Origin of the sequence: Xanthobacter pollutisoli, assembly GCF_040044995.1 — a bacterium.
In the GTDB taxonomy this organism is placed as follows: Bacteria; Pseudomonadota; Alphaproteobacteria; order Rhizobiales; family Xanthobacteraceae; genus Xanthobacter.
The window spans coordinates 1-428,133 of the sequence record NZ_JBDZDP010000003.1 but is presented as its reverse complement, the minus strand read 5'-3'; the positions used below and the strand labels follow the sequence as shown (position 1 = coordinate 428,133).

Annotated in this window: 394 protein-coding genes, 6 tRNA genes, 1 other RNA gene, 6 pseudogenes and 1 riboswitch; of the genes and pseudogenes, 201 read left to right on the top strand and 206 right to left on the bottom strand. The window is 68.8% G+C overall.

Features of this window, described 5'->3' with window-relative positions:
• On the top strand, positions 1 to 638 hold a 638-nt coding region (locus ABLE93_RS10790; protein WP_348839787.1), incomplete at its 5' end, for a prepilin peptidase.
• 70 nt (positions 639 to 708) lie between these two features.
• The gene (locus tag ABLE93_RS10785) at positions 709 to 1,236 is read left to right on the top strand and encodes a tetratricopeptide repeat protein (protein ID WP_348839786.1); all 528 of its coding nucleotides are present in this window, start codon (positions 709 to 711) and stop codon (positions 1,234 to 1,236) included.
• 178 nt (positions 1,237 to 1,414) lie between these two features.
• Here the strand turns inward: ABLE93_RS10785 and ABLE93_RS10780 are convergent, their stop codons facing one another.
• Together ABLE93_RS10780 and ABLE93_RS10775 are read right to left on the bottom strand one after the other, a co-directional pair.
• A complete protein-coding gene (locus tag ABLE93_RS10780; RefSeq protein WP_348839785.1) occupies positions 1,415 to 3,508 on the bottom strand; it encodes a hypothetical protein in 2,094 nt (697 codons plus the stop codon).
• A gap of 546 nt (positions 3,509 to 4,054) precedes the next feature.
• A complete protein-coding gene (locus ABLE93_RS10775; protein ID WP_348839784.1) occupies positions 4,055 to 4,831 on the bottom strand; it encodes a helix-turn-helix transcriptional regulator in 777 nt (258 codons plus the stop codon).
• A gap of 157 nt (positions 4,832 to 4,988) precedes the next feature.
• On the opposite strand from ABLE93_RS10775, the gene budA reads away from it, so the two are divergent.
• Positions 4,989 to 5,819, top strand: coding sequence for an acetolactate decarboxylase (gene budA / locus ABLE93_RS10770; RefSeq protein ID WP_348839783.1), 831 nt, complete (start codon positions 4,989 to 4,991; stop codon positions 5,817 to 5,819).
• A gap of 21 nt (positions 5,820 to 5,840) precedes the next feature.
• Here the strand turns inward: budA and ABLE93_RS10765 are convergent, their stop codons facing one another.
• Entirely contained in the window at positions 5,841 to 6,155 is a 315-nt protein-coding gene (locus ABLE93_RS10765; protein WP_348839782.1) for a hypothetical protein, read from the bottom strand.
• A gap of 163 nt (positions 6,156 to 6,318) precedes the next feature.
• A tRNA-Thr gene (locus ABLE93_RS10760) sits at positions 6,319 to 6,393 on the bottom strand.
• Between the two features lie 230 nt (positions 6,394 to 6,623).
• On the opposite strand from ABLE93_RS10760, the gene ABLE93_RS10755 reads away from it, so the two are divergent.
• The 3 genes from ABLE93_RS10755 to ABLE93_RS10745 are packed head-to-tail and all read left to right on the top strand — an operon-like array spanning position 6,624 to position 9,532.
• Entirely contained in the window at positions 6,624 to 7,790 is a 1,167-nt protein-coding gene (locus tag ABLE93_RS10755; RefSeq protein WP_348839781.1) for an ABC transporter ATP-binding protein, read from the top strand.
• Positions 7,791 to 7,799: 9 nt separating this feature from the next.
• A complete protein-coding gene (locus tag ABLE93_RS10750) occupies positions 7,800 to 8,717 on the top strand; it encodes an ABC transporter permease (protein WP_348839780.1) in 918 nt (305 codons plus the stop codon).
• A complete protein-coding gene (locus ABLE93_RS10745; protein WP_348839779.1) occupies positions 8,714 to 9,532 on the top strand; it encodes an ABC transporter permease in 819 nt (272 codons plus the stop codon). The genes ABLE93_RS10750 and ABLE93_RS10745 overlap by 4 nt, the downstream gene beginning before the upstream one ends.
• A 15-nt stretch (positions 9,533 to 9,547) precedes the next feature.
• On the opposite strand, the gene ABLE93_RS10740 is transcribed toward ABLE93_RS10745, so the two are convergent.
• The 5 genes from ABLE93_RS10740 to ABLE93_RS10720 all read right to left on the bottom strand — a co-directional run bounded on the left by ABLE93_RS10740 (position 9,548) and on the right by ABLE93_RS10720 (position 16,811).
• Positions 9,548 to 9,721, bottom strand: a complete 174-nt coding sequence (locus ABLE93_RS10740; protein WP_348839778.1) for a hypothetical protein — start codon at positions 9,719 to 9,721, stop codon at positions 9,548 to 9,550.
• A gap of 173 nt (positions 9,722 to 9,894) precedes the next feature.
• On the bottom strand, positions 9,895 to 11,961 hold the full coding sequence (locus ABLE93_RS10735; RefSeq protein WP_348839777.1) for a hypothetical protein: 2,067 nt from the start codon (positions 11,959 to 11,961) through the stop codon (positions 9,895 to 9,897).
• A gap of 16 nt (positions 11,962 to 11,977) precedes the next feature.
• The gene (locus ABLE93_RS10730) at positions 11,978 to 14,839 is read right to left on the bottom strand and encodes a DUF4159 domain-containing protein (protein ID WP_348839776.1); all 2,862 of its coding nucleotides are present in this window, start codon (positions 14,837 to 14,839) and stop codon (positions 11,978 to 11,980) included.
• The gene (locus ABLE93_RS10725) at positions 14,839 to 15,789 is read right to left on the bottom strand and encodes a DUF58 domain-containing protein (RefSeq protein ID WP_348839775.1); all 951 of its coding nucleotides are present in this window, start codon (positions 15,787 to 15,789) and stop codon (positions 14,839 to 14,841) included. Before ABLE93_RS10725 ends, ABLE93_RS10730 begins: the two co-directional genes overlap by 1 nt.
• Before the next feature lie 20 nt (positions 15,790 to 15,809).
• A complete protein-coding gene (locus ABLE93_RS10720; RefSeq protein WP_348839774.1) occupies positions 15,810 to 16,811 on the bottom strand; it encodes an AAA family ATPase in 1,002 nt (333 codons plus the stop codon).
• 377 nt (positions 16,812 to 17,188) lie between these two features.
• On the opposite strand from ABLE93_RS10720, the gene ABLE93_RS10715 reads away from it, so the two are divergent.
• The 4 genes from ABLE93_RS10715 to ABLE93_RS10700 are packed head-to-tail and all read left to right on the top strand — an operon-like array spanning position 17,189 to position 20,063.
• A complete protein-coding gene (locus ABLE93_RS10715; protein ID WP_348839773.1) occupies positions 17,189 to 17,830 on the top strand; it encodes a DUF1285 domain-containing protein in 642 nt (213 codons plus the stop codon).
• A gap of 30 nt (positions 17,831 to 17,860) precedes the next feature.
• Positions 17,861 to 18,538 (top strand): CoA pyrophosphatase, encoded by a 678-nt coding sequence (locus tag ABLE93_RS10710; protein ID WP_348839772.1) that lies wholly within the window; start codon positions 17,861 to 17,863, stop codon positions 18,536 to 18,538.
• Positions 18,538 to 18,798 carry a DUF6111 family protein gene (locus ABLE93_RS10705; protein ID WP_348839771.1) on the top strand — a complete coding sequence of 87 codons (261 nt, stop codon included), beginning with the start codon at positions 18,538 to 18,540 and terminating at the stop codon, positions 18,796 to 18,798. Before ABLE93_RS10710 ends, ABLE93_RS10705 begins: the two co-directional genes overlap by 1 nt.
• Complete coding sequence (locus ABLE93_RS10700; RefSeq protein ID WP_348839770.1) at positions 18,795 to 20,063, top strand: CCA tRNA nucleotidyltransferase; 1,269 nt, start codon at positions 18,795 to 18,797, stop codon at positions 20,061 to 20,063. Before ABLE93_RS10705 ends, ABLE93_RS10700 begins: the two co-directional genes overlap by 4 nt.
• 27 nt (positions 20,064 to 20,090) lie before the next feature.
• Here ABLE93_RS10700 and ABLE93_RS10695 read toward each other — a convergent pair whose 3' ends face one another.
• The 4 genes from ABLE93_RS10695 to ABLE93_RS10680 all read right to left on the bottom strand — a co-directional run bounded on the left by ABLE93_RS10695 (position 20,091) and on the right by ABLE93_RS10680 (position 23,180).
• Positions 20,091 to 20,303: a DUF2158 domain-containing protein gene (locus tag ABLE93_RS10695; protein WP_348839769.1), complete on the bottom strand. Its 213-nt coding sequence runs from the start codon at positions 20,301 to 20,303 to the stop codon at positions 20,091 to 20,093.
• A gap of 71 nt (positions 20,304 to 20,374) precedes the next feature.
• The gene (hemF, locus tag ABLE93_RS10690; protein WP_348839768.1) at positions 20,375 to 21,301 is read right to left on the bottom strand and encodes an oxygen-dependent coproporphyrinogen oxidase; all 927 of its coding nucleotides are present in this window, start codon (positions 21,299 to 21,301) and stop codon (positions 20,375 to 20,377) included.
• A 63-nt stretch (positions 21,302 to 21,364) separates the two neighbouring features.
• The gene (locus tag ABLE93_RS10685; protein WP_348839767.1) at positions 21,365 to 21,829 is read right to left on the bottom strand and encodes a tRNA (cytidine(34)-2'-O)-methyltransferase; all 465 of its coding nucleotides are present in this window, start codon (positions 21,827 to 21,829) and stop codon (positions 21,365 to 21,367) included.
• 37 nt (positions 21,830 to 21,866) lie between these two features.
• On the bottom strand, positions 21,867 to 23,180 hold the full coding sequence (locus tag ABLE93_RS10680; protein WP_348839766.1) for a beta-1,3-glucanase family protein: 1,314 nt from the start codon (positions 23,178 to 23,180) through the stop codon (positions 21,867 to 21,869).
• A gap of 353 nt (positions 23,181 to 23,533) precedes the next feature.
• Between ABLE93_RS10680 and petA the strand changes: the two genes are divergently transcribed.
• From petA to ABLE93_RS10665, 3 genes are read left to right on the top strand one after another with little or no spacing between them, the layout of a single operon-like run.
• Complete coding sequence (gene petA / locus ABLE93_RS10675; protein WP_348839765.1) at positions 23,534 to 24,061, top strand: ubiquinol-cytochrome c reductase iron-sulfur subunit; 528 nt, start codon at positions 23,534 to 23,536, stop codon at positions 24,059 to 24,061.
• 37 nt (positions 24,062 to 24,098) lie between these two features.
• Entirely contained in the window at positions 24,099 to 25,373 is a 1,275-nt protein-coding gene (locus ABLE93_RS10670) for a cytochrome b (protein ID WP_348839764.1), read from the top strand.
• A gap of 20 nt (positions 25,374 to 25,393) precedes the next feature.
• Positions 25,394 to 26,239 carry a cytochrome c1 gene (locus ABLE93_RS10665; RefSeq protein ID WP_348839763.1) on the top strand — a complete coding sequence of 282 codons (846 nt, stop codon included), beginning with the start codon at positions 25,394 to 25,396 and terminating at the stop codon, positions 26,237 to 26,239.
• A gap of 108 nt (positions 26,240 to 26,347) precedes the next feature.
• Here the strand turns inward: ABLE93_RS10665 and ABLE93_RS10660 are convergent, their stop codons facing one another.
• On the bottom strand, positions 26,348 to 26,749 hold the full coding sequence (locus ABLE93_RS10660) for a VOC family protein (RefSeq protein WP_348839762.1): 402 nt from the start codon (positions 26,747 to 26,749) through the stop codon (positions 26,348 to 26,350).
• Positions 26,750 to 26,857: 108 nt separating this feature from the next.
• On the opposite strand from ABLE93_RS10660, the gene ABLE93_RS10655 reads away from it, so the two are divergent.
• Positions 26,858 to 27,394 (top strand): adenine phosphoribosyltransferase, encoded by a 537-nt coding sequence (locus ABLE93_RS10655; protein WP_348839761.1) that lies wholly within the window; start codon positions 26,858 to 26,860, stop codon positions 27,392 to 27,394.
• Between the two features lie 9 nt (positions 27,395 to 27,403).
• On the opposite strand, the gene radC is transcribed toward ABLE93_RS10655, so the two are convergent.
• Both radC and map read right to left on the bottom strand, forming a co-directional pair.
• Positions 27,404 to 28,108 carry a RadC family protein gene (radC, locus tag ABLE93_RS10650; RefSeq protein WP_348839760.1) on the bottom strand — a complete coding sequence of 235 codons (705 nt, stop codon included), beginning with the start codon at positions 28,106 to 28,108 and terminating at the stop codon, positions 27,404 to 27,406.
• Positions 28,109 to 28,117: 9 nt separating this feature from the next.
• Entirely contained in the window at positions 28,118 to 28,945 is an 828-nt protein-coding gene (map, locus tag ABLE93_RS10645; RefSeq protein ID WP_348839759.1) for a type I methionyl aminopeptidase, read from the bottom strand.
• Between the two features lie 195 nt (positions 28,946 to 29,140).
• Here map and mutL point away from each other — a divergent pair, with 195 nt between their 5' ends.
• Complete coding sequence (gene mutL, locus ABLE93_RS10640) at positions 29,141 to 30,976, top strand: DNA mismatch repair endonuclease MutL (RefSeq protein ID WP_348839758.1); 1,836 nt, start codon at positions 29,141 to 29,143, stop codon at positions 30,974 to 30,976.
• A gap of 15 nt (positions 30,977 to 30,991) precedes the next feature.
• Here the strand turns inward: mutL and ABLE93_RS10635 are convergent, their stop codons facing one another.
• From ABLE93_RS10635 to ABLE93_RS10575, 13 genes are all read right to left on the bottom strand, one after another.
• Positions 30,992 to 31,780, bottom strand: a complete 789-nt coding sequence (locus tag ABLE93_RS10635) for an inositol monophosphatase family protein (RefSeq protein WP_348839757.1) — start codon at positions 31,778 to 31,780, stop codon at positions 30,992 to 30,994.
• A 136-nt stretch (positions 31,781 to 31,916) separates the two neighbouring features.
• The gene (gene tolB, locus ABLE93_RS10630; RefSeq protein ID WP_348839756.1) at positions 31,917 to 33,227 is read right to left on the bottom strand and encodes a Tol-Pal system beta propeller repeat protein TolB; all 1,311 of its coding nucleotides are present in this window, start codon (positions 33,225 to 33,227) and stop codon (positions 31,917 to 31,919) included.
• Between the two features lie 169 nt (positions 33,228 to 33,396).
• Positions 33,397 to 34,341: a cell envelope integrity protein TolA gene (gene tolA, locus ABLE93_RS10625; protein WP_348839755.1), complete on the bottom strand. Its 945-nt coding sequence runs from the start codon at positions 34,339 to 34,341 to the stop codon at positions 33,397 to 33,399.
• A gap of 12 nt (positions 34,342 to 34,353) precedes the next feature.
• Entirely contained in the window at positions 34,354 to 34,812 is a 459-nt protein-coding gene (tolR, locus tag ABLE93_RS10620) for a protein TolR (RefSeq protein WP_348839754.1), read from the bottom strand.
• A 3-nt stretch (positions 34,813 to 34,815) separates the two neighbouring features.
• Positions 34,816 to 35,427 carry a protein TolQ gene (tolQ, locus tag ABLE93_RS10615; protein WP_510183009.1) on the bottom strand — a complete coding sequence of 204 codons (612 nt, stop codon included), beginning with the start codon at positions 35,425 to 35,427 and terminating at the stop codon, positions 34,816 to 34,818.
• A gap of 496 nt (positions 35,428 to 35,923) precedes the next feature.
• The gene (ybgC, locus tag ABLE93_RS10610) at positions 35,924 to 36,433 is read right to left on the bottom strand and encodes a tol-pal system-associated acyl-CoA thioesterase (RefSeq protein WP_348839752.1); all 510 of its coding nucleotides are present in this window, start codon (positions 36,431 to 36,433) and stop codon (positions 35,924 to 35,926) included.
• Positions 36,434 to 36,539: 106 nt separating this feature from the next.
• Positions 36,540 to 36,950: a DUF2852 domain-containing protein gene (locus ABLE93_RS10605; protein ID WP_348839751.1), complete on the bottom strand. Its 411-nt coding sequence runs from the start codon at positions 36,948 to 36,950 to the stop codon at positions 36,540 to 36,542.
• Between the two features lie 82 nt (positions 36,951 to 37,032).
• Positions 37,033 to 37,665, bottom strand: coding sequence for a TetR/AcrR family transcriptional regulator (locus ABLE93_RS10600; RefSeq protein WP_348839750.1), 633 nt, complete (start codon positions 37,663 to 37,665; stop codon positions 37,033 to 37,035).
• Positions 37,666 to 37,713: 48 nt separating this feature from the next.
• On the bottom strand, positions 37,714 to 38,742 hold the full coding sequence (gene ruvB, locus ABLE93_RS10595) for a Holliday junction branch migration DNA helicase RuvB (protein ID WP_348839749.1): 1,029 nt from the start codon (positions 38,740 to 38,742) through the stop codon (positions 37,714 to 37,716).
• Between the two features lie 278 nt (positions 38,743 to 39,020).
• The gene (ruvA, locus tag ABLE93_RS10590; protein WP_348839748.1) at positions 39,021 to 39,632 is read right to left on the bottom strand and encodes a Holliday junction branch migration protein RuvA; all 612 of its coding nucleotides are present in this window, start codon (positions 39,630 to 39,632) and stop codon (positions 39,021 to 39,023) included.
• Between the two features lie 10 nt (positions 39,633 to 39,642).
• On the bottom strand, positions 39,643 to 40,074 hold the full coding sequence (locus ABLE93_RS10585) for an anthrone oxygenase family protein (protein ID WP_348839747.1): 432 nt from the start codon (positions 40,072 to 40,074) through the stop codon (positions 39,643 to 39,645).
• 31 nt (positions 40,075 to 40,105) lie between these two features.
• Positions 40,106 to 40,615: a crossover junction endodeoxyribonuclease RuvC gene (ruvC, locus tag ABLE93_RS10580; RefSeq protein ID WP_348839746.1), complete on the bottom strand. Its 510-nt coding sequence runs from the start codon at positions 40,613 to 40,615 to the stop codon at positions 40,106 to 40,108.
• A 97-nt stretch (positions 40,616 to 40,712) separates the two neighbouring features.
• Entirely contained in the window at positions 40,713 to 43,046 is a 2,334-nt protein-coding gene (locus tag ABLE93_RS10575) for a tetratricopeptide repeat protein (RefSeq protein WP_348839745.1), read from the bottom strand.
• A gap of 487 nt (positions 43,047 to 43,533) precedes the next feature.
• On the opposite strand from ABLE93_RS10575, the gene ABLE93_RS10570 reads away from it, so the two are divergent.
• Complete coding sequence (locus ABLE93_RS10570; protein WP_348839744.1) at positions 43,534 to 43,962, top strand: MerR family transcriptional regulator; 429 nt, start codon at positions 43,534 to 43,536, stop codon at positions 43,960 to 43,962.
• A 65-nt stretch (positions 43,963 to 44,027) separates the two neighbouring features.
• Here ABLE93_RS10570 and ABLE93_RS10565 read toward each other — a convergent pair whose 3' ends face one another.
• From ABLE93_RS10565 to ABLE93_RS10540, 6 genes are all read right to left on the bottom strand, one after another.
• Positions 44,028 to 44,774, bottom strand: a complete 747-nt coding sequence (locus ABLE93_RS10565) for a YebC/PmpR family DNA-binding transcriptional regulator (protein WP_348839743.1) — start codon at positions 44,772 to 44,774, stop codon at positions 44,028 to 44,030.
• 148 nt (positions 44,775 to 44,922) lie between these two features.
• The gene (locus ABLE93_RS10560; RefSeq protein ID WP_348839742.1) at positions 44,923 to 45,744 is read right to left on the bottom strand and encodes a TIGR00282 family metallophosphoesterase; all 822 of its coding nucleotides are present in this window, start codon (positions 45,742 to 45,744) and stop codon (positions 44,923 to 44,925) included.
• 33 nt (positions 45,745 to 45,777) lie between these two features.
• Positions 45,778 to 46,386 (bottom strand): 5-formyltetrahydrofolate cyclo-ligase, encoded by a 609-nt coding sequence (locus ABLE93_RS10555; protein WP_348839741.1) that lies wholly within the window; start codon positions 46,384 to 46,386, stop codon positions 45,778 to 45,780.
• A 43-nt stretch (positions 46,387 to 46,429) separates the two neighbouring features.
• Positions 46,430 to 46,584: non-coding RNA, 6S RNA (ssrS, locus tag ABLE93_RS10550), on the bottom strand.
• A 571-nt stretch (positions 46,585 to 47,155) separates the two neighbouring features.
• Positions 47,156 to 47,539 carry a cell division protein ZapA gene (locus ABLE93_RS10545; protein ID WP_348839740.1) on the bottom strand — a complete coding sequence of 128 codons (384 nt, stop codon included), beginning with the start codon at positions 47,537 to 47,539 and terminating at the stop codon, positions 47,156 to 47,158.
• 5 nt (positions 47,540 to 47,544) lie between these two features.
• On the bottom strand, positions 47,545 to 47,850 hold the full coding sequence (locus ABLE93_RS10540; protein WP_348839739.1) for a DUF4164 domain-containing protein: 306 nt from the start codon (positions 47,848 to 47,850) through the stop codon (positions 47,545 to 47,547).
• 345 nt (positions 47,851 to 48,195) lie between these two features.
• On the opposite strand from ABLE93_RS10540, the gene tkt reads away from it, so the two are divergent.
• The 13 genes from tkt to ubiG all read left to right on the top strand — a co-directional run bounded on the left by tkt (position 48,196) and on the right by ubiG (position 64,740).
• Positions 48,196 to 50,187, top strand: coding sequence for a transketolase (tkt, locus tag ABLE93_RS10535; protein ID WP_348839738.1), 1,992 nt, complete (start codon positions 48,196 to 48,198; stop codon positions 50,185 to 50,187).
• 106 nt (positions 50,188 to 50,293) lie between these two features.
• On the top strand, positions 50,294 to 51,301 hold the full coding sequence (gene gap / locus ABLE93_RS10530) for a type I glyceraldehyde-3-phosphate dehydrogenase (RefSeq protein ID WP_348839737.1): 1,008 nt from the start codon (positions 50,294 to 50,296) through the stop codon (positions 51,299 to 51,301).
• Positions 51,302 to 51,322: 21 nt separating this feature from the next.
• The gene (locus ABLE93_RS10525; protein WP_348839736.1) at positions 51,323 to 52,513 is read left to right on the top strand and encodes a phosphoglycerate kinase; all 1,191 of its coding nucleotides are present in this window, start codon (positions 51,323 to 51,325) and stop codon (positions 52,511 to 52,513) included.
• 164 nt (positions 52,514 to 52,677) lie between these two features.
• Positions 52,678 to 53,697 (top strand): class I fructose-bisphosphate aldolase, encoded by a 1,020-nt coding sequence (locus tag ABLE93_RS10520; RefSeq protein ID WP_348839735.1) that lies wholly within the window; start codon positions 52,678 to 52,680, stop codon positions 53,695 to 53,697.
• Positions 53,698 to 53,820: 123 nt separating this feature from the next.
• Positions 53,821 to 54,453 carry a thiamine phosphate synthase gene (locus ABLE93_RS10515; protein WP_348839734.1) on the top strand — a complete coding sequence of 211 codons (633 nt, stop codon included), beginning with the start codon at positions 53,821 to 53,823 and terminating at the stop codon, positions 54,451 to 54,453.
• Positions 54,450 to 55,619: a tetratricopeptide repeat protein gene (locus tag ABLE93_RS10510; RefSeq protein WP_348839733.1), complete on the top strand. Its 1,170-nt coding sequence runs from the start codon at positions 54,450 to 54,452 to the stop codon at positions 55,617 to 55,619. The genes ABLE93_RS10515 and ABLE93_RS10510 overlap by 4 nt, the downstream gene beginning before the upstream one ends.
• 371 nt (positions 55,620 to 55,990) lie before the next feature.
• Positions 55,991 to 56,479 carry a peptidoglycan-associated lipoprotein Pal gene (gene pal / locus ABLE93_RS10505; protein WP_348839732.1) on the top strand — a complete coding sequence of 163 codons (489 nt, stop codon included), beginning with the start codon at positions 55,991 to 55,993 and terminating at the stop codon, positions 56,477 to 56,479.
• Positions 56,480 to 56,661: 182 nt separating this feature from the next.
• A complete protein-coding gene (gene ybgF, locus ABLE93_RS10500; RefSeq protein ID WP_348839731.1) occupies positions 56,662 to 57,594 on the top strand; it encodes a tol-pal system protein YbgF in 933 nt (310 codons plus the stop codon).
• A gap of 6 nt (positions 57,595 to 57,600) precedes the next feature.
• Complete coding sequence (tilS, locus tag ABLE93_RS10495; protein WP_510183007.1) at positions 57,601 to 58,761, top strand: tRNA lysidine(34) synthetase TilS; 1,161 nt, start codon at positions 57,601 to 57,603, stop codon at positions 58,759 to 58,761.
• A 114-nt stretch (positions 58,762 to 58,875) separates the two neighbouring features.
• Positions 58,876 to 60,798 carry an ATP-dependent zinc metalloprotease FtsH gene (gene ftsH, locus ABLE93_RS10490; RefSeq protein WP_348839730.1) on the top strand — a complete coding sequence of 641 codons (1,923 nt, stop codon included), beginning with the start codon at positions 58,876 to 58,878 and terminating at the stop codon, positions 60,796 to 60,798.
• A gap of 164 nt (positions 60,799 to 60,962) precedes the next feature.
• On the top strand, positions 60,963 to 62,510 hold the full coding sequence (gene murJ, locus ABLE93_RS10485) for a murein biosynthesis integral membrane protein MurJ (protein ID WP_348839729.1): 1,548 nt from the start codon (positions 60,963 to 60,965) through the stop codon (positions 62,508 to 62,510).
• A gap of 193 nt (positions 62,511 to 62,703) precedes the next feature.
• Positions 62,704 to 63,741 carry a tryptophan--tRNA ligase gene (gene trpS, locus ABLE93_RS10480; RefSeq protein ID WP_348839728.1) on the top strand — a complete coding sequence of 346 codons (1,038 nt, stop codon included), beginning with the start codon at positions 62,704 to 62,706 and terminating at the stop codon, positions 63,739 to 63,741.
• 255 nt (positions 63,742 to 63,996) lie between these two features.
• On the top strand, positions 63,997 to 64,740 hold the full coding sequence (gene ubiG / locus ABLE93_RS10475; RefSeq protein WP_348839727.1) for a bifunctional 2-polyprenyl-6-hydroxyphenol methylase/3-demethylubiquinol 3-O-methyltransferase UbiG: 744 nt from the start codon (positions 63,997 to 63,999) through the stop codon (positions 64,738 to 64,740).
• Positions 64,741 to 64,751: 11 nt separating this feature from the next.
• On the opposite strand, the gene ABLE93_RS10470 is transcribed toward ubiG, so the two are convergent.
• The 5 genes from ABLE93_RS10470 to ABLE93_RS10450 all read right to left on the bottom strand — a co-directional run bounded on the left by ABLE93_RS10470 (position 64,752) and on the right by ABLE93_RS10450 (position 70,091).
• Entirely contained in the window at positions 64,752 to 65,237 is a 486-nt protein-coding gene (locus tag ABLE93_RS10470) for a DUF1178 family protein (RefSeq protein ID WP_348839726.1), read from the bottom strand.
• A complete protein-coding gene (locus tag ABLE93_RS10465; protein ID WP_348839725.1) occupies positions 65,234 to 66,172 on the bottom strand; it encodes a carbon-nitrogen hydrolase family protein in 939 nt (312 codons plus the stop codon). Before ABLE93_RS10465 ends, ABLE93_RS10470 begins: the two co-directional genes overlap by 4 nt.
• Before the next feature lie 180 nt (positions 66,173 to 66,352).
• Complete coding sequence (gene grxC / locus ABLE93_RS10460) at positions 66,353 to 66,607, bottom strand: glutaredoxin 3 (RefSeq protein WP_348839724.1); 255 nt, start codon at positions 66,605 to 66,607, stop codon at positions 66,353 to 66,355.
• A gap of 63 nt (positions 66,608 to 66,670) precedes the next feature.
• Positions 66,671 to 67,438, bottom strand: a complete 768-nt coding sequence (locus tag ABLE93_RS10455; protein ID WP_510183006.1) for a ComF family protein — start codon at positions 67,436 to 67,438, stop codon at positions 66,671 to 66,673.
• Between the two features lie 82 nt (positions 67,439 to 67,520).
• Positions 67,521 to 70,091: a heavy metal translocating P-type ATPase gene (locus ABLE93_RS10450; RefSeq protein ID WP_348839722.1), complete on the bottom strand. Its 2,571-nt coding sequence runs from the start codon at positions 70,089 to 70,091 to the stop codon at positions 67,521 to 67,523.
• 139 nt (positions 70,092 to 70,230) lie between these two features.
• Between ABLE93_RS10450 and ABLE93_RS10445 the strand changes: the two genes are divergently transcribed.
• Positions 70,231 to 70,506: a metal-sensitive transcriptional regulator gene (locus tag ABLE93_RS10445; protein WP_348839721.1), complete on the top strand. Its 276-nt coding sequence runs from the start codon at positions 70,231 to 70,233 to the stop codon at positions 70,504 to 70,506.
• Between the two features lie 6 nt (positions 70,507 to 70,512).
• Here ABLE93_RS10445 and rsmD read toward each other — a convergent pair whose 3' ends face one another.
• Both rsmD and ABLE93_RS10435 read right to left on the bottom strand, forming a co-directional pair.
• Positions 70,513 to 71,064, bottom strand: a complete 552-nt coding sequence (gene rsmD / locus ABLE93_RS10440; RefSeq protein WP_348839720.1) for a 16S rRNA (guanine(966)-N(2))-methyltransferase RsmD — start codon at positions 71,062 to 71,064, stop codon at positions 70,513 to 70,515.
• Between the two features lie 18 nt (positions 71,065 to 71,082).
• Positions 71,083 to 73,104, bottom strand: coding sequence for a pseudouridine synthase (locus ABLE93_RS10435; protein ID WP_348839719.1), 2,022 nt, complete (start codon positions 73,102 to 73,104; stop codon positions 71,083 to 71,085).
• A 65-nt stretch (positions 73,105 to 73,169) separates the two neighbouring features.
• Between ABLE93_RS10435 and ABLE93_RS10430 the strand changes: the two genes are divergently transcribed.
• Positions 73,170 to 73,613: a nucleoside deaminase gene (locus tag ABLE93_RS10430; RefSeq protein ID WP_348839718.1), complete on the top strand. Its 444-nt coding sequence runs from the start codon at positions 73,170 to 73,172 to the stop codon at positions 73,611 to 73,613.
• A gap of 20 nt (positions 73,614 to 73,633) precedes the next feature.
• Here ABLE93_RS10430 and ABLE93_RS10425 read toward each other — a convergent pair whose 3' ends face one another.
• The 4 genes from ABLE93_RS10425 to ABLE93_RS10410 all read right to left on the bottom strand — a co-directional run bounded on the left by ABLE93_RS10425 (position 73,634) and on the right by ABLE93_RS10410 (position 77,478).
• On the bottom strand, positions 73,634 to 74,653 hold the full coding sequence (locus tag ABLE93_RS10425) for a glycoside hydrolase family 88/105 protein (RefSeq protein ID WP_348839717.1): 1,020 nt from the start codon (positions 74,651 to 74,653) through the stop codon (positions 73,634 to 73,636).
• Positions 74,654 to 75,192: 539 nt separating this feature from the next.
• Complete coding sequence (locus tag ABLE93_RS10420; RefSeq protein WP_348839716.1) at positions 75,193 to 75,939, bottom strand: carbonic anhydrase; 747 nt, start codon at positions 75,937 to 75,939, stop codon at positions 75,193 to 75,195.
• A gap of 165 nt (positions 75,940 to 76,104) precedes the next feature.
• On the bottom strand, positions 76,105 to 76,704 hold the full coding sequence (locus ABLE93_RS10415) for an NADPH-dependent F420 reductase (protein ID WP_348839715.1): 600 nt from the start codon (positions 76,702 to 76,704) through the stop codon (positions 76,105 to 76,107).
• Between the two features lie 39 nt (positions 76,705 to 76,743).
• Positions 76,744 to 77,478, bottom strand: a complete 735-nt coding sequence (locus tag ABLE93_RS10410) for an SDR family NAD(P)-dependent oxidoreductase (protein WP_348839714.1) — start codon at positions 77,476 to 77,478, stop codon at positions 76,744 to 76,746.
• 274 nt (positions 77,479 to 77,752) lie between these two features.
• Between ABLE93_RS10410 and ABLE93_RS10405 the strand changes: the two genes are divergently transcribed.
• The 3 genes from ABLE93_RS10405 to mdoH all read left to right on the top strand — a co-directional run bounded on the left by ABLE93_RS10405 (position 77,753) and on the right by mdoH (position 82,488).
• Positions 77,753 to 78,649, top strand: a complete 897-nt coding sequence (locus tag ABLE93_RS10405) for a LysR family transcriptional regulator (RefSeq protein ID WP_348839713.1) — start codon at positions 77,753 to 77,755, stop codon at positions 78,647 to 78,649.
• Between the two features lie 195 nt (positions 78,650 to 78,844).
• Entirely contained in the window at positions 78,845 to 80,356 is a 1,512-nt protein-coding gene (locus ABLE93_RS10400) for an OpgD/OpgG family glucan biosynthesis protein (RefSeq protein ID WP_348839712.1), read from the top strand.
• Positions 80,344 to 82,488, top strand: coding sequence for a glucans biosynthesis glucosyltransferase MdoH (gene mdoH, locus ABLE93_RS10395; protein ID WP_348839711.1), 2,145 nt, complete (start codon positions 80,344 to 80,346; stop codon positions 82,486 to 82,488). The genes ABLE93_RS10400 and mdoH overlap by 13 nt, the downstream gene beginning before the upstream one ends.
• 7 nt (positions 82,489 to 82,495) lie before the next feature.
• Here the strand turns inward: mdoH and chrA are convergent, their stop codons facing one another.
• From chrA to ABLE93_RS10305, 18 genes are all read right to left on the bottom strand, one after another.
• Positions 82,496 to 83,884: a chromate efflux transporter gene (chrA, locus tag ABLE93_RS10390; protein WP_348839710.1), complete on the bottom strand. Its 1,389-nt coding sequence runs from the start codon at positions 83,882 to 83,884 to the stop codon at positions 82,496 to 82,498.
• 10 nt (positions 83,885 to 83,894) lie between these two features.
• Positions 83,895 to 84,716, bottom strand: coding sequence for a chromate resistance protein ChrB domain-containing protein (locus ABLE93_RS10385; RefSeq protein WP_348839709.1), 822 nt, complete (start codon positions 84,714 to 84,716; stop codon positions 83,895 to 83,897).
• A 188-nt stretch (positions 84,717 to 84,904) separates the two neighbouring features.
• Positions 84,905 to 85,309 (bottom strand): carboxymuconolactone decarboxylase family protein, encoded by a 405-nt coding sequence (locus tag ABLE93_RS10380; RefSeq protein WP_348839708.1) that lies wholly within the window; start codon positions 85,307 to 85,309, stop codon positions 84,905 to 84,907.
• 48 nt (positions 85,310 to 85,357) lie between these two features.
• Positions 85,358 to 86,119: an ABC transporter permease gene (locus ABLE93_RS10375; RefSeq protein ID WP_348839707.1), complete on the bottom strand. Its 762-nt coding sequence runs from the start codon at positions 86,117 to 86,119 to the stop codon at positions 85,358 to 85,360.
• 73 nt (positions 86,120 to 86,192) lie between these two features.
• On the bottom strand, positions 86,193 to 87,026 hold the full coding sequence (locus ABLE93_RS10370; RefSeq protein ID WP_510183008.1) for an ABC transporter ATP-binding protein: 834 nt from the start codon (positions 87,024 to 87,026) through the stop codon (positions 86,193 to 86,195).
• Between the two features lie 97 nt (positions 87,027 to 87,123).
• Positions 87,124 to 88,170, bottom strand: coding sequence for an ABC transporter substrate-binding protein (locus tag ABLE93_RS10365; protein ID WP_348839705.1), 1,047 nt, complete (start codon positions 88,168 to 88,170; stop codon positions 87,124 to 87,126).
• Positions 88,171 to 88,340: 170 nt separating this feature from the next.
• On the bottom strand, positions 88,341 to 89,270 hold the full coding sequence (locus ABLE93_RS10360; RefSeq protein WP_348839704.1) for an NAD(P)-dependent oxidoreductase: 930 nt from the start codon (positions 89,268 to 89,270) through the stop codon (positions 88,341 to 88,343).
• 23 nt (positions 89,271 to 89,293) lie between these two features.
• The gene (locus ABLE93_RS10355) at positions 89,294 to 90,106 is read right to left on the bottom strand and encodes an alpha/beta fold hydrolase (RefSeq protein WP_348839703.1); all 813 of its coding nucleotides are present in this window, start codon (positions 90,104 to 90,106) and stop codon (positions 89,294 to 89,296) included.
• 112 nt (positions 90,107 to 90,218) lie between these two features.
• Positions 90,219 to 90,998: a GntR family transcriptional regulator gene (locus ABLE93_RS10350; protein WP_348839702.1), complete on the bottom strand. Its 780-nt coding sequence runs from the start codon at positions 90,996 to 90,998 to the stop codon at positions 90,219 to 90,221.
• Between the two features lie 70 nt (positions 90,999 to 91,068).
• A complete protein-coding gene (locus ABLE93_RS10345; RefSeq protein WP_348839701.1) occupies positions 91,069 to 91,875 on the bottom strand; it encodes an N-acyl homoserine lactonase family protein in 807 nt (268 codons plus the stop codon).
• Positions 91,872 to 92,882, bottom strand: coding sequence for an NAD-dependent epimerase/dehydratase family protein (locus ABLE93_RS10340; RefSeq protein ID WP_348839700.1), 1,011 nt, complete (start codon positions 92,880 to 92,882; stop codon positions 91,872 to 91,874). The genes ABLE93_RS10345 and ABLE93_RS10340 overlap by 4 nt, the downstream gene beginning before the upstream one ends.
• Positions 92,883 to 92,903: 21 nt before the next feature.
• Positions 92,904 to 93,629: an enoyl-CoA hydratase/isomerase family protein gene (locus ABLE93_RS10335; protein ID WP_348839699.1), complete on the bottom strand. Its 726-nt coding sequence runs from the start codon at positions 93,627 to 93,629 to the stop codon at positions 92,904 to 92,906.
• Between the two features lie 234 nt (positions 93,630 to 93,863).
• Positions 93,864 to 95,090, bottom strand: coding sequence for an ABC transporter substrate-binding protein (locus tag ABLE93_RS10330; protein WP_348839698.1), 1,227 nt, complete (start codon positions 95,088 to 95,090; stop codon positions 93,864 to 93,866).
• A gap of 5 nt (positions 95,091 to 95,095) precedes the next feature.
• Positions 95,096 to 96,025: a branched-chain amino acid ABC transporter permease gene (locus tag ABLE93_RS10325; protein WP_348839697.1), complete on the bottom strand. Its 930-nt coding sequence runs from the start codon at positions 96,023 to 96,025 to the stop codon at positions 95,096 to 95,098.
• Positions 96,026 to 96,030: 5 nt separating this feature from the next.
• Entirely contained in the window at positions 96,031 to 96,888 is an 858-nt protein-coding gene (locus ABLE93_RS10320) for a branched-chain amino acid ABC transporter permease (RefSeq protein WP_348839696.1), read from the bottom strand.
• Complete coding sequence (locus ABLE93_RS10315) at positions 96,888 to 97,598, bottom strand: ABC transporter ATP-binding protein (RefSeq protein ID WP_348839695.1); 711 nt, start codon at positions 97,596 to 97,598, stop codon at positions 96,888 to 96,890. Before ABLE93_RS10315 ends, ABLE93_RS10320 begins: the two co-directional genes overlap by 1 nt.
• The gene (locus ABLE93_RS10310) at positions 97,595 to 98,380 is read right to left on the bottom strand and encodes an ABC transporter ATP-binding protein (RefSeq protein ID WP_348839694.1); all 786 of its coding nucleotides are present in this window, start codon (positions 98,378 to 98,380) and stop codon (positions 97,595 to 97,597) included. The genes ABLE93_RS10315 and ABLE93_RS10310 overlap by 4 nt, the downstream gene beginning before the upstream one ends.
• Positions 98,377 to 99,054, bottom strand: a complete 678-nt coding sequence (locus ABLE93_RS10305; RefSeq protein ID WP_348839693.1) for a TetR family transcriptional regulator — start codon at positions 99,052 to 99,054, stop codon at positions 98,377 to 98,379. The genes ABLE93_RS10310 and ABLE93_RS10305 overlap by 4 nt, the downstream gene beginning before the upstream one ends.
• Positions 99,055 to 99,458: 404 nt before the next feature.
• Here ABLE93_RS10305 and hutI point away from each other — a divergent pair, with 404 nt between their 5' ends.
• Positions 99,459 to 100,757 (top strand): imidazolonepropionase, encoded by a 1,299-nt coding sequence (hutI, locus tag ABLE93_RS10300; RefSeq protein WP_348839692.1) that lies wholly within the window; start codon positions 99,459 to 99,461, stop codon positions 100,755 to 100,757.
• Positions 100,754 to 101,650 (top strand): MBL fold metallo-hydrolase, encoded by an 897-nt coding sequence (locus ABLE93_RS10295; RefSeq protein ID WP_348839691.1) that lies wholly within the window; start codon positions 100,754 to 100,756, stop codon positions 101,648 to 101,650. The genes hutI and ABLE93_RS10295 overlap by 4 nt, the downstream gene beginning before the upstream one ends.
• Before the next feature lie 12 nt (positions 101,651 to 101,662).
• Here the strand turns inward: ABLE93_RS10295 and ABLE93_RS10290 are convergent, their stop codons facing one another.
• Complete coding sequence (locus tag ABLE93_RS10290; RefSeq protein WP_348839690.1) at positions 101,663 to 102,550, bottom strand: LysR family transcriptional regulator; 888 nt, start codon at positions 102,548 to 102,550, stop codon at positions 101,663 to 101,665.
• Positions 102,551 to 102,646: 96 nt separating this feature from the next.
• Between ABLE93_RS10290 and ABLE93_RS10285 the strand changes: the two genes are divergently transcribed.
• Together ABLE93_RS10285 and ABLE93_RS10280 are read left to right on the top strand one after the other, a co-directional pair.
• Positions 102,647 to 103,816: an aminotransferase-like domain-containing protein gene (locus ABLE93_RS10285; RefSeq protein ID WP_348839689.1), complete on the top strand. Its 1,170-nt coding sequence runs from the start codon at positions 102,647 to 102,649 to the stop codon at positions 103,814 to 103,816.
• A gap of 3 nt (positions 103,817 to 103,819) precedes the next feature.
• On the top strand, positions 103,820 to 104,725 hold the full coding sequence (locus tag ABLE93_RS10280) for an AEC family transporter (protein ID WP_348839688.1): 906 nt from the start codon (positions 103,820 to 103,822) through the stop codon (positions 104,723 to 104,725).
• A 28-nt stretch (positions 104,726 to 104,753) separates the two neighbouring features.
• Here ABLE93_RS10280 and ABLE93_RS10275 read toward each other — a convergent pair.
• A pseudogene (locus ABLE93_RS10275) lies at positions 104,754 to 105,559 on the bottom strand (lipoprotein N-acyltransferase Lnb domain-containing protein).
• Positions 105,560 to 105,854: 295 nt separating this feature from the next.
• Here ABLE93_RS10275 and ABLE93_RS10270 point away from each other — a divergent pair.
• The 3 genes and pseudogenes from ABLE93_RS10270 (at position 105,855) to ABLE93_RS10260 (ending at position 106,826) form a co-directional block, all read left to right on the top strand.
• Positions 105,855 to 106,334 (top strand): HAMP domain-containing protein, encoded by a 480-nt coding sequence (locus tag ABLE93_RS10270; protein ID WP_348839687.1) that lies wholly within the window; start codon positions 105,855 to 105,857, stop codon positions 106,332 to 106,334.
• A gap of 32 nt (positions 106,335 to 106,366) precedes the next feature.
• A pseudogene (locus ABLE93_RS10265) lies at positions 106,367 to 106,570 on the top strand (ATP-binding protein); the annotation flags it as partial.
• Positions 106,571 to 106,643: 73 nt separating this feature from the next.
• Positions 106,644 to 106,826 carry a hypothetical protein gene (locus ABLE93_RS10260; RefSeq protein ID WP_348839804.1) on the top strand — a complete coding sequence of 61 codons (183 nt, stop codon included), beginning with the start codon at positions 106,644 to 106,646 and terminating at the stop codon, positions 106,824 to 106,826.
• 170 nt (positions 106,827 to 106,996) lie between these two features.
• On the opposite strand, the gene ABLE93_RS10255 is transcribed toward ABLE93_RS10260, so the two are convergent.
• Positions 106,997 to 107,971 (bottom strand): Bug family tripartite tricarboxylate transporter substrate binding protein, encoded by a 975-nt coding sequence (locus ABLE93_RS10255; protein ID WP_348839686.1) that lies wholly within the window; start codon positions 107,969 to 107,971, stop codon positions 106,997 to 106,999.
• Positions 107,972 to 108,546: 575 nt separating this feature from the next.
• Between ABLE93_RS10255 and ABLE93_RS10250 the strand changes: the two genes are divergently transcribed.
• Genes ABLE93_RS10250 through ABLE93_RS10230 form a run of 5 tightly spaced genes read left to right on the top strand, consistent with a single transcriptional unit; the run spans position 108,547 to position 114,477 of the window.
• On the top strand, positions 108,547 to 109,866 hold the full coding sequence (locus ABLE93_RS10250; protein ID WP_348839685.1) for a CaiB/BaiF CoA transferase family protein: 1,320 nt from the start codon (positions 108,547 to 108,549) through the stop codon (positions 109,864 to 109,866).
• Between the two features lie 33 nt (positions 109,867 to 109,899).
• Positions 109,900 to 111,537 carry a thiamine pyrophosphate-binding protein gene (locus ABLE93_RS10245; RefSeq protein ID WP_348839684.1) on the top strand — a complete coding sequence of 546 codons (1,638 nt, stop codon included), beginning with the start codon at positions 109,900 to 109,902 and terminating at the stop codon, positions 111,535 to 111,537.
• Positions 111,538 to 111,544: 7 nt separating this feature from the next.
• Entirely contained in the window at positions 111,545 to 112,756 is a 1,212-nt protein-coding gene (locus ABLE93_RS10240; RefSeq protein WP_348839683.1) for a CaiB/BaiF CoA transferase family protein, read from the top strand.
• Positions 112,757 to 112,766: 10 nt separating this feature from the next.
• On the top strand, positions 112,767 to 113,909 hold the full coding sequence (locus ABLE93_RS10235) for a CaiB/BaiF CoA transferase family protein (RefSeq protein ID WP_348839682.1): 1,143 nt from the start codon (positions 112,767 to 112,769) through the stop codon (positions 113,907 to 113,909).
• Between the two features lie 19 nt (positions 113,910 to 113,928).
• Entirely contained in the window at positions 113,929 to 114,477 is a 549-nt protein-coding gene (locus ABLE93_RS10230; RefSeq protein ID WP_348839681.1) for a hydrolase, read from the top strand.
• 19 nt (positions 114,478 to 114,496) lie between these two features.
• Here the strand turns inward: ABLE93_RS10230 and ABLE93_RS10225 are convergent, their stop codons facing one another.
• The 8 genes from ABLE93_RS10225 to ABLE93_RS10190 form a co-directional block, all read right to left on the bottom strand.
• A complete protein-coding gene (locus ABLE93_RS10225; protein WP_348839680.1) occupies positions 114,497 to 115,444 on the bottom strand; it encodes a LysR substrate-binding domain-containing protein in 948 nt (315 codons plus the stop codon).
• Positions 115,445 to 115,683: 239 nt separating this feature from the next.
• Positions 115,684 to 116,688 (bottom strand): Bug family tripartite tricarboxylate transporter substrate binding protein, encoded by a 1,005-nt coding sequence (locus ABLE93_RS10220; protein ID WP_348839679.1) that lies wholly within the window; start codon positions 116,686 to 116,688, stop codon positions 115,684 to 115,686.
• Between the two features lie 172 nt (positions 116,689 to 116,860).
• On the bottom strand, positions 116,861 to 117,118 hold the full coding sequence (locus ABLE93_RS10215) for a 4Fe-4S dicluster domain-containing protein (RefSeq protein ID WP_348839678.1): 258 nt from the start codon (positions 117,116 to 117,118) through the stop codon (positions 116,861 to 116,863).
• Positions 117,115 to 118,257, bottom strand: a complete 1,143-nt coding sequence (locus ABLE93_RS10210) for an NAD(P)/FAD-dependent oxidoreductase (protein WP_348839677.1) — start codon at positions 118,255 to 118,257, stop codon at positions 117,115 to 117,117. Before ABLE93_RS10210 ends, ABLE93_RS10215 begins: the two co-directional genes overlap by 4 nt.
• A gap of 11 nt (positions 118,258 to 118,268) precedes the next feature.
• The gene (locus tag ABLE93_RS10205) at positions 118,269 to 118,736 is read right to left on the bottom strand and encodes a Rieske (2Fe-2S) protein (protein WP_348839676.1); all 468 of its coding nucleotides are present in this window, start codon (positions 118,734 to 118,736) and stop codon (positions 118,269 to 118,271) included.
• Positions 118,737 to 118,739: 3 nt separating this feature from the next.
• Positions 118,740 to 119,864: an amidohydrolase family protein gene (locus tag ABLE93_RS10200; RefSeq protein ID WP_348839675.1), complete on the bottom strand. Its 1,125-nt coding sequence runs from the start codon at positions 119,862 to 119,864 to the stop codon at positions 118,740 to 118,742.
• Entirely contained in the window at positions 119,857 to 120,933 is a 1,077-nt protein-coding gene (locus ABLE93_RS10195; RefSeq protein WP_348839674.1) for an amidohydrolase family protein, read from the bottom strand. Before ABLE93_RS10195 ends, ABLE93_RS10200 begins: the two co-directional genes overlap by 8 nt.
• A gap of 93 nt (positions 120,934 to 121,026) precedes the next feature.
• Positions 121,027 to 121,836 (bottom strand): HpcH/HpaI aldolase family protein, encoded by an 810-nt coding sequence (locus ABLE93_RS10190; RefSeq protein WP_348839673.1) that lies wholly within the window; start codon positions 121,834 to 121,836, stop codon positions 121,027 to 121,029.
• A 521-nt stretch (positions 121,837 to 122,357) separates the two neighbouring features.
• On the opposite strand from ABLE93_RS10190, the pseudogene ABLE93_RS10185 reads away from it, so the two are divergent.
• Positions 122,358 to 123,273: pseudogene (locus tag ABLE93_RS10185) on the top strand (IS256 family transposase); the annotation flags it as partial.
• 1,309 nt (positions 123,274 to 124,582) lie between these two features.
• Here the strand turns inward: ABLE93_RS10185 and ABLE93_RS10180 are convergent.
• The 3 genes from ABLE93_RS10180 to ABLE93_RS10170 all read right to left on the bottom strand — a co-directional run bounded on the left by ABLE93_RS10180 (position 124,583) and on the right by ABLE93_RS10170 (position 125,645).
• A tRNA-Thr gene (locus tag ABLE93_RS10180) sits at positions 124,583 to 124,658 on the bottom strand.
• Between the two features lie 106 nt (positions 124,659 to 124,764).
• Positions 124,765 to 125,172: a DUF4332 domain-containing protein gene (locus tag ABLE93_RS10175; RefSeq protein WP_348839672.1), complete on the bottom strand. Its 408-nt coding sequence runs from the start codon at positions 125,170 to 125,172 to the stop codon at positions 124,765 to 124,767.
• A gap of 92 nt (positions 125,173 to 125,264) precedes the next feature.
• On the bottom strand, positions 125,265 to 125,645 hold the full coding sequence (locus ABLE93_RS10170) for a hypothetical protein (protein WP_348839671.1): 381 nt from the start codon (positions 125,643 to 125,645) through the stop codon (positions 125,265 to 125,267).
• A 202-nt stretch (positions 125,646 to 125,847) separates the two neighbouring features.
• Here ABLE93_RS10170 and ABLE93_RS10165 point away from each other — a divergent pair, with 202 nt between their 5' ends.
• From ABLE93_RS10165 to ABLE93_RS10145, 5 genes are all read left to right on the top strand, one after another.
• Positions 125,848 to 127,581: a helicase HerA-like domain-containing protein gene (locus ABLE93_RS10165; protein WP_348839670.1), complete on the top strand. Its 1,734-nt coding sequence runs from the start codon at positions 125,848 to 125,850 to the stop codon at positions 127,579 to 127,581.
• 262 nt (positions 127,582 to 127,843) lie between these two features.
• The gene (locus ABLE93_RS10160) at positions 127,844 to 128,230 is read left to right on the top strand and encodes an ANTAR domain-containing protein (protein WP_348839669.1); all 387 of its coding nucleotides are present in this window, start codon (positions 127,844 to 127,846) and stop codon (positions 128,228 to 128,230) included.
• 173 nt (positions 128,231 to 128,403) lie between these two features.
• A complete protein-coding gene (locus ABLE93_RS10155; protein WP_348839668.1) occupies positions 128,404 to 129,798 on the top strand; it encodes a M20/M25/M40 family metallo-hydrolase in 1,395 nt (464 codons plus the stop codon).
• A gap of 84 nt (positions 129,799 to 129,882) precedes the next feature.
• Positions 129,883 to 130,878, top strand: a complete 996-nt coding sequence (locus ABLE93_RS10150) for a zinc transporter ZntB (protein WP_348839667.1) — start codon at positions 129,883 to 129,885, stop codon at positions 130,876 to 130,878.
• A gap of 116 nt (positions 130,879 to 130,994) precedes the next feature.
• On the top strand, positions 130,995 to 132,428 hold the full coding sequence (locus ABLE93_RS10145; RefSeq protein ID WP_348839666.1) for an esterase-like activity of phytase family protein: 1,434 nt from the start codon (positions 130,995 to 130,997) through the stop codon (positions 132,426 to 132,428).
• A gap of 106 nt (positions 132,429 to 132,534) precedes the next feature.
• On the opposite strand, the gene ABLE93_RS10140 is transcribed toward ABLE93_RS10145, so the two are convergent.
• A complete protein-coding gene (locus tag ABLE93_RS10140) occupies positions 132,535 to 134,109 on the bottom strand; it encodes an ArnT family glycosyltransferase (RefSeq protein WP_348839665.1) in 1,575 nt (524 codons plus the stop codon).
• A gap of 394 nt (positions 134,110 to 134,503) precedes the next feature.
• Positions 134,504 to 135,100: a superoxide dismutase gene (locus tag ABLE93_RS10135; protein ID WP_348839664.1), complete on the bottom strand. Its 597-nt coding sequence runs from the start codon at positions 135,098 to 135,100 to the stop codon at positions 134,504 to 134,506.
• A 202-nt stretch (positions 135,101 to 135,302) separates the two neighbouring features.
• Between ABLE93_RS10135 and ABLE93_RS10130 the strand changes: the two genes are divergently transcribed.
• Both ABLE93_RS10130 and cobT read left to right on the top strand, forming a co-directional pair.
• The gene (locus tag ABLE93_RS10130) at positions 135,303 to 136,091 is read left to right on the top strand and encodes a hypothetical protein (protein ID WP_348839663.1); all 789 of its coding nucleotides are present in this window, start codon (positions 135,303 to 135,305) and stop codon (positions 136,089 to 136,091) included.
• A gap of 110 nt (positions 136,092 to 136,201) precedes the next feature.
• Positions 136,202 to 137,224 carry a nicotinate-nucleotide--dimethylbenzimidazole phosphoribosyltransferase gene (gene cobT, locus ABLE93_RS10125; RefSeq protein ID WP_348839662.1) on the top strand — a complete coding sequence of 341 codons (1,023 nt, stop codon included), beginning with the start codon at positions 136,202 to 136,204 and terminating at the stop codon, positions 137,222 to 137,224.
• A gap of 7 nt (positions 137,225 to 137,231) precedes the next feature.
• On the opposite strand, the gene ABLE93_RS10120 is transcribed toward cobT, so the two are convergent.
• Positions 137,232 to 138,248, bottom strand: a complete 1,017-nt coding sequence (locus tag ABLE93_RS10120; RefSeq protein ID WP_348839661.1) for a sensor histidine kinase — start codon at positions 138,246 to 138,248, stop codon at positions 137,232 to 137,234.
• Between the two features lie 156 nt (positions 138,249 to 138,404).
• On the opposite strand from ABLE93_RS10120, the pseudogene ABLE93_RS26975 reads away from it, so the two are divergent.
• From ABLE93_RS26975 to ABLE93_RS10090, 7 genes and pseudogenes are all read left to right on the top strand, one after another.
• Positions 138,405 to 138,680, top strand: a pseudogene (locus tag ABLE93_RS26975) (thermonuclease family protein); the annotation flags it as partial.
• Between the two features lie 65 nt (positions 138,681 to 138,745).
• Positions 138,746 to 138,910, top strand: a complete 165-nt coding sequence (locus tag ABLE93_RS10115; protein WP_348839660.1) for a hypothetical protein — start codon at positions 138,746 to 138,748, stop codon at positions 138,908 to 138,910.
• An 81-nt stretch (positions 138,911 to 138,991) separates the two neighbouring features.
• Complete coding sequence (locus tag ABLE93_RS10110; protein ID WP_348839802.1) at positions 138,992 to 139,603, top strand: glutathione S-transferase family protein; 612 nt, start codon at positions 138,992 to 138,994, stop codon at positions 139,601 to 139,603.
• Positions 139,604 to 139,607: 4 nt separating this feature from the next.
• Positions 139,608 to 140,351: an MBL fold metallo-hydrolase gene (locus ABLE93_RS10105; RefSeq protein ID WP_348839659.1), complete on the top strand. Its 744-nt coding sequence runs from the start codon at positions 139,608 to 139,610 to the stop codon at positions 140,349 to 140,351.
• On the top strand, positions 140,335 to 141,030 hold the full coding sequence (locus tag ABLE93_RS10100; RefSeq protein ID WP_348839658.1) for a uracil-DNA glycosylase family protein: 696 nt from the start codon (positions 140,335 to 140,337) through the stop codon (positions 141,028 to 141,030). Before ABLE93_RS10105 ends, ABLE93_RS10100 begins: the two co-directional genes overlap by 17 nt.
• A gap of 172 nt (positions 141,031 to 141,202) precedes the next feature.
• Positions 141,203 to 142,363, top strand: a complete 1,161-nt coding sequence (locus tag ABLE93_RS10095) for an Mrp/NBP35 family ATP-binding protein (protein ID WP_348839657.1) — start codon at positions 141,203 to 141,205, stop codon at positions 142,361 to 142,363.
• A 177-nt stretch (positions 142,364 to 142,540) separates the two neighbouring features.
• On the top strand, positions 142,541 to 143,632 hold the full coding sequence (locus tag ABLE93_RS10090; RefSeq protein ID WP_348839656.1) for a TRAP transporter substrate-binding protein: 1,092 nt from the start codon (positions 142,541 to 142,543) through the stop codon (positions 143,630 to 143,632).
• A gap of 109 nt (positions 143,633 to 143,741) precedes the next feature.
• Here ABLE93_RS10090 and ABLE93_RS10085 read toward each other — a convergent pair whose 3' ends face one another.
• Positions 143,742 to 144,164 (bottom strand): hypothetical protein, encoded by a 423-nt coding sequence (locus ABLE93_RS10085; protein ID WP_348839655.1) that lies wholly within the window; start codon positions 144,162 to 144,164, stop codon positions 143,742 to 143,744.
• Between the two features lie 320 nt (positions 144,165 to 144,484).
• On the opposite strand from ABLE93_RS10085, the gene ABLE93_RS10080 reads away from it, so the two are divergent.
• The 5 genes from ABLE93_RS10080 (at position 144,485) to sciP (ending at position 153,852) form a co-directional block, all read left to right on the top strand.
• Positions 144,485 to 145,411, top strand: coding sequence for a glycine--tRNA ligase subunit alpha (locus tag ABLE93_RS10080; protein WP_348839801.1), 927 nt, complete (start codon positions 144,485 to 144,487; stop codon positions 145,409 to 145,411).
• Positions 145,412 to 145,444: 33 nt separating this feature from the next.
• On the top strand, positions 145,445 to 146,740 hold the full coding sequence (locus ABLE93_RS10075) for an MFS transporter (protein WP_348839654.1): 1,296 nt from the start codon (positions 145,445 to 145,447) through the stop codon (positions 146,738 to 146,740).
• A 104-nt stretch (positions 146,741 to 146,844) separates the two neighbouring features.
• Entirely contained in the window at positions 146,845 to 148,980 is a 2,136-nt protein-coding gene (gene glyS, locus ABLE93_RS10070) for a glycine--tRNA ligase subunit beta (RefSeq protein ID WP_348839653.1), read from the top strand.
• A 1,231-nt stretch (positions 148,981 to 150,211) separates the two neighbouring features.
• Complete coding sequence (locus tag ABLE93_RS10065) at positions 150,212 to 153,355, top strand: autotransporter domain-containing protein (RefSeq protein ID WP_348839652.1); 3,144 nt, start codon at positions 150,212 to 150,214, stop codon at positions 153,353 to 153,355.
• A 221-nt stretch (positions 153,356 to 153,576) separates the two neighbouring features.
• Positions 153,577 to 153,852, top strand: a complete 276-nt coding sequence (sciP, locus tag ABLE93_RS10060; protein WP_012113328.1) for a CtrA inhibitor SciP — start codon at positions 153,577 to 153,579, stop codon at positions 153,850 to 153,852.
• Positions 153,853 to 153,882: 30 nt separating this feature from the next.
• Here sciP and phnN read toward each other — a convergent pair whose 3' ends face one another.
• From phnN to phnG, 8 genes are all read right to left on the bottom strand, one after another.
• A complete protein-coding gene (gene phnN, locus ABLE93_RS10055) occupies positions 153,883 to 154,464 on the bottom strand; it encodes a phosphonate metabolism protein/1,5-bisphosphokinase (PRPP-forming) PhnN (RefSeq protein WP_348839651.1) in 582 nt (193 codons plus the stop codon).
• Positions 154,461 to 155,600: an alpha-D-ribose 1-methylphosphonate 5-triphosphate diphosphatase gene (locus ABLE93_RS10050; protein ID WP_348839650.1), complete on the bottom strand. Its 1,140-nt coding sequence runs from the start codon at positions 155,598 to 155,600 to the stop codon at positions 154,461 to 154,463. The genes phnN and ABLE93_RS10050 overlap by 4 nt, the downstream gene beginning before the upstream one ends.
• A gap of 14 nt (positions 155,601 to 155,614) precedes the next feature.
• On the bottom strand, positions 155,615 to 156,403 hold the full coding sequence (gene phnL, locus ABLE93_RS10045; protein WP_348839649.1) for a phosphonate C-P lyase system protein PhnL: 789 nt from the start codon (positions 156,401 to 156,403) through the stop codon (positions 155,615 to 155,617).
• 101 nt (positions 156,404 to 156,504) lie between these two features.
• Positions 156,505 to 157,287: a phosphonate C-P lyase system protein PhnK gene (phnK, locus tag ABLE93_RS10040; RefSeq protein WP_348839648.1), complete on the bottom strand. Its 783-nt coding sequence runs from the start codon at positions 157,285 to 157,287 to the stop codon at positions 156,505 to 156,507.
• Positions 157,284 to 158,216, bottom strand: coding sequence for an alpha-D-ribose 1-methylphosphonate 5-phosphate C-P-lyase PhnJ (locus ABLE93_RS10035; protein ID WP_348839800.1), 933 nt, complete (start codon positions 158,214 to 158,216; stop codon positions 157,284 to 157,286). The genes phnK and ABLE93_RS10035 overlap by 4 nt, the downstream gene beginning before the upstream one ends.
• Positions 158,217 to 158,236: 20 nt before the next feature.
• Entirely contained in the window at positions 158,237 to 159,430 is a 1,194-nt protein-coding gene (locus ABLE93_RS10030; protein WP_348839647.1) for a carbon-phosphorus lyase complex subunit, read from the bottom strand.
• Between the two features lie 3 nt (positions 159,431 to 159,433).
• Complete coding sequence (gene phnH / locus ABLE93_RS10025) at positions 159,434 to 160,087, bottom strand: phosphonate C-P lyase system protein PhnH (RefSeq protein WP_348839646.1); 654 nt, start codon at positions 160,085 to 160,087, stop codon at positions 159,434 to 159,436.
• A gap of 4 nt (positions 160,088 to 160,091) precedes the next feature.
• A complete protein-coding gene (phnG, locus tag ABLE93_RS10020; RefSeq protein WP_348839645.1) occupies positions 160,092 to 160,589 on the bottom strand; it encodes a phosphonate C-P lyase system protein PhnG in 498 nt (165 codons plus the stop codon).
• A gap of 209 nt (positions 160,590 to 160,798) precedes the next feature.
• Between phnG and phnF the strand changes: the two genes are divergently transcribed.
• Both phnF and ABLE93_RS10010 read left to right on the top strand, forming a co-directional pair.
• Positions 160,799 to 161,590 (top strand): phosphonate metabolism transcriptional regulator PhnF, encoded by a 792-nt coding sequence (gene phnF, locus ABLE93_RS10015; RefSeq protein WP_510183005.1) that lies wholly within the window; start codon positions 160,799 to 160,801, stop codon positions 161,588 to 161,590.
• Positions 161,591 to 161,647: 57 nt separating this feature from the next.
• Complete coding sequence (locus ABLE93_RS10010; protein ID WP_348839644.1) at positions 161,648 to 162,292, top strand: pyridoxamine 5'-phosphate oxidase family protein; 645 nt, start codon at positions 161,648 to 161,650, stop codon at positions 162,290 to 162,292.
• Between the two features lie 62 nt (positions 162,293 to 162,354).
• Here ABLE93_RS10010 and phnE (ABLE93_RS10005) read toward each other — a convergent pair whose 3' ends face one another.
• The 6 genes from phnE (ABLE93_RS10005) to ABLE93_RS09980 form a co-directional block, all read right to left on the bottom strand.
• Positions 162,355 to 163,215, bottom strand: coding sequence for a phosphonate ABC transporter, permease protein PhnE (gene phnE, locus ABLE93_RS10005; RefSeq protein ID WP_348839643.1), 861 nt, complete (start codon positions 163,213 to 163,215; stop codon positions 162,355 to 162,357).
• Positions 163,212 to 164,096: a phosphonate ABC transporter, permease protein PhnE gene (gene phnE, locus ABLE93_RS10000; RefSeq protein ID WP_348839642.1), complete on the bottom strand. Its 885-nt coding sequence runs from the start codon at positions 164,094 to 164,096 to the stop codon at positions 163,212 to 163,214. The genes phnE (ABLE93_RS10005) and phnE (ABLE93_RS10000) overlap by 4 nt, the downstream gene beginning before the upstream one ends.
• A gap of 395 nt (positions 164,097 to 164,491) precedes the next feature.
• Positions 164,492 to 165,400, bottom strand: a complete 909-nt coding sequence (phnD, locus tag ABLE93_RS09995; protein WP_348839641.1) for a phosphonate ABC transporter substrate-binding protein — start codon at positions 165,398 to 165,400, stop codon at positions 164,492 to 164,494.
• Positions 165,401 to 165,485: 85 nt separating this feature from the next.
• A complete protein-coding gene (gene phnC, locus ABLE93_RS09990) occupies positions 165,486 to 166,298 on the bottom strand; it encodes a phosphonate ABC transporter ATP-binding protein (protein ID WP_510183004.1) in 813 nt (270 codons plus the stop codon).
• 574 nt (positions 166,299 to 166,872) lie between these two features.
• On the bottom strand, positions 166,873 to 168,138 hold the full coding sequence (locus ABLE93_RS09985; protein ID WP_348839640.1) for an amidase: 1,266 nt from the start codon (positions 168,136 to 168,138) through the stop codon (positions 166,873 to 166,875).
• Between the two features lie 94 nt (positions 168,139 to 168,232).
• Positions 168,233 to 169,228: a polysaccharide deacetylase family protein gene (locus tag ABLE93_RS09980; protein WP_348839639.1), complete on the bottom strand. Its 996-nt coding sequence runs from the start codon at positions 169,226 to 169,228 to the stop codon at positions 168,233 to 168,235.
• 232 nt (positions 169,229 to 169,460) lie between these two features.
• Between ABLE93_RS09980 and pdxY the strand changes: the two genes are divergently transcribed.
• The 5 genes from pdxY to ABLE93_RS09955 all read left to right on the top strand — a co-directional run bounded on the left by pdxY (position 169,461) and on the right by ABLE93_RS09955 (position 175,927).
• Positions 169,461 to 170,309, top strand: a complete 849-nt coding sequence (gene pdxY / locus ABLE93_RS09975) for a pyridoxal kinase PdxY (RefSeq protein ID WP_348839638.1) — start codon at positions 169,461 to 169,463, stop codon at positions 170,307 to 170,309.
• An 82-nt stretch (positions 170,310 to 170,391) separates the two neighbouring features.
• Positions 170,392 to 171,288, top strand: coding sequence for a PhzF family protein (locus ABLE93_RS09970; RefSeq protein ID WP_348839637.1), 897 nt, complete (start codon positions 170,392 to 170,394; stop codon positions 171,286 to 171,288).
• Positions 171,289 to 171,436: 148 nt separating this feature from the next.
• Positions 171,437 to 172,537, top strand: coding sequence for an alkene reductase (locus ABLE93_RS09965; RefSeq protein ID WP_348839636.1), 1,101 nt, complete (start codon positions 171,437 to 171,439; stop codon positions 172,535 to 172,537).
• On the top strand, positions 172,534 to 173,268 hold the full coding sequence (locus ABLE93_RS09960) for an NUDIX hydrolase (protein ID WP_348839635.1): 735 nt from the start codon (positions 172,534 to 172,536) through the stop codon (positions 173,266 to 173,268). The genes ABLE93_RS09965 and ABLE93_RS09960 overlap by 4 nt, the downstream gene beginning before the upstream one ends.
• Positions 173,269 to 174,355: 1,087 nt before the next feature.
• Positions 174,356 to 175,927, top strand: a complete 1,572-nt coding sequence (locus ABLE93_RS09955; RefSeq protein ID WP_348839634.1) for a 2-isopropylmalate synthase — start codon at positions 174,356 to 174,358, stop codon at positions 175,925 to 175,927.
• A 93-nt stretch (positions 175,928 to 176,020) separates the two neighbouring features.
• On the opposite strand, the gene ABLE93_RS09950 is transcribed toward ABLE93_RS09955, so the two are convergent.
• A complete protein-coding gene (locus ABLE93_RS09950; RefSeq protein WP_348839633.1) occupies positions 176,021 to 178,030 on the bottom strand; it encodes a DUF6600 domain-containing protein in 2,010 nt (669 codons plus the stop codon).
• A gap of 256 nt (positions 178,031 to 178,286) precedes the next feature.
• Here ABLE93_RS09950 and ABLE93_RS09945 point away from each other — a divergent pair, with 256 nt between their 5' ends.
• The 4 genes from ABLE93_RS09945 (at position 178,287) to ABLE93_RS09930 (ending at position 181,581) form a co-directional block, all read left to right on the top strand.
• The gene (locus ABLE93_RS09945; protein ID WP_348839632.1) at positions 178,287 to 179,261 is read left to right on the top strand and encodes a tripartite tricarboxylate transporter substrate-binding protein; all 975 of its coding nucleotides are present in this window, start codon (positions 178,287 to 178,289) and stop codon (positions 179,259 to 179,261) included.
• Positions 179,262 to 179,422: 161 nt separating this feature from the next.
• Positions 179,423 to 179,884 (top strand): tripartite tricarboxylate transporter TctB family protein, encoded by a 462-nt coding sequence (locus ABLE93_RS09940; RefSeq protein WP_348839631.1) that lies wholly within the window; start codon positions 179,423 to 179,425, stop codon positions 179,882 to 179,884.
• A 10-nt stretch (positions 179,885 to 179,894) separates the two neighbouring features.
• Complete coding sequence (locus ABLE93_RS09935; protein WP_348839630.1) at positions 179,895 to 181,394, top strand: tripartite tricarboxylate transporter permease; 1,500 nt, start codon at positions 179,895 to 179,897, stop codon at positions 181,392 to 181,394.
• Between the two features lie 111 nt (positions 181,395 to 181,505).
• Positions 181,506 to 181,581: transfer RNA gene (locus ABLE93_RS09930), tRNA-Lys, on the top strand.
• A 326-nt stretch (positions 181,582 to 181,907) separates the two neighbouring features.
• On the opposite strand, the pseudogene ABLE93_RS09925 reads toward ABLE93_RS09930, so the two are convergent.
• From ABLE93_RS09925 to ABLE93_RS09915, 3 genes and pseudogenes are all read right to left on the bottom strand, one after another.
• A pseudogene (locus ABLE93_RS09925) lies at positions 181,908 to 182,450 on the bottom strand (sulfatase-like hydrolase/transferase); the annotation flags it as partial.
• A 373-nt stretch (positions 182,451 to 182,823) separates the two neighbouring features.
• Positions 182,824 to 184,101, bottom strand: coding sequence for an HD domain-containing phosphohydrolase (locus ABLE93_RS09920; protein WP_348839629.1), 1,278 nt, complete (start codon positions 184,099 to 184,101; stop codon positions 182,824 to 182,826).
• Entirely contained in the window at positions 184,008 to 185,765 is a 1,758-nt protein-coding gene (locus ABLE93_RS09915; RefSeq protein WP_348839628.1) for a hypothetical protein, read from the bottom strand. Before ABLE93_RS09915 ends, ABLE93_RS09920 begins: the two co-directional genes overlap by 94 nt.
• 446 nt (positions 185,766 to 186,211) lie before the next feature.
• On the opposite strand from ABLE93_RS09915, the gene ABLE93_RS09910 reads away from it, so the two are divergent.
• Positions 186,212 to 187,432 (top strand): MFS transporter, encoded by a 1,221-nt coding sequence (locus ABLE93_RS09910; RefSeq protein WP_348839627.1) that lies wholly within the window; start codon positions 186,212 to 186,214, stop codon positions 187,430 to 187,432.
• An 18-nt stretch (positions 187,433 to 187,450) separates the two neighbouring features.
• Here ABLE93_RS09910 and ABLE93_RS09905 read toward each other — a convergent pair whose 3' ends face one another.
• The 5 genes from ABLE93_RS09905 to ABLE93_RS09885 all read right to left on the bottom strand — a co-directional run bounded on the left by ABLE93_RS09905 (position 187,451) and on the right by ABLE93_RS09885 (position 192,192).
• A complete protein-coding gene (locus tag ABLE93_RS09905; RefSeq protein WP_348839626.1) occupies positions 187,451 to 188,770 on the bottom strand; it encodes an FAD-dependent oxidoreductase in 1,320 nt (439 codons plus the stop codon).
• A gap of 26 nt (positions 188,771 to 188,796) precedes the next feature.
• On the bottom strand, positions 188,797 to 189,618 hold the full coding sequence (locus ABLE93_RS09900; RefSeq protein ID WP_348839625.1) for a creatininase family protein: 822 nt from the start codon (positions 189,616 to 189,618) through the stop codon (positions 188,797 to 188,799).
• A 27-nt stretch (positions 189,619 to 189,645) separates the two neighbouring features.
• The gene (fdxA, locus tag ABLE93_RS09895) at positions 189,646 to 189,981 is read right to left on the bottom strand and encodes a ferredoxin FdxA (RefSeq protein WP_348839624.1); all 336 of its coding nucleotides are present in this window, start codon (positions 189,979 to 189,981) and stop codon (positions 189,646 to 189,648) included.
• Between the two features lie 127 nt (positions 189,982 to 190,108).
• Positions 190,109 to 190,462, bottom strand: coding sequence for a 2Fe-2S iron-sulfur cluster-binding protein (locus ABLE93_RS09890; RefSeq protein WP_348839623.1), 354 nt, complete (start codon positions 190,460 to 190,462; stop codon positions 190,109 to 190,111).
• On the bottom strand, positions 190,459 to 192,192 hold the full coding sequence (locus tag ABLE93_RS09885) for an FAD-binding protein (protein WP_348839622.1): 1,734 nt from the start codon (positions 192,190 to 192,192) through the stop codon (positions 190,459 to 190,461). Before ABLE93_RS09885 ends, ABLE93_RS09890 begins: the two co-directional genes overlap by 4 nt.
• Before the next feature lie 313 nt (positions 192,193 to 192,505).
• Between ABLE93_RS09885 and ABLE93_RS09880 the strand changes: the two genes are divergently transcribed.
• From ABLE93_RS09880 to ABLE93_RS09840, 9 genes are all read left to right on the top strand, one after another.
• A complete protein-coding gene (locus tag ABLE93_RS09880; protein WP_348839621.1) occupies positions 192,506 to 193,204 on the top strand; it encodes a GntR family transcriptional regulator in 699 nt (232 codons plus the stop codon).
• A 66-nt stretch (positions 193,205 to 193,270) separates the two neighbouring features.
• Positions 193,271 to 193,723: an SRPBCC family protein gene (locus tag ABLE93_RS09875; RefSeq protein ID WP_348839620.1), complete on the top strand. Its 453-nt coding sequence runs from the start codon at positions 193,271 to 193,273 to the stop codon at positions 193,721 to 193,723.
• Between the two features lie 212 nt (positions 193,724 to 193,935).
• Entirely contained in the window at positions 193,936 to 196,302 is a 2,367-nt protein-coding gene (locus ABLE93_RS09870) for a xanthine dehydrogenase family protein molybdopterin-binding subunit (RefSeq protein WP_348839619.1), read from the top strand.
• Complete coding sequence (locus ABLE93_RS09865; protein ID WP_348839618.1) at positions 196,299 to 197,168, top strand: FAD binding domain-containing protein; 870 nt, start codon at positions 196,299 to 196,301, stop codon at positions 197,166 to 197,168. Before ABLE93_RS09870 ends, ABLE93_RS09865 begins: the two co-directional genes overlap by 4 nt.
• On the top strand, positions 197,161 to 197,706 hold the full coding sequence (locus ABLE93_RS09860; RefSeq protein ID WP_348839617.1) for a (2Fe-2S)-binding protein: 546 nt from the start codon (positions 197,161 to 197,163) through the stop codon (positions 197,704 to 197,706). Before ABLE93_RS09865 ends, ABLE93_RS09860 begins: the two co-directional genes overlap by 8 nt.
• Positions 197,703 to 198,620, top strand: a complete 918-nt coding sequence (locus ABLE93_RS09855) for an ABC transporter substrate-binding protein (RefSeq protein WP_348839616.1) — start codon at positions 197,703 to 197,705, stop codon at positions 198,618 to 198,620. Before ABLE93_RS09860 ends, ABLE93_RS09855 begins: the two co-directional genes overlap by 4 nt.
• Positions 198,621 to 198,757: 137 nt before the next feature.
• Positions 198,758 to 199,564 (top strand): ABC transporter permease, encoded by an 807-nt coding sequence (locus ABLE93_RS09850; RefSeq protein ID WP_348839615.1) that lies wholly within the window; start codon positions 198,758 to 198,760, stop codon positions 199,562 to 199,564.
• A gap of 44 nt (positions 199,565 to 199,608) precedes the next feature.
• The gene (locus ABLE93_RS09845; RefSeq protein WP_348839614.1) at positions 199,609 to 200,562 is read left to right on the top strand and encodes an ABC transporter substrate-binding protein; all 954 of its coding nucleotides are present in this window, start codon (positions 199,609 to 199,611) and stop codon (positions 200,560 to 200,562) included.
• Positions 200,563 to 200,613: 51 nt separating this feature from the next.
• Entirely contained in the window at positions 200,614 to 201,402 is a 789-nt protein-coding gene (locus tag ABLE93_RS09840; protein WP_348839613.1) for an ABC transporter ATP-binding protein, read from the top strand.
• Positions 201,403 to 201,454: 52 nt separating this feature from the next.
• On the opposite strand, the gene ABLE93_RS09835 is transcribed toward ABLE93_RS09840, so the two are convergent.
• On the bottom strand, positions 201,455 to 202,561 hold the full coding sequence (locus tag ABLE93_RS09835) for a PLP-dependent cysteine synthase family protein (RefSeq protein ID WP_348839798.1): 1,107 nt from the start codon (positions 202,559 to 202,561) through the stop codon (positions 201,455 to 201,457).
• 194 nt (positions 202,562 to 202,755) lie between these two features.
• On the opposite strand from ABLE93_RS09835, the gene ABLE93_RS09830 reads away from it, so the two are divergent.
• The 3 genes from ABLE93_RS09830 to ABLE93_RS09820 all read left to right on the top strand — a co-directional run bounded on the left by ABLE93_RS09830 (position 202,756) and on the right by ABLE93_RS09820 (position 205,181).
• Positions 202,756 to 203,220, top strand: coding sequence for an Lrp/AsnC family transcriptional regulator (locus ABLE93_RS09830; RefSeq protein WP_348839612.1), 465 nt, complete (start codon positions 202,756 to 202,758; stop codon positions 203,218 to 203,220).
• 228 nt (positions 203,221 to 203,448) lie between these two features.
• Positions 203,449 to 203,781, top strand: a complete 333-nt coding sequence (locus ABLE93_RS09825; RefSeq protein ID WP_348839611.1) for a hypothetical protein — start codon at positions 203,449 to 203,451, stop codon at positions 203,779 to 203,781.
• Complete coding sequence (locus ABLE93_RS09820) at positions 203,778 to 205,181, top strand: SGNH/GDSL hydrolase family protein (protein WP_348839610.1); 1,404 nt, start codon at positions 203,778 to 203,780, stop codon at positions 205,179 to 205,181. Before ABLE93_RS09825 ends, ABLE93_RS09820 begins: the two co-directional genes overlap by 4 nt.
• An 18-nt stretch (positions 205,182 to 205,199) precedes the next feature.
• Here the strand turns inward: ABLE93_RS09820 and xth are convergent, their stop codons facing one another.
• Together xth and ABLE93_RS09810 are read right to left on the bottom strand one after the other, a co-directional pair.
• Positions 205,200 to 205,982: an exodeoxyribonuclease III gene (gene xth, locus ABLE93_RS09815; RefSeq protein WP_348839609.1), complete on the bottom strand. Its 783-nt coding sequence runs from the start codon at positions 205,980 to 205,982 to the stop codon at positions 205,200 to 205,202.
• 4 nt (positions 205,983 to 205,986) lie between these two features.
• Positions 205,987 to 206,163 carry a hypothetical protein gene (locus tag ABLE93_RS09810; RefSeq protein WP_348839608.1) on the bottom strand — a complete coding sequence of 59 codons (177 nt, stop codon included), beginning with the start codon at positions 206,161 to 206,163 and terminating at the stop codon, positions 205,987 to 205,989.
• Here ABLE93_RS09810 and ABLE93_RS09805 point away from each other — a divergent pair.
• The 3 genes from ABLE93_RS09805 to ABLE93_RS09795 all read left to right on the top strand — a co-directional run bounded on the left by ABLE93_RS09805 (position 206,162) and on the right by ABLE93_RS09795 (position 208,264).
• Entirely contained in the window at positions 206,162 to 206,494 is a 333-nt protein-coding gene (locus ABLE93_RS09805) for a hypothetical protein (RefSeq protein ID WP_348839607.1), read from the top strand. The genes ABLE93_RS09810 and ABLE93_RS09805 overlap by 2 nt on opposite strands.
• A gap of 73 nt (positions 206,495 to 206,567) precedes the next feature.
• Complete coding sequence (locus tag ABLE93_RS09800; protein ID WP_348839606.1) at positions 206,568 to 207,785, top strand: tyrosine-type recombinase/integrase; 1,218 nt, start codon at positions 206,568 to 206,570, stop codon at positions 207,783 to 207,785.
• Complete coding sequence (locus ABLE93_RS09795; RefSeq protein ID WP_348839605.1) at positions 207,782 to 208,264, top strand: DUF6998 domain-containing protein; 483 nt, start codon at positions 207,782 to 207,784, stop codon at positions 208,262 to 208,264. Before ABLE93_RS09800 ends, ABLE93_RS09795 begins: the two co-directional genes overlap by 4 nt.
• A gap of 184 nt (positions 208,265 to 208,448) precedes the next feature.
• Here the strand turns inward: ABLE93_RS09795 and ABLE93_RS09790 are convergent, their stop codons facing one another.
• The 5 genes from ABLE93_RS09790 to ABLE93_RS09770 all read right to left on the bottom strand — a co-directional run bounded on the left by ABLE93_RS09790 (position 208,449) and on the right by ABLE93_RS09770 (position 213,947).
• Complete coding sequence (locus tag ABLE93_RS09790) at positions 208,449 to 209,039, bottom strand: hypothetical protein (RefSeq protein ID WP_348839604.1); 591 nt, start codon at positions 209,037 to 209,039, stop codon at positions 208,449 to 208,451.
• Between the two features lie 133 nt (positions 209,040 to 209,172).
• The gene (locus ABLE93_RS09785) at positions 209,173 to 209,547 is read right to left on the bottom strand and encodes a GcrA family cell cycle regulator (protein WP_348839797.1); all 375 of its coding nucleotides are present in this window, start codon (positions 209,545 to 209,547) and stop codon (positions 209,173 to 209,175) included.
• The gene (locus ABLE93_RS09780) at positions 209,466 to 209,738 is read right to left on the bottom strand and encodes a helix-turn-helix transcriptional regulator (protein ID WP_348839603.1); all 273 of its coding nucleotides are present in this window, start codon (positions 209,736 to 209,738) and stop codon (positions 209,466 to 209,468) included. The genes ABLE93_RS09785 and ABLE93_RS09780 overlap by 82 nt, the downstream gene beginning before the upstream one ends.
• Positions 209,739 to 210,611: 873 nt before the next feature.
• Complete coding sequence (locus ABLE93_RS09775; RefSeq protein ID WP_348839602.1) at positions 210,612 to 212,978, bottom strand: DUF3987 domain-containing protein; 2,367 nt, start codon at positions 212,976 to 212,978, stop codon at positions 210,612 to 210,614.
• A gap of 378 nt (positions 212,979 to 213,356) precedes the next feature.
• Complete coding sequence (locus tag ABLE93_RS09770; RefSeq protein ID WP_348839601.1) at positions 213,357 to 213,947, bottom strand: helix-turn-helix domain-containing protein; 591 nt, start codon at positions 213,945 to 213,947, stop codon at positions 213,357 to 213,359.
• A 160-nt stretch (positions 213,948 to 214,107) separates the two neighbouring features.
• On the opposite strand from ABLE93_RS09770, the gene ABLE93_RS09765 reads away from it, so the two are divergent.
• The 5 genes from ABLE93_RS09765 (at position 214,108) to ABLE93_RS09745 (ending at position 217,676) form a co-directional block, all read left to right on the top strand.
• Positions 214,108 to 214,446 carry a hypothetical protein gene (locus ABLE93_RS09765; RefSeq protein ID WP_348839600.1) on the top strand — a complete coding sequence of 113 codons (339 nt, stop codon included), beginning with the start codon at positions 214,108 to 214,110 and terminating at the stop codon, positions 214,444 to 214,446.
• A 14-nt stretch (positions 214,447 to 214,460) separates the two neighbouring features.
• A complete protein-coding gene (locus ABLE93_RS09760; protein WP_348839599.1) occupies positions 214,461 to 214,838 on the top strand; it encodes a hypothetical protein in 378 nt (125 codons plus the stop codon).
• A gap of 1 nt (position 214,839) precedes the next feature.
• Positions 214,840 to 215,733 (top strand): hypothetical protein, encoded by an 894-nt coding sequence (locus ABLE93_RS09755; protein ID WP_348839598.1) that lies wholly within the window; start codon positions 214,840 to 214,842, stop codon positions 215,731 to 215,733.
• A gap of 304 nt (positions 215,734 to 216,037) precedes the next feature.
• Positions 216,038 to 216,427: a hypothetical protein gene (locus tag ABLE93_RS09750; protein ID WP_348839597.1), complete on the top strand. Its 390-nt coding sequence runs from the start codon at positions 216,038 to 216,040 to the stop codon at positions 216,425 to 216,427.
• Positions 216,428 to 216,623: 196 nt separating this feature from the next.
• Positions 216,624 to 217,676: a hypothetical protein gene (locus ABLE93_RS09745; protein WP_348839596.1), complete on the top strand. Its 1,053-nt coding sequence runs from the start codon at positions 216,624 to 216,626 to the stop codon at positions 217,674 to 217,676.
• 214 nt (positions 217,677 to 217,890) lie between these two features.
• Here the strand turns inward: ABLE93_RS09745 and ABLE93_RS09740 are convergent, their stop codons facing one another.
• The 3 genes from ABLE93_RS09740 to gph form a co-directional block, all read right to left on the bottom strand.
• Positions 217,891 to 218,361 carry a hypothetical protein gene (locus tag ABLE93_RS09740; RefSeq protein WP_348839595.1) on the bottom strand — a complete coding sequence of 157 codons (471 nt, stop codon included), beginning with the start codon at positions 218,359 to 218,361 and terminating at the stop codon, positions 217,891 to 217,893.
• A gap of 187 nt (positions 218,362 to 218,548) precedes the next feature.
• Positions 218,549 to 218,623: transfer RNA gene (locus ABLE93_RS09735), tRNA-Val, on the bottom strand.
• A gap of 89 nt (positions 218,624 to 218,712) precedes the next feature.
• Positions 218,713 to 219,411 carry a phosphoglycolate phosphatase gene (gene gph, locus ABLE93_RS09730; protein WP_348839594.1) on the bottom strand — a complete coding sequence of 233 codons (699 nt, stop codon included), beginning with the start codon at positions 219,409 to 219,411 and terminating at the stop codon, positions 218,713 to 218,715.
• Positions 219,412 to 219,627: 216 nt separating this feature from the next.
• Between gph and ABLE93_RS09725 the strand changes: the two genes are divergently transcribed.
• The 3 genes from ABLE93_RS09725 (at position 219,628) to ABLE93_RS09715 (ending at position 221,507) form a co-directional block, all read left to right on the top strand.
• Positions 219,628 to 220,092 (top strand): hypothetical protein, encoded by a 465-nt coding sequence (locus ABLE93_RS09725; protein ID WP_348839593.1) that lies wholly within the window; start codon positions 219,628 to 219,630, stop codon positions 220,090 to 220,092.
• Between the two features lie 135 nt (positions 220,093 to 220,227).
• Positions 220,228 to 220,935, top strand: a complete 708-nt coding sequence (gene rpiA, locus ABLE93_RS09720; RefSeq protein ID WP_348839592.1) for a ribose-5-phosphate isomerase RpiA — start codon at positions 220,228 to 220,230, stop codon at positions 220,933 to 220,935.
• Positions 220,936 to 220,958: 23 nt separating this feature from the next.
• The gene (locus tag ABLE93_RS09715) at positions 220,959 to 221,507 is read left to right on the top strand and encodes a DUF2059 domain-containing protein (protein WP_348839591.1); all 549 of its coding nucleotides are present in this window, start codon (positions 220,959 to 220,961) and stop codon (positions 221,505 to 221,507) included.
• 30 nt (positions 221,508 to 221,537) lie between these two features.
• Here the strand turns inward: ABLE93_RS09715 and ABLE93_RS09710 are convergent, their stop codons facing one another.
• Positions 221,538 to 223,658, bottom strand: a complete 2,121-nt coding sequence (locus ABLE93_RS09710; protein ID WP_348839590.1) for a glycosyltransferase family 2 protein — start codon at positions 223,656 to 223,658, stop codon at positions 221,538 to 221,540.
• A 144-nt stretch (positions 223,659 to 223,802) separates the two neighbouring features.
• On the opposite strand from ABLE93_RS09710, the gene gor reads away from it, so the two are divergent.
• Positions 223,803 to 225,170 carry a glutathione-disulfide reductase gene (gene gor, locus ABLE93_RS09705; protein ID WP_348839589.1) on the top strand — a complete coding sequence of 456 codons (1,368 nt, stop codon included), beginning with the start codon at positions 223,803 to 223,805 and terminating at the stop codon, positions 225,168 to 225,170.
• A gap of 36 nt (positions 225,171 to 225,206) precedes the next feature.
• Here the strand turns inward: gor and ABLE93_RS09700 are convergent, their stop codons facing one another.
• The 4 genes from ABLE93_RS09700 to ABLE93_RS09685 all read right to left on the bottom strand — a co-directional run bounded on the left by ABLE93_RS09700 (position 225,207) and on the right by ABLE93_RS09685 (position 228,500).
• Positions 225,207 to 226,034 (bottom strand): SHOCT domain-containing protein, encoded by an 828-nt coding sequence (locus ABLE93_RS09700; protein WP_348839588.1) that lies wholly within the window; start codon positions 226,032 to 226,034, stop codon positions 225,207 to 225,209.
• A gap of 185 nt (positions 226,035 to 226,219) precedes the next feature.
• Positions 226,220 to 227,524, bottom strand: coding sequence for a multidrug effflux MFS transporter (locus ABLE93_RS09695; RefSeq protein WP_348839587.1), 1,305 nt, complete (start codon positions 227,522 to 227,524; stop codon positions 226,220 to 226,222).
• 101 nt (positions 227,525 to 227,625) lie between these two features.
• The gene (locus tag ABLE93_RS09690) at positions 227,626 to 228,093 is read right to left on the bottom strand and encodes a hypothetical protein (RefSeq protein WP_348839586.1); all 468 of its coding nucleotides are present in this window, start codon (positions 228,091 to 228,093) and stop codon (positions 227,626 to 227,628) included.
• Between the two features lie 2 nt (positions 228,094 to 228,095).
• Positions 228,096 to 228,500, bottom strand: a complete 405-nt coding sequence (locus ABLE93_RS09685) for a DUF6152 family protein (protein ID WP_348839585.1) — start codon at positions 228,498 to 228,500, stop codon at positions 228,096 to 228,098.
• Between the two features lie 286 nt (positions 228,501 to 228,786).
• Here ABLE93_RS09685 and ABLE93_RS09680 point away from each other — a divergent pair, with 286 nt between their 5' ends.
• The gene (locus ABLE93_RS09680) at positions 228,787 to 230,223 is read left to right on the top strand and encodes a class II 3-deoxy-7-phosphoheptulonate synthase (RefSeq protein WP_348839584.1); all 1,437 of its coding nucleotides are present in this window, start codon (positions 228,787 to 228,789) and stop codon (positions 230,221 to 230,223) included.
• A 161-nt stretch (positions 230,224 to 230,384) separates the two neighbouring features.
• Here the strand turns inward: ABLE93_RS09680 and ABLE93_RS09675 are convergent, their stop codons facing one another.
• The 4 genes from ABLE93_RS09675 to ABLE93_RS09660 all read right to left on the bottom strand — a co-directional run bounded on the left by ABLE93_RS09675 (position 230,385) and on the right by ABLE93_RS09660 (position 234,017).
• Positions 230,385 to 231,605, bottom strand: coding sequence for an ABC transporter substrate-binding protein (locus ABLE93_RS09675; RefSeq protein WP_510183003.1), 1,221 nt, complete (start codon positions 231,603 to 231,605; stop codon positions 230,385 to 230,387).
• Between the two features lie 179 nt (positions 231,606 to 231,784).
• Positions 231,785 to 232,285, bottom strand: a complete 501-nt coding sequence (locus tag ABLE93_RS09670; RefSeq protein WP_348839583.1) for a GNAT family N-acetyltransferase — start codon at positions 232,283 to 232,285, stop codon at positions 231,785 to 231,787.
• 213 nt (positions 232,286 to 232,498) lie between these two features.
• Positions 232,499 to 233,686, bottom strand: coding sequence for an FAD-dependent monooxygenase (locus tag ABLE93_RS09665; RefSeq protein WP_348839582.1), 1,188 nt, complete (start codon positions 233,684 to 233,686; stop codon positions 232,499 to 232,501).
• A 73-nt stretch (positions 233,687 to 233,759) separates the two neighbouring features.
• The gene (locus ABLE93_RS09660; protein ID WP_348839581.1) at positions 233,760 to 234,017 is read right to left on the bottom strand and encodes a zinc-finger domain-containing protein; all 258 of its coding nucleotides are present in this window, start codon (positions 234,015 to 234,017) and stop codon (positions 233,760 to 233,762) included.
• A 443-nt stretch (positions 234,018 to 234,460) separates the two neighbouring features.
• Between ABLE93_RS09660 and ABLE93_RS09655 the strand changes: the two genes are divergently transcribed.
• Complete coding sequence (locus tag ABLE93_RS09655; RefSeq protein ID WP_348839580.1) at positions 234,461 to 236,260, top strand: ABC transporter ATP-binding protein; 1,800 nt, start codon at positions 234,461 to 234,463, stop codon at positions 236,258 to 236,260.
• 46 nt (positions 236,261 to 236,306) lie between these two features.
• Here the strand turns inward: ABLE93_RS09655 and ABLE93_RS09650 are convergent, their stop codons facing one another.
• The 4 genes from ABLE93_RS09650 to ABLE93_RS09635 all read right to left on the bottom strand — a co-directional run bounded on the left by ABLE93_RS09650 (position 236,307) and on the right by ABLE93_RS09635 (position 239,645).
• Positions 236,307 to 236,516 (bottom strand): DUF3126 family protein, encoded by a 210-nt coding sequence (locus ABLE93_RS09650; protein WP_348839579.1) that lies wholly within the window; start codon positions 236,514 to 236,516, stop codon positions 236,307 to 236,309.
• Positions 236,517 to 236,595: 79 nt separating this feature from the next.
• Complete coding sequence (cysE, locus tag ABLE93_RS09645) at positions 236,596 to 237,480, bottom strand: serine O-acetyltransferase (protein WP_348839578.1); 885 nt, start codon at positions 237,478 to 237,480, stop codon at positions 236,596 to 236,598.
• A 75-nt stretch (positions 237,481 to 237,555) separates the two neighbouring features.
• Positions 237,556 to 238,308: an alpha/beta fold hydrolase gene (locus ABLE93_RS09640; protein ID WP_348839577.1), complete on the bottom strand. Its 753-nt coding sequence runs from the start codon at positions 238,306 to 238,308 to the stop codon at positions 237,556 to 237,558.
• Between the two features lie 8 nt (positions 238,309 to 238,316).
• Positions 238,317 to 239,645 (bottom strand): hypothetical protein, encoded by a 1,329-nt coding sequence (locus tag ABLE93_RS09635; protein ID WP_348839576.1) that lies wholly within the window; start codon positions 239,643 to 239,645, stop codon positions 238,317 to 238,319.
• Positions 239,646 to 239,774: 129 nt separating this feature from the next.
• Here ABLE93_RS09635 and pcaD point away from each other — a divergent pair, with 129 nt between their 5' ends.
• Both pcaD and ABLE93_RS09625 read left to right on the top strand, forming a co-directional pair.
• On the top strand, positions 239,775 to 240,551 hold the full coding sequence (gene pcaD / locus ABLE93_RS09630) for a 3-oxoadipate enol-lactonase (protein WP_348839575.1): 777 nt from the start codon (positions 239,775 to 239,777) through the stop codon (positions 240,549 to 240,551).
• 90 nt (positions 240,552 to 240,641) lie between these two features.
• Complete coding sequence (locus tag ABLE93_RS09625) at positions 240,642 to 241,697, top strand: cation diffusion facilitator family transporter (protein ID WP_348839574.1); 1,056 nt, start codon at positions 240,642 to 240,644, stop codon at positions 241,695 to 241,697.
• A gap of 53 nt (positions 241,698 to 241,750) precedes the next feature.
• Here ABLE93_RS09625 and ABLE93_RS09620 read toward each other — a convergent pair whose 3' ends face one another.
• From ABLE93_RS09620 to ABLE93_RS09595, 6 genes are all read right to left on the bottom strand, one after another.
• Positions 241,751 to 241,981: a formate dehydrogenase subunit delta gene (locus tag ABLE93_RS09620; protein WP_348839573.1), complete on the bottom strand. Its 231-nt coding sequence runs from the start codon at positions 241,979 to 241,981 to the stop codon at positions 241,751 to 241,753.
• On the bottom strand, positions 241,971 to 242,840 hold the full coding sequence (gene fdhD / locus ABLE93_RS09615) for a formate dehydrogenase accessory sulfurtransferase FdhD (protein WP_348839572.1): 870 nt from the start codon (positions 242,838 to 242,840) through the stop codon (positions 241,971 to 241,973). The genes ABLE93_RS09620 and fdhD overlap by 11 nt, the downstream gene beginning before the upstream one ends.
• 112 nt (positions 242,841 to 242,952) lie before the next feature.
• Positions 242,953 to 245,784, bottom strand: a complete 2,832-nt coding sequence (fdhF, locus tag ABLE93_RS09610) for a formate dehydrogenase subunit alpha (RefSeq protein WP_348839571.1) — start codon at positions 245,782 to 245,784, stop codon at positions 242,953 to 242,955.
• 168 nt (positions 245,785 to 245,952) lie between these two features.
• A complete protein-coding gene (locus tag ABLE93_RS09605; RefSeq protein ID WP_348839570.1) occupies positions 245,953 to 247,515 on the bottom strand; it encodes a formate dehydrogenase beta subunit in 1,563 nt (520 codons plus the stop codon).
• Positions 247,515 to 248,009, bottom strand: coding sequence for a formate dehydrogenase subunit gamma (locus tag ABLE93_RS09600; RefSeq protein WP_348839569.1), 495 nt, complete (start codon positions 248,007 to 248,009; stop codon positions 247,515 to 247,517). The genes ABLE93_RS09605 and ABLE93_RS09600 overlap by 1 nt, the downstream gene beginning before the upstream one ends.
• Positions 248,010 to 248,280: 271 nt before the next feature.
• Positions 248,281 to 249,210, bottom strand: coding sequence for a LysR family transcriptional regulator (locus ABLE93_RS09595; protein WP_348839568.1), 930 nt, complete (start codon positions 249,208 to 249,210; stop codon positions 248,281 to 248,283).
• Between the two features lie 286 nt (positions 249,211 to 249,496).
• Here ABLE93_RS09595 and ABLE93_RS09590 point away from each other — a divergent pair, with 286 nt between their 5' ends.
• Together ABLE93_RS09590 and ABLE93_RS09585 are read left to right on the top strand one after the other, a co-directional pair.
• Positions 249,497 to 249,655, top strand: a complete 159-nt coding sequence (locus ABLE93_RS09590; protein WP_348839567.1) for a hypothetical protein — start codon at positions 249,497 to 249,499, stop codon at positions 249,653 to 249,655.
• 202 nt (positions 249,656 to 249,857) lie between these two features.
• Positions 249,858 to 250,568 (top strand): DUF2865 domain-containing protein, encoded by a 711-nt coding sequence (locus tag ABLE93_RS09585; protein WP_348839566.1) that lies wholly within the window; start codon positions 249,858 to 249,860, stop codon positions 250,566 to 250,568.
• Positions 250,569 to 250,572: 4 nt separating this feature from the next.
• On the opposite strand, the gene ABLE93_RS09580 is transcribed toward ABLE93_RS09585, so the two are convergent.
• From ABLE93_RS09580 to cysQ, 3 genes are all read right to left on the bottom strand, one after another.
• The gene (locus tag ABLE93_RS09580) at positions 250,573 to 251,934 is read right to left on the bottom strand and encodes a coiled-coil domain-containing protein (RefSeq protein WP_348839565.1); all 1,362 of its coding nucleotides are present in this window, start codon (positions 251,932 to 251,934) and stop codon (positions 250,573 to 250,575) included.
• A gap of 224 nt (positions 251,935 to 252,158) precedes the next feature.
• Positions 252,159 to 252,782, bottom strand: a complete 624-nt coding sequence (locus tag ABLE93_RS09575) for a DUF1134 domain-containing protein (protein ID WP_348839564.1) — start codon at positions 252,780 to 252,782, stop codon at positions 252,159 to 252,161.
• Between the two features lie 156 nt (positions 252,783 to 252,938).
• Positions 252,939 to 253,775 carry a 3'(2'),5'-bisphosphate nucleotidase CysQ gene (cysQ, locus tag ABLE93_RS09570; RefSeq protein ID WP_348839563.1) on the bottom strand — a complete coding sequence of 279 codons (837 nt, stop codon included), beginning with the start codon at positions 253,773 to 253,775 and terminating at the stop codon, positions 252,939 to 252,941.
• Between the two features lie 179 nt (positions 253,776 to 253,954).
• On the opposite strand from cysQ, the gene chpT reads away from it, so the two are divergent.
• On the top strand, positions 253,955 to 254,620 hold the full coding sequence (chpT, locus tag ABLE93_RS09565; protein WP_348839562.1) for a histidine phosphotransferase ChpT: 666 nt from the start codon (positions 253,955 to 253,957) through the stop codon (positions 254,618 to 254,620).
• A gap of 75 nt (positions 254,621 to 254,695) precedes the next feature.
• Here chpT and ctrA read toward each other — a convergent pair whose 3' ends face one another.
• Positions 254,696 to 255,397 (bottom strand): response regulator transcription factor CtrA, encoded by a 702-nt coding sequence (gene ctrA / locus ABLE93_RS09560; RefSeq protein WP_348839561.1) that lies wholly within the window; start codon positions 255,395 to 255,397, stop codon positions 254,696 to 254,698.
• Positions 255,398 to 255,863: 466 nt separating this feature from the next.
• On the opposite strand from ctrA, the gene ABLE93_RS09555 reads away from it, so the two are divergent.
• From ABLE93_RS09555 to ABLE93_RS09545, 3 genes are all read left to right on the top strand, one after another.
• Positions 255,864 to 256,259, top strand: a complete 396-nt coding sequence (locus tag ABLE93_RS09555; RefSeq protein ID WP_348839560.1) for a flagellar export protein FliJ — start codon at positions 255,864 to 255,866, stop codon at positions 256,257 to 256,259.
• A 161-nt stretch (positions 256,260 to 256,420) separates the two neighbouring features.
• Complete coding sequence (locus ABLE93_RS09550; protein ID WP_348839559.1) at positions 256,421 to 256,960, top strand: sigma factor-like helix-turn-helix DNA-binding protein; 540 nt, start codon at positions 256,421 to 256,423, stop codon at positions 256,958 to 256,960.
• A complete protein-coding gene (locus ABLE93_RS09545; RefSeq protein ID WP_348839558.1) occupies positions 256,957 to 258,798 on the top strand; it encodes a hypothetical protein in 1,842 nt (613 codons plus the stop codon). The genes ABLE93_RS09550 and ABLE93_RS09545 overlap by 4 nt, the downstream gene beginning before the upstream one ends.
• A gap of 42 nt (positions 258,799 to 258,840) precedes the next feature.
• Here the strand turns inward: ABLE93_RS09545 and ABLE93_RS09540 are convergent, their stop codons facing one another.
• On the bottom strand, positions 258,841 to 260,037 hold the full coding sequence (locus ABLE93_RS09540; RefSeq protein WP_348839557.1) for a GGDEF domain-containing protein: 1,197 nt from the start codon (positions 260,035 to 260,037) through the stop codon (positions 258,841 to 258,843).
• Positions 260,038 to 260,297: 260 nt separating this feature from the next.
• Here ABLE93_RS09540 and speB point away from each other — a divergent pair, with 260 nt between their 5' ends.
• The 4 genes from speB to ABLE93_RS26970 all read left to right on the top strand — a co-directional run bounded on the left by speB (position 260,298) and on the right by ABLE93_RS26970 (position 263,730).
• The gene (speB, locus tag ABLE93_RS09535) at positions 260,298 to 261,278 is read left to right on the top strand and encodes an agmatinase (RefSeq protein ID WP_348839556.1); all 981 of its coding nucleotides are present in this window, start codon (positions 260,298 to 260,300) and stop codon (positions 261,276 to 261,278) included.
• A 105-nt stretch (positions 261,279 to 261,383) separates the two neighbouring features.
• On the top strand, positions 261,384 to 262,481 hold the full coding sequence (locus tag ABLE93_RS09530; RefSeq protein ID WP_348839555.1) for a calcium:cation antiporter: 1,098 nt from the start codon (positions 261,384 to 261,386) through the stop codon (positions 262,479 to 262,481).
• An 88-nt stretch (positions 262,482 to 262,569) separates the two neighbouring features.
• Complete coding sequence (locus ABLE93_RS09525; protein WP_348839554.1) at positions 262,570 to 262,980, top strand: NADH:ubiquinone oxidoreductase subunit NDUFA12; 411 nt, start codon at positions 262,570 to 262,572, stop codon at positions 262,978 to 262,980.
• 120 nt (positions 262,981 to 263,100) lie between these two features.
• A complete protein-coding gene (locus ABLE93_RS26970; RefSeq protein WP_510183002.1) occupies positions 263,101 to 263,730 on the top strand; it encodes a DUF2155 domain-containing protein in 630 nt (209 codons plus the stop codon).
• Here ABLE93_RS26970 and aat read toward each other — a convergent pair.
• Together aat and ABLE93_RS09510 are read right to left on the bottom strand one after the other, a co-directional pair.
• Positions 263,667 to 264,338 (bottom strand): leucyl/phenylalanyl-tRNA--protein transferase, encoded by a 672-nt coding sequence (gene aat / locus ABLE93_RS09515; protein WP_348839553.1) that lies wholly within the window; start codon positions 264,336 to 264,338, stop codon positions 263,667 to 263,669. The two genes, ABLE93_RS26970 and aat, sit on opposite strands and share 64 nt — an antisense overlap.
• A gap of 144 nt (positions 264,339 to 264,482) precedes the next feature.
• Positions 264,483 to 265,664, bottom strand: coding sequence for a pyridoxal phosphate-dependent aminotransferase (locus tag ABLE93_RS09510; protein ID WP_348839552.1), 1,182 nt, complete (start codon positions 265,662 to 265,664; stop codon positions 264,483 to 264,485).
• 300 nt (positions 265,665 to 265,964) lie between these two features.
• Here ABLE93_RS09510 and ABLE93_RS09505 point away from each other — a divergent pair, with 300 nt between their 5' ends.
• The 5 genes from ABLE93_RS09505 (at position 265,965) to accC (ending at position 270,778) form a co-directional block, all read left to right on the top strand.
• The gene (locus tag ABLE93_RS09505) at positions 265,965 to 267,446 is read left to right on the top strand and encodes a M48 family metalloprotease (protein WP_348839551.1); all 1,482 of its coding nucleotides are present in this window, start codon (positions 265,965 to 265,967) and stop codon (positions 267,444 to 267,446) included.
• A 34-nt stretch (positions 267,447 to 267,480) separates the two neighbouring features.
• Positions 267,481 to 268,278: a DsbA family protein gene (locus tag ABLE93_RS09500; RefSeq protein WP_348839550.1), complete on the top strand. Its 798-nt coding sequence runs from the start codon at positions 267,481 to 267,483 to the stop codon at positions 268,276 to 268,278.
• A gap of 140 nt (positions 268,279 to 268,418) precedes the next feature.
• On the top strand, positions 268,419 to 268,859 hold the full coding sequence (gene aroQ, locus ABLE93_RS09495) for a type II 3-dehydroquinate dehydratase (protein WP_348839549.1): 441 nt from the start codon (positions 268,419 to 268,421) through the stop codon (positions 268,857 to 268,859).
• 53 nt (positions 268,860 to 268,912) lie between these two features.
• A complete protein-coding gene (gene accB / locus ABLE93_RS09490) occupies positions 268,913 to 269,392 on the top strand; it encodes an acetyl-CoA carboxylase biotin carboxyl carrier protein (RefSeq protein ID WP_348839548.1) in 480 nt (159 codons plus the stop codon).
• A 27-nt stretch (positions 269,393 to 269,419) separates the two neighbouring features.
• A complete protein-coding gene (gene accC, locus ABLE93_RS09485; protein ID WP_348839547.1) occupies positions 269,420 to 270,778 on the top strand; it encodes an acetyl-CoA carboxylase biotin carboxylase subunit in 1,359 nt (452 codons plus the stop codon).
• Positions 270,779 to 270,802: 24 nt separating this feature from the next.
• Here the strand turns inward: accC and eda are convergent, their stop codons facing one another.
• Both eda and amaB read right to left on the bottom strand, forming a co-directional pair.
• Entirely contained in the window at positions 270,803 to 271,450 is a 648-nt protein-coding gene (gene eda / locus ABLE93_RS09480) for a bifunctional 4-hydroxy-2-oxoglutarate aldolase/2-dehydro-3-deoxy-phosphogluconate aldolase (protein WP_348839546.1), read from the bottom strand.
• An 81-nt stretch (positions 271,451 to 271,531) separates the two neighbouring features.
• Positions 271,532 to 273,064 (bottom strand): L-piperidine-6-carboxylate dehydrogenase, encoded by a 1,533-nt coding sequence (gene amaB / locus ABLE93_RS09475; protein WP_348839545.1) that lies wholly within the window; start codon positions 273,062 to 273,064, stop codon positions 271,532 to 271,534.
• Positions 273,065 to 273,172: 108 nt separating this feature from the next.
• Between amaB and ABLE93_RS09470 the strand changes: the two genes are divergently transcribed.
• Together ABLE93_RS09470 and ku (ABLE93_RS09465) are read left to right on the top strand one after the other, a co-directional pair.
• On the top strand, positions 273,173 to 273,361 hold the full coding sequence (locus ABLE93_RS09470) for a DUF3008 family protein (RefSeq protein ID WP_348839544.1): 189 nt from the start codon (positions 273,173 to 273,175) through the stop codon (positions 273,359 to 273,361).
• A 16-nt stretch (positions 273,362 to 273,377) separates the two neighbouring features.
• The gene (ku, locus tag ABLE93_RS09465) at positions 273,378 to 274,184 is read left to right on the top strand and encodes a non-homologous end joining protein Ku (RefSeq protein ID WP_348839543.1); all 807 of its coding nucleotides are present in this window, start codon (positions 273,378 to 273,380) and stop codon (positions 274,182 to 274,184) included.
• Between the two features lie 27 nt (positions 274,185 to 274,211).
• Here the strand turns inward: ku (ABLE93_RS09465) and ligD are convergent, their stop codons facing one another.
• The 3 genes from ligD to ABLE93_RS09450 all read right to left on the bottom strand — a co-directional run bounded on the left by ligD (position 274,212) and on the right by ABLE93_RS09450 (position 278,240).
• Positions 274,212 to 276,923, bottom strand: coding sequence for a DNA ligase D (ligD, locus tag ABLE93_RS09460; RefSeq protein ID WP_348839542.1), 2,712 nt, complete (start codon positions 276,921 to 276,923; stop codon positions 274,212 to 274,214).
• 3 nt (positions 276,924 to 276,926) lie between these two features.
• Entirely contained in the window at positions 276,927 to 277,883 is a 957-nt protein-coding gene (gene ku / locus ABLE93_RS09455) for a non-homologous end joining protein Ku (RefSeq protein WP_348839541.1), read from the bottom strand.
• A 72-nt stretch (positions 277,884 to 277,955) separates the two neighbouring features.
• Positions 277,956 to 278,240: a hypothetical protein gene (locus tag ABLE93_RS09450; RefSeq protein ID WP_348839540.1), complete on the bottom strand. Its 285-nt coding sequence runs from the start codon at positions 278,238 to 278,240 to the stop codon at positions 277,956 to 277,958.
• Between the two features lie 106 nt (positions 278,241 to 278,346).
• On the opposite strand from ABLE93_RS09450, the gene lhpI reads away from it, so the two are divergent.
• A complete protein-coding gene (gene lhpI, locus ABLE93_RS09445) occupies positions 278,347 to 279,306 on the top strand; it encodes a bifunctional Delta(1)-pyrroline-2-carboxylate/Delta(1)-piperideine-2-carboxylate reductase (protein ID WP_348839539.1) in 960 nt (319 codons plus the stop codon).
• 13 nt (positions 279,307 to 279,319) lie between these two features.
• Here the strand turns inward: lhpI and msrQ are convergent, their stop codons facing one another.
• The 3 genes from msrQ to ABLE93_RS09430 all read right to left on the bottom strand — a co-directional run bounded on the left by msrQ (position 279,320) and on the right by ABLE93_RS09430 (position 282,262).
• The gene (gene msrQ, locus ABLE93_RS09440; protein ID WP_348839538.1) at positions 279,320 to 280,180 is read right to left on the bottom strand and encodes a protein-methionine-sulfoxide reductase heme-binding subunit MsrQ; all 861 of its coding nucleotides are present in this window, start codon (positions 280,178 to 280,180) and stop codon (positions 279,320 to 279,322) included.
• A gap of 162 nt (positions 280,181 to 280,342) precedes the next feature.
• Positions 280,343 to 281,410 (bottom strand): tellurite resistance TerB family protein, encoded by a 1,068-nt coding sequence (locus tag ABLE93_RS09435; protein WP_348839537.1) that lies wholly within the window; start codon positions 281,408 to 281,410, stop codon positions 280,343 to 280,345.
• A gap of 57 nt (positions 281,411 to 281,467) precedes the next feature.
• Entirely contained in the window at positions 281,468 to 282,262 is a 795-nt protein-coding gene (locus ABLE93_RS09430; protein WP_348839536.1) for a thymidylate synthase, read from the bottom strand.
• A gap of 258 nt (positions 282,263 to 282,520) precedes the next feature.
• On the opposite strand from ABLE93_RS09430, the gene ABLE93_RS09425 reads away from it, so the two are divergent.
• Complete coding sequence (locus tag ABLE93_RS09425) at positions 282,521 to 282,739, top strand: hypothetical protein (protein WP_348839535.1); 219 nt, start codon at positions 282,521 to 282,523, stop codon at positions 282,737 to 282,739.
• 76 nt (positions 282,740 to 282,815) lie between these two features.
• A riboswitch (TPP riboswitch) is annotated at positions 282,816 to 282,947 on the top strand.
• Positions 282,948 to 283,026: 79 nt separating this feature from the next.
• Positions 283,027 to 284,901: a phosphomethylpyrimidine synthase ThiC gene (gene thiC / locus ABLE93_RS09420; RefSeq protein ID WP_348839534.1), complete on the top strand. Its 1,875-nt coding sequence runs from the start codon at positions 283,027 to 283,029 to the stop codon at positions 284,899 to 284,901.
• 153 nt (positions 284,902 to 285,054) lie between these two features.
• On the opposite strand, the gene miaA is transcribed toward thiC, so the two are convergent.
• Positions 285,055 to 285,999, bottom strand: coding sequence for a tRNA (adenosine(37)-N6)-dimethylallyltransferase MiaA (miaA, locus tag ABLE93_RS09415; RefSeq protein ID WP_348839533.1), 945 nt, complete (start codon positions 285,997 to 285,999; stop codon positions 285,055 to 285,057).
• Between miaA and serB the strand changes: the two genes are divergently transcribed.
• Complete coding sequence (gene serB, locus ABLE93_RS09410; protein ID WP_348839795.1) at positions 285,998 to 286,897, top strand: phosphoserine phosphatase SerB; 900 nt, start codon at positions 285,998 to 286,000, stop codon at positions 286,895 to 286,897. The genes miaA and serB overlap by 2 nt on opposite strands.
• Positions 286,898 to 286,904: 7 nt before the next feature.
• Here the strand turns inward: serB and ABLE93_RS09405 are convergent, their stop codons facing one another.
• Both ABLE93_RS09405 and ABLE93_RS09400 read right to left on the bottom strand, forming a co-directional pair.
• Positions 286,905 to 288,101, bottom strand: a complete 1,197-nt coding sequence (locus ABLE93_RS09405) for a DUF2865 domain-containing protein (RefSeq protein ID WP_348839532.1) — start codon at positions 288,099 to 288,101, stop codon at positions 286,905 to 286,907.
• A 152-nt stretch (positions 288,102 to 288,253) separates the two neighbouring features.
• Positions 288,254 to 289,342: a TRAP transporter substrate-binding protein gene (locus ABLE93_RS09400; protein ID WP_348839794.1), complete on the bottom strand. Its 1,089-nt coding sequence runs from the start codon at positions 289,340 to 289,342 to the stop codon at positions 288,254 to 288,256.
• 203 nt (positions 289,343 to 289,545) lie between these two features.
• Here ABLE93_RS09400 and ABLE93_RS09395 point away from each other — a divergent pair, with 203 nt between their 5' ends.
• Complete coding sequence (locus tag ABLE93_RS09395; RefSeq protein ID WP_348839531.1) at positions 289,546 to 290,100, top strand: CreA family protein; 555 nt, start codon at positions 289,546 to 289,548, stop codon at positions 290,098 to 290,100.
• Between the two features lie 9 nt (positions 290,101 to 290,109).
• Here ABLE93_RS09395 and ABLE93_RS09390 read toward each other — a convergent pair whose 3' ends face one another.
• Positions 290,110 to 290,436 carry a hypothetical protein gene (locus ABLE93_RS09390; RefSeq protein WP_348839530.1) on the bottom strand — a complete coding sequence of 109 codons (327 nt, stop codon included), beginning with the start codon at positions 290,434 to 290,436 and terminating at the stop codon, positions 290,110 to 290,112.
• A 436-nt stretch (positions 290,437 to 290,872) separates the two neighbouring features.
• Here ABLE93_RS09390 and cysS point away from each other — a divergent pair, with 436 nt between their 5' ends.
• The 3 genes from cysS to cimA are packed head-to-tail and all read left to right on the top strand — an operon-like array spanning position 290,873 to position 294,359.
• The gene (gene cysS, locus ABLE93_RS09385) at positions 290,873 to 292,261 is read left to right on the top strand and encodes a cysteine--tRNA ligase (protein ID WP_348839529.1); all 1,389 of its coding nucleotides are present in this window, start codon (positions 290,873 to 290,875) and stop codon (positions 292,259 to 292,261) included.
• On the top strand, positions 292,258 to 292,749 hold the full coding sequence (locus tag ABLE93_RS09380) for a GNAT family N-acetyltransferase (RefSeq protein WP_348839528.1): 492 nt from the start codon (positions 292,258 to 292,260) through the stop codon (positions 292,747 to 292,749). The genes cysS and ABLE93_RS09380 overlap by 4 nt, the downstream gene beginning before the upstream one ends.
• Positions 292,746 to 294,359 (top strand): citramalate synthase, encoded by a 1,614-nt coding sequence (cimA, locus tag ABLE93_RS09375; protein WP_348839527.1) that lies wholly within the window; start codon positions 292,746 to 292,748, stop codon positions 294,357 to 294,359. Before ABLE93_RS09380 ends, cimA begins: the two co-directional genes overlap by 4 nt.
• 192 nt (positions 294,360 to 294,551) lie before the next feature.
• Here the strand turns inward: cimA and ABLE93_RS09370 are convergent, their stop codons facing one another.
• A complete protein-coding gene (locus ABLE93_RS09370; protein WP_348839526.1) occupies positions 294,552 to 295,739 on the bottom strand; it encodes a CaiB/BaiF CoA transferase family protein in 1,188 nt (395 codons plus the stop codon).
• Positions 295,740 to 295,803: 64 nt separating this feature from the next.
• The gene (locus ABLE93_RS09365; protein WP_348839525.1) at positions 295,804 to 296,997 is read right to left on the bottom strand and encodes an acyl-CoA dehydrogenase; all 1,194 of its coding nucleotides are present in this window, start codon (positions 296,995 to 296,997) and stop codon (positions 295,804 to 295,806) included.
• Between the two features lie 113 nt (positions 296,998 to 297,110).
• Here ABLE93_RS09365 and ABLE93_RS09360 point away from each other — a divergent pair, with 113 nt between their 5' ends.
• Positions 297,111 to 297,797 (top strand): TetR/AcrR family transcriptional regulator, encoded by a 687-nt coding sequence (locus ABLE93_RS09360; protein WP_348839524.1) that lies wholly within the window; start codon positions 297,111 to 297,113, stop codon positions 297,795 to 297,797.
• A gap of 151 nt (positions 297,798 to 297,948) precedes the next feature.
• Here the strand turns inward: ABLE93_RS09360 and ABLE93_RS09355 are convergent, their stop codons facing one another.
• The 11 genes from ABLE93_RS09355 to ABLE93_RS09305 form a co-directional block, all read right to left on the bottom strand.
• Positions 297,949 to 299,037 (bottom strand): CobW family GTP-binding protein, encoded by a 1,089-nt coding sequence (locus ABLE93_RS09355; protein WP_348839523.1) that lies wholly within the window; start codon positions 299,035 to 299,037, stop codon positions 297,949 to 297,951.
• A gap of 62 nt (positions 299,038 to 299,099) precedes the next feature.
• Positions 299,100 to 300,047 carry a metal ABC transporter solute-binding protein, Zn/Mn family gene (locus ABLE93_RS09350; protein WP_348839522.1) on the bottom strand — a complete coding sequence of 316 codons (948 nt, stop codon included), beginning with the start codon at positions 300,045 to 300,047 and terminating at the stop codon, positions 299,100 to 299,102.
• Positions 300,048 to 300,059: 12 nt separating this feature from the next.
• Positions 300,060 to 300,932 carry a metal ABC transporter permease gene (locus ABLE93_RS09345; RefSeq protein ID WP_348839521.1) on the bottom strand — a complete coding sequence of 291 codons (873 nt, stop codon included), beginning with the start codon at positions 300,930 to 300,932 and terminating at the stop codon, positions 300,060 to 300,062.
• Between the two features lie 184 nt (positions 300,933 to 301,116).
• Positions 301,117 to 301,857, bottom strand: a complete 741-nt coding sequence (gene aztA / locus ABLE93_RS09340) for a zinc ABC transporter ATP-binding protein AztA (protein ID WP_348839520.1) — start codon at positions 301,855 to 301,857, stop codon at positions 301,117 to 301,119.
• Entirely contained in the window at positions 301,854 to 302,204 is a 351-nt protein-coding gene (locus ABLE93_RS09335; protein WP_348839519.1) for a hypothetical protein, read from the bottom strand. The genes aztA and ABLE93_RS09335 overlap by 4 nt, the downstream gene beginning before the upstream one ends.
• A 130-nt stretch (positions 302,205 to 302,334) precedes the next feature.
• Complete coding sequence (gene atzF / locus ABLE93_RS09330; protein ID WP_348839518.1) at positions 302,335 to 304,125, bottom strand: allophanate hydrolase; 1,791 nt, start codon at positions 304,123 to 304,125, stop codon at positions 302,335 to 302,337.
• Positions 304,126 to 304,600: 475 nt separating this feature from the next.
• Positions 304,601 to 305,470 carry a formyltetrahydrofolate deformylase gene (gene purU, locus ABLE93_RS09325; RefSeq protein WP_348839517.1) on the bottom strand — a complete coding sequence of 290 codons (870 nt, stop codon included), beginning with the start codon at positions 305,468 to 305,470 and terminating at the stop codon, positions 304,601 to 304,603.
• A gap of 94 nt (positions 305,471 to 305,564) precedes the next feature.
• A complete protein-coding gene (locus ABLE93_RS09320; RefSeq protein ID WP_348839516.1) occupies positions 305,565 to 306,173 on the bottom strand; it encodes a sarcosine oxidase subunit gamma in 609 nt (202 codons plus the stop codon).
• Positions 306,166 to 309,120, bottom strand: a complete 2,955-nt coding sequence (locus ABLE93_RS09315) for a sarcosine oxidase subunit alpha family protein (RefSeq protein WP_348839515.1) — start codon at positions 309,118 to 309,120, stop codon at positions 306,166 to 306,168. Before ABLE93_RS09315 ends, ABLE93_RS09320 begins: the two co-directional genes overlap by 8 nt.
• The gene (locus ABLE93_RS09310; RefSeq protein ID WP_348839514.1) at positions 309,117 to 309,386 is read right to left on the bottom strand and encodes a sarcosine oxidase subunit delta; all 270 of its coding nucleotides are present in this window, start codon (positions 309,384 to 309,386) and stop codon (positions 309,117 to 309,119) included. Before ABLE93_RS09310 ends, ABLE93_RS09315 begins: the two co-directional genes overlap by 4 nt.
• 335 nt (positions 309,387 to 309,721) lie before the next feature.
• Complete coding sequence (locus tag ABLE93_RS09305) at positions 309,722 to 310,975, bottom strand: sarcosine oxidase subunit beta family protein (protein ID WP_348839513.1); 1,254 nt, start codon at positions 310,973 to 310,975, stop codon at positions 309,722 to 309,724.
• A gap of 83 nt (positions 310,976 to 311,058) precedes the next feature.
• Between ABLE93_RS09305 and ABLE93_RS09300 the strand changes: the two genes are divergently transcribed.
• The 4 genes from ABLE93_RS09300 (at position 311,059) to ABLE93_RS09285 (ending at position 313,840) form a co-directional block, all read left to right on the top strand.
• Complete coding sequence (locus ABLE93_RS09300; RefSeq protein WP_348839512.1) at positions 311,059 to 312,054, top strand: LysR family transcriptional regulator; 996 nt, start codon at positions 311,059 to 311,061, stop codon at positions 312,052 to 312,054.
• Positions 312,055 to 312,202: 148 nt separating this feature from the next.
• A complete protein-coding gene (locus ABLE93_RS09295; RefSeq protein WP_348839511.1) occupies positions 312,203 to 312,622 on the top strand; it encodes a hypothetical protein in 420 nt (139 codons plus the stop codon).
• Between the two features lie 35 nt (positions 312,623 to 312,657).
• Positions 312,658 to 313,260, top strand: a complete 603-nt coding sequence (locus ABLE93_RS09290) for an OmpA family protein (protein ID WP_348839510.1) — start codon at positions 312,658 to 312,660, stop codon at positions 313,258 to 313,260.
• A 160-nt stretch (positions 313,261 to 313,420) separates the two neighbouring features.
• Complete coding sequence (locus ABLE93_RS09285) at positions 313,421 to 313,840, top strand: cupin domain-containing protein (protein WP_348839509.1); 420 nt, start codon at positions 313,421 to 313,423, stop codon at positions 313,838 to 313,840.
• An 88-nt stretch (positions 313,841 to 313,928) separates the two neighbouring features.
• Here ABLE93_RS09285 and glnT read toward each other — a convergent pair whose 3' ends face one another.
• The 5 genes from glnT to ABLE93_RS09260 all read right to left on the bottom strand — a co-directional run bounded on the left by glnT (position 313,929) and on the right by ABLE93_RS09260 (position 319,270).
• Positions 313,929 to 315,284, bottom strand: coding sequence for a type III glutamate--ammonia ligase (gene glnT, locus ABLE93_RS09280; RefSeq protein WP_348839508.1), 1,356 nt, complete (start codon positions 315,282 to 315,284; stop codon positions 313,929 to 313,931).
• A 78-nt stretch (positions 315,285 to 315,362) separates the two neighbouring features.
• The gene (locus ABLE93_RS09275; RefSeq protein WP_348839507.1) at positions 315,363 to 316,700 is read right to left on the bottom strand and encodes an FMN-binding glutamate synthase family protein; all 1,338 of its coding nucleotides are present in this window, start codon (positions 316,698 to 316,700) and stop codon (positions 315,363 to 315,365) included.
• A 148-nt stretch (positions 316,701 to 316,848) separates the two neighbouring features.
• Positions 316,849 to 317,550, bottom strand: coding sequence for a protein glxC (locus ABLE93_RS09270; protein ID WP_348839793.1), 702 nt, complete (start codon positions 317,548 to 317,550; stop codon positions 316,849 to 316,851).
• Between the two features lie 9 nt (positions 317,551 to 317,559).
• A complete protein-coding gene (locus tag ABLE93_RS09265; RefSeq protein ID WP_348839506.1) occupies positions 317,560 to 318,456 on the bottom strand; it encodes a class II glutamine amidotransferase in 897 nt (298 codons plus the stop codon).
• Between the two features lie 139 nt (positions 318,457 to 318,595).
• On the bottom strand, positions 318,596 to 319,270 hold the full coding sequence (locus ABLE93_RS09260; protein ID WP_348839505.1) for a helix-turn-helix domain-containing protein: 675 nt from the start codon (positions 319,268 to 319,270) through the stop codon (positions 318,596 to 318,598).
• A 536-nt stretch (positions 319,271 to 319,806) separates the two neighbouring features.
• Here ABLE93_RS09260 and ABLE93_RS09255 point away from each other — a divergent pair.
• A tRNA-Phe gene (locus ABLE93_RS09255) sits at positions 319,807 to 319,882 on the top strand.
• Positions 319,883 to 319,943: 61 nt separating this feature from the next.
• On the opposite strand, the gene ABLE93_RS09250 is transcribed toward ABLE93_RS09255, so the two are convergent.
• The 5 genes from ABLE93_RS09250 to ABLE93_RS09230 form a co-directional block, all read right to left on the bottom strand.
• Positions 319,944 to 320,342, bottom strand: coding sequence for a hypothetical protein (locus ABLE93_RS09250; RefSeq protein ID WP_348839504.1), 399 nt, complete (start codon positions 320,340 to 320,342; stop codon positions 319,944 to 319,946).
• A gap of 174 nt (positions 320,343 to 320,516) precedes the next feature.
• Positions 320,517 to 321,218, bottom strand: coding sequence for a response regulator transcription factor (locus ABLE93_RS09245; RefSeq protein WP_348839503.1), 702 nt, complete (start codon positions 321,216 to 321,218; stop codon positions 320,517 to 320,519).
• The gene (locus tag ABLE93_RS09240; protein ID WP_348839502.1) at positions 321,215 to 323,320 is read right to left on the bottom strand and encodes an ATP-binding protein; all 2,106 of its coding nucleotides are present in this window, start codon (positions 323,318 to 323,320) and stop codon (positions 321,215 to 321,217) included. Before ABLE93_RS09240 ends, ABLE93_RS09245 begins: the two co-directional genes overlap by 4 nt.
• 167 nt (positions 323,321 to 323,487) lie before the next feature.
• A complete protein-coding gene (locus tag ABLE93_RS09235) occupies positions 323,488 to 324,960 on the bottom strand; it encodes a basic amino acid/polyamine antiporter (protein ID WP_348839501.1) in 1,473 nt (490 codons plus the stop codon).
• A 39-nt stretch (positions 324,961 to 324,999) separates the two neighbouring features.
• Entirely contained in the window at positions 325,000 to 328,995 is a 3,996-nt protein-coding gene (locus tag ABLE93_RS09230; protein WP_348839500.1) for a Pls/PosA family non-ribosomal peptide synthetase, read from the bottom strand.
• Between the two features lie 550 nt (positions 328,996 to 329,545).
• Between ABLE93_RS09230 and ABLE93_RS09225 the strand changes: the two genes are divergently transcribed.
• From ABLE93_RS09225 to ABLE93_RS09215, 3 genes are read left to right on the top strand one after another with little or no spacing between them, the layout of a single operon-like run.
• Complete coding sequence (locus ABLE93_RS09225) at positions 329,546 to 330,454, top strand: glycosyltransferase family 25 protein (RefSeq protein WP_348839499.1); 909 nt, start codon at positions 329,546 to 329,548, stop codon at positions 330,452 to 330,454.
• Positions 330,455 to 330,500: 46 nt separating this feature from the next.
• A complete protein-coding gene (locus tag ABLE93_RS09220; RefSeq protein WP_348839498.1) occupies positions 330,501 to 331,376 on the top strand; it encodes a glycosyltransferase family 25 protein in 876 nt (291 codons plus the stop codon).
• Positions 331,267 to 332,466, top strand: a complete 1,200-nt coding sequence (locus ABLE93_RS09215; protein ID WP_348839497.1) for a radical SAM protein — start codon at positions 331,267 to 331,269, stop codon at positions 332,464 to 332,466. The genes ABLE93_RS09220 and ABLE93_RS09215 overlap by 110 nt, the downstream gene beginning before the upstream one ends.
• A gap of 15 nt (positions 332,467 to 332,481) precedes the next feature.
• Here ABLE93_RS09215 and ABLE93_RS09210 read toward each other — a convergent pair whose 3' ends face one another.
• A complete protein-coding gene (locus ABLE93_RS09210) occupies positions 332,482 to 333,024 on the bottom strand; it encodes a 2,4'-dihydroxyacetophenone dioxygenase family protein (protein WP_348839496.1) in 543 nt (180 codons plus the stop codon).
• A gap of 346 nt (positions 333,025 to 333,370) precedes the next feature.
• Positions 333,371 to 334,075, bottom strand: a complete 705-nt coding sequence (locus ABLE93_RS09205) for an SDR family NAD(P)-dependent oxidoreductase (RefSeq protein WP_348839495.1) — start codon at positions 334,073 to 334,075, stop codon at positions 333,371 to 333,373.
• A 304-nt stretch (positions 334,076 to 334,379) separates the two neighbouring features.
• Between ABLE93_RS09205 and ABLE93_RS09200 the strand changes: the two genes are divergently transcribed.
• On the top strand, positions 334,380 to 336,428 hold the full coding sequence (locus ABLE93_RS09200; RefSeq protein WP_348839494.1) for a YgiQ family radical SAM protein: 2,049 nt from the start codon (positions 334,380 to 334,382) through the stop codon (positions 336,426 to 336,428).
• A gap of 9 nt (positions 336,429 to 336,437) precedes the next feature.
• Here the strand turns inward: ABLE93_RS09200 and ABLE93_RS09195 are convergent, their stop codons facing one another.
• The 7 genes from ABLE93_RS09195 to ABLE93_RS09165 all read right to left on the bottom strand — a co-directional run bounded on the left by ABLE93_RS09195 (position 336,438) and on the right by ABLE93_RS09165 (position 346,025).
• Positions 336,438 to 337,766, bottom strand: coding sequence for an RsmB/NOP family class I SAM-dependent RNA methyltransferase (locus ABLE93_RS09195; RefSeq protein WP_348839493.1), 1,329 nt, complete (start codon positions 337,764 to 337,766; stop codon positions 336,438 to 336,440).
• Positions 337,767 to 337,847: 81 nt separating this feature from the next.
• On the bottom strand, positions 337,848 to 341,033 hold the full coding sequence (locus ABLE93_RS09190; protein WP_348839492.1) for a hypothetical protein: 3,186 nt from the start codon (positions 341,031 to 341,033) through the stop codon (positions 337,848 to 337,850).
• Positions 341,020 to 342,141, bottom strand: coding sequence for a cyclophane-forming radical SAM/SPASM peptide maturase GrrM/OscB (gene grrM, locus ABLE93_RS09185; RefSeq protein WP_348839491.1), 1,122 nt, complete (start codon positions 342,139 to 342,141; stop codon positions 341,020 to 341,022). Before grrM ends, ABLE93_RS09190 begins: the two co-directional genes overlap by 14 nt.
• A 4-nt stretch (positions 342,142 to 342,145) precedes the next feature.
• Positions 342,146 to 342,409, bottom strand: a complete 264-nt coding sequence (locus ABLE93_RS09180) for a hypothetical protein (protein WP_348839490.1) — start codon at positions 342,407 to 342,409, stop codon at positions 342,146 to 342,148.
• Positions 342,410 to 342,804: 395 nt separating this feature from the next.
• Positions 342,805 to 343,809 (bottom strand): Bug family tripartite tricarboxylate transporter substrate binding protein, encoded by a 1,005-nt coding sequence (locus ABLE93_RS09175; protein WP_348839489.1) that lies wholly within the window; start codon positions 343,807 to 343,809, stop codon positions 342,805 to 342,807.
• 91 nt (positions 343,810 to 343,900) lie between these two features.
• Positions 343,901 to 344,983 carry a DUF2778 domain-containing protein gene (locus ABLE93_RS09170; RefSeq protein WP_348839488.1) on the bottom strand — a complete coding sequence of 361 codons (1,083 nt, stop codon included), beginning with the start codon at positions 344,981 to 344,983 and terminating at the stop codon, positions 343,901 to 343,903.
• A 415-nt stretch (positions 344,984 to 345,398) separates the two neighbouring features.
• Positions 345,399 to 346,025: a TetR/AcrR family transcriptional regulator gene (locus ABLE93_RS09165; RefSeq protein ID WP_348839792.1), complete on the bottom strand. Its 627-nt coding sequence runs from the start codon at positions 346,023 to 346,025 to the stop codon at positions 345,399 to 345,401.
• Positions 346,026 to 346,433: 408 nt separating this feature from the next.
• Here ABLE93_RS09165 and ABLE93_RS09160 point away from each other — a divergent pair, with 408 nt between their 5' ends.
• From ABLE93_RS09160 to ABLE93_RS09120, 9 genes are all read left to right on the top strand, one after another.
• Positions 346,434 to 347,294: an FAD binding domain-containing protein gene (locus tag ABLE93_RS09160; protein ID WP_348839487.1), complete on the top strand. Its 861-nt coding sequence runs from the start codon at positions 346,434 to 346,436 to the stop codon at positions 347,292 to 347,294.
• Positions 347,291 to 347,788, top strand: a complete 498-nt coding sequence (locus ABLE93_RS09155; protein ID WP_510183001.1) for a (2Fe-2S)-binding protein — start codon at positions 347,291 to 347,293, stop codon at positions 347,786 to 347,788. Before ABLE93_RS09160 ends, ABLE93_RS09155 begins: the two co-directional genes overlap by 4 nt.
• Positions 347,785 to 350,178, top strand: coding sequence for a xanthine dehydrogenase family protein molybdopterin-binding subunit (locus tag ABLE93_RS09150; RefSeq protein WP_348839486.1), 2,394 nt, complete (start codon positions 347,785 to 347,787; stop codon positions 350,176 to 350,178). Before ABLE93_RS09155 ends, ABLE93_RS09150 begins: the two co-directional genes overlap by 4 nt.
• 43 nt (positions 350,179 to 350,221) lie before the next feature.
• Positions 350,222 to 351,469: an ABC transporter substrate-binding protein gene (locus ABLE93_RS09145; RefSeq protein WP_348839485.1), complete on the top strand. Its 1,248-nt coding sequence runs from the start codon at positions 350,222 to 350,224 to the stop codon at positions 351,467 to 351,469.
• Positions 351,470 to 351,848: 379 nt separating this feature from the next.
• Positions 351,849 to 352,718: a branched-chain amino acid ABC transporter permease gene (locus tag ABLE93_RS09140; protein WP_348839484.1), complete on the top strand. Its 870-nt coding sequence runs from the start codon at positions 351,849 to 351,851 to the stop codon at positions 352,716 to 352,718.
• Between the two features lie 24 nt (positions 352,719 to 352,742).
• A complete protein-coding gene (locus ABLE93_RS09135; protein WP_348839483.1) occupies positions 352,743 to 353,768 on the top strand; it encodes a branched-chain amino acid ABC transporter permease in 1,026 nt (341 codons plus the stop codon).
• Positions 353,765 to 354,517, top strand: coding sequence for an ABC transporter ATP-binding protein (locus ABLE93_RS09130; protein WP_348839482.1), 753 nt, complete (start codon positions 353,765 to 353,767; stop codon positions 354,515 to 354,517). Before ABLE93_RS09135 ends, ABLE93_RS09130 begins: the two co-directional genes overlap by 4 nt.
• Positions 354,510 to 355,211: an ABC transporter ATP-binding protein gene (locus tag ABLE93_RS09125; RefSeq protein ID WP_348839481.1), complete on the top strand. Its 702-nt coding sequence runs from the start codon at positions 354,510 to 354,512 to the stop codon at positions 355,209 to 355,211. The genes ABLE93_RS09130 and ABLE93_RS09125 overlap by 8 nt, the downstream gene beginning before the upstream one ends.
• Before the next feature lie 104 nt (positions 355,212 to 355,315).
• Positions 355,316 to 355,783, top strand: coding sequence for an SRPBCC family protein (locus ABLE93_RS09120; protein WP_348839480.1), 468 nt, complete (start codon positions 355,316 to 355,318; stop codon positions 355,781 to 355,783).
• A 191-nt stretch (positions 355,784 to 355,974) separates the two neighbouring features.
• Here the strand turns inward: ABLE93_RS09120 and ABLE93_RS09115 are convergent, their stop codons facing one another.
• Positions 355,975 to 356,322, bottom strand: coding sequence for an ArsC family reductase (locus tag ABLE93_RS09115; protein WP_348839479.1), 348 nt, complete (start codon positions 356,320 to 356,322; stop codon positions 355,975 to 355,977).
• 177 nt (positions 356,323 to 356,499) lie between these two features.
• On the opposite strand from ABLE93_RS09115, the gene ABLE93_RS09110 reads away from it, so the two are divergent.
• Positions 356,500 to 356,796, top strand: a complete 297-nt coding sequence (locus ABLE93_RS09110) for a DUF6166 domain-containing protein (protein ID WP_348839478.1) — start codon at positions 356,500 to 356,502, stop codon at positions 356,794 to 356,796.
• Positions 356,797 to 356,863: 67 nt separating this feature from the next.
• The gene (locus ABLE93_RS09105; RefSeq protein WP_348839477.1) at positions 356,864 to 357,700 is read left to right on the top strand and encodes a GntR family transcriptional regulator; all 837 of its coding nucleotides are present in this window, start codon (positions 356,864 to 356,866) and stop codon (positions 357,698 to 357,700) included.
• Between the two features lie 169 nt (positions 357,701 to 357,869).
• Here ABLE93_RS09105 and ABLE93_RS09100 read toward each other — a convergent pair whose 3' ends face one another.
• From ABLE93_RS09100 to ABLE93_RS09070, 7 genes and pseudogenes are all read right to left on the bottom strand, one after another.
• Entirely contained in the window at positions 357,870 to 358,979 is a 1,110-nt protein-coding gene (locus tag ABLE93_RS09100) for a Zn-dependent alcohol dehydrogenase (protein WP_348839476.1), read from the bottom strand.
• A 3-nt stretch (positions 358,980 to 358,982) separates the two neighbouring features.
• On the bottom strand, positions 358,983 to 359,705 hold the full coding sequence (locus tag ABLE93_RS09095; protein ID WP_348839475.1) for an ABC transporter ATP-binding protein: 723 nt from the start codon (positions 359,703 to 359,705) through the stop codon (positions 358,983 to 358,985).
• Positions 359,699 to 360,520, bottom strand: coding sequence for an ABC transporter ATP-binding protein (locus tag ABLE93_RS09090; RefSeq protein ID WP_348839474.1), 822 nt, complete (start codon positions 360,518 to 360,520; stop codon positions 359,699 to 359,701). The genes ABLE93_RS09095 and ABLE93_RS09090 overlap by 7 nt, the downstream gene beginning before the upstream one ends.
• A 3-nt stretch (positions 360,521 to 360,523) precedes the next feature.
• A complete protein-coding gene (locus tag ABLE93_RS09085; protein WP_348839473.1) occupies positions 360,524 to 361,555 on the bottom strand; it encodes a branched-chain amino acid ABC transporter permease in 1,032 nt (343 codons plus the stop codon).
• Positions 361,552 to 362,433, bottom strand: a complete 882-nt coding sequence (locus ABLE93_RS09080; protein ID WP_348839472.1) for a branched-chain amino acid ABC transporter permease — start codon at positions 362,431 to 362,433, stop codon at positions 361,552 to 361,554. Before ABLE93_RS09080 ends, ABLE93_RS09085 begins: the two co-directional genes overlap by 4 nt.
• Before the next feature lie 13 nt (positions 362,434 to 362,446).
• Complete coding sequence (locus ABLE93_RS09075) at positions 362,447 to 362,887, bottom strand: ABC transporter substrate-binding protein (protein ID WP_348839471.1); 441 nt, start codon at positions 362,885 to 362,887, stop codon at positions 362,447 to 362,449.
• Positions 362,888 to 363,014: 127 nt separating this feature from the next.
• Positions 363,015 to 363,584, bottom strand: a pseudogene (locus ABLE93_RS09070) (ABC transporter substrate-binding protein); the annotation flags it as partial.
• Between the two features lie 484 nt (positions 363,585 to 364,068).
• Between ABLE93_RS09070 and ABLE93_RS09065 the strand changes: the two are divergent.
• From ABLE93_RS09065 to ABLE93_RS09050, 4 genes are read left to right on the top strand one after another with little or no spacing between them, the layout of a single operon-like run.
• A complete protein-coding gene (locus tag ABLE93_RS09065) occupies positions 364,069 to 364,866 on the top strand; it encodes a sterol desaturase family protein (RefSeq protein ID WP_348839470.1) in 798 nt (265 codons plus the stop codon).
• A gap of 8 nt (positions 364,867 to 364,874) precedes the next feature.
• Positions 364,875 to 365,267: a hypothetical protein gene (locus tag ABLE93_RS09060; protein WP_348839469.1), complete on the top strand. Its 393-nt coding sequence runs from the start codon at positions 364,875 to 364,877 to the stop codon at positions 365,265 to 365,267.
• A 39-nt stretch (positions 365,268 to 365,306) separates the two neighbouring features.
• Complete coding sequence (locus ABLE93_RS09055; protein WP_348839467.1) at positions 365,307 to 365,492, top strand: hypothetical protein; 186 nt, start codon at positions 365,307 to 365,309, stop codon at positions 365,490 to 365,492.
• A gap of 29 nt (positions 365,493 to 365,521) precedes the next feature.
• Positions 365,522 to 365,896, top strand: a complete 375-nt coding sequence (locus ABLE93_RS09050; RefSeq protein ID WP_348839465.1) for an antibiotic biosynthesis monooxygenase family protein — start codon at positions 365,522 to 365,524, stop codon at positions 365,894 to 365,896.
• 3 nt (positions 365,897 to 365,899) lie between these two features.
• Here the strand turns inward: ABLE93_RS09050 and ABLE93_RS09045 are convergent, their stop codons facing one another.
• From ABLE93_RS09045 to ABLE93_RS09030, 4 genes are all read right to left on the bottom strand, one after another.
• Positions 365,900 to 367,057 carry a CaiB/BaiF CoA transferase family protein gene (locus ABLE93_RS09045; protein ID WP_348839463.1) on the bottom strand — a complete coding sequence of 386 codons (1,158 nt, stop codon included), beginning with the start codon at positions 367,055 to 367,057 and terminating at the stop codon, positions 365,900 to 365,902.
• Entirely contained in the window at positions 367,057 to 368,184 is a 1,128-nt protein-coding gene (locus ABLE93_RS09040; protein WP_348839461.1) for an acyl-CoA dehydrogenase family protein, read from the bottom strand. The genes ABLE93_RS09045 and ABLE93_RS09040 overlap by 1 nt, the downstream gene beginning before the upstream one ends.
• 124 nt (positions 368,185 to 368,308) lie before the next feature.
• On the bottom strand, positions 368,309 to 369,499 hold the full coding sequence (locus ABLE93_RS09035) for an acetyl-CoA C-acyltransferase (protein WP_348839459.1): 1,191 nt from the start codon (positions 369,497 to 369,499) through the stop codon (positions 368,309 to 368,311).
• Positions 369,500 to 369,542: 43 nt separating this feature from the next.
• Entirely contained in the window at positions 369,543 to 370,310 is a 768-nt protein-coding gene (locus ABLE93_RS09030; RefSeq protein WP_348839457.1) for a 3-hydroxyacyl-CoA dehydrogenase, read from the bottom strand.
• A gap of 136 nt (positions 370,311 to 370,446) precedes the next feature.
• On the opposite strand from ABLE93_RS09030, the gene ABLE93_RS09025 reads away from it, so the two are divergent.
• From ABLE93_RS09025 to ABLE93_RS08975, 11 genes are all read left to right on the top strand, one after another.
• Positions 370,447 to 371,430: an AraC family transcriptional regulator gene (locus ABLE93_RS09025; protein ID WP_348839455.1), complete on the top strand. Its 984-nt coding sequence runs from the start codon at positions 370,447 to 370,449 to the stop codon at positions 371,428 to 371,430.
• A 215-nt stretch (positions 371,431 to 371,645) separates the two neighbouring features.
• On the top strand, positions 371,646 to 372,347 hold the full coding sequence (locus tag ABLE93_RS09020) for a phosphatidylserine decarboxylase (RefSeq protein WP_348839453.1): 702 nt from the start codon (positions 371,646 to 371,648) through the stop codon (positions 372,345 to 372,347).
• A complete protein-coding gene (pssA, locus tag ABLE93_RS09015) occupies positions 372,347 to 373,177 on the top strand; it encodes a CDP-diacylglycerol--serine O-phosphatidyltransferase (RefSeq protein ID WP_348839451.1) in 831 nt (276 codons plus the stop codon). Before ABLE93_RS09020 ends, pssA begins: the two co-directional genes overlap by 1 nt.
• Before the next feature lie 233 nt (positions 373,178 to 373,410).
• Positions 373,411 to 375,033 (top strand): ABC transporter substrate-binding protein, encoded by a 1,623-nt coding sequence (locus ABLE93_RS09010; RefSeq protein ID WP_348839449.1) that lies wholly within the window; start codon positions 373,411 to 373,413, stop codon positions 375,031 to 375,033.
• Between the two features lie 188 nt (positions 375,034 to 375,221).
• Positions 375,222 to 376,235 (top strand): ABC transporter permease, encoded by a 1,014-nt coding sequence (locus ABLE93_RS09005; protein WP_348839447.1) that lies wholly within the window; start codon positions 375,222 to 375,224, stop codon positions 376,233 to 376,235.
• On the top strand, positions 376,232 to 377,119 hold the full coding sequence (locus tag ABLE93_RS09000) for an ABC transporter permease (RefSeq protein WP_348839445.1): 888 nt from the start codon (positions 376,232 to 376,234) through the stop codon (positions 377,117 to 377,119). The genes ABLE93_RS09005 and ABLE93_RS09000 overlap by 4 nt, the downstream gene beginning before the upstream one ends.
• A gap of 11 nt (positions 377,120 to 377,130) precedes the next feature.
• Positions 377,131 to 378,882, top strand: coding sequence for a dipeptide ABC transporter ATP-binding protein (locus ABLE93_RS08995; protein WP_348839443.1), 1,752 nt, complete (start codon positions 377,131 to 377,133; stop codon positions 378,880 to 378,882).
• A gap of 8 nt (positions 378,883 to 378,890) precedes the next feature.
• Positions 378,891 to 379,100, top strand: coding sequence for an AtzG-like protein (locus tag ABLE93_RS08990; protein WP_348839441.1), 210 nt, complete (start codon positions 378,891 to 378,893; stop codon positions 379,098 to 379,100).
• Between the two features lie 7 nt (positions 379,101 to 379,107).
• Entirely contained in the window at positions 379,108 to 380,541 is a 1,434-nt protein-coding gene (locus tag ABLE93_RS08985) for an AtzE family amidohydrolase (RefSeq protein ID WP_348839439.1), read from the top strand.
• Between the two features lie 11 nt (positions 380,542 to 380,552).
• Positions 380,553 to 380,948: an oxalurate catabolism protein HpxZ gene (gene hpxZ, locus ABLE93_RS08980; RefSeq protein WP_348839437.1), complete on the top strand. Its 396-nt coding sequence runs from the start codon at positions 380,553 to 380,555 to the stop codon at positions 380,946 to 380,948.
• 82 nt (positions 380,949 to 381,030) lie between these two features.
• Positions 381,031 to 381,744 carry a GntR family transcriptional regulator gene (locus ABLE93_RS08975; RefSeq protein ID WP_348839435.1) on the top strand — a complete coding sequence of 238 codons (714 nt, stop codon included), beginning with the start codon at positions 381,031 to 381,033 and terminating at the stop codon, positions 381,742 to 381,744.
• 35 nt (positions 381,745 to 381,779) lie between these two features.
• Here the strand turns inward: ABLE93_RS08975 and ABLE93_RS08970 are convergent, their stop codons facing one another.
• A complete protein-coding gene (locus tag ABLE93_RS08970; RefSeq protein ID WP_348839433.1) occupies positions 381,780 to 382,661 on the bottom strand; it encodes a LysR substrate-binding domain-containing protein in 882 nt (293 codons plus the stop codon).
• Positions 382,662 to 382,924: 263 nt separating this feature from the next.
• Between ABLE93_RS08970 and ABLE93_RS08965 the strand changes: the two genes are divergently transcribed.
• Positions 382,925 to 383,251 (top strand): DUF1127 domain-containing protein, encoded by a 327-nt coding sequence (locus ABLE93_RS08965; protein ID WP_348839432.1) that lies wholly within the window; start codon positions 382,925 to 382,927, stop codon positions 383,249 to 383,251.
• Positions 383,252 to 383,373: 122 nt separating this feature from the next.
• Here the strand turns inward: ABLE93_RS08965 and ABLE93_RS08960 are convergent, their stop codons facing one another.
• The 3 genes from ABLE93_RS08960 to ABLE93_RS08950 form a co-directional block, all read right to left on the bottom strand.
• Complete coding sequence (locus ABLE93_RS08960) at positions 383,374 to 384,408, bottom strand: DUF937 domain-containing protein (protein WP_348839430.1); 1,035 nt, start codon at positions 384,406 to 384,408, stop codon at positions 383,374 to 383,376.
• A 176-nt stretch (positions 384,409 to 384,584) separates the two neighbouring features.
• Complete coding sequence (locus ABLE93_RS08955; protein ID WP_348839428.1) at positions 384,585 to 386,432, bottom strand: monovalent cation:proton antiporter-2 (CPA2) family protein; 1,848 nt, start codon at positions 386,430 to 386,432, stop codon at positions 384,585 to 384,587.
• A 208-nt stretch (positions 386,433 to 386,640) separates the two neighbouring features.
• The gene (locus tag ABLE93_RS08950) at positions 386,641 to 387,210 is read right to left on the bottom strand and encodes an invasion associated locus B family protein (RefSeq protein WP_348839426.1); all 570 of its coding nucleotides are present in this window, start codon (positions 387,208 to 387,210) and stop codon (positions 386,641 to 386,643) included.
• 550 nt (positions 387,211 to 387,760) lie between these two features.
• Here ABLE93_RS08950 and coxB point away from each other — a divergent pair.
• The 9 genes from coxB to ABLE93_RS08905 all read left to right on the top strand — a co-directional run bounded on the left by coxB (position 387,761) and on the right by ABLE93_RS08905 (position 395,697).
• Positions 387,761 to 388,606 carry a cytochrome c oxidase subunit II gene (gene coxB, locus ABLE93_RS08945; RefSeq protein ID WP_510183000.1) on the top strand — a complete coding sequence of 282 codons (846 nt, stop codon included), beginning with the start codon at positions 387,761 to 387,763 and terminating at the stop codon, positions 388,604 to 388,606.
• 121 nt (positions 388,607 to 388,727) lie between these two features.
• Positions 388,728 to 390,368, top strand: coding sequence for a cytochrome c oxidase subunit I (ctaD, locus tag ABLE93_RS08940; RefSeq protein ID WP_348839424.1), 1,641 nt, complete (start codon positions 388,728 to 388,730; stop codon positions 390,366 to 390,368).
• Positions 390,369 to 390,558: 190 nt separating this feature from the next.
• Positions 390,559 to 391,506 carry a heme o synthase gene (cyoE, locus tag ABLE93_RS08935; RefSeq protein WP_348839422.1) on the top strand — a complete coding sequence of 316 codons (948 nt, stop codon included), beginning with the start codon at positions 390,559 to 390,561 and terminating at the stop codon, positions 391,504 to 391,506.
• A complete protein-coding gene (locus ABLE93_RS08930; protein ID WP_348839420.1) occupies positions 391,503 to 391,688 on the top strand; it encodes a cytochrome c oxidase system small membrane protein in 186 nt (61 codons plus the stop codon). The genes cyoE and ABLE93_RS08930 overlap by 4 nt, the downstream gene beginning before the upstream one ends.
• Positions 391,689 to 391,741: 53 nt before the next feature.
• Positions 391,742 to 392,371, top strand: coding sequence for a cytochrome c oxidase assembly protein (locus ABLE93_RS08925; protein ID WP_348839418.1), 630 nt, complete (start codon positions 391,742 to 391,744; stop codon positions 392,369 to 392,371).
• Positions 392,372 to 392,498: 127 nt separating this feature from the next.
• Positions 392,499 to 393,332, top strand: coding sequence for a cytochrome c oxidase subunit 3 (locus ABLE93_RS08920; protein WP_348839416.1), 834 nt, complete (start codon positions 392,499 to 392,501; stop codon positions 393,330 to 393,332).
• 141 nt (positions 393,333 to 393,473) lie between these two features.
• Positions 393,474 to 393,854, top strand: coding sequence for a DUF983 domain-containing protein (locus ABLE93_RS08915; RefSeq protein WP_348839789.1), 381 nt, complete (start codon positions 393,474 to 393,476; stop codon positions 393,852 to 393,854).
• Positions 393,855 to 393,877: 23 nt separating this feature from the next.
• Positions 393,878 to 394,648 carry an SURF1 family protein gene (locus tag ABLE93_RS08910; protein WP_348839414.1) on the top strand — a complete coding sequence of 257 codons (771 nt, stop codon included), beginning with the start codon at positions 393,878 to 393,880 and terminating at the stop codon, positions 394,646 to 394,648.
• Positions 394,649 to 394,845: 197 nt separating this feature from the next.
• Positions 394,846 to 395,697, top strand: coding sequence for a MipA/OmpV family protein (locus ABLE93_RS08905; RefSeq protein WP_348839413.1), 852 nt, complete (start codon positions 394,846 to 394,848; stop codon positions 395,695 to 395,697).
• Between the two features lie 45 nt (positions 395,698 to 395,742).
• Here the strand turns inward: ABLE93_RS08905 and ABLE93_RS08900 are convergent, their stop codons facing one another.
• Together ABLE93_RS08900 and ABLE93_RS08895 are read right to left on the bottom strand one after the other, a co-directional pair.
• Positions 395,743 to 396,162, bottom strand: a complete 420-nt coding sequence (locus tag ABLE93_RS08900) for a hypothetical protein (RefSeq protein ID WP_348839411.1) — start codon at positions 396,160 to 396,162, stop codon at positions 395,743 to 395,745.
• Between the two features lie 3 nt (positions 396,163 to 396,165).
• Entirely contained in the window at positions 396,166 to 397,011 is an 846-nt protein-coding gene (locus ABLE93_RS08895; protein ID WP_348839409.1) for an AAA family ATPase, read from the bottom strand.
• 304 nt (positions 397,012 to 397,315) lie between these two features.
• Between ABLE93_RS08895 and dksA the strand changes: the two genes are divergently transcribed.
• Positions 397,316 to 397,732, top strand: a complete 417-nt coding sequence (gene dksA / locus ABLE93_RS08890; protein ID WP_348839407.1) for an RNA polymerase-binding protein DksA — start codon at positions 397,316 to 397,318, stop codon at positions 397,730 to 397,732.
• 185 nt (positions 397,733 to 397,917) lie between these two features.
• On the opposite strand, the gene ABLE93_RS08885 is transcribed toward dksA, so the two are convergent.
• Positions 397,918 to 399,468, bottom strand: coding sequence for a flagellar biosynthetic protein FliO (locus tag ABLE93_RS08885; protein WP_348839405.1), 1,551 nt, complete (start codon positions 399,466 to 399,468; stop codon positions 397,918 to 397,920).
• Between the two features lie 294 nt (positions 399,469 to 399,762).
• Here ABLE93_RS08885 and ABLE93_RS08880 point away from each other — a divergent pair, with 294 nt between their 5' ends.
• From ABLE93_RS08880 to ABLE93_RS08785, 20 genes are all read left to right on the top strand, one after another.
• A complete protein-coding gene (locus ABLE93_RS08880) occupies positions 399,763 to 402,315 on the top strand; it encodes a response regulator (RefSeq protein ID WP_348839403.1) in 2,553 nt (850 codons plus the stop codon).
• Positions 402,316 to 402,439: 124 nt separating this feature from the next.
• Entirely contained in the window at positions 402,440 to 403,984 is a 1,545-nt protein-coding gene (locus ABLE93_RS08875; protein ID WP_348839402.1) for a DUF3300 domain-containing protein, read from the top strand.
• 488 nt (positions 403,985 to 404,472) lie between these two features.
• A complete protein-coding gene (locus ABLE93_RS08870; protein WP_348839400.1) occupies positions 404,473 to 404,838 on the top strand; it encodes an NADH-quinone oxidoreductase subunit A in 366 nt (121 codons plus the stop codon).
• On the top strand, positions 404,829 to 405,413 hold the full coding sequence (locus ABLE93_RS08865; RefSeq protein WP_348839398.1) for a NuoB/complex I 20 kDa subunit family protein: 585 nt from the start codon (positions 404,829 to 404,831) through the stop codon (positions 405,411 to 405,413). The genes ABLE93_RS08870 and ABLE93_RS08865 overlap by 10 nt, the downstream gene beginning before the upstream one ends.
• A gap of 15 nt (positions 405,414 to 405,428) precedes the next feature.
• On the top strand, positions 405,429 to 406,058 hold the full coding sequence (locus ABLE93_RS08860) for an NADH-quinone oxidoreductase subunit C (RefSeq protein ID WP_348839396.1): 630 nt from the start codon (positions 405,429 to 405,431) through the stop codon (positions 406,056 to 406,058).
• A gap of 32 nt (positions 406,059 to 406,090) precedes the next feature.
• Positions 406,091 to 407,278: an NADH-quinone oxidoreductase subunit D gene (locus tag ABLE93_RS08855; RefSeq protein ID WP_348839788.1), complete on the top strand. Its 1,188-nt coding sequence runs from the start codon at positions 406,091 to 406,093 to the stop codon at positions 407,276 to 407,278.
• A 75-nt stretch (positions 407,279 to 407,353) separates the two neighbouring features.
• Positions 407,354 to 408,235: an NADH-quinone oxidoreductase subunit NuoE gene (nuoE, locus tag ABLE93_RS08850; RefSeq protein WP_348839395.1), complete on the top strand. Its 882-nt coding sequence runs from the start codon at positions 407,354 to 407,356 to the stop codon at positions 408,233 to 408,235.
• A 5-nt stretch (positions 408,236 to 408,240) separates the two neighbouring features.
• Entirely contained in the window at positions 408,241 to 409,542 is a 1,302-nt protein-coding gene (nuoF, locus tag ABLE93_RS08845) for an NADH-quinone oxidoreductase subunit NuoF (protein ID WP_348839394.1), read from the top strand.
• Between the two features lie 118 nt (positions 409,543 to 409,660).
• Entirely contained in the window at positions 409,661 to 411,739 is a 2,079-nt protein-coding gene (gene nuoG / locus ABLE93_RS08840) for an NADH-quinone oxidoreductase subunit NuoG (RefSeq protein WP_348839392.1), read from the top strand.
• A 63-nt stretch (positions 411,740 to 411,802) separates the two neighbouring features.
• A complete protein-coding gene (gene nuoH / locus ABLE93_RS08835) occupies positions 411,803 to 412,822 on the top strand; it encodes an NADH-quinone oxidoreductase subunit NuoH (RefSeq protein WP_348839390.1) in 1,020 nt (339 codons plus the stop codon).
• Positions 412,823 to 412,865: 43 nt separating this feature from the next.
• Complete coding sequence (gene nuoI / locus ABLE93_RS08830; RefSeq protein WP_024278573.1) at positions 412,866 to 413,354, top strand: NADH-quinone oxidoreductase subunit NuoI; 489 nt, start codon at positions 412,866 to 412,868, stop codon at positions 413,352 to 413,354.
• Between the two features lie 266 nt (positions 413,355 to 413,620).
• On the top strand, positions 413,621 to 414,235 hold the full coding sequence (locus tag ABLE93_RS08825) for an NADH-quinone oxidoreductase subunit J (protein WP_348839389.1): 615 nt from the start codon (positions 413,621 to 413,623) through the stop codon (positions 414,233 to 414,235).
• Between the two features lie 11 nt (positions 414,236 to 414,246).
• Positions 414,247 to 414,555, top strand: a complete 309-nt coding sequence (gene nuoK / locus ABLE93_RS08820) for an NADH-quinone oxidoreductase subunit NuoK (RefSeq protein ID WP_024278575.1) — start codon at positions 414,247 to 414,249, stop codon at positions 414,553 to 414,555.
• Between the two features lie 4 nt (positions 414,556 to 414,559).
• Positions 414,560 to 416,485, top strand: a complete 1,926-nt coding sequence (nuoL, locus tag ABLE93_RS08815; RefSeq protein WP_348839387.1) for an NADH-quinone oxidoreductase subunit L — start codon at positions 414,560 to 414,562, stop codon at positions 416,483 to 416,485.
• A 2-nt stretch (positions 416,486 to 416,487) separates the two neighbouring features.
• Positions 416,488 to 417,999: an NADH-quinone oxidoreductase subunit M gene (locus ABLE93_RS08810; protein WP_348839386.1), complete on the top strand. Its 1,512-nt coding sequence runs from the start codon at positions 416,488 to 416,490 to the stop codon at positions 417,997 to 417,999.
• 14 nt (positions 418,000 to 418,013) lie between these two features.
• On the top strand, positions 418,014 to 419,444 hold the full coding sequence (nuoN, locus tag ABLE93_RS08805) for an NADH-quinone oxidoreductase subunit NuoN (protein WP_348839384.1): 1,431 nt from the start codon (positions 418,014 to 418,016) through the stop codon (positions 419,442 to 419,444).
• 3 nt (positions 419,445 to 419,447) lie between these two features.
• The gene (locus ABLE93_RS08800) at positions 419,448 to 420,215 is read left to right on the top strand and encodes a biotin--[acetyl-CoA-carboxylase] ligase (RefSeq protein ID WP_348839382.1); all 768 of its coding nucleotides are present in this window, start codon (positions 419,448 to 419,450) and stop codon (positions 420,213 to 420,215) included.
• 177 nt (positions 420,216 to 420,392) lie between these two features.
• Positions 420,393 to 422,063: a ribonuclease J gene (locus ABLE93_RS08795; RefSeq protein WP_348839380.1), complete on the top strand. Its 1,671-nt coding sequence runs from the start codon at positions 420,393 to 420,395 to the stop codon at positions 422,061 to 422,063.
• 135 nt (positions 422,064 to 422,198) lie between these two features.
• Positions 422,199 to 422,603 (top strand): methylmalonyl-CoA epimerase, encoded by a 405-nt coding sequence (gene mce, locus ABLE93_RS08790; RefSeq protein WP_348839379.1) that lies wholly within the window; start codon positions 422,199 to 422,201, stop codon positions 422,601 to 422,603.
• A gap of 63 nt (positions 422,604 to 422,666) precedes the next feature.
• On the top strand, positions 422,667 to 422,936 hold the full coding sequence (locus tag ABLE93_RS08785; protein ID WP_348839377.1) for a DUF1467 family protein: 270 nt from the start codon (positions 422,667 to 422,669) through the stop codon (positions 422,934 to 422,936).
• Positions 422,937 to 423,011: 75 nt separating this feature from the next.
• Here the strand turns inward: ABLE93_RS08785 and ABLE93_RS08780 are convergent, their stop codons facing one another.
• On the bottom strand, positions 423,012 to 426,731 hold the full coding sequence (locus tag ABLE93_RS08780) for a sensor domain-containing protein (RefSeq protein WP_348839375.1): 3,720 nt from the start codon (positions 426,729 to 426,731) through the stop codon (positions 423,012 to 423,014).
• Positions 426,732 to 426,968: 237 nt separating this feature from the next.
• Between ABLE93_RS08780 and ABLE93_RS08775 the strand changes: the two genes are divergently transcribed.
• The 3 genes from ABLE93_RS08775 (at position 426,969) to ABLE93_RS08765 (ending at position 428,109) form a co-directional block, all read left to right on the top strand.
• On the top strand, positions 426,969 to 427,376 hold the full coding sequence (locus tag ABLE93_RS08775) for a HesB/IscA family protein (protein ID WP_348839374.1): 408 nt from the start codon (positions 426,969 to 426,971) through the stop codon (positions 427,374 to 427,376).
• 113 nt (positions 427,377 to 427,489) lie between these two features.
• Complete coding sequence (locus tag ABLE93_RS08770; RefSeq protein ID WP_348839372.1) at positions 427,490 to 427,912, top strand: DoxX family protein; 423 nt, start codon at positions 427,490 to 427,492, stop codon at positions 427,910 to 427,912.
• A 112-nt stretch (positions 427,913 to 428,024) separates the two neighbouring features.
• A tRNA-Leu gene (locus tag ABLE93_RS08765) sits at positions 428,025 to 428,109 on the top strand.
• Positions 428,110 to 428,133 lie beyond the last annotated feature (24 nt).

Here is a 428,133-nt window from a genome sequence, read left to right as displayed (position 1 = left end):
CGCCCATGGCCGGCCCGCCTGCGCCCACTCTGGCCTTTCCCCCGGCTCGCCAGCTGCCCCGCATCCTTGCCGTCGCGGCCCTGTGCGCGGCGGCAATGGCGGCGAGCTTCGTGGCCGGCGCGGGCGCTGTGGACGCGGTGGCCGCCGCGGCACTGGTTCCGGTGGTGTCGGTCATCGCGCTCATCGACGCGCGCTGGTATCTCATCCCCGACAGCCTGAATGTGGCGGCGCTGCTGCTCGGCCTGGTGCATGCCATGGCGGCGGCGGACGAGCCCGTCGCCGGCGCGCTCGCGGCACTGGCGCGCGGGGCCGTGCTGGCGCTGCTCTTCCTCGCCCTGCGCCAGGGCTACAGGGCGCTGCGGGGGCGCGAGGGGCTCGGCCTCGGGGACGTGAAGCTTGCCGGGGTCGCCGGGGTGTGGCTGGGGGTGGAGGCGATCCCCATCGCCATCGAGATCGCGGCGCTGTCGGCTCTCCTCGCCATCGGTATCCGCCATTGTTTCTGGCGGAGAACGGTGCAGGGGCTTGGACTTGGGCGAGGTGGAGATCTGCGGCGGATGCGTCTGCCGTTCGGGCTGTTCCTGGCCCCCTCCATCTGGATTGCGTGGCTCATCGAGCGCTGGCTCATCGCGGCATGGTGACTTTCGCCGCCATTCGCGGCAGGAAGCTCACCGGGACGCTCATCCATCGGGACGCGAAGGGGAGGGGGACATGAAGCCAGCGAACGGTCGCACCCTTCTTGGGGCCTGCGGAGCAGCGCTGCTCGCGGCGACGCTCGCGGTCGCTCCGGCCGCGCAAGCGGGTACGCGCGGCGACGCTTATGCCCTCTATGCCCGCGGCGATTACGAACAGGCGGCCGCATTGCTGATGCCGCTCGCCTTCGCCGGCGACGCGCGAGCCCAGGGGCTGCTCGGCTACCTTTTCGAGCAGGGCAGGGGCGTGCCGCAGGACTTCACCGCCGCCGCGACCTGGTACAATTGCGCCGCCGAGCAGGGCGAGGCGACCGCCCAATATCTCCTCGGCCTGCTCTACGACAAGGGCCGGGGCGTGCCCCGCGACGTGGTGCTGTCGCAGAAGTGGCTGATCCTCGCCGCCTCGCGGGCCAGCAAGCGCGAGCGCGATCTCTACACCCGCATCCGCGACGCGGTGGCCACCACCATGAGCATCGCCCAGCGCACCCGCGCCCAGGAGCTGGCCATGGCCTGGATCCCCGCCCCGCGCATCGCGCCGCCCTACTGAGGCGCCGAGCAACGGGCGGTAAGCCGCGCGCAGCCCGTCCGCCGCGCCTTTTTCGAGACACCGTGGGGAACACGAAAAAGGCGGGAGGCTTGGCCTCCCGCCTTGATGGTGCGTGCCGCAGCCGCGGCGCATTTATCGCGTTTGCCGCCGGCCCGCCGAGACGGACCGGCGACACGCCTCAGTTGGGCTTGCGGGCGCTCAACGAGAAGGTCGGCCGGCCGCCCTTTTCCGGGTCCGAGATGCGCGCCCGCTCGTTGGTGTACTTGCACCAATCGTCGTTGGGGTTCGGGCAGCTCATGACGGTGGGGTCGAACGGCTTCTGGGGGGTGTCCTCGAACTGCGGCCAGATCTGGTAAGGCAGCGAGCCGGTGGCGTTGAACTTCAGGATCTTCAGCTTGAAGAGCTTGCCGGTGGTGTCCTCGAACGTGACGGTGCAGGGCGCCGGCGTGGTCCGCGGATTGAGGCCGATGACGCCGCCCACATCGTTGGGGAACTCCCGGTTGGCGGTCTCGCTGCACAGGCCATAAGCCTTCCAGCCGGTGGTGCCCTGCTGATAGCCGGGCGTGACCGAGGCGGTGTACCAGTCGTAGGCCGGCGGCAGCGCCGGGGGCACCCTCTTGTTCAGCGGCAGGCCGTTGGGGCCGCCCACGGCGAACACGAGGCCGGTGCCCTCGAACTTCTGGAAGCTCTCGTGGTCGTCGATGGAGAAGGCGTAGGACGACGCATTGAGATAGCCGGCATCGGTCGAGCCGTGGATCAGCTGGGTGTAGGGATTGAAGCGACGGGCGCCGCTCATCCCGAGCTGCTCGAAATCATACTGCAGCTTCATGTAGTTGACCGGCGCGACACCGAGCTTGGCCGGTGAATCCGTGGTCTGCGGCAGGTCCGGCACGTCGACGTTCGAGCAGCCGGCATTCGGGCCGACGAAATTGTCGACGCGGAACGGCACCCAGCCGTGCAGAAAGCGCAGGTAGGTCTCGATCTTGGGCAGGTTGTTGCTCTCCGGCTTCATGTAGGCCGGGCTCTTGTTGGGCTTGTAGCAATTCTTGAGGTAGGAGGCGTAGCTGGCGTCGAAGGCCTGCTTGATGGGCGCGTACCAGTCCTTCAGCGGACAATTGGTGTAAGGCGCCGTCGTGCAGTTCTGCCAGTTGGTGAAGATGTTGTAGAAGTCCGTCGGTAGCTTGGTGCGGTCGTAGGGCTTCGGCAGGGGCAGCATCTCCGGCAACGCCGTATTGCCATCAACATAGGACGGGGACATGTAGTAGTTGAAGGCGAGCAGCGCCGAGGGCACGCGGATGCCGGCGTTGGGATACTTGCGCAGGTTCGTCTTCTTGTTGATCGGGTTGTTGTAGATCGGCCACTTGGTGGCGTTGGTCTGGTCCGCGTTGGCGCCGGTGAACTGGATGAGACGCGTGCGGAAATCGCCCACGCTCATGGTCGTTCCCATGTAGCCGACGGGGTTGCCCGGGCGGATCGCCGCCACCGCCACCGGCAGATAGAGCTGGTCGACGTTGGAGACGTTGTAATTGACCATCAGCGTCTGGAGCTGGCCGCCATCACCGAGGGGGGCCACATCGGCGAAGGTCCACTCATTCAGCTGATAGGGGGTCTGCCCCTGGATGGCGCTGCCCGGGATGAGTGGGCGAACCATGTACACACCGAGTTCCGCCGCCACGCACTTGTTGGCGATGGTCTGCTGCGGCGTGCACTTGGGCTTGGGACCGTTGCCGGCGACGTAGACGACCTTCTGGCCGTAGGCGCCGGTGTTGATCTTGTAGCTCTCCTCGAGCGCGGTCTTGTCGTCGAAGAGGTAGATGCGGCCGCCCCGCCACCAGTCCACATAGGCGTCGCCGCCCAGGGTCTTCTTCACGTCGATGTTGGACCACCAGGGCAGCATCACCGAGACGGTCTCGCCCTTGGGAATGCCGGTCTTGGGATTGACGTAGATGTAATAGTCGTTGTCCACCTTGTAGCACTTGGTGGTGTCGTTGAGCGCGCGCTGCAGCCACACGTCGCCTTCGGTGCAGTTGTTCAGCGCGGGATTGGTCTGCCGCGAACCCTGGATCACCGCGTAGAGCGTCGCGTCCGTATTGTTGACGATGCGGATTTCCTTGTAGCACTGGCTGTCATTGGGCGCTGTGCAGTTGGGCGGGGGGATGCTCTGGGCATCCGCCGCCCCGGCTCCGAGCACGCCCATCGGCGCGCCCGCCAGGGCGCAGACGGACAAGGCGCGCAGCACCCTCCCCAGGAGGCTAGGTGTTCCGGCTTTCATTGCGTTGACTCCCCGTTGTCGTCTGGTTTCAGACCGCCGTCGTTCACCCCACGGCGGGTTTCTGTGCCTTGAACCGCTTTCGACCCCGGGGCGCATGTCGCGGCGCCGCAGATATCGAACGGGCTCGACCCGCCCGCCGTGCCGGAAGCGATCGGAGACGCGCGCGCGCCGCGGCGTGCAGATGCCACGGCCAATCAGACCAGTTGCGGCAGGGGAAGAGCGCCAAGGCTTGAGACGGGAAAGAGGCGCGCTTTAACGGGCACGCCGCGCCATCTCGCTCTTGAGGTAGAGCTCGCATGAGCCCGCCAAGAGCACCAAGGTACCACCGTCGCCCTACCGGCTACCGCCCAACAGAATCGCGCGCCAGCTTCACAGCGCGAGCAAGTTTTTATTCAATATCTCAAGAAGTTGCCGCCCCCAAGCAGGATTCCTTCGCGGCGGTGTGCGAAACCCACGGAAGTGCTGCGAGGATAGGGGCCCGCTTACCGGCGTGCCATCCTCTAATTAGTGGAGCGCGGCGTCTGAGGCCGCAGGGAGGCGGATCTGTCAGGCCGGCGCGTTCAGCCACAGGCTCATCAATCCCGCCCGGCTGCGCACGCCGAACTTGCGGAAGAGGGTGGTGACGTGCTGATGCGCCGTGGAGGTGGCCATATCCATCTGCCGCGCGATCTCCTTCTCCGACGCCTTGGTGAGGAGCAGCTGAAGCACGCGGTTCTCGGTGGGGGTGAGCGCGGCGCTGGCGATCACTAGGCCGCTGCCGAGCATCAGGTTGCGGTGGAACCACTTGATGCCGCGCAGGGCGAAGGTGAGGAGCGCGATCTCGGCATCGGTGAAGGTCCGGCCGGCGTAGAAGCCGAAATGGGATTCGCTGTCCTCGTTGAGGGGAAATGCCACGAACACCGCATCCTGCGTTCCCACCGAGCCATAGAAGCGGTGGAAGAATGCGCTCTCGAACCAGGCGGGGGGCAGGTCGCGGCGCAGGGAATAGGCCCGGAACGTACCTACCCCGCGCAGCGGCAACAGGAAGGACGGGTCGATCTCCCGCCGGTCCCACAGCCGCAGGATCTCTGTGAAGTGGCCCTCGTCCGGCAGCGGCTCCACCGCCTTCAGCGCCCGCACGGCACCGACCCGCCAGCCTTGCAGCACGTCGTCCGCGCTCGCCGCTTTCACCCGGACTGCGCCGGCCCAGGTCGCGTTCCACGCGCCCACCATGTCGGCGAGGGCCTGCATCAATTGGATCGCCGCGTCGCTCGGCCGGCCGGCCTCCCAATCGGAGAGCTCGTCCCACAGGCGATAAATGGCGTCGTGAGAGTCGGGGCCCATGCGGCTTTGTCGATCGCTGTGGTCAAGCTTGCGAGGATTGGCCCAAACCGGTGCGGCTTTCAAGGCTGGCGCCGGCGGGCGAAGCGGTGCGATTGTATGCCGGCCTCAAATCTGCTCTTGGATGCGACATCGCCTTCAGGTCCGGGAGACAGGACGCATGCCGCGCATCGAGATCGATCTTCCGCTATCGCTCCAGAGCGCCCTCGAGGCCGAGGCGGCGCGGGCCGGCAGGGACGTCAACGAGCTGGTCCGCTCCATCCTCGCGGAGCATCTCGACACCAAGCTGCACACGGTGTTCCAGATCTCCACCTCCGGCGCGCTGGTGGCCGGCGTCTCCGATCGCGAGGTCAGCGTGGGCACGCTGCTGGAGCATGGCGACTTCGGCCTCGGCACCTTCGCCGGCCTCGACGGCGAGATGATCGTGCTGGACGGGGCGGCCTACCAGGCGCGGGAGGGCGGCGCGGTGACCCAGGCCCCGCCCGAGGCCGGCTCGCCGTTCGCGGTTGTCACCAAATTCGCCCCCGACACCACGGGCGAAACCGATGCCATCTCCGGCTTCGCCGGCCTCGGCGCGGCCTGCGACTGCTTCCGCTCCTCCGACAACATCTTCCATGCGGTGCGGCTCTCCGGCCGCTTCCGGAAGGTGGCGGCGCGCGCGGTATGTCCGCAGAAGCCCGGCACGCCCCTCGTGGACGCCGCCAGGACCCAGAGCGAATTCACCTTCGAGGATGTGGAGGGCACGCTGGTGGGCATCTGGTCGCCCGCCTTCTCCGCCGAGTTCAGCGTGGAGGGCTATCACTTCCACTTCCTCTCCGACGACCGCACCAAGGGCGGCCACGTTCTGGAGGTGGAGGCAGGCCCGCTGCAGATCGCGGTGGAGACGCTGAACGACTTCCACCTGATCCTGCCCGAGACCGAAAGCTTCCTCAAAGCCAACCTCGATCAGGACGTGGCGGGCGCGCTGAACACCGTGGAGCGCTCGCACTGAGGCCGGCGCGGCGCCTTGCCGCTATTCGGGCGGGGCCGAGCCGACCGGGGCGGGCGGCTGGCCCGGCCGGTGCAGAAGGGTTAGCGACAGGAAGGCACCGATCCAGGAGCCCACCGCCGCGAACACCACATAGACCCAGTTCTCCGTATAGCTGATGACGGCGAACGAGGAGAGCATGTACCAGACGCTGGACCAGTTGGCGGCCGAGAGCCGCCGGCGCGCCACCACCGCCGAGGTGAAGGCCACGTAGCACGCATCCGTCGCCGCCGTGGCGACGAAGACGCCGAGGGCGACGAGCGGGTCGAGGGCCAGGACGGCGGAGAAAATCGGTTGCATGGGCGGCCGCGCAGGTGACGGGGGAACCGATCCCCATCATGGCCCAGTCAGAGCTTCCCCACCCCACGAATTCGCGGCGGACTTAGGCGATTCTGGCGCTGCAGGTGCAGTGGCTCGACGTGCAGTCGCAGTCCGGCGCGCGTTCGATGTGTCTGGGGATGACTGGTGCTGCGAGAGAGGATTGAACTCTCGACCTCTCCCTTACCAAGGGAGTGCTCTACCACTGAGCTACCGCAGCGTACCGAATGGGCACCCGATCAAGGTGGGGTGCCCGGAGGCGACGGTGGTGCCGTCGTCAGGCGGCCTCCTCTATTACAAGCAGGGCACAGGTGCAAGGGGCGCGGATGACGCGGGAGTGGATGGCGCGCCGGCTCTGGCGGAAAGGCGCAATTTTGCGCGTGCTCGCGGCTTGAGCGTTTCCGTTTCCACGGCTAGCCTCATTCCGGTAGGGCCACGCTGGGGGACATGATGGCAGCGGAGAAGGCGCGCAAGGAAACCATCGGCGCCGTCCGGCGCACGTTCGCCCCCTGGGACGATCCCACCAAGACGCCCCTCATCCGGTTCGAGAACGTGGTGAAGCGCTTCGGCGACTTCACCGCCGTCGACCATGTGAGCCTCGACATCTACGAGCGGGAGTTCTTCGCCTTGCTCGGCCCCTCGGGCTGCGGCAAGACCACGCTCATGCGCATGCTCGCCGGCTTCGAGGAGCCCACCGAGGGCCGCGTCGTCCTCGCCGGGCAGGATCTCGCCGGCGTGCCGCCCTACCGGCGGCCGGTGAACATGATGTTCCAGTCCTACGCCTTGTTCCCGCACATGAACGTGGCCGACAACATCGCCTTCGGCCTCAAGCAGGACAAGATGCCCAAGGGTGAGATCGACGCCCGCGTCGAGGAGATGCTCAAGCTCGTCAAGCTGGAGAAATTCGCCAAGCGCAAGCCGCACCAGCTCTCCGGCGGCCAGCGCCAGCGCGTCGCCCTTGCCCGCTCCCTTGCCAAGCGCCCCAAGCTGCTGCTGCTGGACGAACCGCTGGGCGCCCTCGACAAGAAGCTGCGCGAGGAGACCCAGTTCGAGCTGATGGACCTGCAGATGGACCTCGGCATGACCTTCCTGATCGTGACCCACGACCAGGAAGAGGCCATGACGGTGGCCGACCGCATCGCCGTGATGAACCACGGCGTGCTGGTACAGGTGGCGCCCCCCGCCAGCATCTACGAGCAGCCGGCGACGCGCTACGTGGCCGACTTCATCGGCGAGGTGAACCTCATCGAGGCAACCGTCACCGAGGGCGATGCGGATTTCACCCGCCTCACCTCGCCCATCACCCCGTTTCCGCTGGTGGTGGCCCAGGGCTGCGACGCCAAGCCGGGCGGCAGCGCCTGCATCGCCATCCGGCCGGAGAAGCTGCGCATCTCCCTCGACCCCCCGGCGGAGGCGAACGAGAACTGCTTCGAGGGCGAGATCTGGGATATCGGCTACCTCGGCGACCTCTCCATCTACCATGTGGAGCTCGCCTGCGGGCAGCGCATCAAGGTGTCCCAGCCCAATCTGTCGCGCGTGGTGGCGCGGCCCATTTCCTGGGACGACAAGGTGTGGGTGACGTTCGCGCCCCACGCCGGCGTCCTTCTGACCCGCTAGGAGGCGCCGATGCCCATGGCCGGGGAGAAGGGACGGGGCCGCTGGCTCGTCATCGCGGTGCCCTATCTGTGGCTGCTGGCGCTGTTCCTCGCGCCCTTCCTCATCGTCTTCAAGATCTCGCTGTCGCAGGATGTGGTGGCCCAGCCGCCCTATGCGCCGCAGCTTGACCTGTCCCAGGGCCTGGCCGGGGTCACGGACTTCCTGTCCCAGCTGTCGTTTGACAACTACGCCTATGTGGTGGATTTCTCGAACGAATTCGTACAGGCCTACGGCTCGAGCCTGGTCATCGCCTCCATCTCCACCATCCTTCTTCTGCTGGTGGGCTACCCCATCGCCTATGGCATGGCCCGGGCGCCGCGCTCCATCCAGCCGACGCTGCTGATGCTGGTGATCCTGCCGTTCTGGACCTCGTTTCTGATCCGCGTCTATGCGTGGATCGGCATTCTCTCGCCGGAGGGCCTGCTGAACCAGGCGCTGATGGCGATCGGGGTGATCGACACGCCGCTGGAGATCCTCAACACCGACACGGCGGTCTATATCGGCATCGTCTATTCCTATCTGCCCTTCATGGTGCTGCCGCTCTATTCGGCACTGGAAAAGCTGGACCTCACCTTGCTGGAGGCAGCGGCCGATCTCGGCTGCCCGCCCACCAAGGCGTTCTGGACCATCACATTCCCGCTCTCGCTGCCGGGCGTCGCGGCGGGGGCGCTGCTGTGCTTCATCCCTGCGGTGGGCGAGTTCGTGATCCCCGACCTTCTGGGCGGCTCCGACACGCTGATGATCGGCAAGTCGCTCTGGACGGAATTCACCGTGAACCGGTCGTGGACGGTCTCCTCCGCGGTGGCGGTACTGCTGCTGCTGGTGCTGGTGATCCCCATCGTGATCTACCAGAACATCCAGCAGCGCGAGCTGGAGGCGGGCAGATGAAGAAGGGCCTCACCTGGTTCAACGTCACGTCCATCGTGCTGGGCTTCGCCTTCCTCTACATCCCCATCCTGCTGCTGGTGATCTATTCGTTCAACGCCTCCCGCCTCGTCACGGTGTGGGCGGGCTTTTCCACGCAGTGGTACTGGTCCCTGCTGGAGAACGAGCAGCTCATCGACGCCGCGTGGGTGACGCTGCGCATCGCCTTCTTCTCCTCCCTCGTCGCCACCGTGCTCGGCACCATGGCGGCGCTGGCGCTGACGCGCTACGGGCGGTTCGGCGGCCGCACGCTGTTCTCGGGCATGATCTACGCGCCGCTCGTCATGCCGGAGGTCATCACCGGCCTGTCGCTGCTGCTGCTGTTCGTGGCGGTGAATTTCGACCGGGGCTTCTGGACCGTGCTGCTGGCCCACATCACCTTCACCATGTGCTTCGTGGCGGTGGTGGTGCAGTCGCGCCTCGTCACCTTCGACCGCACGCTGGAGGAGGCGGCCCTCGATCTCGGCTGCCCGCCGTTCCAGACCTTCATGCGCATCACCCTGCCGCTCATCCTGCCGGCGGTGGTCTCCGGCTTCATGCTCGCCTTCACCCTGTCGCTGGACGATCTGGTGATTGCGAGCTTCACCACGGGCCCGGGTGCCACCACGCTGCCCATGCGCATCTATTCGCAGGTCCGCCTCGGCGTGACGCCGGAGATCAACGCGGTCTGCACCATCCTCATCGCCATCGTCACGGTGGTGGTCATCATCGCCTCCATCATGACCAAGCGCGCGGAGAGCCAGCGCGAGGCTGAGGAACGCGCGGCGATGATGCAATAGGCCGAGGAGCCGGCCTCAGAGCGCGAAGGTCGGCAGGCCGGCGAGGATCTCCACCAGCACGAGGATGCCGCTGGTGAGGAAGCCGCCGGCGGACATGAGGGCCACGGCGCGGGCGGGATCGGCGGGCGGCACGGCCAAGGCCTGCGTTGGCATCGGCGTCACAAATGCGGTGCGAATCATGGTGGCCACGCGAAAGAGAAGTCCGCGCGAAGCGTCGCAGGAAATCATTAACCAAGATCTTAAGAGGGGCGCGGCACTCCCTTTACGGGGCGCGCGCTTCGTGCCGCGCCCGCGCGGAGGGACGCCGTCAGTGCAACGGGTTCCGATCCAGGCGGTCCGCGAGTAGCAGCGAAGCGCGCGCCTCAGCGCCCCTCGCGCACCCAGGCGGCGGTGATGGCGCCGAGCAGGAGCAGGAGGCCCGACAGGCCCGCGAACAGCGGGAACAGGCCGATGCCACGCACCACCGAGACGTCCCGCGTCTTCAGCCCCATCCAGTCCTCGCCGGCGAGGCGGTCGGTGGAGGAGACCTGCACCACGCGCGGGACCGTGCCGTTGAGATCGGCAAGGCGCCAGACGCCGCCGCCCGTGGCGGCCGCGATGGGTGCCACCACGTCGCGGGTGCTGGTGACCTCGGCAAATTCCTTCGGGTTCAGCGGCCCGATGTTGGCGAGGGCGTTCAGAGTGCCGTTGGCTGCGCGCCACAGGCCGAGTTCGTCGGCGGGCGTCGAGGCGCGCCACAGGCCAGGCTCCGCCTGGGTGAGGGTGAGGGTGCGCAGCGCGCCCGAAGGGGTGGTGACGGTGGCCTGGGGCACGGCGTCCGCCATGGTCTGGCGCTCCACCACCAGCTCGCGGCCCGAGACTGTGAGCTTCAAGCGCTCCTCCTCCAGGTCCGGCTCCTTCATCAGCCAGTGGGAGAGGCGGCGCAGCAGGTCGATGTGCGGGCCGCCGCCCTCGTAGCCGCGGGCCCACAGCCAGATGTGGTCGGAGAGGAGCAGGGCCACCCGGCCCTCGCCCACGCGGTCCACCAGCAGAACCGGCTTTTCGCCGGGGGCGGACATGAGGCTGGTGCCGGAGCGGGCCTGCGCGTCGATCACGCGGAAGAAGCGGCTCCAGTGGGGCGGATCGCTCTCCGAGCCGGGGAGGGCGCGGGTGACCGGGTGGCGCTTGCCGGGATCGGTGAGGCGGGCGTGATAGGGCGCGTCGGTGGCCTCGCCGCGCGGGATGCCGGGCAGGATTTCCTCCAGCGGCGTGTTGTAGAGCGAGCCGGTGTCGATGAAGTCGGTGCCCGCCGCCACCAGAACCGCGCCGCCGCCGCGCACGTAGCGCACGATGTTGTCGAAATAGACCTGCGGCAGCACGCCCTGCTGGGCGTAGCGGTCGAAGATGATGAGGTCGAAATCCTTGATCTTGGTCTGGAACAGCTCGCGGGTCGGGAAGGCGATGAGCGAGAGCTCGTTGATGGGCGTGCCGTCCTGCTTCTCCGGCGGGCGCAGGATGGTGAAGTGGACGAGGTCCACGTTGGCGTCGCTCTTCAGCAGGTTGCGCCAGGTGCGCTCGCCCACGTTGGGTTCGCCTGACACGAGGAGCACGCGCAGCTTGTCGCGCACGCCGTCGATGGCGATGGCAGTGCGGTTGTTCACCTGCGTCAGCTCGCCCTCGAGCGGGGGCACCTCGAACTCGACGATGTTGGGTCCGGCGTGGGTGATGTCCACGTCGACGCTGGCGCTGCGGCCGGCGGTCACCACCGGGCGGCCGACGACCTCGCCGTCGCGGCGGATGGTGACGGTGACGCGGGCGCCCTGGGGGGCGCCTTCGTCGGTGACGCGGAAGGTCACGCTCTGCTTCTGGCCGACGATGCCGAAGCGGGGCGTCTTCTCCAGCGCCACCCGTCGGTCGCGCTCGCCGGTGCGGCCGGTGACAAGGGCGTGGACGGGCGCGGAGAAGCCGAGGGCCTGCGGATTCTCCGGCGTGTCGTGCACCCGGCCGTCGGTGATCATGATGGCGCCCGCCACCCGCTCCGGCGGCACGTCCGCAAGCCCGGCGGAAAGGGCGGAGAACAGGCGGGTGCCGTCCGCCGCGCCATCGCCGGCATCAGCCTCGATGGTGCGCACCTCGACGCCGGAGAGCCGGCCGAGCCGCTCCGCCAGCGCCGCGCGGGCGGCCTCGGCCTGCTGGGTGCGCTCGCCGAAGGTCTGGCTCGCGCTCTTGTCCACCACCACCGCCACCACCGAGGTCAGCGGCTCGCGCTCCTCGCGGGTGAAAGAGGGGTTGGCGAGGGCCAATAGCCCCACCGCCAGCGCCAGCGCGCGGAAGACGGCGCCACGGGTGCGCGAATAGAGCAGCAGGCCCGCCAGCAGCAGCGCCGCCACGGCGATCACTGCCAGCATTGGGAGCGCGACGAAGGGGGAGAAGGTGAGGCCGTAATTCATCCGGTGATGCTCTTCCTCACTGCCCCAGCCGTTCCAGCAGCGCCGGCACGTGCACCTGGTCCGCCTTGTAGTTCCCGGTCAGCACGTACATCACCATGTTGGCGCCGGCGCGGAAGGCGATCTCCCGCTGGCGCGGCTCGCCCGGGGTGAGCGGCAGCATCGGCTCGCCGCTGCGCGAGACCGCCCAGGCGCCCGCAAGGTCGTTGGAGGTGATGATGACCGGTGAGACGCCGTCGCCGGCGCGGGCCGGGCGGTCGGCATCGTCGCGGGCGGCCGGCAGCGCCTCCACCCAGGTCGTGCCGCCGGTGAAGCGGCCGGGGAAGTCCTTCAGCAGATAGAAGGCCTTGGTGAGCACGTGGTCGCGCGGCACCGGTTCCAGCTCGGGAATGTCGAGGCGGGAGAGGATCTCCTTCAGCCGCGCGCCGGCCGGCGACAGGGGCGCGCCGGGGGCGCCGGTGGATTCGATGGCGTCGCGGGTGTCGAAGATGACCGTGCCGCCCTGCTTCATGTAGGCGTCAATACGCGCCAGCACCGGCTGGGGCGGCACCGCGGTGTCGGCCAGGATCGGCCAGTAGAGCACGGGGAAGAAGGCGAGCTCGTCCTTGGCGATGTCCACGCCCATAGCCTCGCCGGCCTGAAGCGCGGTGCGCTGGGACAGGAAGGTGGCAAGGCCGTCGAGGCCGGCGCGGGAAATGTCGTCCACCTCGCTGTCGCCGGTCACCACATAGGCAAACCGCGTCTGGATGGTGGCCTTCAGCGCGAAGCTGTCGTCGGCCCAGGCCGGGCCGGGCGGCAGGAGGCCGACGGCGCCGCCGAGGGCGATGGCGGCCAGCAGCACCGCTGCCGCGCCCCGCCGGGCGCGGGGCGTGCGCACCGGTCCCTTGCGGCCCTCGCCGCCGCGCATGCGGGCAAGGCCACCGGCGAGGAACAGCACCGCAAGCGCGTCCAGCAGCAGCATGCCCATGGCGGCGAGGAGGATGGTGCCCCTCAGGTCGCGCGGCGCGCTCTCCTGCAACGGCTCCACCCGTCCGCCGAGGCTCATGAGGTCGAGCGCCTTCGGCCGGTCGGCGGGGAGCAGGGTGTTGACCGCGACCAGACCGTCCGGCGGTCCGTAGAAGCCGGGCGGATGGTCGGCGCTGGAGCGGCCGCGATAATCGGCGGGAAGCGCACGGGCGGTGGGACCGGCGGGGCGGAAGGCGCCGAAGCCATCGAGCACGCGGGCCGGCGGCAAGGCCGCCACATCAGGCCGGGCGGAGGCCTGCACCACCGCATCGGCGGGCGCGGACTCCGGCGGGGGCGGCGCATCGGACAAAGCGACGAGGTGGCGCAGCATCTCCACGAAGGTGCCCGAGAGCGGCAGATTCGACCAGGAGGTGTCGCCGGTTACATGGAACAGCACCAGCGCGCCCTTGCCGCGGCGCATGCCGGTGACGAGGGGCGTGCCGTCTGCCAGCGTCGCCCAGGTGCGGTCGCCCAGCGCGCCGTCCGGCTCGGCCAGCACCTGGCGCGTCACCGTCACGTCGTCGGCCGGGCGGATGTCGCGGAACGGGCCTTCCGGCGTCAGCGCGCCCAGTTTCTGCGGCGTCTCCCACGAGAGGGAGCCGCCCAGAACGCGCCCGCCGCGCCGCAGCTTCACCGGCAGCAGGTCGTCCTGTGCGTTGGCGAGGCGCGGCCCGGCGAAGCGGATGAGCACGCCGCCATCCTCGACGAAGCGCGAGAGGCGGTTGCGGGTGGCGGGCGGGATGGTGCCGACGTCGGTCAGAACCAGGACCGGCAGGCGCTGGTCAAGGAAGCGGTTGATGTTGTCGGTGGCGGATCCGGTCTCCGCCACGCGCAGGTCGGCGAAGGGGCCGAGGGCACGGGAGAGATAATAGGTCGGCGCCAGGAGGGGCTGGCCGGTATCGGTGGATGTGCCGGAGACCACGCCGACGGACCGCCGCCGCCAGCGCTTGTCCAGCAATTGAACGGCGCCGGCCGAGCGCTCGCCGGCGATCTCCAGCCGCGCCACCTCGTTGCGCAGCTCCACCGGCAAGTCGAAGCGCGCGTCGGTCTCGCTCACCCCCTCGGGCAGGGTGAACGGCGCCTCGCCGAGCACCAGCCCGCGCATGTCGCGGGCGGTGACCGTGCCGGCGCGGGGCGGCCCGCCTTCAGGGCGCAGCACCTTCACGCTCAGGGCGTCGGCGGCATTTTCCGCCGCCGCCAAAGCGAGCGGACGGGCGACTCCGCCGCCCACAACCAGCAGGTTCGCGCCGGCGCCGAGGTCGGTGAAGGCGCGGGCGAGGTCCGGATCGGCGCCGAGATCGACGCCGTCGCTGACGAAGACCACGCCGGCATTGGGCTCGGCGGCGCGCAGCTTCTGGGCGAGCGCCAGCGCGTCCCGCCGTGCCGGAGCGAAGGGCACCGGCTCCAGGGAGCGCAGGCGGTCGCGCGCGGCGGCGGGGGTGGAGAGGGTCGCCTCGCGCGGCACGTCGCCGGTGGGGATGAGGGCGACGCCGCGCCCGTCGGTCTCCGCTTCGTCGATTAGGGCGGCGGCGGCGCCGCGGCGGCCCTCCCAGCTCGCGGCGGCGGGCCAGCCCTGGTCGATAACGAGAACGAGCGGGCCGGACCCGGCCGGCGCGGCGGCCGGCGGATTCCAGATGGGGCCGGCGGCAGCGAGGATCACCAGGGCGGCCAGCAGCAGGCGCAAGGCGGTGAGCCACCAGGGCGTGCGCGCCGCGCTCTCCTCCTTGGGCGCGATGCCCAGCAGCAGGCGGAGCGGGGGAAACGACACCTCGCGCGGCTTCGGCGGCACCACCCGCAGCAGGAACCACAGCAGCGGCAGGGCGAGGAAGGCGGTGAGCAGCAGCGGGGCGGAAAAGGCGAGGGGAAGGCCGAACATCAGGCGGGCCCTCCCGCGACGAAGGCATGGCCGCCGCCCTTGGGCACGGTGGAGGCCGCCCCGCCCGCGCCCATGCGCGCATGGATGGCGAGCAGCAGCTCGCTGGCCGGCCGGTCGGTGCGGTGCACGGCGAAGCTCCAGCCCAGCTGTTCGGCGGCGAGGCGGATGCGGGCGCGGTGCTCCACCAGCTTCAGTTCATAATCGGTGCGCCAGCTCTCTGCGCGGCCCACGGTGAGGCGGGTATTACCCTCGGGCTCGTGGAACTCGATGCGGCCGGAAAACGGAAAGGTCTCCTCGGCCGGGTCGACGACCTGCACCACATGGCCGTGCGCGCCGGAGGCAGCCAGCGCATGCAGGCGCGCCGCCACCTCCTCCGCCGGGCTCCAGAAATCGCCCAGCAAAACGATCTCCGAGAGGGGGGAGGGCGCGAAGGCCGGGGGCAGGCTGTCGGGCAGGCGCGGCGCCAGCACCACGGCCTCGGCCATGCGCTCGACGATGCGGCGATTGGCGGAGGGGCGCATCAGCTCGGGAATGCCCACGCGCTCGCCCCCCTTCACCAGCAACTCCGCCAGGGCGAAGGCAATGACGAGGGCACGCTCGCGCTTGGGGGCCTGGCCGCGGGAGGCGAAATCCATTGAGGCGGACAGGTCCGGCCAGATCCACACGGTGTGGCTCGCCTCCCACTCGCGCTCGCGCACATACAGATGGTCGTCGCGGGCGGAGCGGCGCCAGTCCACGCGGTTGGCCGGCTCGCCGTCGACGAAGCGGCGGTACTGCCAGAAATTCTCGCCCGAACCGGAGCGGCGGCGCCCGTGCAGGCCGTGCTGCACGCTCATGGCGATGCGGCGGGCCTCCAGCACGAGGCGCGGCATGGCCGCGGCCAGGCCCGCGGCAGCGAGGGCTGCGGTCTCGACGGACCGGTGCGCGTCGTCGGCCGGGGTCGTGGCCATGGCGGCCGCCCGTCCGGCGCTCAACCGAGCCGCTCGGTGAGGCGGCGGATGATGTGGGTGACGCTCTCGCCCTCGGCGCGGGCGGCGAAGGTCAGCGCCATGCGGTGCTTCAGCACCGGCTCGGCGAGGGCGACCACGTCGTCGAGGGAGGGGGCGTACCGGCCGTCCAGCAGGGCGCGGGCGCGCACCGCCAGCATGAGCGCCTGGCTGGCGCGCGGGCCGGGACCCCAGGCGATGTAGCGCTGTTCAGGCCCTTCGGCGCCGGGACGGGCCGAGCGCACGAGGGTGAGGATCGCCTCCACCACCGAATCGCCCACCGGCAGGCGGCGCACCAGGCGCTGGGCCGAGACAAGGTCGTCCACGGCCATGGCGGCGCGGGGCTTCTGCTCCTCGGCGGAGGTGGTCTCGAACAGGATCTTCCGCTCCGCGTCGCGGTCGGGATAATCCACGTCGATCTCCATGAGGAAGCGGTCGAGCTGCGCCTCGGGGAGGGGATAGGTGCCTTCCTGCTCCAGCGGATTCTGGGTCGCGAGCACGTGGAAGGGCTTGGGCAGGTCGTGCCGCTCGCCGGCGACGGTAACGTGATATTCCTGCATGGCCTGCAGCAGCGCTGACTGGGTGCGCGGCGAGGCGCGGTTGATCTCGTCCGCCATCAGAAGCTGGGCGAAGATCGGGCCCTTGATGAAGCGGAAGGCGCGGCGGCCGCCGGCGGTCTCCTCCAGCACCTCGGCGCCGAGGATATCGGAGGGCATCAGGTCCGGCGTGAACTGCACGCGGCGGGCGTCGAGCCCGAGCACGGTGCCCATGGTGTCCACGAGCTTGGTCTTGGCGAGGCCGGGCACACCCACCAGCAGCGCGTGGCCGCCGGCGAGGATGGTGATGAGCGCCCGCTCCACCACCGTCTCCTGGCCGAAGATGACGGCAGAGATGGCGGTTCGCGCGGCCTTCACATGGGCGGCGGCGGCTTCGGCATTGCGGATGATCATCTGGTCGAGGTCGAAGGTCTCGCCGGCAGCCGACATCTCAACGTCTCCTTCTACGCCACGCGCCCGGGCCACGGGCGTTTACGCTGCGCGCTCTCGAGACAGGCTTGCCGCGAAAAGCGGCAACATGAAGCCCCGACTGCACGCTCCGGTTCATGCTCCCGGTTTTCGCCAGTGGCGGATGCTCCGATCCCGGCGGGCGGGGTGCGGCCGATCCGTCCCTCGACTTCAGGCGAGAGCACACGCTGTCCGACGACCTGCGACGCCGGCCGTCGACGCGAACTCTGGCAAACGTCGCGCCACCCGGACACAGAGCTTACGATAAGATCGAGCCCCGTCGAGCCCCGTCCCGGACGGCCCACTCACGTCATCGCGAGCGCCCCGATGCCGGCGCCGCGCGTGCCGAAGGAGATGAAATGCCGGCCTCCGCCCCCGACGCGCCCGAGCCCGCTGCCTCCCCGATCCAGGCCGATTCCTCAGCGGCCGGGCGGCTTGATGCCCTGCTGGAGGCGGCCCGGGCCGCCGGCGGCCGCGGTCCCGCCCCGGTCGAACGCTGGAACCCGCCGGATTGCGGCGAGATGGACATTCTTATCCGCGCCGACGGCAGCTGGCTCTATATGGGCACGCCCATCGGCCGGCCGGCGCTGGTGCGCCTGTTCGCGTCGGTACTCGCGCGGGAGGGCGAGCGCTTCGTGCTGAAGACGCCGGTGGAGAAGGTGGGCATCAAGGTGGAGGACGCCCCCTTCCTCGCGGTCGACATGGCGGTGGAGGATGCGGCCGAGGGCCGCACCCTGGTGTTTCGAACCAATCTGGATGACCTCGTCCGCTGCGGGCCTGACCATGGCCTGCGCTTCGCCGCTGGCGCCGAGCCGGGGGAGGTGGTGCCCTATGTGCATGTGCGCCGGGGACTGGAGGCGCGGCTCTCCCGGCCCGTCCATCTTGATCTCATGGAGATGGGGGAGGTGCGGGAGGAGGGCGGCGTCCCCATGTTCGGGGTCGCGTCCGGGGGGCTCTTCTTCCCCATCCTGCCGGCGGCCGATCTGGGGATGGCGGAATGACGGGACGTTTGCGATGACGGGGTTCGCCCAATGACCCATTCGACCGAGGGCGCCGGGACGTCAGACGCCCGCGCCGACGGCCTTGCCGATTTCCTCACCCGCGCCCAAACGCGTCTGCTGCCGGCGCCTCCGCCCTTCTATTCGCCGGCGACCTATCTCTCCCTCAACGGCGATCATGCGCTCCAGCCGGAGAAGGAGGCGCTCATTCCCGACGTGCCCCCCCGCCACGCCGCCGTTCTGGTGCCCGTGGTGGCGCGGCCCGATCCCACCATCCTCCTCACCCTGCGCTCGGCCCATCTGTCCCAGCACGCAGGGCAGGTGGCATTTCCCGGCGGGCGGGTCGATCCCGGCGACAGGGACGAACTGGCCGCCGCGCTTCGCGAGGCACAGGAGGAAGTGGGGCTGGAGGCGCGCTTCGTGCGCCCGCTCGGCTATCTCGACGGCTATCTCTCCGGCACCGGCTTCTGGATCGTCCCGGTGGTGGGGCTAGTGGAGCCGGGCTATGACCTAAGGCTCAATCCCGCCGAGGTGGACGAGGCCTTCGAGGTGCCGCTCGGCTTCCTCATGAGCCCGCGCAATCACGAGCGCCAATCGCGCGAGTGGAAGGGCACCCTGCGCCATTACTATGTGATGCCCTACGAGGGCCGGAACATCTGGGGCGCCACCGCCGGCATGCTGCGCAATCTCTACGACCGGGTCTATGCCTGATGGCGCGCAGCATCCTCATCGAGCTGGCGCTGTTCCTCACGCCGTTTGTGCTCTACGGCGCCCTGCTTCTCGCCACCAAGGGCTCGGTAGTGCCGGCCCACTGGTCGCCCCGCGCCCTCGCGCTCGTCGCTGCCTCCGCGGTGGTGCTGGTGGTGCTCGGCCTGTTCGTGTTCGAGCACGGCCGCGTGGCGCCGCCCGGCAGCCATTACGTGCCGGCGCAGACCAAGGACGGGGTGTTCGTGCCCGGGCATTTCGAATGAGTGCGCCGGCCTCCGTGGCCGACGCGGCCTTCTGGTCGACACCCGGCCTCGGGGCGGTGTTGGCCGCCCTCAACGCGCAGGGCGAGGAGGCGCGGGTGGTGGGCGGCGCGGTCCGCAACACGCTGCTGGGCCTTCCCGTCACCGACGTCGATATCGCCACCACCGCCCTGCCCGAGGTGGTGGTGGAGCGGGTGCGCGCCGCCGGCCTGAAGGCGGTGCCCACGGGCATCGCGCATGGCACGGTGACGGTGGTCGCCGCCCACCACGGCTTCGAGGTCACCACCCTGCGCGAGGACATGGAGACCGACGGGCGCCGCGCCGTGGTGCGATTCGGCCGCAGCTGGGCGCACGATGCCGAACGGCGCGATTTCACCCTCAACGCTCTCTATGCCACCGCCGACGGCACGGTGGTGGACCTCGTGGGCGGCCTCGCCGACCTCGCGGCGCGCCGGGTGCGCTTCATCGGCGACGCCGAGGCCCGCATCCGCGAGGACTATCTGCGCATCCTGCGGCTGTTCCGCTTCCACGCCGCCTATGGTGCGGGCGCCGTGGACGAGGCGGCCTTCTCGGCGGTGGTCGGGCTGCGCGCGGGGCTTCTGAGCCTGTCGCGGGAGCGGGTGCGCGCCGAACTCCTCAAGCTGCTCATGGCGCCCGGCGCCGCCGCGACGCTCTCAGTCATGAGCGACGCCGGCCTCATCCAGCCCTTGCTTGCCGGCCTTGCCGACGTGCGGGTCTTCCGCCGGCTGGAAACGCTGGAAGGCGAGTGGCGCGCCAAGGGGTGGCCGGCACCGCCGGACCCCATCCGCCGGCTCGCGGCGCTTGCCGTGCGGGTGGCCGACGATGCCGAGCGGCTGCGGGACAAGCTGCGCCTCTCCAATGCCGAAGGGCGCCGCCTGGCGTCCATGGCGCTCCCCCTCGCGGATCCCGCCGACGACCGCGCGGCGCGGGCCTTGATCTACCGGCAGGGCGCGGATGCAGCGTGCGACGCGGCGCTGCTCGCTTTGGCGCGCGGGCGGGCGGGAGCGGAGAATGAGCCGCTTGAAGCCGTCGGGCGCGTCGCAGCGGCGTGGAGCGCGCCGCGGCCGCCGTTCGCGGCGGCGGACCTGATGCAACTCGGCCTGCCTGCCGGGCGCCAGCTCGGGGCGGCGCTGGCGCTCGCGGAGACGGCCTGGATCGCGGCGGATTTTCCGCTGGACGAGACCGTCATCGACGGCCTCCTGCGGGAGGCGATGGCGCGGGCCACCGCCGCGGGCGGCCCGGCCTGAGCAGAGCGTAACGGGAGCGGGAGGCGCTCAGTCCTCGTCTTCTTCCTCGTCCTCGTCTTCCTCGTCGAAATCGGCGACGTCGAGCTTTTCCACCGCCACCGAGGGGAGGGTGTCCTTACGGAACTCGCTCACGTCCTCGGCGTACCACACCACCGAGATCTCGGTCTCCGAGGCGGTGACGACGGTGAGGGCGGGGCTGCCGGACTTGAGCTGAACGATGTCTCCGGGCGCGAGCGCCATGGCTGTGTCTCCGTGTTCGGCGTTGCGCGCCGCCGCGGGACCAGCCTTAGCCAGCGATCATGACGGGCGGATCACGGCCACTTCACCACCGGTGGCATGGAGGAGAGGATGGAGTCCACATTGCCCCCGGTCTTCAGCCCGAAGATGGTGCCGCGGTCGTAGAGCAGGTTGAACTCCACGTAGCGGCCACGCCGGATGAGCTGCTCCTCGCGGTCCGCCTCGCTCCAGGGTGTCGCCATGTTGGCGCGCACGAGACCGGGATAGACATCGAGGAAGGCGAGGCCCACCTCGCGGGTGAAGGCGAGATCATCCTCCCAGCGGCCGGTGCCGGCGCAGGCGCTGTCGAGATAATCGTAGAAGATGCCGCCGATGCCGCGCATCTCGCCGCGGTGTTTCAGAAAGAAATACTCGTCGCACCACGCCTTGTAGCGCTCGTAGTCGGCGACCTTGTGGGCGGCGCAGGCGGATTGAAAGGCGCGGTGGAAGGCGAGGGTGTCGGCATCCTCCTGCGTCCGCCGCCGTTCGAGCACGGGGGTGAGGTCTGCCCCGCCGCCGAACCACGCCTTGGTGGTGACCACGAAGCGCGTGTTCATGTGCACCGCTGGCACATGCGGATTGGTCATATGGGCGATGAGCGAGATGCCCGAGGCCCAGAAGCGCGGGTCCTCGGCGGCGCCGGGGATCTGGTTGCGGAACTCAGGAGCGAACTCGCCGAAGACGGTGGAGGTGTGCACGCCCACCTTCTCGAACAACCGTCCGCGCATGAGTGCCATGGTGCCGCCACCGCCCGGCGCGCCGGTGTGGTCGGTGCGCGTCCAGGGCGTGCGCGCAAACCGGCCGGCAGCGCCATCGTAGAGCGCCGGATCGGCCTCGTCCTCGAGCGCCTCGAAGGCGGCGATGATGCGGCCCTGCAGGTCCTCGAACCAGGCTCGGGCCGTCGCGCGGCGGGCGTCGAGGACCGCGTCGTCGGGACGGTCCGCTTGGAGGGGCTCGGACATGATGCGCTCCGCTGGCGGCTCTTGGCAGAGCGTTCTAGCCCCAGCAGGCGGCGAGGAGAAGGCTCAGCCAGGAAGGCCGCCGGTTTGCCGCAAGGCCTCGGCAAGGGCGATGCCGGCACTGACCGCCACGTTCAGCGAGCGCACGCCTCGCCGCATGGGTATGGCGATCCTCGCATCGGCGGCGGCATGCACCTCCGCCGGCACGCCCGCCGATTCCCGGCCGAACAGCAGCATGTCGTCCGGCTGGAAGCGGAAGTCGAAGAGCGGCGTGCTGCCCCGGGTCGTCATCAGCACAAGGCGTTGCCCCGCGTCCCGCCGGACGGCGTCGAAGGCCAAGAAGGAGGCGTGGCGGTGCCAGCGCACCTGGTCGATATAGTCCATGCCGGCGCGGCGGAAGCCGGCGTCGCCCACCGGGAAGCCCGCCGGCTCGATGATGTGGACCTCAGCGCCGAGGCAGGCGCCGGTGCGCAGGATGGTGCCGGCGTTCTGCGCGATGTCGGGGCAATAGAGCGCGACGTGCAAACCCATGGCGATGCAGGCCGCGCTCCCTTTCATACGCCGCGGGTCACTTGCAACTCATGGTCGCCATGCTGGCGCTCAGGGGCAGGAGGGTCAAGGTGACCGAGGTGGGGTCGGTCAGGGAGATGTTGCTGCTGCGGGCGCACACGTCGTCATAGGGAAACGTGTAGGCGCCCTGGTTGATGGAGAGGGCGTGGATGGTGCTGGAATAGAGGTTCTGGGGCGGCAGCGCATAGGGGACGACGCCCTGGCAGGTGGAGAGCGAGCTCGTCGTCGTGTTGAGGAAGGTGGAGCGCAGGAACGCCGCCTGGATGTATTTCTGCAGGCCGGGGACCGCAGCGGCCGGTCCGCCCGCAGGCGGCGCGCCATTTTGCCAGACGTAGAGCGTGCTCGGCTTGTTGAAGAGATTGGGCGGGTTCGAGGTGTTAGGCGTCAGCACCATCTGGCCGTTCTGCACCTTGCCGGTATAGAGCGTGCCGTCGTCTGCCTTGATGCTGAAGGTCTTTCCCGGCTTCGCGAAGGTTGTGAACACCTTGTCGATATAGCTGTCGAGCTGGTTGTTGGGAAAATAATTGGCCTGCGATGGAGCGAGGGCCATCGCGTGTTCGGGCGCGATGATTCGGATGGGCCGCTTCTTGGCGTCGTAGACGACGAGGTTGTTCCACGGCTTCGTCGCCAGGCCCGGCACGACCAGGACGCTGGTCGCCTTGTTCTTGAAGCCGGAGACCAGGGTCGTCGCCTTGCCGCCGGGCTTGCCGCTCAGCGAGAGCGTCATGGGAATGCTCAGGCTGTCCACCTGGGTGGTGTCGATGTCCATGGACGAGCCGGTGCCGGCGGGGACCCAGTCGAACTCGGCGAAGTCCAGCACGGTCTGGAAGTTCTTGTCGGTGGGCACCCACGGGGCCGGAGTGTTCGGCGCGATCTGCGGCGGCACGTCGCCGGTCTTGCTCGCCGTGGTCCAGGCCGGTGCGCAGAAGGACACGTAGATCCGCGCCGAGCTCATCTGCGGGATATGGAAGGTGTAGGTCTGCGCGCTGGTGGAAAAGCCGTAGTTGGTGGGCGTCGGGTTGACCGTGAACGGCTTAACGTTGCCGTTGGCGTCGCTGTAGATATGGACGCTAGTGTCCGACGGCTTGCGCCCGAGGACCGTGATGTACATCGGGCCCTTGATGCCGGTGTCGTTGACCACCGTGACGGGGAGCGTCTGGGCCCGGGCGGCCGGCGCCAGCGCCGCGGTGACGAGTGTCGCGGAGGCAAGTGTCGCGGTGCCAAGTCTCGCGGTGGCGAGCGCCGCGGTGGCGAGCCTGGCGCGGGCGCGCGCCCTGACGCGCGTGCTGGCTTCGATGGGCCGTGTCGTCATGCTTCCCCCCACCCGTTCGTCATGAGCGCGCATCCGCGCGCCGCGCAGCGTAGTCAAGCCCCGGCGAGACAGGCAATCTTAAACTGTACCGTTGGCCGACCGACCGCCGGCGCCCGATTTTGCGTCACGGTCCGGTCGCAGAGGCGCCTGAGCGGCAGCGGGGAAGGGACGCGGAGCAGGACCGCGTGCCGCATCGCCACGATCTGGACAAGATGAGGCGGGGGTGCAATTAGAGGCGCTTGAAAGTGGCGGCTCGCGGGTCCACGCGGCCGCCGCACACGCGTGTGCCGGGTGCTTTGTCAGGAAGCACCGCCCGGTTCGCGCCGCGAAGACAACAGATCGGGGACTGCGCCGTGGCACATACGGAGACGTCGGACACGACGACGCGTCGGGACTTCCTCTATATCGCGACGGGCGCCGTGGGCGCCGTCGGGGCGGCCGCGATGGTCTGGCCGTTCGTTTCCCAGATGCAGCCCGACGCCTCCGTGCTCGCGCTCTCCACCACCGAGGTGGACCTCTCCCCCATCGCCGAGGGCCAGATCGTCACCGTGCAGTGGCGCGGCAAGCCGATCTTCATCTCCCACCGCACCCCGGCGGAGATCAAGTCGGCGCAGGACGTGCCGCTCTCCGCCCTTCCCGATCCCCAGCCCGACCAGGACCGCGTCAAGGCGGGCAAGGACCAGTGGCTGGTGGTGATCGGCATCTGCACCCACCTCGGCTGCGTGCCGCTGGGCCACCAGGGCCAGTACAACGGATGGTTCTGCCCCTGCCACGGCTCGGTCTATGACACCTCGGGCCGTATCCGCCAGGGACCCGCCCCGCTGAACCTCGCGCTCCCGCCCTACGCTTTCACCACCGACACCAAGATCGTGATCGGCTGACGCGCGCTTCGTCGCCGCTTTCAAAAAGGTTGGACCCATGGAAGGACATTCCACCTACCAGCCCAAGGGGAAGGTCGCGCAGTGGTTCGAAAGCCGCTTGCCGATCGTCGGGCTGATCCATTCCTCGGCCATCGCCTATCCGGTGCCGAAGAATCTGAACTACATGTGGACCTTCGGTGCGATCCTGACCTTCATGCTGGTCTGCCAGATCGTCTCCGGCGTGGTGCTGGCCATGCATTACGTGGCCTACGGCCCGGTCGCCTTCGCCCGCGTCGAGCACATCATGCGCGACGTGAGCTACGGCTGGCTCATCCGCTACATCCACGCCAACGGCGCCTCGATGTTCTTCATCGCGGTCTACATCCACATCTTCCGCGGCATGTACTACGGCTCCTACAAGGCGCCCCGCGAGGTGCTGTGGATCCTCGGCGTCATCATCTACCTGCTGATGATGGCCACCGGCTTCATGGGTTACGTTCTGCCCTGGGGCCAGATGTCGTTCTGGGGCGCCACCGTCATCACCAACCTGTTCTCGGCCATCCCGTGGGTCGGCGAGACCATCGTGCAGTGGCTGTGGGGCGGCTACTCGGTCGGCGACCCGACCCTCAACCGCTTCTTCTCCCTGCACTATCTGCTGCCGTTCATGATCTTCGGCGTGGTCATCCTGCACATCTGGGCGCTGCACCACGTGGGGCAGAACAATCCTGACGGCATCGACATCAAGAACATCCAGAAGGACTCGGTGCCCTTCACCCCCTACGCGACCCTCAAGGACGCGTTCGCGATGGTGGTGTTCCTGATCTTCTTCTCCTGGTTCATCTTCTACATCCCGAACTATCTCGGCCATTCGGACAACTACATTCCGGCCAACCCGCTCTCCACCCCCGCGCACATCGTGCCTGAATGGTACTACCTGCCGTTCTACGCCATCCTGCGCTCCATCCCGGACAAGCTCGGCGGCGTGGTGGCCATGTTCGGCGCCATCGTGGTGCTGGCCTTCCTGCCCTGGCTCGACACCTCCAAGGTGCGCTCGGCCAAGTATCGCCCCCTGTTCCGCCAGTTCTTCTGGGTGTTCGTGGTGGTGGCGGTGGGCCTCGGCTATCTGGGCTCGCAGCCGGCCGAGGGCGGCTACGTCATCGCCTCGCGCATCCTGACGGCCTATTACTTCATCCACTTCCTCATCATCCTGCCGCTGCTCGGCCTGTTCGAGCGCCCCAAGCCCCTGCCGGCCTCCATCGCGGATGCGGTGCTGGCCAAGACCAAGGGCGGAGCGGTGGTGGTCGCCGGGGCGGCTGGCCCCGAGACCAAGTGACCGGCGCGGAGAGAACAGCAATGACCATCCGTAGCAGTCTCTTCGGTGCCGTCGCGGCGGCGCTGGTGCTCGTGTCGGGCGCCGCGGGCGCCCGGGCCGAGGATGCCCACGCCCAGCCGCGGCCGGAACGCATGTCCTGGTCCTTCGCCGGTCCCTTCGGCCTCTACGACCAGGGCCAGCTCCAGCGCGGGTTCAAGGTGTTCAAGGAAGTGTGCGCGGCGTGCCACGCGGCGGACTACCTCTACTTCCGCAACCTCGCGCAGGAAGGCGGCCCGGGATTCTCCGAGGCCCAGGCCAAGCAGGTGGCGAGCGAGTACCAGATCACCGACGGCCCCAATGACGCCGGCGACATGTTCCAGCGTCCCGGCCGCCTGTCGGACCACTGGCCGGCGCCGTTCCCCAATGCCAACGCCGCCCGCGCGGCGAACGGCGGCGCCCTGCCGCCCGACCTGTCGGTGATCGCCAAGGCCCGCTCCTACCACGTGGGCTTCCCCGGCTTCATCACAGACGCCTTCATCCAGTACCAGGAGCACGGCGTGGACTATATCCACGCGCTGCTGACCGGCTACGTGGATGCGCCGGCCGACGCCCATGTTCAGCCGGGCCTGCACTACAACACCTATTTCCCCGGCCACCAGATCGCCATGCCGAAGCCGCTCAGCGACGGCCAGGTGGAATATTCCGACGGCGCGCCGCAGACCGTGGACCAGTATGCGCAGGACGTGTCCGCCTTCCTCATGTGGGTGGCGGAGCCGCATCTCGAGGCGCGCAAGCGCATCGGCTTCCAGGTGATGATCTTCCTCATCATCTTCGCCGGCCTGCTCTACTTCACCAAGAAGAAGGTGTGGTCGCACGTCTCGCATTGAGTGCGGCGCACTGGGCGCCCGCGCCGATGCGATCGGAAGGGCCCCGCGCGGGGCCCTTTTTCGTTGGTGCCGGCCGCTGTCCGGTGGCCCGGCCCCAGGCCGTTCGCCTCAGCCCTGCGCCCAGGGATCGTAGGTGCCGAAGCTCCACAGATGGCCCTCGCTGTCGCGGGCGGAATATTCCCGAGCCCCATAGGAGGTGTCCGCCGGCGGGCGGACGATCTCGGCGCCCGCGGCCACCGCCCGGGCGTAATGGGCGTCCACGTCGGCGACCCGCACATAGAGGCCCACCGGCGTGGTGCTCCACGGGTTGGACGGGTCGGGCACACCCGAGCCGAGCATGACCATGCCGGTTCCGAACGAAAGCTCCGCATGGGCAATGTCGCCCTCCGCCCCCGTATGAACGGCCCGCCGGGTGAGGCCGAATGCCTGCTCCAGGAAGGAGATGGCGGCCTGCCCGTCGCGATAGCGCAAGGCGGGGAAGATGGGACTTCTGTCGCTGCCGTCGGTCATCGCTGCCTCCCGTCGCGTCCGGACGCCTGCCCGCCGCAGCCGCATCAACGCGCTTTCCTCGGGACCGGTCCAGCCCTATTGAAGCCACGTCCTCTGCCGGAGCCCGCCATGACGCCCGACGATTTCGCCGCCTCGATCCGCACCATCGCGGACTATCCCAAGCCCGGCATTCTGTTCCGCGACATCACCACGCTGCTCGGCGACGCCCGGGCCTTCCGACGGGCGGTGGACGAACTGGTGCAGCCCTGGGCCGGGGCGAAGATCGACAAGGTGGCGGGCATCGAGGCGCGCGGCTTCATTCTCGGCGGCGCGGTGGCGCACCAGCTCTCCGCCGGCTTCGTGCCCATCCGAAAGAAGGGCAAGCTGCCCCACCAGACCGTGCGAATGGCTTACGCCCTCGAGTATGGCGAGGACGAGATCGAGATGCATGTGGACGCCATCACCCCCGGCCAGCGGGTGCTTCTGGTGGACGATCTGGTCGCCACCGGCGGTACCGCCACCGGCGCGGTGAAGCTGCTCCAGACCTGCGGCGCCGTGGTGGAGGCCGCCTGCTTCATCGTCGATCTGCCGGACCTCGGCGGCGCCGACAAGCTGCGTGCCATGGGCGTCGCCGTGCGCACGCTGGTGGCCTTTCCCGGCCACTGAGGCCGCCGCTCAGATCAGCCGCAGGCCCTTGAGGCTGGCGTGTCCGTCCTTGCCGACGATGATGTGGTCGTGCACCTCGATGCCGAGGGGCTTGGCCACCTCGATGATCCGCCGCGTCATGTCGATGTCGGCGCGGGACGGCGTCGGGTCGCCCGAGGGGTGGTTGTGGCACAGGATGAGGGCGGAGGCCGAGACCTCCAGCGCCCGCTTCACCACCTCGCGGGGGTAGACCGGGGCATGGTCGACCGTGCCGGTCTGCAGCACCTCGTCGGCGATCAGCTGGTTGCGCTTGTCGAGGAACAGCACCCGCACCTGCTCGCGCTCGGCATAGGCCATGGCGGTTCGGCAATAGTCGATCACCGCGCTCCAGGAAGACAGCGCCGGCCGCCGCTTCACCTGCCCCTTGGCGAGTCGCTGGGCGGCGGCCTCGACGATCTTGAGCTCGGTGATGATGGCGTCCTTCACGCCGGGGATCTCGGCCAGCAGCGGCACTGGGGCAGCCACCACCTCGGCGAAGGAGCCGAAGCGGTCCACCAGCGCCTTGGCGAGCGGCTTCACGTCCCGCCGCGGCACGGCGCGGAACAGTACCAGCTCCAGCAGTTCATAGTCGGCGAGGGCTTGCGGGCCCGCCTCGCGGAAGCGGGTGCGTAGACGGTCGCGGTGCCCATGGAAATGGGGCGCCTCGTTCAGGCCGTCTTCCGGCGCTTCGGCCATCCGGCTCCCTCAGGCGGTGACGTAAGGCGGCTTGTGATAGCCCTTGGGGCTCAGGGTGAAGATCTCGACGCCGGTCTCCGTCACGCCCACCGCGTGCTCGAACTGGGCCGAGAGGGAGCGGTCGCGGGTCACCGCGGTCCAGCCGTCCGACAGCACCTTCACATGGGGTCGGCCGAGGTTGATCATGGGTTCCACGGTGAAGATCATGCCGGGCATCAGCTTCGGGCCCTCGCCGCGGCGGCCCACATGCACGATGTTGGGCTCGTCGTGGAACACCTGCCCCACGCCGTGGCCGCAGAAGTCGCGCACCACGCTCATGTGCTGCGGCTCGACGAAATCCTGGATCGCAGCGCCGATATCGCCCACGTGGCCACCCGGCCGGATGGCGCGAATGCCGCGCATCATCGCCTCATAGGTCACGTCGAGCAGCCGCTCGGCCCGGCGCGGAACGGCGCCCACGGGGTACATGCGGCTCGAATCGCCGTACCAGCCGTCGAGCACCAGCGTCACGTCCACGTTCACGATGTCGCCGTCGCGCAGCGGGCGGGCGTTGGGCATGCCGTGGCACACCACATGGTTCACCGAGGTGCAGACCGAGTAGCGATAGCCGCGGTACATGAGCGTCGCGGGAAAGGCGCCGTGGTCGAGGGCGAACTCGAAGATCAGCTTGTCGATCGCGGCCGTGGTCACGCCCGGCGCCACCAGCTCGGCCACGGCATCGAGCGCTTGGGCGGTGAGGGCGCCGGCGCGGCGCATGCCCTCGAACCCTTCGGGTCCATAGAGCTTGATGTGACCGGTCTTGCGCAGCGGCGCATTGGCCGCCTCGACATAATTCATCGTAATGCCTCGGGGCGGTGCCTGTGCGCCGCCCGGTGTCTTGATCTCTTCCGACAGAATTAGGCGAAGCCGTCGGCAAAGCAAGCTTTGCAGTGGCGGCTCCCGGGGCAGAGCCTTGCCACGGGCGGATTTGCGGCGTTTCGCCCGGCCCGCGGGCGGCCTTAAGATCGGCCCAGCCGAATCGTATGGATCGCCATGCCCATCCGCCGCCTTCCGCCCGTCCTCATCGACCGCATCGCCGCCGGCGAGGTGGTGGAGCGGCCGGCCGCGGTGGTGAAGGAGCTCACCGAGAACGCCATCGACGCCGGAGCGCAGTCGGTGGAGGTGGTGATCCAGGGCGGCGGGCGGCGCCTCGTGCGTGTTACCGACAATGGCGCGGGCATGGGCCCGGACGATCTCGCCCTCTGCATCGAGCGCCACGCCACCTCCAAGCTCTCGGGCGAGGACCTGCTCGCCATCGCGACCCTGGGCTTCCGCGGCGAGGCCCTGCCGTCCATCGGCGCCGTGGCGCACCTTGCCATCACCAGCCGCCCGCCCGGCACCGCGCATGCGTTCGAGATCAGGGTGGACGGCGGGGTGGTGACGCCGCCGCGTCCGGCGGCGCTGGGTGGCGGCACCCGGGTGGAGGTACGCGACCTGTTCTATGCGACTCCCGCGCGGCTCAAATTCCTGAAGTCGGATCGGGCGGAGGGCGCCGCGGCGGCGGACGTGGTGCGCCGCCTCGCCCTCGCCCGGCCGGACGTCGCCTTCACCCTGGTCACGGACGAGCGGGCGCCCATCACCTTTCCCGTCCGGACCGCCGATGCCGAAGGACGCGCCGCGCGGCTTGCCGACGTGCTGGGCGCGGAGGCGGGGCGCAATCTTGTGGCGGTGGAGGGGGAGCGCGAAGGCGTGCGCCTGGAGGGTCTCGCGGGCCTTCCGACCTTCTCCAAGGCCAATTCGCTCAGCCAGTTCCTCTTCGTGAACGGCCGTCCGGTGCGCGACAAGCTGCTCATGGGGGCGGTGCGCGCCGCTTATTCCGACCTGCTACCGTCCGATCGCCATCCGGTGCTGGCGCTGTTCTTCACCCTTGATCCGCGCGACGTGGACGTGAACGTGCATCCGGCGAAGACCGAGGTGCGCTTCCGTGACGGCGGCAACGTGCGCGCCCTGCTGGTGCGTACCCTCACGCAGGCCCTGGGCGCGCGGGCGCCGTCCACCTCCGCCACCATCGCCGACCGGCTGGCGGCGCTGGCCCGCCCGGCCGAGAGCGCCGCGCCTTATCCGGCACCGGGCTATCGCGGCGGAGCGTTCGCGGGCTTCCGGCCGCCGCTGCCGGCGGACCACGACTGGCGCGCCTCGCCGGCGCGGCCACTGGCCTTCGGCGAGACGGAGCAGGCGCAGCTCGACATCGCCGAGCCCTTCGCTGACGCCCGGCCCGACGCCGCGCTCCCTGCGGCCGCGGACCTTGACCGGCCCCTTGGGGCGGCGCGGGCGCAATTGCACGAGACCTATATCGTCGCCCAGACCCGGGATGGCCTGGTGCTGGTGGACCAGCACGCCGCCCACGAGCGGCTCGTCTACGAGAAGCTCAAGGCGGCGCTGGTGCGCGACGGCGTCGCCAGGCAGGGATTGCTCATTCCGGCCGTGGTGGATCTCGACCCTGCCGACGCCGACCGCCTCGCCGAGCGTGCCGCCGACCTTGCCACCCTCGGTCTGGTGCTCGAGCCGTTCGGGCATGGGGCGGTGCTGGTGCGCGAGGTGCCGGCGCTGCTGAAGGAGGCGGACGTCGCCCGCCTCGTCGCCGACGTCGCCGAGCACGCCGCGGAATGGGACGACGCGCTGCCGCTGGAGCGGCGCCTGTTGCATGTGGCCGCAACCATGGCCTGCCACGGATCGGTCCGGGCGGGGCGGCGGCTCAGGGTGGAGGAGATGAACGCCCTGCTGCGCGAGATGGAGGCCACCCCCAATGCGGGGGAGTGCAACCATGGCCGGCCCACCTTCGTGAGCCTATCGCTCAAGGACGTGGAAAAGCTGTTCGCCCGGCGGTGAGCCCGCGGGCGGCGCTCAGGCCTTCTTCAGCAGCTTCTGCAGGTCGCGGTGGATGAGCTCGTTGCCGGCGACGATGTGGCCGGCGTCCAGCATCTTGTCGCCATTGTCCATGTCGGAGACGAAGCCGCCGGCTTCGCGCACCAGCACGATCCCGGCCGCCATGTCCCAGGACGAGAGGTTGCGCTCCCAGAAGGCGTCGAACCGGCCTGCGGCGACCCAGGCGAGATCGATGGCCGCCGAACCGGTGCGGCGCAGGCCGGAGACCTGGCCCTGCACCGCTTCCATCTCGCGGTTGAACTGGGCGTGGTCGCCCCGGCCCATGTGGGGCAGACCGCAGCACACCACGCAATCGGCGAGCTTGCGCCGGGCGGCGACGCGAATGCGCCGCTCGTTGAGGAAGGCGCCCTGGCCGCTCTCCGCCACATAGAGCTCGTCGCTCACCGGATTGAAGATCACCCCCGCCACCGGCGTGCCGTTGCGCACCAGGGCGATGGAGATGCAGAAAATCGGGATGCCGTGGAGAAAGTTGGTGGTGCCGTCGAGGGGGTCGACCACCCAGGTGTTGGCGGGATCGCTGCCCTCTACGGTACCTCGCTCCTCCATGATGAAGCCGTAGTTGGGCCGGGCGCGGGACAATTCGGCGTAGAGCGTGTCCTCCGCCTTGCGGTCGGCGGCGGAGACGAAATCCCCCGGACCCTTCATGGAGACCTGAAGCTGCTCCACTTCGCCGAAGTCGCGGGTGAGCGACCGGCCGGCCTTTCGGGCGGCCTGGACCATGACGGTGATGAGCGGCGAGCGGATCATGGGGCAACCTGAGGCAGGAGCATGGGGCAACGCGCCCGTGAACGCCGGGCCGGTTCGGCCAGCGTAAGCCGGGGTGTGCCCGCCTTGGGCACGGCCGTCAAGGCGGGAGCGCTTTTGGGGGGCGGGGAGGGGTCGCCTACGAGCGCAGCGGTGACCAGGCTGGATCGGAGCCGTAGCTCGGCGTGGGCAGCCGCTGCTCGTTATAGCCGGTCACGTCCACCGTGTAGAGCGACGGGCCGGAGGCGCCGCCGGGATCGCGGAAGAACATCAGCACGCGGCCGTTGGGGCAGAAGGTCGGCCCCTCGTTGTGATAGCCCTCGGTCAGCACGCGCTCGCCGGAACCGTCGGTGCGCATGACGCCGATGGCGAAGCGGCCTTCCGCCTGCCGGGTGAAGGCGATCCAGTCGCCCTTCGGCGACCAGACCGGCGTCGAATAGCGTGCATTGCCGAAGGAGATGCGCTTGGCGCCCGAGCCGTCGGCATTCATCACATAGATCTGCGAGGTGCCGCCGCGGTCGCTCTCGAAGCAGATCTGCCGGCCGTCCGGCGAATAGCAGGGCGCGGTGTCGATGGCGGCGGTGTCGGTGAGGCGGGTGGTGGCGCGCGAGCGCAGGTCCATCACGAAGATATTGGAATTGCCGCCCTGCTGCAGGGAGAGGATCACCTTCTGCCCGTCCGGCGCGAAGCGCGGCGCGAAGCTCATGCCGGGGAAGTTGCCGACGATCTCACGCTGTCCGGTTTCGATGTTGAGCAGATAGACCCTCGGGTCGCCCTGCCCATAGGACATGTAGGTGATTTCCTGGCTGGTGGGCGAGAAGCGGGGGGTGAGCACCAGGCTGTCGCCGCGGGTGAGATAGCTCACGTTGGCGCCGTCCTGGTCCATGATGGCCAGGCGCTTGACCCGCCGCTCCTTCTGCCCGCTTTCGTCGACGAAGACGATGCGGGTATCGAAATAGCCCTTCTCGCCGGTCATCTTCTCATAGACCGCGTCGGCGATGATGTGGGCGATGCGGCGCCAGTTGTCGGGCTGGGCGACGAACTGCTGGGCGGCGAGCTGCTGGCCGGCGAACACGTCCCACAGGCGGAACACCACCTGGAAGCGCCCGTCCTGCTGGCGCGTCACGCGGCCGGTGACGAGGGCCTGGGCATTGATGACCCGCCAGTCCTGAAAGCGCGGCGTATCGGGATTGGTGATCTGCTCGACGAAGGCCTTCGGGTCGATGGGCGCGAACAGGCCGCAGCGGCGCAGGTCCGCGGTGATGACGCCGGAAATCTGCCGGCCCATCTCCACCTCGCCGACGAGGTCGGTGACGGCGATAGGGATGGGCTTGAAGGCGCCGGGGGTGATCTCGATGCGGCCCTGGGCGAGGGCCAGGCCGGAGCCGGCGATGCTCGCACCCATCAGCGAGGCGGCCGCGCCGCCCGCGAGGAAGGCGCGGCGGCCCATCGCGACGGCGTTCCTGCCTGTCCCGGCTCCGCCCGCCCATGGGTCGTTGTCGGTCTGCCCGAAAGGTGCCGGCCGTCCACACCGCGTCATGCTCGTCCTCGTTGTTCTGGGGTCACACCGCGCCCGCCGTCGCAGCCGCAGGGGCCGTCGACGGGGCGCCGGCGCGCCGTCATTGGCTGAACATCTTGTCGCTGAGGGTGATGCCGAGGGTCTTCCACTCGGCATATTTCTCTTGCCGGAACATCTTGTAGGGCTGGCACTGCATGATGGCCCGCACGCCGATGCTGGCCACCGCCTGGAAGGTGGGATTGGCGGAGCCGGACTGGCCTGGGACCACCCGGGGCTGGGCCGAGAGCGTGCCGTCCTGGTTGAAATAGATGTCCACGTCCACCAGCGTCGGCGCGTTCAGATTGCCGGGGATCTCGGTCCAGCAGTCGCGCAGACGCCGCTTGAAGGCGTCGATCTCGCTTACGGACAACGCCACCGCCTGTCCGCTCGGCGCGCCGATGGACGAGGTGGTGGACACCTGATCCGCGCTCGCCACCTGGCGGCTGGGGGTGCGCTTGTCGATCAGCTGCTTGATCTGGTCGGTGTTGAACTCGCGCGGGGTCGCGTTGGCCTCGATCGGCTTGGGCTGCTCGCGGGGTGGGGCAGGCTTGCGCGGCGGCAGGGGCGGGGCGGCCTCGGCCTTTGCCTGTTCCTGCGGCTGCTCCTGCTTCTTCGGCTCATTCTTCAGCGCCACTTCCGCCGTTTCCTTGGGCGGCGGGGCAGGCTCGGCCTTGGCCTGGGTCGGCTGCTCGGCCTTCTGCGGCGGTGGGGGAGGCGGGGGCGGCGGCGGGGTGGTGGCCTCCACCGGCGGCTTCTCGCTGGCCTTGAGCTTGGGATCTTCGATGGGGGTGGGGGCGGCGACCTTCTCGGCCACCTGCTTCGGCTTCTCGGTCTTCTGGCCGGTCAGCGCGCCCTTGGTGAGCTTTGTGAACTCGGCGGAGGTGATGACGTCCACCGGAATGTCCTGCGTCATCGGCTCAAACGTCTTCGCCCCGGCGAACGACACCAGGGTGAGGACAAGGACGCCCAGATGGAGCGCCGTCGAGGCCGCGAGGCTCTTGCGCATGGGTCCTTCCGGTCAGCCTCCCTGCTCGATCTCGGTGACCAGCGCCACCTTCTTGAACCCGGCCCCCGACAGGCGGCCCATCACGCGCATGATCTGCCCGTAATTGGCATTCTTGTCGCCGCGGACGAAGATACGCTCCTCGAACCCGCCGCGGGCCTGCGTCACCGCTTGCAACTTCGAGACCAGATCCTCGTACTTGATCTCGCTGTCGCCGAGATAGATCTGGCCGTTGGGCCGCACCGAGAGGGTGATCGGCTCCTTGTTGTCCTGGTTCACCGCGCTCGCCTGCGTCTGCGGCAGGTCGATGGGCACGCCCACCGTGAGCAGCGGCGCCGCCACCATGAAGATGATGAGCAGCACCAGCATGACGTCCACCATGGGCGTCACGTTGATTTCGGCCATGACCGGCGGCGCGCGACGGCGCGAGCGCCGGCTCTGCCAACCTCCCGCTCCGCCCGAGGACATGCCCATGATTCAGCCCCGCTCGTCGATCTGGCGCGAGAGGATGGCGGAAAATTCGTCCGCGAACCCCTCCAGCCGCTGCGCCTGCCGCCCCATCTGCGAAATGAACTTGTTGTAGAAAATCGTCGCAGGAATGGCGGCAATGAGGCCCATCGCGGTCGCAAACAGCGCTTCCGCAATGCCCGGCGCCACCACCGCCAGGGAGGTGTTCTTGGACGCGGCGATGGACTGGAAGCTCGTCATGATGCCCCAGACCGTGCCGAAGAGGCCGATGAACGGACCGGCCGAGCCGACGGTCGCCAGCACCAGCAGGCCGGCCTCGAGCCGCTCCACCTCCCGGGCGATGGTGACGTTCATCACCTTGTCCAGGCGTTGGTTGAGGCCGGCGAGGGAGCGGGCGCCGCCCTCGTAGGTGCGTTTCCATTCGCGCATGGCGGCGACGAAGATGGCGGCCATGCCGTGGTTCGAGCGTCCGGCAAGGGTGCGGTAGAGGTCTTCCAGGCTCTGGCCGGACCAGAACACCTGCTCGAAGCGGTCCATCTCGCGCTTATTGCGGGTGTAGAGGGTCCATTTGTGGATGATGATGGCCCATACCCAAACCGACGCGACGATCAGGCCGATCATCACCAGCTTGACGACGAAATGGGCCTGGAGGAACAAGCCGAGGAAGGAGAAGTCGCCCGGCGGCGGGGCGACTGGCGCAGCCGCCACGTCCTGCGCGAGAGCGGGCAGGGCGCCGAGCAGCAGGAGCGCGGCGGCAATGGCCAAGGCCGGCGCCAGCTGCAAGCGCGACACGATGCCGGTTCGGCTCGTCTTCTCTGTCATACTCGGCTCCGCTGCCTGTCCGGCGGGACAGGCGCAACTGTGCTCGCAACGGCCATAGGGCCGCCGGAGCATCCGGCTCCCGCGCCGGCGACGCCGTGCGGGCATTTTTGCCCCGGATGCCCGTGTCAAGGTTCGGCGGCCCTTTGAACGGGCGAAACTGTCCAAACTTTGGCGGTCATGCCGGTTGTCGTTGCGGTGCGAAGGCGCAGCCGCGTGCGGAAGCTGTGCACGAACACGCTTAATAGGGCGTTAGCGCGGCCGTTCGCGGCGCAGGAAAGCCGGGCGGGGGGCGATTTCAGCGCCGGGCGACGCCCAGGCTCTCGGTCTCGCGGGCGTCGGCAAGGGTCGCCTGCCGCAGCGCATCGGGAATGCGCTTGGCACGGCCTTCCGAGACGAAGGCGACGCGCACATTGGCCGAAACGAGCAGCTCGCCGTCCCGTTTCACCTGCTGGAGCAAGGTGATGGAGGCGCCGGCGACCTCCTTCGACAGGGTCACCACCTCGAGCACGTCGTCGATGCGGGCGGGCTTCAGGAAGTCGATCTGCATGGAGCGGACGACGAAATGGAAGCCGGGGGCCTCTTCCGCCGCCTGGGCAAACAATTCGCCCTGCACCACGCCGAGGAGCCGCATGTAGTCCGAGCGGCCGCGCTCCATGAATCGCAGGTAATTGGCGTGGTAGACGATGCCGGAAAAATCCGTGTCCTCATAATAGACGCGCACATTGAGCGCGTGACCGCCGGGGACGAGGCGGCCGGCGAGCTGGAGATTGGGATCGGACGGGGAGGGAGTGGGGCGCTCGATCATGGCGCCCTCATAAACGAGACCGCGCCCCTTGTGAACAAAGGGCGCGGTACGGCCAGCACGGACCATCGGGGGGCGTTAGGCGCCGCGCCGGCATGCAACCCGCCGGTCAGGTGCCGGCAGGAGCCTCCGGCTCGGGCTCGGCGGACCTGCGCCGGCGCTCAGCCATGAACTCGTCGAACTCGGCCTTGTCCTTGGCCTGACGCAGGCGGTCGAGAAAGTCGCGGAATTCCTTCTGCTCCTCCTCGAGGCGCCGCAGGGTATCCTGGCGATATTCGTCAAAGGCGCGGTTGCCGCTGGTGGACTGCGCGCGATTCCAGCAGCCGAATCCATTCTTCATGGCGTCTGCTCCCTGTTCCTGCCAGCGGGAAAAGCCGCGCTTGCCGCAGGCGAAGCGCCCGCTCCCGATGGAGAAGGCGAGGATCGCGAGCCCCAGCGGCCACCAGGCCATGAAGCCCAGAACCGTGAGCGCGATCCACGCCGGTTTACCGTAGCTGTCGAGCTTGTGTGCGAGCTCCATGGCGACTGTCCCGGTTAATGTTAATTACATTCACATAGATATGGCGCCGCCCCTGCTTTGTCAATGGCCGCCCGCGCGCGGCTCAGTCGGATGGGGCGCCGAGACCCTTCAGATAGACAAGGAATGCGGCTTCCAGAAGGTCTTCCGGTGGCATGGGCAGGCGGCGTCGGCCGCCGTCGGCACGGCCAAAGAGCGAGGCGACGCCATGGGCGAGGGACCAGGTGTGCAGCGCCACCATCAGGGCCGGCGGCCGGCCGGGGCCGGGAATGTGGGAGACCAGAACTTCCGCCGCCTCGCGCAGCACGCTGAACGCCCGTTCCCCCGCCTGTTTGAGCGCCTCGTGGGCGTCGGACGAGAGTCCGGATTCGAACATGGCGGCGTATTCGGCGGCGCTGGTGCGGGCAAAGCCGAGATAGGCCCGCCCCACCCGCTCGTAGGCGGCAGCAGGGGTGGGCTTGCCGTTTTGCCAGGCGGCGGTGAGAGCGGCGGACAGGCGCTCAAACCCTGCCGTGGCCACGGCTGCCAGGAGTTCGTCGCGGTCGCGGAAATGCCGGTAGGGCGCGGCCGCGCTCACGCCGGCGCGGCGGGCTGCCTCGGCGAAGGTCACGCCAGCGATGCCCTTCTCGGCGATGAGGTCGAGCGTCGCCTGCATCAGGGCCTCGCGGAGGTTGCCGTGATGGTAGGAGCGCGTCTCGCCGTTTCGGGTCCAGCTCATGTCAATGTGCTTTACATGCCGCGGGCGGTTCCGTCGACTGGTACGGGATCACTCTCCATCGTCGAACAGAGGCAGCGACCGCGCGGCCGTGGGCTCGGGCAGGCCGAGATGGCGGAAGGCGGCAGCTGTCAAAAGCCGACCCCGCGGCGTGCGCTGGATGAAGCCCTGCTGCACCAGGAAGGGCTCCACGATCTCCTCGATGGCGTCGCGCGGCTCCGAGAGGGCCGCCGCCAGCGTGTCCACCCCCACCGGACCGCCGCCGTAGAACTCGGCGATCACCGTGAGGTAGCGCCGGTCCATGGCGTCGAGACCGGCCGCGTCCACCTCCAGCGCCAGCAAGGCGCGGTCGGCGATCCGGCGATCGATGCGGTCGGCCTCGGCGACGAGGGCGAAGTCGCGCACCCGCCGCAGCAGCCGGCCGGCGATGCGGGGCGTGCCGCGGGCGCGGCGGGCAATCTCGGTGGCGCCGTCGGGGGCGATGGCGATGTCGAGCACGCGCGCCCCGCGCACGACGATCTTCTCCAACTCCTCCACCGTGTAGAACTGGAGGCGCACGGGAATGCCGAAGCGGTCGCGCAGCGGCGTGGTAAGGAGGCCGGAGCGTGTCGTGGCGCCCACAAGCGTGAACTTCGGCAGCGAGATCTTCACCGAGCGCGCCGCCGGGCCCTCGCCGATGACGAGGTCCAACTCGTAATCCTCCATGGCCGGATAGAGGATTTCCTCCACCGCGGGGGACAGCCGGTGGATCTCGTCGATGAAGAGCACGTCGCGCTCTTCCAGATTGGTGAGGATGGCCGCGAGGTCGCCGGCCTTGGCGATCACCGGGCCGGAGGTTGAGCGGAAGCCCACCCCCATCTCCCGCGCCATGATCTGGGCCAAGGTGGTCTTGCCAAGTCCGGGCGGGCCGACGAAGAGCACATGGTCCAGCGCCTCGCCACGGGCGCGGGCCGCCTTGATGAACACCTCCAGATTGGCGCGCGCCTGCGCCTGCCCCACGAACTCCGCAAGGAGCTGGGGCCGAAGCGTGGTGTCGACGTCCTCGCTGCGCTTCTCGCCCGAGAGGAGGCGGGTGGACATGAGGCGGCCTTGCTCCCGGAAAACTGCGAATCCCGCGCGGACGATAGCGCGCTTGCGCCGAATGCGGCATCGCCGACTTTAAAGCGCGCCGCCCCGGTACGGAAGGGGAACGCCGGTGATCCCCGCCGCCAACCGGCCGGGGCAGGCCGGGCCCTCTCGGGCGGTATCATCAAGGTTGAGCCGGGCCTGCCGACGCGCACCGGGGGGGCGGCCAGGAAGGCCAGGCGCGATCCCGCGCAGTTTTACAAACCGCAAAAGCGCCGGCCCATCCCCGACGGCTACTTCGCCAGTTCCTTCAGGCCGAGGCGGATCAGCTTCTCGGTAGGAGCGTCGGCACCCGCGCCGCGCAAGGCGGCAGCCACGGCCGCGTTGGCCTGCGGCGCGCCGTAGCCGAGATTGACCAGCGCCGAAACCGCATCCGCCGCCGCGCCGCCCTTGGCGGGGGGTGCCCCCGCCACCTGCGCCGCCAGCGGCTCGGAGGCCGAGAAGCCGGGCATCTTGTCCTTCAGTTCCGTGATGATGCGGGTGGCCACGCGCGGGCCGACGCCCGGCGCCCGCGCCACCATCGCCTTGTCTCCGAGGGCGATGGCCTGCGTCAACTCCTGCGCGCTCAGGGTGGAAAGCACGGCGAGAGCGGTCTTGGTGCCGATGCCCTGCACGCCCTGGAGCAGGCGAAACCAGTCGCGCTCGGCGGCGGAGGAAAAGCCGAACAGGCGGATCTGGTCCTCTCGCACGTAGGTCTCGATGAACAGGGCGGCCGCTTCCCCGGCCCCGGGCAGAGCGGAGAGCGTGCGTCCCGAGCAGTGGACGAGATAGCCGACGCCGTGAACGTCGAGGATCACGTGATCCTCGTTCACCTCGTCCACCGTGCCTTTCAGCTTTCCGATCATGTCCGGTCTTTCACGCCGCCGCGGCCCAGAGGAAAACGAGTGTGGAAAGGGCGCCGAGGCCGGTGCGCACCATGTGCAGCTGACCCCAATTGGCGATAAGCCGCCTTGTGGACGGCCCGGCCTCCGCCTGTGGGGTGGCCATCAAGGTGCGATTGGTGGGCATGATGCCGATGAGGGTATAGGGCCAGTTGGCGAGCATCATCACTGCGCCGGCGAGCCAGTGCCAATCGCGGTTGCCGGCAAAGGCGATGGCTCCGAGCAGGGCGCCCACGATCGCCAGCGTGCCCTGCATGACGATGCCCCGGCCATAGGATGTCTTCCATTGCTCAAGCGCTGCGTCGTCGCGCAGCGCGAGCCGGGCCGGCTGCTCCACCGCATTGATGTAGAAAGCCGCGCCGGTGAAGACGGCGGACGTCACAAGCGCCAGATGCCCCACGATCATCGCCCGCTCCCCCGCGGCAGTCCGGCGAATTCTACAGCGCGGCGCGGGCGCGCGCAGCCGCCCCGCGATGGTGCGCGTGGGTGACGGCGATCGCGAGCGCGTCGGCGGCGTCGTCCGTCTGCGGCGCCGACTTGGGCAGGAGGATGCCGATCATCATGCGCACCTGGCTCTTTTCCGCCCGGCCGGCGCCCACCACGCTCTTTTTCACCAGCAGCGCGGCGTATTCCGCCACGTCCAGCCCCATCAGCGCCGGTGCCAGCATCACAACCCCGCGCGCCTGCCCGAGCTTGAGGGTGGAGGCGGGGTTCATGTTGACGAAGGTTTCCTCCACCGCCGCCTCATGGGGGGTGTAGCGGGTCAGCACGTCCATCAGCCCCGCATGCAGGGCGGCGAGGCGCGCGCCCATTGGGGCGGTCTCGGGGGGCAGGATGGTGCCGCAGGCGACATAGGTCAGGCGCGAGCCGACGGCGTCGATGACCCCCCAGCCGGTGCGGCGGAGACCGGGATCAAGGCCAAGGATGCGAATCGCGTGCGGGTCCATCAGCGGAAGGTGCGCCAGGCGGCCGGCCAAGGAAAGCCGTCGGGCGGGCGTGGGCCCGCCGGCAGCGCCGGGCGGCGCACCCTTGTCCCTGCGAGGCTCACCGGCCGGGGGCAGCGGCGCTCGCCACCTGTGTCGGAGCGGTGGCGGCGGCGCCCGCGGTGCTGGCGGCCTCCTGCCATTCGGGCCTTACCTCCACCGTATTGGCCACGGCCACGGGCGTTCCGGCGACGAAGCTGGCTGAGGCCTGCTGCGCCCGCATGAGGGTGGCGGCATCGGCGTCGCGGCTGAGCATGTCGCGTTTGCGACCGCTGTCCTGGTCACCCTGGGCGGCGGCGAGGTTGAGCCACTTCCAGGCCTCGGCGAGGTCGGCCTTCACTCCAAGGCCGCGGGCATAGATGACGCCCAGATTGTATTGGCTGTCGCGGTGGCCAAGCTCGGCCGCGGCGCGGAACCACTTCATGGCGCCGGCCCAGTCGGGCTTGCCGGAAAGCCCCGGCAGGCTGCCTTCGGACAGCAGCATGGCAAGGGCGTGCATGGCACGCACGTTGCCCTGCTCGGCGGCCCAGGTGTAAAGGCGCCGCGCCTCGGACATGTCCTTGCCGGCGGATTCATAAAGCGCGCCGAGGCGCAGGGCCGCCGGAGCCGAGCCTCGCTGTACCGCGTAGGAGAGCCATTTCACCGCAGCGTCGAGATCGACCTCGGTGCCGCGGCCCTCCGCATAGCGGCTCGCCACCAGGAAGGCGGCGGCGGGATCGCCGTTGGAAGCGGCGGCCTGCAAGGCAGGCGAGCCCAACGGGGCCGGCAGCTCGGCGGGAGAAACCCCGGCGATGGCCGGCGCGGCCAGGCGCCGCAGGGTGGCCGTCATGCCGGCAGTGATCTCGGGGCCGTTGCGCCATGCGAGATCCAGCGCAAGGCCGGTGAACAAAGTGGCGGCACCGGCCACCAGAGCGACCATGGCGGTCTGGCGCTTCCGGCCGAAGAGGCTGGCGAACAGGCTCGCCCCCGGGCGATTGACGCGCGGCTTGCGCGGCGCCTTTGTCGGCGGCTCGGCGTGCTGGCGGTTATCCGTAGTGGGCGCCTCGGTGAGGGCCCAGTGGACGGCGCGTCCGGGGCGGGGCCAGGGCGCCTGGGCGGCGGCCCGCAGCAGGCTTTCCAGCGCGTCGGGCTCCAGCGCGGGCTGCGGCCCGGGATGACGCGCCTCAGGCTCGGGCTCGGGCGCCGGCTCGGACGGGGTGAAGGCGTCCGGGGCGGGGGCGCGGGGGGCATAGGTGCCGTCGCCATCGCGGTCGAGGGCCACGGCGATGTCGTTCAGCTCCTGCTCCACGTCGCCGGCATAGAGCTCACCGGCGCGCCGCTCGATCTCGTTCTGCCGCGCCTCTAGCGCCGCGAGGCCGCGCTTCAGGCCCACCACGGCAGCACCTTCGGGATCGGAAGAGACCTTGGTCGCCACCGCGGCCGCGGCTTCGGCAGCGACGGTTCGGGTCGCCTCGCGCACATGGCGCATCTCGTCGGCCAGCCGGTTGAGGCCAGCCTCGATGTCGTCCAGGCGTCCAAGGCGGGTCTGGGTGTCGCGGAACTGCTCGGTCAGCACGGACAGATGATGGTCCATGACGCCGGCGAGGGGGGCGACCGCCGCGCGGCCCGCTTCCTCGGCCGCCGCGATGCGGGCGGCGAGGGCGCCGAACCGCTGGGCCATCTCGGCGCCGGCGGCGGGGGAAAGCGTGGCGAGCTGGGCTGTCATATGGCTCGACATTTGGTCGAGCCGGCGGTGCATGCCGTCCATGGCGCCCAGAAGCCGCCGGCTGAGATCCTCCGCAGCACGGGCGTCTCCGGCCCTGGCCCGGGCCTCGGTTTCGGCGACCCGGCGCAGCAGCGTGTCGGCGTTGCGCTCGAAGGCGCTGGCGGCTTCAGCCAGATGATGCGCCGTCTCCTCGCCCACGCGGGCGACGTCCTCGGCGCAAGAGGCGAGGCGGGCCGAGAGCTTCTGCAGCATCTCCATGCTCTGCGGCGATGCGGACGCGCGCAGAACGAGATTGTGCATCTCGTCGATCTGGCCCTGCAGGCGGGCGACTTCCACCGGATCGACGGCACGCGCGCTCATCAAGTCGATCTTGCGGGCGAGGGCCTCGAGGCCCGCTTCCAGAGCCACGAAGCGGTCGGACTTGCCGAGATGGGCGAGTCCAGCACGAATCTCGGCGAGCTCCGCGACGACGACGTCGTCCCGGCCATTCGAAGCCGCGCCGGCCTCCCGAATGTCGTCCACCCGGCGGCACAGCAGCGTGATGGCGCGGTCCATCTCCACGACCGCGCGCTTGGGCGCGGCATTGGCGAGCCGCTCACGCAGTGCGCCGATCTCGCCGCGCAGGGATTCGAGGGTCGATGCGGGTACGTCAAGGACGTCCCACGCCGGCACGTCTTCGGACTCAGCCAACATAAAGGCTTCAAGTCCCGACGGGTGCTTCCGGGCCGTGCGTTCCATCCGGTCCATTCCGGCCTCCCCGGGAAAAGGTGGGCGCCGGTGGGTGCCCAAATACCGTAGCCCGATGTGGTGATTCACTGAACAGAGAGTTTCCGATCTTGGTAAATCCCCGGTTAATACCGCCGCGGTCACGCCTCGCCGCGGCCCTCGGTTGGACTGCTTCGGTTCGATCGACGCCGGCGAAGCGGGAAATCACGTGCCACCTGGGCGCGGACAATGCTCCGGCTCATCTTGGGCGTGACAATGCAAGTGTCTGAAAGATAACGCGCGTAACTGTTACTTTCCCCTACGGTAGCCCGCAAAGCCTCCCAAACCCAGTGATGCGAGGTTAGGCATGGGTTGCGCAGCGGCATCCGGTGCCGCCGGTCATCGACCGATTGCAACCACTGAGCCGTTCTGCGGCGCCTTGCGCGGCAGACGTGCCATGAGGGATATCAGAATGGACGCGACCATCTTCGAGCCGTCGATCGAGTCTTCGGCCCGTCAGCCCATCGTGGCTGCCCCAGAGGCCCTGCGCGACGGCGCCGTCTTCACCATCGGCGATCTGTCCCGCGAGTTCGGGATCACGCTTCGCGCCCTGCGCTTCTATGAGGACAAGGGCCTGATCGCCCCGCGCCGCGACGGCATGACCCGCCTCTATTCCGAAGCCGACCGCAAGCGCCTCGCCGTGATTCTCAAGGGCAAGCACCTCGGCTTCACCCTCTCAGAGATCCGCGCTCTGGTGGCCGCCCATGAGGGCGAGGGGGCGGGCCTGTCCCTGTCGCGCGACCGCTGCCTCGCCCAGATCGCCCAGCTGGAGCGCCAGCGTGTCGAGATCGACACCGCCCTCGACGAGCTGAAGGCCATTGCCACCGCGCTCGCCGCCTGAGGTTTACCCCGGCGACGTTGACCCGGGAGGCGCCCGCCTCCCGGCCATCCCCGATGCCCGATAGCTCAGGCACTCATCTTGGCGAGCAGGGCGTCCGAAAGTTCGAAATTGGCGGTGACGTTCTGCACGTCGTCATTGTCCTCCAGCGTCTCCACGAGGCGCAGGAGCTTCTCGCCAGTTTCGTCGTCCACCGCGATGGTATTCTGCGGCCGCCATACCAGGGCCGCCTTCCGCGGATCGCCGAACTTGGCTTCCAGCGCGCGCTGTACCTCGGCGAGGCTGTCGGCGGCGCAGACCACTTCATGGCCGTGCTCGGACGAGCTGACATCCTCTGCGCCCGCCTCGATGGCGGCTTCCATCATGGTGTCGGCGTCGGTCTTGGCGGCGTCGTACTCGATCACCCCCACCCGGTCGAACATGAAGGACACCGCGCCGGTCTCGGCGAGGTTGCCGCCCGATTTGGTGAAATAGGACCGCACTTCGGAGGCGGTGCGATTGCGGTTGTCGGTGAGCGCCTCGACGATGACGGCGACGCCGCCCGGGCCGTAGCCCTCGTAGCGGATCTCATCGTAATTCTCGCCATCGGCGCCGGCCGCCTTCTTGATGGCGCGCTCGATATTGTCCTTCGGCATGTTCTCGGCCCGCGCGGCGAGAATGGCCGCGCGCAGACGGGCGTTCATGGCGGGGTCCGGCAGGCCCATCTTGGCCGACACGGTGATTTCGCGCGCCAGCTTGGAGAACAGCTTGGAGCGCATGGCGTCCTGCCGTCCCTTGCGGTGCATGATGTTCTTGAATTGCGAATGCCCGGCCATGGCCGCCACCATTCCTTGAAGCTCGGCCCCGCGCCCGCTGCCGCGGGCCGCCCGGACCGATTATTGTTGCCTGATGCCGGCCTTATAGGTCGTCGGGCGGCCAAAGAGCAAGGAAGCGGGTGCAGCATGGACCCGCTTCCGGCCGGCGCTATTCCCAGAATGCCGGCCGCGCCGGCTCCAGTCCCGCCCCGAGCCGCACCGCCGCCACCTTCACCGCGAGGCCGGTGCGGTCGTCCGTCTCGACCGCGACGCCGGAGAGCGCGGCCGGGCCCGACGCCGGTTCGAAGCGGCCTGAGGCAAGCTTGCGGGTGAAGCGGCGCAGCGGCTCGTCCTTGTCCATGCCGATCACCCCGTCATAGGCGCCGCACATGCCCGCGTCGGTCATGTAGGCGGTGCCGCCGGCGAGGATGCGGTGGTCGGCCGTGGGTACGTGGGTGTGGGTACCGACCACGAGGGAGGCGCGGCCGTCGCAATGGTGGCCGATGGCCTGCTTCTCGCTGGTGGTCTCTGCGTGGACGTCCACGATCACCGCATCCACCATTTCCCCAAGCGTCGCCCCGTCGAGCGCCCGGTCGAGCGCGGCGAACGGATCGTCGAGGGGGTCCATGAACACCCGGCCCATCACGTTGAGCACCAGCACCCGCGCGCCGTTCTTCGCCTCGACCAGCACCGCGCCGCGGCCGGGGGTGCCGGGGGGATAGTTGATGGGCCGCACCAAAGCGGGCGCGCGCTCGATGAAGACGAGGGCCTCGCGCTGGTCGAAGGCATGGTTGCCGAGGGTGACGGCGTCAGCGCCGGCGGCCCTGAGGTCTTCGTAGATCGCCTCGGTGATGCCGAAGCCGCCGGCGGCGTTCTCGCCGTTGATGATCACCAGATCCAGCGACCATTGGGTGACGAGGCCCGGAAGAAGGGAAACGACGCATTCGCGGCCGGGCCGGCCCACCACGTCACCAAGAAACAGGATGCGCATTGAGACTTCCGAGACAACACCGGCCCCTCCGGCTCAAGGCGAAGGGGCCACCAGGACAGCTTCTGTCTCCGTTACCATCATGTCCACCGGCTCGTCATGGGGCGCGACGGGTACGGCCTCCACTTCCTGGCAGGCGAAAGCGAAGCCGAGCGCCACGACCCGACCCCTTGCGCGCAGGCCGGCAAGGGTGCGGTCATAGAAGCCGGCACCATAGCCGATGCGGTAGCCACGACGGTCGAAGGCGGCGAGTGGCACCAGCACCGCCTCGGGTACCACCTCCGGCGCGATCTCCGGCGGCTCGGAAATGCGGAAGGCGCCGGCGGGGACGAGACTGTCGTCCGCGCGCCAGCGGCGGAAGATCAGGGGCCGGTCGCGGCCGAGGATCACCGGAAGGGCAAGCTCGGCCCCTGCGGCGCGCAACAGCTCGGCCAGGGGGAGGGTATCGATCTCGTCGCGGAATGGGACGAACAGCGCGACGGTTCGGCCCGCGACAGGGCCAACCGCGTGATCGAGGGCGGTCACGGCATTGGCGGCGGCGGCGCGGGAGGCAAGGCGGCGGGCATCCTCGCCCATGGCCGCCCGGCGCCCGAGGGCAAGCGCCCGCAGGCGCTTCTTGTCGGTGGCGAGAGTCGCGTCGGCCATCGAGGGATCATGCCCATCGGGCGTTCGGCGAGGAGGGAAAGCGTGCGGAGCCACAGTAGCCGTTGGAGGTCGATCCCGGGAACCTACAACGTAGGTGGGCGCCGTGTGTCCAGGCCCAGGGGCGAGGTCAGGGACAGCTCCCTTAAGGATCGATAAGGCCCCGGGGAATATGTCTCCTGACGTACTCCGCAGCCCCGCCTTCCCAATGTAGGGATGAACCGCCTCGAGCGCCAGCCCTTTGGCGGGAGGTGTGCGGGGGGCGTAGTCGGGAGGTCCGCGGTGTTTCCAGGCGGCGCGGCCCGCCACGCCGTCGCCCTCCGGCTTGACCGGAGGGCGCATCTTTCCGCCGATGCTATGTCGAAGGGTGTTCCTGGCGGCGCCATGGGTCGTCCGGCCAAGCCGGAGGATGACGGCGGGGGGCGGAGGGAGAACCGCCCAGCGTCAGCCCTTTGGCGAGAGGGAGAGCGTGCGCTCGGGGTGGGTGGTCCAGGCGGCGCGAAAACGCCCGCCACGCCGTCGCCCTCCGGCTTGACCGGAGGGCCCATCTTTCCGCCGGTGCCATGTCGAACGGTGTTCCCGGCGGCGCCATGGATCCTCCGGTCAAGCCGGAGGATGATGGGGTTAGGCCGGGAGGACCGTGCTGAGAGCTGCATCGCGGGAAGACGGAAGGCCATCGGCCACGTGGAGAGGCGCACCGGTGAAGAAGGAAAGAGGAACGCCTGGCCGGATTCGGGCGAGCCAACCCGGCCCCAACGCTCAAAAACTTTCCTCAGCCCATGCCGATGGAGCCGCGTTCCTTGGGGGCGAGTTCGGCCACGAGGCGCTCGATGCGCTCGGCGACGGCGTCGATGGTGCGCGCCACTTCCTCTTCGCTGGCCTCGATGCGGGCCATGGCGGAGGCGCGGGCGTCGCGCTGGCTCTCGATATCGCTCTCCAGCGCCCGGATGCGGTTGCGGGCCTCGGCCAGCTCGTCGGCGATGGTGATGGCGGTCATCACCACCAGGCGCTGGTCCCCGATCTCGCCGAAGGCGCCGCGCAGCTGGGTGATGCGGCTGTCGATGTCGTGGGCGAGCCGGATGAGGTGGTCTTCCTGCCCCTCGTCGCAGGCCATCCGGTATTGGCGCCCCGCGATGGTGACGGAGACATGCGGCATCGCGATCAGCCGCCGTGGGTCGCGAGCACGTCGCGGATGGTGACCATGGCCACGTCCAGCCGGCGGATGATCTCGCGGCCCGCCTCCTCCACCTCGCCGGCCTCCGCCTGGGCCATGTCCAGCTCGGCGGCAAGGCGTGCCCGGTCGTTGCCGAGGGCGTGGAGCTGAGCGAGCAGGGCTTCCTGGTGGCGGTCCGCCTCGCGGCGCCGGTCGATGGCGTCGGTGAGCGCGTCGAGGGCCGCGTGGAGGCGCCGGGTCGCCGCCTCGATGGGGGCGTCCTGCAGCGGCGGGCGTTGCTTCAGCGCATACATTGCGAAAGTCTAGCCGAGTCGGGCGGCAATACGCCACTCGTTCCACAGCCCCCACCATGACGGCAGCCGCTTCCGCAGGCAACCCGCGGCCCGGCAAGGCGCGGCCGGGTGCATTCGGGCGCTCCAGACCGCGCCGCGACGATGCAACGCGCCCGCTCAGCGCCCCCGCGCCTTGACGCCGGGGGATGCCGCAGGTTTGACAGCCGGACGGGCCTTGATACAAGGCGGCCACCACTGGCCGGAGGAATGCCGAGGCCCGGAGCGACCGGGCGCGGGTCCGTCACGGCCCGACGCTGCCTCTGGCCCGCCGGCACGCAACGAAGCCGGCGCGGGAGAAACTGGAATATGTCGAGCCGCACGAGCCACGACCGCTTGGCCAATGCCATCCGGTTCCTCGCGATGGATGCCGTGGAGGCCGCCAACAGCGGTCATCCGGGCCTGCCCATGGGGGCGGCGGACATCGCGACCGTGCTGTTCACCAAGGTTCTGAAGTTCGACCCGTCCCGTCCGTTCTGGCCCGACCGCGACCGTTTCGTGCTCTCCGCCGGCCACGGCTCCATGCTGCTCTATTCGGTGATGCACCTCACCGGATATGAGAAGGTGACCATCGACGAGATCAAGCGCTTCCGCCAGCTCGGCTCGCTCACCCCTGGCCACCCCGAGAATTTCGTCACCGAAGGCATCGAGACCACCACCGGTCCGCTCGGGCAGGGCATCTCCACCGCCGTCGGCATGGCCATGGCGGAGCGCGCCCTCGCCAGCCGCTTCGGCGCGGACGTGGTAGATCATCACACCTTCGTGCTTGCCTCCGACGGCGACCTCATGGAGGGCGTGAGCCAGGAGGCGGCGGATCTCGCCGGCCACCTGAAGCTCAACAAGCTCATCGTGATGTGGGACGACAACCACATCTCCATCGACGGCCCCACCTCCATCTCCGGCTCCACCGACCAGCTGGCGCGTTTCGCCGCGTCGGGCTGGGCGACGACGCGCATCGACGGGCACGATCCCGAGGCCATTCTCGCCGCGCTCGAGGCCGCCAAGAGCTCGGATCGTCCGACGCTGATCGCGTGCCGCACCACCATCGGCTTCGGTTCGCCGAAGAAGGCTGGGTCCGAGAAGGCCCACGGCTCGCCCCTGGGCGCCGAGGAGATCGCCGCCACCCGCGCTGCGCTGGGCTGGGAGGCTCCGGCCTTCGTGGTGCCCGAGGACGTACTCTCCGGCTGGCGCGCCGCCGCCGCTGCGGGCCGTGCGGCCCGCGAGGCCTGGGAAGCGCGGCTCGCGGCCCAGCCCGCCGAGGCCCGCGCCGAATTCGAGCGCCGCGTCGCCGGCACCTTGCCGGAGGCTCTGGAGGGCGCCATCGTCGCCGCCAAGGCGAAGGCCGTGCAGGACGGCGGCGCCGTCGCCACCCGCAAGTCGTCCGAGATGGTGCTGGATTTCATCACCCCGGTGGCGCCCGAGATGATAGGCGGCTCGGCCGATCTCACCGGCTCCAACAACACCAAGGCCAAGGGCGCGAAGTCCATCACGCCGGACGACTTCTCCGGCAGCTTCGTGCATTACGGCGTGCGCGAGCACGGCATGGCGGCGGCGCTCAACGGCATGGCGCTGCACAAGGGGCTGATCCCTTTCTCCGGCGGCTTCATGGTGTTCTCGGACTATTGCCGCCCCGCCATCCGCCTCGCGGCGCTCATGGGCGAGCGGGTGATCCATGTGCTCACCCACGATTCCATCGGCCTCGGCGAGGACGGACCCACCCACCAGCCGGTGGAGCACCTCGCCGCCCTGCGCGCCATTCCCAACCTGCTCGTGATGCGCCCCGCCGACACGGTGGAGACGGCCGAGTGCTGGCAGATCGCGCTGCAGTCCGAGGGCCGCCCCTCGGCGCTGATCCTGTCGCGCCAGAACCTGCCCATCCTGCGCACCGATGCCACCCCGCAGAACCGCTCGGCGGAAGGCGCCTACGAGATCCTCGCCGCCTCCGGCCCGGTGCAGGCGAGCCTGTTCGCCACCGGCTCTGAGGTCTCGACCGCGGTGGAAGCCGCGATGATACTGGAGACGCAAGGGGTCCCGACCCGCGTCGTCTCCATCCCCTCGTTCGAACTGTTCCTCGAAAGGCCCGCCGCAGAGCGGGCCAAGGTGATCGGGGACGCTCCGGCCAAGGTTGCGGTTGAAGCCGCGATCCGCATGGGGTGGGACGCCATCGTCGGTTCGGATGCCGCCTTCGTGGGAATGACCTCGTTCGGCGCCAGCGCGCCGGGAAAGGACCTTTACGCCCATTTCGGCATTACTGCCCAGGCGGTCGCGGCGCGCGCGCTCGACCAGCTTCGGCAGGCGTGAGCAGCGGCGCTCGGCGGGCGCGAGAGGACCGCGCGGCGGAAGAGCCGCGGGCGCGGATCGCAATTCAGGGAGGCCGGGCTTCAAGCCGGCTCATGGAGGACCCATTATGAGCGTCAAGGTGGCCATCAACGGTTTCGGTCGCATCGGTCGCAATGTGCTGCGCGCCATCATCGAATCGGGCCGCACCGACATCGAGGTGGTGGCGATCAACGACCTCGGCCCGGTGGAGACGAACGCCCACCTCTTCCGCTTCGACAGCGTGCACGGCCGCTTCCCCGGCGAGGTCAAGGTCGCCGGAGATACCATCGACGTGGGCCGCGGCCCCATCAAGGTCACCGCCGTGCGCAACCCGGCCGAGCTGCCCCACAAGGAGCTGGGCGTGGACATCGCGCTGGAATGCACCGGCATCTTCACCTCGCGTGACAAGGCTGCGGCGCACCTCACCGCCGGCGCCAAGCGCGTGCTGGTCTCCGCACCGGCCGACGGCGCGGACCTCACGGTGGTCTACGGCGTGAACCACGAGAAGCTCACCAATGAGCATCTGGTGGTCTCCAACGCCTCCTGCACCACCAACTGCCTCGCCCCGGTGGCCAAGGTCCTCAACGATGCTGTCGGCATCGAGAAGGGCTTCATGACCACCATCCACTCCTACACCGGCGACCAGCCGACGCTGGATACCATGCACAAGGACCTTTACCGCGCCCGCGCGGCGGCCATGTCCATGATCCCGACCTCCACCGGCGCCGCCAAGGCGGTGGGCCTCGTGCTCCCCGAGCTCAACGGCAAGCTGGACGGAACGTCCATCCGCGTGCCCACGCCGAACGTTTCGGTGATCGACCTGAAGTTCGTCGCCAAGCGCCCGACCACCAAGGAAGAGATCAACGAGGCGATCATCGCCGCGGCGGCGCAGCAGCTGAAGGGCATCCTCGGCTTCACCGACCAGCCCAACGTCTCCATCGACTTCAACCACAACCCCAACAGCTCCACCTTCCACCTCGACCAGACCAAGGTGATGGACGGAACGCTGGTGCGGGTGCTGTCGTGGTACGACAACGAGTGGGGCTTTTCGAACCGCATGGCCGACACTGCCGTCGCCATGGGCAAGTTGAGCTGACCGGGTAGAGGGGGCGCCATCATGATCGCCTTCCGCACCCTCGACGACGCCGATCTCGCCGACAAGCGGGTCCTCGTCCGCGTCGACCTCAACGTTCCCATGGAGAGCGGGCGCGTCACCGACGACACCCGCCTCAAGGCCATCCTGCCCACCATCCGCACCATCACGGACAAGGGCGGCAAGGCCGTTCTCCTCTCTCATTTCGGGCGGCCCAAGGGCCGCGACGAGAGCCAGTCGCTGGCGCCCCTCGCCAAGGCGCTGGAGGCTCAGCTCGGGCGCACCGTGGCGTTCGCCGCCGACTGCGTCGGCGATGCCGCCGAGGACGCCGTCGCCCGCCTCGCCGCCGGCGAGGTGATCGTGCTCGAGAACACCCGCTTCCATGCCGGCGAGGAAAAGAACGCGCCGGACTTCGTCGATGCCCTCGCAAGCCTCGGCGACATCTACGTCAACGACGCCTTCTCCACCGCCCATCGAGCCCACGCCTCCACCGAGGGCCTCGCCCACAAGCTGCCGGCCTATGCCGGCCGCTCCATGGAAGGCGAGATCGAGGCGCTGACCCGCGCCCTCGAAGCGCCCGCCCGTCCCGTGCTGGCGGTGGTGGGCGGCTCCAAGGTCTCCACCAAGCTCGAGCTGCTCGGCAATCTCGTGCGGAAGGTGGACATCCTGGTGATCGGCGGCGGCATGGCCAACACCTTCCTTGCCGCCCAGGGCAAGGCGGTGGGCAAGTCGCTGTGCGAGCACGACCTCGCCGACACCGCCCGGGACATCCTGAAGAAGGCCGAGGCGGCCGGATGCGAGATCGTCCTGCCGGTGGACGCGGTGCTCGCCACCGAGTTCAAGGCCAATGCCCCGCACCGCGTCGCCTCGGTCGACGACGTGGGCGCGGCCGAGATGATGCTGGATGCGGGTCCGGAGACGGTCGCCCTCGTCGAACGCAAGATCGAGGCGGCGAAGACGGTGGTGTGGAACGGGCCATTCGGCGCGTTCGAGATGGCGCCGTTCGATGCCGCGACGGTGGCGGTGGCCCGCTTCGTGGGCAAGCTGACCCGAGAGGGGCGCGTGCTGTCGGTCGCCGGGGGCGGCGACACCGTGGCCGCGCTCAACCACGCGGGCGCGGCGGGAGATTTCTCCTACGTCTCCACGGCGGGCGGCGCCTTCCTCGAATGGCTCGAAGGCAAGGCCCTGCCGGGCGTCGAGGCCCTGCGACGGTAAGGGAATGAGCATGCGGGCGCGGCGTGCTGCGCTGCGCCGCATGATATAGTGAGGCTAGCCCCGCGCCCGCCCGGTCCGCCGCGGCGGGCGCGCTTTCGATCCGGCCGGGGTGCCACGCCCCGGCTATCACTCCCGCCGAGGGCGGCAAAAAGGCAGGTGAAGGCATGACGGCTGAGCTCGACGCGATCGCGCAGAAAATGGTGGCCGACGGCAAAGGCATCCTGGCGGCAGACGAGAGCAGCGGCACCATCAAGAAGCGGTTCGACGCCATCGGCGTCGAATCCACCGAGGAGAACCGCCGCGACTATCGCGAGCTGCTGTTCCGTTCGGAGGGCATGCAGAAGTACATCTCCGGCGTCATCCTCTATGACGAGACCATCCGCCAGAAGGCGGCGGACGGCACACCCCTCGTCTCGCTCATCGAGAAGGCCGGCGCCATTCCCGGCATCAAGGTGGACGCGGGCGCCAAGCCCATGCCCCTGTGCCCCGGCGAAACCATCACCGAGGGCCTCGACGGCCTCGCCGGCCGCCTCAAGGACTACTACGACCTCGGCGCCCGCTTCGCGAAGTGGCGCGCGGTGATCGACATCGGCGCCGGCATCCCCTCCTATCCGGCGGTGCGGGCCAACGCCCACGCCCTCGCGCGCTATGCGGCGCTGTGCCAGGAGGCGAAGATCGTCCCCATCGTGGAGCCGGAAGTGCTGATGGACGGCGACCACGACATCGACACCTGCTACCGGGTGACCGAGTGGGTGCTGAAGACCACCTTCGAGGAGCTGTATTACCAGCGCATCCGCCACGAGGGCATGGTGCTGAAGCCCAACATGGTGGTTCCGGGCAAGAAGTCGCCCAAGCAGGCCTCCGTGGAAGAGGTGGCGGAAAAGACCGTGCGCCTGCTGAAGACCTGCGTGCCGTCCGCCGTTCCGGGCATCGCCTTCCTTTCGGGTGGCCAGTCGGACGAGGAGGCCACCGCCCATCTCGACGCCATGGTGAAGCTCGGCGGCCTGCCGTGGAAGCTCACCTATTCCTACGGCCGCGCCCTCCAGGCGGCGCCGCAGAAGGCGTGGTCGGGCAAGACGGAGAACGTGGCCAAGGCCCAGGCCGCCTTCACCCACCGCGCGCAGATGAATTCGCTCGCGGCCCTCGGCCAGTGGTCGGCCGACGAAGAGCGCAAGGCCGCCTGAGGCGCGCCTGCCGCAGCAGTCGAGACGAGGGCCGGCTTGCGCCGGCCCTTTTCTTATGGTCTGCCGGCACCCTCCCGGGCACCACGCCCCCAATTTGCCGATTTCTTGGCGGACCGATCAGTCATGGCCCAGACCCAGCCGCCTGCCGGCGCCCGCCTCATGCTCGTGCTCACTGTGACCCCGGCTCTCGATGCCCGGAGCGTTGAGGCCGCGGTGCGCGCCGGCGACGTCGCCTGCCTGGTGCTGCGCCTTCCCGAGGGGTCGGGCGCCCGCCCCGACGCCGCGCATCTTCGGGAAATCGCGGAGGCGGCGCAGCGGCGTGAGGCGGCGGTTCTGCTGGCCGGTCCCGAGGGCCTTGTGGCCTCCGCAGCCCTCGACGGGGTCCACGTCGCCGATGGGCGGGGGCTTGAGGCGGTGCTGCGCCTGCTGAAGCCCGCCTCCATCGTGGGGGCCGGAGGCCTCGCCACCCGCCACGATGCCATGGTGGCCGGAGAGAGCGGCGCGGACTACGTGTTCTTCGGCGCGCTGGCGCCCGACGCGGGGGACTTCCCGCGCGTGCTGGATCTCGTGAGCTGGTGGTCCGATCTGTTCGAGGTGCCCTGCGTAGGGATCGCGACCTCCCTCGACGAAGTCGGCGCCCTCGCGCAGGCCGGCGCGGATTTCGTCGCGCTGGCCGAGAGCCTGCTCGCAGGCAATCCGGCGGCCGCCGTTGCAGCGGCGCAGGCGCGGATCGTCTCGCCCGAAGGCAGCCGATGACGCGCGGTCCCGTCGGTTTCTCCGCCCTCATGCGGCTTTTCGCCGGCGGCTGCCTGCTCGTGCTCGCTTTGTCGCCCGCCGCCGCTCAGACGCAGCCTGCACCACAGCCCACGCCCAGGCCGGCACCCCCCGCCCCAAAACCGGATGCAAAGCCCGCCGCCGGTGCGAAACCTGCTCCCGCCAAGCCTGCTCCCGCCAAGCCGGCGCCCGGCAAGCCCGACGCCAAGCCCGGCGCAGGCCCGAACGCGGCGGGCGGGCGGCCGCTCGGTCCCGCGCCCATGCCCCTGCTCGGCGCGCAGATCGCCTATCCCAGCCTCGATACGCCGGGGGGCAGCGGCGATCTTGCCTATGGCGCCTACCAGCGTGGCTACTATCTGACCGCCTATAACGAGGCGCTGAAGCGCGCCCGCAACAACGATGCCGCCGCCATGACCCTGCTCGGCGAGCTCTATTCCGGCGGCTACGGCGTTCCCCTCGATGTGGGCAAGGCCTTGGAGTGGTACAGAAAGGGAGCGGCGGGAGGTTCCGCGGGCGCGCTCTTCGCCCTCGGCAACCTTACGCTGGCGGGGCGCACGGGGCCGGTGGACGAGCTGGCTGCGGCGAAGCTTTTCCGCGAGGCAGCGGAGAAAGGCAGCGGGGCGGCGGCCTACAATCTCGGCCTGCTCTATCTCCAGGGCCGCAAGCTGCCGAAGGATCCCGCGGAGGCCGCGCGCTGGTTCGAGATGGCCGCCGCGCAGGATGTGGAAGACGCGCAATATGCCCTCGGCGTGCTGCTGAAGGAGGGCAACGGCGTGGAGCGCGATGTTGCCGCCGCGGCCCGGATGATCGGCTCGGCCGCGCGGCTCGGCCACAACACGGCGCAGGTGGAATTCGCCATCATGCAGTTCAATGGCTCCGGTGTGCCGAAAGACGAGGCAGCCGCCGCCGCCATGTTCCGCAAGGCTGCTCTGGGCGGCAATGCCATCGCCCAGAATCGCTATGCGCGCCTGCTCGCCACCGGGCGGGGCGTGCCGGTGGACCGCGAGCAGGCCGCCGCCTGGCATCTCCTGGCCAAGAAGCGCGGGCTCGGCGACCCCATGCTCGACGACGTGGTGGCCAAGCTGCCGGAGGCCGAGCGCAAGAAAGCTGAAGCCCAGGCCGCCCGCTGGGAAGCCGGCCGAGCCTGAGCTTGCGGGCGAGTGTGACCCTTTTACAACGCGGGCCCGCCGCCGCGCGCTGCCCCGAACCCTGCACCTGCTCGCCATGATGACGCCACGACGCGGCATCAGTGAAGACCGTGCCGATGGGGCGGGCGCTGCCGGCCCCGAGGCCCTCTAAAGCGAACACTTGCCCCTCGCGGGCGGCCGCCGCCGGAGCTGCTCCGGCGCACGCCCCCAAGGACGATAACGGGTTGGAAACCATGGCGCGCGGGATTTGCCCCTGCCGCCGGGTTTTGGGCCTCTCCATGCAGCCGGTCGGCTGTGCGCGGAACGTTCGCTTAACCGGACGGCTGATAGACCGGAGCCTCCGGTTGAGCGTTAAGAAGGGAGTTACCGGAATGCGTTTCGTCAACCTTGCTCGCGGCTTCCGGTTCGCGGCCCTGTTCGGCTTTGCGCTCGCGCTCGCCGCCTGCGCCAACCAGCCGAACCCCAATGCCGCCGGCGGCGCGGGTGGCCCCCCCGGCTCGCCGCAGGAATTCGTGGTGGCGGTGGGCGATCGCGTGTTCTTCGAGAGCGACCAGACCGACCTCACGCCCCAGGCCCGCGCGACCCTGGACCGCCAGGCCCAGTGGCTGCAGCAGTACAACCGCTACACCTTCACCATCGAAGGTCATGCGGACGAGCGCGGCACCCGCGAATACAACATCGCCCTCGGCGCCAAGCGCGCCCAGAGCGTGCGCGACTATCTATCCGCCCGCGGCATCGACCCGGCGCGGATGCGCACCATCTCCTACGGCAAGGAACGCCCGGTGGCGGTGTGCAACGACATCTCGTGCTGGTCGCAGAACCGCCGCGCGGTGACCGTGCTGAACGCCGGCGGCGCCTGATCCCCGGTCTTTCAACGGCGAAAAGGGCCGGCGTCCAAGCGGCGTCGGCCCTTTCGTATTCAAGCCATCCGGTGTGGCGACAAACCTTTGGCGAGTCACACTTTGGACGCGATCCGCAGGGTAAAGTCGAGGCCTCGCGGAGCATGCTCCCGGCCTCCACTTTGAGCCACAAGCCACACGTCATGAAGATGCGCCTGCCCCTGGTCGGTGTCCTGGCCCTTTCGCTGAGCATCGCCGCGCTTCCGGCCGCGGCGCAGACCGACGGCGGGCTGTTCGGCAACCTTTTCAAGCCGCCCCAGGCCGCGCAGCAGGACGGCGCGCGGGAGGACACCGAGCTCGTGGCGCGCATGGAGCGGCTCGAATCGACTTTGCGTCAGCTCACCGGGCAGGTGGAGCAGCTGCAGTACCGCAATCAGCAGCTGGAGGCGCAGATGCGCCGGCTGGAAGAGGCCGGCGGCGTGCGCCCGCCCGTGGCTCCCCCGGCCGCGGGGCCTGCTGCGGCGCCGGCGGCCCTGCCGTCTGGCCGTCCGGCCACGGTGCCCGCGGCGCCCGTGCGCCGCTCCGATGCTTTCGATCCCAACATGGACCCGAGCGCCCCCGGCGCCCCCCAGCCCCTCGGCTCGCCAGCCTCGGCGGCACCGTCGCGGGTGGTCGAGGTCACGCCCGCAGGGCGGGCTCCAGTCCCCGGGGCGCAGGTGGCGGCTTTGCCCGGCGCAGGCGGCGGCGTCGCCAGCTCGCCCCGTGACCTTTACGAGGCGGGCCAGGCCCAGCTGCAGCGCCAGGATCTGGCCGGCGCCGAGCAGACCTTCCGCCAGATCATCCAGACAGCGCCGGGCGACCGCATCATCCCCGACGCCACCTTCATGCTCGGCGAGAGCCTGTTCCTGCGCCAGAACTACGGCGACGCCGCCGCTTCCTTCCTCGAGGTCTCCACCAAATATCCCTCCTCGACCCGCGCGCCCGAGGCGCTGCTGCGGCTGGGCCAGTCCCTCGCCGGGCTGGGCGAAAAGGAGACCGCCTGCGCCACGCTGCAGGAAGTGGACAAGAAATATCCCCGCACCGCCTCGTCCATCCGGCAGGCCGTGGAGCGCGAGCAGAAGCGCATCGGGTGCTGACCGGCGATGGCACGCGGCCGTGACACGGGTGGGACGGCGACATCGCGCGGCAGTGCCGGCCCTGCTCAAACCTCCTCCCAAACCCATTCCGCCGCTGCGGACCTTAACCCGATCCTCGACGGCGAGCTTGATGCGCTCTTTGCTCCGTTCACGCGCCAGCCGCGGATCCTCGTGGCCGTATCGGGCGGCCCGGATTCGTCTGCTCTGCTCTTTCTCGCCGCCCGCTGGCGGGCGCGTCGGAGCGAAGGGCCGGAGCTGTTCGCGGCCACCGTCGACCACGGCCTGAGGCCCGAGTCGGGCATGGAAGCGACGGCAGTGGCGGCGCTGGCGGCGCAGCTCGGCATTCCCCACGCCGTCCTCCTCTGGACCGGCCGCAAGCCCGAGCGGGGAATTCAGGAGGCGGCGCGCGAGGCACGCTACGCGCTGCTCGGGGCGCAGGCGCGGAGCCTCGGTGCGCCGGCCCTGGCGCTGGCCCACACGCTCGACGATCAAGCGGAAACGGTGCTGTTCCGCATGGCCCGCGGCTCTGGCCTGTCCGGGTTGCGCGGCATGCAGGCCGAGCGCGCGCGCGAGGGTCTCACGCTCTTGCGCCCGCTGCTCGATGTGCCGAAATCGCGCCTGGTTGCGACCCTGGAGGCCGCCGGCATCGCCTATGCGCGCGATCCGTCCAATCTCGACACCCGTTTCGCCAGGCCGCGCCTTCGCGCCATGGCACCGGGTCTGACGCGGGAGGGGCTGGATGCGCGCCGCCTCGCCCGTCTCGCCACCCGTCTCGCCCGCGCCGACGCGGCGCTGGAGGCGGCAACCGACACGGCGGCGGGTGACCTGAGCCTTGGGACGAGAGGCACGGTGACACTGGATCTCCCGGGCTTCGCGGCGCTCCCCGACGAGATCGCCCTGCGCCTTCTCGGACGTGTCATCGGCGCGGTTGGAACAGAAGGACCGGTGGAGCTCGCCAAGCTCGAGGCCTTCCTGGAGGTATTGAGGGCCGCCATGGCGCCGCCGGCTGCTCCCTTTCGCCGCACCCTTGCTGGTGCCGTGGTGAGCCTTGCGGGTTTCCAACTGCACGTATCGCCCGCGCCGCCCCGCGGTATGGGCGGGCGGATCGCGTCGAATTCAAGCGACAAGAAGGCCGCCATCCTTGGCAAGTGGGGACCTCGCTCCTAGATTAGGCAGCGGACGGTGCGGGAGGTCCCCCCGGCGGCACTTCGGTGCGGAGGTATCCCTTCCGTATGGTGAGGCGTCGATCGGACTGGCCCTGTCTGTCCCCACGAGGGTTCAATGAACGCCAATCTACGCAATTTCGCCCTTTGGGTGATCATCGTCCTGCTGCTGCTGGCCCTGTTCTCGCTGTTCAACAGCCCGGGCCAGCGCACCAATGCGAACGAGATCTCCTTCTCGCAGCTCCTCAACGACGTGGACGCCGGCAAGGTGCGCGAGGTCGTGATCGAGGGGCCGAACATCACCGGCACCTATTCCGACCGCTCGGGCACGTTCCAGACCTACGCGCCGAACGATCCCTCCCTCGTGCAGCGGCTGTACGGCAAGGGCGTGCAGATCACTGCTCGCGCGCCGTCGGACAACGTGCCGTGGTTCGTGAGCCTTCTTGTGTCGTGGCTGCCGTTCCTGGCGCTGATCGGCGTGTGGATCTTCCTGTCGCGCCAGATGCAGGGCGCCGGCGGCAAGGCCATGGGCTTCGGCAAGAGCCGCGCCAAGCTCCTCACTGAGGCGCACGGCCGCGTGACCTTCGACGACGTGGCCGGCATCGACGAGGCCAAGAGCGACCTGACCGAGATCGTGGACTTCCTGCGCGACCCGCAGAAGTTCCAGCGCCTCGGTGGGCGCATCCCGCGCGGCGTGCTGCTGGTTGGCCCGCCCGGCACCGGCAAGACGCTGCTCGCCCGCGCCATCGCGGGTGAGGCCAACGTGCCGTTCTTCACCATCTCGGGCTCCGACTTCGTCGAGATGTTCGTGGGCGTCGGCGCGAGCCGCGTGCGCGACATGTTCGAGCAGGCGAAGAAGAATGCGCCGTGCATCATCTTCATCGACGAGATCGACGCGGTGGGCCGCCACCGCGGCGCCGGTCTCGGCGGCGGTAACGACGAGCGCGAGCAGACCCTGAACCAGCTGCTTGTGGAGATGGACGGCTTCGAGGCGAACGAGGGCATCATCCTCATCGCCGCCACCAACCGTCCCGACGTGCTCGACCCCGCGCTGCTGCGTCCCGGCCGTTTCGACCGTCAGGTCATCGTGCCGAACCCGGACGTGGTGGGCCGCGAGCAGATCCTGAAGGTTCACGCCCGCAAGATTCCGGTCGCGCCGGATGTGAATCTCAAGACCATCGCCCGCGGCACACCCGGCTTCTCCGGCGCGGACCTCGCCAACCTCTGCAACGAGGCGGCTCTCATGGCGGCCCGGCGCGGAAAGCGCATGGTCACCATGGCCGAGTTCGAGGACGCCAAGGACAAGGTGATGATGGGCGCGGAACGCCGCTCGCTCGTCATGACCGAGGAAGAGAAGATGCTGACCGCCTACCACGAAGGCGGGCATGCCATCGTCGCCCTCAACGTCCCGGCCACCGACCCGGTGCACAAGGCCACCATCATCCCGCGCGGTCGTGCTCTGGGCATGGTCATGCAGCTCCCCGAGCGGGACAAGCTGAGCATGTCCTACGAGCAGATGACCTCGCGCCTTGCCATCATGATGGGCGGGCGCGTGGCCGAGGAACTGGTGTTCGGCCACGACAAGGTGACCTCCGGCGCCGCGTCCGACATCGAGCAGGCGACCCGCCTCGCCAAGATGATGGTGACGCGCTGGGGCTTCTCGGACCTGCTGGGCCAGGTGGCCTATGGCGAGAACCAGGATGAGGTCTTCCTGGGGATGTCCATGCAGCGGCACCAGAACATCTCCGAATCCACCGCCCAGACCATCGACAAGGAGGTCCGGCGGCTGGTGGACGAGGGCTATGCCGAGGCGAAGCGCATCCTCACCGAGAAGTACGAGGGCCTGGAAACGCTGGCCCGCGGACTTCTGGAATACGAGACGCTCTCGGGCGACGAGATCGTGGATCTCCTCAACGGCAAGACGCCGAACCGGGAGAGCGTGATCGAGCCGACCAATCCGCGCGGCTCGGCCATTCCCACGACAAAGCGCCCGCGTCCCGGCGGCGCCGGCGGCTCCATCGAGCCCCAGCCCCAGGCCTGACGGCAGGACGAAGCGAAAGCGAAAACGCCCGCGCGAGCGGGCGTTTTCTTTTTGCAGCGCCTGCTGAGGCTTTCCGCAACCTCGCGCCCGACGGGCTGTGCCTTGCGCGCGTCACGCATCCGCCCATCGACAGGGCGGCCGGGGCAAGGCATAGGGCTCGGCTTATGTCGCTTCTCCGGCGCACCTCCATCGTCTCGGCGGCGACGCTCGCGTCCCGCGTGCTCGGCTTCGTGCGCGACGCGGCCACCGCAGCCGTCCTGGGTGCGGGACCGGTGGCGGACGCGCTGGTGGCCGCGCTCGCCTTGCCGCTGCTGGCCCGCCGGCTGCTGGCGGAAGGCGCCTTCAACCTCGCCTTCATCCCGGCGCTCTCCCGCGCTGAATCCGCCGAGGCGGAGAGTGCGACTGCGGGCGGGCCGCGCCGGCTGGCGGCCGCAACCCTGGTGCTACTTGCCGGCCTCCTCTTCGCCTTCGCTCTCGTGGCGGCGCTCGCCATGCCGCAGCTCATCGCTCTCCTTGCCCCGGGCTTCGAGCCCGGCGGCCAACGGGCGGACGTCGCGATCCTGTGCGGACGCGTGGCAGTGCTCTATCTCCCCCTCGCGGGCCTTGCCGCGATCTACGGCGGCGTCGCCAATGCTGCCCACCGGGTGCTGCTGCCGGCGCTGGCGCCGGTGGCGGCCAACCTCACCGTGCTGGCGGTGATCGCAGCCCTCGTCGCCGACGGCCTCATGGAGAGCGATGCGGCCGCCTTTGCCATTGCCGCGGCCACCCTCGCGGCGGGCTGCGCCCAACTCGCCTTGATGCTGGCCGCCGCGCGCGGCTGCCCGGACCGGCCCGCCTTCGCGTCCCTGGCCCGCAGCGGGGCCGGGGTGATGCGGCCGGCGCTCGGGGTGCTTCGGGCGGCCGCGCCGGCGCTGCTGTTCGCCGGCCTCAGCCAATTCCGCCTCATCATCGTCGCCGCTGCGGTCTCGGCCAGCCCCGGCGCGGTGGCGGCGCTCAATTATGCCCAGCGCCTCATGGACTTGCCCCTCGGCCTCGTCGGCGCCAGCGCCGGTGCCGTGCTGGTGCCCGCTTTGCTCCGGCGCAGCGGGCAGGGGGAGGCGGCCGAGGAAGCGGGACGCGCCGTGCTGGCCGCCCTCGCTTTCGCCCTGCCGGCTGCGGCGGGACTGGCGGTGCTCGCCGACCCCATCGTGGTGATGCTGTTCCAGCGCGGCAGCTTCGATGCCGACGATGCGGCCCTCACCGCCGGGCTGCTGGCGGTTCTGGCCCTGTCCCTGCCCGCGCAGGGGCTGGAGCGCGTGCTGTCCGCTGCGGCGTCGACGGCGGGGCTGGTGAAGGCCGCCGAGCGGGTCGCCCTCGGCTCCCTGCTGCTGTGCCTCGCCGCCGCGCTGGTTGTCGCCCCCGCCTTCGGGCCGCGTGCGGCGGCGGGTGCGGTGGCAGCATCGTCCCTGTGCTCGGTGCTTGCCCTCGGCGCCGTGCTGGTGCGCCATGACGCGCTGCGCTTCACGCCCGCGATGCTGCTGTCCGGCACCGGCCTCCTCGGCGCGAGCGTGCTCATGGGCGCCTGCGTCGCGGCTCTGGCGCAGGCTTGGCCCGCCGGGGAGGGGTGGACGGGCATCGTCCGCCTCGCCAGCCTCGTCGCGACGGGAATGGTGCTTTACGGAGCGGCGGCCCTTGCGGTGAAGGCGCTGGCGGGACGGGGCGCAGCCGGCTGACGCCGCAGCGGCGTCCCCTTGCGCCGCATTCCTCGCGGTGGCATGACGCGGCGCATCGTCTTTGCCCCGCCTGGCCCGCCTTGGCCGCGGGGCGCACTCCTTGCGGCGCATGTCGTTCGCCGGGCGCCCGCCCGGAGCCGGCGTGCATCGCAGGGTCCCATCGGGCGGCGCGCCGCCCATCAGGAGTTCCGCCATGGCGGCGTTCGCAGAACGCGTGTTTTCCGGCGTGCAGCCCACGGGCAACCTGCACCTCGGCAATTATCTCGGCGCCATCAAGCGCTTCGTCGAGCTGCAGAAGAGCCACGAGTGCATCTATTGCGTGGTCGACCTCCACGCCATCACCGTCTGGCAGGACCCCGAGGAATTGAAGCGCCACACCCGGGAGGTGACGGCCGCCTTCATCGCCTGCGGCATCGATCCGAAGGCGCACATCGTGTTCAACCAGAGCCAGGTCTCCGGCCATGCGGAACTGGCGTGGATCTTCAATTGCGTCGCCCGCATGGGGTGGCTCAATCGCATGACCCAGTTCAAGGAGAAGGCCGGCAAGGACCGCGAGAACGCATCGGTGGGCCTCTTCGCCTATCCGAGCCTCATGGCGGCCGACATCCTGCTCTATCGCGCCACCCACGTGCCGGTGGGCGACGACCAAAAGCAGCATCTGGAGCTGACGCGCGACATCGCGCAGAAGTTCAATACCGACTTCGGTCCATCCATCGCCGCCACCGGTCACGGGGACGCCTATTTTCCCCTCACCGAGCCGCTGATCGCGGGGCCCGCTACGCGGGTGATGAGCCTGCGCGACGGGGCGAAGAAGATGTCGAAGTCGGACGCCTCCGACTTCTCCCGCATCAACCTCACTGACGATGCCGAAGCCATCGCAGGCAAGGTGCGCAAAGCCAAGACCGATCCAGAGCCGCTGCCGTCCGAGGAGGAGGGCCTGAAGGGCCGTCCGGAGGCGGACAATCTCGTGGGCATCTTCGCCGCGCTCGCCGACCGCACCAAGGCCGACGTGCTGAAGGACTACGGCGGCGGGCAATTCTCCGCCTTCAAGGGAGCGCTGGTGGAGCTCGCGGTGGAAAAGCTCGGCCCCATCGGGGGGGAGATGCAGCGCCTGATGGCGGACCCCGCGGCCATCGACGCCATCCTGATCGACGGTGCCGCCCGCGCCCGCGTCATCGCCGACCAGACCATCCGCGACGTGAAGGATATCGTCGGCATGGTGCGCGGCTGAGTGGCGGGATCGGTACCGGGCGGCGATGCAAGGTCCGCCGCCCGGCCGTCCTGCTCGGTCAGGGCATTGAGCAAGCCTTCAGACACTCCCCTAGGTTGCACGGTCCTCCTAGAGCCAGTTCGCATTCAAAACTGTGATCCAGTTGGAGGCCTGTGCGGTCTTAAACGGCGGGCTCGGCGCCTCTCCCGTGCGACGCCGCCAGCCTTGCCGGCTCCCCAGGGCTCGCCTAATGCTGGGCACGCAGAGGAGGCCGCCATGCCGCAGAGCCACGCCACCATCGACCCGGATGAGGTCGCCCGCTTCGATGCGCTGGGCGCGCAATGGTGGGACCCCAAGGGCAAGATGGCGCCGCTCCACGCCATGAATCCTGCCCGGCTCTCCTTCCTGCGCGATGCGCTGGTGCGCCATTTCCACCGTGACGCCAGCAGCCTGCGCCCGCTCAAGGGGCTGAGCCTTCTCGATATCGGCTGCGGCGGCGGGCTGCTCAGTGAGCCCCTCGCCCGTATGGGCGCGCAGGTGACGGGCATTGATCCGGCGCCGGGCAATGTGGAGATCGCCCGCGCCCATGCGGCCCAATCGGGCCTCGCCATCGACTATGAGGCGGTGGCAGCCGAGGCGCTGGCCGATCGCGGAGCGCGCTTCGACGTGGTGGTGGCGCTGGAGGTGGTGGAGCACGTGGCAGATGTGGGCCTGTTCGTGCGCACCGCCAGCGAACTGGTGGCGGAAGGCGGCGTTCTCGTGCTTTCCACCCTCAACCGCACCCCGAAGAGCTTCGCCCTCGCCATCGTCGGCGCGGAATACGTCCTGCGCTGGCTGCCGCGCGGGACGCACCATTGGGAGAAGTTCATAACCCCCGACGAGCTTGAGGCGACCCTTGCGCCCACCGGCTTCTGCGTGTGCGAGAAGGTGGGCATGGCCTACAACCCCCTCTCGGGGGAATTCCGCCTCAGCTCGGACCTGTCGGTGAACTACTTCATGGTCGCTGCGCGCGGCGGATAAGCCGTCGCGGCTCAGTTCCGCTCTTCGGGCAGCACCGGCACGGGGAAGACCTCCACCTCATCCTCCCGCAGCGCCTTCACCTCCTCGGGGGTGGCCTCGCCGTGGATGGGGCGGTGCTCCACCTCGCCGTCGTGCATCTTGCGCGCGAGATCGGCGAAGTCGTCGCCCACATAATCGGAATTGCGCAACATGTGCTCGCGCAGCTGGCGCATGAGGGCGCGCAGCTCCCCGTCAGGCCGGGCCATCATGGGAACCGGCGCGGGCTCCGCTGCACCGTCCGTCACGGCGGGTGCGTCGCCGGCCGGGGAAGAGGGCGGGGCGGGCGCACGATCGGTCCGGGCGACGGAGGGCGCCATCACGGCCTTCTCCACGCGGGTCGAGCCGCAGGCGGGACAGGTGACGAGGCCGCGCGCCTGCTGGGCATCGAAGCTCGCGGAAGAGGGAAACCAGCTCTCGAAGCCGTGGCCGGTCTCGCACTTGAGCGTGTAGCGGATCATGACGACGCCTTGACAACGTGGAGATGGCCGATCTGCCCCGGCTCGGCGATCTCGAAGCGTCGCCCGTTGGCGAGGGAGGGCACCCGCGCGCGGGCCGCCGCCACGTCCTTCATGTCGATTTCGGCGAGGATGACGCCGCGGTCGGTGCCACCCTCGGCGATGACGCGGCCCCAGGGGTCCACGACCAGAGAATGACCATAGGTCTCACGGCCGTTCTCGTGACGGCCCGCCTGGGCGGCCGCCAGCACGAAGGCGCCGTTCTCGATGGCACGGGCACGCAGCAGGATATGCCAGTGCGCCTCGCCGGTGGGGCGGGTGAAGGCCGACGGCACGGTGAGCACCTGCGCGCCGCCCTCCGCCAGGGCCCGGTAGAGGGAAGGAAAACGCAGGTCGTAGCAGATGGACATGCCGAGGCGGATGCCCTCCACATCCGCCAGCACCGCCCGCTCGCCGGCGCGGTAGGCGTTGGATTCGCGATAGCTCTCGCCGTTGCCGAGATCGACGTCGAACATGTGGATCTTGTCGTAGCGCGCGGTGATCTCGCCATCCGGCGCGATCAGGAAGCCGCGATTGACGGCGCGGGAGTCGGAAACCTTGAGGGCGAGGGAGCCGATGTGCAGCGTGATGCCGAGCTCGCGCGTCAGCTGCTGCAAGGCGGCAAGCGTGTTGTCGTCCGCCTCCTCCCGCAGCTGGCCGAACAGGACCTGCCGGTCCAGCTCCATGATGTTGGTGACTTCCGGCGTCTGGACATAGCGCGCGCCTTCACGGGCGGCCTCGCGCACCAGCGCGGCGGTGGCGTCGAGATTGGCCGTCGGGTCGCGGCCGCTGCGCAGCTGCACCAGGCCGACGCGCAGAATGCCAGTCGTGTTCGCCGCCGCGTCATCCTCGGGCTTGGCGGCCGAAGGCGGTCCTGCGGGAGAGGCTGCACGGGTCATGGGGCTCGTTCTTTCGCTGGCGCCGGAGCCGTCGCATCGCCGGGTCCCTGGAGGAGCACCCGGAACGGCAGCGCCCGGGACGGGAGCGCGTCCCGGGACATATGGGGGCTCGTCTCCAGTTTTGCACGCCTTCCAGGCGCGCGGCGAGGAATTGATGACGGGTCCGGCCGAAATCGCCCGTCAGGCCGCGAGCGAATCCAGGCGGCCAGCGTCTTCAAGAGCATAGAGGTCGTCGCACCCGCCCACATGGGTGTCGCCGATGAAGATCTGCGGCACGCTGGTGCGCCCGCCGGCGCGGCGGGTCATTTCCAGCTGGCCTTCCTTGTCCGTGGTCACGTCGATCTCGGTGAACGTCCAGCCTTTGCGCCGCAGCAATTCCTTGGCGGAATGGCAGTAAGGGCACCAGCTCTTGGTGTAGATTTCGATGGGCTTCATGATGTCACAATGGGAGTGGCGCGACGGCGGGGCACCGTCACGAAAGGGTCGCATCATAGGCAATCAGCGGAATTCGACAACCCGGGCAAACGTGAGCGCGTCGACCCCGGCGGCCCCTGCACGCCGCAGCGCTTGGGCGCAGGCGTCGAGCGTCGCACCCGTCGTGTAGACGTCATCCACCAGCAGGATGCGCCGGCCTTCAACCGCCAATGCTGCGCTGCGGGACACCTCGAAGGCTCCCGCCACATTGGCCCGCCGCTCCGCCTTGCCGAGCGCGGTCTGGGACGAGGTGCGGCGTCGGCGCAGCAGCAGGTCCGGCCGGTGCGGCCGGCCGGCGGCGCGCGCCACATGCCCACCCAGGAGTGCGGCCTGGTTGAACCGCCGGCGCCACAGCCGCACCGGATGGAGCGGAACCGGCACCACCACGCCGGCCGACGCCAGGATATCGCCACCCGCCTGCGCCATCAGCCGCGCCATGGGGGCGGCGAGATCGAGCCGGTCGGCGTATTTCAGCTTGTGGACAAGGTCACGCGCCACGGCCTCGAAGCACACCGCGGCACGGGCCCTGTCGAAGGCGGGCGGATCGTCCAGCGCCTCGGGCGAAACGCGCGGCCCATCCGACAGGCCGAGCGGGTCATGGGCGAAGGGCGCGCCGGTACGGTCGCAGAACGGCCGGCTGATGAAGGCGAGCTGGCCCCAGCACGGGCCGCACAGGCCGCCCGCGGCGCCGGTTATGCCGCCGCAGGCGATGCAGGTGGGCGGCAGGGCGAGGGAGAGCAGCGCTTCGCCCAGCGCCCGCACCCGCCCGAAGTGAAAGGCCATTCCCGCCATCGTCCGCCCCCCTGGGGGATGATCGGCGGCGCGCGCCAGCCTGTAAAGCCGCTGCGCGCCGCGATCCCGCTGCCGGGTCGCCTCAGCGCGGGTTGAAGGTGCGCAGCAGCAGGGCGTTGGCGATGACGCTCACGGAGGAGAGGGCCATCGCGGCCGCCGCCACCATGGGCGACAGCAGCAGGCCGAGGCTTGGATAGAGCACGCCGGCCGCAATGGGCACGCCCGCCGCATTGTAGAGGAAGGCGAATACGAGGTTCCGCCGGATGTTGGACATGGTAGCGCGCGACAGGGCACGGGCATGGGCGATGCCGGAGAGGTCGCCCTTCAGCAGGGTGATGCCGGCGCTTTCCATGGCGATGTCGGTGCCGGTGCCCATGGCGATGCCCACGTCCGCCACGGCGAGGGCCGGGGCATCGTTGACCCCGTCACCTGCCATGGCGACCACATGGCCTTCCTTGCGCAGGCGCTGCACCACCTCAGCCTTGTGGGCCGGCAGCACCTCGGCCTCCACCTCGGTGATGCCGAGGCGCTTGGCGACGGCGAGGGCGGTGGTGCGGTTGTCGCCGGTGAGCATCACCACGCGCACGCCGTCCCGTGCCAGGGACTTCAGCGCCGCCTCGGTGCTGTCCTTCACCGGATCGGCAACGGCGATGAGGCCCGCAGGAGCGCCATCCACCGCAACGAAGACGGCGGTCGCGCCATCCCGCCGGTAGCCTTCGGCGGCGGCGGTGTGATGGTCGGTGGGGATGCCGATCTCGCTCAGGAAGGCCGCATGGCCCACCGCGACGCGGCGGCCGTCAACGCGTCCGGTGATGCCCTTGCCCGCCGGGCTTTCCACTTCGCCCGGCTCAGCGAGGGCAAGGTCGCGGGCGGCGGCTTCCTTCACGATGGCGGAGGCGAGGGGATGCTCGCTGGCGCGCTCCAGGCTGGCGGCGAGGCGCAGGATCTCGTCGCGGTCGCGGCCGCCGAACGCCTCCACCGCGGTCACCTTGGGCTTGCCCACGGTGAGGGTGCCGGTCTTGTCGACCACCACCGCATCCACCTTTTCCATGCGCTCCAGCGCCTCGGCATTCTTCACCAGCACGCCGAGCTGGGCGCCGCGGCCCACTCCCACCATCACCGACATGGGCGTGGCGAGGCCGAGGGCGCAGGGACAGGCGATGATGAGCACGCTCACCGCCGCCATCAGCGCGAAGGTGAGGCGCGGCTCCGGACCCACCGCCATCCACACGGCGAACGCGATGAGCGCGCAGGCGAACACCAGCGGCACGAACCAGCCGGAGACCTTGTCCGCGAGGCGCTGGATGGGCGCGCGCGAGCGCTGGGCCTGCGCCACCATCTGCACGATCTGGGACAGCAGGGTGTCGCGCCCCACCTTTTCGGCTCGCAGGGTGAAGGCACCCGAGGAATTGACGGTGCCGCCGATGACGTTCTCACCCTTTTCCTTGCTCACCGGCAGCGACTCGCCGGTGACGAGGCTCTCATCCACCACGGCGCGGCCCTCGGCGACCGTGCCATCCACCGGCACTTTCTCGCCGGGGCGGACGCGCAACAGGTCGCCGGGGGCGACCAGCATGAGGTCGATCTCTTCGTCCGTGCCATCGGCGCGGATGCGCAACGCGGTCTTGGGCGCGAGCGAGAGCAGCGCCTTGATGGCGCCCGAGGTCTGGTCGCGGGCGCGCAGCTCCAGCACCTGACCGAGGGCCACCAGCACCGTGATGACGGCCGCCGCCTCGAAATAGACCGGCACGCCGCCCTCATGGGCGTGGAAGCCCTGCGGGAACAGGCCGGGCGCGAAGGTGCCGACGAGGGAGTAGAGATAGGCGACACCGGTGCCCAGCGCGATCAGCGTGAACATGTTGAGGTTGCGCGTCTTGAGCGAAAGCCAGCCGCGCTCGAAGAAGGGCTTGCCCACCCACAGCACCACCGGCGTCGCCAGGGCGAATTGAACGTAGTTCGAGATCTGCTGGGGCAAAAGGTGCAGGCCGAGAAGATGCTGGCCCATCTCCAGCACGAACACCGGGATGGTGAGCGCGAGGCCGATCCAGAATCGGCGGCTCATGTCCACCAGCTCTTCGTTGGGGCCGTCGTCGAGGGTGACGATCTCCGGCTCCAGCGCCATGCCGCAAATGGGGCAGATCCCCGGACCGATCTGGCGGATCTGCGGATCCATGGGGCAGGTGTAGATGGTGCCTTTCGGCACGTCCTGCGGCGGAGGCGGCGGCGCGGCGCCGCCCACATATCGCACCGGATCGGCCTTGAACTTGGTCTCGCAGGAGGAGGAGCAGAAAAAATAGGGCTTCTTCTCGTGCCGGGCGGAATATTTCGCCGTGCCCGGCGACACCATCATGCCGCACACCGGGTCCTTCACCGGCGCGAGATAGGTCTGCGGCGCCGCCTCGAACTTGGTCTTGCAGCCGTTCCCGCAGAAGAAATACGTCTTCCCTTCATGCGCCGTGCTGGGCTTGCCGGCGGCGGGGTCGGTCTTCACGTCCATGCCGCAGACCGGGTCCTTCACCGTCTCAGGCAGGGGCGATGCCGCATCGGGCGTCGCCGCCGGCGCAAGGTCCAGCGGGGGAGGAGTCTTGCCGCCGCAGCAATCGCCGCCGTGGGCGGCGTGGTCGTGCGAGGAATGGTCGTGCTCGTTTGCCATGGCGGCTCCGCGAATCCGGTTGCCAGCCATAGGCCGCCTGCGTCGGCGTAACCTTGCGCTGGCTCATATTCGGGGGGCGGTAAACCCCCTGGGGGTATGCCCCTTGTCCAATATACCCATAGGGGGTATATGGCAAGCCATGCGCAGCCCGACGAAAGAGCAAGTCCTGAAGCGCCTGAGCCGCATCGAGGGCCAGGTGCGCGGCCTCTCCCGCATGGTGGAGGAGGATCGCTACTGTATTGATATCATCACCCAGCTCTCGGCGGCGCGCGCGGCGCTGCGGCGGGTGGAGGAGGAGGTGCTGAAGGACCACGTGGGCCATTGCGTGGAGCACGCCATCCGCTCCGGCGACGCCGAGGACCAGCGGCGCAAGGTGGCGGAACTGATGGAAGTGATCGTACGCAGCGAGCGGTGAGGGGGCCTAAGCCCGCTCGATGAAGGTCAGCTCGCTCTCGTCATAGGCGCGCCGCTCGATCTCGCGGAAGCCCTCGGGCGGCACGAAGGCGCCGGTGCGCTCCTCCACCACCAGCAATGCATCGGTGCTAAGCCAGCCGCCGTCCAGCGCCGCCACGATTGCCTGCTCGGCGAGGCCCTTGCCATAGGGCGGATCGCAGAAGACGAGGCCGTATGGCTCGCCCGGCCCCATCGGGCCGAGGCGGGTGGCGTCGCGACGGAACACCTTGGTGACGCCGGTGAGGCCGAGGGCCTCCACATTGTCGCGGATGAGCCCGCGCGCCTCCGCCGCCTCCTCCACGAACAGCGTGAAGCGCGCGCCGCGGGACAGTGCCTCGATGCCCAGGGCGCCGGTGCCGGCGAAGAGGTCCAGCACGCGCGCGCCCTCGCAGGGGTCGCCATAGGCGTGGGCCAGCACGTTGAACAGGCTCTCCCGCAGCCGGTCCGACGTCGGGCGCGTGTGGCTCGACGCAGGCCCCTTCAGCGTGCGGCCCTTCAGCCGGCCGCCGACGATGCGCATGGCGTTGCCGGTTTCCGCTCAGCGCTTGCCGCGCGGGGCCTGCGGCTTGCCGCCGGGTTTCCCGCCCGGCTTCCCGCCGGCGCCTCCGGGCCGGCCGAAGGGCTTCCCGGCGGGCTTTCCGCCCGCCCGCCCGCCCGGCTTGCCACCGGGTTTACCCCCCGGTTTGCCCCCGAACCCGCCGGGACGCGGAGCGCCCTGACGTCCGGCGGGCCGCTCGGAATAGTCGCCACCGCGCCCTTCGGCCCCGGTACGGGCGCGGAACGGCCGGTCGCCCTGCGGACGCTCACCGCGTGCCGGCTTGTCGCTGAAACTGCGGCCGCGGCCGGCGGGACGCTCGTCAAAGCCGCCCTCCGGGCGGGGCCGCGCGCGCGGCGGGCGCTCGCCCTGCGGACGATCGCTCTGCGGACGATCGCTGCGAGGCCGCTCGCCGTGGGGACGCTCGCTCTTGAAGCGCGGGCCGTCGCTGCGCTCGCCGCGGGGGGGCTTGTCGCCGAGGCTGCGGCCGCGGGGGCGTTCCTCGGAGCCGCCACGGCCGTCGGGGCGCCCTTCGGGCCGGGGGCGCGAGCGGATCGGCCGGTCGCCCTGCGGACGCTCGCCGCCGAACCGCTGCTCGCCTTCCGCGCGGCGCGGGCCGCTGCGGCGGATGCCGCTATCCTCATTGTAGCTGCGACGCGGCGCGTCCCCGCGTCCGCCCGCCTCCTCGCGGTCGCGGAAGCGGCGCGGCCGCTCCTCGCCCTCGGAGCGGGTGGGACGGCGGCGGAAGTCCTCGCGGCCTTCCGCGTCGCGGCGCGGGCCGCGGGCATCGGCGCGGGCCGGCCGTTCCTTGCCCTCGGCGAAGCCCCTGCGCGGGGGGCGCGCCTCTTCGCCCCGGCGCGGTGGGCGCGCGTCCTCGCCTTTGCGCGGGGGGCGTCCTGCGCGGGCCGGAGCTTCACCGCGGGGGGCAACCACACGCTCGACCTTCACCGCGCGGCCCTTGCGATCGGCAACGGCGCCACGGCTTTCCACCTGATGCTCCTCGCTCATGCGGCGGCGCTGGCGGGGGCCGGCGGGACGGATCACGTCCTCCACCGGGGCGTCGAACTCCTCCACCCGGCGCGCGCTCCGGCGGGCCGGCACCTTGAGCCCACCGGCCTTGTCGGCGGCAGCCTGCTTGCGCCCGGCGGGGCGCAGCGGCACGCGGGGCGGCAGCTCGCCAATCTCGCGCTCCACCATCGGCCCGTCGAAATCGACGCCCGCGGCGGCGGCGATGTCGGCGCCGATCTGGTCGCGCAGGATGCGCGTGCGCACCTCCTCGATGCCGCCCTCGGGGATCTCGCCCAGCTGGAACGGGCCGTAGGAGACGCGGATCAGCCGGTTCACCTGCAGGCCGAGGGCGCCCAGCACGTTGCGGATTTCGCGATTCTTGCCTTCGCGCAGGGAGACGGTGATCCAGGCGTTGGCGCCCTGCACCCGGTCGAGCTCGGCCTCGATGGGACCGTACTCGACACCGTCCACCGTGATGCCCTTGAGCAGGCCGTCGAGATCGGCCTGGTTCACCTCGCCGTTGGCGCGCACGCGGTAGCGCCGCAGCCAGCCGGTTTCCGGCAGCTCCAGCACGCGGGCGAGGCCGCCGTCGTTGGTGAGCAGCAGAAGGCCCTCGGAATTGAGGTCCAGCCGACCGATGCTGACGAGGCGCGGCAGGCCTTCCGGCAGGATTTCGAAGAGGGTGGTGCGGCCCTCCGGGTCGCGGTTGGTGGTCACCACGCCCTTGGGCTTGTGGTAAATGAAGAGGCGGGTACGCTCCCGCTCGGGGAGCGCCTCGCCGTCCACGGTGATGGTGTCGGCCGGTGTCACGGTGACGGCGGGGCTGGTAAGCACCTCGCCGTTCACGGCGACGCGGCCGGCCTCGATCCATTCCTCGATCTCGCGGCGCGAGCCGAGGCCGGCGCGGGCGACCACCTTGGCGACGCGCTCGGCCTCCTTGGCTGGGGCGGCGGGAAGCTCGCGCTTCTGGCGGGGAACGCGGTTCTTGTCCTTGCGGGGCGGTGATGTGCGCGGCATGAGGGGGAGTTAGCACAGCGGGGGCGGCGCGGCGAGCGCGGCGATCATTGCGTCACAGGGGCACCATGTCCGGAACCTTCATGCAGATGGCGCTCAACGAGGCGCGCGCCGCCGCCGAACGCGGCGAGGTCCCCATCGGCGCCGTGCTGGTGCGGGGCTCGGAGGTGATCGCCCGCGACGGCAACCGCACCCGCGAGCTTAACGATCCCACCGCCCACGCCGAGGTGCTGGTCATCCGCGCCGGCGGTGCCCGGCTTTCCGCCGAGCGGCTTACGCAGTGCGATCTCTACGTGACGCTGGAGCCCTGCGCCATGTGCGCGGCGGCGGTTTCCTTCGCGCGCATCCGCCGGCTCTATTTCGGCGCGCCGGATCCCAAGGGCGGCGGCGTGGAGCACGGTCCGCGCTTCTTCTCCCAGCCCACATGCCACCACGCGCCGGAAGTCTATGGCGGTATCGCCGAGCGGCAGGCCGCCGAGGTGCTGCGCACTTTCTTTCAGGAGCGGCGGTAGCAGGGCGCGGTCCGTGGATCTCAGCGCCGGGGTGCCCCCGCGTCCAGATTGAGATCAGCGATGGCCGATGCGGCGAGCAGGAAGGCGCCCGCGCCGTAGGGGGTGGTGCTGGCTGCGGTGACCTCGCCCGGCTTTTCCGCCGGCTGCTGCACCCATCCAAGCCGGCCGTCCGCATTGACGGCGCTGGCGAGCGCGCTCCACCCCTTTCGCACCACCGGTTCGAACGTCACGCGGTCCAGCAGGCCATGACCGATCCCATAGGCGAGCGCGAAGGTGATGAGCCCCGTGCCGCTGGTTTCAGGTGAACCGGCGGGCCCGAGAAGGGAGGGGGACCAGAAGCCATCCGGATGCTGCAGGCCGGCGAGGCGCGTCGCCATGGCCCGGAACAGGCTTTCGATATCCGCCCGGTCCGGGTCGTCCTGCGGAAGACTGTTCAGCATGCGCGCGAGCCCGGCGATGACCCAGCCGTTGCCGCGCGCCCAGAAGATTTTCGGTCCCCCGTCCTCCGGCCGGCCGAAAAAGCGGTTGTCCCGATAGAATAGGTTTTCCTCGGGATCGAAAAGAAAAGCCTTCGTGGCCTTGAACTCGCTGATGGCGAAGTCGCGGTAGCGCGGATCCTTCGTCTGGCGCGACAGCTCGATCCAGACGGAGGGTCCCATGAAGATGGAATCCGCCCAGCACCAGCGATTGACACAGGGCCATTCGCCGGTCGCCTTGTCCTTGTACATGGCGAAATGGACGCGGGACGGGCTTGCGAGGACTTTGTCGAAGCTCGCCCGCAGCGGGCGAATCGCCATTTCGCCGGCGCCGTGCTGCGCGGCCCACAGATAGGTCATGCCCACGGAATAGTCGTCGGCCATGTAGGTGCGCTTGCCGGGCTGCCATTCGTTGCGGTTGCCGAGGTCGAAGATGGTGGCGCGCACCCACTCATCGTTTGTGCGGTCGGCCAGCCACGTCATGCCGAGCCAGAACGCCGCCTGCTGCCAGCTGCGCGGATTGCGCTCGTCGCTGCCGCGGACGGGAAGGAGGGAGCTCGGCATGTTCGCGACCTGCCAGCGCGCCACTTTCTGCGCCAGGGCAAGCACCGTATCGCGCGCCAAGGACGCCGGTGCGACCAAGATCTTCTCGCCGGCGGGGGCGGCCGATTGACTGGGGTCGGGCGAGCAGCCGGCGCCCGCCATCGCCAATAACGTCGAAATGAACAGGAAGAAGGGGAGCCGGGAAACTCGAGATTCAAAAGACATCATTGGCTATCCGGTGAGATAGACAGAAATACAATAATAATGCGAATAGAATGCCATAATACCGTCAGTTTGTCAATCTATATATAAAATAATCAGTCATAGCCCAGACACTCGCCCGGCCGGTTCTGTCGCGGCTGTCGGTCGACCGGTACCTTTCCGCGCGGTGCGGTCCAGAACTTGCTGCCGCAACTGGGCATAGGCGCTTTCCCCCGGGCGCTTGCGTAGCGCGCGGGGGAAAGCGTTGTCCGCGAATGATGGTGTCCGGCACCGCGCCACCCTGTCAGGCGACGCGGCGGGCAATGGCCTGGGGCGGAGGCGGGAAGGCCTGCTCCGGCCTACAGCAGCGCGACCTTGCCGGTGGCAACGTCGTAGCGGGCGGCAACGACCTTCAGGCGTCCCTCTTTGACGGCCGTGGCGATGAGGGGCGAGGCCTCGCGCAGAAGGGTCGCGTGGATCTTGGCGTTGGCGTCGATGGCGGCTTCGAAGTTGGAGCCGGCGGCATCCACGGCGGGCCGGATGGGAGCGTAGAGGGCGCTGATCTGGCCGGGGACCTCCTTGGCTTCCATGGAGGCCTTGACCGCGCCGCAGTTGGTGTGCCCCAGCACCATCAGAACGTTTACGCCGAGGACGGCGACGCCATACTCGAGACTGGCGGTGATCTCCGGCGTGGTGATGTTGCCGGCCACCCGGACAACGAAGAGCCGGCCGATGGTCTGGTCGAACACATACTCGACAGGAACGCGGGAATCCGCGCAGGAGAGCACCGCCGCAAAGGGTTGTTGGCGTTCGGCGGTCTTGGCCTTGAGGATGGACAGATCCTCGTTCAGAGACTGCAGGTCGCCGCTCATGAAGCGCTGGTTGCCGTCCATCAGGGCCTTCAGCGCGGCGTCCGGCGTCAGGGTGCTCTGGGCCGCCGCTGGCTGGGGACGCAGGGTCGCCGCGCCTGCCAGCGCAAAGGCGGTGCCGGCGACCGCGCTGCACAGGAAGCCGCGGCGGCCGAGGCCCCTGTCGGCTTCATCGCCCCCGGGCGACGCACAGCAGCTGCAGCCGGCGGCGTGGCCGGTCGTATCCTTGAGCTTCATGTTTTCCTCCCGAGTGGCTGCGCCTTGGTGGGCAGCACGCGTCTCCTCCGGTTCGAGGAAACACGGCCACGCTATCCCAGCTGCAGCTCGAGGGGGACATTTTTCCCGGCCGGCTGCCCGCACTCGCCATGGGGCGAGCGCCAGCAGCCGCGCCTCCTGTTCCGCTCATGCCTCGGTCTTGAACAGGTCCTGGAAGATGAGCGGGCCCCACACCCGGCCCCGCGCGTGCACCAGCGCGCCGCCTTCGTTGAGCCTCCCCAGCTTGACGGGTGCGAACCCCAGGGTCTTGGCGAGATCCGCAACGGAGGGGACGGCGTCCTCGTCGTCGCTCGCCAGGAAGACGACCCGGTGCCCGCCCGCTACCATCGGATCGGTGGCCAAGGTGGCGGCGACGAGATGGTTGAAGCCTTTCACGAACTTCGCGCCGGGAAACGACTTCGCGACGAAAGCTGAGGAGGGGAGTCCGTCCAGCTCCTCAGGCGGCAACTGGGCGTTCGTTGCGTCGATAATCGTCTTGCCGTCCCAGCTCGGCAGCGCCTTCGCCACCTCCCGGTGTTCTGCGAACGGCACCGCCAGGAAGATCGTGTCGGCCGTGAGCGCGTCCGCCAGCGATTTGGCGACGACCGTGGGCCCGATGGCTTGAGCCTGGGCCATCAGCGCCTCGGGCGGCCGGCGGCTTGCGACGGCGACCTCGATGTTTCTACGGGCGAAAGCCTGGGCGAGGGCCTGGCCGATCTTGCCGAAACCCACAATCGCATAAGTCATGATGCTCTCCCTTCAGTATTGATTGAGAAATCCCTCCGTTCAGATGGCGGACGTGCCTCCATCGACGTACAGTTCGACGCCATTCACGAAACTGGAGTCGTCCGAAGCAAGAAACAGCGCGACCGCCGCGATTTCTTCCACGCGCCCCATCTTTCCGCGCGGAACGAGGGACTCGAAATAGCGCTTCGTCTCCTCGTCGAAGATCTGCTCCTGAATAGGGGTGGCGATCTGGCCGGGACTCAGCACGTTGACCCGGATGTTGCGGCCCTTCAGCTCGTTGAGCCATCCGCGGGCGAAGGCGAGCAGCGTCGCCTTGCTCGCTGCATAAACGCTGAAACCGGGAAATCCTTTGATGGACGCAATCGAGCCGGTCATGAAGATCGACCCGCCGTAGTTGAACAGCGGCAACGCCTTCTGGACCGTGAACAGCGTGCCGCGGGCATTCAGGTTGAAGGCCGTATCGAAATGCTGCTCGGTGATCTCGCCCAGCGGGCGGGCCTCGCCCGTGCCGGCGCTCGCGTACAGGACATCGATGCTGCCCTTTTCCCGCTTCACCGTGTCGAACAGGCGGTCGAGGTCTTCGAGATTGGAGGCGTCGCCGCGCACGCCGGTCACGTTCCGACCGATCAGGCTGACGGCTTCGTCCAGCGTTTCCTGCCGCCGGCCCGTGATGAAGACGTAGGCGCCCTCTTCAACGAACCGGATGGCGCTCGCCAGCGCCATTCCGCTCGACCCGCCCGTGATGACTGCGACCTTGCCCTCAAGTTTTCCCATCTCGTCGTTCCTTTCAGCGCCATTTGGCGGAGAGCGAAGCCCCCGCGAGCCACGAAATGGGGCTGCAGTCTGTCGGCGTTGAGTGCCGAAGCGCGCACATCCGTGGTGCGAAATTCAACCGGATGGAGCAGGGTGGAAAAGCCGCGTCCAGGCGCCTGTGAGGAGAGAGAGCGGATAATTCTCACCCTTCGAGCGTGTGGCTGCGCCCCTGAGATCGCAATCGATGTGGTAGATACGCGCATTGAAACCGCTGCATGCGGTGCTGGATTGCACCATGATCGACTGGGACGACGTTCGCTATTTTCTCGCCGTCGCGCGCGCTGGCTCGGTGCGGGCGGCTGCCGAGCTGCTCGGAGTGAATCACTCGACCGTGCTCCGCCGCGTCGCCCAGCTGGAGGAGCGCCTCGGGGCGCACATGTTCGAGAAGCTGCCCTCGGGCTACCGCGTGACCGCTGCGGGAGAAGAGGTGCTGGAACTCGCCAGCCAGATGGAATCCGCGTCCCACCAGCTCGAGGCGCGTGTGCTGGGCCGCGATCAAAGCGTGCGCGGGCTGCTGCGGATCACGATCCCTCCGATCCTCGCCACGCACCTGGTCATGCCGGATCTGGCCGAGTTCGCGGCCCTGTATCGCGACATCGAGATGGAAGTCCTGTCGTCCAGCGGGCTGGCGAACCTGACCAATCGCGAAGCCGACGTTGCCATCCGCGTGGTCTACGACCGCAAGACCCTGCCGCTCAATCTGCACGGTTTGAAGGGACCGGAAGTATTTGGCGGCGTCTACATGTCCCGCGATCGCCTCGCGACGTGGCGGGCAGGCGCGCTGGAGCCCATCCGCTGGATCGTCATCAGCAAATACGGGATCCCGGACTGGGTCCGCGAGGGCGAGGTCCGTGCCACAGCCGCTCCGTTCCGGACCACGGACGGGGCGTCGCAGATCGTCGCGGTGCGCCAGGGGATCGGCATGACGACCCTGCCGTGCTTCATCGGCGATGCCGACCCGCTGCTGGCGAGGGTGCCGGGGACTGATCTGCACATGTACGGAACGCTCTGGCTTCTCACTCAGGGCGAGACGCGCAAGACCAAGCGCGTGCAGCTTTTCACCGACTACATATCCCGCAGGCTCGCCGCATACGCGCCGCTCCTTGCGGGACTTTCCGTCTCGGGAGGCTGATGCGCGGCGCTTCGGCCCCGGCCCGGTCTCGCCCCGGCCAAAGGGGAAGAACGAGAGCGCGCTACCGTGGGGAATGGTGCCATGCCATTGCACTGCACACAAAGCCGCGCCCAAGGGGAACCGGGACCGTAGTTCGCAGCTTCCTTCCTCAATGCCTCCGAGGCATGTCCACACATCCGGGGCGGAGGAGAGGCCTTGCTCGATCGCAGGTCATTCGTGCTTGGGGCCACACTGTTGTCGGCTCTCGATGCAGTCGCCGCGCTCCCGGCGCAGGCTCAGGACGGCGAGCGGTTTGATGCCGAGACGGTGCGCAACATGGCGCGCCAGCTTGCGACCAAGCCCTTCAAGGAGGGCAACCGCTCCCTTCCGGCGGAGCTCGACAAGCTCAGCTACGACGACTACCGCAACATCCGCTTCAACATGGACCGCGCCATCTGGCGCGGCCAGCAGCTGCCGTTCGAGATGCAGCTGCTGCATCGTGGCTTCCTCTTCCGCGACCAGGTGGACGTATTCGTGGTCGCCGATGGCAAGGCGCGTCGCGTCGCATATGATCCCAGCCTGTTCCGGTTCGAGAACGGCCTCAAGGCGCCCAACGCAGGCTCCGATTTCGGCTTTTCCGGCTTCCGCCTTCACGGCAGGCTCAATCGACAGGATTATCTCGACGAGATCGCGGTGTTCCAGGGCGCAAGCTATTTCCGCGCCGTGGCCAAGGGGCAGGTGTACGGCACCTCGGCCCGCGGGCTTGCGGTGAAGACGGCGGCACCCTCCGGCGAGGAGTTTCCGATCTTCAAGGCCTTCTACGTGGAGCAGCCGCGCCGGGACGTGCCGTCCATCGTGGTTCACGCCCTTCTCGACAGCCCGAGCGCGACCGCCGCGCATCGCTTCACCATCGGACCAGGCGACACCACGATGATGACCGTCGAGATGGCGCTTTATCCGCGCACCGATCTCGGCGAGGCGGGCATTGCGCCGCTCACCAGCATGTTCCTGTTCGGACCCGCCGATCACGCCGGCTTCGACGATTTCCGTCCGGCTGTCCGCGATGCCGAGGGTCTCGCCATCATCGAGGGCTCGGGCGAGAGCCTGTGGCGCCCGTTGGCCAATCCCGGCCGGCTCCAGATCAGCGTTTTCTCCGGCTCCAATATGCGCGGCTTCGGGCTGATGCAGCGGCAGCGGTCCTTTTTCGATTACCAGGATCTTGAAGCCCGTTACGAGCGGCGACCGAGCGTGTGGGTGGAGCCCATCGGCGATTGGGGGGAGGGCGCCGTCCATCTGGTGGAGATCCCGACGCCGCAGGAGGTCCACGACAACGTCGTCGCCTTCTGGCGACCCAAGGACCCCCTGCGCAAGGGCAGCGAATACAACTACACCTATCGCCTGCACTGGACCTGGGACATGCCCACTCCGCCGAGCCTCGGCCGGGTGGCCGGGACGCGCGCCGGCGGCAGTGACGAGCGGCGGCTTTTCGTCATCGATCTCGTGGACGGCCCCATGCCGGGATTGGCCTTGGACGGGGTGCGCGCCGACGTGTCCGCGAGCGCGGGCGAGGTTCGCGACGTGGTCGTTCAGCCCAATCCCGAAATCAAGGGCGTGCGCCTGTCCTTCGCCTTCGAGCCCAAGGGGACGGGATTGGCGGAACTGAGGGCGCGCCTTCTCAAGGGGGATGTGCCTCTCAGCGAGACCTGGCTCTATCGATGGACGTCCTGAACGACGCCGCGCCGGCGACCACCGCGCCCCCGAGGGCCGCTCTGCCGCCCGAGGCGCCCCTCGCCATGCCGGTGCAGCATCTGGGACGGCGGCCTGAACGGAGCTTTCGGCAGAGGTTGTCCCCCTCGCTCCTGGCCCGCCGCGCCTTCGTATTTGGCGGCGCGATCGCGCTTACGGTGCTCGCCGCCTTCGAGATGTATGAGGTGCTCGACGTCGGCGGCCTGACTTATCTCGAATGCGCGGTCCTGGTCCTTTTCGTGGTTCTGTTCGCCTGGATCGCCCTTGCGTTCACCAATGCGATTGGCGGCGCGTTCAGCCTGCGCGCGGGCAAGGCGGCCCTCGACATTGAGCCGGGCGCTCCCCTCCCGGACCTTTCCATCCGCGTCGCTCTCCTCATGCCTTGCTACAATGAGGAGCCGGGCCGCGTATTCGCCGGCCTAGAGGCGACCTGGCGCTCGCTTCAGGACACGGGGCGTGGCGGCCAGTTTGACGTCTTCATCCTCAGCGACAGCACCGACCCCGACATCTGGGTGGCGGAGGAGGCGGCCTTTCTCGCCCTGTGCCGGCGCACCGGCGGGCGCTTCTATTATCGGCATCGGGCGCAGAACACGGACCGCAAGGCCGGCAACATCGCCGAATGGGTCACGCGGTTCGGCGGCGCCTACGAGGCCATGCTCATCCTCGATGCCGACAGCGTCATGACCGGAGACTGCATGGTCCGCATCGCGGCGGCACTCGAGCGGAACCCGAGCGCAGCGCTCATTCAGACCCTGCCGGTGATTGTCGGCGGCCGAACCCTGTTTGCCCGGTTGCAACAGTTCGCCGGCCGTCTCTACGGGCCGCTGATCGCCCAGGGACTTGCCTGGTGGCATGGGCCGCAGAGCAATTACTGGGGCCACAACGCCATCATCCGCACCCGCGCCTTCGCAGGCGCTGCCGGCCTGCCCCACCTTTCCGGGCGCAAGCCCTTCGGCGGGCATATCCTGAGCCACGATTTCGTGGAGGCGGCGCTTCTGGTGCGCGCGGGCTGGGGTGTCTACATGGTGCCCGGCCTTGCGGGCAGCTACGAGGAGGGCCCGCCCTCCCTCACCGACCTTGCCGTGCGCGATCGCCGCTGGTGCCAGGGCAATCTGCAACACGCGGCGGTGCTGCCGGCGCGGGGTCTGAGTGCGCCAAGCCGGATCCACCTTCTCACCGGTATCGGCTCCTATGTGTCGGCGCCGCTGTGGCTGATGATGCTCCTGGCCGGCCTGCTCACCGCGCTTCAGGCCCGCTTTGTGCCGCCCGATTATTTTCCCTCCGGCTTCGCCTTGTTTCCCGTCTGGCCGGCGCAGGACCCCGTGCGCGCGGCCTGGGTGTTCGGCGGCACCATCGCCGTGCTGCTGCTGCCGAAGTTCATAGCCTTTGGGCTGATGCTGGGCGACGGCGGCGCGCGCCGCGGCTTCGGTGGGGCGGGGCGGACTTTTCTCGGGATGCTGAGCGAGATCATCCTGTCCGGCCTTATGGCCCCGGTGACCATGGTGTCCCAGTCCTTCGCGGTGGTCAGCATTCTGATGGGGCGGGATGGGGGATGGCATCCCCAGCGGCGCGACGACGGCAGCCTCGGCTGGCGTCCGGCCTTGCGCCACTTCCTGCCCCACACCCTCATCGGCCTCGGTTTTGCCGCGGCCACCGCCGCCATTTCGCTGCCGCTCATGGCGTGGATGTCGCCCGTCATCCTCGGTCTGGTTGCCGCGGTCCCCCTCGCGGTTTGGACCAGCCGGCCGCGCGCCGACGGCCTCCTCATGACCCCGGAGGCCCAGCAGCCGCCGGACGTTCTGCGCGCGGCCATGGACCTGCGCGCCGCCCTTGCCGAGGCCAGCGAACCGATGGAGGCGGTGGCCCGCCTCGCCGCCGATCCCGGCCTCCTCGCCTTCCATCGCGACGCCTTGCCCGCGCACGGGCAGCGCCTGGCCGGCGACTTCCGTCCGGAGCGGCTGGTGGCGCGGGCCAAGATCGAGGATTGCGAGGCGCGCGACGAGGCGCTGGCCCTCCTCTCGGCAAAAGAGAAAGCAGCGGCGCTGGCCGACGATTGGTCCCTCCCGCGCCTCCTCGCCCTGCCGGCACAGGCCGGGCCCGCACAGGCGCGCTAGGCTTTAACTAGCCCAGCGCCGAAAGCACCATGCCCATCAAACCACACGCCGCGAGCGTGGGGAGCATTCCGATCTTGAGCCGAAACATGGCGAGCATGGCCAGCGCGGAGAGCGCGGCCGCGCGCCAGTCGATGGAGGAGAGCAGGGGCAGGTCCGGCCCGATGCCGTGCCAGTGCAGGCTCACCACCTCCCGGAACACGACATGGATGGCGAACCACAAGACCAGGTTCAAAATCACGCCCACAACGGCGGCGGTGATGGCGGACAGGGCCGCCCCGAGCGCGCGATTGCCACGCAGGGCCTCCACATAGGGCGCCCCGAGGAAGATCCACAAGAAGCAGGGGGCGAAGGTCACCCACAGCGTCAGCAGGGCGCCGAGGCTTCCTGCGAGCATCGGGTTGAGAATGCCGGGCGCGCGATAGGCGGCAAGGAAACCGACGAACTGGAGCACCATGACAAGGGGGCCGGGCGTGGTCTCGGCCAAGCCCAGACCGTCCAGCATCTCGCCGGGCGCGAGCCAGCCGAAGCCGTCCACGGCCGCCTGCGCCACGTAGGCGAGCACTGCATAGGCGCCGCCGAATGTGACGACCGCCATCAGGCTGAAGAACGAGCCGATCTGCGTCCAGACGCTCCCGCTTCCGAAGACCGCCCAAAGCACCGCGACCGGACCGAGCCATAGCGGCAGCCAGATCGCGAGAATGCCCGCTGCGCGCCTGAGCGACGGCTCGGCATGCGCCAGTTCCCCCCGCTCGAACATCTGGTCCACGACACCGAGGGTGTCGGCCTTCGCGCCTGCGTGCCCCGCGCTCTGGAACAGCTCCGGAGCCGCCCGGCTGCCCGCCCACCCCGCGAGGCCCGCGGCAAGAATGATCAGCGGGAACGGAATGTGAAGCACGTAGATGGCCAGGAAGGCGAGGGCGGCAATCGCCACCATGAGGCGATTCTTCAGCGCGCGCCGGGTGATCCGCAGGAGCGCCTCCACGACCACCGCGAGCACGGCCGCCTTGACGCCAAGAAAAGCCGCGTCGATGAGCGGCACGTGACGGTAGAGGGCATAGAGGATGCTGAGGGTCAGCATCACGACCGCGCCGGGCAGGACAAACAGCAGGCCGGCCACCAGCCCGCCCGCGGTGCGATGCATGAGCCAGCCGATATAGGTGGCGAGTTGCTGCGCCTCGGGGCCGGGCAGGAGCATGCAGTAGTTCAGCGCGTGCAGGAACCGCTGCTCACCGATCCATCGGCGCTCCTCCACCAATTCGCGATGCATGAGAGCGATCTGTCCGGCCGGGCCGCCGAAGCTGAGGCAGCCGATCTTCGCCCAGACTTTCACCGCCTCGCGAAAGGTCGGACGTGCGGGCGCGGCGGCGGAGGCGCTCGTTTCGAATGCGATGGCCATGGCGCGCCCCTCACCCCTGCCTCTGCTGGCCCGCAGGCCAGTTGTGGGTTTCCTCCACCGCGTCGCGGCACCACCGATAGAAGGCGTCGTAGAGCAGCATTCCGGCATCGAGCTGCTGCAGGTCGTCGCGATACATGCGGGAGAGGCCGAGGGATGCGGCGAGGAAGCCTGCCGCTTGGGGAGAAAGATCGAGCCGTGCCGTATCGGCCCCGCGGACGATGACAGCGAGGTGGTTGAGGACGGGAGACCGCAGCCCGAACTCCTCGATCATGGTGTCGAAGGTGCAGGCCTCGCCGCGATGGCTCCAGAACGCGCCTTCAATGTCGAAAGGGGCGGCGGCGAAGGCTTCCGCCACGCCCTCCACCTCGGAGGCGCCAACGAACAGGAAGGCTGCATCGGGATCGATGAAGCGGCGGATCAGCCAGGGGCACGCGATGCGGTCCACCTTTGGGCGGGCGCGGGTGACCCAGACTGTTCGCCCGGCAGCATCGCGCGGCGGCAAGGCGGCTTCGGAGAAGAGAACGCCGCCGCTGTCCCGCCACGCCTCGAATCCGCCTTCCAGCGTTTCCGCCGACACGCCATTAAGACGCAGCCATGCGGCCACGCCCTGGCTGAGCTTGTGCCCTTTCTGGCAGACCACGACGGCCGAGCGTCCCGCCAGCGCGGGACCCCACGTCGCGACGTCGACATGGGATCGCCGGCGGCTGGCGGGTAGCATGCGCCTGTCGGCGGCGTAATCGTCGTCGATGCGAACGTCGAGAATGACCGGCGCGGTCGGCAGCCCAATGAGGCGGCCGAGCTGGGCCACGGTGATTTCTGTGTTTGAAGGCACGGCGTCCATCCCTGGCAAAGGGGAAACAGGACGCGATTTCAGGCTGGCGCCTCACGGGGCAATCGCGGGAGCCCCTTGGTGCCAGATTAGACGGACCAGCGATCCGCGCGCAACCCCGCAGAATGCGTCAGGCGACCGCGGCTCTGATCGGTTTTTTCCCCATTGGAAGCCAGCGCCAGCGCCGCGCCTCAACCGGCGGCGGCAGCATCGACGTCGCGGAACACCTCCTGGGCAATGCGCGACGTCTCCAGCGCCACCGGGACGCCGCAATAGATGGCGATCTGCAGGATCACCTCACGGATTTCGTCGCGGGTGACGCCGTTGGTGAGCGCGCCGCGTACGTGGAGCTTCAGCTCGTGCGGACGGTTCAGCGCCGACAGCATGACGATGTTGAGCATGCTGCGCGTCTTGCGCTCCAGCCCCGGCCGGCCCCAGATCGCGCCCCAGCAATATTCCGTGACGAGTTCCTGCAAGGGGCGGGCGAACTCGTCCACATTGGCCATGGAGCGCTCCACGTGGGCGGCGCCCAGCACCGCCTTGCGGATCTCCATGCCCTTGTGCAGCAGGCTGGTGGCTTCGGTCGTGTCGGTCATCGGACTGTTCCTGGATGAATATGCGTGGCGTGAAGTTGCGAATGCAGGTCAGGATTTTGGCTTGCCGACGATGAGGCGCCGCTCGACGAGGGTCACCGCGAGGTCGAGCACCAGTGCGAACACGGTAAGCACGATGATGCCGGCGAAAACCGCATTGACGTCGAAGGTCGCCTCCGCCTGGAGGATCAGGTAGCCGACGCCGCGGGCAGATCCGAGATATTCGCCCACCACCGCGCCGACGAAGGCCATGCCAACCGACATGTGCAGGCTGGAGAACACCCAGCTCAGAGCCGAGGGGATATAGACCGTGGTGAGAAGCTGGCGCCGGTTCGCGCCCAGCATCCGCGAATTGGCGAGGATGACCGGGTTCACCTCTCGCACGCCCTGGAAGACGTTGAAGAAGACCACGAAGAACACCAGCGTCACGCCCAGCGCCACCTTGGAGCCGATGCCCAGGCCGAACCAGACGATGAAGATGGGGCCGAGGATGACCCGCGGCATGGCGTTGAGCGCCTTGATGTAGGGATCGAACAGGGCCGCCGTCAGCGGCGAGAGGCCGAGCCACAGGCCGATGCCGATGCCTGACGCCACCCCTAGCAGGAAGGCGAGCAGCGTCTCGATCAGGGTGGTTGCAAGATGGACAAAGATCTCGCCCGTCACGAACCAGCTGACGATCTGCTGGAACACCAGCACCGGATCGCCGAAGAAGAAGACCGGCAGGACCTTGGCCCGCACCAGCGCATACCAGGCGACGAGGAGGGCGGCGAACAGCGCCGCCTGGAGCGCCGTGAGGACGATGGGGCCGGGCATCGGTCGCCGGCGGGGCCGCCGTTGCGGGCGGGCGGCAGTGCGGCTAGAGGTGCTGCGATCGGCGATCACGGCGTCAGTCCGCAAGTTTGCGCTGATTTCGCTCATAGGCTTTCAGGACCTCTTCCTTCATGGCGTCCCAGATCTGGTGGTAGAGCTCGACAAAGCGCGGCGTCATGCGGATTTCGGCGACGTCGCGCGGCCGCGGCAGGTCGATGCGGAACTCGGCGATGGGGTGCGTGGAGGGTCCGGCGGAGAGGATGATGACCCGGTCCGACAGGGAGATCGCCTCTTCCAGGTCATGGGTGATGAAGAGCACGGACTTGCGATAGGTGGTCCAGAGCTGGAGCAGCTCGTTCTCCATCAGCACGCGCGTCTGCACGTCCAGCGCGCTGAACGGTTCGTCCATCAGCACGATCTTGGGGTCGCGAATGAGCGTCTGGGCCAGCGCCACGCGTTTGCGCATGCCGCCGGACATTTCGTGGGGGAAGCGCTCGCCATGTCCGGAAAGCCCGACGCGGGCGAGCCACTCGTTGCCCAGCCGCTCTGCCGCCTTGCGCTCCGTCCCCGCATATTCGAGCCCGGTGATGACGTTGGACAGTGCCGTTCGCCACGGCATCAGCGCGTCCGCCTGGAAGAGGTAGCCGGCATCCGCATTGATGCCCTCCAGCGACCGGCCATAGACGCAGATGTCGCCCTCCGAGGGTTCGAGCAGGCCCGCGGCGACATTCAGCAAGGTGGACTTGCCGCAGCCGGTGGGACCGACGATGGAAACGAACTCGCCGTCCCCCACGTGCAGGCTGGAGTCGCTCACCGCCGTATAGGCGCCGAAGCGGACCGAGACGTGATCGAACAGGAGGGCCGGCGGCGGGCCGGCGTGTGCCGAGAGATCGCCGACGGACGCGGGCATGCGGGCGGGGCCGGCTTCCGGTTGAAGGCCGAGGGTCATGGAACGTCTCCCTGGGGGCGCGGGAACGAGGGGCCGGCACCGACCCCTCGGCGACAGGTCAGTGCTTCGCGGCCGCGCCGTATTTCTTGAGCGCACGCTCCACGAAGGTGTTGTCATAGGTGCGCGGGATGTCGAGGCTCGCCGATTTCAGCGCCGGCTCCATCACCGAGATGGTGGCAAGCACGTTCTTCGCCGCCTCGGGCGTCACGATGCCGTCCCACTGGAAGGCGGAAAGGTTCTGCTCCAGGGATTTGCGGTAGAGCGCCTCGTCGGCCTTGTAATATTCGGCCGGGACCGAGGCGATGATGTCGTCGATGCTTGCGGTCTTCAGCCACTGCATGGCCCGCACCAGGGCATTGGAGACGGCCTGCGACGTGTTCGGATTGGCCTTGATGAAGTCGGTTCGCGCGTAGAGGCAATCGGCGAGGTAGGGTCCGCCGAAGGCGATCTGCGAGCCTTCCGCATTCCGGCTGTCCACCAGAACCACCACCTCCTTCGCGTCCGTGAGCGAGGTGATGGCGGGATCCAGATTGACGATGGCATCGAGCTCGGTGCCGGTCCGGATGGCGGCGACCGCGCTGGGCCCGGTGCCGATCGAGATAAAGCTCGCATCCTTCCAGTTGACGCCCGCCCGCTCAAGCAGCTGAGCGACGAAATTCTGTGTGGAGGCGCCCGGCGCCGAGATGCCGATCTTCGTGCCCTTGAGATCCTTGACGCCCTTGATGCTGTTCGCCTTCGTCGCGCGCACCGCGAGCACATTGCCCGGATAACGACCGAAGACGGTGATGCAGGTGAGGTCCTGGCCCTTCGCCTGCAGGCGCAACATGTGCTCGTAAGCTCCTTCGCCGATGTCGGCGCCGCCGGCGACGACGGCCTGAAGGGCTGCGGTGCCTGAGCTGAAGGCGGTGGAATCCACCGTAAGGCCTTCGTCCTGGAAGTATTTCTTATTCAGCGCGACGAAGTACGCGATCTTGTTCATCTGGCTGATGGAGCCGCCGACCGCGATCGAGATCTTCAGCTTCTCGAGGTTCGCGGCCCCGGCCATCCCTGGCAGGAGGGCAAGGCCCATCCATCCGGTGGCAATGATGCTTCTGACGATGGACATGGTTTCCTCCCGGCGATGCGACGTTCGTTCTGGCGGGTCGCTTGAGGGGCGCACGATGGCGGCCTCTAGTCATTCTGACTTATTGTACGACAATATGACCGATACGGTGGATGTCAACTGTCTTGGACTGACTTGCCGGCACCGGGACGGCTCTGGCCCCGAGTGCCTCGTCATTTCGTCCCGTTCAGAATCGCCCCCAGCGTCGCGCGGTCGACCTTGATCGAGACGCCCGCCCGCTCTTCCTGCACGAGCATGGCGACGCGGGAATCCCTTTTCCCCCAGCCGCGGTTTCGGGCCTCCGTCATCTCGGCCAGCGTCATTGCGGTGAACCGCGCAGGAACGCCGGCCTCCTGCGCCAGCGCCGCGGCCAGCGACACATCCTTGAACGCGAGGTCCAGAGCGAATGACACCTCGTCGAAGGCCCCCGGCAGGAACTGGTCGGCGAGACGGTACACCACATTCTGGCGCCCCAGCGATCCTTCGCGGATCGCGGCGAACAGGACGGCGGGGTCTACACCCGCCTTGACGCCGATGGTGAAGACCTCCGCCAGAACCATCTGGATGCCGTAGTTCGCGCTGTTGTGGACGAGCTTCGCCGTGGTCGCTGCGCCGAGCGCGCCGAGAAACATCACGCGGTCGCCGAGCAGGTCGAGCAGTGGCCGGCTGGTCTCGAAGGCGCCCTCGCTGCCGCTTACCCAGATGGCCAGACGGCGCGTGCGCGCCCCTTTGGGCCCGCCGCTCACCGGTGCATCGAGCAGATCGACACCGCTGGCCGCCAGGCGCGCGCCCAGCGCACGCACCGCTGCCGGTGCGCTGGTGGTCATGTCGATGAGCGTCGTGCCCGCCGAAAACCCCTCGGCAAGACCGTCAGCCCCGAACACCACTGCCTCGACCTCGGCCGGGCCGGGAAGCATGGTGAAAACCGTCCGCGCCCTTGCCCCGACATCGCGCGCTGTCGGCACCCAGAGCGCACCCAGCTCCTCGAAAGGCGCCGCAGCCTCGCGCCGGCGCGTATGGATGACCAATTCGTGACCGGCCTCCATGAGCCGCGTCGCCAGCGGGGCGCCCATGGCGCCGAGGCCGATGAAACCGATGGGCACGGGCGCCTCCTGCGCTGCGGGTGTCAGAGAGCGGTGAGGAAGCCGAGAAGGAGCCTGTTCACCTCCTCTGGGGCTTCAATTGGCGCCATGTGCGAGGCGTCGGGAATAATCTCCAGCCGCGCCCCGGGGATGCCGCGTGCGATGACCTCGGACGCCGCGACGGGCGTCGTTGGGTCCTTTTCCCCCACCATAACCAGCGTCGGCCTGTCGATTTGGTCGAGGCGCGGCGCAACATCGAGGGTCGAGATCATGTCCCACATGGCGGCATGCACATCGGGATCAGCCGCCCGCAGGGTCTTGGCAACCCGGTCGAGCACGTCGGGCCGCCGTGCGGCGAAGCCGGGCGTGAACCAGCGCTCCAGCGTCGGCACCACGATGGCCTCCATGCCGCCGGCCCGCACCTGCGCGCCACGCCCGCGAACAGCCGCGCGTCCCGCCTCGGCGAAGGTGCTGACCGTATCCATGAGGCACAGCGCGCGCACGAGATCGGGCCGCGCGAGCGCCAGCGTCTGGGCGATCATGCCGCCGACGGACAACCCCACCACGCACGCTGCTCCCGCCTCTGCCGTTTCGATGACCCGCGCGAGGTCCGCGGCCGCATCGTCGAATGCGAAGGGAAGGCCGGGCGCGGGCGAGGCGCCGTGGCCGGCAAGGTCGTAGGCGATCACGTCGAAGGCGTCGGCGAGCGCGCCGATCTGCCGGTCCCAGTAGGTCAGATCGAGCCCGACGGCATGGACAAGCACCACCAGCGGAGCGCCACGGCGACCGGTGCGCACCTGATGGAGGATGGGCGCGGTCTTCGCGGACGGCGCGATCTGAGCAGGGGCGTTGGACATCACGCAAACTCCTTCGGCGGTCCACGCTGGGCGCGCGCCACCAGTCACGCGCCAAGGCGGCAGCGCTGGTGTTGTCGATGGAAGAGGCGCGGCCACCGCGCCTGAAGGTGAACTAGATGCCGACGACGCGCGGTTCGCCCGCGGCCGGTGCGGCGGTCACCTTATCGCTGGGCGTTTCCTTCTTGCCGCGCTTGCGCACCGGACGATCGCGCTCTACTTCCTTGGCGGTCAGCACCGCATCGGCGATGGCGGCGGCGTTCATCACGTGGCGGCGGCAGGCCTGTCCCGCCGCCTCTGGATCGCGCCGGGCGATGGCTTCCATGATGTCGCCGATTTCACCCAGGCTCTTCACCAGCCGCCCCGGCTGGGAGAGCGTATGGGCGCGCAGCATGGTGACGCGCCAGTGGATCATGCGCAGCATGTCTTCCAGCATGGGATTGTGGGCGCCCGCCGTGAGCGCCGCATAGAAGGCCGTCTTCACCAGCAGGAGATCGCTGCCCGGCTTGCCGCGGCTGGCCTTCCTGAAGGCCGCGAACGCGCTCTCCAGCGCCTTGTGCTCGGCCTCCGTGGCCCGCTCGGCGAAACAGCGGCCGGCCATCTCCTCCAGCGTTGCGCGCAGTTCATAGATCGAGCGTGCGTCCTCGGCGGTATAGATGGCGACGATGGGACCGCGATGGGGAATGATCTGCAGGATTCCCTCCGCGGCGAGCTGGCTCAATGCTTCCCGCAGCAGGGTTCGGCTTACCTGGAACATCTCGCAGATCTCACGCTCCACCAGGCGGTCGCCCGGCTGGAAGCGCCCTTCGAGAATGGCGGTGCGCAGGGCCTCGATCACCTGCTTCTTGAGCGATGCCGCCTGATGCATGGCCGCAAGGCTGGCTGGCGTGGTCATTGCTGGCTTCCTTGGCTCGCAGTCTCGGAAAATGGACTGACGAAGAAACGCGCTGGATATGACGACGAAATCAGATGACGGGCGGTTCGTCGAGCCGCACGACGATGCCTTCGAGCTCCGGTCTCGGCGGCCGGTATCGCTTCATGACCAACGGATCGTGCCCGGGGACGATATGGTCCGGCGAGGGCGCTGCGGCCTTCAGCTTGTCGAAGCCCTCCAGCATGCACCCCACGTGGAAGGCGGTAACGAACGGGCGCTCGGTGTCCATGTTCTCGTAGAAATGGGTCACGTCCGACGCCAGCACCACAGGTCCGCGGCGGGTATTGACCCGCACGAACTGGAGCCCGGCGGAATGCCCGGGCGCCGGGTGCAGCGTGACACCCGGGGCGAGTTCCGCGCCGCCGTCGTAGAAGTTGACGCGACCGGCATAATTGGCGCGGACCATGCCCACCACATCCTCCACCTCGAAGGAATGACGCAGGCGGCGGTACCGCATGTAGCGTCCCACCGCATAGTGCAACTCCGCCTCCTGAAGGTGGAAAGTCGCGGCGGGAAAGAGGTCGAAATTGCCCACGTGGTCATAGTGAAGGTGGGTGAGGATCACGTCCTGCACCGTCGCGGGATCGAGCCCGACCAGCTTCAGCGACTCGGCCGGGCAGCGCAGGAAATCGCGCTTGCGCCGCGCCCCGACCTCAGCGTTGAAGCCCGTATCCACAACGAAGGACCGCGCTTCACCCACGATGGCCCAGACATAGTAGTCGAGGGGCATGGGGGCATCGTGCGGGTCGCCGCCGATGAAATTGTCGGCCCGCCGTGCCTCGCGCGTGGCGTAGCGGATTGCGAAGACATCGTAAGTGGGCACAGCCTCCGCGCTCATGCCGCCTGTCCTCTCGAATGGGCGCCGGCTGTGCCGGCGAAGGCGCGGAAGCGATCCGCATAGTCGCGTATGCCCTGCTCCAGCGTGAAGGCGGGTGCCCAGCCGAGGGCGGTGCGCGCCGCCGAAATATCGAGGGAGGCGCGCATGCGCGCATTCACCTCCTCCAATGGCGACAGGGCGTCGCCGATCTCGATATCGGCGCCCGGCACGACCTGTCGCACGATCTGCGCCACATCGGCCGCCGAAGTGGCCCGGCCCGCGGCCACGTTGAACACACGCTGCGCGCCTTCGGCCGGCGCGGGCGCGGCGAGGCTGCGCACGACGGCGCCGGCACAGTCCGGCACGTAGGTGTAGTCGCGCTTCATTTGGCCGCCGGTCGCAAATCGCACCGGGCGGCCCAGCACGGCGCCTTCCACCATGGGCTTGATGTACATGGGCGAGCGCATGCCGAAGCCGTAGATGGCGGTCACCCGCAGCGCCAGCACATCGAGGCCGTGGGAGGACGCATAGGCGAGGCCGATTGCTTCGCAGGCCATTTTCGTGGTGCCGTAATGGCCGGCGGGATTGCCCCGCACCACCGAGAAGACCGGGTCGGTCTCATTCAGCGGCGAACCGTCGCCGCCGTGGTAGGCGGCGTTGCTGGACAGATAGATGAGGCGCGCCATGCCGAGCTGCCGCGCGGCCTCGCACACATTCACCATGCCGGTGAGGTTGACGTGGTAGGTCGCCGCCGGCTGGGCGAGCGAGGTCTCCAGCCCCACGATGCCGGCGCTGTGCACGATGGCATCGATCCGCTCGGAGCGGCACACATCCATCAGGCGCGCGAGGTCCGTCGTCTGGCCCGAGACGTGGGTCACATCCCCCACGCCCGCGGCGACGAAGACGGCCAAGGCTTCCGGCCCGGGCGCGGCCATGTCGTAGCTCACCACGCCATGTCCGGCCTGTGCCAGCGCCGCCCCCACATGGCTTCCGAGGAAGCCGGCCCCTCCCGTCACGAGCACGCGCATGGGCAACCTCCCGCTTCGGCGTCAGCCATGGGACATCTGCGCCCGCTCGGCGAGCAGGACACTCATGAGCGAGACGGCATATTCGTTGCGCTGCGGATCAGAGAGCCCCGCCGCCTCGCGGCCGAATTTGCGGAGCAAGGTTATGGACTTGGGGTCTTGGGCGGCAATGAAGTCGGCCACCTCAAGCGCTTCCGCGCGGGCCCTGCCGGGCGCGACCACCCGCGTGACGATGCCGTACAGCTCTGCGTCGGCGGCGGAAATCTCCCGGCTCGACAGAGCCAGTTCGAAGCCCCGCTTGTAAGAGACGAAGCGGAACAGGTAGGACAGAACGATCAACGGCGGCATGCCGTGGGACATTTCCGGGAGGGCAAAGCGGGCATTCTCGGCGGCGATCACGTAGTCCGCCTGGGCCGACATGCCGAAGCCCCAGCCGAGCGCAAGTCCCTCCACAGCCAGCACCGTAGGCACGGGCAGCGCGGCGAAAGCCGAATTCACCTTGAGAATGGCATTGAGATCTTCTGCCACGTCGGACGCACGGGTCAGCCCCTTCTTGCCCATGCGCCCGCCGCAGAAATTCGCGCCATGCCCGGTCAGGACCAGTGCGCGCATGCCGGGGTGGCTCGCAAGATTCCGCGCGGTTTCGGCGAGATCCAGCAGAGCCTCGGTATCCAGATGGTTCGGTTCGCCTTGTCCCACCAGATTCAGGACGACGACCCCATTGCCTTGTTCCTCGATGCGAACGCCCATTCCGGCGCCTCCCCCACGCGACCGCCTGCGGGGGCCGCTTTGTTTTTGACGGGGTTGAGTTTGGCACTCACGTCGTCATATGTAAACTGATTGTACGACAATAATCCAATCGGCTCCCGCAGCGTGAAGCTGACGGCGGGCCTGGGACGCGTCCTCCCCCCATGATTCATCTGGCGAAGGCGAAGGGCTCCCGCCAGATGAATCGTTATTATTACGGCCGCGCTCGGCCAGGCGTCACTGATCGGCTTCGCTGGTGGTGGTGGTGATCAGCACGTCCTGGTCGCCCTGGATTTCGTAGAGGGCGAAGTTCCGGCTCTTCAGCATGCCATTCGGCAGGAAGTCGGCCGAGGAGCTGGCGCCGTCGTAGTTGATGGCCTTGCCCTCCGCCAGCAGTTTGGCGCCCTGCGCAAAGGTGGTCACGCGCTCGCCGGGGCCGTTCGCAACCTTCATGATGTGCTCGGCGATCTTCGGGCCTTCGGTGGACTTTGCGCTGGTGATGCCGAGCAGCAGCAGGTTCATCTCGTCATAGGCGGCGCAGCCGTAGGGGTTCTGAACCTGTCCGTTGGGCTTGAGGCCGACGAGGTTCAGGTAGGCGTCGTAGGTGTCCTTGCCCACGGGCGGCACGGGCGAGCCGTGCAGGATGCCATTGGCGGCGGTGCCCACCGCCTGCTTGAACTGCGGCCCCACGGCGAAGGACAGGGCGAAGACCTTGCCCTGATAGCCGCCGCGCACCAGCTCGCGATAGACCGGGGTGAGGTCGGTGACGTAGCCGGCAAGGAACAGCGCCGGCGCCCCGGAATTGATCAGGCGCTCGGCCTCGGCGCGGTAGGAGACCTGGTTGGCGTTGTAGTAGAGCGGCTCGCCGACGATCTTGCCCCCCACCTTCTCCAGAGCCTTGCTGAAGCTCTCCCCCATGGAGGCCGCGAAATCGTTCTTCGGCCCGGCGAAGGCGACCTTGAGCTCGCCGCGCTTGGCGGCGAGGTCGGCCAGCGCCACACACCAGGCCTTGTTGAGCGGCTGGAGGTTGAAGCACAGGCCCTTCTTGTCGCCGTTGGGCAGCGTGTCGGAGGAGCCGGTGAAAATCTGGACGACATTGGCTTCCTGGCACAGCGGCATGATGCCCAGCGTCACCGACGACGCCCAGGTGCCAAGGATGGCGCAGACGCGGTCGGCGTCGATCATCTTGCGCGCGGCGCGCACCGCCGCCTCGGGATTGGTCTCGGAATTGTCCGACACCAGCACCACCTGGCGGCCGAGCACGCCGCCCTGCTTGTTCACCAGGTCCACCACCGCCTTGTGGGCCTGCGCCTTCTCCGGGCCGTACGGCCCGCCGCCCCCCGACAGCGGCACGAGGCTGCCGACCTTGATCGGCTCGGACTGTGCGAGGCCGTGGCGCAGCAGCGCCGGCGCGGCGACGGCGAGGGTCGTTCCGGTGAGGAACAGCCTGCGGGTGACGTCCATGACCATTATCCTTTCAATGCGGGGCGGCTGGTGGCGGGCACGACAGGTCGGTGCCTGGGCTCGGGCAGAAGCCCCTCGGGGCGGAAGCGAATGACGAGGATCAGCGCGGTGCCGATGACGACGAAGCGCAGTGCCGAAACCTGCTCGGCGTCGAGGAAGCCCAGCCAGGGGCTCAGGAACCGGCTGCCCTCGTAGATGGTCACCACGGCCAGCGCGCCGACCACCGCGCCGACCGTGTTGCCCGGCCCGCCGACGATGACCGACATCCACACCAGGATGGCGACCGGCGTGGTGAAATTGTCGGGCGTGATGGTCTGCACATAATGCGCATAGAGCGATCCGGCCCCGGCCATGAGCATGCTGCCGATGACGAACGACTGGAGGCGGTAGACGAAGACGTCCTTGCCCAGGGTGGCCGGCACCAGCTCGTCCTCGCGGATGGCGCGCAGCACGCGACCGTAGGGCGTTCCTGCAAGCCGCAGCATGAGCGCGAGGGTTAGCGCCACGCCGAGCAGGACTACGCCGAGCACCATCCAGGCATTGGCCGCGCGCCCGAGGTCGGCGAACACCGGGCGGGTCATGATGAGCAGCCCCTTGGGCCCGCCGGTCAGCCAGTCCTCGTTGTTGAAGATGAGCCGGATGGTCTCCGCGAAGCCCAGCGTGACGATGGCGAGAAAGTCGCCGGACAGGCGCAGGCACATGAGCGCCAGCAGGGCGCCGGCGATCGCCCCGGTTGCCATCGCCACGGCGAGGCCGCCGAGGAACGGCGCGTGGAAGCTCTCGGTGGTGATGCCGCTCGCATAAGCGCCGAGGCCGAAGAAGCCCACCACGCCGAAATTGACGAGGCCGGTGAGCCCGAACTGCAGATTCAGGGCCAGCGCGAGGATTACGTAGATCCCGGCGATCGTGAGGATGGCGACGAAATAGGCATCCATGGCGCTTACTTCCGATCCACCTTGAGGCCCAGCAGGCCCTGAGGGCGCAGCAGCAGCACGAGGGCGATCACCACGAAGCCAACGGCACCCTTGTAGGTGGGCGTGAAGTAGGCGGCGGTGAGCTCCTCCGCGAGGCCGATGACGATGGCGCCGATGGCGGCACCCAGCGGCGAGCCGAGGCCGCCGACGATGGCAGCGGCGATGACCGGGATGGCGATGGCCCAGTTGAGGTTGGGATCGATGGCGAGATCCACGCCCACAAGCGTTCCCGAAAGGCCGAACAGCGCGCCGGCGACGATCACGCCGAACGCCTCCACACCGGGCACCGGCAGGCCGCGCACGTTGGCGAGCGAGGGATTGTCGGCCACCGCCCGCACCGCCCGGCCGATGGGCGTGAAGGCGAGCAGCGCGCCCACCGCGAGGGTCGCGACGAGCGATATGGCGATGACCGCGAGGGTCTCCTTCGGCACGCGCAGGCCGGCGAAGACCAGCGGGCCGGTGAGCGGCAGGTCGAAGCCCTTCACCTGCGCGCCGTAACCGAAGCGGATGATGTTCTCGATCACGAACGACAGGGCGATGGAGACGAGGAGGAGAGTGCCGCCGCCCCTCCCGCGCAGGGGACGGAAGACGACCCGGTCGCTGAGCGCCACTGCCCCCGCGCACACGCCCATGGCGCCGACTCCGCCGGCCCAGAGCGGCAGGCCGAGGGGCGCGTTCAGGGTCCAGGCGGCGAATGCGCCCACGGTGACGAACCCGCCGGCCGCGAAATTGGCATAGCGGAACAGGGTGAAGATGAGGGTGAATGCGACGGCCGCCGGGGCAAGGATGGCTGCGGTGGCGAGCGCGTTGACGAGCATCTGCATCAGGCGGCCTCTCCGAAGAAGAGCGCGCCGAAGTCGGGCTCCTGCGCCAGCGCGGCAGCGCTTCCGGACCGCACCACGCGGCCATCCACCAGCACCAGCGCCCGGTCCGCGCGCTCCAGCGCCGCGCGGGCGTTCTGCTCGACGATGAGGATGCCGAGGGCCGCGACGGCGGCGAGCTGGCGCAGCACGTCCAGCATCTCGCCCACGAGCAGCGGCGACAGGCCGGCGGTGGGCTCGTCCACCAGCAGCACGCGCGGGCGGGCCATGAGCGCCATGCCGAGTCCCACCATCTGCCGCTGCCCGCCGGACAGGCCGCCGGCGCGCTTGTGCATATAGGCGGACATGGTGGGCAGAAGGGTCGTCACCTCCTCCTGGCGCCGCGCGATGTCCTTGCGACCCCAGGCGCTGACCTGCAGGTTCTCGGCCACCGTGAGGGTGCGGAAGACGTTGCGCTCCTGCGGCATGAACACCGCGCCGGCCTGGGCGCGGCCGGCGGGGGGCAGCGGCACGAGGTCCGTCCCGTCCAGCGTGAGCGTGCCGCCGGTGACATTCGCCACGCCGGCGATGGACTTCAGGAGCGTGGACTTGCCGGCGCCGTTGGGCCCCACCAGGGCCACCATCTCGCCGGGCGCAACCTCGAGGTCGACGCCGTGGACGATGTCGCCGCCGCCATAGCCGGCGCGCAGATTGTGAAGGCGCAGCAGGGTCATGCGGCCTGTCCCAGATAGGATTCGATGACGGCGGGATTGGCGGAGACGTGGGCGAAGCTGCCCTCCGCCAGCACGCGGCCGGTGGCCATCACCACCACCCTCGAGGCCAGCGCGCGGATGAAGCCGATGTTGTGCTCGATGATGACGAAGGTCTTGCCGTGCTCGCGATTGAGGCGCTGGATCAGAAGCGCGATCTCGTCCACGAGGTGGGGAGCAACGCCGGCGGCGATCTCGTCGAGCAGGATGGTGTCCGCCTCGGCCATCAGGCAGCGCGCCATCTCCAGCAGCTTCTTCTGTCCGCCCGAGAGGGTGGAGGCGAGCTTGGCTTCGTGGTCCGACAGTGAGACGAGAGCCAGCATCTCGCGCGCCCGTTCGGTGGCCGCCCGCTCGTCGCGGCGCACGGCCGCGGGCCGGAACAGGGCCCCGGTGAGCTTCTCGCCGGCATTGTCGCGGGCGGCGAGCATGACGTTCTCCAGCACGGTGAGCTTGTCGAGCTCGCGGGCGAGCTGGAAAGTGCGCACCAGACCGAGCTGCGCCAGGCGGTGGGGCGGAAGGCCGGTGGCCTCCACGCCGTTCACCACGAGCCGGCCGGCATCGGGTTTGAGAACGCCGGACATCAGGTTGAAGAGGGTTGTCTTGCCGGCGCCGTTCGGTCCGATCAGGCCAAGGATCTGCCCCGGCTCCACCAGGAAGGACACGTTGTCCACCACGGTTACGCCGCTGAAGCGCTTGGTGAGCCCGTTGACCTCGATCCGGGGCGGGGATTCAAGAGATGTGGTCATGGCCTGCGCCGGGTGGTGCCCGCTCGGGGCTTTGGCGCAGCGTCGCTTTCTTTCGCGAGGATGGTCTGCACCGCATCCACCAGCATGGCGAGCACGTCGCGCACGCGTGCCTCGTCCCGGTGGATGTTGTCCTGGATGCGCAGCCCGCGCAGGGTGGCGACGATGAGCGTGATGACCACTCGGATGCGCTCGGGAGGCAGCCCCGACACTTCGAATGCCTGGACGCCCAGATCCTCGTAGGACCGGAAGAGATCCGTGAGGATCTGGTTCACAGCCTCGCCGACCCGGGTATCGCGGCCGGAGACCATGAGGTCGAGCATGGTGACCAGCGCATTGGCGCGGAACACACCCTCGTAGAGCCGGTCGACGAAGGTGGCCACGTCTGTCCGGCCCGCGCTCATGTCGTCGGCCAGCGTGGCGACGATATCCCGCGCGCGGCGCCAGAAATGCGCAGCGGTGTCGATGATGAGATCATCCCGCGTCGGATAGTGATGCAGCATGGCGCCGCGGGAGACCCCGCACCTCTGCGCTATGGCAGCAGCGGATGCGGCGTTGACGCCGACTTCGGCGATGAGTTCCTCGGTGGCGGCACGCAGCCGGGCGCGCATGGCGGCGCCTTTCAGCTCGCGGCCGTCGGCGGTCTCGCCTTCGTTTCTGAGGAGCAGTGTTTCCATGATCGAACCCTGCCATGGGGCGGCCGATGGCGTGCGCAAAAAAGTCAATCATGACTGCTTGTTTTATGCGCAGCCGCCCCTCGCCGTCGTCTCCCGTCGCTCGGGAGGCTGAAATTTTTGCGTTGCGCTGCGATCTCTGCGGGTCCGCGCCCGGTTTTCGGCTGATAGATATTTGTTCAGAGTAGAAAAGAAATCCGATATTACTCAATCTTTATCAACAGATATCCATATCTAAATCACAGTTTGGCGCCAATATGTCTTGTTTTTATCAAGTATGACAGAATAGAAGATAGGTATTCATATTTGATGGCGCGTGATGGGCCGTGTACACCGTATGCGAGCTTGACGCGATCGCTTCCCGGCCACCCCTGGAACGCACCGCGCTGCGGCATGGGGAGAGACAGTTGCTCGTTCGGGAAACGCTGGCTGAGAACGGGCCGGCACTTGCGGCGCCGGCCGACCTCGTGATTCTCGGTGCCGCACAGGTGGTGTTGTGCGATCCGGCCAGCCCCGACGGAATCGGCGTTCTCGAGGGAGGCGCCGTCGCGGTCCGTAACGAGGATATTGTTGCGGCAGGGCCGGCGGCGGGGATCGTGCCTCTGATCGGCGCGCAGACGCGGATCGTGGACGCGCGCGGCGGTGTCGTCACGCCCGGGCTCGTGGATTGCCATACCCACCTCGTGTTCGAAGGCGACCGCTCCAACGAGTATTTCCACCGCACGCGCGGGCTCGACGATGCCGGGCTCACCGCCGCCGGCCTGTCCTGGGGTGTTCCGGCCTCCCAGCTGGTGAATGCCGGCCTGCCGCCCGAGCGCCTCGCCGAGGCGGCGCAGCTGCGCGCCCGGAGCATGCTCGCCTGCGGCACCACCACCATCGAGACCAAGTCCGGCTACGGGCTCGATCACGACAGCGACCTCGCCTCGCTGAAAGCCGCGCGTCTGGTGGCGGAGGCCACCGGCCTGGAGATCGTCGGCACCTATCTTGGCGCCCATGCCCGACCGCGGGAGGGGGCGGCGCGCTATCTCGACCGCATGATCGCAGACACCATCCCGGCGGTTGCCGCAGGCGGGCTCGCCGAATTCTGCGACGTTTATGTGGACCCTGACGTCTTCACCCTGGACGAGTGCCGCCGGGTCCTCACCGCCGCGGCTGACGCCGGGCTCGTCGCCAAGCTGCACACCGATGCGCGGGTCAATATCGGCGGCGCGCGCCTGGCCGCCGAAATGGGCGCGGCCTCGGTCGATCACGGCAACATGCTGAGCGACGACGATCTGCGCGTTCTGGCGGATGCCGGCACCAGCGTCGCCTTCTTCCCCGGCTTCGACTGGGCGGTGAACCATCCCCGGCCGGTCGATGGGCGCCGTTTTGCCTGCTCGGGCGTCAACGTGGCGCTGGCCACCGACCTGTGCCCGGTGTGCTGGCATCTCTCGCAACAGATGACCATGGGTTTCGCGTGCCGCCTTTCGGGCCTGTCGGCGGAGGATGCGCTGCTGGGCGTCACCTTGAACGCCGCGAAGGCGATCCGGCGCGATGCCCGGATCGGCTCCATCGCCCCCGGCAAGCAGGCGGACCTCGTGGTGTTCGACGTGCCCGATTTCCGCCAGCTCGCTTTTCGCTTCGGCACCAACGCGGCGGCGGTCGTCATCAAGAAGGGCCGCGTTCTCGTGGACGCGACGGCACCCAACCCGAGGGACGGACGATGAAGGACAGGAGCAGTGAAGGCTTGTGGGCGTGGCGCCAGAGCGAGAACCACAACCACATGATCGAGCTTCAGGAGGCAGGGCCCAAGGCGGACGCGGACGGCTCCTTCGAGCTCGCCTTCTTCGGTGGCTCGGCCTTCCGCGTCACCACTCCTGCCGGGCTCACGCTGATGCTCGATCCCTGGCGCAATCCGCCATGGGGGACGTGGGACTGGTACCTTTACGATTTCCCCAAGACACAGGTGGACGTGGCCCTCTCCACCCACGCACATTTTGACCATGACGGCCTGCACCAGATCAGCGCGAACGTCATTCTTGACCGGCTGATCGGCACGTACAGCTTCGCCGACGTGACCATCACCGGCATCGCCGACAAGCATGTGAGCGACAGCCGCCACAACGCCTATGACTGGGCGGAAATGACCCGCCGCCTGAGCCATGTGGGCACCACGCCCCCCGACAATTGGCGCTCGTTCGACAACTGCCTCATCATCGTGGAAGTGGCTGGCCTCAGGATCCTGCACTGGGGCGACAACCGGCCGAATCCGCCGGACAGCGTGTGGGAAAAGCTGGGCGAGATCGACATCCTGCTGCTGCCGGTGGATGGCTCTCAGCATGTGCTGAGCTATGCCCAGGCCGATGCGGTGGCGGAGCGGCTGAAGGCGCGTCTCATCGTGCCCCATCACTACGGCATCTGGGACGTGACCACGCGGGGCTCGACCCTGCTGCCGCCGGACGCGTGGGTGAACGCCCGCGCCGACGCCATCTGGGCCGACGCCGGGGCGGTGCGGCTCGATCCTGCCTTCGTCAAGGCGCAGGCGGGCCGCGTCTTCTGCTTCGGGGAGAAGGTCGCCTTCGACAAGCCGAATCCGAAGGCCGTGCCCAAGGGGGCGTGATCTTCTGCCTAGTCAACGGCCGAGCGCCTGCTCGGCCGCCATCCGCCAGACGATCTCGGCAGCGTGGGAGGAAAAGCCGCCCGCGCGCCGCGCCAGGCAGATGGTGCGGGGAAAGCTCGGCTCCAGGGGCTTCACGCTGACGCCTTCATGGGTTTCCGGCACCGCCGTCTCGGCGATGACCGACACGCCCATGCCGGCACGCACCAGGGCCAGGATCGACGTGATCTGCTGAATGGAATGGCGGATCTTCGGCTCCGCGCCGGCACGGGCGAACCAGGCGCGCACGAGCGGCTCGCTGCCGCCCTTGGTCATGATGAAGGGAACGTCCGCCAGCGCCCGCGCGTCCAGCGCCCCGCGCCGGGCGAGGGCATCACCGCTGCGCACCAGCGCCACCAAATGGTCCTGCTTGAGATGCAAGAGCTCGAGGTCCGGGTCCTCGGTCTCGACGATGGTTGCGAAATCGACGCTTCCGTCATGCAGCGCCTGCAAGGTGGGCTGGTCGGTGTTCTCGGTGATCTCGATCTGCAGCCGGCCGTAGCGGCGCGCCACCGCGCCGACGATCTGCGGCAGGATGTGGGTGGAGGCGGACGCGCCGAACGAGGCGATGCGCACCACGCCGTCGCCCTTGGCGCGGCAGTCATCCAGGCGGCGCGCCGTGAGGCGGGCAAGCTCCTCCTGCCGCTCGGCATGCTCGGCGAGAATGCGGCCCTCCGCCGTGAGCGCCAAAGGCCGGCGCCCGCGCACGACCAGCGCGAGCCCGCACATCTCCTCCGCGCGGACGATGGCCTTGCTCGCCGCCGGCTGGCTCACGTCGAGGGCGCGCGCGGCTTCGCTGAGATTGCCCAGTCGCGCCACCAGCGGCAGCAGGCGCAGGGCGAGTTGCGGCAGGGCATCGAACACGGGGTCCCCCTTTAAATAACCAAAGGTTATTGGATCATGCCGCTCCATTCTTCTGAAGAATAGTCCTGCCGTCACCCGAAACGTCCGGTCTGCCCCGTGAACCTTGTTCTCAACCCTTTCGTCGCCGCCATTCCCGCCAATCCCCTGCGGGCGCTGTTCCCCTATGCTGCGCGGCAGGGCATGCTCAATCTCGCCAGCGGGCATCCCTCCCGCGATGCCTACGATCATGAAGGGCTCACCGAGGCGCTGGCCAAGGCGGGCGCAGATTTCGCAGCCTGGACCTATGGTCCCAGTGGCGGCGATCCGGAGCTGCTGGCGGCGCTGAGCGAACAGGTGGCGGAGGTGCCGGCCGGCCACCGCCTTCTCGTCACGTCCGGCGCGCAGCAGGGCATCGACCTCGCCATCCGCACCCTGGCGCCGCCCGGAGCCGCTGTGCTGGTGCCGGAGCCGGTCTATCCCGCCGTGCTCTCGGCCTGTGCGGCGGTGGGCGTGCGCGCCGTGGGCTATCGCGTGGCGGCGTCCGATGCGGCCATGTCGGGTCTTGCCGATGCGCTGGCGGCGACCCCCGATGCCTGCGGCGTCTATGTGCTGCCGACCTTCGGCAATCCCACGGGCGAGACGCTGTCACAGACCCAGCGGCTGGCTCTGCTCGCCCTGTGCGCGGCGCGGGGCCTGCCGATCATCGAGGACGACCCCTACCGCGCCCTGTGGTTCCGCGCGCCGCCTCCGCCCAGCCTGATGACGCTGGCGCCGCAGGTGCCCGGCGCCGTGGTCATTCATCTCGGCAGCCTCTCCAAGATCATTTCGCCGGGCCTGCGCCTCGGCTGGGCTATCGCGCCGAATGCGGTGGCGGCACCCATGCAGGAAGCCCGGCAGGCGAGCGATCTTCAGCCCAACTCGCTGGCGCAGCGCGTGGCGCTGCACTACCTGCGTCTCGGCCGGCTCGACGCCCACGTGGCGCGCGTGCGCGCCCTGTATGCGGCCCGTCACGACGCGTTGGTCGAACGCCTCGGCGCAGCGGGGTTCGTGATGCCGCCGGTGGAGGGCGGGATGTTCGTCTTCGCGCGGATGCCGGAGGGCGTTGCACGCGAGGGTCTGTTCGAGCGGGCCGTGGCGCGCGGCGTGATGTACGCGCCCGGGGACGCCTTCGCCCTCCTGAGCGGGGATGCGGCCTTCGCGGACAGGATGCGCCTGTGCTTCGTGGGGCTCGCCGACGTCGACGTGCCGTTGGCTGCCGATCGGCTCGTCGCGGCGGCGCGGGGCTAGACCATGCTGCAGATCCTCATCGCATTGCTGCCTGACTTCAGCCTGATCGCCCTCGGCGGCGTGCTGCGTGTAACCCTGTCATCGGATGCCTGGAAGGCGATCGACAAACTGAACTTCCAGGTGCTGTTCCCGGCCCTCATCTTCACCGCCGCGCTCAGCAAGGCCCCCGATGCGGGCGACGTTCTGGTGGTCGGGCTCGGCGTCTGGCTCATCATCGGCCTCGGCTTCTGCCTCGCCTGGCCGCTCCGCCGCCTTGGGCCGGAGCGCTTCCTCGACTTCGCCGGCCTGTGGCAGACCGCCTGGCGGTTCAATACGGCGCTCGCTTTCGTGGCCGTTCAGACCCTGCCGGAGACGCACCGCGCTCTCATGTCCATCGCCATCGGCATGGCGGTGCCGCTTGCCAACGTGCTCGCCATCGGCGCGCTGTCCCGCGGGCATGCCCTCTCCCTGCCGAAGATGATCCGGCAGATCGTGACCAATCCCTTCTTCGTCGCCAGCGTCGCCGGCATGACGCTGTCCATGCTGCGGGTGGAGATCGATCCCCTCGTGCTCAAGCCCGTCCGGATGCTCGCGATGGCGGCCATTCCCGTCGCGCTCCTGTCCATCGGCGCGTCCCTGAACTGGCGGGCGCTGGCGCGTGTCACGCGGTTTTCCGTTGCGCTCAACGCCATCAAGCTGGTGATCCTGCCCGCCGCCACATGGATGATCGCCACGGCGCTGGGCATCGACCCGGTCCGCACAACCGTGCTGACGCTGTTTGCGGCGCTGCCGACCGCCTCGGCGGCGCATGTGCTCGCCTCCGTCTTCGGCGCGGACCGCGAGGCCGTGGCGACCCTGATCGCCCAGTCCACGCTCATCGGCTGCATCACCCTGCCGCTGTGGCTGATCTTCCTGAGCGCGTCCGCCTAGGATCTATCGGCGATGGACGTGGAGGCAGTCACTTGGTGTCGCCGCCCAAGCCCGCGGCGCCGGCCGCGAGCTTCGCGCGCAAGTAGGCGCTCCACGCCGCGTCGGACGGAAACTCCTCCGGCGAGCTTATGCCGTTGCGGACCCCGTGGGTCCTCGCCAAATCCTCCGCGGACATGCCGTCATCGACCAGGCCGAGCTGCTGGAACAGGCTCAGGGCGTAGCCGGGGATCCATCGGCGGATGTCATGCCAAGGCACATCGGCAAAGCTCTCCGGCGCAAGGTTCATGAGCGTTGTCATGCAGCTCTCGCGCAGCGTCGAGTAAAAGATCGGGCGTGCGTCGATCCGGTTAATAAAGGTGAGGACGCGTTCAAAGTACAAGCGGATCGCCGCCGCGTCCCGATGAATCGGAAAGATCTGGACCTCGTCGGGGGGCGTGCGGGCGAGGCGGCCCCAGATCAAGTCCCGTTCGCTGCCGATCTCGGGATAGATGGGATCCCGGCGAAGAAGCCCGCGAGCGCGTCGAAGCTGGCGCCCTTCGCCTGCCGCGCCTCGATGGAAACCACCACGTGGCGTCCGTCGGCGAAGCCGAAAGACAGCATGACGTGGGCGAGCGCCTTCATGTCCCCGAAGGGCTGGATGATGAGGTCAGCGCCGGTGAGTGTGGACAGGTCAAAGGAGGCCGTGGTCCACCGAGGCACGGACGCCTCGCCGGGCCGATGAAGGGCATCGCGGAAATTGCTGATGGTGACCGTGTCGCCGTCGATCACCGAAGTGGGATTGCGCTGCTGGAGCACCACCCAGTCTTGCTCGATCGGCTTGGTGCTGAAGAACATGCCGCCGAGCGCCGCGATGCCTGCGAATGCCATCACCCGGCGCGCCCTGAGCCACAGACCGGGTGTGAACCACCACACCTTCGGGGAAATTGAGGCGATCGGCCCCGATCAGCACACCGAAACGGGCGCCTGCTGGATGGATCACCTGCTGCGCCCGGTCCGAGCCACGCCTCCTAGTCGCCTGAATCGGTGGGCTCGGGAGATTTCTCCGGGGCTTCGCTAGGCCTGGCCGCTCACCCGCCCGGCCCAGTTCTAGTATCTCAACGGCAGCGCCGGCATGGGCCTGGCGGCGCGCATGGAGAACCGGAACTGTCTCAACTCCGCCTTCTCCCAGCCGGAGCCGGAAGGCTTCTGGAACGCGCGCTCCATCGCCTCGCTCGGCCTTACGGCGCTGCTCCTCACGGTGCTCGCCGCCTTCGCCGCGCGCGGCGTCACCCAGCCGCTGGGGCGCCTTGCTCTGGCGGTGGAAGCCTTCGGCCGCCGCCAGCTGGTCGAGCCCCTGCCCGATACCGGGCCGGACGACATGCGGCGCACCGCCCAGGCCTTCATCCGCATGCAGGAGCGGCTCTCGCGCTTCGTGGAGGACCGCACGCGCATGCTCGCCGCCGTCGGCCACCACCTGCGCACGTTGCTCACCTCGCCGTGCCTGCGCGCGGAATTCGTCTCCGACGACGAACTCAGGGACAAGAGGCTGTCCACCATCGCCGAGATCGAGTCCATGACCGAGATGACCCTCGCTTTCGTCCGCGAGCAGGGCGCCGCCGAGCCACCGTAGCCGGTGGATCTCACGGCGCTGGTGGAGAGCCTGTGCGAGGACCTCGCCGAGCTTGGCCACACCGGGGTCCCACCGAGGGGCCGAGGAGCGGCTACCGCTGCCGGCCGGCGGCCCTGCGCCGGGCCTGCCGCAACCTCCTGAAGAATGCGGCGCGCTACGGCAAGCGCGCCCGCGTACGGGTGGAGGCGAGCGCGCAGAGCGTGGACATCGTGGTGGCGGACGACGGCCCGGGCATTCCTGAGCCGTTGAGCGAGCAGGTGTTCGCGCCGTTCTACCGGATGGAGAATTCCCGCAACTGGGACCGGCGGGGTGGGCCTCGGGCTTGCAATCGCCTGGCACCACGGCGGCGACGTGGTGCTGACCAACCTTGCCCGCGGACTGTCGGCCCGGCCCACCCTTTCCGCCGCCGAAGCCGCGGTGCCGGCCCGGTCCGTCGCCGACCAGGACCCCTCGTCGTCGCCGCTCCTTCTCGCGCCGGCGGCCCAGCGCTAGAGGGGGTTCGGGTGACGCGAGACCGCGCTCGATTGCAGGGCGATGCCTGAAGTCAAGGGCCCCCGGGGGCATTCCCGGGGCCTTGAGACGCGCAGATGACGGCGCCGCATGGTCCGACGCCCGCCGTTTGTTCGAGTTCCGGCCACTGCGCGGCCCGGGGAGGCGCCGCCTCAGTCCTCGGTGATCTTGGCCTCGGCGATCACCCGCTTCCACAGATCGGAATTGGTGTCGATGATGCGGGCGAGCTCGTCCGGCGTGCTCGTCATGGGGATGAAGCCGGAGGCCTCGAAGAGGCGCCGCAGCTCGGGGGCGGCGACCACGGTGCGCAGCGCGGCGTTGAGCTTGTCGCGGATCTCCGCCGGCAGTCCCGCAGGCCCGAGGACGCCGAACCAATTGTCCTGCTTGAAGTCCGGATAGACGTCGGAGATCAGCGGCGTCCCTGGCGGCAGGGCTTCGGGCGAGAGGGTTGACATCCCTATCAGTTTGAGTTTTCCGGTGCGGATATAGTCGAGCATGGTCGGCGTCGAGGTGGTGATCAGCACCTGGACCTCGCCGTTCATCACGCCGAGCGTGGTCACGGACGAGCCCTTGTAGGGGACGGCCGCGAGCGAGATTCCGGCGGTCTGCGCGAACAACTCGGTGGTCAGATGGCCCGACGAGCCGCTTCCGGCGTGGGCATAGAGCAGCGGCTTGGTCTGGGTCTTGGCGTAAGCGACGAAGCTCTTGAGGTCCGTGACCGGCACCGCGGCATTGACCACCATGATCATCGGCTGGGTGGCGACGAGCGTGATCGGCGTGAAGCTCTTCTGCGCGTCGTAGCCGGCATGCTTCTGGATCAGCGGTGCGATCACCCCGGGGCCGTCGTTGCTGAACAACAGTGTGTAGCCGTCGGGTGCCGCCTTGGCGACCTCCCGGGCGGCGATGGTTCCGGCGGCACCCGCGCGGTTCTCCACCACGATGGGCTGGCCGAGGATCTTCGACAGGGGATCCTGCATCGCCCGCGCCATCACGTCGGTGGTCCCGCCCGGCGGATAGGGCACGAGCAGGCGGATTGGCCGCTCGGGATAGGGAGCAGCCTGCGCGCTCGCGAGCGCAAGGGCGAGCACGCCGGCGACGAGCGCCGGCACGAAGCGAAGCATGGGCATCCTCCCGTTCCTGCGCGCCTGTCCCGGCGCGCTTCCGAACGCAATCTGGCCGCCAGGCGGCCGCACGGGCGCCGGGCCCGTTGCGTGGCGTCCGGCCGTGCATCCGCCCGTTTGGCGCCGGGCGGTCCAAAGGGTGCCTGGCGGCCTTCCCTGCGGTGCATCAGCCTAGGCGACCGGCACGACGGTGCTCCATGATGATTTTCTGATGCTTCGATAACTTGCGGACATTGTCGGGCCCGCCGCCCCGGGCCGAGGCGTCCTTGGACGGCGCCCAAGCGGTGGTCCGATCCGGCCGGGCGCGCGGGCCGCCGGCGGTCATGCGGCTGCGTTATCCGCGGATAACCAATCAGTCTTGGGCGCCGCCCGGCCGGCTCTCTAGATTGCGTCTCGAAAGCCTCGCCCCGCCTCATGGGGTTGCACGCCCGACCGGCCGGGGCTGCCACGAAGATGACGGCAAGCACAATGCCCGTGCCCTGCGGCTGAATTCGTGCGGACGCGGCCCGACGGCGGGCTCAGGACGCGGCGGATCGGCGAGGGTCACGAATTTTTCCCATCCCGGAAGAGGAAGGCGCGCAGTGGACGATCACGACAGGATCTTCGGGACCTCGTCCGCCGAGTTCGGTCCCCAGGCCGACGCAGGAGCGGAACACAGGCCGTCGGCCGAAGCTCCTGCGCCGCGCGCCGCCGCCGCCGCGCTCGCCGGCGTGCGCGTCGTCGACCTCACCCAGTTCGAAGCCGGCCCGGTCTGCACCGAGACCCTGGCGTGGCTTGGCGCCGAGGTCATCAAGGTGGAAGCGCCGGGCCGCGGCGAGCAGGGCCGCAAGGCCACCACCGACGCCGCCAATCTCGATTCCAACTTTTTCCTCATCCTCAACGCCAACAAGCGCAGCATCACCTGCAATCTGAAGGACGAGGAAGGCCGGGCGCTGTTCCGCCGGCTCATCGCCGAGGCCGACGTCTTCATCGAGAATTTCGCCCCCGGCGCCATCGAGCGGCTCGGCTTCTCCTATGACGAGGTGCGGAAGATCAATCCCTCCATCATCTACGCCCAGATCAAGGGCTTCGCGCCGGAGGGACCCTATGCCAATTACCTCGCCTTCGACGCCATCGCGCAGGCCGCCGGCGGCAGCGTGTCCATAACCGGGGAGGAGGACGGGCGCCCGCTGAAGCCCGGTCTGAACGTGGCCGATACCGGCGCCGGCCTGCACTGCGCCATCGGCATCCTCGCCGCACTCTATCAGCGGCGCATCACCGGCGAAGGCCAGCGTATCGAGGTGGCGATGCAGGACGCGGTCATCAATTTCGGCCGCATCGCCTTCGCCGCCCAGGCCAATTCCGGCAAGGCCGCGCCGCGCACCGGCAACCAGAGCATCCTCGCCGGTACCTCCCCGAGCGAGGTCTACCCCTGCAAGGGCGCCGGGCCCAACGATTATTGCTACGTCTATACGAGCCGCGCCGGCAACCACCATTGGGAGCGGCTGCTGACGGTGATCGGCCGGGAGGACCTCAAGGACGACGCGCGCTTCACCACCCCCCAGGCCCGCCAGGGCCGCTACCGCGAGGTTGACGCCGTCATCGCCGAATGGACCCGCCTGCACGACAAGCGGGAGGTGATGCGGCAGTTCGGTGAGGCCGGCATCCCGGCAAGCGCGGTGTTCGACACTTGGGAGCTGACCCACGATCCGCACCTGCGCGCCCGCGGCACCTTCGTGACCGTGGACCATCCCGAGCGGGGAAGCTTCACCATGCCGGGCTTCGTGGTGAAGATGTCCGGCTCGCAGGTGCCGATGGCGCCGGCGCCGCTGCTCGGGGCGGACAATGCGCATGTCTACCGCAGGCTCCTCAACCTGCCCGAGGAGGAGCTCGGCCGCTTGTCCGCAGCGGGCGTCATCTGAGCCGGCATTCTAGTATCGAGGCGGCGGGACATCATGGGCATTCGAGGTTTTGAGCTCGTCGGGCGCGCGCTGGCGCAGGCCGGCGCGGATACCGCCTTCTTCATCATGGGCGGCCCCATCAACGACACGCTCCTCGCCGCGCGCGACAACGGCGTGCGGCTGATCGACGTGCGGCACGAGCAGGCCGCGGCGATGATGGCCCAGGCCTACGCCCGCGTGCGGCGGCGGCCCGGCCTGTGCCTCGGGGCATCCGGCCCCGGCACCATCAATCTCACCACCGGGCTTGCCAACGCGCTCGTCGATTGCGCGCCGGTGGTGGCGCTGGGCGGCGCCAGCCCGCTGAAAGAGTTTGGCACCGACGCCTTCCAGGAGATCGACCAACTCGCCATCATGCGGCCCGTGACCAAATGGGCTGAGCGCGTCCACGAGGCGCGCCGCATTCCCGAATACATCGCCCGCGCCTTTCAGACCGCCATGTCGGGCCGGCCGGGGCCGGTCTATCTCGACCTTCCCGGCGACGTCCTCTACGAGGAGGTCGACACGTCGGCGGTGGCCTGGCCGCGGCCGGTCGAGATACGCCCGCCGGCGGCGAGCGCCGCGAGCATCGCGCAATGCGCCGACCTGCTGAAGGCGGCGCAGCGTCCGGTCATCCTGTCGGGCAGCGGCATCCTTTGGTCGGGCGCGGCTGAGCGGCTGGCCCGGTTCGTGGAGGCGACGGGCATCCCGCTCTTCACCACCCCCCAGGGCCGCGGCATCACGCCGGAGGATGCGGCCACAAGCTTCCCGCTCGCCCGCTCCACGGCCTGTCGCGAGGCCGATCTCGTGCTCGTTCTCGCCACCCGCCTCACCTACGTCTTCAGCCAGGGCAAGGCGCCGCGGTTCGGCGCGGATGCGCGGTTCGTGATGGTCAACGCCGATCCGCAGGCGATCGTCGCGGCCCCGCGGGTCGACCTCGGCCTCGTCGCCGATGCCGGCCTTTTCGTCGACCAATTGGCCGCCGCCCTCGCCGATGACCCGACGGCGACGCGGCTCGCGCCGTGGCAATCGCACCTCAGGGCCATCGAGGACAAGAAGAAGCCGGCGGCCGAGGCTGAGCTCGATACCGACGCCCTTCCCATCCATCCCCTGCGGCTGTGTCGCGAGATCCGCGATTTCATCGATCCCGAGACGATTCTCGTGGTGGACGGACAGGAGATCCTCAACTACGGCCGCCAGAGCATCCCGAGCCACCGGCCGGGCCAGCGCCTGAATTCCGGCCCGTTCGGCACCATGGGCGTCGGCCTGCCGTTCGGGGTCGGCGCCAAGGCGGCGCGGCCCGACAAGAAGGTGCTGGTGCTGCACGGCGACGGCTCGTTCGGCCTCAACGCCATGGAGCTCGACACCGCGGTCCGTCACGGCCTGCCGATCCTCGTGGTCATCAGCCTGAACGGCGGCTGGACCGCCGATCCCGAGCGCAAGAAGCCGGGCCGCGACCTCGGCTACACGCGATTCGATCGGATGGCCGAGGCGCTCGGCTGCCACGGCGCCTATGTGGAGCGGCCCGAAGACATCCGCCCCGCGCTCGAGCGCGCCGCCGCCGAGGTTGCCGAGGGCCGCACCGCCCTCGTCAACGTCGTCACTGACTGGCGGGCCCGGGCCGGCACCGTCAGCTTCACCGCCTTCAGCACTTGAGGCCCCCATGGACGCACACCGGGACGGCGCGCTCAGCGGCATCCGCGTGCTGGACTTCACCCATTTCATCGCCGGGCCCTACTGCACCATGCTGTTGGGCGACCTCGGCGCCGAGGTCATTAAGATCGAAGCGCCCACCGGCGACACCTTCCGCCATTTCCGCCCCCACGTAGCGGGGGAGAGTGGCCCCTTCCTCGGCTTCAACCGCAACAAGCGTGGCCTCTGCCTCGATCTCAGGCACAAGCTCGGCCAGGAGATCGCGCTCGACCTCGTGCGCCACGCCGACGTCCTGGTGGAGAACTTCTCGTCCGGCGTCATGGACCGGTACGGGCTTGGCCCGGCCACAGCGGCAGAGGCCAATCCGCGCCTCGTCTACTGCTCGGCCACCGCCTATGGCCGCACCGGCAGCCTCGCGGCCCGGCCGGGGTTCGACCCGGTGGTGCAGGCCGAGACCGGCTTCATGTCCATGAACGGTCGTCCGGACGACGAGCCGACCCGCACCGGACCGGCGGTGATGGATGTCTCGACCGGGATGATGGCGTGCAACGCCGTGCTCGCCGCCCTTATTGCGCGAAGCCGCACCGGCCGCGGGCAATATGTCGAGGTGGCGCTTTTCGATACCGCGGTGAACATGCTCGGCTTTCACGGCATGAGCTTTCTCACCTCGGGGATAAATCCGATGCGCTTCGGCAACCTGAGCTCCGACAGTGCCCCCATGGGCATGTTCCACGCCGCCGACGGGCCGTTTTACATCGGCTGCGCCAATGACGGCCTGTTCCGCCGGCTGGCGACCACCGTCGGCCGGCCGGAGCTCGCGACTGATCCGGACTATGCCACCGCCGTGCGGCGGGTGGAGAACCGTCACGTCCTGGCGCGCACGCTGGACGCGCTGTTCGCGACGACGCCCCGGCAGGACTGGGTAGACAGGTTGATCGAGGCCGGGGTGCCGGCCGGTGTGCCGAAGACCGTGGCGGAGGCCATGAACTCCCCCGAAATGGCGGAGCGCGGCCTCATCAGCCGGATTCCTCATCCGACCGCCGGGACCATCCCCAACGTGGCGCCGCCGCTCCAGCTGTCCGACACCCCCATCGTGCCGCCGGTGGCCGGCCCCTTGCTGGGCCAGCACAGCAGCGCGGTCCTCGCCGAGGTGCTCGGCTTCGACGCGGCGCGCATCGCGGCGCTCACCGAAGCCCGTATCGTGCGGCAGGCCAAGGTCTGAGGAGGCGCGCGTGGGTCCGCTTCATGGCTTCAGGGTCGTCGAGTTCGGTGGCATCGGTCCCGGCCCGTTCTGCGCGATGATGCTGGCGGACATGGGCGCCGAGGTGCTGCGGCTCGACCGCAGGGACGGCGCCGAGCTCGGCCTCAGGCGCGAGACTCGGTTCGCGACGCTCAACCGCGGCCGCCGCTCAGTGGCCCTGGACCTCAAGGCGGACGGCGCGGCCGAGGCGGTGCTGCGGCTGGTGCGCCGGGCCGATGCCGTGATCGAGGGCTTCCGCCCAGGGGTGATGGAGCGCCTGGGCCTTGGCCCCGAGGTGTGCCTCGAAGCCAATCCCCGCCTCGTCTACGGCCGCATCACCGGCTGGGGACAGGAGGGGCCACTCGCCCAGGCGGCGGGGCACGACATCAACTATCTCGCCATTGCCGGCGCGCTGCACGCCATCGGCCGGCAGGACCAGCTGCCGTCGCCGCCGCAGAACTTCCTCGCCGACATGGCCGGCGGGGGCATGTATCTCGCATTCGGCATTGTCTGCGCGCTGCTGGAGGCGCGCGGCTCGGGCAAGGGGCAGGTGGTGGACGCGGCCATGGTGGACGGCGTCGCCTCCATCCTCGCCAGCGTGCACGGCATGTATGCCGCCGGCCTCATCAGCGACCGCCGCGGCGAGAACCATTATGACGGCGGCTCACCCTGGTACGATTGCTACGAGACCGCCGACGGCCTCCTCGTCGCGGTCGGCGCTATCGAGGCGCGCTTCTATGCGACGCTCCTCGGCCTGCTCGGCCTCGACCCGGCGCGCCTGCCCGCCCAGCACGACCGGTCGGGCTGGCCCGAGCTGCGCCGGCGCCTCGCCGAGGCGTTCCGCTCGAAGACCCGGGCGCAGTGGCTGGAGCTGATGGCGGACAAGGATGTGTGCGTCGCTCCCGTCCTCACCATCGGGGAGGCCATGGCGCATCCCCATCTCGTCGCCCGCGAGACCTTCATCGAGATTGCCGGCGTTAAGCAGCCGGCGCCCGCCCCCCGCTTCAGCCGCACGGTCCCGGATCGGCCGGCGCCGCCTCCCGAGCCGGGCGCCGACACCGACACGGCCCTCGCCGACTGGGGCTTCACGCCGCAGGAGACGGCGCGACTGCGCGCCTGCGGCGCCATCGCGTGAGCGGGGGGAGGAGGCGGTCGTGACCCTGCTGTCGCCGTCCCGGTCGCTGATGCTGGTGATCGACATCCAGGAGCGCCTCGTGGCGGTCGTGGGCGAGGCGGAGCGCATCGTCGCGCGAACCAGCCTGCTGCTGCGGGCGGCCGACCTGCTTCACGTCCCAGTGCTCGCGAGCGAGCAATATCCCAAGGGCCTCGGCGCCACCGTGCCCGAGCTCGCCCGCCTCATCCCGAGCGGCGGGGTGATGGAAAAGCTCGCCTTCAGCGTCACCGCCGAGCCCTCGGTGCTGCGGCGGCTGGCGGCGAGCGGGCGCAACCAGCTCGTCCTCGCCGGCATGGAGGCCCACGTCTGCGTGCTCCAGTCCGCCATGGGGCTCAAGCAGGCGGGCTTCGAGGTGCATGTGGTGGCGGACGCTGTCGGCTCCCGCCGCCCGGAGGACGCCAGTCGCGCGTTCGGCCGCCTGCATCTCGCCGGCATCGAGGTGACGACCTCCGAGATGGTCGCCTTTGAGTGGGCGCGGCGGGCCGGCACACCCCAGTTCAAGGCGATGAGCCGTCTGCTGCGCGAATAGGCCGCCCGCCGCTCACGGGTCAGCCCGATCGCGCGGCGGAGAAGCTCGCGGCCAGCATGGCTTCGCCGACAACGCGCGGCGTCAGGTGCGGCGCCACGGCGCGTATGAAGTCAAGGATGATGGGCCGTACCTGAGTGTTGGCGCGCAGCGAGATGTTCACCACGCTCGACGGGAAGAGATGGCTCGCGTCCCGCATCCTGAGCTCGGGGTCGCGCCTGACGTCGTAGGTCAGCGAGGACAGGATGGCGATTCCGAGGCCGCTCTCCACATAGGCCTTGCAGACGTCGGCATCGGCGGCGCTGAGCATGATCCTCGGCTCCAGCCCCTCCGCCCCGAACGCCTTCATGACAATCCAGTGGCCGCTGTAGCGCCGGTCGTAGGTGACGATGGGGTGGCGCGCAATCTCCGCCAGGGTGAGCTCCGGCACGTCGAGCACCGGATGGCCAGCGCGGGCGATCACCGAACGGCGCATTTCCATGCAGGGGAGGCAGACGAGATGGGGGAAGACGCGCACCGGCTCCGCTGCGAGGGCGAGGTCCGCCTCGCCCGCCGCGACCAGCTCGCACGCGCTGGACGGGTCGCCCTGCTTCAGCGTCACCCGGACGTTGGGATGGCGCTCGATGAAGCCTTCGATGATGGGAGGAAGGAAATAGCGCGCCTGGGTATGCGTCGTGGCGACGATCAGGTTGCCGGTGCCGCCGGCGCCCATGTCCTCCTTGAGCGCGCGCAGGGCGTTCACCTCGGCGAGGGCACGCTGGGCGATGGCGAAGACGTGCTCGCCGCCCTCGGTGAGGCCGGTGAAGCGGTTGTTCACCCGCACGAAGATGTCGAAGCCGAGCTCCGCCTCCAGAAGCTGGATCTGCCGGCTCACTCCTGGCTGCGAGGTGTTCAGCGCTTCGGCCGCCGCAGAGAGGTGGTTGGCGTTCCGGACGATCTCGACGACGTAGCGCAGCTGCTTCAGATTCATGCATGTAGTTCTAGAACATTTCGCCGTTTTGCGGAATCGGGGAAATGCTCCGTGCTGCTGCACCGGCGCGTTGCTTCACCCCAGCCGACAGCCACATCGCAATGCAGGCGTACGCGATCGTGGAAATACATGAATAAAGCTATCCTCTTCCCGCAATTGCGAAGAGCGAACGGGCCGGCCTCCCCGCGCCGTGCCCGTTCTTCTCCCCGCCGCAAAGTCCTCGCGGATCACGGTCCTGCTCAATAGTCGAGCTTCAGCCCTTCCGCCTCGATCACCTCTTTCCACTTCTTGATGTCGGCATCCACATAAGCGAGGGTCTGGGCGGGCGGCGCCCAGGCCGGCGTCGCCGCCCACACCTCCAGGTTCTTCCTGGCCGCGTCCTGGGAGAGGAACTCCCCGACGGTGAGGTTGATCTCCTCGACTACCTCCGGCGGCATGCGGGCGGGCCCGAACACGCCGTAGAAGGTATCCACCACATACCGGTCCAGTTCCGGCACGGCGCCCTTGAGCGGCGGCAGATTGCAATAGGGGTTGGCCGCGGCGGAGGTGACGGCGATGCCCTTCACCTTGCGCGCCCGCACGAACTCGATGCCGTTGGAGAGATTATCGGCGAACATGGGTATGATGCCGGCCATCAGGTCGGTCACGGCGGGGGCCGAGCCGCGGTAGGGCACATGGGTCGCCTGCACCCCGAGAAGGTTGAACAGCCAGAGGGTGGACAGGTGGGTCATGGAGCCGATGCCGGCGGAGGCATAGGTGAGGCGGCCGCTGTTGGCCTTCGCCCAGGCGATGAACTCGGGCACGCTGCCCGCCGGGACGGCGTTGTTCATCATCACGATGTTGGAGCCGGTGATGATGTTGGATATCGGGGTGAGGTCGGAGGGTCTGTACTTGAGGTTGCGGAACAGGCTGTAAGCGACCGATTGCGGCCCGGTGCTGCCGAGCAGGAGGGTTAGGCCGTCCGGCGCCGCCTTCACCACGTCGAGGCTCCCGAGCACGCCGCCGGCGCCGGTGCGGTTCTCCACCACGATGGGCTGGCTCCATTTCTGCTGCATGTAGATGGCGAGCAGCCGGGCGATGATGTCGGTGATGCCGCCGGCGGAGAACGGCACCACCATGCGCACCGCGCCGGAGGGGCGCCACGCGGCGGTGGTGCCGGCGCGGGCCGCGACGGGGGCCGACATGGCTGTTGCGCACAGGCCCGCGAGGACCCTGCGACGATCGATAGGCGTGCGTGTGCTCACGGCCGCTCCTCCCTGTGTGCGAGGCGGTGTTGGCGTTTCCTCGTCCGCGTGCCCTTTGGCGGGCTTCTCGTCGGATTCTGTGCGTCCCCAGTCGTCGCCGGGGCTCTCTCTTTTTCGCCGCCGCGGTTCTGCGCGGGCGTCGCACTATGACAAGGCTCGTCCCCCGGCGGCTTCAGGCGTAGAAGGCGGCGTTGCGCTGGATCGAGGACGCCTCCTCCGGCGGCACCGCCGCGCGGGCGTAGATCGCCTCGTTCGGACAGACCGTGCGGCAGGCGTCGCAATTGATGCACAGGCCGGGATCGATGAAGAGCTGCTCCATATCGTCGAACCGCTCGTCCTCGGGCGCCGGGTGGATGGCGTCCACCGGGCAGACCTCGACGCAGGAGGTATCCTTGCTGCCGATGCAAAGGCTGGTGATGACGTAGGTCATGCCGGGCTCGTGGCTGTTGCGGGTGCGGTGACGCCGGGCAGGCCGGCGGTGGTGGAATGCTCCGGCTGGAGCTCGCTCTGCGGGCGGATCGCGGCCATGGCGTGGGCCACCGCCGATGCCGCCTCGCCAAGGCCGGTGGCGATCAGCTTGATCTTGCCCGGCCGCGTCGCCACGTCGCCGCAGGCGAAGATGTCCGGCACGCCGGTCCACATGCGCTCGTCGACGGCGATGCTGCCGTCCTCCACCCGGAATCCCCAGCAGGCAAGCGGGCCGAGGGCGGTGACGAACCCGAGCTGGACAATGAGGTCGTCCACATCGTGGCGGCTCGGCGCGCCGCCCTTGCTCGCCGGGGCGAGGGTGACGCCGGTGATGGTTCGCTCGCCGTCGATGGCCTTGACCACGCGGGGCACCGCGAGGCGGACCTTGCCCTCGGCCACCGCCGCGCCGATCTGGTCCACCGTGTGCTGGTGGGCGCGGAACTGCTCGCGGCGATGCACCAGCACCACGTCGCGCGCGATGTCTTTCAGCTCCACCGCCCAGTCGCAGGCGCTGTCGCCGCCGCCGACGATCATCACCCGCCGGCCGGCAAAGCGCGCCTTGTCCGGCACGAAGAAGGTGAGGCCGCGGCCGGTCCACTTCTCCGCGTCGATGCCCGGCAGCGGGCGTGGCGTGAACGCCCCGTGGCCGGCGGCGACGATCACCGCGCGCGACAGGAAGATGCCCGAAGAGGTCTCCACCGCCACCACCTGCCCATTCGCGGGGTGGCTGCGCCGCGACACGGCAAGCGCCGTGGTGGAGAGGTGAACGGGCGTGGCGAACTGGCCGAGCGACTGCTCCGCCAGCCGCTCCACCAACTCCCGCGCCTTGATCCGGCGATAGCCGGGGACGTCGTAGATCCATTTGTCCGGATAAAGGGCGGTCAGCTGGCCGCCGATGGCCGGCAGCGAATCCACGATGCGGCAGGAGGCGCGGCGCATGCCGGCCCAGAAGGCGGCCGACAGGCCCGTCGGCCCGGCGCCGATGATGGTGATGTCCCGGACCTCGCCGTCACCCGCGCCAAGATTAACCGCGCCGGGTTCGCCCGTGCCAGGATCGATCGTACCATGGTCGTCCGCGCCGAATGTGCCGGTCTCGCGCATGGCCGCCTCGCCTAGATCTCCACGACGACATAATCGTCGTGGACGCTGACGGGATAGGTCTCCACCTGGTAGGGACCCGGCTCGCGCCCCTCCGCCTCGGAGGCTGCCCCGTCGGAAACCTTGGCCTCGCAGGCCAGCACCGCGTCACCGTCGAGCACGGCAGTTTCGTAGGCGCGCACCCGCACCCTTTCGGGATCGAACCAGCTCTTGCCGGTCCGCAGGTCGAACTCCCAGGAATGCCAGGGGCAGCGCAGGAACTCGCCGCGGCGGGAATAGTCAAAGGTGCCCGGCTCGCTCGAGCGCGCGATGCCGCCGCGGTCGCCCAGGCACAGCGGGCCGCCGGCATGGGGGCACTGGTTGCGCACCGCGAAGAAGGCGCCGCCCACCTTGAACACGCCGATGGAGCGGCCGGCGACGCTGGCGATGACGCGGTCCATGGCGTCGAAATCCCTGATGCGGGCGATGACGTAGGGGGCCATGGCTCAGGCCGCCCTCGGCTCGAGGCCGTAGAAGGCCCGGGCGTTGTCGATGAAGATCTTCCGCCGCAGCGGCCCGGGCAGCTTCTCCAGCACCCGGTCCGGATTGTCGTAGTCCCAGTGGGGATAGTCGGTGGCGAACATGAGCATGTCGTCGGATTCGAAATGCTCGATCACCTGGAGGATGTGGCGGGGGTCCGGCGCCTCCTCCATGGGCTGGGTGGTGAAGCGGACGTGCTCGCGGACCAGATCCGAGGGGCGGCGCGTGACATGGGGCACCTCGTCGGCGAGCCTCCTGAGGTGCTTGTCCATGCGCCACATGAGGGAGGGCAGCCAAGCGAATCCGCCTTCCACGCAGACGATCTTTAGGCCCGGAAAGCGCTCGAACACGCCCTCGCACACGAGGCTCACGATGAGCGCCTGGAACACCTGCGACATGGCAGTGTGGTCCTCGATGTAGAAGGAAGGCCAGCCGCTGGGGGTGATGGGGTTCTGGCTGTAGCCGCCGAAATGGATGCCGAGGGGCAGGCCGCACTTCTCCGCCGCCTCGAACATCTTCCAGTAGCGCTTGCGGCCCAGGGGCTCGCGGGTGCGCGGCTTGATGAGCACTTGGACGCAGCGCGGGTCCGCCGCCATGCGACAGATCTCCTCGGCGGCGAGGTCGGCGTCCTCATAGGGCACCATGATGGAGCCGCGCAGCCGGTCGTCGGCCGCGAGCCACTCCGCAGACTGCCAGTCGTTCATGGCCCGGGCGAGGGCCGCGTCATAGGCGCTGTTGAGCTGGTCGCCGACCCGCGAGAGGCAGTTGAGGATGCCGTATTCCACCGGCAGCGCGTCGAGGTGCTGCGCCTTGAAGAAGCCGAAGTCGGCGCCGGCGGTGAGGCCAGAGGGCGGTGCCGCATCCTTGCGCTTGCCCACGCCGGCGAGCCGCGGATATGGCGCGCCGTGGAAGGCGACGACCGGGTTGGAGCGCGGGCCGAAGCTGCGGTGATGGTTGTGCCACTTCGGATCGAGATAGCTCAGCAGCACCGTGTCGGACTGGATGTAGTTGTGGATGTCGCAGTCGATGAAGGGTTGCCGCGCCTTGATGCGGGCGGGGCGGGCCGGCCGCACTCTAACCTCGTCAAGCATGGAAGCGGTACGTCCTTTCGGCGTTGGCGAACAGGAGCTTCCGCTCGGCTTCGGGGGAGAGGTCCAGGGGCAGCGGCCCTTCGTCGTCGAACTGCCAGTGCGGATAGTCGGTCGAGAACAGCAGCATCTCGTCTGAGCCGATGTGGTCCAGGGTCTCGACCAGACGGCGAAGCTCATTGGGTTGGTCGAGCGGCTGCAGCGTGAGCTTCAGGTGGTCGCGGATGATCTCGGAGGGCAGGCGGTCGACCCAGGGCACCTCCCGCCGCAGCCCCTTCCAGTTCTTGTCGAGCCGCCACATGAGCGCGGGCAGCCAAGTGAAGCCGGATTCGGCGAACACCACGGTCAGTGCCGGCAACTTGGCGAACACGCCTTCCGTGACGAGGCTCACCAACTGCCCTTGGAAGCCCTGCGCCACGGCGAGATACTCCTCCACATAATGGGTCGGCCAGCCGGCCGCGGTGGGCGGCTGGCCGGCACCGCCGCCCCCCGCATGGATGCACACCGGAAGGCCGTGGCGCGCCGCGGCCTCGTAGACGGGCCAGTAGAACCGCCGACCCAGCGGCATCAGCGTGCGCGCCGGCAAAAGCACCTGCACGAAGCGCCGGTCGCCGGCGCGCCGCTCGATCTCCTCGGCGGCGGACTGCGGATTCTGCGGCGCGATGACGATGGAGGCCGACAGGCGCGGGTCGCGGGCGAGCCAGTGCGCGGCCATCCAGTCGTTGACCGCGGTGGCGAGCGCCGCCGCCCAGTATTCGTTGTAGATCGCGTGGACGCCGTAGAGGCAGTTGAGGATGGCGCGGCGGCTGCCGGGCGCGTCGAGCACCTGGGCGATGAGCGTGTCCGGATCGGACCCCGGCGGCACGTCTGCGGCGCGGGCGTCCGGGCGCGCCGCGATGGCGCTGTTGGCGGGATAGGCATTGGTCTCGAGGCTCGGACGGCCTGCCTCGTCCATGAAATCCTGCCAGTATTCGGAAAGATAAGGATATAAGACCTTGGCAGATGGTATCGAGTTGTGGACGTCGCAATCTATGGCATTTGCAAAACGTCCCGGCCGGTCGGAATTCTTCATGGCAGCTCTCGGCTTTTCATGGGAGCGTATCGACCGCCCTGTCGCGCCACCAACAATGAAACGAGATGGCTCCATGCCGATTCCGCATCGGGGCTAAGTCGGCTCGCGCCGGATGCTCGAGGCCATGCGCGAGAGGGCGTCGACCAGGATGCCGGTGGGATTGGCCACGAACAGGTCCCCCGGCGGCTTCGGCGCGGGCGGGTCGGCGGCCCGCGTGGCGGGCGGGGCCAGCGGCGCGGCGAGGCTGCGCGAAAGCGAGAGTCCGCGCGCGCGGACCTCCTGCGTCACCTCCGCGACAAGGGCCGTCACCGTCTCCATGGGCGGCATGCCGAGCGACTGGCGCAGGTCCTTGGGTCCGAACTGCACCGCCGAGACATGGGGATGGGTCAGGATCTCGTCGAGATGATCGAGCGCCTCCGCCTCCTCGATGACGATCTCGATGAACATCTCGCCGTTGGACCTTTGCGCCCAATTGTCCTCGTCGATGCCGTGGCCGAAGGCGGCGGCGCGGCTGATGCCGTAGAAGGTCCTGTGACCCGCTGGATGGTACATGATGGCATCGACCAGCCGGTCCACGTCGTCGCGGCGCTTCACCCGGGCTAGGCAGAAGCCCTGTGCGCCGGCGGAGAGCAGGGGATCGACCAGCGCCTCGTAGTGGCGGCCGATGCGCACGAGCGGCGTCATGCCCGCGAGGCTCGCCGTGCGGATCATCGCCGCGGTGGCCGCGATGCCGAGCCCCTCATGCTCGAGATCGACGACGACGGCATCGCAACCCACCGTGCCGGCAACCTCCACGACGGTCTCGGAAGCGAGGCGCATGGCGACCCCGAGGCCGTCCTCGCCTCGCTTCAGCTTGCGCGCCAGCCGGTTCGGCCGGCAGATGCCGAGCGCACTGTTCCCCATGTCGGACCCCGTTGAAAGCAGCGCTCCGTGACTGCCGCTCCGTCTCAGCCGGAAAGCTATCGCCTCGCCTCGCCGATCACCCATCGCATTTCGGCATCCTCCCATGACCCCAGCGAATGCGCTGGGGGGGCGGATGCCCCGATCGCGACGCCGCCGCCATGACGGTGTCGGGCGGCGGCGTCTGCGAGAGAAGCCGCCGGAGTCTTGGGCGCGATGGTCGTTCGGGCCGGGCGCAGGCCAAACGGGATCTGGAGCCGAGGGCCTCCTCGCCGAAGGCCTGCGAACACGGCACGTTGGTCCCACCGCGACAACGGCGTGGCCCCAGGACCAAATTCGGCCACCCTGTTGCATCCGCCGCCGGCGCAACCGAGGTGCCGAAGCGTGGGCGAATGCTCAGTGGCGACCCATGACGACGGCACGCCGAGGCCTATTGTTAGGCCTGCGCGTGCCCCCGCCTAAAACGAAAGCGCTGCGAGATGACAGCCCAACGAAAACGACCGCACGGGACGCGCAACGATCGCGGTCGAGACCGTTCAGCTACCAGACCGGGACTCCGAGGGATGAGCGCCCGGGAGATCGTCGGGCATCTGCGCGAGCTCTACGGCATCGAGGTTTCTCCCGACCTCATCAGCGTCGTCACCGACGCCGTCCTGGAGGAGATCGCTGCGTGGCAGGCCCGGCCGCTCGATCCGGTCTATCCCCTGGTGTTTTTTGATGCCCTGCGGGTCAAGGTGCGCGACGAGGGCATCGTGCGCAACAAGGCGGTCCACATCGCGCTCGGCGTGCGCGCCGATGGCGCCAAGGAGATCCTCGGCCTGTGGCTGGAGCAGAACGAGGGCGCCAAGTTCTGGCTGCGCGTTATAAACGAGCTTCGGAACCGCGGTGTCGAGGACCTGCTGCTGGCCGTGGTCGACGGCCTGAAGGGCTTTCCCGACGCGATCCGGGCGGTGTTCCCCGAAGCGGTGGTCCAGACCTGCATCGTCCACCTGCTGCGCCACAGCCTGGACTTCGTGTCGTACAAGGACCGCAAGGCCGTCGCAGCGGCGCTGAAGGACATCTATCGAGCCGTGGATGCGGCCGCCGGCGAGGCGGCGCTCACGGCCTTCGAGGACAGTGCCTGGGGCCGGCGCTATCCGGCCATCGCCCAGAGCTGGCGGCGGGCCTGCACCAAGGTCGCGCCGTTCTATGTCTTCCCCCGCCGAGGTGCGCAGCATCCTCTGTACCACGAATGCCATTGAGGCGCTCAACGCCAAGCTGCGCCGCGCCGTGCGAGCCGGGGGGCACTTCCTCACCGACGAGGCCGCCCTGAAGCTCCTCTTCCTGGTCTTAAACCGGACCGAAAAGGAGTGGAAGATGGCACCTCGTGAATGGGCGAGGGCAAAGGCGCAGTTCGCAGTCATCTTCGGCGAGCGCTTCATAAAGGCCATGGCGGCCTGATCTTCAACCCGCCGCCCCCACACAAAATTCCCGACACTCCCCTGATCCCGCGCGCAGATGCGCTTTTAGCGGGCGATGTCGGCAAAAAAGGCAATTCGGCCTCAGGAAAAGCATAGCCTCCATATGGGCGACGCACAAGTTAATATGCTATGAATTTTAAGCGTATACTTGTTTTATCTAACGTTCATGCCGGTATAAAAGTTTCAATAGGTGTGTCAGCAGTTGTACACGAAATTTATATTAAAAAATGCCGATCCACGGGATTTTACATCGCCCGATAGTCAGTGCGCGCCTGCGCGGCTCTGGCCCAAGGCGAAAGGCCTCCCACGGAGAGTGGGGGTCGCGCGGGCCGGGGGCAGGTGGGTGCCGGGAGCGGGCACAGCATGTTGTTTTGAGTAAAAAATGATAATAGATAGTTGAAGTGTAATATAAATGCCGGCGCCGACGGCGCGAACACGAGCGACGGCTTTGTCCGGTGCTTCCGGCCAACGCGCCGGATTTTGTCAAGGAGGCCGCAACGGATGCCCGGCGCGACCTGGAGGCCGTTGCCGCATCTGCAGCAAGGGGCAGGGTCGGCGCAGAGGATGTCGCGCGGTTGGACTCGCTTACTGAGACCATCGATTGCCTAGCGCAGCCGTTCTTTGCCGAAGCGATCCACGCTTTGGCCGAAGGCGTGCGCGCCATCGTGGGCGACAAGGCGCTTGCCGCCTGACGCTTGCTTCTAATGGTGGGCAGGAGCCGCGCCGGTCGACGGGCGGCTCCGTCGTGCCTAAGCTTTAAGACGGCGCGCCACGACTGATCCAGCGCGGCGCGGAAGGGCGGCCATTTATCGCCCAGGGCATCAAGATATTCCCCGTAGCGGCTTGCGGCAATTCCGACAGGCGACCGACACCCGTCGTGGCGAGCGCTTTCTTCGACGTCTCCGTCGGAGCATTCATAGCCAACTTCAGCAGGGCGTCCCACGAGTCACCGAAACGCCACTCGCGGGGCGGCTTCGCTGGCACCTTCATAGGGGGGCCATCGAATAGCATCAATGTCACGGGTGCGGGCGCTTGAACGGTTTCCGAGCCTTCCGCCGCGGCCTCTGCGGGAGCGGCCGCGTTTGCTATCGCCAACTCAACAGCTGCGCGAAGGCTTGACGGCTGTCCGGCGCCCTAGGAGGGCAGCAACTGGCGAACTTTTCAGGTTCGCGGTGATTCTGGTTTCGGTGGGCATTATCGACTCGGAGGCGCGGCCAACTGCGGTTGGCACCTTCTGCTGACACGGAAAGCCGAGGCGGCGCAATGCTCTGGCTAATTCTTTGATTTTATGGTGCCGCGGAAGGGATTCGAACCCCCGACCCACGCATTACGAATGCGTTGCTCTACCAGCTGAGCTACCGCGGCACGAGGGCACTCTTTACGGGCAGGGCGCGCGGTTTTCAAGGCCTCGGGCGGTCGCGGGGCCCTTCCGGCGCCCGGCGCTCGCGGTCGGGCCGCGCGTCCCGCGGTATCAATAGGTCAGGATGGCAGGCAGCTCCTTCGCCTGCGCGATCCACTTCTCCACCATGGACTCGGTGGGAAGCGCGCGCACCAGTTTGCGGGCGGCGTTCGCCTCGGCCATGGCTTTCGTGAGGTTGGCCGCGACGCGGGTTTTCAGCTCCTTCACCGTGTCGACGCCGGCCGCCTCCAGCAGCTCGGAATATTCCTCGCCGACGCCTTTGATGCGCATGAGGTCGGCCATGTTGGCCCACTTCAGGATGCGGCTGTCGTCGAGGCCGATGGCCGCCGCCAGTTCCTTGCGCAGCTTGGGCGTCTTCGCCCTCTCGAGCAGATGCTCGGTGGTGGTGATGCCGGCACCCTTGAGCTTTTCCGCAAAAGCCGCGCCGATGCCCTCGATGGTGATGATGGGATAGGACATGCGTACCCCCTCCAAACTCCGGCTTGTCGGCCGCCGGTCGCTCAGATCAGGCCACAACCGTAGCGGGAGTCAATCGTTACAGCGAAGCTCGCTCACACCACGTGGGTGAGGCCGGGAACGGAGCGCACCAGCCGCTCCACCGGCTCCGCGCCCACGGTCTCGCGGGCATATTCTACCGTCTCGCGGACCGCGATCTGCACCTGGGGCATGGTCAGGCCGCGCGCCATCATGCGGTCGGCGACGTCCATCAGGCGGGCCATGCCGCCGAAGTGCCGTTCCGAGAGGGCGGTGGCTTCCCCTGCGGGGCCGGCATCGGCGAGCGTGCGCGTCCAGGGGTGGGTCGCGTAGAGCGGCGCCATCGCCTCGGCGGGGGCTTCCCGGGCGAGGAACTGGATGATGATCGCGACGAGGGCCGTGGCCGTCGGGCCATCCACCTCGACGCGCTCGCTCAGTCGCGCGATCAGCTCGTCCATCTCATCTCCTTGCGCCGCATCGCAGGCGAGACGCCCGGCACATTGCCGGGCCGCGCGTGCTTGCGCAAGCCGCCCCTGCACCGCAATCTGCTTGCCGAGGGTGCCCCGGCGGGCGAAAACACCGCACCGACGAGACCCGCGGCGCCCCACCGATTCGGCTGGAGCATGCGCCGAGGCGAGGAACCGCCGAAGCGAGGATCCCATGGCCCGCCCACCCGCCAGCCCGCCGCCCGCGAACCGCCCGTCCCCGACCGGTCCCAAAACCACGCCTCGAAGCAAGGCGCCCGCCGGTTCCGTCACGTCGAGCGGCGATCCCGATGGGGAAGGACGCATCTTCATCGGCCGCAGCTTCCTTGGCCGCAGCGAGGCCGCCGCCGCGGGCACTTCGTCCAAGGAAGAGTTCCTCACCCTGCATCTCGCCAACCGCCACGGCCTCGTGACCGGCGCCACCGGCACCGGCAAGACCGTTACGCTTCAGGTGCTGGCGGAAGGCTTCTCGCGGGCTGGCGTTCCGGTCTTCGCCGCGGACATCAAGGGCGATCTCTCCGGAGTCGCCGCGCAGGGCGAGGCGAAGGACTTTCTGCTCAAGCGGGCCGAAGAGGTGGGCATCGCTTACGCGCCCGATACTTTCCCCGTGGTGTTCTGGGACCTGTTCGGCGAGCAGGGCCATCCGGTGCGCGCCACCATCTCGGAGATGGGACCGCTGCTGCTGTCGCGCCTCATGGGGCTCAACGAGACGCAGGAGGGCGTGCTCAACATCGTCTTCCGCATCGCCGACGAGCAGGGGCTTCTGCTCCTCGACCTCAAGGACCTGCGGGCAATGCTCGCCGACGTGGCGGCGAATGCGGCAACCCTCACCGCCACCTACGGGAATGTCTCCACCCAGAGCGTCGGTGCCATCCAGCGCCAGTTGCTCGTGCTGGAAAATCAGGGCGCCGACAAGTTCTTCGGCGAACCGGCGCTCCAGATCGCCGATCTGATGCGGGTGGATCGTTCCGGCTACGGCACCATCAACATCCTCGCCGCGGACAAGCTCATGGGCGCGCCGCGGCTCTATTCGTGCTTTCTGCTGTGGCTGCTCTCGGAACTGTTCGAGCACCTGCCGGAAGTGGGCGATCCGGACAAACCGAAACTGGTCTTCTTTTTCGACGAGGCGCACCTGCTGTTCGACGAGGCGCCCAAGGCGCTTTTGGAGAAGGTGGAGCAGGTGGTGCGGCTTATCCGCTCCAAGGGGGTGGGGGTCTATTTCGTCACCCAGAACCCGCTGGACGTGCCTGAGAGCGTCCTCGCGCAGCTCGGCAACCGGGTGCAGCACGCGCTGCGCGCGTTCACCCCGCGCGACCAGAAGGCGGTGAAGGCGGCGGCCGACACCTTCCGTCCCAATCCCGATCTGGACACCGCAACGGTCATCATGGAGCTGGGCAAGGGCGAGGCGTTGGTCTCCATGCTGGAAGGCAACGGCGTGCCGTCCATGGTGGAGCGCACGCTCATCCGCCCGCCGTCCGCCCGCATCGGGCCGCTCAGCCCGCAGGAGCGCGGGGCGGTGATGGCGCAGAGCCCGGTGGGCCGCATCTACGATCAGGCGGTGGATCGCGAATCAGCGTTCGAGATGCTCCAGGCCCGCGCGGCGCAGAAGCAGGAGCCACAGGCGGACGCCGAGGGCGAATCGGAAGGTGGCGGCTTTCTCGACAGCATCCTGGGCGGGGTGCTGGGCACCGCGACCGGAGGACGGACGGGCGGCACCAAACCCGCCGGCACGCGGACCGGCAAGGCAGGGCAGGGCACCGCGCGGGGCGGGACGACGCGCAGCTCCAGCACCCGCATGACCACGACCGAAGTCGTGGTGCGGCAGGTGGCGCGCTCTGTGGCGTCGCAGGTCGGAACCCAGCTCGGCAAGGCGATCCTGCGCGGCATCCTCGGCAGCATCCGCCGCTGAGGCGCCGCAGCCGGACTGCCATCGAAGCGCGAACTTGGCCTTTCGGCGGGCGTCTGCGCGACGCACCCGAAGCGGTTGCGTCGAGAGGCTCATAGCGGTAGGGTTCTAGTGTGTCGGCGGGATTGCGGGGTCGCGCCGACAGAGATGCTCAACGCGCGCGCCCGAACAATCTCTCCGTGCCGGAGTGACCGAGGCGAGCCACGAACTGGAGCGCCTCATGAAGGTGTTGCCGACTGCCCGCATTGTTCTCGTAGATTCTCAGATGGAACGTCGCCAGGCGACGCGTCTCGCCCTGTCCGCGCTCGGCGTGGGCTCGGTGCGCGAGGTCGCGTCCGTGGACGAGGTGAACGATCTCGCCTCGCAGGGCACCGCCGATGTGCTGGTGGTGCAGGTGGACGACCCTGAGGATGCCCCCGCCAATCCCTTCCGCTTCGGCGCGGGAATCCCGGCCGTCCTCGTGGCGGAAGTGCCGGCCCAGCAGCTGGTGCGCATCGCCGGCCGGACAGGATATGACGCCGCCCTTGGCGCCCCGGTGGCGCCGCGGCTGCTCTATCGCCGCATCGGCTCCGTGCTTCAGCGGGCGCGCCGCCTCGGGCGTCCCGCGACGGCCACGGCCAACCAGCCGTCCGATCTCGTCACCGTAAGCTGACTGCAACCCGGCGCGCCTGCGCCGAGCGGATGGTCCTAGACTCCCCCGGCGCCCGCGCCGGGATGACGCCCCTGTTGCGCGTCGCGGCGGCGTTTGGCGCCTTGCCATTCCGCCGTTGTCCCGCCAGCATCGCTGCCGCGAACGGGGGCCTGCGGCCCGCGACGGAGGGTGCGATGGCGGAACTGGACGAGGCCCGGCTTGATCTGACGCTGAAGGCCGTGGACGACGGGCTCGACGGATCGTTGGACCGGCTCTTTTCCTTCCTCAGGATCGCCTCCATCTCCACCGATCCCGCCCATCAGGCGGCCTGCCGTTCTGCGGCGGAATGGGTCGCGGGTGCCCTTGAGGATCTGGGCTTCACGGCGGTCGTGCATCCCACCGCCGGGCATCCCGTGGTGGTGGCGCGCACGGACACCGGCGCGCCGCGCCGCGTGCTGTTCTATGGCCATTACGACGTGCAGCCGGTGGACCCGCTCGACCTGTGGGAGACGCCACCGTTCGAGCCGCGCCTCGGCGAGACGCCGGACGGGCGGCGGACCATCGTCGCCCGCGGCGCCTGCGACGACAAAGGACAGGTCCTCACCTTCCTGGAGGCGCTGCGCGCCTATCGTGCCACCCTCGGCAGGCTCCCGGTGGACGTCACCGTTCTGCTGGAAGGCGAAGAGGAGTGTGGCTCGCCGAACCTGCCCGGCTTCCTCGCTGCCCACGCCGGTGAACTCGCAGCCGACGTCGCCCTCGTCTGCGACACCGGCATGTGGGACCCGCGGACCCCCTCCATCACCACCTCGTTGCGCGGCATCCTGCACACCGAGCTGACCATTGAGGGCGCTGACCGCGACCTGCACTCGGGCCTGTTTGGCGGTGCGGCACGCAACCCCATCCATGTGCTCGCCCAGATCCTCGGCGAGGCGCACGATGCCTCCGGGCGGGTGACCCTGCCAGGCTTCTACGACGACGTGCTTGAACTGCCGGAGGAGGTGCGGACCCGCTGGGCGGGGCTCGGCCTCACCGCCGAGGCTTTCCTGAAGCCCGTGGGGCTGTCCGTGTCGTCCGGCGAGAGCGATCGGATGGTGATCGAGCAGATCCAGTCGCGGCCGACCTTAGAGGTCAACGGCATCTTTGGCGGCTATACCGGCGCCGGCACCAAGACCATCATTCCCGCCCGCGCCACCGCCAAGATCTCCTTCCGCCTCGTGGCGGATCAGGACCCGGCCAAGCTGCGCGCCGGCTTCGAGGCCTTCGTGGCCGAGCGGGTGCCGGCCGATTGCCGTGCGGTGTTCCACTGGGGCGAAGGCGCCCGCGCCTTCCTCGTGCCGCCGGAGAGCCCGAACCTCACCCGGGCCGCCGCGGCGCTGGAACGCGAATGGGGCGTGGCGCCGGTCACCATCGGCTCGGGCGGGTCGATCCCCGTGGTCGGCCAATTCAAGGACCGGCTCGGTGTGGATACCCTGCTCATCGGCTTTGCTTTGGACGACGACCGGGTCCATTCCCCCAACGAGAAGTATGATCTCACCTCGTTCCACAAGGGGACCCGCAGCTGGGTGCGCATCCTCGACGTCCTCGCCTGACGGCGGGGGTGACGCTGCGCGCCCACTTTTTTGCGTCGCGCAATCGTGCGAGGAAGGCACGTGACAGCTGCGACGGAACGCGCCATGGCAAGCCTTTCTGCAAGCATCGACACGGAAGGTCTGGTCTCGGCCTGGCTGTTCGACGGCAAGGGTGGCGCCACCCGCCTGACGCAGGACGCCGCGTTCGCCACGGCCGAGCCCGACACCGGCTTTGTCTGGCTGCATTTCCGCCATCTGCCGCGGGCGCCGCAGACCTGGCTGCGGCGGGCGAGCGGCCTTGATCCCACCGCCGTCGACAGCATGGGCGAGGACCAGAGCCGCCCGCGCTGCGTGATGTTCGCAGAGGGCGCGTTGCTCTCCCTGCGAGGCGTGAACCTCCAGCGCAACGCCTTGCCCGAAGACCTTATCAACGTGCATCTCTGGGTGGACACGCGCCGGGTGATCTCGGTGCAGCACGACGCATTGTCGGCCATCTCCGATCTCGACGACGCGCTTGCCCGTGGCCGTTGCCCGCGCACCCAGGGCGAGTTCGTCGCTGACCTCTCCATGCGGCTCGTGGAGCGCATGGATGCGGTGGTGAACACGCTGATCGACGAGGCGGACGAGCTGGAGGACGCGGTGCTCGTCATCGAGACCTCGGAGCTTCTGCCCAAGCTCGCGGTGCTGCGCCGCGTCGCCATCAAGCTGCGCCGCCACATCGCCCCCCAGCGGGAAGCGCTGAACCACTTTGCGCTGGAAGACGACCCCTGGATGGGCCCGAAGGACAGGAACCGCCTGCGCGACGCCGCCGACCGGGTGGCGCGCCTCTCGGAAGAGCTGGACAGCGTGCGCGAGCGCGCCGCGGTCATCCGCGACCAGATGGTGGACGCGCGGGCCGAGCAGATGAACAAGTCCATGCTCGTGCTTGCCGTGGTGACGGTGGTCTTCGCGCCTATGACGCTCATTTCAGGCATGTTCGGCATGAATGTGGGCGGCATCCCCGGCAACGATGATCCCGCCGCCTTCTGGGCCCTCAGCCTGTTCCTGCTGATTCTGGGCTTCGTGCTTCTGTGGGCATTCCGGCGCCTGCGCTGGATCTGAGCCGCGCCGATGGGGCGCGACTGCCCTACGGTCACGCAAACGTCGTTGAGCTGTCGCCGGAGCGTTACGGCTTGCGGGGCACGTGGGGCGCGCATCGGACCTTCAGGAGGCATTCCATGCGCACGCTGAAATCCTTGACGATCGCGCTCCTCGCCGGAGCTGCCATTGCGCTTCCCGCCCTCATCGTTTCCGCCTCGGCCCAGGACAAGGCGAACCCGGCCACCTCGGCCGCCGCGTCGGAAGGCGCCGCCTTTCCGGCCGTGCTCGCCGGCCATGTGGTCCTGCCTGCCGCCAGCTTCGTTCCGGCGCCGCAGGATGCGCCCGAGGCCCTCAAGGTCTCCGGCAAGTTCACGACCGCCGACCGCACGCGCATCGACGGCGTCGGCAGCGTGAAGGGCGTGAGCGTCCTGTCCGAGAAGAGCGCGCCCCGCGAGACCGGCCTGTCGCTGCCGTTCGAGGGCCAGCCTGTCCAGGGCTTCTCGGGCATCGTGGACGAGGGCGAGGGCCGCTTCCTCGTGCTCACCGACAACGGCTTCGGCTCCAAGGCCAACTCGCCGGACACCATGCTCATGGCCCACCACCTGAAGATGGACTTCAAGGCCGGCCAGATCGAGCGCGTGTCGACGCTCTTCCTGCACGACCCGGACAAGAAGGTCCGCTTCCCCATCGTCATGGAGGCGAGCCCGACCCGCTACCTCACCGGTTCCGACTTCGATCTTGAGTCCATCCAGGTCGCCGGCGACAGCCTGTGGTTCGGCGAAGAGTTCGGCCCCTTCCTCATCGAGACCGATCTGAACGGCAAGGTGAAGCAGGTGTTCGAGACCAAGGTGGACGGCAAGGTGGTGCGCTCGCCTGACCACCCGGCGCTCACCACCCCCTCCGCGCCCGACGGCAAAGTGGCGTTCAGCGCCGCGCGGTCCAAGGGCTTCGAGGGCATGGCGATCTCGCCCGACAAGACCAAGCTCTATGCGCTGCTGGAAGGCCCGCTGTTCGATGCGGCCACCGGCGGCAAGGAGAAGGTTGGCGAGGCGGAAGTGCTGCGCATTGTCGAGTTCGACATTGCCAAGCGCGAGTGGACCGGCCGCTCCTGGAAGTATCCCCTGGCGGTGGCGGGCAACGCCATCGGCGATTTCAACATGATCGACGACACCCACGCCCTCATCATCGAGCGCGACAATCTGGAAGGCACGCGCTTCAAGGCCTGCACGGACGGCAAGGCGGCTCCCACGTGCTTCGACAAGCCGGCGCAGTTCAAGCGGGTGTACAAGGTGGCGTTCTCGCCCGAGACCGCCGGCCAGCCGGTGCGCAAGGTGGGCTACATCGATCTCCTCGCCATCAAGGATCCCAACGGCAAGGCGAAGCAGGGCGGCACCGAAGGCGTGCTGGACATGCCCTTCTTCACCATCGAGAACGTCGTGATGGTGAGCCCCACGCAGATCGTGGTGGGCAACGACAACAACCTGCCGTACTCCGCAGGCCGCATCCCGCAGAAGAACGACGACAACGAGTTCGTCCTGCTGGACGTGCCGGAGCTGCTGAAGGCGCAGTGAGCTTCGTCCCGCGCCGCCTCCGGGGGGCGGCGGCGCGCGGATGGATGCGGAAAGGCCGGGCGACAGCCCGGCCTTTTTGCGTTGGGGAATAAGAAGGCGACGGCCGCTACTGGCCGGCGGCGAAAACGCTCGGGAAGGGCCGGCCCCGCACGTCGTAGACGGTGGCGTAGGTGACGCCTTCCCGCTCGATCTTCACCAGCAGCGGCGCCCGCACGTCGGCGCAATAGAACTCGCCGAGGCGCATGTAGAAGTCCGCGTCGCGCCCGTCATAGGTCGTTTCGTAGCGCGGGCCGAGCTCGGCGGCGGCGGCGAAATGGGGGCCGCAGACGGCGACCCGCAGCTTGCGCCCCTGGGGCAGGGTGCGGCGGTGCTGCTCGACGTACTCGTCCAGCTCCTCGGTGGCCTGCTTGAAGGCGAGGCCCCAATAATCGAGCATGAACAAGCGGTCCGCACCCTGAATGCCGCCGACGAAGCGGTTGTAATAGGTGTATTCATACGGGTGTAGATTGCGGAAGGCGAGCGCCGGCAGGGCGAAGCCCACCAGGAAGGCCGCTGCGACGGCACCCTGTGCGAGGCGCGGCAGGCGCTGCGTCTGCTGCCAGATCCAGGCGGCCGCGAAGCCGCCGAGCAGCGCCAGCGCCGGGGTGACGAACACGAAGTGCCGCACGCCGTTGTACATCACCGGGCGGGTGGCAACGGTGAGCAGCACCGGGAAGACGGCTGCGGTGAGCACCAGCACCAGGGCCGCGCGGCGCGCCGGCGTGTCCTTGCCCACGACGGCCGCGACCAGCGCACCGGCCATGCCGGCGATGGAGAGACCGAGGAAGACCTCGGGCATCTGCACCGAGAACAGGGTGGGCACATAGGTGCGCGGCATGTCGGGCACGAGGATGGGACGGCCCTCGAACATCTCGCGCCACGGCACTTCCCAGAAGTGGGAATAATACTTGAGTGCAACCAGCGGGTTCAGCGGCTCCGCCACGCCCCAGGGCCAGACGATGCCGAGCATGAGATAGGCGAGCGGCAGGCCGAGGGTGAGCAGGCCCACGAACCGCGCGCTGCGGGCGAGGGCCGGCCCGACGCCGAGCTTCACGCTCTCTACCGCCAGCACGAACAGCAGCCCCGCCACCAGATACACGCCGCACAGCAGGCCGAGAACCCGCGTGCCCACTGCAAGGCCGAGGAACAGGCCGAAGAGGGTGACGGTACGCGGCGAGGGCTGGGGGAATTCATCGAAGGCGCGGATCAGCGCATAGATCACGCCGGCCACCGCCACGGCGAAGGGCGCGTCCTTCGCATTCATGAACATGTGGCCGTAATAGAGCGGGCAGATCATGAGCAGCGCGAGCGCCGCGAGCCCGCCCCACGGGCCGGCGAGGCGACGGCCGGCGCGCCAGACCAGGAAGAAGCCGATGATGCCGACGAGCGCCCCGAGCAGGCGGCGGATGTCGAACACATCCACGAAGGGCAGGGCCTTGGCGATGGCCGCTGCGGCAAGGTCGAAGCCGCCGCCGTAGTAATAGAGGTTCACGAAGGAGAAGACCTTCCGATAGGTCATCCCCGAGGCGAAATAGGCGTAGAGCAGGTCGCCGTATTGGGAGTGGGTGAAGTCGTCCCAGCCGAGGCCGTAGTCCGAATAGGTGAGGGATGCGATCACCGCCACGCCAGCGATGAGGACCATGGCGCACGCGTCCGCAATCGCGCCCGGCCGACGTTCGATCTCATGGAACGACATGAAAGGAGGACCCCAACCACCCAATACTTCAGACGCGCGCTCAGGGAACTGCCCCCGATCCCCTCGACCTTAGGTTGATGTCAATATCATACCGCAGGCGCTGGTGAGCGTCACAGATAAGATCGAGTAGCCGGAGATCGCAACAAAATTATGCTGTGCGTTGCAAAAGGTTGCGGCGTTTTCGTGTGGAATTGCGGCAAACCGGTCACAGCGTCCCAAGGAAAGGTGCGCCGTTTTTCTTGCGGGGCAGAGTCGATCACCGCCAAGAAGTAAGTCCAGGCGCCCGGTTTCTTGCGCCGGTTGAGCGCCTCCCGGCCCGAGGCCGGGAGGCGGAATTCAATCAGGCCGCCTTGCTGTAGAGCTCGGCCACGTAGTCCCAGTTGATGAGGTGGTCGACGAACGCCTTCAGGTAGTCCGGGCGGCGGTTGCGGTAGTCGATGTAGTAGGAATGCTCCCACACGTCGACGCCGAGGATGGGGGTCGCGCCCTGCACCAGGGGGTTCTCGCCGTTCGCGCTCTTCATGACGACAAGCTTGCCGTCCTTGAGGGCGAGCCAGGCCCAGCCCGAACCGAACTGGCCGACGCCGGCGGCGATGAAGTCTTCCTTGAACTTATCGATCGAGCCGATGTCCTCGATGATCTTCTTCTCGATCTCGCCGGGAATGGCGCCGCCGCCGTTGGGCTTCATCCAATTCCAGAAATGCAGGTGGTTGTAGTGCTGGCCGGCATTGTTGAAGAGCGGGGCGTTCTTGCCGAACGAGCCCACCACGATCTCCTCAAGGGTTTTTCCTTCAAATTCAGTTCCCTTTAGGAGATTGTTGCCATTATTGACATAAGCGAGGTGGTGCTTGTCGTGGTGGTATTCCAGGGTCTCGCGCGACATGTAGGGCGCGAGCGCGTCATAGGCATAAGGCAGGTCGGGCAGCGTGAAGGACATGAAACATCTCCGCAATCTATCCGGCGTCATGCCCGGGGCGAAATCGCTGCCCCGGCGCCACACCGGGTATACGACATGTCCGAGCGAGCACCTAGATAGGGTGGCCGTCGCCATCAAACAACCTTGAAGCAGCCGATTTTCCCGGCGAGGTACCACCTTGGTGTAGAGCGGCTGCGGCCGGCAAGCGGAAGTGGGGTGCGCGATGTGGTGGTTCCTGGTCCTTCTCGGCGTTCTGATCGCATTGGCCGGGCTCGCGGTCATCGCGCTCGGCGTGTCGATTTTCGTGTCCACCTTCGGCAACACCCTCATCACCACCGGCGCGGTGGCGGCATCGGGCGGCTTCGTCATCACGGCGATGGGGCTGGTGCTGCGCCAGCTTGAGCGCCTGACCCGACAGATCGACCGCGCCTATCCGGCGGAGGGGGGCGAGGAGGCCCACGCCCCGTCCGCCCCGCCGCCCGCCCGCGCCCCCGCCGCCCGCGGCTCGGCGCCGCGCCTGTCGGTGGACGATCTCGTCCCGCCCGGCGACGAGAGAGGTGCGGAGGCCCCCATCGCCCCGCCTTCCCCGCCGGTCCGCGATCGGCAGCGCGCGCTGCCCGCCTCACCTCTGCTGGGCGGTCCCGAGGGCGCAGAAGGCGCCGACCCCATGGTCGAGGCGCGCCGCCAGCGCCTGCAGCGCCGCGCCGAGCCGGCGCCCGAGGCGCCCGCCGCCCCGCCGGCCCCGCCGCGCCCGCGCACCGGCTACGAGCCCCCGTCGCGTCCCGCCCGCGCCGCGCCCGCCGAGGCTCCCCCCGTTCCTGCCCCGCCGCCGCCCGCGCCCCGGCGGGACGCCGAGGAGCCCCGCATCCTGAAGTCCGGCATCGTCGGAGGCATGGCCTACACCCTCTACTCCGACGGCTCGATCCAGGCCGAGCTGCCGGACGGCGTGGTGCGCTTCGCCTCGCTCCAGGAACTGCGCGACCACGTGGCACAGGCCCAGACGGACCGCTGAGCCGGCCGGGGCTGCACGCCGCCCCATTTGCGGGATCGGGGCGCGCGCTCTATTGAGCGCCACGTCCTTCGCCCGGCCGCGTGCCCGGCGCCCACAGGTGCTGCGTCCCGATGTATCCTCCCGCTTCCGGCTCGCCCTTCGACGACATCCGCCATCTGGTCGCCACCATGCCTGGCCCCGTCGAGGGCGCGCGGGAGGCGGCGCTCGCCCGGCAGGACCAGCTGGTCAAGCCACCAGGGGCCCTCGGCCGCCTCGAGGCCATCGTTGCCCATCTGGCCGCCTGGCAGGGCAACGCCATGCCGACCGTCAACCGCCCCATGGTGGCGGTGTTCGCCGCCACCCACGGCGTCGCCGAGCGTGGCGTCTCGCCCTATCCCGGCGCGGTGACGAAGCAGATGATGGCGACCTTCACGGCGGGGAAGGCGGCCGTGAACCAGATCTGCGCCACGTTCGACGCCGGCCTGCGGGTGTTCGACCTCGCCCTCGACTATCCCACACCGGACATCACGCAGGACGCCGCCCTCGACGAGAAGGCCTGCGCCGCCACCATGGCCTTCGGCATGGAGGCCATCGCCGGCGGCTCGGATCTGCTGTGCCTCGGCGAAATGGGCATCGGCAACACCACCATCGCTGCCGCTTTGTGCCACGGCCTCTATGGCGGGACGGCGGAGGACTGGGTGGGCGCCGGCACCGGCTCCACCGGCGCGGTGCTCGAACGCAAGGTGGAGGCGGTGCGCGCGGCGGTGGCCTTCCACAAGGATCATCTCGCGGACCCTCTGGAAGTGCTGCGCCGGCTCGGTGGGCGCGAGGTGGCGGCCATCGCCGGCGCCATCATCGCCGCCCGGCACGAGAACGTGCCGGTGGTCCTGGATGGTTTCGTCGTCACCGCCGCCGCCGCGGTGCTGCACGCCATGGATCCCTCGGCCCTCGATCATTGCCTCGCCGGCCATGTCTCTTCGGAAAAGGCCCATCGCATGTTGCTGGAGCGCCTCGGCCTCGTGCCCATCCTCGATCTCGGGATGCGCCTCGGCGAGGGCTCGGGCGCCGCGCTGGCGGTGGGTGTGGTGAAGGCGGCGGTGGCCTGCCACCGGGGCATGGCGACCTTCGCCGAGGCGGGCGTCGCCGAGGCCTGAGTCCACCTTAAGCCGCGGGCAGGGTGCGCCCTTCCGGGAGCCGGATCAGCGCCCGCGTGCCGCCGCCTGAGCGGCGGGTCAGTTCCAGGCTGCCGCCGTGCAAGGCAGCCAGCCCGCGCGCGATGGCGAGGCCCAGTCCGGCGCCGCGGCCGGTGGCAAGATCGAGCCGGCTCTCGCGCGGATGGGCAGCGCCCAGCGGCAGTTCGTCGTCGGCGATGCCCGGCCCGCTGTCCTCCACCGCGATGAACGCCCCGCCGTCCGCACCGATGCCGACGAGGAGGCGCACGCAGCCGCCGGCGGGCGTGAACTTGACCGCATTGGCCAGCAGGTTGAGCGCGATCTGCCGCAGCGCCCGCTCGTCGCCCCACAGGCGTGGTGCGTCCGGCGAGCTTTCGGCGCCGAGGGCGATGCCGCGCGCGGTGGCCTGCGGCCGCACCATGGCGAGGCACTCCTCGGCCAGCCGGTCGAGCCGCACCGGCGTTTCTACCAGCGTGCGGTGGCCGCTCTCGATGCGGGCGAGGTCGAGGAGATCGTCGGCGAGCGCCAGCAGGTGCCGCCCGGACGCGTGGATGTCACGGGCGTAGCCGCCATAGGCGGGCACCCGGTGGGGGCCGAGCACCTCCTCCGCCATCATCTCGGAAAAGCCCATCACCGTGTTGAGGGGGGTGCGCAACTCGTGGCTCATCTCGGCGAGGAAGCGGGATTTGGCGAGGCTCTCGGCCGCGGCCTGCCGGCTCTCGGCCTCGGCTGCATCGGCCCGGGCCTGCGTCCGTTTCAGCGCCGCCTCGAGCCGCGCGGTGCGCCGGGCAAGAAGCCCCAGCGCCAGGAGGCCCGCCGCGCCGCCTGCCAGCGCGCCGGTGAAGCCGGAGAGACTGCCGCCCGCCAGCGCCAGACCGGCGGCAGCCAGCAAGGCGAGGAGGAGGGCGCCGTGCCGCCCCCCGTTCGGCGCCGCGAATCCCTCCGCCGGCCCCGCCGGCTCGGTTCGGCGGGTGTCGTCGAGCGGTGGGCAGAGGGGGCCGGACATGCGGCGGGAGCCCTTCGCGCAGGGGCCTGGAAAAGGGCCCTGGCCTGACGGAAACCGTGAGACCCGACTCCTGCGGCAGGCCGGTTAACGACCGGTTAACGCCGTCGCCCCATCCTCCGCCGAGCGGGCTGCTCCCGCCGCCCGCCGCCCCGCCCAATGAGCCCCAAACCCATGCGCCTGTTCGATCTTGTGCGCGCTGCGTTGGTCCTCGCCGTGCTCGCCGGCGCGGCGGCGGTCCTGACGCGGCAGGAGCGTCTGGACGGGCGGGCGCAGGCGGTGGACGGCGACACGCTCGAAATCGCCGGCACCCATGTGCGACTCGCCGGGATCGACGCGCCGGAATTGCGGCAGACCTGCACCAGGGAGGGGCGGCCGTGGCGCTGCGGCGAGGCGGCCCGGCAACTGCTGGAGGCGACGCTGGGCGAAGCGCCCGTCTCTTGCCTTCAGCTCGACCGCGACCGCTACGGTCGGCCGGTGGCGCGCTGCACCATTGGGGGGTGGATCTCGCCGACCGGATGGTGCGCGCCGGGCTGGCGCTTGCCTATCTGCGCCATGACCACGACGCCGCGGAGGCGGAAGCGCGGGCGGCGCGGCGGGGGATTTGGGCAGGCGGGTTCGAGGCGCCGGCGGACTATCGCGCCGCCCACCCGCGCGGACCGTAAGGCGGGATCGGGGCCTTGCGCGCCCGGATCAGGCATGGTTCTTCGATCGGACAAGAATACGGGTCGGGGAGGCCGAACGCCATGCAACTTTATGATTCCGGCCGCGCGCCAAATCCGCGGCGGGTCCGCATCTTTTTGGCGGAAAAGGGGATTTCGGTTCCGCTCGTGCCGGTCGATCTCGGGCGGATGGAAAACAAGTCTCCGGAATTCACCTCCATCAATCCCCGCCAGCGCGTGCCCGTGCTGGTTCTGGACGACGGCACCGCCATCGCCGAGACCATGGCCATCTGCCGCTTTTTCGAGGCGCTCCAGCCCGAACCCAACCTGTTCGGCCAGACGCCGAAGGAGCAGGGGCTGGTGGAAATGTGGCAGCGGCGGGCGGAATTGGACCTGCTGATTCCGATCATGATGGTGCTGCGCCATCTCAACCCCGGCATGGCCCAGGCGGAGGTGCCGCAGGTGGCTGAATGGGGCGAGGTGAACAAGCCCAAGGTGCTGGCAGCGCTTGAGTTTTTCAACGATTCCCTGGCCGACAAGGCGTACCTCGCGGGCGATCGCTTCACGGTGGCGGACATCACGCTGCTGGTGGCGCTCGACTTCCTGCGGGTGATCCGCACCGAGGTGCCGCAGGACCATGCGCACCTCCTGCGCTGGCGCGATGTGGTCTCGCAGCGGCCGAGTGCAAAGGCTTGAAAAGATGAAGCTTAAGGTGGTGGGATGCGGGGATGCCTTCGGCTCGGGCGGGCGGGGCAGCTCCTGCTTCCGGGTCGAGGCGGCGGACCTGACCGTGACGCTGGATTTCGGTGCCAGTTCACTGGTGAATCACCACCGGTTCGGTCTCGATTCGGCGAACATCGACATCATCTTCCTCAGCCACCTGCACGGCGACCATTTCGCCGGTATCCCGTTCCTGCTGCTGGACGGGCAATTCGTCCACCGCCGCCAGCGTCCCCTCGTCATCGTCGGGCCGCCGGGCACGCGGGCGCGGCTCGAGGCGGCGATGGAGGTCCTGTTCCCCCGCATGGCGACCAATCCCTGGCGCTTCGACTGGCGGGTGGAGGAGGTGGAGCCCGGCTCCACCTCCCGGCACGGCCCGCTCACCTGCACCACTGCCCAGGTGGTCCATGCCTCCGGGGCACCCTCCACGGCGCTGCGGCTGACCAACGGGGCGCGGACCATCGCCTTCTCCGGCGACACCGAATGGACCGACGCGCTGCTGCCTATCGCCCGGGACGCCGACCTGTTCATCTGCGAGAGCTTCGCCTTCGACGGCAGCCCCCACGGCCACCTCGCCTACGAGACGGTGGCGGCGCGGCGGGCGGACCTCGGGGCCAGGCGCATCCTCCTCACCCATATGGGCGACGCCATGTGGGCGCGGCGGGGCGAGGTGGACGCCGCCCACTTCAGCGTGGCCGAGGACGGGCTTGAGCTCGACATCTGATCCCGCCGGAGCGGAAGCCCTCGACGCTTTGGTGGCGCGCATCCGCGCCTGCCGCATCTGCCGCGACGCGCCGAAGGGGCCGCCGCTGCCGCACGAGCCGCGCCCGGTGCTGCGGGTCTCCGGCGGCGCGTCCATCCTGGTGGCGAGCCAGGCTCCCGGCACCAAGGTGCATCTCTCCGGCCTACCGTTCACCGATGCCTCCGGCGACCGGCTCAGGTCCTGGATGGGGGTGGACAACCAGACCTTCTATGACGTCTCCCGCATCGCCATCGCGCCCATGGGCTTCTGCTTTCCCGGCCAGGATGCGGCGGGGGGCGACCTCCCGCCGCGGCGGGAATGCGTCGCCACCTGGCACGATGGTCTGTTTGCCGCGCTGCCGCCGTTCCGCCTGATCCTGGCGGTGGGCCGGCCGGCACAGGCCTATCACCTCGCCCGGCTCGGCCTTGCCGCCCACCTGAAGGCGAGCCTCACCGAGACGGTGGCGGGCTGGCGGCAGGTCCGCGCAGCGGGCGCCGCCCTGGCGCATCCGGTGGCGGTCTATACCCTGCCGCACCCGTCATGGCGCAACACCGGCTGGCTGAAGAAGAACCCCTTCTTCGAACGCGAGCTGCTGCCCCAGCTTCAGGCCGACATCGCCCGGGCGCTCGCCGGTGGGCAAGGCGGGGACGCATTCAGATGAAACCGGAATTGATTGCCTTGGCCCTAAAGTTTGCCCAAGAATTGGTCAGCGCACATATGTCAGGCTTTGCAGTTGCGGCCTGTCGTGCGAATCAAAGGGTAACTTCTAATCATTCCAGTCCGGCACCGCGCTGCCCCCAACCTCGCGCGTCGTCCGGCGGGGGAGTTGAGTGATGACCAGCGACACGGCCGAACTGAGCGAAGACCAGGTCCGTTCCACCCTCGCCAAGGTGCGCACCCCGGAGGGTGTGGCGCTGTCGGTGTCGCCGGCCCTGTCCGGCGTGGTGGTCACCTCGGGCAAGGTCTATCTCTCCATCAACATCGATCCGGCCCAGGCGCGGGCGTGGGAGGATGTGCGCATCGCCGCGGAGACCGCGGTCCGGGCGCTGCCGGGGGTCGCCTCCGCCCTCGTCACCCTCACCGCCGAGCGGGCGAAGGCGCCCGCCGCACCCGCCGCCCCGGCGGCCCATAGCCACGGCCATGGACACGGCCACGCCCACGGCGGGGCGCCGGCGCCCCGCGGCATCGCGGTGCCCGGCGTCGCCTCCATCATCGCGGTGGCGTCCGGCAAGGGCGGCGTGGGCAAGTCCACCACCTCCATCAACCTGGCGCTGGGCCTGCGCGACCTCGGCCTGAAGGTGGGCCTGCTCGATGCCGACATCTACGGCCCCTCCGTGCCGCGCCTCACCGGCGTCGCCCAGAAGCCGGAGACGACGGCCGACGGCAAGACCATGATTCCGCTCGAGAATTTCGGCCTCCAGCTGATGTCCATCGGCTTCCTCGTGGAGGAAGACACGCCGATGATCTGGCGCGGACCCATGGTGATGTCCGCCATTTCGCAGATGCTCAAGGAGGTGAAGTGGGGCCCCCTCGACGTGCTGGTGGTGGACATGCCCCCCGGCACCGGCGACGCCCAGCTCACCATGGCGCAGCAGGTGAACCTCGCCGGCGCGGTCATCGTCTCCACCCCGCAGGACCTCGCCCTCATCGACGCGCGGCGCGGCGTCGCCATGTTCGAGCGGGTGAACATCCCGATCCTCGGGGTGGTGGAGAACATGTCCCACTTCATCTGCCCCCATTGCGGCGGCCGGTCCGACATTTTCGGCCACGGCGGCGCCCATGCGGAGGCCGACAAGCTGGGCGTGCCCTTCCTTGGCGAGATCCCGCTCCACATGCGCATCCGCGAAATGTCGGATGCCGGCCTGCCCATCCTCGTCTCGGATCCGGACAGCCCGCAGGCGGCGGCCTACCGGCACGTGGCCAAGGGCGTAAAGGACGCCCTCGACCGCGCTACGGCGCAGAGCCGGCAGGCGCCGCGCATCGTGATCGAGTAGCAAGGGGCGGGCCTGCCCCGCACCTTCCTTGCTGCTGCGCCGGCTTTTCCTGCGGCCGCGCTGGAGGCCTTGGTCTTTGAGCGCGGTTGAGCAGCCGGTCCGCCTGCTCTAAAAGGCGGTACGACGGCCCGCCTTTGGCTGCGGCGCTGCGTGTCAAAGATGCCTAGGGAGCCCCCAATGAAACGCCGTGATTTCCTGACCGCCACCGGCGCGGGCGTCGCCGCTTCCGCCGCCGTGGCCATGCCGGCCATTGCCCAGTCGGCCCCGGAAGTGAAGTGGCGCTGCACGTCCTCCTTCCCGAAGTCGCTCGACACCATCTATGGCGCCGCCGAGCTGATGGCCAAGCAGGTGGCCGAGATCACCGACGGCAAGTTCCAGATCCAGGTGTTCGCGGCGGGCGAAATCGTGCCCGGCCTCCAGGCTCTCGACGCCACCACCAACAAGACCGTCGAGATGTGCCACTCGGCGTCCTATTATTATGTGGGCAAGGACCCGACCTTCGGGCTCGGCACCGCCATTCCGTTCGGCCTCAACGCCCGCCAGATCAACGCCTGGTTCCTGTTCGGGAACGGCCTGACCCTGATGAACGAATTCTACAAGAAGTACGGCGTGTCCATGTTCCCGGGCGGCAACACGGGCGGCCAGATGGGCGGCTGGTTCCGCAAGGAGATCAAGAGCGTCGCCGATCTTCAGGGCCTCAAGATGCGCATCGCCGGCGTGGGCGGCCAGGTTCTGGCGAAGCTCGGCGTGGTGCCGCAGCAGCTCGCCGGCGGCGACATCTATCCCGCGCTCGAAAAGGGCACCATCGACGCCGCCGAGTGGGTCGGTCCCTATGACGACGAGCGCCTCGGCCTGTTCAAGGTGGCCCAGTATTATTACTTCCCCGGCTGGTGGGAGGGCTCCGCCGCGCTCAACTTCTTCGTCAATCAGGAGAAGCTGAACGAACTGCCGAAGGTCTACCGGGCGGCGCTCACCTCCGCCATGGCGCAGGCCAACGAGAGCATGCTCGCGAGCTACGACGCGAAGAACCCCGTGGCGATCCAGAGCCTGGTGAAGGCCGGCACCCAGCTGCGCCGCTATCCCAACGACGTGATGGACGCCGCCTACAAGGCTTCGCAGCAGCTCTACGAAGAGATCGGCGCCAAGAACGAGGACTTCAAGAAGATCTACGAGGACATGCGGACGTTCCGCAACAACGCTTATCTGTGGTGGCAGATCGTCGAGTTCACCTACGACGACTTCATGGTGCGCGCCCGCACCCGCGGCTGACGCGACTTCCAAGCAACTGTCATCCACACAAGGCAAAGCCCCGGAGCGCTGCTCCGGGGCTTTCTTTCATGGGGCTGGTGCCGAAGCTATGCTCCGGCCGTGTTCAGCGTCAGCGGCTGCCGCCGGGAGTCGCCTGCGAGCGGCCACCTTCCTGCGCGGGACCCTTGTGGGGGTCCTGGCCGGCGGCGGTGCCGGAACGCGGCGTCACGGTGCCGGTCGTGTCGTAGGACGGGCCAGCGCCGGTGCCGCTCGCGCCGGGGGTCGCCTGGGCGCGACCGCCCTCCTGCGCCGGACCCTTGTGGGGATCCTGGCCGGCAGCCTGGCCGGAACGCGGGGTGGCGGGGGTGTTCGGGTCGGGCATAACCGCGCCGCTGCCGCTCGGGCCGGGAGTGGCCTGGGTGCGACCGCCTTCCTGCGCCGGGCCCTTGTGGGGATCCTGGCCAGCAGCGGTGCCGGACTGGGCGCTGGCGGCGCCGGACATTGCGATGAGGGCCGCCGCGGCGACCGGAATGGCGAGCTTGAACATGTTCATGCGGGGTCTCCCTCCAATTGAATACACGGCTACACAACCGCCGAACCCGCATTTCGGTTCACAACGATTTTTTCAGATTTACCAGCGCTGGCGTGAGCTTAGCTGTGGCGCAGCAAGACCTTGGCACGGCGCAGACGCCGTCGGCATCCGCCAGGGATTTCGCGCGTGGGCGCACCGGCTGCGGCCGAGTCTCGCCGCCGTCAGTTTCTGTTTCCATCTCTGGAATGGCGCACTAGTGTCCGCGCGGCGCTGGCGGCCCTTCTGCCCACACATGCGGTCACGATGCTGCGAGCGTCTTCGAGTTGCGAGCCTTTGAGATGATCGACCCGACCCTTCCCGAGCACATGCGTCCCGACCGCTCCTTCCAGGCCCTGCTGCTGACGCTCCAGCGCTTCTGGGCGGATCGTGGCTGCGTCATCCTCCAGCCCTACGACATGGAGGTGGGAGCGGGCACCTTTCACCCCGCCACCACGCTGCGGGCGCTCGGGCCGAAGCCGTGGAAGGCCGCCTATGTGCAGCCCTCGCGCCGCCCCAAGGACGGGCGTTACGGCGAGAACCCCAATCGGCTCCAGCACTATTACCAGTTCCAGGTCATCCTGAAGCCCTCCCCGGAGAACCTTCAGCAGCTCTATCTGGATTCGCTCGCCGCCATCGGAGTGGACCTGAAGCTGCACGACGTGCGGTTCGTGGAGGACGACTGGGAGAGCCCCACCCTCGGCGCCTGGGGCCTCGGCTGGGAATGCTGGTGCGACGGCATGGAGGTGTCGCAATTCACCTATTTCCAGCAGGTAGCCGGCTTCGAGTGCGCCCCCGTCTCCGGCGAACTCACCTACGGCCTCGAGCGCCTCGCCATGTACGTGCAGGGGGTTGAGAACGTCTACGACCTGAACTTCAACGGCCGCGAGGGCGCCGAGAAGACCACCTATGGCGACGTCTTCCATCAGGCCGAGCAGGAATATTCACGGCATAATTTCGAGGCCGCCGACACCGACATGCTGCTGGAGCAGTTCCGCATGGCGGAGCAGGCGTGCCACAAATATCTCGCCTTCGGCGACAAGGGCGACCGGCACGAGATGGCGCTGCCCGCCTACGACCAGTGCATCAAGGCGTCCCATGTCTTCAACCTTCTTGACGCGCGCGGGGTGATCTCCGTCACCGAGCGCCAGAGCTACATCCTGCGGGTGCGCGAGCTGGCCAAGGCCTGCGGCGCGGCGTGGCTCAAGACGGCGGCAGGCGGCGCCGCCTGAGGTCCGCGGGCGCGCAGGGAAGGGGGCAGGCGCATGAGCAGCATCACCGACGCCGAGGCCGGCGCTTTGCCTGGGGCGGCGCCCCAGCGCCTCAATCGCCGGCTGATCGCCGCCGGCACCCTCGGCAACGTGCTGGAATGGTACGACTTCGCGGTCTACGGCTTTCTCGCCGGCATCTTCGCGCGCAACTTCTTCCCGCAGTCGAGCCCCACGGCGGCGATGCTCTCCGTGTTCGGGGTGTTCGCCGCCTCCTTCCTCATGCGGCCGCTGGGCTCGGTGCTGTTCGGCCACGTGGGCGACCGCTACGGCCGGCGCGCGGCGCTGCTCTCCTCAGCCGCGCTGATGAGCGTGTCCACCTTCTGCGTCGGCCTCCTGCCCACCTACGAGACGGCCGGCGCCTTCGCCGCGGTCCTCCTGCTGGTGCTGCGCCTGGCGCAGGGGCTTTCGGTGGGCGGGGAATACATGACCTCCGCGGTCTTCCTCGCCGAAAATGCCGACCCCCGCCGGCGCGGGGCGGTGACCTCCATGGTCATCGTCGGCTGCAACGGCGGCATGCTCCTGGGCTCGACCATCGGGGCGCTGGTCTCCGGCCTCCTGTCGGCGGACGATCTTGCCGCCTGGGGCTGGCGCATCCCCTTCCTGCTGGGCTGCCTGCTGGGCGGCTTCGCCATGGTGCTGCGCCGCACCGCCGCCCGCGACGCGCCGCCCGAGCGCCCGGCGCGCCTGCCGGTGGTGGTGGCCTTCCGCGAGAGCGGCGCCGGCATCCTGCGGGCGACGCTCATCAACCTCGTGGTGGGCATCGCCTTCTATCTCGTGTTCGTCTACCTCACCACCTGGCTGCAGCAGACCGATGCCTTCCCGCCGCACGTGGCGCTGGAGCTGACGGCGGTGAGCATGGCGGTGGTGATGGCCGCGAGCCTCGGCTTCGCCGCCCTGTCCGACGTGGTGGGCCGCAAGCCGCTGATCGTCGCCGGCTTCGCCTGCCTCGTGCTGTTCTCCTGGCCGCTGTTCCTGCTCATGCGTTCGGGCAGCCCCGGCCTCGCGCTTCTGGGGCAGATGGGATTTGCCCTCATCATCTCCATGTATGGCGGCCCCATCGCCGTGGCGCTGGTGGAGATGTTCCCCCGCCACACCCGCTGCTCCGCCGTGGGGCTGAGCTGGAACCTCGGGGTCGGCATCGGCGGCGGCACGGCGCCCATGATCGCGGTGCTGCTGGTGAGCTGGACGGGCAGCCCCATGGCGCCGGCGCTCTATCTCATCGCCGCGGGGGCGCTGGCCTTCCTCGCCGCCCTCGGCCTCAAGGAAAGCCGCGGCCTGCCGCTGGACTGAGCCGCGCACTCGACGGCGCGGCCGAAAGGCACTAGCACACTCGCGCAAACCCCACCCCGGCGCCCCGGCGCCAGCCTCCCCGTCGGGAGAGCGAGCCAGAACCGATGCCCGACCTGCTGCTTGAACTGTTCTCCGAGGAAATCCCCGCCCGCATGCAGGCCCAGGCCGCCGACGCGCTGAAGAAGCTCGTCACGGACGCATTGGTGGAGCGCGGCCTGCTCTACGAGGGCGCCAAGGCCTTCGTGACGCCGCGCCGCCTCGCGCTGGCGGTGCATGGCCTGCCGGGCCGCCAGAAGGACCAGCGGGAGGAGAAGAAGGGCCCGCGCGTGGGCGCGCCCGAGCAGGCGGTGGCCGGCTTCCTCAAGAGCGCGGGGCTTTCCTCCCTCGATCAGGCGACGATCCAGTCGGACAAGAAGGGCGATTTCTACGTGGCGGTGGTGGAGAAGCCCGGCCGCGCCACCACCGAGGTGATCGCCGAGATCGTGCCCGACATCATCCGCAAGTTCCCCTGGCCGAAATCCATGCGCTGGGGGTCGGGGACGCTCAGGTGGGTGCGGCCGCTGCATTCCATCGTCGCCACCTTCGGCGCCGAGGGGGACGAGCCGGAGGTGGTGCGCTTCTCCATCGACGGGATCGAGGCGTCCAACGTCACCCGCGGCCACCGCTTCCTGGCGCCCGAGCCCTTCACGGTGAAGCGGCTCGACGACTGGATGGCGAAGCTCGAGGCCGCCAAGGTGGTGGCCGACCGCGACCGCCGCAAGGAGATCATCCTCAACGACGCCAAGGACCTCGCGCTCGCCGCCGGTCTCGAGCTGGTGGAGGACGAGGGCCTGCTGGACGAGGTGTGCGGCCTCGTCGAATGGCCGGTGGTGCTCATGGGTTCGTTCGAGGAACGCTTCCTCGACATTCCCGACGAGGTCATCCGCGCCACCATCCGCGCCAACCAGAAGTGCTTCGTGCTGAAGGACTCCAAGACCGGGCGCCTCGCCAACCGCTTCCTGCTCATCTCCAACCTCGTCGCCACCGACGGCGGCGCGGCCATCGTCGCCGGCAACGAGCGCGTCATCCGCGCCCGCCTGTCGGATGCGAAATTCTTCTGGGATACGGACCGGCTGAACGGCCTCGCCAGCCGCATGCCCAAGTTCGCCAGCATTACCTTCCACGAGAAGCTGGGCTCGCAGGCCGAGCGCATCGAGCGCATCGTCCGCCTCGCCAAGGAACTGGCCCCCAAGGTGGGCGCGTCGGTGGCGCTGGCCGAGGAGGCCGCGCTGGTGGCCAAGGCGGACCTGCTGACCGAGGTGGTGGGCGAGTTCCCCGAGCTCCAGGGCCTCATGGGCCGCTATTATGCTGAAGGAGAGAACCTCCCCCCGGAGGTCGCCGCCGCCTGCGAGGAGCATTACAAGCCGCAGGGGCCGAACGACCGCGTGCCCACCGCGCCGGTCTCCGTGGCCGTGGCGCTGGCGGACAAGATCGACACCTTGGTGGGCTTCTGGGCGATCGACGAGAAGCCGACCGGGAGCAAGGACCCCTATGCGCTTCGGCGGGCGGCGCTGGGGGTGATCAGGATCGTGCTGGAGAATGAGGTTCGATTGAGCCTTCATGATCTCCTTTGCCTTGGTTTCGAAGATCAGTATCACCGTCACGGCGGTACCGCGGATATGCGATCTTATTTCAGCGGCAGGGCTCAATCAGAATCGAAATCTTTCGGTACTCTTGACGACCTCCTCGCCTTCTTCGCCGACCGCTTGAAGGTCTACCTCCGCGACCGCGGCGCCCGCCACGATCTCGTCGATGCCGTCTTCGCCCTTGAAGGGCAGGACGATCTCCTCCTCGTGGTCCGCCGCGTGGAGGCGCTGGCCGCCTTCCTCGCCACCGAGGACGGCAGGAACCTCCTCGCCGGCTATCGCCGCGCGGTGAACATCCTGCGCATCGAGGAGAAGAAGGACGGCGAGGCCTATGCCGGCCCCACCGTTGCCGCGCTGCTGAAGGAGCCGGCCGAGGAGCATCTCGCCGCCGCCATCGAGGATGTGAAGGCCCGCGTCTCCCGCGCCGTCGCGGCGGAAGATTTCGCCGCCGCCATGCTGGCGCTGGCCGACCTGCGCCGGCCGGTGGATGCCTTCTTCGATGCGGTGACGGTGAACGATGCCGATCCCGCCCTGCGCGAGAACCGCCTGAAGCTCCTCGACGAAATCCGCGCGGCCACCCGCACCATCGCCGATTTCGACCGCATCGAGGGCTAGCGCCTCGCGTCCCGGCCGACTGGAGCGGAGCGGACGGAGAGCCGGGACCCAGCGTGAGACGTCTCGCGCAGCGGGGCAAAAGCCGAGGTGGATGGGGTTCGGCGCCTGCGGCGGAGTCCTTGCGCCGGCCCCCGGCTCGCATTCCGCTGCGCTGCATGCGTCCGGGGGACCGGGCGGTGCTTTGCTGGGGCGCCGTGCTGCTGGCCGTTGCGCCGGTCCGCCTCTGCCGTCGACCCTCCGCGCCAAATTCGCCGTCGTTCGCTCCGCTCCGCTCCGTTCCGTTCCGCCTTCCCACCCATCCCCCGCCTCACTACCGTCACCCTCCGGCTTGACCGGAGGGCCCATGGCATGGCTGGGCGCCGTCCCTCGCCACATTGCGCGATGCTCCGGCGGAGAAATGGGCCCTCCGGTCAAGCCGGAGGGCGACGGCGGGTCGGAAATCGCACGCTCGCTGAGCGCGAGGGCGTATGAGGGGAGAGCCCACGCCCCCCTTCGTGCAAGCCTCGCGTCCCGGCCGACTGGAGCGGAGCGGACGGAGTGCCGGGACCCAGCGCGAGAGGTCCCGCACAGCGGGGCAGAATCTGAGGTGGAGGGGGTTCAGGGCCTGCGGCGGAGTCCTTGCGCTGGCCCCCGGCTCGCATTCCGCTGCGCTGCATGCGTCCGGGGGACGGGCGGTGTTTTGCTGGGGCGCCGTGCTGCTGACTGTTGCGCCGGTCCGCCCCGCCGCTGCCGTCGACCCTCCGCGCCAAATTCGCCGTCGTTCGCTCCGCTCCGTTCCGCCCTCCCACCCATCCCGCTCCTCACCACCGTCGCCCTCCGGCTTGACCGGAGGGCCCATGGCAGGGCCGGGCGCCGTCCCTCGCCACATTGCGCGATGCTCCGGCGGAGAGATGGGCCCTCCGGTCAAGCCGGAGGGCGACGGCGGGTTAGAGCCGGTGCGGTCTCGTGCAATCGCACCTCAAGGCCGGGCCAAACCTCTGCCGTGCCGAACGCCCGCATGCTTGCCCAGCACGACCCCAAGCCCCACCCCCAGCCCCACCCCCACCCCCACCCCCACCCCCACCCCCACCCCCGCTCCCCCGCCCATATCCACAGCATCGTTTGGCGTACTGCTCCGCTGGCCTTTTTCCGCGTTCTCCGCTTTCCTTGCGGGACGGTAGAGGGGTGGTGAGCAGACGCGGGGGCGGGGATGCGGGCGGATGTTGCGGCGGGGGCCGGGGAAGGGTGCGGGATGGGCGGATGGCCGGGGGGCTCCGCGCCGCGTTCGGGGCGGGCGCGGGCGGCCTGGATCCTGGCGCTCCTCATCGGCGCGCTGTCGGCTCCTCTCCTGGCGGTGCCGGCCCATGCGCAGGCCACCTTCTGCACCACCGAGGACTGCCAGAAGCACCAGGAGCACGAGGCGCGCGACGCCCTGTCGGCGTTCGGCACGCTGCTCGACACGCCGGCCGGCCTGGCGCTGCTCGATGCCAACGCGGCCAGGACCATCTCCATCTATCAAAGCTCCACGCTGGCGCAGCGCGACCTCGCCGTGCAGAACGCGGAAGCCCCCTACGATCCCTACGTGTCCACCACCAACATCTGGAACATGGTGAATTCCCCCGCCAGCGCGCTGCTGATGGCCATGGGGGAGCAGAACACCCTGCCGGGCAACATCGCCTCGGATCTCGCCGGCGCCTATTCGGCCAGCCAGGTGGGCTACACGAAGGATTACTTCGCCGCGGCTACGGACGCCTACGGCATCGCCTACAACGCGCCGCCCGGCCTTGTGGGCGACCCACGACCCTATCTGGTGCTCTCGCAAATCAAGGACAATCCCTGGACCACCCCGAGCACCGACCCCGACGCGGTGGCCGGCCAGGCCGACCAATGGGCGGGCAATGCGCCGGAGGCCTCGTTCCAGAGCGGCCACACCACCTACGGCTTCACCACGGCGCTCTATTATGCCGTGCTGCTGCCCACCTATTATCAGGACCTGTTCGCGGCGGGCGAAGCCTACGGGCTCAGCCGAAATATCCTCGGCGTGCACTATGCCCTGGATGTGATCGGCGGGCGCATCTCCGCCATGCATGCGCTGGCGCATCTCTTGGCCGGAGACCCCAATTATTCCACCGATTTTGCAGCCTCCGCGGAGGAGAACAGGACGGCGCTGGCCGAGGCCCTGGGCGAGGCCGCCGTGTCCCCGGTCTATGCCGCCTGCAGCAAGGACCTGAAGGCCTGCATGGCGAGCGGCATCGTGCCCACGGCGGCGGACTATCGCGCCAATCGGGACGTCGCCACTTTCTACCTCACCTACGGCCTGCCTGCGGTGGGCGCCACCGACCTGGCGCCCGTGGTGCCGGAGCATGCCGAGGAGCTCATCCGCAGCCGCTTCCCCTATCTGAGCGAGGACCAGCTGCGCGACGTGCTGGCCAGCACCGAGCTGCCGTCGGGCGTTCCGCTGGACGACGGGTCCGGCTGGGCGCGGCTCAATCTCTATGCCGCGGCCGGCGGCTACGGCGCCTTCACCAGCGACGTCACCGTGACCATGGATGCGGAGAAGGGCGGCCTCCACGCCTTCGACATCTGGAGCAACGACATCTCCGGCACCGGCGGCCTCATCAAGGACGGCACCGGCACGCTGCTCCTCGCCGGCGACGAAACCTACACCGGCGGCACCATCGTGAACGGCGGCGTGCTGGCGCTCACCGGCACGCTCAAGGGCGACCTCACCATCGCCGCAGGGGCGGAGTTCGTCAGCACCGGCGGGTATTTCGTCGATGCCGACGCGACCCTCGACAATGCCGGCACCTTCACCTCCATCGGGGCGAAGCTCTACAGCTTCGGCGTCCTCGCCAATGCCGGGCGCCTGGAGAGCGACGTGGAGAGCTACGGCAGCCTCGCCGGCAATGGGGTCATCGCCGGCAGCCTCGCCAATCACGGCCTGCTCACGCCCGGCGCGGCCGCCGGCGGCATCGGCGTGATGAGCGTGACAGGCGACCTCGCCTTCCAGTCCACCTCGGTCTATCTCGTCGAGACCGGGGTTTCCGGGGAGAGCGACAGCGTGCGCGTCGCGGGCGATGTGGCGCTCGACGGGCGGCTGGTGCTCATCGGCGCCGACGGGAGCCTCTCCCGCCTCGGCACCTATGAGGTGGTCTCTACGGACGGCGCCGTCTCCGGCAGCTTCGACGAGGTGACCGCCCTTGGTTATTTCCTCACCGCCTCGGCGCATGTGGAGGACGGCGCGGTGCGGGTGGACGTGGCGCCCAACGCCGAGGCCTTCGCCACCGCCGGCGGCACGCCCAATGCCAATGCGGTGGGTGCTGCGGTGGCGCGGCTGCCCTATTCCAGTCCGGTGCTGCAGGCGGCGGTGACCATGGACGCGGCGTCGGCCCCGGCGCTGCTGGCGAGCCTGACGGGCGAAATCCACGCCTCGACCGCCTCCGTGCTTTTGGCGCAATCGGTCTATGTGCGGCAGGCGCTGCTCGGGCGCATGCGCGAGGACGCGGCCGGGCGGCAGGCCTCGCCCCTCGGCTATGCGGCGGCGCCGGTGGCGGGCGCGGGGCGCGCCGATGCCGACCTCACCGCCTGGGTGCAGGCGTATGGCGGCTGGGGCAGCCTCGGCGGCGCGCCGGCCCTCGACGTGACGAGCACGGTGGGCGGCTTCCTCGCCGGCTTCGACTGGCAGGCGCTGGAGGGCACAAGGATCGGCCTTGCGGCGGGCTACAGCTCCACCTCCTATTCCACCAGCGGCGTGCAGTCCTCGGGGACCAGCGACGCCTACGACGTGGCGCTGTACGGCACCAGCCGCTTCGGCGCCCTCAGCCTGCGCTATGCCGCCAGCTATTCTGGCAACGCCATCGATACGGAGCGCTACGCCGTTCTGCCCGGCCTCCTGCAGAACCTGCGGGCCGACCAGAGCGGCGGCACCGGCCAGCTGTTCGGCGAGGCGGGCTATGGCTTCGACAGCGGCGCGGTGCGGCTGGAGCCGTTCGCCGGCCTCGCCTACGTCCGCCTCGACCTCGGCAGCTATGTGGAGAACGGCGGCGCGGCGGCCCTCGCCTCCGACGGCCTGACGCAGGACAATACCCTCACTACCCTCGGCCTGCGCGGCCGCTGGGACGTGCCCGCCGGGCCGGCACGGATGGAACTGCGCGGCAGCCTCGCCTGGCAGCACGCCTTCGGCGACATCACGCCCGTCCTGGTGGAGCGCTTCGTCACCGGCGGCGCGGCCTTCGGCATCTCCGGCGCCCCCATCGCCCGCGACGTGGCGCTGGTGGATGCCGGCCTCGACGTGCTGCTGGCCGGCGGCGTCCGGGTGGGCGTCGCCTATGCCGGCCAGCTCGGGTCCGATGCGCAGACCAACGCGGTCCAGGGCCGCCTGCTGGTGCAGTTCTGACGCGGCGGGGGGATCGGCACCGCCGGTCCCCGCCCGAATTTTTCCCAGATCTTTCCAAAGTCGCAATCTGCAAAAGACACCGGGGGTATTTACTTTTCCAAAACCTCTTGTTCACGTCACGTTAATACAAGTAAAAATCTTGTTCTTCTGGAACTTTAGCGAAATGTTCATTGGCCCCTGTCACGCTCTCCTTCATTGGGGTGTGTAACAGGTGCGTAGAAATGACCGATGCCTATCGGCCAAGGGTCAAGTATGTGATCGGACCGGACGGGGGACCCTTGACCATCGCCGATCTGCCGCCGCCGGATACCCGGCGCTGGGTCATCCGTCGCAAGGCGGAGGTGGTGGCGGCCGTGCGCGGCGGTCTGCTCTCCCTTGAGGAGGCGTGCAAGCGCTATACCCTCACGGTGGACGAATTCCTCTCCTGGCAGGCGTCCATCGACCGCCACGGCCTGCCCGGGCTGCGCACCACGCGCATCCAGCACTACCGGCAATAGGGCTCGCCCCGCCGCCGCGCGTGACACGCCTCACGCGACGGCGGCGCGCTCCTCGGCGATGAAGCCGCAGAGTTGTGCGCCGCCGTCCGCCGGCGCGCCTACATTCTCGATCACCAGATCCGGCGCCACATCCACCTCGGGGCTGCGCCTCAGCCGCTCCTCGATGTCGGCGGCGCTCTCGCGGCCGCGCGTCGCGAGGCGCTGGGCGCGCACCGGCACCGGCGCAGTCACATGCACCACCCGCACCCGGGCGAAGCGCCGCCGCGCCTCGGGCAGGGTGGCGCGCGAGCCGTTGGCCACCACCACGCCGCCCGCGGCGATCTCCTGCGCCACCTCCGGGCCGAGCGCATAGGAGAGCCCGTGCGCCCGCCAGGAGAGGGGAAAGCGACCCTGCGCCTTAAGCGCCTCGAACTCCGCCTCCGACACGGTGCCGTGCGCCTCCCCCGTGCCCGAGGGGCGGGTGACGAGGCGGCGGGCGAACAGCACCCGGTCGTCCCCGGCGAAGCGGTCGCGGGCGATGTCGATGAGGGTGTCCTTGCCGGCACCGGACGGGCCGACCACCAGCAGCAGCGTGCCGGGACCCAGGGCCGCGCCGCCTGCGTCGTGCGTCATGCCACCCGCCGCCCTTCGCGCCACACGCCCTTCACCACCGGCATCTCGCCGGCCAGGCCGACGCGCACCAGATCGGCGCGGCGGCCGATGGCGATCTCGCCCCGGTCGGAGAGGCCCGCCACCTCGGCCGGCGTCTTCGTCACCATGCGCACCGCCTCCGGCAAGGCGATGGACGGCACGCGGCGGGTGAGGTCGAAGGCCGCCCACAGCAGGCTGGAAGGCACATAGTCCGACGAGAGGATGTCGAGCCGGCCGCCCCGCGCCAGGGACTCCGCCGAGACGTTGCCGGTGTGGGAGCCGCCGCGCACCAGGTTCGGCGCCCCCATGAGCACGCGGATGCCAGCCTCGTGGGAGAGGCGGGCGGCCTCCTCGGTGGTGGGGAATTCGGCGATGGCGACGCCGTCGCCGATGGCCTCGGCCACATGCTCGGACGTGCCGTCGTCATGGCTTGCCACCACGCAGCCGTGGGCATGGGCCAGCGCCACCAGCCCGGCGCGGTTCTGCCGGGCGTAGCGGGCGTGGAACTCGAGCCGCGCGGCCACGATGACATCCATCTCCGCGGCGCTGATGCCGCTCTTCTTCATGTAATAGGAGCGGAAATGCTCCTCGCTCGCAAACTGCCGCTGGCCCGGCGTGTGGTCCATGAGCGAGATCAGGTGGACGCGGGTGCGCGACAGGATCGCCTCGGCATCCTCCACCACCGTGTCGGTGGGCACCTCGCAGCGCAGGTGGATGAAATGGTCGGACCGCAATGCCCCGGCCGCCCGCGCCTCGTCCAGCGCGGCGATGAGGAGCGGCGCATCGCCGTCCATGCCCACGGCCTTCCTGTCGGGCCACACCCGCAGAGAGTCGAACACGGTGGTGATGCCCGAGGCGGCGATCTGGGCGTCGTGGGCGAAGATCGCGGCGAGCGGGTTCCAGCGCACCTTGGGACGGGGGGAGAGGTGGCCCTCCACATGGTCCGTGTGGAGTTCCACGAGGCCGGGGAGGAGATAGTCGCCGCCGAGGTCCTCGGAGCCCGGCGGCACAGCGCCGGTGCCGATGGCGGTGATGGCGCCGTCCTCGACCGTGACGTGGCCGGCGAGGATCTCGTCGGCAAGGACGAGGCGGGCGTTGGCGAAAACCTGTTCGGTCATGGTCCTCTCCGGGATCAGGCTTCGAAGCGGGTGACGTCCACCACCCGGTCGGCGACGGCCTCGCGCGTCTCGGCATCGTGGAAGATGCCGAGCAGCCCCGCGCCGGCCGCCTTCTTCTCGCAAATGAGGTCGATGACCACCTGCCGGTTGGCGGCGTCCAGCGATGCGGTGGGCTCGTCGAGCAGCAGCAGCGGCTGGGCGCCGATGAAGCCGCGCGCCACGTTCACCCGCTGCTGCTCGCCGCCGGAGAAGGTGGCTGGCGGCAGGCTCCACAGCCGCTCCGGAAGATTGAGGCGGGCGAGCAGGGCGCCGGCGCGCACTTTTGCGGTCTCTTCGTCCACGCCTTCGGTCCGCAGCGGCGCCGCCACCACATCGAGGGTGGAAACGCGCGGGATCACCCGCAGGAACTGGCTGACATAGCCGACCCGGGTGCGGCGCAGGGCCAGCATCTGCCGCGGCTCGGCGCCCGCCACCTCGGCGAAGGCGGCGCCATCGGCGATGCGCACCAAGCCGGCGTCGATGCGGTAATTGCCATAGACCATCTTGAGGATGGAGCTTTTCCCGGCCCCCGATGGGCCGCCCAGCGCCACGCATTCGCCGGCTGCGACCTCGAAGGTGACGCCGGAGACGACGGGGAGGGTCAGCCCGCCGCGCAGGTGCAAGGTGAAGCTCTTGGCGAGGTTTTCGACGGCAAGGAGCGTGTCCTCTGTGTCCCGGCCCAGCGACGGCGCAGCCGGAGCGCCGAGCCGGGACCCAGCGCAGGACTCCTGCGCAGCAGGCAATGCGGAAGCGGTGGTCGTCATGGAAGCGCCTTCGGCGGCCTCTTGCGCTGGGTCCCGGCCCGCGTTCCGCGCCACAGGTGGCGCTGCACTTGGCCGGGACACGTTGGCGATCGGATCAATGGTCATGCCGCAAGCACCGAGGAGACGAGGAGCTGGGTGTAGGGCTCGCGCGGGTCGTCGAGCACCTGGTCGGTGAGGCCCTGCTCGATCACCCGGCCGGACTTCATCACCATGATGCGGTGGGAGAGCAGCCGCGCCACCGCGAGGTCGTGGGTGACGATAACCACCGCCAGGCCGAACTCCTCCACCAGCTGGCGGATGAGGTCGAGCAGGCGCGCCTGCACCGACACGTCGAGGCCGCTCGTCGGTTCGTCCATGAAGACGAGGCGGGGGCGGGTGACGAGGTTGCGGGCGATCTGCAGCCGCTGGCGCATGCCGCCGGAGAAGGTGCGCGGATCGTCGTCGATGCGCTCGGCGGCGATCTCCACGCGGGAGAGCCAGTCGGTGGCCTCGCTGCGGATGTCGCCATAGTGGCGCCAGCCCACCGCCATCAGCCGCTCGCCCACATTGCCGCCGGCCGAGACCGCCATGCGCAGGCCCTGCTCCGCATGCTGGCGCACGAAGCCCCAGTCGGTGCGCAGCAGCAGCCGGCGCTCGGCCTCCGAGAGGGTCGCGAGGTCGCGGGTCTCGCCGTCCCGCATGCGGTAGGCGACGCGCCCGGCCGAGGGGGCCAGCTCGGTGGAGAGGAGGCCCAGCAAGGTGGACTTGCCGGAGCCGCTCTCCCCGACGATGGCGAGCACCTCGCCTTCGTGCAGAGTCACGTCCACATCGCGGCAGCCGAGGCGGTTGCCGTAATATTTGGCGAGGCCCTGGGCGGTGAGGAGTGGGGTGTCGGCGGCGCTCATGGGATGGCTCCGTCGGTACCGCGGTGGCTTTCCGCCCCATGGAGAGCGGGGGCGGCGGCGCCGGCCCCATAGGGCGCGCTCATCTCCCCCGTGTGCCCCTCCGCCTGGCGCGTCGCGCAATGGTCGGTGTCGGAGCACACGAACATGCGCTTGCCCCTGTCGTCGAGGATCACCTCGTCGAGATAGACGCCGGTCGCCCCGCACAGCGCGCACGGCTGCCGGAAGGCCTGCACCTTGAAGGGATGGTCCTCGAAATCCAGCGACACCACCTGCGTGTAGGGCGGGATGGCATAGATGCGCTTCTCGCGGCCGGCGCCGAACAATTGCAGCGCCGGGCTGTCGTTCATCTTGGGATTGTCGAACTTCGGGATGGGGGAGGGGTCCATCACGTAGCGGCCCTCCACCTTCACCGGATAGGCATAGGTGGTAGCGATGTGGCCGTGGCGGGCGATGTCCTCATAGAGCTTTACCTGCATGAGGCCGTAGTCGGCGAGGCCGTGCAGGCGGCGCGTCTCGGTCTCGCGCGGCTCCAGATAGCGCAGCGGCTCGGGGATGGGCACCTGGAAGACGATGGTCTGGCCCGCCTTCAGCTCCGCCTCCGGGATGCGGTGGCGGGTCTGGATGATGGTGGCGTCCTGCGTGCGCGTGGTGGTGGCCACCCCCGCGGTGGTCTCGAAGAAGGAGCGGATGGCCACCGCATTGGTGGTGTCGTCCGAGCCCTGGTCGATCACCTTCAGCACGTCGTCGGCGCCGAGGATGGCCGCCGTCACCTGCACGCCGCCGGTGCCCCAGCCGTAGGGCATGGGCATCTCGCGCGAGGCGAAGGGCACCTGATAGCCGGGAATGGCGATGGCCTTCAGGATGGCCCGGCGGATCATCCGTTTCGTCTGCTCGTCGAGATAGGCGAAATTGTAGGTGATGGCCGGCATGGAAGAGGCGACGGGGGCGTTCATTCGGCGGCCTCCTTGAGGTCCTCGCGCGGCGCGGCCTCGGCCTCGGCGCGCATGCGGCGGATGAGGTCGAGCTCGGCCTGGAAATCCACGTAGTGCGGCAGCTTCAGATGCTCCACGAAGCCGGTGGCCTGCACGTTGTCGCAATGGGACAGGACGAATTCCTCGTCCTGCGCCGGGGCGCTCTTCTCCTCGCCCAGTTCCTTGAAGCGTAGCGATCGGTCCACCAGCGCCATGGACATGGCCTTGCGCTCGGACTGGCCGAAGACGAGGCCATAGCCGCGGGTAAACTGAGGCGGCTCGCTCGCCGATCCCTTGAACTGGTTCACGCTCTGGCATTCCGTGAGCTCGATCTCGCCCAGCGGCACGGCAAAGCCCAGCTCCTCCGCGTGCAGGCTCACCTCCACCGTGCCGAAGCGGATCTCGCCGACGAAGGGGTGGGTGCGGGCATAGCCGCGCTGGGTGGAATAGCCGAGCGCCAGCAGGAAGCCCTCGTCGCCCCGCGCCAGCGCCTGGAGCCGCAGCGGCCGGTCGGCGGGGAAGGCGAGGGGCTCGCGGGTGAGGTCGCGCGGCGGCGTGCCGTCATCGGCCGGCGAGCCCTCGATCAGGCCCTCGTCGCCGAGGAGATCGGTGACGCGGGGCATCTGCACCACTCCCCTCTCCCCTTGCGGGAGAGGGGCCGGGGGTGAGGGGAGCGATCCAACCGTGGAAACGGCGCCCGGCTCCCGGCGCTCCGGCCCCTCACCCCAGCCCTCTCCCCCGCGGGGAGAGGGGGCGTCGGCGGCATTGGTCGCCAGGCGCTCGTCCATCAGGCGGTGGGTGTAGTCGAAGGTGGGGCCGAGCACCTGTCCGCCGGGCAGGTCCTTGAAGGTGGCGGAGATGCGCCGCGCGATGCGCATGGCCCCCGTGTCCACCGGCTCGGACGCGCCGAAGCGGGGCAAGGTGGTGCGGAAGGCGCGGGCGAGGAAGATGGCCTCGATCAGATCGCCCCGCGCCTGCTTGATGGCGAGGGCCGCGAGATCGCGGTCGTAGAGCGAGCCCTCGGCCATCACCCGGTCCACGGCGAGGGAGAGCTGGCCCGAGATCTGGTCGAGCCCGATCTCGGGCACGCTTTCCTCGCCCCGGCGCTTCTTCGCCAGCAGCGCATGGGCGTTGCGGATGGCGGCTTCGCCACCCTTCACGGCCACGTACATGGATCAGTCCTCCATCACGGGCTTGACCGTGCGCGGCAGGCCCATCACGGAGCCAGCTCCGTCGGCCCCGGGCGCGGTGAGGATGAGGTCGACGCCGAGCGGAAAGGCCGCCCGGTTGGCGGCGAGCCGCGCGGAGAAGTCAGCCGGCAGCGGCGCGGCGGCAAAGCCCCGCCGGCCCCGGATGCCGGGGCCTTCGATGACGCGCGCGCCTTCGCCCAGTTCGGCCAGCTGCACGATCAGGGTCGCCGAGCGGTCGGGATAATCCGGCTCGCCCTGCGCCAGAGCGGCGAGATCGGGCATGGCGGCGCCGTCCGCCGCCAGCACGAAGCGGGCGGCGGCAGGGTCCGTCACCACCGGCGCGCCGGTGTGGAAGCGCAGGAAGGCGGCCACCGCCGGCGCGGCCGCGAGCGCGCCGTCGAGGAAGACCGGGGTCTCATAGTCGAGCAGGGCGAGGGCGACGGCCGCCGCTTCGCGCGAGAGGGGCGCGGGCGGGTCGAGGTCGCTGGCGAGCGGCACGGCGAGGCCAGGCTCGGCCATGGCGCGCATCACCGCCGCGAAGGCGCGCTGGGCGTCATGCACCGGATCGGCAAAGCCGGCCGCGAGCGGCGCGGCGAAGGGGGAGGATGGGGCGGCGGAGATTGGGGCGGTGGCGGGCATGGCTTCAGTCCTCCCCGCGGGTCATGGTGAAGAAATTGACCTTGGTGGCCTCGGTCTCTGCCGCCGCGGCGGCATCCTCCGCGGCGAGCCGGCGGCAGACCGGGGCGACGGCGTCGTTCACCGCGAGGCGGAGCGCCGGGTCCTGCCACAAAGCGTCGAGGATGGCGGCGGCCTCGGCCTTCTCGGGATCGCGCCCGAGCAGGTAGGAGACGCCGGTGGCGCCGCCTTCCACCTGCACCGCGGCGCGCGTGACCGTGGCCTCGCCCAGGTTGAAGGGGGCGCCGTCGCCGCCGGTGCGGCCTTCCACCATCACGAGGCCGATCTCGGCGGGCCTGAGCCGGCGCAGGCGCGGCAGCGGCTGGAAGCGCTCCACCGCCGCCGCCAGCTCCTTGCGGGTGGCCCGGGCGAACAGGGCCATCATGGCCTGCCGCTCCGAGGGCGCGCCTTCCGCCGGCGGAAGAGATTCGGACTTCGGCTCCCCGAGGGGCGGATCGGACATCATGGACGCCTCCCAATTGGCCCGCACGGGGGCTTCTGGGCTTCGGCCCGCGCGGCGCGGATTCCGCCGCTGCCACGGTGCCGGGCTGCTGCTTCGCGACGGTCGCCGGGACGAGCGACGCGCGAAGAAACCGCCCGCAGGCTTTGCTGGACATGATTTGTATAATAGTCTATACAAATAGGCAAGACGGGACGCCGTCAGGGAGGCCAGAAATGTCGGGAGCGCCGCGCAGTCTCATCGCCGATGGTCACAGGCCGATGACGCAGGACGAGGGCGCGGAGGCCACGGTGGCGCGCGGCAGCGGCGTCACCCTGTGGCGCCAGATCGCCGAGAAGCTGGAGGCGGACATCCTCGCCGGCGCGCTTCGGGCGGGGGCCCGCCTGCCGGTGGAGGCGGAGCTGGCCGAGCGCTTCGGCGTCAACCGTCACACCCTGCGCCGGGCCCTGTCCCACCTCGCCGAGCAGGGGCTGATCGAGGCCACCGCCGGGCGCGGCACCTTCGTGAAGGAGCCGCCGCTGCGCTATCCCATCGGTCCGCGCACCCGCTTCTCGGAGATCGTCTCCGCCGGCGGGCGCGAGCCGTTCGGCCGCTTCCTCGCCTCCTCGGTGGAGCCCGCCTGCCGCGAGGTGGCGCGTGAGCTGGGGCTGGCGGAAGGCACGCCCATGCTGCGCATCGAGAGCATCCATGAGGCGGACGGCGTGCCCATCTCCTTCGCCGTCGCCTGGTTCGAGGAGGCGCGCTGCCGCGACCTCGACCTCATCTATGCCGCCACCGGCTCGCTCACCCGCGCTTTGGCCACCATCGGCATCGAGGATTTCCGCCGCCGCGAGACCCGCGTCACCGCCCGCCCCGCCAACATCCGGGAGGTGGAGCTGCTCTCCCTCGCGCCCGGCCGCGCGGTGCTGGTGCTGGAGCGGCTGGACGTGGACGCCGGCGGGCGGCCGCTGCAATGGGGCCGGGCCTCGTTCGCCGCCGACCGTGTGCAGCTGGTGTTCGGGGCCTGACGCGCCGCCCCGACTTTTCGTCTAGGTTTGCCTCTTCCGCCCGCCGAGGACCCCGCCATGCCCGAGATCCGTGACGCCGACGCGCTCCGCCGCCTCTATGGCCACGCCCATGGCCGCAGCGTGGCCAAGCAGCTCGACCATCTGGATCGCCACTGCCTGAGCTTCATCGCCCTGAGCCCCTTCGTTCTGGTGGCCACCGCCGATGCGGCCGGCCGGGCCGACGTGTCGCCCCGGGGCGATGCGCCGGGCTTCGTGTCCGCGCACGCGTCCGAGCTCGTCATCCCCGACCGGCCCGGCAACCACCGGCTCGATTCGCTCTGCAACATCCTCGAGACCGGCCGCGTCGGGCTGCTGTTCCTGGTGCCGGGCGTGGACGAGACCCTGCGCGTGAACGGCCGCGCCGCCATCCACGACGACCCCGATCTCACAGCGCAATTCGCGGTGGGCGGCAAGGTGCCGCGCACGGTGATCCGGGTTCAGGTGGACGAGGCCTATCTGCACTGCGCCAAGGCCTTCATGCGCTCACGCCTGTGGGATGCGGCGGCGCAGGTGCCGCGCACGGCGCTGCCCACCATGGGCGAGATGCTGCGCGACCAGATCGCGGCCAAGGAAGCGGCCGGCGCCCCGGCGTCGGCATTCGCCACCGAGGCGCCGGAAAGCCAGGAGGCGATGGTGCAGCGCTATCGCGAGGTTCTGTACTGAGGGCGGCGGGCGGGCTCTAGCGCGCCGTCAAGCCCCGGCCCGTCCGGGGCATCGGTCATCGCTCACCCAATGCGCGATTTGCCGATGATGGCGAAGCGCAGGCGCGAGGAGATGAAGTCGATCACCGCCACCATCACCAGCATCATCAGGATGAGGAACGACACCTTCTGCCATTCCAGCACACGGATCTGCTCGGCGAGGTGCAGGCCGAGGCCGCCGGCGCCGACGATACCGACGATGGTGGACTGGCGGGCGTTCGACTCGAAATAATAGAGCAGCTGGCTCGCCAGCACCGGCAGCACCTGGGGCAGCATGCCAAAGCGCACCGCCTCGGCCGGCGAGCCGCCGGTGGAGACGACGCCCTCCACGGGCTTGCGGTCCAGCGCCTCCACCGCCTCCGAGAACAATTTGCCCAGCTCGGCGAAGCTGGAGGTGGCGATGGCGAGGATGCCGGCGAAGGGGCCGAGGCCCACCACGGTGACGAAGATCAGCGCCCAGATGAGCTTGTCCACGCCGCGCACCGTGTCGAGGAAGCGGCGCACGGCGAAATGGGCGAAGATGTTGGGAATGACGTTCTTGGCCGCGAGAAAGCCGAACGGAAAGGCGACGAGGGCGCCGCCCAGCGTGCCGAGGAAGGCGATGGCCAGCGTCTCGCCCAGGGCATGGATATAGAGTGGCAGCTGGGTGCCCGGGTCCGGCGGCAGCATGAGCACGATGAAGTGGCCGAGCTGCGCCAGCCCCGTGCCGACCCGCGCGAGGCTGATGTCCAGCCGCCAGAGGCCGAAGGCGGCGAGGGCGGCGAGAAATGTGACGAGGAGGAGCGCGCGGACGCGCGCGCCGGCCCCCGGCGTGAGGATCTGCGGATGGGCGCGCGCCAGCCGCTCCCGGTCCTGCGGGGTGAGGGCGATGCGGGCGCGGTTCATCGCTGCTCCTCCCAGCCGAGCAGGCGGTGGCGGACCGCCTCGGTGGCGAGGTCGATCAGCATGACGGTGAGGATGATGAGCACCAGGATGGCCGAGACGTCCGAATAATAGAACTTGCGGATCGCCTCCACGAGGTCTTGCCCGATGCCGCCGGCGCCGACGAAGCCCATGATGGAGGCCTCGCGCACGTTCACCTCGAAGCGCAGCAGGCCGTAGGAGGCGAAGTTGGAGAACACCTGCGGCACCACGGCGAAGCGCACCATCTGCGTCCAGGACGCGCCGGCGGCGGTCGCGCCCTCCACCGGCTTCATGTCGATGTTCTCCACCACCTCGGCGAAGAGCTTGCCCAGCGCCCCCATGGTGTGGATGGCGAGCGCCAGGACCCCCGGCATGGCCCCGAGCCCGAAGGCCACCACGAACAGCAAGGCGAACACCAGCTCCGGCACGGTGCGGCAGAATTCGAGGAAGCGGCGCGCGGTGAGGCGGATGAGGGGATTCTTCACCAAATTGGCGCTGGCGAGGAAGCACAGGATGAAGCCGCCGATGGCGCCGAACAGCGTGCCGAGATAGGCGATGAGCAGCGTATCCAGCAGCAGCTTCAGCCAGTGGTCGAGATTCCAGTACCATTCGGCGAGATCGGCGCCGAGGCTGTCCCAGCGCAGGACCGGCGTGATGCTCCAGAAGTAGTTGGCCAGCCGGTCGGAATTGGCGAAGAGGACGGCGGGCTTCACCTCGCCCATCCAGGCGGCGAGGACGATGCACACCGTCACCACCGCCGCCACGATCAGCGTATGGCGCTGCCGCTCGCGCACCGCCACCTCGTAATGGGCGATCATCGGCGCGAGCTGCTCGTCGGGCAGGCGGGTGACGGCGTGGGTCATTTGGGGCACGGGGCCGAGCCTCGGGTTGGTTCTCCCTCTTGCGGAGGGAGAAGGTTTGTCTTGGTCGTTCACGCGCGGGTCGAACCGGTCCGCGGCGACGAGATGGGCCCTCCGGTCAAGCCGGAGGGCGACGGTTGTGAGCGGGCAGCTGTCCCCTCGCACCGTCGCGGTGCTTCTCCCCGCGGTGCTGCCCGCAGAGCAGTGCGAACCATCCCCCTCCGTCGTGGCGCGGGCAGAGCAGCCCGAACCACCCCACCCCGCCGTCATGCTCCGGCTTGACCGGAGCATCCATGCCCCCGCGAAAGCCGCCGCCCGCGACGCGATGGGCCCTCCGGTCAAGCCGGAGGGCGACGAGGAGATGGCCGAAGCGCCGCGGCCTTGGCTTTGATGCCCGCTCAGGACTTCTTCTTGCGCAGCTCGTCGACGAACTTGTTCAGCTCGATGATCTGCACATAGGCCTCGTTGTCGATGGGCTGCCAGGGCTGCTGCTTGCCTTCGTAGATCTTGTCGAAGGCGGCCTTGTCCTTGGTCTGGATGGAGAAGAACGCGTCGCGGATCTTCGCCTTCAGGTCGGCCGGCAGGTCCGCCAGATAGGCGTAGGGCGAGTTCACGATCTGGTCGGACTTGAAGATGATGCGGAAGTCGTCGTACTTCGCCATCCCCTTGCGCTCCATGCGCTTGAGGTTGGATTCCTGCTCGTCGTTCCACCAGTTGAAGGCGGCGTCGCAGGTGCCCTGCTGGACGGCGATGACCGCGTTCTCGTGCGAGCCGGCATAGACCACCTTGCCGAAGAACTCGTCGGGCTTGAGGCCCATCTTGTTCAGCGAGAAGCGCGGCACGTTGTTGCCGGAGGTGGAGTTGGGATCGACGAGGCAGAGGTTCTTGCCCTTCAGGTCCTCGATGGACTTGTAGGGGCTGTCGGCCTTCACATAGAGCACCGAATGATAGCCCTTGGTGCCGTCGAGGTTCACCTCGATGGCGAAGGCCTCGATCTTGGCGCCGGTCATCAGCGCGCGGGCGAAGGAGGAGGGGCCGTAGGAGGCGATGTGGATGTTGCCGGCGCGCTGGCCCTCGATCACCGCCGCATAGTCGTTGGCGATGCGCAGCGTCACCTTGGTGCCGAGCTGCTTGGAGAGATAGTCCATGAGCGGGCCGAAGCGGTCGGTCACGCCCGAGGCGTTCTCCGCCGGGATGATGGCGAACACCAGCTCGGGATATTTGGCCTTCCAGTCCTGCGCGGCCGCGGCGCCCGCGGAGAAGGTGAGCGCGGCGGCAGCCGCGATCAGGGTACGGCGGTTCAGCATGTCTTGGGCTCCTGTCGGATCGTCTCGAACGCGAACGAACGCAAGCCGCCGGTCCTTGCGGAGCCGGCAGCGTCGGGCGGAGGGCTCAGGCGAGCGCCGCCGCTTCGGGGACGGTGGCGCGCTCCGGCGCCGCCCGTCCGGCGGGCATGTCCATCACCTCGCCGGCTTCCAGGCCGTAGAGCTCGTGGGCCACCTGGTCGGTGAGGGCAGCGGGGGCGCCGTCGAACACCACGCGGCCCTGCGCCATGCCCACGAGGCGGTCGCAATAGGTGCGGGCGAGATCGAGGGAGTGCAGGTTGCACAGCACCGTGATCCCGAAGTGCTTGTTGATGCGCAGGAGCGCGTCCATCACGATCTTGGTGTTGCGCGGATCGAGGGAGGCGATGGGCTCGTCGGCGAGGATGAGCGCCGGCTCCTGGGCGAGCGCGCGGGCGATGGCGACGCGCTGCTGCTGGCCGCCGGAGAGGCTGTCGGCCCGCTGGGCGGCGAGGGAGGCGATGTCGAACTGGTCGAGGGCGGAGAGGGCGACGGCCCGGTCCTCGGCGCTCCAGCTCTTGGTGAGCGCCCGCCATGCGGGCACCGAGGCGAGGCGGCCCATGAGGACATTGGTGAGCACGTCCAGCCGGCCGACCAGGTTGAACTGCTGGAAGATCATCGCCGCCTCGGCGCGCCATTCGCGCAGCGCCCGGCCCTTCAGCGCGGTGACGTCGCGGCCGTGGAAGACGATGCGGCCGGCGGAGGGGTCCTGCAGCCGGTTGATCATGCGCAGGAGGGTGGACTTGCCGGCGCCGGACCGGCCGATCACGCCGATGAATGCGCCTTCCTCGACCTGAAGGTCGACGTTGGACACTGCCTCCTTTTCGCCGAAGCGGCGCGTGAGGCCCTCGATCACCAGCATCCGGCGGCTCCCTGCGGGTCGCCAACCGGATAGCTCCTCTATGCAAAACCCGTATGACGTTCCCGCGAACGCGCACGGGCTCTGGCGCCGGATTGCGCCGCGCGGGACCGTCAACGCTCTGTCATGCGGCGGAACCGGCCAATGTGACGGTAGCGGCGTGGCACGCCGGGCGGGAATTCGGCTGCCTGAAACGGCAGGCGCCGGGGAGGATGACCTCCCCGGCGCCGTTGATCGACTGGACCTCGCTTAGCTTTGTTCTTGGGTCCACGAGCCGGTGGCGGGTCCTGACCTCACACCATGCCGAGCAGCACCGCGCCGACGAAGGCAAAGGCAGCGCACGTCTCGATCACGGTGAGCAGATGGCCGATAGTCACCTTTAGCCTCGCAATGGTCGATCAAGAAGAGAACCTTAACAAACTCTCAGGCTACCGGAAGATGCAAGTTGTGCTGCACCGCCGCTGCAAGGTGTTGCGCTGCAAGACTTTGCGAGGCCGCTTACGCCGCAACCCCGCCCTGCTTCTGCCATCGTGCTGCCGCTGCACCGCACGTTACTATTGTAACGATATATTGTATTTCAGCCGACGATGGCGCTTTCCACCCGGCTCGCCACTTCCAGGGCCTGCCGGTCGCGCCCGAAACGGCCCACCACCTGCACGCCCACGGGCATGCCGTTGGCCGCGGTGAGGCCGGCCACGTTGATGGCGGGGCAGCCCATGAGGGTCCACAGCCGGTTGAAGATGGCCGATCCCGTGGTGGCGAATCCCTCGGGCGCCGGGCCGGGCGCGGAGAAGGTCAGCAGTGCGTCCACTTCGCCGAAGAGGTCGCCGAGCCGCTGGCGCGCCCGCTTGGCGGTGCGGCGGGCCTCGTCATAGACGTCCGGCGTGATGGCCTCGGCGGCGGTCAGGTGCTCGCGCAGCAAGGGCGAGAGCCGGTCGCGGTGATAGGCGAGCTCGTCGGCGAAGGAGAGGGCGGCCTCGAAATCCTGGAGGTTGCCGTGGGCGGCGTCGGCCGCCTCCAGCTCGTCCGGCAGGCGCAGGTCGAACACCCGCGCGCCCGTCGCCTCGGCGGCGCTGGCGGCCGCCTCCAGAGCCGCGTGGGCGTCGGCCCCGGCCTGGTCGGCGCGGCCGGTGCGCACGATGCCGATCCGCGGGCGCTCCGCCAGCGTGTCGCCGATGTCGAGGTCGCGCCCGGTGATGGCGGCGATCATGAAGGCCACGTCGCGTACCCGCGCGCCGAACAGGCCGATGGTGTCGAGGTGCCAGGAATAGGTCTTCATGCCGAGGGTGGGCAGAAGCCGGTAGGTGGGCTTGTAGCCGGTGACGCCGCAGAAGGCCGCGGGGCGGATCACCGATCCGCCGGTCTGGGTGCCCAGCGCCAGCGGCAGCATGCCCGCCGCCACCGCCGCCGCCGAGCCGGCGGAGGAGCCGCCCGGCGAGTGGGACAGCCGGCGGGGATTGCGCGTCTCGCTTGGCTGAAGGAAGGCGAACTCGGTGGTCACGGTCTTGCCCGCGACGATGCCGCCGGCCCGGCGGGTCATGGCCACCACGGGAGAATCGTTGTGCGGCCGCCAGCCGGCATAGATCTCGCTGCCATAGGCGGTGACGAGGTCGCGGGTGTCGAGAATGTCCTTCACCCCCACCGCGAGCCCGGCGAGGGGGCGCGTCGCGAGGGCGGGGTCCAGGCTCTGGGCCAGCGCCGCGTCGAGTCCGAGGGCGGAGAAGGCCCGCACTTCGCCCTCGCAGGCGCCGATGGCGTCGGCCACCTGCTCCATCACGGCGCGCGGGGTGGTGCGTCCGGCGCGGATGTCGGCGGCAAGGTCGCGGGCGAGAAGGAGGCTCATGCGGAAAGGCTCGAACGGAAGAGGAGGGGCCGCCACCATGCGCAACGCCCGGCGGCGAAGCAACGGGGGGCGCTTTTCCAAAGGCGCGCCGCGCCTACTGCGCCGGCAGGATGCGCCGGCCGGCGCGGGCCGCCTCGTCATAGACGCGGGTGTCGCCGGGCCTGAGGGAATAGCAGGTGGAGGCGATCACCGGCCGGCCGGCGGCGAGGAGCTGGCCGACCGTGGCGAAACGGTATCCTTTGGCCCGCAGCGCCGGGATGAGGATCTTCAGCGCCTCGGCCGTGTGCTTGCCGCGGCCGTTGGCGTGCATCAGCACGATGGAGCCGGGGCGGATGGCGCGCAGCATGTCCTCGGCCATGCCCCGGGCGCCGAGGAAGGCGGGGTCGCCGGAATCCACGTCCCACTGGATGGCGAGGTGGCCGGTGTCGTTCACATAGTCGAGCGATTCGGCGCTGCACGAGCCATAGGGAAAGCGGAACAGGGCGAGGGGCGGCGGCTTCGGCAGCATGCAGCCCTTGGCCTGTGCCTGCTGCCGGCCGAGGGCGAGGCCGATGTCGGCGTCGTCCACCTGCCGGCGCATGGCCTCGCCGCTCTTCACCGTGAGATTGGCGTGGGACCAGGTGTGGTTGCCCATCTCGAAGCCGGGATCGGCGCTGAGCTGGCCGCCGCGCTCGCTGTGGCTGACCATCCACTTGCCGCCGGCGAAGAAGGTGGCGGCGACCCCCTCGGCGCGCAGGTAGTCGACGATGGCGCCGTCATAGCCCGAGGTCTCGCCCGAGGCCTCGCACAGGTCGAAGGTGAGGGCGACCATCTTCTCGCCCGCCGGCAGGTCCACCCGGCGGATGGAGCCACGCAGCGCGGCGGGCACCGGCCCGGCCGGCGGGATGGCGACCTCGGGCAGGGTACCGGGCCCGCCCGCATGGGGCCGCACGATCTCCTCCCCCGGCCGCGCCGCCAGCGCCGCGGGCGCATAGCAGGCGGGTCCCGCCGCACCGGCGGGCGCAGCGGTGCACAGGAGCGGGACGATCACGGCAAGAAGGGCGGGGACGAAGCTGGAAAGGGGACGGGCGGGCAGAGAACGGGCGGGCACGGGACTCACTCGGCGAAGACGACGGCCTCGGCTTAAGCGTCCCGGCGCGGCAAGGCCAGCGGGCGGACGGGCGTGTTGCGGTCACTTGCTGTTGCGGCCGGAAACATGGGCGATCCGGTCCTCAGGTGCGCCATCAGCCGGGCCGAGGTCTGAAATCAACAAATTCCATTTGAAGCGGGGCGCCCCGGCGGGTTAGGCGACGGTTCAGCCTCGGGCCAGATCGGGACCGCCGATGAATATCCTCTCCATCCAGTCGCACGTCGCCTACGGCCATGTGGGCAACGCCTCCGCCGTGTTCCCGCTGCAGCGGCTCGGGGTGGAGGTGTGGCCCATCAACACCGTGCAGTTCTCCAACCACACCGGCTATGGCGCGTGGCGAGGGCAGGTGTTCGAGGCGTCCGCCATCGGCGAGCTGGTGGCCGGCATGGCCGAGCGCGGGGTGCTGGAGCGCTGCGACGGGGTGCTCTCCGGCTACATGGGATCGGCGGACATCGGCTCGGCCATCCTCGATGCGGTGGCGCAGGTGCGCGCCGCCAACCGCTACGCCACCTATTGCTGCGACCCGGTGATCGGCGACGTGGGCCGCGGCATCTTCGTGCGTCCCGGCATTCCGGAATTCATGCGCGACAAGGCGGTGCCGGCGGCCGACGTCATCACCCCCAACCAGTTCGAGCTGGAGCTGCTCTCGGGCCTCACCTGCGTGTCCATCACCGACGCCATCGCCGCGTGCGATCTGCTCCACAAGCGCGGGCCGAAGGTCATCCTCGTCACCAGCCTGCATGTGGGCGAGACGCCACCCGACAGCATCGACCTTCTCGCCTCCGGGCCGGACGGGCGCTTCCTGGTGCGCACGCCGCGCCTCGCCCTCTCGCTCAACGGCGCGGGCGACGCCATCGCCGCCCTGTTCTTCTTCCACGTGATGCGCACCGGCTCCACCGCGGAGGCGCTGTCGCTGGCTGCATCCTCCATCTACGGGGTGCTGGACCGCACCGAAAAAGCACAGTCGCGGGAATTGCTGCTGGTGGAGGCCCAGGAAGAGTTCATCCGCCCCTCGCGGCTCTTCCCGGCCTCGGCCATCTGAGGCAAAATTGTGGCAGTTTTCATGACGAAGGCCGTGCGCCGGGCGCAGGGTCGCTCCTGTCTAGCGTCGAGACCTGACTTTCATGCCGCGCCGGTACGTGACCCTGGATGTGTTCACCAGCCGCCCCTTCGGCGGTAATCCCCTGGCCGTGGTGCTGGATGCCCAGGGCCTCGACGACGCGGCGATGCAGCAGATCACCCGCGAGTTCAACGTCTCCGAGACGGTATTCGTGCTGCCGCCAAAAAATCCGGCCAACCGGGCGCGCATCCGCATCTTCACCGTGGCCCACGAGATGCCGTTCGCCGGCCATCCCACGGTGGGGGCGGCGGTGCTGCTGGCGCTGGAGGACAATCTCGCCTCCGGCACGCTGAAGATCGAGGAGACCATCGGCACCATCACCTGCCAGGTGGCGACCCAGGGTGCCGGCTCGCGCAAGGGGGCGGCGGTGTTCACCGCGCCGCGCAAGGGCGAGCTGGAGGAGGTGAACATCTCCCGCGCCGCCTGCGCCGAGGCGCTGAGCCTCGACGAGAGCGATATCGGCTTCGATGCCCACCGCCCGGTGGTGGCCAATGCCGGCGTGCCTTTCCTGTTCGTGCCGCTGGCCAATCTCACGGCCCTCGCCCGCGCCCGGCCCGACGAGGCGGCCTTCATCGCCTCCCTCGGCGGCTTCGGCGAGGCGCTCTACCTCTATACCCTCGACGAAGAGGGCGACGCCGATTTCCGCGCCCGCATGTTCTCCCCCGGCCTCGGCACCGAGGAAGACCCCGCCACCGGCGCGGCCGCGGCCGCCTTCCCCTGGGTCCTGCTGGATGCGGAGAACCGGGTGGACGGCCACCACCGGGTGCGCATCGACCAGGGCTTCGAGATGGGACGGCCGAGCCGGGTGGACCTCGGCTTCAGCGTGAAGGGCGGAAAGGTCACCGGGGCCACCATCGGCGGCGGCGCCGTGGTGGTGGCCGAAGGCGTCCTGCATCTCTGAGCCCGGCCAATAGGTCTTATTGAAACTACTCAGGCTTGGCCGCGCGGTTTTTCGCCGGCCGCGTGCCGGACGGGGCTTGGCTGAGGGCAGGGGGTGCATATGTCTGCCGCATCGCAGCAACCACCGGCCTCAAGCTGAGGGCACATCCATGAGCGCGACCACGCCTTCTCTGTTCGACCCCTTCACCCTGGGTGGCCTGACCCTGCCCAACCGCATCGTCATGGCGCCGCTGACCCGCAATCGCGCCGTCGCCGGCTTCGTGCCCAGCCCCATGGCGGCGCAATATTACGGCCAGCGGGCCGACGCGGGCCTGCTCATCACCGAGGCCTCGCAGATCTCCCAGCAGGGCCAGGGCTATCAGGACACCCCCGGCATCTATTCCGACGCCCAGGTCGAGGGGTGGAAGACGGTGACCGATGCGGTCCACGCCAAGGGCGGGCGCATCTTCATCCAGCTCTGGCACGTGGGCCGCGTCTCCCACACCTCGCTGCAGCCGAACGGCGGCGCGCCGGTGGCGCCCTCTGCCCTGGTCGCCGCCACCAAGACCTATGTGAACAATTCCTTCGCCGAGACCTCCATGCCGCGGGCGCTGGAGACCTCCGAGATCGCCGGCATCCTCGAGGACTATCGCCGGGCCGCCGCCAACGCCATCCGCGCCGGCTTCGACGGCGTCGAGGTGCACGGCGCCAATGGCTACCTGATCGACCAGTTCCTGAAGGACGGCGCCAACGAGCGCACCGACGAATACGGCGGCTCCATCGCCAACCGCACCCGCTTCCTGCTGGAGGTGATGGACGCGGTGATCGGCGAGATCGGCGCGGCCCGCACCGGCCTGCGGCTCTCCCCGGTATCGCCGGCCAACGGCATCACCGAGAGCGACCCGCAGGCGCTCTTCAACCATGTGATCGAGGAGCTGGAGAAGCGCCAGCCGGTCTATATCCACGTGGTGGAAGGCGCCACGGGTGGCCCGCGCGACGTCGCCCCCGGCTTCTCCTTCGAGGAACTGCGCAAGCGCTATTCCGGCGCCTGGATGGTCAACAACGGCTACGACCTCGACCTCGCCAATACCGTGCTGGGCGAGGGCAAGGCCGACCTCATCGCCTTCGGCAAGCCCTTCATCGCCAATCCCGACCTGGTGGAGCGCCTGCGCCGCCGCGCGCCGCTCAACGAGGTGGACCGCGACACCCTCTACGGCGGTGGCGAGAAGGGCTATCTCGACTATCCGACCCTGGCGGACGCCGCCGCGTGACCTCCCCCTGGGGAGATGACTGGCCCGTGGACCGGCGCATCGCGCCGGTCCACGCCCTCGACTTCGCCTTCGAGCCGGGCGGCTGGCCGCAGATGGACGCGCGCCGCGCCGAGATCGAGGCGCATTTCGCCCGGCGCGCGGCGGACAATCCGCATCTGTGGAACGGCCCTGTGCTGCTGCTCGGCGCCCATGCCTTCCGCGACGGCGTGCTCTCCGGCGCCTTCCGCCAGAGCGATTTCGCCACCTTCACCTATTGGCGCGATACCGGCTGGCGGGACGAGGGGCTGGTGAACGCCTTCGCCCTCGCCGCCATCGAGGGATCGGACGGCGGCTTCGTGCTGGGCGTGATGGGGCCGCACACCGCCTCGGGCGGGCGCGCCTATTTCCCCGGCGGCACGCCGGATCCCTCCGACATCACCGCCGACGGCCGCGTCGACCTGCACGCCTCCATGCTGCGGGAGCTCGCCGAGGAGACCGGCCTCTCACCCGCCGACATCGCCCGCGACGACGGCTTCACCGCTTTGTTCGACGGCCCGCGCATCGCCCTCATGGGCCGGCTCGTGTTCGATGCCCCGGCCGATGTCCTGGCCGCGCGCATCCGCGCCTTCCTCGCTGCCGAGGCGCGGCCGGAGCTGAGCGACGTGGCGGTGGTGCACGCCGAGGCCGACCTCACGCCGGCCATGGCCCCTTTCGCGGTGGACTATATGCGCTGGCGCTGGGCCGAGCGGTGAAGGGGGGGCGCGCTCGCCCCACACCGCCGTCATGCTCCGGCTTGACCGGAGCATCCATGTCGCCGCCCGAAGCCGCTGCCCAGCGGCGCGATGGGCCCTCCGGTCAAGCCGGAGGGCGACGGTTGTGAGGGCCGCAGCAGCCCGAACCACCCCACGCCACCCCACACCGCCGTCATGCTCCGGCTCGACCGCAGCATCCATGCCGCCGCCCGGAGCCGCTGCCCGACGGCACGATGGGCCCTCCGGTCAAGCCGGAGGGCGACGGTTGTGAGGGGCGCCCGCAGCAGCCCGAACCACGCCACACCACCCCACACCACCGTCATGCTCCGGCTCGACCGGAGCATCCATGCCACCACCCGCACTGCTGACCGGCGGCGCGATGGGCCCTCCGGTCAAGCCGGAGGGCGACGGTTGTGAGGGGCGCCCGCAGCAGCCCGAACCAGCCCACGCCACCCCAAACCGCCGTCATGCTCCGGCTCGACCGGAGCATCCATGCCGCCGCCCGCACTGCTGACTGGCGGCGCGATGGGCCCTCCGGTCAAGCCGGAGGGCGACGGTTGTGAGGGGCGGCCGCAGCAGGCCGCACCACGCCACACCACCCCACCCCACCCCACACCACACCACCGTCATGCTCCGGCTTGACCGGAGCATCCATGTCGCCGCCCGCACTGCTGACTGGCGGCGCGATGGGCCCTCCGGTCAAGCCGGAGGGCGACGGGAGAGAAAGCCCCAGCACGCGACCCCAAACCGCCGTCATGTTCTCCCCCTTGCGCTGCCGGCCGCGCTCCTCTAAAAGCCGACGCTCGAACGCATGAGCGAAAGAGCAGAGCGCCCCGTGTCGTCCCGCACGACCAAGATTGCCGCTTCTCAGCCCCGGACCGTCAAGGTTCCGGGCAACGCTCTCATTCTGCGCGCGCTCCTTCTCCTTAGCCGCCCCTGAGGGCCGGCCGGGCTTGCGCCTGGGCACTCAGGGGACCAAGCCACCGCCGGGACGGAAGACCCGGCGCGCGTTTCGGCTTATGATCCGGCTTGACGACGCCCGATGATTGACGGGCACCTCGCCGGACCCGCGAGAAGGACCGTTCCCATGAGTGCCTCCACCGCCACGCCCGTATCCGCCAACCGCGACCGGGTCATCATCTTCGACACCACTTTGCGCGACGGCGAGCAGTGCCCCGGCGCCTCCATGACCTTCGAGGAAAAGCTGGAGGTCGCCGAGCTGCTCGATTCCATGGGCGTGGACGTGATCGAGGCCGGCTTCCCCATCGCCTCCATCGGCGATTTCGAGAGCGTGGCCGAGATCGCCCGCCGCGCGAAGAACGCCACCATCGCCGGCCTGTCGCGCGCCGCCCTCAACGACATCGACCGCTGCGCGGAAGCCGTGAAGAACGCCCGCCGCGGGCGCATCCACACCTTCCTCTCCACCTCGCCCGTGCACATGAAGTACAAGCTCCAGAAGGAGCCGCACGAGGTGCTGGAGATGATCGTCGCCTCCGTCACCCGCGCCCGCAACCACGTGGAAGACGTGGAGTGGTCGGCCGAGGACGGCACCCGCACCGAGATCGACTTCCTCTGCCGCTGCGTCGAGGCCGCCATCAAGGCCGGCGCCACCACCATCAACATCCCGGACACGGTGGGCTACACCACCCCGGCCGAATACGAGGCCATCTTCCGCACCGTGCGCGAGCGCGTGCCCAATGCCGACAAGGCCATCTTCTCGGTGCATTGCCACAATGACCTCGGCATGGCGGTGGCCAATTCCCTGGCCGGCCTCGCCGGCGGCGCGCGGCAGATCGAGTGCACCGTGAACGGCATCGGCGAGCGCGCCGGCAATGCCGCGCTGGAAGAGGTGGTGATGGCCATCGAGACCCGCGCCGACGTGCTGCCCTACCGCTCCGGCATCGACACCACCATGCTGACCCGCGCCTCCAAGCTGGTGTCGGCGGTGACCTCGTTCCCGGTGCAGTACAACAAGGCCATCGTCGGCCGGAACGCGTTCGCCCACGAGAGCGGCATCCACCAGGACGGCATGCTGAAGCACACCCAGACCTACGAGATCATGACGCCCGAGAGCGTCGGCGTCTCCAAGACCTCGCTGGTGATGGGCAAGCATTCCGGCCGCGCCGCCTTCCGCGACAAGCTGAAGACGCTCGGTTATGAGCTGGGCGAGAACGCGCTGAACGACGCCTTCACCCGCTTCAAGGATCTCGCCGACCGCAAGAAGGTGGTCTATGACGAGGACATCGAGGCGCTGGTGGATCAGGGCATCGCCGCCGCCCACGACCGCATCAAGCTGATCTCCCTGTCTGTCATCGCCGGCACCCGCGGGCCGCAGCGCGCCACCATGCGCGTGGAGGTGGATGGCCGGGTCTCCACCGAGGAGGCCGAAGGCAACGGCCCGGTGGATGCCACCTTCAACGCCATCAAGGCGTTGGTGCCGCACCAGGCGAAGCTCGATCTCTATCAGGTCCATGCCGTGACCGAGGGCACCGACGCCCAGGCCGAGGTTTCTGTGCGGCTCGATGAGAACGGCAAGGCGGTGACCGCGCGCGCCGCGGATCCCGACACGCTGGTGGCGTCGGCCCAGGCCTACATCACCGCCCTCAACAAGCTGCAGATGAAGCGCCAGACCGTGAACCCGCAGAGCGCCGTGGGCTAACGCCCGGCGAACGCCGGACGTCGCTCACAGAACCATCAAAGCAAAAAGGCCGCCCGTGAGGGCGGCCTTTCTCGTTGGCGTCGAGGCCTCAGGTCAGTTGCGACCCGGTCCGTCCGCGGTGCCGTTGCCGGGCGGGGTGGCGCCGCCACCGCCGGCCGGACGACCGGCGGGAGCAGGACGCGCCGCGCCGCCGCCGTCATTGCCGCTCGGCTGCTGCGCGCGCTCGCGGGCCGGCGGGGTGGTGGGCTCGCTGCGAGGCGGGGCGCCGGGGTTGGCCCGGTCCAGCCGCTCACGCACCGAGGAATCGCCCTGAGCCTGAGCTGACGCGGGCCGTTCGGGCCGGGCCGGACGCTCCGGCGCCGCCTTGCGGTCCGGTGCCTCGCGCTCTGCGCGCGGGGCAGGGGCGTTCTGCGGCCGGTCCATCTGGGCCGGGGCAGGCTGCTCCTGGCGGCCGCGGTCGGGACGATCCGGCACCGCCGCCGGCTTGTCCGGGGTGGCGCGGTTGCCCGGACGGTCGTCACGCGCAGTGTCGGGGCGCGTGGCGGGTGCCGGGGGCTTGGGCGTCGGCGTGTCGGGCTGGGCGGCCCGGTCCGGCTGGGCCTGGCGCTCCTTACGCTCCGGCTCGCCGCTGCGCGGCGGCGCGGCATCGCGCGCGGCGGCCGGCGCCGGACGGTCCGGCGGGGTGGTCGGCGCGTCGGGACGGCGCTGCGGCGTATCCGGAGCCTGCGCGCCGGGACGATCGCCGGGGCGGACGTCGGGACGAGCCGCCGGCCCATCGCCGGGACGCGGCGGCAGGTTGGGACGCGCGCCGGGGGCGGCATCCGGCCGGGCACCGGGGCCGGCATTCGGCGCATCGGGACGCGGCGTGCGGTCCGGGGCATCGGTCGCGCGGGCGGGGATGGCGTTGGGCCGCTCCCGCTGGATGCGGTCCATCACCTGCTGCGCGCGCTCCTGGCGCTGCTCCACGCGGTCCTTCAGCTTCTCGCTGCGTGCCTTGATGGCCTCCATGCGGCGCTGCTGGATCTCGCGGGCGTCCTGGTTGGCCTCGCGGAACTGCTCCTGCAGGCGATCGCGCTGACGCTCGCGCATCTGCTCGATCTCGCGCTGGTAGGCCCGCTCGTCGCCCGACCAGCGGCGCTCACGCAGATCGCGGCGCTGGTCCGCATTCATGACGGCGAGCAAAGCAGCGGAGGGCGCGACGATGCCGGGCACCGGATCGCGCACATATTCGCGCACCATGATCCGCTGGTTGTCGCGAATCTCCCGCTCGAAGCGGGGCGGAGCCGGGACGCGATTGGCACGGGCCACCATGGGGCCATAGATGCCGATGCGGCCGCCGCGGTCGTCGAACTCGTCGCGATAGCTGTCGACGAACACCACCTGGCGGGTGACGATGCGCGTCTCCACCACCGGCTCGAACACCGAGCGCTCGACGAAGCGGGTCATCACCACGCCGTCGCGATACGCCGGGCGGTAGACCTGCGTGTCGGAGCGCAACCACACCGCGATGTCGGCGATGGGCGCGACGCGGACGGCGAGATCGGGCGCCGTGATGTAGCGGTCTTCCACGAAGACCCAGCTCTCGGCCACCGGCGGGTCCATGACCTTGGGCGGGCCGTAGGCAAAGCCGCGACTGTCGGGGGCGATGGGCGCCCAACCGGTCTTGCCGCCGCCGCGGCGCCACGTCACCCACGCCGGGGCCCAGGTGTCGCCGGGCACCCAGAACCAGCCGTAGGTCGGCTCATAGCCCCAGCGACCATAATGGTAGGTGGCCCAGGCGAAGGGCTCGGGGGATTCCCAGTACCAGCCGTACTGGTCGGTCCACACCCAATTTCCTTCCTGATAGGGCCGCCAGCTCGAATCGAGGCCTGAGGGCACGAAAACGTAATCGTATTCCGGGTGCTGAACCCATGAACCATGTTCGGCCAGCGGCGCGTAGAACACGTCGATGTCCACGCGCTGGCGATCGGAAGCCGGACCGGGCCGCGCGCTGTCCTGGGCCTGCGCCATGGAGGTCACGCCGAAGGTCGCGACCGGCGCGGCGAGGGTGAGGGCCACGGTGGCCAGAAGGGCTCTGGCAACGGGGGCGCGGGAAATTCTCATGATCTCTCCTTATGGTCCGTGCGGAGAGAACCGGTGGCGGTGGAGCTGGTTCCTTGCTGAGCAGGAGAGAAAAAGCGATTACGAAACAAATATTTACAGCGGGACCTCGACACTTGTACGGCGAGATGATGGCGCTGCGGCACACCGGGTGGTGCCATCGTGCCGACAGATTGGGTGACGTCGGGGCTTGACGGGGGCGCGGGGCAGACCTTCAAAAGGACCAAGGGACGAACAAACGAAACCCGGAGGAGATAACATGAAAATCCTGTCAGCCACCCTCGCGCTCGCCGCTGCCCTCGGCTTTGCCGGCGCCGCCTCGGCGCAGGACTACCCCAACCGTCCCATCACCATGGTGGTGCCGTTCGCCGCCGGCGGGCCGACGGACACGGTGGCCCGCCTGGTGGCCGAGTCCATGTCCAAGACGCTGGGCCAGCAGGTCCTGGTGGAGAACGTGGGCGGCGCGGGCGGCACCCGCGGCGCGGGCCAGGTGGCCAAGGCGGCACCGGACGGCTACACCGTGCTGCTCCACCACATCGGCCAGGCCACGGCGGCGACGCTCTATCGCAAGCTGCCGTACAACCCTGCCACCGACTTCGAGGCGGTGGGGCTCGTGACCGCGGTGCCCATGACCATGATCGCCAAGACCGGCCTTGCGCCCCAGTCCACGCCTGAGCTGGTGAGCTTCGTGAAAGCCAACAAGGACAAGGTCACCTACGGCAACGCCGGCGTCGGCTCCGCCTCCCACCTGTGCGGCATGCTCTTCATGTCGGCCGTCGGCGCGCAGATGACCACGGTGCCCTATCAGGGCACGGGTCCGGCCATGAACGACCTTGTCGGCGGGCAGATCGACCTCATGTGCGACCAGACCACCAACACCACCGGCCAGATCAAGGGCGGCAAGGTGAAGGTCTATGCCGTCACCACCAAGGATCGGGTCAAGTCGCTGGCCGAGGTGCCGACCTTCCAGGAAGGCGGGCTGAAGGACTTCGAGGTGGCGGTGTGGCACGGCGTCTATGCGCCCAAGGGCACGCCGAAGGCCGTGGTCGACAAGCTCAACGCCGCCATCGACACCGCGCTCAACGACCCCAAGGTCATCGCCCGCTTCGCCGACCTCGGCACCGAGCCCGAGCCGGCGAACCGCCGCAGCGCCGCCTTCCACAAGGATTTCGTCATCGCCGAGATTACCAAGTGGAAGCCGGTGATCCAGGCCGCGGGCGTCTACGCCGACTGACGCCGGGCGGCACCACCGCCTTATGAACCACCGCCCGGATGGAACGGCTCAGGCGCCATCCGGGCGGTGCCTTATCGAGCGCCCGCGGGCGCGGCCGCAACCGGCCGCCGCGGTCCGCTCCAAGCCTCAGGCGTGACAGAACAAATGGGTTTGAGGGGGACATGAACATCATCCGAAATCCGAAGGACGTCCTTTCGGGGCTCCTTTTCATCGCGCTTGCGCTTCTGTTCGGCTGGCAGACGGCCGATCTGCCCATGGGCACGGCGGTGCGCATGGGGCCGGGCTACTTCCCGCTCGTGCTGTCGGGCCTCCTCGGCCTTCTCGGCATCATCGTGGTCTTCAACGGGCTGCGTACCCCGGGCGAGATGCCCACCGGCATCGCCTGGCGCGCGCTCATCATCATCACCTTCTCGGTGGTGTTCTTCGGCTTCGCCGTACGCCCGCTGGGCTTTTTGCCGGCGCTCGGCGTCGCGGTGTTCGTCTCCACCCTCGGCAGCCGGCTGTTCCGCCTGCAGACGGCGCTCATCATCACCGCGGTGATGGTGGTGTTCGCCTGGGCGGTGTTCATCAAGGGGCTGGGGCTGCCGCTGCCGCTGCTCGGTCCCTGGCTCGGCGGCTACTGAGGAGGGCGGGATGGAACTGTTCGACAATCTCGCACTGGGCTTCTCGGTCGCGCTCTCGCTCCAGAACGTCCTCTACTGCTTCGTCGGCGTGCTGCTCGGCACGCTGATCGGCGTTCTGCCGGGCCTCGGGCCGGTGGCGACCATCGCCATGCTGCTGCCGATCACCTTCGGCCTGCCGCCGGTGTCCGCGCTCATCATGTTGGCCGGCATCTATTACGGCGCGCAATACGGCGGCTCCACCACCGCCATCCTCATCAACCTGCCGGGCGAATCCTCGTCCGTCGTGACCGCCATCGACGGACACCAGATGGCCCGCAAGGGCCGGGCCGGCGCGGCGCTCGCCACCGCGGCACTGGGCTCCTTCTTCGCCGGCACGGTGGCGACCTTCCTGCTGGCGGTGTTCGCGCCGCCGCTCGCCGAGGTGGCCCTCCAGTTCGGCCCGCCGGAATACTTCTCCCTCATGGTGCTCGGCCTGATCGCCTCGGTGACGCTGGCCTCGGGCTCGGTGGTTAAGGCCATCGCCATGATCGTGCTGGGCCTCATCCTCGGCCTCTCCGGCCAGGACATCTACACCGGCGCGCCGCGCTTCACCTTCGACCTGCCCGACCTTGCCGACGGGTTCGACTTCGTCGCGCTGGCCATGGGCATGTTCGGCATCAGCGAGATCATCCGCAACCTCGAGGACGAGCACGAGCGCTCGCTGGTGGCGGCGAAGGTGAAGAGCCTGATGCTCACCAAGGACGAGTTCAAGCGCATCATCTGGCCGGTGCTGCGCGGCACGACGCTCGGCTCCTTCCTCGGCATCCTGCCGGGCGGCGGCGCCATGCTGTCCTCCTTCGCGTCCTATTCGGTCGAGAAGAAGCTGTCGAAGCACCCGCAGGAGTTCGGACGCGGCGCCATCGAGGGCGTGGCGGGGCCGGAGAGCGCCAACAACGCCGGCGCGCAGACCTCCTTCATCCCCATGCTGACGCTGGGCATCCCCTCCAACCCGGTGATGGCGCTGATGATCGGCGCCCTCATCATCCAGGGCATCACGCCCGGGCCAAACGTGGTCACCGAGAAGCCGGATCTGTTCTGGGGCGTCATCGCCTCCATGTGGCTCGGCAACTTCATGCTGGTGCTGCTGAACCTGCCGCTGATCGGACTGTGGGTGCGGCTCCTGACCGTGCCGTACCACATCATGTTCCCGGCGATCATCGCCTTCTGCTGCATCGGCGTTTACAGCGTCAACAACAACACGTTCGACGTCTACACCATGGCCCTGTTCGGGGTTCTCGGCTACGCGCTGGTGAAGCTCGACTGCGAGCCGGCGCCCCTCCTGCTGGGCTTCGTCATCGGCCCGATGCTGGAGGAATATCTGCGCCGCGCCATGCTGATCTCGCGCGGCGACCCGCTGGTCTTCGTCACCCGTCCCATCTCAGCGGTGCTGCTGGCGCTGGCGGCGGCGGCCCTGGTGGTGGTGCTTCTGCCCTCGGTGCAGAAATCCCGCGAGGAGGCCTTCAAGGAGTAGAAGGCGCGGGGGCCGGGCGGCGAAAATCCAAGCGAATTTCTTCGCCGCCCGCCCTTGCCAGCGCAGAACGCATTTGCTACACGAACGCCTCCTTCGGGGGCACCCCCGGACGGGCGCATAGCTCAGTTGGTAGAGCAGCTGACTCTTAATCAGCGGGTCCTAGGTTCGAGCCCTAGTGCGCCCACCATCAAATCCCAGATTTGAGGTGTTTCGACCGTTTCAGCCCGAGGCGCTGAGCGGTTTTTGCATTCACATTCGGCGTCCTCCGAGACTGCTTTGGGCCTGACGCGATTTGGCATCGGTGAGGACCGGCAGTCGATCTTCTCGCGCCCCGTCCGACCACCGCAGCGGCGGCTGCCTCCTGCCGGCGAAGCGGTTTGGCGAAGGGCGATGCGCACGCGATATTGGGTCGATGTCGAACGGGGCGAATTTCGCCGCCATAACCCGTGTGAAGAAAATGAAAGTCATCGGAATTCTGGGCGGCATGTCCGCGGCCTCGACGCAGATTTACTTCTCCGGCTCCTCCTCGGCATTGAGGTGGTAGAGATTGCCCATGAATTCGTCGAAGCCGTGCGCGGTCGGCAGGAATTCATCGCGGTCGCCCAGATGGTTCTTGCCGAACTGGCCGGTGGCGTAGCCGAGCTCCTTCAGCGCCGACGCCATGGTGACGTCATTGGCCTGCAGGCCGACCGCGGCCCCGGGCAGGCCGACCTTCGACAGGCCCGTGCGCAGCGTCGACTGGCCGGTGATGAAGGTCGACCGGCCCGCCGTGCAGCTCTGCTCGGCATAATAGTCGGTGAACTTGAGGCCCTCGTTGGCGATGCGGTCGATGTTCGGCGTGCGATAGCCCATCAGGCCGAAGCTGTAGGTCGACAGATTGGTCTGCCCGATATCGTCACCGAAGATGACCAGAATGTTGGGCTTGGAGGTTGGCGGCTGCTGTGCGGTCGGCGGTTGTTGTGCGGTCGGCGGTTGTTGCGCAGCGGCCGACGTGATGGCTGTCAGCGTCACCGTCGCCGAGAGCAGGACTGCTCCCGTTAGTCCTCGGATCCACATCCTCGCCTCCCCTGAAGCTTCCGACGTGTTCACGCCGCCAAAGATGCGGCGCTCACGCCATGTCCGCTGCTGTCTCGAAGAAGGGAAACAGCAGCTTCCGCATAGGGAGAATCCTTGAGGGAAGATGCAAAAGCAACACAGTTTTTAGTAAGACACTTCGAGGTATAATAGTCATCTCAAAGAAGCAACGTGCACGGCAGTCAGTTTTTGCAGTGCAGAAGCAATCGCAAAATGCGGCTCGTTTGGGCGGCGAGCCTTATTCCGCTGAATGGGCAAGGTGTCGCTCATCCTACGGCAGAGTTGCTGCAGGGCAGCGCACTTTGGCTTTGCCGGCGAAGAAGAGAGGCGGCAAGGGCACGCCGCTGCCCGTCCCTCAGCTCGCAGCAAGGGCCTGCGGTGTTCCGCTGGGCAGCATGGCGCAGAGCACATCCACATCCACCGCGTCGCGCTGGGAGGATTTGAGATGACGCGCGGCGTAGGAATCCCACAGCCGGCTCCGCAGGAAGAAGCGGAATACCTCGGGGTCGAGGTGCCCTTCCTTGCACATGAAAGCCATGATGCGCAGCGACTGGGAAAGGGTTTTGGCGGGCTTGTAGGGTCGGTCGGAAGCGGTGAGCGCCTCGAAGATGTCGGCCACCGCCATCACGCGCTCCTCGGTAGAAAGCCGGTCGCCGGTGAGGTGGCGCGGATATCCCTTGCCGTCCACGCGCTCGTGGTGGGTGGCGGCGATGTCCGGCACGCGGGAGAGGTGCCCGGGCCACGGCAGGCTCTTGAGCATCATGTAGGTCTGGATCACGTGGTCGTTGATCTTGAAGCGGTCCTCGTCCGTCAGCGTGCCCCGTCCGATGGACAGGTTGTAGATCTCGCCGAGATTGGCCCGGTGCGCCGGCAGCGTCATGTCGAAGCCATGCACATTGGCCGGATCGTCCTTTTCCACCGGCGGCTTGTGGGTCCCCCAGGGCACGATGTGATCGAGCCGGTCCGCGAGCAGAGGCTCCGGCGCCGGAAGAGGCCGCGGCGGGCAGTCTCTCAGGCGCTGCTCCTCTTGCTGCGACAGGCCGAGGCGGTCGTCGAAATGGCGCAGCCAGGTCTGTTTGCCGATGTCGCGAACCCGCGCGATGGCGTCCTCGGTCATGGATTCCCCGCCGATGTTGCAGGCGGCGATGAAGGCGAAATCGTCCTGGAGCCGGGCCTGCTCCGCGTCCCGCTCGGCCCGCGAGCCTTCGGTGTCCGCCCCGGCCGCGACACGCTCCAGATGGGCGATCTCCGCATCGCGCCACAGCACCTCGAAGCGCGTGCGCACCTCGTGGATGCGGTTGTGGATGGCCTCGAGCTTCGTCGCCTTGTCGATGATGTGCTCCGGGCTGGTCACCTTGCCGCAATCGTGCAGCCAGGCACCGAGACGGAATTCCTCGCGCTGCGCCTCGTCTAGCCGGAAGTTGCGGAACGGCCCTTCGTCCTGCTGGGCCATGGCGTCCACCATGAGGGTGGCGAGTTCCGGCACGCGGCGGCAGTGGCCGCCGGTGTAGGCGCTCTTGGCGTCGATGGCATCGGCGATCAGCAGCACGAAGCCGTCGAGCAGCTGTTTCTGCGCTTCGAACAGCTGTCGCGTCTCCACCGATGCGGAGAGCGCGCCGGAGAGCTTCTCCACGAAGACGCGGAAGTCCTGGCCGCCGTGCGAGGCATCGGTCGGGTGATCCAGCAGCAGCAGACCCAGCAACGTGCCCTGGCGGTTGCGCAGCGGCACGGCGAAGCGGCCGGGGTGGGAGACCGGCCCACCGTTGGCATCAGGCTCCGCCGCGATGGCGTCAGCGGCAGGCCCGCCGGGAACGCGTCGCCTTCCGTCGCCGGAACGGCGGTCTGCCCGCCGGCCTTGTCCGCGAGAGCGGACAGCACCAGGCCCTCGCCCTTGGCGTCGAGCAGGTAGACCGCCCCCGCGGTGCAGCCGGTGGCGGCCACCGTCTGCCCCAGCACCTTGGCAAGCATCCGGTCGAGGCCGGGCTCGCTGCCGATGGTTTCGGCGGTGGTCAGGAAGTTCTGGATGGTGATGCATACCTGCCCCAGCACTTCCTCCAGCCTCTGGATCTCACGGATGTGGCTGCGCGCGGCGGACGGCACGCGAAAATCGAACCGGGTGAGAGCTTCCCCGTGCCGTGTCAGCTGGGTGAGCGCGCCCCCCAGCCTGCGGCCGATCAGCCAGCCGATGGCCAGCAGCACGGCCATGACGGCCAGCGCCCCCCAAACCTGGCGGGCCAACGCGGCGCGGGCCGTGGAGAGCAGGTCGGACTCCGGAATGGCCACGAGGAGGTTCAGCTCCCGTCCCGAGAAGGAGGTGAGGGGAACCGTGATGCCGAACCAGCTCTCGCCGCCCGCTTCGAAATTTACCGCCTGCCCGGCCGGCGCACCCTTGGCCACGAGGGCCGAGAGCCCGGGTACGCCGAGTTCCGCCACACTGGTGAACTGCACCTCCTCGTTCGTCCGCCGGTAGATGCGCGCAAGGTCGTAATAGCCGTAGACGTTTCCGTCCGTGCCGACGACGGCTATCTCGGTGCCCGGCGTGGTGCGCAAGTCCCTGAGCGTGGTTGCGAGATCGGCAAGGTTTTGCTCCAGGCCGAGGACGGCTCCCCCGCTCGGTGAGGGAATGCTCTGGGTCAGCCCCAGCTCTCGCGTGGTGAAGAAGACGTAGGGCCGCGTGAGAAACGGGCCGCGACGCTCCATCGCCCCCCGATACCAGTTGCGCGTGCGGGGATCGTAGCCGGTGGGCGGTGTCTCGCGGGTGGCGAGAAGGTGGAGGTTTGCGTCGAAAAATACGAGCTCCTCCTTCCCCGGCGCGCCGGCCTCACGGGTGATGCTCTGCACCATGTACGCGGCACCGGGCGGCGCATCGAACAGGGTCGCGGTGCCCGGCGTGCGCAGGGGGCGGACGAGGAAGAAATCGCCGTCCGCATACCCCACGTGGATGGCGGCGGTCCCCGGCAGCCTGGTCAGAATCTCGGTGAGCAGCGGCAGATGCTGCAAGCGCTCGTCAAGCGTGGCGGCGGTCATCAGCGGCCCGCGCGCGAGGAGCAGCAGCGAGACCGAGCCGGGGGTCAGATGGCGCTGGAACCTCTGGTCGATATGCTCGCCGATGGCGAGCGTGGTGTCGTGGGCATCTTTGATCAGTGCTTGGCGCGCCGCGGTCCAGCCCTGACCCAGGAGAAGCGCGCCGAGCGTGGTCATGGAGACCACCATCACCGCCGAGATGAGAACGGACATGGATACGGTGAGCGGCCTCGCGGCCGGCGAGGGGAATGACGGGATCTGCGCGCGTTCCATGGCTTCACCGCCCGTTCACTTCCGGCGCCTGCACGCCTGCGCTTCCCGGTCACCCGAGTGTCCGCGACGCTGACCGCTGCGCGGGCCCGTCCACAAGGACCGTGCCGGACGCCTTCTTTCCCTCCGGCCGGGAGGAAGCAGGGCAGGTCCCGGCCGGCCCCCGCTGAGTCCCAAGGTGGGCTGAATGCGGGGGGAGGAGCAACCGCTCTCCGCAAGAGCTTTGGAAATTTGATCGGGCGCCAGCGCAAGGCGCCGGGGGCACGCTCTCTTACCGCCAGTCATGAGAAATGCGGCAGGAGGGCGCGTGCCTCCCCCTGCGACGCTGCCGATCGGGACGCTGCGGCCTGCGGGCGGTATCAAGCTGCGAACCGTGCCGTCCGCCCCCTTCCCCTTCCGTGCGCCGCCAGCGCGTCGCGCCGGGGCAGGCCCTGCGTCAGGAACCGAATATGACTTTGCGTGCCCCCTCCGGCGATCCTTCGCCCGCCGCTGCCCCGACCCCGCGCGCGCTGGGGCCTGGCGCCACGCTGGCCATGGCGACCGCCGCCGGCCTTGCGGTGGCGAACCTGTATTACAACCAGCCCATGCTCGATCTGATCGAGAAGGACGTGCCCGGCGCGCTCACCAATGCCATCCCCACGGCGACGCAGCTCGGCTATGCCGCCGGTCTGGTGATCCTCGTTCCGCTGGGGGATCTGGTGGAGCGGCGGCGGCTGATCGTGCTTCAATTCCTGGTGCTGGCGGGAGCGCTGGTGCTTACGGCGCTGGCGCCGACGCCGGCGCTGCTCGTCGCCGCCGCGCTGGCGGTGGGCCTGACCGCGACGGTCGCCCAGCAGGTCGTGCCGCTCGCCGCCCATTTCGCCCGGCCGGAGAAGCGCGGGGCGACGGTGGGCATGGTGATGGCGGGGCTCCTCACCGGCATCCTGGTGAGCCGGACGCTGGCGGGCTTCGTCGCCGCCCATTGGGGCTGGCGCGAGATGTTCTGGCTGGCGGCGCCCATGGCGATGGCGGCCGCCGCGCTGATGGCGTTCAGCCTGCCGAAGAGCAGGCCCGACGCGGACCTGAGCTATCCCCGCCTGATGCAATCCCTGTGGCAGCAGTGGAAGGACTTTCCCGCCTTGCGCCTGGCGGCGATCACCCAGGCGGCGCTGTTTGCCGCCTTCACGGTATTCTGGACCATCCTCGCGTTTCGGCTGGCCGAGCCGCGCTTCGGCCTCGGCCCGGAGATCGCGGGCCTGTTCGGCCTGGTGGGGGCGGCGGGAGTTCTCGCCGCGCCCCTCGCCGGGCGCATCGCCGACCGTCGAGGGGCGACCCAGGCGGTGGTGGCCGGCTCCGTCCTCACGCTCGCGTCGTGGATCGTGTTCGGCGTCTGGACGTCGATCGCCGGCCTGATCGTGGGCGTCATCCTGCTGGATCTGGGCATGCAGAGCGCGCTGGTGTCGAACCAGCACATCGTCTTCGCCCTGAGGCCGGAGGCACGGTCGCGGATCAACACGGTGCTCATGAGCACCATGTTCCTCGGCGGCGCGTTCGGCTCCGCTACCGCAATCCTCGCCTGGGGGGCGGGCGGATGGTTGCTTGTCTCGATCCTCGGAACGGCGTTTGCCGCTTTCGCGGCGGGCCTGCAACTGCTCGCCGGCCGCGCGCGGGGAGCCGCGCGCCGGCCCTGAGGGCGGCCGACCCGCCTCTCACCCGGCGGCGCAAATCGCCAGCATTTCCTCCACCGACGTGACCTTGCCGCGCGGCGCGCCGGCGGTGGCGCGGGCGGTCTCCTGCGCCTCGATGCGCTTCCAGTCATCGAAGCCCGTGGGGCGCACGCCGCGGGCGTTGAGCAGCTGCGCCAGCGCCTCGAAGCCGCCCCGTCCGGCGGGCGCGACCTCGGCGGCGATGCGCGCGGCCACCTGCTCGCCGTCGCCGCGGTTGGTGCCGATCTTTCCCGACGGCCCGCGCCGCAGCCAGCCGGCCACATAAATGCCGGGGCCGATGCGGCCCTCGTCGTTCTCCAGCCGGTCCGCGACGGCTCCGAGGCCCTCGAACGGGCGCGGCCGGTAGCCGATGGCGTAGGCGACGAGGCCGCATGCCAGATCGAAGGTATCGCCGGTGCCCACCGCGCGGCCGTCCTCCATGCGGGTGCGCTCGAAGCGCACGCCTTCGGCCCGCTCGCTGCCGAGGATGGCGAGGGGACGGGCGAAGAAATGGAAGCGGATGCGGCGGGCGTGACGCGCCGGATCGGCGGCGGCGAAGGCGTGGAAGAGATCGAGATTTTTCTGCTTCACCTTACGGTCGCGCACCGGCAGCGTATCCGGCGCCGTCGCGGGGATCTCGCCGGGATCGGCAAGGGCGACAGCCTGCGCGAGATCCGCCAGCTCGCCGAGCTCCCCCGTGGTGAATTTCGCCTCCACCGGCCCGCGGCGGCCCACCACGTGCACGTCCCCCGGCACCGACTGGGCAATGCGCGCCATGGCGTAGGGCGCGATGTCGCTGGAGGCCAGTTCGTCGGGGGATTTGGAGAGGATGCGGGCGATGTCGATGGCGACGTTGCCGTTGCCGATGACGACGGCGCCCGGATGATCCAGGCGCGGATCCAGTCCCGCATGGTCGGGATGGCCATTGTACCAGCCCACCAGCTGCGCCGCGCCATAGACACCGGGAAGGTCGGCGCCGGGAATGTCGAGGGGCGCGTCGTGCGGCGCGCCGCAGCTCAGCACCACGGCGTCGTAATGGGCGCGCAGCTCGGCGAGGCTCACCGCCGCGCCGAGCTCCACATTGCCGATGAAGCGGAGCTGCGGCAGGAGGGCGATCTGCTCGAACAGCCCTTGGATCTTCTTGGTGTCCTGATGGTCCGGCGCCACGCCGAACCGCACCAGCCCGTACGGCGTGGGCAGCCGCTCGATGAGGTCGATGCGGGCGTCCGGGCGCAACGCCGCGAGGGCGCCGGCGGTGTAGAAGCCGGCGGGACCGGCCCCCACCACCGCCACCCGCAGGCCGGCGGGGCCGGCCGCGTTCATCTCTTGCGTCATCGGCGGCCGGCGCCTCAGAGCGGGATGGGGCAGCGCGGGCAGGAGACTTCCATCGCCTTGACCTGGCGAATGAAGTCCGCCGCGCGGGCGATCGTCACATCGAGCACCGCCTTGCCGATCTCGGCGGTGGCGCCGGAGGGGTCGGAATAGGTGCCCTGGCCGCCGGTCTTCTGGAAGAACTCCTCCGCCGTCGGCTGCACGAAGGCGATGTTCTGGTCGAACGGCGGGTCCATGGGATAATTGGACGCGAAGGCGCCGAGCGGCCGCTCGGGCAGCGACAGGATCTGGTCCATCTTCACCAGCTCGGGGTGGGCGTGGAGCATGAACGAGGTTTCCACGTTGCCCGCATGGTGCGAGCCGTCGCGCCGGTTGCCGGAGGCCTCGCACACCTCGCGTCGCGCGATCAGATGGGTGTCGATGATGGCGACGAAGGCGCCGGTGGTGAACCTGAGCTTCGCCATGGCGATCTGCAGCGGCGGCAGATTGGCGACGCGGTTGCCGTTGACGAAGACGATCTTGCGGAAGCCGTGGGAAATGAGGCTCTCGGCAATGTCGATGGCCACCTGCGTGAGCGTCTCGGGGCGCAGGGTGACGCCGCCGGGGTAGCCCAGATGATGGGGCGACCAGCCATAGTGCATGGGCGGGGCGACCAGCACGCCCTCCTGCTTCGCCACCGCCTCGGAGACGTCGCTCGCCCACGCGGTGTCCACCAGCAGCGGGGTGTGGCGGCCGTGCTGCTCGGTGGCGCCGATGGGCACCATCGCCACGTCGGAGGTCTTCAGATATTCGGCGATCTCGGGCCAGGTGATCTCATGCAGCCAGACGCTGTGCGCCATGGTCATCTCCTCGGGCGGCTCGGCCGCTCAATTGGTGGCGGGGGATGGGTCGAATTCGCTGTCGAGCTTGCCCTCGACGCCGATCCAGTCGTCGGCATCCTCCGGCACCTCGCCGGGCGAGCCGATGCGCGGCCACAGGGCCGCATATTTGCGGTTGAACTCCACCCACTGCTCGGCACCGGGCGCGGTGTCGCGCACGATCGCGTCGGCCGGGCATTCCGGCTCGCAGGCGCCGCAGTCGATGCAGTCCTCGGGGCGGATGACCAGCATGTTCACCCCCTCGTGGAAGCAGGAGGCGGGGCAGGACTGGAGGCAGTCCTGGAACTTGCAGCGGATGCACTTGTCGGTGACGACGAAAGTCATGGGCCTACCTTGGGCTTGCCTTGGGCATTCCGGGACATTGCTGGCGGCTGTCCCGAGGCCCGCCGCGGGGCGGCAGCACGGGACTCCCCCTCGTGCCTGGAACCACCCTGGGGTGGCGGGGAGGGGGTCAGCGGCGGGCGCCGAGGGCGGCGCCGAGCTGCTCCTTGGAGGGCACGATGTCGGTGACGAGGTCGCGCACCACGGTCTTGCCGGCGAGCGGCTCGACGGTCGCGCCCGCCGGCGTGAGGCGGGCGGCGCAGGCGTAGACCACAGCGCCGTCCACCATCACCGAGCATTCCTTGCAGGCATTGGCATTGATGCAGCTGTAGCGCACCGCAAGGGAGGGCTCCACGTTGGCGCGGATCCACAGCAGGGCGTCGAGCACCGACATGCCCTGGGTGTAGGGCACGTCGTAATGGGTGAGGGCGGGGCCGGTCTGCGGCGTTCCGCGCATGACCGAAAGGGTGACGGACGACGTCATTGGGCAGCCTCGAAAGTCTTGGAAGAGGAGAGCTTGGTCAGCGGCACCCAGCTCGCGGCGATGGCCTCGCCATCCAGCTTGAGCACCTGGTTGCGCTCGAAGTCCGCGGAGGTCTCGGTGTAGTCGAGGCGCTGGTGGGCGCCGCGGCTCTCGCGGCGGTTGAGCGCCGCCAGCGCGATGGCCTCGCCGAGCTGGAGCGCGCCGCGCAGCTCGAACCAGTCTTCCACGGTGGTGTTGAAGGCGGCGCCGGGGCTGAGCGCCGCCTGGGGCAGGTCGGTGAGGCGCATCTCGCGCAGCCGATCCACGGCCTCGGTCAGCGAGGCCTCGGTGCGCATCAGGCCCACCTTGTCCCACATCAGCGCCTTCAGCTCGGTCCACAGGGCGGAGGTGCCGGCCTTGGTTCCCTCGGGTGCGGCCTCGGCACGGGCGTTCACCGCGGCGACGAGATCGAGGATGGAAGCGGCGGCTCCCTCGCTCCAGCCCTGCGGCTGGCCGCTGACCGCATCGGCGGCGAGGCGGCCGGCGAGCTCGCCGAACACCAGCGCCTCCGGCAGCGCGTTGCCCGACAGGCGGTTGGCGCCATTGGCCCCGCCCACCGCCTCGCCGGCGGCATAGAGGCCGGGGAGGGTGGTGCGCATGGCGGTATCCACCCGGATGCCGCCCATGTGGTAGTGGGCAATCGGCGCCACCTCCACCGGCTGGCGGGTGAGGTCGATGCCGTTCTCGGCGAGAAGGTCGATGGTGGGGCCGAAGGCGGCGCGCAGGTCCGCCTCGGGCACATGGGTGAAGCTGAGATAGGCGCCGCCGGCGGGGGAGCCGCGGCCGGCCTCGTTCTCCTTAACGATGGCATAGGCGGTGACGTCGCGCGGCGCGGTATAGGTGCCGCTGTCGGACACGCCGTAATTCTCCAGGAATTCCTCCATACGGCCGTTGAGCAGCCGGCCGCCGAGCTTGTAGCGGAAGGGATCCCACATGATGGGGTCCATGCCCACCAGGCGCGGCGCGAGATGGCCGATGGGAAAGAACTGGGGGAATTCCATGTCGATCAGCTCGGCGCCGGCGCGCAGGGCGAGGGCGTAGGAATCGCCGCCCATGTTGGCCGAGGCGCTGTTGCGCTGGAACAGCTTGGTGAGCCCGCCGGCGGCGATGATGGTGGCCTTGGCGGCGATGGTGACGACGAGCCCGTCGTGCTGGTTCACCGCCACCGCGCCCACCACGCGGCCGTCGCTCACCACGAGGTCGCGGACGGAGAGGCCGCTGACGCGGGTGATGGCGCGCTGCTTGGCGACCTGGGAGCGCAGGGTCTGGGCGATGGCCGGGCCGGTGGCGAGGAAGTCCACATAGACGCAGCGCCGGGCGCTGTGGCCCGGCGCCATCACCGCGCGGATGTTCTGGTCCTCGTCCCGCGCCCAGCCGACGTTCCAGGCGTCCAGCTCGCGGATGCGCTCGGGCGCGCCCTGGCAGAGGATGGCGGAGAGCTCCTCATTGCACAGGCCGCGGCCGGCCTTCAGCGTGTCGGCGAGATGCAGCTCCCAATCGTCGGAATCATAGGTGCCGAGCGCCGCGGCCACGGTCATCTGCGCCATGATGGTGGCGCCGCCACGGCCGACGAGGCTCTTGTCCGCCAGCAGCACCTTGGCGCCGCCCTTGGCCGCTGACATGGCAGCGGATATGCCCGCGGCTCCAGCTCCGACCACAAGAACATCCGTCTCCATGTGAGGCATCGTCATTTCCCGTCCGCTCGGTGCTGGGGCGCGGCCACCGTAGGTGGTTTCCATTTCACTCCTGACATGTTATAAATCGAATATCGAAATGTCTATACTCCATGGCAATTCTCCGGAGACTGATATGCGTGCTCGGACACACAAGGGTTTCGCCGCAACCGGCGAGGCCATTGGCCGGGCAAGTGGCCCCGGTCATTGCGCGAGCGGTGCCAAGCGTGAAGGATCAGTCGCGTCGGTGCGACAGGTCGCGGATGCGCGTGCGACGTCGCCCGCGAGCCCTGCCGGCACGCGGCGCAATCCGAGGGAGGCTGTGAGGGTTATGGCTGCCGAGGTCGCGGACGAGGTGAAGCAAAGCCTCGGATATCAAGCATTTGACCGTATCAAGAACGACATCGTGTGGTGCCGCCTCAATCCCGGCGAGGAAGTGAGCGAGGCGCGGCTGTGCGAGCTCTACGGCCTCGGCAAGGCCCCGATTCGCCAGGCGCTGTCGCGTCTGGTGCAGGAGGGCTACGTGCTGTCCGTGCCGCGCCGCGGCCACTTCATCGCGCCCGTGACATTGCAGTCGGTGAAAGACCTCTTTGAGCTGCGCCTGCTGCTGGAGCCAGCCTCGGTGGAGGGTGCCTGCGGCCGCGCCGACGCCGCCCGTCTCAACCAGCTGAACGCCGAATGCGCGCGCGGCTACCGGCCCGGCGACGAGGCCAGCGAGGGCGCCTTCATGGCCGCCAACCGGGCCTTCCATCTGGAGATCGCGCGCGCCTCCGGCAACGCCCGCCTCGCCAAGGTGCTGGCGCAGGTCATCGACGAGATGACCCGCCTGCTGCATCTGGGATTCGTGCTGCGCGAACGGCCCGAGGAGATGACCCACGAGCACCAGGACCTGGTGGACGCCATCATCGCCGGGGACAAGGATCGCGCCCGCACCATCGCCATTGAGCACATTCGCAGCGTGCGGGCGCTGGTGGTGGACGGCATCGTCACCCACACCAACCTCAGCAACATCACCATCGTGCCGAACTGAGGCCGGGGCTCTCTCCCGGCCCCACGCAACCGCCTGTTTTCGTCCCCTCCACCAAAGCGAAACCCCATGCAATTGAACGGCTCCCGCCTGATCGCCGCCGATCGCGCCGTGGTCTGGGCCTTCCTCAACGACCCGGACATTCTGCGCGCCTGCATCCCCGGCTGCGAGGAGCTTTCGGGCAGCCCTCAGGAGGGTTTTGCGGCGGTGGTGAAGCAGAAGATCGGACCGGTGCAGGCCACCTTCCGCGGGGCCGTGACGCTGTCAGACATCAAGGCGCCCGAGAGCTATACCATCACCGGTGAGGGCAAGGGCGGCGTCGCCGGCTTCGCCAAGGGCAGCGCGCAGGTGGCGCTGGCGGAGCGCGAGGGCGGCACCGCGCTGACCTATACGGTGGACGCCCAGGTCGGCGGCAAGATCGCCCAGCTCGGCGGGCGCCTCATCGACAGCTTTGCCCGCAAGCTTTCGGATCAGTTTTTCGAGCGTTTCCAGACGGAAGTGGAAAGCCGCATCGCCGCCTGAGGCGGCGATCTCTGCGCAGCCCGCGCGGGAGACAGCGAATAAGGGGCGAGTCCGCCCTTTTTCTTTGACATGTTAGAACTGCAATAATAGCATTCCAGAGAACCAGCGAGGCCCTGATCCGTGCCTGAGCCGTCCATCCGCTTCAGCGTCCTGAAAAATGTCACGCTGCCCGCTCCGGCGGGGCTGCGGACGCTGCGCCGGGGACCGGCCCGATGACCGCCCACGCCAAGGTTCGCTCCGACGCCCCGTCCGCCGGCCTCGGCCGGTCGGAGGCGCGGCTGGAGCACGGGCCCTTGGTCCGCGGCAAGGGGCGCTTCATCGACGACATCAGCCTGCCCGGGCAGTTGCACGCCACCTTCCTGCGCAGCCCGGTGGCGCACGGGCGCATCACCCGCATCGACATCACGGCCGCCGCCGCCCTCGAGGGGGTGCGCGCGGTTCTGCTCTATGACGACCTGCGCCCGCTTCTGACCGCGCCGCGCGTACCGGTGTCCATGCCGTCGGGCGCCATCCGGTTCGACGTGGACCCCTTCGTGCTGAGCCGCGACGAGGTCTGCCACGTCGGCGAGCCCATCGCCCTCGTGCTCGCCGACAGCCGCCACGTGGCGGAGGACGCGCTGGGGCTGATCGAACTCGACATCGACCCGCTGCCGCCGGTGGTGGACCCGCGCGCCGGCCTTGCCGAGGGGGCGCCGCGCGCCCGGCTCGACTGCCCGGACAATCTCGTCGCCCGCACCACCGCCGCCTATGGCGACATCGACGCCGCCTTCGCCGGGGCGCCCGTGGTGCTGGCGGAGGAATTCCACCTCAGCAAGGGTGGCGGCCATTCCATCGAGACGCGCGGCGTCGTCGCCGCCTGGGATGAGGCCGCCCGCCGCCTCACGGTGTGGGACAGCACCCAGATGCCCCACCGCGCCAAGCGCGTGCTGGCGCGGGCGCTCGATCTGGGCGAGCACGAGGTGCGAGTCATCGCGCCGGACGTGGGCGGCGGCTTCGGCCCCAAATTCGTCTTCCATCCGGAGGAGCTGGCCATCGCCGCCGCTGCGATGCTCACCGGCCTGCCGGTGAAGTGGATCGAGGACCGGTTCGAGAATTTCTTCTCCACCGTGCAGGAGCGCGACCAGTTTTGGACCGTGGAGGTTGCGGCCGGTGCCGACGGGCGGCTGCGGGGCATTCGCGGCGTGCTGATCCACGATCACGGCGCCTATTCGCCCTATGGCATGGCGCTGCCCTACAATTCCGCCACCAATCTCATCGGGCCATATGTGCTGCCGGCCTACCGGCTCGACATCTCGCTCTGCCTCACCAATCTCATGCCCTCAACCCCCACCCGGGGCGCCGGGCGGCCGCAGGGCACCTTCGTCATGGAGCGCCTGCTGGACCGCCTCGCCGAGCGGCTCGGCCTGACGCGGGACGAGATCCGCCAGCGCAACCTCATCCGCCCCGATCAGCTGCCCTATCCCACCGGCCTCTTCACCCGCGACGGGGGGGAGATGACCTATGACAGCGGCAATTATCCGGAATCCCAGCGCCGCGCCCTCGCCGAGAGTGGCTGGCACGATTTCGAGCCGCGCCGCGCCGCAGCCCGGCGCGAGGGCGGTCTGATCGGCATCGGCCTTGCCAATTACGTGGAGGGCTCGGGCCGCGGCCCGTTCGAGAGCGGGGCGGTCAGCATCGGGCCGTCCGGGCAGATCGTCGTCACCACCGGCGCGTGCGCCCAGGGGCAGGGCACCGTGACCATGCTGGCGCAACTCGCGGGCGCCGCCCTCGGCACGCCGGCGGAGAAGGTTCGGGTGATCGCCGGCGACACCGCCGCCAGCCCCCTCGGCCTCGGTGCCTTTGCCAGCCGGCAGGCGGTGACGGCCGGCAACGCCGTGCATCTCGCCGCCGAGCAGGTGCGCGCCAAGATCTTGCGCGTCGCCTCCGCCTGGCTCAATGCGGCGCCGGACGAACTGGAGCTGGACGACGGCGTCGTGCGCGTCGCATCGGATCGCGAACGGAGCTGCCCCGTCTCGCGCATCGCCGAGGCGCTGGCCGGCAGCCCCGGCTTCTCCTTGCCGCTGGGCGTCGAGCCCGGGCTGTCGGCCGCCGTCGATTTCCAGCCCCCGGGGCTGACCTATTGCAACGGCACCCATGTGGCCGAGGTGGAGGTGGACGCGGAGACCGGCGTGGTGCGCGTCGCGCGCTACGTGGTGGTGCACGACTGCGGCCGGCTCATCCACCCGCGCATGGTGGACGGGCAGGTGATCGGCGGCGTCGTGCACGGCCTCAGCAGCACCCTCTACGAGTGGATGCGCTACGACGACGAAGGCCAGCCCCTCACCTGCACCTATGCGGACTATCTCTTGAGCACGGCGGATGTCACGCCGCGCATCGAGATCCATCACATGGAATCGCCGACCCCGCTCAATCCTCTGGGCGTGAAGGGGGCGGGCGAGAGCGGCACCATCGCGGCATCGGCGGTCATTGCCTCCGCCATCGAGGATGCGCTCAGCCCGTTCGGGGTGAAGCTGCGCGACCTGCCCCTCACCGCGGCGCGCCTCAGCGCCCTGGTGCGGGCGGCGGGAGGGGCTGCATGAAGCCGCAGCCCTTCACCTATCACGCGCCGCAGAGCCGGCCCGAGCTGTTCGCGCTCCTGGGCGCGCTGGAGGATGCCCGCTGCATCGCCGGTGGCCAGTCGCTCATGCCCATGATGAATCTGCGCCTCGCCGCGCCCGCCCATCTGGTGGACCTCAACGGCATCGCCGACCTCGCGGGCATCCGCGTGGAGAACGATCGGCTGGTGATCGGCGCCATGACGCGCCAGCGCGCGGCGGAGCACTCGGCGCTGGTGGCCGAGACCTGCCCGCTGCTCACCAAGGCGCTGGACCATGTGGGCTTCCAGCAGACCCGCAACAGGGGCACGGTGGGCGGCAGCGTCGCCCACATGGACCCCACCGCCGAGATCGTCACTGCCTGCTGCGCGCTCGATGCCGACGTCGTGCTGGAGGGGCCGGACGGTGAGCGGCGCATGCCCATCTCGGCGTTCAATACCGGCTATCTCAGCACATCCATCGCGCCCGGCGAGATCCTGTCGCGGCTGGAGATCCCGCTCTGGCCGGCCGGCCACGGCTCGGCCTTCCTGGAGGTGACGCGGCGGGGCGAGAGCTTCTCCGTGGTGTCGGTGGCGGCGCTGGTCGCCCTCGACGCGGAGGGCGCCATCGCCCGTGCCGCGCTCGCCGTGGGCGGGCTCGGGCCGGCGCCGTTCCGCCTCCATGCGGCCGACGCCTCCGCGGGCCGACCGGCGGACGATGATTTCATCGCGGCGCTCGGAGCGGAGGCGGCGATGCTGCCGGCGGACGGCGATTTCAGCGCCTCGGACGACTACAAGCAGCACCTCGCCGGCGTGCTCACCCGCCGCGCCATGCGCGCCGCTCTCCTTGCCGCCGGGGCCCGTCATGACTGACGCCATCATCGACACCCCCACGGCCGGCATCGCCGGTGCCATCGAGATCGCCATGACGGTCAACGGCGTCGAGCGGCGCGCCATGGCCGAGCCACGGGTCAATCTCGCCGATTTCCTGCGCCACAGGCTTGGGCTCACCGGCACCCACGTGGGCTGCGAGCACGGGGTGTGCGGGGCCTGCACCGTGCTGGTGGACGGTGTCTCGGTGCGGGCCTGCCTCATGCTGGCGGTCCAGGCACGGGGCACCGAAGTGCGCACCATCGAGGGGCTGTGCGGCGCCGACGGCGCGCTCGATCCGCTCCAGGCGGCCCTGTCCGAGCATTTCGGCCTCCAGTGCGGCTATTGCACCCCCGGCGTGCTGATGACCCTCGCCGAGCTGCGCGCGGAGCTCGCCGGCGCCCCCGTCACCGAAGCCGAAGTGCGGCACAAGCTCGCCGGCAATCTCTGCCGCTGCACCGGCTACCAGGGCATGGTGGATGCCGCTCTCGCCGTGCTCAACGCCCCCGTGGGGATCCTCGCGCCGGAGCCGATGCGATGACGAGGCCGCTCAAGATCGCCGTCCCGGACTATGTCTCGAACTCCTATTTCCCCGTGCTGGCGGCGGTGGAGCTCGGCTGCTTCCGCGACGAGGGCATCGCGGCGGAGGTGGAGATCATCTTTCCCCCCGACCGCGCCTATGCTGCCTTGCGGGCGGGCGAGGTGGACCTCGTCGCCGCCTCCGCTCATACGGCGGTGAGCGCCTTTCCCGAATGGGACGGCGTGAGCCTCATCTGCGCGCAGGCGCAGGGCATGTACTGGTTTCTGGTCATGCACCGGGAACTCGCCGTCGCGCGCGGCGATGTGAGCGCCGTGCGCGGGCGGCGCATCGGCGCGGCGCCATGGGTCGAATTGGGCCTGCGCGGCGTGCTGGAGGCCGCGGGCCTTGATCCTGCGCGCGATGCCATCGCCATCGGCCCGGTGCCCAAGGTGGCCCAGGCCGGCAGCAATTTCGGCGTCTCCGCCTCCATCGCGCTGGAGCGCCGCGACGTGGACGGCTTCTGGGCCAACGGCATGGCCGCCGAGCTGGCGGTGCGCCAGGGCTTCGGCGACATCGTGCTGGACATCCGCCGGGGCGACGGGCCGCCCGGCTGCCGGCAGTTCACCTTCGCGAGCGTCGCGGCACGACGCGCTTTGCTCGCGGACCAGCCGGAGCTTGCCGGGGCGGTGACGCGGGCTGTGCGTCGGGCGCACGCGCGACTGACCGATGAGCCGGACTGCGCCGAGATGGTGGGGCGCAAGCTGTTCCCGCCCGAGGCAGCGGCGCTGATCGGCACGCTGATCGCCCGCGATGTCCCGTGGTTCGACACCGCGATCTCCCGCGACGATTTCGACGCCATGAATGCATTCCTCAGGCGCCTCGGCCGGGTCGGCACGGGCGCCGCCTATGAAGAGGTCGTCGCTTCCGCCGGCTAGGGCAAACCAACCGGCGTGGTGCGGGCGGAAAGCCAGGTGAAGGCGCGTTGGCAAGTGAATGGTCGCAAGACCAGGGCAGCGGGAATACCCGCGCTTTGTTTCAAGAACAAACCGAACCTTCCGGATGTATTGACCTGATGACACAGCAACAAGACGTATTGCCCGAGGACGCGGACGAGGCGGCCGCCGTCGCGCGGCGGGCCAAGCTGCGCCTGTGGTTCGACCGCCTCCTGTTCTTCGTCGTGGCCGTCGGCATCTGGCATTTTCTGGCCACCGTCGTGCTCGATCCCTTCTGGGTGTCGAGCCCGATCAAGGTGGCGGAGCGTCTGTGGGCCCTCACGCTCTCGGGCGAGATCTTCCGCCACAGCTGGACCACGGTGCTCCAGGCCCTGCTGGGGCTCGTGTCGGGCATGATCGTGGGCTCCCTGCTCGGGCTGCTGCTGCATCTTTATCCGCGCGCCGCGGCGGCGGCCGATCCCTACATCATGGGGCTCTACAGCCTGCCGCGCATCGCGCTCGCGCCGCTCTTCGTCCTCTATTTCGGCATCGGCCTCACCTCCAAGGTGATGATGGCCTTCTCCTTCGTCGTCTTCATCTTCCTGCTCAACGTGATGCAGGGGCTGCGGGAGGTCGACCAGGACCAGGTGGACATGCTGCGGTCCATGCGGGCCTCACGGCTCTACATCGCCCGCAAAGTGCAGATCCCCTCGCTTCTGCCGTGGCTGTTCAGCGCTGCGCGCATCAGCGTCGGTCTCGCGCTCATCGGCTCGGTGCTCGGCGAACTGCTCGGCTCCAACCGGGGCCTCGGCTGGTATGTCGAGAACGCCGCCGGCCGCCTCGACACCACGGGCCTGTTCGCCGGCCTGACGATCCTGATGATCGTCGCGGTGGCGCTCAACCTCGTCGTCAACGTGCTCGAACGCCTGGCGGTGCGCGCCCGCTGACCCTCCTCGTCGCCTTGTCCCCACACAGAAGCAGGAACAGTCTCATGAGCATGAAGCATTTGGGCGCGGTGCTCGCCGCCGCGCTGGTCCTCTCCCCGGTGGCCGGCCACGCCCAGACCAAGATCACCGCCGGCGTCGCCGCCTTCAACGAGGCGCTCGCGCCGATTTATGCCGCCACCAGCAAGGGCTATTTCAAGGACGCCGGCCTCACCGTCGAGATGGTGGACTTCAAGGGCGGCGGCGCCGCGGTGAAGGCGCTGGTCGGCGGCAGCATCGACGCCTGCCTGTGCGCGGCCGACCACGTCATCCGCCTGACCAACGCCGGCATGCCGGCCAAGGAGCTGATCGGGCTCGACGAGCACCATTCCTACGCCTTGATGGCGCTGGCGGGCGCGCCCTACACCGGCCTTGCGAGCCTCAAGGGCAAGCGCATCGCCATCACCTCGCCGGGCAGCCTCACCGACAATACGCTGCGCTACATGATCAAGAAGGCCGGCCTGTCGCCCGACACCGATTTCGAGATCATCGCCACCGGCGGCGGCGCGCCCATGCGGGCCGCCATCGACACCAAGCAGGTGGACGCCGGGCTGCTCATCACCACCGACGTCATCGACATGCTGAGCACCGAGGGCAAGTACAAGGTCGTCGAGGACTATCGCGCGATGGCCTATCCCTCCTTCGGCGTGCTGGTGCTGGATTCCTGGATCAAGAGCCACCCCAAGGAGGCGAAGGGCCTGGCGATCGCCGTGCGCAAGGCCATCGACGACCTGCATGCCGACCCGAAGTTCGCTCAGGAGACCATCGCCAAGATGTATCCGAACTTCAGCCCCAAGCTGGTGGCGGCGGTGGCCGAGAGCATGGTGAGCCGCATGCCCAAGGGCGGCATCGTGAGCCAGCCCTCGTTCGACAATCTCAACGCCATCGCTGGTCTGGAGAACCCCTCCGCCAAGCCGGTGCCGCTGTCGCAGGGCTTCGACCCCAGCCTCCTGAAGCCCTGATCGCGGCCCGTTGCGACATTCTTCCCGGACCATGAGGAAGCCCCTTCCATGATGTCGAGTTCGTCCCCGGCGCAGGCCCCGATCCGCATGGTGAAGGCCTGCAAGACCTACCCCGGACCGACCGGCCGGCCGACGCGTGTCCTGGAGAATGTCGACCTCACCGTGGACGATGGCGAGTTTCTCGCCATCGTCGGCCCCAGCGGCTGCGGCAAGTCCACCATGTTGCGCCTGATCTCCGGCCTCTCGCCGGCCACCGGCGGGCGGGTTGTGGTCAACGGCCGGGAGGTGCTGGAGCCGCCGGCAGACGTGGGCTTCATGTTCCAGCGCGATACGCTGCTGCCGTGGGCCACCGTCGTGCAGAACATCCAGATCGCTCTGGAGCTGAACGGCACGCCGCAGGCCGCCCACAAGGAGCGCATCCGCGAACTGCTGGAGCTGCTCGGCCTCTCCCGGCACGGCGACTATCTGCCGGCCGCCATCTCCGGCGGCATGCGCCAGCGGGCGGCACTCGGGCGCCTGCTCGCCTATGCGCCCAAGATCTATTTGATGGACGAGCCCTTCGGCGCGCTCGACGCCATGACCAAGATGATGCTCGGCCGCGAGTTGCTGCGCATCTGGAGCCAGGACCGCAAGTCCGTGGTGTTCGTGACCCACGACATCGAGGAGGCGGTCGGCCTGTCGGACCGCGTCATCGTGATGGAAGGGCCGCCCGGCCGGATCAAGAGCGAGTACCGGGTGAACCTGCCGCGCCCGCGCGACTTCCGCGAGGTGCGGCTGCTTCCGGAATTCCGCGACCTGTGCGAGCGCATCTGGTGGGATATCGGCCACCACGACGCGTGAATCCGGCGATATCAGCGAACGGCCCGCGCGGCATGCGCGGGCCGTTTTTCGTTCAGGCGAGGAGTTCGCCGGTATCGAGGAAGTGGTTGATGCGCGCGCAATGGGGCGCGATGTCGAGGCCGTTGTCAGCCAGCCATTGGGGATCGTAATAGGTCGAGGCGTAGCGCTCGCCGCTGTCGCAGATCACCGTGACGAGGGAGCCGGTGCGCCCCTTGCGCTCCATCTCCGCCGCCAGCATGCACAGGCCGTAGAAATTGGTGCCGGTGGAGCCGCCGACGCGGCGGAACAGGCGCTCGGAGAGGACGTGGGCGGCGGCGATGGAGGCCGCATCCGGTACCCGGATCATGTGGTCCACCACGCCCGGCAGGAAGGAGGGTTCCACCCGCGGCCGGCCGATGCCCTCGATGCGCGAGGGGCGGGGGCAGGTGATGGAACGGTCGCCGCTGGTGTAGGCCTCGAAGAAGGCCGAGTGCTCCACGTCCACCACGCACAGGCGGGTCGCGAGATTGCGGTAGCGGATGTAGCGCCCGATGGTGGCAGAGGTGCCCCCCGTGCCGGCGCTCATCACCACCCATTCGGGCACCGGATTGGGCTCCGCCTGCATCTGAGCGAACATGCTTTCGGCGATGTTGTTGTTGCCGCGCCAGTCGGTGGCGCGCTCGGCGAAGGTGAACTGGTCGAGGTAGTAGCCCTTGCGCTCATCGGCGAGGCGCAAAGCTGCGGCGTAGACCTCGGACGGGCTGTCGACGAAATGGCAGGCGCCGCCCTGCCGCTCGATGGCGTCGATCTTGGAGCAGCTGGTGGAGCGCGGCATCACGGCAATGAAGGGCAGGCCGAGCAGCCGGGCGAAATAGGCTTCGCTCACCGCGGTGGAGCCTGACGACGCCTCCACCAGGAGCGTGCCTTCGCGGATGTTGCCGTTGCAGATGCCATAGAGGAAGAGCGAGTGGGCGAGCCGGTGCTTCAGACTGCCGGTGGGATGAGTGGATTCATCCTTGAAATAGATGGAGACGCGCTTCAGCCCGGGGAAGATGGGGTTGAGGAGATGCGTGTCGGCGGAACGCCGCTTGTCCGCCTGCAGCAGCTCGATGGCGGCATTGGCCCAGACGCGGTCGCGGCCATGGGCGGGGCTGTGCTCGCCGCAGCCGGCGATCGGCAAGTCCGTGGCATCCGAGGCGGTGGCGTCCAAGGCGGCTTCCCTCAACATCGCTCCTGCTCCCGTAAGCTGCGGCACGGCGGACCACCTCTGTGCGGGCAGCCGGTTCATCCAGTCTTGATGCTAACCCGTTCGAGGGGCGAGATTTCACCATTTTCACCCTTGATGCGAACAGATAGAGTGATAATGATCGAAGAATGGCGCATATTCTCGATCAGATTGATCGTCGCATCCTGCGCGAGCTGATGCTCGACTCGAGCCAGTCCCAGCGCGCGCTGGCGGAAAAGGTGGGGCTGTCGCAGAACGCCACCTGGCGGCGGATCCGCCATATGGAGGAACTGGGCGTCATCGAGGGTCAGGTGGCGCGGGTAAACGCCGAGGCGGTGGGGCTCGACCTCGTGGTGTTCGCCATGATCCGCACCCGCCAGCACTCCGCCGACTGGCTCCGCGACTTCCGCGCCCAGGTGCTGGCGCTGCCCGAGGTCGTCGGCTTCTACCGCATCGGCGGGGATTACGATTACCTGCTCAAGATCGTCACCGAGAACATGCAGACCTATGACCAGGTCTACCAGCGCCTCATCGGCAAGCTGACGCTGGACACCGTGACCTCCTATTTCGCCATGGAAGCCATCGCCGACAACCGGCCCCTGCCGATCCGCTGAGGTCCATGCCGCCCGCCCCGCCCCTCCGGCGCGGGCGCTATCTCCTGCCGCATACCTGCCTGCGGTGACTGCCGTGAAGCGCTGCCCAGCCGATCGGGCCGGCGCAGTGATGCGCGTCCGATGCGTACCATAACGGGTATATTTAACCTGACTCGGCTCTAGGTTGTGGAGAGGCTCACCACGGTTCCGCTTAAGCGGCCAAGTGGCGGATCGGGTTGAGGCGCATCCATGCTGAATATTCTTGAGGCGCCGGGCACGGCGTCAGGTCAATCGCCTGTGTCTGGAACATTCACGGCAGTCGGGACCAGTTCGACGTTCTCGCCGATCCCCGGCAGGGGGTTCAACCTGTCCATCTGGGGCACGTTCGTCGGCACGCTCGTCCTTGAGCGCAGCTTCGACGGCGGCACGACCTGGCTTTCGCTGACCGCGGCCGGTGTGCTCATCTCCACCTTCAATGGGGCTGCTTCTGAAATCTTCGAGGAGCCGGAATACAACGTTCAATACCGGCTGCGGTGCGCCGCCTACGGCTCCGGGACCGTCAACTATCGGGTCTCGCAATGAGCATCGACGGCATCGCACGCGGCCTCGCGGCGAGCGGCAGAACGCGCGCCATCGGCATGTCGCCCGGCGCGGGCAACACGCTCGTCGTCACCGGCGACAGCATCACGCAATACGGCTCGACCATCAACGCCACGCCCGCCCGGCAGTACGATCTCGGCTTCTGGGTCTGGGGCAACGCACTGATGGGAAGCGCGTTCACGCTGCTCAATAACGCCGGGCGCGGCGGCACGCGCTCCGACGTTATGTATGCCAACCTGCCAAGCGAGGTCATCGCCTACGCGCCCATGTGGTGCCATATCCTGATCGGCACCAACGACGCGAGCTCCGGCCTGGCCTATCCCGGCTTTCCCTATGTTGCGCCGCTCACCTTTCCCCAGCGCTACGAATGCTGGAAATACTATGTCACGCAATCCATTCGTCTGTTGATTGCGGCGGGCATTCGCGTTGCCATCGGCACCATTCCCCCGAGCTCCACCGCCAGTTCCTCCTGGTCGAACTCGCGGGCACAGTGCGCCAATGCGATGAACGCCTATATCCGGGCGCTCCCCGGCCTGCGCGAGTTCCAGAATGCCGGCATCGTGGTGATCGACTACGCCGCCGCCGTCATGGACCCGCTCTCGACGACCGCCCAGCCGAAAGCCAATTACTTGCAAGCGGACGACGGCCTGCATCCGACGCAGCTCGGGTCCTACGTCATGGGACGGGCGTTCCGCGACGCGCTCTCGCCCTTCGTGACGGGCGGCTTCGCCTGGGGGCGGTCGGTGACCGAGCGGTACAATTACAATACGCCTACTGTCTTCGGCCCGTTTCTCGGGTCCGATCCCTTGTTCGTCACCAATTCCACGTCCGGCACCAATTCCACGTCCGGCACGATCGTCGGCACCAACATCGGCGGCATGACGCTCAGCAAGAGCGGAACATGGGGCAGTGCGCTGGGAACGGTGGACGTCGCGGCGCGCGCGGACGGCTTCGGCAACGACGTGGTTCTGACCGTGAACCGCGGATCATCGGGCGCGGCCGGCGATTATCTGGAGCTGACGATCGGAAATCTCGTCTCCCGCGTGAGCGCCGACAAGACGGTCTACAGCTCGTGCATCATCGAGGCATCCAATCTGGCGAGCTTCGGCGGCCTCTACCTTCGGGCGGAAAGCGCCGGCGTCGGCGGCACCCGCTATGGATCCATGCTCGAGCGCTCGGCCGATGATGATCCCGGCGCCACGGCCGCAACCTTCGTCAACGACAGCTTCGTCGTCGGTCTCAGGACGGGCCCGCTCGTCATCCCCTCGACGCCGACCACCTATTATTCGCGGGTGCGCATGATCTGGGCTGCGCCCGGCGGATCGGCGACGATCAAGGTAGGGCGATATCTGCTCTACGAGGCGCCGGAACTGGTGGTGTGAGGGGCGGACTTCCCTCCGTCACACGTCGGGTTCCGCCAGCTCGATCCAGGCGGGTGCGTGGTCGCTGGCCTTGTCCCATCCGCGCACCGCGCGATCCACGCCGGCGGCGGTGAGGCGGGGGGCGACGGCAGGGCTCAGCAGGAGGTGGTCGAGGCGCAATCCCGCGTCGCGTCCCCAGGCGTTCCGGAAGTAATCCCAGAAGGTGTAGATGCGCTCGCCCGGGTGAAGCGCGCGAATGGCATCCATCCACCCCTGGTCGACGAGCGCACGGAATGCGTCGCGGACTTCAGGGCGGAACAGGGCATCGTCGCGCCAGCGCTCGGGCTTGTAGACGTCGAGGTCGGTGGGCATGACGTTGTAGTCGCCCGCCAGAACGACGGGGACATCAAGGGCGTGCAGGCCGGCGGCATAGGCCGTGAGGCGGTCGAACCACGCCAGCTTGTAATCGAACTTCGGACCGGGGGCGGGGTTGCCGTTGGGCAAATAAAGACAGCCGATCAGGATGCCGTTCACCGCCGCCTCGATATAGCGGCTGTGGCTGTCGTCGGGATCGCCCGGCAGCCCGCGCCGCGTCTCGATGGGCTCGCTGCCGCGGGCGAGGATCGCCACCCCGTTCCAGCTCTTTTGGCCGTGCCACACCGCGCCGTAGCCGGCCGCCGCGATCTCGCGGGCGGGAAAGCGGGCGTCGGGTGCCTTCAGCTCCTGAAGGCACACCACATCGGGCGCGGCCTCGGCGAGCCATCGCAGGAGGACGGACAGGCGACCGTTCACGCCATTGACGTTGAACGTCGCGATCTTCACCGGATCAGCGCTTGCGGTCGCCCTTGTCGCCCTCGCCGGCCTTGACCTTCGTCTTGGCCGAGTGCCGGACGTCCTGGGACAGGGAGCGGCCGACGTCGTCGGACTCCTTGAACTGCCCCTTCTCGTCGCGGCGCACGTAGCGCTTGTCGGTCCCGGTGTCGATCAGTTCACGCTTGGCCATGGAACGTCTCCTCGGCATTCTGGGCATGAACGACGGCCGCACGCATTGGGATGCAGCGCTCAAGCGCTTTTTCTGCACTTTTCCCGGTCTGGGCAGGTGGATGCGGGGCGGCTGGCAGGCGGAGTCGGGCGGGTTGTTTCAGGCTGGGCGCTTGAGGCCGGCTCTCGCAGGCGCGCCGCGCGATCGCCGCAAGGGGCTGGCGCGGAATGGTGGGCGATGCAGGGACTTGGCGCCGAACCGAATGAGCCTGAATAGCGCCGAATTCGGCTTGCAGCATGTCACTCAAGTCATTGATATTACTATATTTTTGCCGTATTCCCATGCCATATAGCCCCGTATTGCACCGCATTGCGTGGCCTGCCATTCCGGGGGCCGTGCCGGTAGCTTGGGCAAAGGGTGGCCACATGGGAAAGCTGACGGTGAAGCGGGTAGCTGGCCTCAAGGACATGGGCCGATATGGCGACGGGCAAGGGCTGTTTCTTCAGGTGACGGCCACCGGGACGAAAAGTTGGCTCTACCGCTGGGAGCGCGACGGCCGCGAGCGATGCATGGGGCTGGGCAGCATTCATGACGTGGACTTGGAGGAGGCGCGGGACTTGGCCCGCGACATGCGGCGGCTGGTTCGTGCCGGGCGGGACCCCGTTGCCGAACGTAGGGCCGAGCGCGAGCAGCGGAAGGCCGAAGCGCGCAAGCTGCTTCTATTCCGTGACGCAGCGACGCAATATTTCGATAGCCACGAGCGGAAATGGGCCAGCCGGAAGACCCGGGAGGTTTTCTTGGCCCGGCTGAAGACGTTTGTTTATCCGCACATCGGCGCGCTGGCCGTCAGCGACATCAACACGCAGGACGTGTTGAAGGTGTTGGAGCCGATTTGGCACAGCAGGACCGAAACCGCTTCGAGGGTGCGCGGGTACATCGAGGCAATTCTGGCGTTCGCCACGGTGAAGGGCTATCGCACGGGCGACAACCCGGCGCGGTGGGCGGGCCACCTCCGAGAAGCCTTGCCGTCCCCGGCCGCCATTGCGCCCGATCAGCATTACGCAGCGTTGCCCGTCAAGGAGGTGGCCGCCTTCTTCGCCCGTGTGACCACAATGGGCGGCATGGCTGCCATCGCCCTGCGGTTCACGATTTTGACGGCCGCGCGGACGAACGAAACCATCGGCGCGACGTGGGACGAAATCGACCTTGAGCGCGGCCTGTGGACGATCCCAGCCGCCCGCATGAAGATGCGGCGCGACCATCGCGTGCCGCTCAGCCAAGCCACCATCGACTTGCTCAAGGCCGTGCCACGGGAGAAGGGCAACGCCCATGTGTTCGCCGGCATGCGCAAGGGCTCGGGGCTCAGCAACGTGGCAATGCTCGGCCTGCTCAAGGTGCGCATGGGCGTGACCGACATCACTGTTCACGGGTTTCGCAGCACGTTCCGGGATTGGGCCGGCGATCACACCGAGTTTCCGCGCGAGGTGGTGGAAGCTGCCTTGGCCCATGCCGTAGGCGATGCGACGGAGCAGGCGTACCGGCGCAGTGACGCCTTGGAACGGCGCCGCGTCCTGATGGAGGCATGGGCGGACTACTGCCTCGGGAAGGCCGCGCCGTCGAACGTGCTACAGCTCCGCGCATGACTGAAGATGCAAAATCCCAGCGCGTGGCCGCCGTGCTCTCGGCGATCAGGCCGTTGGCCGCGGAGTATTACCGGCTGACGGGAAAGCCCCTCGGCGTCACCGGGGAGCTGGGCGAGTATGCTGCGGCCGACCTTCTCGGGCTCGAACTGGCCTCGGCCCGCACCAAGGGCCATGACGCTCTCCGCATCGCTGCGGACGGCACCGCCCACCGGGTACAGATCAAGACGCGCGTGGCCAACGCCAAAGGCAACGGCAGCAAGAAGCTCGGCACCCTCAGCCATCACGATCACTGCGATACGGTGTTGCTGGTGCTGTTGAACCCGGTGACGTTTGAACCGCATCAGATTTGGGAAGCCCCCATGTCCAGCCTCGCCGAGCGGTTGGCTATGCCCGGCTCGAAGGCGCGTGAGCGGGGCCGGCTGAGCATCGGGGAGTTCAAGGGCATCGGCCACCTTGTATGGCCTTCATCCGGTGGATGAGCCGGGGGTTGCGCTGGCTTGTGGTCAATTTTCCCAATGATCGCAGGCTAGTTCGGAGTCTGAATTAGGAACTGAACTGCGTGAGAACAAAACAGGATCAAAATAAAGGGTGCCTCGCGGCGCCCTTTTTGTTCCCGTTCAGCATCACGTCCCCAAAACCATAGTGTGGCCGCGTTGTGCGCTATTATTTCAGCTTGTAAATCTTGGATGCTTGGACATTCGCCCGGTAGGCAGTGGCAACAGAAGCCCCGAACGTACTGCAATAAAAAGACAACACTTCACTATCGTTTACAAATTTGATCAAAAATCCATCGCGAAAATGATCCAACAGCGCAATTGAGTAGCATGGCACAATCAAATTTCTATCAAGAAACTGAACTGAAAATTGCTTTGTATCGACGTATTTATCAACGTAATCGATATCATTTGACATCGATCTAGCGAGAGATACGATACGGCATATGTCATCAACATCTGTATCATCACTATTGATACATGAAATAACGCCATCAACTATATTATCTCGGATCATATTATCAAAATCAGAGCAGGCTGCATCAATGGCCAATACAAGGTATGTCTGTACATATAATTTTCTCATGGATCGATTCATTCCAAAACGATCTGCTGCAGCGAGGCTTTCTCCGTCCCCCAATACACCAAGCAATTGTCCGACCGACCGGCCCGCATCTGCCGTAATAATTTCATTAGCGTAACGAACCATTATGATGCCAAGATCGCTGGCCGAAATTTTTTTCTTCAGAAACCCGAGCATCACATATCCTCCAAAAAACCTTCTGGAAGGGGTCCTATATTAATGGGTCCAGAGATCACAATATTCACTTTATGCCACTGAGGCGAAATCCAATCAAGATAGCTGGCGCTAGCCTCAATTGGCCGTGTTGCTTTCAGTTGACCACACCACCAGCGACCTTGCGAACGACGCCGCCGACCGAGACCGTCCGCCACGGCGGCGGGGCATAGGCGCGGATATGGTGCCGCTCGCAATAGGACGAGCCATCGCGCACGAGGTCGCCACATGCCACAAGGTCGGCGCCGGACCCATCGACCGGCCATCGGCAGTGCAGGCGCTCGCACTCGATCAGGAGACGGCGGTGCGGGGTGTCGGCGGGCGCCTCGCGCATGGTGGCTTCTGCGTCAGCAACCCATGCCCCGGCGGCCATGGTCTTCGTTGCCGCGCTCATGCCAGCTCCCTCCGGCGCTGGACCTTGTGGGTTGCAGGCGGGCGCGTCCGACTGGTGTTGGCCTTGGCCCGCATCCAGGCGAGTACTTCGGCCTCAACCCAAACCCGCGTCTTTGCAGACAGGTAGATCGGCGTCGGAAAGTCGCCCTCCTTCACCAGATCGTCGAGGAAGCTGCGGCCGATGCCGACGAGCGCGTACACCTCCTCCACCCGCAGGAACCGAAGGCTCGGCTCGTTGCCGGTGGGGGCGTTGGAGTCTTCTTCCGACATGACCGCTTCCACTGTGGCTTTTCGCCCCGCATGGGGCTGAATTACGTTGTGACTGACTGTAACCACAGTGACGGTGTTGATTTGAAGCGATTTTTGCGGTCTGATGTGAAGTATTTGCACCATGATTATGCACAATACTTGTGTGGAGTGCTATTTGTCGTGGAGCCTCACAGGACAGGGGAGGCATAGAAGGAAAGAGGACCGAGGACGGGATGGACGGGGATGGACGGAAGCCCGTCCGAGCGTCGACCACTCTCAATTTCACGCGCGCAATGCCTCGCCTGCTGCGCTCGCTAGGGAAGGCCGTAGGCGGGTGTTTCGCTGGGACCTGTCCATGCCCAGCCAGCCGGCCCATGGCGCGAGTCTGGCCCCCGCCGCTGGCGAGCCGCGCAGCCTGTCCCGGCGCCGGGGGTGTCCCGCACGTCCCGGCGCACGTCGCAGATGGGGCAGGCGGCGGGAGCGGGAACGATGACCACATGGGGAGGTAGTTGAGCCAGCACCTTGCCGGCCACCTCGACAGGTTCGGCGGCACTGTTGGGCGCCGAACCCCGTTGAACTCATTGGAGGTATTTAGGTGAGCACAGGGTAGCCCACTGCTGGGCACCCGGCGGCAGGTTCCCGGTTCCGCAGGTTCCGGGTTCCGCCCCACAGTGACCGCGCCGCCAAAAGCTACGACAGTGTACCCCCACGGAACTTACGGAACCAACTATAAAAACAACAGTTAAACATATGTTTTTATTATATATTTCTGGTTCCGCGCTTGGCGCGGAACCAGCGCGGAACCACGGAACCAGAATAGTGCGGCTAGGGGACAAAAAGAAGCCCCACGGGATGGGGACGCCGGGGCGAGGCGACATCATTTGGTATCCGAGTTCAGACAGGCAAACGGAAAGCGCGCCCCTCAAATTTGAACTCGCTCTTTAAGTTGATTGCGGGAACCTCCATCAGATTATGGTTTTCAAGGGCGGACTTAAGCGCCGTGTCGAGCGCGCGCTTTCCTTCACCCGTCTTATCGCTACGGAAAGCCGCAAGCTTGGACGCTTCAATCTGAATGTACTGACGGGGGATAATGCCGGCCCTGCGCAAGTGTTCAAGTTTGCGGACTTTTGTCGGAACCTTATCGTCGGGCAACGCAAGGTACTTATCGCACAACTGGAGCACCTTCTTTTCACGGTCGCTATCATCTCGACCAATGTCGCCACTTTCAAGTTGACCGAGGAAAAGCTTCACATCACGCTCGACGAAGCCGATGGCCCATTCCACGTGCGCCATTGTGGCTACCGGCTCCCACCAACAATCCGCCACGGCGAGAAGGGAGGCAACCTTTAGCGCTTTCAGGTGGGCTCGATTCCATACTGCCCGCTCGTGATCATCGTTGCTCCCATTAACCCTAGCGATGCAATGAAACTCGAACTGTTCTATGGCATTCAGGGCGTCCGGCTGCATAGCGACTCGACGCACTGCCGGAGGAGCCGGGAGGGGGCGGTTGTTCTCAATGGCCTTACTGAGGAGGCCACACCAATATCCCCACTGGTCATTGGGAAGCGCGGCTTCCCCCGAGGACTTGTTCGGCGGGGGGCGGTCCCCCGTGTATGTGGTCACGAGGAATCGAGACAGCAACCCATCTTCCATCATGTCGGAGGTGAGCGCTTCCTTGAACTTGTCCGGTGTCGTCTCGCCGAGGAAGGACAGGGCGGGGTACGCGACACCGGGCACGTTCTTCGCCGTATCGCTGTACGTCTTGCCCTCCAGATAGTCCTTTGAGTACGCGTTGGTGAGGACGGTGCGAAATGCCTGCTCCGGCGCGTCGGTCGGGTTCGCCATACGCTTGAGACGGCGCCCGAACTCGCCTTGCAGGTTCAGGAATCCGGGCGTCGCGAGAAGCTGTCTATGGAGGGCAGGACCGGACACGAAGTCAGTTGCCTGTAAGAAACGATCTGCCCCGACAACGCCGTTGACCTTGACCCACTTTGGAATCTCCTTGTGAATGGCGTCTTTGCCGATGCCGCTACGGGCCACCAGAATTTGATAGAGGGACAAATCCACGTTCGTGTGCGTGCGGTAGGTTCTGCCACAGACACCGGCGAGCAGGGCCACGGTCGCCACCGTCGCCACCTCCATGATGGGCGAATAGCTGTTCGCGTACATATGATGCGCGATCACACCTGCGAAGCCGGGAGGGAAGCTGAACACGGGCTCCACCGAAGCGGGCTCTGCCACCCGTGCCTCCTGTGCCGCCTCATAGGTAAAAGAAATCTCAGCCTGCATCCGGGCTACCCTTTCGGCTTCCTCCACCATCTTGGACACCACGAAGGCAAGGCTACGATTCAGATAGTCGTCATTCCGGTTCGCCTTGAACCGGGGGCAGCGCCGTCGAATGTCCCACTCCCCGAGCTTGGACTGGCGGAACAACCGGAACACCTGCTCCCTGTCCTCCGTCGCCTTCCACAAGAAGTTCAGAAGTGCGGCATCGGCTTCCGACTGCGACGAATATCCGGCGATGTCGCCCGCCCACAGGTGCTCGAACTGCGACGCGTTGCTCCACGATCGAAGCCAGTCCATCACGTCGCTGTCGGTGCGACGTTCGATGGTGCAAGGGGGGAGGTCCACCAGCTTCAAGGCGCCCGTGCGCTTCCGGTACTCGTCCGCGATCCGCTTCACTTCCTCGTCGCGATCTTCGATGGTCGCCGGCAACTGCTCCAGCCTGTCGCCGGTGCAGATCATGAATCGGTCTTGGGAGTATATTTCGAGGAACTTGCTGTGGATGCCGAGGCCAATGTCGCCGCGCACCAGCACATGCAGGCCCCAACCGGAACGGGAGCGCTCGGTGTAGCTGCTCACCTTCTGAACATAGCTCCACAGGCTGTCCAGCACGTCCGGTGGCGTCCAACGTCCCGGCTCGTTCGGATGGGTGTTCGCATTTTTCACGTCCACGTCGAGGACGGTGAAGCCGCACCCCTTCGTGAAGACGAACCCCACGTGGCCGTTGCACACCCTCGCGGCGGCTACGGCTGCATCGAAGGTCATCCAGTCGTCAGGCTTGGAGACGCTGCCGTGAACCGTCCTGCCGTCGCGCAGCGTGTGGGGTGCCTTGTCGGCGCCTGCGAACATCCATTGGGGGATGGCGCGCAGCTCTGCCGGGATATTCAGGAGCTTGGCGAAACGCGCATCGAGGCGCTTCGCTTCGTCATCCGCATATGCCGCGTTCAGGAGCGCAAGGTCTTCAAACTCATCCGTCATAGTACATCTTCCCATACGGGCCAGATGTACCGGAACAGCTTGCGGGTATGCGCCAGCTGTGCTACAAAAGCTTGCCAGTGCTTTTGTGGTTCCAGTACATCCATCCCAGTATCTGAAAGCCGTCCGCGTCCAACGGGCGGCTTTCGCATGAGTGGGAGGTTGTACCGGACTTTCCCTAATCCCGGCGCCGCCTTTCGGCGGCAAGCGCGCAGCATGGCATATGGCCACGCTTCATGCAAACATCTGAAGGGGTTAGGTTCCCTGCCCAGCCACCTTAGCCCTTTGATATCACCCAATATTTCAGCATGAGGCAGGGGCCGCCCCAAGACCTGCCCCCGCTGAGGTGGACCTATTAGGTTGGCTGCCCATGTGGTCACCTCAATCATTCTCATCGTCCGGCCCCGGCAATGCGACCTGCCTGCCGCTCGCGTCGGACTGCGTGAAGTTGCCGGCGAGCTTGGAGGCTATGGCATCCAGCGCGCCTCGCAGATGATCATTGAACTCCACCACGACAGGGGCATTCGTGACATTTACGACCTGCTCGACGAGCGGCCCCGCGTTCCGGTAGCTCTGATCGGCAGAGCGGAGCATGTAATTGCACCACGTCACGCCGGCATGGTTCCCGATCTCCGCGTATTCCCGCCCGAGCTTTTCGAGAAAAGCGACACGCAAACCCTGCCCAATGCGCACCGCATGGGCCAAGGCTTCGCGCTGGTTCACCCACGTGAACAGAGTATCCTTTGCGATGCCGAGGAAGCCGGCCACGGCTGAGACGCTATGACCTTGTGCCATAAGGCGGATTATGTGCTCGCACATATCCGGGTGATAGCTGCCTCTGAACTTCTCCACCTTGAAGCGTTCAAGTTTTTCGAGGTCTGCCGGCAAGGGCTTGGGCTTCCAACGGAGCTTGGACTTGTACAGCCCGTCCGCAGTATCTGCTTTCGTTTCTTTCTTCGGAACCGGGGCCATGCGGCATCCAATACTTTGATTACTTTCTGAAACCATAGCATATGGCGCTGCGACAGACAATTTATTCTTGCATTCCGAAAAGCAACCATTATTCTTGGCGCAATAACAAGCCCCCGTTCCACGAATAGAAGGGCCGAACAGCGCAGGTGGAGTGCAAGTTATGAAAGCGATTACTGGTGGAGCCCTCGTCAAACGACTTATCACCCTGCGGGGCAAATTCTTCTACGCCAATGAGCGCAGCGGCGACCATCGGCTCCACGCTGCGTTGAACGCCTTCGAGCACGAAGCCATGACGCTCCGAGGCGCGGAGGTCGCCTTCGCCTGCATGGGCGAGGCGGACCACGCAGGCGCGCTTTGGGATGAATGCCACGGGCTGGCGCTGCGGGCGTTCTACCGGATTGGCATGAGCCGCAGGGTTTTTGGGCTCGGGGTGGAGCCGCCGCCCCCTGCACCGCCACAGTTCGGCGCGCCTTCTCCCTTCCCCATCGCCCACGCCTGAAAGGACATCCGCCGATGTTTCTCAAGCTCCAGCGCATTCCGGCCGAGGACATAGAGCCCATTAAAGGCCGCCCTCGCAAGTTGTTCATGGAAGACCGAACCCCGGCCAATCCGACGGAGGTTCGCGTCGTCCAAATCCGCGAAAGCTATCTGTCCCAACTGCCCGGCCGCCACACGCCCACGGTGAAGGAAATCGCCGAACGCGTCGCCGCGAAGCAGATCGAGTGCGAAATCACCGCTGCTCTTTGGGGCGCCGACCATGCGTTCGCGAAGCGGCTGGACGTGGAGCTCGGCCGGCTGATCGCCGCCCTGCACCTGGAGCACGGCGAGCCGCTGCACCCGGCCGACGAATGGCCGGACGATGACCACACCACCACCGAGGCGGAGCACTGACATGACCACCGATCCCAGACTGAACCACATCGAGCAGGGGTTCCCGCCCCGCTATGTCGCCGAGGCACGCGATGCCTTGGCCGCCACCGTCGCCAAGCTGCCGCCCGCCGCTGCGGCGAAGCTGCGCGAGTTCGAGGACGCGGCACTTGCCGGCGAGGGCGCAGTCGGGGCGGCTCGGGCGAAGCGCGACGAGGTAGTTCGCCCCGTCACAGAACTGCGCACGACGGTGGCGCAGAGCACCGCCCCACATCCCGCCAACCTCGAGCGACTTGCGCAACTTGAAGCCGAGCTGGAGCACCGCGAGGAAGTGCTGAGGCGCTTTCAGACCGAACGCATCGCGGCCAACGTGGCGTTCGGCGGCATCCACCGTGCGCTCGAAGCCCTGCCATCCAATGCCCGCCTCGTGGCGGTCCCGGCGCCCGAGCCGAAGAAGAGCCAGACGCTCACCAGCGTCCGCGAAACCATCGTCAGCCTGAAGGGCGACATCCACACGCTGGAGACGTCCGCGCCCACCATCGAGGAGCAGGAAGCCGCGCTACGTGCCGCTATTGCCGCGCGGGCGGAAGCCGGACGGCCGCGCATGGACCGCGCCGGCCGTCTGAAGATCGCCCCCACTGCTAACGCACAGAGTGCGGCTTTGGCCGTGGCGTGCTGGCTCGACCCGGAAGCCGTCTTCGAGACCATGAAGCAGGACGGAGCCTTGCGCGAGGGCGGCGCCATGTCAGCGGCCGAGAAGGCGGCAGCACTGGCAACCCTTCGCACCAGCCTGTTCGAGGCCGAGCTGGCGGAAGAAGTGCTCCTCCAACGGGACGGCGGTATCCGCCGGGCTGATGCGGACCCGTTCGCCATTCTCGGCGTCCGGGTCGAGGTCGGCGCCAAGCGGCAGGCCGCATGAGGATACAGGTTGCTCCCTCTGCGTTCACCATCGCCGAGGTTGAGCACAGGCACCACCGGGCGCGCTTGTGACGACTCGGCGCGAGAGGAAAAGGGATGCGGTTCCCCCTGTCCCGCATCCCGAACCGTCCCCGGTGGTGCCCACAAATTCGAATTCGGGGCGCCGCTGAAGCTGCGGCCCGGCATCAATGCGCGGTTCGGTTCCTACCGGTGCCGCCCACAGACAAGCGGGGCCAAGGGTTGATGGCACCCATGTGGCCACAGCCCACGCAACCACCCCCGCCGAGCAACGGAAAGGTCAACAGATGACGATTATCGACCGCTTCGGCCGCCCCAAGCAGGTGCCTGCCGGTTACGTCCTTCAGGAGGGCGAGTCGCATTTTGGCGACCTCGGCTCCATGCACCTGCCAGCGAACACCCGCCGCATGGGCGATGCCGCGCTCGCGACTTTCATTCGGGATGGCGGCGGCAAGCCCGACGATACCGTGCCGGCCGGCTACTTCCGAGACTCCTACGGCCGCTTGTTCCCCATCTTGCACAGCCCGGAGCGGGACCGGGTGGAAGGGGTGCGCATCGCCACCGAGGCCATGCTCGCCGACGCATGGCGCGGCAGCGATGACAAGCCGGATGTCCCACGGTCCCGCGAGCAATACATAGCCGACATTACCAACGCGTGGCGCGGTGAGATCTGCTGAGGCGGGTAACGGCGACATGTTTGCGCCGCCCGAATAGGCGCTGCATTCAATGAGGCGTTTGGCAGCGGATTCCGCTGCCAAACGGGCTGGAACAAACAGTGATCGACATGGAGCGTTAGACGATCGCTCCACCAAACTAGCGTTTTGCGTGCCCCGACCGTTCAGACAAGACCGATTATGCCTAAGGTGGCTCCGAGTGGTAAAAATTCGCACGGTCGATTCGATGGGTGGAATTATGACGCCAGAAGAGGTTGAGGCGACCCGAGAGAGGTACTATCAGGTGTTGAAGCCGATCTTCTTTCCCGAGCTTCCCGCCAAACATGATATTATCAATTTCTTTGCGTCTCTGTTGCGCGTCGTCGGAATGGAAGATCGCGGATGGGATCCATTACTAGAGTCGCGGGCGACGCTGGAAGATTTTAATACCATCATGCAAATGGAATTACCCGCAGATGGATTTCCTTCTGCCGAAATGACGAAATGGCGCTTGGGGCTTGTTATGTATAGCCACATGGTTGAGATGGATGCGCCATATGAAATAATCGCAAATCTTCTCCGTTTCCAGCTTGGATATGGATATAATCCTAATCCTTATTATCAATTTTTGAGTAAAGATGAGAAGAAACAATTTTCTAAACGTGGTATATATCCTATCGGAAAAATAAAAATAATTAAAAAACTATCGAAAGAACTTGGTGTCCAAGTTGGCGATATTTTTGATGAATTCTATAATCAAAAACTTAGAAATGCCATTAGTCACTCAGATTATATATTTACGGATATGGATTTTCGCGTTCGTAACGGTACCGGTTCGTTAGGGGCATACGCAATCCCACTCGAAAAACTGAATGAGACCATTACGCGTTGCAAAGCATTCTACTCTAGGTTTTTTGGGATTGAGCACGCTGCGCGACATATTTTCGGAGAATGGGCAAAGAAGGCCCTACCATACGATCCATACTACAAAGGACTATTGGAAGTCCTCGCCGATAAGGACGGGACGATGTGCGGTTTTCGGATACATTGGCCCAACGGAACCGACTCGACCTACCGTCGCACCGAAGATGGAATCGAGATGGTGAACTGCATGTTGGCGATGCAGAAAAATACCATTGATTTGATGGTCGGATTATATGCACGCAAACCGGGGAGCTTTAGCCCGCTCGTCGAAGATGGTGCGCAGCCCATCTATTCAAAACGAGAAGGCGACGATAGGCCCCTTGATTGGCCGGGCGATGGGTCGCTTTGATGAGCCGACCGGGCATGTGCTGAAGTCCCCCAATTCGCTTTGAAGCGCCCGCCTATAAGGCGGGCGCTTTGCGTTGGGGTTGCCGAACCCGCTGGGCGCCGGAATTCCTGCCATAGGCCGCCGCAGGCGACCACGCGCGCTGTTCCCGGCCGCCCGCCCAAAGAAAAAGGGCGCCCGAAGGCGCCCCGTTCGATGACCACAAGTGCAGCGGCCGTCAGGCTTCCTTGCCCTCCTGCGCCGCCGTCCCCTTGCTGGCCTTCGTGACGAAGCCGATGGGCGGCAGCGCGGCACGGGGGTGCCCGTGGAACCGGCGCCAGTAGGAATACTCGACCTTGACGTTGGTGGCGTTGAGCCCCGCCGCGTGCTTGCTGGCAGCCGCCTCGCCCGAGGTTGGGGTGCGACCGAGGTCGGCCATGGCCTTGTCGCACGCCCGCCATGCGGCAGCGCAGAGGCCGCCCGCCGCCGGCTCCTTCACCCCGTTCTGCTCTCGGCGGACAAGGCCGGTGGCGGCCTTCAACTGCGCCTCGCAGCTGGCGTCGGCCTTGGGCTTGGCGCTGGGCTTTGCTGCGGCCTTCGGCTGCGCTGCGGCCACCGACTCGCCGTTGGTCTTCGCAGGCTCCTCGGCCGGCGCGGCGTCCTTCAGGCTGGGCAGAACCCGGCCGGAGCGCACCTTCTCGATCTTCATGGTCGATCCCCTTTGCTCTCAGGCGCTGACGTGCGCCACAAATACAACCTATGAGAGTGAAGCGGGGCCTGCAACGAGTTTGTTCTCTGTTCGTTCTCTTGCCGTCAATCATTCGGCGCCAAACCGTGGGTCATCGTGGGTTATGACCCCGAAAACTGGGAAATTTTCTAATTATTTCAATAGAAAATGGTGGGCGATGCAGGGATTGAACCTGCGACCCCTCCCGTGTGAAGGGAGTGCTCTCCCGCTGAGCTAATCGCCCGCGCCATTGCGAGGAGGGCCGTTTAGAGCCGGCCGGCCCTTCCTGTCAAGGGCCGGCATGGGCCGCCCGGCCGATGGCTGTGGACCGCGTCAGGCGCGGGAGGTCTCAAGCAGGGCGTCCACCGCCTGCTCCAGCTCGTCGAAATGGTGGATCAGCCGGTCGGCGCCGAGCTCCCCCGGCGGCGTCTCCGTATAGCCGAAGGAGACGGCCACAACCGGTACCCCGGTGGCCCGGGCGGTGAGCACGTCGGTCATGCTGTCGCCCACCATGATCGCCCGTTCCACCGCGCCGCCGGCAGCGGAGATGGTGGAGAGCAGGGGCAGGGGATCAGGCTTGGAGCGCGGGTAGGTGTCGGCGCCGGTGATGACGGGGAAGCGCGCCGTCAGGTCGAGGGCGTCGAGCAGCAGGCGGGCGAGGTGCTCCAGCTTGTTGGTGCACACGGCGAGCACCGCGCCCTTGGCCTCCAGCCGGTCGAGCGCCGCGATGAGGCCGGGGAAGGGGCGCGAGCCCACGGCGATGTTGTCGGCATAGGAAGCGATGAAGCGCTTCGTCATGGCCTCCACCTCGGCGTCCGGCAGCACGATTCCCGCCCCGGTGAGCGCCCGCACGATGAGGAGCCGCGCCCCGCCGCCGATCATGTTGCGCGCCTGCCCCCGGTCCACCGGCGCGACGCTGTGGTCGGAGAGAACCAGGTCGAGCGCGTCGAGAAGGTCGGGGGCGGTGTCCACCAGCGTGCCGTCGAGGTCGAAGGCGACGACCGTGCGGGGGGACGATTGGGGCGAGGTCATGGGCGCATTCCTCAAATGGATCCGCGGGGGATCTTGGGCAGACGGGAGCGGCCCGGGGATACCAGCCTGTACCGCTTGCGCCGGCAGCGGGACAGGAGGGCGGGGGCGATCCCTCACCCTCTGCCTTAAATCCTGCCGCTTTTTCGCGCCAGCGTCGCCCGCGAATTCCGGCTGCGGCCCCACGGCGCAGCCGGTCCCACTCGCAAGGAGGCATGCATGCGGATTGATCCTTTCCAGCCGGCGCGTTCGAGGAAGTCCCGCAGCGGCGCGGGCGCGGGTGCGGTGCTTGGCACGCTCGCCGCGGGGCTGCTTGCCTTCGCCGCTTCGGGGGCAAGTGCCCAGCCGGCCGGCGGGCAGGGATATGAATTTGCGCCACCACCCTCGGCCCAGGCCAACCGCGTCTATGGCGTCAACCGGCAGACCGGCGAAATGAACGTGTGCCAGTTCGAGCGGCCGAACGGCTCCAGCGTCGGCGTCACCTTCTGCTTCCCCCAGGGCGAGGGCGCAGGGCCGCAGAAGGCCGGCAGCTACGGCCTCGTGGCCACCCGCTACGAGGGTGAGACCGGCATCTTCCGGGTCAATCGCGATACCGGCGAGATGAGCATCTGCTACGTGCGCGAGACCACCCGCCCTGCCGGCGGCACCGATTCCAGCCTGGTCTGCACCCCCGCCGCGCGCTGAGGCGTCGCGCCGCTTGTCGGGCGGGCGGATCAAGGCTAGAGCCGGAGCGGGGCGACCCGGCCCTGCAACGACAAGACGCGCCATGCGCCGCGGTCCAGCAAGACCGTGGCGCGGGCGCGCAGGAACGGAAATCCCATGGTCCACGCCGAAGACCTGAAGCGCCGCGCCGCCGCCCACGCCCTCACCTATGTGACCGACGGCATGCGCCTCGGCCTCGGCACCGGCTCCACCGCCCGGCACTTCGTCGAGCTTCTGTCGGAGAAGGTGCATGCGGGCCTCACCGTGCTGTGCGTGCCCACCTCCGAGCAGACGCTCGCCCAGGCGGTCTCCCTCGACGTGCCCATCGCTACGCTGGACGAGGCCGGCCCGCTCGACCTGTGCATCGACGGCGCCGACGAGATCGGGCCGGGCCTCGCGCTGGTGAAGGGCGGCGGCGGCGCGCTGCTGCGCGAGAAGATCGTCGCCAGCGCCGCGCGCGAGATGATCGTCATCGCCGACGCCAGCAAGAAGGTGGACACGCTCGGCCGCTTCCCGCTGCCAATCGAGGTGGTGGATTTCGGGGTCGCCTCCATCCAGCGCCATGTGGAGGCCGCCGTCCGCGAGGCCGGGTGCTCGGGCACCATCGTCCTGCGCCGCGACGGCGACGGCCATCCTTTTGTCACCGATCAGGGGCACCAGATCCTCGACGCCCATCTCGGCCGCATTCCCGATCCCGCAGCGCTCGCCAGCGCTCTGAAGGAAGTGGCCGGGGTGGTCGAGCACGGCCTCTTCCTGGGCCTTGCCCGCCGCGCGGTGCTCGCGGGCAAGGACGGCATCACCGAGCTGGAGCCCGGCAGCTTCTGAGCTTCCTCTTCCCGGAGACACTCATGCCTCATTTTTCGTCCGGCCGTCTCGGCCCGCGTCTCCTTCTCGCCGCGGCCCTGCCGTTCCTGGCGGCCACCCTCGCCGCCGCTCCTGCCGCCCTGGCCCAGCAGGCGGCCCCCGCGGCGGGGAAGCCCACCGCTGCCCAGCTCCAGCTCGCCCGCGATCTTGTGATGGTAAACGGCGAGGCCCGGGCGTTCGACGGCGTCATTCCCAACATCGTGGACGGCGCCGCCCTTTCTTTCGTCCAGACCAATCCGGATCTGGCACGCCAGCTGCGCGACGTGGCGATCCTGGTGCGGCCGGAATTCGAGAAGCGGCAGTCCGAGGTCATCGACATCCTCGCCTCCGCCTATGCCAGCCGCTTCAGCGAGGCGGAGCTGAAGGAGGCCATCGCCTTCTATCGCTCCTCCACCGGCATCAAGCTGGTGCAGGACCGCCCGGTCATCGTGCAGGAAGCGGTGCAGGGCATCCAGGCCTGGGGCGCGCAGATGAACGCGCTCGCGGTGGAACGCGTGCGCGCCGAAATGAAGAAGCGCGGCGCGGATCTCTGAACCGCGCCGGCGTGTACGTCGCCTGAGGCGTCAGATGGCGTCGGTCCGCGGGTCGCGCGGGCCTTCGGGCGCAGCGGCGAGGGCGGCGAACAGGCTCTTGCGCTCGAGGTTCGGGCTGTAGTGGGGGTCGACGCGCGTCGCGGTGTGCCACAGGGCTTCCATGCGGGCGCGCTGCGCCTTCAGCCGCTCGCGGTGCGCCCGCGACCTTTTCTTCCCCCGCGATGCCGATTCGTGGTGCAGCAGCTGGGCGAAGGGGGTGAAGACCACGTCGTACCCCGCCCGCCGCGCCCGCAGGCACAGGTCGATGTCGTTGCAATCCTCGGCGAAGCGCTCGGCGTCCAGGGGGCCGATGGCGTCCCATACGTCGCGGCGGATGAGCAGGCAGGCGGCGGTGACGGCCGACAGGTTCTGGCGGACCAGCAGGCGGTCCTCATAGCCCGGCGCGTCGGCGCCGCTGTGGGCGAACCAGTGGTCGGCATAGCCGAACAGCCCGACGATGGCGCCCGCATGCTGCACCGTGCGGTCGGGAAACAGCAGCTTGGCCCCCACCACGCCGGCGCCGGGCAGGGCGGCGAGGGCGACCATCTCGTCCAACCAGCTGCTTTCAACCACCTCTATGTCGTTGTTGAGGAGGAGGATCATCTCCCCCGCGCAGGCCTCGACACCGAGGTTGCAGATGCGCGGGAAGTTGAAGCCGCCGTCGTCGCGCACCACGCGGGTCGCCGGCCACAGGGCCCTGATCTCCTCGAACAGGGCGAAGGTTTCCGGCTCCACCGATCCGTTGTCGACGATGACGATCTCGAACGCCCGGTAGGAGGTTTGGGCGATGAGCGAGCGCAGCGCGACGCCCAGCAGGCCGGCGCGGTCGCGCGTCGGCACCACGATGGAGACCAGGGGCTCGCGCTCGGGCAGCGGATAGATCGGCCGCAGATGGCGCCCTCCGACGGCGGCGACGCCGATGCCGCGCAGGCGGCCGAGGGCCTCGGCGGCGGCGGCAATCTCCGCCGGGGGGAAGCCGGCGGGCGCCTCCTCGAAGCCGATGGCGACGCGCGGGATGTGGCGGATGGCGGCGGGCGCGACGGACGAGACGTGGCGCAGGAGCAGGTCGAACACGCCGGCTGCGCCCGCCGCCGGGTCGAGGCCGAGGCGCAGCGCATCGCCCCGCGGCAGAGCGGCAAAGCGGCGCAAATAACCCGACGCCTCCATGAGGTGACGGTTGAAGGCGGGGTGGAAGACGCCGTGTTGGGGCAGGCCATCGGCGCCGAGGCGTTCCTCATCGGTATAGGCGAGGGCGCAGCCGGGATAAGTCCCGAAGGCATGGCGCAGCATGGCCACCGCGTCCGGCGTCGGAACCCCGGCCGGATCGAGGAAGAGCACGAGCCCGCCCTCCGCAGCGTTGAGGGCGGCGGTGAGGCGGGCGCAACTGTCGCCCTCCATCACGATCACCTGCGCACCGGCAGCGACAAGCGGCGCGCGCTCCTGCGCCCGTTCCGGCGGCAAAGCGACGAGCCATTGGAACGCGCGGTCGGTCTGGGCCGCGAGGGCGGCCGCGCACCGGGCGAGCGCCTCCGCCGGGGCGGCGCCGCCGTCCGACAGCAGGCTGAGGCGGGGTGCCGCGTCGGCCGTCGGGACCGGGCGGAAATCGCCGACGAAGCGCGCGCGGAAGGCGCGATAGCGCGCGGCCTCGGCCCGGTGCCGCGCCGGCGAGGCGGAAAGAGTGGCGTATAGCGCGCCGCGCAGGGTGCGTGCGGCAATCCCCGCAGCCTTCCACCGGCTGGGGGCGCTGAGGCCGGAGAAGCGTCCGGCGGCGAAGGCGTGGAGCTTCAGGGCCACCTTCGCCACCGGATAATAGCCGAGGCGCAGGTCCGGCCCGCTCCCTTCCACCTCCAGCAGCGCGGCGCCGGGCGGCAGCAGCACCACTGTCGGCCCCGACGGCAGGAGGCTCTCGCGGTCGAGCAGGGACCCGGCGCGGCTGCGCAGCACGAGCTCGGCCGGCTCGGCGCGTGCGTCATACCCCTCCGCCACCAGCACTAGTGCCAGTCTGCCGCGCCGGGCGCGCAGCCGCAGGATGGCCGGCAGGCGGAAGCCACGCGCCCCCGCCGCCGTTGGAGCGGGCCTGAGCCAGATGGGGGGAATCTCGGTGTCGTGCATGGGTCCGCCGGTGTCGTCGCATCGCCATCAAGCATCGAAGCGGCGGGCCGGCAAGCGCGGGACCGTGACCGCGCCTTTGCTTGACGCGGCGACGGGCGTCCTCCAAGTCAGCCCCACGTATTGCGGATCTGGCGGGAGCCAAGAATGTCTCAGCGGGAAGTGGATCTATTCGTCATCGGCGGCGGCTCGGGCGGGGTGCGCGCCGCGCGCATCGCCTCCCAGCACGGCGCCAAGGTCATGATGGCGGAAGAGTACCGGGTGGGGGGCACCTGCGTCATCCGCGGCTGCGTCCCCAAGAAGCTGTTCGTTCACGCCGGGCGCTTCGCCCACGATATCGAGGACATGGCCGGCTTCGGCTGGCACGTCAGCGAGCCGCGGTTCGACTGGCAAACCCTCGTCGCCAACAAGGACAAGGAGATCTCCCGCCTCGAGGGGATCTACATGCGCAACGCCGAGAATGCCGGGGTGGAGGTCGTGTCCTCCCGCGCCGTGGTGGCGGGGCCCAATCTCGTGCGCATCGTCGCCACCGGCGAGGAGGTGAAGGCGCGCTATATCCTGCTCGCCACCGGCGCCCATCCGGCTGTGGGGCCGGCCATTCCCGGCTGCGAGCTCGCCATCACCTCCAACGAGGCGTTCAACCTCACCCGCTTTCCGAGCCGCATCCTGATCCAGGGCGCGGGCTATATCGCGGTGGAGTTCGCCGGCATGTTCCGCGCGCTCGGCGCCGAGGTGACGCTGGTCTATCGCGGCGACAAGGTGCTGCGCGGCTTCGACGGCGAGATCCGCGACCATCTGGAAGCCGAGATGACGCGCGCCGGCATCCACCTCGCCCGCGGGCTCACCCTGGCGTCCATCGAGGCCATCGACGGCGGCCGCAAGGTGACGCTCTCGGACGGGGCGGTGGTGGAGGTGGACGAGGTGATGCTGGCCATCGGCCGCATCCCCAGCACCCGCAACCTCGGTCTGGAGGAGGTGGGTGTCGCCGTGGACGAGATGGGGGCGGTGAAGGTGGATGAGGCCGGCCGGACCAGCGTGCCGTCCATCTACGCCGTGGGCGACATCACCAACCGCATCAACCTCACCCCCGTCGCCATCCGCGAAGGCCACGCCTTCGCGGACACGGTGTTCGGCAACAAGCCCTGGACGGTGGACCATTCGCTGGTGGCCACCGCCGTCTTCTCCGAACCGGAGATCGGCACGGTTGGCCTGTCCGAAGAGGCCGCGCTGAAGGGGGGCCGGACGGTGGACATCTACAAGACCGCCTTCCGGCCGCTCAAGGCGACCCTGTCGGGCCGCGAGACGCGGACCTTCATGAAGCTGGTGGTGGATGCGGACACCGACTGCGTCCTGGGTGTCCACATCATGGGCGATGCGGCGTCCGAGATGATCCAGCTCGCTGCAGTGGCGCTGGGGCTGAAGGCCACCAAGGCGGACTTCGACCGTACCGTCGCCGTCCATCCCACGTCCGCCGAGGAGCTGGTGACGCTGAAGGTGGCGCTGCGCCCGGCGTAGGGGCCGGCGCGCGCAGCGCCGGCGCGGACGAATGCTCTAGAGGCGGCTCAGCAGCTCCGCCTTCTTGGTGCTGAACTCCTGCTCCGTCAGGATGCCCTTGGCGTGAAGGTCGGCGAGCTTCTCGATGGCCGAGATGATGTCGCCGTGTCCCCCGGCGGGCTGCGGCGAGGCGAAGCCCTGCGGCTGCGGCGCGCTCTGCCAGACGGGGGCGCTCTCGTGATCGGGGGCACGCTGGGGCGCCGCGCCGCTCACGATCGGCAGGCGCGCCACGTCCACCATCCCGTGCTGGCTGGTGAAGGTGAGGCTCCCCACGCCGCCCTGCTGCTGGGAGAAGCCGCCGATCTGGTGATCGAGGCTGTCATAGACCGTCACCTGGCCGTCGAGGTCGATGGCGAGGCGGCGGGCGGCAGGGAAATAGGCGTAGCGCACGCTGTTCTGCGCGCCGGTGCTCGCCGGCTGGCCGAGGTCGGCCGGCCACCAGCTCCCATGGCCCGAGGGGTCGGGCACGAACAGGCTGGAGGTGCTGCCGAACCCCGCGTCGCTTGAATTCATCCCGCCCTGGCTCTGCGACTGGAAGCTGCCGGCCATGGTGAGACCGCCCTGGCGCGCCACGAGGGCGGAAAGCTCGCTGCACAGGCCATCCACTCGGCCTTTCAGGGCGTGGTTGAACATGTCCGACACCATGGTCATGCCGCCGAGCATCCACTGGCCGGAGCCGCCGAACTCTGGATGGCTGAACTGCGCCATGGTGCCGTTACCGGCGATGACCGAGACCAGCATGGAGGCAACCGCATCCGGGCTGAATCCGGTGCGCTGGGCGATGGCGGCGACGGCCGCCTGGCCTTCGGGCGAGAGCTGACGCATGGGTCCCCTTCTCCTTTGGTCGCGGGCGGTGGGAAATTGGAGCAACAACGCCGCAACGGTGCGAAAGGCGCCACCGGGCGCACTTTTTTGCAAGCGGAAGTTGCGCCGCGCGGCCGCCGCCTCGGACGGACCAGCATTAGCACGCCAGGCCGACAGCCCTCTGACAGATCGCGGCGGACCGTCGCTCAGGCCGCGTGGCTGAACAGGCGACCCTTCTCGGCCCACAGCACGAAGCCGAGGCCGAGGCTCCCGAGCACGAGATAGCCGAGGCTCAGCGGCAGCACCGTGCCGTCGAATGCGTTGCCCAGCATGAAGCCGAGCAGGGCCGCCATCAGCGTGGTGAAGCCGCCGATGAAGGAGGAGGCGGTCCCCGCCACCGCGCCCAGCGGCTCCATGGCCATGGAGTTGAAGTTCGGCACGGTGAGCGCGAACAGGAACTGCGCGGCGGCCACCATCGCGCAGAACAGGAGGAGGGGCGGCTTGCCGTCGAAAGCGACGCTCGATCCCACCATGAGCGCGCCGACGACGATGAAGCCGAGGATGCCGGCGTGGGACAGGCGTCGCATGCCCAGCCGGTGGACGAGCGAGGCATTGAGGAAAGACGCCAGCGCCATGATGCCCGCCACGGCGGCGAACGCCACGGGGAAGAGATTGCCCAGCTGGTAGACATCGGTCTGGAAGACCTGCGAGGCCGAGCCGACGTAGGTCATGAGCGATCCCATCATCAGTCCGATGGCCATGGCATAGCCCATGGACCGGCGGGTTCTGAGCGTCAGGCCGATGGCCTTGCCGATGGAGCGAAAGGAGAAGGGAATCCGGTATTCCGCGTGCAGCGTCTCGGGCATGCGCACGCCGAACCAGACCCACAGGATGACCGCCAGCGCCAGCATCGCCACGAAGATCAGGTGCCAGGAGCCGAAGAACAGGATCGCGCTGCCGAGCGCCGGGGCGATGATGGGGACGGTGAGGAAGACCATCATGCTCAGCGACATGATGCGGGCCATGTCGCGCCCTTCGAAACGGTCGCGCACGATGGCGATGGCCAGCACCCGCCCGGCCGCCGCGCCGATGCCCTGGATCAGCCGGGCCACGATCAGCAGCTGGAAATCCTGCGCGAACAAGGCGATGGCGCTCCCCGCCACATAGATGGCGAGGCCGGCGAACAGGATCGGGCGTCGTCCCAGCACATCGGACACCGGACCATAGAGGAACTGCGCGGCGCCAATGCCGATCAGATAGGCATAGACCATCACCTGCACATGGTTGGGATTTGCGAGCGCGAAATCGGCGCGGATGGCGCCGAAGGCCGGCAGCAGGTTGTCGATGGAAAACGCGGTCATGCCCATCAGCAGGGCGATCAGCGCGACGAACTCCACGAAGCCGGGCCGCATGGGGGCGGTGGCGGGCCGCCGGGGCGCGGATCCGGCCGGGCCGCTCCCCCCGGTGGGAGAATCGGCGGCGGGCGCCGGGGCGCGGAGAGGCTGGGACATGACACGCTCAAGCGTTGGATGTGTCCCGCAACAGACACGGATTTCTCGAAGAAGCCGGAAGAGGCCGGCGGAGAGGGCGCGCCGGGATCGCGCGCCGCGGATCACACATAGGCGATGGTGCGCCCCAAGAGAAGGGCTGCGGTCCAGGCGAGGAGCGAGAGGGCCGCCGTGATGCGCGCGCCGGAGGGCAGGGGGCCTTGGCGGATGGTACGTCCGAACAGCCCGTGGAAGGCGAGGATGTTGAAGAGCCCCGCCGCGATGAAGGCGAGCTTGGCGAGGAATGCGGGGTTGCGTGTCAGCGGCCCGGCCTCCGCCGCAAACAGCACGAGGCCGGACGCCAGCTGGATCACGAGGCCGACGGCAGCGACGGGGATGCCGGCGCGCAGCACCCAGCCGGCCGCGCGTTCGCGCCGCAGCACGGCGATGTCGAAGGTCGCCGAGGCGCCGACGAGGAGGGCCGCGCCCAGCACATGGCAGATATTCGCGATGGGATAGAGCCAGACGGAGCTGCGCGCCGCCACCCCGAGCGCGGATCCCTCCAGCGCCGCCGCGAGGGCGAGGATGTCCACGGCTAGCGCAGCTCCACCGTCTTGCCATCCACCGTGATGCGCTCGGCCCGCATCTCGTTGGGGGTGCGGGTGGAGGGGTAGCCATAGACGCTCACCGTCGTGCCCGCCTTGAGACGATCGGCGCTAAGGCCGCGCGCTTCCATGCGGGAGAGGGGGGCGAGAGTCGCCTCCCAGGTGGCGCCCTCGTGCTGCATCATGAGGTGGGCGTGGGGGTTCGCCCATTCGAGATGGGCGACAGGCCCGGTCATGGTGAAGGCCTTGGCGGTGTCGTAGCTGCCCCAGCCGTGGTGGGCGAGGGCGGCGCCGCCGGTCAGCACGGTGGCGGCGAGGATCGCCGCGCCGATGCGGCGGGCCGGCAGCGTGCGGGCGGACGTGTCTCTCAGGCGTCGATGGCCGGTGGGGGTCATGGCCGCTCCTCAGGTTCTGGATCGCTGGGCAGCATGGCGCCATGGCGTAACGGAAAGAAGGCGCCGGCCCCCTTCGCGTCTGTCCGGCCGATCACATGGCCGTCAGGCGTCCGCTTGCCGCCCGGATGCCGCCGCGGGGCGGATTTGCGCCGCGTCCTTTCGGCGCGCTGCAGGTTCGTGTATAAGCCCGCCTTCCGATCCCGCGAACACAAGAGGAACGCCCTAGGCGCCCGCGGGGGTCGGCCCGGCCGGAGGAGCCGGCCGGTATCTGCAACAGGAGAGTGAGATGGTGACCCGCCCGCAATCCGCACCCGTTCCTGGCGCCGAGGCTTCTCGCCGCGCCGAAGGCTGGCGTCCGGACAGCTGGCGATTTTATCCCGGCGTGCAGATGCCCGATTATCCGGACAAGCCTGCCCTCGCCGAGGTGGAAGCCAAGCTTGCCTCCTATCCGCCCCTCGTTTTCGCCGGTGAGGCGCGCCGCCTGAAGGCGGAGATCGCCAAGGTCGCCCGCGGCGAAGCCTTCCTGCTGCAGGGCGGCGACTGCGCCGAGAGCTTCGACGAGCATTCGGCCGACAACATCCGCGATTTCTTCCGCGTGTTCCTGCAGATGGCGGTGGTGCTGACCTTCGCCGGCGGCTCGCCGGTGGTGAAGGTGGGCCGCATCGCCGGCCAGTTCGCCAAGCCCCGCTCCGCCGACACGGAGACGGTGGACGGCGTGACCCTGCCGAGCTACCGCGGCGACATCGTCAACGACATCGCCTTCACCGCCGATGCCCGTGTGCCCGACCCGCGCCGGCAGATCGAGGCGTACCGCCAGTCGGCGGCGACGCTCAACCTTCTGCGCGCCTTCGCCACCGGCGGCTACGCCAACCTTGAGAACGCCCATCAGTGGATGCTGGGCTTCGTGAAGGACAGCCCCCAGTCCTCGCGCTACCAGGAGCTGGCGAACCGCATCACCGAGGCGCTCGACTTCATGCGCGCCTGCGGGATCGACCCGCAGAACCACCCGGAGATGCGGACGACGGACTTCTTCACCAGCCATGAGGCGCTGCTGCTCGGCTACGAGCAGGCGCTGACGCGGGTGGATTCCACCTCGGGCGACTGGTACGCCACCTCCGGCCACCTGCTGTGGATCGGCGACCGCACCCGCCAGCCGGACCATGCGCACGTGGAATATTTCCGCGGCGTGCGCAATCCCATAGGCATCAAGTGCGGCCCCTCGCTCTCGGGCGAAGGCCTCATCCGCCTGCTGGACGTGCTCCAGCCGGACAATGAGGCGGGCCGCATCACCCTCATCTGCCGCTTCGGCGCCGACAAGGTGGGAGATCACCTGCCCGCCCTCATCCGGGCGGTGGAGAAGGAAGGCCGAACCGTGGCGTGGTCGTGCGATCCCATGCACGGCAACACCATCAAGGCGGCCTCCGGCTACAAGACCCGCCCGTTCGAGCGCGTCCAGTCGGAGATCCGCTCCTTCTTCGACATCCATGCGGCCGAGGGCACCTTCGCCGGCGGCGTGCATCTGGAGATGACGGGCAAGAACGTCACCGAGTGCACGGGCGGCGCCCGCGCGATCTCCGACGAGGACCTGCGCGATCGCTACCACACCTATTGCGATCCGCGCCTCAATGCCGAGCAGGCCATCGAGACCGCCTTCCTGGTGGCCGAGCTGCTCAAGCGCGAGCGCCTCGCCCGCGGCCGCCCGCAGGTGGCGGCGGCGGAGTGATCCGCGGCTGAAGAGAGCGCTGATACGAAAAGAACGGCGGGCCTCGGCCCGCCGTTCTTCGTTCTAGGCTTGCTCGCGACGGAGGAAGCGCTCCCGGATCCTAAAGCAAAGGGCCGGCGCCGCCCCGTTCGGGGGCAGCGCCGGCCCGGCTTTGTCCGGGCTTACTTCACCAGCGGGCAGTTGCCATCCTTGAGCGGGCGGAACGCCTCGTTGGCGGGGATGGTGGAGACCACCTCGAACAGGTCCCACTCGCCCTTGCTGTCGGCGGGCTTCTTCACCTTCAGCAGGTACATGGGGTGGATGGCACGGCCATCGATGCGGATCTCGCCCTTGCCGAACAGCGGGTCGTTGATGGGCGTGGCGCGCATCTGCTCCATCACCTTGGGCGCGTCCTTGGTCTTGGCGTCCTTGATGGCGTTCAGATAGTGCATGGCGCTGGAATAGACGCCGGCCTGGGCGCTGGTGGGCATCTTGCCGTTGAACTTGGCGCCGAAGCGCTTGGCGAAGGCGCGGGTGTCGTCGTTGAGGTCCCAGTAGAAGGCGTCGGTGAGCACGAGGCCCTGTGCCGCCTTGAGGCCGAGGGCCTTCACGTCCGACGAGAAGATGAGCAGGCCGGCGAGCTGCTGGCCGCCCTGGGTGATGCCGAACTCGGAGGCCTGCTTCACCGCGGTGATGAGGTCGCCGCCGGCATTGGCGAGGCCGATGACCTTGGCACCCGAGGACTGCGCCTGCAGCAGGAAGGAGGAGAAGTCGGTGGTGGAGAGCGGGTGCTTCACGCTGCCCGCCACCTTGCCCCCGGCCGCCTTCACCGCCGCCGCGGCGTCACGCTCCAGCGCCGCGCCGAAGGCGTAGTCGGCCACGAGGAAGAACCACGGCGAGCCGCCCTGCTTGGTGAGGGCCGATCCGGTGCCGTTGGCAAGTGCCCAAGTGTCGTAGGTCCAGTGCACGGTGTTGGGCGAGCACTTGGCGCCGGTAAGGTCGGAGGTGCCGCCACCGGAGACGAGGAAGATCTTGTTCTTCTCGCGGGTAATATCGTTGACCGCGAGTGCCACCGAGGAGGTGGTCACGTCGAGCACGGCGTCCACATTCTCCTGATCGTACCATTTGCGGGCGATGGAGGCGCCCACGTCCGGCTTGTTCTGGTGGTCGGCGCCCACGACTTCGATTTTGAAGCCCTTGTTCTTGGCCATGAAGTCGTCGGCCGCCATCTGCGCCGCGACCACCGAGCCGGGCCCGGAAATGTCGGCGTAGACGCCGGACATGTCATTGAGCACGCCGAGCTTCACCATGGTGTCGTCGGCCGTGGCCGGGCTGGCCGCCAGCCCGCCGATCGCCACTGCCGCCAGCAAAGCGCGCGAGTGCCGCATGATCCGAGACGTCATCGTCTTCCTCCCTCTTCCATAGCGGATGCGTTGCGCGGGAACGGCGTGGGCGGCACCGTGGCGCCGTCTGTCCCGCCTGTTCAGCTTGCTGCTGAACCCTTCGTACATCCGGCTACCACGCTACTGGAGCGGGCGCCGCGAAGCCAGTTGTGCCTTAGACCAAGGGCGTAACAGCCGCGTCAGCGGCTCGCGCTCACCATTCCGGAAACGCCGGCGAACGCGCCTTCGGCGAGCTCCGCCACCAGGAGCCGGTGGGGGTCCACGGGACCTGGCAGAGTCACGACGCCGAGCGGGACGCGCCGGAAGCCGAAGCGGCTGTAATAGGGTTCGTCCCCCACCAGCACCACGAGGCGGTGGCCGGCGGCGCGGGCGGCCTCCATCGCCACCTCCATCAGCTGCGCGCCGATACCCACGGACTGGAACGGCGGCTCCACCGTGAGCGGGCCGAGCAGCAGGGCGGGCGTCGTGCCGATGGTGACGCGCGTCAGCCGCACCGATCCCACCAGCATGGTGCCGACGCGGGCGGTGAAGGACAAAGCACGCTCATGCACCGTCTGCTCGCGGATGCGGAAAGCGGTGCGGGCGAACCGGCCGGGGCCGAAGGTGCGCTCGTGCAGCCGCTCGATGGCAGCATCGTCGGTGGCCGTTTCCACGGCAATGGACAAGGGAAGCTCGGTCATGGGGCAACTCGCAGGCAGGACGAAGGGCCCGCGCGATCGGCCTCAGCCGGGTTCAGGCGGGCAGGACGGCGCGGGCGCCGGGGCGCACCGTGTCCTGTCGTCGTCGCTGAAGCCTCCGGCCCATGTTGCCCTCACGAGAGTGGGGCGGGCGGATAGCATGCCCACCGCCCCAGGTCCAGAGGCGGCTCGAAACCGGCCGGCGGCAACGGCCGCTCAGCCGCCGTAGATCCAGCCGTAGCGGTCCAGCAGGCCGGCGCCCTGCCGGCGCAGCACCAGGTCACGGGCGAGGCGGGGGGCGCCGGAGAGATGGTAGATCATGCTGTTGCGGCGCGCCTCGGACTGGATGCGGGCGGTGCGCGGCAGGCGCTCGGCCTCATAGGCCTTCAGCGCGGTCGCCGCATCGCTCTCCCGGCCGAGGGCGCGGGCGAGGGCGGCGGCATCCTCGATGGCCTGCGCCGCCCCCTGAGCGAGGAAGGGCAGCATGGCGTGGGCGGCATCGCCCAGCAGCGTCACGCGTCCGGAGCTCCAGCGGGGCAGGGGCTCGATGTCGTAGAGGCCCCAGCAGAGGAAATGCGAGGCGCTTTCCAGCAGGCGACGGACTTCCGGCGCCCAATCGGCGAAGGCGGCGTGGACGGCCGCGCTGTCTCCGGGCGCGCTCCAGCGCGCCACCGGCTCCATTTGGCGGACGATGGCGACGAGGTTCAGCATGGCTCCGCCCTTCACCGGATAGGCGACGAGGTGGGCGTTGCGGCCGAGATAAAGGCGCACGTCCGGCGGGTGGCGGGGCGGCACCGGCACGGTGGCGCGGAAGGCGAGGCGCTGGGCGAACACCGGCGGACGCGCGACGCCGAGATGGGCGCGCACGTCGGAGCGCACGCCGTCCGCGCCCACCAAAATATCGGCGCCGTGGGCCACGAGGTTCTCGCCCTGCTTCACTACCGCCCGCACGCCGCCGAAGGCCGGCTCGACGGCGGTGAGGTCCGATCCGAGGGCGATATGGACGCCTTCCGCCTGGGCGGCCTCGGCCAGCAGGGCCTGGAGCTCAGCACGGTGCACCACGAGGAAGGGCGCGCCGTAGCGCGTGGCGGCGGGGCCGTAATGGGCGCGGGTGAGGCTGGCGCCGCTGTAGCCGTTGCGCACGTCGAGGGACCGCGGGGTCACGGCCACCTGCTCCAGTCGCGTCAGCAGGCCGAAATCGCGCAGGATGCGGGTGGCGTTGGGGGTCAGCTGGAGGCCGGCGCCAACTTCCTTCAGCTTGCGCGCCTGCTCCACCACCTGCACGGTCAGCCCCGCGCGGCGCAGCGCAATGGCGCAGGCCAGCCCGCCGATACCGGCGCCGACCACGACGACGCTGCGCGCGGCGGGCCGCGGGCGCGGCCGGAAGGGGATGGGATCGGCCATGGTTGGACCCGGCTCCATGGGAAGGGGGCCGGCGAATTAGTCTTTCTTTGCGGCGGCCGTCAGGCCGGGGAGCTCAGGCCGCCGATTTGGCCGGGGTGTCGTGCCACACGCACTCCTCGGGCTTCGCCGCACCGGCCGCGAGAGCGGGGTTGTAGCGATAGAGCGTGGAGCAATAGGGGCAGACGTGCTCGGTATCATCGCCGAGGTCGATGAAGATGTGCGGATGGTCGAAGGGCGGTTGCGCACCGATGCACATGAACTCCTTGCTGCCCACCTCGATGAGGGTGACGCCGAGGTCGTTGCAGAAGTGGGGAATGCCGGTGTCCGCCATGGTTCCGCCCATGCTCGTTCAAAAAAGCGCCGCGACCTTAGCCTCTGATGGCCGCCGGCGGAAGGCCCTGCGCCGCGGCAGATCGGCCGGGCCCACCGCCGTCGTCCGGCCACGCTTGCGCGGCTGCCCCGAGACTTCACGGCAAGGGAGGGTCGCGTCCATGTATCATGCCATGTCCGGCGGTCCGTCCCGGACGCGCGGTGTCTTTCGGCGCACCCATCATACGGACGTGATTCCCAGGCCCGCCCCGCTGAGCGCCCTCGGGCGCCTGATCCGGGGACGTTAGGACCGCCCATTCCCCAGACGGCGTGAACCGCGCCCCGCGAGCGTCCTCGGCCGCCGGCGCGGTGCGCCGACGCTTCAAAACCCTGCGGCCTGCCGGCCGCTCCAAGCCTATTGCAAACCAGGGACCGGCCTTGCGCCTCGCGCGGCCGGATCGCGTCATGTCGTTGTTTCGGACCCACAAGCGGGGCGTGTCGTTCCGCGCCATCTTCGCCTTTCTCCTCGGCCATTGGGCGCGCAGGAAAGGGGTCATCGCGGCCACCTGTGCCGCCGTGCTCACCGCCACGCTGGCCGAGGTGTTCGTGCCGCTGTTCGCCGGCCGCCTGGTTGATGCGCTCGCGGGCGCAGACCGGGAGGCCGCATGGCAGGGCGCGGTCGCCGCGTTTCTGGCCATTGCCGCATTGGGCGTGACCATGGTGGCGGCGCGGCACCTGACCTATGTGGTGATCGTCAGGCTCACCCTGCGCATGATGGCGGACGTCGCGGCGGACGCCTTCGCCCGGGTGCAGCGCTTCTCGTCCGACTGGCACGCCTCCACCTTCGCCGGCTCCACCGTGCGCAAGATCTCGCGCGGCATGTGGTCCCTCGACGTGCTGCACGACACCCTGCTGGTGGCGCTGTTCCCCTCCCTGCTGGCGCTCGGCGGCACGGCGCTGCTGCTCGGTGCCCGCTGGCCGATCCTGGGCCTCGTGGTGGCCGTCGGAGCAGTGGCTTTCATCGGCCTCACCCTCGCGTTGTCGATCACCTATGTGGCGCCCGCCGCCCGCCTCTCCAATGCATGGGACACCCGCGTCGGCGGCGTTCTGGCGGACGCGGTGGGCTGCAACGCGGTGGTGAAAGGCTATGGTGCCGAAGGGCGGGAGGAAGCGCGGCTTTCCCGTGTGCTCGCCAAGTGGAACGCGCGCACCCGGCGCACCTGGATGGCGGGCACCTGGGCCGGGACTGCGCAGCTCATGGCGCTGGTGGCGCTTCAGGCGTCCATCATCGGCACGGCGCTGCTGTTGTGGCGGCAGGGGCAGGCGAGCGCCGGCGACGTCGCCTACGTGCTCACCTCCTACCTGGTGGTCCATTCCTACCTGCGCGACATCGGCATGCACATCCACAATCTCCAGCGCTCGCTCAACGAGCTGGAGGAGCTGGTGGAGATCCACCACCAGAAGATCGGCGTGTCCGACGCGCCCGCGGCCGTGCCGGCGCAGGTGACGGCGGGCCGCATCGCATTCGAGGACGTGACCTTCCACTACGGCGGGCACAGCACGCCGCTCTACGACAAGCTCTCCGTCGCCATCGCGGCGGGCGAACGGGTGGGGCTGGTGGGTCATTCGGGCTCGGGCAAGACCACCTTCGTGAAGCTGATCCAGCGCCTGCACGACGTCACCGCCGGCCGCGTGAGCGTCGACGGGCAGGACGTGCGGGAGGTGACGCAAGGCTCCCTGCGGCGCGCAATCGCCGTGGTGCAGCAGGAGCCGGTGCTGTTCCACCGCTCGCTGATGGAGAACATTGCCTATGGCCGGCCGGATGCGTCCTTCGCCGAGATCCGGCGGGCGGCGGAGCTGGCCAATGCGGCCCAGTTCATCGAGCGACTGCCGCGCGGCTACGGCACGCTGGTGGGCGAGCGGGGCGTCAAGCTCTCTGGCGGCGAGCGCCAGCGCATCGCCATCGCCCGGGCGTTCCTTGCGGATGCACCCATCCTGATCCTGGACGAGGCCACGTCCAGCCTGGATTCGGAATCGGAGGCGGCGATCCAGGACGCCATGGAGCGGCTGATGATCGGCCGCACCACGCTCGTCATCGCACACCGGCTGTCGACGGTGCGCGCGCTTGATCGACTGCTGGTGTTCGACAAGGGCCGCATCGTCGAGGAGGGCGACCACGATACGCTGGTGCGCCGCGAGGGCGGGCTCTACCGCCGCCTGTTCGAGCGGCAGGCCATGGAGATGGCCAGGGGGCTGGCGGCGTAAGGCGCCGGCCCCAGGGACCGCGCGGCCAGTGCCGCGCGGTCACCGGTCATTCGAGATCGGTGTCGAGGATGGCCATCTGGAAATTGTAGGACAGGTCGCCGTCCTCGTCGTCCTTGAACAGGACGCCGATGAACTCCTCGCCCAGATACACCTCGGCCGAGTCCTTCTTCTTCGGGCGGGCAGTCACCTTGATCTGCGGATTGCCGAACAGGGTCCGCAGATAGCGTTGCACGCGCTCGAGCTCGGTCTTTTCCAACGGTGGTCCTCCTGAGAACGGATGGTCGCCTTATGGCGGCCCCGGCGCGGGCGTTCAAGCCGGCGCGCGCCGGGAGGGATCAGATATCCGCTCCGGCGAAGATGTTGTCCTCGAACATCTGATCCATGGAGCGGGAGGGCTCGGCGCAGCCGGCCTCGCCGACGACCTTGGCCGGGATGCCGGCCACGGTCGAGTTGCGGGGCACCGGCTTCAGAACCACCGATCCCGCCGCGACGCGGGCGCAGCGGCCCACCTCGATGTTGCCCAGCACCTTGGCGCCGGCACCGATCAGCACGCCCCGGCGGATCTTCGGGTGCCGGTTGCCGGTCTCCTTGCCGGTGCCGCCGAGGGTCACGCCCTGGAGAATGGACACGTCGTCCTCGATCACCGCGGTGGCACCGACAACGATGCCGGTGGCGTGGTCGAAGAAGATGCCGCGGCCGAGCGGCACCTGCGGATGGATGTCCACCGCATAGACCGAGGAGGCGCGGCTCTGCAGGTAGAGCGCGAAATCGGTCTGGCCGTTCTCCCACAGGAAATGCGCCAGGCGATGGGTCTGGATGGCGTGGAAGCCCTTGAAATAGAGCACCGGCTCCAGCGTGCGGGTGGCCGCGGGGTCGCGGTCGACCACGGCCATGAGGTCCGCGCGCAGCGCCTGGGCGATGGACTTGTCGCGGGAGACCGCATCGAGCCAGGCGGCGCGGATGGCAGGGGCGGGGACGTCCGCGTGGTCCAGACGTGCGGCGATGCGCTCGCCGATCACCGCCTCCAGCGTGGGCTGGCCCAGCACGGCGCTGGTGAAGAAGCCGGCGAGCAGGGGCTCGCGCTCCGCGGCCTCCTCGGCCTCGTTGCGCAGGCGCGCCCAGACCGGGTCCACCACGTCGTGCCAGCGTTCGGTTCCGGCCTTGGTGAGCTTGGGCTGGAAGCTCTCGGGGGCCGGCGCGGCCATGGGAAACTGCGGCATCTCTGCCTCCTCGCGAGACTGACTTGCCCCTCTTCTAGCACAAGCTGCGTCGGCGGGAGAGGGTTGCAGCCGCCTTCAGGGCCGCGCTTTCAGGAAGGCGAGCGCTCCCTCCTTGAACACCTTGTCGCCCACCGCGGGATTGTGCTCGCGGTTGGGAATGTCGAGCTGGGTCCCGTCCGGCAGCAACTCCACCAGCGGCGCGGCGGCCCCGGACACCGAGTCTCGGGTGCCGATGGCGACCAGCACCGGCTGGAAGATGCGCCCCACCTCCTCCCGCGAGAGCACCTGCCGCGAGCCGCGGATGCAGGCCGCCAGCGCCTTCAGGTCGGCCTTGTTGGCGTCGGCGAAGGCACGGAAGGTCCGGCCCATGGCGTCGGGCACGTCATCGAGGCTCGGCGCCTCCAGCGCGTCCGCCACCGTCTGGGGCAGGCCGACGCCGTCCACGAGATGGATGCCGAGCCCGCCCATGACGAGCGAGCGCACCGCCTGGGGGAACAGCAGCGCCATCTGCGCCCCGACCCGCGCGCCCATGGAATAGCCGATCACGTCGGCGCGCGGCAGGCCGAGATGGGCGAGGAGGTTGCAGGCGTCCTCCGCCATGAGGCGCGTGTGGTAGAGCTCGGGGTCGTACAGCTTCTGCGACGCGCCGTGTCCGCGATGGTCGAAGCCAATGACGCGGTAGCCCGCGCCGAGCAGCGTCTTGGTCCAGGACGGGTTGACCCAGTTGATCTCCTTGGTGGAGGCGAAGCCGTGGATCAGGAGGACCGGGTCGCCGGCGCCCTCGTCAAAATAGGCGATGTCGACACCATCGGAGGAGAAACGGGGCATGGAGAACCTTAGCGGGGGACGATGACGGTCGGCGCGGTGGGGCCGCGCGGCGCCGGGAAACTAGAAGCTCCGCCCGCCCGTGCCAAGCGTTCGGCCCCCGCCGGCGGGGGCCCAGCCTCGGCAAGCAGGCGGACCGCCTGAGCGGCATCCAGCACGCGGCCGGCCGCCGCCTCCAGTTCCACGCCGACGCGCTCGGGCGCAACGGCCAGAGCCGACGGCCCTGCCACCGGCGTGCGGCGGCCCCCCAGCCGGAGCCGGGCGGGGGCATGATCGTGCCGGACGCGGCTGCCCGACGAACGCCGGGGCTTGCGCCACATGCGCCGGGCGCAGGCGACGCAGAAGCCGTTGAAGCTGGAGATCATGGCGAAGGCATAGACCAGCGTCGCGAAGGCCCACCAAATGAGGTGGAACAGCAGGCTGGTGATGGCGATGGCCCCGCGCCCCAGCGTCTTGAGGATGGCGAGGGTCTGCGCACCCTTGGCGTCGGCGAGGCGGGCGACGCGGCTGAGGTCGCGGCCGTTTTCGGCGACCTTCAGGCCCTCCAGCGCGGCGCGGGTTCCGGCTTTGGCCTGGACGCGGGCCGCATCGTCCAGCATGCGGGTGACACCGCCGAGGCGGTCGGTGCGCACCACGCTTTTCAGTGCGGCGCCGTCCGGAATCCCGCCGGAGGCGAGGCGCCGCAGTGCCGTGAAATCCACGCTTTCCCGGATGGCCCGGGTGAAGGTGCGCAGCAGGCCCGCGGAGAGGCGGCCGGTGCGCTTGGCCACCTTCACAAGTGAAATGCCCATGCGCACCGGCAGGCTGGCGCCCACCGTGGCATAGGTGCCGGCGGTGATGGCGATGCCCACGGCCGACAGGCCGAGAATCAGCTGGTCCGCTTCCTCGCCGCGGGCGAGCTTGAGCGCCTCGCGCCCGCCGTCACGGATGTCGCCGAACACCATCAGGTCGCTCGCGGCCGCGCCGGCAAGCCCTGCGAGGTCGTGCGGCTGGCCGGTGACGAAGCCGATGCCGAAATCCTTGGCCGAGCGCACGGCCTGGGCCGCGGCGCCGTTGGCACCCTCCACCCGTTCACGCAGCGCTGCCTGCAACTGAAGGCCGCGCGCATCCGCCAGCGCCACATAGGAGGCGGCAAGGGTGGCGTCGTCCTCGCCCAGCGCGGCGTCGATCTCCCGCGTCGCATCGGCGGCGGTGAAACCGGACAGGCCGAGATCGGCGAGCGCGGCCGGATCATCGCGGGCGGCGATGAGCTTCACGCTCTCCTTGGCCACAGGCAGCAGCCAGGGCGCGGCGCCGAGCAGCGATCCGAAGATGAAGAGGAAGGCGAGGATGCGGGCCATTTTCTTTCCAGTGCCCCATCCTTGCACCGCTTTGTGGCGGAGTTGAAGGCGGCTGGCCCTGCCTGCGCTTGCGCGGGCCGGAAGAGGCGTTATTGCTTCTGGAATACGGAATACAAGGTGGAGGCGGCCGTGCCGCTGTTGGACGTCGCGGGGGAGCGGTTCCGGGTGGAGGTCACTGGCCCGGAGGGTGCGCCGCCGTTGATCCTGTCCCATTCGCTCGGCTGTACGCTGGGCATGTGGGACGAGGTGGTGCCCCTGTTCGCCGCGAACCGTCGCGTCGTGCGCTACGACGCCCGCGGGCATGGGGAGAGCGCGGCGCCGGATCAGGTCTATGCCATGGGGGATCTCGGGCGCGACGTGCTCGCCCTCATGGACCGGTTGGGCCTTGCGACGGCGGATTTCTGCGGCCTCTCCCTTGGCGGCATGGTGGGGCAGTGGCTGGCGCTCAACGCGCCGCAGCGCCTGACGCGGCTCGTCCTTTCCAACACCACGGCCCACGCCGGCCCCGCCCGCTTCTGGGACCACCGCATCAAGGCAGTGCGCAAGGACGGCACGGGACCCATCGCCGAGTCGGTCATCGACAGCTGGTTTGGTCCCGCGTTCAAGGCCAAGGCGCCGGCGCGGGTCGCCGCCGTGCGCACCATGGTGACGGGCACGAAGCCCTCCGGCTACATGGGCACGAGCGCCGCCATGCGGGACATGGATTTCCGCGCCGAACTGCCACGCATATCCACCGCGACGCTGGTGCTCGTCTCCGACGACGACCGCTCGACGCCGCCGGCCTGGGGCGAGGCCATCGCGGCCGCCATTCCCGGTGCGCGCCTGGAGCGACTGCCGGGCGGGCATCTCTCGGCCATCGAGCAGCCGGAGGCGTTCGTCCGCGCCGTCTCCCGCTTCCTCGCCTGAGACGATCGGCGCAGCCGGGCGGCGCGACACGCGGGTGACATCTTTCCCCACCTATGGAAGATGCCCTTCGGACAGGCGCGGAGACGGACCATGGCAACGGTGGACGGCAGGCCCCACGATCACAAAGGGCACGATCACGCCGGCCACGACCACGACTCCCACGACCACGAGCCGCACGATGGTTCCGGCCACGATCACGCGGGCCATAACCACCCGGGCCACGGCCATGGCCATGGTGGACACGGTCATGGCGGCCACGGCCATGACCATGTGGTGCCCGATTCGCTGCGGGCGTTCGCCATCGGGGCGGGCCTCAACTTCGGCTTCGTGGTGGTGGAGGTCATTTTCGGCCTGATGGCCGGATCCCTGGCGTTGCTGGCGGACGCGGGACACAATCTTTCCGACGTGCTCGGCCTCGTGCTGGCGTGGGGCGCGGCGTGGCTGTCGCGCCGCGCGCCGACCCCAACCCGCACCTACGGCTACGGCCGCTCGTCCATCCTCGCGGCGCTGGCCAACGCCATGATCCTGCTGGTGGGCACCGGCGGCATCATCGTGGAGGCGATCTCGCGGCTGTCCAGCCCGGCACCGGTCCAGACCGGGATCGTGATGGTGGTCGCGCTCATCGGCGTCGCGGTGAACATCGGCACCGCCTTGCTCTTCATGGCGGGCCGCAAGGGCGATCTGAACGTGCGCGGCGCGTTCATACATCTCGTGGCCGACGGCGCCATCTCCCTCGGCGTCGTGATCGCGGCGGGGGTCATTTCGGTGACCGGCTGGCTATGGCTCGATCCGGTGGTGTCGCTGGTGATCGCCGTCGCCATCATCGCCGGCACCTGGGGGCTGCTGCGGGACAGCGTCAACCTCGCCATGGATACGGTGCCGGCGGGCATCGACCCCACGGAGGTGGAGGCCTGGCTCGCCGCCCAGCCGGGCGTGAGCGAGGTGCACGATCTGCACATCTGGGGGCTCAGCACCACCTCGGTGGCGCTCTCCGCCCATCTCGTGCGGCCGGGTGCGACGCTGGACGACGAGTTCCTCAGTGCGACCTGCGCCGCGCTGACCAAGCGCTACGGCATCGCCCATCCCGTGCTGCAGATCGAAGCGGGGCACATGCAGTGCGCCCTTGCCCCGAAGCACGTGGTCTGACCCGGCGGGCAGTGTCCCGTCGGGGCTGTTGTGCACTGGGTCTTCGATTGAACTCAGGCGGCCTTGGGCGTCGCCAGTCCTTCCAGCGCCTCGCGGGCGATAGGCAGCAGACCCTCGCCGCCATGGGCGATGTGCTCAGCGATCTTGGTGCGCATGCGCGGGTCCCAGAACTTGCGGATATGGGTGCGCGTCGCCTCCACCGCGGCCTCGTGCTTCTGGGTCGCGAAGGCGGTGGCGATCTGGTTAGCCATGTAGACCAGCTTCTCGGTGGAATTATGCGACATGGTCCTGCCGTTCCGATGCGGCGAGCGCGATGCGCCCGGGATGAGTGAAGATCTCGAAGCCGTCGTCGCGCACGATGGCGGCGAGGGTGATGCCGGCGGCCTCGGCGGTACGGATGGCGAGAGAGGTGGGCGCCGACACCGCGGCGATCACCCCGACACCCAGCACGGCGGCCTTCTGCACCATTTCGATGGAGACCCGGCTGGTGAGCAGCAGCAGGCCGCGCGCCGTGTCGAGGCCGGCTTCCGCGGCGAGCCCCACCAGCTTGTCGAGGGCATTGTGCCGGCCCACGTCCTCCGCCAAAGCGAGGATGCCGCGTCCGGGCTCGAAATAGGCGGCGGCATGCACCGCGCGGGTCTCGTGGTTGAGCGCCTGCAATGGGCCGAGCGCGGCCATGGCGTCCAGCACCACCGCGGGCGTGAAGCGGGCCTCGGCCGTCACCACGGCGGCGGGCTTCACCGCCTCGGCAAGGCTCTCCACCCCGCACAGGCCGCAGCCGGTAGGGCCCGCCAGCGCGCGGCGCCGGGCGGAGAGATGCTTCATCTTCTCCTCGGCGATCCACATGCGGGCCTCGATGCCCTCCTCAACCACGATCACCTCGCGGGAGAGGATTTCCTCCTTCGCCGCCACGATGCCTTCCGTCAGGGCAAAGCCCAGGGCGAAGGCGGCGATGTCGGTGGGGGAGGCCATCATCACCGCGTGGGTGGTGCCGTTGAAGGTGAGGGCCACCGGCACCTCCTCCGGCACCGCGCGGGTTCCGTCGGCGACAGCTCCGTCCCGCAGTTGGGCGCGCTCAACCCGCCGCGCCGGAGGTGGCGCGGGGAGGTCGGACGGAAGGGGACAGGCGGGCTCGTCGGTCATTGTTGCGGGTCGCAGCGCTCGGGGCTTCCTATTCACGTGGGCACAGGGCGAGCGTTTTGAAAGGGCTGCCTCGCCGCCGGCCACCGGCGGCGAGGCAGAAGCGTCCTGGGCCTCACTCCGCCGCGATGCGGCGGCTCGTGCGGCTCAGGTTCTCATACTCCTCCTGCCACTGGGTCGGCCCGTTGGAGGGCGACACCTGGACGGCGGTGACCTTGTATTCCGGGCAGTTGGTGGCCCAGTCGGAATATTCGGTGGTCACCACGTTCGCCTGGGTCACCGGATGGTGGAAGGTGGTGTAGACAACCCCCGGCGCCACGCGGTCGGAGATGACCGCGCGCAGCGAGGTGGAGCCGGCCCGGCTGTCCAGCTTCACGAAGTCCCCGTCGCGGATGCCGCGGTTCTCCGCGTCGTGGGCGTGGATCTCCAGCACGTCCTCGGCATGCCAGACGGAATTTTCGGTCCGCCGGGTCTGGGCGCCCACATTGTACTGGCTGAGGATGCGCCCGGTGGTGAGCAGCAGCGGGAAGCGCGGGCCGGTCCGCTCGTCGGTGGGCACGTATTCGGTGAGGACGAACTTGCCCTTGCCGCGCACGAAGCCGCCAATATGCATGATGGGCGTGCCTTCCGGCGCCGCCTCGTTGCACGGCCACTGCACCGAGCCCATCTCGTCGAGCAGCTTGTAGTTCACACCTGCGAACGACGGGGTGAGCGCCGCGATCTCGTCCATGATCTCGCTCGGATGGGCGTAGTTCATGGGGAAGCCGAGGGCGTTGGAGAGCAACTGGGTGACCTCCCAGTCCGCATAGCCGTTCTTCGGCGCCATCACCTTGCGGATGCGCTGGATGCGGCGCTCGGCATTGGTGAATGTGCCGTCCTTCTCAAGGAAGGAGCAGCCCGGCAGGAAGACGTGGGCGTAATTGGCGGTCTCGTTCAGGAACAGGTCCTGCACCACCAGGCACTCCAGCGCGGCAAGGCCGGCCGAGACATGCTTGGTGTCGGGGTCGGACTGGAGGATGTCCTCGCCCTGAACGTACATGCCCTTGTAGGTGCCCTCCACGGCCGCATCGAACATGTTGGGGATGCGCAGGCCCGGCTCCTCGTCCAGCGGCACGCCCCACATGGCCTCGAACGTCGAGCGGGTGGCGTCGTCAGAGATGTGACGGTAGCCCGGCAGCTCGTGCGGGAACGAGCCCATGTCGCAGGAGCCCTGCACATTGTTCTGGCCGCGCAGCGGGTTCACGCCCACGCCGTTGCGGCCCACGTTGCCGGTGGCCATGGCGAGGTTGGCGATGGCCATCACCGTGGTGGAGCCCTGCGAATGCTCGGTGACGCCGAGGCCGTAATAGATGGCCCCGTTGCCGCCCGTGGCGTAGAGCCGGGCGGCGCCTCGCACGTCGGCGGCGGGAACACCCGTGTACTTCTCCACCGCCTCGGGGGAGTGGCGCTCCTCGGCGACGAAGGCGGCCCATTCCTGGAACTCGTCCCAGTCGCAGCGCTCGCGCACGAACTGCTCGTTGACCAGGCCCTCGGTGACGATCACATGGGCCATTGCCGTGACAATGGCGACGTTGGTGCCCGGGCGCAGCGGCAGATGGAACGCCGCTTCCACGTGGGGTGAGCGCACGATGTCGGTGCGGCGGGGATCCACCACGATGAGCTTGGCACCCTCGCGCAGCCGCTTCTTGAGGCGCGAGCCGAACACCGGGTGGCCGTCCGTGGGGTTGGCGCCGATGATGAGCACCACGTCGGAGGCTTCGACGCTGTCGAAGTCCTGGGTGCCGGCCGAGGTGCCGTAGGTCTGGGAGAGGCCATAGCCGGTGGGCGAGTGGCAGACGCGGGCGCAGGTGTCCACGTTGTTGTTGCCGAAGCCGCCGCGGATCAGCTTCTGGACGAGGTAGGTCTCCTCGTTGGTGCAGCGGGACGAGGTGATGCCGCCCACCGCGCGCTTGCCGTACTTCTCCTGGATCCGCTTGAACTCGGAAGCGGCGTAATTGATCGCCTCCTCATAGGACACTTCCTTCCACGGCTCGTGGATGGAAGAGCGGATCATGGGCTTGAGGATGCGGTCCTTATGGGTGGCGTAGCCGTAGGCGAAGCGGCCCTTCACGCAGGAATGACCGCGGTTCGCCTTGCCATCCTTGTAGGGCACCATGCGCACGAGCTCGTCGCCGCGCATCTCTGCCTTGAAGGTGCAGCCCACGCCGCAATAGGCGCAGGTGGTCACCAGCGAGTGCTCGGGCGTGCCAATGTTGTACATCGCCTTCTCGTTCAGCGTCGCCGTGGGGCAGGACTGAACGCAGGCGCCGCAGGAGACGCACTCGGACGACAGGAAGCTCTCGTCCATGCCGGGGGACACCCGGCTGTCGAAGCCGCGGCCCGAGATGGTGAGCGCGAACGTACCCTGCACCTCCTCGCACGCCCGGACGCAGCGGTTGCAGACGATGCACTTCGACTTTTCATAAGTGAAGTAGGGGTTGGACTCGTCCTTCCCGAGCTTCGTGTGGTTCTCGCCCTCATAGCCGTAGCGCACGTCCCGCAGGCCGACGACGCCGGCCATGTCCTGCAGCTCGCAGTCGCCGTTGGCCGAGCAGGTCAGGCAGTCGAGAGGGTGGTCGGAGATGTAGAGCTCCATCACCCCCTTGCGGATCTTCTTGAGCCGCTCGGTCTGGGTCTTCACCACGATGCCCTCGGCCACCGGCGTGGTGCAGGAGGCGGGCGTGCCGTTGCGGCCCTCGATCTCGATCAGGCAGAGGCGGCAGGAGCCGAAGGCGTCGAGCATGTCGCTGGCGCAGAGCTTGGGGATCTGGTTCCCCACCTCCATGGCCGCGCGCATGATGGACGTGCCTTCCGGCACGGTGACGGACATGCCGTCGATGATCAGGGTGACCAGCTTCTCGGACTTGGAAGCCGGCGTGCCGTAGTCGATTTCATGGACGAGCGACATGGGGGCGTTCCTTTCAGGAAGGGCGATGACGCGCCGGGGGCGCGAACGTCAGAAAGCCGTCGTGCTCCGGCTTGACCGAAGCATCCACGGCGCCGCGGGCGCCAGCGATGGGGCCTGCGGTCCAACCGGAAGGCGAGGGGGCGAGAGAGAAGGTGAAACCCATCCCCATCACTCCGCAGCCGCCGGCAGCTTCGGCGCGACGCCGAAGTCTTCCGGGAAGTGGGTGAGGGCGCTGACGACCGGGTAGGGGGTGAAGCCGCCCAGGGCGCAGAGCGAACCGAGCTTCATGGTGTGGCAGAGGTCTTCCAGCAGCGCGAGATTCTGCTCGCGCTTCTCGCCGGCGATGACCTTGTCCAGCGTCTCCACGCCGCGGGTCGAGCCGATGCGGCAGGGGGTGCACTTGCCGCAGCTCTCGTGGGCGCAGAACTCCATGGCGAACTTGGCCATATGGGCCATGTCCACCGTGTCGTCGAACACCACGATGCCGCCGTGGCCGATCAGCGCGTCCTTGGCGGCGAACGCCTCATAGTCGAACGGCGTGTCGAACTGGGAGACAGGCAGGTAGGCCCCGAGAGGCCCGCCCGCCTGCACCGCCCTGACCGGCCTGCCGGAAGCGGTACCACCGCCGATCTCCATCACCAGTTCGCCCAGCGGCACGCCGAAGGCAGTCTCGAAGAGGCCGCCGTGCTTGATGTTGCCGGCCAGCTGGATGGGCATGGTGCCGCGCGAGCGACCCATGCCGAAGTCTCGATAATACTTGCCGCCCTTGTCGAGGATGACGGGGATGGTGGCCAGCGACACGAGGTTGTTGATGACGGTGGGCTTGCCGAACAGGCCCACATGCGCGGGCAGGGGCGGCTTCGCCCGCACCAGGCCGCGCTTGCCTTCGAGGCTCTCCAGCAGCGCGGTCTCCTCGCCGCACACATAGGCGCCGGCGCCCATGCGCATTTCCATGTCGAAGGCGAGGCCCGAACCGAGGATGTTGTCCCCCAGCAGGCCCGCCATGCGCGCCTTCTCGATGGCCTTCTCCATCACCACGAAGGCGAGGGGATATTCCGAGCGGCAGTAGACGTAGCCGCGGGTGGCACCCACCGCGAGGCCGGCGATGGTCATGCCCTCGATGAGGCAGAAGGGGTCAGCCTCCATGATGAGACGGTCGGCGAAGGTGCCAGAGTCGCCCTCGTCCGCATTGCAGACGATGTAGCGCTGGTCGGCCGGCGCCGCCGCCACCGTGCGCCACTTGATGCCCGTGGGAAAGCCGGCGCCGCCGCGGCCGCGCAGGCCGCTCTCCACCACTTCCTCGACGGTTGCCTGGGGGCCGAGCTCGATGGCGCGCTTCAGCCCGCGATAGCCGTCGTGCGCCTCGTAGTCGGTGAGCGAGAGGGGGTCGATGATGCCGATGCGCGCGAAGGTCAGGCGGGTCTGCTTCTTCAGATAGGGAAGCTCGTCCACCACGCCGACGCACAGGGGATGGTCGGCCCCGTGCAGGAAGCCGCCATGCAACAGGTCGTCCACGTCCGAGGCCTTCACCGGGCCATAGCCGACGCGGCCGCGCTCGGTCTCCACCTCGATCATCGGCTCCAGCCAGAACAGGCCGCGCGAGCCGTTGCGGGTGATGTCGGCGGTGATGCCGCGGGCGAGCAGGCCCTGTTCGAGCTTGCGGGCGACGCGGTCTGCGCCGCAGGCGACGGCGGTGGCGTCGTTGGGGACGAAGATGCGGGGGGATTTCATCAGGCGTCTCCGAAGCTCTTGCCGTTGGCGAAGCAGTCGGCGATCTCGTCGATGGCATCCTTGTCCAGGCGGCCGATGAGCAGGCCGTCCACCAGCGCGGAGGGCGAGCAGGCGCACAGGCCGAGGCAGAAGATGGGCTCCAGCGTCACCCGGCCGTCCGGCGAGGTCTCGCCCATCTCCACGCCGAACTTCTCCTTGGCATAGGCCTCGATGTCGCGCCCGCCCATGGACTGGCAGGCCTCCGCGGCGCACAGCTTCACCACGTGGCGGCCCGGCGGCTCGCGGCGGAAGTCATGGTAGAAGGTGAGCACGCCGTAGACTTCGGCGCGGGAGAGATTGAGGCTTTCGGCGATCATCGGCACGGCCGGGTCGGGCACGAAGCCGAAGGTTTCCTGGAGCGCATGGAAGATGGGCATGGTCGCCCCTTCGAGATGCTTCAGGTCTGCAATCACCTGCGCTGCGCGCTCGGTGCTCCAATCCTCATAGACCGCCATGGTCGTCTCGCTTTCCCAAAAGCCGGAAGGCGCGTTACCGCCACTTCGTGTTGCTTGCGGGAAAGTCTGTCAGAAGGCGCGGCGCAATCAAGCCAGCTGTGGGATGTTGCGATAGAACATCTCTATCGATAGTGGAGGTATCGAACCCAGTCGAGAACGAAAAAACAGGGGCGACGCTGCGGCAATCCAGCCAGTCTGGGATGGTTCTTGGTATATTGATCGTGATCTTCTATGTGACGGCCGGCGGCGCAGTCGCCGCCGCGCGCCAGAATTATTGCATTGCAGCAATCGCCGGATCGGCCATTCCACTCTGTTCAAGCTTGGGCGCGATGCGCCGCGCCTCTGCCACCAGCGCGGCGGTAATGGGCGTCGTCGGCTCGCGGTGGGGCACAACCAGGCCGATGGAATGGGAGATGTCCGGCTCGACGATGGGGATGGAGCGCACCACCGAGGTCAGCCCGAGGGAATCGGCCAGCATCGCCGGCATCACGCTCGCCCAAAGGCCGGTGCGGACATGGGTGAAGAGCACGATCATGGAATTGGACTCGAGCGTCGGCTTGTGGCTCGCGCCTGCCGCGGCCAGCAGGCTGTCCACGATGCGCCGGTTCTGCATGTCCGGCGTCAGCAGCGCGAGCTGGAGCTCCGCCACTTCCGCCCAGGTCACAGTCTCGCGATCGCCATACTTGGCGTTGGGCGAGGTGACGAGGCGATATCGCTCGCGATAGAGCGGCACGGTGTTCACCCGGCCGAGGGGCTCGTTGTCGAGATAGGTGAGGCCGGCGTCGATCTCGAGGTTTTCGAGATGATTGAGGATCTCGATGGAGGTGCGCGAGATCACCGTGAAACGCACGTCCGGGTGGCGGGCGCGGAACGGCGTGGTCAGCGCCGCCACCATGGGAAGGGCGGTGGGGATGGCGGCGATGCGCAGCGGACCGGCGAGGCCGCGCTTCAGGGCGTCGATGTCCTGCCGCATGGCGCGGGAGTCGGCGACGATGCGGCGGGCCCATTCCAGCGTCCGCTCGCCTTCCGGGGTGAACCCCATGAAGCGCGAGCCGCGCTGCACCAGCAGGACGCCCAGCGTATCCTCCAACTGCTTGATGCCGGCCGAGAGGGTGGGCTGGGTGACGCCGCAGGCTTCCGCCGCACGCCCGAAATGGCGCTCGCGGGCGAGGGCGATCAGATATTCGAGTTTGTCTATCATGGCGCCATATCAGGGCGGAGAGCCATGCTGCGCAAGGCGGCATCGTTGCCGCAGCGCAGCGCCGCGGCTGTCCCTCGCGCCAACTCTGTCCGGGAACTGCGATGGGGCAGCGGCATTGTCATCGCGAGTGGTAGAGGCGGATGTAGTGCTACCCCACTACAACCACAGTCGCGCGAACGTGACCTTGAGCACGGGAACTATTCGCCGGTTATTAAGGTTATTATGACTGTCGGCGATGGCGCGGCGGACCATCAGGCCGGAAGTTTCGGGGAGAGGGAGTTCCGCAATGCCCCGCGTTGCCAACAGTTCCGTTCTGATTTCCCTTGTGGTGATGATGTTCGCGGCGCTTCTCGTGGCGACGCCGACCTTGGCTCTGCTCACCCACCCGCAGGAGCGCTCCATCGAGGCGCCACGGCCGGTGAGCACTGCCTCCGCCTTCGCCTGATGCACCCGGATAGGCTCAGCCTTTCCTTTGACCTTGCCCGCGCGCCCCGGAATTTCGGAGCGTGAGGCGGCTGGTCGCTCTTCCTGGGCCGGCGATCGCGCCTGGCGCGCGCTTGACGTCGCGTGTTTCTGCGGCCGCTTGACGGCCGCTACCGTCCCCCGCCGCATTTCTTTCTCTTCAGATCAAATCACAGGACAGCAAGATGATCCGGCCTCGCTTCTGGATGGGTTCGCGTGCGCTCGTCGTCTCGGCTGGTCTCCTGGTTGCCTTGAGCGGCCCTGCTGCGGCCCAGGGTGCGCGCGCCATGTTCCCCGTCCAGCCCGCGTCGCCCGTGCATGATTTCTTCTCCATGCTGTTTGGCGGAGGACGAGCCGCCCCCCGGCAGGAAGCGCCGCGCATCCTCGTGCTCCCGCGCGCGGCGGAAACGCCGAGCTACAGCTCCAGCGGCGGCGGCATCGGCTATTGTGTGCGCACCTGCGACGGCCGCTATTTCCCGCTTCAGGGCCGCGCCGGCGGCGAGAAGAGCGACATCGCCCAGTGCAACGCATTCTGCCCGGCGGCCAAGATGGCCGTGTACAGCACCTCCGACGCCGCCCGCGGCATCGACGCTGCCGTCTCCAGCGACGGCAAGCCCTATTCCGAGCTGCCCAACGCCTACGTCTTCCGCCAGAAGCTGGTGGATGGCTGCACCTGCAACGGCAAGGTGGGCGGCATGGCCAAGGTTGACGTGAAGGAGGACGCCACGCTCAAGCGCGGCGACATCGTCATGACCGAGGAGGGGAGCCGCGTATTCACCGGAAGCCGCAAGGGCCCGCCCTATCGCGAGGCGGATTTCGTCACCCCGGCGCGCTTTCCCGAACTGCCGCGCGCCATCCGCGCCCGTCTCGACGAGCTGAAAGTGGCGTCCCGCTGAGGCTTCAGCCAGCCACGGCGCGCGAGCGCGGCTTCTTGACAGGCTTCACCTTGGCGACATCCGCCGGTTCGGCGGCTGCCTCCGTCATCCCGTCAGCGGTCTCCGCATCCCCGCGCGCAGTGTCCTGTGCCGGGGCGTCCTCGGCCACAGCATCCTCGTCCAGCAGCGCGCGGATGCGCTCTGCCAGATCGCCGGCGCCGTTGGCCACCGCGGCCCGGATCGGCGAGCCCGGACCCTCGAGCCTGGCGGTCAGGGCGGTGAGGCGGGCCGCAAGGTCTGCCACGCTCTCGCGCAGGGCAATATCGGAGGCGCCGTCGAACCGCTCGGCTGCAGCGCCTGCGCTTGCGGAGGCGTCCTGCGTCGCCGGGATCGGCTGATCGCGGCGGCTGCGCTGGACCGCCTCCTCCATCAGCGCGTGATCCGCCCTCAGCATGCGCAGCGTGTCGGCAAGGCGGCGGTTCTCCGCCTCCGCCGAAGCGAATTCCGTGGCCCGGCGCTGCTCGAAGGCGTGGATGACCGCGCGGCTGGCGTCGAGGTCGGTCTCCGCCGTGGCGAGCCCCGCCGCGAGTCGGTCGCGCTCCCCCTCCAGCTCGGCAATGCGCGTCGCCCGCGCTTCGCTCTCCGCGACCTTGAGGGCGAGCGCTTCCTGCGCCTCGGTGAGATCGGTGCTCAGCTCGGTGGCGGCGTCGGCGGCGATGGTGCGCGCCTCGGCGGCGGCGGCACGCTCCGCGTCCAGCGTGGCGCTGGTCTCTTCCAGCCGGCGGGTGGTGTCGGCGAGACCGGCGCCGAGGCCCGCCGCGTCGGCCTCCAGAGCCACGATGCGCGCGGTCGCAGCGGACAGCGCTTCCTCCCGCGCCCGCAGCGCGGTCGCGAGGTCGCGGGCGTCGCCCTCCAGCTTGCCGTGCATAGCCTGGAGCGTCGCAAGCGCGCTGGTCCGCTCCGCCAATTCCTGCTCGATGCGGGCGAGGGTCGCGACGCGATCGGCGAGCTGGTCCTGAGTTTCGCCCAGCACCACGTCCCGCTCGGCGCTGGTGGCCTGGAGCACGGCATGCTGCGCCTGCAGGGCTTTCAGCTCACCCTCCAGGTCGAACACCCGCTGGCGCTGCGTCTCGATGGTCGCGGCGTGGGAGACGATGGTTTCGCGCATGGCGTCGGACTGCAGCTCGAGCCGCCGCTGGTTCAGCGCGAAGAAGGCGCGCTGCTGGTCCTTGTCCGCCTGGACCTCGAAGATGGAGATGGGCACGGCGGCTTCCACCCGCCGGGTGGTGAGCCGCACCGCCCGGTGCCAGACCGCCGGGAGCACCAGGAGGGCCACGAGCGTTGCGATCAGCACGCCCAGCATGAAATACATGATCTGTTCGATCACGCGCGCACTCGCCCTTCGCCTGGAGCCTCACCCGGCGTCTGCCCCGGCCTCCACGCATCCGTTCCCGGACGCGCGCCCGGCCCTGGGCATCGCCGCAAGTCCGCCGGGGGAGGGCGCCCCTGTCCCGCCATCCCCGTCAAACTCTACTGCCATTCATGCCATGGCACGCGCGCCGGTGCCAGCGCCGAGGCGCGAGCGTGGCTCTGGCATAAGGCAATTGGGGATCAGAAGGGGTTCCAGGTGGGGCTCGGGGTGAACTTGAGGTATCCGAGGTTGGCGCCCAGGCGCACGCCGACGCCCGAGCGGATCGGCACCACCACGATTCCGTCGGCGCCGAGCGCCGTCATGCCGAAACCCGCCACGAGATAGGCCGAGCCGGAGATGCCGCCGAAGCGGCGGAAGATGTCTTCCACGCTGCGCAGGTTGTAGACGAGGATCATGGTGCGCGCGCCGTCGCCGCCGAAGTCCCAGCCCACCGAGGGGCCCTGCCAGAAGATCTTCAGGTCGCCGGCGTTGCGGGTGTAGAGCACACCCTCGCCGTACCGCAGCCCGCCAACAAAGGCGCCGGCGCCTTCCTGGCCGAGGATGTAGCCGTTGGGCTGGCCCCACTGGCCCACTGCCTTCTCGATGGAAAGGGCGAGACCGCGGGAGACGCTGCCGAAGAAGGAATGGCCTTTGCTGACCAGCTCGTTGGTCGAATAGTTCTGCGGCGTCGGCCCCTGGCCCTGGGCGGCGGCCGGGCCGGCGGCGAGGACGATGCCTCCCGCAAGGCCAACGAAGAGGCCGAGGAAGCGCCGGCGGGCCGTGATGCGGCCATGGGTCTTGGGGAAGCTCAAAGAGAAGCGCATGGGGGATCTCGCGGTGGGCTTCGACGACTTGCTACAACGGCGGCCGCCTCGAATCGCATCAATTATGGCGACCACTGTGACGCTGCAAAGGCGTGCGAGGGCGTATGCGCAGAGGTTGCGCCGCAATCACCATGCGGGGATTGGATTATCGGGGCGTTAATCGCCCGCCGCGCCCGGACCGCCCGCGCCCCAGGCGACGAAGCCGTGCACCTTGAAGCCGGCTTCCTCGTGACCATAGGTCAAGGGAGTGCCGTCCGGGCGGGTGACGCTTCCGCCTGCGGCGGCCACCACCGCGTGGCCGGCCGCGGTGTCCCATTCCATCACCGTGCCCAGGCGGGGATAGAGATCCACCTTGCCCTCCGCCAGCAGGCCGAACTTGAGGGCGGAACCCGCCGGGATGCGCTCGGCCACGGGGTAGCGGTCGATCAGCGCGTCGGTCGCCGGATCGCCATGGGAGCGGCTGGCCGCCACCACCAGCGGACCCTCGGGCACCCGTCGGCAGGCGATGGGCGTCCAGGTTTCGGCGTCGGCCGGCGCGCCGGGCGCGCGCAGCGCACGGAAGGCGGCGCCGGGCCGGCCGGCAAAGAGCAGGCCGCGGGCCGGGGCGTACACCACGCCAAGCACGGGGGTCGCATTCTCCACCAGGGCGATGTTGACCGTGTATTCGCCGTTGCCCGAGATGAACTCGCGCGTGCCGTCGAGCGGGTCGACGAGAATGAAGCGGTTGCCGCAGTCCACCTGCGCGCCGAGCGACATCGCCTCCTCGGCCACCACGGGCACGCCCGGCAGCAGGCGCGCCAGGGCCTCGCAGATGATGGCTTCGGCGGCATGGTCGGCCGCCGTCACCGGGCTGAGGTCGGCCTTGTGGGAGGGGTCGATGCCTTCCGCCTCAATCCGGCGGATGGCGACACCCGCCGCAAGGGCCGCATCCGCGAAGCCGGCGAGGATCGCGGCGTCGGTGGGCGCGCTGGCGCGGGGCGGGTGCAGGGTCATGGTCCGGCCTCGTGGGAATGGGGACGCTGTCTCTAGCCGCGCGCGAGGCGGCTGTCGATGCGGCCGGCCCGGCGTTCGGCTTGTGGCTGCCGTTGCCGGCGGTGTATCAGGGCCACAGCCAATGGATACGGATTCGGGCGCGCCCGCCGCTCCGTCTCCGCCGCCGTCCGGGAGAAGCCATGTCCACCGACGCCTCCGCTCCCGCCGCGACCGTGTCGGTTGCCGTTTCCGCCCTCGACCTCGGTGCGCTGCTCTGCTCGCGCGTCTGCCACGACGTCATCAGTCCCGTCGGCGCCATCGTCAACGGCCTCGAGGTGCTGGAGGACGAGAACGCCGCCGACATGCGCGAGGTGGCGCTGGACCTCATCGCCAAGAGCGCACGTCAGGCCTCGGCCCGCCTGCAATTCACCCGTCTCGCCTTCGGCGCCGCCGGCTCGGCTGGAGCGCGCCTCGACCTCGGCGATGCCGAGCAGGTGGTGCGCGAGGTGGTGGAGGACCAGCGCACGACGCTCGACTGGAGCCTGCCGCGCGAGCTCCTGCCGAAGAACCGGGTCAAGATGCTGCTCAATCTGGTGCTGCTGGCGGGCTCGACCATTCCGCGCGGCGGCGTCATCCGCGTCACCGGAAGCGGGGAGGGGGGCGCCATGGTATTCGCCCTCGTCTCCACCGGCCCGAGCGCGCGCATTCCCCAGGGGCTGGAGGCGCTGGTGACCGGCGTCGTGCCCGAGGGCGGTCTCGACGCCCATTCGGTGCAGCCTTTCTATGCCGGCATGCTGGCACGCGACTGCGGCCTCGCCATCGCCTTCGCCCAGGATGGGGATACGGTCACGCTCTCCGCCCGCTGAGGCGCTCGGGAGCCGGCCTGTCCAAATGAAAAAGCCCCGCTCGGCGGGGCTTTTGCGCAGGTGCGAGGAGAGGGGTCAGACGGCGATGCGCTCGGCGCCCGGCATGGGCTCGCGCAGCACGTAGCCGCGGCCCCACACCGTCTCGATATAGTTCTTGCCGGAGGAGGCGTTCGCCAGCTTCTTGCGCAGCTTGCAGATGAACACGTCGATGATCTTGAGCTCGGGCTCGTCCATGCCGCCGTAGAGATGGTTCAGGAACATCTCCTTGGTGAGGGTCGTGCCCTTGCGGAGCGAGAGCAGCTCCAGCATCTGGTATTCCTTGCCCGTGAGGTGGACCCGGCTGCCCTCGACCTCGACGGTCTTGGTATCGAGGTTCACCACCAGGTCGCCGGTCTGGATCACCGATTGGGCATGGCCCTTGGAGCGGCGCACGATGGCATGGATGCGCGCCACCATCTCGTCCTTGTGGAAAGGCTTGGTGAGGTAATCATCGGCACCGAAGCCGAAGCCCTTCACCTTGTCTTCCGTATTGGCGAGGCCGGAGAGGATGAGAATGGGCGTCTTGACCTTCGCCACGCGCAGGGAGCGCAGGACCTCGAAGCCCGACATGTCCGGCAGGTTGAGGTCAAGAAGGATAATGTCGTATTCGTAGACCTTGCCGAGGTCCACGCCTTCCTCACCGAGGTTGGTCGTATAGACGTTGAAGCTCTCGGTCTTCAGCATCAGTTCGATGCCTCGGGCCGTAGCACTGTCGTCCTCGATGAGCAAGACGCGCATGGCTATCCCTTTCCTCGCAACTAGCCGAAAGGCGGCGCCGCCGACTTTCGTTGCTCGGCCATCGGGGTGATTCGCGTTACGTGTGTAGAATCGTTAACAGAACTCGATTCTACCCCACAAGAGTCTTTGGAAAATTCTTTGCGCCCGGGAGTCAAGACTGACTCTGTTTCAGGCACTTAAGGTTTTCCACAGCCCCTCGGTGTACGCCCCGTCACCCCTCGTTCGAGCCCCTGATGGGCGGTGTCCGGATCCGCACGGCCTGCGCGTCACCCGAACCGTAGCGTCATCATTAACGAAGGCGGTAAACGATTGGTTGCCGGGCGCACATTCGTGGTGAAATTCCTGCTACGGCGACGCCGCAGGTAAGGAAAGGGCAACCAGCTCAAGACATTCTCTCAGCCCGGAAGCACCGGGCGCCCATGGGCAGGCGCGCGGGGGCCTCGTTAGGTGGACGGAGCAGACGCCGATGAAGTCGCGTGACCCCCTCATCCGAGCCAAGAAGTTCCAGATCGACGACGCACGGCGTCGCCTCGGACAGATCGAGAGCATGATCGCCGAGTTCGAGCGCATGGCCGGCGAGCTCGACCGGGACATCGCGGGGGAAGAGGAGCGTTCCGGCATCACCGATCCGCGCCACTTCGCATATCCCCCGCTGGCGCTGGCGGCCCGCAACCGCCGCGACAACCTCCGCCGCTCCGCCGACGAGCTGAAGACCCAGCGGGACGACGCCACGGCTCTGCTCGCCGATGCGGAGGCCGATCTCGCTCTGGTGGAGGCCGCCGGCGAGATGGACCGGACCGGGCGGGTGGAAAACGGCCAGCGCCGCGCGCCGCTGCGGCCGACCGAGCCGGTACGCTACTGATCTTTGCCCCGGCCGGCGGGCTTGGGGTACTCTGGTAGCCGCACGACCGGTGCGGCGGCCACTTTTTCCCGCCAAGCGGGCGATCGCGGGCCTGGAAGGCTTCCATTGCAGCGTACCGCTCCGTTAGCTTCTGCTCGGCCCCATCCGAGCGCGAGCAGTCCGTGACACCCCACCGCAAGGTCCATGCCCTCGTTGACGCTATCGCCGCCGGCGACCTGCGCGCCTTCGAGGAGCTGTACCGGCTCACCAGCCCCAAGCTGTACGGGCTGCTGCTGCGCCTGCTGCGTCGTCCGGAGCTCGCAGCCGAGGCCATGCGGCAGGCCTACCGGCGTGTGCGGGTCGAGGCGCACACCCTGCGCGCCAATGAGGATCCGGTGTGCTGGATGGTGGCCATCGCCCGCGCGTGCGCCCTCGACATGGCGTGGCGCCGTCCGGTGGGGGACGCCTTCGAGCCCTTCGATGCCGCGCAGCGCGGCCGCGATCCGCTCGCCTCGCCCCACCGCAGCCCGGCGCTGACGCGGCTCCTCACCTGCCTCGGACGGCTGCCGGAAGAGCGCCGGCGGATGATGCTGCTGGCCTTCTACGACGGCTGGAGCTGCGAGGCGCTCTCGGTCTATTTCGACGCGCCGGTGGCGGCAATCCGCTCCTGGATGGGGCGCAGCGTGTCCCAGCTCGGCGACTATCTGGCGCGGCGGCCATGATCGCCTCCTCCGGCGCGCCGCCGGGTTCTCACCCCTCCGAGGCCGATCGCATCCTCGCCGCGGAATATGTGCTCGGCACCCTCGATCGCGAGGAGCGCCGCCAGGTCCGGGCGCGCTGTGCGTCCGATCCGCCATTCTTCTCTCTGGTGCGGCTGTGGGAGCGGCGGCTCTCGCCGCTGCACGAGCTGGCGGTGCCGGTCATTCCGCCCCCCGACATCTGGCGCGCCATCTCCGCCGACCTTCGTGTCGCCCCGCCGGTTCCGCGGAACACGGCGGCGCGCGGTGCCGCACCGGTGGCCGAGGGTCCGCGCCGGTCGGCGGGCTCGGATGGGCGTCCGGCGCGCACCGGCGAGCGCCCGGGGAAGGGGGCCGTGGCGCGGGTGCGACGGCTGCTCGGTATCGGCATGGGCATGGATGGGGGCAAGCCTGCCGCCGCCACCGAGCGGCGCGCCCGGCGCAGCCATTTTCCTCCGCCCGAGGCGCCGGCAAAGCGGGTCTCCGCCGACCTTCTGACGCCGGAGGGGCGCACCCTCGGCGGCGCCATCCGCGAGGCGGTCGCCGCCGGTCTGCTGCCCCAGGCCGCGCCCGATCCGGCGCCGCCCCCGCCGCCGCGGCCGGCGGATGCCGAAGCGCGGCTGCCCCCGCCGCTCAAGCTGGTGACGCCGCCGGTCCGTCCGCGCCCGCCGCCCGAGCCGCTGAAGCCGCCGCCCGCCTTCATGTTCCTGGAGCCGGACCCGCCTCCCTCCCCACCGGACGAGTCCGCGGCCGAGCCGTCCCCCGCCGGGGCAGACGCTGCGTCCGCTTCAGTGGCGCCCACGCCCGCGCCGGATGGAGCCGCGCCGTCGCTGCCGTCTGCGTCGGCAGACGGCGACGTGATTTTTGCGGCCAGCGAACCAGCCCCGGCCGCGGTGGAGCGCGGCGGAGAAGCCGCGTCGCCGGAGCCGAAAGATCGGGGCGAAGGGAGCCCGGTGGAAACGGCAGCCGACGCGCTCGCCGGACTTGCCCCGCCGCCCGCCGAACGCGAGGCGCCGGTCACATCGCCGGATGTTGAGCCTGCGCCCGAACAGGTCGTGCCGCCGGCCGAGGCTTTCGTGGCGGACACATCCTCGTCCCAACGGGAGCCTGACCCGGCAGGGAGCACGGCAGCGCCGCTTGCGCTGCCGGCGCCCGCGCCGGTGTCGGACCCTGGCACTTCGCTTTCCCCCGAACTGGCGCCTTCGGAAGCTCGCTCCGGCGAACCGGCCGTTGTGGAGCACCCGTCTGCCGATCCGGCTGTGGGGGAGGAGGCGACGCCCTTGCCGGGCTGGGCGGCGGAGGTCGCGTCCGGGGAGGTCTCGGCCCTGCCGGAGGACTCGGAGGCGGGGCTCGTCCCCGTGCCGCTGAGCGCGCCACCTGCGCCGCGGGCCGTCCCGTGGCGGAGCGTGGCCCTGGGGCTTGCCGGTCTCGTCATCGCCCTCGGCGGCGTTCTGGCCTATCGCGAATGGTTCTGGCCGGGGGGCGGCCAGTGGATTGGCGTCATGCAGCCCGAGGCGCTGCCGGCGGTGGTGGTGCGCCTCGACCCCGACAGCGGCGTGGTGTTCGTGCGGGCCTTCGCGCCGCCCCCGGCCGAAGGCGAGGTCTTCCGGCTCTGGATCGTCACCCCCGCGGCGGGCACGCACCTCGTCGGCAGCTTCTCCGCCGGGCTGTCCGCGCGCCTGCCGGAGGTGGCCGCCATCGGCCGCAGGGGTCTTACGTCGGCCGAGCTGGTGGTGACGCGCGAGCCGGCTGAGCGGGCGGACCCAAAGACCGCCGGACCCGGCGGGAGCGTGCTCTATCGCGGTCGTCTCGTACCGGAATGACCGCTCGGGCCACGCAATGCTCACGGACGACAGTGGGAGAGATCAGCGCGAGGGCTGCGCCGCAAGGCCGGGGCCGACGATGGCGTGGCTGGCGAAGTCGGCATCGGCGAGCGCGACCCGGTTGCGGCCCAGCGCCTTGCCCGAATAAAGCGCTGTGTCGGCGGCGTTGATGAGGCTTTCGATGCTGTCGCAGCCGGGTCGCCCGGGCACATAGGTGGCGGCGCCGACGGTGAGGGTCACGCCGATCTCGCGCCCGGCGACGCGCCCCAATTGCTCCTGAACCAGCTGGCGCAGCCGCTCGGCGGTCACCAGGGCGCCTGCCGCATCCGCCCCCGGCAGGAGGATGCAGAACTCCTCGCCGCCGTGGCGGCCCACCACGTCCTGCGGCCGCAGGGCGCGGGGCACGATGGCGGCAAAGCGCTTCAGCACCAGATCGCCCACGTCGTGGCCGAACCGGTCGTTCACCGACTTGAAGTGGTCGAGGTCGGCCAGGAGCAGGGAGAAGGGCTGTCGACGGGTGCGCGCGGCCTGCATCATCCCGGCGCCGCTGCGCAGGGTCGTGCGGCGGTTGAACAGGCCCGTGAGGTCGTCCACCGAGGCGAGTTTCTCGAGCACCATGAAGAGGCTCCCGAAGGTCCAGCCGATCGCCAGCACGAGACCCGCGATCACCGTCACCACCTCCACCAGGCTCTTCTGTTCGTCGGCATGGGGCAGCAGGCCGAGCTGCGCCGCAATGGCGCGCATCACATAGCCTGCAGCGAGGCAGATCAGCACCATGGAGCAGCCGAGCCGCGAGATGATCGGCCCACTCCCCGGCGTCTCCATCAGCGCGCGGGCGGCGAATGCGCTCCAACCCGCCACCAGGATCGACATGATGGTGACGCGATCCGTCAGATGGTCGCCCGAGGCGAGGGACCAGGCGAGGCCGAGCACCCCTGCCGACGCGACCACCGCCACGGAGGTGAGCGCCATCGGTCGATCGTCGAAGGCGCGGATGCCGCTGTAGATCAGCCCCATGCCCAGCAGGATGCAGGCGTTGCCGATCAGCACGCTCGGCGCCAGTCCCACTTGCGGACGCGCCGCGATGAACACGCACCCGGCGGTGAGGAAGAGATTGGCCAGAGCCCAGGCGAACAGACAGGAGGCCTGCAACCGCCATCCCGCCATCAACTGGAGGCCGGCCAGCATGGCGCCCACCAGTGCCGACACGGACAGGACGGTCTGGACCTGAAAATCCATCAAAACGACCCCTCCCCGCAGGGGCATGCACACGCAAGCTGGATGGTGATGGGATACATGCGCCTATAGCGAGCAGTCCCGCAAGGCGGTTGAAAGCGCGTCCGGGCGCATTTTTGTTTCCGGATCGGCACCGGATACGAAATATCCCTCCAGCACGCAAGGCGCCGCTGGGGAAGGAGCGTGCGCGGTGTGGCGCCCTCGCTATGATGCGGGGCCGCCGGCCCGCCTCGGGCCGTCGCGCCGCTGCCGCGAGGAGATCCATGGCCGATCCGAACCGTCCCCGCCCCGTCGACCGTGCGCTCGATCCGAGCTTCCGGCACGGCCAGTCGACGGAACCCAATTATTCGGGCGTCACCTCCTTCCTGCGGCGGCGCTACGCGCACGACGGTGGGGGCGCCGAGGTGGTGGTCTGGGGGGTCCCCCTTGACGTGACAGTGTCGAACCGGCCGGGCACGCGGTTCGGGCCGCGCGCCCTCAGGGCCGCCTCCTCGATCCTCGACGGCGACCCGTTCTATCCCTTTGGCTTCGACCCGTTCGAGACGCTGGATGTGGCCGACGCCGGCGACTGCGTCTTCGATTATGGACTGCCTGCCGGCATTCCCGGCGCCATCGCCGCACAGGCTGCCGCGCATTACGCACGCGGCAGCCATCTCGTCACCCTCGGCGGGGATCACTTCCTCACCTATCCGGTGCTGCGCGCCCTCACTGCGCGCATCGGCGAGCCGGTGGCGCTCATCCAGTTCGATGCTCACCAGGATACCTGGGACGACAACGGCGAGCGGGTCGACCACGGCACCATGATTACCCGCGCCGTGCGGGACGGGCTGATCCGGGTGGACCGCTCCATCCAGGTCGGAATCCGCACCCATGCGCCACACGCTTATGGCATCGAGATCGTGCACGGCCTCGTGGCCGGCGACATGGGACCGGCGGCCCTGGCGGAGCGGATCTGCGAGCGGGTGGGCGACGCCCCGGCCTATCTGACCTTCGATATCGACGCTTTGGATCCGGCCTTCGCCCCCGGCACCGGCACGCCGGTCTGCGGCGGGCTCTCCATGCGCGAGGCCATCGCCTGCCTGCGCCGCCTCGGCGGGCTGGACCTGAAGGGCTTCGACGTGGTGGAGGTCTCGCCGCCCTACGACCACGCCGAGATCACAGCACTTGCCGGCGCGACGCTCGCCTCGCTCTATCTCTGCCTCCTGGCGGAGCGCAAGGAAATGGGCCGTCCCATCGCGCCCTGACGCAGCGGCTGCGGCGTTCCGGCGCTTGGCGCGCCGGGCGCGCGGCCTTGTCCGGACCTGGCGGATGTGGGACAGCCTGCCCACCGCCGACGGGAGCTGAACACCATGGGGAACCGGCCGAAGGCTTCCGCTTATGCCTTGCCCGCGCTGGGCCTGCTGCTGGCGCTGATGTTCCACCTGCACCCGGAGCTCGCGCCCGGCGGGCGGGGCCTGCTGGTGGGCATTTTTTCCGTCTTGGCCGTGGCGCTGCTGTGCGGCTCGGCCTTCTCCACCGTCAGCCACGCGGACGTGGTGGCGGCGCGTCTTCGCGAGCCCTTCGGGACGCTGCTGCTGACCTTCTCGGTGACCATCATCGAGGTCTCGATCATGGCCTCCATGATGCTGAACGGCGAGAACAACCCGACCCTCGCGCGGGAATCGGTTCTGTCGGTGCTGATGATCGTCAATACCGGCATCGTCGGGCTGTGCCTGCTGCTCGGCAGCATCAAGCATCGCGAGCAGACCATCCAGCAGCAGGGCGTGTCCGGTTATCTCTCGGCGATGATCGCGCTCGGCGTGATGCTGCTGATCCTGCCCAGCGAGACCCGCGCGGGTGCAACCGGCACCTTCTCTCCCGTGCAGCTCGCCTACATGTCCATGATCGCGCTCGCGCTCTACGCGGCCTTTCTCTACATGCAGACGGTGCGCCACCGCGAGCATTTCGCGACCCAGCCGGAAGGCCATGCCGAGCCGAAGCCGAAGGCCCGGGCGTTCCTCCTCGCCTTGTTCATGCTGCTCGCGAGCCTCGCGGCGGTGGTGTCCCTTTCCCGCAACGTGGCGGAGACCTTCGAGCACTTCCTCGGTCAGTTCCAGCTCGAGGATCCCGACGCGGTAATCGGCGCCCTGGTCGCAACGCTCATCCTGCTGCCCGAAGGCATCAGCGCGGTGCGGGCCGCTGCGCGCAACCATCTCCAGCATTCGTTGAACATCGCACTCGGATCGGCGCTCGCCACCGTCTCCCTGACCATTCCGGCGATGGCGTTCATCAGCGTCATCATCGGCCGTCCCATGGTGCTCGGCCTCGACAACGAGGACCGCACCATGCTGCTCCTCACCTTCGTCCTCGCCATCCTGTCCTTCGGCACGGGCCGGACGAACGCGCTGAACGGCGTGGTCCACCTCATCGTCTTCTGCGTCTACGTGATGCTCCTCTTCCTGCCTTGAGGGCGCCCACAGGCCGCGACGTGGCGGGCCGGTGGACATCGGGCGGGGCGGATGGCATGTTCCGCGCGACTTGAACGAGGCCCGGGCCGTGAAGAACTTCCTGCTCTACATCTTCACCTGGTGGAACAAGCAGACCGTCGGCACCATGCTGTGGACCCGTCGGTTCGGCGAGTTCGTGGGCGAGGACGAGTTCGGCAACCGCTACTACCGCACCGCGGGCGGGAAGGTGGACCCGACGCTCGGCTTCGAGCGCCGCTGGGTGATCTATCCGGGCTATGCGGAGGCCACCACGATCCCCTCCGGCTGGTGGGGCTGGATGCACCATCGGGTGGATACGCCGCCGGTGGACGAGAGCTACACCCCGCGCCCGTGGCAGAAGCCGCACCGCCGCAACATGACCGGCACGCCCGGTGCCTACCGCCCCAGGGGCTCGGTGCTGGCCGGCGGGCTGCGTCCCCGCGTCACCGGTGACTACAAGGCCTGGACGCCCGGCGAATAGGCCCGTCCTCGGGTCGGCCGCCGCCGAAGCTGCCTTGCCGCCGCCCGATTCGGTCGGTCAGAAGAGGCCGGGCCGGGATTGTCCTTCGGCCGCGCCGCCATTCCACGGGTTCTTGTCCTGATGCGCCTTTCGAGCACCGTTCCGCTGCTGGCCGCGGCTCTTCTCGCCGCCGCGATGCCTGAGGCGATGGCGCAGGGGCGCAACACGATCGAGCAGATGCCGCTGCCCCCGCCGGGCACCGTGCCGGTCCAGCGCCCGCCCGTGGCGGCGCCAGTCCAGCGTCCGGCCGCGCCCGGCGCCGTTCAGCGCGGCCCGGCGCCGCAGCTGCCGCCCGGCACGCAGCCGGTCCCGCCGCCCCCCGCCGGGACGGCGGGATCGGAGGACGGCGACGTGGTGGTGGTGCAGCCTCCGGCCCAGAAGATCCCCAATGCCTTCGCGGTCTATGCCGGCCTCGACAAGATCACCGGCCGCATCACCTCGTTCGACGTGGCGATCGGCGAGACCGCCCAGTTCGGCGCGCTTCAGGTGACGCCCCGGGTCTGCTACACCCGGCCGGCCACCGAGACGCAGAACACCACCTCCTTCACCGAGGTGAACGAGGTGACGCTGCAGGGCCAGGCCAAGCGCATCTTCACCGGCTGGATGTTCGCCGCGAGCCCGGGCCTCCACGCCGTGGAGCACCCCATCTACGACGTGTGGCTGATCGGCTGCAGGGCCTCGGCCCCGGTGACGGCGCGCGGCCAGCAATAGAAATCGCCCTCGGCCTGGAGCGCGTGCTCCAGCAGGCGGTGATAGTGCCGACGTGAGACTTCCAGCGCACCGAACGTCTTCAGGTGGCTGGTGACGAACTGCGTGTCCAGCAGCCGAAAGCCCCCGGCGATGAGCCGCCCCACCAGATGCACCAGCGCCACCTTGGACGCGTCCCGCTCGCGGTGGAACATGCTCTCGCCGAAAAACGCCCCGCCGAGCCGCACGCCATAAAGCCCGCCCACCAGTTGCCCGTCGCGCCAGGCCTCCACCGTGTGGCAGCGGCCGCGGGCGAACAATTCGCCGTACAGCCGGCGGATGCGCTCGTTAATCCAGGTCTTGTCCCGCCCCTCCTGCGGCTCGGCGCAGCCGTCGATGACCGCTTCGAAATCGTGGTCGACCCGCACCTCGAACTTGTCGGCGCGGACCGTGCGGGCGAGGCGCGAGGAGAGGTGGAAGCCGTCGAGCGGAATGATCCCGCGCCGCTCAGGCTCGATCCAGTAGAGGCCCGGGTCGTCGGCACTCTCGGCCATCGGGAAGATGCCGCAGGCGTAGGCCTTCAGCAGGACGTCAGGGGTGATCTCGACGATCTGGTCGCTCGGCCGGCTCATGACGGGCCAGTCTAGCAGCAAATCCAGCACCCGTGTGGCGCGGCGCGGCCCGCGCGCAAGCTTGGCCGGCTCAAGAGGCGCTCCGGGAAGGGCTGTGCGACCGTTTGACACGGGCCGGAGCGGTCCCCGCGCCCGGCACGACGCTCACCCGCGGGACAGGAAATTCCCGATGCGCGCCACCGCCTCCGTCATGTCCGGCGCCGATCCGGCGTAGGAGATGCGCAGGAACTGCCGCCCTCGGAACGGGTCGAAGTCCACCCCCGGCGTCGCGGCCACGTGGGCGGCGTCGAGCAGGCGACGGGCGAAGGCCGCGGAATCGTCGGTGAAGTCGGACACGTCGGCATAAAGATAGAAGGCGCCGTCCGCCGGCAGGAAGCGGGAGAGCCCGGCCTTGGGCAGGCCCTCGGTGAGGATGCGCCGGTTCTCCACATAGGTGGCCTTAACCTGCTCCATCTCCGCGCGGCCCTCGAAGGCGGCGTCGGCGGCGATCTGGGACAGGGTCGGCACCGAGATGGAGAGGTTCTGCTGGAGGCGCTCCATGGTCCGCGCGGCGCCCGGCGGAACCACCATCCAGCCGACGCGCCAGCCGGTCATGCAGAAGTATTTGGAAAAGGAGTTGATGACGGTCGCGTCGTCGCCGATCTCCACCGCGCTCACCGCCGGGAAGGCGTAGTCGAGGCCGTGGTAGATCTCGTCCGAGACGAAGGCGAGGCCGAGATCGCGGGCGAAGGCGTAGAGCGTGCTCAGCGCGGCGCGGTCCATCATCGTGCCGGTAGGATTGGCGGGGCTCGCCACCAGAACGCCCTTGAGCGGCGTGCTGCGATGGGCCTCCAGCAGCCGCTCGGGCGTGAGCGCATAGCGATCCTCGGCATGAGTCTCGATGAGCACCGGCTCGCAGCCCAGCGCCGACAGGACGTGGCGATAGGGCGGATAGCCCGGCGCGGCGATGGCCACGCGGTCGCCGGCCTCGAACAGAGCGAGGAAGGCGAGAATGAAGCCACCCGAAGAGCCATTGGTCACAACGATGCGCTCGGGATCGACGGCCACGGCGTGCCGCTCGGCATAGTGGCGGGCGATGCGCGCGCGCAGCGCCGGAATGCCGAGGGCGGCGGTATAGCCCACCTGGCCGGCCTCGATCGCCGCTGCCGCTGCCCGCCGGGCCACCTGCGGGGCGGGCGCCGCGGGTTGCCCTACCTCCAGATGGATCACGCGGCCGCCTTGGGCCTCGATGCGGGCGGCATGCTCCATCACGTCCATGACGATGAAGGGCTCCACCGCGCTGCGGCGGGAGAGGCGGACGGGGTGGGGAAGGGGATCGCGCATCATGTCCGGTGCCCGGGTTCTTTCTTGTCGAGGCGGAGCGGGGCTGCCCCCGCGCTGCCGTGCTGCCGCCTTATTCTGCCTGTCCCTGAGACGGGTTCGCCCCAACGTGAAGGCCGGCGCATTGACCTCGCGTCCCGTGGACGCCAGTGTCCGGCAGTCTCGTAGCCTGTGTGCCGGGGCGAGCCAAGGTGCGAACCGCAGCCAGCGGAGCGCCACGCCGCGGGAGGTCGTGCGCCGAAGTCTCGCGCGCAGCCCCGGGGCGCGACTCAGCTGGCGAAAGGAATGGATCCGAGCCGAGCAGCAATGCACAAGTTTCTGCCCAAGCCTTTCCCCATGCCTTTCCGCGGGCCGCGGCGCACGTCCGCCTTCTCTCGTGTGCCGGCCCTTCTTGCGGCCGCGGGCCGCGCCCTCTGCCTTGCCGCCGCCGTGGCGCTGCCGTTCCAGGCCGCGCTGGCGCAGGAGGGACCCGGCCAGAAGCGCACGTCCACCATCCGCGACACCGAGATCGAGGCGCTGCTCGCCGACTACACCCGCCCGGTGCTGAAGGCGGCGGGGCTTGGCCAGCAGAATGTCGAGGTGGTGCTGATTTCCGAGCGCTCGTTCAACGCCTTTGTCGCCGACGGGCGGCGGATCTTCGTGAATACCGGTGCGCTGGTGGACTCCGTCACCCCCAATCAGATCATCGGCGTGCTCGCCCATGAGACCGGCCACATCGCCGGCGGCCATCTCGCCCGCATGCGCCAGCAGATCGCCGGTGCCCAGACCATGGCCATCGTCGCGATGCTGCTCGCCGCCGGAGGCGTCGCCGCGGGTGCAGCCAGTGGCATGAGTGGGCGCGACGTGGGCAACGTGGCTGGCGCCGCCATGTCGGCCCCCCAGGAAATGATCCGCCGCTCGCTGCTGACCTATCAGCGCGGCGAGGAATCCGCGGCGGACCGCTCGGCGGTGAAATATCTCGATGCCACCGGCCAGTCCTCCAAGGGCATGCTGGAAACCTTCGAGCGGTTTCAGAACGACCAGCTCTTCATCAGCCAGCGCGTCGACCCCTACATGCTGAGCCATCCCATGGCGCGCGAGCGCATTGCCGCGCTGGAGCAGCTGGCCAAGGCGAGCCCCTATTACAATACCAAGGACTCGCCCGCCCTCCAGGCGCGCCACGACATGATGCGCGCCAAGCTCATCGGCTTCATGGAGCGGCCGGAGGTGGTGGCAAGACGGTATCCGCCGTCAGACACGTCCATGGCCGCGCAATATGCCCGCGCCATCTCGGCCTATCGGTTCGGAAATATCTCCTCCGCTGTCGCCCAGATCGACGCACTGATCGCCCGCGATCCGTCCAATCCCTATTTTCAGGAGCTGAAGGGACAGGCGCTTCTGGAGGGCGGCCGTCCGGCCGAATCGGTGGCGCCGCTCCGCAAGGCGGTGCAGATGACCAATGGCGCGCCGCTAATCCGCTCCATGCTGGGGCAGGCGTTGGTGCAGTCCGGCAATCCGTCCAGCACTCAGGAGGCCATCCGCGAGCTGATCCAGGCGACCCAGCGCGATCCCAACTCGCCTTCCGCCTGGCGCTCTCTCGCCATGGCCTACGGACGTGCCGGCGACACCGCCAACGCGGATCTTGCCGCCGCCCAGGGCAATTTCGCCGCCGGCGAGTTCAAGCTGGGCCGCGAACTTGCCGCCCGCGCCCGCCTGAAGTTTCCGCAAGGCTCGCCGGGCTGGCTGAAGGCCGATGACCTCGTCAACTTCAAGCCGCCAGCCAGCGCTTCCAACCAGCAAAACCAATAGACCTTTGAACCGAACTCAATCTCAGGAGAACTTCATGCCCCCGCTTATGGGCCAGGCCCACACCGGCTTCCGGCGCTTCGCCGCCCGCGCGATTGCGCTGGGGCTAGCCGCCGTTTCGGCCGTCGTCCTCGTGGCGACCCCCGCCTCGGCCTTCACCGACGAGGAGAAGAAGGAGCTCGGCACCATCATCCGCGAGTATCTGATCCAGAATCCGGAAGTGCTGCAGGAGGCCATCTCGGTCTTGGAGAGCCGGCAGATGGTCGCCGACGCCGCCCAGCGCAGCAAGGCTGTTGCCGACATGAAGCAGCTTCTGTTGGATAGCCCGCGCGGCATCGTGGTGGGAAACCCCAAGGGCGACGTCACGCTGGTGGAGTTCTTCGATTACAATTGCGGATACTGCAAGAAGGCGCTCACGGACCTTCAGGACCTCATCAAGCAGGATTCCAACCTGCGGGTGGTTCTGAAGGAATTCCCGGTGCTGGGTCAGGGCTCCGTGGAGGCGGCGCAGGTGGCGGTGGCCGTGCGTCTCGCCGCGCCCGAAAAGTATATGGCTTTCCACCAGGCGCTTCTCGGCGGCCGCGGTCAGGCCGACCGGGCCAAGGCGCTTGCCGCCGCCAAGGACGTGGGCATCGACCCCGCCCTGCTGCAGAAGCAGTCCACCTCGCCCGAGCTGAACGCGACGCTCGACGAGAACATGAAGATCGCCGAGGCCCTCGCCCTCAACGGGACGCCGTCCTACGTGGTGGGCGATCAGGTGGTCATCGGAGCTGTCGGCCTCGACAAGCTGAAGACCGCCATCGCCGAGACCCGCAGCAAGAAGGCCGGCAAGTAATGGGCCGCAAGCCGGGCGGGCCCGGTGGCCAGCCCGGCTGACGTGCGAGGCGCGGCGCGCCGCCCGCTCTTTCCATCGGGGCCGCGCGCCCCTATAAGGCTGCGACCCGGCCGAAGGGGCCGGTGGCAGATCACGCACGGATGCCTGATACCATCCACGTCCTGAACGGGCCAAACCTCAACCTTCTCGGCACGCGCGAGCCCGGCATCTACGGCGCGGCGACGCTCGCCGACGTGGAGGCGCTGTGCCATGCCGAAGGCGCGGCCCTCGGCTTCGAGGTGGTGTTCCGGCAGACCAACAGCGAAGGCGCCCTGGTGGATCTCATCCAGGCCGCCCGCGGCGCCAGGGGCATCGTCCTCAACGCTGCCGCTTATACCCATACCTCCGTGGCGCTGCGCGATGCGGTGGCCGCGGTGGGGGTGCCCACCATCGAGGTGCACCTCTCCAACGTGTTCGCGCGGGAAGACTTCCGCCATCACTCGTTCCTGTCGCCGGTGGCCCGGGGCGTCATCTGCGGCTTTGGTCCGCAGAGCTATGTGCTCGGCCTTCGGGCGCTCGCCGCGCTGCCGCCACCTCCTTGACCCTAGAACAGCCCTCGCGCGGCCCTGACAGGCCGGCCAGAGCCAGGAAAATCATGAAGCCCTCCAACCCTCTTATCGACACCGCCATCGTCAAGGAGATCGCCGATCTCCTCTCGGGCAGCGACCTCACCGAGATCGAGGTGGAACACGAAGGCCTGCGCATCCGCGTGGTGCGCGCCCCGGCGCCCGTGACCATCGCCCAGGGCGCGCCCTATGGGGCGCCTGTTGCCCCGCACGCCGGCGGCCCGATCGCCATGGCAGCGCCGGCGGCGGCCGAGCCGGCCGACCTCTCCAAGCACCCCGGCGTCGTGGCCTCGCCCATGGTGGGCACAGCCTATCTTGCGCCGGAGCCGGGCGCCGCCCAGTTCGTGGAAGTGGGCGCAAGCGTCAAGGAAGGCCAGACGATCCTCATCGTCGAGGCCATGAAGACCATGAATGCCATTCCCGCGCCGCGTTCGGGAACGGTCACGCGCATCCTCGTGGGCAATGCGCAGCCCGTGGAATATGGCGAGCCGCTGCTCATCATCGAGTAAGCGTCCGGATCAGGCAGGCCAGAGCCGATGTTCAGAAAAATCCTCATCGCCAACCGCGGCGAGATCGCGCTGCGCATCCTGCGCGCCTGCAAGGAGCTGGGCATCGCGACGGTCGCGGTCCACTCCACAGCCGATGCCGACGCCATGCACGTGCGCCTCGCCGACGAGAGCGTGTGCATTGGCCCGCCGCCGGCTCGCGAGAGCTACCTCAATATCCCGTCCCTGCTCGCCGCCTGCGAGATCACGGGGGCGGACGCGGTGCACCCCGGCTACGGCTTCCTCGCGGAGAACGCCCGCTTCGCCGAGATCCTCGCCGACCACAACATCCATTTCATCGGCCCCAAGGCGGAGCACATCCGCATCATGGGCGACAAGATCGAAGCCAAGAAGACCGCCCAGTCGCTCGGCATTCCGGTGGTGCCCGGCTCGGATGGCGGCATCCATTCGGACGCGGAGGCCCATCAGGTCGCGGCCGAGATCGGCTTCCCGGTGCTGGTGAAGGCCGCCGCCGGCGGCGGCGGGCGCGGCATGAAGGTGGCGATGACCGCGGACGATCTCTCCGAGGCCCTCTCCACTGCCCGCACCGAGGCCAAGGCCGCCTTCGGCGACGATGCGGTCTATCTGGAAAAGTACCTCTCCACCCCGCGCCACATCGAGGTGCAGGTGCTGGGCGACGGGCGCGGCCACGCCATTCACCTTGGCGAGCGCGACTGCTCGCTCCAGCGCCGCCATCAGAAGGTGTGGGAAGAGGCGCCGTCGCCCGTCATCACCGCCGCCCAGCGCGCCGAGATCGGCGAGACCTGCGCCGCCGCCATGCGCAAGCTCGGCTATCTCGGCGTGGGCACCATCGAGTTCCTGTACGAGAACGGCCGCTTCTATTTCATCGAGATGAACACCCGCATCCAGGTGGAGCATCCGGTCACCGAGATGGTGACCGGCATCGACCTCATCAACGAGCAGATCCGCGTGGCCGCCGGCGAGCCGCTGACGCTCCAGCAGAGCGACGTGGTGATCGAGGGCCATGCCATCGAGTGCCGGGTGAATGCGGAGCATCCCACCACCTTCCGGCCCTCGCCCGGCAAGATCACGCACTACCACGTGCCTGGCGGCCTCGGGATCCGGGTCGATTCCAACGCCTACCAGGGCTACGTCATCCCGCCCACCTACGACAGCCTCGTGGGCAAGCTCATCGTCCACGGCAAGACGCGGGATGAATGCCTGCGCCGCCTGCGCCGGGCGCTGGACGAGTTCGTGGTGGACGGCATCGACACCACCCTGCCGCTGTTCCGCACCCTGGTGCGCACCCGCGACATCGCCGAGGGCAAGTACGACATCCACTGGCTGGAGCATTTCCTCGCCGAGGGCGAGGGCAAGAAGGCGGGCTGAGGACCAGCTCCGCCTTCGACCCGCTCAGCTGAACGTCGCCGCGCGCTTCAATTGCGCCGCCGCCGCCGCGAGCTCGCGCACCTTGCCGAAATCGCCGGCGCGGATGGCGTCGGTCGGCACCACCCAGGAGCCGCCCACCGCCACCACGCTCGGGAGCGCCAGATAGTCCGGCGCATTGGCCGGGCCGATGCCGCCGGTGGGGCAGAAGCGCAGGTGGGGCAGGGGACCGGCGATGGACTTGAGGAAGGCTGCGCCACCCGAGGCTTCAGCCGGGAAGAACTTCAGCACCTCGAAGCCGAGTTCCGACAGCCGCATGGCCTCTGACGCCGTGGCGCAGCCGGCCATGACCGGGATAGGGATCTCGGCGAAGGCGGCGGCGAGGTCGGGGGTCGTCCCCGGGCTGACGAGGAAGGTGGCGCCGGCGTTCATCGCGGCCGCGATCTGCCCACGCTCGACCACCGTCCCCGCGCCGGGGATGGCGCCTTCCACCTCTGCCGCGATGCGGCGCAGGGCCTCCATCGCGACGGGGGTGCGCAGCGTCACCTCGATCAGCGGCAGCCCACCCTCCACCAGGGCACGGGCGAGGGGCACCGCATCCTCCAGCCGCTCGATGACCACGACCGGGACCACCGGCGCTTTCGCAACCATGGCGAGGGGGCTGGGAAGGCTCATGACGCGTCTCCGTTTAAATCGGTTCAAGCGTAATCCGCCGCCGATGTCGAGCCCGAACCCGCCGCGGGCGCCTCGACAAACTCAGCCGACGTCGAAGGTGACGCCCTGAGCAAGGGGCAGGCGGTTGCCATAATTGATGGTGTTGGTGGCGCGCCGCATATAGGCCTTCCAGCTGTCGGATCCTGCCTCCCGGCCACCGCCGGTCTCCTTCTCGCCGCCGAACGCGCCGCCGATCTCCGCACCGGACGGGCCAATGTTGACGTTGGCGATGCCGCAGTCGGAGCCCGCGGCGGATAGGAAGCGCTCGGCCTCGCGCAGGTCCGTGGTGAAGATCGCCGACGCGAGGCCCTGCGGCACCGCGTTGTTGAGGAGAATGGCGTCCTCGAGGGCTCTGTAGCGGAGCACGTAGAGGATGGGCGCGAACGTTTCCGCAGCCACCGTGTCGGTCTGGAACGGCATCTCCACCAGCGCCGGGCGCGCGTAGAAGGCATCGAGCGCGAATTCGGCGCCCACCCGCTCGCCGCCGGTCACGCCGCCGCCGGCGGCGCGCGCCGCATCGAGCGCCACCTGCATGGCGGCGAAGGCGCCGGCGTCGATCAGCGGTCCCACCAGCGTATCGGGCGCGCGCGGGTCGCCCACGGTCACCGAGGCGTAGGCCAGCTTCAGGCGCGCCAGCAGAGCGTCGTAGATGTCGTCGTGCACGATCAGACGCCGCAGCGTGGTGCAGCGCTGGCCCGCGGTGCCCATGGCGGCGAACGCGACGGCCCGCACGGTGAGGTCGATGTCGGCCGAGGGGCACACAATGGCGGCATTGTTGCCGCCCAGCTCCAGGATCGCCCGGGCGAAGCGCTGGGCGAGGCGCGGCCCCACATGCCGGCCCATGGCGGTGGAGCCCGTGGCGGAAACAAGCGGCACGCGGGCATCGTCCACCAGCGCCTCGCCCGCCTCGCGCCCACCGATGATCACGGTGGAAAGGCCCTGCGGGACGCCGCCGAACCGCTCCGCCGCCCGGCGAAAGATGGCATCCACCGCAAGGGCGGTCAGCGGGGTCTTCTCCGACGGCTTCCACACCACCGCATTGCCGCAGACGAGGGCCAGCGCGGCGTTCCACGACCAGACCGCCACGGGGAAGTTGAATGCCGAGATCACGCCGACGACCCCGAGGGGGTGCCATGTCTCCATCATGCGGTGGTCCGGCCGCTCGGTGGCGATGGTGAGGCCGTGGAGCTGGCGCGAGAGGCCGCAGGCGAAGTCGCAGATGTCGATCATCTCCTGCACTTCGCCGAGCCCCTCCGACGTGATCTTGCCGGCCTCCAGAGTGACCAGAGCGGCGAGATCCGCCTTGGCGGCGCGCAGTTCCTCGCCGAGGAGGCGCACCAGCTCGCCACGGCGCGGGGCGGGAACCTCCCGCCATTGCCGAAAGGCGGCCTCGGCCGTGCCGATGGCTTCGGCCACGGCCGCCGCATCCCTCTCGGCCACCCGGGCGATCACCTCGCCGGTAAGGGGCGAGAGCGCCTCGCGCGGACCTGCGAGGGCGTCCGGGTCAACGCCGAGCCGCGCGAGGAGCGCGCTCGCCGCGCTGGAAATGTCGCCCGTGCTGGGAAAGCTCGCCATGGCCGTCTCCTCTTGATTGCCCCTGTTGTAGCGAGGCCGCAGGCCGGCGGGAACCGCCCGGTGAGGGGTGTGGTTGATTGGGATCGGGACATCCCAACGGAGGCAGCGATGCCGGCGAAATCCAAGGCCCAGCAGATGGCGGCGGGCGCCGCCCTTTCGGCCAAGCGGGGCGAGCGCAAGAAAAGCGAATTGAAGGGCGCTTCCCGCGAGATGGTGGACTCCATGAGCGAGAAGGAGCTTCATGATCTCGCCGCCACCAAGCGCAAGGGCAAGCCCGCTCATGTCGACCGCGACTGAAGCCTGAGGCGCAGCCATGGCGCCGCGCTCCTTCTGGAAGGGCTATCTCAAGCTCTCTTTGGTCACCTGCCGGGTGGCCATGACCCCGGCCACGACCGAGGGCGAAAAGGTGCGCTTCCACACCCTCAATCGCGCGACCGGCAACCGCATCGTGTCGCGCTACGTGGATGAGGCGTCGGGCAAGCCGGTGGCGGATGAGGACGAAGCCCGCGGCTACCAGACGGGCGACGACAGCTACGTGCTGCTTGAGGATGAGGATCTCGATTCCGTCGCGCTCGAAAGCACCAGAACCATCGAAATCGAGAGCTTCGTCCCGCGCGACAGCGTGGGCTGGATCTATCTGGAGAAGCCGCATTATCTCGTCCCCGACGACGAGGTGGGAGCCGAGGCCTTCGGCGTGATCCGCGCCGCCATGGCGGAGAGCGGAATGGCGGCCCTGTCCCGCCTCGTGCTCTACCGCCGCGAGCGGGGCGTGATGGTGGAGCCGCGCGGGCGGGGCCTGATTTTGTGGACGCTGCGGTACGGCGACGAGGTGCGCCATTTCGAAGGCGCGCTGGAAGCGGACGGGAAGCCGGAAAAAGAGGCGCTCACTTTGGTGCGCAAGCTGGTCGCGGAGCGGACCCGCCCGTTCTCGCCCGAAATGGTGGGTGACCCCGTGCAGGAAGGCCTGCTCGACCTCATCGCCGCAAAGACCAAGAAGCGGGCGCCGCGCAAGGGCAAGGCGGAAACGGCGGCCGAGGCGCCCGCCGGCAATGTGGTGAATATCATGGACGCCCTGCGCCGGAGCCTTTCGGCCGAGAAGGGCAAAGGCAAGAAATCCTGAGGGAGTGGCGGGGCGAACGGCGAACCCTCAGCTCTTGTCCGGCAATGGCCTGGCGGCGCGGCGAAAATCGCCCCACGGATCACGGTCAAGGTTGGCGAGCCGCGCCGGCGCGTTCTGCGCCGTGAAGTGCTGCGGACCGATCTCCGCGCTCAATTCCTCCCACGCCAAAGGCATGGAGACGGCCGCCCCAGGCCGCGCCCGGGTCGAATAGGGTGCGACCGCGGTCGCACCGCGCTGGTTACGCAGATAGTCGATCAGAATGCGGCCCTTCCGGCGCGCCTTGGCGATGGTGGCCACGTAAAGCTCTGGACTGTCGGCCGACATTTCTTCCGCGAGCTTTTTGGTGAAGGCCTTCACCGCCGGCCATTCCGCCTTGGGCGCCAGCGGGGCGCAGACGTGAAGACCCTTGCCGCCGGAGGTCTTCAGGAAGGCCGCAAGCCCGGCCTGCTCCAGCCGCGCCCGGACTTCGCTTGCCGCATCCATCGCCGCCTGCCAGCGCACGTCGTCGCCGGGATCGAGGTCGATGATGAGAATGTCGGGTCGCTCCCAGTCGGCGAGGGTCGCGCCGAACGGGTGGATCTCCAGGGCAGCGCCCTGCACCAGTGCTGTGAGGCCATCGAGGTCGCGGATGGCGAGAAAGGGCGCCTCGTCTGTCTCCTTCGGGTCGATGACCGCCATCACGTTCTTGTCGACGCCCTTCCAGGGATGCTTCTGGAAGAAGTGGGGGCCCTGGACCCCCTCAGGGCAGCGCACGAGCGCGAGGGGCCGGCCGGTGACGAAGGGCGCCATGTGGCGCCAGATCTCGGCGTAATAATCCGCCAGCCCTTCCTTGGTCAGGCCCACGTCCGGCCAATAGACGCGGTCGGGATGGGTGAGGCGCACCCGGCGGCGCGGCGGGGCGGGAGCATCCGGGGCGGCGTCCGGCCGCTCCTGCACCACCTCGTCAGCAGGCTTGTCGTCGCGCAGGCCACGGAAAGCGGCGTGGCGCAGGTGGCCGTCGCCGGTCCAGGCGCGAAATTCCACCTCCGCCACATGCTTCGGCGCGACGAAGGTGACCCCGCGGGCTTCCTCCTTCGCCAGTCGGCCGGCGAAGGGTGACGCGTCGACCGCCTCGGCGGAGAGCAGGGTGAAGAGATCGCTGGCGACCCGCTGCGTGAAGCCGGTGCCCACGCGGCCCACGTGGCGCAGCCCGTCCTTCTCGTTCACCCCCAGCACCAGCGATCCGATGGCCTTGCGCGAGGTGGTCGACGGCACGAAGCCGCCGATGACGAATTCCTGCCGGTCCGAGCACTTGGACTTGATCCAGTCGCGGGAACGGCCGGAATGGTAGGGCGCATCCTTGATCTTGGAGATGACCCCTTCGAGGCTGAGGCGGCAGGCGTGCCGCAGCACCAGCGCTCCGTCGTCCTCGAAATGGGCGCTGAAGCGCAGCTTGCCTTCGCCCTCACCCACGAGGCGCTCCAGCACGGCCTTGCGCGCGAGGAGGGGGGCGCCGGTCAGGTCCTGGCCGTCGAGGTGCAGAAGGTCGAACAGGAAATAGACGAAGCGGTCGCTACGCCCGTCCGAGAGATCCGACTGGAGGGCGGAGAAATCGGTGGCGCCATTGCCGCCCTCCACGACGATCTCGCCGTCGAGCAAGGCATCGGTGACGGGCAGAGCCTCCAGCGCACCGATGATCTCGGGGCCGAAGCGCTCGGTCCAGTCGAGCCCCGTCCGCGTCAGGAGCCGGGCACGCCCCCCTTCGATCCGAGCCTCGATGCGGTAGCCGTCGAACTTGATCTCGTGGATGTAGCGTTGTCCCGCCGGGGCTCGGGTGGCCAGAGTGGCGAGTGCGGGCGGCACGAAGGCGGGCAGGGGGCCTGCCTTGGCGCCTTTCGGCAGCGGCGGTGTGACAGAGCCGGCAGGCTTCGTGGTGGTCGATTTGGTGGCAGGTGCCTGGGTTGCAGGTGACTGGGTTGCAGGTGATTTGACGGCGGAAGACTTGCCGCGTGCTGCTCCGGGCTTCGCGGGCGTCACCTTCGACGACGGTGTGGCGTCTTCAGCCGATGCTTTGCTCCGAGAGGCCTTCGTTTGCGGGGATTTGGAAGCGTCAGCCGACACGGTCGCGGCAGCCTTGTTCTTCGTTTTCCCTTTGCCCGCCGCAGCCGGCGACATGTCGAGCTCCTCCACGTCGCGGCCCGAAACCACGGAGGCGGGCTTCTCCTCCAGGATATCCGGCGCCCCCGGCGGGCGGGCGGCTTCGTCATCGGCTTTGATGAGCAGCCAGTTCTCGGTCTTCTCGCCGGCCCGTGGCGCCATGCGCACGAGGTGCCAGCGGCCGGACAGCTTCTCCCCGGCGAGGGTGAATTCCATATGGCCCTTGGCATAGGCCTTGTGCGGATCGCCGATGGGGGTCCACGTGCCCCGGTCCCAGATGATGACCGATCCGCCGCCATACTGGCCCTTGGGGATCGTGCCCTCGAAGCTGCCATAGTCGAGGGGGTGATCCTCCACATGGACGGCGAGGCGCTTCTCGCCCGCATCGAGGCTCGGGCCGCGCGTCACCGCCCAGCTCTTCAACACCCCGTCCATCTCCAGGCGGAAATCGTAATGCAGGCGGCGCGCTGCATGCTTTTGGATCACGAAGACGCCCTGCGGTGCCTCGGCCTTGCCCTTGCGGCCGCCCCCCGTCGCCTTTCCGGAAGGCTCGGGCGTCGCACGGAAATCGCGCTTGGCGCGGTAGGTGTCGAGACCGGCCATGACTCAGCTCGCCTTGCGGGTGGACTTGGGCGCCTCGGCCTTGGCATCCTTCGCCGCGGCGGAAGATTTGGCCTTCGCTGGTACCTTGGCCTTGGCCGGTGCCTTGGCCGCTGCCTTGGGCGCGGATTTCGCTGTGCCCTTCCCGGACAAGGCTTGAGCCTTCGACCCGCCGCCCGCCTTGGCGCCGCCGGCGCTCGCCTTGAGGGCTTCCAGCAGGTCGACCACCTTCTCCTCCCTGCGCGGCGCGGGCTTGGGAAGGGGACGCCCCTCCATCTTCGCGCGGACCAGTTCGGCGAGGGCGCTTTCGTAGCGGTCATCGAAGGCGGCCGGATCGAATCGGCCCACCTTGGTGGAAATGATGTGGCTGGCGAGGTCCAGCATCTCGCGGGTCAGTTTCGAATCGGGGATGTCGGCGAACGCCTCCTCGGCCGAGCGAACTTCGTAGTCGAAGGAGAGGGTCGAGACCAAAAGCGCTCCGCCTTCCTCATGGGGGCGGATCAGCAGCTTGCGCACGCGGCGGAACAGCAAGGCCTCGCCCAGCGCCGCGACCTTCTGCGCCTGCATTCCGGCAGTGATGAGGGCAAGCACTTCGGCGCTGGGCCGATCAACTGGCGCAAGAAAATAGGGGCGGTCGAGATAAACGGTGTCGATACCGTCGCAAGGCAGGAAGGCGTCAACGGAAATGGTGCGGTCGTTCTCCGGCAGGACAGCCGCGGCCTCTTCCGGTTCGATGGTGACGTATTCACCCTTGGCCACCTCGTAGCCCTTCACCTGGTCGTCGGCCTCAACCAGCTTTCCGCTCTCTTCATCCACATACTGGCGGCGCAGGCGATGGCCACTCTTGCGGTTGAGGAGGTGAAGCGAGATGCGCTCCGATGTCGAGGCAGCGGCATAGAGGCCGACGGCGCAGCTCAGCGCCCCGACCGTGAGGAACCCTTTCCAGCTTGCGCGCGGCGCCATGGGTGTGTCCCGTTGCGTCCCTGATCGCACACCCGCGGCGCGCCGCGGGCAAGCACTTTCGTGAAAGGATCGTCAGGCCGCGTGGCGGCGCGCATAGAATGTTGCGAGCTGGCGCGCCTCGGCACGGGACCCGGCCCGGATGGGCGCGGACGTGCCGTCCATCACCTGCCACATCCAGCGACGCTCGCGGCAGAAGAGGCTGACGATGGGCGCTCCGTCGCGCAGCAGCGTTTCTTCGCTGGCGTCCTCGGACTTCCATTCCAGTATCACATCACCGTCACCGGTGGCGCGGAAGAATTCTCCGCCCTCGGCCAAGAAATGCCTAACGGCTCCCCGGATCGGCGCTTCGTAATGCATGGCGGAATCTCCTGTTGCAGATCCAAGTTGCAACGGCTGCGTTTGGTTCCGTTGCAGGCTGGGCCGCCGCGTGCTCTAGAGCGTGATCGCAAGGATCGGAGGCGTCATGGTTCAGGTCTACGAGGCACGGGAAGTCGAGGCGGCGCTCACGTATGAGCGGCTGGTGCCGGCCTTGCGCGCGGCGTTCGCCGAGGCGGCGGTGGAATCCCCGGTTCGCCAGGCGCACGACGTGGGCACCTCGCAGGCCCCCGGCCATCTCCTCGCCATGCCGGCGTGGCGGCGTGGTGCCGCTTTGGGGGTGAAGCTGGTGAACATCTTCCCCGCCAATGCCGACCGCGGCCTCGGTTCGGTGCATGGCATCTACGTGCTGTTCGACGGCGCAACCGGCGTGCCGCAGGCCATCATCGATGCCGAGGCGCTGACCAACCGGCGCACCGCCGCCACCTCGGCCCTCGCCTCCACCTTCCTCTCGCGGGAGGACAGTTCGACCCTCACGGTGGTGGGCACCGGGCACCTCGCCTTTCATCTCGCCCAGGGCCATTGCGCCGTCCGCCCCATCCGCCGGGTGCTGGTGTGGGGCCGCTCGCTGGCGCGGGCGGGGGACATGGCCGAACGCCTCGCGGCTCTCGGCCTGCCCGCGGAGCCGGCGGCCGACCTCTCCGCGGCGGTCGGGGCGGCGGACATCGTCACCTGCGGCACGACCTCGACGCAGGCGCTGGTGCTGGGGCGGGACGTGAAGCCGGGCACGCACGTGGACCTCGTCGGCGCCTTCACCCCCGCCATGCGGGAGAGCGACGACGACCTCATCGCGATGGGCACCGTCTATGTGGACACCTATGGTGGCGCCTTGGCGGAGGCGGGCGATCTGCTGCTTCCCGCCGCGGCCGGCCGCTGGTCCACGGACCGCGTGGCGGGCGACCTGCACGAGCTGTGCGCCGGCCTGAAGGCCGGGCGCAGCGACGCGGCCCCGATCACGCTCTTCAAGTCGGTCGGCGCCGCGCTCGAGGATCTTGTGGCCGCCGAGCTGGTGGCTGCCGAGGGGACCCCGGCGTCGCCCGCGCCGTGACGGCAGCCGCGCCTCAGGAAGCTTCCACGCGACTGGCGGGCGGAGTGCGCGCGCGCCCGCGCTTGGGGGCGGCATCGGCGCGGGAGGCGGCGAGGGCTGCGATGGCCAGACCCACCGCCAGCACCCACCAGGCCGGGCGCGGGCCGAGGTCGAAGAAGAGGTTGGCCTCCGCCACCCGCCACGGGTCCACCCGGGTGGCGAGGCCATACCACGCGATCTCGATGGCGGCCGTTATGAGCGCGCAGATAACCGCGAGGCCGGCCATCACGGCAGGCGTGACCTCGCCCTTCAGCCGTGCGGCGATCCGATAGGCGAAGAGCAGCAGGAACAGGCCCGCCATGAGCACCGGCTCGGACACGTCGAGCTTGGTCTGGAGGAAGAAATGCACCGCCGCCAGCACGGCGATGCCGTAGACGGCGGCGTGCAGCCGGTTCCAGCGCTCTGCGCCGAGCCGCCGGATGGCCCCGTCGAACGATGTGGCGCCAAGCGCCACCAGGAGCGCCACGGCAACGGCGCCGATGGTGAGATAGATGCGCAGCACGATCTCGCTCAACGCGCGACCGAAGCCCTGGTCCAGGCAGAACAATACGAGATGCAGCGCCGCATAGCCGAGCGCGGCGAGGCCGAAGATGCGCCGACCGAAATAGAGCTTCGGCAGGAACAGGAGGCGCCGCAGAGGCGTGATGGCGAGCGTCACCGCGAGGAAGCGGATGGCCCACAGCCCGGTGAAGTGGATCGCCTCGGTCCACGGCCGGGCGCCGAGTCCGCCATTGGCCGCGAGCCCGACCAGCCAGACCGCCGGCAGGATGGAGGCGACCAGGAACAGGGTCTTTTCGGGGCTGAACTGGCCGGAACGTTCTTGAAACAGGGGCATCGGGTCTTTCTCGGTGCCGGGACGGGGCAGATCGGGGGGCTGGCGGACCATGTCCGTCCACCAGCCAGCGCCCTGCGGAGCGGAGCGCGCATTCCCCTTTCGCCGGCGGCGACGGCGCGGTTACGGCCACCGCGCGCACGATGGCGTGACCGGCGCTCCGCTTCAGGCGTTGAGCTCGGCTTCCAGCTGCGCCTTCAGGCCGGGATCAATGCCCAGCGCCTCGGCGAGACCATTGAGATAGCGGTACTCGGCCGCATTGTCCGGACGAATAGCCAGCGCCGACGCCGCATAGATCTGCAAGGCGGCCTCGGGCGTCGTTGCCGCCTCGATCACCTCGCGCGGATCGACCGGCGTGGTCAGGATCGCCGCCAGAGCATCCTGATCGCCGCCGCCCGCCTGTATGCGGTCGAGCCCGCTGGTGATCCGGGCGACTTCGTCCTGGTCGATCTCGCCATCGGCCTGCGCCGCCGCAGCCATGGCGGCGACGAGAACGCCGGAGAAGGCGTCCGGGCCGCCGGGCGCCGCAGCTGGCGAGAAGGCGGCCCCCGGTGTGCCGGAGGCGAAGGCGGAGCGCCCGCCCGCGCTGGCCTGCCATTTGCGGAAGGCCTTCCATGCGAGCATGCCGATGATGGCCAGCCCGCCGTACTTCATGAGGTCGTTGCCGCCAGATGCGGACGGAGCCGTGTCGTGTCGCGGGGTGGGGGAGGGAAGGGGGTCGAGATCGCCCTGCGGCTGTGGCGCGGAACCCCCGCGCCCCAGCGCGTCCGCCGCGATCTCGCCGAGCGATCCGCCGCGCGTGCCACCGCCGGAGATGCCCCCGCCGGCGGTCGAGCCGCCCGAGGGGCCGCCGCCCAGAATCTGGCCCAGAATGTCCTCGATGCCGCCGGAAGGGCCGGCGCCGCCCGGGCGGCCCGAGGGCGATCGGCCGCCGCCGAGAACCTGTCCGAGGATGTCGCCAAGCCCGCCGGGAAGGCCTGAGGCGCCGCCTGTTCGTCCGGCCCCGCCGCCGAGCACCTGCCCGAGAATGTCGCCGAGCCCGCCCGGTAGTCCCGGATTGCCGCCGGAGCCGCCGCGGCCTCCTGCACCACCCAGCACTTGCCCGAGGATGTCTTCAAGCCCGCCGGGCAGGCGCTGGGACGCAGCCCCGCCGCGACGCACGCTGCCCCCGCCAAGGGCAGCTCCGAGGATTTGGCCGAGAATCTCACCCATTCCACCCGTCGTGCCAGCCATTGGACTCTCCCTCGCCAAGGCTGGTTTCGCGCGTCCTGTCGGACCGCGCGGGCGGCTCTAGACTGCCACCGGTGCCTTGATCGCCGGATGGGGATCGTAGCCGACGATTTGGACGTCTTCGTAGCGGAAGGCAAAAATGTCCGTCACCGCCGGATTGAGCTTGAGCTGCGGCAGGGCGCGCGGCGCGCGGGACAACTGCTCGCGGGCCTGGTCCAAATGGTTGAGATAGAGGTGCGCGTCGCCCAGCGTATGGACGAAATCACCGACGCCGAGCCCCGTCACCTGCGCCACCATGTGGGTCAGCAGGGCATAGGAGGCGATGTTGAACGGCACGCCGAGGAAGGCGTCGGCCGACCGCTGGTAGAGCTGGCAGGAGAGCTTGCCGTCCAGAACGTAGAACTGGAACAGGCAGTGGCAGGGCGGCAGCGCCATCTTGGCCACGTCCGCCGGATTCCAGGCGGTGACGATGAGGCGGCGCGAATCGGGATTCCTGCGGATGTCCGAGACCACTTGTGCGATCTGGTCGATCACCCCGCCCTCGGGGGTCGGCCAGGAGCGCCACTGGTGGCCGTAGACCGGCCCGAGATCGCCCTTGGCATCGGCCCACTCGTCCCAGATGGAGACACCGTTCTCCTTGAGATACCGGATGTTGGTATCGCCGGCGAGGAACCACAGAAGCTCGTGGACGATGGATTTCAGGTGCAGTTTCTTGGTCGTGACGAGGGGAAAGCCCCGGGCCAGATCAAACCGAATCTGGTGGCCAAACACCGACAGAGTTCCTGTGCCGGTGCGATCGTCCTTGCGCACGCCGTGGTCGAGGATGTGGCGCAGCAGCTGGTGGTAGGCTTCCATGGCTCGGGTCCGACGCTCGATTCCGCTGTGGCCAGAGGCGGCAGTCTAGCCGCCGGACAAGTCCGCTGCCACTCTGGCGGGGCCCTGTGAACAAGTCGTAACGCCAGCTTCCGTAACGGGTGCCCGAGGAGGTCCGCCGCGCGCGAAAATGTGAATGATTTCCGCAACGTATGCCCCACCGCGAGGCGGAGCTGTGCCACGAGCCGGCCGCATTGGACGAGCGTCTTGGGCCGCTCTAACGATCAAGGGTTTGCGATCATGCGCCAGACTTCCCTCACTTCCGCGCTTCTTGAGGTGCGCGCCTTCCTCGCCGGTCAGGCGCAGGCGGAGGAGTTCCGCAACGAGGCTGCCTGGGAGGCCGGATCTTCGCACGAGGAGCACGCCGCCATCGACGCCCTCGCCCGCCTCGACGAGGCGCTCGGGCGTCTTCAGGCCCGCCAGAAGAGCGCGATGCGGCCGGCCTCCATCGCGGCCTGAAGCCCGCCCGAGCGACCGCCGGCCCGTCTCGCTGCGGTGCAGCGTTGACATTGGGCTTTCGTATACCTCACACTGAACGTGTTCCAAGGGGGGCCCCGGACGGGGCTGAGATATCGCAAGTCCAATGGTGTGATGCCTGCGGCGCCGCGATGACCCTTCGAACCTGATCCGGGTCATACCGGCGAAGGGATCGGAACTTGTGCCCCCGGCGCTCAGCGTCGTTCCGCACCCGTCTCCTAGCTCTACCCCCGGCTCTCGTTGAAAGCGCAAGCTGAACGGAGATCCGCATGCTGGACGAAGCCTCGACGTCCTCCCTTAAAGTCACCACCGGCCCCTTGCCCCATTCCCGCAAGGTGTTCGTCTCCGCCACGCGCCCCGACGTGCGCGTCGCCATGCGCGAGGTTCAGCTGTCGGACCCCGCCGAGCGGCCGCTGAAGGTGTATGACACCTCCGGCCCTTACACGGACCCCGAGGCCATCATCGACCTCACCAAGGGCCTCTCGCCGCTGCGCGCCCAGTGGATTCGCGAGCGCGGCGACGTGGAAGAGGTGGAAGCCCGCGCGGTGCGGCCCGAGGACAACGGGCTCAAGGCCGGCCAGAGCTCCTCTCTGCCCCAGTTCGACCTCACAGGGCGCAGCCCCCTGCGCGCGAAGGCAGGCAAGCGGCCGACCCAGATGGCCTATGCCCGCGCCGGCATCATCACGCCCGAGATGGAATATGTGGCTGCGCGCGAGAACCTCGCCCGCGTCAATGGCGGGGCTCACCCGCACCATCAGGCCATGAGCCTCGGTGCCGCCATTCCCGCCGAGATCACGCCCGAGTTCGTCCGCCAGGAAGTGGCGCGGGGCCGCGCCATCATCCCGGCAAACATCAACCACCCGGAAATCGAGCCGATGGCCATCGGCCGGAATTTCCTGGTGAAGATCAACGCCAATATCGGCAATTCCGCCGTCTCTTCCGGCATTGCGGAGGAGGTGGACAAGCTCGTGTGGGCCACCCGCTGGGGCGCCGACACGGTGATGGATCTCTCCACCGGCAAGCACATCCACACCATCCGCGAGTGGATCATGCGCAATTCGCCGGTGCCCATCGGCACAGTGCCGATCTATCAGGCGCTCGAGAAGGTCAACGGCGTCGCCGAGGACCTCACGTGGGAGGTGTTCCGCGACACGGTGATCGAGCAGTGCGAGCAGGGCGTGGACTACATGACGGTGCACGCGGGCGTGCGCCTGGCGTTCGTGCCGCTCACCGCCAACCGCGTCACCGGCATCGTCTCGCGCGGCGGCTCGATCATGGCCAAGTGGTGCCTTGCCCACCACAAGGAGAGCTTCCTCTACGAGCATTTCGAGGAGCTCTGCGAGATCCTCGCCCAGTATGACGTCTCCTTCTCCCTCGGCGACGGCCTGCGCCCCGGCTCCATCGCCGACGCCAACGACGCGGCGCAGTTCGCCGAGCTGGAGACCCTCGGACAGCTCACCGAGATCGCCTGGAAGTATGACTGCCAGGTGATGATCGAGGGCCCCGGCCACGTGCCGCTGCACCTCATCCGCGAGAATGTGGAGAAGCAGCTCAAGGTCTGCCACGAGGCGCCGTTCTATACCCTCGGCCCGCTGGTAACGGACATCTCCCCCGGCTACGACCACATCTCCTCCGCCATCGGTGCGGCGATGATCGGCTGGTTCGGCACCGCGATGCTCTGCTACGTCACGCCGAAGGAGCATCTCGGCCTGCCCGACCGCGACGACGTGAAGACCGGCGTCATCTCCTACAAGATCGCCGCCCACGCCGCCGATCTCGCCAAGGGCCACCCGGCGGCGCGCATCCGCGACGATGCGCTCTCCCGGGCCCGCTTCAGCTTCCGCTGGCGCGACCAGTTCGCGCTCTCGCTGGACCCGGAGACGGCCGAGCGCTTCCACGACGAGACGCTCCCCGCCGAGGGGGCCAAGGTGGCGCACTTCTGCTCCATGTGCGGGCCGAAGTTCTGCTCCATGAAGATCTCGCAGGAGCTGAAGCTGGAAGCCGGCGACATCGCCCGCGCCCAGGCCGACAACCTCGCCTCCGCGGGCATGGCCGAAATGGCCCAAAAGTTCCGCGACGGCGGCGGCCTGATCTACACGCCCGCTCCCGAAGTGGCGCCTCCGCCGCCCGCGCCGGCGAAGTAAAGGCGAGGCCGGCCGGTCGCCTTGCCGTCGCCCTTCGGCTTGACCGAAGGGCCCATCTTGGCGCCGAAGGTCCGGCGGATAGATGTTCCGGTGAAGCCGGAGCATGACGGTGGGGTGGTCGGCTGGTTCGCTCAACGCTGGGCGAGGGCTTCGTCAGCCCTCCGCCCGCGCGGCCATGTCGAGCAGGCGCTCCAGCGCCGCCTCCGGTGTTGCGCCCGGCCAGTCGGCCATCTGGTGGCGGAAGAAGGTCTCCTGCCGCTTGGCGTAGCGCCGCGTGTCGCCCTGGCCTTCGGCTATGGCGTCGTCGAGGCTCATCTGCCCCGCGAGGTGGCGGGTCAGGGCCGGCGCGCCGTGGGCCTTGAGAATGGTTCGATCCGGCCTGAGGCCCCGAGCGGCGAGGCGGCGGACCTCCTCCAGAGCGCCTTGCGCCATCATCGTCTCGAACCGAGCGTCGATGCGCCTCCGCAGCAGGGCTCGGTCCACCTCCAGCACCATGCGCAGGCAATGGCGCGCATCGAGCAGCGGCGGCTGGGCGTCGGCCTGCCAGTGGACCAGCGGCCGGCCGGTCGCCCGCTCCACCTCCAGCGCCCGCAGCACCCTTTGGCGGTCGTTGACGTTGAGCCGGGCGGCGGTCTCCGCGTCGCGCGCGGCGAGTGCGCCATGGAGCGCCGCATTGTCGAGCGCACCGGCCTCCGCCCGTATCCCGGCGCGCACCGCCTCGGGAATAGGCGGGATCTCGGCGAGCCCCTGGGTCAGCGCCCGAAAATAGAGCCCCGTGCCCCCCACGAAGACCGGCGTGAGCCCTCTGAGCCCGGCGTCGGCAATCGCCGCGCGGGCATCGTCGAGCCACCGGCCGACGGAATACTCCGTGTCCGCATCCACATGCCCGTAGAGGCCGTGGGGCACTTGAGCCATCTCCGCGACCGTCGGCCGCGCCGTGAGGACGTGGAGGTCGCCATAGACTTGCATGGAATCTGCATTGAGCACGATCCCGCCCAGGCGCTCGGCGAGCGCCAGGGCGAGGGCTGACTTGCCGCTGGCTGTGGGACCTGCGATGAGCACCGCCGACGGCTTTCCCGCGAGCTTCGATCTTTCCATGGCTTATGTCGCAACGCTCATCTCGAACCCATCTGCCCCGGCATTGACCTCCGAGGCAATCCACGATGCCCGCGCCGTGCTGCCCGGGGCACAGGATCCGGTGGTGCTCGCCGCCGAAATCGCCGTCGACATCCATTTTGCCCCGGAACTGGGGGCGGACGCCCGCGCCCTCGCCGATGCGGTCCGCGCGGCGCTCGGCTCGGCCCCCATTGACGTGGTCGTGCAGCTTGAGACGGGCCGGCGCAAGCGCCTGTTCCTCGCCGACATGGATTCAACCATGATCGGCCAGGAATGCATCGATGAACTGGCCGATCTCGTGGGCGTGAAAGCGCATGTCGCTGCCATCACCGAGCGGGCCATGCGCGGGGAGATCGACTTCGAGCCGGCGCTGCGCGAGCGGGTCGCCCTTTTGCGCGGGCTCCCGGCCGGGGTGGTCGCGGACGTGCTGCGCGACCGGATCAGCCTCACCCCCGGCGGGCCGGAGCTGGTGGGAACCATGAAGGCCAACGGCGCCTATGCGGCTTTGGTCTCCGGCGGTTTCACTTTGTTCACCGGTGAGATCGCGAACCGCATCGGCTTCGACGAGCATCGCGCCAACACCCTTCTCATCGAGGATGAGCGCTTCGTCGGTGCCGTCGCCGAGCCCATCCTCGGCCGCGACGCCAAGCTTGCCGCCCTTGTGGAGCTGCGGGACGGCCTGCACCTCGCCCCATCCGAGACCATGGCCGTGGGGGATGGCGCGAACGACCTGGCCATGCTGCAGGAGGCGGGCCTCGGCGTCGCGTTCCACGCCAAGCCGGCGGTGGCGGCGGCGGCCCACGCCCGCGTCGACCACGGCGACCTCACGGCGCTGCTCTACATGCAGGGCTACAGCCGGGACGAATTCCGCACCGTGTGAGACCAGCCTACTGGCTGGTGCTCTGGCCGGCGCCGGTGGCGCCCGGCTGGTTCTGCGCATTCTGCGAGCGGGGCAGGGGAATGATGCGTACCTTGCGCTGGCCGGGCTGCTCGGAGGCCGGGGCAAGAGGCGCGGCGGCCGTGGCCGCCACCTGACCGCCCGCTTCAGCCGCGGCCGGATCCGAGGTGGCGGGCTTGGCCGCTCCGCCCTTGCCGCCCTTGCCAGCGGGTTCGCTCGCCTTCGGCAGCGACATCTCGCGGGCCTGCTCCTCGGTCACGAGGATGTCGCCCTTGCGCAGGGTGGTCTCGTCCTCCAGCCCGGCAAGGGCCTGGGCCCAGGACTGGCCGGCTGGCCGGCAAGTGCACGCGGGAACCAGCTCCTTGCGGTAGCGCAGCGCGTTGGGCAGCGACATGTAGGACTGGCCGGAGATGCTCACTGCCGACTTGATGTCGCCGCTGTAGGTAAAGAGCTGGGCTTCCGAGCCGGGGCACAGGCGCTTGCAGAGCTGGTCGTCCTGGGCAAAGCGGCTGGAATTGGTTGAGTTGGCCATGGGGAAGAAATAGCCGTCGCAGGTGCGGACGCAGACGGTGCGCGAATAGGACGGCTTGGCCTGATCCAGGGGGATCATGTCGAGGTCGGGTGAGCTTTCCTCCGGCTCGCTCTGGGGCGAGCCGAAGATGGCCTCGAAGAAGTTCTTGGGGCGCTGCGGCTCGGCGGCGCGCCGCGCGGCCTGCACGGCGGCGGTATATTGCGCGCCGCAATTGTTCTGGGCGAGGGCGATGATGAGCGCCCGGCGCTGGCCGCCGGTGTCGCCGCCGCCGCCGCGCTCGAGGCCGGCGATCTGCGACCGCAGGCGCGACACCTGGTCGTCGATCTGGTCGCACTGGGGCGGACGGGGCGGGCCCTGGAAGATGAAGAAGCCGCGTGGGGCATCGCAGCCCATGCCGCGGGCCTGGGCGGAGAGGCGGTCGAGGTCGCCGCGGAGCTTCGCTGCCTGCGCCTGCTGCGATCCGGCGCCGGTCGTGCCCCGGTCGAGGGCCATAAGTGAGCCTTCGAGCTGCTGGCAGGCCGGGCTTCCCGCCTGGGCGAAGGCCATGGTGGTGACGCTCGCCGCGAGCGCGGCGCCCAGCACCGCCCGGCGGGCGAGACCCAGCGCCGAACCCAGCACACCGCCGCCCATGCCCATGCCTCGCGCGGTCTCCATCCTGAACCTTCTCTACCCTCGGGCCGGTGACCCGTTGAAGTGGCACCGGCGCCCTGATGACCCCGCCTTCTATATCGCGACAGCGCCGGGCAATGGTGACGAAACTATGGCCCGCGCGTCCCGCCGCGAAGCGCGCTGCCGGGGCGCGACGTTCAGCTCTTGCCGCGGGAGCGGATGTTGAAGCTGTCGAAAGCGTATTCGGCGATCTGCCACCACACCAGCTGTTCGGCGCGGATGGCATTGACCGAATCCAGCGCCTGCTTGAACGCCGGATTGGTGGCGGCGATCTCCCCATAGAGCTCGAAGGCGGCCTTGTAGCCGGCCTCCATGATGGCCTGCGGGAAGGCGCGCAGCTCGACGCCCTGCTGCACGAGGCGGCGCAGGGCCGGCGGGTTCACCGAATCGTATTTCGCCAGCATCCAGTTGTTGGCGGCCTCGGCGGCGTTGCGGACGATGGCCTGGTAATGCTTCGGCAGGGCATCCCACTGGGCGTTGTTCATGACGAGGTGCAGCATGGCGCCGCCCTCCCACCAGCCGGGATAATAGTAATACTTGGCCACCTTTACGAGGCCGAGCTTCTCGTCGTCATAAGGTCCGACGAACTCGGCGGCGTCGATGGAGCCGCGCTCCAGGGCGGGGTAGACGTCGCCGGGCGCGATCTGCTGCGGCACCACGCCGAGCTTCGCCAGAACCTGCCCCCCGATGCCGCCGATGCGGAATTTCAGGCCCTTCAGGTCGTCCACGCTGGTCAGCTCCTTGCGGAAGAAGCCGCCCATCTGGCACCCCGAATTGCCCATGGGCATGGAGGTGACGTTATATCTCGCGAGCACGCCGTTGATGATTTCTGCGCCGCCGCCGAAGAACCACCACGAATGCTGCTGGCGTGAGTTGAAGCCGAAGGGCACGCCGGTGCCGAAGGCGAGCGCCGGGTCCTTGCCGGTGTAGAAATAGGTCGCCGTCTGGGCGCACTCCACGGAGCCGGTGGACACCGCATCGAGGGCCTGGAGCCCCGGCACCAGCTCGCCGGCCGGGAAGGTCTGGATCTGGAAACGGCCGTCGGTCGCCTCGGCGACCATGCGCGCGAAGGTCTGGGCGGTGCCGAAGATGGTGTCGAGGGAGCGCGGGAAGGAAGACGTGAGGCGCCACTTCACCTCGGGCTGGGTCTGGGCGATGGCCGGCGCGGCCACAGCGCCTGTGGCGAGCGCGGTGGCGGATGCGCCAATGAAGTGCCGGCGCTTCATTTCCATGGGTGTGCTCCTCGGGACCGTTTGATCGGGCTCTGTGGTGGGGCTTAGGGGGCGATGGGGCGAAATGGGTGTCACGCGGCGCGCCGCCCGTCAATCTCGGTGGTAGCCGGGCAAGTGATATTGCGCTGCCCTTCCCCCGCGCCGGGGGGCATCCCATATCTCAGGTATCTGCCTGTGGCAGCCTTCTGGGGAATTCCATGACGCCAGTCCATTCGACCGCCCGTCCGACCCTCTTGCGCCGGCTCGGCCGTCTCGCGCTCCTGGGCGCTTTGGCTCTGCCGTTCCTCGCCGCAGGGCCAGCTCTGGCGCAGGAACCGGATCCCATCTTCAAGAAGTCCACGGTGTGGAAGTTCCTGACCCCGGACGACAAGCTCGCCGTCTACGGCATCGACGATCCGGTGGTGCAGGGCGTCGCCTGCCACTACACCACCCCCGAGCGGGGCGGGCTCAAGGGTATGGTGGGCGTCGCCGAGGAAACCTCCGACATCTCGCTGGCGTGTCGGCAGGTCGGGCCCATCTCCTTCAAGACCAAGTTCGAGCAGGGCGACGTGGTGTTCCGCGAGAGCCGCTCCTTCTTCTTCAAGAAGATGCAGATCGTGCGGGGCTGTGACACCAAGCGCAACGTGCTCGTCTATCTCGTCTACTCGGACAAGCTGATCGAGGGCAGCCCGAAGAACTCCACCTCCACCGTCCCCATCATGCCGTGGGGCGGCACGGGGGACGTGCCCAAGTGCGCGGATTTCGTGCGCTGATCGGCGCCGTCAGCGCGAGCAGGTGATGGCGACGGCGTCGGGACACAGCGGCCCGACGCAGGCTGAAGCGGGATTGCGCACCCCGGTGGGCGCGAACGCGCTGCCCGTGGCGGCGACGCGGCCGAAGTCGATGGCCCGCGTGTAATCATGGGTGCGGCACCAGTCTTCGGCGATGCTCCGCCCGCAGGGTGCGCCGGAAGCGAGGCAGGCGTCCACGCCGCCGCCATCCGCGTCATCGATGATGAAGATGCGAGTATCCGCCGAGGCGGCCGCCGTGAGCGCCATGAGCGCCATGAGCGCCACGGACGCGGCAGCCAGCTTTCGGATGAGTTGCATGGAAGGCTCGGGACCTCTTTGGGCGGCGCCGTGGCGGGATCAGGCTCGCCGGACGACGGAGCGGGATGCAGGCGATGAGATGCAGTGCGGCCCCCGCCCGGCGCATCCGGCTTTGGGGATAGACGGGGCGCCGTCGTTCGGTCAAGCGCAGCCCGATAACGATCTCCGGAGCGGCCCCGTCCCCTCGGCGCCCGGCGTCCTCGCCCCAGCCTTGCCCGGTTGCGCGAAAAATCTTGACGGGCGGACGTGCGCGAACCATTGTCCCGCGCCATGAACGGCGGTCACGTCACCATCAGCGCCATTGCGGCGATTATTTGCGGTTAGCCGAAAAGCTGGCCGCGGCCGTCCTTTGCTCATCTCTTAAGACAAGGATCTGGACGCCCCGGCCGGTGGACCGGCTTGGCGCACGATGTTGCGCCATTCGGGGGAACGATCCATGGAGCTCAGGCTCTACAACACGCTGACCCGCTCGAAGGACCTCTTGCGTCCGCTCGACCCCGCCAACGTGCGCATGTATGTGTGCGGGCCGACGGTCTACGACCATGCGCACATTGGCAACGCCCGCCCGGTCATCGTCTTCGACGTGCTGTTCCGCCTGCTGCGCCGCCTCTATGGCGCCGATCACGTCAAGTACGTGCGCAACATCACGGACGTGGACGACAAGATCAACGCCCGCGCCGCCGAGCGGTCCATCTCCATCCGCGACCTGACGGAAGAGACCTACCGCTGGTTCCGCGAGGATACGGCGGCGCTGAACTGCCTGCCGCCCACCGTGGAGCCGCGCGCCACCGAGCATATCGAGGAGATGCGCATCCTCATCGAGCGGCTCGTCGCCTCCGGCCACGCCTATGTGGCGGAGGAGCATGTCCTGTTCAACGTGCCCTCCATGCCGGACTACGGCCGCCTCTCCCGCCGCTCGCTGGACGAGATGATGGCCGGCGCCCGCGTGGACGTCGCCCCCTACAAGCGCGACGCCATGGACTTCGTTCTGTGGAAGCCGAGCGCCGAGGGCGTGCCCGGCTGGCCCTCGCCCTGCGGCATCGCCACCCCCGGCCGGCCCGGCTGGCACATCGAATGCTCGGCCATGAGCTGGAAGCATCTGGGCGAGACCTTCGACATCCACGGCGGCGGCATCGATCTCGTCTTCCCGCACCACGAGAACGAGATCGCGCAGTCGCGCTGCGCCTTCCATTCCGGCGTGATGGCGCAGATGTGGATGCACAACGGCTTCCTGATGCTGGAAGGCGAGAAGATGTCCAAGTCGCTGGGCAACTTCGTCACCATCCGCGAACTGCTCGACGAATGGCCCGGCGAGGTGCTGCGCCTGGCCATGCTCTCCACCCATTACCGCCAGCCCATCAACTGGACGCGCCAGGGCCTCGGCTTCGCCGCCAAGACGCTGGACAAATGGTATCGCGTCATCGGCGACGTGGAGGCGGAGAGCGGGGAGGCCAATCCGTTCGAGAGCGAGATCGCCGACCGCCTCGCCGACGACCTGAACACGCCCTCCGCCATCACCCATCTGCACCACCTCGCGGAGGTGGCGGAGCATGAGGACACCTCCTCGGCCTTGCGCCGCCGCTTCAAGGGTGCGGCCAATCTGCTCGGCCTTTTGGGCGACACCGAAACCGGGTGGCGCGCGCGGCAGAAGCAGGCCATCGCTTTGGACGAAGGGGTCATCGCCGGCCTCATCGCCGACCGCATCGCCGCCCGCAAGGCGAAGGACTTCAAGCGTGCCGACCAGATCCGCGAGGAGCTGGCCGCCAAGGGCATCGTGCTGATGGACAACAAGGACGGGACCACGAGCTGGGAGGTGTCGCGATGAGCGCGCCCGTCTCCCTGCGCCCCTTCCTGCCCGCCGACGCGCCGGCGCTGGCGGACCTGTTCCGCGCCTCCGTCCTCGAATTGACCGGCGAGGATTACGACGAGGAGCAGCAGGAGGCCTGGAGCGCCGCCGCCGATGACGGCGAGGCCTTCGCCGCCCGCCTCGCCGAGGGGCTCACCCTCGTCGCCCTGCGCGCCGGCGCGCCGGTGGGGTTCCTGTCGCTCAAGGACAACACCCTCATCGACCTGCTCTATGTGGCGCCCGATGCTGCGGGGAGCGGCGTCGGCACGGCGCTCTGCGATGCCGCCGAGACGCTGGCCAAGGCCCGCGGCGCGCGGGCCGTGACGGTGGACGCCAGCGACACCGCTCTCGGCTTCTTCCAGAAGCGCGGCTACGTGGCCCACCGCCGCAATATGGTGCCGCTGGCCGACACCTGGCTCGGCAATACGGCGATGGAGAAGAAGTTCGCCGAAGGAGCGCAGCCATGAGCACGCCGTCGCAGGACGGGCGCGAGCGCCTCTATCTCTTCGACACCACCCTGCGTGACGGCGCCCAGACCAACGGGGTGGATTTCACCGTCGCCGACAAGGTGCGGGTGCTCGCGCTCCTCGACAAGCTGGGCGTGGATTATGTGGAGGCCGGCTACCCCGGCGCCAATCCCACCGACACCCAGCTGTTCGCCCAGAAGCGCGACGCCCGGGCCCGCGTCACCGCCTTCGGCATGACTAAGCGGCCGGGCCGCTCGGCCTCCAACGATCCCGGCATCGCCGCGCTGATCGAGGCCAAGGCCGATGCCATCTGCTTCGTCGCCAAATCCTCCGCCTATCAGGTCCGCGTCGCGCTGGAGACCACCAAGGAGGAGAACCTCGCCTCCATCCGCGAGAGCGTCGAGGCGGCCATTGCCGCCGGGCGCGAGGCGCTGGTGGATTGCGAGCATTTTTTCGACGGCTTCAAGGAGGACCCCGCCTTCGCGCTCTCCTGCGCCCGCACCGCCTATGAGGCCGGTGCGCGCTGGGTGGTGCTCTGCGACACCAATGGCGGCACGCTGCCCCACGAGGTGGAGGCCATCGTCGCCGAGGTGGTGAAGGTGGTGCCCGGCGCGAACGTGGGCATCCACGCCCATAACGACACCGAGCAGGCGGTGGCCAATTCGCTTGCCGCCGTGCGCGCCGGCGCGCGGCAGATCCAGGGCACGCTCAACGGCCTCGGCGAGCGCTGCGGCAACGCCAATTTGTGCTCGCTCATTCCAACCCTGCTGCTGAAGCGCGATTTCGCCGAGCGCTTCGAGATCGGCGTCTCGCGCGAGGGTCTGGGCGATCTGGTGCAAGTCTCCCGCACCTTGGACGAGATGCTGAACCGCGCGCCCGACAGGCACGCGCCCTATGTCGGCGAGAGCGCCTTCGCCACCAAGGCGGGCATTCACGCCTCGGCCATCCTGAAGGACCCTGCCACCTACGAGCATGTGGCGCCGGAAGCGGTGGGCAACCGTCGCAAGCTGATGGTCTCCGACCAGGCCGGCAAATCCAACGTCCTGTCCGAGCTGGAGCGGCTCGGCGTGGCGGTGGACAAGAAGGACCCGCGCATCGCCCGCCTCCTCGACGAGGTGAAGGAGCGCGAGGCGCTGGGCTATGCCTACGAGGCGGCAGACGCCTCCTTCGCGCTGCTGGCGCGGCGGATGCTGGGCTCGGTGCCGGACTATTTCACGGTGGAGCGCTTCAAGGTGAATGTGGAGCGCCGCTACAACGCCAAGGGCGAGCTCACCACGGTGGCGGAGGCCATCGTGAAGGTGAAGGTGGACGACGAGACCCTGATCTCCGCCGCCGAGGGCAACGGCCCGGTGAATGCGCTGGACGTGGCGCTGCGCAAGGACCTCGGCAAGTACCAGCCCTTCATCTCGGGCCTGCACCTCACGGACTATCGGGTGCGCGTCCTCAATGGCGGCACCGAGGCGGTGACGCGGGTGCTGATCGAGAGCGCGGACGAGACCGGCGACCGCTGGACCACGGTGGGCGTCTCCCCCAACATCATCGACGCCTCCTTCGAGGCGCTGCTTGATTCCATCACCTGGAAGCTGCTGAAGGAAAAGGCGCCGGCCTGAGGGGCCGTTCCCCGGACAAGCGACGGCGCAGCCGGAGCGCTGATCCGGGGTCCAGCGCAGGAGTGCCGCGCAGCGGGCAAAATTTTGGAACGCCGGAGCAAGGAAGCGCCTTCGGCGGTCACTTGCGCTGGGCCCCGGCTCGCATTCCGCTGACGCTGCATGCGTCCGGGGCGCGAGGGTGGTGCGCGCTGTCTACTTCCCCGCCAGCGCCTTCAGCGCCGCGAGCACTGCTTCCGTATCCGCACCCAGCCGGGGGCTCGCGCTCTTCGCCACCTGCCGGACACCGTCGAGCACGATGGGGCTTGCTACGGCCGGAATGGTGCCGCCGCCGGCCTCGGCCAAATCCACGCGCAGGCCGCGCGCCTTCACCTGGGGGTCCTCGAACACCTGAGAGACCGTGTTGATCGGCCCGGCCGGCACGCCCTTCGCCTCCAGTGCGGCGAGGAGGTCGTCGCGGGCGAAGGCCATGGTCAGCGCGGTGAGCTTCGGCACCAGCACGGCGCGGTTGGCGACGCGGGCGGGATTGGTCGCGTAGTCTGTCTCCCGCGCCAGCTCCGGCGCGCCGAGCACGGCACAGAAGCGAGCAAACTGGCCGTCATTGCCAATGGCGGCGATAAAGTATCCGTCGGCGCAGGGGAAGACCTGATAGGGCACGATGTTGGGATGGGCATTGCCCATGCGCTTTGGGGCCTTGCCGGAGGTGAGATAGTTCATGGCCTGGTTGGCGAGCACGCCCACCTGGGTGTCGAGCAGCGCCATGTCCACATGGCCGCCCGTGCCGGTCTCGTCGCGGCGGCGCAGGGCGGCGAGGATGCCAACGGTGGCATAGAGGCCGGTGAAGATGTCGGCGAAGGCGACGCCCACCTTCTCCGGCTCTCCATCCGGCGCGCCGGTGAGGTCCATGATGCCGCCCATGCCCTGCACGAGGAAGTCGTAGCCCGCGCGCGGCGCATAGGGGCCGTCCTGGCCGAAGCCGGTGACGGAGCAATAGACGAGGCGTGGGTTCTCTTGTCTCAGGCTCTCGTGGTCGAGGCCGTATTTCTTCAGCCCTCCGACCTTGAAATTCTCGATCAGCACGTCGCTTTCGCCAGCAAGGGCGCGGATGATCTTCTGGCCTTCTTCGGTCTCGAAATCCACCGCCACCGAACGCTTGCCGCGATTGGTCGAATGGAAATAGGCGGCGCCCAGGTCCGCCCCGTCCGCCCCCTTCAGGAAGGGCGGTCCCCAGGTGCGGGTATCGTCGCCGCCGCCCGGCCGCTCCACCTTGATGACCTCCGCCCCGAGATCGGCGAGCAATTGCCCGCACCACGGCCCGGCGAGGATGCGGGCGAGTTCGAGGACGCGGAGGCCGGCGAGGGGAGGGGAGGCGAGGGGCGACATGGGGGACTCTTTTGCAGCTCTGGCTCCCCCCTCTCCCTTGCGGGAGAGGGGACAGGAGCGGTTCTCAGAAGAACGCCTGAATGCCGGTGATCGCACGGCCGAGGATCAGCGCGTGGATGTCGTGCGTGCCCTCGTAGGTGTTCACCGTCTCAAGGTTTGCCGCATGGCGGATGACGTGGAACTCGGCCGAGATGCCGTTGCCGCCGTGCATGTCGCGGGCAACCCGGGCGATGTCCAGCGCCTTGCCGCAATTGTTGCGCTTCAGGAAGGAGATGGCCTCGATGGGCAGCGTCCCCTCATCGAACATGCGTCCCGCGCGCAGCGCCAGCTGGAGGCCCAGCGCGATCTCGGTGGCCATGTCGGCGAGCTTCTTCTGCACCAGCTGGGTGGCGGCCAGCGGCTTGCCGAACTGCTTGCGGTCCAGCGTGTACTGGCGGGCGGCGGCGTAGCAGGCTTCCGCCGCGCCCATGGCGCCCCAGCCGATGCCGTAGCGGGCGCGGTTGAGGCAGCCGAACGGGCCGGGCAGGCCGGCGGCCTTGGGCAGGAGGTTCTCTTCCGGAATCTCCACGTCCTCCAGCACGATCTCGCCGGTGATGGAGGCGCGCAGCGAGAGCTTGCCCTCGATCTTGGGGGTGGAGAAGCCCTTCATGCCGCGTTCGACCACGAATCCCTTGATGGCGTTGTCGTGCGCCGCGGACTTGGCCCACACCACCGCGAGGTCGGCGATGGGGGAGTTGGTGATCCACATCTTCGCGCCGTTGAGGCGGTAGCCGCCGTCGATCTTCTCGGCGCGGGTGCGCATGCCGGCTGGGTCGGAGCCGGCGTCCGGCTCGGTGAGGCCGAAGCAGCCGACCCACTCGCCGGTGGCGAGCTTGGGCAGGTACTTCTTGCGCTGCTCTTCCGTGCCATAGGCATAGATGGGATGCATGACGAGGGAGGACTGCACGCTCATGGCCGAGCGGTAGCCACTGTCCACCCGCTCCACCTCCCGCGCCGCAAGACCGTAGGCCACATAGCCTAGGCCGGCGCCGCCATAGTCCGCCGGGATGGTGGGGCCGAGCAGGCCCAGCTCGCCCATCTCGTTCATGATCTCGCGGTCGAAGCGCTCGTCGAGATAGGCGGAGGTGACGCGGGTCAGCAGCTTTTCCTGCGCATAGTCGCGCGCCGTGTCGCGGACCAGGCGCTCGTCCTCGGTGAGCTGGCCATTGAGATCGAAGGGGTCGGCCCAGTCGAAGATGGGCTTGCCGGATGCGGCCATGGCGTCGTCTCCCGCTGGCAGAGCACCCATGGCAGGGAGTCTGCATTTACATTCCATCCAGTCGGTATATAAATGTCTGGCGACAGTCAAGGAGCGGTCCGCTGCCGGACGACATGAAACAGGAAGGGGCCGACAGCATCGGCTCGGGCGTTCCCACTTCGCCCGCGCCGCGCCGGGGACGTGCGCGCAAGGCCGCCGCCGGGGGCGCAAGGCTCGGCCGCCCGCCGCTGATGGATGATCCGCGCGCGGAGATCCTGCGCCAGGCGGCGCAACTGTTCGCGCAGAAGGGCTATGTGGAAAGCTCGCTCGCCCAGCTGGCGCGGGCCATGAACTATTCGAAGGGCGCCATCTACAATTATTTCTCCTCCAAGCAGGAGATCTACGACGCAATCATCATCTTCACCTTGAAGGGCCTTTATGAGACTGCGGCTGCGGCCGTGAGGGATGAGGATCCGCCGGCCGAGCGCCTGCGGCACTTCATGGTCGCCCATGCCCGCTTCCTGGCGGACAATTACGATTGCTTCGTTACCATGCTCGTGGGCTTCTCCGGCATGGACAATTCCGCTCTCAAGGCGGACGCCCTCGCCTTGCGCGACGCCCACGAGGGCCTGCTGCGCCGGATCATTGCCGACGGTGTGGCGGATGGCTCATTCCGCGATGCCGGCGCTGCCATGACCGGCCGGGCGGTGCTCTCGCTTCTGAGCTGGATGGTCCGCTGGTTTCGCCCGGACGGCAGCAAGACGGCCGAACAGGTGGCGGAGGAGTATCACGACCTTCTGGTGCGTGGCCTCATGGCCTGAGCCGGGCCATGGCACCGTGGTTCAATCGGCGGTCCTGACCGCAAACCGCGGCGGGCTCACAGGGGGCGACGCGCCTGGGCCCTCCGGTCAAGCCGGAGGGCGACGGGGGAGCGTTCGGCGCGGGACGAGGCGGGCGGCGGACCGCCCGGCCTCACGCGACGCAGGAGAGGAAGCCCTGCTCCAGCGCCTTGCCATCGAGCTTGCGGCCGATGAAGACGATGCGGCTCACCCGCTTCTCGTCGTCCTTCCACGCGCGCTGGTGGTCGCCGTCCAGGATCATGTGCACGCCCTGGAAGACGAAGCGGTCCGGATCGTCCTTGAACGAGAGGATGCCCTTGGAGCGCAGGATGTTCGGTCCCTCGACCTGCACGAGATTCTGGACCCAGGGGAAGAACTTGTCGGGGTCGAGTGGGGTCTCGGTGGAGAAGGAGACCGACTGGATCTCGTCGTCATGCACCGCCTTCAGGCCGTGATGGTGGTGGCCGTGATCGTGATGATGGCCGTGGTCATGGTCATGATGGTGGTCGTGGCCGCAGTCCGGCCCGCAGTCGGGACCGTGGGCATGGTCATGGTGATGCTCGTCTTCCTCCAGGAAGGCCGGCTCCAGCTCCAGCACGCGTTCCAGGTCGAAGGCGCCCTGGTTCAGCACCTTGGCGATGTCGATCTCGGACTTCTGCGTCCGGTAGAGCTTCGCATAGGGGTTGATGCCCCGGATGCGGGCCTCCACCTCGTCGAGCTCAGGGGCGGTGACGAGGTCCGTCTTGTTGAGCAGGATCACGTCGGCGAACGCCACCTGGTTCTTCGCCTCGGGCGCGTCCTTCAGCCGGTCGGAGAGCCATTTGGCATCGGCCACCGTCACCACCGCGTCGAGCTTGGTCTTGGCCTGCACTTCCTCGTCCACGAAGAAGGTCTGGGCGACGGGGGCGGGGTCGGCGAGGCCCGTGGTCTCCACGATGATGCCGTCGAAGCCGCCCTTGCGGCGCAGCAGGCCGTCGATGATGCGGATGAGGTCGCCGCGCACGGTGCAGCAGATGCAGCCGTTGTTCATCTCGAACACTTCCTCGTCGGCGCCCACCACGAGGTCGTTGTCGATGCCGATCTCGCCGAACTCGTTGACGATGACGGCGAACTTCTTGCCGTGGGGCTGCGACAGGATGCGGTTCAGCAGCGTGGTCTTGCCGGCGCCCAGATAGCCGGTGAGCACGGTGACGGGGATCTTCTCGGCCTGCGTTTCAGCCATGGCTTCACCTTGGTGCGGAGCGGCGGCCCGAGGGGCCACCGCGGAGGAGAGTAGTGCGGCGCTCAGCTGGAAAGAGCCGCGGAGAGCGCGCGCACGTTGGAGTTCATCATGCCGATGTAGGTGCTTGCCTGGCCTTTGTCATCGGAGAGCGCGTCGGAATAGAGCTCGCCGCCGATCTTGGCACCGGTCTCCTTGGCGATCCGCTCGATGAGGCGCGGGTCGCTCACATTCTCGATGAACACCGCCGGGATCTTCTGCGCCTTGATCTGGCGGATGATGCGCGCCACGTCCTTGGCGGAGGCCTCGCTCTCGGTGGAGACACCTTCTGGCGAGATCAGGGTGAGGCCATAGGCCTCGCCGAAATAGCCGAAGGCGTCATGGGTGGTGATGATGCGGCGCTGCTCGGCGGGGATCCTGCCGATGGCCGCCTTCACCTCGCCTTCCAGGGCGTCGAGCTTTGCGGTGTAGGCGGCAGCGTTGGCGGCATAGGCGTCTTTGCCGGCCGGGTCTGCTGCGGTCAGGCCGTCGCGGATGTTCGCGACATAAACCTTCGCATTGGCGATGGACTGCCAGGCGTGCGGGTCGATGGCGCCGTGGTCGTGGGCGTCCTTCGCGCCGTGCTTCTTCTTGGCCTTGTCGTCCTCGTCCTCGAAGCCGGTGCGCGGCGTGATGCCTTTGGTGGCGACCACGACGGCCGCCTTGCTGCCCGAGGCCTTCACCAGGCGGTCCATCCACCCCTCGAAGCCGAGGCCGTTGACGACCACCACCTTTGCGGCCGCCATGGCTTTCGCGTCAGCTGGGGTGGGCTGGTAGACGTGGGCGTCTCCGTTCGGTCCGACGATGGTGGTGACGGCGACCCGGTCGCCGCCCACCTCGCGCACGAAATCGCCGAGGATGGAGAAGGAGGCGACCACGGGCAGCTTGCCCGTCGCAGCAGGAGATTGGGCCAGGGCGGGAGCGGCCAGAACGCCGGCGAAAGCGGCGGCGAGAAGGAGGCGTCGGGAGAGCATCGCGGGTCCTCTTCAGGCTTCGAGATGACGGCGGGGGACGAGCCGGGTGGCAAGGCCGCCGATGGGGCCGAACATCACCGCCCCGGCATAGGCAAGGCCGGCGACGAGAATGATGGAGGGACCGGACGGCGTGCCGAGATGGTAGGACACCAGCAGCCCGGCCACGCCCGAGGCGAAGGCAATGGCGGTCGCCAGCCCCACGAGTGAGGTGAGGTCGCGCACGAAGAAGCGCGCCGTGGCCGCCGGCAGCATCATAAGCCCCACCGCGAGCAGCGTGCCGAGGGCGTGGAAGCCGCCGACGAGGTTCAGCACCACCAGCGAGACGAAGGCGATATGGCTGACCCCGCCGCTGCGGCTGACGGAGGCGAGGAAGGTCGGGTCGACGCATTCCAGCACCAGGGGCCGCCAGACGATGGCGAGGGTGACGAGGGTCACCGTGGTGATGCCGGCGATGAGGATCAGGGTCGCGTCGTCGATGCCCAGCACGGTGCCGAACAGCACGTGCAGCAGGTCCACGTTGGAGCCGCGCAGCGAGACGATGAGCACGCCGAGCGCCAGCGAGATGAGATAGAAGGCGGCGAGCGAGGCGTCTTCCTTCATGCCGGTCGCCCGCGCCACCACGCCGGCGCCCACCGCCACCAGCAGACCGGCGGCGAGGCCGCCCGCGGTCATGGCGTAGAGGTTGAGCCCGGCGAACAGGAAGCCGATGGCCGCGCCGGGCAGGATGGCGTGGGCCATGGCATCACCCGTCAGCGACATGCGCCGCAGCATCAGGAAGGCGCCCACCGGTCCCGCCCCGAGCGACAGCGCCAGCACGCCGGCCAGTGCCCGCCGCATGAATTCGAACTCCGAGAACGGAGCGATGACGAGGTCGTATGGGTTCATCGGGGTCTCGTGCGCCTGCGTGCCGGGCGCCAACTGGGTGGATGCCTGCGCTGGCGTTTGGCCGGGTCCGGTCCGGCGGGGGTTGGATCGCCGGACCGGCTTGGAGGCGCCCAAAAAGGGTGCCCGGCCAAGCGCAAGCGCAGGAAGCTGAAGCCGGCACGGTCACCGGCCGGGGTCAATGGGTTCAGGCCGCGTCGGAACAGGCGGCGGCGTCGTCTTTCCAGGCCTCGCCCATGCGGCGCGCCTTCAAGAGGTTGTCGGGTCCGAGCGCATCCGCCGTAGGGCCCCACGCCACGGCGGTGCGGGCGAGCAGCAGTGTCTCGGGGAAGGTGGCGCGGACCAGGTCGAAGTCGTGCAGCACCGCCACTACCGTGCGCTTCTCGCCATGCCAGCGGCGCACGAGGTCGACCAGGTCCGCCACGGTCTTGGCGTCGAGGGCGGTGAAGGGTTCGTCCAGCAGGATGACGCGGGCGTCCTGAAGCAGCAGGCGGGCGAACAGGGTGCGCTGCATCTGGCCACCGGAGAGCGTGCCGATGGGGCGCGCTTCGAACCCTTCGAGGCCCACGGCGGCGATGGCATCGGCAATGCGGCCGCGGTCGGCGCGGCCGATGCCGCCGAACAGGCCGGCGCGCCGCCACAAGCCCATGGCCACCATGTCGTAGACCGTGATGGGAAAGCTGCGGTCAATCTCGGCGCCCTGCGGCAGATAGGCGATGTCGCGCGGCGCAACCCCATGGCGCTCGATGGCCCCGCCAAGGGGCGGCAGGGCGCCGCTGATGCCCTTGAGGAGGGTGGACTTGCCCGCGCCATTGGCGCCGCAGATGGCCAGCAGCGCGCCTTCTTGCACCTCGCCGGAGAGATGGTGCACCGCCGGATGGCGCTCATAGCCCAGGGTGAGATTGCGGAACGAGATTTGCGCTGTCATGCGCTACTCCCGAGCACCAGCACCACGACCGCCCACATCACCGCGAGGCATCCCCCCGCCAGCGCCAGCCGCCCGGCGAGAGAGAGCCGCAGCACCGAGGGGGCGATGCGGGCAACCAGCCTCGGGCGTGCGGACGCGGGACGGTGGACATGAGCGGGATGGGAGGAGGCGGCGTGGGAATGAGCCGAATGGTCGTGCGCGATGCCATGATCGGGCGCGTGATCGAGGTCGCGCCCATGCCCCGTCTGCCCCGCCGATGCGGGGGCATCAGGGCTCGCCGAACCCTCGACAGGGCGCGGTGCGCCGGCGGGGATCAGCGGGGTCGAGGAAACCGAGGACAGCGACATGGACCTGCGCAAAGCAGTTGAGATGAGGTTTTGATACTATGTATCATTCACTCTGTCCAGCCACCTCTTGCTCAGTGCATTCCCCGCTCTCCGCGGGACTTTCCAATCCCGCTGTCCCCGCTGCGCCGCTTCACGCCGAGGCGGGCGTCGCCATGAAGGCCCGGAAGCCGCCGAAGCTCGTGATGTCCTGCGCGCCGGCCAGAGCACCCGCTTCGGCCAGGAAGCCGGTGACGCGGGACCCGTCGGCCAGCTCCACCTGTCCGAGGCCCAGGGGCGCGGGAATGGTGGCCATCAGTCGGCCGACCCCCTCGAATGGCAGGGACCAGATCTCGCCCTCCACCGCCGCGCCATCGGTGGTCACCCGCACCACGCCCGGCCGGGGCACCCCGCCGGGCAATAGCTTCATGCGGTAGGTTGGGGCGGTGCGCGCCGTCCGCACGAAGCGACCGCCGAGCGCGCACAGGTCGGGGTTGAGCGCCATGCCCGAGAGGTGGGCGCCGAACACGCAGACGTCGAGCCGGTCCGGATCGGGGTTGGGCGGAAGCGGCGGCAGCGCGGGGGCCGGGTTGTGGCCCGCGCCCAGCGGCAGGTCGCCGGCCGCCACGAAGGCGCGGCCGAGGGCTGCCATCTGCGCATCCCGACCGGCAGGGGCAAGCAGCGTGACGCCATAGGGCACGCCGCTGGATGAGATGGCGGCGGGCACGGCGATGCCGCACAGGTCCATCAGGTTGACGAAATTGGTGTAGGTGCCATTGCGCGAATTGAGCCGGACGGGATCGGCCAGCACCTCCTCCACCGAATAGGCCGATGGCGCGGTCGGCAGCAGCAGCGCATCGATGCCGGCGAGGGTGGGAGCGACCTTCGCCCGCAGCTCCTTTAGCCTGTAGGTGGCGCGGAACGCATCCGCCGCGCTCGCTGTGCCGCCGGGCTCGGTGATGGCCCGCGTCACGGGATGCACCGCCTCGGGGTCGGTGGTCAGAAGCTTCTCCGCCACGATCCACCGCTCGGCGACCCAGGGCCCTTCATAGAGCAGCCGGGCGCATTCGGCGAAGGGGGCAAAGTCGATCTCTTTGAGGACCGCGCCGAGGCTGGCGAAGCGCTCCAGCGCATCGGTATAGGTTTTGGCGGCATCGGCGTCGCCGAAGAATTCGCGCTGATGGGCGGGAAGGATCCCCAGAACCGGCGCGGGCGGCGCGGCGCCGAGCGGCGCGAGCGGCATGTCGCGGGAGTAGGCATCCTCGGGATCGAAGCCGGCGATCACGCCCAGCACCGTCATGGCGTCGTCCACGGTGAGGGCGAAAACCGAGATGCAGTCCAGGGTGCGGCAGGCCGGCACCAGTCCGGTGTTGGGCACGAGGCCGAGGGACGGCTTCAGCCCGACGATGTTGTTGAGCATGGCCGGCACGCGGCCCGACCCGGCAGTGTCGGTGCCGAGCGAGACCGGCAAAATGCCGGCGGCCACCGCCACCGCGGAGCCGGAGGATGATCCCCCGGGTACCAGCTTCGGATTGAACGCATTGCGCGGAATGCCATAAGGCGAGCGGACGCCGACGAGTCCGGTGGCGAACTGGTCCAGATTGGTCTTGCCGATGATGAGCGCGCCCGCCGCCTTCAGCCGCGTCACCACGGTCGCGTCCCTGTCCGGCACATAAGCGAAGGCGGGACAGGCAGCGGTGGTCGGGAGACCGGCAACGTCGATATTGTCCTTTACCGCCACCGGAATGCCGTAGAGGGGCAAGCCTTTATCTCCGCGCGCCTCCAGCGCCTCCGCCTCCGCGATCACGTCCGCCGCCGCGCGCAGCGTGATGAACATGGCCGGGTCGTCGTGGAGGGCGAGCCGGGCGTAGACGCCCCTCACCGTTTCGACGACGGTGCGGCTGCCGGACCTGTGGGTTTCGAGGAGGCTGGCGACGGTCTGCATGGTCAACCCTGTTACGGCGCACGAAGCGCGGTCGGGGAACGACTAGCAGGAAGTGCGCCACGTGTATGCAATTTTCAATTAATCAATCTTAATCATGATGTTATGTAAAATTGATAGGGCCCGCGACGACGCTTCGCGCACCGTCGCAGGCCCTATTATCGCGCGTCAACGCCTAGATATTAGGCAAATTCGATTACCGCGACTCGCTTCCCGGCGAGGGCGTCACCCCGGGAGGGGCGTCGGGAGCCCGGGTCAGGGGCGGCGGGTTGCCACTTGGCGTCGTGATGTTCTCCGGCGCCGTCTCGCTTGGTTCCGGCCCGCCGCGATTGGAGAAGGTGTTCGCCGCGAAAAGCGCAAGCACGAGAACGAATCCCGCGGCGATAAGCATGCCCTGCCGGCGCATGGGGGTCTCCTTCGGTCATGGATGCATATGTCCACAACGCCGGCGCTCCCACCCAGGTTTCCGAAACGGCATTCAGTCGCGAAACACCACCGTTCGCGAGCCATTCAGCAGCACCCGGTCCTGAAGGTGCCAGGAGATCGCCCGCGCCAGCACCCGGCGCTCGATGTCGCGGCCCTTGCGGACGAGATCGTCGGGCGAATCCTGGTGGGAGATGCGCTCCACGTCCTGCTCGATGATCGGCCCCTCGTCGAGGTCGGAGGTGACGTAATGGGCGGTGGCGCCGATCAGCTTCACGCCGCGCGCGTGGGCCTGATGGTAGGGCTTGGCGCCCTTGAAGCCCGGCAGGAAGGAATGGTGGATGTTGATGCACCGCCCCGACAGCTTGGCGGACAGACCGTCGGAGAGCACCTGCATGTAGCGGGCGAGGACCGCGAGTTCCGAGCCGGACGACTGGAACACCTCCCAGATCTGCGTCTCCTGTTCCAGCTTGGTGGCCTTGGAGACCGGCAGGTAGTGAAACGGGATGCCGTCGAAATCGAGATGGGCATAGGTCTCCTTCGGGTGGTTGGAGACGATGCCTGCGATGTCCATGGGGATCTCGCCGATGCGCCAGCGATAGAGCAGGTCCGCCAGGCAATGATCGAACTTCGAGACCAGGAGCATCACCCGCCGCTTCTCCGCCACGGGTCGCAGAGTGAAGGCGAGGGAGAAGGCCTGGGCAACGCCGGTGAAGCCGTCGCGGATCTCCGCAAGGCCAGCCTCTCCCTCCACCACGTTGAACACCACCCGCATGAAGAAGCGGCCGGTCTCGGTATCGTCGAACTGCTGGGCCTCGAGGATGTTGCAGCCCTTCTCGAACAGGAAGGTCGAGACGGCGGCGACGATGCCGGGACGATTGGGGCAGGAGAAGGCGAGAACGAAGGGTTCGTTGGGGCTCGTCATGATGCGTCCTTGCGCAGGGGCGCCGCGCCGATGCCGCGGGCGCGCGCCCTGAATTGAATTTCGGATGGGAGAGGAGGCGCGCGCCGCGCTGCCGTCAACCTCGGCCGGTGCCGGAGAGGGCGAAGCCGAATTCCGCCGCGCTGGCGCCGAGCCAGCGCAGGAAGGCCGGGGCGAAGCTGTTGCCGACGACGAAACGGAAGGTGGGCGCCGCGTCCCGCTGCCAGAAGGTCACGCCCACGTGGGAGACGATGGTGGTCGCCGCGTCGGACGTCTGGAAGGCGGCAGGATCGAGATCCACCGTCACGCCCTTCATCAGCGCCTCGCGCGCCCTGGCGCCGGAAATGTCGAGGACGAGGTTGGCGTCGCTTTGGTCGGTGACGGCGGCAAGGCCCGCCGACAGCCCCTCCAGCCGCGCCCGCAGCTCCCGGCCGCTCAAGCCTTCGGCGAAGATCAGCCAGCGGCCGGGACCCGTGCCGACAGCCTCCAGCCCGGCGCCGCTGCTCGCTCTGGGCGCATCGGCCAGCGGCAGGCCGGCGGCGGCGCAGGCCGCGCGCAGCGCGGCCGTCTGCCCCCGGCGTGCGACGAGGGTGGCGGCGGCAAGCCCCGTCACCGCCTGCGCGCGAACGCCGGCGGCGCCTTCGAGGCCGTAATCTCCCTCCGGCAGGAGGCGGGCCGGCGAATGGGCGTGGAAGAGGTCAGACACGCTGCTTCTCCCCTTCGGGATCGACGAAATGGGGAGAGCACACTTCCACCTCCACGTCACCGCCGCGCACCGGGTCATAGGCGCGCACTTTCTCCCCGATGCGCTCCGGCCCGCGTTTCAGCAGGCCGAGGCCGATGGAGTGGCCCAGCGTGGGGGAGAAGGCGACGGAGGTCATATAGCCCTCGTCATTCTCGGTGGTCGCCTCCGCGCCGGGGGCGAGGAAATGCGCGCCCGCGCGCAGCCGCTGGGTTCTGTCCACCGGCCTGAAGCCCACGAATGTCGGCCGGTCGGGGTCGAGGAAGGCGGGCCGTCCCGCCATCACCCGGCCGATATAGTCCTTCTTGGTCGAGGCCATGCGCCCGAGGCCGAGGTCGCGGGCGGAGGTCTGGCCGGACAATTCGCTGCCGGAGACGTGGCCCTTCTCGATGCGCATCACGCCCAGCGCTTCGGTGCCATAGGGCGTGATGCCGTATAGCGCGCCGGCCTCCATGATCGCCCGCATCAGCGCCTCTCCCTTTCGGGCCGGCACCGCGATCTCGTAACCGAGCTCGCCCGAGAAGGAGAGGCGGAAGATGCGTGCCTCGACGCCGCCCATGACAGTGGTTTCGACGGCGCCCATGAAGGGCAGGCCGGCATTGGAAACGTCCGTCCCGTCCACCAGCTTCGAAAGCACCTCTCGGGCGCGGGGGCCGGAGACGGCGATCTGCGCCCATTGCTCGGAGACGGACGCAAGGCACACGTCCAGCTCCGGCCACAGCACCTGAAGGCAGAATTCAAGATGCTGGAACACCTTGGCGGCGTTGGCGGTGGTCGTGGTCATCACATAGTGGCCGTCGGCGAGGCGGGCGGTGGTGCCGTCGTCCATGACGAGCCCGTCCTCGCGCAGCATCACGCCGTAGCGCGCCTTGCCCACGGGGAGGGTGGAGAAGGTGTTGATGTAGACACGGTCGAGGAAGAGACCGGCGTCCGGTCCCTGCAGGTCGATCTTGCCGAAGGTGGAGACGTCGATCACGCCCACGCCCTCGCGGGTCGCCTTCACCTCGCGGTTCACCGCAGCCTGCCAGTCCTCGCCGGCCCTGGGAAACCACGCCGCGCGCAGCCACAGGCCGGTTTCCACGAAGACCGCGCCCTGCTCCTCGGCCCACGCATGGGTCGGCGTCGGGCGGGTGGGCTTGAAGTCCACGCCGCGATGGTGGCCGGCGAGCACGCCCAGCGCCACCGGCGTGTAGGGCGGGCGGAACACCGTGGTCCCGGTCTCGGCGATGCCCTTGCCGGTCAGTTCCGCCATGATGGCGAGGCCCGCCATGTTGGAGGTCTTGCCCTGGTCGGTGGCCATGCCCAGCGTGGTGTAGCGCTTCAAAAGCTCCACCGCCCGGAAGCCTTCCCTATGGGCCAGCGCCACGTCCTTGGCGGTCACGTCGTTCTGCTGGTCGACGAAGGCGGGACCGGGCGCCTTCACGTGCCAGAATGCCGTGCGGCCGTCCGGCGCGTCGGACGTCTTCGGGGCCGGCGCGAGGCTGGCGGAAAAACCCGCGGCCTGCGCCGCCTCGGTGCCCAGCGCAGTCCCGTCGGCGACGCATTCGCCAAGCGTGAGGTGCCCGGCCGCAGCGCCCGCGGCTGCCATGCCGGGGGGCAGTGTGCCGGGCACGAAGGCGGCGATCTCTTCCCGCCAGACCGGCCGGCCGCCGAGGTGGCAGGTGAGGTTGAGATTGGGCGTCGCCCCGCCGGACACGCCCAGCGCCTCCACCGAGAGGGCACGCGTGCCCATGGGCGTGCGCACGGTGACCGCAGAGAGGCACTTGCCAGCGGTGGCGACGATTTCGCCTTCCGGGATGACTTCGACGCCGAGCGCCTGCGCCCGCGTCACGAGGGCCGGCGCGATGGCCGGGCGCACGTCCACGATGGCGGCCAAATGCAGGCCGGCCGCGGCGGCGTCGAGCACGGCGGTCACGGCATGGTCATTGGTGGTGAATGCCGCCGCCCGCGCCCCGGCGGCGACGCCGTAGCGCGTGGCGTAGGTGGCGAGCGCCAGCGCTGACATCACCCCCGGCCGGTCGTTGCCGGGGAAGACGATGGGCCGGTCGAACGCGCCCGCGGCGAGCACGGACCGCTTGGCCACGATGCGCCACAGCCGCTGGCGCGGCTGGAACGGCGCCGGCTCGGCGAGGTGGTCGCTCACCTTCTCGACGGCGCCGAATTCGCCGCCGTCATAGGCGCCGAACACGGTGGTGCGCGGCATGAGGCGCGCGTTGGGCAGGCTCGCGAGCTCGGCGAGGGCATGCGTCACGAAATCCGCCGCGCTGCCGCCGTCGATCTCTGCCTTTTCGGACAGGAGCCGCCCGCCGAGGCGGAAATCCTCCTCGCACAGCACCACCCGCGCGCCCGTCCGCCCGGCGGCGAGGGCGGCGGTGAGGCCGGCGGCGCCCGAGCCGATGACCAGCACGTCGCAGAAGAGGGTCGCCTTCTCGTACGCGTCCGGGTCCGGCGCATCGGCGGCGCGGCCGAGGCCGGCGGCGCGGCGGATCAGGGGCTCGTAGACCTTCTCCCAGAAGGCGGCCGGCCACATGAAGGTCTTGTAGTAGAAGCCGGCGCCGAGGACGGGGGCGGCGAGCCGGTTGAGGCTCAGCACGTCAAAGTCCAGCGACGGCCAGCGGTTCTGACTGGTGGCTTCCAGCGCGTCGAACAGCTCCACCGTGGTGGCGCGGGTGTTGGGCTCGCGCCGGGCGCCGGTGCGCAGTTCCACCAGCGCGTTGGGCTCCTCCGACCCGGCGGTGACGATGCCGCGCGGCCGGTGATATTTGAAGGAGCGGCCCACCAGCCGCACCCCGTTGGCGAGCAGCGCAGAAGCCAGCGTGTCGCCGGGATGGCCGGCGTAGCTTTTGCCGTCGAAGGTGAAGGCGAGTGTGCGGCTGCGGTCGATGAGGCCGCCTGCGGAAAGCCTCGTCATTCGGCGGCCTCCGTGCGGGAGAAGCGCACGGCTGTGATGGCATGGGTGCGGGTGTCGCGCGTCACGGTGAGCCAGCGGCGGCAGCCCGCGGCGTGGTACCACAGCTCGTCCATCACGCCGGCGATGTTGTCGCGCTCGTAGACGTAGACGTGGAAGGTCTCGGGCGCCTCGGGGCCGGCGGGGTCCGGCCGGCTGGGCGCGGCATCACCCAGATAGGCGAATTCATGGGACGACCTCGCGCCGCAATAGGGACAGGTGATGCGCATGGGTCAGGTCCGGATGCGACGAAGGGAGTGCCCGGCATCGCGCCCGGCGGAGAGATGGGTGCTCCGGTCAAACCGGAGCACAACGGTGGGACGGGGGTGGACCACCGAGGCGGGGAGAGGGGGCGGGTGGACGGCGGAAGGGCCACGCCTCTCCCCGTCCCGTCGCCCTCCGGCTTGACCGGAGGGCCCATAGGCCGACTGGGCACCGCGCCTGGCGCAGAGATGGGTGCTCCGGTCGAGCCGGAGCACGACGGCGGAAGTTAGGGCGCGGAGCGCAACACCGCTCCGGCTCCGCCGTCGCTGGTCCGGGGCGCGGAAGGAGAACAGCCTGCCCATCAGTGCAGGTTCGGCTGGGCGCCGACTCCCTTCTCGTCGATCACATGGCCCGAGCGGAAGCGGTCGAGCCGGAAGGCGGCGTTGAAGCGGTGCGCCTCGTTCCGCGCCATGGTCCAGGCAAAGCACCAGCCGGAGGCGGGCGTCGCCTTGAACCCCCCGTAGTTCCAGCCGGTGTTGAGATAGAGGCCGGGCAGGGGCCCGACGTCGATGATGGGCGAGCCGTCCATGGACATGTCCACCAGCCCGCCCCACGACCTCAGCATCCGCAGGCGGCCGATGAGGGGCATGATGGCCATGCCACCCTCGGCCACGTCCTCCACCACCGGTAGGTTGCCGCGCTGGGCGTAGGAATTGTAGCCGTCGATGTCGCCGCCGAAGACGAGGCCGCCCTTGTCCGACTGGCTCACGTAGAAATGCCCCATGCCGAAGGTGATGACCCCCGGCACCAGCGGCTTCAGACCCTCCGAGACGAAGGCTTGCAGCACATGGCTCTCGATGGGCAGGCGCAGCCCCAAGTGCCGGGCGAGGCGCGATGTGGAGCCGGCCACGGCCAGCCCCACCTTTCCGGCGCGGATCGGCCCGCGCGTGGTTTCCACCCCCACCACCGCGTCGCCGTCGCGGATGAAGCCCGTGACCTCGCAATTCTGCACGATGTCCACGCCCAGTCGGTCGGCGGCGCGGGCATAGCCCCACACCACGGCATCATGGCGCGCGGTGCCGGCGCGGGCCTGCATCAGGCCGCCCTTGATGGGAAAGCGGGAATTGTCGAAATCGAGGAAGGGGCAGAGTGCCTTCACCTGGTCGCGGTCCAGCAGTTCGGAATCAGCCCCGGCGAGGCGCATGGCGTTGCCGCGCCGGGCGTAGGCGTCGCGCTGGGCGTCCGAATGGTAGAGGTTGAGGATGCCGCGCTGGGAGACCATGGCGTTGTAGTTGAGGTCCTGCTCCAGGCCCTCCCACAATTTCATGGACCATTCGTAGAACGGCTCGTTGCCCGGCAGCAGGTAGTTGGAGCGGATGATGGTGGTGTTGCGCCCGGCATTGCCGGAGCCGATGTGGCCCTTCTCCAGCACCGCCACGTTGCGGATGCCGTGCTCCTTGGCGAGGTAATAGGCCGTTGCAAGGCCGTGCCCGCCGCCGCCGACGATGATGACATCGTAGGCCGGCTTCGGCGCTGCGTCCCGCCAGGCGGGGGTCCAGCCGCGCTGGCCGTTCAGCGCGTTGGCGATCAGGCTGAGCACGGAATAGCGCGACATCAAACCCCCGGACGGAACGCGGCTGGACCCTTCCCTAAAATGAATAGCCCCGCTCCAAACCACAGGTAATATAAATCCTGCTTATGGTATTGCCTGCCGGAGGGGGCCCGAAGGTGCGGGAGCTTCTGCCGTTTGATCTGAAGACGCTGGAGATCTTCCTCGCGGTCTGCGAGGCCGGTGCCATGGCCGGCGCCGCCCGCCGGCTCGGCCTCACCCAGCCCGCCGTCTCGCAGGCCGTCGCCGAGCTGGAGGCCCGCATGGGCGTCGCCCTGTTCGACCGCAGCGTGCGCCCGCTCGGCCTCACCGCGGCAGGCGGCGTGCTGCGGCAGAAGGCGAGTGCGCTCCTCTCCGAGGCGCGGCAGATCGTTCCGGCGCTGAAGGAGACCGAGCACGGCCGCCTGCCGCTGATCCGCGCCGGGCTGGTGGATTCCCTTTCCCGCGCGCTGGCGGCGCCGCTGGCCGGGCGGCTCGCCGCGCTGGCCGAGGAGGTGTCGCTGCTGGCCGGTCTCACCGCCGCCCATGCCAGCGCGCTGCTGTCCCGCCAGCTCGACCTGCTGGTGGGGGTGGACGAGCTCGCCGACATCGAGGGGCTGGAGCGTTTCGATCTGTTCAGCGAACCCTATGTGCTCCTGCTGCCCGCCGGCACGCCCGCGCCGGCGCGGGTGGAGGACATGGCGCGGCTGGCGGAGCGGCTGCCTCTGGTGCGCTTTTCCGCCCGCTCGAAGACCGGCATCGAGGTGGAGCGGCATCTGCGGCGGCTGAAGCTGGATCTGCCCCGGCGCATCGAGTTCGACACGCCCCACGGCGTCGCTGCAACCGTGGCGGCCGGGGAGGGCTTCGCGGTGACGACGCCCCTGTGCATCTTCGAGGCCGGCGTGGATCTGGCGCGGCTCGATTGCCGCCCGCTGCCGGGTCCCGCCTTCCACCGCAGCCTTACGCTCATCAGCCGGCGGCAGGAACTCGGCCGCCTGCCGCGCGACGTCGCCGCCTTCTGCCGGGAAGAGCTGGAGCGGGCGATCGTGCCGCAGCTTCACGTCATCGCTCCCTGGCTCGCCGCGGCGCCGGCGCAAGAAGGCTGACGTGTCAGCCGGCCCCGACCAAGCGAGGGTCGGGAGCTGACGCGCGCCGGCACGGTAACCATTTCGTTAAGGCTCACTGGGCGGCGGAGGAGTTTGTTGATACCACTCCCTTCATCTTCGGCACGTCGGGAAAAGGGGCTGCGGCGACATGAGACTTCTTCATCTTCTTCTGGCGGGCGTGGTGCTTGCGGGCTCGGCCTCCGCGGCCGGGGCGCAGACCATGAGCTATGCCCAGGCCGGCGCGCTGCTCGCCAAGAGCTGTGGGCCGGACATCGGCCGCTTCTGCTCGAACGTCAATCTCGGCGGCGGCGCGCTGGTCGGCTGCATGAACCAGAAGCTGTCGCAGGTGAGCGAGGCCTGCAAGCGCGACTACGCCATCGCCACCGCCTCCATCGCGAAGCGCGACGCGGCGCAGGATTCCATCGCCGAGGTGTGCTCCGCCGATACGGCGCGGCTGTGCCCCGGCATGATCCCCCAGGACGGTAACCTGCTGTCGTGCCTGCTCCAGGCCACCAAGGTGGTCAGCGCGGCCTGCAACCAGGCCATCACCGACGCCGGCTATCGCTGATCCGCGCGCCCACCACACAACGAAGGACGGTTTCCATGACCTCGCCTCTGGTCCGCCTCGCATTGGCGGCCGCGCTCACCCTCGCCGCCGGGTCCGCCTCCGCGCAGACCGCACTCTCCGACAACCAGATCCTGAGCGGCCTCCAGGGCCTCACCGACAAGGCGCCCACCATCACCGCCCAGCAGTTGCGGGACATGGTCCAGCGCCACATGGCCGAGAACCCGGGCGAGGCGCTCAACCGCACCTCGCTGGCGCTCCACCTCGACAAGCTTCCGCAGATCAACGTGCAGATCCAGTTCCGCCTGAACTCGGCGATCATCGAGCCATCGTCCTACCGGACCATCGGCGCCATCGCGGATGCCATGCACAATCCCATCCTGCACGGCTACAAGTTCATCGTCACCGGCAACACCGACGTCACCGGCCCGCGCGAGCGCAACCTCCAGCTCAGCCAGCAACGCGCCGACGCGGTGGTGAACGCCCTCGTCACCGTGTTCAACGTCAATCCCACCCGGCTCGATGCGGTGGGCCTCGGCGAAGAAGTGCTGCTGGATCCCAAGCGGCCCACCGACCCGGTCAACCGGCGGGTTCAGATCTTCACCGTCGGACGCGTTCAGCCGGGCTCCGCGGCGCGCTGAGCTGCCCTTCGCCCGACACGAGACAGACGAAGGCGCCGCCCCGGCCGGGACGGCGCCTTCTTCGTTTGGCCGTGGGAGGCGGACATCCGCCGGCAATTGATCGCGTGCGGACCTCCATTATCCTGCGCCCGTCGCCTGCGGGACGACGGGGAGGAAGAACATGCTCAATCGACGTGGATTTGTGTCCTGCGCCATCTGCACCGCCGTGGGCTTTGCCGCCACCGAGGCCATGGGCCAGGCGGCGCCCGCCGCCGCGCCCCAGGGGGTGTCGCGCAAGGTGCTGTCGAAGACCGATCTGACCGGCACGAACTACGTCACCGTGCTCATGGAGGTGGAGTTCGACGCCGGCTTCAAGGTGGCGCGCCACACCCATCCCGGCATCGAGAGCGGCTTCCTCATGTCGGGCGGCGGCGTGCTCTCGGTGAAGGGCCAGCCGGACCGCACCCTCGGCGCCAACGAAGGCTTCCAGATTCCCGTGGAGGTGCCCCACGCCTTCCAGGTGGGCGGGGAGAAGACCCGCCTCGCTATCACCTACGTGGTGGACAAGGACAAGCCGCTGGCCTCGCCCGCGCCCGAGTGAGCGGCAGGGGCACGCCCCGCGGGCTGCGGAAACGGAACCGGCCCCGCAGGGGCTGCGGAGCCGGTCTTTTTCCTCGCGCGGCGGCCGATCAGATGTCCAGGGTGTTGTCCTTTTCCCACTGGGTCAGGTGGCGGGAATAGGCGTTCCACTCTTCCGTCTTCAGCTTGAGATAGCCGTCCACCAGCGGCGCGCCGAGGCGCTCGCGCAGCACCTTCGACTTGTCGAGGGCGCGTAGGGCGTCGAGCAGGTTGAGGGGCAGGCGCTTGGCGCCCTTCACCTTGTGGCCGTCGGTGTACATGTTGATGTCGAGCCGCTTGCCCGGATCGCGCGCGCTGGCGATGCCGTCGAGCCCCGCCGCCGCGACGGCGGCCTGGAGCAGGTAGGGATTGGCGGCGCCGTCAGCGAGGCGGAATTCAAAGCGCCCGGCGTCCGGGATGCGGATCATGTGGGTGCGGTTGTTGCCCGTGTAGGTCACGGTGTTGGGCGACCAGGTGGCACCCGAGAGGGTGCGCGGGGCGTTGATGCGCTTGTAGGAATTCACCGTGGGATTGGTGAGCGCGCACAGCGCCTCGGCATTGTGGATCAGCCCGCCGATGAAATTGTAGCCGAGCTTCGAGACGCCGAGCTCGCCCTTGGGATCGGCAAAGGCATTCTTGCCCTTGGCCCACAGCGACACATGGGCGTGGCAGCCCGAGCCGGTGAGGTTGATGAAGGGCTTCGGCATGAAGGTGGCGCGCAGCCCATGCATCTCGGCGATGGACTTCACCATGTATTTGAAGAAGACGTGCCGGTCCGCCGTGACGAGGGCGTTGTCGTAGTTCCAGTTCATCTCGAACTGGCCGTTGGCGTCCTCATGGTCGTTCTGGTACGCGCCCCAGCCGAGTTTCAGCATGGCGTCGCAGATGTCCTTGATGACATCGAAACGGCGCATGAGAGCGGACTGGTCGTAGCAGGGCTTCTCGGCGGTGTCGGAGGCGTCCGAGATGGACTTGCCGTCGGGCGTGATGAGGAAGTATTCGCACTCGACGCCGGTCTTCATCTCGTAGCCGGCCGCCGCCGCCGCCGCGAGCTGGCGCTTGAGCACCGTGCGCGGCGCCTGCTCCACTTCCTTGCCGTCCATGTAGAGATCGGCGGCGAGCCAGCCGATCTCCGGCTTCCACGGCAGCTGGATGAGGCTCGTCGGATCCGGCACGGCGAACAGGTCCGGGTCGGCGGGGGTCATGTCCAGCCAGGTGGCGAATCCGGCGAAGCCCGCGCCCTCCTTCTGCATGGCACCGATGGCGGCGGCGGGCACCAGCTTGGCCCTCAGGCCGCCGAACAGGTCCACGTAGGAGATGAGGAAATAGCTGATGCCACGGTCCTTCGCGACCTTGGCGAGGTCGGTCTTCGCGGCGGCGGAAGCGCGGCCTTCGGCCTCGCGGAGCGGAGTGCGGAAGCGGTCCATGCGAAATCCCCGGAAAATGGAAGGTGGTGTTCTTGAAAAAGCCGCGCCGGTCGAGCGGCGCGGCTTGAAGCCTTCGGGTCAGTATCCGCCGATCTTGCCGGGAATCCACGAGGTGCCGGCCAGCGGCACGCCGGCCATGGCGGCGGCCTCCACGGTCAGCGCCACGAGATCCTCGGGCTCCAGATTGTGCAGGTGGCTCTTGCCGCAGGCGCGGGCGATGGTCTGCGCCTCCAGCGTCATCACCGAGAGATAGTTGGCGAGGCGCCGGCCGGCCTTCACCGGATCGAGTCGAGCGGCGAGCACCGGATCCTGGGTGGTGATGCCGGCGGGGTCGAGGCCCTCGTGCCAGTCGTCATAGGCGCCGGCTGTGGTGCCGAGCTTCTGGTATTCGTCCTCCCACTGGGGATCGTTGTCGCCCAGCGCCACCAAGGCCGCCGTACCGATGGCCACCGCATCGGCGCCCAGCGCCAGCGCCTTGGCTACGTCCGCGCCCGAGCGGATGCCGCCGGAGACGATGAGCTGCACCTGCCGGTGCATCCCCAGATCCTGCAGCGCCTGCACGGCCGGGCGGATGGCGGCGAGGATCGGGATGCCCACATGCTCGATGAACACGTCCTGCGTCGCCGCGGTGCCGCCCTGCATGCCGTCGAGCACCACCACGTCGGCGCCGGCCTTCACCGCCAGCGCCACGTCGTAATAGGGCCGCGAGGCGCCGACCTTCACATAGATGGGCTTCTCCCAGTCGGTGATCTCGCGCAGCTCCTCGATCTTGATCTCGAGATCATCCGGGCCGGTCCAGTCGGGATGGCGGCAGGCCGAGCGCTGGTCGATGCCCTTCGGCAGGGTGCGCATGGCGGCCACGCGGTCGGAGATCTTCTGGCCCAGCAGCATGCCGCCGCCGCCGGGCTTGGCGCCCTGGCCGATGACGATCTCGATGGCGTCGGCCTTGCGCAGGTCCACCGGGTTCATGCCGTAGCGCGACGGCAGATACTGGTAGACGAGGGTTTGGGACTGGCCGCGCTCTTCCGCCGTCATGCCGCCGTCGCCGGTGGTGGTGGAGGTGCCGACCAGCGACGCGCCGCGCCCCAGCGCCTCTTTCGCCTGCGCCGAAAGGGCGCCGAAGCTCATGCCGGCGATGGTGACGGGGGTCTTCAGGGTGATCGGCTTCTTGGCGAAGCGGGTGCCCAGCGTGACCTCGGTGCCGCACTTCTCGCGATAGCCCTCCAGCGGGTAGCGCGACATGGAGGCGCCGAGGAAGAGCAGGTCGTCGAAATGCGGCAGCTTGCGCTTGGTGCCGCCGCCGCGGATGTCATAGATGCCGGTGGCCGCCGCCCGGCGGATCTCCGCCAGCGTCGCCGGATCGAAGGTCGAGGAGAAGCGCGGCGGGGTGCGCGGCACGTTGTTGTGGGCGGTCATGGGTCCTCACCCGGCACGGCAGGGATTGCGAACGGTGAACTCCCTCTCCCGGCGACCGTCCCCCTCACCGTGAGGCAGAGGGGTCGGGGGAAGGGGCAAAGTGGCAAAAGGGTCTTCAGCACCGGGGCGGAGACCGCCCCGCACCAGCTCAATACGCGTCCACATTGTCCACGTGGAAATTATAGAGCTTGCGGGCGGAGCCGTAGCGCCTGAACTCGCCGACATCCACCGCGCCTTCGAGCCCGGCGGCCTTCAGCTTCTGCGCCAGCAGCGCCTTGTGCTCGTCCCGCATCTCCTTCTCGATGCAGTCCGCGCCGAGGCTCTTCACCGCGCCGCGCACGAAGAGCTTCGCCTCGTAGAGGCTGTCGCCCAGCGCCTCGCCGGCATCGCCCAGCACGACGAGCGCGCCGGCCTGCCCCATGAAGGCGCTCATGTGGCCCACCGAGCCCTTCACCACGATGTCCACGCCCTTCATGGAGATGCCGCAGCGGGCGGCCGCGTTGCCGTCCACCACCAGCAGCCCGCCATGGGCGGTGGCGCCGGCCGACTGGCTGGCATCGCCGCGCACATGGACGAACCCGCTCATCATGTTCTCGGCGACGCCTTGCCCCGCATTGCCGTGGATGATGACGGAGGCCTCCGCATTCATGCCGGCGCAGTAATAGCCGACGTTGCCCTCGATCTCGACGGTGAGGGGGGCGGCGAGGCCCACTGCGACGGCGTGACGGCCGTTGGGATTGAGCACCCGCCAGCGGCGGGCGTTATTGCCCTCGGCGCTCGCCGCGTGCAGCGCCGCATTGAGGTCGCGCAGGGGCGTGGCGGCGAGGTCGAAGGTGATGTCCGGGGCCATGGCGTTCACTTAAGCGCGCTCCCAGAAGTAGACGGTGGCGGGCTCGGGCTCGAATACCTTGGCGGTGGAGATGCCGGGCAGGTCAACCAGAGCCCGGTACTCCGAGCCGAAGGCGACATACTGGTCGGTCTCGGCCATCACAGCCGGCTTGCAGGCGATGGGATCACGCAGCACGCCGAAGCCGTTCTCCGTGCCGACGACGAAGGTGAAGAAGCCGTCGAGATCCTTGAGCCCCGCCTCCAGCGCCTCGCCCAGAGACGCGCCCTGCCGCATGCGCCAGGTGAGATAGCCGGCGGCCACCTCGCTGTCGTTATCGGTCTCGATGGCGATGCCCTCGCGCTTCAGCGTGCGGCGCAGGGCATTGTGATTGGAGAGCGAGCCGTTGTGCACGAGGCACTGGTCGGCCCCGGTGGAGAAGGGATGGGCGCCGGCGGTGGTCACCGCGCTCTCGGTGGCCATGCGGGTGTGGCCGATGCCATGGGTGCCGCGCATGGTGGCGAGGCCGAAGGTCTCGGCCACGGACGAGGGCAGGCCAACTTCCTTGAAGATCTCCATGCGGCTGCCGGTGCCCACCACCGCCACCTCGGGATGGCGCGCCGCAAGGAAGGCGCGCACCGCGCCCTCGCGCTCGGGCGCGACCTCGATCACGCCATGGGTGCCCCGCACCGAGACGGCGGGCAGGCCGCCGGCGGGCACCGACAGGCCGGCGGCGAGGCCGGCGAAATCATAGCCCGGCGCGGCGCGCAAAGAGAGCTTCACCTTGTCCTTGTCGCCCGCGCCATAGACCGCGAAGCCCGCGCTGTCGGGCCCGCGATCGGTCATGACGCAGAGCATGGAGGCGAGCAGGGAGCCGAGCTCGGCCTCGAGCTTCTGGTCCTTCAGGAAGAGTCCGACGATGCCGCACATGGCCCTGTCACAATCTGGGAGTCGGGCCGCCACAACGGCCGTGCCGCAAGGAGTACGACGGTTGACGACGAGCGTCAATCAACTGGGAATATAATTTTCCCATCAGGAAACTCGTCGAGCGTCGGGGAGGAGCGTCGCCTCAGGTGCGGTCCCGGCCGTAGACGATGATGGAGAGGTAGGTCATGGGCGTCTTCAGCAGGTCCTCGGGGCCGTGGGCGGCACCGGAATCGAACATCAGCGCATCGCCCGGACGCAGGTGATAGGTGCGGTCGGCGTGGCGGTAGAGCACCTCACCGGAGAGCATGTACAGGAACTCGACGCCGGCATGGCGGAACCCCGTGTAGGGCGCGGCCTCTTCAGACAGGGTGATGAGATAGGGCTCCACCACGATGTCGCCGCCGAGCCCGTGGCCCAGAAGTTCATACTGGTGGCCGACCTTGGTGCCCCGCCGCTCGATGATGACGCCCTGGTGCGCCCGCACGAAGGAGCAGTCGCGTCGCTCCTCGAAGGCGGAGAACAGGGTGGTGAGCGGCACGTTGAGCGCCTTGGAAATGGCCTGCAGTGTGGCGAGGGAGGGCGAGATCTGCCCGTTCTCGATCTTGGAGAGCATGCCCACGGAGATGCCGGCCGCGCCGGCGAGATCCGACACGGTGAGATCCAGCTGGCGGCGGATGGAGCGCACCTGCACGCCGAGCGCCTCCTCCAGCGTCACAGCCGCGGCTGCGGGCGCGCCGGAGCCGGTGCTGTATTCGCTGAGCTCATGCACGTCCGCCGTGCCGCTCTTCGCCTTGCGCTCGGCCACTCGACTCCCCATTCCGCAATCCCCCAGACCAAAATCCCGCCCAATCCAATATCGTTCGACCCAATGCGCCGCCCGCGCAATCTGCGAGCGATGCCGGCGCTGTTCCCGCCGGGCTACCCCGCCGGGCATCTCGTGCCCGGTGACGCAGGCGGGTGCATCCCGCTTTGCCGCCCGGCCCGATCCCGGCCTGTCCCTGAGCCGGGGAACCCCCCAACCAGTCTGTCCGCCCGCCGCGACGATCCCGAAGTCCGCCGACCGGAGCCGCCCCGTTGTGGTCGAAACTGCTCACCGGCATCGATGAAGCGGAAAGATCGCTCATTGTGCCAGCTTCCGACCGGGAAAGCACCGCCGTTGACCTGCGTCGGCACCGCGCGGGGCGTGCGGCCGGAGCGGGCCCGACGGTGCGCGCGCCCGTCCGCATCCCGGGACCCCCGCGCCGCTTGTCCACAGCCGCCCCTGGACACCCCGCCGGTGCTGAGGGGGCTATGGACACGACGCGACTTCCTCTCTATACACACGCCGCTCCGCAGGCGCTCCGCGCCCCGGACGCCCAGGTAGCTCAGTTGGTAGAGCATGCGACTGAAAATCGCAGTGTCGGTGGTTCGATTCCGCCCCTGGGCACCATTTCTCCCTGAAAATCGAGACCTGCAGACCGGCTCCTGAATCAGCGCGGGCGTCGCCGACGTCATGGCGCGGGTCGTCGCCAGCGGTTCACCAGCCAGAGTGCTGCCCATGATCCCAGGAGCGCGATGGCCATCTGGCCGGCGAGGGCGATGGACATGAGGGGGCCGCCGGCTTCGGCGAGGGACGACGACCCGTCCATGAACGGCAGGAGCAGCGGCACCATCGCCGCGCCGCCGAGGGGGGCGATCAGAATGGCGCCGAGGATGGCGACGACGATGTTCACGATCCAGCCGAGCACCCCGCGGCCGCGCGTCCAGGCCTCGTGGATGGCGATAGCGAGCGCGCCGAGGAGCACGGCCAGCGCGATCACCATGGGGCCGCCGACGCTCGCCAGCGGAATGGCGCCGGTCCATTGCAGGAGCAGGATGCCGGCGACGGCAATCAGCACGATATAAGGCATGGGCTTCGTTCCGGGCGCACCGATCAGGTCATCAGCAAGCTGCTGCTGGGCAATGAAATGCCACTTGCGCCAGCTCCCGTCACTTCACTTTCCCTAGGGGCGCCGGGCGGTGACGAGTGGGCTTTTCGGTGTGCGTCCGGGGTTCCGGCGTAAGTGGCCCCTTCGCGCATGCCTCTACTTCAGCAAAGCCTTGCCGATGAAGACATAGCCGACGCCGCGGGCGGACTGTACCGGCAGGGGGAGGCCGCATTCGCGTTCCACCTTGCGGCGCAGGCGGAACACCAGGATGTCGAGGCTGCGAGCGCTGAGGTCCGACGGGCCGGCGCGGGAGGAGACGAGCTCGACGCGCGAGGCAGGCTCGCCGGGCGTGCGCATCAGCGGTTCCAGCAGGTGCCGCTCCGCGGCGGAGAGGATCATGCTGCCGCCCGCCGGCCCGGTCAGGGTCCAGCGCCGGGAATCAAGGATCCAGGAGCCGGGCTCCGCGGCAGGGGTGTCGCCCGCGGCCGCGGGCTCGCGCAGGCGGCGGAAGAGGTTACGGATGACCATCTCCAGCTCCAGCGGCTCCGCCGGCTTCACGAGATAATGGTCGGCGCCGCAGGCGAGGCCCTGCAGGCGATCATTGCGCATGGCGCGGCCGGTGAGCATGATGAGGCCGGTGCGCGGCATCTCGCGCACCTGTGCTGCCGCCTCGAAACCGCTGGCCCCCGGCAGGTTGATGTCCATGACGACGATGTCCGGGGTGTGGTGGGCGAGCTCCTCCGCCAGCGTCTGGGCGCTTGGGATGATGCGCACCAGGAAGCCGGCATCGGCGAGGCAGCCTTGCAGGCTGTCGCTCAGGTCGTGGTCGTCTTCCACCAGCAGAACGCGGATGCTCATTGCGCCGCCTCCTGCGCGAGGCGAGGGGGCACGGCCGCCGGCGGCTGGGTGGCGGGGAGCCACACGGAGAAGGTGCTTCCTGCGCCGCGGGCGCTTTCCAGCGTGATCCGGCCATGGTGCAGGTTCACCACCTGCTTCACGATATGCAGGCCGACTCCGGCTCCCGGCCGCCCGCTCCCGGTCGGCGAGCGGTAGTAGCGCTCGAATATGGCGGACTGCTCGTCAAGCGGGATGCCCGCCCCCGTATCCGTAACGCTGAGGGTCATGCCCTCGGTCTGCGCCCGCACCTCCACCTGCACCGGGCCGTCGGCGTGCTTCAGCGCGTTGCCGACGAGATTTTCCACCACGGTGCGCAGCAGCACCGCATCGCCCTCGACCCGCCCATGGACAAGGCCGGTGCACGTGATGGCGCGATCGGCCTCGGCGCCGAGCTCACGGCAGACGTCGGCCGCTAGCGCCGGAAGATCCACCGGTGCCAGCTCCATCCGCATGGCCACCTTGGTGATCCACTCCTCGGCGAGGAAAGTGTCGATGAGGCTGGAGAGGCGGGTGACCGCCCGCACGATCTTGCCGGCCTCGCGCTGGAAGCGCTCGCTCATGTCCACGGCGCCGCGCTCGATATTGGCGATGGCGGCGCGCACGATGGCGAGCGGCGTGCGGAACTCGTGGCTCACCATCACCAGGAAGTTGCGCTGTTCGCGCAGGGCCACGTGGAGCGCCGCCTCGGCCTTCTCGCGCGCGGCGATCTCGGCGGTGAGCGCCGCCGTGCGCTGGGCGACGGCGGCCTCCAGCTCCGCCGCATTCTGCCGCGAGGCGGCGAGCAGCCGGCCCTGCAGGTCGCGCCGTTCCCGTGCCCCGGCGCGCAGCGTGGAGGCGATGCCGGCGAAGATGGCCACCATGTAGAGGAGGCCGATGGACTGATGCCCCCATTCCATGAAGCGGGTGAGCGGCGCAAAGCCCAGGGCGACGAGGGCGAACCAGAAGGTGGCGAGGCTGTAGCTGGTAAAGCCCACGAAATACCAGATGGAGGCGGCGTCCCCGCGCCGCAGCCGGAGCGCAGCGATGACGGGGAAGAAGAGGGCCAGCACCAGCACCCCGGCCATCAGGAACGGCGCCACCGCGCCGTAGAAGCCGGCGGCGCTGGCAAGGCTTCCCGCCCCGGCGGCGACGCCGTAGGCGGTGAGGCCCTTTCGCACCAGCGGCAGGCGGCCGTCCGGGCAGAAGATCGAGCGGATCATGAACGCGCCGGTCATCATGCTCAGGCAGCCGATAAACCCCTGGAGGCGGAGCACCGTCGTCGGCGACCATGACGAGAGGAGCAGCAGCAGGAAGCCGGAATTGGCGAGGAAGACGAGGGCGGTGGTGCCCACATAGGCGCCGTACCAGGCAAACGGCGGATTGCGCAGCCACGCACCGAACAGCAGCGCCCCGATGGCGCTGATGCCCGCAGCGCCGACGGCAAGCGAAACCATCAAGACGTTGAGCGTGAGGTGCTGGACGAAGGCGGGGAGGCGCCAGAGTTCCGGCTTGGCGCTGAGCGAGCGGCTGCCCGAGAGCCGCAGCAGGATCACCTGCGGCGTATCCTGTGCGAGGTCGAGACGGAAGACCGAGGTGTGGGTGATGAGATCACGCCCGGCGAGGGGCGCGAGGGTGCCGGCGACCTTGCTGACGAGGCCGCCCCCGGAACCCGCCTCCCCATCAGGCCCGAAGAACTCGATGCGGTCCGTGTAGGGCGCGTTCATGGCGAGATACCAGGTGCCGCCCGCGCCCGGCCCTGCGGAGAGGGTGAGGCGCAGCCACCAGGCCCCCTTCGCCGAATAGCCCGCGTTGAAGTTGCCCGGAATCGGCTGGAAGCGCGCGCCGGCGGCCAGCGCCTCCTGCGCGGTGAGGGTCCCCGTCTCGTCGCGCAGCACCGAGAGATGGCCGGCCACGGGGATGCCGAAGGTGTCGTTCTCCAGCCGGAGGGCATCGGCCTTGCCGACTGCGCAGGCCATCAGGGCACAGGCGAGTGCCGCGAGGATCAGCCGGAACAGCCGCGCGGACGCCCGCGCCCACCGGGCCGGCGTTGCTGACGCAAGGGCGATAGGGACGGCAGCCGGCACGGGGCGCATCCACTTCGGGGCAGAATCGACCGGTACTTTGGTAAGTCAATGCGCAAATGTCCATTGCGACGCGCGTCGCGAGCGCGAATGCGGGCGACGGACAGGCCGGGGATTTCGCGTCATCGCGCGGATTTGGGCGACGTCATCCGGCGGCCGGGGCGGCGGGGTCAGACCGCGATGGCGCCCGTGGCGATGGCCCAGACGGCCATGCCGGCCGCGAGCACGACGGCGCCCGCCAGTGCCCATTCGACGGGGGTGAAGATCTCGGCGCCCTGCTCGCGCCGCAGGAGGATAAAGAGGATCGTGCCCGGCGCCAGGATGAGGGACGACAGGAGCGGCACCTTGATGCCGCCGGCATAGATCATGCCCGCGGCGCAGAGGGTGGCGAGCGCGCTCACTGCCACGTCGCGGCGCCGCTCGGTCGCCGCCCCGGCGTAGGTCGCGCCGCTCCAGGCGAGCTTCAGCCCGAAGGCGGCGACGAAGAAATAGGGGATGAGCGCGGTGGAGCTGGTGAGCTCGACGAAGAAGCGGAAGGCGGAGCTCGAGGCCAGCGTCATCAGCAGGAAGAGCTGGATCGACAGGGTGGTGAGCCAGAGGGCCGCGGAGGGTGCCCCGTCGGAATTCTGGGCGGCGAGGAAATGGGGCATGCTGCCCCGCCGCGCCGCGGCGAACAGCACCTCCGCCGCCAGCAGCGACCAGGCGAGGAGCGCGCCGAGGATGGACACCAGAACGCCGATGCTGACGAACAGGCGGCCGGGCGGCCCGACGATGGCCGCCAGCACACCCGCCACCGACGGATTGTGAAGCGCGGCGAGCTCCGCCCTTGGCAGGATGGCGTAGGACAGCACGGTGACGAGGACGAACAGGGTGAGCACGCCGAGGAAGCCGATGACCGTCGCGCGCCCGACGTCCTCCCGGCGGCGGGCGAGCCGCGAATAGACGCTGGCGCCCTCGATGCCGATGAAGACGAACACCACCACCAGCATGGTCCGCTGTACCTGCTCCACCAGCGAAGGGGCGGCGGGTCCCTCGCCGCCGAGGAGGTTGGCGGTGAAGACGTCGGCCCGGGCCGAGGCGAGGACAATGACGAGGAAGACCGCCAAGGGCACGAGCTTCGCCACGGTGACGATGGTGTTGAGCGAGGCGGCTTCCTTCACCCCGCGCAGCAGCATCAGGTGGTAGCTCCACAGAAGGGCCGAGGCGACCACCAGCGCGAGCGGCGTGTTGCCATTGCCGAAAGCCGGCAGGAAGGTGCCGAGCGTCGACATGGCGAGCACGAGCAGCGCGACGATGCCGAGGAAGGCGCTGGCCCAGTAGCTGAGCGCGGCGATGAAGCCCACATAGGCGCCGAAGCCGGCCTGCGCGTAGCCGTAGATGCCGGCGTCGATGTCTGGCCGGCGGCGCGACAGCGTCTGGAACACCAGGGCGAGCATGAGCATGCCCGTGCCGGCGATGGCCCAGGCGATGAGCGCGCCGAGGACGCCGGTTGCCTCGCCGAACGCCTCCGGCAGCGAATAGACACCGCCGCCCACCATGGAGCCCACCACGAGGCCCGAGAGCGCGGCCAGCGACAGGCCGGCGCGGGCGGGGGCCTCGCCGGCATCTCTGGCGCCGGCCGGGGCGAGGGACGTCTGGCTCATGGGCGGGGATGCTCCGGCAGGCGGCGGCGCGCCGCCGGGTCAGTGGGCGAACGGCTGCGCGGGGGCGCCGGCCCAGCGCGAATGGGCCGGGATCGCCTCGCCCTTCATGACGATGGTGAGCACCCCGAGCTCGGCATATGCGCCGACCTTGGTGTCGTAGAGCACGGTGGTGAGCGCGCCGATGGACGCGCCCTTGCCCACCTCGATCTGGCCGATCTTCATCACCCGGTCCTCGAAGAGGTGGGTCTGCAGATTCGAGGTGGCGTTGATGGCGGCATAGTCGCCGATGGTCACGCAGTCGAACTCGGTGATGTCGGTACTGTCCATGAACACGCCCTTGCCGATCTTCGCGCCGAACAGGCGTAGCGCCCAAGGCAGCAGCGGCGTGCCGCGGAAGGCGTCGAGCAGGATCTTGCCGGCCGTGCCCCAGTAGAGCGTCGTCATGGCTTCCGTGCGCAGGGCCCGCCAGGAATAGAGGCCGTGGCTGCCCGGGCGGTAGACGCCCATGGCGAGCCACTTCACCGCCAGCACCACGCCGGCGAGGATGAAGGAGCAGGCGACGCAGGTGGCGACGAAGACCGGCAGGAACTCGCCCCATTCGTCGGCGGCGTCGAGCGCCGGGAACAGCACGTAGTCGGCGGCCACCGTGCCGAGGGTGATGAACATCATGGTCGGCATGGAGGCGGCGAACAGCTCGAACACCGCCCGCAGCACCCGCCGCCACAGCGGGGGACGGAAGGTCTGGGTCACGTCCGCGCTGTCGAAGCGCTGGCGCACCGGCAGGCGGATGGGCGGGCTGCCGAAGCGCGTCTCGCCGGGCAACATGCGCTCGTCCGACGGCGGCTTGGACTTGATGCCGATGAGCGCGCCCTCGGGGATCTCGGCGCCGGGGGGCAGGACGGAGTCGTTGCCGATGAAGGCGCGCGAGGCCACCTTCACTGTCTTCGAGGTCATCCAGCCGCGCCGCACGTCCTCGTCGCCCAGAACGACCTCGTCGGCGATGAAGCAGCGCTCGCCGATCTCGATGGTGTCGTAGCGGCCGGCGAAGTTGGTGGCGATCTCCGTTTCCTTGCCGATCTTCGCGCCCATCAGGCGATACCAGCTGCGCATGTAGACGGTGGAGAACAGCGACGAGAGGCTCTCCAGCATCACCTCGGCCGCCAGCGCCACGGTCCATTTGCGCATGTAGAAGCCGGAGTGGATGGAGCAGGTGCCGGCCGGCGCGCTGGGCAGGACGATCCAGCGGATGGCGGTGACCAGGATGACGGTGCCGAACATCAGCAGCATGGCCGTCGGCCAGGTGAGGATCGGCAGATACCATTGGACGCCGACGAGCTCGCGCAGCTCGTTGTCGTAATGGTCGAACACGTAGAAGGCCGGGAAGATGGGCAGGAGGCTCAGCGCCGGCATCAGGAAGATGAGGAAGCTGTAGTAGAAGGACTGCGCCGCCTTCACCGGCTCGGACGGCTCGGGGGCGAAGGCGGGCCAGGTGGAGGGGTCCACCATGCCCACCTTGCGGGCGGGCGAGCCGTCCCACTTCTCGAAGGCCGGCACGGTCGTCTCGGGCGGCAGAGCGGAGAGATCGCACAGCTCGGCGCCCTCCTTCACCACCGTGTCGTGGCCGAGGGCGCACGACGTGCCGATATAGGCGTCCTTCTCCAGCACCACGCGGCCGATGATGAGCTCGTTGCCGATCACCTCCGCATTGCCGATGCTGGTCTTGGCGCCGATGGTCACGTCGTCGCCAATCTCCATGAGGTCGATGGCGCCCGCGTGCAGGCCGCTGATGGTGACCCTCTTGCCCACCTTGGCGCCGAGCAGGCGCATGGTGGAGGGGGCGAGCGGGGTGCCCTGCATGAGCCCGATGTGGGTGAATTCCACCAGCTGGCGGGCCAGCCACCAGCGGAAGAAATAGACCCCCCACAACGGATAGCGGCCGGGCGTCGCGCGCCACAGCACGAGTCGCTTGCCGACGATGCCGACGAGGGCGATGCCGACGGTCACCAGCATGTAGATGCCCATCAGCTCCACCACTTCGTACCAGTGGATCACCTCGTCCGACGTGATGAGCTCGTACATGACGAAGATGGTGAGCCACGGGCCGGTAAGGGCGAGCAGCAGGAGCGGCATGCAGGCGGTCTGCGCGAGGCCGCACAGGAGGCGGCGCAGCAGCGGCGGCGGGGTGAAGGAGAGGTCGAGCTGGCGGCGCGGGCCGCTGGCCTTCTCGCGCTCGTCGAGCCGGGCGGCGATGGCTCGCAGCGTCCTCAGGCTGTAGAGGTCCTCCAGCGTGATGGCGGGCAGCGCCGGGTTCTCGCGCACGGCGGCGAGGAAGGTGGCGGCGAGCAGCGAGTGGCCGCCGAGATCGGCGAAGAAGTCGGCCTCGAACGGAATGGACTGGCCGGGAAACAGCGGCCGGGCGGCGGCGAGCAGCGCCGCCTCGGTGGCGGTCGCGGGCTCCTCCTGCTCCTCGGCCTCGGCCGGCGCGCTGAGCGGCAGGGCCTTCAGTGCCTTGCGGTCGGCCTTGCCCGAGGTCAGCCGCGGCAGGCTCGCCATCTCCTCGTAGAAGGAGGGGATCATGTAGGGCGGCAGCGTCTCCTTCAGGCCGGCACGGATGGCGCTCCGGTCGAGTGTCGCGCCCGCGTCCAGCACCACATAGGCGACGAGGCGGTCGATGCCGTCGTCCTTGCGCAGCACCACCGTCGCCTGCGCGATGCCGGGAAGGGTGGAGAGGCGCGCCTCGATCTCGCCCAGCTCCAGTCGGAAGCCGCGCAGCTTCACCTGGTCGTCGATGCGGCCGTGGAACAGCAGCTTGTCGTCCTCGGTCAGGCTCACCGCGTCCCCGGAGCGGTAGAGCACCGGGTCGGACGTGCCGCCGAAGGGGTTGGGAATGAACTTCTGCGCCGTCAGTTCCGGCCGCTTGAGATAGCCCCGCGCCACCCCCGGCCCGCCGATGAGCAGCTCGCCCTCGACGCCCGGCCCCAGAAGCTGCATCTGCTCGTCCACCACGTAGCAGGTGTAGTTGGGGATGGGCGCGCCGATGGTGACCGGCCCATCCACCGTCACCTCGTCCACCGTCGCCACGACGGTCGCTTCGGTGGGACCGTAGGAGTTGAACACCTTGCGTCCCGGCCGGCACCAGCGCTGCTTCACCGAGGGCGGGCACGCCTCGCCGCCGAGGATGATGATGCGCAGGGAGGGCACGTCCTGCGGCATCATGGCGAGCAGGGTCGGCACGGTGTCCAGCACCGTGATGCCATGGGTGGCCATGATGGCCGGCAGCTTCTCCACCTCGCCGAGCACGCGGGAGGAGGCGACGAAGAGCGTCGCGCCGACCAGATAGGGAATGAAGATCTCTTCCAGCGACAGGTCGAACGCCACCGACGCGCCCTGGAAGACTACGTCCTCGGTCGTCATGCCGTAGACCGCGTTGGTGGCGCGCAGGCAGTGGCAGATGTTGCGGTGCTCGATGACGATGCCCTTGGGCTTGCCGGTGGAGCCCGAGGTGTAGATGGCATAGGCCGGGTCGGCGGACGTCACTCCGTCCGCCCGCAGGTCGATGGGGGCGCCGTCGCCGCCCTCGGCGACAAGGTCGAGGCAGGCGACGTCCGTCGCCGGAAGGGGGCGGTCGAGCTTGGCCCTCGTCACCGCGTCGACGATGACGAAGCCGGCCTCGCAATCGGACAGGCATTCGCCGATGCGCTCGGGCGGCGCGTCCATGTCGAAGGGAATGTAGGCTGCGCCGCTCTTGATGATGCCGAGCAAGGCGACGTGCAGATCCAGCGAGCGCGACATCCACAGGCCGACGAACTGGCCCGGCCGCACACCCTTTGCCCGCAGGGCGCGGGCGACGCGATCGGCACGGCTGTTCAGCTCGGCATAGGTGACGCGCTCGGAGCCGAAGATGATGGCGGTGCGGTCGGGGACGCGGTGCGCCGTCTCGGTGAAGATCTCCGGCAGCAGCTCGTCGCGGATCAGCGACTCGAACTTCAGGCCAAGGAGCGCCCCCGAACGCGGGGCCGCGGCCGAAATGTTCATGGACCCAACCCCCCGTTGCGCCGAGCCACGGCAGACTCGCCATTACTCGCCACACATGCAGGATGCGATTGATCTCTGCAATATAAAAATGGCGTTCTATTTGAGTTCTAGAAGCGCATGTATTGTTACGTAATCTTTCATCTTGAAAGTTGGGGGACTGGATCTTATTTTCGATCGGCACGCTGCTGCTTTAAGTTTGCGAGCGGACTGTCTCAGGTTGCGGAGATCCTCGCCTGCGGGGGCCGAGTGATCCCGGCCCTGAGGCAGTTCGTTGGCCGCCGAGCGGCGCCCATATGCGGGGCACGCCGGCGCACGCGCAGCAGCTCCATGCGCGGGGATAAAGGATCTGCGGCCCGGCATCGCGCGCAGATCGGCGACCATTTCCCCAGCCAGAGGCCAGGCCGCCCCTCGCAGCGCGCGTCTGGGCCGACCGCCGCTTCCCCCGCCAACCCGTGGCCAAGTAGACCTTACCTTGGGGCAGATTGCATTTTACCCTACTTTGGTAAAATGAGCGGGCCAGGGGATCGCGGCGGCGAGGGTCTAAGGGCGGATGCTGGTCCAGCTGGTCAATCTGGAGCGACGGCCGGATCGCCTCGCTTTCATGCGCCGTCAGCTCGACGATCTGGGGATCGCCTTCCAGCGGCTGGAGGCCATCGACGGGACGGAGGCCGGCGTCGAGCCCGCCACGCCCGGCTTCAGCGGCGCCGAGCGCGCCTGCGCCTTCAGCCATCGCCTTGCCTGGGAGCGGTTCCTCGCGTCCGGCGCGCCCCACTGCCTCGTCCTCGAGGATGACGTGATCCTCTCGCCCCTGTTGCCGGCCTTCCTTGCGGGATTCGCCGGCATTCCCCACGATGGCGACATCCTGCGGCTGGAAACTCAGCTGGTGCGGACCCGCCTGGGGCCGCCGCTGGCGAGCCCGCTCGCCGGCTACGAGGCGCACCGCGTCCATTCCGTCCACACCGGCTGCGGCGCCTACATCCTCACGCGCGCCTTTGCGGCGCGGGCGGTGCGCGATCTTATCCGGTTCGACGCGCCGCTGGACTACGTGCTGTTCGACCCTGACTGGCCGGGCTTCTATCCCAGCCGCTTCTTCCAGCTCCGGCCGGCTCTGTGCATCCAGGCGAACTTGCACGAGCCGACGCGGGACGCCGCCATCGGCGTCTCGAACCTCCAGCCGGCGCGGGAGGTCCGCTTCGCCATCGCCTCCCGCCTCAATCCCAAGCCCAAGCGCACATTCGCCGAGAAATGCGTCAGGGAAGTCGGCCGCTGGGTGCGGCGCATCCGGGCCTTTGCCGGGCGGGCGTGGGATTTTCCAACGCGCCCCAGTTTCTGGTACGACGTGCCGTTTGCCGGCGCGGTGCTGCCCTCGGCCCTGACCATGCTTTCCGGGTCACGGGTGGAGCCGGACGGTGCGGGGCAGGGCCCCGGCGCGCGGGGGCGCGACGCACAGCGTCCATGAAATCCCGCGCGTCCGAGATCGAGAGGGGGACGAGGCCCGGGGTGCGATGCTGACGCTGCTCATCAATCTCGAGAGCCGCCCCGACCGGCTGGCGTTCATGTCGACCCAGCTCGACCGGCTCGCTTTGCCGTTCGAGCGCATCGACGCCGTCGACGGAAGCCGCGCCGACCTCGCGCCCGTCGCCGAAACCCTCACCGCGGTGGAGCAGGCGTGCGCCCTCAGCCACCGCAAGGCCTGGCTGCGCTTTCTCGAAACCGATCACGCCCGCTGCCTGATCCTGGAGGACGACGTCATCCTCGCGCCGGGACTGAAGCCGTTTCTCGACGAGGCCGGCAATTTCCCGGACGACGTCGGTGCGCTGCGGCTGGAAACCCGCTTCATGCGCACGAGGCTCGGGCCTGGCCGCAGATGCCGCACGCGTGGCTTCCGGCTCCACCAGCTTCATTCCACCCATTATGGCGCGGCGGCCTATGTGGTGACGCGCGCCTTCGCCGAAGCGGCCGCGCGGGACCTTGCGGTTTTCACCCAGCCGGTCGACCATGTGCTGTTCGGGGCGGCGGATGCGTGCTTCTATCCCCCCGCCGCCTTCCAGCTCAGGCCCGCATTGTGCGTGCAGGCTGAGCTGGTCGCGGGCGTGAAGGACGCGTCGTTCGCGCGCTCGGACCTGGAGGGTCCGCGCCGCGCCCGGCTCGACCTTCTGGAACAGGCAGTGCCGCAGCGCCGGGTCAAGGTGAAGCGGCCGGTCTCGCAGAAGCTGTGGCGGGAAATCGCGCGCTGGGGACACAAGCTGAAACGGATGAAGGGATTTGCCCATGAGCGTTTCGTCACGCGCCGCGCTTGGCGGGAAATCCCGTTCGCCGGCCCCGGCGTCCCCGCTCCTGCCGCCCCGCTTCCTGTTCCTCGAGGTGAACAAGCGCTGTAACCTCAAGTGCCAGCATTGCGATTTCTGGCAGCGCGACGACGCCGACAAGGCGAACTACATCTCGGTCGCCCGCCGCGCCGAGCTCATCGGCGAGTTCGCGTCGCTCAATGCCGATGGCACGGTGGTGATCTGCGGCGGCGAGCCCATGCTCGACCTTGAGGATTATTTCGCCCTCGCCGGCGCCAGCCGCCGCAACGGCATCAAGGCGGTGTCGGTGGTCAACGGCACGCGCATCCGCGATGCCGCCCTCGCCGAGCGGATGATCCGCGAGGGACCGCACGAGATTTCCATCTCCCTCAACAGCCCGGACCCGGCCCAGCACGACGAGACGCGCGGCGTGAAAGGCGCATTCGACAAGGCGGTGCGCGCCCTGCGGCTGCTGGTGGAGGCCCGCGCGCGGGTCGGCGGCTCGACCCGCATCTATGTGATGGGGCTGGTGTTCGGCAGCAACTACCGCTCCATCGAGGCCTTCTACGACCTGGTGCTGAACGACATCGGCGCCGACAAGCTGAAGCTGAACTTCCTTCAGCCGAGCTTCGGCCAGGCCGGGGAGACGGACCCCTTCTTCGCCGCGCAGGGCGAAGTCGATCCCGACGCGCTCACCGCGATCCTGAAGCGGTGCGATGCGAAATTCGGCCTCGGCTTCAACCCGCTGTGGGTGGAGCAGGTGGGCATGTATTTCCGCTCGCTCAACCGCGTGGGCGACCGGGCGCGGGGCTGGGCCTCGGACGGCGCGACGGAGGCCCATATCTGCAATTCCTACGACCGCAACATTATGGTGAACCACTACGGCATGGCGCGGCTGTGCTTCTCGCCGGCCTTTCCGGGCATGAATTTGGAGCAGCCGGGGGATCTCAGCCGGTTCTGGCGGTCGGCGGAGAAGATCCGCGCCAGCATGCGCGGCTGCAACCAATTCTGCGGCATCAGCCACAGCGTGCGGCGCGAGAGCAGCACGGTCGAGGGCCGCCAGAAGATGCTGGACCATCAGCACAATGCGCTGCCGGTGGCGCCGGCGGACTCCACCTCGCGGCTGGTAGCCGGCCTCCAGGCCATCGCGCGGTTCGGCGGACGCCTGCGGGTGGGCAGCTGAGCCTCGCCACGCGCCTCAGCGGATGAGTTGGTCCACATAGCCGGCGCCGAGGCCGGTGGAGGCATAATAGGCGCGGCATTTGTCGATGCGCGTGAAGACGTCGTCATAGCCGGTGACGTTGCCGTCGGGGTCCACGTAGATCATGGTCCCGTTGACCTGGAAGAGGGTGATCATCTCCTCCACGTCCGGATCCACCACCAGCGTATGGGTCTCGCCCGGCGCCTCGTAGACATAGCCGCCCTCGCGCGCCACCCAGTCGTGCTCCAGATAGCGCCATGAGCCCTTGATGACATAGCCGTGCACCGGCTGGGGATGGCGGTGGCGCGACAGCACGCCGGCGCGGCGCACCTTCAAGACGCTCATCCAATAGCCCGAGGAGGCCGACAGCAGGAGCGGGCGGAACCACACATTCTCCTCGATGGGCACCCACACCCGCTCGTCCTCCGGCACGGCGGAGGCGATCACCAGTTCCGGGTTGGACTCGGCGGGCTGGGGCTTGCGGTAGGGCTGCCAGCGCTCGTCGAGGCTCTGGGGCGCGCGCGGCTCGGCTGTCGTCATGTCTATCCTCCCGTTGGTGGCGCCCCGCGTCGTGGCAGGGCAGCCTTTTGGCTTTGGGCCGCCGCACCCCGGCGATGGGCACCGGATGGGCGGCGCGATCCGGCTGTCGGCATCATAGAGGCGGGGGCGCTTTCGGCGCACCCCGTCCCCCCGCCGGCCGCGCGGTCCAATCCGCGCTCAACGCCCTCTCCCTGTGGGGGAGAGCGGACTCGACAGCCGTCCGAATGCGGTTGCTGGACCGGAGAGCCACGCCGACGCGCGACGCGTGCTTCAGGCATCGGCCAAGGCGCTGCCGAGGCCGCGCCAAAGGATTTGGTCCCGATGGCGGCGATCAGAGCCCCACGCATCATGCGATGGCGTAGCCGCCGTCCACCGCAATGATCGCCCCCGTGACGTAGGCGGCCGCCGGCGACAGCAGGAAGGCGACCACCCCGGCCACGTCCTGCGGCTTGCCCCAGCGCTGCAAGGGAATGCGCGCCATGATGGCGGGCGCCCGCTCGGGATTGTTGAGCGCGCCGGCAGCGAGCCGCGTCTCGATCCAGCCCGGAGCCACCGCATTCACCCGGATGCCCTCGCCGGCGAAGGCCACCGCATGGGAGCGCGTGAGCTGGAGCACCGCACCCTTGCTCGCGGCATAGGCCGGGTTCCGCCCGGAGCCGAAATAGCTCCACATGGAGGCGGTGTTCACCACCGCGCCGCCACCGGCCGCGAGGGCAGGGCGGAACACCAGGGTCATGAGGTTCGATGCATTGAGGTTCACGTCGATGACCTTGGCGAAGCCGTCCGGCGTCAGCTCCTGCTGGTCGTGCAGAATGATGCCGGCGCAATTGACCAGCGCCGCGAGCTTCGGCACCCCGCCGGCCAGGGCCTCCACGCCGGCGCGGTCGGTCACGTCGAGAGGCTGAAACGTCACCTTGGGATCAAGGTCCTCGTCCTTGTCCCGCCCCACCGCGATCACGTCGTAGCCCTCGCCCGCCAGATGCTCGGCGACGGCGCGCCCGATCCCTGTGCCGCCGCCGGTCACGATGGCGGCGCGCTCTTTACTGCCCATGGGTGTCTCCGCACATTTCTTGTCCGGGCGACGGCGCCCTTTTGCCGGCCACTGAAGGGGGCAGGGGCAAGCTGCTCGGCGCCGCGCCCGAAAGGGTCACGGCGCCATTCTCCAGCACATGGCCTCGCTTCGCCATCGCCATGGCGCGGTCTGGCGCGCGGATGGGGGACGCGCGATCCACCGGGCGGGGGCCTGGACAGTGGCAGATTCAAGCGTGGGCGTGACCGCTCCGGACGCGGGAATGTGTCCGCCGTCGCGACGGGGATCGGTTGAATTCGCGGCGGGAGCGCCCTATGCGTCACCCATGGACACCCAGGTCTGCCCCGAAAACCCGTTGAATTCCCAAGCCCCCAGCCGTGCCCTCGCCGGGCGGCCGGCGCCGCGCCCGGCTGCGCCCTTCCTGCCCATGAGCCGCGCCGAGATGGCGGCGCTGGGCTGGGATCAATGCGATATCGTGCTGGTGACGGGCGATGCCTATGTGGACCATCCGAGCTTCGGCATGGCCATCATCGGCCGCCTGCTGGAGGCGCAGGGCTTTCGCGTCGGCATCATCTCCCAGCCCGACTGGCAGTCGGCGGAGCCGTTCAAGGCGCTGGGCAAGCCGCGGCTGTTCTTCGGCGTGACCGGCGGCAACCTCGATTCCATGGTGAACCGCTACACCGCCGACCGCCGCCTGCGCCACGACGATGCCTATACCGCCGGTGGCGAGGGCGGGAAGCGGCCGGACCGCTGCACCATCGTCTATACGCAGCGCTGCCGCGAGGCGTTCAAGGACGTCCCGATCATCCTCGGCGGCATCGAGGCCTCGCTGCGCCGGATCGCCCATTACGATTATTGGTCGGACAAGGTGCGCCGCTCGATCCTCGCGGACGCCAAGGCGGACCTGCTGATCTACGGCAACGCCGAGCGCGCCGTGGTGGAGGTGGCGAACCGCATCGCCGCCGGCGAGGCCCCGCGCGAGATCGATGACGTGCGCGGCGTCGCCTTGTTCCGCCGCGTGCCGGAGCACTACACCGAGCTTCCCGCCGACGACCTCGACGCCTCCGACGAGGGCGCCGCCCGCCACCCCGGCGACGTGGTGATCCGCCTGCCCTCCTGCGAGCAGGTGGAGGTGGACAAGGAGGCCTATGCCCGCGCCTCCCGCGTGCTCCACCGGGAGAGCAACCCCGGCAACGCGCGCCCCCTCGTGCAGCGCCATGGCGATCGCGACCTGTGGCTGAACCCGCCACCCATCCCGCTCACCAGCGAGGAGATGGACGCGGTGTACGACCTGCCCTACGCCCGCGCGCCGCATCCAAGCTACGGCGATGCGAAGATCCCGGCGTGGGACATGATCAAATTCTCGGTCACGATCATGCGCGGCTGCTTCGGCGGCTGCACCTTCTGCTCCATCACCGAGCACGAGGGCCGCATCATCCAGAACCGCTCGGAAGCCTCGATCCTGCGCGAGATCGAGCTGATCCGGGACAAGACGCCCGGCTTCACCGGCGTCATCTCGGACATCGGCGGCCCCACCGCCAACATGTATCGCATGGCCTGCAAGGACCCGAAGATCGAGGCGGCCTGCCGGCGCCCGTCCTGCGTCTTTCCCGGCATCTGCCCCAACCTCAACACTTCCCATGACGATCTCATCCGCCTCTATCGCAAGGTGCGGGAGGTGGAGGGGGTGAAGAAGGTGATGGTGGCCTCCGGCGTGCGCTACGACCTTGCGGTGGAGAGCCCGGAATATGTGAAGGAGCTGGTGACCCACCATGTGGGCGGCTACCTGAAGATCGCGCCCGAGCACACCGAGCGCGGCCCCCTCGACAAGATGATGAAGCCGGGCATCGGCACCTATGACCGCTTCAAGGAGATGTTCGACGCCGCGGTGAAGCAGGCCGGCAAGAAATACTATCTGATCCCGTATTTCATCGCCGCCCATCCGGGCACGACCGACGAGGACATGATGAACCTCGCGCTCTGGCTCAAGAAGAACCGCTATCGCGCCGACCAGGTGCAGACCTTCCTGCCCTCGCCCATGGCCACCGCGACGGCCATGTACCACACCGGCGTCAACCCGCTGCGCGCCGTGCGGCGGGGCGGCAGCGACCGGGTCGCGACCGTCACGGGGCTGCGCCAGCGTCGGCTGCACAAGGCGTTCCTGCGCTACCACGACCCCGACAACTGGCCGCTGCTGCGCGAGGCGCTGAAGGCCATGGGACGGGCCGACCTGATCGGTCCGCGCCCCGACCAGCTTGTGCCGGCCCACCAGCCGCCGGGCACCGGCAAGGCGGCGGGAACGCCCCGCCCCGTGCGGCGCCAGGGACCGGCGCAGCGCTTCACCACCAAGGGTGTCCGCCTGCCCAACCGATGAGGATTGCGCCTAGCCGTCCTGTCCGACCGGCGCCGTCGACGGCGCCGGTGCGCGCTGGAGCACCGCGGCGAAGAAGCCGTCCGTGTCGTGGCGGGCGGGGGTCAGGGACAGGAAGTCGGACGGCGTCACGCCGGCGAGCTGCGGTGCCGCCTCCCCGAGCGGCACTGCGCGGAAGGCGGGGGTGGCGGCAAGGAAGGCCTCTACCTGGGCCTCATTCTCTTCCGCCAGCAGGGAACAGGTGGCGTAGACCAGCCGCCCGCCCGGCTTCACCAGACGCGCCGCGCTGGCGAGGATGCTGGCCTGAAGCGGCAAAATGGCATCGAGGCCGGGGCCTAGCGTGCGCCAGCGCGCATCGGGATTGCGCCGCCAGGTGCCGGTGCCGCTGCACGGCGCATCCACCAGCACCCGGTCGAAGCCGAACTTGTGGCGCTTCACCCAGCGGTCGGTCTCGCTCGCCAGCGGCCGTGTCTCGATATTGTGCAGGCCGGCCCGCCTGAACCGCTCGGCGGCGCGCTTCAGGCGGCCTTCCAGCACGTCGCAGGCGATGACGTGGCCCTTGTTCTGCATCTGCGCCGCGATGGCGAGCGTCTTGCCTCCGGCACCGGCGCAGAAATCCACCACCCGCTCGCCGGGCCGCGCGTCCACCAGCAGGGCGACAAGCTGCGAGCCCTCGTCCTGGATCTCCACCTCGCCGCTCTTCAGCATCGGCAGACCGGCGAGGGCCGGGCGCTCGCGCACGCGGATACCGAAGGGCGCCATGCGGCACGCCTCGGCCTTCAGGCCCAGGTTGCGCAGGGCGTTCAGCACCCGCTCGCGTTCCGCCTTGAGGGGATTGACGCGCAGATCGAGGGGCGGCGGCGTCAGCATGGCCGCCATCTCGCGCCCGAAGGCATCATCGAAGCGTTGGTGCAGAGGCCCGGCCGCCCAGGAGGGGCATTCGAGCCGCACGTCGTCCGGCATGGCCGGATGATCGAGGGTGGAGCCCTGGAGCTTTACCAGCAGGGCGCGTTCATGATCCCTGAGGGGAGCGGGCGCAAACCGGGCGCCGGTGAACAGGGCCTGGATCTGGTCGGGAGTCCTGCGGCCATCGAGGACGAGCCAGGCCAGAAGGCGATTGCGCGGCACGTCCGGCCGCCCGTGCTTCGCCAGCCACCAGCCGAGCCGCGCGTGATGCCGCAGCAGGCCATAGAACTGATCGGAGACATAGCCCCGGTCCCTATCGCTCATGGCGCGGTGGGCGCGGAACCAGGCCGAGACCACCGCATCGGCGGGCCGCGCGACGCTGTCGACTTCGTCGAGGAGTTCGAGAATGGCTTGGATACGGGCGGCGGGAGTCACGGCGCGGGGATCGGGCTATAGGGCGCGGCACCATAATGGACGCCGCCGCCCTTGGCCATCGGGCGCCAGCGCGGCGGGGGATCAGCGCGCCGCGACGGCCGCCGCCGGTCGAGACCCGACCTGGGCGCGCGCTGTGCCGGGCGTCGCCCCGCGTGGTGGGGCCTCCTCCACGGGCGCCGCGTCGCACGGCCGACCGCCGTAGGCGGGATTGAACGGGAACACCTCCACCGGATGGTCCTGGGTGCGTCCTTCCGAGGTCCAGACGGTGAGCTTCTGCACCTTGGCGCCGCGGCTGGCATCGCCGCCTGCTCCGGGCTGGCCGGCGGCGCGTCCGGCGTCCGGCTCCATGTCCGCCGGCGTCGCCACGCAGTCGAACTCCGCAATGACCCCCTTCATGTCTGGGAGCACGGTGATCTTGTTGGCGGGGCGCCCCATGACGGTTGCCACCGTCCCGCGCCACAGACGACCGCCGAGGATGACGAGCTTGCCCGGCCGCCCGGCCTCCAGCTGGAGCTGCGGGTTGCTGGCGAGCCACTGGTCGTCGAGGAATGGCGCCTTGATGAAGTCGAAGCGAAAGCGCTCGGTCACGTCCTCGGTGCGGCGCGGCAGCTGGGCGATGAACTCGCGTGCCATGAGGGTGGGCCGCCCCTTCGCCGCGTCGGATGCGCCCGGTCCCGCGTCCTCCCCCTGGCAGATGAGCTCGGGATCATTGACCATGCCGAAGCCCATGTCGCGCGCCGTCTCCGGCGTCGTCCAGCAGGCCTTGATGGAGAACTTCAGCCGCTTCCACCAGCTCGGCACCGAGATGATGGCGGAGAGGCGGTAGTGGCTCGGCATCCAGCGGCCATCGACGCTCTCCTGCGGGCGCATGACCCAGCCGAAGGTCGCCTGGCGGGTGATGCCGCCCGGGTTGGGCCCGAGCTGGCCGAAGCCGATGACCACGCGGGTCACGCCGATCTCGCGGTCGCGCGCCTCGCTGGAGCCGGCGATGTTGCCGGCCATCAGGCCGCGCCCGAGCCCCGCGTCGCCGGAGGCGGTGCGCACCGCATTGCGGTCCACCACGTTGCCGCCGGTGTGGGGGCTGATCTCGTAAACCGCCACGTTGACGTTGGCTTCCTCCAGCCAGTTGCGCAGCTCGAAGGCCGTCACGCAGTCGAAGAAGATGTTCTTCTCGGCGTCGCTGAAGTGGAAATCCTTGGCCTGTCCGATGAAGCGATAGCGCTCGCGCTTGGCCAGAGCGGCGGCATGGGTGGGGGTGATCCGGTTCTCGATGATGTCGTTGCACGCGGTCATGGTGCGCACCAGTTCGTCGCGCGTCCTGTCCTGCACGTTGGGCAGCGCGACCCGCGCGTCGCAGGACCGATCGAAGCCGTCGGCGCTGCACAGCAGGTCCTCCCTCGGCTTGGTGCGCACCTCGATCCGGCATTCGGTGACGTCGCAGCCCACCTTGTCCACGTCGACGAAATTGGTTACCGCCATCTCGCCGAACATGGTCTGGCCGCCGATGATGCGCTGGTGAATGAAGCGGGCGACGATGTTCTCGATCTTGCCGGCGTGGGCGCGCAGGAAGCGACAGCGGCCGTAGGCGATGAGCTGATCGCGGGTCTGCTTCTCGGGATCGAAGCGCAAGTCTCCGGCCTCGCAGGAGGCCTCCACCTCGTCGAGCAGGGGTATGGACCGGGCGTCGGCCCGAGCCTCGCCCATGGCGGTGATCTCGCGGGACAATTGCGCGATGTCGTCGGGGGCCGGCACCATCCTGGCAAATTCCGCACGCATGGCGCCGAACCAGGCCGGCGGCCCGGCGGCGAAGTCCAGCGCGCCCACTTCGAACAGCGGCCGGTTCGCCGCCTCGATGCGCTTCTTCATCGCCTCCAGGGCCATGATGAGGCGGATCATGGCGCGCTTGGACCCCTTGTCGGAATAAGGCAGCAGGCAGTCGCGCTCGATATCGGCGGACGTGGTGCCGGCGCGCTGGGAATATTCCTGCATGCATTCCGGCCGATAGCTTTTCTCGCTCAGCTTCGGCCATTGCACGGTGTTGATCTTGTGGGCGATGGTCAGCGCATTGGTGAACCCGATCTCCATGCCCGGCGGGTAGGTGAGGTTGGCACTGAAGGATTCGTTGTATTCAACGCCGAGCTGCTTGTAGAGAAGCTCCCGCCGCTGCTTGACCACTTCGGCATGGATCTGCCGGTCAATGGGGGTTTGCCGCGGTTTTGCCGACCAGATCTCGCGGCATGGGTTCTCGATGCTTGCGGTCTCAAGCCGCGCGCAATGGGCGACGATGTTGGCCGAGAGGATGTCGACAAAAGTGTTCATCAACGTCTTGCGCAGAAAGAACTCGAAGAGAATGTCCTCCTTCGGGTCCGTCTTGTTCTCGCTGGATTCCTGATTGTAGAAATTCTCGATCCTGAACCGCACCACCTTCGTCAGGAAATTCTGGATCTCCCGCTGCCACGATTGCAGCAGTTCGAGATTGTCGCGGGTCTCGATGAGCCATTCGGCCTGAGTCTGAGGCGTCTCCGGGCGGGCCTCCTTGGCGTCGCGCGCGTCGCCGCGGGTGGACTGGGCGGTGATGAGGAAGACCGCCGTTCCCGGATAGCGGCGCACGTCGGCCCAGGGCATCACGACGGTGTCGAAATTGAAGCGGTAGAGGGTGTTGCCGTCGAGGTCGTGGCTGTCGTCGAGCTGGGTGTCCATCAGCTCGCTGCGCACTTTGTTGCGATATTCGAGCCGCCGGTCGAGGAGGCTGGTCGGCTCCAGCCGGAGGCGGTCGGCACCCGCCGGTGCGGCATCGACCCGGGCCGTCGCGTCCGGCGCGGGGGCGCTGCTGCCGCCGAGCCCGATCCGGATGGCAGTGTGCGTGTCCTGCGCGCGCGCGGCGGTCTCCATGCGCGCCACAGCGTCGGTTTGGGAGGAGACGTCGAGCTCATGGTTCAGCCAGTTGGCCTGGTCGAACCGGTCGTTGACGAGGCGCTCGCGGGTGTAGACCTGCGGCGCCTCGACGAAGAGCAGGCCACCGCGCGGGCCAGTGCCGGTCAGTTCCTGCCAGTTGGCATAGGCATCGAGCGCCATCTTCGGGAAGGCGATGGCCAAGGCGAGGAGCAGCGCCACGATGGTGGCCACGATGGCAAGGGCCATGGCCAGCATGCGCAGCAGGCCGCCGCGCTCCGGCGGCGCCTCTGCGGCGGGCGTCGGGGCGGTGGCGGGTGTTGCGGCGGGGTCGGCCACGCCGTCGGCGGGGGGGGCATCTCTAGAGGTGAGCATGGGCTTCCAACGCTCCCAGCGTGGCTTCCAGCGTCGTCTTGCGGGTGAGGCGGCAGTAGAGGGTCTCGGTGCCGTCGAGGCGGCCGAGCTCGAAATATTTGTTGGCCGGGGCGCCGCCGCCGCAAACGTCGAAATAGGCGCAGCTGCGCCGGCAGGCGGCGACGCCTTCTTCGATGGCGCGGGCCGCGCGCTGCAGGGCGGGATGGCGGAGCATGTCGTCGAGGTCGGCGGCGTTGACGTTGCCGAAGGCGAAATCTTCGAACTCCGGTGCCGCGACCCCCAGCAGCTCGGGCGAGAAAGTGGAAAGCGTGCCGTCCACCGCCACCGAGACGATCTCCAGCGCATTCACCTGCGGATTGAAGCTGCGCGCGGCGGGCGGGGCGTGAAGGAGGGAGCGCACGCCGTCGATCTCCCGACAGGCGAAGGGCACCTCGGCGGACGCCATGCGCGCGGCGACGCGGGCGAGGAAAGCGCCGTACAGCGCCTCCATGCCGCCCTCCCGCAGGCTGGAGCGCTGGTGCCCGCCTTCCTCTTCCTCCACGTTGAAGCAGAGGTCGGTGAGGCCGTTGTCGAGGAAGAAGTCGATCAGGCGGTCGGGGTCTTCGAGGCTTCGCGCCCCAAGCACGCAGATGACGTGGAAGGGATGGCCGGCCGCCTGGAGCCGCGCGATGCCCCGCATGGCGAGATCGAAGCTGCCGCGGCCGCGGCGGGTGCGGCGCCGCGCGTCGTGGAGGTCGGCGGGTCCGTCGAGGCTGACGCCGATGCGCACGTTCCACCGGCGCCACAGGTCGATCCAGTCGTCGTCGACGCCGATGGCATTGGTCTGGAAGCAATGGTCGATGGCACGGCCGGCCGCGCCGGCGGCGAGGCGGGAGAATGCGGCCTCATACCAGGCGGGCGGCAGGGTCATGGGCTCGCCGCCGTGCCAGACCACCGAGAGGCGCGGCGCGGCGCGCGGGCTGGAGATGATGTTGCGGGCGATGGCGTCGAGGGTCTCGATGCCCATGGCGCCGCGCCGGTCGCGGTGTGGCAGGTAGCAATAGCTGCAATCGAGATTGCAGAAGGCCGTGGGCTGGAGCACCAGCAGGGCGAGGCGTCCGGCGGGCATGGCGTCACCAATTCCGCCAGTTGCCCCAGCCGTTCCGCCAATTGCCCCAATTGTACCATTGCGTGAGGCGGTTGGCGGGGGCGGACTGGACGTCGTTGGGCGTGGTGCTTTGGGACGGGTCCTGCGCGAGGGACGCGGCGAGGGCGTCCATGCGCCGCGCGAGGTCTGCGCGGCGCCGCAGGATGTCATCCGGCGTCCCGTCATGGGGACGGGCAACGGCGCCACCGCCCGAGGAGGCCAGCGCCAGGAGAGCCGAGACGAACGTCATGAGGCATCTGTTCATCTTTATACCCCGCCGGTTCTGGAGCGGCATCGTCAGACAAGGGGCAAATCGACTGGGCCGCCGAAACATTGAAATTGGCGGCCGGACTGAAATGATCGCGCAATGGGTGCGCAATAAAAGCCGCTCCGTGGCGCGCCGCTCCGCGGGCCACGACTGATCTGCGCCAGGAACGTGGGGCGAAATCTGCGTGCAGGATCAGATTAGGGCGCGCGCCGCCAAGACTTCATCCTCCAAATTGGGGATGGGACGCGGGGGGCGCCGCCGGGTGGGCGTGGCGCTGTGCCGGTGAAGTCGAAGGCGCAAAAAAAGGCCGGGCGCTGCGTTGCGCCCGGCCTGTCCCGGCGGTTGCCGGTGCCGCTTTGATCGTCAGGTGAGGACGGTCACTCGTTGATGGAGGCGCCGGAGGCCTTCACCACCGGTCCCCACTTGGCGAGCTCAGCCTTCACATGGGCGTCGAGCTCGGCCGGGGTGGACCCCACGGAGACCGCCGAGAGGTCGGCGAGGCGCGCCTTCACCGCGGGATCGCCCACCGCCTCGGCGCCGGCCTTGGCGAGAATGTCGATATAGGCCTGCGGCGTGCCGGCGGGCGCGAAGATGGCGTTCCAGCTGTAGGTCTCGTAGCCCGGCAGGCCGGATTCCGAGACGGTCGGAATGTCCGGGGCGGCCGGCGAGCGCTCCTTGGTGGTGACGGCGAGGCCGATGACGCCGCCCTTGCGGATCTGGCCGATGGAGGAGGGCAGGTTGTCGAACATGATCTTCACCTGGCCCGCCACCACGTCGAGCAGCGCGGGGCCGGCGCCCTTGTAGGGCACATGCACCATCTTGGTGCCGGACATGCTCTCGAACAGCGCGCCGGACAGATGCAGCGGCGTGCCGATGCCGGACGAGGCGTAGTCATACTTGTCCGGATTGGCCTTGAGCAGGTCGATGAGCTCCTTCACCGACTTCACGTTGAGCGAGGGGTGCACGACCACTACGTTGGGCACGTTCACCAGCAGCGAGACCGGGGCGAAGTCCTTCACCGGGTCGTAGGGCATCTTGGTGTAGAGCGCCGGGTTGATGGCGTGCGTGGCCACCGTGCCCATGAGCACCGTGTAGCCGTCCGGCGCTGAGCGGGCGACCGCCGCCGCCCCGGCATTGCCGCCGGCGCCGGCGCGGTTCTCCACCACCACCTGCTGCTTCAGGATCTCGCTCATCTTCGCCGCGATGATGCGGGCGACGATGTCGGTCGAGCCGCCGGCCGCGAACGGCACCACGAGCCGGATGGGACGGTCGGGATAATTTGGCTGGACGGGCTGCTGCGCCGCGGCGGGGCCGGTCGCGACCGCGAGGCCGACGCCGAGCGCGAGGATCGAAGCAAAACGTTTCAAGTGGGCGAGTCTCATGGGTGCGTTCCTCCGCATCCCTTATAGACCGCCGATGGACTTACCTTAAGTCCCCCTGACGACGAAGGCAGACCGCCCCCGGCGCCTGCCGTCAGCGCGGCTTCAGGAGCGACAGGAGGAAGTTCTCTTCCTTCTTGGGGCCATTCTTCAGCTCGGCCACCACGATCATCTTCTTCACCTCGCCCCGCTTGAAGGCGGCGAGGAAGCGGTCGTAGTCCTTGATGGAGACGCAGCCGTTGGAATCGCCGCGCGGTCCGAGCAGGTAGGGATGGGCGAGGATGCCGGCGCGGCCGTACATCTTGCCGGTGCCGACGGGATTGAGACGTACCGCCTCGGTGCCGTGGAACAGCGCCTCGCGCATGGTCAGCGAATAGGTGTTGGGCGGGGTGGGTCCCACCATGCGCTTGGAGACGAAGCGTACGTCGTCGAACGTGTCGCCGTAGCCGGAATGGGCTTCCAGCCGGTCGCCGTTCGGCATGTACACGACCTTCGCCTTGATGTCGTAGATGGCGTAGCCGCTATCGGCGGTGGGCAGCGGCGGCTCGTCCTCGGAGAGCTGGGTGTCGGTGCCGGGGACCTGGCTGCCGGGGACGGCGGAGGGCGCGTCGGAAAGCGGCGCCGATGCGTCGGGCATGGAGGCATAGGCAAGGCGCTGGTCGGGCATGGAGGGCTTGCGCAGCGGCAGGGGCACGGCGCCCGCGTCGAGCTGCTGCAACGCCTGGATGCCGTTGCCGGCGGCCATCTGATTGCGGTTGAGCGGATTGGCTAGCGGCATGGGCACCACGCGCCCGGTGAGCCGCGCGGAGGTCTCCTGGCCCGGCGTGAGGGCGAAGGCGCGCCCGTCCATGCCATAGCTGGTGAGGTAGATGCTTTCCGAATCGACCGCGAGCGAACCGGAAGAAATGACGAGCGAAACCTCGGTCACCGTGGTGCCGGCGGCGGCCATGGCCATGCCCCGGGGCCGTTCGGGCGCCTTGGTCTCGGCGACATTTGGAGTGCCGACACCGAAGGCGAACGAGCCCTGGGTGAACCAGACCGCGCCGGCCGCCACCAGCAGGCCGGCGAAGATGCCGCTGCCGATGCCAACCAGGGTGCTCCGACGCGATTGGGCGCGGGGCCGACCCTCCGGGCCGAGCGGATCGTGGAACAATTCCTCCTCGTCGTCGTCATGCAAGGGAGCTGTCCAGTGCCAGTCCGCCTTGTCATGCCAATCCGAGTCGTCTTGCCAGTCCGCCTCGTCGTGCCTGTTCGAATGCCTCATGGTCCCTGCTATCAGCGCTGCCGGACGGGTCCGGCTCCGTTCGCCCATTGCAGGGCCTGTGGGGGTTCGCATCGCCAAAGCCTCGCCCGGATGGACCCTTGAGTCCTCCGATTCGCCGGCTTCGCGCTGCGTTGTGCGGTTTCCCGCACGCTCCCGCCAGCCCCGCAAACCTGCCGAAGTTCGGTAACTTTTCCCTTTACGCCCTTTGCTAGACCAGATCACGACGGCGAGAACATGGCCGACCGCACGGGAAGTTTACCGACCGGTCGCCGCATTGGCGAGGGGGACATCTGTCGCATCGGAAGATTGCCGGAAGCTGTTGCATCTTTCACGCGCTCGCCTCCGAAACAATGTCGTTCAGCACCGGCGCGACGCCGGCGCGGAAGGCACGCACCGCGTCGCGGACGATGGGGTCGAGGTTTTCCGGCGTCACGGTGCCGTACACGTAGCGGCGGATGGCGAGGTAGAAGATTCGCCCGTGAAGCCCCCAGAACAGCTCCGCTTCCCGTTCGCTGACGGCGACCTGGGCGGGCGGGGGGAGCTTGAGCTCGGCCCTTAGCTCGGCGCAGGCGGGCAGGATGATCTGGTCGCGCACGATGGTCAGGTAGCGGCTTGTGATATCGAACGATTTCAGGCCGGAGAAGGCGAAGATTCGGACCCAGTGGTAGTCGAACACCCGGTCCACATATTCGAGATAGAACTGGGTCAGCCGCTCCTCCAGCGGCCGGGACCGGTCGGTGATCAGTTCGGCCCAGTCCGCCTTCCAGCGGCTGAGATAGACGTGCTCGTACACCCGCTCGATGAGCGCTTCCTTCGATGGCATGTAGCGGTAGATGGCGGAATGGGTGATGCCCATGCGCTTCGCCAGCTCGCGCGTCTGTCCCTCGAACCCGTGCTCGGCGAAGAAGCGCACCGCCTCCTCGATGATGGCCTGCTCGCGGTCGGCGGCGCGCATGTGGCGCCGTGGCGGCCGTTCTTTCGGGGCGCCGTGGATGTCGTCGGGCAAGGGCGTCACGGCCTCTTTTCGCTGCGGCAGGCGCGCTCGGGCGCGCGGTCTCTCGGCCTGCGATAGCGCAACCGCCGCGCGCCACCAAGGGGACGCCAGCAATTCGCCACCCGCGGTTCCGAGCTGCGCCCCATCCTTCTGATCGACTGAAAGACAAGCCGGCAGAACAGGCGAAGACCAAAACATATATCCAAGAAGGAATAGCGCATTGAGACTGGGCGGCTCCCGATGTGCGCGGGCGCCGGCAAGAATCCGCGCGCCGAGCGGCAGCCCCTATTGACAGCAAGACCGCCCTGGGCTCTTGTTGTGACCAAGTGGTCACAAAATGAAGCCACGTCATCACCGGGAGGAGTTGCGTTGAAAGCCCGCGCTTTTGCCTATGCGCGCCCGTCGAGCCTGGCGGAGGCTCATGCTGCCTTCGCCGCCGCGGAGGGGGATGCCAGCTACATCTCCGGCGGGCAGAGCCTGGTGCCGGCGCTGGCCATGCGCCTTCAGGCGCCGCAGGTGATCATCGACCTTGCCGGCATCGCCGAGATGCGTGGCGTGGCGCTTGCCGAGGGGACGCTGCGCATTGGCGCGCTCACCCGCCATGCCGAAGCCCTCACCCATCCCCTCATCCGAGCCCACGCGCCGCTGCTGGCCAAGGCCGCGCCCTTCGTCGCCCATCCCGCCATCCGCAACCGCGGCACCATCGGCGGCAGCGTGGCGCTGGCCGATCCGGCATCCGAATTCCCGGCCATGATGCTGGCCATGGGCGCCGAGATGGAGATTTCGAGCCCCGAGGGCAGCCGGCGCGTCGCCGCCGAGGACTATTTCCAGGACCTCTACCAGACCGCCATCGGCCCCGGCGAGATCCTCATGGCGATGCATATGCCCGCGGCGGGTACCGCTCATGTGGCGGCGTTCGACGAGATGGCGCGCCGGCGGGGCGACTACGCAATGGTGGGCGGCGGCATCCTCGCCGAGCGGAACGGGGCGGCCATCGCCTCCATCCGCATCGCCCTGTTCTCCGTGGGGCCGACGCCGGTGCGCGCCCGCGGCGCAGAGGCGGCGCTCAGCGGTCGCGTGCTCGACGCGCAATCCATCGCCGACGCCCAGAACGCCCTCGACGGCGACATCGACCCCCTCGACGACGCCGAGATCCCCGCCGCCATGCGCCGCCACCTTGCCCGCGTGCTGCTCGGGCGCCTGCTGCGCCAGCTGGAGATCGCTCCATGACCCTGATGGCCTCGGACCTTGTGCCGCTGTCGCTGACCGTGAACGGAGCGCCCGTCGCCCGCATGGTGGCGCCGCGCACCACGCTCGCCGACTTCCTGCGCACCGACCTGGAGCTCACCGCCACCCATCTCGGCTGCGAGATGGGGGCCTGCGGCGCCTGCCTGGTGCTGCTCGACGGCGTCCCGGTGCATTCGTGCCTGGTCTTCGCCGTGCAGGCGGAAGGCCAAAGCGTGGAGACGGTGGAGGGGCTGACCGCGCGCGGCGCGCTGGCCGGCCTCCAGGAGGCGTTTCACGCCCGCAACGCGCTGCAATGCGGCTTCTGCACCCCGGGCATGCTGGTCAACGCCTTCGCGCTCATCGAGGCGGGCGGCGTGCCGGACCGCGAGGAGATCCGCGACGCCATCTCGGGCAATTACTGCCGCTGCACCGGCTACGAGGCCATCGTCGATGCCATCGCCACGGCCGCGGCGGCCAAGGGTGAGGTGCCGGCATGAACGTGCTGTTCGACCGCCCCCACGGCGCAACCGCGCACAGCGAAGCCGGCGTGCATGTGGGCCGGCCTTTGCCGCGCCCCAATGCCAAGCGGCTCCTTGCCGGGCGGGGCCATTACGTCACCGATCTGAAGCTGCCGCGCATGCTGCACGCGGCCTTCGTGCGCTCGCCCTTCGCCCATGCGCGCATTCTGCGCATCGACGTGGAGGCGGCCCGAGCCGCGCCCGGCGTCGTGCTGGTCGCCACCGGCGAAGACCTCGCAAAGCTCTGCACGCCGTGGGTCGGCACCCTTGACCATTTCAAGGGCATGAAATCCGAGCCGCAGCGCCCGCTGCCGCTGGAGCGTGTCACCTGGAGCGGGCAGGCGGTGGTGGCCGTGGTGGCCGAGAGCCGCGCCGCTGCCGAGGACGCCTGCGAGCTGGTGGAAGTGGACTATGAGGACCTGCCGGTCCTCGCCGACCTCGACACCGCGCTCGCCGCCGACGCGCCGCGACTGGTGGAGGGCTTCGCCGACAATCTGTGCTTCCGCTCGAGCCTGGAGAGCGGCGCGGTGGACGACCTCTTCGCCGGCGCCGCCCATGTGGTGGAGGCGGACCTCGTCTTCGGCCGCCACACCGGAGTGACGCTGGAGCCGCGCGCGCTCATCGCCGATTACGATGCCAGCGAGCATGCGCTCACCGTCCATCACGGCACCCAGACGCCGTTCCAGTTCCAGGACCTCTATGCTCGCCACTACGGCCTGCCGGAATCGCGGGTGCGGGTGGTGGCGCCCGACGTGGGCGGCTCCTTCGGCGTGAAGCTGCATGTCTATAATGAGGACATGGCGGTGGTCGGCCTCTCCATGCTGGCTGGCCGGCCGGTGAAATACGTGGCCGACCGGCTGGAGGCCTTCGTCTCCGATATCCACGCCCGCGACCACCGGGTGAAGGCCAGGGCCGCGGTGGACGCCGAGGGGCGCATCCTCGCCATGGCGGTGGAGGATGAGACCGGCATCGGCTCCTTTTCCACCTATCCCCGCACCAGCGCGGTGGAGGGCAACCAGGTCATCCGCCTGATCGGCGCGCCCTATCGCCTCGAAGCCTACCGCGCCGACCTGAAGGTGGTGTTCCAGAACAAGACGCAGACCAGCCAGTATCGCGCGGTGGGCCATCCCATCGCCTGCGCCGTCACCGAGCATCTGATGGAGAAGGCGGCGGTGGCCACCGGCCTCGACCCGTTCGCCATCCGCGCGCGCAATCTCATTCCCGACGATGCCTATCCCTGCCAGTCGCTCACCGGCTACCGGTTCGAGAAGCTGTCCCACGAGGCGTGCCTGGCAAAGCTCAAGGCGCTGATGGACTACGACCGCCTGCGGGCCGAGCAGGCGGAACTGCGCCAGCGCGGCATCCACCGCGGCATCGGCATCGCCGCCTTCGTGGAAATCTCCAATCCGACGCCCGCCTTCTACGGCATCGGCGGTGCGCGCATCTCGGCGCAGGATGGCGCCGTCATCAAGATCACCCCGTCCGGCGAGGTGCGGTGCCTCATCTCCGTGACCGAGCAGGGGCAGGGCACCGAGACCATCATCGGCCAGATCGTGGCGGACTATCTCGGGGTGTCGCGGGACATCGTCCGCGTCATCACCGGCGACACGGAAGTTACCCCCCACGGCGGCGCCACCTGGGCCTGCCGCGGCGCCGGCATCGGCGGCGAGACCGCGCTGCAGGCGGCGAAGCGCCTCAAGGCCAACGTGCTCGCCCTCGCCGCCGCCATCCTCCAGGCCAGGCCGGACGATCTCGACCTCTTGGATGCGCAAGTGGTGGACAAGGCCGGCGGCACCCATCGCCTGAGCCTCGCCGAGGTGGCGCGCATCGTCTATTTCCGCTCGGACACCTTGCCACCGGGCACCGAGGCGCAGCTCACGGTGGCGCATCACTTCGCGCCATCGGGCTATCCTTTCGCCTTCACCAACGGCGTCCACGGCTGCCATGTGGAGGTGGATGCCGACACCGGCCTGGTGAAGATCCTCAAGCATTTCGTGGTGGAGGACTGCGGCCGCATCATCAACCCGCTCCTCGTGGAGGAGCAGGTGCGCGGCGGAGTGGTGCAGGGGCTCGGCGCCGCCTTCTTCGAGGAGTGCCGCTACAGCGACGACGGCCAGCTGATGAACGGCTCGCTCGCCGACTACCTCGTGCCCATGGCCTGCGAGATGCCGGACATCGTTATCGCCCATGTGGAGACGCCGACCCTCGATACCGAGCTCGGCGCCAAGGGCTGCGGGGAGGCGGGCACCGCCGCCTCCTCGGCCGCCGCGCTCAACGCGGTGAACGACGCGCTCGCCCCCCTTGGGGCGGAGCTGACACAGATCCCCATGACCCCCGCGCGCATCCTGAGGGCGCTCGGAACCTGCTGAAACCCGCAACGCCAATGAACAAGACCGAACGGGAGGAATTGAAATGACCGGACAGAATGAGCGTCCCTTCTCCAGCGTATCGCGCCGCACCGTGCTCGCCGGCCTCGGCGCCGCGGGCGTCGGCCTCATCGCCTCGCCCGCCATCGTGCGCGCCCAGGCCGAGACCATCCGCATCGGCTTCCCAACCCCGCTCACCGGCCCCTTCGGCGCCGAGGCGAAGGACCAGGTGAAGAGCGCCGAGCTCGCGGTGAAGCTCGCCAACGACAAGGGCGGCATCGCCGGCCGCAAGGTCGAACTGTTGGTGCGCGACGACAAGCTCAACGCCGGCGAGGCGGCGACGCGCACGCTGGAACTGATCGAGAAGGACAAGGTGCACGCGGTGGTCGGCGCGCTCTCCAGCGCCGTGCAGTTGGCGGTGAACGAGGTGACGCGCGCCCGCGGCGTGATCTACGTTTCCATCAGCCAGTCCGACACCATCAACGAGGTGAAGGACTTCTCCAAATACACCTTCCATGAGGCGCTGAACCCGCACATGACCACCGCCGCGGTGGCGCGGGCGACCTTCAAGAAGGGCTCGAAGGTGGCCTTCCTCGTCGCCGACTATGCCTACGGCCACGAGATGCTGCGCGGCTTCAAGCGCGCTGCCGGCGAGATCGGCGCCGAAGTGGTGGGCGAGATCCTGCACCCGTTCGGCGCGGCGGACTATTCGACCCTGATGCCGCGCATCCGCTCCATGAAGCCGGACATCCTGGCCATCTGCAACTTCGGCCGCGACCAGGCAAACTCCATCAAGCAGGCCAACGACTTCGGCATGAAGAAGCAGATGCAGATCGTGGTGCCGGTGCTGCTGCACAACCAGCGCATCGCGGTGGCGCCGGACGTGTTCGAGGGCATCATCGGCGGCGCCAACTACTATTGGGAGCTGGAGAACACGGTTCCCTCGGCCAAGGCCTTCAACACCGCCTTCAAGGCGGCCTACGGCGCCCTGCCGACGGATTACGGCGCCTACGGCTTCACCGGCGTCTCGGCTCTGCTGCTCGCCATGGAGAAGGCCGGCGGCACCGACACCGACAAGGTGATCGCCGCCATGGAAGAGCTGAAGTACGACGTGGCGAAGGGCCCGCAGTATTTCCGCAAATGCGATCACCAGTCGGTGCAGTCGGTGCTGGTGCTGAAGTCCAAGGCCAAGGCCGACATGAAGAGCGACGCCGACCTGTTCGAGATCGTCGAGACCGTCCCCGGCGCCGAGCAGATGCTGCGCACCTGCGGCGAGCTCGGCTTCCCGACCTGAAGCGTGGTTCGCCTGCCCGATTGAGTTGAACCCTCTCCGGCGGGGACAGGGTGCGCCAACGGCGGAGCGGTGCCTTCGCCACAGAACGATGGTGAACCCTCTCCCCGACGGGGAGAGGGCAGGGTGAGGGGGACGGCCGCCACGGGGGCGTCTGCGTCCTTGCCCGGGGGTGGAAACCCTCACCCCGGCCCTCTCCCTGAGGGAGAGGGGGCGCAAATGGCGGGGGCGGTCTCGGCCTCGTTCAGTCCCCGCATGGGGGGATGCCAGAAACGCCAGCGGGCAGGCCGGTGGCGTCCCGCAAGAACTGCCCCGCCCGCGCGGATGCCGACAGCCCGATCGCCCGGACCATTGCCCCGAAGGACCGCCGAGAGAACGCCCCATGGACCTCGAACTTATCCTCATGCAGCTGTTCTCCGGCCTGGCGCTCGGCGCGATCCTGGTGATGGTCGCCCTCGGCCTCACCATCGTGTTCGGCATGCTGGGCATCGTGAACTTCGCCCACGGCGCCCTGTTCATGGTGGGCGCCTATGCCGGCCTGTGGATCGCCGCGCAGACCGGCAGCTTCTGGTGGGCGCTGCTCGTGGCGCCCATCGCCATCGCCATCCTGGGCATGGTCATCGAGCGCTTCCTGATCCGCCCGCTCTACGGCCGCACGCCGGACGATCCGCTGCTGCTCACCTTCGGCCTCGGCTACGTGCTGGTGGAGAGCGTGCGCATCACCTTCGGCACCGACGGCATCCCCTTCTCGGCGCCCGAGGCGCTGCAGGGGGTGGTGGATCTCGGCGTCGGCTATTTCCCCATCTACCGCCTGTTCGTGGTGGGCGTGGTGGCGCTGGTGCTGCTGCTGCTGTGGGTGGCGCTGGAGAAAACCCGCTTCGGCCTCATCGTGCGGGCCGGTGCCCGCGACCCGCTGATCATGAAGGTGCTGGGCGTGGACGTGAGCCGCCTGTGGCTGCTCGTCTTCGGCCTCGGCGTCGGCCTGACCGCGCTCGGTGGCGTGCTCGCCGCGCCCATGCGCAACGTCAGCCCGGAGATGGGCACGCTGGTGCTGGCGGAAGCCTTCGTCGTCACCGTCATCGGCGGCATGGGCTCGCTGCTCGGCGCCGTGGTGGCGGGGCTTCTCGTGGGCGTGGCGGTGAGCATGACCGCTCTGTTCGCCCCGGAGATGGCGACCATCGTCATGTTCGGCCTGATGGCCTTCATCCTGCTGGTGCGCCCGCAAGGGCTGTTCGGCCGGCCGGGCGTTTGAATTCGGCGTGACGGAACCCGGCGCATGAGCGGAGACGACACCATGACCACCACCGACCTCGCCGCCGGCCGGCTGGAGGCGCGCGAGCGGCCACGGGCCGGCGCGGCCCTCGACCGCTGGCGCGTGCCCCTCACCATCGCCGTGCTGGCGGTGCTGCCCTTCGTGCTGCCGTCGCAGGCGCTGGCGGTGAACGTGCTCATCTACGGGCTGTTCACCGTGGGCTTCAACCTGCTGTTCGGCTACACCGGCCTCCTCTCCTTCGGCCACGCCGCCTTCTTCGGCACGGGCGCCTATCTCACCGGCATGGCCATCGCCCATCTCGGCTTCGGCTGGTTCGGCGCCATGCTCACCGGCGTCCTCGGGGCGAGCCTGCTGTCGGTGGTGATCGGCGCCCTCTCCATCCGCACCCGCGGCATCTATTTCTGCATGGTGACGCTGGCCCTCGCCCAGCTCGTCTATTACGTCGCGCTGCAGGCCTCGGGCTGGACCGGGGGCGAGAACGGCCTGCGCGGCTTCACCGTCGCCAAGGCGGACTTCTTCGGCGGCTTCTCGGTCAACCTGCTCAATCCGCTGGCCAAATACTATTTCATCATGGCTTTCGCGGCGCTGGCCCTGTGGTTCGTCTCGCGGGTGCTGAACTCGCCGTTCGGTGCGGCCATCGAGGCGGTGCGCGAGAACGAGACGCGGGCGCGGGCCTGCGGGTTCGACGTGGAGCGCACCAAGCTGCTCTCCTTCATTCTCTCCGGCGCATTGTGCGGCCTCGCCGGTACGCTGTCGGCCCTGCACCTGTCCATCGTCCCGCTCGACGCGCTCAGCGTCCACACCTCCTCCATCGTGGTGATGATGACCATGCTGGGCGGCGCCGGCTCCTTCTTCGGGCCGTTCGTGGGGGCGCTGGTGTTCCTGCTGATCGAGGACGTGGCTTCGCTGTGGACCTCCCACTGGCAGCTCATCGTCGGCGTCATCTTCATCCTGTTCGTGCTGTTCCTGCCCAAGGGCATCTGGGGCAGCCTCATCGTGCTGGCGCGCCGCGCCGGGAGGGACAAATGACCGCCCTCATGTCGGTCCACAACGTCGGGCGCTCGTTCGGCGGCTTCGTCGCCCTGGCCGACATCTCGGCCGAGTTCGAGCGCAACAAGGTGACGGCGGTGATCGGCCCCAACGGCGCCGGCAAAAGCACCTTCTTCAACGTGCTGTCGGGCGTGTTGCAGCCCTCCGCCGGCTCCATCCGCTTCAAGGGGCAGGAGATGGCCGGGCTGAAGCAGCACCGCTTCGCCCATCTCGGCATCGCCCGCTCCTATCAGATCACCAACCTCTTCCCCGAGCTGTCGGTGGAGGAGAATGTCCGCGTCGCCGCGCAGGCGCTCAAGACCCGCTACGACGTGCTGAGCCACCGCGACCGCTACCCCGAGCTCGCCCACAAGGCCGAGGCGGCACTCGGCGAGGTGGGGCTGCTGCACCGCCGTACCCGCCGTGCCCGTGACCTCGCCCATGGCGAACAGCGGGCGCTGGAGATCGCCATCGCCCTCGTCGCCGACCCGGAGCTGCTGCTGCTGGACGAGCCGACGGCGGGCATGGGGCCGGAGGAGACCAAGCAGATGGTGGCGCTGCTCGAGCGCCTTGCAGCCGACCGCACCATCCTCCTGGTCGAGCACAAGATGAAGATGATCCTCGGCCTCTCCGACCGCATCCTGGTGCTGCACCACGGCCGGCTGATCGCCGACGGCACGCCGGCCGCCGTGCAGGCCGATACGCAGGTGCGCCGCGTCTATCTGGGGCAGAACGATGGCTATGCTTGAGGTCGAAAAGCTCAACGCCTGGTATGGGCCGAGCCACGTCGTCCACGATTTGTCCTTCAGCGTGGAGGAGGGCGAGATCGTTGCCCTCGTGGGTCGCAACGGCGCCGGCAAGACCTCCACGCTCAGGGCGGTGATGGGGCTGATGCCGCGGGCCGAGGGGCGGGTGCGCTTTTCCGGCACCGACCTCCTGCCCCTCGGCGCCCACGCCCGCTTCCGCCTGGGCCTCGCCTATGTGCCGGAAGACCGGCGCATCGTGCCCGGCCTCACCGTGCGCGAGAACCTTCAGCTCGGCCTGGTCGCTGCCGGGCGCACCGATGAGCGCTCAGCCATCGACGAGATCGCCAAGAGCTTCCCGCGCCTGAAGGAGCGGCTCGACCAGCAGGGCACCACCATGTCCGGCGGCGAGCAGCAGATGCTCGCTATCGCCCGCGCCATCATCTCCCGGCCGAAGATGGTGCTGCTGGACGAGCCGTCGGAAGGCATCATGCCGGTGCTGGTGGAGGAGATGGGGGCGCTGTTCCGCCGCCTTCGCGACCAGGGCACGACGCTGCTGCTGGTGGAGCAGAACGTGGAATGGGCGCTGAACCTCGCGAGCCGCGCCATCATCATCGACCAGGGCGAGCTGGTGCACGAATCGAGCGCCGCCGCGCTGCTGGCCGACAAGGACATTCAGGACCGCTATTGTGCGGTCTGACCGCGCCCTCGCGCCCGTCGGACGGGACGCGAAGGCGAGGACCGGCTCCACACGGCGCCTGTGCGGACGAGGCGCGCCGCAACGGACAAAGGGAGGGACATCCCATGGAATTGACGGGTGAATACCGCATCTCCGCCCCGCGCGAGACGGTGTGGAAGGCGATCCTCGATCCCGAGGTGCTGCGCCGGTGCATTCCCGGCTGCAAGGAGCTGTCGCAGACGGGCGACAATGCCTATGCCGCCAAGGTGCAGGTGAAGGTCGGGCCGGTCTCGGCCACCTTCGCCGGCTCGGTGGAGCTGACCGACATGGAGCCGCCGGCCGGCTGCCGCATCGTCGGCCAGGGCAACGGCGGCATTGCCGGCTTCGCCAAGGGCGAGGCGAAGGTGACGCTGGCCGAGGACGGCGCCGACACCATCCTCACCTACGTGGCCGACGCCCAGATCGGCGGCAAGCTCGCGGCGCTCGGTGGCCGGCTGGTGCAGGCCACGGCCAAGAAGCTCTCCGACCAGTTCTTCTCCGCCTTCGCCGAGACCCTCAACGCCCCCGCCACGCCGGCCGCCGAGGCGTCCTGAGGGGATATTCGTGCCCCGGCCGACTGTAGCGGCGCATCGCGCCGCGGAAGGAGAGCCGGGGCCCAGCGCACGAGGTCGCCGGAGGCGGCTTTAAATGCCGGCGCTCGGGCGGTTGCCGGCTTCGCCGACATTTCCCCTGGGCCCCGGCTCGGCGCTCCACCTGCGGTGTCGCTGGGCCGGGGGACGGGTTCTCACTTCACCTTCGCCGCATAGTCCTCCGGCTTGAAGCCGACGATCAGCTCGCGGCCCATTTCCAGCACCGGGCGCTTGATCATGGAGGGCTTTTCCACCATCAGCGCCAGCGCCTTCGCCTCGTCGATGTCCGCCTTGTCGGCGTCGGGCAGCTTCTTGAAGGTGGTGCCGGCGCGGTTCAGCAGCTTTTCCCAGCCGACCTTCTTGGCCCAGCCGGCCAGCGTCTTGGCGTCGATGCCCGACGATTTGTAGTCGTGGAAGGCATAGGGCACCTGGTGTTCGTCCAGCCAGGCGCGGGCCTTCTTCATGGTGTCGCAGGCCTTGATGCCGTAGATCGTCGTCGCCATCGCAATGTCCTCGGATCGAAAGCGCGAACTCTAGCCCAAGGCGCAGCTTGGCGCGCGCCGCCTTCGCGTCGCAGGCGCGCGATCGGCGGGTGATGGAAGCGTTGAACGTGCTCTGCTGCTCATGTAACATATCAGTGCAATCCCAAGCGCACGGGCAATAAGCCAAGGGCAGGACGCATGAAGACCTATCGGGGAGACCGCACAATCGACGGCATTTCGGTGACAGTAGACGGCAGGCCGCTGCCGCAGCGCACCGATCTTGCCGCCCTGAGCCGTGACGGCTTCGAATGGAGCTATGAGGGCCAGGCCCCCGCGCAGCTCGCCCTCGCGCTGCTTGCCGACCATCTCGGCGACGACACCCGCGCCTTCGCGCTGCACGACCGCTTCATGCGCGAAGTGGTGGCCAATTTCGCCAATGAATGGGAGATGACTTCCGACGATATGGACGCCGCATTGCTGCGCGCCGCGGCCTGAGCCGTGCCGACCTTGACGACGGATCGCGAATCCGTCGTCACAATGGAGGGCGGCGGAGGAGCGGGCCATGGCCAGGACGATGTCGAAGGCGCCGGCGAAGGGCCGGAAGCGGCAGGATGCGCCCGGCGAGGCCGCCGGCGAGCTTGATCTGCTGCTCGATCCGCCGCGGGAGCCGGCCCGCAAATCCGCCTCTCGCCCAACTGGGTCCCGCGCGGGCGCCACTAAGGCGCCGCGCCGCGGCCGCACCGAGGATCCGCCGGCGGTGGAGGATGCGAGCCTCACCGATCGCGCCTACCGCATCCTCGAGGAGCTGATCGCCACCCTCCAGCTGCCCCCCGGCGCGGTGCTCTCCGAGCTCACCCTCTCCGAGCGGCTGAAGATCGGCCGCACCCCCATCCGCGAGGCGTTGCAGCGTCTCGCCCGCGACGGGCTGGTGGTGGTGCTGCCCCGGCGCGGGGTTCTGGTCTCCGACATCAACCTGCGCACCCAGCTGCGGCTGCTGGAGCTGCGGCGGGTGATCGAGGTGCTGATGGCGGGCCTTGCCGCCGAGCGCGCCACCGCCGAGGAGCGCGCCGCCTTCGCCGAGATCGCCTCCTCCATGCGCCAGGCGGCGGAGGTGGAGGACGACCTCGCCTTCATGCGCCTCGACCGGCGCTTCAACCATTTGATGGCGCAGGCCTCGCGCAACGAGTTCGCAGTGCGCTCCATGGGCCTCATGAACGCCTTGTCGCGCCGCTTCTGGTACCAGCACTACAAGGAAGTCGCCGACCTGCCGTTGGCCGCGCGTCTCCACGCGGAAGTCGCCGAGGCCGTCGCGCGCCGTGACGCCAAAGGCGCGGAGGCCTCCGCCGGCCGGCTGGTGGATTATATCGAGGACTTTGCGAGGAAGACGCTGGACGCGTGAGGGCGGGACGTCGCGGCAAGAGTGACCGTCATGCTCCGGCTTGACCGGAGCATCCATCTCGCCGCCCGGCGCCATTCCCTGTCGTTGCATGGGCCCTCCGGTCAAGCCGGAGGGCGACGGCAGTTGTCGGGTCACTCGGTGCGAAGGATCGCGAGCACCGCCTCCGCCCTCAGAACACCACCACGCTGCGGATGGTCTCGCCGGCCTTCAGCGCCGCGAAGCCCCCATTGATCTCGTCCAATGCGATCCGGCGGGAGATGAGGCCCTTGAGGTCCAATTTCCCGGCAAGCGCGGCGCGGGCGAGGAAGGGAAAGTCGCGGGCCGGGCGGGCGCCGCCGTAGGAGGAGCGGCGGATGCGCTTCTCGCCCATCAGCGAACCCCAGCGGAAGCCGACGTCCTTGGTCACGTCGATCTTGCCGAGCCAGATCACCTCGCCTCCCGGGCGAACCGCCTCCACCGTCGTGCGGAAGGCGATGGGGCTGCCGGCGGATTCGAGCACCACGTCGGCGCCGCGCCCCTGCGTCAGCGCGCGGGCCGCCTCCGCCACGTCGCCGGTGCGCGCGTTCACCGTGTGGGTGGCGCCCATGGTGCGGGCGAGGGCGAGCTTGGCGTCGTCGAGATCGGCGGCGAGGATCGTCTCCGCGCCGGCAAGCCGCGCCCCCTGCACCGCCGCGAGGCCCACCGCGCCGCAGCCGATGACGAGGGCGGTGTCGGAAGGGCCGATATGCGCCACGTTCAGTGCGGCGCCCACCCCGGTCATGATCCCGCAGCCGATGAGGCAGGCCTCCTCGAACGGGAGTTCCCCGGGCACCGGCACCGCCTGCTGGTCGCTGACGATGCAGTATTCGCCGAACGCGCCGAGGAACATGAGGTTGCCCAGCTCGCGCCCATCCTTCAGCCGCGCCTTCGCGGCGCCGTCGAAGGCGCGGGCCTTCGGCCCCTCGGCCAGATAGCCCTCGCACAGGATGGGCAGCGAGCGGTCGCAATAGAAGCAGTGCCCGCAATGGGGGTTCCAGGAGAGCACCACGTGGTCGCCCCTGCGCACCCCTTTCGCCGCCGGCCCCACCTCTTCCACCACGCCCGCCGCCTCGTGGCCGAGCACGATGGGCATGGGATAGACGAGGCCGCCCTCTATCACCTCGAGGTCGGTGTGGCACAGACCCGCCGCCTTGATGCGCACCAGCACGTCGGCTGGGCCGAGGGGGGCGGCTTCCACGGTTTCCACGACGAGCGGCGTCTGCGGCGCGTGGAGCACCGCGGCACGATAGGTGAGGGGCATCTGTCAGGCGTGCTCCAGCTCCACCTCGCCGGCGATGACGCGCATCACCGCTCTGTCGCGGCGCGCCTCCTCCAGCGTGCCGGAGAAGATCATCTCGCCGCGCTCCAGCACGTAGAGGCGGTCCACATAGTCCGGCACGTGGTGGACGTTGGATTCCGCCATCAGCACCGCCTGCCCCATGGCGCGGATGGAGGCGATGCCCTCCGATATGATGGGGATGATGGCGGGGGAGAGGCCCTCGAACGGCTCGTCCAGCAAGAGCAGGCTGGGGTCCAGCGCCAGCGCGCGCGCCACCGACACCATCTTGCGCTCGCCGCCGGACAGCTGCGCGCCGCCGCGGTGGAGATATTGCCTGAGCTTGGGGAAGACAGTGAGGGAGCGCTCCACCCGCTCCGCCTCCGAGAGCTTCGCGCGGCGCGTCCAGGTGGGCAGGGCGATGTTCTCCGCCACCGAGAGGTCGGCATAGACCTCCGATTCCTCCGGCGAGAAGCCGACGCCGGCCTGGGCGATCTCGTGGGTCGGGCGGCCCACCAGCTCCTTGCCCTCGAAGCGGATGGAGCCCGCCGCCGGCTTGCGATAGCCCATGATCGAGCGAAACGTGGTGGTCTTGCCCGCGCCGTTGCGGCCGATGAGGCAGACCAGCTCGCCCGGCTCCACCGCAAGGTCGATGCCGTTGAGGATGCGGCTGCCGGCAATGTCCACCTTGAGGCCGGAGATGCTCAGCATGGGCGTGCCTCCTGCACGGGCGCGGAAGGCGGGATCGCCTTGGGCGCCATCTTCGGCGGGCGTGTGCCCACCACGGCGGCGATGAGGGCGGGGTCCTTGAAGAAGGTCTCCGGCTTTTCGTCCGCCAGCACGCTGCCGGCCTGGAGCGCGACGATGCGGTCGGAATAGCGGGCCACGAGGTCCATGTCGTGCTCCACCTGGATGATGCCGCGCACGCCGGCCCTGCGCGCCGCCGCCACCAGCAGTTCCATGATGGCGTGCTTGTCGCCGGTGGAGACGCCGGAGGTCGGCTCGTCGATGAGGATGAGCTCGGGCTTCAGGGCGAAGGCGCTCGCCACGTCCAGGAGCTTCTTCTCGCCCTGGGAGAGGGCGGAGGCCTGCTGATCGAGGCGATGGCGCAGGTTGAAGATGTCCGCCACCTCCTCGACCGCGTCGCGGACGTCGCGGTCCGCTCCGAGGCTGCGGAACAGGTTGCCGATCCGCTTCAGGCGCGAGGCGGCGGCAACCCCCAGCGTCTCGCGCACGGTGAGCGCGGGGAAGATGTTCACCAGCTGGAAGCCGCGCGCCATGCCCCGGCGCGACAGCTCCACAGGGCCGATGCCGGCGATATCCTGGCCACGGAAATGCACGTGCCCCGTGGTCGGTTTCAGCAGGCCGGTGAGCACGTTCACCAGCGTCGACTTGCCGGCGCCGTTGGGGCCGACGATGGAGATGAACTCCCCGTCCGCCACATGCACAGACACGTTCCGTAGCGCGTGGAAATCGCCGTAGCTTTTCGACACCTGGTGGGCGGCGAGGAGGGCGTGCGATGCCATGGCTCAGCTCCTGCGCGTGAGACGGGCGAGGCCGTCGCCGAACAGGCCGGCGATGCCGCGCGGGAAGAAGATGACGATGAGCACCAGCACCGCGCCCATGACGAAGCGCCAGTATTGGGTGGCGCTCATCACCGTGTCCTGCAGCAGCACGAAGGCGAGCCCGCCCACCACCGGCCCGGCGAAGGCGCCCGAGCCGCCCAGCACCGCCATGAAGACGAGGTTGCCGGACTGCGTCCAATAGACGATCTCGGGGTCCGCCAGGCCGATGGTGACGGCGAGGATGACCCCGCCGATCGCCCCGTAGACGCCGGAGATCACATAGGCCACAAGGCGCATGCGCGGCACGGTGACGCCGAGATAGGCCGCCTTCTGCGCATTCTCGCGGATGGCGGTGAGGTGCAGCCCGAAGGGCGAGCGCACGATCCGCCACATGGCGAAGCCGAGCAGGGTGAGCAGGCCCAAGGCGTAATAATAGAACGGCCCAACGATGAAGGCGGTCTTGCCGCCCTCGAACTCCATGCCGAACAGCAGCGGGCGCAGCACGCGCATGCCTTGGTCGCCGCCGGTGAGGCCGTAGAACTTGAACAGGATGGAGTGGAACAGCATGCCGAAGGCCAGCGTCAGCATGCCGAAGAAGATGCGCGTGTAGCGCACGCACAAAAATCCCACCGGCACCGCGACCACCACCGCCGCCGCCACCGCCGCCAGCAGGATGAGCTCGATGGAGCGCACCCCCATCTTGGAGGTCATGACCGCCGCCGCATAGGCGCCGATGCCGAGGAACATGGCATGGCCGAAGGAGAGCAGGCCAGTGTAGCCGAACAGCAGGTTGAAGCCGAGCAGGGCGATGGCGAAGCCGAAGAAGGGCACCATCAAGGTGAGCATGTAGGTGGAGGCGACGAAGGGCAGCACCGCCATGGCCACCACGATGACGAGGAAGGCGGCAAGGCCGGTGGGCCATCGCACGCCGCCCGCGGGTGCGGCGGCCGGCGCCGCGCGGGCGGCGGTGGGCGTGCCGAGGGTGGGGGTGCTCATGCCATTGCCTTTCCGAACAGCCCGGCCGGACGCAGGATGAGCACCGCGATGACGACCAGATAGATGGAGAGAATTTCCGCCTCGGGCAGCACCATGATGGCCGCGGCGCGGATGAGCCCGACGATCAGCGCGCCGGCGAGCGCCCCGCGCATGGAGCCGAGGCCGCCTATGACCACCACGGCGAACGCCTCCACCACCAGCTCCACCGCCATGTCGAGGGAAGAGGCGGAGGCCGGCACCACCAGCGCGCCGCCGACCGTGCCGAGCATGCAGCCCACGGTGAACACCGCCGCGAAGACGCGGGAGGAGTTCACCCCGAGGCCCTCGGTCATGTCGCGGTTCTCGGCGGTGGCGCGGATGATGCGCCCGGTACGCGTCTTCTGCAGGAAGGCGCCCAGCGCCACCGCGATGGCGATGGACGCGGCGATGACGAGAAGGTTGTAGGTGGGCACGCGCAGCCCGAGGAATTCCGCCGTGCCGTAGGCAAGATAGGCGTTGTCCAGCGTACGGGGCGTGGCGCCCCAGAAGAAGCGGAACACGTCCTGAAACATCAGCAGCAGGCCGAAGGTGAGCAGCAATTGGTAGCTCTCGTCGCGCCGGTAGACCGTGCGCAGGATGCGCTCCACCGGCAGGCCGACGAGGCCGACCAGCAGCCCGGCGAGGATCAGCACCGGCAGCACCGTCCAGGCCGGCAGGCCTGCGGCGCTGGCGAGGCCGACGGCGGTGATGCCGAAATAGGCCCCCAGCGCATAGAAGGAGCCGCAGGCCAGGTTGACGATCTTCTGCACGCCGAACACCAGCTGGAGCCCGGCGGCGACGAGGAAGAGAATGGCGGCGTGAAACACGCCGCCAAGAAGCACGTCGAGGAAGGTGGTCACGCTCTGCGCCTCCTCAGACCGGGAGCTTGGAGGTCTTGAGCCACTCCCAGAAATCCATGCCGGCAGGCTTTTGGAGCTGGTCCGCCGTGTAGCTGTCCACGGTCTTGAGGGTGGGGAAGTCGTACTTGTTAACGTTGGTCGAAAGGCCCTGATAGAAGGTCTGCTCGGCGATCTTGTCGGTGCGGAACTGGCCCGGCCCGCCGAGGCTCTCCACCTTCTGCTTCGGGATCGAATCGATGATCTCGTCGAGCTTCGGCCAGCGGCCCGTGGCCTTCGACGCGGCTTCCACGCCCGCCTTGTAGGCCGCCAGCGCGAAATAGGCGCGGTCCGCCTCCCAGTGCGGCGCCTCCTTGTAGCGGTCCATATAGTCCTGGACGAAGGCCTTCTGCAGCGCCGAGGCATTGGGCAAGGCGAAGTAGAGCGTGTTGTGCCCGAACACGATGTTCTCGGGCATGAAGTCCTTCTTCAGCTGGTTGATCTGCCAGCCGGCCGCGGGCAGCGCGAGGTTCACGCCCTCGAACAGGCCCGGCGGCCGAGCCCTGCTTCATGAACACCGGCAGATCGGCGAACAGCATGGACGAGAAGATGAAGTCCGGCTTTGCCGCCTTCAGCGCGGCGACATGGGAGGTAAGGTCCATGGTGCCGACCTTCGGCCATTGCTCGGCCACCACCTCCACCTCGACGCCGGCGCGCTTCAGGATCTGCTGGAAGGCTTCCCAATTGTTGCGGCCGTAGGAATAGTCCGGATTGATGCCGGCGATGCGCTTGATCTTGCCCTTGAAGTATTTGATGGCGAGCAGCGAGGCCATCACCGCCTCGCATTCATTGTCGGTGGAGCGGAAGACGTAGCGCGACTTGCCTATCGCCTCCTTCACGCCGTCCTGGGTGGTGCCGTCCCACATGATGAGGAGGGCCTGCTCCTCCTCCGCCACCGGGGCGACGCCGAGGGAGACGCCGGTGGAGATGAGGCCCTGCACGCAGTCCACCTTCTCCTGGAGGGCGAGGCGGCGGAAGCGCTCGATGGTGTCCTTGGGCGAGGTCTCCTCCTCGAACACCAGCTCCAGCGGGCGCCCGGCGATGCCACCGTCCTTGTTGATGCGCTCGGCCGCCCACTGCACGGCGCGGATGCCGCATTCGCCCACCGTGCCCATGGCGCCGGAGCGCGGGGCGAGGATGCCCACGCGCACCGGCTTCGACTGGGCGATGGCCGGTGAAAAGATGCCCGGAACAGCTGCCGCAAGACCCGCAGCACCGATGCTCCGCACCACGGTGCGGCGAGAAATGTTCATTGGCGTCCTCCCTCGAGCGGGTCTTTTGCCCGACTTCGTGAACTGACATATCATAGATATGCCAAAAGAATGTCTGCAAGCGCCTTTTTTGATCTGGATCAGATTTAGGCTGCGCCTTCGCATTCATGCGCCTGACCAATGGCTTGGAGGTGATGTTGCGAGGCTTTATGCGCCCGGCGACCGCCGCGGAGGCCACCCCGGGCGGCTCTTGCGCATGATGTGTGACTGACATATTAGTTTCGGGGACGGCCTCGTCATGCTCCCGCAGGGGTGCGCGGGGCGCCGGCCCGCCGGCAGGGTCGAGATACGGAACGGCGCGCGGCAGGGCGCGCACAGGGAGAGAGCGATGGAACTCACGTCGAGCCCCATGACCGATCGTCAGCGCAAGTATCGCGCTACCTATCGGGAGCGCGTGACCGGGTGGTACAACGGCTGGCTTCACATCCTCATCATCTACACCATCGGCTTCACGGCGCTGTACGTCTACATCGCCAACATGCGCGACATCCGCTGGTGGGAGTGGCTCACCGTCCCGGTGGTCTTCCTGTTCTGCAATTTCTTCGAATGGTGGCTGCACCGCTACGTGATGCACCGGCCGTCCAGCATCCCGCTGTTCCGCGCGGTCTATAACCGCCACACGCTCATGCACCACCAGTTCTTCACTGAAGAGGAGATGCGCTTTGCCGGCCATCAGGACTGGCGCGTCACCTTCTTCCCGCCCTATGCGCTGGTGACGTTCACGCTCATGTCCATCCCGGGCGCCGTCGTGCTCGGCTGGCTCATCTCGCCGAACGTGGGCTGGCTGTTCATCACCACCACCACCTCGGTCTATCTGCTCTACGAATTCATGCACTTCACGACGCACATCGACGAGAACTGGTTCGTGCGGTCCATGCCCTTCATCAACACCAACCGGCGCCACCACACCGCGCACCACAACCAGTCGCTCATGATGGAGCGCAACATGAACCTCACCTTCCCCATCATGGACTGGGCGTTCGGCACCTCGGACCTCAACCGCGGGCTCATCGGCCATCTCTTCAACGGCTACGACACCCGCTTCGTGAAGACCGACATGCGCCGCACCGCCCGCACGCCCAAGGGCAAGGCCGAGGCCAAACAGCGCATCGTGGCGGCGGAGTGAGCGCCGCCATGGGATCCATCGAGCCCAACGTGTCGGCCCTCGCCATCTTCGCGGCGTTGTGGACGGCGGTCAGCCTCGGCTTCATCGTGCTCCTCGGCATGTTTCCGGCGAGCCGGCGGCCGCGGGGCGCGCGCCGCGCCGGCGGGGTGGCGCTGGTGGCGGTCAACTGCCTGCTGTGGCTGGCCCTTGCCGCCGCGACGCTGGCCTATGGCTATGCCGAGCTGCGCCTGACTTCGCTGATCGTGGTGGGCGGCCTCGTGCTGCTGTTCGCCCCCGCGCCGTTCGAGCTGCTGCCCGAGAGCTTCCGTGACGGCCGCCGGGGGCTTGCCGCCCTGGTGGCGCTCCAGGGCGCGGCCCTCGCCATGTGGGTCGCCGCCACCGGCGGCGGCGCCTTCGTCTGAACCGCCTGGACCGGCCCGAGCCGCAGGAAAGGAAACGCCATGCCCAATCGCATCAAGATCATGCTCTCCCTCCTCGTCCTCGTCGTCGCGGCGGCGGGCTATGCCTTCCAGGCCATGCTGGGGCAGGAGGGGCCGAAATATGCCGTCGCCTTCCTGGGCGTCTTCATGGTGGTCGCCATGTGGGTCTTCCCCGAGGTGCAGCGCCGGCCCGGCGACAAGGTGTAGGATCGCCGTGTCCTGAGGAGGCAAAACCCATGATCGCGGTCATCTTCGAGGTCTGGCCGGCGGAGGGCCAGCGCGACACCTATCTCGACCTCGCCGCCCGCCTGCGCACGGAGCTGGAGAAGATGGACGGCTTCATCTCGGTGGAGCGGTTCGAGAGCCTCACCAATCCCGGCAAGATGCTCTCCCTCTCCATCTGGCGGGACGAGGAGGCGGTGAAGGCCTGGCGCAACCTCTCGTCCCACCGCAAGACCCAGGCTGCGGGACGCGCCGGCGTCTTCCGCGACTATCGCCTGCGGGTCGCCGCCGTGGTGCGCGACTATGGCATGTTCGAGCGCGAGGAAGCGCCCGACGACAGCCGCGCCACCCACCGCCCCAGGGCGGCGGCGGCCGATCCCGCCTTCTGAACCTCAGCGCAGCTCGGGCGGCCAGTCGAGGCCCGAGCGCCCGCCCGCTTCAGCCGGCACGGCCGCCGCTGCGATCTCCCCTTCCGACAGGCCGATGGCGCGCAGCACCTCGCCGGTGCGGTCGCCGAGATCGAGCGCATGGGCCACCGCCGGCGTGCGCGAGAGGCGCGGCACGGCCGGCACCGCATGGGCGCCCGCCTCGGGATGGCGCGCCTTCACATGGGGATCGGACCACACCTCGTCGGGTGCCAGCACCGGGGCGACGCAGGCGTCGGTGCCGGCGAACAGCGCCGTCCAGTGGTCGCGGGGCGCGCCGGCGAAGGTCTCCGCCAGGGTCCGCGCGATGGACGGCCACAGGTCCCGCCGCATGTGGTCCGGCGGGTCGCCGAGGCCCAGGGTCCGCCACAGCGACTCGAAGAACCCCCGCTCCAATGCGCCCACCGCGACGAAGCGTCCGTCGGCGCAGGCATAGGACCGGTAGAAGGGCGCCCCGCCGCCCAGCAGCCCGTCGCCTCGCGCCGGCCAGTGGGGCGTCCGCCACAACGGCCAGTGCATGGCCATCAGCGACAGGGACCCGTCCATCATGGCGGCGTCGATGAACTGGCCCTTGCCGCTGCCTTTCGCCTCGATCACCGCCGCGAGGATGCCGATGGCCGCCATCAGGCTGCCGCCGGCGAAGTCGGCGACGAGGTTCAAGGGCGCCTCGGGCGGTCCGTCCTTCGGCCCCATGGCGCCGAGCACGCCGGAGAGGGCGAGATAGGTGATGTCGTGTCCCGCCTCCTTCGCCCGCGGCCCGTCCTGGCCGAAGCCGGTGAGGGCGCAATAGACGAGGCGCGGGTTGAGGGCGGATAGCTCCGCGTAGCCCGCGCCGATGCGGTCCGCCACGCCGGGGCGGAAGCCTTCCACCAGCACGTCGGCGGTCTTCACCAGCGCATGCAGCGCGGCGCGGCCGGCAGGGGCCTTGAGATCAAGGCCGATATGGGTCTTGCCGCGGGAGAATTCGGGAATGGCGACGCCCGCCCGTCCGCCGCCCACCACGATCACCTCCGCCCCGAGATCGGCCAGCAGCATCGTGCAATAGGGGCCGGGGGCGAGGCGGGAGAGGTCCACCACGCGGATGCCGGAGAGGGGACCGCGGGGTGGGGTAGGGGCGTCTGTCATCACAGGCCGCGGGCGATGACGATGCGCTGCACGTCGCTGGTGCCCTCGTAGATCTGGCACACCCGGACGTCGCGATAGATGCGCTCCACCGGGAAGTCGGCCAGATAGCCGTAGCCGCCGTGGGTCTGGATGGCGGCGGAGCACACCTGCTCGGCCATTTCGGAGGCGAAGAGCTTCGCCATGGATGCCTCGGCGAGGCAGGGCAGGCCGGCTTCGCGCAGCGATGCGGCATGCAGCACCATCTGGCGGGCGGCCTCGATCCTGGTCGCCATGTCGGCAAGGCGGAAGGCCACCGCCTGATGCTCCATGATGGGCTTGCCGAAGGTGACGCGCTCCTTCGCATAGCCGCGCGCCGCCTCGAACGCCGCGCGCGCCATGCCCACGCATTGCGAGGCGATGCCGATGCGCCCGCCCTCCAGATTGGCGAGGGCGATCTTCAGCCCCTCGCCCTCGGCGCCGAGGCGGAGATCGGCGGGGAGGCGCATGTCGTTGAAGGCGAGCTGGCAGGTGTCGGAAGAATGCTGGCCGAGCTTCTCCTCCACCCGCACCACCTGGTAGCCGGGGGTGTCGGTGGGCACGATGAAGGCGGAGATGCCCTTCTTGCCGGCGTCCGGGTCGGTCACCGCGAAGACGATGATGAGATCGCCGTTCTTGCCCGAGGTAATGAACTGCTTGGCGCCGGTGAGGATGTAGCCGTCGCCGTCGCGCCGGGCACGGGTCTTCAGGTTCGAGGCGTCGGAGCCTGCCTGCGGCTCGGTCAGAGCGAAGCCGCCGATCCATTCGCCGGCGGCGAGCTTCGGCAGGAAGCGCTGCTTCTGCTCCTCGCTGCCGAACTTCACGATGGGCATGCAGCCCACCGAGGAATGCACGCTGACAATGGTGGAGCAGGCCCCGTCCGCCGCCGCGATCTCCTCCAGCGCGAGGGCGTAGGAGACGAGATCGGTGGCCGAGCCGCCGTAGGCCTCGGGCACCAGCATGCCGAGGAAGCCCAGCGCGCCCAGCTCCTTTAACTCCGGCCCGGGAAAGCGATGCTCGCGATCGCGCGCCGCGGCACCGGGGGCGAGGCGCTCCTGCGCGAAGGCGCGCACCGCCTCGCGGATTTCGGCCTGGGTCTCGGTGAGGATCATGGGCTTCCCTCCGGATTGTTGTCGTTTGGCGGCAATAGCCGCCTTGTACCCTGGCCGACTGCAGCGTCGGCGGAAGGAGAGCCGGGGTCCAGCGCAGAGGCGTCGAACGCGGCTCTCCCGCCCCTCAGCTCAGCCGCTCGATGGCCACCGCCGTCGCCTCGCCGCCGCCGATGCACAGGGAGGCGATGCCGCGCTTCATGCCGTAGCGCTCCAGCGCCGCCAGCAGAGTCACCATCACGCGGGCGCCGGACGCGCCGATGGGATGGCCCAGCGCGCAGGCGCCGCCGTGGACGTTGACCTTGTCCTCCGGCAGGCCGAGGTCGCGCATGGCAGCCATGGGCACCACGGCGAAGGCCTCGTTGATCTCGAAGAGGTCCACGCCCTTGAGGTCCCAGCCGGTCTTGTCGGCGAGCTTCTGCACGGCGCCGATGGGGGCGGTGGTGAAGAGGTTCGGCGCCTGGGCGTGGGTGGAATGTCCGACGATGACGGCCAGCGGGGTGAGGCCGCGCTTTTCCGCCTCCGAGCGGCGCATCAGCACCAGCGCCGCCGCACCGTCCGAGATGGAGGAGGAATTGGCCGCCGTCACCGTGCCGCCGTCGCGGAAGGCGGGCTTGAGGGTGGGGATCTTGTCCAGCTTCGCCTTGGGCGGCTGCTCGTCCGCCGCCGCCACCCGCTCGGCCTTGCCAGCCTTCACCGTGACCGGGGTGATCTCGGCGTCGAAGGCGCCGCCCGCCATGGCCTTCTGCGCCTTGGTGAGGGAGGCGATGGCAAAGGCGTCCTGCGCCTCGCGGGTGAACTGGTAGGCCTCGGCGCATTCCTCGGCGAAGGTGCCCATGAGGCGGCCCTTGTCGTAGGCGTCCTCCAGCCCGTCGAAGAACATGTGGTCGATGACCTTGCCGTGGCCCATGCGATAGCCGCCGCGGGCGCGGTCGAGCAGATAGGGCGCGTTGGTCATGCTCTCCATGCCGCCCGCCACGGCGATGGAGGCCGAGCCGGCGGCGAGCAGGTCGTGGGCGAACATGGCGGCCTTCATGCCGGAGCCGCACATCTTGTTGACGGTGGTGGCGCCGGTGGAGAGCGGCAGTCCCGCGCCCAGCGCGGCCTGCCGCGCTGGGGCCTGGCCGAGGCCGGCCGGCAGCACGCAGCCGAACACCACCTCCTCCACCTGATCCGGCGCGAGGCCGGCGCGGGAGAGGGCGGCCGCGATGGCGGCGGCGCCCAGCGCCGGGGCGGCGACGTCCTTCAGGTCGCCCTGGAAGCCACCCATGGGCGTGCGGGCGGAGCCGACGATGACGATGGGGTCCGAAGCAGTCATGGCTCGTATCTCCGGTGAGAGGAGGAAGCGGTGGGCAAACGCCTCAGCGCGGCGCCATGCGCAGGGCGCCGTCGAGGCGGATGACCTCGCCGTTCAGCATGGAGTTCTCGCAGATGTGGCGCACCAGAGCGGCGTATTCCGCCGGGCGGCCGAGGCGCGGCGGGAAGGGCACGCTCTTGCCGAGGCTGTCCTGCACGTCCTGCGGCAGGCCCGCGAGCATGGGCGTCTCGAAGATGCCGGGGGCGATGGTGACGACGCGGATGCCGGAGCGGGCGAGCTCGCGCGCCACCGGCAGGGTGAGTGCCGCGACGCCGCCCTTGGAGGCGGCATAGGCTGCCTGGCCGATCTGCCCGTCGAAGGCGGCGATGGAGGCGGTGTTGATGATGACGCCGCGCTCGCCACCGGCGTCCGGCTCCTCCTTGACCATGGCGTCGGCGGCCAGCCGCAGCATGTTGAAGGTGCCGATGAGATTGATGGTGATGCCGCGCACGAAGCTGTCGAGGCGGTGGGGCCCGTCGCGGCCGACCACCTTCTCGCCGGGGGCGACGCCGGCGCAGTTCACGAGACCGTGAACATGGCCGAAGCTGTCGAGGGCGAGCTGCACGGCGGCCTTGCCGTCCTCTTCGCTGCTCACGTCGGCGCGCTGGAAGCGGGCGGCCTCGCCGAGATCCGCCGTGACGCTGGCGCCGGCATCGGCATTGATGTCGACGATCACCACGCGCCCGCCGGCCTCCACCAGCATCCGCGCCACGGCGGCGCCGAGCCCGGAGCCCGCGCCGGTGACGAGAAAGACGCGCCCTTCGATGTTCATGGTGCCCCTCCCGAGAGACATGCGCCGCCGCTTGGGCGGCTGGTCGTTGCGCTTCGATAGCAGAAATGCCGAGTGGCATTCGATGACGGAAGCGATCTAAATTCCTGAGCGGTTTTGCCATAGGAGGGCGCGACCCGTGGAACGGCGCATGATCTCCGCCTGCTTCGTGGACGACGCCCTGGAGTGCCTTGCCGCCCGCGGGGTGGATCCCGCCGGCGTGCTGGGGCGGGCCGGATTGGCCGCGCCGGTGGGTGGCTTCGTCTCGGCGGAGCAGTATGGCGCGCTATGGACCGCCGCGGCCGAGGCGCTGGACGACGAATTCTTCGGGCTCGCCGCCCGGCCCATGCGTTGCGGCAGCTTCACCCTGCTGTGCCACGCCTTGATGGGGGCTCAGACGCTGGAGCAGGCGCTGCGCCGCGCGCTGCGCTTCCTGCGGGTGGTGCTGGAGGACCCCGCCGGCGATCTGGTGGTGGCCGACGGGCTCGCTGCGGTGGTGCTGAGCGACCGGGGCGCCGCGCGCTCGGCCTTCGCCTATCGCACCTACTGGATCATCGTGCACGGCATTGCCTGCTGGCTGGCGGGGCGGCGGATCCCTCTGCGACAGGTGGACTTCCGCTGCGGGCCGCCGGAGCACGGGGCCGACTACCGCCTGTTCTTCGGGGCGCCGGTGCGTTTCGGGGCGCCGCAGAGCCGCCTCGCCTTCGATGCGGCCTTCCTGAAGCTGCCGGTGCACCGCTCCGAGCGGGCGCTGCGCGACTTCCTGCGCGGCGCGCCGGCCAACATCCTGGTGCGCTATCGCCACGACGCGGGCCTTGCCGCACGCATCCGCGGCCGGCTGCGGGAGCTGCCGGCATCTGCCTGGCCCTCCTTCGACGAGCTGGCGCGGCAGATGCGTCTGCCGGTCTCCTCCCTGCGCCGGCGGCTGGCGGAGGAGGGGGCGGCCTATCGCGACATCAAGGACGAGCTGCGCCGCATGCGGGCGGAGGAACTGCTCACCGCCACCGCCCGGCCGGTGGGCGAGATCGCCGCCGAGCTCGGCTTTTCCGAGCCCAGCGCCTTCCATCGCGCCTTCCGCAAATGGACGCAGCTCACCCCGGGGGCCTTCCGGGCGGCAGGCTGACAGGTCGGGAGGGGTGGGCCGCCGATCCCCTTGGCTGCGCGGTACAGTGCGATCGCCCACCAACATGACGGGATCCGCCCTCCGCCGGCAGGGACATTGGCGCGCTTCAGCTGACGCTCCCGAGGAACCACGCGGGTGCCGGGGCATTTGACGACGGCGCGCCCGCTCACTACGTCTGGCCGATACGGCGCCGTGGCGCGCTCAGGAGGCCGCTTTTGTCGCTCGTCACCACCATCCGCAAGTCGCTTGTTCCTATTCATCGCGAAGGCTATCCGTTCATCGCCGCAGCGGTGGTGATCGCGCTGGGGCTGCTGCTGTTCTCCACCTTCCTGGGGATGCTGGCGGTGGGCCTCGCCATCTGGACGGCGCTGTTCTTCCGCGATCCGCCGCGCGTGACGCCGGTGCGCGAGGGGCTGGTGGTGGCCCCGGCCGACGGACGCATCTCGCAGGTTGGCCTCGCGCGGCCGCCGCGGGAGCTGGACCTGTCCGACGAGCCGCTGCTGCGCATCTCCATTTTCATGAACGTGTTCAACGTGCACGTGAACCGCGCGCCGGTGACGGGCCGCATCGAGCGCCTCGCCTACAAGCCGGGCCTGTTCCTCAATGCCGATCTCGACAAGGCGAGCGAGGACAACGAGCGCAACGGCCTGATCTTCTCCACGCCCTATTGCCGGATCGGCTGCGTGCAGATCGCCGGGCTGATCGCGCGGCGCATCGTCTCCTTCGTGCGCGAGGGCGAATCCCTCGGCGCGGGCGAGCGCTTCGGCCTGATCCGCTTCGGCTCGCGGGTGGACATCTATCTGCCCGTGGGGACCCGCATCCAGGTGGCCGAAGGCCAGCTGACGGTGGCCGGTGAGACCATCATCTGCGACCTTGCCCAGCCCCAGCCGCGCGACACCGCTTTCCGGGTGAGCTGATGGAAACGCCCTTTCCCCCCTTCGATCCGGAGGGCCGCCCGCGGCCGCGCTTCGGCCGCTTCGGCAAGGTGCCGCTGCGGGTGCTGCTGCCCAATCTGGTGACACTTCTGGCCCTGTGCTCCGGCCTCACGGCCGTGCGCTTGGCCATCGAGGAGCGCATCGAGCTGGCGCTCGCCGCCATCGTCTTCGCCGCCATTCTCGACGGCGTGGACGGGCGTCTTGCCCGGGCGCTGAAGGGCACGTCGCGCTTCGGCGCCGAGCTCGACAGCCTTGCTGACTTCGTCAATTTCGGCTGCGTGCCGGCACTGATGCTTTATTTCTGGGGGCTCAACGAGGCCGGGGCCTTCGGCTGGACCGCGGCGCTCGCGTACGCCATCTGCGCGGCCCTGCGCCTCGCCCGCTTCAACGTGATGCTGGACGACCCCAACAAGCCACCGTTCGCCGCCGATTTCTTTACCGGCGTTCCGGCCCCGGCGGGGGCCATCACCGTGCTGCTTCCGGTCTATCTGGAGCTGATCGGCCTGCCGCACGGCCGGGTGAGTGCGCTCATTGCGCTACTCTACTGCCTCGCCATCGGCTTCCTCATGATCTCAACCGTGCCGGCCTGGTCGGGCAAGACGCTGGGGCGGCGCATCCGGCGCGACATGGTGCTGCCCCTGTTCGTCGTGGTCGCCATCTTCTTTGCTCTGCTGGCCAGCTATCCGTGGGTGGTCCTGTCGGTCTGCACGGCGATCTATCTCGCGCTGCTCCCGATCTCGACGCTGCGCTATCGGCGCCTGATGGCGGCGTGGCGGGCCGAGCATCCCGCAGCGGTCGCTTCCGCCGACTGAACCCTTGACTGACGCATGCAGCGGCAACCTCTGCCGCTGCCTTGCGCAGCAAATTGCATGCAATGTGCGTCAATTTGGTTATCTTTTAATCAAAATAGCCCTCTTCGACGGTCATCCGCATCCCATGAGTTGCGATTATATCGTTGATATAACGTAATATTTCAGAAACTGTATGCAATTGGCACGCGGCTTGAATAGGGAAGGGCGACCGCCACCACTGGGGATGCCGCCCGATGAACCGCCGCGAATTCATGAAAACCGCTTCCGCCACCGCCGTCGCATCGGGAGCCGGCGTCGCCGCCCCGGCGGTGTTCTCCTCGGCTCAGGCCCAGGCGCGGAACGAAACCCTGCTGATCGTTTCCGAGAGCGGTCCCAACAATCTCGACATTCATGGCGTCGGCACCAACGTGCCGGGCTACGAGGCCAATTGGAACTGCTACGACCGCCTCATCACCCATGAGATGACGGAGAAGGACGGCGTCCGCTACTACGACCGCGACAAGCTCAAGGGCGAGCTCGCCGAGGACATGAACATCGGCGACATGTCCGTCACCTTCAAACTGAAGAAGAGCGCCACCTTCCAGGATGGCAGCCCCGTCACCGCGAAGGACGTGAAGTGGTCGCTCGACCGCGCCGTCTCCGTCGGCGGCTTCCCCACCTTCCAGATGAAGGCCGGATCGCTGGAGAAGCCCGAGCAGTTCGTGGTGGTGGACGACCACACGGTGCGGGTCGACTTCCTGCGCAAGGATCGCCTCACCGTTCCCGACCTCGCGGTGATCGTGCCCTGCGTCATCAATTCGGGCCTGGTGCAGAAGAACGCCACCGAGAAGGATCCGTGGGGCCTCGAATATACCAAGCAGAACACCGCCGGCTCCGGCGCCTACCGCGTCACCAAATGGACCCCCGGTACGGAGGTCATCTTCGAGCGCTTCGACGACTGGAAGGGCGGCCCGCTCCCCAAGATCAAGCGGGTGATCTGGCGTATGGTGCCGTCCGCCGGCAACCGCCGGGCGCTGCTGGAGCGCGGCGACGCCGACATCTCCTACGATCTGCCCAACAAGGATTTCATGGAGCTGAAGCAGGCCGGCAAGCTCACCATCACGTCGGTGCCTTACTCCAACGGCGTGCAGTACATCGGAATGAACGTGAAGAACCCGCCCTTCGACAATCCGAAGGTGCGCGAGGCCATCGCCTACGCCATCCCCTACCAGAAGATCATGGACGCCGTGCTCTACGGCCTCGGCAAGCCCATGTTCGGCGCTCCGGCCAATGCGCCGACGCAGGTGGCGTGGCCGCAGCCCACCAAGTTCAACACCGACCTCGCCAAGGCCAAGCAACTGCTCGCCGAGGCGGGATACGCCAACGGCCTCGACACCACGCTCTCCTTCGACCTCGGCTTCGCCGGCGTCAACGAGCCCATCTGCGTGCTGCTGCAGGAGAACCTCGGGCAGCTCGGCATCAAAACCACCATCAACAAGATCCCCGGCGCCAACTGGCGCACGGAGCTCAACAAGAAGGTGCTGCCGCTCTACACCAACGTGTTCTCGGGCTGGCTGGATTATCCGGAATACTTCTTCTTCTGGTGCTATCACGGCTCCAATTCGGTCTTCAACACCATGAGCTACCAGTCGGCGGCCATGGATGCCTTCATCGACGCGGCCCGCGCCGCGGCGGCGACCGGCGACAAGGCGGCCTACGATTCCAACGTGAAGGGCATGGTGGACCTGGCCTTCGCCGACGTGCCGCGCATCCCGCTCTACCAGCCCTATGTCAACGTCGCGATGCAGAAGAACGTCACCGGCTACGAATACTGGTTCCACCGCCGGCTCGACTATCGCGCCTTCCAGAAGGGCTGATTACGGCTCCCTCCTTCGGGAGGGAGCGGCGTGGGGGGTGGTGCCGGGGGCGGATGCCGGCGCTTCGGCGCCGGCTCGGCATCGCTCCCCACTCCCGCTGCCGATGGAACGGGAAGGAATTCTCCGCCGCCGTCCGGCGGGGCCAGCAGCCGCAGGCGCACCGGCGCCGCACAAGAGGATCGCAGCCCATGCTGAAGCTCATAGGCAGTCGTCTCGCCACCGCGGTACCCAGCCTGATCGGCGTGGTGATCGTGACCTTCCTGCTCACCCGCGTCCTGCCCGGCGACACGGCGGCCTATTTCGCCGGCCCCGCCGCGACGCCCCAGGCGATCGCCGAGATCCGCGCCAAGCTCGGCCTCGACAAGTCGCTGCCGGCGCAGTTCCTGGACTATGTCTCGGCGCTGGCCGCCGGCGATTTCGGCACCTCCCTCTCCACCGGCCAGCCGGTGGCGGCGGAGATCGCGGCGCGGCTGCCGGCCTCCGCCGAGCTGACCCTCGCCGGTCTCGTCCTCGCCCTTCTCATCGCGGTGCCGTTCGGCATCATGGCGGCGGTGAAGCAGGGCTCGTGGGTGGATCACGCCTGCCGGCTCATCACCACGGCGGGCGTCTCGCTGCCGGTGTTCTTCACCGGGCTGCTGCTGGTCTATGTGTTCTACTTCAAGCTCGGCTGGGCGCCAGCGCCGCTGGGGCGGCTCGACGTCTTCTTCTCAGCGCCGGAGACGGTGACGGGCTTCTATCTCATCGACAGCCTGATCGCCCGCGACTTCGAGACCTTCCGCGCCGCGCTGGCGCAGCTGGCGGTACCCGCCATCACCCTCGCGATCTTCGCCCTGGCGCCCATCGCGCGGATGACGCGGGCCTCCATGCTCGCCGTGCTCTCCTCCGAATTCGTGCGCACCGCCCGGGCGGCGGGGCTCACCGACTACACGGTCATCATCACCTACGCCTTCCGCAATGCCATGCTGCCGGTGGTGACGACGCTGGGCATGGTCTTCTCCTTCCTCCTGGGCGCCAACGTGTTGGTGGAGAAGGTGTTCGCCTGGCCGGGCATCGGCTCCTATGCGGTGGAGGCGCTCATCACCTCCGATTACGCGCCGGTGCAGGGCTTCGTGCTCGCCATGGCGATCCTCTACGTCGCCCTCAACCTCATGATCGACGTCGCCTACGGCATCATCGATCCCCGCGCGCGGAGCGAAGCATGACCCTCGCCACTGCCGAACCCCAGAAGGCCCCCCACGGCCTCGCCGCCACGCTGGCGCACGCGCGCTACGTCATCTCCGACAATCCTGTCACCGGCATCGCCTTCGGCATGTTCCTGGTGCTGGTGGTGTGCGCCACCCTCGGGCCGTTCATCGTGCCCTATGACCCGCTCGCCAGCGACACGGCGGCGGCGCTCCAGCCGCCCTCGGGCGCCCACTGGTTCGGCACCGACAACCTCGGGCGGGACATTTTCTCCCGCGTCATCGTGGCGACGCGGCTCGACATGGCCATCGCCGTCTTCTCGGTGGCGCTGGTGTTCGCGGCGGGCGGCATCGCCGGCATCGCCTCGGGCTTCTTCGGCGGCTGGACCGACCGCATCATCGGCCGCATCTCCGACACCATCATGGCCTTCCCGCTGTTCGTGCTGGCCATGGGGATCGTGGCGGCGCTGGGCAACACGGTGACCAACATCGTCATCGCCACCGCCATCATCAACTTCCCGCTCTATGTCCGCGTCGCGCGGTCGGAGGCGGCGATCCGCCGGCAGGCGGGCTACGTCCAGGCGGCGCGGCTCACCGGCAATTCGGAATGGCGCATTCTGCTCACGACCATTCTGCCCAACATCATGCCCATCATGATGGTGCAGATGTCGCTGACCATGGGCTACGCCATTCTCAACGCCGCCGGCCTCTCCTTCATCGGCCTCGGCGTGCGCCCGCCGACGCCGGAATGGGGGATCATGGTGGCGGAGGGCGCGGCCTACATCGTCTCGGGCGAATGGTGGATCGCGCTGTTCCCCGGCCTCGCGCTCATGTTCGCGGTCTTCTGCTTCAACCTCCTGGGCGACGGTCTGCGCGACATCGTCGATCCCCAGCGCCGCACCTGATGGAGGCCGCCATGCATGGAGTTGTGGACGTGAAGGAACACGCCGCCAAGTCCTCCGAGACCCCGACGGGTCCCCTGCTGGAGGTGCGCGACCTCACGGTGGAGTTCGCCACCCGCCGCGGCATCGTCACCGCAGTGAGCAAGGTGGATCTGACCCTCGCCAAGGGCGAGACGCTGGGCATCGTCGGCGAAAGCGGCTCGGGCAAGTCGGTGACCTCCTACACCGTCATGCGCATCCTCGACCGCGCGGGGCGCATCGCGGAGGGGTCCATCACCTTCTCCGGCCTCGACATCGCCCATGCCCCCGAGAGCGCCATGCGCGACCTGCGCGGTCGCGAGATGTCCATGATCTTCCAGAACCCGCGGGCGGCGCTGAACCCCATCCGCACGGTGGGCGACCAGATCGGCGACGTGCTGCTCCAGCACGTGCAGGCCGACCGGCGGAACGTGAAGGAGAAGGTCATCGACATCCTCAAGCAGGTGCGCATCGCCCGGCCGGAGGATCGCTACCATGCCTATCCGTTCGAGCTTTCGGGCGGCATGTGCCAGCGCATCGTCATCGCCCTGGCGCTCGCCTGCCGGCCGCAGCTGATGATCGCCGACGAGCCCACCACCGGCCTCGACGTGACGACGCAGAAGGCTGTGATGGACCTCGTCACCGAGCTCACCCGCGAGCGTGGCATGTCCACCATCCTCATCACCCACGACCTCGGCCTCGCCGCCGCCTATTGCGACACGGTGATGGTGATGGAGAAGGGCAAGGTGGTGGAGACGGCGCCGGCCGAGCGCATCTTCCGCGATCCCCAGCACCCCTATACCCGCAAGCTGATGCGCGCGACGCCGCGCCCGGGCATCACGCTCAAGGATCTCCTGCCGGAGGGCGAGGCGCCACCCGCTGCCGCGCCGGCGACGTCGCCGGCAGCGGCAAGCGGGGAACCGCTGCTGAAGGTGGAGAGCCTCGTGCGCGAATATCCCCGCCAAGGCGCGCCGTCCGCCTTCCTCGCCCGTCTCAAGGGCAAGACGCTGACCCCCGAGGAGACCATCTTCCGCGCGGTGGACGGCATCTCCTTCGAGGTGAAGCGGGGCGAGAGCGTCGGCCTCGTGGGCGAGAGCGGATGCGGCAAATCCACCACATCAACCATGGTGATGCGCCTCATCGACCCCACGGACGGCAGGATCACCTTCGCCGGCGAGGACATCGGCGCCATTCCGGCCAAGGATTTTGCCCACCATCCCATGCGCAAGCGCATCCAGATGGTGTTCCAGGATCCCACCGAGAGCCTCAACCCACGCTACACCGCGGCCCGCGCCATCGCCGATCCCCTGCTGCGCATGGGCGGCATGTCGGGCGGGGCGAAGCTCGATGCCCGCGTGGCCGAGCTCGCCGACATGGTGGGCCTGCCGCAGAACCTGCTGGAGCGCTTCCCGCACCAGCTTTCCGGCGGCCAGAAGGCGCGCATCGGCATCGCCCGTGCCATCGCCCTCGATCCGGATCTGGTCATCCTCGACGAGCCCACGGCGGCGCTCGACGTGTCGGTGCAGGCGGTGGTGCTGAACCTGCTGGAGGAGCTGAAGCAGCGGCTCGGCATGAGCTACCTCTTCGTCTCCCACGACCTGCATGTGGTGGGCCTGCTGTGCGACCGGGTGATCGTCATGCGGCAAGGCCGGATCGTGGAGGAGGGCACCTCGCAGAGCGTTCTGGAAGCGCCGAAGGACGCCTATACCCGAGAGCTCATCGCCGCCATTCCCCATCCCCCCGTCTGAGGCGCCCCATGGCCCGTGAAACCCCCTTGCCCAAGATCGAGGATGCCGCGCTGGCGCAACTCCTCGACGGCGCGCTCGCCGCCCACGCCGTCACCGCACGCCCGGAATGGCGGGCGGAGGCGCTGTCCTACCTGCGCAGCATCGCCGATGCGGCGACGCTGGTGCGCAGCCTCGACCTCGGCGATGCCGAGGATCCGGCCCCCGTCTTCCACCCGTGAGGCCCGCATGAACGCGCCCCATCCCGTTCCTGACGCGACCCGCCTTGCCACCGCCACCGCGGCCGAGATCGCGGCCGCCGTGACGGCCGGCTCCGTCACCGCCCGCGCCGTGACCGAGGCGACGCTGGCCCGCATCGCCGCCGTGGACGGCGCGGTGAACGCCTTCACCGACGTGACCGCAGAGCGCGCCCGCGCCCGCGCCGATGCGATCGACGCCGCCCGCGCCGCCGGCAGTGCGCTGGGGCCGCTCGCCGGCGTGCCCTTCGCGGTGAAGAACCTGTTCGACATCGCGGGCCTTGCCACCCGCGCCGGATCGAAGATCAACCGCGCCCTGCTGCCTTCCGCGCGCGACGCCATGCTGGTGGAGAAGCTGGAGGCCGCCGGCGCGATCCTGGTGGGCGGCCTCAATATGGGCGAGTACGCCTATGACTTCACCGGCGAGAATCTCCACGACGGCGCCTCGTGCAACCCGCACGACCTCACCCGCATGTCTGGTGGCTCGTCCGGTGGCTCGGGCGCGGCGGTTGCGGCGGGGCTGGTGCCCATCGCGCTGGGATCGGACACCAACGGCTCCATTCGCGTGCCGTCCTCCTTGTGCGGCACCTTCGGGCTGAAGCCCACCTATGGCCGGCTCGGGCGGGGCGGCAGCTTTCCTTTCGTGACGGCGCTCGACCATCTCGGGCCGCTCGCCCGATCGGTGGCCGACCTCGCGCTGTCCTACGACGCCATGCAGGGCGCGGACGACCGCGACGGTGGCCAGACGCCGCGTCCGTTCGAGCCGGTGGCCGGCCTGATCGGCGACGGCATCGCCGGCCTCAGGATCGCGGTGGCCGGCGGCTGGTTCCGGGCCAAGGCGATGCCGGAGGCGTTCGCGGCGGTGGACAAGGTGGCGGCGGCTCTCGCGACGGACGTGACCGTGGACGTGCCGGACGCGGCGCGGGCCCGCGCCTCCGCCTACATCATCACGGCTGCGGAGGGGGCGAGCCTGCATGCCCGCCGTCTCGCCGACCGGCCGGAGGATTTCGACCCAGCGGTGCGCGACCGGCTGCTCGCCGGGCTGGCCATTCCCGCCTCCTGGGTGGATGCCGCCCAGCGCTTCCGTCGGCATTTCCAGGCGGAGATGGCGAAGCTGTTCGAACAGCACGACGTGCTCCTCGCCCCCGCGACCCCCTGCCGGGCGCCGAAGCTCGGCCAGAGGAGCTTCGTGCTGGACGGCGAGGAGATGCTGGTGCGGCCGAATCTTGGCCTGTTCACGCAGCCCATCTCCTTCATCGGCCTGCCGGTAGCTGCGGTGCCGGTGCGCGTCGATGTGGGTGATGCCCCGGAGCTGCCCATCGCGGTACAGGTGATCGCCCCGCCGTGGCGGGAGGATCTTGCGCTGCGCGTCGCGGCGGAACTGGAGCGCCGCGGCGTCGCTTCCGCTCCTGTGGCGGTTCTGTGAGGGAGGAATTGGTGGAGATCGACAATCCGCAGGTGAAGGCCGAGGTGGAAGAAGCGTTCGCGCGCTACGAGGCGGCGCTCGTGAACAACGACGTGGCGACGCTGGAGGCGCTGTTCAACGACGATCCCCGCACCATCAGGTTCGGCGGCGGCGAGAACCTCTACGGCATGGACGCCATCCGCGCCTTCCGCCGCGCGCGCTCGCCGGTGGGTCTCGCGCGGACGCTGGCGCAGACCGTCATCACCACCTACGGACAGGACTTCGCGGTCGCCTCCACCCTGTTCTACCGGGACAACGCGCCCGGCAAGGTGGGCCGCCAGCAGCAGACCTGGGTGCGCCTTCCCGAAGGCTGGCGCGTGGTGGCAGCCCAGGTCTCCGTCATCGAGGATGCGCCGGCAGGCATATGAGCCGCGTTGCCGCCGCGGTGCCATGCCGTAATACCTTCAACCCATTTCGCCGTGCGCGAGAATCCCGCTAGATTTTGAGATCATGAGCCTGTTCACGCCGTCCCCGACCCGACCCGCCCCGGCCGCCCGCGCCCGCAAGCGCCGCACGGCCGGGAGGCCGGTGACGCGCACCGAGGAATTGCGCCTTCAGATCGCTGACGACATCGTCCGCGGCCGCCTCGCGCCGGGTACGGCGCTGGAGGAGGTGGACATCGCCAAGCGCTATGGCGTCTCCCGCACGCCGGTGCGCGAGGCGCTGCGCGACCTTGCCGGCTCGGGGCTGGTGGAGGCGCGGCCGCACCGCAGCGCGCTGGTGGCCCAGCCCTCCCTCGACCGGCTGCGCGGCATGTTCGATGTGATGGCGGAGCTTGAGGCCCTGTGCGCCGGGCTCAGCGCGGTGAACATGACCGCCGCCGAGCGTTCCGGCCTCTCTTCCGTCCATGCGGAGCTGGCCGACCTGACCCGTCGCGGCGACGAGGGCGGCTACACCGTGCTCAACGAGCGCTTCCACACCACGCTCTACGCCGGCAGCCACAACGATTACCTGACCGAGCTGACGCTGGCGACGCGGGCGCGCCTGCAGCCGTTCCGCCGCGCCCAGTTCCGCACCCTCGGCCGCCTCGCCCGCTCCTATGAGGAGCACGACCGGGTGGTCACTGCCGTCATGCGTGGCGACAAGGCCGAAGCCGCCGCCGCCATGCGCGCCCACATCCTCACCGTCGAGGACGCCTACGAGCGCTACGCCGAGACGCTGTGAGCAGCCGCCGGGGGTCGCCGCTTTCGCCCGCCGCCCTACTGCGCCGCTTCCGCATCCGTGAGGTTGTCGAGGCCCTGGATGATGTGCTGGGCCAGCGCGTCGGCCAGCAGCGAAGGCTCGTGGCGGTTGCGCAGGAGGCCGATGTCGCAGGGCGGCAGCGGCGGATAGCCGTCGCCGGACCCGAGCACCCGCATGCCCGGCCTCAGCGCCGATTCCGGCAGCACCGAGACCGCGAGGCCCGACAGCACGGCGGCCGCCACCGCGCCGTTGTTGGGGCTGGAATAGAGGATGCGGTGGTGACGGCCGGCGCCGGCGAGGCGGGAGACCGCAATGTCGCGCCACTGGCAGGTGGGGCGCCCGAGGGCCAGCGGCACCGGCGTCTCCAGATGGACCGCGTGGCGCGCCGACCCCACCCACAGCAGCCGCTCGCGCCGGATGACGTGGGCGTTGCGGGCGGTGATCTCGGTCGCGGTGATGATGGCGAGGTCGATGGTGCCGGCCGCGATGTACTGCACCAGTTCGCTGGAGGGCTCGCAGATCACCGTCAGCTCCACCGAGGGGTGGGTGCGGGAGAAGCGGGCCATGATGTCGGGCAGATAGCGGTCGGCATAATCGTCCGGCACGCCGAGGCAGACCCGCCCTGACAGGGCCGCGTCGGCGAAACTGAGGACCGCCTCCACATTCAGCTTCACGATGCGGCGGGCATAGTCCAGCAGGCGTTCGCCGTCCTCGGTCAGGCGGGAGGCGCGGCCGTCGCGCACGAATACCGTGCGCCCGACGCGCTCTTCGAGTCGCTTCATCTGCATGGAGACCGCCGACTGGGTCTTGTGGACGACCTCCGCCGCTTTGGTGAAGCTGCCGGTCTCGGCGATGGCCACGAAAGTACGCAGCTGGTCAGGGTCTAGCATGGCCGTCATGGCGGGGCTCCCGATGGCGCGGCCCCACCGGGGACGGCCCATTCATCACGCAAAACGATACGAGAGATGAAAAACATTCGCTAGCGTGATTTATGCCGGTCGGTCAGAAAGAGGGCGCCGCAAGGATGCAGCGCGAAATCGGGTGGTGTCCGGCGCGTGTCGCGGGAAGGCTGAACAGGCCGCCCCCCGCCCGCCGAGACCATGGCACCACCGCGGCCCGGAAAGGAGGGTCGGCGCCGATCATCCCGGCAATGGAGATGAAGATGACGTTCCATGGTGAAACCCGCAGGACCCCGTTCGCCCCCGCTGGCGAGATGGTGGCGGCCTTCTGCCTGGCCGCGCTCGGCCTCGTCGGCAAGGGCGCGCGCGTGGTGGATGCCATCGGCCACGCCATCGAGCGCCGACAGGTGCTCGCCAGTCTCGCCCATCTGGACGACCACATGCTGCGCGACATCGGCGTCACCCGCGCCGACCTGCGCGACGCGGCGGCGAGCCCGATCCTGACCGATCCGACCCAGGTTTTGGTGCTGCGCGCCAACGAGCGGCGGGCCGCCGCGCGGCGCGCGGCCCGCGCCTTCGCTCAGAACTGAGTTCCAGCCATCCGGCGGAAACGCCCCTCGATTCCGCCGTGCCTCGACCCGCGCCGACCGCAACCGGCGCGGGTCTTTTCTTTTTCTGTATTGGGGTTTGGGCAGGCGCTGGGCGCCTCCGACTATTTGCCGTCGCGCCCCTTGGCGGGCTTGGCAGCCGCGCCGCCCTTCTGCCCGTCGTCCGGCTTGACGAGGCGCGGGCGGTCCGGCGGCAGCGTCTCGGCCTCCTGCACGCTCTGTGTGGCGCTCGCCACCGAGGCGGCGGCCGAACGCATGATGTCCAGCCAGTATTCGGGCATGGAATAGGCCGGGCGCGCGCCCTCCGCGCCTGGAAAGGCGGGCGGGAAGGCCGGTGGGAAGCCCTGGGCGAACATCTGGGCAAAGAAGTGCTGGAACGGCAGCAGGGGCGGGGGCGGCGGCTCCGGCGGCTTCTCGCGGGTGGGCGGCACGCCGGCCTGGGTCATGGTCTTGGTCATGGCGTTGACCACGTCCTGCCAGGCATTGGCCGGGGACCGCTGCGGCGCCGGCGCCGGCGCGGCGCGCTGGAACATCATCTGGGCATAGGCGTCGGCCCACGGATTGCCGGTGGCCTGGGGCCGTGGGCTCTGCTCCACCGCCGTGCTGGTGAAGGCGAGGAAGGCATCGATCCACGGATTGCCGGAGGAGACCGGCGCGATGCGCTGCTCGGTCTGGCCGGGCATGCGGCTCAGCATGGCGGCAAGCATCTGCTGCAGGGCGCCGGAGGCGGCGAGCGACTTGGCGAGCCCACCCACAACGAGCGTGGCGAAGCTGGGCATCATCTGCTTGACGATGGCGATGCCGAGGCCGGTGGAGGCGGCCACCTGGGCCGCCACGGCGCGACTCACCTCGGACGAGCCGAAGACGGTGTCGAGCGCCTCGGTGCCGGCCCGCGACAGCTCGGCGGGGGCCGCCGGCTGGGAATAGAAGCCGCCGTAGGGGCCGCTGGACATCAGCGCCATCAGCGAAGCGAGGGCCTCGGGCGACTGGGTCGCCTGCCGGAACGCCTCGGAGAAGGCGGGCATCACCGCCTCCGCCACCTGCTGGGCCTGCTGGGCGGAGAGGCCGTACATGCGGCCGATGTTCTCCATTGCCTGCCCACCCTGGGCCGCGCGCAGCATCTCTACGAACTGATCCATACGCCGGACTCCGTCGCACCCAGGGTGACGGAAGGGCGATCGGCCGGCCGCGCGACCCTGCCACCGTTCCGCGAAACGTGGCAGGGACCTTACGCCATCGTCCTGCCGAAATCACGAATTGCTTCGCGCGCGACAGGGGATTTGAACGGACAGGATGAATCCCGCCGACCGCTGCGTCAGCCGGAGAATTCGGTCTCGTGGGTCAGGATGTCCCGGGCTTCCGGGTTGAGCGGTCGGGCCGGGCGGTCGGGCTCGGTCAGCGGCTCGGGCTCCACCTTGCGGGTGCCGAACGCATTCTCGGCGCCGGCATAGAGACCGTCCTGCAGCTGCCGTTCCAGCCGGGCGCGGTCGCGCTCGCGCACGTCGGCGACGCGGGCGAGGGCGGTGCTTTCGCTGACGCCGAGGGCCTCCAGCGTCCGCGCGCCGAAGGTGAGGGCGGATTCAAGGGTCTCGCGCAGCTGGAAGTCGACGCCGAGGCGCATCAGCTCCATGGAATGGACGCGGTCGAAGCTGCGCACGAACAGCCGCACGTCGGGGATGGCGCTGCGCACGATCTCGACGATGCGGTTGGCGTCCTCCTTGTTGTCGACGCAGACGCAGATCACCTCCACCGTCTCCGCGCCGGCCGCCCGCAACACGTCGAGGCGGGTGCCGTCGCCGTAATAGATGTGCACGCCGAACCGGCCGGCGCTCTGGATCATCTCCACGTCCTTGTCGATGATCGTCACGCTCACGTCCTGCGCCAGCAGGCACTGGGACACGATCTGCCCGAAGCGGCCGAAGCCGATCACCAGCACCGAGCCGTCGGCATCGGTGAAGTCGTCGGCGGGCGGCTCCTCGGCCGGGTGGGTGAAGCGCGGCAGGAAGCGGGCGACGGCGGCGAACAGCAGCGGCCCCAGCACCATGGTGAGGGCTGCCAGCGCGATCAGCAGGTCGGCTTGCTCGCGGCGCAGGATGCCGTTGTCGAGGCCGAGGGGGAACAGCACGAAGGCGAACTCGCCCGCCGCCATCAGCGCCACCGAGGCGCGCAGCGAATCGCCGGGCGCGATGTTGTCGGCGCGGAACACGAGATAGACCACCACCGACTTGATGATCGCCACCGCCAGCGCGCCCACCACGAGGCGCGGGATGTGGTGGATGACCACGTCGATGTTCAGCGACATGCCGATGCTCATGAAGAAGACTGCGAGCAGCAGGCCGCGGAAGGCGTCCACATTGGCTTCGAGCTCGTGGCGGAAGGTGCTCTCCGACAGCAGCAGGCCGGCAAGGAACGCCCCGAGGGCGGCCGACATGCCGGTCGCTTCCATGAGGCCCGCGGCGCCGAGCACCACCATCAGCGCCGCCGCCGTCATGGCCTCGCGGGCGCCCGAGCGGGCGAGCACGCGGAAGAGGGGATTGAGCAGATAGCGCCCCGACACCACGATGACGGCGATGCCGGCGACGGCGAAACCCGCCTCCATCAAGGTCCTGGCCGGGTCGCGGGCGACGTCCGTCTCGCTGCCGGGGGCCAGCAGCGGGACGAGGGCGAGGAGCGGCACCACCGCGATGTCCTGGAACAGCAGGATCGAGAAGGTGCGCTGGCCGTAGGGGCTGCCCAGGTCACCGCGCTCGCCCAGAAGCTGGAGCGCGATGGCGGTGCCCGAGACCGAGAGGGCAAGGCCGCTGACCGCTGCCGCCGCCACCCCGAAGCCGAGGCCGAAATAGGCGAGCAACGCGAAGGCGAGCGCCGTCAGCGCGAGCTGCGTGGTTCCGAGGCCAAAGATGTAGTGCCCCATGGAGAGCAGGTTGGACGGCTTGAGCTCGAGCCCGACGATGAACAGCAGCATGACCACGCCGAGCTCCGCCACGGTGTGGACCACCGACGGGTCGGCCACGTTGAAGCCCACCGGGCCGATGGCGACGCCCACCAGCAGATAGCCGACGATGGGGGAGAAGCCGATGCGCTTGGCGACGATGACGGCGATGACGGCGGCGCACATGAAGGCCAGCGCGGCCCCGAACAAGGCGTGTTCATCGACCGGCATGCGCCTCATCTCCCCCAGGTGGCCGCGGCCCGGCCATACCGGCCGGCGCTATGCAGATTAAGGATGCAATTTCGGCGCCCGCGTCCTCGCCCCCGCGACGCAGCGCCGGCCGCTTATGGGCGGCGAGCATGACCAAAGCGTGCCGAAGCTGCGGCGTGGCCGCGACGTTTGATGGCGCGCGGGCTGCCTTAAGCCCGCTTTTCCACCCTCAGCGCAGCGCGTCGAACCCCGGGCCGAAGCCGTTGAGGCTCAGCGGCACGCCGATGCCTTCCTCGGGGGTCTGGAAAATGATGAAGGTGGCGAGCTTGCCGCCCTTGAGGCGGGCGATGAGGGCGTCGTCCATCACCACTTCGGCGACGCACCCGTTGGGCAGGCAGCGCACGAAGCCGGCGCGGCCCACGTCCTGCTCGTCGATCTTCAGCCCGAGGCCTGCCGGCAGCAGCACGCCGAGGGGCGCCAGCACGCGCAGGAGCCGGCTCTTCTGGTCCGCCGTCTTGAGCACGATCACGGTAAGGCCCACGTTGGGCCGGTCCTCCGCCTGCACCGACTGGAGCAGCACGCACTGCTCGCTCTGGGCGCCGGGCGGGGTGTCGCAGCGGATCTGCCACTCACCATGCACCGACTTCACCACACCCTGCGCAGCCGCGGGGGCAGCCCCGAGAAGCAGCAGGAAAACGGCGCCGAGAATGAGGTGAAGCGTGCTCGTCCTCCCCCCGAACCGGGCGCCGGGCGAGCGGTCCGACTGAACGGGGGCGAGAAGAGGGGACGACAGGACCATCGCAAGCTCCGGCAGGGTCCCGGCTTGGGGCAGCCGGGCCATCCTGCCTTATCTGATTTTGTGAACCAATGCCTTAATGCCCAAGCCATCCTGTCAACAATGGGGCAGGGGGTTCCGATTGGGGACTCTGCGGGAATCGCGGGGCGCTTCGATACCCCAGCGGCAGCCTTAAAGACGGTGCTTCAGTACGGTGCGGCGCGCGCGCCAAATTGTCCCTCCGTGCCGCGGCCTCACCGGCGCGCAGGCAGGCACTTTCCGACCCAAAGCAAGGCTGCGCAGGGGGCCGCCGAGGGGGCCTTGAAGGCGGCGGCCGTTGATCTGAAACGCTTCGACTTAATGTCGCATCGGCGACGAACCCTGGGCGATTGCAAGGCGAACCCAATTGTGTTTGATGGATTCTAGGGAGAGAGGCTGCCCAAAATCAGCGCATTTGCATGCCCCGAATGGGGCGGGCGGCCGGCTCGAAAATCCCCGCGTGGCGCGCCCGCGCCCCGGCGGCTAGGACCAAATTCGGCGGAGCTTTCCGTCGGGCCAGGGAGATGAGTAGAAGATGATGTCGCTCATTCGCACCGCTGCCCTTGCCGTCGGCGCCTGCGCCGCGGCGGTGTTTGCGAGCGCGGCGGCCCACGCCCAGATGGGCCAGCCGGCCCCGTGGCAGATCAATCTCCAGGACGCCGCCACGCCGGTGATGGAGAACATCCACAACTTCAATATCCTGCTGCTCACCATCATCACCGCCATCGTGCTGTTCGTGCTGGTGCTGCTGGTGGTGGTGGTTGTGCGCTTCAACGAGCGCTCCAATCCGGTGCCCTCCAAGACCAGCCACAACACGCTGATCGAGGTGGCCTGGACCGTGGTGCCGGTGCTGATCCTGGTGGGTATCGCCATCCCCTCCTTCCGCCTGCTGCACCTCGAGTTGAACATTCCGAAGCCCGATCTCACGGTGAAGGTGACCGGCCACCAGTGGTACTGGTCCTATGAGTATCCGGACAACGGCGGCTTCGGCTTCGATTCCTACATGGTCGCCGAGAAGGACCTGAAGCCCGGCCAGCCCCGCCTTCTGGCGGTGGACAACGAGGTGGTGGTCCCGATCAACAAGAACATCCGCATCCAGGTGACGGCGGCGGACGTGATCCACTCCTTCGCCATGCCCTCCTTCGGCGTGAAGATCGACGCCATGCCGGGCCGCCTGAACGAGAGCTGGTTCAAGGTGACGCGCGAAGGCATCTATTATGGGCAGTGCTCCGAGCTGTGCGGGCGCGACCACGCCTTCATGCCCATCGCCATCCGCGCCGTGAGCGAGGCCGACTTCAACGCCTGGACCGCCCAGGCCAAGGCCAAGTTCGCCTCTGCCGCCGATGCGGCCGGGAAGGTCGCCGAGGCCGGCGCCCGCTGAGGCATCGGCCCGCCGCGGGCGGGCCGCGTGAAGGTTTCACCGTCCGGCCAGCCGGGCGGTCCATCAGATGAAGCGGGCGCGGCGGGACGGGGCCGGCGCCGGGAACACGAGGAAATCGGGAATGGCCACCGAGGCAGTCACCCACAGCCACGACGATGCGCACGCGCACGGCTACGGCGATACCCACGACTCCCACATCCCCACCGGATGGCGGCGCTGGGTCTTCTCCACCAATCACAAGGACATCGGCGTGATGTACCTGATCTTCGCCATCGTGGCGGGGATCGTGGGCGGCGCCCTCTCCATCGGCATCCGCATGGAGCTGCAGGAGCCGGGCCTGCAGATCTTCAAGGATCCGCAGACCTTCAACGTGTTCACCACCGGCCACGGCCTCATCATGATCTTCTTCATGGTGATGCCCGCGCTCATCGGCGGCTACGGCAACTACTTCGCCCCGCTGATGATCGGCGCGCCGGACACCGCCTTCCCGCGCATCAACAACATCGCCTTCTGGCTGCTGCCGCCGGCCTTCATCCTGGCGCTGGCCTCGCTGTTCGTTGAGGGCGCGCCGGGCACCAACGGCTTCGGCGGCGGCTGGACGGTCTATCCCCCACTCTCGTCCAAGCTCGGCCATCCCGGCCCGGCCATGGACCTCCTGATCTTCTCGCTGCACATCGCCGGCGCCTCCTCGCTGCTCGGCGCCATCAACCTCATCACCACCATCTTCAACATGCGCGCCCCGGGCATGACGCTGCACAAGATGCCGCTGTTTGCCTGGTCCCAGCTCATCACCGGCTTCCTGCTGCTGCTGTCGCTGCCGGTGCTGGCGGGCGCCATCACCATGCTGCTCACCGACCGCAACTTCGGCACCACCTTCTTCGACCCGGCCGGCGGCGGCGACCCGATCCTGTTCCAGCACCTGTTCTGGTTCTTCGGGCATCCCGAGGTGTACATCCTCATCCTGCCCGGTTTCGGCCTGATCTCCCACATCGTCTCCACCTTCTCCCGCAAGCCGGTGTTCGGCTATCTGGGCATGGCCTACGCCATGGTCGCCATCGGCGTGGTGGGCTTCGTCGTGTGGGCGCACCACATGTATACGGTGGGCCTGTCGTCGGCGACGCAGTCCTACTTCGTGGCCGCCACCATGATCATCGCGGTGCCGACGGGCGTGAAGATCTTCTCCTGGATCGCCACCATGTGGGGTGGATCCATCCAGTTCCGCGCGCCCATGCTGTGGGCGATCGGCTTCATCTTCCTGTTCACCGTGGGCGGCGTCACCGGCGTGGTGCTCTCCAATGCCGGCATCGACCGCTCGCTGCACGACACCTATTACGTGGTGGCGCACTTCCACTACGTGCTGTCGCTCGGCGCCGTGTTCGCCATCTTCGCCGGCTGGTACTACTGGTTCCCGAAGATGTTCGGCTACATGATCCCCGAGTTCTGGGGCAAGCTGCACTTCTGGGTCACCTTCATCGGCGTGAACCTGGTGTTCTTCCCGCAGCACTTCCTCGGCCTCGCCGGCATGCCGCGCCGCTATGCGGACTATCCCGACGCCTTCGCCCACTGGAACTTCATCTCCTCCATCGGCTCCTACATCTCGGGCGTCGCGGTGCTGATCTTCCTCACCGGCACGGCGCTGGCGTTCATCCGCAAGGAGAAGGCGGCGGACAATCCGTGGGGCGAAGGCGCGACCACGCTGGAATGGACCCTGTCCTCCCCGCCGCCCTACCACCAGTTCGAGGTGCTGCCGCGCATCAAGTGATGCACGGCTTGGCCGGGGAGCGACGCCGCCCGCGGCGACACCCCCGGCCTTGCGGCCGGTGGCCGGCGGACCCCCAGGGCGGGCTTCCTCCGGCACGGCCGCCATGTCTGGTTCGACGCGGCAGCCCGCGGGGCTACCGCCGCCCCGCCGGTTCCATATGGCAGAATGGGGGAGTGAGGGAGCAGTGGGTATGAGTGACGAGCGTGCCGCCCTGAGCGAAGCCGAGCCCTACGCCCTTGCGGCGGTCGGCGAGGGGCTGGCGTCTCCGCGCGACTTCTTCGAGCTGTTGAAGCCGCGCGTCATGTCGCTCGTCATCTTCACCGCGCTCGTCGGCCTGCTGCGGGCCCCGGGGGACGTCCACCCGGTGATTGCTTTCACCGCGCTTCTATGCATCGCCGTCGGCGCGGGTGCTGCCGGCGCGCTCAACATGTGGTGGGACGCCGACATCGACGCCGTCATGTCGCGCACCCGCGGCCGGCCGGTCCCTTCGGGCCGCGTCTCGGCCCAGGAGGCGCTCGCCTTCGGCCTCACCCTCTCGGCCTTCTCGGTGGTGGTGCTGGGCCTTCTCGTGAACGCGCTCTCCGGCGCACTCCTCGCCTTCACCATCTTCTTCTACGTGGTGATCTACACCATGTGGCTGAAGCGCTCGACGCCGCAGAACATCGTCATCGGCGGCGCCGCCGGTGCCTTCCCGCCGCTGGTGGCCTGGGCCGCCGCGTCCGGCTCGGTGTCGCTGGAGCCCCTGCTGCTCGTCGCCATCATCTTCTTCTGGACCCCGCCGCATTTCTGGGCGCTGGCGCTGTATCGCGCCGACGACTACGCCCGCGCCGGCGTGCCCATGCTGCCGGTCACCGCGGGTCCGGACGAGACCCGCCTGCAGATCCTGCTCTACACCCTCTTCCTCGTGCCGCTGGCGGCGAGCCCCGCCGTGCTGGGCTATGCCGGCCTCGCCTATGGCGCCGTGGCGCTCTCGGCCGGAGGCTGGATGATTGTGCTGGCGCTGCGCGTGTTCCGCCGCCGCGACGGCGAGGCGGCGGTCAAGGCGGCGAAGAGCCTCTTCGGCTTCTCCATCGTCTATCTCTTCGCGCTGTTTGCAACCCTGCTCGGCGAGGCGCTGGTCGGCGGACTGCTGCGATGAGCGGCGGGGAGAAGAAGCCACGTCCTCCGGTGGAGGAGGGCGTGGTCCTGACGCCGGAGCAGCTTCGGCGGCGGCGGGCGCGGAACATCGCCATCGCCTCCGTGCTGGGCTTTCTGGCGTTGCTGTTCTACGTGGTCACCATCGTCAAGCTGGGGCCAAACGTTCTGAACCGCCCCCTGTAGGGGCGGCATCGCGGGTCGGGGTCCGGGGGGCATCCGGACGCCAGGGAAGAGATATGGCTGAGGCGAACGAACATCAGGCGCCGACCGCGCCCACCGCACGCCGCCACACGGTGGTGGCGCTGGCGTGCGTCGCCTTCATCGCCGCCATGGTCGGGGTCACCTATGCCTCGGTGCCCCTCTACGCCATGTTCTGCGCCGTGACCGGCTTTGGCGGCGCGACCCGCGTGGGCACCGCCCCGGCCACCGCCATCGACCGCGATATCACCATCCGCTTCGACGCCAACGTGGCGCCGGGCCTGCCCTGGGCCTTCGCGCCGGTCGCGCGCGAGATGACGGTGAAGATCGGCGCCACCAGCCTCGCCCATTACACCGCGACGAGCCGCAGCGCGGGCGAGACGCGGGGCAACGCCACCTACAACGTGTCGCCGCCGCAGGCCGGCGCCTATTTCGTGAAGATGCAGTGCTTCTGCTTCGAGGAGCAGGCGCTGGGACCGAACGAGACCATGGACATGCCCGTGGTCTTCTTCGTCGATCCCGCCATCGCCGACGATCCCGACCTGAAGACGCTGAAGGACATCACTCTGTCCTACACCTTCTTCCCGGCCAAGGGGCCGGAGCGGGCGGGCGCGCGGGCGGAGGGAACCGCGGCGCCGAGCACCGAGGCACCCCGCAAGCCCTTGTGACGCGCGGGGAATGATCACCGCCCCAGCCGGGGCACCAAATCGGGCGGCCGTTCGGCCGCGCAAAGGAAGACAGGCTCGCCGGCCAGCGCCGTCGGGCCGCATGTTCGGGGAAAGGGAGGCCGTCGCGATGGCCGACGCACACGTCAAGAAGCACGATTACCACGTCGTCGATCCGAGCCCGTGGCCGATCATCGGTTCCGTCGCGGCGCTCATCCTCACCTCCGGCGCGGTGGTGTGGATGCATGGCGGCACCTCGCTCATCATGATCGCCGGCTTCCTCGGCGTGCTCTACACCATGTTCGGCTGGTGGCGGGACGTGATCCACGAGAGCCGGGCCGGCTTCCACACCCGCGTGGTGGCCATCGGCCTGCGCTATGGCGTGATCCTATTCATCGCCTCCGAGGTGATGTTCTTCGTCGCCTGGTTCTGGGCCTTCTTCGACGCCTCGCTCTTCGCCGGCGAGGCCATCAACTTCCAGCGCCTCGAGTTCACCGGCGGCGTCTGGCCGCCGAAGGGCATCGAGAGCCTGGACCCGTGGCATCTGCCGCTGCTCAACACCCTGATTCTGCTCACCTCGGGCACCACCGTCACCTGGGCCCATCACGCCCTGCTGCACGGCGACCGTCAGGGGCTGAAGTGGGGCCTGTGGTGCACGGTGATCCTCGGCGTGCTGTTCTCCATGTGCCAGGCCTACGAGTACCTGCACGCCCACTTCGCCTTCTCCGGAAACATCTACGGCGCCACCTTCTTCATGGCGACCGGCTTCCACGGCTTCCACGTCATCGTCGGCACCATCTTCCTCGCGGTGTGCCTGCTGCGGACGTATCTGGGCGACTTCACCCCCCAGAAGCACTTCGGCTTCGAGGCCGCCGCCTGGTACTGGCATTTCGTGGACGTGGTGTGGCTGTTCCTGTTCACCTTCATCTACGTGTGGGCTTCGGGCGGCCACGGCGGCCACTGATCCCCAGGCGGGTCATCGCCCCGCAACGGGTTCGAAACTCCGGCCGGCGCCCCCCAGCGCCGGCCTTTGGCTTCCCGGGTGGCCGCTTTTTCAGCGCGGCGACCGCGTCCGGGCGGGTCCTCTGAGAAAGGTGCCGTGTCGATGGAGCCCTATCGCGCCCCTGTTTCCCCCGTCGCCGCCGGCCTCGCGTGCCGTTGCCCGCGCTGCGGCCGCGGACCGCTGTTCAAGGGCTTCCTCGACCTCGCGCCCTCCTGCTCGGCATGCGGCCTCGACTATGGCTTCGCCGATGCGGGCGACGGACCGGCGGTGTTCGTCATCCTTCTCGCCGGCTTCGTCGTTGTGGGACTCGCCTTCTGGGTCGAGGCGGCGTTCGAACCGCCCTTGTGGGTCCACGCGCTGCTGTGGATCCCCGCCGTGCTGATCGTGACCCTCGGACTGCTGCGGCCGCTGAAGGCGATGATGGTGGCGCTCCAATATCGCAACAAGGCCGCCGAGGGGCGGCTCGACACGCCCGGCCAGTGAGCCCGCCGTCCGCGCCCCCTGCGGTGCCAGCGTCCCCCGCGGGTCGCAGCCCCGTCCGCCTCGTCCTCGTGGCGATTGCCGCCTTTGGGGTGCTTGTCGGGCTCGGCACATGGCAGCTGGAGCGGCTCGCGTGGAAAGAGGCGCTCCTCGCCCGGGTGGAAGCCCGTGTCCATGGCGCGCCGCAGGATGTGCCGGCGCCCGCCTTCTGGCCCACGCTCACCCGCGAGCATGACGAATATCGCAAGGTCCGCGCCCGCGGCCACTTCGACCATGCCCGCGAGACGCTGGTCTACACCGTGCGCGGCGAAGACGCGGCCGGCCCGCTGAAGGGGCAGGGCTTCCTGGTGGTGACACCGCTCATCCGCGCCGATGGCCCGCCCATCCTCGTCAACCGCGGCTTCGTCCCGTCCGACCGGCGCGATCCCGCGAGCCGGGCGGAAGGGCAGGTGGCCGGTGAGGTGGAGGTGACGGGCCTGCTGCGCCTGCCCGAGGAGGCAAGCTGGTTCGTCCCGGCCAACAACCCGGCGCAGGCCATCTTCTACCGGATGGACCCCGCCGACATCGCCGCCGCGCGCGGCGTTGCCGGAGCCGCGCCGTTTGTCATCGACCAGGACGCGGGCGAGGCCCCCGGCGGGCTGCCGGCCGGCGGCGGCACGCGGCTCGCCTTTCCCAACCGGCATCTGGAATACGCTCTAACCTGGTATGGCCTCGCCGCAGCTTTGGTGGGCGTCGTGATCGCCGTGCTGTGGAGCCGCCGGAAGGGGCGGGCGAATGAGGTTGAGCGACGATCCTGACCTTTGGGCGTTGCCGTTCTGCAACGCCCCGGCTCGATCTGTTCAAGCTTCCCGAACGACGGATGATTAACCCTCACATTGCAGGTAGGCTCGCACCCACTGGATCCTTGCGCCTTGGTGCTAGGGTCCGCAGAATTATTCGGGATTTGCAAACGCTTCGGCTCCAGGATGGCGCGGCGTTGACTTGAGGTCTTTCGATGGTTCCGTCCCAGACGCTGCGTCCCGTTCTGTTTGCGATCGCGCTTGGCCTGTGCGCGTCCGGTGCGCAGGCGGCGGACATGTTCTCGCCGCCGCCGCCCACAAAGATCGCCCCCTCGGCGCAGGAGGACTGGTACCTCACCATCGGCGCGTCCGGTCAGGTCGAGCCCACCTATCCCGGCGCCGACGAATATTCCGTGCGCCCCAGCCTGATCTTCTCCGTCCGCAAGGGCAGCCAGCTGGACGAGTTCCAGAGCGTGGATGACAACCCGTCCATCGCCTTGTTCGACACCGGCAGCTTCCGCCTGGGCGTGGTGGGCCGCCTCGACTGGGGGCGCGATGCCGACGATTCGTTCCGCCTCACCGGCCTCGGCGATGTGGACATGGCGGTGGAAGCGGGCGGCTTCGCCGAGTGGTACATCACCGACTGGTTCCGCACCCGCGCCGAGCTGCGCTATGGCATGGGCGGCTTCGAGGGCGTCCGCGGCCTGCTCGCTGCCGACGTGATCCTGCCTTACGGCCAGTGGCGCTTCGCCATCGGCCCGCGCCTCACCTACGGCGGCTCGGGCTTCATGCAGACCTATTTCGGCGTGACGCCGGCGCAGGCGGCGCTCGCCACCGCGCTGGGCAATCCGCTGCCGGTCTACAATGCCGGTTCGGGCTTCGATCTGGTGGGCGCCACGGCGCAGCTCACCTACAACTTCCGCAACGGCTTCGAGGCGGGCGTGTTCGGCTCCTACGGTCGCCTGCTGGGCGATGCGGCCTCCTCACCGCTGACCGCCGACGAGAACCAGTTCATGGCCGGCCTCTCGCTGAGCTACACCTTCAACATCGGCAAGGCCTGGTGGTGAGCGCGGGCGTCGACCGCGTCGCCTGATCAGTCGGGGAGGGGCGGCTCAATCGCCCCCACCACCCCCGCCGCCGTCGCCTCCACCCCCTCCACCCCCTCCATCTCCGCCGGCACCGTCACCGTCCGAATCCGGGCCGCCGTCGCCGTGGCCCACATGGGGCGATTCCCCGCCGCCTTCGCTGGCGTGATGCTGGGCGACACCCGCCGCGATGATGAAAGCGCCGCCTGCGGCCGCCGCCGCACCCCCGCCGCGCGCCGCCGCACTGGTGTCCGGGGTCTCCGCCGCGGGCGCGGGCCGCGGTGAATCCTCGCGCGCGAGGCCATAATCGTCTTGCCGCGCAGCCGGGCCGGGTGTGGCCCCGCTGTCCTCCGCCGGCGCCGAGGGCTTGCCGCGGCGCAGGCTCAGGAACAGGGCGAGCGGCGCGCCGATCACCAGAAGGGCGATGACGAAGTCGGTCAGATCCATCGCTCAGCGCTGCTCGCGGCGGGCCAGGAAGGCGAGGCGCTCGAACATGTGCACGTCCTGCTCGTTCTTCAGCAATGCACCGGCGAGGGGCGGGATGGCCTTGCGCACCTCCTTCTCGCGCAGGGTCTCCACATCGATGTCCTCGGCGAGGAGCAGCTTCAGCCAGTCGATCAGCTCCGAGGTGGATGGCTTCTTCTTCAAGCCTGGGACTTCGCGCAGCTCGTAGAAGATGCGCAGGGCCTCGCCGACGAGCCGCTGCTTGATGCCCGGGAAGTGGACGTCGACGATGGCCCGCATGGTGTCGGGATCGGGAAAGCGGATGTAGTGGAAGAAGCAGCGGCGTAGGAAGGCATCCGGCAGCTCCTTTTCGTTGTTGGACGTGATGATGACGAGGGGGCGCTGGTGCGCCTTCACCTGCTCGCCGGTCTCGTAGACATGGAATTCCATGCGGTCGAGTTCCTGCAGCAGGTCGTTGGGGAATTCGATGTCCGCCTTGTCCACCTCGTCGATGAGCAGCACCGGCCGCTCCGCGCTGGTGAAGGCGGTCCAGAGCTTGCCGCGGCGGATGTAGTTGGCGATGTCGTGGACCCTGGGGTCGCCGAGCTGGCTGTCGCGCAGGCGGGCGACGGCGTCGTACTCATATAGGCCCTGCTGGGCCTTGGTGGTGGACTTCACGTGCCATTCGATCAGGGGCGCCCCGAGCGCGGCCGCAACCTCCTGCGCCAGCACGGTCTTGCCGGTGCCCGGCTCGCCCTTGATGAGCAGGGGCCGTTCGAGGACGAGGGCCGCGTTGACGGCGACCTTGAGGTCGTCGGTGGCCACATAACTCTGCGTACCCTCGAAACGCATTGGACATCCTCTCCCGGCAGCCGCGTGCCGCACCGCAGCAGGGTCGGCACCCCGCCGGCCCGCGTCAAGTGCCGGCGCGGGTCGATTGGACATGCCGGTTGTCGGAAACCTGCGGCGTGGATATAAGCGCGGCGACCATGGAGCGTCCTTCCTGGCCGAAACGGTCGGCTCCGCCGCCGTGCGTCCGGGCAGAGGCTCCAGTTCGTTGACGGAGCAGGTTTCGCGCAAGGCCGGCGTCAGGCGATGCCGGGCGACCGCGGGGCCGGCACCTTGGGTTCAGCGACGCTTATTGAGGACCTTGCTGATGTCGATCCAAATCGACGAGGACTATCGGCCCCGCGAGGACGAGCCTTTCATGAACGACAGGCAGCGCGAGTATTTTCGCGTCAAGCTGTTGCGCTGGAAGGACGACATCCTGAAGGAGGCCCGCGAGACCCTGCAGCACCTTCAGGACGAGAACCAGAACCACCCCGACCTCGCCGATCGCGCCTCGTCGGAGACCGACCGCTCCATCGAACTGCGCGCCCGCGACCGCCAGAGGAAGCTGATCGCCAAGATCGAGGCGGCGCTCCAGCGCATCGAGGATGGGACCTACGGCTATTGCGAGGACACGGGGGAGCCCATCTCCCTCAAGCGCCTGGAAGCCCGGCCCATCGCCACCCTGTCGGTGGAAGCGCAGGAGCGGCACGAGCGGCGCGAGCGCGTCTATCGCGACGACTGAGTCGGTCCCTCGGAGCCTGGCCCTCATGCCGGGCTGCGGGAAGGAGTCGTCTGGCTAATCCGTCGTGGGAAGCGCCAGAGCCGCGACGCTACCTTGCCGTAAGGGAATGGTGGCAGAATCAAAAAAATGAGGCCGGCCGAGCTCAGCTCCGCCGGCCTCTTCTGTGTTCAGGAAGCCGCGGACGCTCAGCGGCTGCGGGCGGTGGTGCGGCCGAGCAGATTGGCCATCTCGGCGTCAAAATCATCCAGCGGATCGCGCCGCTCGGCCGGCGGATCCACGCGCGGTGCTGCATCGCCGGCCGTCTCGGACCGCTCGGCCACCAGCGGCGGGGCTTCCGTCATGGCGGGCGCGTCGGGCGTTGCGGCGTCGGGGGCGGGCGCGGGAAGCGGCATCACCGGCGGGGCGGCGGGCCGCAGCAGCGGGCTCATCTCCACCCGCGGCGCCTCCTCACGGGTCATGTCGCGCTGGGCGATGGGGTCGCGGCGGGGCTGCTCCAGCGCCGGCAAGGGCCGTGCCGGCTCGGCCGACGCGGGCCGGAAGGCGAATTCCCGCGGGCGGAGCGACGGCTCGCCGGCTGGCGCGGGCGGGCGAAGGGCTGGTTCGCCGACCTGCCGCTCGAAGCGCGGGCGCGGCTCAGCGGAAATCTGCGGCTCCGGCGGGCGAACCTCCGCACCGCGTGGGTCGGGGCCGCGGGCTTCGCCGGCGCGGCTGCGCGACTGGGTGAGGAAGCGCGATAGTGGCCGATCGCTGGCCCGCACCTGCGGGCTCTCGATGACCGGCTCGCTCCGCGGCGGTGCGGAGGGGGCATCGGTCTTGGCCGGGCCTTCGCCCAGAAGGTCGGAGAGACTCAGCTGGGGCGCAGCGGCCGCGGGCGACGGCTGCACCAGGGCGGCTTCCAGCTGGTGCGCCATGTCTTCGAGCCGGGTGAGGGCGTCGTCGTCCTCGATGCTCTCGTCGACGGCACGGCGCGCCGTCTCGGGCTGCGGCGCTTCGGCCGGCTCGGCCCGGAGCGCCTCGATCTTCGATGCATCGGTCTTGCCGGCGTCGCTGCGGGGCTCAACCTTCGATTCAATGCGGGCCGGGGGGGCGAGCTCGGGCTCGACGGCCGCCGCGGCCGGAGGGGTCGCGAGTCGAGGCGCCTCGACAGGCGTGCCCTCGCGACCGGCGGGTCGGCCCGAGAGGGTGCCGTCGCCGCGCAGCAAGGGCCGGCGCGCGAGCACGGTGCGGCGATCGTCGCGCGGTGCCGGGGCTGCGGGCGGGGCCGGCGGCGGCGCTGCGGGTTCAGGCGTGGCCTCGGGCGCAGGAAGACCCGCCGCCACGGGCTCGGCTTCGAGCGCCGCAGCGCTGGGGGCCGTGGGCGGCAGGCCGCGCCGGGGGACGGGTCGCTGGAGCGTCGGCGCTTCACGCGTCGGCGGGATGGCGGGCGCCCGGGTCTCGGCGGGTTCGGTGGCGGAGGGCAGATGCTCGACCACGAGATCGCTGCTCCCGCCGATCAGCAGGAGGTGCTCGACCTCGTCGCGGCGGACCAGCACGAGCCGGCGGCGCTGGTCGACCACGACGCTCTCCACCACGGAGAGACGCGGACCGCTGCGCACCCGCCGGTCACCACCGCCGCCGCGCGCGGCGACGCGGCGCATCACCAGCACCGTCAAGCCCAGCAGCGCCGCGATCACGATGGCGGCGATGGCCATTCGAATCGGGAGCGCAAGCTGGGTACCGAACAACTGCTGTAGCATCATGCCTCCGCTTACCACGCTACGGTCGTTCCGCGGGGGGTAATCCCGTTGACGGCACCGGACCGGCTTCCGTCTGACAGAACGCGGGCGGCATCAGCCACCTTTGCCGCGAAAATTATCACGCTCCGCTGCGCCCGCACATGGGCCGGAACGATGGGGCATGGTGCACCCCAGGGCCTAAGGTTTTGTTGATAATCGTGGCAGGATTTAAGTCACCCGCGAATCTGGCCATCAGAATGCGTGCGATTGGCGCATGAGTCCGGCGGCGGGCCGGCGGGACAAGGCAAAGGCAACATGCACGGGCGCCAGAAGAAGGATAGGGCGGGGGGGCTCTCGCAGCGGAAGAGGCGCACGCCGGGCACGCTGGCGAATCAGCTTCTGCTGCTGGCCTTCGCCCTCGCGGGCGGCTTCGCCGGTGTCGTGATATTGGGCGAACGCAGCGGCGGCCTGCTCTCGGCGGTGGTCGCCGCCTTTGGCGTGGTCGGCGCGGTGGAACTGGTGCTGGCGGTCTTCCGCACGTTCCGGCCGGCGGCCGTTGCTGACCCCCTGGGCGAGGTGGCGCTTGCCGCCTCCGGCGATGCCATGGCCGTGGTGGAAGACGGCGAGCGGGTGGTGGAAGCCAATGCCGCTTACCTGCGCATGTGCCGCTCCGGAACGGGCGAGCCGCCGCTCCCCGAGCGGTTCCTGGCCCGCGTTCCCGGCAGCCAGGAGACGGTGGGCGAGCTTTTGAACGCCATCGCCGCCGGCACGGCGCATCTCGGCACAATGTTCATCGGCGCCGGACCCGGCAGCCGGCGCGTGGAGATCTCGGTCCACCCCCTCGGCTCGGCCCGACGGGTGCTATGGACCCTGCGCGTGGTGGCCGAAGTGGAGCCCGAGGTGATCCCGCCCGCCGGCGCGCCCGTTCCGGCCCCGCCGGCGGCCCCGGTGGTGATTGCCGCCCCGGCGCCGGTGGTTGCGGCAAACCCGCCCGCTGTCGAACCCTCGGCGGCGCCCGACCTCGTGGCGGCCTGGGAAGAGGTGCCGGCCGGCCTCATGCGCTTCGACGGCGAGCGGGTGCGCGATCCCAACCTCACCTTCTGCCGCATGCTCGGCTACGCCCTCGCGGACCTCGGGCCGGACGGGCTGGACATGCGCGAGGTGGTGGCGCCGGAGGACCTGCCCGGCCTCGTGACGATGCTGCGGGCAGGCCGGGCGGCGACCTTCGTCGCCAATCTCACCCGCAAGGACGGCACTCTGCTCCCCGTGGTTCTGCGCCTCGCTCCGCCGGGGGAGGGCGCGGCGCCCGCGGTGGCTCTTCCCCTCGATGCGGTGATGGACCTCGTCCCCGCAGCAGCCGACCGGCAGGGGCCGGCGGACGCACACGCCGATCTGTTCTTCCTGCGCGCACCGTTGGCCATGGCCCTGGTGGACCCGGCCGGGAAAGTGCGCGCCGCCAATGGGGCGTTCGGGCGGCTGTTCGGCCGCGACGCCGCCGGCAAGCTCCTGTCGACGCTCGTCGCCGATCCTGCCGGCGCGGAAGCGCTGCTGGCCAGCGCGGCCGGCGCGACGGAACCGCCGGCGCCCTGCGATGCGACGCTGGCCGGTGGCAGCAGCCGTTCGGTCCGCCTCTATGCCGCGACGCTCGGCGCGCCGGCGGGGGGCGACATCGCCCTGTGCGCCATCGACATGACAGAGCAGAAGGCGCTGGAGGTGCAGTTCGCCCAGTCGCAGAAGCTCCAGGCGGTGGGCCACCTCGCTGGCGGAGTGGCGCACGATTTCAACAACGTGCTCACCGCCATCATCGGCTATTGCGACCTGCTGCTGGCCAAGCACCGTCCCAGCGATCCGTCCTTCCCCGACATCATGCAGATCAAGCAGAACGCGAACCGTGCCGCTGGTCTGGTGCGTCAGCTGCTCGCCTTCTCCCGGCGCCAGACCCTGCGCCCGCAGGTGATCGAGCTGACCGACGTGATCTCGGACGCGGCCGCGCTGCTGCGCCGCCTCATCGGCGAGCGCATCACCCTCGACGTGGCCCATGGCCGCGACTTGTGGCCGGTGAAGGTGGACGTGAACCAGTTCGAGCAGGTCATCGTCAATCTGGCGGTGAACGCCCGCGATGCCATGCCGGACGGGGGCACCCTGACGCTGCGGACCGCCAACGTGCCGGCTTCCGGCTGCGCCGCCTACGGGCAGGCCCTGCCCGAGGGCGACTATGTGATGATCGAGGTGGCCGATACCGGCACGGGGATTCCGCCGGAGATCATGGACAAGATCTTCGAGCCCTTCTTTTCCACCAAGGAGGTGGGCAAGGGCACCGGGCTCGGACTGTCCACCGTCTACGGCATCGTCCAGCAGACTGGCGGGGCCATCCTCGCGGAGAGCGAGCTGGGGCAGGGCACCACCTTCCGGGTTTTCCTGCCGCGGCACGTGGCCGGCGCCGAGCCGGAGGAGCCGCCGCGCCCGGCGGAGCCGGAGCCCAAGGCAGCCGATCTCACCGGGCAGGGGCGGCGCGTGCTGCTGGTGGAGGACGAGGACGCGGTGCGCGCCTTCGCCAGCCGCGCCCTGGCCAACCGCGGCTACGAGGTGCTCGCTGCGGCGAGCGGCATCGAGGCGCTGGAGCTGATGGACCAGGGTGACCGGGTCGATCTCGTCATCTCCGACGTGGTAATGCCGGAGATGGACGGTCCCTCGCTGCTGCGCGAGCTGCGGGCCCGCGATCCGGCGTTGAAGGTGATCTTCATCTCCGGCTACGCCGAAGAGGCGTTCGCCCGCAACCTGCCCCCCAGCGAGCATTTCTCCTTCCTGCCGAAGCCCTTCTCGCTGAAGCAGCTGGTGGCCGCGGTCAGCGAGGCGCTGCGCGGGTGAGCCGGCTGGACGGGCTTCGCGCGATTGCGCATTGTCAAGGCGAGGCGGCCGGCGGAGCCCCTGAATGAGCTTCGCCCGGGCCCGACGCAACGGGACCTGCGGCCGGGAAGCGAAGGGGGAAAGCATGACCGACGAAGAGCGGCGCGGGACGTGGGGTCGGCGCAGGGAGCTGGCGGGGTGGTCCCGCCTCGCGGTGGCACTGGCCTTCGGCTGGACCACGAGCATCTTTCCCGCCCTCGCGCAGGCTCCCGCGCAACCCGCCGTGCCCCCGGACGCGAGCGTCGCGCCCGTGCCCGCCGATGCCGCTCCGCCGGCGCCCCCGCCGCCGGCAACCGCGCCCGCTCCCGTTCCCCCGGCGCCGGGCGCCGCCCCAACAACGGCAGATGCGTCGCGCTACACGCTGGCAGAGCTTGAGCAATGGCTCGCGCCCTACGCCCTGTATCCCGATACGCTGCTGGCCCAGATGCTGCCGGCAACCGCCTATCCGCTGGAGCTTGTGCAGCTCCAGCGCTGGCTCGACCGCAACAAGACGGCGGCCGGCAGGGGCGATTTTTCCGGCGTCGACAGCCAGTCGTGGGACCCATCGGTGAAGGCGCTGGCGCGCTTTCCCACCGTCGTCGCCAAGCTGAACGAGGACCTCTCGGGGACCGAGGCCATCGGCTACGCCTTCGTCAGCCAGCCCGAGGACGTATCCGTCGCCATCCAGGCCCTGCGCGCGAAAGCGGCCGCGGCCGGCTCGCTGAAGAGCAACGACAAACAGGTGGTTACGACCCGGGAGGAGGACGGCAGGAGCGTGGTCTATATCACCTCCGCCGACCCCACGATGGTCTATGTGCCCCAGTATGATTCCAGCGCCATCTACACCGCCGCCGGTGTGGGCCTGCTGGCCTTCGGCGCCGGCGTGCTGGTGGGCAGCACCTGGAACAATTCGTGGAACTGGGGCCGCGGCTGGGTCTATCCCCCGCCGTGGCCAGGCTATCCCGGATGGCGTCCGCCTCCGCCGCGCCCGCCCGGCGGCTGGCCCGGTGGGCCCGGCGGCCCCGGCTGGCCGGGAGGCCCGGGTGGACCCGGTGGGCCGGGCGGTCCCGGCTGGCCCGGTGGTCCGGGTGGTCCCGGGGGCCCCGGAGGGCCCGGCGGCCCAGGGCCCGGCGTCGGGCAGCCATGGAAGCCCAATCCCGGCAAGCCGTTTCCCGGCGGGCCGGGAAAGCCCGGTGGCCCGGGGGGAATCGCCGGCCCGGGCAAGCCGGGTGGTCCCGGCGGCATCGGTGGTCCTGGCGGTATCGGTGGTCCCGGGAAGCCTGGCGGTCCTGGCGGTCCTGCAGGGATCGGCGGCGCCGGCAAGCCCGGGGGTCCCGGCGGCCCGGGTGGTCCTGGTGGCCCCGGCGGTCCAGCCGGCGCGGGGCAGTTGAAGACGTCCGGCGCCAAGTCGTCTGGCGCCAAGTCGTCCGGCGTTAAGTCGCCCGGTGGCGGACCGAAGGCCACCGGCGGCAAGGCGGGCGGCCAGCCGAAGGCGCTCAAGGGCGGCGGCGGCAAGGGGCCGGGCGGCGCCCAGTTCCGCGGCGGCGGGGGCGGAAAGCTCCAGGGCGGCGGCGGCCAGCTCCGCGGCGGTGGCGGTGGTGGCGGCGGGAAGATGCGCGGCGGAGGTGGCGGCCGGGCCGGCCGCCACTGAGCGGCCCGCCTCCCTGGTGCGGCGAGCGAGTCGCGGCGCCGGGGTCTCGCGGACGGTTGCGCGCGGCGTCTTCGCGTCGCCGCGCTCAGCTTGGTCTGGGGTGTCCCGCACGGCTGCGCACGGCATTGTGTCGCACGATCATGCGGCGTCGGCCCCGCCGCATGCTCCCAAAGGATAAGGTGCTCCAAATGCCCTGCGGTCGCCCGCGTCCCGGCCGGTCGCGGACCTGAGGTTGCGCACTGCTGAAAGGCAAACGGCGGGCCCGCGTTGCCCCCTGCCGCCGGCCCGCTGCGGCAGTTCCGGAATGGCACGACAGCTTGGCCAAACGCGCACTTGCCTCCCATCTGGCGCTGCGATAAGGCTGCGGCGTCGTTTCGAATTCCTCTAGCCGTATGGCGCGGTAACGCTTCAAGCGGATCGCCCGAATCCAGCGCTTTGACCGTTAGCGCCGCTCAAGGCCCGATCCAGCGCCCCGAGGTGCGAGCAAGATGAACGCGTTGCTCATGGATTATCTGCCGGTGGTCATTTTCATCGGCGTCTCGCTCGTCATCGGGCTCGCGCTTCTGGTTGCGCCCTTCCTGGTCGCCTACCAGAATCCCGACCCGGAGAAGCTTTCCGCCTATGAATGCGGCTTCAACGCGTTCGACGACGCGCGCATGACCTTCGACGTGCGCTTCTATCTCGTCTCCATCCTCTTCATCATCTTCGACCTTGAGGTCGCGTTCCTGTTCCCGTGGGCGGTGACCTTCGGCGGGCTCGGCGACCTCGGCTTCTGGTCGATGATGGTGTTCCTCGGTGTCCTCACCGTTGGCTTCATCTACGAATGGCGCAAGGGAGCTCTGGAATGGGACTGACCCCTTCGGCCACCAAGCCCGAGATCGCCCAGGCCCCCACGGGCATCGTCGATCCCTCCACCGGCCGCCCCGTGGGCGCGGATGATCCCTTCTTCAAGGAGATCAACGCCGAGCTGGCGGACAAGGGCTTCATCCTCACCACCGCCGACGACCTCATCACCTGGGCGCGCACCGGCTCGCTCATGTGGATGACCTTCGGCCTCGCGTGCTGCGCGGTGGAGATGATGCAGGTCTCCATGCCGCGCTATGACGTGGAGCGCTTCGGCTTCGCGCCGCGCGCCTCGCCGCGCCAGTCGGACGTGATGATCGTCGCTGGCACGCTGACCAACAAGATGGCCCCCGCCCTGCGCAAGGTCTACGACCAGATGCCGGAGCCGCGCTACGTCATCTCCATGGGCTCCTGCGCCAACGGCGGCGGCTACTACCACTTCTCCTACGCCGTGGTGCGCGGCTGCGACCGCATCGTGCCGGTGGACATCTATGTCCCGGGCTGCCCGCCCACGGCCGAGGCGCTGCTCTACGGCGTCCTGCTGCTGCAGAAGAAGATCCGCCGCATCGGCACCATCGAGCGCTGATCGGGAGCCGAAGCGATGGACGAAACCCTCAAAGACCTCGGCGCCCACGTCTCCGGCGCCCTCGCCGGCGCCGTTCTCGGGTCCGACATCGCCCATGGCGAGCTGACCCTCTTCGTCGAGCCGTCGCAGATCGTGAAGGCGACGACCTTCCTGCGGGACGATCCGGCCTGCCTCTTCACCTGCATCGTCGACGTGTGCGGCGTGGACTATCCGGCGCGCGAGAAGCGCTTCGAGGTGGTCTACCACCTGCTCTCGGTGAAGCAGAACCTGCGCATCCGTCTCAAGGTCGCCACCGACGAGGACACCCCGGTGCCCTCCATCTGTGGCGTGTTTCCCGGCGCCAACTGGTTCGAGCGGGAGGCCTACGACATGTACGGCATCCTGTTCACCGGCCATCCCGAGCTGCGCCGCCTTCTGACGGACTACGGCTTCGACGGCCATCCCCTGCGCAAGGACTTCCCCACCACGGGCTTCGTCGAGGTGCGCTACGACGACGAGCAGAAGCGCGTGGTCTACGAGCCGGTGCGCCTGCCGCAGGAGTTCCGCAACTTCGACTTCCTCTCCCCGTGGGAGGGCGTGGAATACGCCCTGCCCGGCGATGAGAAGGCCTCGGGCCAGCCGCCCGCACCCCCCAAGGCCGGCTGAGGGAGCGTCTCATGGTTGATATTGCCGACGAGATGAAGCCGGCCGACAAGGTCCGCAACTTCCAGATCAATTTCGGCCCGCAGCATCCCGCCGCGCACGGCGTGCTGCGCCTCGTGCTGGAGCTGGATGGCGAGGTGGTCGAGCGGGTGGACCCGCACATCGGCCTGCTCCACCGCGGCACCGAGAAGCTCATCGAGGCCAAGACCTATCTCCAGGCCGTGCCCTATTTCGACCGGCTCGACTATTGCGCGCCGATGAACCAGGAGCACGCCTTCTGCCTCGCGGTGGAGAAGCTGCTGGGCATCGAGGTGCCGCGCCGTGGCCAGCTCATCCGCGTGCTCTATTGCGAGATCGGGCGCCTGCTCTCCCACCTCCTCAACGTCACCACGTTCGCCATGGACGTGGGCGCGCTGACCCCGCCGCTGTGGGGCTTCGAGGAGCGCGAGAAGCTCATGATCTTCTATGAGCGCGCCTCCGGCAGCCGCATGCACGCCGCCTTCTTCCGGCCCGGCGGCGTCCACCAGGACCTGCCACGCGCGCTGGTGGAGGACATCGGCGCCTTCTGCGATCCTTTCCTGAAGCTCGTGGCCGACCTCGACGCCCTCGTCACCGGCAACCGCATCTTCAAGCAGCGCACGGTCGACATCGGCGTGGTCTCGCTGGAGGACGCACTGGCCTGGGGCTTCTCCGGGCCGGTGCTGCGCGGCTCGGGCGCCGCCTGGGACCTGCGGCGCGCGCAGCCCTACGAGTGCTATTCCGAGCTCGATTTCGACATCCCCATCGGCAAGAACGGCGACTGCTACGACCGCTATCTCGTCCGCATGGAGGAGATGCGCCAGTCCACGTCGATCATGAAGCAGTGCGTCGCGCTGCTGCTGAACGAAGGGGGCCCGGTCCACGCCACCGACCACAAGGTGACGCCGCCGAAGCGGAGCGAGATGAAGCGCTCCATGGAGGCGCTCATCCACCACTTCAAGCTCTACACCGAGGGCTTCCACGTGCCGGCCGGCGACGTCTATGCGGCGGTCGAGGCTCCCAAGGGCGAGTTCGGCGTCTATCTGGTCTCCGACGGCACCAACAAGCCGTACCGCTGCAAGATTCGCGCACCGGGCTTCGCCCATCTGCAGGCCATGGATTTCCTTAACCGCGGCCACATGCTCGCCGACGTCTCGGCGGTGCTCGGCTCGCTCGACATCGTGTTCGGGGAGGTCGACCGCTGATGGCCCGCCTCGCCGCCATCCTTCGCCCGCTGCCGGTGCGCTCGGCGCGCGCCGCCTGTTCCGGGATCTGAGCCCATGTCCGTCCGCCGCCTCGCCGCAGAGCAGCCCCAGAGCTTCGGCTTCCCGCCGGAGCTGGAGGCTATCGCCGACAAGCTGATCGCCAAATATCCCGAAGGCCGTCAGGCCTCGGCCGTCGTGCCGCTCCTGTGGGAGACGCAGAAAGCGGCCGGCGGCTGGCTGCCCGAGCCCGCCATCCGCGCGGTGGCCGACCGGCTCGGCATGGCGCATATCCGCGTGCTGGAGATCGCCACCTTCTACACCATGTTCAATCTCGAACCGGTGGGGAAGTATTTCGTCCAGCTGTGCGGCACCACGCCGTGCATGCTGCGCGGCGCGGAAGAGATCCGCGACGTGTGCAAGAAGAAGATCGGTCACGAGCGGCACGTCTCCGCCGATGGCAACTTCTCCTGGCTGGAGGTGGAGTGCCTCGGCGCCTGTACCAACGCCCCCATGGTGCAAATCAACGACGATTATTACGAAGACCTGACGCCTGAGAATTTCGAGAGGCTGCTCGATGATCTCGCCGCCGGACGTCCGGTGAAGGTCGGTCCGCAGAATTCGCGCCATGGCTCCGAGCCCGAGGGCGGCGCCCGCGTGCTGCTCGATCCTGCGCTTTATGCGTTCGGCGCGCCCGAGCCGACCCCGGCCTCCACCTCCGGTGGCGGCACCGAGACTGCCGACCTGCTTTCCGCCGGCAGGCCGCGCGCGGCAGAGGCGAGCCCGGCTGATCCCACCGGCGCCGCGGCCGCAGCCCAGGAGAAGGCGGCGGACGGCACCGACTCCCGCGAGAAGCGCGAGGACGTTGCGGCCGAAGCGCAGGCGTCGAGCCCGTCCGTCACCGGTTCCGACCGCGAGCCGGTGAAGTCCGGCACCGGCGTGCGCGCCCCGGAGGAGTGAGAGACATGCTCGCCGACAAGGACCGCATCTTCACCAACCTCTACGGCCTTCACGACTTCGGGCTCGAGGGCGCGCGCAAGCGCGGCAACTGGGACGGCACCAAGGCCATCCTGGAGAAGGGCCGCGACTGGATCATCAACGAGATGAAGGCGTCCGGCCTGCGCGGCCGCGGCGGCGCCGGCTTCTCCACCGGCATGAAGTGGTCCTTCATGCCCAAGCAGTCCGACGGCCGCCCCCACTATCTGGTGGTGAACGCCGACGAATCCGAGCCCGGCACCTGCAAGGACCGGGAGATCATGCGCAACGATCCGCATACGCTGATCGAGGGCTGCCTGATCGCCTCCTTCGCCATGGGCGCCCACGCGGCCTACATCTACATCCGCGGCGAATACATCTTCGAGCGCGAGCGCCTGCAGGCGGCGGTGGACCAGGCCTATGAGGCCCGCCTCATCGGCAAGGACAACGTCCACGACTATCCCTTCGACCTCTACGTCCACCACGGCGCCGGCGCCTACATCTGCGGCGAGGAGACGGCCCTTCTGGAGAGCCTGGAAGGCAAGAAGGGCATGCCGCGGCTGAAGCCGCCGTTCCCGGCCAACATGGGCCTCTACGGCTGCCCGACCACGGTGAACAACGTGGAGAGCATCGCGGTCGCCCCCACCATCCTGCGGCGCGGCGCGGCGTGGTTCTCCTCCATCGGTCGGCCCAACAACGTGGGCACCAAGCTGTTCTCCCTCGCCGGCCACGTGAACACGCCCTGCGTGATCGAGGAGGCCATGAGCATCCCGTTCCGCGAGTTGGTGGAAAAGCATGGCGGCGGCGTGCGCGGCGGTTGGGACAATCTGCTGGGCATCATCCCCGGCGGCGCCTCCTGCCCGGTGATCCCGGCGGAGCAGTGCGCGGACCTCATCATGGATTTCGACGGCACCCGCGCGGTGAAGTCGTCCTTCGGCACGGCCGGCGTGCTGGTGATGGACAAGTCCACCGACATCATCAAGGCCATTGCCCGCATCTCGGCTTTCTTCAAGCACGAGAGCTGCGGCCAGTGCACGCCTTGCCGTGAGGGCACGGGCTGGATGTGGCGCGTGGTCAACCGCATGGCCGAGGGCCGCGCCCAGAAGCGCGAGATCGACATGCTGCTGGAGGTGACGACCCAGATCGAGGGTCACACCATCTGCGCGCTGGGCGATGCCGCTGCGTGGCCGGTGCAGGGACTGATCCGGCACTATCGCCACGTGATCGAGGCGCGCATCGAACAGTATGCGGCGAACCCGCATCCGGACCCGGTCGCGGTGGCGGCGGAATAGAACGCTCCCGCGTGGCGCGCGAGGTCGCGACGGGCGGGAAGGAATGGGCAGGGGAGGCCGGCGCCGTGGCGCCACGCCTCCCGCCGCGCTTGCCGCGGCATAAGGCGAGGTGGAAGTGATGGCGAAGATCGTCGTCGACGGCACAGAAGTCGATGTCCCGGCCGAATACACGCTGCTCCAGGCGTGTGAGGCGGCCGGCGTCGAGATTCCGCGCTTCTGCTTCCATGAGCGGCTGTCCATCGCCGGCAACTGCCGCATGTGCCTCGTGGAAGTGAAGGGCGGCCCGCCCAAGCCGACGGCCTCCTGCGCCATGGCGGTGAAGGACCTGCGCCCCGGCCCCAACGGCGAGCCGCCGGTGGTGCTGACCACCAGCCCCATGGTGAAGAAAGCGCGCGAAGGGGTGATGGAGTTCCTGCTCATCAACCACCCCCTTGACTGCCCCATCTGCGACCAGGGCGGGGAGTGCGACCTGCAGGACCAGGCCATGGCCTATGGCGTGGACACCTCGCGCTTTGCCGAAAACAAGCGGGCGGTGGAAGACAAGTACATCGGCCCGCTGGTCAAGACCTCCATGAACCGGTGCATCCATTGCACCCGCTGCGTGCGCTTCTCCACGGAAGTCGCCGGCGTGCCGGACCTCGGCGCCATCGGCCGCGGCGAGGACATGGAGATCACCACCTATCTCGAACACGCCATGCGGTCCGAGATGCAGGGCAACGTGGCGGACCTCTGCCCGGTGGGTGCGCTCACTCACAAGCCCTACCAGTTCCACGCCCGGCCGTGGGAGCTCATCAAGACCGAATCCATCGACGTCATGGACGCGGTGGGCTCCAACATCCGCATCGACACCCGCGGCCGCGAGGTCATGCGCATCCTCCCGCGCAACAACGACCTCGTGAACGAGGAGTGGATCTCAGATAAGTCCCGCTATGTGTGGGACGGCTTGAAGGTCCAGCGCCTTGACCGGCCCTATGTGCGCAAGGACGGCCGGCTCGTCCCCGCCTCCTGGAGCGAGGCGTTCGCCGCCATCGCCGCCAAGGTCAAGGGCGCTCCGGCCGGCCGCATCGGTGCCATCGTTGGCGATCTCGCCAGCGTCGAAGAGGTTTTCGCCCTCAAGTCGCTCATGGGCAAGCTCGGCTCGCCCAACATCGACTGCCGGCAGGACGGGGCGAAGCTCGATCCGGCGCTCGGCCGCGCCTCTTACGTGTTCAACCCCACCATCGCCGGCATCGAGCAGGCGGACGCCATTCTGCTGGTGGGTACCGATCCGCGCCATGAGGCCTCGGTGCTCAATGCCCGCATCCGCAAGCGCTGGCGCCAGGGCGGGCTGAGGATCGGCCTCGTCGGCGCCAAGGTCGATTTGACCTACCCTTATGATTATCTCGGTGCCGGCCCCGACAGCCTCGGCGATCTGGCCGGCAGCTCCGCCTTCGGCGATCTGCTGCGCAAGGCCGAGCGTCCGCTGGTCATCGTCGGGCCGGGCGCGCTGGCCCGCCCGGACGGCGCCGCCGTGCTCGCCCTCGCGGCGCGGGTCGCGCTGGCGGTAGGCGCAGTGAAGGACGGTTGGAACGGCTTCGGCGTGCTGCACACCGCGGCCGCCCGCGTGGGGGCGCTGGATGTGGGTGCGGTTCCCGGGCAGGGTGGTCTCGATGTGGCGGGCATGATCGCGCCCGGCGCGCTGGACGTCGCTTTCCTCATGGGGGCGGACGAGGTGGAGGTCGCCCCCGGCGCCTTCGCCGTCTATCTCGGCACCCACGGCGACAAGGGCGCCCACCGGGCCGACGTGATCCTCCCCGGTGCTGCCTATCCTGAAAAGTCGGGCATCTATGTGAATACCGAGGGTCGGGTGCAGTTCGCCAACCGCGCCGCCTTCCCGCCGGGCGAGGCCCGCGAGGATTGGGCCATCCTGCGCGCGCTGTCCGAGGTGCTGGGCCAGACCCTGCCGTTCGACAACATGCAGGCGCTGCGCGCTCAGCTGGTGTCGGCCTATCCCCACCTCGGCCATATCGACGAGGCGACGGTGGCCGATCCGAGCGCCGTGGCGACACTGGGCGAGGCGGGCGGCTCCATCGACAAGGCTGCCTTCGTGCCGGTCATCGAGGACTTCTTCCTCACCAACCCCATCGCCCGGGCGTCCGCGGTGATGGCGGAATGCTCCGCGCTGCGGCTCGCCGCCGCGGCCGAGGCGGCGGAGTAAAGCGATGGCGGAGCGGCACGCAATGACGGTCTCCGACAGGGGCATTGGCACGGGGTTTGGGACATGACTTGGCTGGACACCCTCATCCATGTGCTCATCATCCTCGGGCAGAGCCTTGCGCTGCTCGTGGCGCTGCTGATTTTCATCGCCTTCATCCTCTTGGCCGATCGCAAGATCTGGGCGGCGGTGCAGCTGCGGCGCGGCCCCAACGTGGTCGGTCCGTTCGGCCTGCTCCAGTCGTTCGCCGACCTTTTGAAGTTCGTGCTGAAGGAGCCGACCATCCCGGCCAGCGCGAACAAGGCGATCTTCCTTCTCGCGCCCCTCGTCACCTGCGTACTGGCGCTCGCCGCCTGGGTGGTGGTGCCGCTGGCCGATGGCTGGGTGATCGCCGATCTGAACGTGGGCGTGCTCTATATCTTCGCCATCTCGTCGCTCGGCGTGTACGGCATCATCATGGGCGGCTGGGCTTCGAACTCGAAGTATCCCTTCCTCGCCTCGCTGCGCTCGGCGGCGCAGATGGTGTCCTACGAGGTCTCCATCGGCTTCGTCATCATCACCGTGCTGATGTGCGCCGGCTCGCTGAACCTCTCGGCCATCGTCGAAGCGCAGAACGGCCGGTTCGGGCTGCTGAACTGGTATTTCCTGCCGCTCCTGCCCATGTTCGTCATCTTCTTCATCTCGGCGCTGGCCGAGACGAACCGCCCGCCCTTCGATCTCGTGGAAGCGGAATCCGAGCTCGTCGCGGGCTTCATGACCGAATACGGCTCGACGCCCTACCTGCTGTTCATGCTTGGCGAGTACGTGGCCATCATGACCATGTGCGCCATGGGGACGATCCTGTTCCTCGGCGGCTGGCTTTCGCCCATTCCTTTCCCGCCCTTCACCTGGGTGCCGGGGCTGGTGTGGTTCGTGCTGAAGCTGTGCTTCATGTTCTTCCTGTTCGCCATGGCCAAGGCCATGGTGCCGCGCTATCGCTACGACCAGCTCATGCGCCTCGGCTGGAAGGTTTTCCTGCCGATCTCGCTGGTCGCCGTGGTGCTGGTCGCCGGCGTGCTGCACTTCACCGGGACGGCGCCGCGATGATCCTGCCCCTCACCCTTTCGCACCGCCTTCCGGGAGAGCGTCCATGAAGCTCGATCAGGCCGCGCGCGCCATTTTCCTCACCGAGCTCGTCTCGGGCTTCTTCCTCGCCATGCGCTATTTTTTCAAGCCCAAGGCGACGCTGAACTATCCCTTCGAGAAGGGGCCGCTGTCGCCGCGCTTCCGTGGCGAGCACGCGCTGCGCCGCTATCCCAACGGGGAAGAGCGCTGCATCGCCTGCAAGCTGTGCGAAGCCATCTGCCCGGCGCAGGCCATCACCATCGAGGCCGGTCCGCGCCGCAACGACGGCACGCGCCGCACCACCCGTTACGACATCGACATGGTGAAGTGCATCTACTGCGGCTTCTGCCAGGAGGCGTGCCCGGTGGATGCCATCGTCGAGGGGCCGAACTTCGAGTTCGCCACCGAGACCCGCGAAGAACTCTATTACGACAAGGAAAAGCTGCTGGCGAATGGCGACCGCTGGGAGCGTGAGATCGCGCGCTCCATCGCGCTCGACGCACCGTACCGCTGAGCGGCGGCCGGACGACGGCCAAGCCGCCTTGGCGGCAGGGGTTGAAGATCAGGGGCCGCCGGGTGGGCGGCTTTTGGGGGATTTTGGGGCCGGCATCCTGCCGGCGATGGGGTTGAGCCTTTCGCCGCGCCTGCGCGCGGCGACAAGACGGTGGACTTTGGGATGCCTCGGGAAATTGGGTTGCATCACGGCAATCGGCAGGCCGGCCGCGCACAGGGGCCGGGCATCACCGGCGCGTGCGCGCCGCGGGCAGGGGGGCTTCGCGCATGAGCGTCGCGGCAGCGTTTTTCTATCTCTTCGCCTTCGTTCTGGTGGCGTCCGCCTTCATGGTGATCTCGTCGCGTAATCCGGTGCAGTCGGTCCTGTTCCTCATCCTCGCCTTCGTGAATGCGGCGGGCCTCTTCATCCTCATCGGCGCCGAGTTCCTCGCGCTGATCCTGGTGGTGGTCTATGTGGGCGCGGTGGCGGTGCTCTTCCTCTTCGTCGTGATGATGCTCGACGTGGACTTCGTGGAGCTGCGCCAGGGCTTCCTGCAATACATGCCGGTGGGCGTGGTGGTGGGCCTCATCTTCCTTGCCGAGCTGGTGCTCGTCGTGGGCGCCTGGGCCACCGGACCCGGCGTCGCCTCGGCGGTGAAGTCGGTGCCCCCCGCAGCGGGTGCGGTGAGCAACGTGCGCGCCATCGGGCAGGTGCTCTACACGGACTACATCTACTTCTTCCAGGCCGCCGGCTTCGTGCTGCTGGTCGCCATGATCGGCGCCATCGTGCTCACGCTGCGCCACAAGGTGAACGTGCGTCGGCAGAACATCTCGGCCCAGGTGGCGCGCGACCCCAAGACCGCCATCGAGGTGGTCAAGGTGCGTCCCGGCCAGGGCATTTGAGGGGGATGAGCATGGACATCGGTCTCTCCCACTATCTCACCGTCGCGGCGATCCTGTTCACGCTCGGGACGCTCGGCATCTTCCTCAACCGGAAGAACGTCATCGTCATCCTCATGTCGGTGGAGCTGATCCTGCTCGCCGTGAACATCAACCTTGTCTCGTTCTCCGCCTTCCTCGGAAACCTGACGGGCCAGGTGTTCGCGCTGCTGGTGCTCACCGTCGCCGCAGCCGAGGCGGCCATCGGCCTCGCCATCCTCGTGGTGTTCTACCGCAACCGCGGTTCGATCGCCGTCGAGGACATCAACGCCATGAAGGGCTGAGGCCATGTATCAGGCGATCGTCTTCCTCCCCCTTCTCGGCTTCCTCATCGCCGGCCTGTTCGGCAAGAAGATTGGTGACCGCGCCAGCGAGGTGGTGACCACCTCCTTCCTGTTCGTCGCGTGCCTGCTCTCCTGGATCGCGTTCTTCTCGGTCGGCTTCGGCGAGCACGACACGCGCGTGCAGGTGATGAAGTGGATCTATGTGGGCGACCTCAAGGTCGACTGGGCGTTCCGCATCGACACCATGACCGTGATCATGCTGATCGTGGTCACCACTGTGTCCTCCCTCGTGCACCTCTATTCCATCGGCTATATGCACGAGGACCCCAGCCGGCCGCGCTTCTTCGCCTATCTGTCGCTGTTCACCTTCGCCATGCTCATGCTGGTGACGGCGGACAACCTCCTCCAGCTGTTCTTCGGCTGGGAGGGCGTGGGCCTCGCCTCATACCTGCTCATCGGTTTCTGGTATGAGAAGCCTTCGGCCAACGCCGCGGCCATGAAGGCCTTCGTGGTCAACCGCGTGGGTGACTTCGGTTTCATGCTGGGCATCTTCGCCATCTTCGTGATGACGGGCTCGGTAGCCTTCGAGCAGGTGTTCGCGGCCGCTCCGGGCCTCGCCGGCAAGACCATTTCCTTCCTCGGGCATGACTGGGATGCCCCGACGGTGATCGCGCTGCTGCTGTTCGTCGGCGCGTGCGGCAAGTCGGCCCAGTTCCTGCTGCACACCTGGCTGCCCGACGCTATGGAGGGCCCGACCCCGGTGTCCGCCCTCATCCACGCCGCCACCATGGTGACGGCTGGCGTGTTCATGGTGGCGCGCATGTCGCCCATCTTCGAGCTCTCGCAGACCGCCCTCAACGTCGTGATGCTGGTGGGTGCCACCACCGCCTTCTTCGCCGCCACCGTCGGCCTGGTACAGAACGACATCAAGAAGGTGATCGCCTATTCCACCTGCTCCCAGCTCGGCTACATGTTCGTGGCCATGGGCGCGGGCGCCTATTCCATCGGCATGTTCCACCTGCTCACCCACGCCTTCTTCAAGGCGCTGCTCTTCCTCGGTGCCGGCTCGGTCATCCACGCCATGCACCATGAGCAGGACATGCGGCACATGGGCGGGCTTCGGAAGAAGATCCCCTTCACCTACTGGACGATGGTGATCGGCACGCTGGCCATCACCGGCTTCCCGTTCCTCGCTGGCTACTATTCCAAGGACGCCATCATCGAGGCGGCCTATGCGAGCCACAACTATTTCCACACCTACGGCTACTGGATGACCGTGATCGCCGCGGCGCTCACCGCCTTCTATTCCTGGCGCCTCATCTTCCTCACCTTCTGGGGTCACCCGCACGACCACCATCATTACGAGCACGCCCACGAGAGCCCGCTGGTGATGACCATTCCCCTCGGCGTGCTGTCGGTCGGCGCGATCTTCGCTGGCCTGCTCGGCAAGAACATCTTCGCCGGCGAGGGCGTGGAGCACTTCTTCCGCCACTCCATCTTCATGGGTGCGGAGAACCACATCCTCCACGCCATGCACGAGATTCCGGGCTGGGCCGCATTCATGCCCACGGTGATGATGGTCATCGGCTCGCTGATCGCGATCTGGTTCTACCTTGTCGATCCCAAGGTGCCGGTGGCGCTCGCCAAGTCGCAGGATGCGCTCTATCGCTTCCTGCTCAACAAGTGGTACTTCGACGAGCTCTACAACGCGATCTTCGTGAAGCCGGCACTGTGGATCGGCCGCGTGCTGTGGAAGCGCGGCGACGGCACCATCATCGATGGCCTCGGGCCGGACGGCGTCTCCGCCCGGGTGCTCGACGTGACCGGCCGCGTGGTGCGCCTGCAGACCGGCTACCTCTACCACTACGCCTTCGTGATGCTCATCGGCGTCGCGGCCCTCATCACCTGGTTCATGTTCGCCGGAGTGTGACGATGACCGACTGGCCCATCCTCTCCGTCGTCACCTTCCTGCCGCTGGTCGGCGCGCTCTTCATCCTGGTGGTGCGGGGCGACGACGAGGTCTCTGCGCGCAACGCCCGCTGGGTGGCGCTGTGGACCACGCTCGTCACCTTCGTGGTGTCGCTGCTCCTGCTGCCCGGCTTCGATGCCGCCCAGCCGGGCTTCCAGTTCGTCGAGAAGAAGCCGTGGCTCGGCGAGATCGCCGCCTATCACATGGGCGTCGATGGCATCTCGCTGCCGTTCGTGATCCTGACCACCTTCCTCATGCCCTTCTGCATCCTCGCCTCCTGGGAGAGCGTGCATAAGCGCGTGAAGGAATACATGATCGCCTTCCTGGTGCTCGAGACCATGATGCTCGGCACCTTCACGGCGCTCGACCTCGTCCTCTTCTACTTCTTCTTCGAGGGCGGCCTCATTCCGATGTTCCTCATCATCGGCATCTGGGGCGGTCCGCGGCGCATCTACGCCGCCTTCAAGTTCTTCCTCTACACCCTGGCCGGCTCCGTGCTGATGATGCTCGCCATCATGGCCATGTACTGGAAGGCCGGCACGACGGACGTCCCGACGCTCATGCAGTTCGGCTTCCCGTCGGGCATGCAGTTCTGGCTCTGGCTCGCCTTCTTCGCGTCCTTCGCGGTGAAGATGCCCATGTGGCCGGTGCACACCTGGCTGCCCGACGCCCACGTGGAGGCGCCCACCGCCGGCTCTGTGATCCTGGCCGGCGTGCTCCTGAAGATGGGCGGCTACGGCTTCCTGCGCTTCTCCCTGCCCATGTTTCCCGAGGCGAGCCACTATTTCGCGCCCATGGTGTTCGCCCTGTCGGTGGTGGCCATCATCTACACCTCGCTCGTCGCGCTGGTGCAGGAGGACATCAAGAAGCTCATCGCCTATTCGTCCGTCGCCCACATGGGCTTCGTCACCATGGGCATCTTCGCCATGAACGAACAGGGCCTCCAGGGCGCCATGTTCCTCATGATCTCCCACGGCTTCGTCTCGGGCGCGCTGTTCCTGTGCGTCGGCGTGATCTACGACCGCCTGCACACCCGCGAGATCGCGGCCTATGGCGGCCTCGTCCACCGCATGCCGCTCTACGCCACCGTGCTCATGGTCTTCACCATGGCCAATGTGGGCCTGCCGGGCACCTCGGGCTTCGTGGGCGAGTTCCTCACCATGCTCGCCGCCTTCGAGCGCAACACCTGGATCGCCTTCTTCGCGGCGACGGGCGTCATCCTCTCCGCCGGCTACGCGCTTTGGCTGTACCTGCGCGTCATCTTCGGCCCGCTGGAGAAGGAAAAGCTCAAAACCATGATGGACCTCACCCCCCGCGAGGTGGCGATCATGGTGCCGCTGGTCATCATCACCATCCTGTTCGGCGTGTGGCCGGCGCCCATCCTCAACATGACATCCCATGCGGTGAACGCGGTCGTCGCGCGCACCGATTCCGTGGCCGGGGCGGTGAAGACCGCCCTGCTCATGAGCTTCTGATCCGAGGACCATCCATGTCGCAGCTCCTGCCTCCCCTCGGTGCGGTCCTGCCGGAACTGCTCCTCGCCGTCTCGGCCATCGCGCTCATCCTGATCGGCGCGTTCCGCGGGGAAGGGTCCGCCAATCTGGTCACCGGCCTCGCCATCGCGGTTCTGGCGGCGGCGGGCGTGCTCGTGCTGCTGCAGCCCGCGACGGAGGTCACCGCCTTCCACGGCGCGCTGGTGATCGACGCCTTCGGGCGCTTCATGAAGGTGCTGTCGGTGCTCGGCGCGGTGGTGTCCCTCATCATGGCGGTGGACTGGCAGGCGCGGGAGAAGCAGGCCAAGTTCGAATATGCCGTGCTCATCGTCATCGCCACCCTCGGCATGTTCATGCTGGTGTCGGCCGGCGACCTGATCGCCCTCTATCTCGGCCTCGAGCTGATGAGCCTTTCGCTCTACGTCGTCGCGGCCATCAACCGCGACTCGGTGCGCTCCACCGAGGCGGGCTTGAAGTATTTCGTCCTCGGCGCCCTCTCGTCCGGCATGCTGCTCTACGGCGCCTCGCTGATCTACGGCTTCACCGGCTCGGTGAATTTCCTCGGCATCGCCGCGGTGGCGCACGAGCCCACCATCGGCCTCATCTTCGGCATCGTCTTCCTGCTCGCCGGCCTGTGCTTCAAGGTGTCCGCCGTGCCGTTCCACATGTGGACGCCGGATGTGTACGAGGGCGCGCCCACACCGGTCACAGCCTTCTTCGCCTCGGCGCCGAAGGTTGCCGCCATGGCGATCTTCGTGCGGGTGGTGATCGAGGCATTCCCCCACGTCACCCACCAGTGGCAGCAGATCGTCGCCTTCGTGTCGCTGGCCTCCATGGTGCTCGGCGCCTTCGCCGCCATCGGCCAGCGCAACATCAAGCGGCTGCTCGCCTACTCCTCCATCGGCCACATGGGATTCGCGCTGGTGGGGCTCGCCGCCGGCACGGCGGAGGGCGTGCGCGGCGTGCTGGTCTATATGGCGATCTATGTGGTCATGACTCTCGGCACCTTCGCCTGCGTCCTGACCATGCGGCGCAAGGGCCATGCGGTGGAGACGGTGGACGACCTCGCCGGCCTCGCGCGCCGCAGCCCCCTCATGGCGCTGATGCTCGCCGCCCTCATGTTCTCGCTGGCGGGCATCCCGCCGCTGGCCGGCTTCCTCGCCAAATATTACGTGTTCGTCGCGGCCATCCAGGCCGGGCTCTATGCTCTGTCGGTGGTGGGCGTGCTCGCGTCGGTGGTGGGCGCCTTCTATTACCTGCGCATCGTCAAGATCATGTATTTCGACGAGCCGGTGGAGGCGTTCGACCCCATGCCGACGGAGCTGAAGGCGGTGCTGGCGGTCAGCGGCCTTTTCACCATCTTCTATTTCGTCTATCCCGCTCCTCTCATCGAGGCGGCGGGTGCCGCTGCCCGTTCGCTCTTCTGAACGATGGCTCATTACGAATTCCAGGGTTCCACGGTTCCCATAGTCCGTTTCACGCAGATCGGCTCCACCAACGCCGAGGGAATGGCGCGCCTGCAGCGCGGCGAGACCTTCCCCGTGTGGCTGGTGGCCGACATCCAGACCGCCGGACGCGGGCGCCGGGGGCGACCCTGGACATCGGAGCTGGGCAATCTCTTCGCCACTTTGGTGCTGCCCAATCCGGCGCCGGTGGCGAACCTTGCCCAATTGTGCTTCGTCGCCGGCCTCGCCCTGCGCGACGCGGTTCTTTCAGCCGCGCCGCAGATCGCCGGCGACACGCTGAAGCTGAAATGGCCCAATGATCTTCTGCTGGAAGGCGGCAAGGTGGCCGGCATTCTGGTGGAGGGCGGCACCGATCCCTCCGGCCGCCCGGCGGCGGTGATCGGCTTCGGCGTCAATTGCCTGCACCATCCCGAGGACCTGCCCTACAAGGCGACGAGCCTTGAGGCATGCGGCGCACCCACGGCGCCCGACCGTATGCTCGAGGCGCTGGACCTCGCCATGGCGGTCCGGCTCAACCAGTGGAATGCCGGCACCGGCTTCCCCGCCATCCGCAGCGACTGGATGCGCTATGCCTTGGGCATGGGGGACCAGGTGAGCGTGAAGATCGGCGAGCGCGAGGTTGTGGGCCGCTTCGAGAATATCGACACGCGCGGTGCCATGATGCTGCGTCGGCGCGACGGCGTGGCCGAGATCATCACCGCGGGGGACGTGTCGCTGCGTAAGCCGGACTGAAGGCGGCCGCCCGCCGTTCAAGGCTTGCATTGCGGCGCGGTGGCCCCATCATGCGCCGGCCCGCCTGTTCCTGACCCCCGCGCCGCGGGCGGTCTTCCCATATTTCGGCGCGCCCGCACCCCCGTACGGCTCCTCAGGCACCACGGGTCGGGCGCCGCGTTTGGAAGTGATTTCTTGATGGCATCCACCGACGAACTGGTTTTCGCGCCCCTCGGCGGGGTGGGCGAAATCGGCATGAATCTGGGCCTCTACGGCTTTGGGCCGCGCAAGGCCCGGCGCTGGCTGGTGGTCGATCTCGGCATGAGCTTCGCGGGGGAGGAGGCGCCCGGCGTCGACCTCGTGCTGCCCGACATCCGCTTCCTGGAGGCCGAGCGCAAGAACATCGTCGGCCTCATCCTCACCCACGGGCATGAGGACCACATCGGTGCGGTTCTGGACCTGTGGCCCCGACTGAAATGCCCCATCTTCACCACTCGCTTCACCGCCGGCCTGATGGAGGCGAAGCGGGCCGGTGAGCCGGGCGCGCCGTCAGAATTGCCCATCACCGTGGTGCGCTCGCGCCAGCCGCTGGAGATCGGGCCATTCATCGTCGAGTTCATTCCGGTCGCCCATTCCATCCCGGACAGCCACGCCATCGCCATCCGCACCGCCGCTGGCCTTGTGCTCCACACTGGCGACTGGAAGCTCGATCCCACCCCCCTCATTGGCGAGCCCACCGATACGGCACGCCTCACCGCGCTGGGGGATGAGGGCGTGCGCGCCATCATCTGCGATTCCACCAACGCCATCCGCGAGGGCATTTCGCCGTCCGAGGCGGAAGTGGCGGCCTCGCTCACCGCCATCGTCGGCAAGGCGAAGCATCGCGTTGCCTTCACCACCTTCTCGTCCAACGTCGCGCGCATTCGCGCCATCGCCGATGCCGCCCGCGCCAACGGCCGCGAGGTGGTGCTGGTGGGCCGTGCGTTGGAGCGCGTCATCGGCGTCGCCCGCGAGCAGGGGCTCCTGGATGGCGTGCCGGCCTTCCGCACGGCGGAGGCCTACGGCTTCCTGCCGCGGGACAAGGTGGTCGCCATCCTCACCGGCAGCCAGGGCGAGCCGCGCGCCGCCCTGCGCCGCATCGCCGACGACGACCACCCGGAGATCGCCCTCTCGCCCGGCGACCTCGTGGTGTTCTCGTCGCGCACCATTCCCGGCAACGAGAAGGTGGTGAACCACATCATCAACGCGCTGATCAAGCGCGGGGTGGAGGTGCTCACCGACCGCTCGGCGCTGGTCCATGTCTCCGGCCACCCGCGGCGCGGCGAGCTGGAGCAGATGTACCGCATGGTGCGTCCGCAGGTGGCTGTGCCGGTGCACGGCGAGGCGCTGCACCTCCATGAGCATGCCTTGCTCGCCAAAAGCCTCGGCGTGCCCGAGGTGGTGACCTGCTACGACGGCCATGTCATTCGCCTTGCTCCCGGGCCCGCGGAGCGCGTCGATGATCTGCCCTTCGGCCGCCTCTACAAGGACGGCCGCCTGCTGCTGGCCGACGGCGCGCGGGCGATCCCCGAGCGGCGCAAGCTCGGCTATGTGGGCGCGGTCTCCATCGCCGTCGCCGTGGACCGCCAGGGCGGCCTCGCCGGCGATCCTTCGGTAGAGATTACCGGCGTCCCGGAGCGGGGGGAGGGCGGCATCGACATGCTCGACCATGTGCTCGACACGGTGGTCGCGACGCTTGACCACCTGCCCAAGGCGCGCCGGCGCGATCCCGAGGCTCTCGCCGAGAGCCTGGAACGGGCAGTGCGCTCCGCGGTGAATGCGGTGTGGGGGAAAAAGCCGGTCTGCCACGTCCACGTGCTGGAAGTCTGAGCCGCGGGGCGAACCGGAGCGGCAGGGGAGGGGCGGTTCCCGTCCCTCATTCCGTCTTGGGCTGCACCGGACCAAAGCCCGTGTTTCTCGCATTCGCGCGTTGCGCTATGGATCGCTCATGAACCGGAGGGAAACATGATCGGACGGCTCAATCACGTGGCCATCGCGGTGCGCGACATTTCCGCCGCCGCCGCGCTCTATCGCGACACCCTCGGCGCCGACGTCTCCGACGCGGTGCCCCAGCAGGAGCACGGCGTGACCACCGTGTTCGTGACTCTGCCGAACACCAAGATCGAGTTCCTGGAGCCCCTCGGCGCGGATTCGCCCATCGCCAAGTTCCTGGAGCGCAACCCCGACGGCGGCATCCACCATTTGTGCTACGAGGTGGACGACATCATCGTGGCCCGCGACCAGCTCAAGGCGGCGGGCGCCCGCGTGCTCGGCTCGGGCGAGCCGAAGATCGGCGCCCACGGCAAGCCGGTGCTGTTCCTGCACCCCAAGGATTTCAACGGCACGCTCGTCGAGCTGGAGCAGGCCTGAGCCTCACCCGCCGGGCCTCGCCGCTGTCAGCGGGCGGGGCCGCGGGCCAACAAGGAAGATGCCGTGTCGGTCGGTGCCGTCGTCGCCATCTATTTCATCGTCTGGTGGGTGTCCCTGTTCGCGGTCCTGCCGTGGGGCGTGCGCTCCCAGGCAGAGAGCGCGGACGTGACGCCTGGCACGGACCCCGGCGCGCCGGTGCGTCCGGGCCTTTTACAGAAGGCGTTGGTCACCACCGTGCTTGCCGTCGTCATCACCGCCGGCATCGTCTATCTCATGACCAGCGGCATCATCGCGCTGGAGGACATTCCGCTGCCCTTCAAGCCGGCGGAGTGACCGCACACGCCCCAGCACCCCGCTCGTGCCGGCCACCTGCCACCTGCACCTGCGGGATGACGTCGCTCGACGCCCTCAATGCAACGAGCTGCTGCCCGCCGGCCCGGTGGAAAGCGGCAGGCCTCCCAGCGGCGCCTTCGGCGGGACGGGCGCCAGCGGGCCGGAGAGGGCGAGCCGCAGGAAGCGATCACCGGTCAGGGCGCGGCTGAACAGGTGGCCCTGGCCGAAGTCGCAGCCGCGCGCCTTGAGGAAGTCATTCTGGCGCGGGTGCTCGATGCCTTCCGCCACCACCGAGAAGCCGAGCGCGCGGGCGATGGAGATGATCGCCGTTGCGATTTCCCCGTCCGCCGCGCGCGGCAGGTCGCGCACGAAGCTGCGGTCGATCTTCAGCTTGGAGATGGGGAAGCGCTTGAGATAGGCGAGGGAGGAATAGCCCGTGCCGAAATCGTCGAGCGCGATGCGCACGCCGGCGTCCTTGAGCTGCCGCAGCTTGCGCTCGGCCGCGACGCGGGCATCGAACAGCACGCTTTCGGTGATCTCCACCTCCAGCTTTTCCGCCGGAAGCCCGGTGCGGCGCAGGGTCTCTTCCACCTGCTCGCAGAGGGCGCCGCGCTGGAACTGGCGGGGCGAGAGATTGACGGCGATGAAGTCCAGCTGGGCGCCCTTGTCCAGCCAGCCGGCCATCTGGCGGCAGGCGTCTTCCATGACCCAGCTTCCGAGCTCATCGATCAGGCCGGTCTCTTCCGCAAGGGGGATGAAGCGGTTGGGCGTGACGATGCCGTGGACCGGGCTCTGCCAGCGCACCAGCGCCTCGGCGCCCATGATGCGTCCGGTGGCGAGATCGACCACGGGCTGGAAGTTGAGCACGAACTCGTTTCGGGCGAGGCCCCGCCGCAGGTCGGCTTCGAGCTCCATGCGCACGCGCGCGCCGCGGGTGAGGGCGTGGGTGTAGAAGGCGTAGCTGCCGCGACCCTGCGACTTGGCTTCTGCGAGCGCCGAATCCGCATGCTGGAGCAAGGTCGCCGGCGTCTCGGCATCGTCGGGGAACAGGCTGATGCCGGCGCTGGCGCCAAGATAGATCTCGCCCGGCTCGCCCAGCTGGAAGGGACGGCCAAGTTCCTGGATGATGCGGGTGGCGACACCGGCGGCACTGTCCGCCCCGCCGATGTCTTCCAGGATGATGACGAACTCGTCCGCGCCATAGCGGCCCAGCGTTGCACCTTCCAGCACCGCCTGCATGCGATCGGCGGCCATCTTCAGCACGCTGTCGCCAGCGATGTGGCCAAAGCTGTCGTTCACGGACTTGAAGCGGTCGATGTCCACGAACATCACAGCGCAGCGGGCCCCCGGCCGGCTCACGGCGAGATCGAGCAAAGAGGCGAGGAGGGTTCGGTTGGGCAGGTCGGTGAGGGGGTCGTAATGGGCGATCCGGTCGAGGGCGAATTCGGAATGGCGCGCCTCGGTGATCTCCTGGAAGGCGCCGACGAAATTCTGCGGCGCGCCGGCCTCGTCGTAGACGGTTGTGATGTTCAGCTGCTGGAGGAAGATCTCCCCGTTCTTGCGGCGGTTCCAGATCTCGCCCTGCCACGCGCCCGTGGAGGTCAGGCCGTTCCACAGGCCGCGGTAGAATTCGCGGTCGTGCCGGCCAGAATGCAGAATCCGCATGTTCTGGCCGAGGATCTCTTCCTCGGCATAGCCAGTGATGCGCGAGAAGGCTGGATTGACCGCCGAGACGCGCGAGCTAAGGTCGGTGACGACCAGCCCGTCGTGGGAGCTGGCGAACACGGCGGCAGCGAGCCGCAGGTGGCGTTCGGTCTGCATGGCAGTGGTGATGTCGGCAATGAGCCCCACCGCGCGGGTCACCGCGCCGCCGGCATCGCGGGCGGAGAGGCCGTGCCCGCGCAGCTCGTGGTCGCGCCCGTCAGGCAGCCTGAGGCGGATCTCCAGCTCCAGCGTCGGCACCCGGCCGCGCACGAACGCCGTCCAGGCCGCGGCCACCTTGCGGCGGTCCTCGCGGTGCAGCAGCTCATTCCAGGCATGGCGCAGGTCGAACGGCGCGTGCGGACCGATGCCCACCAGTTCGCGCGCGCGTGGCGACAGGTACAGGTGGCCGGTCCGCAGGTCGATGTCCCACACCCCCTGGTCGGATCCCTTGACCGCGAGGTCGAAGCGCTCCTCGCTCTCCCTGAGGGCATCCTCGGCGGCGTGGCGGGCGGAGATGTCCTGCGTCACAAGCAGGATGTGGTCGGCGGCCTGCTCGGCGTTCCGCACCAGGGAGAAGGTGTAGGCGAGCCAGGTTTGCGAGCCGTCCTCATGGACGATGCGCTCCTCTGTCTCGATGTCCGTCGCCGTACCGTCCAGGAGCGGGCGGATGACATCGCGGCCGTCGGCGCCGGCGTCGGGCGCCCGCAGGGTCCACAGGCGGGTGCCCACCAACTCGTCGGCCGGCCGGCCCAGCATGCGGCAGGCGGTGCCGTTGGCGCGCAGGATCGTGCCGTCGAGGCCGAGGTGCAGGATGCCGGTGGCCGCCTGCTCGAAGGCGGCATGGAAGCGCGCCTCGGCGGCGTTCAGCGCCCGCGTGGCCGCGAGTTCGCGTGCGGCTTCCCGCAGGCGGGCCTTCTGGAGCAGGCCGCGTCCCACCGCGAGGCCAAGCAACAGCAGCACGCACGCGAGTGCTGCCGAGAGAAAGGCCGAAGTGCGCGCGCCGGCGAGAATCTCGTCCTTTTCCACCTTCAGCACCAGTGCCCCGCGGTCCCCGGGTACCGGCGCGCGCACGGCGAGCACCGTCCGGCCCAGGTGGTCCTGCCCGATACCGGGCTTCTCGGCCCGGTCGGAACCCACGGCGAAGTCATAAGGGTCGGAGGCGAAGGTGCGCGGCACGACGCCGGTCTGGTTGCGGCTGAGGGCGGGGGTCACGCGGGTCCCCCCGCGGGAGTCGTCGCTCACCAGGATGGCCTCGGCCGAGCGTACGGTGCGGAACACCGCACGAAGGATGGCGGGGCCTTCCATGCGCGCAGCCGACTGGAGAAACAGGACGCAACAGCTCTCGGGCGCGCCGTCGCGCACTGGGACGTTCACCAGGAAGCCGAATGCGCCGGCATGGGTGCCGTCGCGAAAGGGCGGCGCTTCCACCATCTGCCCGGTGGCGGCCACCCGGCGTACCGCGTCGGCCAGTTCCGCCCGGCCGGGGTCGGGGCCCGAGGCGAGGACAAAGCTGCCGTTGCCGGTCCACAGCTCGGCGTTGGCGAAGCCGAAGGCCCGCGCGCTCTCACCCAGGAGGAGCCGAAGGCGCTCGCGCCGCTCGGTAGAGGGCGAGGCGCGCCAGGCGGCGACGTCCTCCGCCACCAGCCGGCTTGAGCCCAGCGCCAGGGCGCCGGTTTCCAGCCGGTGGCGCTCCTGGGCCAGGCTGCGCACCTGCCCTTCGGCAAGGAGCGTGAGGGTGCGCCGCATGTCGGCCATGAGGGTCTGGACACTCGCCTGGTAAACGAGGATCGTCACCACCAGGAGGATCGCGCCGACCGTGAGCAGCGCCGCTACCGCCCGCATGGGTCCGCTGCCCGCCGCCGGCAGGCCGGCAGCAGCGCGGCGACGGGCAAGCCCCCGAGCGACGATGAAAACCGCCGTGCCGATGATTGCCGCCGTCAGCAGCGCCAGCGCCGTGGTCCGCAGCGTAGGTGCCCCGCCGAGGCTGGCGCTCGCGAGCATGGGCTCGGCGGCGGCGTCGCGGCTCCACGTTGCCGCCAGCGCCAGGAGCGCTGCGACCCGGGAAAGCGCGATGGCAAGGCGCCGCTTCATTCTGCCGGTCCAGGTCCCTGAGTGTGCGTGGCTTTTCCAGAAAGCCCGGGTCGCCATCTTGGCCGTGGTGACCGCGAGATGAAAGAGCGCGAAGACCCCAAGTGCCGGAGATTGCGCAAATTTGCGAGCCGCGACCGTAAGCTTTGCCGATCATGCGCCTTGCCTCGTCCCGCTTTAACCACCATTTGTGGTACAACGGCCCGCCGTCCTTGACCCGGCGCGGCCCGGAGACCGGTCATGAGTGTCGTTGAATCGTCCCCCGCGCGGCCGAGGCGCAGCCTGCCGCCCGTCATCCGCATCACCGATGCCGCCGCCGAGCGGCTCGCCGATATCCTCTCCTCGGCGGAGCCCGGCACCGCGGTTCGCGTGGGCGTGGAGAACGGCGGTTGCGCCGGAATGTCCTACAAGCTCGACTTTACCACCGAGGTTGCCCCTCTCGACGCCGTCGTCGAGGACAAGGGCGTGAAGGTGGTGGTGGATTCTAAGGCGGTGCTGTTCCTGCTCGGGACCGAGATGGATTTCCGCACCGACAAGGTCTCCTCCCAGTTCGTGTTCAACAATCCGAACCAGACCTCGTCCTGCGGCTGCGGGGAGTCCGTCGCCATCACCCCGGTGGATGCCGAGGCGGTTTCCGCCGCGGGCTGAGCCGGCCACGGTTCAGGTGCCGTTCAGGCACGGGGTTGCAAGAGGGCGTCGCATCACGCCGGGCTTCGGCCGGTCGGCGTGCCGCGCATCGTCAACCGCACAAAGGTGCCATCTTGACCCCTCGTTTTCTGGCTGCCCTCCTTTCGAGTTCCGCCTTCGCCCTCGTGGCCCGCGCCATCCTCACCTTCATCTTCTGGGGGGCGGGCCTCGACAAGCTGTTCAATTTCGGCAGCGCGCTTGAGCTGTTCTCCTTCTTCGGCGTCGAGCCGGCCGGCTTTTTCGTTCCGCTCGCCATCGTGGTGCTGCTCGGCGGATCGGCGCTGGTGATCGCCAACCGGATGGCGTGGCTGGGCTTCGGCATGCTGGCGGTGTTCACCGCGCTCACCATCCCCATCGCGCATCCGTTCTGGACCATGGAAGGCCAGCAGCGGCTCTTCGAATTCCACGTGGTGGTGGAGCACATCAGCCTCATCGGCGGCCTGATGGTCGGCGCCATCCTATGCTGGCGCCTGGAGCGGGAGCGCCTCGGCCGCTGACATGGCCGGCCGGCCATCCACAGCCGTCCGCGCCTCGGGTGCCGCGCGCCGGTACCATCCTTGCGCGAAACATGCTGTAAAGTCGCGCTCCGCCGGGCCGAGCCCCGGCGGGGCGGACGTGGCGAAACCGGTAGACGCACGAGACTTAAAATCTTGCGCCGCAAGGCGTGCGGGTTCAAGTCCCGCCGTCCGCACCATTCCCCGCGAGAAGATCGGCGTTC

Coding starts and splice junctions, on each gene's coding strand:
- ABLE93_RS10785 (WP_348839786.1), top strand. CDS start 709: ATGAAGCCAGCGAACGGTCGCACCCTTCTTGGGGCCTGCGGAGCAGCG.
- ABLE93_RS10780 (WP_348839785.1), bottom strand. CDS start 3,508: ATGAAAGCCGGAACACCTAGCCTCCTGGGGAGGGTGCTGCGCGCCTTG.
- ABLE93_RS10775 (WP_348839784.1), bottom strand. CDS start 4,831: ATGGGCCCCGACTCTCACGACGCCATTTATCGCCTGTGGGACGAGCTC.
- budA (WP_348839783.1), top strand. CDS start 4,989: ATGCCGCGCATCGAGATCGATCTTCCGCTATCGCTCCAGAGCGCCCTC.
- ABLE93_RS10765 (WP_348839782.1), bottom strand. CDS start 6,155: ATGCAACCGATTTTCTCCGCCGTCCTGGCCCTCGACCCGCTCGTCGCC.
- ABLE93_RS10755 (WP_348839781.1), top strand. CDS start 6,624: ATGGCAGCGGAGAAGGCGCGCAAGGAAACCATCGGCGCCGTCCGGCGC.
- ABLE93_RS10750 (WP_348839780.1), top strand. CDS start 7,800: ATGCCCATGGCCGGGGAGAAGGGACGGGGCCGCTGGCTCGTCATCGCG.
- ABLE93_RS10745 (WP_348839779.1), top strand. CDS start 8,714: ATGAAGAAGGGCCTCACCTGGTTCAACGTCACGTCCATCGTGCTGGGC.
- ABLE93_RS10735 (WP_348839777.1), bottom strand. CDS start 11,961: ATGAATTACGGCCTCACCTTCTCCCCCTTCGTCGCGCTCCCAATGCTG.
- ABLE93_RS10730 (WP_348839776.1), bottom strand. CDS start 14,839: ATGTTCGGCCTTCCCCTCGCCTTTTCCGCCCCGCTGCTGCTCACCGCC.
- ABLE93_RS10725 (WP_348839775.1), bottom strand. CDS start 15,789: ATGGCCACGACCCCGGCCGACGACGCGCACCGGTCCGTCGAGACCGCA.
- ABLE93_RS10720 (WP_348839774.1), bottom strand. CDS start 16,811: ATGTCGGCTGCCGGCGAGACCTTCGACCTCGACCAGATGATCATCCGC.
- ABLE93_RS10715 (WP_348839773.1), top strand. CDS start 17,189: ATGCCGGCCTCCGCCCCCGACGCGCCCGAGCCCGCTGCCTCCCCGATC.
- ABLE93_RS10710 (WP_348839772.1), top strand. CDS start 17,861: ATGACCCATTCGACCGAGGGCGCCGGGACGTCAGACGCCCGCGCCGAC.
- ABLE93_RS10705 (WP_348839771.1), top strand. CDS start 18,538: ATGGCGCGCAGCATCCTCATCGAGCTGGCGCTGTTCCTCACGCCGTTT.
- ABLE93_RS10700 (WP_348839770.1), top strand. CDS start 18,795: ATGAGTGCGCCGGCCTCCGTGGCCGACGCGGCCTTCTGGTCGACACCC.
- ABLE93_RS10695 (WP_348839769.1), bottom strand. CDS start 20,303: ATGGCGCTCGCGCCCGGAGACATCGTTCAGCTCAAGTCCGGCAGCCCC.
- hemF (WP_348839768.1), bottom strand. CDS start 21,301: ATGTCCGAGCCCCTCCAAGCGGACCGTCCCGACGACGCGGTCCTCGAC.
- ABLE93_RS10685 (WP_348839767.1), bottom strand. CDS start 21,829: ATGGGTTTGCACGTCGCGCTCTATTGCCCCGACATCGCGCAGAACGCC.
- ABLE93_RS10680 (WP_348839766.1), bottom strand. CDS start 23,180: ATGACGACACGGCCCATCGAAGCCAGCACGCGCGTCAGGGCGCGCGCC.
- ABLE93_RS10670 (WP_348839764.1), top strand. CDS start 24,099: ATGGAAGGACATTCCACCTACCAGCCCAAGGGGAAGGTCGCGCAGTGG.
- ABLE93_RS10665 (WP_348839763.1), top strand. CDS start 25,394: ATGACCATCCGTAGCAGTCTCTTCGGTGCCGTCGCGGCGGCGCTGGTG.
- ABLE93_RS10660 (WP_348839762.1), bottom strand. CDS start 26,749: ATGACCGACGGCAGCGACAGAAGTCCCATCTTCCCCGCCTTGCGCTAT.
- ABLE93_RS10655 (WP_348839761.1), top strand. CDS start 26,858: ATGACGCCCGACGATTTCGCCGCCTCGATCCGCACCATCGCGGACTAT.
- radC (WP_348839760.1), bottom strand. CDS start 28,108: ATGGCCGAAGCGCCGGAAGACGGCCTGAACGAGGCGCCCCATTTCCAT.
- map (WP_348839759.1), bottom strand. CDS start 28,945: ATGAATTATGTCGAGGCGGCCAATGCGCCGCTGCGCAAGACCGGTCAC.
- mutL (WP_348839758.1), top strand. CDS start 29,141: ATGCCCATCCGCCGCCTTCCGCCCGTCCTCATCGACCGCATCGCCGCC.
- ABLE93_RS10635 (WP_348839757.1), bottom strand. CDS start 31,780: ATGATCCGCTCGCCGCTCATCACCGTCATGGTCCAGGCCGCCCGAAAG.
- tolB (WP_348839756.1), bottom strand. CDS start 33,227: ATGGGCCGCCGCGCCTTCCTCGCGGGCGGCGCGGCCGCCTCGCTGATG.
- tolA (WP_348839755.1), bottom strand. CDS start 34,341: ATGCGCAAGAGCCTCGCGGCCTCGACGGCGCTCCATCTGGGCGTCCTT.
- tolR (WP_348839754.1), bottom strand. CDS start 34,812: ATGGGCATGTCCTCGGGCGGAGCGGGAGGTTGGCAGAGCCGGCGCTCG.
- tolQ (WP_510183009.1), bottom strand. CDS start 35,427: ATGATCGGCCTGATCGTCGCGTCGGTTTGGGTATGGGCCATCATCATC.
- ybgC (WP_348839752.1), bottom strand. CDS start 36,433: ATGATCGAGCGCCCCACTCCCTCCCCGTCCGATCCCAATCTCCAGCTC.
- ABLE93_RS10605 (WP_348839751.1), bottom strand. CDS start 36,950: ATGGAGCTCGCACACAAGCTCGACAGCTACGGTAAACCGGCGTGGATC.
- ABLE93_RS10600 (WP_348839750.1), bottom strand. CDS start 37,665: ATGAGCTGGACCCGAAACGGCGAGACGCGCTCCTACCATCACGGCAAC.
- ruvB (WP_348839749.1), bottom strand. CDS start 38,742: ATGTCCACCCGCCTCCTCTCGGGCGAGAAGCGCAGCGAGGACGTCGAC.
- ruvA (WP_348839748.1), bottom strand. CDS start 39,632: ATGATCGGAAAGCTGAAAGGCACGGTGGACGAGGTGAACGAGGATCAC.
- ABLE93_RS10585 (WP_348839747.1), bottom strand. CDS start 40,074: ATGATCGTGGGGCATCTGGCGCTTGTGACGTCCGCCGTCTTCACCGGC.
- ruvC (WP_348839746.1), bottom strand. CDS start 40,615: ATGGACCCGCACGCGATTCGCATCCTTGGCCTTGATCCCGGTCTCCGC.
- ABLE93_RS10570 (WP_348839744.1), top strand. CDS start 43,534: ATGGACGCGACCATCTTCGAGCCGTCGATCGAGTCTTCGGCCCGTCAG.
- ABLE93_RS10565 (WP_348839743.1), bottom strand. CDS start 44,774: ATGGCCGGGCATTCGCAATTCAAGAACATCATGCACCGCAAGGGACGG.
- ABLE93_RS10560 (WP_348839742.1), bottom strand. CDS start 45,744: ATGCGCATCCTGTTTCTTGGTGACGTGGTGGGCCGGCCCGGCCGCGAA.
- ABLE93_RS10555 (WP_348839741.1), bottom strand. CDS start 46,386: ATGGCCGACGCGACTCTCGCCACCGACAAGAAGCGCCTGCGGGCGCTT.
- ABLE93_RS10545 (WP_348839740.1), bottom strand. CDS start 47,539: ATGCCGCATGTCTCCGTCACCATCGCGGGGCGCCAATACCGGATGGCC.
- ABLE93_RS10540 (WP_348839739.1), bottom strand. CDS start 47,850: ATGTATGCGCTGAAGCAACGCCCGCCGCTGCAGGACGCCCCCATCGAG.
- tkt (WP_348839738.1), top strand. CDS start 48,196: ATGTCGAGCCGCACGAGCCACGACCGCTTGGCCAATGCCATCCGGTTC.
- gap (WP_348839737.1), top strand. CDS start 50,294: ATGAGCGTCAAGGTGGCCATCAACGGTTTCGGTCGCATCGGTCGCAAT.
- ABLE93_RS10525 (WP_348839736.1), top strand. CDS start 51,323: ATGATCGCCTTCCGCACCCTCGACGACGCCGATCTCGCCGACAAGCGG.
- ABLE93_RS10520 (WP_348839735.1), top strand. CDS start 52,678: ATGACGGCTGAGCTCGACGCGATCGCGCAGAAAATGGTGGCCGACGGC.
- ABLE93_RS10515 (WP_348839734.1), top strand. CDS start 53,821: ATGGCCCAGACCCAGCCGCCTGCCGGCGCCCGCCTCATGCTCGTGCTC.
- ABLE93_RS10510 (WP_348839733.1), top strand. CDS start 54,450: ATGACGCGCGGTCCCGTCGGTTTCTCCGCCCTCATGCGGCTTTTCGCC.
- pal (WP_348839732.1), top strand. CDS start 55,991: ATGCGTTTCGTCAACCTTGCTCGCGGCTTCCGGTTCGCGGCCCTGTTC.
- ybgF (WP_348839731.1), top strand. CDS start 56,662: ATGAAGATGCGCCTGCCCCTGGTCGGTGTCCTGGCCCTTTCGCTGAGC.
- tilS (WP_510183007.1), top strand. CDS start 57,601: ATGGCACGCGGCCGTGACACGGGTGGGACGGCGACATCGCGCGGCAGT.
- ftsH (WP_348839730.1), top strand. CDS start 58,876: ATGAACGCCAATCTACGCAATTTCGCCCTTTGGGTGATCATCGTCCTG.
- murJ (WP_348839729.1), top strand. CDS start 60,963: ATGTCGCTTCTCCGGCGCACCTCCATCGTCTCGGCGGCGACGCTCGCG.
- trpS (WP_348839728.1), top strand. CDS start 62,704: ATGGCGGCGTTCGCAGAACGCGTGTTTTCCGGCGTGCAGCCCACGGGC.
- ubiG (WP_348839727.1), top strand. CDS start 63,997: ATGCCGCAGAGCCACGCCACCATCGACCCGGATGAGGTCGCCCGCTTC.
- ABLE93_RS10470 (WP_348839726.1), bottom strand. CDS start 65,237: ATGATCCGCTACACGCTCAAGTGCGAGACCGGCCACGGCTTCGAGAGC.
- ABLE93_RS10465 (WP_348839725.1), bottom strand. CDS start 66,172: ATGACCCGTGCAGCCTCTCCCGCAGGACCGCCTTCGGCCGCCAAGCCC.
- grxC (WP_348839724.1), bottom strand. CDS start 66,607: ATGAAGCCCATCGAAATCTACACCAAGAGCTGGTGCCCTTACTGCCAT.
- ABLE93_RS10455 (WP_510183006.1), bottom strand. CDS start 67,438: ATGGCGGGAATGGCCTTTCACTTCGGGCGGGTGCGGGCGCTGGGCGAA.
- ABLE93_RS10450 (WP_348839722.1), bottom strand. CDS start 70,091: ATGGCAAACGAGCACGACCATTCCTCGCACGACCACGCCGCCCACGGC.
- ABLE93_RS10445 (WP_348839721.1), top strand. CDS start 70,231: ATGCGCAGCCCGACGAAAGAGCAAGTCCTGAAGCGCCTGAGCCGCATC.
- rsmD (WP_348839720.1), bottom strand. CDS start 71,064: ATGCGCATCGTCGGCGGCCGGCTGAAGGGCCGCACGCTGAAGGGGCCT.
- ABLE93_RS10435 (WP_348839719.1), bottom strand. CDS start 73,104: ATGCCGCGCACATCACCGCCCCGCAAGGACAAGAACCGCGTTCCCCGC.
- ABLE93_RS10430 (WP_348839718.1), top strand. CDS start 73,170: ATGTCCGGAACCTTCATGCAGATGGCGCTCAACGAGGCGCGCGCCGCC.
- ABLE93_RS10425 (WP_348839717.1), bottom strand. CDS start 74,653: ATGCCGAGCTCCCTCCTTCCCGTCCGCGGCAGCGACGAGCGCAATCCG.
- ABLE93_RS10420 (WP_348839716.1), bottom strand. CDS start 75,939: ATGAAGCTCAAGGATACGACCGGCCACGCCGCCGGCTGCAGCTGCTGT.
- ABLE93_RS10415 (WP_348839715.1), bottom strand. CDS start 76,704: ATGACTTATGCGATTGTGGGTTTCGGCAAGATCGGCCAGGCCCTCGCC.
- ABLE93_RS10410 (WP_348839714.1), bottom strand. CDS start 77,478: ATGGGAAAACTTGAGGGCAAGGTCGCAGTCATCACGGGCGGGTCGAGC.
- ABLE93_RS10405 (WP_348839713.1), top strand. CDS start 77,753: ATGATCGACTGGGACGACGTTCGCTATTTTCTCGCCGTCGCGCGCGCT.
- mdoH (WP_348839711.1), top strand. CDS start 80,344: ATGGACGTCCTGAACGACGCCGCGCCGGCGACCACCGCGCCCCCGAGG.
- chrA (WP_348839710.1), bottom strand. CDS start 83,884: ATGGCCATCGCATTCGAAACGAGCGCCTCCGCCGCCGCGCCCGCACGT.
- ABLE93_RS10380 (WP_348839708.1), bottom strand. CDS start 85,309: ATGACCGACACGACCGAAGCCACCAGCCTGCTGCACAAGGGCATGGAG.
- ABLE93_RS10375 (WP_348839707.1), bottom strand. CDS start 86,119: ATGCCCGGCCCCATCGTCCTCACGGCGCTCCAGGCGGCGCTGTTCGCC.
- ABLE93_RS10370 (WP_510183008.1), bottom strand. CDS start 87,026: ATGCCCGCGTCCGTCGGCGATCTCTCGGCACACGCCGGCCCGCCGCCG.
- ABLE93_RS10365 (WP_348839705.1), bottom strand. CDS start 88,170: ATGTCCATCGTCAGAAGCATCATTGCCACCGGATGGATGGGCCTTGCC.
- ABLE93_RS10355 (WP_348839703.1), bottom strand. CDS start 90,106: ATGTCCAACGCCCCTGCTCAGATCGCGCCGTCCGCGAAGACCGCGCCC.
- ABLE93_RS10350 (WP_348839702.1), bottom strand. CDS start 90,998: ATGACCACGCCAGCCAGCCTTGCGGCCATGCATCAGGCGGCATCGCTC.
- ABLE93_RS10345 (WP_348839701.1), bottom strand. CDS start 91,875: ATGAGCGCGGAGGCTGTGCCCACTTACGATGTCTTCGCAATCCGCTAC.
- ABLE93_RS10340 (WP_348839700.1), bottom strand. CDS start 92,882: ATGCGCGTGCTCGTGACGGGAGGGGCCGGCTTCCTCGGAAGCCATGTG.
- ABLE93_RS10335 (WP_348839699.1), bottom strand. CDS start 93,629: ATGGGCGTTCGCATCGAGGAACAAGGCAATGGGGTCGTCGTCCTGAAT.
- ABLE93_RS10330 (WP_348839698.1), bottom strand. CDS start 95,090: ATGGACGTCACCCGCAGGCTGTTCCTCACCGGAACGACCCTCGCCGTC.
- ABLE93_RS10325 (WP_348839697.1), bottom strand. CDS start 96,025: ATGGATGCCTATTTCGTCGCCATCCTCACGATCGCCGGGATCTACGTA.
- ABLE93_RS10320 (WP_348839696.1), bottom strand. CDS start 96,888: ATGCAGATGCTCGTCAACGCGCTCGCCACCGCAGCCATCCTTGCCCCG.
- ABLE93_RS10315 (WP_348839695.1), bottom strand. CDS start 97,598: ATGACCCTGCTGCGCCTTCACAATCTGCGCGCCGGCTATGGCGGCGGC.
- ABLE93_RS10310 (WP_348839694.1), bottom strand. CDS start 98,380: ATGACCACATCTCTTGAATCCCCGCCCCGGATCGAGGTCAACGGGCTC.
- ABLE93_RS10305 (WP_348839693.1), bottom strand. CDS start 99,054: ATGGAAACACTGCTCCTCAGAAACGAAGGCGAGACCGCCGACGGCCGC.
- ABLE93_RS10295 (WP_348839691.1), top strand. CDS start 100,754: ATGAAGGACAGGAGCAGTGAAGGCTTGTGGGCGTGGCGCCAGAGCGAG.
- ABLE93_RS10280 (WP_348839688.1), top strand. CDS start 103,820: ATGCTGCAGATCCTCATCGCATTGCTGCCTGACTTCAGCCTGATCGCC.
- ABLE93_RS10270 (WP_348839687.1), top strand. CDS start 105,855: ATGGAGAACCGGAACTGTCTCAACTCCGCCTTCTCCCAGCCGGAGCCG.
- ABLE93_RS10255 (WP_348839686.1), bottom strand. CDS start 107,971: ATGCCCATGCTTCGCTTCGTGCCGGCGCTCGTCGCCGGCGTGCTCGCC.
- ABLE93_RS10245 (WP_348839684.1), top strand. CDS start 109,900: ATGGGCATTCGAGGTTTTGAGCTCGTCGGGCGCGCGCTGGCGCAGGCC.
- ABLE93_RS10240 (WP_348839683.1), top strand. CDS start 111,545: ATGGACGCACACCGGGACGGCGCGCTCAGCGGCATCCGCGTGCTGGAC.
- ABLE93_RS10225 (WP_348839680.1), bottom strand. CDS start 115,444: ATGAATCTGAAGCAGCTGCGCTACGTCGTCGAGATCGTCCGGAACGCC.
- ABLE93_RS10215 (WP_348839678.1), bottom strand. CDS start 117,118: ATGACCTACGTCATCACCAGCCTTTGCATCGGCAGCAAGGATACCTCC.
- ABLE93_RS10210 (WP_348839677.1), bottom strand. CDS start 118,257: ATGCGCGAGACCGGCACATTCGGCGCGGACGACCATGGTACGATCGAT.
- ABLE93_RS10205 (WP_348839676.1), bottom strand. CDS start 118,736: ATGGCCCCCTACGTCATCGCCCGCATCAGGGATTTCGACGCCATGGAC.
- ABLE93_RS10200 (WP_348839675.1), bottom strand. CDS start 119,864: ATGCTTGACGAGGTTAGAGTGCGGCCGGCCCGCCCCGCCCGCATCAAG.
- ABLE93_RS10195 (WP_348839674.1), bottom strand. CDS start 120,933: ATGAAGAATTCCGACCGGCCGGGACGTTTTGCAAATGCCATAGATTGC.
- ABLE93_RS10190 (WP_348839673.1), bottom strand. CDS start 121,836: ATGGGGAACAGTGCGCTCGGCATCTGCCGGCCGAACCGGCTGGCGCGC.
- ABLE93_RS10175 (WP_348839672.1), bottom strand. CDS start 125,172: ATGTCCTATCCCATCATCACCATCGAGGGCATCGGCGCGGCTTTTGCG.
- ABLE93_RS10170 (WP_348839671.1), bottom strand. CDS start 125,645: ATGGACGAGCTGATCGCGCGACTGAGCGAGCGCGTCGAGGTGGATGGC.
- ABLE93_RS10165 (WP_348839670.1), top strand. CDS start 125,848: ATGGCCCGCCCACCCGCCAGCCCGCCGCCCGCGAACCGCCCGTCCCCG.
- ABLE93_RS10160 (WP_348839669.1), top strand. CDS start 127,844: ATGGAACGTCGCCAGGCGACGCGTCTCGCCCTGTCCGCGCTCGGCGTG.
- ABLE93_RS10155 (WP_348839668.1), top strand. CDS start 128,404: ATGGCGGAACTGGACGAGGCCCGGCTTGATCTGACGCTGAAGGCCGTG.
- ABLE93_RS10150 (WP_348839667.1), top strand. CDS start 129,883: ATGGCAAGCCTTTCTGCAAGCATCGACACGGAAGGTCTGGTCTCGGCC.
- ABLE93_RS10145 (WP_348839666.1), top strand. CDS start 130,995: ATGCGCACGCTGAAATCCTTGACGATCGCGCTCCTCGCCGGAGCTGCC.
- ABLE93_RS10140 (WP_348839665.1), bottom strand. CDS start 134,109: ATGGTCCTCATCGCTGGCGTGGCGGTGATCGCATCCCTCACCTATTCG.
- ABLE93_RS10135 (WP_348839664.1), bottom strand. CDS start 135,100: ATGTCCTTCACGCTGCCCGACCTGCCTTATGCCTATGACGCGCTCGCG.
- ABLE93_RS10130 (WP_348839663.1), top strand. CDS start 135,303: ATGTGGTGGTTCCTGGTCCTTCTCGGCGTTCTGATCGCATTGGCCGGG.
- cobT (WP_348839662.1), top strand. CDS start 136,202: ATGTATCCTCCCGCTTCCGGCTCGCCCTTCGACGACATCCGCCATCTG.
- ABLE93_RS10120 (WP_348839661.1), bottom strand. CDS start 138,248: ATGTCCGGCCCCCTCTGCCCACCGCTCGACGACACCCGCCGAACCGAG.
- ABLE93_RS10110 (WP_348839802.1), top strand. CDS start 138,992: ATGCAACTTTATGATTCCGGCCGCGCGCCAAATCCGCGGCGGGTCCGC.
- ABLE93_RS10105 (WP_348839659.1), top strand. CDS start 139,608: ATGAAGCTTAAGGTGGTGGGATGCGGGGATGCCTTCGGCTCGGGCGGG.
- ABLE93_RS10095 (WP_348839657.1), top strand. CDS start 141,203: ATGACCAGCGACACGGCCGAACTGAGCGAAGACCAGGTCCGTTCCACC.
- ABLE93_RS10090 (WP_348839656.1), top strand. CDS start 142,541: ATGAAACGCCGTGATTTCCTGACCGCCACCGGCGCGGGCGTCGCCGCT.
- ABLE93_RS10085 (WP_348839655.1), bottom strand. CDS start 144,164: ATGAACATGTTCAAGCTCGCCATTCCGGTCGCCGCGGCGGCCCTCATC.
- ABLE93_RS10075 (WP_348839654.1), top strand. CDS start 145,445: ATGAGCAGCATCACCGACGCCGAGGCCGGCGCTTTGCCTGGGGCGGCG.
- glyS (WP_348839653.1), top strand. CDS start 146,845: ATGCCCGACCTGCTGCTTGAACTGTTCTCCGAGGAAATCCCCGCCCGC.
- ABLE93_RS10065 (WP_348839652.1), top strand. CDS start 150,212: ATGGGCGGATGGCCGGGGGGCTCCGCGCCGCGTTCGGGGCGGGCGCGG.
- sciP (WP_012113328.1), top strand. CDS start 153,577: ATGACCGATGCCTATCGGCCAAGGGTCAAGTATGTGATCGGACCGGAC.
- phnN (WP_348839651.1), bottom strand. CDS start 154,464: ATGACGCACGACGCAGGCGGCGCGGCCCTGGGTCCCGGCACGCTGCTG.
- ABLE93_RS10050 (WP_348839650.1), bottom strand. CDS start 155,600: ATGACCGAACAGGTTTTCGCCAACGCCCGCCTCGTCCTTGCCGACGAG.
- phnL (WP_348839649.1), bottom strand. CDS start 156,403: ATGACGACCACCGCTTCCGCATTGCCTGCTGCGCAGGAGTCCTGCGCT.
- phnK (WP_348839648.1), bottom strand. CDS start 157,287: ATGAGCGCCGCCGACACCCCACTCCTCACCGCCCAGGGCCTCGCCAAA.
- ABLE93_RS10035 (WP_348839800.1), bottom strand. CDS start 158,216: ATGCCGGCCATCACCTACAATTTCGCCTATCTCGACGAGCAGACGAAA.
- ABLE93_RS10030 (WP_348839647.1), bottom strand. CDS start 159,430: ATGTACGTGGCCGTGAAGGGTGGCGAAGCCGCCATCCGCAACGCCCAT.
- phnH (WP_348839646.1), bottom strand. CDS start 160,087: ATGCCCGCCACCGCCCCAATCTCCGCCGCCCCATCCTCCCCCTTCGCC.
- phnG (WP_348839645.1), bottom strand. CDS start 160,589: ATGATGTCCGATCCGCCCCTCGGGGAGCCGAAGTCCGAATCTCTTCCG.
- phnF (WP_510183005.1), top strand. CDS start 160,799: ATGTCGGGAGCGCCGCGCAGTCTCATCGCCGATGGTCACAGGCCGATG.
- ABLE93_RS10010 (WP_348839644.1), top strand. CDS start 161,648: ATGCCCGAGATCCGTGACGCCGACGCGCTCCGCCGCCTCTATGGCCAC.
- phnE (WP_348839643.1), bottom strand. CDS start 163,215: ATGAACCGCGCCCGCATCGCCCTCACCCCGCAGGACCGGGAGCGGCTG.
- phnE (WP_348839642.1), bottom strand. CDS start 164,096: ATGACCCACGCCGTCACCCGCCTGCCCGACGAGCAGCTCGCGCCGATG.
- phnD (WP_348839641.1), bottom strand. CDS start 165,400: ATGCTGAACCGCCGTACCCTGATCGCGGCTGCCGCCGCGCTCACCTTC.
- phnC (WP_510183004.1), bottom strand. CDS start 166,298: ATGCTGGTGATCGAGGGCCTCACGCGCCGCTTCGGCGAAAAGGAGGCA.
- ABLE93_RS09985 (WP_348839640.1), bottom strand. CDS start 168,138: ATGAGCCTCCTTCTCGCCCGCGACCTTGCCGCCGACATCCGCGCCGGA.
- pdxY (WP_348839638.1), top strand. CDS start 169,461: ATGAATATCCTCTCCATCCAGTCGCACGTCGCCTACGGCCATGTGGGC.
- ABLE93_RS09970 (WP_348839637.1), top strand. CDS start 170,392: ATGCCGCGCCGGTACGTGACCCTGGATGTGTTCACCAGCCGCCCCTTC.
- ABLE93_RS09965 (WP_348839636.1), top strand. CDS start 171,437: ATGAGCGCGACCACGCCTTCTCTGTTCGACCCCTTCACCCTGGGTGGC.
- ABLE93_RS09955 (WP_348839634.1), top strand. CDS start 174,356: ATGAGTGCCTCCACCGCCACGCCCGTATCCGCCAACCGCGACCGGGTC.
- ABLE93_RS09950 (WP_348839633.1), bottom strand. CDS start 178,030: ATGAGAATTTCCCGCGCCCCCGTTGCCAGAGCCCTTCTGGCCACCGTG.
- ABLE93_RS09945 (WP_348839632.1), top strand. CDS start 178,287: ATGAAAATCCTGTCAGCCACCCTCGCGCTCGCCGCTGCCCTCGGCTTT.
- ABLE93_RS09940 (WP_348839631.1), top strand. CDS start 179,423: ATGAACATCATCCGAAATCCGAAGGACGTCCTTTCGGGGCTCCTTTTC.
- ABLE93_RS09935 (WP_348839630.1), top strand. CDS start 179,895: ATGGAACTGTTCGACAATCTCGCACTGGGCTTCTCGGTCGCGCTCTCG.
- ABLE93_RS09915 (WP_348839628.1), bottom strand. CDS start 185,765: ATGGAACGCGCGCAGATCCCGTCATTCCCCTCGCCGGCCGCGAGGCCG.
- ABLE93_RS09910 (WP_348839627.1), top strand. CDS start 186,212: ATGACTTTGCGTGCCCCCTCCGGCGATCCTTCGCCCGCCGCTGCCCCG.
- ABLE93_RS09905 (WP_348839626.1), bottom strand. CDS start 188,770: ATGAACGCGGCCGGCCCCGCCGGCCTGCGGGTGGCGGTGGTGGGGGCC.
- ABLE93_RS09900 (WP_348839625.1), bottom strand. CDS start 189,618: ATGGCGCACAGCGTCTGGCTGCATGAGATCACCTGGCCCGAGATCGCC.
- fdxA (WP_348839624.1), bottom strand. CDS start 189,981: ATGACTTTCGTCGTCACCGACAAGTGCATCCGCTGCAAGTTCCAGGAC.
- ABLE93_RS09890 (WP_348839623.1), bottom strand. CDS start 190,462: ATGACGTCGTCCGTCACCCTTTCGGTCATGCGCGGAACGCCGCAGACC.
- ABLE93_RS09885 (WP_348839622.1), bottom strand. CDS start 192,192: ATGACGATGCCTCACATGGAGACGGATGTTCTTGTGGTCGGAGCTGGA.
- ABLE93_RS09880 (WP_348839621.1), top strand. CDS start 192,506: ATGGCTGCCGAGGTCGCGGACGAGGTGAAGCAAAGCCTCGGATATCAA.
- ABLE93_RS09875 (WP_348839620.1), top strand. CDS start 193,271: ATGCAATTGAACGGCTCCCGCCTGATCGCCGCCGATCGCGCCGTGGTC.
- ABLE93_RS09870 (WP_348839619.1), top strand. CDS start 193,936: ATGACCGCCCACGCCAAGGTTCGCTCCGACGCCCCGTCCGCCGGCCTC.
- ABLE93_RS09865 (WP_348839618.1), top strand. CDS start 196,299: ATGAAGCCGCAGCCCTTCACCTATCACGCGCCGCAGAGCCGGCCCGAG.
- ABLE93_RS09860 (WP_348839617.1), top strand. CDS start 197,161: ATGACTGACGCCATCATCGACACCCCCACGGCCGGCATCGCCGGTGCC.
- ABLE93_RS09855 (WP_348839616.1), top strand. CDS start 197,703: ATGACGAGGCCGCTCAAGATCGCCGTCCCGGACTATGTCTCGAACTCC.
- ABLE93_RS09850 (WP_348839615.1), top strand. CDS start 198,758: ATGACACAGCAACAAGACGTATTGCCCGAGGACGCGGACGAGGCGGCC.
- ABLE93_RS09845 (WP_348839614.1), top strand. CDS start 199,609: ATGAGCATGAAGCATTTGGGCGCGGTGCTCGCCGCCGCGCTGGTCCTC.
- ABLE93_RS09840 (WP_348839613.1), top strand. CDS start 200,614: ATGTCGAGTTCGTCCCCGGCGCAGGCCCCGATCCGCATGGTGAAGGCC.
- ABLE93_RS09830 (WP_348839612.1), top strand. CDS start 202,756: ATGGCGCATATTCTCGATCAGATTGATCGTCGCATCCTGCGCGAGCTG.
- ABLE93_RS09825 (WP_348839611.1), top strand. CDS start 203,449: ATGCTGAATATTCTTGAGGCGCCGGGCACGGCGTCAGGTCAATCGCCT.
- ABLE93_RS09820 (WP_348839610.1), top strand. CDS start 203,778: ATGAGCATCGACGGCATCGCACGCGGCCTCGCGGCGAGCGGCAGAACG.
- ABLE93_RS09805 (WP_348839607.1), top strand. CDS start 206,162: ATGGAACGTCTCCTCGGCATTCTGGGCATGAACGACGGCCGCACGCAT.
- ABLE93_RS09810 (WP_348839608.1), bottom strand. CDS start 206,163: ATGGCCAAGCGTGAACTGATCGACACCGGGACCGACAAGCGCTACGTG.
- ABLE93_RS09800 (WP_348839606.1), top strand. CDS start 206,568: ATGGGAAAGCTGACGGTGAAGCGGGTAGCTGGCCTCAAGGACATGGGC.
- ABLE93_RS09795 (WP_348839605.1), top strand. CDS start 207,782: ATGACTGAAGATGCAAAATCCCAGCGCGTGGCCGCCGTGCTCTCGGCG.
- ABLE93_RS09790 (WP_348839604.1), bottom strand. CDS start 209,039: ATGCTCGGGTTTCTGAAGAAAAAAATTTCGGCCAGCGATCTTGGCATC.
- ABLE93_RS09780 (WP_348839603.1), bottom strand. CDS start 209,738: ATGTCGGAAGAAGACTCCAACGCCCCCACCGGCAACGAGCCGAGCCTT.
- ABLE93_RS09775 (WP_348839602.1), bottom strand. CDS start 212,978: ATGACGGATGAGTTTGAAGACCTTGCGCTCCTGAACGCGGCATATGCG.
- ABLE93_RS09770 (WP_348839601.1), bottom strand. CDS start 213,947: ATGGCCCCGGTTCCGAAGAAAGAAACGAAAGCAGATACTGCGGACGGG.
- ABLE93_RS09765 (WP_348839600.1), top strand. CDS start 214,108: ATGAAAGCGATTACTGGTGGAGCCCTCGTCAAACGACTTATCACCCTG.
- ABLE93_RS09760 (WP_348839599.1), top strand. CDS start 214,461: ATGTTTCTCAAGCTCCAGCGCATTCCGGCCGAGGACATAGAGCCCATT.
- ABLE93_RS09755 (WP_348839598.1), top strand. CDS start 214,840: ATGACCACCGATCCCAGACTGAACCACATCGAGCAGGGGTTCCCGCCC.
- ABLE93_RS09750 (WP_348839597.1), top strand. CDS start 216,038: ATGACGATTATCGACCGCTTCGGCCGCCCCAAGCAGGTGCCTGCCGGT.
- ABLE93_RS09740 (WP_348839595.1), bottom strand. CDS start 218,361: ATGAAGATCGAGAAGGTGCGCTCCGGCCGGGTTCTGCCCAGCCTGAAG.
- gph (WP_348839594.1), bottom strand. CDS start 219,411: ATGACCTCGCCCCAATCGTCCCCCCGCACGGTCGTCGCCTTCGACCTC.
- ABLE93_RS09725 (WP_348839593.1), top strand. CDS start 219,628: ATGCGGATTGATCCTTTCCAGCCGGCGCGTTCGAGGAAGTCCCGCAGC.
- rpiA (WP_348839592.1), top strand. CDS start 220,228: ATGGTCCACGCCGAAGACCTGAAGCGCCGCGCCGCCGCCCACGCCCTC.
- ABLE93_RS09715 (WP_348839591.1), top strand. CDS start 220,959: ATGCCTCATTTTTCGTCCGGCCGTCTCGGCCCGCGTCTCCTTCTCGCC.
- ABLE93_RS09710 (WP_348839590.1), bottom strand. CDS start 223,658: ATGCACGACACCGAGATTCCCCCCATCTGGCTCAGGCCCGCTCCAACG.
- gor (WP_348839589.1), top strand. CDS start 223,803: ATGTCTCAGCGGGAAGTGGATCTATTCGTCATCGGCGGCGGCTCGGGC.
- ABLE93_RS09700 (WP_348839588.1), bottom strand. CDS start 226,034: ATGCGTCAGCTCTCGCCCGAAGGCCAGGCGGCCGTCGCCGCCATCGCC.
- ABLE93_RS09695 (WP_348839587.1), bottom strand. CDS start 227,524: ATGTCCCAGCCTCTCCGCGCCCCGGCGCCCGCCGCCGATTCTCCCACC.
- ABLE93_RS09685 (WP_348839585.1), bottom strand. CDS start 228,500: ATGACCCCCACCGGCCATCGACGCCTGAGAGACACGTCCGCCCGCACG.
- ABLE93_RS09680 (WP_348839584.1), top strand. CDS start 228,787: ATGGTGACCCGCCCGCAATCCGCACCCGTTCCTGGCGCCGAGGCTTCT.
- ABLE93_RS09675 (WP_510183003.1), bottom strand. CDS start 231,605: ATGACGTCTCGGATCATGCGGCACTCGCGCGCTTTGCTGGCGGCAGTG.
- ABLE93_RS09670 (WP_348839583.1), bottom strand. CDS start 232,285: ATGACCGAGCTTCCCTTGTCCATTGCCGTGGAAACGGCCACCGACGAT.
- ABLE93_RS09665 (WP_348839582.1), bottom strand. CDS start 233,686: ATGGCCGATCCCATCCCCTTCCGGCCGCGCCCGCGGCCCGCCGCGCGC.
- ABLE93_RS09660 (WP_348839581.1), bottom strand. CDS start 234,017: ATGGCGGACACCGGCATTCCCCACTTCTGCAACGACCTCGGCGTCACC.
- ABLE93_RS09655 (WP_348839580.1), top strand. CDS start 234,461: ATGTCGTTGTTTCGGACCCACAAGCGGGGCGTGTCGTTCCGCGCCATC.
- cysE (WP_348839578.1), bottom strand. CDS start 237,480: ATGCCGCAGTTTCCCATGGCCGCGCCGGCCCCCGAGAGCTTCCAGCCC.
- ABLE93_RS09640 (WP_348839577.1), bottom strand. CDS start 238,308: ATGCCCCGTTTCTCCTCCGATGGTGTCGACATCGCCTATTTTGACGAG.
- ABLE93_RS09635 (WP_348839576.1), bottom strand. CDS start 239,645: ATGGCCCGCATCCTCGCCTTCCTCTTCATCTTCGGATCGCTGCTCGGC.
- ABLE93_RS09625 (WP_348839574.1), top strand. CDS start 240,642: ATGGCAACGGTGGACGGCAGGCCCCACGATCACAAAGGGCACGATCAC.
- ABLE93_RS09620 (WP_348839573.1), bottom strand. CDS start 241,981: ATGTCGCATAATTCCACCGAGAAGCTGGTCTACATGGCTAACCAGATC.
- fdhD (WP_348839572.1), bottom strand. CDS start 242,840: ATGACCGACGAGCCCGCCTGTCCCCTTCCGTCCGACCTCCCCGCGCCA.
- fdhF (WP_348839571.1), bottom strand. CDS start 245,784: ATGTCGCTCGTCCATGAAATCGACTACGGCACGCCGGCTTCCAAGTCC.
- ABLE93_RS09605 (WP_348839570.1), bottom strand. CDS start 247,515: ATGAAATCCCCCCGCATCTTCGTCCCCAACGACGCCACCGCCGTCGCC.
- ABLE93_RS09600 (WP_348839569.1), bottom strand. CDS start 248,009: ATGGCGGTCTATGAGGATTGGAGCACCGAGCGCGCAGCGCAGGTGATT.
- ABLE93_RS09595 (WP_348839568.1), bottom strand. CDS start 249,210: ATGATAGACAAACTCGAATATCTGATCGCCCTCGCCCGCGAGCGCCAT.
- ABLE93_RS09590 (WP_348839567.1), top strand. CDS start 249,497: ATGCCCCGCGTTGCCAACAGTTCCGTTCTGATTTCCCTTGTGGTGATG.
- ABLE93_RS09585 (WP_348839566.1), top strand. CDS start 249,858: ATGATCCGGCCTCGCTTCTGGATGGGTTCGCGTGCGCTCGTCGTCTCG.
- ABLE93_RS09575 (WP_348839564.1), bottom strand. CDS start 252,782: ATGCGCTTCTCTTTGAGCTTCCCCAAGACCCATGGCCGCATCACGGCC.
- cysQ (WP_348839563.1), bottom strand. CDS start 253,775: ATGACCCTGCACCCGCCCCGCGCCAGCGCGCCCACCGACGCCGCGATC.
- chpT (WP_348839562.1), top strand. CDS start 253,955: ATGTCCACCGACGCCTCCGCTCCCGCCGCGACCGTGTCGGTTGCCGTT.
- ctrA (WP_348839561.1), bottom strand. CDS start 255,397: ATGCGCGTCTTGCTCATCGAGGACGACAGTGCTACGGCCCGAGGCATC.
- ABLE93_RS09555 (WP_348839560.1), top strand. CDS start 255,864: ATGAAGTCGCGTGACCCCCTCATCCGAGCCAAGAAGTTCCAGATCGAC.
- ABLE93_RS09545 (WP_348839558.1), top strand. CDS start 256,957: ATGATCGCCTCCTCCGGCGCGCCGCCGGGTTCTCACCCCTCCGAGGCC.
- ABLE93_RS09540 (WP_348839557.1), bottom strand. CDS start 260,037: ATGGATTTTCAGGTCCAGACCGTCCTGTCCGTGTCGGCACTGGTGGGC.
- speB (WP_348839556.1), top strand. CDS start 260,298: ATGGCCGATCCGAACCGTCCCCGCCCCGTCGACCGTGCGCTCGATCCG.
- ABLE93_RS09530 (WP_348839555.1), top strand. CDS start 261,384: ATGGGGAACCGGCCGAAGGCTTCCGCTTATGCCTTGCCCGCGCTGGGC.
- ABLE93_RS26970 (WP_510183002.1), top strand. CDS start 263,101: ATGCGCCTTTCGAGCACCGTTCCGCTGCTGGCCGCGGCTCTTCTCGCC.
- aat (WP_348839553.1), bottom strand. CDS start 264,338: ATGAGCCGGCCGAGCGACCAGATCGTCGAGATCACCCCTGACGTCCTG.
- ABLE93_RS09510 (WP_348839552.1), bottom strand. CDS start 265,664: ATGATGCGCGATCCCCTTCCCCACCCCGTCCGCCTCTCCCGCCGCAGC.
- ABLE93_RS09505 (WP_348839551.1), top strand. CDS start 265,965: ATGCACAAGTTTCTGCCCAAGCCTTTCCCCATGCCTTTCCGCGGGCCG.
- ABLE93_RS09500 (WP_348839550.1), top strand. CDS start 267,481: ATGCCCCCGCTTATGGGCCAGGCCCACACCGGCTTCCGGCGCTTCGCC.
- aroQ (WP_348839549.1), top strand. CDS start 268,419: ATGCCTGATACCATCCACGTCCTGAACGGGCCAAACCTCAACCTTCTC.
- accB (WP_348839548.1), top strand. CDS start 268,913: ATGAAGCCCTCCAACCCTCTTATCGACACCGCCATCGTCAAGGAGATC.
- accC (WP_348839547.1), top strand. CDS start 269,420: ATGTTCAGAAAAATCCTCATCGCCAACCGCGGCGAGATCGCGCTGCGC.
- eda (WP_348839546.1), bottom strand. CDS start 271,450: ATGAGCCTTCCCAGCCCCCTCGCCATGGTTGCGAAAGCGCCGGTGGTC.
- amaB (WP_348839545.1), bottom strand. CDS start 273,064: ATGGCGAGCTTTCCCAGCACGGGCGACATTTCCAGCGCGGCGAGCGCG.
- ABLE93_RS09470 (WP_348839544.1), top strand. CDS start 273,173: ATGCCGGCGAAATCCAAGGCCCAGCAGATGGCGGCGGGCGCCGCCCTT.
- ku (WP_348839543.1), top strand. CDS start 273,378: ATGGCGCCGCGCTCCTTCTGGAAGGGCTATCTCAAGCTCTCTTTGGTC.
- ligD (WP_348839542.1), bottom strand. CDS start 276,923: ATGGCCGGTCTCGACACCTACCGCGCCAAGCGCGATTTCCGTGCGACG.
- ku (WP_348839541.1), bottom strand. CDS start 277,883: ATGGCGCCGCGCGCAAGCTGGAAAGGGTTCCTCACGGTCGGGGCGCTG.
- ABLE93_RS09450 (WP_348839540.1), bottom strand. CDS start 278,240: ATGCATTACGAAGCGCCGATCCGGGGAGCCGTTAGGCATTTCTTGGCC.
- lhpI (WP_348839539.1), top strand. CDS start 278,347: ATGGTTCAGGTCTACGAGGCACGGGAAGTCGAGGCGGCGCTCACGTAT.
- msrQ (WP_348839538.1), bottom strand. CDS start 280,180: ATGCCCCTGTTTCAAGAACGTTCCGGCCAGTTCAGCCCCGAAAAGACC.
- ABLE93_RS09435 (WP_348839537.1), bottom strand. CDS start 281,410: ATGGCTGGCACGACGGGTGGAATGGGTGAGATTCTCGGCCAAATCCTC.
- ABLE93_RS09430 (WP_348839536.1), bottom strand. CDS start 282,262: ATGGAAGCCTACCACCAGCTGCTGCGCCACATCCTCGACCACGGCGTG.
- ABLE93_RS09425 (WP_348839535.1), top strand. CDS start 282,521: ATGCGCCAGACTTCCCTCACTTCCGCGCTTCTTGAGGTGCGCGCCTTC.
- thiC (WP_348839534.1), top strand. CDS start 283,027: ATGCTGGACGAAGCCTCGACGTCCTCCCTTAAAGTCACCACCGGCCCC.
- serB (WP_348839795.1), top strand. CDS start 285,998: ATGGCTTATGTCGCAACGCTCATCTCGAACCCATCTGCCCCGGCATTG.
- miaA (WP_348839533.1), bottom strand. CDS start 285,999: ATGGAAAGATCGAAGCTCGCGGGAAAGCCGTCGGCGGTGCTCATCGCA.
- ABLE93_RS09405 (WP_348839532.1), bottom strand. CDS start 288,101: ATGGAGACCGCGCGAGGCATGGGCATGGGCGGCGGTGTGCTGGGTTCG.
- ABLE93_RS09400 (WP_348839794.1), bottom strand. CDS start 289,342: ATGAAGCGCCGGCACTTCATTGGCGCATCCGCCACCGCGCTCGCCACA.
- ABLE93_RS09395 (WP_348839531.1), top strand. CDS start 289,546: ATGACGCCAGTCCATTCGACCGCCCGTCCGACCCTCTTGCGCCGGCTC.
- ABLE93_RS09390 (WP_348839530.1), bottom strand. CDS start 290,436: ATGCAACTCATCCGAAAGCTGGCTGCCGCGTCCGTGGCGCTCATGGCG.
- cysS (WP_348839529.1), top strand. CDS start 290,873: ATGGAGCTCAGGCTCTACAACACGCTGACCCGCTCGAAGGACCTCTTG.
- ABLE93_RS09380 (WP_348839528.1), top strand. CDS start 292,258: ATGAGCGCGCCCGTCTCCCTGCGCCCCTTCCTGCCCGCCGACGCGCCG.
- cimA (WP_348839527.1), top strand. CDS start 292,746: ATGAGCACGCCGTCGCAGGACGGGCGCGAGCGCCTCTATCTCTTCGAC.
- ABLE93_RS09370 (WP_348839526.1), bottom strand. CDS start 295,739: ATGTCGCCCCTCGCCTCCCCTCCCCTCGCCGGCCTCCGCGTCCTCGAA.
- ABLE93_RS09365 (WP_348839525.1), bottom strand. CDS start 296,997: ATGGCCGCATCCGGCAAGCCCATCTTCGACTGGGCCGACCCCTTCGAT.
- ABLE93_RS09360 (WP_348839524.1), top strand. CDS start 297,111: ATGAAACAGGAAGGGGCCGACAGCATCGGCTCGGGCGTTCCCACTTCG.
- ABLE93_RS09355 (WP_348839523.1), bottom strand. CDS start 299,037: ATGGCTGAAACGCAGGCCGAGAAGATCCCCGTCACCGTGCTCACCGGC.
- ABLE93_RS09350 (WP_348839522.1), bottom strand. CDS start 300,047: ATGCTCTCCCGACGCCTCCTTCTCGCCGCCGCTTTCGCCGGCGTTCTG.
- ABLE93_RS09345 (WP_348839521.1), bottom strand. CDS start 300,932: ATGAACCCATACGACCTCGTCATCGCTCCGTTCTCGGAGTTCGAATTC.
- aztA (WP_348839520.1), bottom strand. CDS start 301,857: ATGACAGCGCAAATCTCGTTCCGCAATCTCACCCTGGGCTATGAGCGC.
- ABLE93_RS09335 (WP_348839519.1), bottom strand. CDS start 302,204: ATGTCGCTGTCCTCGGTTTCCTCGACCCCGCTGATCCCCGCCGGCGCA.
- atzF (WP_348839518.1), bottom strand. CDS start 304,125: ATGCAGACCGTCGCCAGCCTCCTCGAAACCCACAGGTCCGGCAGCCGC.
- purU (WP_348839517.1), bottom strand. CDS start 305,470: ATGACGAGCCCCAACGAACCCTTCGTTCTCGCCTTCTCCTGCCCCAAT.
- ABLE93_RS09315 (WP_348839515.1), bottom strand. CDS start 309,120: ATGACGAGGCTTTCCGCAGGCGGCCTCATCGACCGCAGCCGCACACTC.
- ABLE93_RS09310 (WP_348839514.1), bottom strand. CDS start 309,386: ATGCGCATCACCTGTCCCTATTGCGGCGCGAGGTCGTCCCATGAATTC.
- ABLE93_RS09305 (WP_348839513.1), bottom strand. CDS start 310,975: ATGTCGCGCTATTCCGTGCTCAGCCTGATCGCCAACGCGCTGAACGGC.
- ABLE93_RS09300 (WP_348839512.1), top strand. CDS start 311,059: ATGGTATTGCCTGCCGGAGGGGGCCCGAAGGTGCGGGAGCTTCTGCCG.
- ABLE93_RS09295 (WP_348839511.1), top strand. CDS start 312,203: ATGAGACTTCTTCATCTTCTTCTGGCGGGCGTGGTGCTTGCGGGCTCG.
- ABLE93_RS09290 (WP_348839510.1), top strand. CDS start 312,658: ATGACCTCGCCTCTGGTCCGCCTCGCATTGGCGGCCGCGCTCACCCTC.
- ABLE93_RS09285 (WP_348839509.1), top strand. CDS start 313,421: ATGCTCAATCGACGTGGATTTGTGTCCTGCGCCATCTGCACCGCCGTG.
- glnT (WP_348839508.1), bottom strand. CDS start 315,284: ATGGACCGCTTCCGCACTCCGCTCCGCGAGGCCGAAGGCCGCGCTTCC.
- ABLE93_RS09275 (WP_348839507.1), bottom strand. CDS start 316,700: ATGACCGCCCACAACAACGTGCCGCGCACCCCGCCGCGCTTCTCCTCG.
- ABLE93_RS09270 (WP_348839793.1), bottom strand. CDS start 317,550: ATGGCCCCGGACATCACCTTCGACCTCGCCGCCACGCCCCTGCGCGAC.
- ABLE93_RS09265 (WP_348839506.1), bottom strand. CDS start 318,456: ATGTGCGGCATCGTCGGACTCTTCCTGAAGGACCAGAAGCTCGAGGCC.
- ABLE93_RS09260 (WP_348839505.1), bottom strand. CDS start 319,270: ATGGGGAGTCGAGTGGCCGAGCGCAAGGCGAAGAGCGGCACGGCGGAC.
- ABLE93_RS09250 (WP_348839504.1), bottom strand. CDS start 320,342: ATGCCTTATATCGTGCTGATTGCCGTCGCCGGCATCCTGCTCCTGCAA.
- ABLE93_RS09245 (WP_348839503.1), bottom strand. CDS start 321,218: ATGAGCATCCGCGTTCTGCTGGTGGAAGACGACCACGACCTGAGCGAC.
- ABLE93_RS09235 (WP_348839501.1), bottom strand. CDS start 324,960: ATGAGCCAGACGTCCCTCGCCCCGGCCGGCGCCAGAGATGCCGGCGAG.
- ABLE93_RS09230 (WP_348839500.1), bottom strand. CDS start 328,995: ATGAACATTTCGGCCGCGGCCCCGCGTTCGGGGGCGCTCCTTGGCCTG.
- ABLE93_RS09225 (WP_348839499.1), top strand. CDS start 329,546: ATGCTGGTCCAGCTGGTCAATCTGGAGCGACGGCCGGATCGCCTCGCT.
- ABLE93_RS09220 (WP_348839498.1), top strand. CDS start 330,501: ATGCTGACGCTGCTCATCAATCTCGAGAGCCGCCCCGACCGGCTGGCG.
- ABLE93_RS09215 (WP_348839497.1), top strand. CDS start 331,267: ATGAGCGTTTCGTCACGCGCCGCGCTTGGCGGGAAATCCCGTTCGCCG.
- ABLE93_RS09210 (WP_348839496.1), bottom strand. CDS start 333,024: ATGACGACAGCCGAGCCGCGCGCGCCCCAGAGCCTCGACGAGCGCTGG.
- ABLE93_RS09205 (WP_348839495.1), bottom strand. CDS start 334,075: ATGGGCAGTAAAGAGCGCGCCGCCATCGTGACCGGCGGCGGCACAGGG.
- ABLE93_RS09200 (WP_348839494.1), top strand. CDS start 334,380: ATGGACACCCAGGTCTGCCCCGAAAACCCGTTGAATTCCCAAGCCCCC.
- ABLE93_RS09190 (WP_348839492.1), bottom strand. CDS start 341,033: ATGCTCACCTCTAGAGATGCCCCCCCCGCCGACGGCGTGGCCGACCCC.
- grrM (WP_348839491.1), bottom strand. CDS start 342,141: ATGCCCGCCGGACGCCTCGCCCTGCTGGTGCTCCAGCCCACGGCCTTC.
- ABLE93_RS09180 (WP_348839490.1), bottom strand. CDS start 342,409: ATGACGTTCGTCTCGGCTCTCCTGGCGCTGGCCTCCTCGGGCGGTGGC.
- ABLE93_RS09175 (WP_348839489.1), bottom strand. CDS start 343,809: ATGAGACTCGCCCACTTGAAACGTTTTGCTTCGATCCTCGCGCTCGGC.
- ABLE93_RS09165 (WP_348839792.1), bottom strand. CDS start 346,025: ATGCGCGCCGCCGACCGCGAGCAGGCCATCATCGAGGAGGCGGTGCGC.
- ABLE93_RS09155 (WP_510183001.1), top strand. CDS start 347,291: ATGACCCTGATGGCCTCGGACCTTGTGCCGCTGTCGCTGACCGTGAAC.
- ABLE93_RS09150 (WP_348839486.1), top strand. CDS start 347,785: ATGAACGTGCTGTTCGACCGCCCCCACGGCGCAACCGCGCACAGCGAA.
- ABLE93_RS09145 (WP_348839485.1), top strand. CDS start 350,222: ATGACCGGACAGAATGAGCGTCCCTTCTCCAGCGTATCGCGCCGCACC.
- ABLE93_RS09140 (WP_348839484.1), top strand. CDS start 351,849: ATGGACCTCGAACTTATCCTCATGCAGCTGTTCTCCGGCCTGGCGCTC.
- ABLE93_RS09135 (WP_348839483.1), top strand. CDS start 352,743: ATGAGCGGAGACGACACCATGACCACCACCGACCTCGCCGCCGGCCGG.
- ABLE93_RS09130 (WP_348839482.1), top strand. CDS start 353,765: ATGACCGCCCTCATGTCGGTCCACAACGTCGGGCGCTCGTTCGGCGGC.
- ABLE93_RS09125 (WP_348839481.1), top strand. CDS start 354,510: ATGCTTGAGGTCGAAAAGCTCAACGCCTGGTATGGGCCGAGCCACGTC.
- ABLE93_RS09120 (WP_348839480.1), top strand. CDS start 355,316: ATGGAATTGACGGGTGAATACCGCATCTCCGCCCCGCGCGAGACGGTG.
- ABLE93_RS09115 (WP_348839479.1), bottom strand. CDS start 356,322: ATGGCGACGACGATCTACGGCATCAAGGCCTGCGACACCATGAAGAAG.
- ABLE93_RS09110 (WP_348839478.1), top strand. CDS start 356,500: ATGAAGACCTATCGGGGAGACCGCACAATCGACGGCATTTCGGTGACA.
- ABLE93_RS09105 (WP_348839477.1), top strand. CDS start 356,864: ATGGCCAGGACGATGTCGAAGGCGCCGGCGAAGGGCCGGAAGCGGCAG.
- ABLE93_RS09100 (WP_348839476.1), bottom strand. CDS start 358,979: ATGCCCCTCACCTATCGTGCCGCGGTGCTCCACGCGCCGCAGACGCCG.
- ABLE93_RS09095 (WP_348839475.1), bottom strand. CDS start 359,705: ATGCTGAGCATCTCCGGCCTCAAGGTGGACATTGCCGGCAGCCGCATC.
- ABLE93_RS09090 (WP_348839474.1), bottom strand. CDS start 360,520: ATGGCATCGCACGCCCTCCTCGCCGCCCACCAGGTGTCGAAAAGCTAC.
- ABLE93_RS09085 (WP_348839473.1), bottom strand. CDS start 361,555: ATGAGCACCCCCACCCTCGGCACGCCCACCGCCGCCCGCGCGGCGCCG.
- ABLE93_RS09075 (WP_348839471.1), bottom strand. CDS start 362,887: ATGCCCGAGAACATCGTGTTCGGGCACAACACGCTCTACTTCGCCTTG.
- ABLE93_RS09065 (WP_348839470.1), top strand. CDS start 364,069: ATGGAACTCACGTCGAGCCCCATGACCGATCGTCAGCGCAAGTATCGC.
- ABLE93_RS09060 (WP_348839469.1), top strand. CDS start 364,875: ATGGGATCCATCGAGCCCAACGTGTCGGCCCTCGCCATCTTCGCGGCG.
- ABLE93_RS09055 (WP_348839467.1), top strand. CDS start 365,307: ATGCCCAATCGCATCAAGATCATGCTCTCCCTCCTCGTCCTCGTCGTC.
- ABLE93_RS09050 (WP_348839465.1), top strand. CDS start 365,522: ATGATCGCGGTCATCTTCGAGGTCTGGCCGGCGGAGGGCCAGCGCGAC.
- ABLE93_RS09045 (WP_348839463.1), bottom strand. CDS start 367,057: ATGACAGACGCCCCTACCCCACCCCGCGGTCCCCTCTCCGGCATCCGC.
- ABLE93_RS09040 (WP_348839461.1), bottom strand. CDS start 368,184: ATGATCCTCACCGAGACCCAGGCCGAAATCCGCGAGGCGGTGCGCGCC.
- ABLE93_RS09035 (WP_348839459.1), bottom strand. CDS start 369,499: ATGACTGCTTCGGACCCCATCGTCATCGTCGGCTCCGCCCGCACGCCC.
- ABLE93_RS09030 (WP_348839457.1), bottom strand. CDS start 370,310: ATGAACATCGAAGGGCGCGTCTTTCTCGTCACCGGCGCGGGCTCCGGG.
- pssA (WP_348839451.1), top strand. CDS start 372,347: ATGGAAACGCCCTTTCCCCCCTTCGATCCGGAGGGCCGCCCGCGGCCG.
- ABLE93_RS09010 (WP_348839449.1), top strand. CDS start 373,411: ATGAACCGCCGCGAATTCATGAAAACCGCTTCCGCCACCGCCGTCGCA.
- ABLE93_RS09005 (WP_348839447.1), top strand. CDS start 375,222: ATGCTGAAGCTCATAGGCAGTCGTCTCGCCACCGCGGTACCCAGCCTG.
- ABLE93_RS09000 (WP_348839445.1), top strand. CDS start 376,232: ATGACCCTCGCCACTGCCGAACCCCAGAAGGCCCCCCACGGCCTCGCC.
- ABLE93_RS08995 (WP_348839443.1), top strand. CDS start 377,131: ATGCATGGAGTTGTGGACGTGAAGGAACACGCCGCCAAGTCCTCCGAG.
- ABLE93_RS08990 (WP_348839441.1), top strand. CDS start 378,891: ATGGCCCGTGAAACCCCCTTGCCCAAGATCGAGGATGCCGCGCTGGCG.
- ABLE93_RS08985 (WP_348839439.1), top strand. CDS start 379,108: ATGAACGCGCCCCATCCCGTTCCTGACGCGACCCGCCTTGCCACCGCC.
- ABLE93_RS08975 (WP_348839435.1), top strand. CDS start 381,031: ATGAGCCTGTTCACGCCGTCCCCGACCCGACCCGCCCCGGCCGCCCGC.
- ABLE93_RS08970 (WP_348839433.1), bottom strand. CDS start 382,661: ATGACGGCCATGCTAGACCCTGACCAGCTGCGTACTTTCGTGGCCATC.
- ABLE93_RS08965 (WP_348839432.1), top strand. CDS start 382,925: ATGACGTTCCATGGTGAAACCCGCAGGACCCCGTTCGCCCCCGCTGGC.
- ABLE93_RS08960 (WP_348839430.1), bottom strand. CDS start 384,408: ATGGATCAGTTCGTAGAGATGCTGCGCGCGGCCCAGGGTGGGCAGGCA.
- ABLE93_RS08955 (WP_348839428.1), bottom strand. CDS start 386,432: ATGCCGGTCGATGAACACGCCTTGTTCGGGGCCGCGCTGGCCTTCATG.
- ABLE93_RS08950 (WP_348839426.1), bottom strand. CDS start 387,210: ATGGTCCTGTCGTCCCCTCTTCTCGCCCCCGTTCAGTCGGACCGCTCG.
- coxB (WP_510183000.1), top strand. CDS start 387,761: ATGATGTCGCTCATTCGCACCGCTGCCCTTGCCGTCGGCGCCTGCGCC.
- ctaD (WP_348839424.1), top strand. CDS start 388,728: ATGGCCACCGAGGCAGTCACCCACAGCCACGACGATGCGCACGCGCAC.
- cyoE (WP_348839422.1), top strand. CDS start 390,559: ATGAGTGACGAGCGTGCCGCCCTGAGCGAAGCCGAGCCCTACGCCCTT.
- ABLE93_RS08930 (WP_348839420.1), top strand. CDS start 391,503: ATGAGCGGCGGGGAGAAGAAGCCACGTCCTCCGGTGGAGGAGGGCGTG.
- ABLE93_RS08925 (WP_348839418.1), top strand. CDS start 391,742: ATGGCTGAGGCGAACGAACATCAGGCGCCGACCGCGCCCACCGCACGC.
- ABLE93_RS08920 (WP_348839416.1), top strand. CDS start 392,499: ATGGCCGACGCACACGTCAAGAAGCACGATTACCACGTCGTCGATCCG.
- ABLE93_RS08915 (WP_348839789.1), top strand. CDS start 393,474: ATGGAGCCCTATCGCGCCCCTGTTTCCCCCGTCGCCGCCGGCCTCGCG.
- ABLE93_RS08905 (WP_348839413.1), top strand. CDS start 394,846: ATGGTTCCGTCCCAGACGCTGCGTCCCGTTCTGTTTGCGATCGCGCTT.
- ABLE93_RS08900 (WP_348839411.1), bottom strand. CDS start 396,162: ATGGATCTGACCGACTTCGTCATCGCCCTTCTGGTGATCGGCGCGCCG.
- ABLE93_RS08895 (WP_348839409.1), bottom strand. CDS start 397,011: ATGCGTTTCGAGGGTACGCAGAGTTATGTGGCCACCGACGACCTCAAG.
- dksA (WP_348839407.1), top strand. CDS start 397,316: ATGTCGATCCAAATCGACGAGGACTATCGGCCCCGCGAGGACGAGCCT.
- ABLE93_RS08885 (WP_348839405.1), bottom strand. CDS start 399,468: ATGCTACAGCAGTTGTTCGGTACCCAGCTTGCGCTCCCGATTCGAATG.
- ABLE93_RS08880 (WP_348839403.1), top strand. CDS start 399,763: ATGCACGGGCGCCAGAAGAAGGATAGGGCGGGGGGGCTCTCGCAGCGG.
- ABLE93_RS08875 (WP_348839402.1), top strand. CDS start 402,440: ATGACCGACGAAGAGCGGCGCGGGACGTGGGGTCGGCGCAGGGAGCTG.
- ABLE93_RS08870 (WP_348839400.1), top strand. CDS start 404,473: ATGAACGCGTTGCTCATGGATTATCTGCCGGTGGTCATTTTCATCGGC.
- ABLE93_RS08865 (WP_348839398.1), top strand. CDS start 404,829: ATGGGACTGACCCCTTCGGCCACCAAGCCCGAGATCGCCCAGGCCCCC.
- ABLE93_RS08860 (WP_348839396.1), top strand. CDS start 405,429: ATGGACGAAACCCTCAAAGACCTCGGCGCCCACGTCTCCGGCGCCCTC.
- ABLE93_RS08855 (WP_348839788.1), top strand. CDS start 406,091: ATGAAGCCGGCCGACAAGGTCCGCAACTTCCAGATCAATTTCGGCCCG.
- nuoE (WP_348839395.1), top strand. CDS start 407,354: ATGTCCGTCCGCCGCCTCGCCGCAGAGCAGCCCCAGAGCTTCGGCTTC.
- nuoF (WP_348839394.1), top strand. CDS start 408,241: ATGCTCGCCGACAAGGACCGCATCTTCACCAACCTCTACGGCCTTCAC.
- nuoG (WP_348839392.1), top strand. CDS start 409,661: ATGGCGAAGATCGTCGTCGACGGCACAGAAGTCGATGTCCCGGCCGAA.
- nuoH (WP_348839390.1), top strand. CDS start 411,803: ATGACTTGGCTGGACACCCTCATCCATGTGCTCATCATCCTCGGGCAG.
- nuoI (WP_024278573.1), top strand. CDS start 412,866: ATGAAGCTCGATCAGGCCGCGCGCGCCATTTTCCTCACCGAGCTCGTC.
- ABLE93_RS08825 (WP_348839389.1), top strand. CDS start 413,621: ATGAGCGTCGCGGCAGCGTTTTTCTATCTCTTCGCCTTCGTTCTGGTG.
- nuoK (WP_024278575.1), top strand. CDS start 414,247: ATGGACATCGGTCTCTCCCACTATCTCACCGTCGCGGCGATCCTGTTC.
- nuoL (WP_348839387.1), top strand. CDS start 414,560: ATGTATCAGGCGATCGTCTTCCTCCCCCTTCTCGGCTTCCTCATCGCC.
- ABLE93_RS08810 (WP_348839386.1), top strand. CDS start 416,488: ATGACCGACTGGCCCATCCTCTCCGTCGTCACCTTCCTGCCGCTGGTC.
- nuoN (WP_348839384.1), top strand. CDS start 418,014: ATGTCGCAGCTCCTGCCTCCCCTCGGTGCGGTCCTGCCGGAACTGCTC.
- ABLE93_RS08800 (WP_348839382.1), top strand. CDS start 419,448: ATGGCTCATTACGAATTCCAGGGTTCCACGGTTCCCATAGTCCGTTTC.
- ABLE93_RS08795 (WP_348839380.1), top strand. CDS start 420,393: ATGGCATCCACCGACGAACTGGTTTTCGCGCCCCTCGGCGGGGTGGGC.
- mce (WP_348839379.1), top strand. CDS start 422,199: ATGATCGGACGGCTCAATCACGTGGCCATCGCGGTGCGCGACATTTCC.
- ABLE93_RS08780 (WP_348839375.1), bottom strand. CDS start 426,731: ATGAAGCGGCGCCTTGCCATCGCGCTTTCCCGGGTCGCAGCGCTCCTG.
- ABLE93_RS08775 (WP_348839374.1), top strand. CDS start 426,969: ATGAGTGTCGTTGAATCGTCCCCCGCGCGGCCGAGGCGCAGCCTGCCG.